Origin of the sequence: Variovorax robiniae, assembly GCF_037889955.1 — a bacterium.
In the GTDB taxonomy this organism is placed as follows: Bacteria; Pseudomonadota; Gammaproteobacteria; order Burkholderiales; family Burkholderiaceae_C; genus Variovorax; species Variovorax robiniae.
Genome location: NZ_JBBKZS010000001.1, coordinates 400,799 through 856,826 on the forward strand (window position 1 = coordinate 400,799; position 456,028 = coordinate 856,826).

Below are 456,028 nucleotides of genomic sequence, written 5' to 3' on the forward strand. Positions count from 1 at the left end.
GCCTTGCCGTGCCAAAGCACTGTCTGCGGCGCTCCGCCTTGTTCTGCCATTGAATGCAAAGCCGTATGACCTCCTCAACGGCACCCCTAGGGAAAGCACCTACGGTTTTGGATTCTTTGTCATATTGACGCTTTCGTCAAAACGAATAAAGTTCGTTCTAGACAAACCGTCCAAATCAAACCACCGAAGGCAAACCCATGAAGCTGCTACGTCACGGCCCCGCAGGGGCAGAAAAGCCCGGCGCACTCGACACCAACGGCCAGATCCGCGACCTGTCCGTGCTGATCCCCGACTTCACCCCCGAGTGGATGTCGCCGGCCAAGCTGCAGGCGCTCACCGCCATCGACCTGTCGAAGCTGCCACTGGTGCCCGAAGGCACGCGACTCGGCACCCCCGTCACCGGCGTGCGCCAGTTCGTCGCCATCGGCCTCAACTATCGCAAGCACGCGGAAGAGTCGGGCCTGGAGATCCCGAAGGAGCCGGTCGTCTTCACCAAGGCGCTCACCTCGCTCGCCGGCCCGAATGACGACGTCGAACTGCCCGAAGGCTCGGTCGCCGGTGACTGGGAGATCGAACTGGGCTTCGTCATCGGCACGCAGTGCAAGAAGGTGTCGGTGGCCGATGCGCTGAAGCACGTGGCCGGCTACTGCCTGGCCAACGACGTGTCGGAGCGCGACTGGCAGATCAAGCGCAACGGCCAGTGGGGCAAGGGCAAGAGCTTCGACGGCTTCGGCCCGATCGGCCCCTGGCTCGTGACCAGCGATGAACTGCCCGACCCGCAGAGCATCCCGCTCGAACTGGCCGTCAATGGCGAGGTCAAGCAGCAGAGCAACACCGCCGACATGATCTTTCCGGTGGCCGAGGTGGTGTCGTACCTGAGCCAGTTCATGACCCTGCTGCCCGGCGACGTGGTCATCACCGGCACGCCGCAGGGCGTGGGCCTGGGCATGAAGCCCAACCCGCAGTTCCTCAAGCGCGGCGACGTCATGACGCTGAGCGCCGGCGTGCTGGGTACGCAGCGTCAACGGGTCATCTGACCCACTCCAACCTCACCGCCCTCACTAGCGAACAAGCCGCAAGACGCGGCGCGGGCGGAGCTTTGCCCGAACCAAGGAGACAAACGATGACTGCAACGACAAGCACTCACGACAACGGCATCCTGGCGGTGCACTCGGTGGACGAATTCGTCTTCAGCGTGCCCGACCTGGGGAAGGCCCGCCACTTCTACACGGCCTTCGGCCTGGATGTTCGCGATGAAGGCGGGGCGCTCGCGCTCTACACCTTCGGTCACCCGCATCGGTGGGCCCGCGTGCTCCCCGGCGGCGATACCAAGCGCCTCGAATGGATCAGCCTGGGCATCCATGCGTCGGACGAAACGCGCTTCAGGCAGGGCCTGGCGACCAAGGGCATCGCCACCATCGCTCCACCGGCCCATGCGGAGCCCACCGGCATCTGGATCGAAGGCCCCGACGCGATGGCGATGCAACTGCGCGTCGCCGACAAGTCCTCGCCCTCGCAACCCGCACCACGCGAGTTCCCGCCCGCCAGCGCCAATGCGGGTCGCTCGCCGAGCCGCAGCAAGGCGCAGCCGACGCGGCCACTCTACCTCTCGCACATCCTGCTGTTCAGCGTCGACGTCGATGCGGCCCGCGCCTTCTACGAAGACGTGCTGGGCCTGCGCCTCTCCGACAAATCCGGCTCGGTGATCGCCTTCCTGCACACGCCGCACGGCAGCGACCACCACCTCATTGCGCTGGCCAAGTCCAACGGCGGCGGCTTGCACCACAGCAGCTGGTGCGTGCCCTCCTTCGACGCGGTCGGCCAGGGCACGCAGCAGATGGCCGAAGCCGGCTACGAAAAGGGCTGGGGCGTGGGCCGCCATGTGCTCGGCTCCAACTACTTCCGCTATGTGCGCGACCCGTGGGGCAGCTATGCGGAGTACTCCTTCGACATCGACTACGTCGAGGCCGGCAACACCTGGCCCGCGGCCGACCACCCCGGCGAGGACTCGCTCTACGTCTGGGGCCCTTCGCTTCCCGAGGATTTCATCGTCAACCACGAAACGGCAGTCCGCTGATCAGCGGCACAAGGAGACTCACCATGACCACCAGCGCAATTCCCTTCTACGACGTCGTGCAGATCGGCTATGGCCCGGTCAGCGAGATCATGGCCCTGTCGCTCGCACGGCAAGGCCACAAGGTCGCCATCTTCGAACGCTGGCGCGAGCGCTATGCGCTGCCGCGCGCCGTGTGCATCGACCATGAGCTCTACCGCGTGCTGTCCGCCCTGGGCATGAGCCAACAGTTGCCTGCCGTGAGCCATGCCGGCCCGCACTACAAGTGGTTCAACGCCGAGTGGAAGGAACTGCTCTCGATCGACTGGGAATCCGAATCGATCTCCGGCGGCCCCGAGGTCAACTTCGTGCACCAGCCGACGCTGGAGAAGATGTTCGAGGAGGTGGTGCAGGCCCGGCCCGAGGTCACGCTGAACCTCGGCTGGGAGGCCGTCGAAGCCACGCAGACCGCCGACTACGCACAGCTCGTGGTGCGCGACACCGAGTCCGGCGAAACGCGCACCGTGCGCTGCAAGTACCTGATCGGCGCCGACGGCGCCAACAGCCTGGTGCGCCAGGCCATCGGCTCGACGCAGGAAGACCGCGGCTTCGAAGCCGACTGGCTGGTGATCGACGTGCTGCCCAACGAAGGCGTGACGCTCGACATCCCGCCCGCCGCCCAGTACTGCAACCCGATCCGCCCGACCACCATCGTGCCGGCCGGCATCAAGGACGGCCGCTACTTCCGCCGCTGGGAGTTCATGCGCCTGCCGCACGAGACCGCCGCGGAACTGGAGCACGAGCATGTCGCGTGGGACCTGCTGGAGCCTTGGGTGAAGCGCGACCAGGCCACCATCGTGCGCCACAAGGTCTACACCTTCCGCTCGCTGCTGGCCAACACCTGGCGCAAGGGGCGCATGCTCATCGCCGGCGATGCCGCGCACGTCATGCCGCCCTTCATGGGCCAGGGCATGTGCGCCGGCCTGCGCGACGACTGGAACCTCGCATGGAAGCTCGACCTGATCCTGAAGGGCCACGCCGACGACACGCTGCTCGACACGTACCAGCCCGAGCGCCGGCCGCATGTCAGCGATGTGATCGACCTGTCGATGTTCCTCGGCAAGATCATCTGCATCCCCGATGCCGACAAGGCCGCGGAGCGCGACGAGGCCTTCTTCAGCGGCAAGGTGCCGCCGCCGCCCGCCTTCCCTTCGCTGACCGACGGCATCCTGCGCCGCGATGCGGACGGCGCGGTGCAAGCGCCTGCTGGCCTGCTGAGCCCGCACGGCACGGTGCGCTCGGGTGAACGCCAGGGTCGCTTCGATGAAGTCGTCGGCCTGGGCTTCGTGCTCGTCTCGCGTGGCAGCGCACCGTCGCTCGGTTCATCGCAGCGCGCGTTCCTCGATGCCATCGGCGCGAAGCGCGTGGTCGTCGGCAACATCGCCGCGCGAGGCACCCTGATCGATGTCGATCACAAGTACCTGCCGTACATGGAACAGCACGGCATCCAGACCATGCTGGTGCGGCCCGACTTCTATCTCTATGGCGCGGTCGCCAATGCCCGCGACGTCAACGGTCTCGTCGACGACCTCGCGGCCGACCTGAAGCGCCACGGCGTGCATGTGCAGGCCGAGCAAAGCGAGCAAGCACCGCAGGCGCTCGCCGCCTGAACGACGCACACAAGGAGACAAACACCATGAACACCTACGTCGCAAGCCATCCCGTCACCGCGCCGGCGAAATCCCGCTGGGACGTCAGCTACGAATGGAAGGCGGTCGCCCTGCTCTGCCTCGGCTTCGGCCTGGTCGGCATCGACCGCTTCATGATCCTGCCGCTGTTCCCGGTCATCGCGAAAGACCTGAACCTGAACTACCAGCAGCTCGGCCAGGTGACCGGCGTGCTCGCGATCGCCTGGGGCGTGGCCGCACTGTTCATGGGCAACCTGTCCGACCGCTTCGGCCATCGCAAGGTCATCATCCCCGCGATCATCGTGTTCTCGCTGCTTGCAGGATTCAGCGGCCTGGCCACCGGCGTGATGAGCCTGATGTTCATCCGCGCGCTGATCGGCTTCGCGGAAGGTGCCTACACGCCGTCGAGCATCGTCGCGACGCTGGACGCATCGAAGCCATCGCGCCAGGGCATGAACATCGGCATCCAGCAGGCCGCCCTGCCCCTATTCGGCTTGGGCATCGCGCCGATCCTCGTGACGCAGTTGCTCAAGGTGGTCGAGTGGCACTGGATCTTCGCGATGGTGTCGATCCCCGGCCTGCTGATCGCATACCTGCTGTACCGCATGCTGCGCGACACGCCGGCCACTGTCGCTGCCGCGCACACGACCACGCACGATGCCTCGCCGCACAAGTGGTCCGATGTGTTCCAGTACCGCAACATCCCGCTCAACATGATCGGCATGCTGTGCTGGCTGACCAACCTCGTGGTGCTGAGCGCGCTGCTGCCGAGCTACCTGATCGACTACCTGCACCTGTCGCTGGAGCAGATGGGGCTGGTGCTCTCGGCGATCGGCTTCGGCGGGACGATGGGCACGCTGCTGATGCCGGCGCTGTCGGACCGCATCGGGCGCAAGCCGGTGATGATCCTGTCGGTGACCGGCGCGGCCGTTGGCCTCTACTTCCTCATGCACACCGGTGCGGAGCCGTGGCGCCTGTTCACTTGGCTGTTCGTCACGCTGTTCTTCATCTTCAGCATGATCTGCCTGACCGTCGGCCCGCTGAGCGCGGAGTCGGTGCCGGCCAAGCTGATGTCGACGGCCTCGGGCATCGTGGTGGGCACGGGCGAGATCTTTGGCGGCGGCATCGCGCCGGTGATTGCGGGCTATGTGGCGCAGCACTTCGGCATTCAATACATCATGCACCTCGCGGCTGTGGCGCTGGTGATCGGGCTGCTGGTGGCGCTCTCGCTCAAAGAGACGGCGCCGGGCAAGCAACGCTGATTCAGGGAGATTCCAAATGATCCAGTTCCAATCCTTCATCCGCCGCATCGCAGGCGCAGCCGCCATCGCATGTGCCGCCGTCGCCGCCCATGCCGCGCCGCTCAACGTCACGCTGCTCGGCACCGGCAGCCCCGTCCCCAGCAACGTGCGCTTCAGCCAGTCGATCCTCGTGGAGGCTGGCAAGGACAAGCTCCTGTTCGACCTGGGCCGCGGCGTGACCATCCGCCTGGCCCAGTTGAACATCCCGTTCAGGGACGTCACGGCCAGCTTCCTCACGCACTTCCATTCGGACCACCTCGTCGGCCTGCCGGACCTGTGGCTCACCGGCTGGCTGCCGACGCCCTTCGCCTCGCGCACCACGCCGATGAAGATCTACGGCCCCAAGGGCACGGTCGCGATGACAAGGAACCTCACGGCCGCCTTTGCCGAGGACATCCGCACGCGCATCGACGACGAGAAGCTGCCGCCCGCCGGCATCGCCTTCGACGCACACGACATCGACGCCGGCGTGGTCTACGAAAACGCGGGCGTCAAGGTTAGCGCCTTCGCCACGCACCATGGCGACCTCATCGAATACAACTTCGGCTACGTGATCGAGTACGACGGCAAGAAGGTCGTGATCTCCAGCGACACCACCTACGACGAACGTATCGCCGCCATGGCCAAGGGCGCGGACCTGCTGATCCACGAGGTCGCGGACATCGATCCCGGCTTGCTCAAGGCCTATCCGCGCTTCAAGGAGATCGCCGCGCACCACACCACGCCCGAGGAAGCCGGCAAGATCTTCTCGAAGGCCCGGCCCAAGGTGGCGGCCTACACGCACATCATCACGCTCAAGGCCAACGCGCCGCTGGACGTGCCACCCACGGAGATCGTCGCGCGCACGCGCAAGACCTATGACGGCCCGCTGGCCGTCGGCGAGGACCTCATGCGCTTCGAGATCGACGGCGGCAAGGTCGAGGTGCTCGATGCGCGCAAGGAGAAGGTGAAGCTCGATGCGGGAGTCGATCGGGCGGGGTCCATCGGCGAATGAGCGAAGGCGCGCGGTGGGTCTCGCGCGCATGTCACCCGATCGAAGGTGGCGGCCCTACCCCATTCGGCCGGCGGCACAATGGGTGCCGCAGCCCCCGGCAACCGATCGGTGATTTGAACAAGGACCCCAGCCCATGGAATCCGTCAGCGCCGCCGCCTTCGACGCCTCCTACTACCAGCGCTACTACTTCGACAAGAAGACCAAGGTGGCGGACCCGCAGCACGTCGAGCGCCTGGGCGCCTTCGTCTGCGCCTACCTCAAGTACCTGCGCGTGCCGGTGCGCCGGGTGCTGGACGTGGGTTGCGGTGTCGGCCTGTGGCGTGACATCGTGGCGCGTCATTTCCCGCAGGCCTCCTTCCACGGCGTCGAGTTCAGCGAATACCTGTGCGGGCGCTTCGGCTGGGAACGCGGCTCGGTGGTCGACTACCAGGCGAAGAAGCCCTTCGACTTCGTCATCTGCCAGGGCGTGCTGGCCTACCTGAACCCGACCGACCTGAAACGCGCCATGCGCAACCTCGGCACCCTGAGCAAGGGCGCCCTCTACGTGGAAGTCGTGGCCCGCGAGGACTACGAGCGCGACATCGTGGACGAGGACCTGACCGATCCGCACCTGTTCCGCCACCGCGCCGAGGTCTATCGCGGCGGCCTGTCCCGGCAGTTCAAGGAGCTGGGCGGTGGCCTGTGGCTCAGCCGACGCTGTGACGTGCCGACGTTCGCCTTGGAGTGCGCGGCCGACTGAAGAAGGTGCGAATCTTTCTACTGCGGCCACCGATCTCGGGCCTGCGGTGCTCACCGCACGAGAGTGCGGTTCCGCGCCGCAGACCCGACCTCGGCGCCCTCGCTACGAAATCTTCACACCTTCTGACTTGTCAAAATGTCAGCCGCTCAACGCCGCCCCGGCGACAACCACTCCAAGACACCCCCATGCAGACCGATGAAAAACCCGTCCTGAAATACCCCTTCAAGGCAGCCCCCGAACGCGGCACCATGCTCGAAGTGGCGCCGGGCGTGCACTGGATTCGCATGCCGCTGCCCTTCAAGCTCGACCACATCAACCTCTGGGCGCTGGACGACGGCGACGCCTGGTCCCTGGTCGACACCGGCATCCGCGACGAAGAGACCGCCGCCGTCTGGCGCGAGCTGTTCGCCGCCTACCCGAAGCGCCGCGGCCTCGACAGGATCTTCGTCACGCACCTGCATCCGGACCATGTGGGCATGGCCGGCTGGCTGACGCGCAAGCTCGGCGCCCGCCTGTGGATGTCGCGCCTCGAATACCTCACCTGCCGCGTCATGTCCTCCGACAGCGGACGCGAGGCGCCGCCCGAGGCGCTGGCCTTCTACAAGGAAGCCGGCTGGAGCAGCAATGCCGTCGAGTCCTATCGCGCCAGGTTCGGGCGATTCGGCCACCAGATCCACACCCTGCCCGATTCGTTCCAGCGCCTGAGCGACGGCATGGAACTCCAGATCAACGGCAACACCTGGCGCGTCGTCACCGGCAACGGCCATTCACCGGAGCATGCCTGCCTCTACTGCCCCGCGCTCAAGGTCTTCATCTCGGGTGACCAGGTGCTCCCGCGCATCTCGTCCAACGTGTCCGTCATCCCGACCGAACCCGATGCCAACCCGATGGCCGACTGGTTTGCCTCGCTGGCCAAGCTGCGCCGGGAGGTGCCCGACGACGTGCTGGTGCTGCCGGCGCACAACGAATGCTTCCACGGCCTGCACGCCCGTCTGGACTACCTGGATTCCTCGCAGCACCGCGCGCTCGACCGGCTGGAAGCCTCGCTCGAGACGCCCCAGCGCGTGGTGGACACCTTCACCGCCCTGTTCGGAAGGCCGATCACCGAATCGCAGATGGCCGTGTTCGGCATGGCCACTGGCGAAGGCATTGCCTGCCTCAACTACCTGGTGCACGCGGGGCGGGCCATCAAGACCATCGACGACGACGGTTGCGCCTGGTATCGCAAAAAATAAGCCCACCCCCGAATGCGCCTACGGCGCTCCCCCTCGAGGGGGCGCACCCAGTGGCCCGGCAAAGCCGGTTCCACGGGTGCCCACGAACAGGCATTTCCTCGCATACGGACAGATGTGTCCGCAGATTCGCTATGAATCGGACATAAACGTTATATTTCGTCAACGCCACCGCACCGCCCCCTGCCTGCATGGACAACGACGAGGTCAACCAACTGCTCGTTCGCATTGGCCGCGAAGACCAGGCAGCGTTTCGCCAGTTGTACAAGGCGTTCAGTCGCAAGGTCTACGCGTATGTGCTCAACATGCTCAACGACCACGCCCGGGCCGAGGAAGTGCTGGCGGATGCCTTCTACGAGGTCTGGCGCTTTCCGCAGCGCTTCCGGGGCGATTCGCAGTTTTCCACCTGGGTCATCGGCATCGCGCGCCGCAAGGCGCTGATGGTCTACCGCGCCCGTCGGCCCGACGAGGTGCATGGCGACCTCGACGACATCGCCGAGACCGAAGCCTCCGACACGCCGGACGGTTACGCGGAACTGGCGGAAAAGCAACGGCGCGAGGGCGTGCAGCACTGCATGGGCAAGCTGTCGGACGAGCACCGGGAATGCCTGCACCTGGTGTTCTACGAGGGCATGAGCCTGGCCGACGTCGCGGAGGTGCAGAACTGCCCGGAAGGCACCGTCAAGACCCGGCTTTTCCACGCCCGCCAGAAGATCAAGAACTGTCTGCAGGCGCTCCTGCGCAGCGAAGGTGGTAGTCCGGACGCCAGAGGCGCGCTGGCAGGCTGACCTTCTGGCCGAGTTGACAGGCGTTCGGGATAAATAATTTGAACCATCCGCCGACCCCCCGCAACACAGAGGCGACACGGGCATGCCCCGTGCAGGTTGATCGGGGTCTCATGGACAACGATTGGGTCAATTTTGGAGGCTCGCAGAGCCAAGGAAATCCGGTGGTTACCATGGTCCAGAACATTTCATCGTCGACACACCGCGCGTGCGCGACCTTTGGCTTGGGAGCGCACACATCATGAACGAACGTTTTGAAGAGTTGCTCCCCTGGTACGCGAACGGCACGATCGGCGCCGAAGACCGCGCCTGGGTCGATGCCTACCTCCAGCAACATCCCGAGGCCCGCAGCGAACTGGAGTGGTACCACTCGCTGCAGGCCAAGGTGCAGGAAAACGTGCCGGCGGTGCCGGCCACCATCGGCCTGGCGCGCACCATGCGCCTGATCCAGGGCGACCGGCCGACCATTGCCGAGCGCATCGGCGCCTTCTTCGGCAACTTCGGCATGCGCCCGAGCTATGCGATGGCGGCGCTGGCGGTGGTCGCGGTCCAGGGCGGCGTGATCGTGAGCCTGTTGGGCGAGGCACGCGACAGCGCCGACGAAATCCGCGCGCTGCATTCGATCCGCGTCGAGGAAGGCCCGATGCTGAAGATCAGCTTCGCACCCGACGCCAAGGAAGCCGACATCCGGATGCTGCTGGTGCAGGTGGGAGGCGAACTGGCCGGCGGCCCCGGCCAGCTCGGCGACTACTACCTGCGGGTGCCGGCCGGCAGCGAAGCCGCGGCGCTCGCCAAGGCGAAGGCCACCTCCATCGTGCAGGCGGCTGCGCTGGCCCCGGGCGTGCCGCCCAAGGAGTAAGCGCCATGGCCCCGTTGCCGACCCGCCGTCTGCTGCTGCGTGGCGCCGTGGGCGCCGCAGCCCTGCCCTTCCTCGGCCGCGCCCTTGCGGCCCCGCCTGTTGCCGGCGACGCCGGTTCACGTATCGCACTGGTCATCGGCAACGGCGCCTATCGCTCCGCACCGCTCAAGAATCCGCCCGGCGACGCCAGCGCGGTCGCGGGTGCGCTGCGCGGCCTGGGCTATGACGTGACATTGCGCCAGAACACCCGGCTGACGGAACTGATCGAATCGCTGCGCGAGTTCTCGATCCGCGCGCCAAAGGCTGCTGTCCGCATGCTGTTCTACGCCGGCCACGGGGTGCAGGTGAAGGGCCGCAATTACCTGGTGCCGGTCGATGCCGATCCGAAGACAGAAGACGAGATCCAGCGCCAAAGTGCCGATGTCGGTGAATTCGTCGATCGGCTCAGCGCGATCCGCACCGGCGCCAACATCGTGGTGCTCGACGCCTGCCGGGTGAATCCCTTTGCCGGCGGCGTCATCGTGGGCCCGGACGGTCGCCGCCTGAAATTCCGCGGCGCGACGCCGGGCGGCCTTGCCACGCTCGATGCGCCCGTGGGCACCCTGGTCGCCTTCTCGACCGCGCCCAACGGCGTCGCGCTCGACGGCGCCAACAGCGAGCACAGCGTCTACGCGCGCCACCTGCTGGCCAACATGTCGACGCCGGGGCTCCAGATCGAGCAGTTGTTCAAGCGGGTGCGGATTGCCGTGGCCGAGGACACCGGGCGTGTGCAGGTGCCGTGGGAGTCGTCGAGCCTGACGGCGGACTTTTGCTTCAAGTCGGATGACAAGGGTCGCTGCGGAACTTGAGTTTGGCGATGCCTGTTCCGAGTACGGAACACTTCAGTGCTCGCGCGGACGGATCCGATCGACCGCCTCGGCGACTATGGAGTTGAGGTCGGCTTCATTCACGCTGGCGTTTACCGCCTTGGCTTGCCGGGCCAACAGGTCGAGGATGTGCGCCCGCACGGCCTCCTCGATGAAGCGGGAGAAGTCGCCCTTGCCGCCGCCTTGGCTGGCGGGGAACATGCGCACGACCTGATCTGTGTCTGATGAGATGGAAATATTCCAGCGGACAGTATTCATGGCGGAATCGGAGTTTTAAGGCTTTCTAGAGCAATTGGACCATTGGAATTTAAGCGCAATGCAACCTATGACCGTCAATACCTTGCCGCTAGTGCCAAGAACAGCGCAGAAGCGACAGGTCGGTGGGATGGTTTCCTCCGCGAAGCATTTCCAGTCAGGGTGTGCGCGCATTCACGTCTTGTGATTCTGCTCGCGTCCCCGGTTGCACGAACTTCAAGCTTTGGGGCTTGTGTTTTCCACGCGTTTCGTGCTCCTTTTTTGGACTTCATGCAATTTCTGCAAACCGTGTGCGCTGCATTCCCTGTACCGTTTGCCGTATTGGCCTCTGGCCCGGCCGTCTACGGTGTCGCCTCACTCGTCCGCTAGGTAATTTCATTTCGAGCAGTAAGCATGCGAATTTTTATCTCTGCACTAATCCCGCTAGCACTTGGTGGGTGTGCAACAAATTCAGGCATCGTGGATCTCGGTGGAGATAGCTACGTCTATGCAAAAGAGGATGCGTGGGCTTACAACGGAAACGCAACGAAAGTAGAGATACTGAAAGAGGCCGCCGCATTCTGCGCAAAGCAAGGAAAGAGAATGTCGGTGCAAAGCTCAGACGCAAAGCCTTATATGCCTTATTCCTCGTATGCTGGCGCTGAAGTTCAATTCAGTTGCAAGTGACCAACTTCCCAAAATTTGGTCGACCCGCGTGCCTAGGGCGCGTTCACCTCGTCCGTTAGTTCCGAGGAAGTAAGATGGCAAATCCTTTTGAGGACCTCATGAACGACACGGTATTCCTCGAGTCGCGTGATGGTTCAAGGGCTGGACCATTTAAGACCGCTATTGGATCAAAAAACGGTCTCTCGGCGTCCATATTTCAACCCACATTGGATGTTGAAGAGGGTTGCAAGCTCATACGGCCCCTGCCAAGTGGCAAGGAAGAGTTCTTTACAGTCTTAGAGGCAAACTACAGTCCCGGACTGCATACCATTCCAGCGCATTGGACCCTCAAGCTCAAAAAGGACGGTTCAATGGTCGACTCAAATAAATCTTCGCTCCAGAACACGACGATTAACATCACTAACTCTCAAGGCATACAAATCGGTGATCACAACCTCCAACACATCGCCAGCAGTCTTATTGGTCTCGTGGAGGAGATTGAGTCATGCAACGCTACCCCGCCCGAGAAAGCTACTGCCAAGGGCCTGCTCCGCGACTTCATGGGCAATCCAGTTGTTGCAGCAGTGTTGGGTAGTGCTACGTCTGGTGTTCTCGCTCTGCTGGGCTGAGGCAAGCGCCATCCAGTGCTTCAAAACTGGCGGGCCCGAAAATCCGGGACCGCGGTTCAAGCTGGCGTTGGCCACCAACTTTCAATAGCTATGCAAATCCCCCATCTATCTCAACTTCACGTCAATATGATCGCCCAGAGGTTAACGAAGACCAAGTTTGCCTTCCGATTTCGAACGCTGGTGTTTTCGGTCATCTACATCGCAGACCAGTTTCCACACGAATTGCTCTTTGGTTGTCGCGCGAATAACTTGTTCTTTGTGGTGAAGGTGCGTCGAGACTACAGCGTCTCCACCTACCTCGGTGAAGCGTATGGAGCCCTCGTCCGAGCGCTTGAACTTCATCCCAACCGTGCCAATCCATTTAGTCCGGCAGTGTTTTTCAATGAATTTGCAGAAGTCGTTCCAGTTGCAACGAACGCAGGCAGAACGCCATCGATCACAGAGATCGCGATACACAGTCGAGACGTCGAAGATGCAGACAAGATTTATTTTTTCGGATGGCTTACACATGACGGGAAGACCTCTAGCTCGTCCAAAAAGAACCTGGCAAAGACCCTCAGACTTTGCGGTTACGCGACTTATCAATTTTGCAGCAGGCACAACATTAGTAGTCGGTGGACAGATGACGCTACGAAAGAAGTGCAATACTGTGAACCAAGAGGCGCCTAACCTCTCTCGAGAGGACTCCCCCCGGCAAGCCGAGCGACGTGGGTCAATTAGTGTGGAACATCGCAGCGATGGCATGCGCAGCGTCGCATTTGAAACGTGCAGCCCATGCTTCGGAAAGTCCATTGTTCGTACTGCAGATATCTGAGCCTTGGGCCTAACTGAGCGGTCGAGCCGACGGCCTACTGCGTCGCCGTCGCGGCAAAACCCGGCAGCGCGCGCAGGGCAGGGTGCGTTTTCAATGTTGGACTTGCTTCAAGCGTGGTCGCCGATAAAGCGCTCCAACTCCCGCGCAAATCGCTGTGGCTCGCTCACATGCGGCGAATGCCCGGCCCGCGTGTAAACCGAAACCTCCGCGTGCTTCACCGTGTCCCGGTACCAGACATCCAGCGGCACGCCCGCATAGTGCGGGCTGCGCGCCCCCAGCACCACCAGCAGCGGCGCATCGAGCCGCGACAGGGAGTCCCGGAAATCCGCTTGCGCCATCGATTCGGCGAGGTCCAGCAAGGGCCTGACATCGATGCGTCCCAGGCGCCGCCGCAGCAGGCGCCCAAGTGACGTTTCAATACCGAGCTGCCGCCGCACCCAGGCGCCACCGATCGCGCCGATCTCGTTCAACAGCGTCTCGGCCAAGTCTCGGCGCGCACCGGCGATCAGCCCGGACAGCATCGCCGCACTGCACCCGCCAAACAGCCCAAGCCGCCATTCGTCGTCCGTTACGATGCGCGGCGACTGGTCCACCAGCGCCACAGCCGAGACCCGCAGCGTGCCGTGCCGCTGCAAGTACTGCATCACCGTCAGCGCACCCATGGAATGCCCCACCAGCACGGAACGCTGCAGCCCGAAGTGATCGAGCATCTCGGCAAGGTCATTGGCCAGGCGAGCCAGCGTGATGCTGCCATGCACCGGCCGGCAGCCGCCATGGCCGCGCGCGTCCCAGGCCAGCACGCAATGGCGCCGCGCCATTTGCCGGGCCACCGGCATCCAGTCTCGATGCGAGCAACCGACGCCATGAACCAGCACGAGGGGTGGCCCCTTGCCCAGTACGCACACGGGAATGACCTGGCCGTCGCTGGCGGTGAAGCTCTCGTCCTCCTCGGCGCCGGACGTACCGAAGCCCATCAGCCCGAAGTTGCCCAGCGCGCGCAGGGTGCCACGCAGGCCCGTCAGGCGTGGTGCGCGCGGAGGCGGCGGTTCGGTCGGAGCGCTGTCGGGCATCGCCGGGGGATCGTACGCCGCGATCACATTTGATTGAAATTTGTTTGAACCGATCCCGAACGAGCCGCAACCCATGAGCGGGAAGGCAAGCAATTCCGCAAGCCGAACCGCAAATCCTGTCACTCATCAACCTCTGGAGTTCATCATGCAAATCGTTCGTAAAGCTTCCATCCTCGTGGCCCTCGGTTTCGCCTTCAGTGGCGCGATGGCAGGCGAAATCTCTGGCTCGACCGTGCTGTCGACCGGTTCTTCCAATGCCGCTTCGGGCTTCCTGTCCTCGGCCAAGCAGAACGTCGGCGTCGCCGAGCAAAACGGCAAGATCACCAACAGCACGGTGATTTCCACCAACGCCAACAACAGCGCCTCCGGCTTCCTGTCGTCGGCCAACCAGAACGTCGGCCGCGCCACGCAAAACGGCCAGATCAAGAACAGCACGGTCATCGGCACCAACCTGAACAACTCGGCCTCGGGCTTCCTCAGCTCGGCCACGCAGGAAGTGGGCTTCGCCAAGAACAACGGCAAGGTGGAAAACTCGACGGTGATCGCCAACGGCGCCAACAACCGCGCTTCCGGCTTCCTGTCCTCGGCGACCCAGCAAATCGGCGGCGCGCAAGGCAACGGCAAGCTGACGAACTCGACGGTCATCGCCACGACGTCGAACAACTCGGCCAGCGGCTTCCTGTCCAGCGCGGACCAGGCCGTGGGCGTTGCCAAGTAAGCACGCGCCGGTTGCGCCGGCTTCAACCACCAACCTGCCCGCCCGCGCACCCGCGCTGGCGGGTTTTTTCATGGGAGTGGAGGTGGCTTTGGCGCACGAAGCTTCGGATCCGCGGCGCCGGGGCGCGGCCGCCCTCCTCTCCATTGAGGATCCAGTCGAAAAGAACGCGGCGCAGCTGGCGATTTCCTTTGAACCGTTTCCCCACCAGGCGCAACCCATGACCGGGAAGGCAAGCAGTTCCGCAAGCCCCACCGTAATTCCTGTCACTCATCAACCTCTGGAGATCCTCATGCAAATCCTTCGCAAAGCTTCCATCCTCGTGGCCCTCGGTTTCGCCTTCAGTGGCGCGATGGCCGGTGAAATCGCTGGTTCCACGGTGATTTCCAATGGCGCCAGCAACACCTCGTCGGGCTTCCTGTCGACCGCGCGCCAGAACATCGGCGTGGCCGAACAGAACGGCAAGATCACCAACAGCACGGTGATCGCCACCAACGCCACCAACAGCGCCTCCGGCTTCCTGTCGACGGCCAACCAAAGCATCGGCCGCGCCACGCAAAACGGCAAGATCACCAACAGCACGGTCATCGGCACGAACCTGAACAACCAGGCCTCGGGCTTCCTCAGCACGGCCACCCAGGAAGTGGGCTTCGCCAAGAACAACGGCGAGGTCACGAACTCGACGGTGATCGCCAACGGCGCCACCAACCGCGCTTCCGGCTTCCTGTCCACGGCCACCCAGCAGATCGGCGGCGCACAAGGCAACGGCAAGCTGACCAACTCGACCGTCATCGCGACCAACTCGACCAACACCGCTTCCGGCTTCCTGTCGACCGCGGAACAAAGCATCGGCGTCGCCAAGTAAACCGGCTTCGTCATCGTCCCTTCCCCGCCGGCGCCCTCCGTGCCGGCGGCCTTTCCCCCCAGGAGATCCAACATGAGCGCCACCTTCACCCGCACCGCCCGCATCGTCCTCATTGCCGCCACGCTGGGCGTTGGCGCCAATGCCTTCGCAGGGCAGGAACTGATCGGTGTCGACTCGAACTTCCGCGCCAAGATCGCGAAGGAAAAGATCCGCGCCGCCGCGCAGGAGCGCCGGCAGGACGAACAGCAGAAGAAGCTCGGCATCAACACCAACGACAACCAGGGCTTCGGCAACCAGAACCAGACCAGCACCTGCGGCAGCCAGAACATCGGAAACGTTGACACCGGCGGGCGCATCGGCGCACAACCGCGCGAGGTGTTCGTGTTCGCGCCCAACGCGATCAACATCGTTGGCCGCGGCGGCTGCAACTGATCCCCAACCCTTCTGAACAACGGAGATGTCATGAACCCGCCCCTTTTCGTGCGCGTCCTCGCCCTTGCCGCTGTCGCGACACTCGCAGGCTGCCAGACGTTCGAGGTCAAGAAGCCCACGGTCGAACAGACCGCCGAGGTTCGGAAGGGCCCCGAGGATCGGCCCCAGCGCTCGATCACGGGCTTCTCCTACTCGCTGCGTTGCATGGACACGCTGCTGCTCGACTACGGCGTTCGTGACGTCACCATGCTGACCGAGGAAATCACCGACGAAACCAAGAAGCTGAACGCCGGCACGCGTGACATGCTGATCTCGTCGGTGTCGGACATGTCGCGCCGCAGCCGTGCGGTGCGCCTGGTCGCCTTCGGCAAGGACACGCTGAACGTGGTCAGCTTCCTCGCCACGGCGCAGAGCCAGGGGGCGTACCAGGCCATTCCGCTGTACGACATCAAGGGTTCCGTCTCGCAGTTCGACGAGAACCTGATCAAGAACCAGAAGGACGGCGGCCTCGGCATCTTTCCGTACCTCAACCTGGGCGTTGCGAAGGACGCGGCCTCCAGCATGCTGGCGCTGGACCTGAGCGTGCTGACGACCAGCGACATGGGCGTGCTGCCCGGTGTCACCTCGCGCAATTCGGTGGTGATCCTGAAGCAAGGCAGCGGTTTCGACGGCGATGCCGCGTATCGCAAGTTCGGCATCAACTACAGCATGAACCTGGCCCGCTCCGAAGGCCAGACGCAGGCCCTGCGCGGGCTGGTCGAACTGGCTGCCGTCGAGCTCATCGGCAAGCTGACCAAGACGCCCTACTGGACCTGCCTGGGCGTGTCCGACCCCAAGGCGAACGAAGAGACCAAGCTCGAGATGTTCGACTGGTACCACTCGATGGCGGCGACCCGCGTCGAGTTGATCGCCTACTTCCAGAACCAGCTGCGCCGCCGCGGCTTCTATGACGGCCCGATCGACGGTGAGTTCAACCCGGCCGTCGACGAGGCGATCTCGAACTATCGCGAGGCGCTCGGGCTCAGCCGCAAGGCGCTGCTCGACGAGGAATTCTTCTACGCCTTCCTCGCCGCGGACCACACGAAGATCCCGCGCCCGGCGCAACCGGCCCGCTACGTACCGCCCACCGCGGTGGCCGGCGCACCGGCATCGCCCTCGGCCCCCGCGCCTGCACCCCAAGCAGCGCCGCTGAAGCTGTCCGTGTCGGCGCCGAAGCAGCAGACCCGCTTTGCCCGCGGCGAGAGCATCAACCTCGCACTGCAACCGTCGCAGGACGCCCACGTCTACTGCTACCTGCAGGATGAGGATTCCAAGGTCATCCGCTTCTTCCCGAACCGCTTTGCCCGTGACTCCCGCATCGCCGCGGCCCAGCCGCTGAACCTGCCCGGCGCGATGCGCTTCCAGCTGTCGATGAACACGAAGGGCGTGCCCGAGACCATCTCCTGCTTCGCCACGCAACAGGACGTGATGGCCTCGCTGCCCCAGCAGATGGTCGGCACCGACTTCGAACCCTTGCCCGGCGCGTCGCTGCAAATGATCCGCGCCGCCTTCGAGAAAGCCAGCGGCGGCAAAGTCGCCCAGGAGAACTTCCATGTACAAGCCAAGTGATTTCATCAACGGTCGCAAGCAGCATCGCGGTCTCGTGGCTGCACTGGCCGGAGTTGCAGTGGTGATCGGGTCGGGCGTGGCGCTTCAATGGCACCCCTGGGCGACGGCGGGTGTCACGCCCACCACCCGCGGCGATGACCTTGTCGTGACCCAGGTTCCTGCCGCCGCCGCCCCGCTGCCGCCGGTGCCGGCCCCCCAGCCACCGGTACGCAAGGCGGCAGGCACCTACCAGCTGCGCTGCTGGCAGTACGGGCGGCTGCTGTTCGACGAAGGGCCGGTCACGCTGGGCGCCGAGGCAAAGCAAGGCGCGAAGATGGTGGCCACGGATCGCAACGGTGGCGCCTTGTTCGTGACGGCGGATCTCGGCGGCACCACCTGCCTGGCACGTCCCTCCCCGCCGGCCCCGAACCTTGCGATGCCACGTTGAATCCAATCGCCCGATTCTTGCCAGGAGCCGCACCATGAACCATCCCTCCCATGTGTTTCAGGTGCGGCGCTTGTCGCGTGGAGCGACCCTGGCTGCCGGTTGCATCGCGATCCTTGCCGCGACCTTCTGCGGGACAGCGCGGGCGGAAACCGAAAGCCGCAACGTCGCTGACTTCGATGAAGTGGTTTTCTCGGTCGCCGGCGAAGTCAGCATCGAACAGGGCACGCGCGAATCGCTGTCCATCGAGGCCGAACCCAAGGTGCTGCGCAAGATCACGACCGAGGTGCGCGACCGGCGCCTGGTCATCGGGCTTTCGCAAGGCAAGGTCGAGACGAACCAACCGATCCGGATGAAGCTGGCTGTGCGCAACCTGCGCGCCTTCGATTCGCGCACCACGGGCGAGATCAGCATCGGCCCGCTGCGGACCGAAACGCTCGTGCTGACCTTGGCCGGCGGCGGTTCGATCCGCCTCGACCGCCTGGAGAACGCGCGCACCCTCGATGTGCGCATCGCCGGCTCCGGCGAAGTCACGGTGGGCGGCGGCAAAGTGACGGCGCAGAAACTTTCCATCACCGGCAATGGCACCTATGCCGCGCCCCGGCTCGCCAGCGAAAACGCCGACGTCACCATCAGCGGCAACGGCGAAGTGCGGCTCGCCGCCAGCGCGAAGCTGGACGTGCGCATCAGCGGCATTGGCAACGTGCGCTACAGCGGCAACCCGGCCATCACACGTTCGATCCAGGGCATCGGTTCGATCGAAAAAGATTGAACCGGCCAGGCGGCAGGTGCAACCCATGGGTGTTGACGAATCCACCCCCTCAAGGAGCACTTCGATGTACCGCTACCTCAGCACCCTCGCCCTCGCACTCGCTGCCGCCGGTGTCCTGGTCGCCCTCCCGGTCAAGGCCGAGAAGGTGGTCGTGTACCGCGAAGGCCAGATCGTGAATCCGCAGGATGTTGCGGACGTGCTGGGCAAGAACCGCTCGATCCGCTTGCTCGACGATGCACCCGCGGCCTCGGAGCCCGCTGCAGCCCAGGCTTCGGCCCCCAGGAAATCCACGGTGGTCGCTGCGGCCCCCAGGCCGAAGACCTCGGCGCGTCCCGCGGCCACAGCGCGCCCCGGACCCGCTGTGTCCGAAATGACCACTGCGCCAACGCTGACCGCCGCAGCCGCCGCTCGCCCCGCCGCCGCTACGCATGACGACCCCGGTTCCGAAGCCCCGGCGGCGCTGTCCCTGCCGGTGCAGTTCGGCTTCGGCTCGGCCGAGATCCTGCCGATCGCCCGCACCCAGCTCGACGCACTTGCCGAAGGCATCAAGCTGCTGGCCCCGGGAAGCATCGTGACGATCGAGGGCCACACCGACGCCGCTGGCAGCGCGGCCTACAACATGCAACTGTCGCGTGTCCGTGCCAACGCCGTCCGCGACTACCTGGTCAACCACCACAACATCGACGCTGCACGCCTGAAGACGGTCGGCTATGGCAAGGAACGCCCGATCGAAGGCACCGACCCGCTTGCCGCCGTGAACCGGCGCGTGCAATTCCGCGGGGCTTGAGCAAGCCAGGCGCCGGCCCTCGGAGCGTCCCAAGGAAGGGGTAGCGGCCTCCCCCGCTCCCCTTGTGCCTCCGCAGTGCACAGCCGAGAATGGAACGCGATTCGCCAGGGAGTCCAGCCGGTCCGCAGTACACAGTCCTCTCACCGCATCATGAGTCGCCGTCGCCTGCTCGCCTGCCTTGGCCTCGGCCTCCTGCCAACGTGGTGGAGCACGGCCAGCCTGGCCCAATCCAAGCCCAAGGTCGACGCCCCCGGACAACGCCGCGTGGCCCTCGTCATCGGCAACGGGCGCTATCCGGAGATGCCGCTCAACAACCCCGAGCATGACGCCCGCCTGGTCGCGCAGACCTTGCGCAGCCTCAACTTCGAGGTGGACGAGCAGCTCAATCTCAATGCCCGCGACTTCAAGCGGGTGCTGCGGGAATTCGCGCGGCGCATGGACGACGACCAGGTCGCGTCGGTCTTCTATTACGCGGGCCACGGCGTTCAGATCGGCGGGCGCAACTACCTCCTGCCGGTCGACATCGCGCTGCGCGACGAGGCCGAAGTGCGCGACGAGGCCATCGACATGCAGGAAGCGCTGCTCTCGCATGTGGAGCGGGTGCGGCCGCGCGCCCGCATCTTCATCATCGACGCGTGCCGCAACGACCCCTTCGCGACGCGCGGGCGCGGCTCGCGCAATGCCAGCGGCCTGGCCGAGATGGCCGCGCCGGGCGCGCTCATCGCTTTCTCCGCCGCGCCGGGCCGCGTCGCCGAGGATGGCCCGATCGGCGGCAACAGCGTCTATACGAAACACCTCGCCACCGAGCTGAAAACGCCCGGCGTGGATGTCGAGGAAATGATGAAGGCGGTGCGCATCAAGGTGCTGCGCGACACCGCCGAGCGCCAGATCCCCTGGGTCAACACCTCGATGGTCGTGAACTTCATGTTCAACCCCGGTCCGGCGCTGTCCGTGGCGGGACCGAAGCGCAACCTCCAGTTGCTGGTGCAGGCACAGCGCAATCTCAACACCGATGCGCGCAATGCCTCCGCCTCTCTGGCACTGCGGGTCTATGTGCTTCGCGACGCGAGCGGCTTCGAGAAGGCCAGCTTTGACAGCCTCTACGACGACGACGAGGCCGCGCTCGGTTCCAGCGTGCTGGTGCGCGAGAAGCTCTACCTGCGCCCCGGCGAGGCGCGGGAACTGGCGCTGGAGATCGGCGGCGACGCGCGCGCCGTCGCCGTGTTCGGTGCGTTCCGGGAGATCGAGCAATCGCAATGGCGGGCGGTCCTGGCCCTGCCTGCAGGCCCGCTGGCGCCGCGCGCGCGCATCGATGCGCAGGCGCGCCAGCTGCAACTGGGGTGGGTACGGTGAATCGACCCGGCGCCGCGCCCGCGTCGCCGGCCGCCGGCGCGATGGACGGGGTCGATGCGGTCGATGAGCCGCCGACAGTGCGTGCGCTGCGCAAGGAGGCCCTGCCGCTGGTCGCATTGATCGCGCGCCTGCGCGATTCGACGCCCGCCGATGTCGCCGAGTTGCGCCGCACGCTGTCCGCAACGGTGGCCGGTTTCGAAGCCGACGCGCGCGTCGCGGGCGTCGACGAACCCAGCGTCGCGGCCGCAAGCTATGTGCTCTGCGCTTGGGGCGACGAGCAGTTCGCCGCGGCCCCCTGGGGCACGGGGGGCGCCGGGTTGCTGCAGCGTTTTCATGGCGATGCCAGCGGAGGCGACAAGTTGCTGCGCCTGCTGTCGCGCCTCGCCGAGAAGCCGCGCGAGAACCGTGCGCTGCTCGAGTTGTTCCACACCTGCCTGAGCCTGGGGCTGCGCGCACGCATCGGCCCCGACAACCGCGATCACGAAACCCTGCGCGCCCGCGTGCAACTGGCCCTGCAGCAGGTGGCGCCGTCGCCGGCGCTGGTGCCCGCATGGCACTGCGCCGCGGCCGCCGCCAGTCCGCCGCGCGCGCCACGCATCGCGCTGCCGATGGTCCTGCTGCTGGGCGTGCTGGCCCTGGGCGTCTACAGCGCGAGCCAGCTTCAATTGGCGGCGCGCGTCGATGGCGTGCTGGCGTCGATGCAGGGACTGTTGCCGGCGCGCACTGAACCCGCGCCGCCTGTCGCTGCCCCCGCGGCCGTGCCGCCGCGACTGGCCTCGCAACTGCGCGAGGACATCGATGCGGGCCGCCTGGCCGTGCGCGACGAGGCATTGCGCAGCGTGGTCATGATCCGTGCCGAGGCGCTGCCCAATACCTCCGACGCCCTGAAGCGCGTGGGCGCGGCGCTGAAGAAGGTGCCGGGCAAGGTGCTGGTCGTCGGCTACACCGATGGCAACGATCCCCCGACCGCGCGCACGCCCTCGGCCTGGCACCAGGCGATGGAATGGGCCCGTGGCGCGGCCGACGCGCTGCGCCTCGCCATCGGTGACGAGCGCATTGCGGTCGAGGCCCGCGTCGACGCTGCGGCCAGCGGACCGCTGCGGCGCGTCGAGATCGTGTTGTTCCCGGAATGAGCCTGGAATGAAGGCGCCGCCCCGCATCGTGCAAATCGCCGTGAACCTCGGCGCGGCCGGGATGCTGCTGTGGTTCGCCGCGCCGCTGCTCGTCTTCGGCAAGTGGCATCCCTTCGACGGCGTGCGCGCCCGGCTCGGCTTGCTGGTGCTGGTTGCGCTGCTGCTGGTCGGGCTGTATGCGCTGTCGCTGTGGCTGGCCCGGCGGCGCAACGAGCGGCTGCTGAAAGGGCTCGAACAGGGCGACGTCGGCCTGGAACTGAGTCAGCGTTTTCGCGACGCACTCGCCATGCTGCGCAACGGCGTCGAGGCCAAGGGCGCGCGTCGTTGGTGGCAGCGCCGGCGGCAGGTGCAGCAACTGCCCTGGTACCTGATCATCGGCGCGCCCGGCGGCGGCAAGACCACTGCGATATTGCATTCGGGCCTGCGCTTTCCGCTGGCCGAGAAGCTGGGGCGCGACCCGCTCGCCGGCATCGGCGGCACACGCCAGTGCGACTGGTGGTTCAGCCAGGAGGCCGTGTTCATCGACACGGCAGGCCGCTACCTCACGCAGGACAGCGATGCCGCGGCCGATGCCCGCGAATGGCAACAGTTTCTCGCCTTGCTGCGTCGGCACCGGCCGGTGCAGCCGATCAACGGCGTGATCGTCACCGTCAGCGTGCCGGACCTGCTGCAGGGCGGCGCGGAAATGGCGCGGCAATCGGCGGCGGTCGCGGCGCGGCTGGACGAATTGCGGCGCGAACTCGACCTCGCCTTCCCGGTCTACCTGCTGGTCACCAAGGCCGACCTGCTCTCCGGGTTCATCGAGACCTTCGGCGACCTCGACGCGGCGCAGCGCGAGCAGTTCTGGGGGCTGGTGTTCGATGCCGATGTCGTTGGCGTCCCGGTCAATCTCGACATGCGCCTGAACGAACTCGCGCAGCGCCTGGCGCAGCGCACGCCGGAGAGGCTCCAGCAGGAACGCATGGCGCATCGCCGCTTGCCGATCTACGCCTTCGCGGCGCAGTTCAAGGCCCTGCTCGGCCCGCTGGAACGCTTCGTGCGCGAGGCCTTTGCCGGCATTGCCGTCGAGCCCGCGCAGCGCCTGCGCTCCATCGCGTTGACCAGCGGCACGCAGGAGGGCAACCCGATCGACCGCGTGATCAGCGAACTCGCGCGCAGTCATGGCCTGGCGCTGAAGCCGCTGGCCCGGCCTGACGCCGGCGGCAAGTCGTACTTCCTGAGCGCCTTGCTCAAGCGACTGGTCATTGCGGAGGCGCCACTGGCGGGCCAGCGCTTGCGGCGGCTGCGCTGGCGGCGGCGCGCCGTCATGGTCGGTGCGGGCATGGCCGGTATCGTGCTGCTGGCCGCCTCCGCGCTGTGGTGGCAGAGCTACCAGCGCAACCTCGCCTATGTGGACACGGTGCGCACGCGCGTCGAGCAACTGACGCAACGCATCGGGCCGCTGGAATCGGCCAGCCTGGAACAGGTGCTGCCGTTGTATGCGCTGCTGGAGCGCCTGGCCTCCAACGACGGCATCGACCCGGATGAACCGCCGGCCGGCTTCGGCTTCGGCCTGTTCCAGGGGCCGCGGTTGGCGCGCTCGGCGGAGCAGGCCTACCGCGAGATGCTCGATCGCAGCCTGGCGCCGCTGCTGGTCGATCGCCTGCGGCGCGACCTGCGCGAAGCCCCCGACAGCGCGACGCGCTACGAGGCGCTGCGCGCGGCGTTGATGCTTTCCGAGCCGGCGCGCCTGGTCCGTCCGGAGTTGAGAGCCTGGGTCGGGCAGGCCCTGGTGCAGGCCAGCGGCGCCGGTGAGCGCGCCGAATGGTCGCGTCATGTCGACACCCTCATCGAGCGCAGCGGCCTTCCCGAGGCCATGCGCCCCGACGAGGCCGGCGTGCGCGCGGCACGCGGCGCCCTCGCGGCGCTGTCACCCGCCCAACGCGTGCACGACCTGCTGCTGCAACGCGTGCCTGATACCGACCCGCCGCAAGACCTGCCGACGCAACTGGGCGCAGGCGGCGCCCTCGTCTTCACCGCGTCGAGCGCGGGCCCGATGCCGGTGCATTCGAGCGCGGGCGATTGGCGTCGCAGGCTCCTGCCGGCGCTCGATCCGCTGCTCGACACGCTTGCGAACGAGGCCGACTGGGTGCTCGGCGACACCGCCGGCGACATGCGGCGGCTACAGAAGGACCGCGGCTGGCGCGACGACATCGCCATGCAGGTCGGCAAGCGGCAGGCGCAGCGGGTGATCGCGGCCTGGTCCGCCCAGCTCGATGCGCTCGCACTGGCGCCCGTCGCCGATGCGGAGGCCGCCTCGCGCAGGGCCGCCGAACTCACGGCGCCCGATTCCCCGCTGCGCCGCCTCTTCACGCGCCTGGCCGACGAACTCAGCGCACCACCCCAGGGCGGCAGCGCAGCCGAGAACGGCTTCAACGGCGCCTTGCGGGCGCGCTTCGGCGCGCTCGGCGACTATGCCGCCGGAGCCGGGCCGCAAGCACTCGACCGCCTGCAGGCGCTGACCACCGGCAAGCGCGACGAGAGCGCCGCCGCCCAGCTGGATGCGACCCTGCGCGCCGAGGCCGCCCGCGCGCCGCCCGAGCTGCGCAAGCTCTACGTGGACCTCGCCAACCTCATTCGCGCGCGCGGTGGCGCCAAGCTGAACTTCGATGCCGCGCTGGCCGAACTCGCAGAGGCCTGCGCAACGTTGACGCGCGATCGCTTCCCGTTCGGCGGCGGCGCGTCGCGTGACATGGCGCCGGGCGATTTCGCGCGCCTGTTCGGCCCGGGCGGGCTGTTCGACGAGTTCCGGCGCCACCAGTTGGAGGAGCGCGTCGACATGGCGAGCCGGCCATGGAAGGCGCGCGGCGCGGGCGTCGCGGCGGGCGTGCCGGCGGCCTTCGAGCAGGCGGCGGCCATCGGTACCCTCTTCTTCCCGCAAGGCGCGCCGCTGCCCGAACTCCGGTTGCGCCTCACGCCGCAACGCATGGATGCGGAATTGCTGCAATTCAGCGTCGATGTGGATGGCCAGTTGCTGCGCTTCGAGAACGGCCCGCCGCGCGGCAAGGACCTGGTCTGGCCCGGGCCGGCCTCCACGCAGAAGGTGCTGCTGCGCATCCTGCCGCCCGGCCCCTCTGGCGTCGGCGCCGAAGTGCATGAAGGTCCGTTCGCCTGGCTCCGGGTGCTGTTGCGCAACGACTGGCAGGGAGCGCGCGGCGCACCCGCCCGACTGTCCCTGATCGTCGATACGCGCAAGCTCGATGTCGAGGCAAGCGCTGCAGCCGGCTCGGCCGACGCCGACATCTGGACACTCCGGGAACTGGCGCGTTTTCGCTGCCCATCCGCATCATGGTGAAGTCGTCGTCAGCGCAGTCGCGCCGCGTGGGCTGGTATGGAAAGTTGCCGGCGCGCGGGGATTTCGTCGGCCGAGGCCTGCCGCCACGTTGGCGCAGCGATTGGGATGGCTGGCTGCAACGCGGCCTGGCCCTCGCCGCCACGACGCTGGACGGCGCCACGCTGCGCGAACGCCTGGGCGGCTTCGCGCCGTGGCGCTACATGGCGTTGCCGGCCGCTGGCGAGATCTGGTGCGGCATCGTCATGGCGTCGCATGATCGTGTCGGGCGCGCCTTTCCGCTCACCTTGGCGGAACGCCTCGATGTGCCGGCCTCCCCGGATGAGAGCTGGGTGAGGCTGGCCGCGCTGCTCGACGCTGTCGCACAGGGGCCGGACGTGCTCGAAGCCGTGATCGCCTCGTTGCCCCCGCGCGCGGGGTTGGCTGTGGAGCCCCTGCACGACTTGCCACCGGCGCCGGCCAGCCTGTGGTGGCCGCTTGCCGCGGCGCGCGATGCCGCTGCGCGGCCTGCGGCGTGGCCGCCGGAACCGGCGCTGCTGGTCCACCTGCTTGAGCCGATCGAGAAAACGTAGTTGGACGAAGCGCTTAGGCCACCTCGGATGCTGTGAGAGCCAGGCACCGCAAAGTCATTGACACGTGCCACGCCGCGGCCAGGGTACGACGTTGCTGAAACTGGAGACGAGCACGCACCTAGTATCCGGTCCCTCCCCGCCGCCACTCATCCAGGCGACGATAGACACCCGGAAAATTGTCGCGCAATCGTCCATGAGCATGTTCGACAAGGAGGTTCTGGTCGGTGATGACGTCCGGCCGCTCGCTCATGGCGAGGTAACGTTGATCAGGCGCAACGAAAGGCTCGTGGAGCATCTCATGGGCAAGTCCCCCCGCCTGAAACGCCGCATCGTCGAATACCGGCGCATCGTCCAGCCGCAGGTCCCTGAGTGCCGCGTCGGCCGAGGCAATCGGCCGGGAGAAATCGTTATGACTCCCATAGACGAAGCTCCTTCGTCGCTCGACATGGGCGAACACCTGCTCGGCCGTTCGCAAGACATCGCTCGAGCCCGTGCTGTTGAGCGCGACGATGCCGCCCGGCCTCAGGTGAGACGAGATCTGCGCCATGTAATCGCGCGACAGCAGGTTGGTCGAGTAGGCGCGCCAGTAGTAGGTGGTGTTCTGCACGATCAGGTCGAACTGCTCGGTGGGGTGGCGGCGCAGCCATCTCCTGCCGTCGTCGATTTCGATGTGGATGCGCGGATCCGACAGCACGCCAGCCACTTGCGGGTACTGACGGATGATCTCGAGGTAGCCCGGGTTGATCTCCACCACTGTCATCGCCTTGACGCGCGGTGATGAACTCAGGATGCGCGCCCATGCCCCCGTGCTCAGTCCGATCACCAGCACCCGCTCCGGGTTTGGATGCGTGGCGATGAGCACCAGCGCACGGTCGAGCCAGTTGGAGTTCTGTGCCATGTCCACGGCAATGCGGCCATCGTAGATGTTGCCCCCAAGCGTCGCATCGGGCATGCCGTCGGTGGTCGCCTCGGTGTGCACGATGCCCTGACGGTTCTGCACGATGTGGTTGATCTTGAGACCGGGCGCCATGTTGAGGTCGATCGCGCGTTCCGTCGCCAGTGCGATTGCCCGGACCATGCCTGATGATTCGTACCATGCCAGCCCTGCGGCCATCGTGACGACCACCAGCGACGCCAGCGCCACCGGAAAGGCACGTCCGCGCAGGGCGCAGGCCAGCGAGAGCGCGCCAGTTGCCAAGCCGACCAGAAGGAGGCAGGCGTCGACGGTCAGATTGTCGAGAAGTACATAGCCCATCACGATCGGCCCCAGCGTCGATCCGACGATGTTGCCGAAATAGACTTTCGAAACCGAACGTCCGATGCGCGAGCCGGATTGCTGGGAGCCCAGGTGATGCGCGATGGGAAACATCACGCTCTTGATGCCGGCCGTCAGCACGACGAGCGCCAGCACGCCCGCAAGCCCGATCTTCCAGTGCACCAGGGCGGGCACCAGGAGAATCAACGAGATATCGACCGCCGCCGCCGCGGCCAGCACGATCGCCGAAATGCGCAGCAGGTCGCCGCTGCGCTCGCAGAAACGCTTGCCCACGGCCGATCCGACGGCAATGCCGATCAGGAAACAGAACAGCACCACGGCGAACGACTGGCTCAGGCCTTTGAGCGTGAACGACACCAACCGCACCCACAAGATTTCCTGGCTGAGGCTCAAGAACCCCACGCCCATTGACAACAGCCACGCAAACCTAACCATGCCGCTTCACCCAGACCGCGGTGAGCGACGCTACGACGATGTTCAGCACGGCCGCCATTCGGATGGCCGTGTCGAGCTCGAAGAGCAGGAACCATCCAAAGCCGACGATCGCCACGCCCACTGCAGCACCGAAGGTGTTGACCTGGTAGAGCATGCCGATCGATCTGCCGACGTTGCCCCACAGCCGCGTGACGTGGGCCACGAGCACCGGCAAGGTCGCGCCCATCAGGCAAGTGGGGATCAGCAAGAGCAGGAAGTTCGCGATGACGACCTGCCACTGCGGCGCGCCGACGAACATGTCGCCAGTGGCCCTGATGAGGTTCGGGCTGAACAGGCCGAACACTCCAATCAGCAACTCGGAGCCCGCGAAGAAGCGAAGCGCCAGCGTTGGCAGGCGATCGGCCAAGTCGCCACCAATCAGCGCGCCGAGACCGAGACCGAGCATGAATACCGACACGATGATCGTGACCGAGTCGATGTCGACACCGAAGGCGGAAAACAACAGGCGCTGCCAACAGACCTGGTAGATCAACGCGGCGGCGCCGGAGACAAAGAACATGGGGGCAAGCCGTGTGCTCACCAGTCGCGAATCGCGGGCCATCGAGACCGCTGCGTCGGGTAACGTCCTCATGAGTGCGAATTCGTAGAGGGGTAGAACGCCAAGCCTTAAATGCCGAAGTAGTTCTTTATTATTACAACAGTACGAGGGCATGGTGGCAAGCCAAGGCGCAATGCTCATACCGCGCTCGTCCTCGCAGCCTGACGGGCGCCCGAGAAGATGAACTCGGTTTCATTCCGGGGGCGCGCGGCATTCAGGGACGTCGGTCCACACAGTCACGCCGCCACGCACCAAATCGCCAACGCCGAATAGTTGTCCTGGTCGCTGCGCCCGGCTTGCTGCACCCCCGCTTCCAGCCGATCCAGCCACGCCTCGACGCCATCGCAGCCGACCACGCTGCCCGCCATCTCCCCTTCGTCGAAGGCCGACCAGAGTCCATCGCTGCACAGCAGCAGCGCATCGCCATTCGCAAGCACCTGCGGCGCCAGCAGGCATTCGAGATCGAAGCCGTCCGGCGAGCCCAGTGCCGAAGTCAGTTGTCCGGCCTCGGCGGTACTGACGCTCAACCCGGCGTCGCGCAGGTTCTGTTCGAGGCTCTGGTCGCGCGTGCGGCCGAGCAGTTGGGCGCCTTGCCAGCGGTACAGGCGCGAGTCGCCGGCATGGGCCCAGAGCGCCTCGCCGCTGTGCAGGTCGAGCAGCAGGACGACGATGGTGGTCCGCATGTCGGAGGTCGGGGTGCCGGCCACCTGCTGCGCGACGACGGCGTTGTTGGCGCCCTCCACCAGCGACTGCAGGGTTTCCACGCTCACCTCGGGTTGCTGCGCAAAGGCTTCCAGCACGTGCGTCACGGCGGCGCGCGACGCGACCTGTCCGCCGCCATGGCCGCCGGCCCCGTCGCACAGGGCGGCCACCAAGGAGCCGGGGCCCAGCCAGTAGCCGAAGGCATCCTCGTTGCATTCGCGACGGCCCACCTGCGACAGCGCACCCAGCGAGACGCTCAGCGCGCCGGCGGCCATGGAGGTTCCAGCGGCGAGGGGTTGGTGTCGTCGTCGTCGCGCGACTGGGCCTCGTAGGCGCGCACGAACTCGCGCCCGAAGATGGTCTCGAAGTCGTCGTCCAGGTGCTCCAGCAATTGCGCATGCTGCTGGCAATGGCGCTGCCAGAGGGCTGCCGCGCGCAAGGACGGCAGGCGCCGCGTCATGCCGTGCGCCGGCCCTTCCATGGTCTCGGCGGCCTCGGGACTCATCCGGGAGAAAAGCTCGAACACCGCGGCGCGCATGCCGGCCACCATCGCCACCTGGTGCACCAGCAGGTCGTGATGCGCATCGTGCAGCGCAGCCACCGGGTCGAGAAAGCCGGGGCTCGGCTCGCGTTGCAGCATGCGCGTCAAGGCTTCGGTCGCGTTGGGCGAGAACTTCAGCGGGTTGTTCTGGCGTGGCGCGATCACCGTGCCCTCGGCCCGCATCTGGCGCTTGGCGACCGAGCGGCTTTTCAGCAATGCGAGCGTGCCCTCGGCGGTCTCGCGCAGCAGAGCGCCCAGGTGCTCCATCCACTCCGGCGTCATGGGCGCCACGTCGGCGTCGAGGCCGGCGCCGCGCCGGAAGGCCTCCGCCAGTTCATGCAGTTCCGGTGAACGGGGCGCACTCGGCGGTGCCGGCCGCGCGGCGGCCACGGGCGCGGCCGCCCGCGGTGGCGGCGGCGGTGGCGGTGGCGCCGGTGGCGTGGCCGCAGCGCGCAGGTTGGCCGGTGAGACGGTCCGCACGAAAAGCCGGCTCGTCTGCCACGACACCACCGCGTTGTCCGAGGGCGCATCGACGGGCGTCGCCAGCGGTGGCGGCATGGCGGGCGTAGGTGCGGATGCGCGCGGCGGTGCCACGGGAGACGATCCCTCGGGCGTCGACGGCGCAACCGGCAGCGGCGACGCAGAAGCGAGCGGATCGTTCACGCTCTCCAGGTCGAACCAGCGGTCCAGCCGCGCACGCGGTGCAGCCGGCGTGGCGACCGTCTCGACGGCGAGTTCGAACGCTCCCACGCGCATGCGGTCGCCGATGGCCAGCGGCAGTTCCCCGCCCGGCGCGACCTGCGTACCGTTCACCCACAAGGGCGAATGCCCGCTGACGCAGCGCACGCGCGCGCCCTCCCCGACCGCGACCACCATCGCATGCTGGCGCGAAACCATCCGCAGCGGGTCGGCGAGCACCAGCCCGCATTCGACCGAGCGGCCGATCACCAGCCCCTTGGCCGGCAGCGCGAGCGCCGTCTCGTCGGGGACGGTGGCGCCGGGGCGGCGGGTGACGCGCAGTGCAATCACGGCAGGCCCGCTTTCATCCGAGGGCACGCCACAGGTCAGCCTGCACACGGCGGGCATCGACACTGGGCGTGAGTTGCGCCAGCACCTGGGCGACGAATTGTTCGCGCGTCGTCGAGCTCGCGGCGCAGCGCTTGGCGACGATGCGTGCGATCGGCCCCATCGAGGAGACGAGCGCGGCCGCCGCCTTGTCCACGTCGCCTTGGCGCATCGGCGCGCCGGCCGGCGTGTCTTCGATGGTTCGGGTGGAGGCCTGGAAGTTGGTGGCGGCCACCGTGGACGTGGGATGGGTCCTGGGCCCGCCGGCGCGGGCCAGGAAGCGCTCACGCGCCTCGAAATCGACGATCGCCCCGGCCACGGCGTGCCGCACTTCCGCCTGCGAACTCAAGCCCCGCGCGGCGCGGCGCACCAGCACGCGCGCCACCGCGCCGACATGCTGGGCCAGTTCGTGTTCGATTTCCGCCAGCGCGGCGGTGTCCCATCCCGTGGGCGCCGGCACCGAGGGCGGGCTGGTGCCGGGCTGCGACATGGCCGGCGTATGCAGCGGCGCAATCGGGCTTGTCGCCGGCTGCAAGGGTGGCGAGGGCATGGACGCCGAAGACGGCGGTGGCGTGTAGGGCGCGACGGTGGCGGGTGTCGAGGGAGCCGCGGGCACGTCCCGCGCCTTCTTCGGGGCGGCTCGCGTGGCATCGGGATCTTCGAGCAGCGGCGGCAGCAGCAGGTGCGCCGGCAGCACCTCGGGCAAGGGCTCCGTCGCCAGCGCTTGCAGCGCCGTGCGCATCGCCAGGGCGCTTGGATAGCGCTCCGCCGGATTCTTCGCGAGCGCCCGGTCGATCACCGCGTCGAAGGGCGCGAGCGCGGGCTCCTTGGCCTGTTCGCTCAGCGGCTTGTGCGCCTCGTAGACGATCTTGTACATGATCGCGTCGTCCGTGCCGACGAAGGGCGTGGTGCCGCTCAGCATGCGGTACAGCAGCACGCCCGCGGAGAAGACGTCGACGCGGCGATCGATCTCGCGGTCGGTGTACTGCTCGGGCGCGATGTAGCCGGGCGAGCCGATGATCGAGGTGGCGCGGGTGAGGTTCGAGGATTCGGTGCGGGCGATGCCGAAGTCGGTGATCTTCAGGCGCCCGTCGTCGGAAATCAGCAGGTTCGCGGGCTTGATGTCGCGATGCACGATGCCGCGCTCATGCGCATAGTGCAGGCCGTCGAGCAGTTGCAGCATCACGCACAACACCTGCGGCACGTCCAGCTTGCGCGGCGGCTGCACGTACTCGCGCAGGTTGCGACCGGCCACGTACTCCATGACGATGTAGGCGCACTCGTCGTCCTCGCCGAACTGGTAGACCGGGACGATGTTGCGATGCGTCAGCCGCCCCGCCGCCTTCGCTTCCACCCGGAAGCGCGCCGCGATGCTGGTCTCGTCGTTCGACTCGAGCAGGCGGCGATGAATGGTCTTGATCGCCACCGGGCGGTCGATCACCGGATCGTGCGCCAGGTACACCATGCCCATTGCGCCCTGTCCAATCACACCGCGGATCGGGTACGGACCGACATTGGAGGGCACGGACATGGGGCTGGGCTACCTCAGGTGTCGATCATCTTGATCGCCTGGTCGAGGCTGTTGCGCATGCGCGCAAACGACTTCGCCAGCGTCCCGATCTCGTCGCTGCCCTTCGTGTTGAATTCCGGCACGTCGGGCTCGCCCAGGCTGACGCGGTTGGCCACCTTGGACAGCGTAGTCACCGGCCGGATCACGAGCAGGTAGAGCATCACGTTCAACACGATGCCGATGGCCACGAAGATGCCGATCAGCGATCCCATGAAGACCTTGAAGGTCTGCTCGGCCCGCGCCAGCGGCAGCGCCATGGGCACCGACACGACCTGCGCGCCGATCACCTCGTTCAACTGCCAGCCGAAGCCGTTGGCCGGGCCGTACTTGTCGATCAGCGTGCGCGGCGCCGCCTCCACCGTGCTGTGGCAGCTGAGGCAGGCGGCGTTGGTGATGCGCAGCGGACGCGCGATGTACAGCGCCCGCCCGGTGCCCGACTCGCGTTCGCCGACGAACTCCTTCTGGTCGGCCTGGGTGCGGAAGCGGTTCACGATGTCCGCTTCCCAGTCGACCGCCCGGTCGCGCGGGTTGGTCGGGTTCAGCGTGGCTTCCTTGTAGGTGTAGTCGGGGAAGGTCTTGGACAGCGTGGCCAGCACCTCGGTGGCGGAATAGGCGGGGACCGTCTGCGGCAGGAAGGTGTACTTCATCTGCGTTTCCAGCAGCGGGCGGATCTGGTCGTTGGTGTAGGCGCGGATCGCCACCGCCTTTTCCATCGTCAGGCGCGCGTGGTTCAGCACTTCCTGTTTCGCGTTGCTCTGCAGCAGGTCGTAGGAAATCTTGCCCGCGCCGAGCACACCGGCGACGAAGACAACCAGGAAGATCAGGTTGAACTTGAACAGAAGGCGCATGGAATTCTCCGGTCAGTGGTCCGCTGAGTTGCGGCTCGACGGGCGATGGTTCACTGGGTTTTGTCCCGGGCGGCGGCTTCCCTGGCCTCCTTGGCGGCTGCCGCGGCGGCAGCGGCCTTGGCCCGTGCCGCTGCGATCGCCGCCTCCCGCTGACGGCGACGCTCGGCTTCTTCGGCCATGCGGCGCGCATAGCCTTCGGGATCGGCGAATTGCTCCCATTCGGGGTGCTGCGCCAGGTCGGCCTTGGCGCCGGCCCGGAAGGCCGGATCGGCGGCAGCGCGCGCCTTCCACAGCGGCAGCAGCGGAAGCCGCAGTCCCGGCTCGGTGCGCAGCCACGGGGCCACGTCGGCATAGGCGATCTCGCCGAGTGCCTTGGGTGGCACGTTGCGCTTGGCGAACTGCTCGCCGCGCGAGGGCAGCTTGTCGCGGAACTGGCGCGGCACCTTGCTCAGGAAGTCGGGCGAGGCGCGCGAGGCGACCGTCGGCGCCGCGCCTTCACGCCGTTGCGCGAAGTCGCCGCTGGCCAGTTGCGCGCTCGTCTGCGGTGGGTCGCGCAGCGTCAGCTTGGCCGCGCCGCCTTCCAGGAACACCTCGTATTGCGTGCCCTTCGTGTAGACCACGGTGGTGGCGGCCTGCGCAGCCAGTTCGAAGGCGGGACTGGTGTAGCTGAAGGGCGCAGGGGCCGTGGTCTTGAGCCAGCCCTCCAGCAGGTACAGCGGCGGCGCCGTCAGGTTGCCCTTGCCCACCTTGGGCCGCAGCATCAGCCGCGTCGACTCGCCGATGCCGACGAGGACGCCCCCCGGGAGCTCGATCTGGGCAAATCCGCCGGGCGCCGTCTCGATGACGTCCTGCTCATTGAGTTGCACGCCCTCGGCCAGCGTGTAGCGCGTGGTCTGGCGGATCAGCGTCGCGCCGCCCTCGACGATGCCGACGAACGAGATGCCTTGCGCCCACGGCAACGTGGCGCCACTGGATTGCGCAAGCGCCGACGACGACGCGAACAGGTTCGCGACGCACAGCAGCAGGAACGCCAACAAGTTCTTCGTGGGCCGCAATACGGGACTCCGCTGGCATCAACAATCGATTGAATCTGGGTGTAAGCCAAATTGACTAAAGTGAATATTAGCGAACTCCCCTGCCCCGCGTTCTGCTCTTACGGCCGGGTTCGGGTCGCCTGGAAGGCATATTCCTCGCCGAAAAGGCCGCAAGACGACTGGTCGAGCGATGTCTCCGGCAAGGCCGGCAGCGGCCAAATGTGCGATGGCGTAACTCTTAGCTCCGGTATCGTTCGCCTCATTTGACGCTCGCCCAGACCCGACGCATCCCCGCGATGGCCTTGCCTCGCAGCCTGGTGCGGGTCGAGCGCCTTCCTCCGTTTCCCATCCTTCCAACCATTCACAGAGAAAGTCGTCTCACCATGTTCCGTACCCTGCTGAAGTCGAAGATCCATCGTGTTGCCGTGACCGATTGCGAACTCCACTACGAAGGCTCCTGCGCCATCGATGAAGACCTGCTCGATGCAGCCGGCATGGTCGAGAACGAACAGGTGCACATCTGGAACATCAACAACGGCGAGCGCTTCGTGACCTATGCGATCCGGGGCGAGCGTGGCACCGGCATCATCTCGGTGAACGGCTCCGCCGCCCGCAAGGCCTCGGTCGGCGACCTGATCATCATCGCCGCCTTCGGCCTGGTACCGGAAGACAAGGTGGCCGCGCACAAGCCCAGGCTGGTGTTTGTCGACGCCGCCAATCGCATCAAGGAAGAACGCGCCCATGTCCCGGTGCAGGCCGCATCGGGCGAGCCCGTGGCCGCCTGAGCCTTGCCTGAGTCCCGCATGACCGGCACTACTACGAATGAACCGGCGAGCCCCTACGGCACGCTGCCGCCCGCCTCGCCACCTGCGCAGCGCAAGCCCTTGAGCCTGCCGCGGCTGGCGGACATGCATGCGCGCGACGAGAAGATCACCATGCTCACCGCCTACGACGCGACCTTCGCCGCCATGGCCGACGCGGCCGGCGTCGAGTGCCTGCTGGTGGGCGATTCGCTCGGCATGGTGTGCCAGGGCTTGCACAGCACCGTTGGCGTTTCGCTCGACACCATGCGCTACCACACCGAGAGCGTGTTCCGCGGGCTCCATCGCGTGCAAGGTACGGCCTGGCTGATTGCCGACCTGCCCTTCGGCAGCTACCACGAGTCGCGCGAGCAAGCGCTGCGCAGCGCCACGGTGCTGATGCAGGCGGGCGCCCACATGGTCAAGCTCGAAGGCGGCGGCTGGACGGCAGAGACCGTGCGCTTCCTGGTGGAGCGCGGCATTCCGGTGTGTGCGCACCTGGGCCTGACGCCGCAGACGGTGCATGCACTGGGCGGCTACCGCGTGCAAGGCCGGGGCGACGAAGCGGCTGCCGTGCTGCGCCAGCATGCACTGGAACTGCAGGACGCCGGCGCGGCCATGATGGTGCTGGAGATGGTGCCCGCCGCACTCGCCGACACGCTGACGCAAGAGCTCACCCGCTGCGCCACCATCGGCATCGGCGCGGGCCGCTCGACGGCCGGACAGGTGCTGGTGCTGCACGACATGCTGGGCATCAACCTCGGCAAGATGCCGAAGTTCGTTCGCAACTTCATGGCCGAGGGCGGCGGCATCCTGCAGGCCTTGCAAGCCTATGTGCGCGCCGTCAAGGACGGCAGCTTTCCCGACGACCGGCTTCACGCATGGTGAGCCACCCCACGTTCAACTCTCGCGAGACCATCCCATGCACATCGCCCGCACCATCGAAGACCTGCGCGAGCATCTCGCCGCGTATCGCCGACCCGCTTTCGTCCCGACCATGGGCAACCTGCACGACGGGCACCTGGACCTGGTGAGCAAGGCCAAGCCTCTCGGCGACGTGACGGTCGCCAGCATCTTCGTCAACCGCCTGCAGTTCCTGCCGCACGAGGACTTCGACACCTATCCGCGTACCTGGGACAGCGACTGCGAAAAGCTGCGCGCGGCCGGCTGCGACGTGCTGTTCGCGCCCGACGAAAAAGTGCTCTACCCCGAGCCGCAGACCTTCAAGGTGCATCCCGACCCGGCCCTGGGCGACATCCTCGAAGGCCATTTCCGCCCTGGCTTCTTCACCGGCGTGTGCACCGTGGTCATGAAGCTCTTCTGCTGCGTGCAGCCGCGCGTCGCCATGTTCGGCAAGAAGGACTACCAGCAACTCATGGTGATCCGGCAGATGGTGCGTCAGTTCGCGCTGCCGATCGAGATCGTCGGTGTGAAGACGACGCGTGCCGACGACGGCCTGGCCCTGTCCTCGCGCAATGGCTATCTCAGCGAAGCCGAGCGTGCCGAGGCGGTGCAGCTCTCGCAGGCGCTGCGGGCGATGGCCGAGGCGGTGCGATCGGGTGAGCGTGATTTCGCGGCCATCGAGGCACGCGGCATGGCGGCGTTGCGCGAGCGCGGCTGGCAGCCGGACTACCTGGTGCTGCGGCGCCGTTCAGACCTGCAGGCGCCTGCGGCGGGCGAGGCGCTGGTGGCGTTGGCGGCGGCGCGATTGGGTGGCACGCGGCTGATCGACAACCTGGAAATCGACGGGTGAATCGTCAAGCCAGCGGCGGCGGACGGCTCCCGCGCTTTTCGCACGCAGCCTCGGCAGCCTGCAACACCGGCACCACCGTCAGCAACCGGCGCGTGAGCCAATAGAGGCGCGACGCATCGACGGGATTCGGCAGCCGCAAGACCTCGATCAGGCGTTGCGGCAGCGGCCCCAGCTCCAGGGCGACCAGGGGCTCCAGCACCGACACCAACTCCGCGCGCACATGCTCGTCCACGAGATCATGCGCATCGGTGCAGCGCCAGATGGTCTTGATGGCGTGTTCGCACAACTCGGCATCCGAGGGTGGCGCCATCGGGCCAGGTTGGCCAAAGGCGCCCGGCGGCATCGGTGAAAGGCCGCGTGCGCTCGTGGGGTTGGGGCTTCCAGGTGAAGGCATGGTTGTCTCCTTCCTTCCTGGCGGCCACGATACGCCGCTCAGCTTCGCGCGGCAATCATTTGAACTGGTCGGCCGTGACGCCCAGCTTGCGCAGTTTGTCGAACAGCGTCTGGCGCGGCACCGACAACGCGGACGCGGTGGCCGACTGGTCGCCATGGTGCTTGCGCAGCGCTTCCACGATGACGGCCCGCTCGAAGGACTCGACCTGCTGCGGCAATCCCTGCGGCAAGTCGGCCTCCGTGCCGTGCAGTTGCGTCAGGCGTCCTTCCCCCAGCAGGCCGAGCACGAAGCGGTCCGCCACGTTGCGCAATTCGCGCACGTTGCCGGGCCAGGCATAGGCCATCAGGTCAGCCAACTGGGCGCTGCTCAACACGGGTGCGATGCGTTCGAAGCGGCTGGCCGCCAGCAGCGTGAAGTGCTCGAACAGCAGCGGGATGTCCTCCCGGCGCTCGCGCAACGGCGGCAGTTCGATGAAGGCCACGCCGATGCGGTAGTACAGGTCGGCCCTGAACTTCTGCCTGTCGCTGAGTTCCTTGAGGTCGTCCTTGCTGGCTGCCACCACGCGGCAGTCGAAGGGAATGCTCTTGTTGGAGCCGATGCGCTCGACCGTGCGCTCCTGCAACGCCCGCAGCAGCTTGATCTGCACCGCCATCGGCATGCTCTCGATCTCGTCGAGGAACAGCGTACCGCCATTGGCATATTCGAACTTGCCGACCCGCACCTTGCTGGCACTGGTGAAGGCACCCGGCTCGTGGCCGAAGAGTTCGCTTTCCGCCAGCGCCTCCGGCAGGCCGCCGCAGTTGAGCGGCACGAAGTGCTGGCGCCGCCGCTTGCTGTAGTCGTGCAGGCAGCGCGCGACCAGTTCCTTGCCGGTGCCGGTCTCGCCGTAGATCAGCACGTCGGCCGAGGTCTCGGCCAGTGTCATGACCGTGCGGCGCACCTGCTGCATCTGCGCGGAACGGCCGATCAGCACGGACTGGATGCCGTTCCAGTTGTCCAGCGCCTCGCGCAGCGCACGCACCTGCAGCGTCAGTTGCCGCCGCTCGATGGCATGGCGCACGATCGCGACCAGGCGCTCGGAGCTGAAGGGCTTCTCGATGAAGTCATAGGCGCCGTCGCGCATGGCTTCCACCGCCATCGCGATGTGGCCATGGCCGGTCATGAGGATGACGGGCAACTCGGGGTCGGCCTGGTGCAGTTCGTGCAGCCATTCGGTGCCGGTCATGCCGGGCAGGCGCACGTCGCAGACCACGATGGCCGGCACGCCGGGGCCGACATGCGGGCGCGCACGCTCGACACTGGCAAAGGCCTCGACTTCCAGGTCGGCCAGGGTCAGGACCTGGGTCGTGCTGATGCGCACGTCCTCGTCGTCCTCGACCAGCAGCACACGGATCGCTGGGGCATCGCTCACTGTGGAATCACTCCTTTGCTTGGTTGCTCGCGGGCAAGTCGATGCTGAAGCATGCACCACCCGCCTCCAGGTTGCTGGCGCGCAACGTGCCGCCCATCGCCCGCACCAATTGTGCGGAGATCACCAGCCCCAGGCCCAGCCCCGCGCCGGCCGGTTTGCTGGTGACGAAGGGCTCGAACAGGTGCGCCAGGATGTCCGGCCTGATGCCGGGGCCGGTGTCGCTCACCTCCAGCAGCACACGATCGCCCTGCGCCCTGCCCTGAAGGCGCAACGTGCGATGCGGCGCCTTGTGCATCGCGTCGATGGCATTGCGCATCAGGTTGACGAGCACGCTGCCGAGCGCCGCCTCGTCCGCCATCACGGCCAATGTGGCAGGCTGCAGGTCGACCTCGACGGCAATGCCCTGGTCCATGAGCGCGTCGGCCACCATGCCCTGCACCTCGTCGATGCAATGCGCAAGCACGACCGGCACGACCGGCAGTTCGCTCTTGTGCGCGAAGGTCTTGAGTTGCGAGGTCAGGCGCGCGAGCCGGTCGACCATGCCGCGGATGCGCCGCAGGTTGCCGCGCACGTCGTCGAGGCTGTTCTTGTCGAGCAGGATGGCGGCGCTCTCCGACAAGGCGCGCATGGCCGTGAGCGGCTGGTTCAGCTCGTGCGCCAGGCCGGCCGACATCTGGCCGAGGGCGGCCATCTTGCCGGTGTGCACCAGTTCGTCCTGCGCGGCACGCAACTGGGCGGTGCGCGCGACCACGGTGGATTCGAGGCTGTCGTGTGCCGCCTGCAGCGCCGCCTGGTTGGCCAGCTTGTTCCGCACCGCCCGGCGCCGCTGCCACAGCGCGACGCCGACGAGCAGCAGCACCGCCATCGCCAGGCTTGCGGTGATCGCCGCATTGCGGGCCGCCACGCGCAACGGCGCCATGTCGTCGAACACCATGAGTCGCCACGGTGCGCCGCTCAGTGCACGCTCCGACACGAGCTGGTCCCGCCCTCCGAGCGTCACCAACTGCACGCCCGGCGCGAGGACTTCCTTCAGCTTCCATCGCAGGGGCTCCAGGGTTGCCTCGCCATACGGCCGCGAGCGAAGCACATCGGCGCGCTGATACTCGTCCAACGGGCGCAGCGGCCTGAATTTCAGGTCGTCGCGCGTGGAGAGGATGATTACCCCGCGCTGGTCGATCACCGCCGCGTCGCCAGGCAGCTTGCGCCATGCGCGCTCGGCGTCCTCGAGGTTGATCTTGACGGCCACCACGCCAATGGAACTCGGGTTGCGCCGCAGCGCGTAGGAGAGGTAGTAGCCCGGCCGCTTGCTGGTGACGCCCACGCCGTAGAAGCGCCCCCTGCCCTGGCCCAGCGCGTCGATGACGTAGGGCCGGAAGGAGAAGTCCTGGCCAAGGGTGGTGCCCGGCTTGTCCCAGTCCGACGCGGCCAGCGAGATGCCGCTGCTGTCCAGCACGTAGAGCATCTCGGCGCCGGCGGTGGCATTGACGCCGGCAAGGTAGTGATTGGCCGAGTCGCGCAGGCCGGCGTCCGATGGCGTGCCGAGCAGCGCCGGCACGACGGGCGTCATCTCCAGCAGCGCGGGCAGGTAGTCGAAGCGGGCCAGTTCGGCATCCAGCCCGGTCGCCAGCATTTCGAGCCGATGCGCTGCCGCATCGCGCACGCGGGAAACGCCGGCCTGCAGCGCAAGCTGGTGCCCCGCGAAGGCGGCCAGGGCGACCAGCGCCAGCGCGCTGCCCCAGCGCCCGACGACGAGCCAGGGTCTGCGTCTGCTGGGGAGTGGGTCGACGCGTGGCGACGGCTCGCTGGGATTCATCCGAGCGTTATTGCACAAGCCCAAGCCGTGCGCATCGGTGACCGCCCGGTTTCAGCGTGCTGCGCCTGCAACAGGCATGTGCGCCTCTGAAGCGTCCAGCACCATCTCCGGCTCATCCGCTTCGGCCGAAGTCTCCCCATTGAGTTGCTGCGTCATGCGCTGCGTGTCCAGGTCGCCGGTCCACTTGGCGACGACCAGCGTGGCGACGCCGTTGCCGATCAGGTTGGTCAGCGCGCGTGCTTCCGACATGAAGCGGTCGATGCCCAGGATCAGCGCGAGACCAGCGACCGGCACATGGCCCACGGCCGACAGCGTCGCGGCCAGCACGATGAAGCCGCTGCCGGTCACGCCGGCGGCACCCTTGGAGGTCAACAGCAGCACGGCCAGCAGCGTCAGTTGCTGGGTCCAGGTCATGTCGGTGTTGGTGGCTTGCGCGATGAACACCGCCGCCATCGTCAGGTAGATCGAAGTGCCATCGAGGTTGAACGAATAGCCCGTGGGAACCACCAGACCAACGACCGACTTGCGTGCGCCGAGGTTCTCCAGCTTGGCCATCATGCGCGGCAGCACCGATTCGCTCGACGAGGTGCCCAGCACGATCAGCAGTTCTTCCTTGATGTAGCGGATGAACTTCCAGATCGAGAAGCCATGGGCCCGCGCGATGCCGCCCAGCACCACGAAGATGAACAGGAGGCAAGTCGCATAGAAGGTCGCCATCAATTGGCCGAGTTGAAGCAGCGAGCCCACGCCGTACTTGCCGATGGTGAAGGCCATTGCGCCGAAGGCACCGATGGGCGCCACCTTCATGATGTAGCCGACGATGCTGAAAAGCACGTGCGAGCCCTTCTCGATCACGTCGAAGATCAGCGTGCCGCGGCCGCCGAACTTGTGCAGCGCGAAGCCGAACATCACCGCGATCAGCAGCACCTGCAGGATCTCGCCCTTGGCGAAGGCATCGACCACCGTGTTGGGGATCACGTTGAGCAGAAAGTCCGTGGTGCTCTGCATCTTGCCCGGGCCGGTGTAGGCCGCGATACCCTTGGTGTCGAGCTGGCTCACGTCGACGTTCATGCCGGCACCGGGTCGCACGATGTTGATGATGATGAGGCCCACGACCAGCGCGACGGAACTCACGATCTCGAAGTACAGCAGCGCGAGGCCGCCGGTCTTGCCGACCTTCTTCATGTCTTCCATGCCGGCGATGCCGACCACCACCGTGCAGAAGATGATCGGCGCAATGATCATCTTGATGAGCTTGATGAAGCCGTCGCCGAGCGGCTTCATGGCCGCGCCGGTCTCGGGCCAGAAATGCCCGAGCAGCACGCCGATGACGATCGCCGTGATGACCTGGAAGTACAGGGATTTGTAGAGGGGTTGCTTGGACTGCGGATTGGGAATCACGAAGGTCTCCTTGGAATGGTTTGTGGCGTCGGCGGCTCATTGACGACTGCCGGTTGCTCAGCAATGGACATGCCACCGAAAAACGGGGCAGCCAAGCGCGCCAAGTGATTGATTCGATTGGGTTTTTTTCGCAAGCCCAGGGAGACGGCTGCCGAGCTTCCGACAGGAGCGCCGCCGGCCCGTCCGAATTGCCGGCACGATGACTTGGGGCAAACCCTGAGCGTCACAATGCGCCCCGTGGAACTCAACCAACTGCGCTCATTCCTTTCCGTCGCCCGCACCGGTCAACTGGTCCGGGCTTCCGAACAACTTCACCTGACTCAATCGGCCCTGTCGAAGCAGATCAAGGGCCTGGAGGACGAACTGGGCGTGCTGCTGTTTTCAAGAACGCCCGCCGGCATGGTCCTGAGCAGCGCGGGCCGGCGACTGCTTCCTCTTGCGGCGAAGACGGTCGAGGCTGCGCAGGAGATGAGCGCACTGGCCAAATCGATGCGGGGCACGGTGTCGGGCGCATTGAAGCTGGGCACGATCATCGATCCCGAGTCGATCCGGCTTGGGCCCCTGCTCTCGACCTTGCTGGAGCTCTATCCGCACGTCGACGTGTCGCTGCTGCATGGCATCTCCGGCGGCGTGGTCCAGATGCTGCGGGAGAAACAGGTGGATGTGTGCTTCTACCTCGGCACGCTGAAGGACCCGGAGATCGCCGTTCGCCAACTGGCGCTTGAGCACTATGTCGTCGTCGGGCCCGCGGCCTGGGAGGCGCAGTTGCGTGGCGCCGACTGGCCGGCCCTCGCGGCCATGCCATGGCTGGCCACGCCGGCGGGGAGCTCACAGCACGGGCTGGTCGACCAGTTGTTCGCGGAACGCGGGCTGGCCTGCCATACCGTCGTCGAGGCGGACCAGGAGGCTTCGATGATCGAGCTGGTCCAGACCGGCGTAGCGCTGGGGCTCATGCGTGAGCGCATTGCCGCGCCGGCGCTGCGCAATGGGCAGGCGGTGGTCTGGCCGGGGGTTCGGCTGCCCTGTCCCTTGTCGTTGCTCTACCTGCGTTCGAATGAGGACTCGATGACCTTGCAGGCCTTGCTGGCGGCGGCGCAGGTGGTTTGGCCGGCCGAGGGCGACTTGGCCGCCTGAACGGCCGGGCCCGGAACCGCCGGCGCGTTCTACGTCACCACGTTTCGTATGAAGCGCGCGGCCTCGCCATCCATCGCCAGGTAGGCATAGGGCTGCGCGCTGCTGTAGATGGCGAAGTCGCCCGCGCCGATCGTCTTCGTGCCCTCCTCCAGCGTGATCTGCAGCCGCCCTTCGATCACGTAGACCATTTCCTGCCAGCCTTCCGGATCGGGCTCCGCGTCATAGCGCTCGCCGGCCGCCAGCGACCAGAGCCACAACTGCACATCGTGCCGGGCCGACGCGCTGCCGAGCAGCGTGGCATGGCTGTCTGCATGGTTGCCGCGCCAGGCCACCGCTTCGATTCGCTGGGGCTCGCTCAAGGGGTCGCTGACGACCTCGACGAAGGTGACGTCAAGCGCCATCGCCAGGCGATCCAGGCTCGACAGGCTGATGTTGGTGTCGCCGCCTTCCAGGTTGACCAGCATGCGGCGGCTCAGTCCGGCCGCGTCCGCCAGCGCCGCCTGGCTCAGGCCGGCCGCGAGCCGAAGCCGGCGGACATTGGACGCGACGTGGGCCAGGACGTCGTCGCGCTCGGGGTTGCGCACTATATTGCTCATTGGTATGATGTGCAGTTTACTGCGCACAGCATAACGTCAGGGAGTCTCCCATGAACAACATCTCGGCCGTCGCGACCAGGCCGACCTCGGTCTTTTCACTGTCTCGCCAGGAACTGGCGCTCATTGCGGTCACCTTCGTTTGGGGCGGGACCTTCCTGACGGTCCATACCGCCATGGCTTACGCGGGCCCGCTTTTCTTCGTCGGCTTGCGCTTCGTCATCGCCGGACTGTTCGCCTTGCTGCTGTGCGGACGCCGCATGGCCGGTCTCACGCGGCTCGAACTGGGCGCGGGTGCGGCCATCGGCGTGAGCATCGTCGTGGGCTACGCCCTGCAGAGCTACGGCATGCAGACCATCTCCAGCAGCAAGTCCGCCTTCATCACCGCGATGTACGTGCCAATGGTGCCGCTGGTCCTGTGGCTGGTGCTGCGCCGTCCACCGCATTTCATGGCATGGATCGGCGTGGCCTGTGCATTCATCGGCCTGGTGCTGCTGGCCGGCCCGGAGTCCGGCAAGCTTTCGCTGCACGGCGGCGAGATGGCGACGCTGGCCGGCACGATCGCGATTGCCGCCGAGATCATCCTGATCGGCCACTTCGCCTCGCGAGTCGACAGCCAGCGCGTGACCGTGGTGCAACTGCTGGTGGCGGGTGGGGTGTCGCTGCTGATGATGCCGGTCGCGGGCGAGCCGCTGCCCGCGTTCAACTGGATCTGGGTCGCGTGCGGCGTCGGGCTGGGGCTGGCGAGCGCGCTGATCCAGTTGACGATGAACTGGGCGCAGAAGTCGGTGTCCCCGACCCGCGCGACCGTCATCTATGCGGGCGAACCGGTCTGGGCTGGCCTGGTGGGCCGCCTGGCCGGGGACCGACTGCCGGCGCTGGCGCTGCTGGGCGGTGCGTTCATCGTGATCGGAGTGATCGTGAGTGAATTGCGGCCCGCGAGACCAAGCCGCGCGGTAAAGACCTGAGCGGGCTTGTTCCTTCACATTGGACGCCAGTCGGGCGCCAATGCGCGCAAGGCCGCGAGCCGCTTGCGCGTCCCGGGGTGCGTCGCAGTGTCGCCGCGCCAGCCGAGGTCCATGAAGGCCGCGATCACATGCTGGTCCGCCAGGCCCAGGGCGCGCAGGGTGCTCAGCGCGAAGGCGTCGGCTTCGAATTCCTGCCGGTAGGCCAGCGCCGATGCGTCCCGGCCCAGGCGATCCGCGACGGCATCGGTCTCCTGCTGCACGACGGCGCCCGGCACCCACTTCGCATAGAGACGGCCGACCTGTGCCCAGTGGTCGAGCATCACATGGCCCAGTTCGTGCGCGAGGATGAAGATGCGCTCGCCCTCTGGCAGGTCCGCCAGGCCAACATTGGCCACCACGATGCGGCCTTGCAGCGTCTCGCCCACCGTCTCGCCGCGCACGACGCGCAGTTCGACCTTCGAGAGTGCGGGATGGCCGAGCGCGCGCAACAGCTTGTCGAAGGACGCACGCACGGTCTGGACGCGCGAACTCGCCGGATCGGCCGGCGTCATCGCATCGAGTTGGGTTTGTTGCGAACGATGCAGCACACCCACGATGTCCGGCGGTGCGACGTGCATGTCCTCGCTGCGGGCCGTGCCGCAGGCCAGGACCATCCACATCATCAGCAACCAACGCATCGGCACCACTCCATTCTCCGCAGCGCTCCGGTCGCGGAGCGCTTTCCTGCTGCATCGCAACAACCATGCCAGTGACCGTTTTCTTTTAGGCCACCGTGGACCCGATCGCAAGAGGACGCAGCCGTTGACTTGACGGAAAAAACGGAGGGTCGTGCAGTCGTCACGCCTCGCGGGCGCGAGCTTGCAAGGCCAGGACGTCGCCCGAGACGATCGCATCGAGGTTGCGCGTGACCTTTTCGATGGGCCAGTCCCACCAGGCGATGGATTGCAGCACCGCGACGACCTCGGGCGAAAAACGCGCCTTGATCGCCTGGGCAGGATTGCCACCCACCACCGTGTACGCCGGCACGTCATGGACCACCACCGAGCGCGACGAGACGATGGCGCCGTTCCCGATGTGGACACCCGGCATGACCAGTACGTCATAGCCGATCCAGACATCGTTGCCAAAGACGGTATCGCCCTTGTACGGCAGATCGCCGGGCGCCGGCATCACCTTCTCCCAGCCGTTGCCGAAGATCTGGAAGGGATAGGTGGAGATGCCCGACAGCTTGTGATTGGCGCCGTTCATGATGAACTTCGCCCCGCGGGCCAGTGCGCAGAACTTGCCGATGATGAGCTTGTCGCCGATGAACGGGAAATGGTAGAGGACGTTGCGCTCGAAGTTTTCGGGGTCCTCGGGGTCGTCGTAGTAGCTGTAGTCGCCGACGATGATGTTCGGATTGCGCACGGTGTTCCTGATGAAGCACATCTGCGGGAATCCAGCCATGGGATGCGGATTCGAGGGGTCTGGTCCGTTCATGGTCGCTCCTGATTGAGCGGCGCATTGTGCGCTTCGCCCCATGGGTCAGTTCGAGCTCGAAGCAACCAAGACGCGCCTTGTCCAGCCCGCCTAGACTCGAATGCAGGCCCACGCGATGCGGCCTGTTCCTGTACGCGAAGGAGATCCGGATGGCGACTTTCGTAGTGGTTCATGGCGCCTGGTCAGCAGGCTGGGCGTGGAAGAAGATGCGGCCCCGGATGCGCGAGCGCGGGCATGAGCTGTTCACGCCGACGCATACCGGTCTTGGCGAGCGGAGCCACCTGGCGCGGCCGGACATCGACCTCGATGCGCACATCGAAGACATCCTCAGCGTGCTGCAGTTCGAGGACTTGCGCGACGTCTTCCTGGTCGGTCACAGCTATGGCGGCATGGTGGCCACGGGCGTCGCGGATCGCGCTCCGGAAAGAATTGCGCATCTCGTCTACCTCGATGCCTTCGTGCCGAAAGACGGCCAGTCGCTGGCAGACCTGGTGGGAGAAGCAGCGCACGCCCGCGTGCTGGCCGCCGCGCGTGAACGTGGCGAGGGCTGGCGCATCCCGCCCAATCCGATGCCGCCCGATACCAGCGCCGACGATGCGGCCTGGGCGAATCCGCGGCGGATGATGCAGCCGTTGAAGACCTTCGAGCAGAAGCTACGCCTGACCGGTGCGCTCGAGAACCTTCCGCGGAGCTACATCTACTGCACCAGGCCGGGCCCGGGCGACGTGTTCAGGCAGTTCACGGCACGAGCGCAGTCCGAGGCAGGCTGGCGCTGCTTCGAACTGGATGCCAGCCACAACCCGCACATCACCATGCCCGACACGTTGGCGGCCTTGCTGGGCAAGATCGCTGGCGATCCGCGTCCTTAGTTCCGGACGCCCGCGCAAAGCGTCGTCGGCTTGTTGCACGCAGCCGACCGCCACGACCTTGCTGCCGATCCATGGTGCCTGCCATCGCTGTTGGCCAGCGCGCAAAATTTGCGCCCATAGATCAATAGATTACCTTCAAAAGACCGCGCAAGACGTTGTCCTGAAAAGATATTCCGGCCAGGAATGCAACGCTTGCCGCAATGTCACTCGCCTTTCGCGGCATGCATTTCTAGACTTGCCCGCAAGCCGGTCCACGGCCCTCACCGCAAGCGATTCCTCTGCCCCGTGGACCGATACAACCCTGGAGACAACCCCTTGACCACCTCGACCCAGGCCGATCGGCGACCCCTGATGCGCAGCATGTTCGACGCTGCCGTCGCCGCGGCGCAGCCCGCGCTCTGCCTTCCACCGCATCTGCCACCGCGCCCCAAGGGCCGCACCATCGTGATCGGCGCGGGCAAGGCCTCGGCAGCCATGGCGCGCGCGCTGGAAGACCATTGGGACGGTCCGCTCGAAGGCCTGGTCGTCACGCGCTACGGCTATGCCGTGCCTTGCGAGCGCATCGAGATCGTCGAGGCTGCGCACCCCGTCCCGGACCAGGCCGGCCTGCAGGCCACCGAGCGCATCCGTCAACTGGTGAGCGGCCTCAGCGCCGACGACCTCGTCATCGCGCTCATCTCCGGCGGTGGCTCCTCGCTGCTGGTGGCGCCGGGCCCAGGCCTCACGCTGGCCGACAAGCAGGCCGTCAACAGCGCCCTCCTCGAATGCGGCGCCAGCATCTCCGAGATGAACTGCGTGCGCCGCCACCTGTCCTCGGTCAAGGGCGGCCGACTGGCGGCGGCCTGCCATCCGGCCCGCGTCTGGACGCTGCTGATCTCCGACGTGCCCGGCGACTCGCCGATGGACATCGCTTCCGGCCCGACCGTCCCAGACACCACCACCAGCGCCGACGCGCTGGCCATCATCGAGCGCTACCGCATCGAGGTGCCGCCCGCCGTGCTTGCCCTGCTCCAGCGCTCCGAAGCGGAAAGCATCAAGCCAGGCGACCCACGGCTCGCCGGCAGCACGACACGCATCATCACCGCGCCGCAGATCGCGCTCGAAGCTGCCGCAGAAGTGGCCCGCGCCGCCGGCTACGCCACCTACATCCTCGGCGACAGCCTCGAAGGCGAGGCCCGCGACCTGGGCAAGGCCTTCGCCGGCATCGCCCGCCAGGTCGCGACGCGCGGCCAGCCCTTCCAGACGCCCTGCGTGCTGCTCTCCGGCGGCGAGACGACCGTGACGATCAAGGGCAAGGGGCGCGGCGGCCGCAACGTCGAGTTTCTGCTGGCACTCGGCGTGGCCCTCGACGGCCTGCCCAACGTGCATGCCATCGCCGGCGATACCGACGGCGTCGACGGCATCGAGGAGATTGCCGGCGCCTGCCTCACCCCCGACACCCTGGCCCGCGCCTGGGCCCTGGACATCCATCCCCGCAAGAGCCTGGACAACAACGACGGCCACGGCTTCTTCCAGGCGCTTGGCGATTCCGTCGTCACCGGCCCCACCCTCACCAACGTCAACGACTTCCGCGCCATCGTCATCGACAGCGCATCCACCACTGGAAAACCATGACCACGCAACGCCAACGCCCCTGCAACGCCAAGATCGTCGCCACCCTCGGCCCGGCCAGCGCCGACCGCTCCACCATCGAGGCGCTGGTGCGCGCCGGTGCCGACGTGTTCCGGCTCAACTTCAGCCACGGCACGCATGCCGACCACAAGCAGCGGCTGGACCTGATCCGCTCGATCGAGGCCGACCTCGGTACGCCCATCGGCGTGCTGCTGGACCTGCAAGGCCCGAAGCTGCGGGTCGGCACCTTCGCCGGTGGCCCGGTGAAGCTGGTCGAAGGCGCGGCCTTCCGCCTCGATCTCGACACAGAGAAACAGGGCGATGCCACCCGTGCCCCGATGCCGCATCCCGAGATCTTCGCGGCACTCAAACCCGGCGCGGAACTGCTGCTCGACGACGGCCGGCTTCGGCTCAAGGTCGAGAAGTCGGGCAAGGACTTTGCCGAGACCACGGTGGTCAACGGGGGCATGCTGTCGGATCGAAAGGGCGTCAACGTGCCGGGCGTGGTGCTGCCGCTGTCGGCGCTCACGAAGAAGGACCTCGCGGATCTGGAGTTCGGGCTGACGCTGGGCATCGACTGGATCGCCCTCTCCTTCGTGCAGCGTCCGGAGGACATCACCGAGGTCAAGGCCATCGTGCAGGGCCGCGCCGGCATCGTCGCCAAGCTGGAGAAGCCCGCCGCCATCGAGGCGCTCGACGCCATCCTGGCCGAGACCGATGCGGTGATGGTCGCGCGCGGCGACCTCGGCGTGGAAATGCCTGCCGAGCAGGTGCCCGCGATCCAGAAGCGCATCGTGCGCGAGTGCCGTCGCCTGGGCAAGCCGGTGATCGTCGCCACGCAGATGCTGGAGTCGATGGTGAGTGCGCCGGTGCCGACCCGCGCCGAGGCCTCGGACGTGGCGACCGCGATCTATGACGGCGCGGACGCGGTGATGCTCTCGGCCGAATCGGCCTCGGGCAAGTTCCCGATCGAGGCGGTCGCCATGATGAACCGCATCATCGAGCGGACCGAGGCGGACCCGCAGTACCGCGACGCCATCGATGCGTCGCACACGCGGCCCTCGGCCAACACTGCGGATGCGGTCAGCTGGGCGGCGCGTTCCGTGGCGGGGCTGCTCGATGTAGCGGCGATGGTCGCCTATACGAGTTCTGGCTCGTCGGCGCTGCGAATGTCACGTGAACGACCGCGCGCACCGATCATCGGCATGACGCCGCGCCGGGCCACGGCCCGCCGGCTCGCGCTGGCCTGGGGTGTGAATCCGGTGCTGTGCCACGACGTGATGAACGTCACCGAGATGACCGAGGTGGCCGTCGCCACCGCCGCGAAGCAGGGCTTTGCGCAGAAGGGCCAGACCATCGTGATCGCGGCCGGCATGCCCTTCGGCGCGCCGGGCACGACCAACCTGCTGCGGATCGCGCAGGTCGAGTGACTCAGTAACCGTAGTCGTCGTAGCGCCGGCTGCCGCGCAGCGCCGTCATGGCGAGCGCGGTCAGCAGCGAACTCGCGATGGCGGTGATCCATAGCGCCTTCACCGGCTCCTCGGCCACGAAGCGCGCGCAGGATTCGTTGGCATCGGCCATGCGCTCCTTCCAGTGGCCCATCCGCCGGCCGGTCGAATTGACCGCGGCCTTTGCATAGACGCGACCGGTCCGTGCCGCGTCGCTGGCCACTTGCCTGGCCTCGTCCGCGACCTCCGCGGCATCGTCAAGGGCCTTGGCGCCCGTGGCCTTCGCATCCTGCACGACCGAGCGAATCGAATGGGCGGCATGGCTGGCCACGGTGGCGGTATTGCTCGCGAAAGCCTGTGCCGCATCTGCCGCGTCCTGGCCCGTCTGGCGTGCATCGTCGGCCAGTTGGCTCGGGGTCTTGATGTCGGTCTTGGTGTCGTCGTATTCCATGTCGATGTCCCTTTGTCATTGGAGATTGCCAAGGCACGATTTCGCGTCCCCTGAGCGTCCGCGGTTGTGGGGCGGCGTCAGCGACAAGCGTAGGCGGATACCGGCTTGAGGGCAAACACCCGTCCCGACGGCCTTGCGGATGGCGCGGGCACCTGTGCAGCGCGCCGTCGCGTTGGTTCAATCTGCAGCAGTTGCTCCGCATCGGCACAGCGAGTCGTGTGTCGCTGTCACAGCGACTGCGCTTCCCGAAAAGCACAAATCCATTGCCTGACAAGCACTTGTGCGCGCTGGCACGCGGTGGCCGCGTGCTGGCCCGCCCATTGCGAAGTCTCCATGCGTTCCTTCCTCAACTTCAACGGAGATGAATTCATGGACATGGCTGAAATGCGCAACCTGGGCATTGCGAACCCTTTCAAGAAGCAGTACGGCAACTACATCGGGGGCCAATGGGTCGCGCCGATCGACGGACAGTATTTCGACAACCTGACGCCGGTGACCGGCCAGCCTTTCACGAGCATCCCGCGTTCCAACGCGAAGGACATCGAGGCCGCGCTCGATGCCGCGCACAAGGCCAAGGCCGCCTGGGGCCGCACCTCGCCCACCGAGCGCGCCAACATCCTGCTGAAGATCGCCGACCGCATGGAGCAGAACCTGCAGACGCTGGCCGTGGCCGAGACGCTTGACAACGGCAAGCCGCTGCGCGAAACCATGGCCGCCGACATGCCGCTGGCCATCGACCACTTCCGCTACTTCGCCTCCTGCGTGCGTGCCCAGGAGGGCGGCATCAGCGAAATCGACCACGAGACCTATGCGTACCACTTCCATGAGCCGCTGGGCGTCGTGGGCCAGATCATTCCGTGGAACTTCCCGATCCTCATGGCCGTGTGGAAACTGGCACCTGCACTGGCCGCCGGCAATTGCATCGTGCTGAAGCCTGCCGAGCAGACGCCCGCCTCGATCCTGGTGCTGATGGAGATCATCGGCGACCTGCTGCCCGCGGGCGTGCTGAACGTGGTCAACGGCTTCGGCCTGGAATGCGGCAAGCCCCTGGCCTCGAGCCCGCGCATTGCCAAGATCGCCTTCACCGGCGAGACCACCACGGGCCGCCTGATCTCGCAGTACGCGAGCCAGAACCTGATCCCGGTCACGCTGGAACTCGGCGGCAAGTCGCCCAACATCTTCTTCGAGGACGTGCTTTCGGCCGACGACGCCTTCTTCGACAAGGCGCTGGAAGGCTTCACGATGTTCGCGCTGAACCAGGGCGAGGTCTGCACCTGTCCGAGCCGCGCGCTGATCCAGGAATCGATCTACGACCGCTTCATGGAGCGCGCCATCAAGCGTGTCGAGGCGATCACGCAAGGCCACCCGCTCGACACCGGCACCATGCTCGGCGCGCAGGCCTCGCAGGAGCAGATGGAGAAGATCCTGTCGTACATCGACCTGGGCAAGCAGGAAGGCGCGCAGTGCCTGACCGGCGGCGAGCGCAACGTGAAGCCGGGCGAACTGGCCAGCGGCTACTACGTCAAGCCGACCGTGTTCAAGGGCCACAACAAGATGCGGATCTTCCAGGAAGAGATCTTCGGGCCGGTGCTGTCTGTCACCACCTTCAAGACCGAAGAGGAAGCGCTGGAGATCGCCAACGACACGCTCTACGGCCTGGGCGCCGGCGTGTGGAGCCGTGACGGCGCACGTGCCTTCCGCATGGGCCGCGGCATCCAGGCCGGCCGCGTGTGGACCAACTGCTACCACCAGTACCCGGCGCATGCGGCCTTCGGTGGCTACAAGCAGTCGGGCATCGGCCGCGAGAACCACAAGATGATGCTCGACCACTACCAGCAGACCAAGAACCTGCTGGTGAGCTACAGCCCGAACAAGCTGGGCTTCTTCTGAACGAGGCACGCATGTCGTCCGATGCGCACCTGACCGAAGCGGCTGCGGCCACGGTCAGCCGCGTTTCCGTGACGCCGGCCGCGCAGGCGCTCATCGAGCGTCTGCGCGCGGAGCATGGCCCGCTGATGTTCCACCAGTCCGGTGGCTGCTGCGACGGCAGCGCGCCGATGTGCTTCGCGCTGGGCGAGTTCATCACGGGCGATGCCGACATCTGCCTCGGCGAGATCGCCGGCACGCCCTTCTACATGAGCCGGTCCCAGTTCGAGTACTGGGAGCACACGCACCTCATCATCGACGCGGTGCCGGGCAATGGCGGGATGTTCTCGCTGGAGCGGCCGACGGGGCTGCGCTTTCTCACGCGGTCGCGGTTGTATGAGGATGCGGAGTGGCAGGCGCTGGAAGCGCAGGGGCGGCAGTAGCGTGACTTCAGCCAGTCAATGACGCGAGGAATTTCTCGATCGCCGGATTGACCACACCGGGATGCGTCAGGTTGGCCGCATGCCCCGCACCCGGCACGGTGACGACCTGGGCATTCGGCAGCGCATGGGCCATGGCCATGGCGCGTGGCAATTCGATCGCCTCATCGGATTCGCCATGAACGACCAGCGTGGGCACCTTGATGTCCGGCATGCGATCGCTGATGTCGTCGCGCGACGCCAGGGTCGTGAAGCATTGCAGCAGGTTGACGGGCAGGTACGTCTTCCACTTGGCACGCCATGCCGCCCCACCCGGCCAACCATCCCCGAGGATGATGTGCTCGACCACGCCCGCGTTGGCATCGCTCAGGCCGTTGCTGAGCCAGTCTTCCAGCAGCGCCTGGTGGTGCGGCATCTTGGCCGGGTCTTCGAGCATGGCCTGCGTGTCGATCAGCACCAGGGCGCGTACCAGTTCCGGATGGGTCAGCGCACAACGCAGCGACAAGTAGCCGCCCTGCGACATGCCCGCGAGCACGGCGCGCTGGATGCCCAGGTGCGCGAGCAGTGCGGCGAGGTCGTTGGCGGAGTCGTAGTAGGTAAAGGGTGCGCAGGTGTCGGTGGCCGTCTGGCCGTGGCCGCGCTCGTCCCACGTGATGCAGCGGTAGCGCGACTTCAACGCAGCCACCTGCGGTTCGAACATGCTGCCGTCCATCAGCAAGCCGTGGGAGAAGACGACGGCGGGTCCGTCACCGCCACTGTCTTCGAAGTAAAGCTTCTGTCCGTTCACCTGTGCGAAAGGCATGTGTTCTCCTGGATTGAAGTTCCACATTGGGCACAGTTGGCAGCGTGCTGTCCATCGGGAGTCACGCCCGTTGCGCGACTCCGATGGCCCACGATACACAGTGCCGCGATGCTGGACTTCAAGCCGCCTGCCAGGCCACGTTCGCCCCTTCGAACATCTTGCGCAACTGCCCGCTCGTACCCAGCTCGTTCATCGCCGCCTGCAAGGCCTGCGCGAGATCGGTCGCATCCTTCTTGACCGCGAGCCCCACCGCCCAACCGTCGCGCGGCGCACGCGGAACGGGAATGGGCGCGATGGCAAAGCGCGCATCGCCACGCAACACCGACTCCATCTCCGACGCCATGCCCGCCGCCGCCGCGAAGTCGCCGCGCTGCAGGGCCTGCGCGGCCTCGGCGCCGTCCTTCCATTGCGTGTCGAGCTGGTTGCGATAGGCACCGTTGTCGGCGCCGATCATCAGCCAGCCGGCGAGCGACTGCCCCGGGACCGCGACCCTGGCGTCGCCCAGTGCGGACAGGGTATCGAGCTTGGGCAAGCGATCGAGGCGGCGTGCCACGACGATGCGCTCGCGGTAGTACGGCGCGAGGATGCGGACCTGCGGGGTCGCCTCGATGAGCGGGCGGTCGACCGGCACATGCAGCAGCACGTCTGCCGGGCCGTAGCCGAGGTAATGTCCCTTCCACACCATGTTGCGCAGGTCGTCGTTCATGTTCTCGTCGGCATTGAAGGGCAGCAGCGAAGCCCTCACGCCCAGCGATTGCGCCAGCGCCCGCGCGATCTGCACATCGATGCCCTGCCCTGCCACATGGAACGGCGGCATGTCCTTGTAGATTCCCACGCTGAGCGTGCCGCGCTCGCGGATGCGCTCCAGCGAAGCGGCGCGCGATGTGAGCGCCGTCCCCGCCAGGCTCGCCGCGCCGAGCCAGCGCAGGCAGTCGCGGCGCGACGGTCCTTCGTTTCGATTCATGTCTTGTCTCCTTCTGAAAATCCCGGGGCGCGCAACGGCTCTACATCGGCTTGTCGCGCCGCGTCTCCAGATACGCCTTGATCGACCAGATCGCCTCCTGGCTCATCATTCCCTCGAATGGCGGCATGTAGACCGCGCCGTTGCGCGTGCGGCCGTGGCGCACGGTGGTCAGGAAGTAGTCATCCATCTCCTTGATGCAGGCGGCCTTCTTCGCGGCATCTTTCAGCGCGGCGCAGTCGTTGTCGATCTTGCGCAGGTCTGGCGCAATACCACCCGAGATCGCCTCGATGCCGTGGCAGCGCGCGCAGTTCTGGTTGTAGGCGGAGGTGCCGATCTTGATGGCCGGCGCGTTGCCGCGGTACGGGTTTTCCGGCTTCCAGTCCTTGCCCAGGGGTGCCAGCCCGGTCGTGTCCACCGCTTGCGGCGTCACGTCGCCATGCGACCAGGCCAGGGGGGCCCCGGCCATGCAGCCCGCCACCGCCAGCAGCACGCCCGCCTTGCGCAGCGCCCTGCGCCACCCGCCATTCGCACGCTGGAGGGGATCCAGGTGCCGCCCTGCTTTCGAATCGAATCTCGCCATCTCGGTCTCCATTCATGGGGAAGTGAACAACGCCGATGAATGCGCAAACGCCATGCCACGCCGAGGGTGTTGCAGGCGGGAACACAAATTGCGTGATTTGCCCCGCGTGTGGCATCCTTTGTGGCGGCCAGCCGGCAAGTGACAGGGCTGGGCGGCGCTCCGTGTACCAGAACGGAGCAACGGGGCCGGCCACACGATGAAACGCGAACCAGACCACCTGCTCATACGAGAAGCAGAGGAGACAAATGATGGTTGAAAACCGCCGGGCCCTGGCTTCGGCCCCCAAGACCTGGTCGACGCCGGCCGTGTTGCCCATTCCCCAGCAACCCGAGCGCACGGAACTCATCGAGCAGTGGCATCAGCGCTGCTCCGCGCTCGGCCTCACGCGCATCGAACGGCCGGATTTCGAACCGCTGATGCGCAGCGACCTCGCGCTGGCGCGCGAACGCAACCAGCGCCTGTTCACACATGCCGCGCCGGTGATGGAAATGCTGTTCGAGCAGATCGTCGACACCGAAAGCATGATCGTGCTGGCCGACGTGAGTGGCACCATCCTCCACTCGGTCGGCGACGACAAGTTCCTGCAACGCGCCGACAAGGTCGCGCTGACGCCCGGCGTGAATTGGGCCGAGCATTCCAAGGGCACCAACGCCATCGGCACCACGCTGTTCGAGGAGGCGCCCACCGTGGTCCACGGCGGCGAGCATTTCATCCACGCCAACAACTTCCTGACCTGCTCGGCCGCACCCATCTTCGACCCGCGCGGCAACATGCTCGGCGTGCTCGACGTCACCGGCGACCAGCGCTCCTACCACCAGCACACGATGGGACTGGTGCGCATGTCGGCCCGCATGATCGAGAACCAGTGGCTGTCGGACGACTACGGCAACCGGCTGCGGCTGCACTTCCACAGCCGCGTGGAGTTCATCGGCACGCTGCTCGAAGGGATCATCGTGGTCGGCGGGGACGGCAAGATCCTCGGCGCCAACCGCAGCGCGCTGGACCAGCTCGACATGAGCAGTGCGGCGCTGCGCATGCACAGCCTCACCAGCCTGTTCGGCACGACCGCGCCGGCCGTGTTCGATCACTTCCGCTCGCCCCTGCCGACGCCGATGACGCTGTGCCTGTCCAGCGGGCGGCCGTTCCATGTCAATGCGCGCTTCAACGGGCCGCAGCGGTCCATGGTCATGGAGCCGCAGATCACCAGTCCGGTCATCGACACGGCGGCCCCGCGCCGGGATGCCGACGGCGGCGGCAAGCGCTACGGCACGCTCGCCGGGGACACGGCCCAGTCCGCCGACGGCACGCTGTTCTCCGGCCTGCACTACCTAAACACCGGTGACCCGCAGATCGCGACGCTGGTGCAGAAGGTGCAACGCGTGATCAACCGGGACATTCCGCTCCTGATCCTCGGGGAGACCGGCACGGGCAAGGAATTGCTGGCCCGCGCCGTGCACCAGGATTCGAACCGGGCCAAGCAGCCCTTCGTGGCGGTCAACTGCGCGTCCATCCCGGAGTCGCTGATCGAGGCCGAATTGTTCGGTTACGAGGACGGCGCGTTTACGGGGGCGCGCCGCAAGGGTGCGGTCGGGCGTATCGTGCAGGCCAACGGCGGCACGCTGTTCCTCGACGAGATCGGCGACATGCCGCTGCCGTTGCAAGCCCGCCTGCTGCGCGTGCTGCAGGAGCGCAACGTGACGCCGCTGGGCAGCCTCAAGGCCATTCCGGTGGACATCGCGGTGATCGGCGCGACGCACCGCAAGCTGCGCGACATGATCGACGCCGGCACCTTCCGCGAAGACCTGTACTACAGGCTCAATGGCCTGGTGGTGCGGCTGCCGGCGCTGCGCGACCGCTGCGACCTCGACGTGGTGGCACGGCGCATCCTGCAGGCCGAATGCCCGCATGCCACGCCGGGCATCAGCCCGCAGGTGATGGCGCTGTTCAAGGCCTATGCCTGGCCGGGCAATGTGCGGCAGTTGGCCAATGTGCTGCGCACGGCCTCGGTCATGGCCGCGGGCGAAGGGCAGATCTCGGAGCACCATCTTTCCGATGATTTCCTGGAGGACGTGCAGAGTGCGCGGCATTCGCGGCCGGCCGTGGCTTCGTTGAGCATGTCCGTGGGGCAGACAGGCGCTGATGTCCTGCAAGCGCCGGTACAACACTTGCCTCATGTGCCGCAGAGCGCGGCGTCGCCGGACATATATGCGGTGCCACCTGGTTCCGTGACGGAGCCCCGGCAAGCCGCAATGGAGGCTGCCGCCCCGCGCACGCTGGGCGAGGCAGAAGTCGACCTGATCCGCAAGACCCTCGCAGATGCCAACGGCAATATCTCGGTCGCGTCGAAGCGCCTCGGCATCAGCCGCAACACCATCTACAGGAAGTTGCGCTGGGGCCAGAAGGAGTGAATCTTTCTACTGCGGACGCCGATCTCGGGCCTGCGCTCCTCGCCGTACGGTAGTACGGCTGCGGTGCGCGAACCGGCCTCCCGGCTGGCACCCTCGCTACGAAATCTTCACCCCTTCTGCGCAGCGCGACCAGGAAGGATGCTGTTCCGTCGCTGAACAGCGTGTACCAGCCTGGAGCACTGTCCCCCGCGGTCTGCCGCCGTGGGCGTGCCGGCATCAGGGCAATCACTGATCTTTCCGCAGCGCGGCGCCTGCCGCCACGGGCATGCGATTTGCGCAACGGGAGAGGCCACCGGCAATTCCGCCACGGCCGACCACTTGCCGCCCAGACGCTGCAGCCCAAACCATGATCACGCCCGACGCGCGCCCGTGCATGTCGCCCCGCTTCCACATGCAGTTCGAGCCCACGCAGGACCGGTGGGTGCTGCTCTTTGCCGAAGGCCTGGTGCACCTGAACGCCCCCGCTGCCGAAATCCTGCAGCGCTGCGACGGCAGGCGGACGGTGGACGAGATCGTTGCCGAACTGGAGATCGTCTTCTCGCAGACGCCCTTGCATGACGACGTGGTCGTCTTCCTGAGCCAGGCGTTGCAACGCGGCTGGCTGCAGTAGCCATGGCCACCTCGCGCTGGCCATGGATGGCGTGGCTGCTCGCATGGCTGCTGCTGGGTGTGGCGGGTCATGCGCAGGCCGGGATGATGACGCGCGAGGCACTGCAGAAGGCCTTTCCGCCGCCGCTGTCGGTTGGCGAGAAAGACGCGCAACTGCCCGTGTGGCCCATCTTCAAGCAGGACGTGACCACGCCGATCCTGGCCGGCTACGTCTTCGAATCCATCGACTTCGCGCCGATCCCCGGCTTCTCCGGCACGCCGCTCAACCTGCTCGTGGCACTTGATCCCAAGGGCACCTTCCTCGACGTGCGCGTGCTCTCGCACCATGAGCCGGTCTTCCTCGAAGGCTTGGGCGAAGCGCCGCTGTTCCGCTTCGCCGACCAGTACAAGGGCCTCTCGCTGCAACAGAACATCAAGATCGGCTCCAACGCCAACCGTGGGGAGGAGCGCGGCAGCGCCAATGTCTACATCGACGGCGTGGCGAAGGCGACCGCCTCGGTGCGCATCCTGAACCAGAGTCTGTTGTCGTCGGCCTTGCGGGTGGCACGCGCCAGGCTCGGCTTCGCGGGCGGCCAGGACCCGGACCAGGTCGCGCGGGTGCGGCGCGACACCTTTGCGCCAATGGATTGGGACGCACTGAGCAAGGCCGGGCTGGTCCAGCATCGGAGGATCACGCAAGGCATGGTCGAGAAGTCCTTCGAGGACAGCGGCGTGGAACTGCCGGTGGCGAGCCATGCCGATGACGTGTTCTCGGACCTCTACGTTGCGTACCTCAACGCGCCGTCGGTGGGTCGCAACCTGCTCTCGGAAAGTGGCTGGCAACATTTGCTCGGTCGCATCGACGAGGGCGACCATGCCTTGCTCGTGATCGCTTCCGGCCCGTACTCCTTCGTCGGCGACAAGTTCGTGCGCGGCGCGGTGCCCGACCGGCTCACGCTCAAGCAGGGAGACCTGCCCCTGGAACTGCGCGACCTCGACCTGGACGATCCGCTCAAGCTGCCGGCCAGCCTGCGCGGCGCGGATGCCAAGGTGTTTCGCGTGATCGGCCCTGCCGGCCTCGACCCGGCGCACACCCTGAACTTCGCCCTGCGCGTGACCCGCGACAAAGGCATGGTCTATCCCGAGCGCATCAGCCGCAGCTTTGCCGTGCCCTACACGCTGCCCGCCGATCAGGTGTCTCTGCCGGAATCGGACAACAAGGGCTGGCAAGGCATCTGGCGCTCGCGGGCTTGGGAACTGGCCGTGCTCGCCGCTGCGCTGGCCTTGCTGTCCGTGGTGCTGGCCCGGCCGAAGTGGATCGTCGCGACACCCGCGCGGCTTGCGCGCTTTCGCACCGGCTACCTGGTGTTCACGCTCGTCTTCATCGGCTGCTTCGCGCAAGGGCAGCTGTCGATCGTCAACATCACGGCGCTGGTCCAGGCGCTCGTGGCGCGGCGCGACCTGGCCTTCTTCCTCTACGACCCGATGACGGTGGCGCTGTGGGCCTTCGTCGCAGTGACGCTCGTGGTGTGGGGGCGCGGCACCTTCTGCGGTTGGCTCTGCCCCTTCGGCGCGATGCAGGAACTGGTGGCGCTGGTGGCGCGCTACGCGGGCATTCGCCGGATCAAGCTGCATCGGGACGTGGATGCCAGGTTGAAATGGGCCAAGTACGCGGTGCTGGCGGTGATCGTCGGGCTGGCGGTGGTGTCGCCGGCATGGACCGACAGCGCGGTCGAAATCGAGCCCTTCAAGACCGCGATCACCTTGGGCTTCGTGCGCTCCTGGCCCTTCGTGGCATGGGCCGTCGCCCTGCTCCTGCTCAACGTCTTCCTCTACAAGGGCTTCTGCCGCTACCTGTGCCCGCTTGGCGCAGGGCTCGGTCTGCTCGGCCGCGTGCGGCTGCTGAGATGGATACCACGTCGCCAGGAATGCGGCACGCCCTGCCAGACCTGCCGGCATCGCTGCGAATACCAGGCCATCCAGCCCGGCGGCGCCATCGTCTACGAGGAATGCTTCCAGTGCCTCGACTGCGTGGCCATCCACGACAGCCCGCAGCGCTGCGCGCCCTTGATCGCCGGGGCACGCCATCGCACGATCGCGATCCGACCGCTGCCTGCGCTGGCCGGGAGCGGTGCATGAAGCGGCGGCAATGGCTTCGCGCAACGCTGGGGCTGGGCGCACTCGCCGGCCTCTCCGGGCTGTCGCCGGCCGTGAAGTCTCTGCAATGGGAGCGGCGCTCGATGCTCGGCTTCGGGACCACGCTGTCGCTGCATGCCGCGCATGAGGATGCCGGGGTGCTGGACCGTGCGCTCGATGCCGGCGTGCAGGCGCTGCGCCGCATCGAAAGCCAGATGAGCCTGTTCCAGCCCGACAGCGCCCTGTGCCGGCTGAACCGCGACGGCGTGCTGGAATCGCCGCCCGATGAACTGGTCGACATCCTCGACATCGCGCATGCCGTCTCGCGCGACAGCGACGGCGCCTTCGACGTCACGGTGCAGCCGCTGTGGCTCGCCTTCGAGCAGGCGCGAAAAGCGGGACGGCTGCCGACCACGCGCGAGGTGAATGCGGCCCGCGCCAAGGTCGACTGGCGCGGGCTCGATGCGACGCCCCGACGTATCCGCTTCGATACACCGGGCATGGCCGCCACGCTCAACGGCATCGCACAGGGCTATGCGGCCGACCATGTGCGCGCAGTGCTCGCGTCGCGCGGCATCCGTCATGCGCTGGTCGACGCGGGTGAATTCGCGCCGCTGGGGCGCAACAGCGATGCATTGCCATGGACGCTCGGCATCGCGGACCCACGCGAAGAATCCGCGCTGCTCACGCGGCTCCATGCCGACGGCCGTTGCGTCGCAACCTCCGCGGACAACCTCACCAGCTTCAGCGACGACCATCGCCACCACCACATCTTCGACCCGCACACCGGCTATTCGCCACCAACGCTGTCGTCGGTAACCGTCGTGGCCGAGTCCGGCGCGATCGCCGACGCGCTGACCAAGGTGTTCTTCGTGGCCGGGCCGTCGCAGGCGCGGGTGCTGGCGCATCGGTGGAAGGTCGATGCGTTGTGGGTCGACAAGGCCGGTCGATGGGAGGCGACTGCGGGATTCGGACTGGCCCAGGAACGCGGCCAAGGAGGCTCTGATCAAGTTCGCCGCGAGGGCGCGCGCCTCGGCTTGGGATGGGATGCAAGGCGCAAACCGCAGCCATAGCCGAAGCTATGGCGAGGATTTGCAACGCCGCAGACCGCCCAAGCAGAGGATGCGCGAACCGCGGAGGACTTGATCAGAGTCTCCCTAATGCGTCCCGTGAACGTGTCGATGCGTCGCACCCCTCGCAGGCAACCTCGGCGAGTCGCTCGACAGTTCCTTCAGGATGCCACAGCTCGACGTCGCATCAGCCTCGCAGCATCTCTGGCGCAGCGCCTTCAGTTGGCTCTCCAGCGCACGCAGTTCCCGAATCCGCTCGGCCACATGGCCGATGTGCTGGTCGAGCAGGTCGTTGACTCCCGCACAGTTGTCGTCCGGCGCGTCCTTGAATCGCAGCAGCGAGCGGATCTCGTCGAGGGCCATGTCCAGCGAGCGGCAATGGCGAATGAAGGTCAGCCGCTCCACGTGCTCCGGGCCATAGGTGCGGTAGTTGCTCGACGTGCGCGCGGGCTCGGGCAGGAGCTTTTCGCGCTCGTAGAAGCGAATCGTCTCCACGGCCGTGTCGGCGGCCTGCGCCAGTTCACCGATCTTCATGTGCGAAATCTTTCAGTTGGAGGCTTGACTCTAAACCCACTACAGGGTTTCCAATAGGCGGCATGACAAAGACCCCACCGCTCGCAGCCGAGCCGGGAACCGACAGCGCCTGTGCCGTCGCGGACTGTTGCGCCGCCCCCGCCGTCGTGATCCCGATGGCACCGAATGCTTGCGCCGAAGATGCCTGTTGCGTTCATTCGCACGCGCCCACGGCAACGCACGCTGCGGTCGCGACGCCTGGCGCCACCGTGTTCCGCATACCCGCGATGGATTGCGCCGTCGAGGAAAGCGACATCCGTCGCGCGCTCGACAAGGTCACCGGCATCAAGAGCCTCAACTTCCAGCTGGGCGCTCGAACGATCGCCATCGGCGCGCCGCCGGAGGTGATTCCGCTCGCCGTCAAGGCCATCCAGAACGCCGGGTATGAGCCGACGCTGGTGCCGGTCGAGGCATCGACGGCGGCGCTTGCAAGCGCTCAGGCGGATGCGCACGATCACGACCGCCACGACCACGGCACGGGCGTGAAGCGCCTTGCAGCAGCGCTGGTCTTCGCGCTGGTCGCCGAAGGCGTCCACTACATCGCCAGCGACATGCCGGCGATGAATTACCTGGGGCTCGCCGTCGCGGCCCTGGCCATCTGGCTCTCCGGCATGGAGACCTATGCCAAGGGCATCCGGGCGCTGGTCCGGGGCCGGCTCAACATCAACGCGCTGATGAGCGTGGCCGTCACCGGCGCCTTCGTCATCGGCCAGTGGCCCGAGGCGGCCATGGTCATGGCGCTCTACGCGATCGCGGAACTGATCGAGGCCCGCGCGGCGGACCGGGCGCGCAATGCCATCCAGGGCCTCATCGCGCTGGCGCCGGAAGAAGCCGAGGTGCTGCAGGCGGACAGGAGCTGGAAGACCACGCCATCGAAGGGCGTCGCGCTCGATGCCATCGTCCGCATCCGGCCCGGGGAGCGCGTGCCGCTCGATGGCGTCATCACCGAAGGCCGCAGCGCCATCAACCAGGCGCCCGTCACCGGAGAAAGCCTGCCGGTCGAGCGCAGCATTGGTGATCCGGTCTATGCGGGCACCATCAACGAGACAGGCGAACTCCAGTTTCGCGTGACGGCGGCGGCATCGAACACCACGCTCGCGCGCATCATCCACGCGGTCGAGGAAGCACAGGGCACGCGCGCGCCGACGCAACGCTTCGTCGATCGCTTCGCCGCCATCTACACGCCCGCCGTCTTCGTGCTCGCGCTGCTGGTGGCCTTGCTGAGTCCGTGGCTCGCCGGCCTGGACTGGCTCGACGCGATCTACAAGGCGCTGGTGCTGCTGGTGGTGGCCTGCCCGTGCGCACTGGTGATCTCGACGCCGGTGACGGTCGTGAGCGCCCTCGCCTCTGCCGCACGGCGCGGCATTCTCATCAAGGGCGGCACCTGGCTGGAGGAGGCGCGCAACCTGAAGGCGATTGCCCTCGACAAGACCGGCACCCTCACCGAGGGCAAGCCCAGGCTCGTCGAATGGAAGTCGCTGCGCGACGGCGACGACGCGGGCCCGATCGCGCGCATCGCCATGAGCCTGGCGAACCGGTCGGACCATCCCGTGTCGAAGGCGATTGCCCAGGGGCTTTCGCTTCCGGTGAGCAGCGTGTCCTCCTTCACCGCCCTCGCCGGTCGTGGCACGCAGGGCGATATCGGCGGCCGCACCTACGTGCTCGGCAACCATCGGCTGATCGAGGAGCGCGGTCAGTGCTCGGCGGACATCGAGGCCGCGCTCAAGACACACGAGGAACAGGGCCGCACGGTGACCCTGCTCGCCGACGAGGACAGCGTTTTGGCGATCTTCGCGGTGGCCGACACCCTCAAGGACTCGTCGCGCACGGCCATTGCCGAACTGAAGGCGCTGGGCGTGACGCCGGTGATGCTGACCGGCGACAACATCGCCACCGCCCGGACCATCGCTTCGCAGGCGGGCATCGACGAAGTGCGGGGCAACCTGCTGCCGGAAGACAAGCTGCGCGAGATCAATGCCCTCCAGGATCGCCACGGCATGACCGGCATGACCGGCGACGGCATCAACGACGCTCCCGCGCTGGCCCGCTCGGACATCGGCTTTGCGATGGGCGGCATGGGCACCGACATCGCCATGGAGGCGGCGGACATCGTGGTGATGAACGACGACCTGCGCCGCATCCCCGAGACGATTCGCCTGTCCCGCAGGACGCACGGCGTGCTGATGCAGAACATCGCCCTGGCTCTGGGCATCAAGGCCGTGTTCATGGTGCTGGCGATCTTCGGCACGGCCACCATGTGGATGGCCGTGTTCGCCGACATGGGCGCGACCTTGCTGGTGGTGGCGAACGGGTTGAGGCTGATGAAGACGAAGGACTCGACTTGAGGCATCACCTTGTGCATCGTGGGCTTTCTCGCGGCCGTGACTTTGGCCGATAGCTAGACTCGCCGCCCATGCGCCGCCTGCTGCTCGTCTTCCTGATGCTGCTGATGCCGCTCCAGACCGTCTGGAGCGCGGCGGCGTCCGTCTGCATGCACGAGGAGACCACGACGCGCCACTTCGGCCATCACGATCCTCACCATGATGAAGCCATCACGCACGAGTCCGCGCCGGACGCAACGGGCGGTGAACCAGGCGGTGAACCGGGCATCGCTAAGGCGATGGATACGGACCACCATCACGTACTGGGCGTGAACCCGGTGCCGCACATCCTGGCACTTCCGACGCCCCTCGCCGGCGCCCGGCGCGACCCACCGGACCCGGCCGATTCGTTTCACAGCGCCCTGATCGCCTCGCTCGAACGTCCGCCTCAAGCCTCTGCCGATTCCCGTCGGCAGGGCTTCTGAGGCTGCACGCGTTCCCACCCACCCTTCACGGAGCCGCGCACACCCGCCTCGCCTTGCCGAATTCCCTCGTCCAGTGACTCACGGAGAATTCGATGCGCAGGTTTGTGTTGCCGTTTGCGGCGGCGTTTTTCATGGTGCCCGGGGCATTCGCCCAAGGGGCGCCCTCCCCCTCCCCATTGCCACCGTCCGAGGCGGCCAGCACACCCACGCGCGCGCCGCTGACGCTCGCTGCGGCGGTCGAGTTGGCCATGGCGCTCAACCCGGAACTGTCGGCCGCCAGGCTGGAAGTCGACGCGACCGCCGGTGCGCGCCTGCAAGCCGAGGCGCGGCCCAACCCGGAACTGGCCTTCTTGCTGGAAGACACACGGCAGGCCACCCGCACCACCACCTTGCAGGTCAACCAGCCGATCGAGTTGGGCGGCAAGCGCGACGCCCGCATGGCAGCGGCCGAGCGCGGCAGCGACGTGGCGCGCCTCGAGTTGCAGGCGCGCCGGCAGGCGGTGCGTGCAGCCGTGACCACGGCGTATTTCGACCTGCTCGCTGTGCAAGAGCGGGTTCGCGTGGCGGAAGCGGGCCTTGCAGTCGTGCAACGCTCGTCCCGCGCCGCCACGCAACGGGTTGCGGCCGGCAAGGTATCGCCGGTGGAGGAAACGAAGGCCCGCGTGGCCGAGGCCGGCGTGCGCATCGAACTCGTGCAGGTGCGCGGCGAGGAAACCGGCGCGCGTGCGCGGCTGGCCCATGCCATCGGGCAGCCCATGGATGGCTACGTGCTCGACGGTTCGCTCGATGCGTTGCCGCAGGCGCCGGCCGATGAGGCCTTCCGCAGCAGCCTGGAAAGCGCGCCCGCGGTGCGTCGTGCAGACCTGGAGGTCGAGCGTCGCGCGGCACTCACCGCCGTTGAAAACACACGCAAGGTCTCGGACATCACCGTCAGTCTCGGCGGCAAACGCAACAACGAACTGGGCTTGAACCAGGCCGTGATCGGGGTGACGGTTCCGCTGCCGCTCTTCGACCGCAACCAGGGCAACGTGCTCGAGGCGCTGCGCCGCGAAGACAAGGCCCGCGAAGAAGCCAACGTGGCCCGCGCAAGCGTGCGCAGCGATGCGATCCAGGCGCGCGAAAGGCTGCTCGCGGCCCGCACGGAAGCGCTCTCGCTGGGCGCCGACGTCCTGCCCGGAGCACAGAGCGCATTCGATGCGAGCACGCGCGGCTTCGAACTGGGCAAGTTCAACTTCCTCGAAGTGCTCGATGCCCAGCGCACGCTGCTGCAAGCCCGCACGCAATACCTCCGTTCGCTTGCCGAGGCACACCGCGCAGCGGCCGACCTGAACCGAATCCTGGGCGTCGAGACGATGCCCGGCACCCCATGAATCGCGGAGCAGTTTCCATGAACAACACCCCGCCCAAGAAGCAATGGATCGCGATCCTCGCGGTGCTCGCGATGACCGTCGTGCTCGGCGCGCTGATCCTTCGCGACAAGAAGCCGGCAGCCGCGGGCGACGAACACGGTCATGCCGAGTCAAGCCATGGCGACGCGCACAAGGACGAACACGCAGAGAAAGGCGAGCACGCTGCTTCAACGCCACCCGCCAAGGGGCCGCACGGCGGCAAGCTGCTGAAGGACGGCAACTATGCCGTCGAGGTGACGATCTTCGAGACCGGCACGGCGCCCCAGTTCAGGCTCTACACCTATGTCGACGGCAAGCCCGTCGATCCTGCGCAAAGCGAGGTGCAGCTCAGCATTGAAAGACTCGGCCAGGCGCCGCAGGACTTTGTGCTGCGCAAGGAGGCGGACTATCTGGCCGGCGTCGGCGTGGTCGAAGAGCCGCACTCGTTCAAGGTCAACGTCAGCGCGACACACGCAGGCAAGACCCACCGCATGGGCTACGAGCAGATCGAGGGCCGCCTGACCATGACCGACGCACAACTGAAGGCGGCAGGCGTCGAACTGGGCACCGCGGGTCCGGCGGTGATCGGCAGCACGCTGCGCCTGCTGGGCGAGGTCAAGTACAACAGCGACCGCACGGTGCAGGTCGTTCCGCGCCTGGCGGGGCTGGTCGAGCAAGTCCATGTCAGCGCAGGGGATGCCGTGCGCAAGGGCCAAGTGCTGGCCGTGCTCCACAGCCAGGGCCTTTCCGACCAACGTGCCGAATTGCTCGCTGCGCAACGCCGCCTCTCGCTCGCCCGCACGACCTACGAGCGCGAACGCAAGCTGTGGCAAGAGAAGATCTCCGCCGAGCAGGACATGCTGCAAGCCCGCTCCGCGATGGAAGAGGCCTCCATTGCCGTCCAGAGCGCACAGAACAAGCTGGCCTCGCTGGGCAGCGCTGCTGCGGGCGGAAGCCTCACGCGCTACGAACTGCGCTCGCCCATCGACGGCATCGTCACCGAGAAGCGCCTGTCGCTCGGCGAAGCCGTGAAGGAAGACAGCGCCGTCTTCACCGTCTCGGACCTGTCAACCGTGTGGGTCGAGGCGGCCGTGGCGGTGCAGGACCTGGGCAACGTCGTCGCCGGCCTGCCGGTCGTGGTCAAGGCCAACGCCTTCGATGCGCAGGCGAACGCGAAGATCCACTACATCAGCGCGCTCGTCGGCGAACAGACGCGCAACGCCACGGCGCGCATCGTGCTGGCCAATCCCAAGGGCATCTGGCGGCCTGGCCTGCCGGTGTCCGTCGATGTGCTGATTGCGGAAAAGCAGGTGGCGGTCGCGGTGGCAGCGGAGGCGGTGCAGGACCTCGGCGATCGCAAGGTCGTGTTCGGACGCCATGGCAATGCCCTGGAGGCACGGCCGCTGGAACTCGGGGCCAGCGATGGCCAGCATGTCGAAGTGCGCTCGGGGCTCAAGGCCGGCGAGCGCTACGCGGAAACCAACAGCTTCGTCGTCAAGGCCGAGTTGGGCAAGGCCGGCGCGGGCCACAGCCACTGAGCGGGAGTCAGCATGAAGATCATCCGTTTTGCCATCGACCATCGATGGCTGGTCATGCTGGCCGTGCTCGGCATGGCCGTCCTGGGCCTCTACAACTACCAGAAGCTGCCGATCGATGCCGTGCCCGACATCACCAACGTGCAGGTGCAGGTCAACACCGAGGCGCCGGGCTATTCGCCGCTCGAGGCGGAGCAGCGTGTCACCTTCCCGATCGAGACCGCGATGGCCGGGCTGCCCCGGCTGGAGCAGACGCGCTCGATCTCGCGCTACGGCCTCTCGCAAGTCACCGTGGTCTTCAAGGAAGGCACGGACATCCATTTCGCACGGCAACTCGTCGGCGAGCGCATGCAGGAGGCGCGCGGCAAGTTGCCTGCCGGCTTGTCGCCCAGCATGGGCCCGATCGCCACGGGGCTCGGCGAGATCTACATGTGGACCGTGGAGGCCGAGCCCAGCGCGCGCAAGCCCGATGGCAGCGCCTGGACGCCCATGGACCTGCGCGAGATCCAGGACTGGGTGGTCAAGCCGCAATTGCGCACCGTGCCCGGCGTGACCGAGATCAACACCATCGGTGGCCATGCGAAGGAGTTCCATGTGGCGCCGCTGCCGGACCGGCTCGTGGCCCATGGCCTCTCGATACCCGACATCGTCAACGCGCTCGAACGCAACAACACCAACGTGGGCGCAGGCTACATCGAGCGGCGCGGCGAGCAGTACCTGATCCGAGCGCCCGGGCAACTGGGCGGCATCGACGACATTGCCAACGTCGTGGTCGCGACGGCCAAGGGCGTGCCGGTGCGCATCCGCGACGTGGCCGAGGTCGGACTCGGCAAGGAACTGCGCACCGGCGCGGCGACCGAGAACGGCAAGGAAGTGGTGCTGGGGACGGTGTTCATGCTGCTGGGCGAGAACAGCCGCGACGTGGCCTCCGCGGTGGACCAGCGCCTGAAGCAGATCAACAAGACCTTGCCGAAGGGCGTGATCGCCAAGACCGTCTACGACCGCACGGTGCTCGTGGACAAGGCCATCAAGACAGTGCAGAAGAACCTGGTGGAAGGCGCCTTGCTGGTCATTGCGATCCTGTTCTTCTTCCTCGGCAACATCCGGGCGGCCATCATCACGGCGACGGTGATTCCGCTGGCAATGCTGTTCACCTTCACCGGCATGGTGAGCAACAAGGTCAGCGCCAACCTCATGAGCCTGGGCGCGCTGGACTTCGGCATCATCATCGACGGTGCGGTGGTCATCGTCGAGAACTGCATCCGGCGGCTCTCGCACGCACAGGCCACGCTCGGCCGAAACCTGACGCGCGACGAGCGCTTCCACGAAGTCTTCACCGCATCGAAGGAATCGCGGCGCGCGTTGCTGTTCGGCCAGCTCATCATCATGGTCGTGTACCTGCCGATCTTCGCGCTCACAGGCGTCGAAGGAAAGATGTTCCATCCGATGGCCTTCACCGTGGTGACCGCACTGGTCGGCGCGATGATCTTGTCGGTGACCTTCGTGCCCGCCGCGGTGGCCTTGTTCGTCACCGGCAAGGTCAGCGAGAAGGAAGGCTGGTTGATGGCTTGGGCGAAGCGCGGCTATGCGCCGGCCTTCGACTGGGTGATGGCGCGCAAGCCGCTGGTGCTGACGGCGGCGGCCTCTTGCGTGTTGCTGTCGGGCCTGCTGGCCACGCGGATGGGGAGCGAGTTCATCCCCAGCCTCGACGAAGGCGACATCGCGCTTCATGCATTGCGCATCCCCGGCACGAGCCTGACGCAGGCCATCGGCATGCAGACGCAGCTCGAGGAGGTGATCAAGGGATTCCCGGAGGTCGACATCACCTTCGCCAAGCTCGGCACTGCCGAGATCGCGACCGACCCGATGCCGCCGAACGTGGCCGACAACTTCGTGATGCTCAAGCCACGCGATCAATGGCCGGACCCCGGCCGCGGCAAGGAGGACCTGGTCGCGGCCATGCAGGAAGCGGTGGGCAAGGTGCCGGGCAACAACTACGAGTTCACGCAGCCGATCCAGATGCGCTTCAACGAGCTGATCTCCGGCGTGCGCAGCGATGTGGCGGTGAAGGTCTTCGGCGATGGCATGGACGCGATGAACGACAGCGCCGAGCGCATCGCCAAGGTGCTCGAAGGCATTCCCGGCGCGGCGGACGTGAAAGTTGAGCAGACCACCGGCCTGCCGATGCTGACCTTGCGCATCGATCGCGAAAAGGTCGCGCGGCTCGGGCTCAACGTGGCGGACATCCAGGAGAGCGTGTCTGCTGCGCTCGGCGGCAAGGATGCCGGTGCGGTGTTCGAGGGCGACCGGCGCTTCGACATCCTGGTTCGCCTTCCCGAAGCAATCCGCAGCGACATCGAGGCCATCCAACGCCTGCCTGTGCGCCTGCCGGCAACGGACAACGGCGGCGCGCGCAGCTTTGTGCGCCTGGGCGATGTGGCGACGATCGATTCGGCGCCGGGACCGAACCAGATCAGCCGCGAGGATGGCAAGCGGCGCGTCGTGGTCACGGCCAACGTGCGCGGGCGCGACATCGGCAGCTTCGTGAACGAGGCCCGGCAAAGGATCGGCGAACAGGTGCAGGTGCCCAGCGGCTACTGGACGCAGTGGGGTGGCACCTTCGAGCAGTTGCAGTCGGCAGGCAAACGCTTGCAGGTGGTCGTGCCGGTCGCCCTGCTGCTGGTCTTCACGCTGCTGTTCGTGATGTTCGGCAATGCGAAGGATGGCTTGCTCGTGTTCACCGGGGTGCCGTTCGCATTGACGGGTGGCGTGGTGGCCTTGTGGCTGCGCGACATTCCGCTGTCCATCTCGGCGGGCGTGGGATTTATCGCGCTGTCAGGTGTCGCTGTGCTCAATGGGCTGGTCATGATCTCGTGCATTCGCGGCCTGCGCGAGGACGGTAGGCCGCTCGATGAAGCGATCCGCGAAGGGGCATTGACCCGGCTGCGGCCTGTGCTCATGACGGCGTTGGTCGCGTCGCTCGGCTTCGTGCCGATGGCGATCGCTGTAGGTACGGGCGCCGAAGTGCAGCGACCGCTTGCAACCGTGGTCATCGGGGGCATCCTGTCGTCGACCGCGTTGACCTTGCTGGTCCTGCCCATGCTCTATCGGCTTGCATATGCCACGAGAGATGCGCTCGCAACGCGCGCAAACATGCAGCCTGCCGCCCCCTGAAAAGGGGCGCGAGGATACGCCTTGTCGCTGGCCGATTGCAGTGACAAAGCGCACATCCATTCATTGCAATTGCACACTGCACTTTGGAAACAATTGCTTATAGATTCACCACATTGGGAACACGAACCTGACGCCACACGGAGCACCGTCATGACATCCACTTCGCGCCTTGTCCTGGATTGCCAGCACGCCGCCATGACGGATGCCATCTTGCCGCGACCCGAGTCCCGCGGTCGCAAACGATCCCGCCTCTCCGAGCCAGCCTGAGACCAAGCCAGCCTGAATGGGCATCTCCATCGAGATGCCCCGGGATTCGTTCGTCCAGCGTTTCGATTCGAAAGGAGCAGCGTGCCATGAACACCAACGGCTGGGACACCATCTCGGTGCTCAACATCGAGCAGGTCAATGCCCAGCTCGGCAACCGCCTGGATGCGCTGGTCATGAGCTTTTCGACTTCGTGGGTCGACGGCTTCTCGGGCTCCTACACCGCGAGCGGCAGCTTCGGCCCGTGGTCCATCACGGGTGGCTCCGGCGCCGACATTTATCTGACGCTGCCGATCACATCCGGCAAGCTGCAAGCGCAGGGTTCGAGCGCCAGCCCGACCGACATCAGCGGCATGTCCGTCACCGTGATCGTCAACCTCGAATGGGTGCCCGCCACAGTCACGCCGCAGGGCAAGAGCCTGCAGTTCGCGCTGTCCTCCGTGACCGCGCCCAACACCACGAGGCAGCCGGGCGGCATCTACGTCCAGTCCGTCAGCGACCCGCACAACACCGGCTTCGGCGGCGAGGTCGGCAACGGCATCGCCCATGCCTTGCTCGACGACAAGGACAAGATCAGCTTCATCTTCGCGCAGACCGGTGTCGTCGATTTGTCGACCGCGACCTGGCTCGCGCCGAAGCAATCGACCTACAGCTTCCACCAGCCCGCCGGCGGCACCGACCAGTACCTGGCCATCCTCAGCGTCATCGACGACCGCGACATCTCCGGGCTGAGCTCCAACATCGATGCCGGCATCGCCTCCACCCAGTACCCGCTCTCCTTCGTCATTTCCGGCGACCTGTTCCTGCAGTACGTCATCCTGCCCTCGCTGCCCAAGGCCTTCCCAGGCGCCAACGCCGGCACCTTCGCCTATGCCAACGACCAGATCACCGCGGTCCATCCGTTCAACCTCCACGGCGTCAAGTCCGGGGCGATCACCTACATCCCGAAGGTCGGCTCGATGGTCCTGAAGGTCGATGCCAATGCGCTGAAGAACATGACCATGGGGAGCGTCTACCTCGACCTGCCCAAGGCGGACCTGGACTTCGCCGCCACGACGAAGAACGTGCTGAGCTACGACCCGGCGCATGCGGCCTTCACCTTCCAGAAGGACCCTCACCCGGTCACGAGCACCAAGGACCACGTGCCCTGGTACGACTACTTGCTCACCCTGGGCGCCCTCGGCGCCGCGATCACCGCGATCGTGGCGAGCGCAGTGGAGTCCGGCGTGTCGGGCAGCCTGTCCGGTTCCGCGCTGGCCGGCAGCCTGTCCAAGGCGCCCGCCACGTCGGTGACCTGGCAGGGACTCAACCAAGTCACGGTCGCTGCCGGATCGCTCAACGACTGCTTCCTGCTGCAGGCGAACGTCGCCTGAACCACACCGCCAGCGCGTTCGCCTGGCGCCATCGAACCGGTTGAATCCGGCACCTTTCCTCAACGTCCACATCGAGAGGTACAGATGACCACCACCACCGCCCCCACGCCCGCTCCCGCCGCCGCCCCCGCCATACCCGTCCTCTGCCGCGACAACCCCACACCGCCCGCGGCGGGACGCGCATCGACCAACAACTGGGACACCGCCTTCGCGCTGAATTTCGCCAATGCCAACCTGGCCATCAAGGCGCAGAAGAGTTCGCCGCCCTCCTTCTCCGGCACCAAGCCCGGTGGCGGCTTCAGCGGGCCGGCCATCGAAGTCGCCGGCACCTTCGGCGACTGGCAACTGAGCGGCGGCAGCGGCTCGCTTGCCGAGTTGACCTTGCCCATCTCCGGCAACGCCACGGCACAAGCAACGCCGCCCATCTCGTTGCCCTTCAAGGGCTCCGCTGTCATCCAGATCTCGTTGCAGTACCTGCCCCAGCCCGGTGCCAGCGTGCCGACCAGCAACGCCACCGGCGGCACCACCGACGCGCTCAAGCCGAAGCTCACGACCACCGACCCGGCGACGCAGCCGATCGTCTCGATCATCACCCTCACCCTCAACCCCGAGGCGGCAGACGCCAAGGATGCCGTCTCGGACGTGCTGGAGACCTGGCTGCTGGCCAACCTCGAGAGCTTCAACCACACCTTCGCCGCCATCGACCTCGGCGCCGTCGCCGACAAGGGCCAGTTCCAGTGGCTCGTTCCGACGATGGTCGGCTACGGCATCAACAACCCGGTGGGCACCAAGCCGGACGACTACGTCTTCGGCGTGATGGCCATGACAGAAGGCCGCACCGCCGCCAACCTCGGGCATGACGTCTCGCCCAACATCATCCCGTCGGGCTGCAATGCCGGCTTCCTCATCTCGCAGGAACGCTTCCTCGAGAAGATCATGAAGCCGGGCATCTCGAAGCTGTTCCTCAAGGCGAGCACCTCCGACTTCCAGGTCTCCGACGATGGCTCGACGATCACCAACCTCAACAGGGTCTACTTCCACGACTTCACCACCGCGAGCAAGTCCGGGGACACGACGGTGGACATCACAGGCGCCTACATCGACATCGGCAAGTTCACGCTGATCGCCAACACCACCACCCTCTCGATCAACTTCATCGACCTCAAATTCCCGTGGAGCGGTGGCGACTACACAGTGCACCTGGACTACACCGGGGAGTCCGAGCTCTACATGGACTCCGGCAAGCGCTTCCAGGCGTGCACGGTGACCAAGCCGGTCCTGACCACTTCGGTCACCCAGAGCTCGGCATCCAAGTGGACCAACCTCGTCGTGGGCCTGGTCGAAGGCGTTGCCTTCGCAGTGGCCGGCGCGGCCATCGGCGGCGCACTCGGCCCGGTGGCCGAAGGCGCGGGCGAGGCCATCGAGGAAGGCGGAAGTGCCGCGGCCGATGCGGTCGAGGACACCGGCGACGCCCTGAGCTTCAGCGCCGACCTGCCGGTCGATGACGACATCCCCAACCTCGAGGAGGAAAACTCGGAAGCCGACGCCGATGCCGCCGAGGAGATGGAGAACTCCGACAACGAGTCCTACAAGTCCAAGTTCAAGGGCTTCTTCCGGCGCAACTGGCGAAAGATGCTCGGCATGGCCATCGGCGGCGCGACGGCCGCCGTGGTCGCCAAGCTGCCCGACATCATGGAGGCGTACTCCGAGAAGGACCTCGACAACATGCCGACGCTCTTCGAGTTCGTCGACAACACCGTCTCCCCGGTCGCCTGGCCCGGCCAGACCGGCTACACGCTGGAAAACCTCGCGCTCAACGAGTCGCTGCAAATCGGTCTCAACGTCCAGATCGCATCATCCTGAGGAGCCCATCATGACCAGCATCAGCACCAACAACTGGGACACCGCCTTCGGCATCAAGTTCAGGGACGCCAATGCGACCATCGTGGCCCAGAAAAGCTCGCCGGCCTCCTTCAACGGCAGCCATGCCGTGATCGGCGGGGCGATCGACGTGACCGGCACTTTCGGCGACTGGCGGATGAGCGGAGGGTCCGGCTCCCTGCTGCACATGACGGTGCCCATCACCGCAGGGACGGTATCCGGCGCGGGCCTCCCTCAGGCGTCCTATGCCGGAAGCGCCATCATCCAGATCAGCCTGGGCTTCATCCCGCAAGCGGGCCAGACCACGGTGAACAAGCTCAAGGTCGACACCGCCGCGCCCGCCTCCGTGCTCGGCCTCACGCTCTCCTCCGGCCCCGCCGACGCATCGGACGCCATCCAGGGCGCGCTGGGCGACTGGCTCAATGCCAACCTCCGCCAGTTCAACCACGTCTTCGCCGCCGTCGACATCAACACCGCGGTCGACACCGGCGACTTCGCCTGGCTGCAGCCGACGTACCTCGGCTATGCGATCTGGACCGAGAACATCGCGAGTGTGGACGACTACCTCTTCGGCGTCCTCGCCATGACGGAAGGCAGGAGCGGCTCGCGACTGTCCCCCGAACTCGACCCGGCCATCATCCCCGCCGGCTGCGATGCCGGGTTCCTCATCGCCCCCACCTGCGTCATGCGGCAGTTGTTCGAGCCCCATGTCGAGATCCTGTTCAAGGACGACACGCCGGCCAGCTTCGACTACATGGACGACGGCATGACGCTCTACAACACCACGCCGCTGGGCCTGCCCGACTTCACCCTGTCCAACGGCGAGAAGGTCACCGATGCAACGATCAACGCCGACGGCTTCAACCTCGCGATCGGCACGGGCTCGGTCATCATCTCCTTCACCGGCATGAGCTTCACCTACAAGACGGGCTACACCGTCACGGTCGACTACCGTTCGGTGAACGCGATGGGGACCGACAGCGACGGCCACTTGCAGCTCACGCAGACCGGCGTGCCGACCGTGTCGATGAACATCTCGGAGAGCTCCGGGGAGAAGTGGAAGGACATCCTGGTGTCCGTCGGCATCAGCCTCGGCGCGGCCATTGTCGGCGCGGTGTGCGGCGGACTCCTCGAGGCCGGACTGGCGGCGCGGGCCGCGGCGACCGCGGTCAGCGCCGGCGTGGACGCCAGCATCGACGGCGTCGTGGGCATCGAGCTCGACGCCGTCGTCGACGCGATGACGCCCGAGGAACAGATGGAATCGGACATCGCCGCCCTGAAGCAGGCCGTGACGGAACTGGAGAACCCTGACGCCGTGACGAGCTTCAAGGGCTTCTTCAAGACCAACGGCGCCAAGCTGCTTGGCGCCGTGGTCGGCGCGGCCGCCGGTGGCGGCTTGAGCAGCATCCCCATCATCCTCGACGGCTATGCCGAAGACGACAAGGACAACATGCCAACCCTCGACGCCTTCGCGGCCAATGCGATCGGCAGCACGCAATGGGCCCAGGGGACGAGCTACAAGCTCACATCCGCAGCGCTGAACAGTTCGTTGCAGCTCGGCCTGGTCGCGGTCAAGACCTGAGCATGGCCGCGCCTGCCCCCACCCCGGCGCCCGACCCCAGCCTGACGGCCGACACCTACGGCTGGGACACCGTCTTCGCCCTCCGCGCCGACGACGTCAACGCCGCCATCAAGTCGCTCGCAAGTTCCCCGAAGACCTTCAGCGCCTCGACGATCGACCCGCACACCAAGGCCGGCGTGCAGGTCAGCGGCGCGTTCTCGGATTGGGCCATCACGCTGGGCGGGAGCGGCAAGTTGTTGCACATGAGCACGCCGGTCACCTCGCTCGTCGCCGCTGGAACGGTGAACGGCCAGCCGGTGAGCTTCACCTACGGCGCGGGCAGCTTCGAGATCCAGGTGGAGCTCGCGTACGTGCCGCACACGGACCCGCCCGCCGGCGCGACGGGTACCTTCCACAAGCTCGTCGTCAGGGGCACACCGCAGACACCGCAGGAGCAAGTCGTGACCGTGCTCGGCGGCTACGGGTTCGGCAACAGCACCGATGCGCAACACCTGCCCTTCGCCTCGGTGTCCGACGATGTCATCGCGGCAATGCAGGCGTGGTTCAACGCCCACCTCGGGGACTTCGAGCACGTCTTCGCCACCGTCAACCTCGGCCGCACGGCCGACCAGGGCCAGTTCGCCTGGCTGCTGCCGACGTATTCGAGCTATGCGTACATCGACGGCGCGACGCTCGACACCAGCATCCTCGGCATCCTCTGCATGACCGGCGGCCGGGACGGCAGCGGCCTGGACCAGGAGGTCTCGCCCAACGCCATCCCGGCCGGTTCTCGCGCCGGCTTCCTGATCGCGCCGGAGCGCTTCGTCAACGAGATGCTGTTGCCATCGATGCCGCTCGTCTACTCCGGTGCGTCGACCGCGGACTTCGCGCCGCGCAGCGATGGCACCGGCCTGACCCTGGCCAATGGTCCGGCAAGCATCAAGGACATGGTCGATGCCGACGGCACGCCGCACAAGACCGTGCTGAAGAACTTCGAGCTGTCGACGGCCGACGCGACCCTGACCATCGACGCCACGACGCAGACCGAGGTCTCGCCCGGCATCCATGCCTTCACCCACAACGTCACGTCGTACACGCTGGCGCTGCACCAGGCGAGCCCGACGGTGCAGACGATCAACTACGCGCAGTCCGGCAACCCGACGGTCGAGCACTGGACCGAGGAGAGCGAGGGCGTCAAGCTCAGCAAGATCTTCGAGGGCATCGCGGCAGCGGTCATCACCATCGCCGTCGGCGTGCTCACCGACGGGGCCGGCTTCGCCATCGCCGCCGTCGTGCTGGGCGTGCTCGCGGGCGTGGCCGCCGAGGTGCCGGCCATGATCGCCGACGCCAACACCGACGCCTCGCCCTCGGTGAGCCTGCTGACCTTCAATGCGGTGGACCCGCTGCAGTGGAGCGACCAGAAGGACTTCACGCTGGACCAGGTGGCGTTGAACTACTCGCTGCAGATGGGCGGGACGCCGCACTTCGGGGGTGGGTCCTGAGTCATGCGCCGGGCCAGTGGCCGTACAGTTGAAGGATGCCAAGCCACCCGCGCCCGACCACCATCGCCGAATACATCGAGGCCGCCCCGCCCGAGGCCCGGGCGCACCTGAAGCGCCTGCATACGATCCTCAAGGAAGTCGCGCCGGACGCGACCGAGGCGATCAAGTGGGGCACGCCCTTCTTCGTCGAGCCGCGCTTCCTGTTCGCCTTCTCCGCGCACAAGGCGCACCTGGACTTCACGCCGACCGAGAAAGGCCTCTTGCCGTTCCGCGAGGAACTGGCGCAGTACAAGACCACGAAGAACATGCTGCAGTGCCCGTACAAGCAGCCCTTGCCGGAGGACCTGATCCGCAGGATTGCCGAGCACCAGGTTCGCGTCGTGCGTGAGCGCGAAGACGACGGCTTCTGGTAGCGCTCGTTGTGGTCGGTGTCATTGCCACGACTCCAGTTCCAGCGTGCGCGTGCCGCCGGTGAGATAGGCCAGCCGCTCGGCCGGCTCGTCGCGCTGCACCCGCACGAGGCCGACGCCACGGCAGTACCACTCGGTGCTGGTGAGCGGCATGTCGCGCCAGCCGCGCACCGGGTCGGCATAGAGGCGCAGCATCGCGGTGCCTTTCACGCGCAGGCAATGGTCGTAGTGGCCGGCCGGCACGTCGACGGATTCGTCTTCCGCCTCGATCTGGTAGCTCATCGGGATGCTGGGATGCTCGTGGCGGATCTCGCGCGGGAAGTCGTTGCGCCGCATCAGCAGGTAGGCCGTCGTGCTGGCCTGCCATTGCGTCCCCGTGGTGAAGGGCGCGCGCAGCACAAAGCGCTGGGGCTTGTCGGGCCGGGGTGCGTCGTCGAGGTCGCTCTTGGTGGCCACTCGGTAGATGCCGGTGTCGTCGGCGCGCAGCCAGTAGTCGACGCCGCTGTCGCTGCGTCGGCGCCAGGCCGGGCCGCCTTCGAGTCCTTCGTCGGATGATGAACCGAGCGTGCGCAGGACGAGGGTCTCGCGCTCGGTGATGCCATCATCGCCTTGCGTGGTGACGCGGTAGGTCCAGCGGTGGCCGGCCTCCAGCGGGAAGTACGGGCTGGATGGTCCACCGGAATGGCAACCTGCGAGCAGGACGAGGCACATGGCGATGCAAGTGCGCAGTCCTCGCCTTGGCAACCGTGATGTCACTGAGCTCAAGGCGCCTTCCATCTCACTTCTCCGGCAACTGCGGCACCGGCATGTCGCGCAGTTTGATGGCAGTCTCGTCATTGCCGGGCCGCAACCAGGCGAGCCCTTCCTTGCGAGCCTTGGGCTCGACGGTGCCAAGCTGCGTCACACCTTCGCGAACCTTCTTCATGCCGTCGTTGAGCAGCGAATGCAGGTCCTTGCTGTAAGGCAATCGATAGGCGCGCGGCTGCGCGGCGGGCTTGCCATCCTCGATCGCATTGACCCACACATACAACCCGCCCGCACGCTTGCTCGTCGGCTCGTCAATCACCGCGGCGAGCAGCACGAAGCGCTCCGGCATCGCGTCGGGGCTGGGCCAGCCCCACATGCGATGCACGACGTCATCCGCATAGAAGTAGAAGCAGGTCACGCTCACCAGCAGCAGGCCCTTGAGCCACGCGGGCCAGCGCGACCACAGCAGCGACATGGCCACAAGCAAGACCAGCGCCGTGAAGCTGAGGACCAGGCTCAGGGTCATAGTCGCTGCACCAGCTTCTTCGGCAAGGTGTTGATGTGGGTCACGCTGCCGTCGGCCAGGATGGTGAAGCGCGCGGCCGTCGCTTCGTCGCCGGGGCGCGCGAGCGTGACCTTGCCATTGAAGACGATCTCGGCGCGCGGGTTGACCTTGGTGACGGCCACCGTCACCTCCACCGGCCGCCCGTCGCGCGACTGGTAGTACTGGACGTTGACGGTGAACTCGCCCGGCACGATGCCGCGGATGGTCACCACCTCTTCGCGGAACGGGCTCGCGATGCGATGGCCGTCGACGAGCGTCGAGGCATTGGCATCGCCGCGGTCGTCGCGGTCGAGGTACATGAGGCCCGCCTCGCGCTGGCGGAACCAGACGAGGTTGCCGGCCGGGTCCTGCACCCAGGTGTCGATGTCGTTGGGGTTGCGGTCGGGCCAGTCGACGGTGATGAGGTATTCCGCCTTCGAGCGCACGTCGCCAGCCTTGAGCGCCTTCGGATTCATCGCCAGCAGCGCGACGATGAAGCAGAAGACGAAGGCGATGAGCATGTTGAACAACATGTCGTAGAAAGGGTCGACTTCAGGCTCGCGGCGGACGCGGCGGCGGCGCATGTCAGGCCTTCGCGCCGTTGCGCGACAGGCCGATGCGCTGGATGTCCGCCACGAGCTGGTCGGCATAGCGATCCAGCCGGGTCAATTGCAGCCCCAGCAGGATGTTGCCCACCAGCCCCACCATCGTCGTCAACAGCGCCACGCCCAGCCCGGTCGTGAGGCTGCGCAGCAAGTCCTGCGACTGGCTCGCGTCGAAGCTCTGCATGTGGCCGATGTCGAGCGCGAGGATCGAGAAGCCGATCACCTTGCCGAGCAAGCCGAGCTTGAGTTGCACGCCGTTGACCCACCAGGCCGTGCCGTGCGGGCCGTGCGTTTGCTCCATCAACAGGTCGAGCGCGGTGTCGGCGTTGGCCTTGTCCTGCGACAACGCAGCCCAGTAGTCGGCCGCCCATCCCGGTGCAGCGCGCCCGGCGCAGAGTGCATCATGCTGCGACTGCAGCACCCGCGCCCTCGCCCCGCACCACAGCGTCGCCGCCACGAACACGATCACGATGACCAGCGTGATGCCGGTCGGATCGGAATTCAGCAGCAGCGCCCAGACGCCGCGCGCACCCAGCAGCCAGGTCGCGAAGCCGAACACGCCGGCCAGCGCCAGCCACTCGAGCCACAAGGGCTCGGGTGCTGCGCTGTACCGGCGCTTCAGCGTCAGGCCGAGCCTGGCTTGGGTGCCCATGCCATGCACCAGCCTTCGGCCGCGATGTGCTTGCGGCCGAACATGGCGCAGCCCGCCCATGCATCGGTGGCCGATCCCTGCCACATCGCGCAGTTCACGCAGCGCTGCGTCGCGGCGTGCTTGGGGTACTTCTTCTGGTCGACGTTCTTCGTGTCGTGCTTGTAGCCGAGCGCGATCGAGGTCTCGTCGCCCTCCTCCGCGTGCGGTGCAGCCCAAGCGGTCACGGGCACCAACACCGCGATGCAGCTACCCGCCACCATGCGACCGGCGAACACCCTCCGCGTGACCCCGGCGGCCACGCCTTCGTGAATCTGCTTCATGACGCCGGCCTCAGTTGAATGCGACCTTGGTCGCGCCGCCGGTTTGCGCCGTGCGCGCCGTTCCGCCACCCGCACCGGGGATCTTGAACACCCACACCATGCCGCCCTGCTCCAGAAGATTGACCTTCTTGGCCACCTCGCCGCCCCACAGCGGCACGGCGCCGCCCCAGCCCGATACCACGCCCACGTACTGCTCGCCGCCCTGCATCCAGGTCACGGGCGGCGCGACCACGCCGGAGCCGGTCTGGAACTCCCAGACCACCTTGCCGGTCTTCGCGTCCGCGGCCTTCAGGTAGCCCTCGGGCGTGCCCCAGAACACCAGGTTGCCGCCGGTGGTCAGCACACCGCCCCAGAGCGGCGCGCTGTTCTTCACTTCCCAGGCCATCTTGCCGGTCTTCGGGTCGATGGCGCGCAGCGAGCCGATGTAGTCCTCGTTGAGCGGCTTGATCGTGAAGCCCGCTCCGAGGTAGGCCGCGCCCTTCTTGTAGGCCACGGGTTCGTTCCAGATGTCCATGCCCCACTCGTTCGACGGCACGTAGAACATCTTCGTGTCCGGGCTGTAGGCCATCGGCATCTGGTTCTTGCCGCCGAGGAAGCCCGGCGCGGCGAACACTGAACTGCCCTTCTTGCCATCGGCACCCGCCGTGGGATCGCCGGGGCGGTTCTCGGGAATGAAGTTGGGCCGGCCCGTCTTCAGGTCGATGCCGCTGGCCCAGGTGATCTTCTTGACGAAGGGAAAGGCATTGATGAGCTGGCCGGTGCTCGCGTCATTGACGTAGAAGAAGCCATTGCGATCCGCCTTGCCGCCGACGCGCTTGCCATCCATGTCGAAGGTGACGAACTCGTTGACGCCGTCGAAGTCCCAGCTGTCGTTGGGCGTACCCTGGTAGCTCCACTTGATCTGGCCGGTCTTCACGTCGATGGCCACGGTCGAGCAAGAATAGAGGTTGTCCCCCTGCCGCAGGTGGGCGTTCCAAGGGGCCGGGTTGCCGGTGCCGAAATAGGCCAGGCCGGTCTTGGCATCGTAGGTGCCGCCGAGCCAGGTGGCGGCGCCGCCGGTCTTCCACAAGTCGCCGGGCCAGCTCTTGTTGGTGGTGCCGGAGATGCCGTTCTCCTTCTTGTTCCCGTCCTTGTCGAAGGTGTAGCCCATGTGGCCTTCGACGGTGGGCCGCGTCCACAGCATCTTGCCGGTCTTGGGGTCGCGCGCCTCGACGCGCCCGACCACGCCGAACTCGCCGCCCGACACGCCCGTCAGCATCACGCCATTGGCAATGATCGGCGCCGCCGTGGCCGAATAGCCTGCCGCATAGTCATCGATCTTCTCCTTCCAGACGACGTCGCCCGTGTTCTGGTCGAGCGCCACGAGTTGCGCATCCAGCGTCGCGAAGATCACCAGGTTGTCGTAGAGCGCGGCGCCGCGGTTGACCACGTCGCAGCAGGGCATGATGCCTTCGGGCAGGCGGTGCTCGTATTTCCACAGCTTCTTGCCGGTGGTGGCGTCGAGCGCAAAGATGCGCGAGTACGACGCGGTGACGAACATCTTGCCGTTCATGATCACCGGCTGCGCCTCCTGGCCGCGCTGCTTCTCGCCGCCGAAGGAGAAGGCCCATACCGGCAGCAGCTTGCCCGCGTTGGACGAATTGACCTGCTTCAGCGGCGAATAGCGCTGGCCCTGGGTGTTGATGCCCCAGGTCAGGACGTTGCCGGTGGCGGTGGCCTCGGACTGGATCATCTTGTCGGTGACCTGCGCCTGGGCGCCGGCAGCCGCCAGGCCAATGGATATGAGCGCGGTCAAGAGCTTCAATTGCATGGTGTCTCCTCGGAGGTGGAACGTGGGGCTCGGACACGCTCGAAGAAGCGCGCCCTCCGCGTTCCAGGGGGCAAGTGCCATGCCATGCTCTTGAGGCCTTGATTGCGTCCTGGCGGGTCAGTTTGCCGGGGTAGGCGCACGGGTTTTCCCGTTGCGTTGCTACAAGGTTGAACAACCCGCGCGGGCGGGCGTGGCATCGCGTCACAGTGCGTTGACGCCTCGTCGCTCATTGCATTGCGCAGATCCCTGCGCCAATTTTTCGAGGTCCGCACGCCGGGCCGCCGGTAGCCGACCTGCCGTAGGGCCATGCGGGTCGGCCTCCGCGTCGATTCAGGGTTTTCCCCAGAATGACCTCATCTCCCCACCTGAAGCCCTCTCATGCTGATCCTCTTCGCAGTCCTCGGGGCCGCCGTCGCCCTCGTTGTCCATGGCGTGAAGACGTCGAAGGTCGTCGACGAGTAATCCCACTCGACTCAGCTGATCAGCTTCAACCCCGGCGGCAGCGCTTCACCGTACACGCCGCGCTCGCCGGCTTCATCCAGCGCCACGACCTCGCGCACGCGGTCGATCCAGGCCTGCGGCGCGCGATGGGTCTTCAGCCGCGCCATGACCTTCTCGCGCAATTCAAGCGGCAGGTCGCGCGCCCGGTCGCCACTCAGGCGGGACATGTTCGCTGCAGCCGCCGCCGCACCATCCACACGTTTCCAATCCAGCGCCAGCAGCGCTTCCAGCCAGGCCTCGGCCGTGGCAACCGGCACCACGCCGTGCGCGCTGCCATGGAGCGGCGCCCGCGCCCCGATGCGGCCGATGGCCCACAGCGTCCAGCTGTCGCGCTCTCCAGATCCTTTCGCGACCGAGCGCTGCAGTTGCTCCACCAGCCAGTCGCCGATCTCCACCTTGTGCTCCACCGGGATGTTCTCCAGCGACGCCCCCATGCGCACCATGTCGTCCCAGCCACCCTGCACCAGTTGCGGCGGCCGTTCCTCGATGCCTGCTTCCGCACCCCGCAGGTTGATCGCGAAGTCCTGAAGCAGCCGCTGCTGCGCCGATTCGTCCAGGCCACCGGCCACGCGCCGCCACAGGGTCCACCACTCCGTGTTGACCTGCCGATCGCGCCCGTGCTGCACCCCGAGTTCGAAGAGCGGCCACAACTGCCCGATCCGCCAGTCGTCCAGCGGCGCGCCGAAACCCGGCCGCAGGCACCAGCCCGCCAGGCTCAGCCACAGGCGCTCGTGATCGGCCGTGCGATGGCGGCCCCGCGCGCGCTGCATCAGCGCGTCGAAGAGCGGGCGCAGCAGACTCGTCGGCCAGCGCTCGCGACTGCCCAGCAGGCCTTCAAGCTGCGTGCGCAATTGCTTGACGGCCTTGGGCCCCACCGCGCGATCGCGTGCGCCGAACACGCGCTCGATGCATTCCACGGCTTCGTCGAAGCGCGGCGGCAGTCCACCCGCCGTGCTCTCTGCCTGCGCGGGCTCCTCGTCACGCAAGCGAAATTCCAGCTTCCATCGTTGCGCCGGATCGTCCGCGGCGATGCAGTGCATCTGCAGCGTGCCGACCTCCGTCAAGGTCGCGGCCAACTGCACCGGGATGCCGCGTCGCGCGCCGGCATCGCCAACGCGCACGATGGTTGCGACCGGCGGCAGCGACTGCACCTCCAGTCCTTCAAGATCGACCAGTTCTCCCGCCAGCGCCGCGGGCCGGCCGCCTGAAGCGCCGGTCGTCGACACCAGGCGGAACTGCACCGGTTCCCCGACGCGCAACTCGAAGCTCCGGCCCTCCAGCCGAATCTCGCGGCCTTCCTCGCTGCCCTGCGGCAACACGCAGACCGAGCGGCCCTGGCCATCATCGAGCGGCAGGAAATAGCTACGCGCCGAACCGCCGCCGATCTTCGGCGCGAGGCCCCGCCGCGCCAGTGCGAAGGCCACAGCGCCCCGCGCGACCGCTACATCGGGATCGGCGTTGTGCAGGCTGCGCAATGCCGCGCCGCGCCACGCGCCGAGCGTGGCCTGCAGGCGCACGGCGATGGCATTGGCGCGAAACACCCCGCCATTGAGCAGCAGCGCATCGGGCCAGCCTGCCGCCGCATGCTGCTGCAGGAAGCCGGCAATGTGACGCGTCACGGCCGGATCGCTGGCATACGGCAGGCCGAACGCGACCAGCCCGCTCGCACGATCGCGCCGAGGCAGCTCGCCGGCCGGCACCTGCGGAAAGAAGCCATCGAGCACCATCCGCTCGACCTCGTCGCGGCCCAGCGTCACCGATCGCGCGCCGCCAATCAGCCGCGCACCCGAACCCAGCAGCGTGACCTGCGCGCTGTCCGGCGCGTCCACCGCCAGCAGCCGTTCCTTGGCGGCGCGGCAGCGTTCGACCAATTGCGCGAACTGCCCGGCCGGCAACCGCGCGGCGCGCTCGCCCGCCGCCGCGTGCAGCCGGGATTCGGCCAGATGCGCCAGCGCCAGGTCCATGTTGTCACCACCGAGCATCAGGTGCTGCCCGACGGCGATGCGTTCGAAGCGCGGCTCGCCCTGCTCGTCCCGTTCGACGCGCACCAGGCTCAGGTCGGTGGTGCCGCCGCCGACGTCGCACACCAGTACCAGCCGCGCATCCGCCAGTTCATCGGCAAGCGAACGCCGATGGCGGAAAAGCCAGTCGTACAGCGCGGCCTGCGGTTCCTCCAGCAGGCGCAGTTTCGGCAGGCCGGCATCGGTCGCCGCGGCCAACGTGAAGGCACGCGCCGCGTCGTCGAAGGAGGCCGGGACGGTCAGCACAAGCTCCTGGTGTTCCAGCAGGGCTTGCGGAAAGCGGTGGTTCCAGGCCGAGCGGATGTGCGCAAGGTAGCTCGCGCTGGCCTCCACCGGCGAGACCTTGGGCACCTCGGCCGCCGCGCCCCAGGGCAGGATCGGCGCCATCCGGTCGACCGCCGCATGCGACAGCCAGCTCTTGGCACTGGTCACGATCCGCCCCGGCACCTGCGAGCCGAGCCGGCGTGCCAAGGCGCCGATCACCGCGCCCGCCTCCGTGCGGGCCGGTGGCCAAGGCAGCGTCAACGCGTCCGGCGCCAGCTCCCCCGGTGCCGGGTGGTAGCGCATCGAGGGCAGCAGGGGCCGCGCCGCGACCTCGCCCGGCGCGACCAGTTGCTCGATTTCAAGCAGGCGGATGGCGTCGTCCGCCACGCGGCCACGCATCGGCGCATAGGCAACCACCGAATGCGTGGTGCCGAGATCGATGCCGACCGTCCAGGCGGCTTTCATGCGACTGCCAGGGGACGATGACCGAAAACGGCAGGCCCGTCCAAAACTGCCACGCGGCAAACGGGTACCGTGCCCCCCGGGCCGTGCCGCAACCGGCCCGTCGCCGGCGGAGGCTCAAGCCTCCTGCCGCTCGCCACGCACATCGAATTCGATCTTCCAGCGTTCGTCGCCGCTGCGCGGCACCGCATCGAGCTCCAGCGTCCCGGCTTCTGTCACGCGGGCCTGCAGTCGCACCGGCACCACCTCGCCGGACTGCCTGCCCTCGGGCGGCAGCGTGGCGGAGAGTTGGTCGAGTTCCTGCAGTTCCTCGGTGGCCCAGGTGTCGAGCAGGGTGCCGACCGCATCCTGCCGCCGCACCGAAGATGCGAAGAAGCGGAAATGCACCGGCTCGCCGACCACCAGGCCGAGTTCCAGCGCCGGCAGCTCGGCTTCGGTGCCCTCCTCCATGCCGAAGGGTGCCACGCACAGCGCTTCCACCGGCGGCACCATCCCCGGCACGGCCGGCATCGAGGATTCGACGCCGAGGTAGTACGCAAAGGCGGTGCCGCCGCGGATGCGCACGCCGCGCCCGTGCCGCACATAGCCGTAGTACGCGGCGCCCCGCGCCACCGCCAGGTCCAGGTCGGCGCCATCCAGCAGCCGCGCTGGCGGCGCGCCTTCGGCCGCGAGCCAGCCGTTGACCGTGGCCAGCGTGCGATCCGCCAGCAGCGGCGACTTGAATACGCCACCGTTGAACAAGACGGCCGTCGGATGCAGGAAGCTCGCGCCCTCCGCACCCTGCTGGTCGCCGAAGCCTTCCAGCTCCGCCAGCGCGCCCAACTGGCGCCCCAGGAATGCCGCCAGGTGTCGCGTGACTGCGGCATCCTGGGCATAGGGCAAGCCGAGTTGCGCCAGGCCGGCGCGCACGCGGCTCACCGGCCGCGCCGCGGCTTCCACCTGCGGGAAGAAGCCCTCGACGATCGTCGCCGCCACCTCCTCCGCCGTCAGCTCGGTGCGGATCGAGCCGCCGATCAGCTTGCTGCCGCGGCTGGGGACGACGATCGGTTGCGCGGCGCCATCGCCCGGCGTGCCGGCAGCGCCGAGCAGCTTCTCCTTGGCGCCGCGGCAGGCGTAGGTCAACGCGCGCATCTGCCAGGCATCCAGCGTGGTGCCGGCCGCGACCAGCTTGCGGGCGACCACGTGCGCCAGCGTCAAGTCCATGTTGTCGCCGCCCAGCAGGATGTGCTCGCCGACCGCGACGCGCCGCAGTTCGAGGTTGCCTTCGCGCTCGAGCACGGCGATCAGCGAGAAGTCGCTGGTGCCACCGCCCACGTCGATCACCAGGATGACATCGCCCGGCCGCACCTGCTTGCGCCAGTGGCCGCCGCTGGCCTCGATCCAGCTGTACAGCGCGGACTGCGGCTCCTCCAGCAAGGTGAGCGAAGCGCAGCCGGCCGTCTTCGCGGCTTCCACCGTCAGCTCGCGCGCGGCAGGGTCGAAGGAGGCCGGGATGGTCACCGTCACGTCCTGCTCGTCGAAGGGTGCCTCGGGGTGCGCATGGTTCCAGGCGTTGCGGACGTGTTCCAGGTAGTGCGTCGAGGCGTCCAGCGGCGACACCCGCGCCACCTCGGCCGGCGCATCGTGCGGCAGGATGGCGGCACGGCGGTCGACGCCAGGGTGACACAGCCAACTCTTGGCGCTGGAGACCAGCCGGATCGGCGTGGTCGCACCACGGCTGCGGGCCAGCTCGCCGACCGCTTGCTGGCCTTCCGCCGACCACGGCAGCGCCAGCGCGCCGGCCGGCATTTCGTCGGCATGCGGCAAGTAGAGGAAGGACGGCAGCAAGTCCATTGACTCGACCGCGCCCGGCGCGGTGAGTTGCGGAATTGGCAGGGTTCCGTGCACGGTGGCCTCGCCGTCGCTGGCGGCAATGTCGACCCAGGCCAGCGCGCTGTGAGTGGTGCCGAGGTCGATGCCGATGGCGAAACGCGGCTCGCTCACAGCTCGACCTCCGCCGGCGCCACCACGCGTGCATCGTGCTGCTCCGCCGTCCGGGGCAGGCGCACGTCGGTGACGCGCCAGCCGCGGTGTGTCAGGCTGCCGGTGAAGGGCGGCTGGCCGACCACGTTGCCGGTCAGGCGGACCGCCGCGGCGTCGAAGCCCGCCGGCAAGGTGACGCGGGCGCCTTCCGCCTCGTCGCGCACCGGAGCGATGGTGAAGTGCTCGCGCAGCACCTTGGCGCAGCCTTCGTGCACCACGCGCGCCGCAGCGCCAACGTCCGCGTCGCCATAGGCGCCGATGTCCTCGCCAACGAAGTCGATCAACCGGGCTTCACGCTGCAGCAGCGCGAGCAGTTGCAGGGCGGCTTCGGGGCCGGCTTCCTTCAATACCGGCGGCGGTGGTGGTGGTGGCACTACGGCAGGGGCCGCCGCAGGCTGGGCGGGTGCGGGCGCCGGCGCGGCGACATCGCGCACGGCGACATATCGCACCGCCAGGTCGGCGTCGCCCAGCAGGCTGAAAAAGGCGCCGAAGGCGAGAGGAATGCGGCGCAGCAGCGAAGGCTTGACGCCGTCGGAATTTGGGGCTTGCGGATTGTTCATTGAATGTTCCAAGTCGGCCATTCGGGCGGCCGAATCCGTGATTGCGGGTGGGCAAATCCGGGCCAGGGGTCACAACAAGGGCCGGAAAAAGCAATGATGCCATGTACGCATGGTGCAGTGCAGCATCCAGGCAACGCTTGGAACATGGCAACGCTCGTCTGCACGGAAATGGGCGTATTCCTCTAAAACGCGGACCCGCCTCGAAATGAATGCTGCAGCGCAACAAACATAGGACTACCATGGACGCATGGCCCTCTCACTGTATGCAGCGCAGGCACTCGTCGGAAGCTACCTGAATGGGCGTCAGTTGCCTGACGCGCTCCTCGGCTCCATCGTGGATTCGGTGGAAGCCCGGCTGAAAAGCGGCAAGCTCCCGGTGCTCGATGAAGCCCTCAGGGACTTGATCGACCAGGAAGCCATCGCGCCGGAACGACCTGCGGTCGCCCCGTCAACGCGAAGCCATTGAACGGGCGATCAAGCCAGGCGCCAAGTCCGGCTTGAAGCCCGCCGTCAGGGGTCCAGGCTCTTCAAGTGACCCCGCAGGGCCAGCGCCGCCTGCTGCAGCAACTCGAATTCTTCGTCCGGCAGCGGGTGGCCGACCATGTCGAAGTGGCTCATGGTGCCCCACAAGGCCCCCTCCCCGGTGGTCAGCGGCACGCTGTGGTACGAGACCACCACGCCCTGGTAGGGATGCCCGTCAAGTCGCTTGTCGAGACGCGAATCCTCGGTGCGGAAAGCCTGGTCTCGCAGGACGAACTGGCAGAAGCTGTGCCTGAAGGGAACGACCAGCAGGAACTCGGGGCGCACCTGGTCGAGCTTGTCGTACAGGGCGACGTTGCGAAGCAGTTCGCCCTCGAAGCGATAGATGGCCGTGTAGCGATGGGCAACGCCTTCGTTCAGCCAGGCGAGCGCGGATTGCAGGCCGCCCTCCTGCGAGAGCAGTCCGGAAAAGGTTGCGGCATCGCGTAGAGATTCCATTGATTCGTGTCCACCTTGTGTTCGGCCGGTGTGGCGCTCAGGGATGCAATTGTGCTTGAACGTGAATCAGAGCCTTCAGCGCAGGAACACGCTGTTCATGAGGCGCTCGATCGGGTATTGCAAGGCGCCCCGATACGAGCACGAACGGCCGCAACGCCCAGGGGCGCATCAACTTCTAGAGCACGCTGGTGGCGTCGAGGTTCCCCGGGGGTCCGCACGGGTTGGGCCGAGGGAGGAATCCGGCTAAGGTTGCCGACACCGTCAGCCTCGTCCACCTGCCCCATGAAGCAGTTCCATCGCCCTCTCCTGCTGTGCGCCCTGCTCCTCGCGGCCGGCTGCGCCAATCGTCCTGCAGTGGTGCCGCCTTCCACGCCGCCCCCCTATGCCACGCTGTCGCCGGAACAGGCGGAGGACATCGCGATCCATGCACTCGGCCTCGTGGGCGTGCCGTATCGCTATGGCGGCAACACGCCGGAAGGCGGCTTCGACTGCAGCGGGCTCATCGGTTATGTGTACCGGGCGCGGATGGGCGCCGCGCCGCCGCGCACCGTGGCGCAACTGGCGGGCTTCGGGCAGCCGACGACGATCGGCGAGCTGCGCGCGGGCGACCTGGTGCTGTTCGGCGGCGGCAGGCCGACGCATGCGGGCATCTACGTGGGCGGTGGGCGCTTCGTGCATGCACCGTCGACCGGCGGCGACGTGCGCATGGATCGGCTGGACGGGCCTTATTGGTCGCGGCAGCGGGTGGAAGTGCGCAGGCTTTAGTCCATGCCTGCATACGAGACGCGAAGCTGCCGCGGACTCGGGTTAAATTTGCGAAAGCGGATCAGCCGCTCGACAAATCAAAAAGGGAGTACAGATGACAACCAGTTCCATATCGGTGGGCCGTGCTCAGCATTCCGCCCCAGACTTCATGCTCTACGGGCGCATCACTGCGGGCTTTGTCGGTCGCGTGAGTTGGCCCGACCCACCGGATCTTCATTCTCGCTGGTCATCTCGGACGCGTACTCCGGCATCACCCTGATCGACGGCCAACCCACAATGCCCGGTCTTGGCTACGAGAACTTCAAGCGGATCACAACCAACTTTCAACACACCATTCCAGAAAACGCCAAATTGCGCATACCGCTGCGCCCTCCGGCTGGAATGAGCAGACAAGACTTCGCGCGCAAGTTGATGGAAAAGGCGCAGAACTTCACGAGCTACGTCTCGCCCTATTCGGCTCCGAAGCACGTCCACGGGTCGCGAATGAGGCCTGGTGAGTACAACAGCAGTTCCTATATTGCAGGGCTGCTGTAAAGTGTCATGGGATACGTGCCGCACATTTCGACTCCCGGTTATCAGTCGCCGGGTTGGGAGTCGCCCATGCCGCTGCACTTCTACAAGGGTGAGGCCATCCGATGAAGCTCGGTTGGAAGCTGTCGGCGAACCTGCTTGCCTGGATCGCCGCGTTTCCACTGATCAATGCAGCTGCGAGGATGCTGGAGCGTCGCTGGGAATGGGCTGGATCCAGCGCAGCGGCCGGGACCGTAGCGGTCGTTCTGCTTCTGTGGGCCGGCTTGATTTACTGGTTGCTGGTGCCGCGCGGCACGACTGCAGCAAAGCGCGCCGGCTATCTTGCCGCCTTTGCATTGTTGATGCTGGCGTCAGGGCTGCTTTCCATGTGGCTTGGCTTCTGGCTAAGCGTCGGGCTCTATGGCCTGTGATCGTCAGTCGCACAGAGTCCGACAGGCACCATGAGCAGGCCTTGTTCGCCAAGACCAGATCAGTCGCCCTACCGGGACTCCCGCAACCGCTGCAACACCCCCGCCGTCGGATAACCGTCCGCCGGCAAGCCGACGCTGCGCTGGTAGTCGCGCAGCCCCGCGCGGGTGGCCGGTCCCATCACGCCGTCGGGCGTGCCGCTGGCAAAGCCGCGCTGGTTGAGCAGCGTCTGCAGTTCGGTCAATTCGCTGCGCGTGAGGGCCGCCAGGTCACGTGGCCAGGACGCCTGCACACCGGAGCCGCCCGCCAGGCGCTGGGACAGCAGGCCGACCGCAAGTGCATAACTGGTCGAGTTGTTGTAGCGCAGGATGGCGCGGAAGTTCGCGCCGACCAGGAAGGCGGGCCCGCGCGCCCCGGCCGGCAGCAGGATCGAGCCATCGGCAAGGTCGGGCAGCGGCTGCCCGTCCATGGTTCGCACGCCTTCGGCGGCCCATTGCGCAGCGGACTGCCGCACCGTCGGATCTGCACGCGCGTAGTCGAAGCCCGTGGGCACCTGCACCTCGGTGCCCCACGGCTTGCCTGCCTGCCAGCCCGCGCGTGCCAGGAAATTGGCGGTCGAGGCCGTGACATCGGCCATGCTGCCCCAGATGTCGCGCCGGCCGTCGCCATCCGCATCCACTGCATAGGCCAGGAAGTTCGACGGCATGAACTGGGTCTGGCCCATCGCACCGGCCCAGGAACCGATCATGTGGGCGCCGTCGATGTCGCCCTTGTCGATGATCTTCAGCGCGGCAAGCAGTTCACCACGGGCCCATTCCTCGCGGCGGCCGTCGAAGGCCAGCGTGGCCAGTGCGTCGACGGTCGGGGTGTTTCCATAGTTGCTGCCGTAGTTGCTCTCCATGCCCCAGATCGCAACGATGACAGGGGCCGGGACCCCGTAGCGCACGGCCGCGGCATCGGCCTCGCGGCGGATGTCCCGGAGCTTCTCCTGGCCGGTTGCAATGCGTTGTGGTGACACCGTGTTGTCGAGGTAGGCCCAGGGCGTGCGCGTGAATTCGGGTTGCGCCCGGTCGAGCGGGATGATGTCGGGCAGGTATTGGGCCTTGTCCAGCGCGCTGCGCAAGGTGGCCTCGCTGATGCCGCTTGCGCGGGCCGTGGCCCGGAACTCCGAGAGCCAGCGGGCGAAGGCCTGCCGCCGCGTGGCTTCATCCGCGCCGGCAAGTGCGGGGGATTGGAGCGTGGGTGCCGCCCGCGTGCCCGCTGCCGCAGGCGATGAGGACGGTGCCGAGGCGCAACTCGACAAGGCTGCGGCCACGAGCGCGGTCACCAGGAGCCGGGTGATGCGCGGCGACGTGAAGCTGGCTGGGTGCATGGGTTCATTCTTACATCCGGGACCATGTCGTCCGGAGAACTCGGACACGCCCGGATTCGTCTTCGTTTAACGAAGCGCGTTCGCCATTGATGTGCAGTTCGCAGCAGTTCAGGCGGCACGATCGTTTGTTCTTTCACCTTGCCAGCAACGCCGGCCCGACCGGCGCCAAAGGAGAGAAAAATGCTTCAACTAGGCGGCTTGTTCCTCGGCAGCCTGATTGCCTTGTCCGGCTCGGCTTTCGCCGCCCAACCACAGGTGACCGACACGACACGTGGCGACCGCATGCAGGCGGCGCAGATGGATTTCGAGTCCGGCAAACCTGCGATGACTTCGCCTGCCCCCAAGGCGAAGCCCATGCACAGCAGCTCGAAGCATCACCACACGACAAAGAAATAGGCTTCGGCTGCGGGCTGCAGCAAGGCGCTCAAGCCTCGAAGTCCGAATTGCGGACACGGATCGGTTCACGCCCCGTCTCCTCGAAGATCTTCCAGGCCACGACGTTGATTGCGACGTAGTTCTCCTCGTAGGCCTTGACAGCCCGCTCCGGTCCGTCGGGGCCGTAGACGAGCACGTCGAAGTGCGCGAGCAGTGCGTCAGCCGAAATGTATGCCTGGATATCACGCCCCCGCGCCGCGATGGTGAAGGCGACCGCATCGCCCACCCATGACGGACCTTCCGGGCCGCCAATGCGCTGCTGCGCGCGCCCGAGCGTCTGCAGGTCGCCCGGCACGGTGGCTGCGCTGAATTCCGAAGCCTCGGCGCGTGGCGGTTCGGGCAGAGTCTCCGCATCGGGCAGGACCTTGGGCACGTACTCCATCTCGACGTCGGCGATCTTGATGATGTCCCCGCTCGTGAGGGGCGTCACCGAGATGGCCTGCCCGTTCACCCGCGTGCCGTTGCGGCTTTCGAGGTCGCGAAGGACCGCGGCACCGTCGCCGCGGCAGACGAAGACGGCGTGATGCTTGCTCACGGCCGGACGGTCCAGGATGAGGTTGCATTCCTCGTCGCGGCCCACCAGAGTCTCGCCGTCGAGCAGACGCACAATTCGAAAGGGTTGACCTTCGATGGTCAGGATCAAGCTGGCCATGTATCTCCTGGTAAGAATGGTCAGTACACCCCCTGTGTGCAAGCTTTGTACCACTCATGAGGCAGTTGCGCCGGTCAAGCCCGACTGGACCTGTGCGGTGATTTTTCACGAGCTTCCGAGGCGCATCGTGTCTCGGCGGCTTTGGACATGGCGCTCCAGGTGTCGCAAGGATGTGTCAGCGGAGCAAGCGGGGCAGCGCTTGACCGGCCCCGCCCGGCACCGCGACACCCTGCGGAAACAGCATGCGCGAGAGCCGTGACGGTTCGATGGCGAAGCACTCGCCGCATGCCTGGGCGATCAGCGCATCGAGGGCGGTGGTCGGCCGGAGGTCGCGGTTCTCAAGCAGGTTGCCATTGCCGAGGCCCGGCCAGTCGGCCAGCACCCGGCCGCCTTGCACGGCGCCGCCCAGCAGCATGGCCATGGCGCCGGTGCCGTGATCGGTGCCGTTGGTCCCATTGGCCGCCGCGGTGCGGCCGAACTCGGTGGCGACCAGCACGACGGTCTCGGACCATGCGCTGCCCATGCCGTCGCGCAAAGCGGCAACCATGGCGTCCAGGTTGCGCAACTGGGCCGCCAGGCGGGCGTTCTGCGCACTGTGGGTGTCCCAGCCGCCGGTCTCGATCATGGCGATGCGCGGGCCGTCGGCGCGGGCCAGGAAGCTGGCCGCGAGCTTGCCGGTGCTGGCACCGTCCTGGCGCGGTCGCGCGCCGCCCTGCCCGCCCATCGCGATGTCGCGCGTGTCCATGGCCGAGGACCAGAGGGCATGCAACTGCGCATCGTCCTGGTAGAGCTGGGTCACGCGCAGCATCAAGTCGTCGGTGGCCTGCGGCAAGGCGGAGGGAGCGTACGAGGCCACCTCCACGGGGCCGCGCAGGGCCACCGGCACCGTGGCCGAGAAGGCGATGGCCTCCTTGTCAGCATGCGGCAGTTGGCTGACCAGGCGATTGAGCCAGCCGTCCTTGAGCTGGTAGGGCGACGTGCCGCCGGTTTCCAGCACGTTCTGGCCGTCGAAATGCGAACGGTCCCGGTACGGCGAGGCCACGGCGTGTACGAACAGGGCTTCCCTCGCGGCATGCAGCCTGGCGGTTTCGACCATCGCGGGGTGGAGCGCGAAGCTGCCGTCCAGGTGGGTGGCGGTGGCGGGGTCCAGCGCCATGGCGCCGCGCAGGCGTGCGTAGCCGGGGTCGGCATAGGGGATCAAGGTTTCCAGCCCATCGGCGGCGCCGCGCTGGATGACGAAGACGAAGCGTCTCTCCGTGGCGGCCTTGGCGAGTGCGAGGCGGGGCGCGACCAGGGTCAGCGCGGCACCGCTGGCGGCCATGCGCAGGAAATCGCGGCGGGGGTATTGCCGATCGGTCATGCCACTCATCTCCGCAGGAACTCCGGGGTCACCAGCAGCAGCGCGAGGCCGGTGCTGGCGCTTTCTGCCCGGGCAATGGCGGCGGCGCTGGCCGCGCCCAGCGCATCGCCCGGCAGCAGGCGCGGAGCCAGCGCGCGCGGGTCGACGCTGTTGCCCGCCAGCAAGGCGAGGCGCTGCGCGAGTTCGACACGGCGCACCAGCGCATCCGGCGCGGCCCAGCTTGCCGCGATGTCGTCATAGCCCGCGGGCGAGCCGGGGCGCCACACCGGCTGGCCCAACTGGTTGAGCAATTGCGCACCTTGCGCCGCCTTGAGCTCGTGGCGGCCCAGCCCGCGCAATGACGACACGGTCCAGTCCCAAGGGGTCTTGAACTTGGCCGGTCCGGCGTTCCAGCTTTCCGGTGATTCGACCAGCACGCGATAGACGGTGGGCAGGTCACCACTGCTGCGCAGGAAGGCCGCGGCGAGCCGGTCGACCAGCGCAGGCGGCGGGGCGTCGGCGACGAAGTGGCGCGCCAGCTTGGTGGCGACGTGGCGTGCGGTCGCGGGAGAGGCGGCGAGGTCGCGCAGGATCGCCAGGCCTTGGGCCTCGCCGCCCTCGGGGTAGCGACGGCCGAGCAAGGTGCGCGGGCCAGGTTCATGCAAGGCGGGGCGGAACTGGAAGCCGCCGGCTGGCGCATCGGCGGGAGTGCCCATGGGCAGGGGAGCGCCCTGCCCGCCTTGTCCCGTGGCCAGCGGCCCCGCCAGGCTCCAACCCGTGAGCGCCCGCGCAAACTCGGTGACCTCGGCCTGCGTGTAGCCGCTGCGCACACCCAGGGTGTGCAGTTCCAGGATTTCGCGCGCCAGGTTCTCGTTCAGGCCGCGCTGGCGTTCCGGGCTGCGTTCCGCGATGCGACGCGCAGCCACGCTGTTCGGCCCGACCGATTGCGCCTGGTCGAGGTAGACCAGCATGGCCGGATGACGCACCGCCGCCAGCAGCAGGTCATCGAAGCGGCCCAGCACATGCGGGCGGATGGCATCCGCCTCGTACGCGCCGGCCAGGTTGAGCACCAGGGGCTTCTCGACCGAGATGGCGAAATGATTGGCCCAGAAGTGCACCAGGCGCTCGACGAAGGGCGCGGGCGTGTCGAGCGCGCTCGCCAGGCGAGCATTGACGGCGCCGAAATAGTCCTCGCGCGCATCGCGGCGCAGCATCTGGCGCGCGGCCTGCCTGTCGGCGTCGGAGGCGTCGCGCAGCTTGCGCTGCTCGGCCTGGTAGTCGGCCAGCAGGAGGTCGGTGGGACGCCGGCCCTGCCAGGCCGGCGACTGGGCCTGGTAGCGCCCGAATTGGTCGAGCAGCCAGCGGCGCGGCTCGGCCGGCAACGGCTCGTCGGGGCGGGCGCCGAGTCCGAATCGGTTGAGGGCGATGGCGCTGGGGGTCATTGGCGCGGCTTTGCGCTCGAAGCGTGGCGGGTGTTGTTCAGCTGCGCCACGAAGCCTTGTTCAAACGCCGGCCCTGGATGCCCCGGCGCTCAGCCGAGAGCGTCGTTGACCTGTTCGTGAAACTCGGTCTGGCTCAGCGCCGTACCAAGCTCCCTCGGCAGCGCATCGCGCACCGAGAACACGCCCAGGATCTTCTTCCCCGCGACGAGCGGCAGGTGCCGGAAGCCGCGCTCCAGCATCAGCACCACGGCATCGGACACCAGCGTCTCCGGCGGCACGCAGAGCGGATTGGGGGTCATGACATCGCGCGCGGCGGTGCGTTCGGGGTCGAGTCCCTTGGCCAGCACGCGCGTCATCAGGTCGCGTTCGGTGAGGATGCCCAGCAGCAGGTCGGGTGGCTCCATGATGAGCACGCTGCCGCAGTTGGCGCGCGTCATCATGCATGCGGCATCGCGCACGGTGGCCTGCGGACCGATACAGACGACGTGCTTGCGAGGGATGGACTGGAAAACGGTACGTTCTGCCATGGGACGCCTCCTCGAATCAGTTTGATGTTGCGGCCGGCTTCCTGTCAACGCAAGGAGGCGTTGAGCCGCTCCAGCGCGGTGGCGCCCGGACACAACTCCGCCGGGCCCAGCGTGTTGAGCGGCCGGTCGCTGGTGTTGAGCGCGGTGTGCAGGTCGGTGGCGAGCGGGTCGACGTAGAGCAGGCCGGTCACCACCTCGCCCATCTGCTGGTGCTCCTGCATGTAGGCCATGGCGGCGTAGCGGTCGCCGGGGTTGTAGCCGGGGTGCAGGCTGCGCAGGCGCAGCAAGGTGCCGTCGTGCTGGCGCACGTCCATCACTTCACCCGGCGCCATGCTCACGCTGATCTCGTCGCGGCTGCTGATGAAGTCGATGCGGCTGACCGCCTCGTTGTGCTCGCGCACGTAGTCGTAGCTCTTGGTGCTGCCGGGGTGGTTGTTGAAGGCGACACAGGGGCTGATGACGTCGATGAAGGCGGCGCCACCGTGGCTGATGGCGCCCTTGATCAGTGGCACAAGTTGCGCCTTGTTTCCCGAAAAGCCGCGTCCCACATAGGTGGCACCCAGCTGCAGCGCCATCGCGACCAGGTCCACCGGGCTGTCGGAGTTGATGACGCCCTTCTTGCTTTTCGAACCCTGGTCCGCGGTGGCGGAGAACTGGCCCTTGGTAAGGCCATAGACGCCGTTGTTCTCGACGATGTAGGCCATGTTCACGCCGCGCCGCATCGCATGGGCGAACTGGCCCAGCCCGATGGAGGCGGAGTCGCCATCGCCGGAGACGCCGAGGTACAGCAGGTCGCGGTTGGCCAGGTTGGCGCCGGTGAGCACGCTGGGCATGCGGCCGTGCACCGTGTTGAAGCCGTGCGAAGCGCCGAGGAAGTAGTCCGGCGTCTTGCTGCTGCAGCCGATGCCGCTGAGCTTGGCGACGCGATGCGGCTCGATGTCCAGTTCCCAGCAGGCCTCGATGATCGCGGCCGAGATCGAGTCGTGGCCGCAGCCGGCGCACAGCGTGGAGATCTTGCCTTCGTAGTCGCGCCGCGTGTAGCCGACCTTGTTGGTGGCCAGCGTGGGATGGCGCAGGCGGGGCTTGGCGATGTAGGTCATGCATTCCCCTTCGGATCGGTGGCCTGCGCGCGGACATGCGAGCTGATGGATTGGACGATGAAGCGTGCCGTGATGGGCGTGCCGTCGAAATGCAGCACCTTGATGAGCTTGGCCGGGTCGATCTCGAGTTCGTTGACGAGCAGGCTGCGCATCTGCGCATCGCGGTTCTGTTCGACCACGTAGACGCGCCTGTGCCGTGCGACGAATTCCGGCACGCTGTCGGGGAACGGGAAGGCGCGCAGGCGCATCGCGTCGAGGTGGATGCCGTCTTCCTCCAATTCCGCCAGCGCCTCGTCCATCGACGGGCTGGTGGAGCCGAAATAGATGACGCCGATGTCGGTCGGCTGTGGGGCCGGGCGGAGCACGGGCTGCGGCACCATCGCGGCAGCGGTCGCGAACTTCTTCAGCAGCCGCTCCACGTTGTAGATGTAGTCCGGGCCGCGCTCCGAATAGCGGGCATACGGGTCGCGCGTGGTGCCGCGGGTGAAGTAGCTGCCCTTGGTCGGATGCGTGCCCGGCAGCGTGCGCCAGGGTATGCCGTCGCCATCGACGTCCTTGTAGCGGCCGAAATCCTTGCCCGCCTCCAATTCCTCGGCGGTCATGACCTTTCCGCGGTCGTAGGCCCTGGTTTCGTCCCATTCGAAGGGCTTGCAGAGGCGCTGGTTCATGCCGATGTCAAGATCGGTCATCAGGAACACCGGCGTCTGCAGGCGATCCGCCAGGTCCAGCGCCGCCGCCGCATGCTCGAAGCATTCGTGCGGGTCTTCCGGGAACAGCAGCACGTGCTTGGTGTCGCCGTGCGAGGCATAGGCGCAGCAGAGGATGTCAGCCTGTTGCGTACGTGTCGGCATGCCGGTGGAGGGGCCGCCACGTTGCACGTTGATGAGCGTGACCGGGATCTCCGCGAAATAGGCGAGCCCGATGAATTCGGTCATCAGCGAGACGCCCGGGCCCGAAGTGGCGGTGAAGGCACGCGCCCCGTTCCACCCTGCCCCGACCACCATGCCGATGGACGCAATCTCGTCCTCCGCCTGCACGATCGCGAACTTGTGCTGGCCGGTGTTGGCATCGACACGGAACTTCGCGCAGTACTTCTGGAAGGCCTCGGCCACCGAGGACGACGGCGTGATCGGGTACCAGGCGGCCACTGTGGCACCGCCGTATACGCAGCCCAGCGCGGCGGCGCTGTTGCCGTCCACGAAGATCTGGTTGCCGACCCGGTCGGCGCGGCGCACCTTGAGGCCCACGGGCTTGTCGCTCAGGTTTTCCCTGGCGAAGTCGCAGCCCAGGTTCAGGGCCTGGACGTTGGAAGCGAGCAGCCGTTCCTTACCCTTGTACTGCTCACTGAACAGCTTCTCCACCACAGCCGGATCGATGCCCAGCAGGATGGCCAGCGCACCGACATAGACGATGTTCTTGAACAACTGGCGCTGGCGCGGATCGTTGTAGACCGCGTTGCAGATCTCGGTCAGCGGCATGCCGATGACATGGATGTCGTCGCGGAACTTCGACGGCGGCAGCGGGCGCGTGCTGTCGTAGAACAGGTAGCCGCCGGGCGCCAGTTCGGCCACGTCGGCATCCCAGGTCTGCGGGTTCATCGCGACCATCATGTCGGTGCCGCCGCGCCGGCCCAGGTGGCCCTTTTCGGTCACGCGCACCTCGTACCAGGTCGGCAGGCCCTGGATGTTGCTGGGGAAGATGTTGCGCGGGCTCACCGGTACGCCCATGCGCAGGATGGCCTTGGCGAAGAGTTCGTTGGCCGAGGCGGAGCCGGAGCCGTTGACGTTGGCGAACTTGATGACGAAGTCGTTGACGGCTTCGATGCGGGTCATCGGCGGCCGTGCGCGCTCCATCGGTTCGGGCGCGCCCTTGGGTGGCAAGGTGGCACTCATGCAGGAACTCCTTGCGGCACTGGCTTGGCATCGCGGCATGCCGGGCCGGCCGGCGTCATCTTCAACAGGAACTTCTGCATGTCCCACGCGCCGGTCGGGCAGCGTTCGGCGCAGAGGCCGCAGTGCAGGCAGACGTCCTCGTCCTTGACCATCACCCTGCCCGTCTTGAGCCCGCCGGAGACGTAGAGGTCTTGCGCCAGGTTCAGGGCCGGCGCCTTCAGCCGGGGCCGCACCTCCGCTTCATCGCCGTTGGTGGTGAAGGTGATGCAGTCCATCGGGCAGATGTCCACGCAGGCGTCGCATTCGATGCAGGCGGTTTCGGCGAAGACGGTCTGCACGTCGCAGTTGAGGCAGCGCTCTGCTTCCTTGAAGGCGGTGGCGGCGTCGAATCCAAGTTCCACCTCGACGCGGATGCTGGCCAGTGCCTTCTCGGCCTTGGCCCAGGGCACCTTGTAGCGCAGGTCGTTGGAAGTGTCGTTGTCGTAGCTCCACTCGTGGATGCCCATCTTCTGCGAGACCAGGTTGGTCATCGGCGCAGGGCGCACGTAGATCGCTTCCGAATGCAGCAGCTTGTCGATGGACACCGCCGCCTCATGGCCGTGGGCCACCGCGGTGATGATGTTCTTGGGACCGAAGGCCGCATCGCCGCCGAAGAACACGTTGGGCACGGTGGACTGGAAGGTGTCCTTGTCCAGCTTTGGCAGGCCCCACTTGTCGAAGTCGATGCCGCAGTCGCGCTCGATCCATGGGAAGGAATTCTCCTGGCCCACGGCGACCAGCACGTCGTCGCATTCGAAGAAGGCGTCCGGCGCGCCAGTCGGCACCAGCTTGCGATTGCCCTTGTCGTCGTACTGCGCCTCGACGATCTCGAATTTCATGCCGACCAGCTTGCCACCCTCGTGCACGAAGGCCTTGGGCACATGGAAGTTGATGATCGGGATGCCTTCGTGCTGCGCGTCTTCCTTTTCCCAGGGCGAGGCCTTCATCTCCTCGAAGCCGCTGCGCACGATGACCTTCACGTCAGTGCCGCCGAGGCGTCGGGCCGAGCGGCAGCAGTCCATGGCGGTGTTGCCACCGCCCAGCACGATCACGCGCTGGCCGATCTTCGTGATGTGCCCGAAGGAGACGGAACTGAGCCAGTCGATGCCGATGTGGATGCTTGCCGCGGCCTCCTGCCGGCCGGGCAGATCGAGGTCGCGCCCGCGCGGCGCGCCGCAACCGACGAAGATCGCGTCCCAGTCCTGCGCCATCAGCGCCTTCATCGACTCGATGCGCTCACCGCTGCGGAAGTTCACCCCCAGGTCGAGGATGTAGCCGGTCTCTTCATCGATGACCGATTCGGGCAGCCGGAAGCGCGGGATTTGCGTGCGGATGAAGCCGCCGGCCTTGGCATCGCCTTCGAACACGGTGACGTCGTAGCCCAGCGGCGCCAGGTCGCGCGCCACGGTGAGCGAGGACGGCCCGGCGCCGATGCAGGCCACGCGCTTGCCGTTCTTGGGCGCCACCTGGGGCATCCGGGATCGGACGTCCTCCTTCATGTCGGCGGCCACGCGCTTGAGCCGGCAGATGGCCACCGGCTCCGGGTCCTGCGCATTGCTTTGCTCGACACGCCCGCGCCGGCAGGCCGGCTCGCAGGGCCGGTCGCAGGTGCGCCCGAGGATGCCTGGAAAGACGTTGGAAGCCCAGTTGATCATGTACGCATCGCCGTAACGGCGCTGCGCGATCAGGCGGATGTATTCCGGGACGGGCGTGTGGGCCGGACACGCGTACTGGCAATCGACCACCTTGTGAAAGTAGGTCGGATCTGCAATGTTTGTTCGCTGCAAGAAGATTCTCCTGTCTCCCGACCGCGTCCTGTACGTGGGGTTGGCGCAGTTCGTCCGCCAGTATGCGCCGTGACGGAGGGCGTGAATCGTTGGTGGATTCCCGCAGCGAATCAGTTCCCTGTCAGGCGCAGGCGTCGAGGATGAACTGCGGAACGGGGATGGCCTTCAGTCGGCCGCTCTCCTGCTTGACGCAGAGCGCACGGGTCTCGCGTCCCTCGCAGATCAGGGTGTCGCCACGCATCACGCGATGGCGCTGGATGAAGACCTTGCCGCGCCATTCCTCGACCTGGGTCTCGATGTCGAGGTGTTCACCATAAGTGGCCGAGGTCACGAAGCGGGTGTGGATCTCCAGCAACGGACAGCCGATGCAACCGGGCAATTCGGGCATCGAATGCCAGGGCGGCAGGCCGCATTGCATGAAGTAGTTGTGCGAGGCCGCATCCATCCAGCGCGAGAAGTTGGGGAAGAAGACGATGCCTGCGGGATCACAGTCGCCGAAGGTCACGGCGACGCGATGGATGATGGTTTTGCTCATGTGCGCTGATGCTCCTGTCGAAGCAGCGGATTCTGCCGCGCAATGCACCAGTCAATGGCTCGGCAAGCTCTGGTCCACCACCGTTCTGAGTTCCGCCATCAACGCGCGCGCACCCGGCGATGCAAGCGCACCACCGCGCTGCGTGATGCCGATCTTTCGGTCCGCTCGCTTGAGCGGATGGTTCAACACGGCCAGCGTGCCGGCCTCGATCTCGTAGTGCAGCTGGTGCGCCGAAATCGCGGTCACCATGTCGCTCTGCAACAGCAGGCCGCGCAGGATGGCCAGGTCACCGGTCTCCACCGTGGGCACGGGCGCAGGCTGCGCCGATTCGCGGAACGACTGCTCCAGCAGCTCGCGTGTCGGCGAACCCGGCCTCGAAAGAACCCACTGCGCCTGCCGCAAATCGTCGAAGCCGATGGAAGCCCGCTGCGCGAGCGGATGGCCCATCCGCGCGATCAGTGAAATGCGATCGTCGAACAGGGCTTCCTGCGTCAGGTCCGTTTCGCTGCCGGACGGCCGCAATGCGCCGAGGATGAAGTCGACATCGCCGCTGCGTAGCTGGGCCGCGAGCGCCTCGTAAGGGCTCTCGACCGTGCTCACATGCAGGCGCGGATGCTGCCTCACCAGCGCCGCGATGGCCGAGGGCAGGATCAAGGTCCGGCCCAGCGGCAAGGCGCCCACCACCACCCTGCCCTGCACCACGCCGCCGATCGCAGCGATGTCGGAATCGATGCTGCGCAGTTCCGCCAGGGCGCGCTTGAATCGGAACGCCAGTGCAAGCCCGGCGCGGGTCGGGGTCACGCCGCGCGCGGAACGCACGAACAGTTCACGGCCGCAACGGGCCTCCAGTTCACCGACCAGCGTGCTGACTGCCGGTTGCGTGATGCCGAAGGCTCGTGCCGCGGCCGGCATGTTCTGCATCTCCGACAGGCCGGCGAATACGGCCAGTCGACGCCCGCTGAACATGGCAGCCATCAGCGTCCTGGCATCGAGCCGCGACACATTGGCACCGCGCTGCAGTGGCTCCACAGGTGCGAGTTCCAGGCATGCCGCGGCGAATTCGTCCTCGACACGCCGCGCCCTCGCTTGCACGGCCTCGCCGAACGCATTGAGCAACATGCCGCGTGCCTTGCGCTCGAACAGCGGCGTGCCGAGGCTGTCCTCCAGTTCGGCCACGGCCCGAGTGATGGCGGACGCCACGCGGAACAGGCTTTCGGCCGCGCGCGTCACGCTCCCATGCACGGCCACGGCGGAGAACGCCTGCAGATGGCGCAGGTTGATGCGGACTGCGGTGGTATCCACCGCCGGCGCTGTTTCGATAAGTTTCCTTGGCGGCATTGGAAGGCGTTTTTACGCCATTGCCTCAGAGAAGCGTGCCGCCTTCGACAAAGGGTAAACCCTGGTCAATCAATGAATCAGAACGCAGAATAAGCAGAACTGACGCCGTTCCCTCGCCGGGTTGCGCACACTTGCGCCATGACTGGAGACACGCAAATGATCATCGACTGCCACGGCCACTACACCACCGCCCCCAAGGCACTGGAAGACTGGCGCAACCGCCAGATCAAGGGCATCGCCGATCCGGCGCTGATGCCCAAGGCGAGCGAACTGCGCATCAGCGACGACGAGCTTCGCGAATCGATCGAAGGCAACCAACTGCGGCTCATGAAGGAGCGCGGCCTCGACCTCACGCTGTTCTCGCCGCGCGCCAGTTTCATGGCGCACCACATCGGCGACTTCAACGTGTCCGCGACCTGGGCAGCGATCTGCAACGAGCTGTGCTATCGGGTGTCGCAACTCTTTCCCGACCACTTCGTGCCGGTTGCGATGCTGCCGCAGTCGCCCGGCGCGGACCCCGCCACCAGCATCCCCGAGTTGGAGAAGTGCGTGCGCGAGTACGGCAACGTCGGCATCAACCTGAACCCCGATCCCTCGGGCGGGCACTGGACCTCGCCGCCGCTGTCGGACCGGCACTGGTACTCGATCTACGAGAAGATGGTCGAGCACGACATTCCCGCGATGATCCATGTGTCGACGAGCTGCAACGCCTGCTTCCACACCACCGGCGCGCACTACCTGAACGCGGACACCACGGCCTTCATGCAGTGCCTGACCTCGGACCTGTTCAAGGACTTCCCGACGCTGCGCTTCCTCATTCCCCACGGCGGCGGCGCAGTGCCCTACCACTGGGGCCGCTTCCGCGGGCTGGCACAGGAGATGAAGAAGCCGCCGCTGCAGGAGCACCTGCTGAAGAACATCTTCTTCGACACCTGCGTCTACCACCAACCAGGCATCGACTTGCTGACCAAGGTGATCCCGGTCGACAACATCCTCTTCGCAAGCGAGATGATCGGCGCGGTGCGCGGCATCGACCCCGAGACCGGCCATTACTTCGACGACACCAAGCGCTACATCGCGGCGTCCTCGCTGGATGCGGCCTCGCGCCAGAAGATCTACGAAGGCAATGCACGCCGCGTGTTTCCCCGCCTGGACGCGGCCCTCAAGGCGCGTGCCGCCGAGACAGCCACGGAGCAAGCATGAGCATGAACAACCTGGGCATCGTCAAGCGCAACATCGTGCGCGCCGATGCGGACGCCGTCGAACACCTGTCGCGCTTCGGCTCGGCCACCGTGCATGAAGCCATGGGCCGCGTCGGCCTCATGAAGCCGTACATGCGCCCGATCTTCGTCGGCGCGCACGCTTGCGGAACGGCCGTCACCGTGCTGCTGCAGCCCGGCGACAACTGGATGATGCACGTGGCCGCCGAGCAGCTGAAGCCCGGCGACATCGTCATCGCCGCATGCACCAGCGAGAGCACCGACGGCTTCTTTGGCGACCTGCTCGCGACCTCATTCATGGCACGCGGTGCGCGCGGCCTGGTCATCGACGGCGGCGTGCGTGACGTGAAGGAGCTGACGGCCATGCCCTTTCCCGCGTGGAGCCGCGCGATCAGCGCCAAGGGCACGATCAAGGCAACGCTGGGTTCGGTCAACATTCCAGTGGTCTGTGCCGGAGCCGTGGTGAATCCGGGCGACGTGGTGCTGGCCGACGACGACGGCGTGGTCGTGGTACCGGCGGCGCTTGCCAGGCAGGTCGCCGATGCCGCACAGGCTCGCGAAGACAACGAGGCCGCCAAGCGCGCCAAGCTCGCTGCCGGCGTGCTGGGGCTGGACATGTACAACATGCGCGGCCCGCTGGAGCAGGCCGGCCTGCGCTACATCGACTGAAGGAGACATCCCCATGGCAAAGATCATCGGCTGCATCGGCACCTCGCATGTGCCCACCATCGGCGTGGCCTACGACAAGGGCAAGCAGCAGGACCCGGCCTGGAAGCCGCTCTTCGACGGCTACCTGCCGGTCGCGAAGTGGCTGGAGGAGCAGAAGGCCGACGTGCTGGTCATGTTCTACAACGACCACTGCACCAGCCTCTTCTTCGACCTCTACCCGACCTTCGCGATCGGCGTGGGCAAGGAGTTCCAGGTCGCCGACGAAGGCGCGGGCCTGCGCGACCTGCCCACCATCAAGGGCAACGTGGACTTGCAGGCGCACATCGCCGAGTCCCTGGTCAACGACGAGTTCGACATGACCATCTTCCAGGACAAGCCGATCGACCACGGCTGCGCCTCCCCCTTGCCCCTGCTGTGGCCGCACAAGCCGGACTGGCCCGGCACGGTGGTGCCGATCGCCATCAACGTGCTGCAGTTTCCGCTGCCGACGCCGCGGCGTTGCTGGCGCTTGGGCCAAGCCCTGCGCCGCGCGATCGAGTCGTACCCGCAGGACCTGCGCGTCGTCGTCGTCGGCACCGGCGGCCTGTCGCACCAGGTGCATGGCGAGCGCACCGGCTTCAACAACGAGGAATGGGACATGAAGTTCCTCGACCTGCTGGAGCATGACCCGGAGCAACTCACGCGGATGAAACATGCCGACTTCGTGCGCCTGGGCGGCGCGGAAAGCGTCGAGCAGATCATGTGGCTGGCGATGCGCGGCGCGATGAGTCCGACGGTGCGCAAGCTGCACCAGAACTACTACCTGGCGACCACCACCGCGATGACGGTCGTGCTGTTCGAGGACGGTGCGACTGCCACGACGAGCAGCCAGAAGACCGACGAGGTGGCTGCATGAACCCGCAACTCGCCGGCGTCGAGGACATCCCCGGCACCTACATCTTCGACATCCGCACCAGCAATCGCACGTTGAAGCTCAACCGCTTCTTCTGGCAGATGATCGGCAAGCCCTGGCGCGACCGCTTCGAGGCCGACCCCGAGCAACTGATGACCGAGGCCGGACTCAACGAGCGCGAGAAGGAACTCGTGCGCAAGCGCGACTGGCTGGGCCTGATCCAGTACGGTGCCAACTTCTTCGTGCTCGAGAAATTCGCGCGCGTGTCGAAGACCACCAACCTCGAGGTCTACGCCATCTTCCGTGGAGAGAGCTTCGAGGACTTCATGAAGACGCGGCGCGTGCCTGACGCGCGCTGAGGCTCGTCAGCGGCCACATCACGAAGTCAACAAGCTGGGGAAGTGATTGCGCCGGCCCGGCGCATGACCCGCGCCAGCGTGGCTTTCGGGCTCTCGCCGAACGAGGACTTGTAGAGCGCGCTGAACCGGCCCAGATGGAAGAAGCCGTTCTGCAGCGCAACGTCCGTGATCGTGGTGGCCTGCGTGGCCTGCAGCAGCGCCTGCCGCGCGCGTTCCAGGCGCACCTTGCGAAGGCAACTCATCGGCGTGCTGTTGCGCGCAGCCTGGAAGGCGAACTGCAGCGCCCGCACGCTCACGCCGAGTTCGCGCGCCACCTCGGCAATGGTCAAGGGCCGCGCCGCATGTTCCTGCATGTAGGCCTCGGCCCGGCGCACCAGCCGCGACGGCATCGGGCCAGGCTGTGAAGGGCGCGCGAGTTCCTCGCTGAAATTGTGGGGATGGCATTGCAGCAGCAGCGTCAGCAGGAACTCCTGCAGCGACGCCTCCGCCACCGGCGGCAAGGACACGCTGCCGGTCGTCTCCAGCAGGGCCAGCGTCGAGCCCCAGATGCGCTCCAGCCCTTCCGAGAACGGCCGCAGTTCGAAGCGCAGCGATTCATCGAGCGGACGCCCCAGCCAACCGCTGCACAGCGCCTCCAGCTTCTGCGCATCAGGCTTGATGGTCGCCTGCGAAAAGGTCGCGCCAAAATCGAAATCGGTGCCGACGTTGGCCGACACCGGCACCGTCTGCCCGGGCTGCCAGACCGCGCGCCGCCCACCCTGGCGAACACTGCCCGCGCCATCCAGGCAGCGCATCACAAGAAACAGATCGGGGAAGTTGCCGGCATCGACGTGCACCGGCGCGCCGTAGCGCAGGCGCACGATCGGCGCGCTCACGTCGAGCGTGGTGTCGATGGCGCGCGCCTTCCGGTCGAGCGCCAGTTCGTGCTCGCAGTACACCTCCCCGACGGCCTGAATGGCTTCGTCGAGATCGCGGGTGTGGACATGCGCGAGGGCCATGCGTGGGCAGCTCTTTCCTGGCAATCCGGGACTGGCGGCGCACGCATTCTTCATGCCGCTGCCGGTGCGCCATCGACAGCCGGGTCATCCTGTGCCGACACGTCCAGCGCAACGATCCGGGCTAACCCTTAATTCGTCGCTTTCGCAATTCGGACAGCGCGGCGCTTCGTGGATAGCGAGGCCACGGGCACGCCCCGAACAATGGCACACCACTGATGAGGAGCCACGCCATGACAAGTGACACGCCCGCCGGCCGCGCCCAAGCCATCGGCCGGCAACTGGACCACATCGAGGCCCGTCTCATGGCCGGCCACCTCGATCGACGCGGCTTCATCCGCATGGCGACGATGCTCGGCGTCGGCACGCTGGCCGCCACGACGATGGCCGACAAGGCCCTGGCGATCGGCGCGAACCAGGCCGAGTTGAAGCGCGAACTGCAGCCGCGCTACGACTACATCGTCTGCGGCAGCGGCTCTTCCGGCTCGGTGGTGGCGCGCCGACTCGCGGAAGACACCGGCGTGCAGGTGCTGCTGCTCGAAGCCGGCGGTGCGGCCGATGCGCCGAGCATCCTCAACCCGGCCGTCTGGTACACCAATATCGGCGGCCCCTTCGACTGGGGCTACAAGACCATGCCCCGCCCCGGTCTCAACAACCGCTCCATCGCGATGCCGATGGGCAAGGCCATCGGAGGCGGCAGCAGCATCAACGCCACGGTGTGGGCGCGCGGCCACAAGAACGACTATGACCGTTGGGCGCGCGAGACCGGCGACCCGGCCTGGGGCTACCAGCACGTCCTGGAGATCTTCAAGCGCATCGAGGACCGGCAGGGCGAGCCCGACCCGGCACGGCGCGGCAAGGGCGGCCTGGTCTTCATGCAGCCGGCGCCGGACGCGAGCCCCCTCGCCCCGGCCATGGTGCAGGGCTGCGCAGCCATCGGCATTCCCGCCTTTGCCGACCACAACGGCGCGATGATGGAAGGCGCGGGCGGCGCCGCCATCGCCAACCTGTGCATCGGCAAGGACGGCCGTCGCCGCAACGTGCCCTCCCACTACCTCTACCCGATCATGGACCAGCCGAATCTGACGATCCTCACGCAGGCGCTGGTCCACAAGGTCACGCTGCAGGGCAAGAAGGCGGTCGGCGTGGAGTTCGAATGGGACGGGCGGGTGCGCAAGATCGGCGTGGCGCGCGAGGTGGTGTTGTCCACCGGCGCCATCAACACGCCGCGCATCCTGATGGCTTCCGGCATCGGCGACGCGAAGGAACTCGTGCGCCTCGGCACGCCCGTGGTCGCCAACCTGCCCGGCGTGGGCCAGAACTTCCAGGACCATACCATGGTCGCGGCCTGTATGTGGGAGCCGCCGGAACAGGCGCCGGCGCGCAACAACTCGGCGGAGGCCACCTTCTTCTGGAAGAGCGACCCGAAGCTGCCGACGCCCGACCTGCAACCCTTCCAGATCGAGATCCCCTTCTCCTCCGAGATCACCTCGAAGCAGGCCGTGCCGACGGCCTGGACCATCGGCCCCGGCATCGTGCAACCGAAGACGCGCGGCTTCCTGCGCTTCACTTCCACCGACCCCAAGGCCGGCGTCGAGATCCACGCCAAGGTGCTGGAGCACCCGGACGACATGGCCGCCATGCGCAAGGCCATCGAGTTGTGCCGCGAGATCGGCAACTCGGCGCCGATGAAGCCCTTCGTCAAGCGCGAGGTCATGCCCGGCCCGATCAAGGGCGCGGAACTCGACGACTTTATCCGCAACGCGGCCGTGTCGTACTTCCACGCGACCTGCACCGCGAAGATGGGCAAGGACAAGATGTCGGTGGTCGACGCCAAGCTGCGCGTCCATGGTGTCCAGGACCTGCGCATCGCGGACGGCTCGGTCATGCCGCACATCACCACGGGGAACACGATGGCGCCCTGCGTGATCATCGGAGAGCGGCTGGCGGAGATCGTGAAGGCGGGGTGATGCGTTTGGGGGCATGCGCATCGCGCCCCGCAACCCAGCGCATCCGCGGCCGGCCGTGAAGGTCATGGCAGGCGCCACGTCATACGCGTCGCCCTGCAAGGCGCGCAGTGAGTGGCTGGCCATGCGTCACAAGACGACGCGCCTCCGGCGGCCCGTTCCAAGCATCCCCCATGCCGGCGATGCCTTGGCGCGCCGAGCGCGCAGTCACTGAAATTGCGCCGCCTGCGCCGAGCAGTCGCAGGCCGCCGGGTCCCGAACCGCCCCCGGCACAACGCCGCGACACCCGGCCATTGCAATTCTTGAATTCAATGCGCGCCTACACGGGTCACGAGATTTTTTCAATTCTCCAGAAGTTCTTTTCAAGGCTTGCCTATGCGGATCGCCACGTCAATCGGAAGAAATTCCGCCAGCCTCAACAAAAAATTGCCCGCAACCTTGCAACAGCCTTACAGGTGCGGTAAATTCTGTAACAAGGGGAGACGCAAAATTAGAATGAAAATGTCAAGATATTTAACTCGTGTTTTTACAATTGTTGCAATATTGTTGGCAGGTGGTTGCGGCGGCGCCGACAACAACGGCTCCGCATCCATGCCGGCAACAACAAGTTCAAGCCACACGGCCCCACCCGTCGTTGCGGAAGGCGTGGCCGGAAATTCAACAATAAGCCGCGACGCCCGGCTGGAAGGCTATGCCAAGGCGAGCTCCGTTTGGCCGAGCACGACGATCAAGGTTTGCTGGGTCATGGAGCCCGCGGAATTTGCAAGCTCCGAGGAACAGAGACTTGTGGTTCAGCGAGCGGTCGCCGAAACATGGTCGAGCGTCTCGCAGGTTCGCTTCACCAGCTGGGGGCGGTGCACGGGCTATTACGCGGACGGCGACATCAAGATTGCTGTCGAGGATAGCTATTTCCAAGGGCCTCGCGCATACATTGGAACGCAAGGCTATCCTGGCTCTCCCACGATGTGGCTCAATTTCAAATTCGAGAGCTGGCCGTGCTATCGCGGCATCAACGAGTGCACGCGAATCGTTGCAATACACGAATTCGGACATGCCCTGGGATTTGTCCATGAGCAACTCCGCCCTGACACGCCGAGTTCACCACCGCCGGACTCCACCATCTCGCAGGTCGTCTGGGACGATTGCAGGGCACCGAGAAACGACCCGACGGGGGACACGATGATCGGCGCCTGGGATTTGTATTCCGTGATGAATTATTGCAATCCGAAATGGATGGGCGAAGGCAAGCTCAGTGCAACGGATATTGCAATGGCCCAGAAGTTCTACGGCGTGCCCGTCAACATTGTGCCGGTCATCGCCATGCTGCTGTATGAATAAGTCGATCGAGCCCGATCAAGCCAACCCTTCCAATTCAAACCAAGAAAAGTGATTGCCATGAACTTCCCTGAATCCACCCTGGGCACGCCTCGCAGCCGTGCCACGAGCCTCCGCCGTCGCCTGGCCCTGGGCGCGGCCGCCGCCGCATGCCTGTGCACTGCCAATATCAGCATGGCGCAGACAACCTATTTCACCGAAGGCACCAAGACCATCGCCAAATTGGGCGTCCAGGGCACCCAGGCCTATCTCAGTTTTGTGGAGCCGCTGACCGCGAATTGCAGATGGGGCTATCTCTACATCGCTCCCGACCGCAAGGTCATGTACTCTCAATTCCTGGCGGCAAAGATTTCCAACAAGCGTGTCAGCCGGGTTGACTACAGCCAGCCCGGCGGTACCGGAACGCAATGCTTTGCGGATATCGTGGAACTGAGCGAATAATTCAGTTCCACATGGGATTCGTCGCAAACCACTTTGCTCGAATCCTTGCAGCACCGAATGATCGACAAGAGCATTCAATTCCAATTGGGGTATCCGAACGCTTCTTGCCGATCTGCGAGGGTCGTGCCTTGTTGCCCTCGCGAGAATTTCTTCGGTGAAACAGCAATAATTCGATACGACTCCAAGTCGCCTGGGTGGCGTCTTCTCCTCCCCCGGACCCCACCCAAGTGCATGGACCAATGCTTGAAACAATTGCCGTTCGGGAATTCTTGTCGACGTGATTGAATGATTTGCTTCGGACAATCATCGCCTGATCTGCCGATGCGGATTGTGCAGCCATCCACACCGATATCGGGTCGCAGGTCGTCCCATGAAGCTGGCAATCGATCGGCGCAGACGGGGTGCGAATTATTTTCCGCCCGAACAACAGATGGCATCTCGCTGAGTCGCCGTACCGCCGCGCCCCGGGAAGCATCACGCATTCCCATCAAGCTCTGAATGCGACCCAAACGGGCCACGCAGGGGGAGCGTACAGCCAACTCTGAAACGAGAAAGCCTTGACGCATGCTTGCCTCTTCAATTCACAATCATGTCGTCGCGGCATGCTGCGGAGTGACAGGATTCTTCGGGTTTGGGTCCGGATTCGCGTATTCAGGGTGCCACTTAGACGCTTGAATTAGACCCTTGGTACTTGACATCGCGTGAGCACCCGCGCCAAGGATTCAATTGCCTGCTTCGTCCCGGATCAAAGCCCCAATTGGCGCGCAGCCAAGTCCTTCATCACCTCCTCCGACCCACCGCCGATCATCATCACTTTGACCTCGCGGTAGATGCGTTCGCTCCGTGTGCCGCGCATGAAGCCCATGCCACCCAGCAATTGCACGGCCTGGTCGGCGCAGAACTGCATGGCCTGCGTCGCCAACACCTTGGCCATGCAGACGCGGGCGACCAATTGCGCAGGATCGGCGAGCTTGTGCTCGATCCGGTAGGACAGGTCGTAGACCAACGCGCGGGCGGCGTCGATGCGCAAGGTCATGTCCATCAGCTTGTGGCGCACCACCTGCCGCTCCGACAGGGGGCTGCCGGCGATCGTGCGCTGGCGGGCCCAGTCGACCGCTTCCTCCAGGCAGACCTCGGCATAGCCATAGGCCAGCGCCGACATCATCAGCCGCTCGTTGTTGAAGTTCTGCATGAAAGTCTTGAAGCCCTTGTTCTCTTCGCCGACCAGGTTGGCGACGGGCACGCGGCAGTTGTCGAAGCGCAGGTGCGCGGTGTCGGAACTCCACCAGCCCATCTTCTTGAGGGCGGTGCGCGTGAGGCCGGGCGTGTCGCCCTCGACCAGCAGCGCGGAGATGCCGCTGGCGCCTTTCACGGCGGGGTTGGTGCGCACGGCGACCGTCAGGTAGTCGGCACGCATGCCCGAGGTGATGAAGGTCTTCTCGCCGTTCAGCACATAGTGGTCGCCATCTCGCACGGCGGTGGTCCGCAGGTTGGCGACGTCCGACCCGCCCGAGGGCTCGGTCACGGCCAGCGCCGCGATCTTCTCGCCGCGCAGCACGGGCGGGATGACGCGCTGCTTGATCGCCTCGCTGCCGGCCTTCAGGATCGGCGGCAGCCCGATGCTGTGCGACAGCAGCGAGGCCTGCATGCCGCCGCAAGCGGCGCGTGCGAATTCCTCGGCAAGGATCAGGCCGTAGAAGGTGTCGGCCGGTGTCCCACCGTATTCCTCCGGATAACCCAGGCCCAGCACGCCGACCTCGGCGGCGCGGGTGTACAGCGAGCGCGGGAAGGTCTCGGCCTCGTCCCATTCGTTGACGAAGGGCCGGATCTCGCGCGAGACGAAATCGCGCAGGCTGGAACGGAACTGCTCGTGCTCCGGGGTGAAATAGAACGGCAACGGCGGCGCGTCGAGGAATTCCATGCATGTCTCCTTGGTTCGCGGCGAGGCTAGTGCCGCGGGCCGGGGCCGTCTTGTGCCCACTGGCTACTGCCAGCGAGTTGGCACAAGCCGAGCGACCTGACGCTGGCTAAGCTGCGTCCAGCAACATCACTCGACGAGACAAGCAAATGCCCTCCCCCTCCAGCAATCCAGACCCGTCCACATCCAAGGTCGTGCGCATCGGCGGCGCCTCCGGTTTCTGGGGCGACAGCATGGTGGCCGCGCCGCAGCTGGTGAAGCTGGGCCGGCTCGACTACCTGGTGTTCGACTACCTGGCCGAAACCACCATGGCCATCCTCGCCGCCGCACGCGCCAAGAAACCGGAGATGGGCTACGCCACCGATTTCGTCGACATCGCGATGAAGTCCGTGCTGGCCGAGGTCAAGCGCCAGGGCATCAAGGTCATCAGCAATGCCGGCGGCATCAATCCGCAGGGTTGCGCGGACGCACTGCGGGCGCTCGCCGAGGCGGAAGGCATTTCACTGAAGATCGCGGTCATCGAGGGCGACGACGTGTCCGCCCGCATGCCCGAATTGCGGGCCAATGGTGCCAAGGACATGTTCACCGGCGAGTCGCTGCCAGAGAAGGTGTTGAGCGCCAATGCCTACCTCGGCGCCACGCCGATCGCGGCGGCGCTGGCGGCCGGCGCGGAGGTCGTCATCACCGGCCGCTGCGTCGACAGCGCCGTCACGCTCGGCGCCTTGATGCACGAGTTCGGCTGGGACGCGGACCAATACGACCTGCTCGCCTCCGGCAGCCTGGCCGGCCACATCATCGAATGCGGCTGCCAGGCCACCGGCGGCCTGCACACCGACTGGGAGGACATCCCCGACTGGGCCAACATGGGCTATCCGGTCATCGAATGCCATGCCGACGGCAGCTTCATCGTGACCAAGCCGGAGCCCACCGGCGGCAAGGTGATCCGCGCCAACGTCGTCGAGCAGATGCTCTACGAGATCGGCGACCCCGGCGCCTACCTGCTGCCCGACGTGAGCTGCGACTTCCGCGACGTGCTGATCGAGCAGCAGGGTGACAACCGCGTGCGCGTGGGCCCGGCCAAGGGCCGCGCACCCACGCCCTCCTACAAGGTCTCGGCCACGCAGCTCGACGGCTTCCGCTGCGCCGCCAGCATGGTCATCGTCGGCATCGATGCCGAAAAGAAGGCGCGCCGCACGGCGGAGGCGATCGTCGAGCGCACCGGCAACATCCTGCGCCAGCTCGGCATGCCGCCGTTCACGTCCACCTACATCGAAGTCCTCGGCGCGGAGTCGCTCTACGGTCCGCATTCGCGCGCGCACCAGGCACGCGAGGTGATGATGCGCGTCGTCGCGAACCATCCCCAGAAGGCCGCGCTGACGATGTTCGCGCGCGAGATCTCGCCGGCCGGCACCTCCTGGTCGCCGGGCACCACCGGCCCCGGCGGCGGCCGCGCCGGCGTATCGCCGCTGATCAAGCCCTTCTCGTTCACGCTCGACAAGCAGACGGTGCCCGTGTCCTTCGTGATGGACGGAGAGCGCCATCCGGTGACGATGGCCAGCGGCACGGGCGATGGCGCCACGCACGGCGTCACGACGCCCGCCGAGTGGAAAGACCCCGCCGGCGAGCAGATGCGCGAAGTGCGCCTCATCGACCTGGCCTGGGCGCGCAGCGGGGACAAGGGCAACCTCTCCAACATCGGCATCGTCGCGCGCAAACCCGAGTGGCTGCCCCTGCTGTGGGATCGCGTGAGCGAGTCGGCCGTTGGCGACTACTTCGCCCACCTGGCGCACGGCAAGGTCGAGCGCTTCCACCTGCCCGGCACGGCATCGATGAACCTGCTGCTGCATGACGCGCTCGACGGCGGCGGTCCCTCTTCGATGCGCCTCGATCCGCTGGGCAAGGGCATGGCGCAGATGCTGCTCGACATGACGATCCAGGTGCCGGATTCGGTCGCCGCGCAACTGCGATAGCGCCACATGACGCGGCGCGCGCCGCATGCTCCGACCGGGTCGAGAAGCGATGCCGAAGCTCGGTATATGCTCGCTTTCCCTCGGACGAAGAACTGGCGCAGCGCACTCATGCAAAAGCACTACCTCACTCCATTGTTCGCCCCCGAAACGGTCGTGGTGTTCGCCGGGGCGATCCGCCAGGCGGATGATGATCACTCGCAATCGACGGCGATTCGCCATGCGCTGGAGGCCGGTGGCTTCGAGGGGAAGCTGGAGTTCCTGGACGTCCACACCAGCGGCACGTTGGGGGATCTGGTGCAGGCGCGTGCGGACCTGGCGATCATCGCCTTGCCGAGCCGGGACATCCCCGCGGCGCTCGGCATCGCCGGCCGCCTGAGTTGCCGGTCCGCGCTGGTCGTCTCTTCCGGCATCGGCCCCGATGAGGCCGCGGAACTGCGCAGGGTCGCAACCCGCGAAGGCATCCACCTGCTGGGGCCGAACTCGCTGGGCCACCAGCGGCCCTCGCTGAAACTCAACGCCAGCACGGTCGGCCCGCTCGCGTCCGCCGGCCCGCTGGCGCTGGTCTCACAATCCGGTGCCTTGACTGCGGCCATGCTCGACTGGGCGCGCCAGAACGCGGTTGGCTTTTCCAGCGTGGTGTCGCTCGGCCCGCATACCGCGCTCGACATCTCTGACGTGCTGGACTTCCTGGCCGACGACAGCGCGACACACAGCATCGTCGTCTACCTCGAAGGGATCGTCGAGGCCCGGCCCTTCATCAGCGCGCTGCGCTCCGCCTCGCATGCCAAGCCGGTCGTGGTGCTCAAGGCGGGCCGCAAGCCGGCCGGCAACGAGGCCGCGCACACGCACAGCGCCGCGACCGTGGGCAGCGACGATGTGTTCGACGCGGCCTTGCGCCGCGCCGGCGCGGTGCGCGTGCGTTCCTTCGTCGAACTTTTCTCGGCGGCCAAGTGCCTGGCCTCGCGCTATCGGCCGGTCGGGCAGCGCCTGGCCATCGTCACCAACGGCGGCGGCCCCGGCGTGCTCGCCGCGGATTGGGTCAACGAGATCGGCCTGGAACTGGGCAAGCTCTCGTCCGAATCGATCGGCAAGCTCAAGCCCCAGCTTCCCCCCAATGCGGGACTGACGGACCTGATCGACCTGTCGGAGGAAGCCAGCCCGGAGCACTACCGCGCCGCCATCGACACCGCCGCGGCCGACAAGCAGGTCGATGGCGTGCTGGCCATCTACTCCCCCAAGAACGGCGCGGACGCGGTCGCCGTCGCACAGACGCTGGCCGGCTTCCCGCGGCCGATGCGCAAACCCCTGCTGGCCTGCTGGATGGGCGACGCCAGCGTGGGCGCGGCACGCAAGGTGCTCAACGAATCCCTGATTCCCACCTTCCGCACGCCGGAAGCGGCGGTCGGCGCCTTCGGCAACATCGCGTCCTTCTATCAGAACCAGATGCTGCTGCAGCAGACGCCGCCGCCGCTGTCCCCGCTGGCCAAGCCGGACATCGAAGGCGCGCGACTGCTGATCGACAGCGTGCTGTCGGAACGCCGCACCGTGCTGACCGAGATGGAATCCAAGACGCTGCTCTCGTCCTTCCATATCCCGATCACCCGCACCGTGCTCGCACGCACCGCCAACGAGGCCATGATGATGGCCACCCAGATCGGTTTTCCGGTGGCGATGAAGATCGACTCGCCCGACATCAGCCACAAGACCGATGTCGACGGCGTCGCCCTGAACATCATGAACGGCGCCGGCGCACGCGACATGTTCAACGAGATGATGGAGCGCGTGAAGCGCCTGGCGCCGAAGGCGCACATCCATGGCGTGACCGTGCAGAAGATGGCCTCCGCCCGGCGCGGGCGGGAGATCTACGTGGGGCTGGTCACCGACGACCCCTTCGGCCCGGTGATCGTGTTCGGCGCGGGTGGGACCATGATCGAGTTGCTGAACGACCGTGCCATGGAGCTGCCGCCGCTCAACCAGTTCCTCGCGCGCCGCCTGATCGAGCGCTCCCGCGTGGCGGAAACCCTGCGCGAATGGCGCGGTGCCAGCCCGGTCGACATGGAGGCGCTGGAGCATGTGCTGCTGCGCGTCTCTGAAATGGTCTGCGAGCTGCCCGAGCTGCGCGAGATGGACATCAACCCCATCATCGTGGACGAGAACGGCGCGGTGGCGGTCGATGCCCGCATCGTCGTCGGCAACACGCCGCAGGCGGTCAGCGGCTACGCACGCGGCTACCAGCACTTGGCGATCCTGCCCTACCCCGCGCGCTACCAGCGCGAGTTCGTCATGCGCGGTGGCGGCAGTTGCACGATCCGCCCGGTGCATCCGGACGATGCCAACATGCTCCAGAACTTCGTGCGGGAGCTTTCGCCGGAAAGCCGCTGGTTCCGCTTCGTCTCGCAATTCCACGAACTGCCGCCGACGATGCTGTCGCGCTTCACGCTGATCGACTACGACCGGGACATGGCGCTGGTGGCGGTCGCCCAGGACCGGGTTCTGTCCGACGACGGCACCGTCAAGGACATGGAATACATCGTCGGCGTGTCGCGCTACGCCACCAATCCGGACAAGATCAGCTGCGAGTTCTCGCTGGTGGTCGCCGATACGTACAAGCGCAAGGGCCTGGGCTCGCGGCTCATGGAGGGCATCATGGACGTGGCCCGGGACAAGGGCCTGTCCGAGATGGACGGGCTGGTGCTGACCACCAACCACGACATGCTCAAGCTCATGCGGCACATCGGCTTCACCGTGAAGATGTTCGCCGAGGACCCGGAGTTCAGGCTGGTGACGTACAGCCTGTAGTGGCGCCTCCGGCGCCGAAGCGAACGGGCGATCCGGTCCAGGTGTCCGCGCCCCTTACTCCGCCTTCACCCCCGCCGTGCGGATCACCCCGCCCCACTTGCGTGTTTCGGCCGCGATGAAGGCGTCGAACTCCTCCGGCGTACTGCCCGCGGGGATGGTTCCCATCGCGTCGAGCCTGGCCTTGGTGTCTTCGGACTTGATGATGCGCGCCACGGCGTCCGACATGCGCTTGACGATGTCGCGTGGCGTGCCGGCCGGCGCCAGCATGCCGGCCCAGGTGCTGCCGGTGAAGCCCGCAAAGCCCTGTTCGATGAAAGTCGGGACATCCGGCACGGCCGGCAGGCGCCGCTCGCTCGCCACGCCGATCAAGCGCACCTTGCCCGCCTTGCCCTGGGCGATGAGCCCTGTAGGCGCGTCGAAGAACAACTGGATCTGCCCGCCCATCAAGTCCGTCAACGCGGGCACCGCGCCGCGATACGGTATGTGGATCATGTAGGTGTGCGTCAGCGACTTCCACAACTCGGTCGTGAGGTGCGCCGCCGACCCGTTGCCTGACGAGCCGAAGCTCACCTTGCCAGGGTTCGCGCGGGCATAGTCGATGAGTTCCCGCGCCGTCTTGAAGGGGGCGTCGTTGTTGACGGCGGCCAGCAGCGGCGACACCCCCATCAGCGACACGCCCACCAGGTCCTTGCCCGGGTCATAGGGCAGCTTGGGATAGAGCGTGGTGTTGGCAGCATAGGCTGCGATGACGACGCCGAAGGTGCTGCCATCGGGTGCCGCCTTGGCCACCGCATCCACGCCGATGAGGCTGTTGGCGCCCGGCTTGTTGTCGATGATGACGCTCTGCCCCAGTTGCGCCTGCAGGCCCGGTTGGACCAGGCGCGCCATCTGGTCCGTGAAGCCACCCGGCGTGTACGGCACGACGATGCGGATCGGCTTGCTCGGCCAGGCCGATTGTGCAAAGGATGGCGCTGCGACGGCGGCGGCCGCAGCGGCAGCGGACAGATGAAAAGCGCGTCGCGTCAGACGGGTGGCTGGCATGAAAGTTCCGGTTGTGGGCCTTGCATTCTCAAAGGCGGATCACCCCCGGCTCGTCGGGGTTTGCCCGTCGCCAGGCCGGCCCGGCCATCGCGTTGCGAAGCCGGTCGCGGGCGATGGCGATTGGCAACGCTCAAGAACCGCTCTCGCCCATTTTGGTGATACCAAGTTAGTGACGTAGTAATACTTTGCGCGTATGCTTGACGACGATCCTGCTTGTTGATCGCAAGACGCACAAATCCCGGTTTTTATTCTGTACAAGAAGACCGACGGATCAGGCGATTCTTGTGTCGGAGGCTCCTGCTGGTTCAACGTTCGACATCGACATCCACTGCGGAGATCGTATGGACCTGAGACGGGAACAACTGGCTGATGGCATCGAAAAGATCAGCCTGGTTGGGCGCATGGACAGCATTGGCGGGCACGACATCGACAATCGCTTCAAGGCGATGGTCGCTTCCCGCAAACTTCTCGCCGTGGTCGACATGTCGGAGGTGTCGTTCCTGGCATCCATCGGGATCCGCACGCTGGTCATCAATGCACGGGCCCAGTCGTCGCGCGGCGGCGGCATGGTGCTGGCAAGCCCGCAACCCCTCGTGGCGGAGGTCCTCAAGATGGCCGGCATCGACACGATCATCCCGGTCTACCCCGACGTCGACTCCGCCTTCAGCGCGCTGATGGCCTCCTCCGAAAGCCGTTGATGTCCGCCAACGGCGGGGAGCCGGAGGCTTCCCTGATCGTCGACAGCGAAATGCGCGAACTCCCGCGGGTGAACGCCTGGGTGCACGACTGGACCGAGCATCAGCATCTGCCGGAAAAGGTCGCGCACTGCATCGACCTCTGCTCCACCGAGGTCGTCACCAACATCGTGACCCATGCCAACGGCGACGGCGCGCAGCGCATCCACCTGCACCTGGGCTGGCAGGGCGACGATGTCGCGCTGGAAGTGGAAGACGAAGGCCACAAGTTCGATCCGCGCCAGGTCGCGGCACCCGCACAAGCCACCAGCCTGCAGGACGCCCGCATCGGCGGCTGGGGCATCCCGATCGTGCGCCGCTTCTCGGACGGCGTGCAGTACCGCTACGAAGACGGCCGCAACCGCCTGACGCTCCTGTTCCGGCCGACGGCGCCGCCCTGACCAAGTCAACCCCCTTCACATCGCGGCGCCGGCGCATCTGGCGCAACCAGTCAACCAACCGAGGAGCGCTTTCAAATGGCACAAGCAGGCAAGACAATACCCACGATCGACGTGCAAGCCGCCATGGCGGCTCAGGCCGCCATGGGCGGCCAATCCAACGGCAGCGGTGGCGAAACCTCCGGTGTCGACAAGATGCGCGAGTTGCTGTTCGGCAACCAGATGCAGGACTATGACAAGCGCTTCTCGATCATGGAAGAGCGCTTCCAGCTCCGCCTGCGCGACATGGAAGCGGAGTCGTCACGCAGCCTGAGCAACCTGGAATCGACGATCAAGAAGCAGCTTGAATCGGTCGCCGGCCAGTTCCGCGAGGAAAAGGATTTGCGCGCCGATGCCGACAAGGAACTGGAGCGGAACCTGCGGGACCACACCCAGGCGCTGGAAAAGCGTCTGGCCCAGCTGTCCGACCAGCTCGCGCGCCACGAGCGCGACTTCACGGACCGCCTGAGCCATGAGGTGCAGGGCCTGCGCGACGAGATGCGCAAGCGCCAGGACGACTCCCGCTCGACCATGGAGCGCATGTTTGCCGAACTCAGCAACGTCAAGACCGATCGCAACCTGCTCGCCGGGCTGTTCGTCGAGATTGCCAAGTGCCTGAACCAGGACGTGTCGCCGAAGGGCGCCAACGGCGGCGGTTGATCCGCACCGCGCGCATGCCCGGCCACCGCATACGCGCAGGGGCGGCTGCGCCGTGAACGCGCGCCTGTCGCTTGCCGCGACGAGCGCACACCGCAGCGCGGCGGAACAGGAGCAAAGCCGGCGACTCGCCGGCCTGTTATTGGAGTTGGCGCGCTGCGTCAACCCCGACATCGCGATCGAGCTTCCTCCAGCACGGCTGGAGGACGACCCGCGCATGGATGCGCTGCGCGACGTGCTCATGGAGCGCGAGAAGGCGGCGCTGGCGCGGCTGCAGCAGAAGTTCGACGATCCGCGCGAGTTCGCCGATGCGGTGGGGTCCGTCCTGCCGGCCGCCTTCACCCTCGCCGCGTCGCGCAGCGACCATCTCGGCCAGGTGATCGCCCCGACGGTCGAGCGGGCCACGCAGGCGTCGATCCGCAAGAACCCGCGGACGATGGTCGACATCCTGTACCCGGTGATGGGGCCGGCCATCCGCAAGGCCATTGCCGAGACCCTTGACGGCTCGCTGCAATCGCTGAACCAGGCGCTCAAGTACAGCCTGTCCTGGCGCGGGCTCAAGTGGCGCATCGAGGCCTGGCGCAGTGGCACGACCTTCGGCGACGTGGTGCTCAAGCACACGGCCGTGTACCGGGTCGACCACATCTTCATGATCCATCGCAAGACGGGCCTGCTGGTCTCGCATGTGTCGCGTGACGACGCGTCGACGCAAGACCCGCAACTGGTGTCGGCGATGCTGTCCGCCATCCAGGATTTCGTGCGCGATTCCTTTGACGAATCGGCCAGCGGCGGCACCAACAGTGGCGGCATCGACACCCTGCGCCTGGGCGACATGCTGCTGTGGATCGAGGAAGGCCCGTCCGCCTTCCTGGCCGCTGTCGTGCATGGCAACCCGCCGCCGGCGCTGCGGGTTCGGCTACGCGAGTCACTGGCCGCGGTGCACGCCGAATGGGCCGCGCCGCTCGAAGAATTCGAAGGCGACACCTCGGCTCTTGAACAAGCGGGTGATCGGCTGCGCCCCTGCCTGATCTCGCAAGACGCCGAGCATCACCGGAAGTTCTCGCCGCTGCTGTGGATCATCCCGTTGGCGCTGCTGATCGCGCTGGGCTACTGGCTCACGCTGCGCGTCATCGAGGGCCGGCGCGTGGACGCCTACGTGGAATCGCTTCAAGCGCAACCCGGCATCGTCGTGACCAATGCCGACCGCCGCGGCGGCAAGTGGCTGGTGTCCGGACTGCGCGACCCGCTCGCAGCCCAGCCGGAAGACCTGCTCGCCAAGACCAAGTTGGAACCGGACCGCGTGAGCGGCCGCTGGGAGCCCTACCAGGCACTGCATCCGGCCATCATCCTCAAGCGCATGCAGGCAACCCTGAACCCGCCGCCGACCGTCACCCTGACGCAGGACGCCAGCGGGGTTCGCGCCAGCGGCACGGCACCCCAATACTGGATGGACAAGGCGCGCGCCTTCCTGCTGACCCTGCCTGCTGGCGCACCGAAGGTCGACCTGAGCGCGCTGCAGGACGTGCAGGACCCGGACTATTTGCGCCTGCATGACGCCATCGAGGCGCGGCTCATTCACTTCGAGAACAACGTGGCGCGGCCGTCGGCCAGCCAGGAAGGCATGCTCGATGGCGCCGCGGAAGAAATGCGCGAGCTGATCCAGGTGTCGCGCACGCACGGTTTCCCCGTGAAGGTGACCATCGTCGGCCATGCCGATGCCACCGGCAAGGAGAACTCCAACCTCGCACTCAGCCTGGGCCGCGCCGAAGTCGTGCGCTCCATGCTGCGGGCGCGCGGCGTCGATCCGCTCCTGCTCGCGGTGCGCGGCGCCGGTCCGCTGGAGCCATTGAAGCCGGGTGCCAGCGTGGATGAGTTGTCGATGAACCGGCGCGTGTCTTTTGTCGTCAGCACGGGCGAATAGAACCTTTGAAACGGCAGTCCATCGGAACCCCATGCTCCAGAAAAAAATCTGCCTCCTCGGCGCTTTCGGCGTCGGCAAGACCAGCCTCGTGCGACGCTACGTCGACACCATCTTCTCGGACACCTACCTCACCACCGTCGGCGTGAAGATCGACAAGAAGGTGATGACGGTGGGCGCTGAGGAAATGGCCCTGATCCTCTGGGACATCGCCGGCGAGGACGCGGTCGCGGCCGTGCGGGTGAGCTACCTGCGCGGCGCCGCCGGCTACCTGCTGGTGATCGACGGCACGCGGCCCGAGACGCTGGACACTGCCGCATCGATCCAGTCCCGCATCACCGCCGAGATCGGTGCCGTGCCCTTCCTCGCCCTGCTCAACAAGGCCGACCTGGTGGAAGACTGGGCGATCGCGCCAGAGCGCGTCGAGCAACTGGAGGCGGCCGGCTGGACCTTCCGAAAGACCAGCGCCAAGACCGGCGACAGCGTCGAGGGCGCCTTCGAGGAACTGGCCGCACGCCTGGCGAAGTAGCAGCAAACATGCTCGACCTGCCCGCGCGGATCTCCGACTCGCTGCTGCTGCTGATCGACGCGCAGCGCATGCTCGCGCACCTGGTCGTCGATGACACGCAGACCTTGGTGCAGGCCGGCGGCCACCTGGCGCACTACGGACTCGACGGCCTCGAATTCGGCGTGCCCGCGGGCGAGCAGATTCCCTTGCTGGAAGGCATGCTGCCACTGGTCGAGACGCCCTTCCTGATCCGTTCCATGGCGATGCCCAGCGGGCGTATCGCGGACATCCACTTCTTCGCGGACGACGGCGACGGCACCGTGTGGGTGCTGCTGCTCGACGTGACCGCCGAATGGGAGGAAACCCGGCTGGTGCAGCAGAAGGCCTACGACATGACCTTGCTGAGCCAGCGCGAAGCCCGGCTCATCGCGCAGCTCGAAGCGGCCAACCAGGAACTGACCCGCGCCCACAGCGACCTCGCCGCGTCGCGCGAGGCCTTGCAACTCACGCACGACCGGCTGCAACTGGAGCTGCGCGATGCCGAACGCTACGTGCGCGCCGTGCTGCCGGATCCGCTCGCGGAACCGTTCACGGTCGACTGGCGCTTCGTGCCCTCGACGGAACTGGGCGGCGACTCCTTCGGCTACCACTGGATCGACCCGGAGCACCTGGCGATCTACCTGATCGACGTCTGCGGCCACGGCGTCGGCTCCGCGTTGCTGTCCGTGGCGGTCGCCGACACGCTGCGCTCCGAGGCGCTGCAGAAGACCGACTTCCGCAGCCCCGCGGCCGTGCTGACGGCGCTCAACCAGGCCTACCAGATGGAGCGGCACGGCGAGCTGTTCAGCACGGTCTGGTACGGCGTGTACCAACGCGGGACGGGCGAACTGCGCTATGCCTCCGCAGGTCACCCGCCGGCCATCGCGGTGAGCGGGCATGGCGACGCGCTGGGAGAAGCCCGGCCCTTGCCGGCCTCGGGCGCCTGCATCGGCATCTCACCGGCCGCGCGTTTCACGGAACAACAGTGCGTGCTGCAGTCCCCTGCCCGCCTGTTCGTCTTCAGCGACGGCGCCTACGAGATCACGCGGCCGGACGGGACAATGCTGCCCTACTCCGAGTTCACCGAAATGCTTGCGCGACCCGTGCCCAACGGAAAGTCCGAGCTGGACAGCCTGCTGGACTTTGCGCGAGAGGCGCATGGACCGGGGGCGCTGGAGGATGACTTCACGGTCATCAAGGTCGCGTTGTGACTTGCCCGTGGGGCGGCCCGCAGACGCCGAACATGCCGGAACAGGTCGGCGGGCGCAGACTGACGTACGTTCACAGACGCCAAAACAAGGCGCATTGCCCGCGCAATCTGCTCCCCATATGATCGTCCTCAATGAGCAATTCCACTGAAGGGTGACGCATGGGCATGCCGTTGCAGAGAAAGACCCTGGCCGAGTACCTGGCCTGGGAAGCGGAACAAGTGACTCGCAACGAGTTCCATCGCGGCGAGACGTTCATGATGGTGGGCGGCACTCGCGCCCACGGTCGAATCGTCGCCAACATGGGCCGGCGCATCGGCAATCATCTCGATGGGTCGGACTGTCAGGTTTTTCAAGACGGCACAAAGGTGCAGATCGCAAACGACACCGTGCTCTATCCGGACGTGTTTGTCACTTGCGGCAAGACGTTCAACGACGACGATCAGGTCATCACGGATCCGCTGCTCGTCATCGAGGTGTTGTCCCCGAGCACGCAAGGCTATGACCGCAGCGCCAAGTTTGCGTTCTACCGTCGACTGTCGTCCTTGCGCGAATACGTCCTGATCGACCCCGACACGCGCCGCATCGAGGTCTTCCGTCCGGATCCGGACGGCCACTGGAAGCTATTCGACATGACCGACGCCAACGCGCTAACCCTCGCGAGCATCGCGATGGATTGCCCCATGAGCTGGGTCTTTGAGGGCATGGCCGATGGCGGCGCAGCGAAGCCATGACCACCTGGCAGCAAACCCGATCGGAATAGCTGCCGGCGGCTGACGCACTGCCCAGCGACCCCGATCGGCCTTGCTTTGCGTTACGCCGCCACCGCCTTCAACGCCGCATTGAACGTCCCGCTCGGCCGCATCACCGCCGCCAGCTTCTCCGTGTCCGGCTTGAAGTAACCGCCGATATCCGCAGGCTTGCCCTGCACGACCTTGAGTTCCTCGACGATCTTCTGCTCTTCCGCGGTGAGTGCTTTCGCCAGCGGTGCAAAGTGCGCCGCCAGTTCCTTGTCCTCGGTCTGCGCGGCCAGGGCCTGGGCCCAGTACATCGCCAGGTAGAAATGGCTGCCGCGGTTGTCGAGTTCGCCGGCGCGGGTCGACGGGCCCTTGCCGTTGTCGAGCAGCATGCCGGTGGCGGCGTCCAGCGTCTTGGCCAGCACCAAGGCCTTGGCATTGCCGGTCTTCTGGCCCAGGTCTTCCAGCGACACGGCCAGCGCCAGGAACTCGCCCAGCGAATCCCAGCGCAGGTGGTTCTCCTCGACCAGTTGCTGCACGTGCTTCGGCGCCGAGCCGCCCGCGCCGGTCTCGAACATCGCGCCGCCGGCCATCAGCGGCACGATCGACAGCATCTTGGCGCTGGTGCCCAGTTCCATGATCGGGAACAGGTCGGTCAGGTAGTCGCGCAGGATGTTGCCGGTCACCGAGATGGTGTCCTTGCCGCGGATCACGCGCTCCAGCGTGTAGCGCATGGCGCGCACCTGCGACATGATCTGGATGTCCAGGCCCTTGGTGTCGTGGTCCTTCAGGTACGTGCGGACCTTCTTGATCAGTTCGGCCTCGTGCGGACGGTATTCGTCGAGCCAGAACACGGCGGGCATGCCCGACAGGCGGGAGCGGTTCACGGCCAGCTTGACCCAGTCGCGGATCGGCGCGTCCTTGGTCTGGCACATGCGCCAGATGTCGCCCTCTTCCACGTTCTGCTCCAGCAGCACCTCGCCCGTGGCGATGTCGACGATGCGGGCCACGCCGGCTTCGGGGATCTCGAAGGTCTTGTCGTGCGAGCCGTATTCCTCGGCCTTCTGCGCCATCAGGCCGACGTTGGGCACGGTGCCCATGGTGACCGGGTTGAAGGCGCCGTTGGTCTTGCAGAAGTTGATCATCTCCTGGTAGATGCGAGCGAAGGTGCTCTCGGGCATCACGGCCTTGGTGTCCTTGGGACGGCCGTCCGGGCCCCACATCTTGCCGCCCTGGCGGATCATGGCCGGCATGGACGCGTCGACGATCACGTCGTTGGGCGCATGCAGGTTGGTGATGCCCTTGGCCGAGTCGACCATCGCGAGTTCGGGACGGTGCTCGTGGCAGGCGTGCATGTCCTTGATGATCTGCTCGCGCTGCGAAGTCGGCAGCTTCTCGATCTTCTCGTAGATGCTGCTCACGCCGTTGTTGACGTTGACGCCCAGTTCCTCGAACAGCTTGCCGTGCTTGGCAAACGCGTCCTTGTAGAAGACCTTGACCGCATGGCCGAAGACGATCGGGTGCGAGACCTTCATCATCGTCGCCTTGACGTGCAAGGAGAACATGACGCCGGTTTCGCGCGCGTCCTCCATCTCGTCCTCGTAGAACTTCACGAGCGCCTTCTTGCTCATGAACATGCTGTCGATGACTTCGCCGTCCAGCAGCGCGACCTTTTTCTTCAGCAGGATGGTCTGGCCGCTCTTGGTGACCAGGTCCATCTTGACGTCGCGCGCCTTGTCCAGCGTCATCGACTTCTCGCCGTGGTAGAAGTCGCCGTCGTGCATGTGCGAGACGTGCGTGCGCGAAGCCGGGCTCCACTTGCTCATCGCGTGCGGCTTCTTGCGCACGTTGTTCTTCACGGCAGCGGGCGCGCGACGGTCGGAGTTCCCTTCGCGCAGGACCGGGTTCACGGCGCTGCCGAGCGCCTTGGAATACTTCGACAGGATGGCGCGCTCTTCATCGGTCTTCGGGTCTTCCGGAAAGTCCGGCAGGTCGTAGCCCTTGGCCTGGAGTTCGCGGATGGTGGCCACGAGTTGCGGCACCGACGCGCTGATGTTGGGCAGCTTGATGATGTTGGTGTCGGGGAACTGGGTCAGGCGGCCGAGTTCACCGAGGTTGTCGGGCACGCGCTGGGCTTCGGTCAGGCGTTCCGGGAATTCGGCCAGCACGCGGGCGGCGACCGAGACGTCGCTGGTGACGACCTCGATGCCGGCAGGCGCCGCGAAGGTCTGGATCACGGGAAGAAGGGATGCGGTCGCCAGCAGGGGCGCCTCGTCGGTGAGCGTGTAGATGATGCGGGATTTTCCGGCGGTCATTGTTGGCCTCAGGGGTACGTTGGACAGGCGTGAATCGGTAATTCGACGGGGGCTATTGTCCACGGGCTTTGCCGGGGCTGTTCACACTTCGGTACATGCCCCTTGGCGCCTTTGGCAAGTCCTGTCAAAACGGAAAAAAGAGGCGCAAAGTTCGCATCCCAAAAACCAACAGGAGACAAAGCATGAGCGAGTTTGATCGCGTCCTCCGTGATGCCGTGTCACGCCAGGACGTGCCCTTCGTGGTCGCGATGTTGGGCAATCGCGAAGGTGTTCTGTGGAGCGGCGCCGCTGGCGAGTCCAGCGCGGGCCATGCGGCCACCGTCGACACGGTGTTCCGGATCTTCTCGATGACCAAGGCCGTGGGCAGCACCGCCGCCATGATCCTGATGGACCGCGGCAAGCTCAGCCCGGATGCCACGGTCGAGAGCATCCTGCCGGAGTTCGCCGAGATGAAGGTGCTGGAATCGGTCGGTGCGGACGGCCCGGTGTTCCGCGCGCCGCGGACCAAGGCCACGGTGCGCCACCTGGCCACGCACACCTCGGGGCTGGCCTACGAGTTCTGGAATGCCAATGTCGCCAAGTACATGGAGGTGACGCAGTTCCCGGGGATCCTGTCCGGCCTGCGGCTGTCGCTCAAATATCCGCTGCAGTTCGACCCCGGCACGCAGTGGGACTACGGCATCGGCATCGACTGGCTGGGCCAGGTGATCGAGAAGGTGGACGGCAGGACGATCGACAAGTTCGTCCGCGAGGAAATCCTGGAACCGCTGGGCATGCGGGATACGGCCTTCGAGCCCGACCCGGCCTGGGGCAGCCGGCTCGCGGGGGTGAAGATCCGTGGCGCCGACGGCCAGTTTGCCGACTTCGACATCGCGCCGCCGCCCAGGCCCGAGTTCTACGGCATGGGCCACTCGCTGTATTCGACGGCGCCGGACTACCTGCGCTTCCTGCGCATGTACCTCAATGGCGGACAACTGGATGGAAACCGCATCCTGCGCAAGGAAACCATGGACGCACTGCTGCAGAACCAGATCGGCTCGGTGCAGATTCCGATCCTGAAGTCGGCCAACCCCGCGGTCACGGCCGACGTGGAGTTGTTCCCCGGCCTCAAGAAGTCGCACAGCATGGCCTTCATGCGTGTCGACGAGGATGTGCCGGGTGCGCGCTCCGCCGGCTCGCAGACCTGGGCCGGCGTGCTGAACACGCACTACTGGTTCGATCCGGCCGCCAACCTGGCGGGGCTGATCATGACGCAGGTCCTGCCCTTCGCGGACCCACGTTTCATGCAGACCTACGCGGCCTTCGAGCAGGCCGCCTATGCAAAGGACAAGGAACTCAGCCGATCAGCTTCTTGATCTCGGCCATGTGCTCGTTGGCCCGCTCGGTGATGTGGGCCATCGCGGTCGCCTGGGAGTCGCGCGCCATCTCGGCGAGTTCCTTCATGTCGGCCAAAGTCTTCTCGAAGGCCTGGCGAACCAGTTCGCCCTGCTTCGCCGGGTCGAGGCCGGCGGCGACAGCGCTCTTGGCATGCTCCTGCACGCCTTGCAGCGCTTGCTGAAGCATCTCGGTCTGCTTCTGAACGATCGCCTGGCCGGATTCGAAGGCCGACTTGTTGGCCGCGACCAGGGCCTCGAGATCCTTGCGCCGCCCTTCGACAAGCTTGGACACGTCCACGCCCGGCAGCTTGAACTGCTCGAACATCTTGGTCAAATCACCGAACGGGTTCACGGGGTCTGCCATGCTGTCTCTCCTGTGTGGATGGTGCGGCGCGGAAATCGCGGCGGCGGCGGGGATCATTGCACATTGCGTGCCGTTGCGGCCATGGCCGCGCATAATCGCGCCCCCACACGAGACGAACGGGTGTTGCCATGGAACAGCTCGATCAGGCGAAGGTTGTCGCGGTGCTCAACCGCATCCTGGAGGACGAACTGGCGGGGGTGGTGCGCTACACGCACTATTCCTTCCTGGTGTTCGGCTTCGGCCGCATACCCATCGTCTCGTGGTTGCGAAGCCAGGCCGACGAGTCGCTGATCCATGCCCAGCAAGTGGGCGAATGGATTACCACGCTGGGTGCCTACCCGTCGCTGGCGATCGGCTCGCTGCTCGACTCCCACCAGACCGACATCGGCGCGATGCTGCGCGAATCGCTGGCCGCCGAAAGCCGCACCTTGCAGCTCTACCGCGACCTGCTGGAGGTCGTGGAAGGCCGCTCCGTGGCGCTGGAGGAGTTTGCGCGGCAGATGGTGCAGGTGGAGGAACTGCATGCGGCGGACGTGGACAAGATGCTGCGCAAGCCGGGTGAGCTGGCCAGCTTTTCGTCGGCCCCGCGCTAATGCCAAGGCCCCCAGGACCGGGCTACGCCCGGCCCGCCCCCCGAGGGGGATCAAGTCGAGATGGCGAAGCCACATCGACTTGAGCTGCCCGCCTGCGGGGCGCATCACCCCGCTTGTTTCCGTTACAGGAAAGTGGTGTACTTCCGTGCTACTCGGGTGGTGCAAGCGCGCCAAATGCGCGAATCTGCACAGCGCCCGGGACTCGCTTTCCAGCCAATCAGAAGGAACCCGGCAATGTCATTGCGCATCAACGATACCGCTCCCGACTTCACCGCCAACACCACCCAAGGGCAGATCAAGTTCCATGACTGGATCGGCGACAAGTGGGCCGTCCTCTTCTCGCATCCCAAGGACTTCACGCCCGTCTGCACCACCGAGCTGGGCTACATGGCCGGGATCGAGCCCGAGTTCACCCAGCGCAACGCCAAGCTCATCGGCCTGAGCGTCGACCCGGTGGACGCCCATGACCGCTGGGCCAACGACATCGAGGAAACCCAGGGCCACCGCCCCAAGTACCCGATGATCGGCGACACCGACCTGGCCGTGGCCAAGCTCTACAACATGCTGCCGGCCGAGGAGCCGGGCACATCCGAAGGCCGCACCGCCGCCACCAACGCCACCGTACGCTCGGTCTTCGTCATCGGCCCCGACAAGAAGATCAAGCTGATGCTCACCTACCCGATGACCACCGGCCGCAACTTCGACGAGATCCTGCGCGTGCTCGACTCGATGCAGCTCACCGCCGCGCACAAGGTCGCGACGCCCGCCAACTGGAAGAAGGGCGAGGACGTGATCATCGCGGGCTCGGTGTCCGACGACGACGCGAAGAAGCTGTTCCCCGACGGCTGGAAGGCGCCCAAGCCCTACCTGCGCGTGGTGAAACAGCCGGGCTGAGCCGGCGTGGTCTTCGAGCAGATCGCGACCGGCGGCTGCCAGTCGTACCTCATCGGCTGCGACGACACCTGCGCCGCCGCGCTGATCGACCCTGAGCTGAGCCAGATCGACCACTACATCGCCCTCGCCTCGCGCGACGGCGTGCGCATCCGCTACCTGATCGACACGCACACGCATGCCGACCACTTCTCCGCGACCAAGGAGCTGGCGCGGCAATTGAACGTGCCGGTCATCATGCACCGCAGGAGCCCGGCGCCCTTTGTCGACATGCGCCTGGCCGACGGCGAGATGGTGGTGCTGGGCAAGCTGCGGCTGCGGGCGCTGCACACGCCTGGCCACACGGCCGATTCGATGTGCCTGCAGGTGAACGACCGGGTCTTCACCGGCGACACGCTGCTGATCGGCGGCACCGGTCGCACCGACCTGCCGAGCGGCGACCCGGAGCAATTGCACGACAGCCTGTTCAACAAGCTGCTGAAGCTCGACGCGGCGCTCAAGGTCTATCCCGCGCACGACTACAAGGGCCGCAGCCACTCCACCATCGCGGAAGAGATCGCGAACAACCCGCGCCTGCAAAAACGCGAGCGCAGCGAGTTCGTCGAGATGATGAACACGCTCAACCTCACGATGCCCACGCACATCACCGAGGCGCTGCGCACCAACATGAGCGGCGGCAAGACCGTGGCGCACCTGCTGGCCGCGGCCACTGCGACCGTGCCATTCATGTCGCTCGGCGAACTCAAGGCGCGGGTGGAGGCGAAGGAAGACGACCTGATCGTGCTCGACGTGCGCGAGCGCGATGCCTACGAAGGCGGACACGTGCCGGGCGCCCGCCTGCTGCCGCGCGGCCAGCTGGAGCTGCGCGTCAACACCGAGCTGCCGGACCCGACGCGGCGCATCCTGGCCTGCTGCGAGCTGGGCTACATCTCCACGCTGGCCGCGGCCACACTTCGGGAAATGGGCTTCGCGCATGCGGTCGCGCTGGACGGCGGCATGAAAGCCTGGCGCGAAAGCGGCTATCCCCTCACTACGGGACGCGACCCCTGAACATGCCCAAGACCCGGTCGGGGCCACCCTCGATGGATGCGCGTCTGGTCGAGAGCGGCCTGCGCCTGTCCGCATCCGGCAGCGAAGGCGAATGGCGCGAGGCGCTGCTCGACGAGGCCGTTACGCTCATCGGCGCCCAGCGCGTATTGCTGGTGCTCGAATGCAAGGACAGCCTGCACATCGCCGGCTCGAAGCTGCCCGACGGTGAAGAAGCCGCCACCCTGCTGGCCGCCATCGAGCCTTGGCTGACAACGACACGTCGCACGCGCAAGCCGAGCCTGCGCCATGGCCCCGAGGGCGCCGCTCCCATCGACCAACGCTCGTGCCTGATCGCGCCGCTCGCGGTGAAGGGCGATCTTCAGGGCCACCTCTACGCCGACATCGAAGGCCCTTTGGGCCGCTTCGACAACACGCATCGCGATGCCCTCGTCCTGCTCGCCCGCCAGGCGTCCACGGCGCTCGCCAACATCCGCCAAAAGGAAACCCAGGAACACAAGCTCGCCAAGGGCGCCGATCGACTCGCGCAACATGCCGGGGAACTCGCGCTCATCCACTCCATCCAGCAGGGCGTGGCGGCCCGCATGCCCTTCCAGGACATCATCAACCTGACCGGCGACAAGCTGCGCGAGGTGCTTCACACCGGCGACATCTCCATCATCTGGCGCCACGAGAAGACCGGCCTGGTCCAGGGGCTCTATCGCTACGAGCACAACCAGCCGTTGCCCTTGCTGCCGCCGCGCGAACTGAAGCCGGGCGATCCGGTCGAGCGCATCTTCCTCGCGGGCGAGGTCGGCGTGGCGAACACGCGCGAGGAACAGGCGCACATCGGCATGAGGCCCTCGCCCGGCACCGACTGGGCGCATTCCGTCGTCGGCGTTCCGATCATCGGCACCGAGCGCGTGATCGGCGCCATCGGCCTGCAGAACCACGAGCGTGAGTACGCCTTCGGCCCCAACGAGATCCGGCTGCTGCAGACCGTGGCGGCCAGCATGAGCGGCGCGCTGGAGAACGCGCGCCTGTTCGACGAGACCCAGCGCCTGCTGAAGGAGACCGAGGCGCGCAATGCGGAGCTGGCCATCATCTCGGCCGTGCAGGACACGCTGGCCGGCGAATTGAACCTGCAGGGCGTGTATGACGCCGTCGGCGACAAGCTGAGCCAGGTGTTCCCGAATGCCGACGTGGGCATTCGCATCTACGACGCGACCAGCAACCTCATCCACTACCCCTTCATCGGGCGCCGTGGCGAGCGCTTTCGCATGGAGTCGCTGCCACCCGCCGGCTTTGGCGCGCAGGTGCTGCGCACGAAGCGCACGCTGCTGGTCGACGAGAACCTGGAGGCGGAAGCCCTGAAGGTCGGCTCCTTCCGCCTGTCCTACCACCCCGCCTATCCCAAGTCGCAGGTGCTGGTGCCGCTGATCGTGGCCGACAAGGCGGTCGGCATGATCTCGCTGGCCGACCTGCACCACGAGCACGCCTTCAGCGCCTCCGACATCCGGCTGCTGGAGACGCTGGCCGGCAGCATGAGCGCGGCGCTGGACAACGCCCGGCTGTTCGCCGAGACGCAGCGCGCACTGGCGCACCAGACCGCCGCCTCCGAGGTGCTGCAGGTCATCGGCCAGTCGGTGGCCGACACCGGGCCGGTGTTCGACAAGATCCTCGAATGCTGCGACCGCCTGTTCGACGCCTCCTCCTTCGGCCTGTACATGGTCGATGCGCAGGGCATGCTCGGCCTCGCGCAGTGGCGCATGTCGGCCAAGGGCCGCGCCTTCATCGGCGAAGAACGTGCGGAACGGCTCGGCGCGCAATTGCGAGCGATCTACCCGCGCCCGCTCGCCGAGACCGCCGCCGAACTCGCTTTCCGGCGGCGCGACCTGGTCGAAATCGCCGATGTGCTGCACGACCCGGACGTGCCGCCCTCCTTGCGCCGCAACGCGGAGGTCGCGGGCGTCAACTACGCCAACCTGGCCGCCCCCCTGATGTGGGAAGGCCGCGGCCTCGGCATGCTCAGCATGCAGCGCACCGCGGTCGGCCCGTTCCAGCCGAGCGACCGCGCGCTGCTCAAGACCTTTGCCGACCAGGCCGTGATCGCGATCCACAACGCGCGCCTGTTCGACGAGACGCAGGAGTCGCTGGCCCACCAGACCGCCGCCGCCGAAGTGCTGCAGGTGATCGGCAAGTCGGTGGCCGACACCGGCCCGGTGTTCGACAAGATCCTGGAGCGCTGCGAGCGCCTGTTCGACGCCAGCGGCTTCGGCCTGATGATGCTCGACGCCAATGGCCAACTCGAACTGACGCGCTGGGTCGTCACGGCTGCCGGCCATGCCGACTTCACCCAGGACCGCATCGATGCGATCGGGCCGATGATGAAGGCCAGCTACCCGATGTCGCTGGCCGGCACCGCCGCCGAGGCCTCCTTCCGCACCGGCGAACTGGTCGAGTACGCCGACGTGCTGGCCGACCCGAACGCCCCGTCGGCCCTGCGCCGCTACGCCGAGTTCATCGGCAAGAGCTTCGCCAACCTGGCCGCGCCGCTCATGTGGGAGGGCAAGGGTGTCGGCCTGCTCAGCATGCAGCGCGGCGAGGTCGGGCCGTTCAAGCCCAGCGAGCGGGCGCTGCTCAAGACCTTTGCCGACCAGGCCGTCATCGCTATCCAGAACGCGCGCCTCTTCCATGAGACACAGGTGGCCTTGACCCACCAGACCGCCGCGGCCGAGGTGCTGCAGGTGATCGGCAAGTCCGTGCATGACACCGGGCCGGTGTTCGACAAGATCATGGAGTGCAGCGACCGCCTGTTCGACGTCAGCTCCTTCGCCCTGACGATGGTCGACACCCAGGGCCAGATCGAACTCGCGCGCTGGCGCATGACCGCTGCGGGCCGCGCGGTGATCGGCGAGGAACGCGCCGCGCAGCTCGGCCTGGCCATGCAGGCCAGCTATCCGATGCCGATCGCAGGCACCTCCGCCGAACTCGCGTTCCGCACCGGTGACCTGGTGGAGTTCCCCGACGTGCTGGCCGACCCGGCTGCGCCGCCGATGCTGCACCTCAATGCGCAACGGATCGGCCAGAGCTTCGCCAACCTCGCCGCTCCGATGATGTGGGAGGGCCGCGGCATCGGCGTCCTGAGCATGCAGCGCAGCGAGGTCGGGCCGTTCACGCCCGGTGAGCGCGCATTGCTCAAGACCTTCGCCGACCAGGCGGTGATCGCGATCCAGAACGCGCGGCTGTTCAACGAGACCCAGGAAGCCCTGCAGCGCCAGACCGGCACGGCGGAGATCCTGCGCGTCATCGCGAGTTCGCCGACCGACGTGCAACCGGTGTTCGACGTGATCGTGGAGCGCGCGGTGCAGTTGTGCAATGCGCGCATGGGCCGCGTCTACCGCTACGACGGCACCACCATCCACATGGTGGCCGTCGGGGGCGTGAGCCCGGTCAAGCTGCGCAAGCTCAACCGCATCTTCCCGCGGGACGCCGCGGACGACACCATTGCCGGCGTCGTCATCCGCTCCCGCAAGCCCTACTTCGTCAAGGACATCCAGCAACCGAACGACGTGCCCACGCTGTCGCTGCAGATGATCGCCGCGCTGGGCACGCGCAGCCAGGTCACGGTGCCCATGCTGCGCGGCGACGAGCCGATCGGCGCCATCACCGTCGGCTGGGCCGAGCCCGACGCGTGGAACGAGCAGCAGGTGACCTTGCTGCAGACCTTCGCCGACCAGGCCGTCATCGCGATCGAGAACGTGCGCCTGTTCAACGAGACCACGCAGGCCCTGCACAAGGTGGAGGAACGCACCGCCGAGCTGACCGAGTCGCTCGAATCGCAGACCGCCGTGAGCGACGTGCTGCGCGTCATCAGCGAATCGCGCACCGACGTGAAGCCGGTGTTCGAGGCCATCCTCGACTGCACCATGTGGCTGTTCGACGGCCCCTCCTCCTCGATCTTCACCTACGACGGCCGCATGGTCCGGCTGGCCGCCACGCGCAACTGGACGCCGGAGGCGCTGGAAGCGGCGCGCACGATGTGGCCCGCGCCGCCGGACCCGCACCAGATGAACGGCCGGGTCATTCTCGAGCGCCGGGCACTGAGCAACGACGACGCCCTGGCCGACCCGGACTACGACCGCTCGCTCGCCAGCACCGGCCATCGGCGCCGCATGATCGCCGCGCCGATGCTCAAGGACGGCGAGCCGGTCGGCGTGATCGTCACCGCCTGGCCGGAGCCCGGCCAGACACCGCAGCGGCAGATCGACCTGCTTCAGTTGTTCGCCGACCAGGCCGTGATCGCCATCGAGAACGTGCGGCTCATCAACGAGACCCGCGAGGCTCTGGACCGCCAGACCGCGACGGCGGAAGTGCTCAAGGTCATCAGCGGCTCGCCGACCGACGTGCAGCCGGTGCTCGACTCGGTGGCCGAGCGCGCCGGCCTGCTTTGCCATGCCGAGGGCAGCCGTGTCTGGCTGGTGGTCGATGGGAAGTTGCGCGCCATGACCAGCTACGGGCCGGTCTATGCCGACGGCGCGGGCATGGAGCTGCCCATCCGTGGCAGCTCGATCGCCGGTCGCGCGTTCCTGCAGCGCCAGACCGTGCATGTCGAGGACGTCCTGCCCGTCATGGACAGCGAATACCCCGACGTGCGCGAACTGCAGGCACGCAACGGCTTTCGCACCGTGCTGGCCGTGCCGATGCTGCGCGATGGCCATGCCGTCGGCGTGATCTCCCTGCTGCGCAACCAGGTGCATCCCTTCTCGCCGGCCGAGATCGGCCTGGTGCAGACCTTCGCCGACCAGTCGGTGATCGCGATCGAGAACGTGCGGCTGGTCAACGAGACGCGCGAATCGCTGGAGCGGCAGACCGCCACCGCGGAGATCCTCAAGGTCATCGCCAGTTCGCCGGCCGATGTGCAGCCCGTGTTCGACGCCATCGTGCACAGCGCGCGGCAACTGGTCGGCGGCTTGTCGGCGACGCTGCTGCGGCGCATCGGCGATTCGATCCATCTCTCCGCCTTCACCGCCACCACCGAGGAAGGCGACCAGGCGCTGAAGAAGTACTTCCCGGTGCCCGTGGACTCGGACTACATCTACAAGCCGCTGCTCAGCGGCCAGCCGTTGCTGATGCCGGACATCGAGTCGAACACGGAAGTCTCCGACGAGTTGCGCGAACTGGCAAAGCGCCGGGGCTGGCGCGGCCAGGCCAACGTGCCGCTGGTCCACGAAGGCGTGCCCATCGGCATGATCAGCGTGGTCCGCGTTGCGCCAGGCCCGTTCACCAACCACCAGGTCGAGCTGCTCAAGACCTTCGCCGACCAGGCCGTCATCGCGATCCAGAACGTGCAGATGTTCAACGAGACGCAGGAGGCGCTGGAGCGGCAGACCGCCACCGCGCGCGTGCTGCGCGTGCTGGGCGGCTCGATGACCGACACGCAGCCGGTGTTCGACGCCATCGTCAGCAACTGCGGCAAGCTGCTGCACGACAGCCGCGTAGTGCTGTGGCTGGTGGAGGCGGACGGGCTGCATGCGCGGGCCAGCAATGGTGGCCTGCCCTCCACGGTGCTGCCCATCGACGACGGCAGTCCGATCGGTGCCTGCGTCATCGGCAAGCGCGTGCTGCACCTGCCCGACCTGGTGGCCGCGATGGACCGGCACCCGATGCTGCAGCAGCTCGGCGTGGGCAGCGGCTTCCGCTCCGGCCTCTATGCGCCGTTGCTGCACGAAGGCCGTGCCATCGGCGGCCTGGCCGTGCTGCAGAAGGAGCCGGATGGCTTCGACGACAAGGACATCAGCCTGCTCGAATCCTTCGTCGGCCCGGCCGTGATCGCCATCGAGAACGTGCGGCTGTTCCGCGAGACGCAGGAGGCGCTGGAGCAGCAGACGGCCACCTCGCAGGTGTTGGAAGTCATCAGCAGCTCGGTGGCCGACACCGCACCCGTGTTCGACAAGATCCTTGAAAGCTGCGGGCGCCTGTTCAGCAGCACCGAGCAGGGCATCCTGCTGCTGGGCGCGGACGGCTTCGTCGACCTGGCCGCTCACCATGGCTCGGCCCTGCCGACATTGCAGAAGTTCTTCGTCGACCAAAGGATTCCGTCGCACCTGATCGAGCCGGCCGTGCGGGCCGGCAAGCCGATCCATTACCCCGACGTGCTCGATCCGTCGGCCAACCCGCTGGTGCGCAAGATCGCCGAGTCCATGAACATCGGCCCGTACTCGCAGTTGATGGCGCCGATGGTCTGGAAGGACCAGCCCATCGGCCTGCTGAACGTGATCCGCCAGCCCGCGACCGGCTTCAACGAAAAGGAAATGAAGCTGCTGGAAACCTTCGCCGACCAGGCCGTCATCGCGATCCAGAACGCGCGCCTGTTCCGCGAGACGCACGAGGCGCTCGAGCAGCAGACCGCCATCGCCGACATCCTGCGTGTCATCAGCAGTTCGCCGACGCGCACGCAGCCGGTCTTCGATGCCATCGTGAAGGCCTGTCAGCGGCTGTTCGAGGGGCGCGGGGTGGCTTTCGCGGTGCCGCGCGACGACATGATCGAGGTGGTCGCCTTCGCCGACGACGGCACGCGCGGCGACCGCGAAGGCGGCTTCCTCCAGCCCTGGCCGCTGGACCGCCAGAGCGCGGCGGGCGCATGCATCCTCGATGCGCGCCTCATCAACGTCGCGGACACGAAGGAAGGCGTGAAGGAGTTCTCGCGCATGAAGGACCTGGCGCTCGCGCTGGGCTACCAGTCGGGCCTGTTCGTGCCGCTGATGAAGGGGGGCCATGCGATCGGCAGCATCGGCATCCTGCGCGCGACCACCGGCAAGTTCAGCGAGCAGGAAACCAAGCTCGCCAGCACCTTCGCCGACCAGGCGGTGATCGCCATCGAGAACACGCGACTGTTCAACGAGACGCGCGAGGCACTGGAACGCCAGACCGCGACCTCCGAGGTGTTGCAGGTCATCAGCCGCTCGGTGAACGACACCATGCCGGTGTTCGAGCGCATCCTGGAGAGCTGTGCCCGGCTGTTGTCGATCGAGGACGCCGCCATCTACCTGGTGAGCGACGACGACATGCTGCATCCCGGCGCGCGCATGGGTGCGCTCTATGCACGCGCATTCAAGTACTTGCCGCAGCCGCTGTCCAACACGCTCACCGGCCGGTCCATCGCGCAGCGGCAGATCCTTCACTACCCTGACCTGCTTGCGTCGGAGGAAGTGCCCGAACCCGTGAAGGCCGCGACCCGCTCGGTCGGCAACGGCTCGATCGCCTTCGCGCCGATGATCTGGAACGACCGCGGCATCGGATCAATCTCCGTGGTGCGCACGCCGCCCCGCCCTTTCACCGACAAGGAACTGGGCCTGCTGCGCTCTTTCGCCGACCAGGCGGTCATCGCGATCCAGAACGTTCGGCTGTTCACCGAGACGCAGGAGGCACTGGAGCGCCAGACCGCCACCTCGGAAGTGCTGCAAGTCATCAGCGGCTCCATGGCCGATGCCAAGCCGGTGTTCCGCAAGATCCTGGAAAGCTGCCAGGGCCTGCTGGCCAGCGACGAGTTGGCGACCATGCTGATCGGCGACGACGGGCAGCTTCACCTGGCCTGCGCCATCGGCCCCTATGGCGAGAGCCGCGACCCCGAGGAGACGCGCGCCTTCGACGGCAGCGCCACGCAACTGGCCATCGCCGACCGGTGCGTGCTGCACTACCCGGAAGTCCAGACCGACCCGGGCGTGCCCGAGCCCCTGCGCGCGATGACCGTCCAGGCCGGCATCCGCTCGCTGCTGCTGGCGCCGATGCTGTGGGAAGACCATGGCCTCGGCTCGATCCTGGTCTGCCGCACCTCTCCCAAGCCGTACACGGCGGTCGAGATGTCGCTGCTGCGGACCTTCGCCGACCAGTCGGTGATCGCCATCCAGAACGCGCGCCTCTTCAACGAGACCACCGAGGCGCTGGAACAGCAGACCGCCACCGCCGACGTGCTGCAGGTCATCAGCGGCTCGATGGAGAACGCGCAGCCGGTGTTCGACAAGATCCTGGAAAGCTGCCAGCGCCTGTTCTCCGGATCGCAACTGGGCATCTCGCTCAACGGCGCCGATGGCCTGGTGCACCTGGGCGCGCACCGCGGCGCCGCGCGCGAGGTGCTGGAGAAGTTCTACCCGCGCCCGATCGACCGCTCGCCCATCGGCCTCATCATGGGCGGCACCGAGGTGCTGCACATCCCGAATGCCTTGGCCGAGCCCGACCTGCCCTGGTTCATGCGCGAGGTGGCCGAGCAGGTCGGCAACTACGCGATCATGGTCGCGCCGCTGATCTGGGAGGGCCGCAACATCGGCTCGATCCATGTCACGCGAGACCCGTCGGAGCCCTTCGCCGACAAGGAAATCAAGCTGCTGAGGACCTTCGCCGACCAGGCCGTGATCGCGATCCAGAACGCGCGCCTGTTCAACGAGACGAAGGAAGCGCTGGCGCAGCAGACCGCCACGTCGGACGTGCTGCAGGTCATCAGCGGCTCCATGGCCGACGCCCGACCGGTGTTCCGCACGATCCTGGAGCGATGCCAGCGCCTCTTCGACAGCGACGAACTCGCGGCCATCCTGGTCGGCGACGACGGCCAGATGCACTTGGCCGCCTCGCTCGGCAAGGACAGCGAGAAGCGCGCCGCCAGCTACGCGCGGCCCTTCAACGGCAGCGCGACGCAGTACGTCATCGAGGGCCGGCGCGTGCTGCATTTCCCCGACGTGCAGAACGAACCCGAGGTGCCCGACAGCCTGCGCGAGATGTCGGTGCGCGCCGGCATTCGCTCGATGATGATGGCGCCGATGCTGTGGGAGAACGGCGGCCTCGGCTCCATGCTGATCGGGCGCACCTGGCTCAAGGCCTACACAGCCTCCGAGATCGCGCTGCTGAAGACCTTTGCGGAGCAGGCGGTGGTCGCGATCCAGAACGCCCGCCTCTTCAACGAGACGCAGGAGGCGCTGGAGCAGCAGACCGCCACGGCCGACGTGCTGCGCGTCATCAGCGGCTCGATGGCCGACCCGCGGCCCGTCTTCGACAAGATCCTGGAAAGCTGCCAGCATCTTTTCTCCGGCTCGCAGATGGGCATCACGCTGGCCGGCGACGACGGGATGATGCACCTGGGTGCGCACCTCGGCTCGGCGCGCGAGATGCTCGAGAAGTTTTATCCGCGGCCAATGCACAACACGGTCTTCGCCGGCTCCGATGTGATCCACATCCCCGACGTGCTCGCGCACAAGGAACTGCCCCCCTTCATGGCCGAGATGGCCGGGCAGATGGGCAACTACGCGATCGTCGTCGCACCGCTGATGTGGGAGGGCCGCGACATCGGCTCGATCTACGTCATCCGCGAACCGGTCGAGCCCTTCGCCGACAAGGAAATCAAGCTGCTGAAGACCTTTGCGGACCAGGCCGTCATCGCGATCCAGAACGCGCGGCTGTTCAACGAGACCAAGGAAGCCCGTGCTGCCGCCGAGGCCGCGAACGAAGCCAAGAGCGCCTTCCTCGCCACCATGAGCCATGAAATCCGCACGCCGATGAACGCGGTCATCGGCATGAGCGGGCTGCTGCTGGATACGCCGCTCAACGTCGAGCAAGCGGACTATGCGTCGACCATTCGAGACTCCGGCGATGCCCTGCTGACCATCATCAACGACATCCTCGACTACTCGAAGATCGAGGCCGGCCGCATGGACATCGAGGCCCATCCCTTCGACCTGCGCGACTGCGTGGAGTCGGCGCTGGACCTGGTCAGCACGCGCGCGACCGAGAAGCACCTGGACCTGGCCTATGTCTTCGAAGGCGACGTGCCGGTGGGCGTGAACGGCGACCTCACGCGGCTGCGCCAGGTCCTGCTGAACCTGCTGAGCAACGCGGTGAAGTTCACCGAGACCGGCGAGGTGGTGCTGACCGTCACGTCCAAGCCCCTGCCCGCTGGCCGCGCCGGCATCACCTTTGCCGTGCGCGACACCGGCATCGGCCTGTCGCCACAGGGCATGAGCCGGCTGTTCCAGTCCTTCTCGCAGGCCGATTCGAGCACCACGCGCAAGTACGGCGGCACCGGCCTGGGCCTGGCCATCAGCAAGCGGCTGGCGGAGTTGATGAACGGCACCATGTGGGTCGAGAGCGACGGCCCCGGCACCGGGTCGACCTTCTACGTCACCATCGAGGCGCCGGTGGCGGAGATGCCTCCGAGCAAGCGGCGCATCTTCACCGGCGTGCAGGCCGAGTTGCAGGGCAAGCGCGTGCTCGTCGTCGACGACAACGCGACCAATCGCCGCGTGCTCTCGCTGCAGTCCGCCAAGTGGGGCATGGACGCCCGCGACACGGCGTCGCCCCTGGAGGCGTTGCGCCTGCTGGAACAGGGCGAGCACTTCGACCTGGCCATCCTCGACATGCACATGCCCGAGATGGACGGCACCGACCTCGCCCGCCGCATCCGTCCGCAGCAGCCCAAGCTGCCGCTGGTGCTGTTCAGCTCGCTGGGCCGGCGCGAGGCCGGCGCCGATGTGGATGGCCTGTTCAACGCCTTCCTGGGGAAGCCGATCCACCAGTCGCAACTCTTCGACACGCTGGTCGGCCTGCTCGCGCACCATGACGCACCCGCACCCAAGGCCGCGCCTGCGGTCTCCGGCAAGCCGCAGATCGACCCGACCATGGGCACGCGTCATCCGCTGCGCATCCTGCTGGCCGAAGACAACGTCGTGAACCAGAAGCTGGCCATGCGCCTGCTGCAGCAAATGGGCTACCGCGCCGACCTGGCTTCCAACGGCCTCGAGGCGGTGGAATCGGTGCAGCGGCAGGACTACGACGTGGTGCTGATGGACGTGCAGATGCCCGAACTCGACGGCCTAGACGCCACCCGCCAGATCTGCGCGCTGATGCAGCCCGGCCAACGCCCGCGCATCGTCGCCATGACCGCCAACGCCATGCAGGGCGACCAGGAGATGTGCCTGGCCGCCGGCATGGACGACTACCTGACCAAGCCGATTCGCGTCGACAGGCTGGTGGAGGCGCTGAACAATGTCCCGAGACGATGACCCGCATGGAACCCCGAAATGAGTGACCCCACCATAGACCCCGCCACCTTCGCCGAATTGCAGGAAGCCGCGGGCGCCGAGTTCGTCACGGAGCTGGTCCAGACCTTCCTGCAGGAAGCGCCGGGGATGCTGAAGGAACTGCGCGAATCGCAGGCCGCGGGCGATGCCGACACCTTCCGCCGTGCCGCGCATTCGCTCAAGTCGAACAGCCTCACCTTCGGCGCGCTCGCGCTGGGCGCGATGGCACGCGACCTGGAGCTCGGTGGCCTGCCGCAGCAGCCGGACGCGCTCGATACGCTGACGCAGGAATACCTGCGCGTCGACGCCTCGCTGAAGGCGCTGTGCCATGTCTGAACCCAGCCCCACGGCAGCCCGCCTGCTGGTGACGGACGACAACAAGGTCAACCGCCTGCTGCTCACCCGCAGCCTCGAACTGCAGGGCCACAGCGTGAAGACCGCCGAGAACGGCCGCATCGCCCTGGAGATGCTGCAAAGCGGCACCTTCGACCTGATGCTGCTCGACATCGAGATGCCCGAGATGACCGGCTTCGAGGTGCTGGAACACCTGAGCGCGGACACCCGGCTGCGCGACCTGCCGGTGATCGTCACCTCGTCGCTCGAAGGCGTGGCCGACATCGTGCGCTGCATCGAACTGGGCGCCGAGGACTACCTGCACAAGCCGGTGAACGCGGTGCTGCTGAAGGCGCGCATCGGCGCCAGCCTGGAGAAGAAGCGGCTGCGCGACCAGTTGAAGGAAATGGTGCGCCGCTTCGCCACCTCCGAGGTCGCGCAAGACCTGCAGCAATCCGGTTTCGCGCTCGGCGGCCGGCGCGTGCAGGGCACCGTCATGTTCTCCGACATCCGCGGCTTCACCGCCATCGTCGAATCGCAGTCGCCCGAGGAAACGATCGAGCTGCTCAACACCTACTACACGCTGATGTTCGAGGCCATCACCAGCCACGGCGGCGTGGTCAACCAGATGATCGGCGACGGCCTCATGGCCATCTTCGGCGCCCCCCTGCCGCTGGAAGACCACGGCGGCTGCGCGGTGCGCGCGGCGATGGACATGGTCGAGATGGTCGGGCTGCTGAACCAGGAACGCACCGCGACCCATAAATCCGAGATCCGCATCGGCGTGGGCGTCGCCACCGGGGAGATGGTGGCCGGCTACACCGGCACGCAGGAGCGTGCGACGTACACGTGCATCGGGGACACGGTGAACCTGGCAGCGCGGCTGGAGGCGCACACCAAGCTGGCGCAGCGTGCGATCCTGATCGACCCGGCGACCTGCCATGCGATCGACGGGCGCATTGCGGTGGAGGCGCTGGGGCCGGCGCTGTTCCATGGGAAGTCGGCGCCGGTGGATGTCTATGCGGTGAAGGACGGGAACACGTTGACGGGGTGATGCTGCCTCGCACGCGGCGGCGAGTCGGCCTGCGCCGCCCTGTGCCGCGCAGGCCGTGAACAGGTGCACGAAAGCCGAAGCCCTGTCCCCCCGGCGATGTATGCCGCATGGCCTGGCATGCCAATCCATGAGAACGCGATCCGTGTTTGCTGCAACTCAGTGGCAGACAAGGAGAACGACATGGCTCACAACTTCCGCCCCTTCAACGTCATTCATGCGGAGCTGGTCCGCACCATGGATCTGCTCGCTGCCGTCGGCTTCGACACCGAAGGCGAGGTCTATCAGTCCACCCTCCAGCGCGTCATGCGCCTGGTCATGGAGTTCCGCATCGCGGAGGACGCCGCCATGCGTGAGGCGGAGTTGGTCGCATCGGAACTGTTCTATCGCTACACCGGCGGCAGGCTGCTGGAGATCGACGAAGGCGAGTGATCCCGCTGAGCGCGGCGGACCCGCAAGCCGCCGTCGCCTGTGGGACTGTCCGCGTGCCTTCCCGGGCAGACCGTTCCCAATCGCTCTGCTATCGTCCCCGAGGCCTCGCGAGCGCAGGCTCCCATGTTCCCTCCAGGAGTAGCTGAATGTCCCTGTTTTCATTGACGGGCAAGGTGGCGATCGTCACCGGCTCATCCCGCGGCATTGGCCGTGCCATTGCCGAGCGGCTGGCCGAGCACGACGCCAAGGTCGTGATCTCCTCGCGCAAGCCCGGGCCTTGCGAGGAAGTGCGCGATGCCATCAACCGCCAACATGGCGAAGGCTCGGCGATCTCGGTGCCGGCCAACATCTCGTCCAAGCAGGATCTGAAGAATCTCGTCGACGAAACGAACCGCCAGTTCGGCAAGGTCGACATCCTCGTCTGCAACGCGGCATCGAACCCCTACTACGGCCCGCAAGCCGGCATCGAGGACGACCAGTTCCGCAAGATCCTCGAGAACAACGTGATCGCCAACCACTGGCTCATCAGCTTCGCGGCGCCGCAGATGATCGAGCGCAAGGACGGCGCGATCATCATCGTGTCCTCCATCGGCGGCCTGCGCGGCTCGCCGATCATCGGCGCGTACTGCGTGTCGAAAGCGGCGGACATGCAGCTCGCGCGCAACCTCGCGGTGGAATACGGGCCGCACAACGTGCGCGTCAACTGCATCGCGCCCGGCCTCATCAAGACCGACTTTGCACGCGCCCTGTGGGAAGACCCGGAAGGCCTGAAGCACCGCACCGCCACCACGCCGCTGCGCCGCATCGGCGAGCCCGACGAGATCGCCGGCGCGGCCGTGTTCCTGGCATCGAAGGCTGGCTCCTTCATGACCGGGCAAAGCCTCGTCATCGACGGCGGCGTGACCTGCTGACGGAGCATCCGACATGAACATCCAGGGCAAGGTCGTCGTCGTCACCGGCGGCGCGTCGGGCATCGGCAAGGCCATGTGCGAACGCTTCGCGCAGGAGGGCGCGCGCGGCGTGGTCGTGGCGGACCTCGATGCGGCCGGCGCGCAGCGCGTGGCCGAAGCCATCGGCGGCATGGGCGTCGGCATCAACGTCGCAGTGGAGGTGGAGTTACAGGCGCTGGTGCAGGCCGCGACCGAGCGCTTCGGCCAGGTCGATGTGTTCTGCTCCAACGCCGGCATCATCGTGCGCGGCGACGAAGACACGCCCAATGTCGACTGGCAACGCCACTGGGACGTGAACGTGATGGCGCACGTCTACGCGGCACGCGCCGTGCTGCCGCAGATGCTCGCCCGCGGCGAAGGCTACCTGGTGCAGACAGCCTCGGCCGCCGGCCTGCTGAGCCAGGTGAATGCCGCGCCCTACTCCGTCACCAAGCATGCGGCGGTCGGCTTTGCCGAATGGCTGTCGATCGCCCACGGCGACCGCGGCATCCGCGTGAGCTGCCTGTGCCCGCAAGGCGTGCTGACGCCGATGCTGATGGGCGCGGACGGATCGCAGCGCAGCCAGAGCTTCCTCGGCGAGGGCGCGGTGTCGCCGGAGGCCGTGGCCGGCGCGGTGATCGATGCGATGCGGGAGGAACGCTTCCTGGTGCTGCCGCATGCGGAAGTGCTGACCTTCCTGCAACGCAAGACCGCCGACTACGACCGCTGGATTCGCGGAATGCGGCGCTTGCGGGAGAAGGTGGTGGGGATGGTGAGGCGCTGAAGACGGGCTGTCGCACTTTTGCGACGGGATTCGGAGCGCTCAGGTGCGCTGCTGGCCAAGTGATTTGGAATGGAAACGCACGCCGGGCAGCCCTTCGAAGTGCGCGTCGCAGGTCAGCAGATCAGCCCCCTTTTGTCGTGCAGTTGCATAGACGATCGCATCGGCAGTCGCCAACTTGTGTTCTCGATGCGCATCCGCAGCGAGCAACGCGACGGCCGTATCCAGCGGCACGACGATGCACTTCTGTGTGTACGCAATCACGCGATCGGCCTCCGCTTCGCCTACCTCTCGAACCAGCCACTTCGACAACTCGAGTTGCACGATGGTTGGCACGACGCAATATGCCTTTTCAGGAAACTGTTTGGCCAGCTTCATGCCGAGCGCGTCGCCTGTCAGCCATTCGATCCACGCAGACGTATCGACGACACACAGGGCGGCGACCATCAGTAGCGATCCTTTCTGTCGCGAAAGTTGGCTTTGCTCGCCCCTTTCGCGATGCCGGCCAGTTCCTCGAGTTCCGGCACCGGCATGACCAGTACGCCTGCGCCCTTCGGAATGAACACGAATTCCTGGCCTGCTTCCCAGTGTTGTTCGTCCCGGATGACCTTGGGGATGGAGATCTGGAACTTGCTTGAAAGCGTCGCTGTGGCTGCCATATTCGTACCTCTGGTGTATCGATGACGATACAGTAAGAATACACCAGTTCGCCGGGTCATGTCTTCTCTGGTCTCTGATCGGGCGCGATCAGGCATACACACGCCGATGAGCTCGAAGGACCCTGTCTCAACTCGGCGCCACCAGTGACGCACCGCATACCTTGACCAGGAATTCTGCAAGGAATAACATTGTAGCAACAGGAGGTTCCATGCAAGTCACCATCAGGCCATTCGGAAACAGCAAGGGCGTCGTCCTTCCAAAGCCACTCTTGGCTCAAGCGGGCCTCGGTGGCGAGGAGGCAGCGGAGATGACAGTGGAGGACGGCGCCATTGTCTTGAGAAAAGCGCCTCGGCCCGCGCGCTCCGGATGGGCGGAGGCCGCTAAAGCACTGGCGGCGAAGGGCGACGACGCATTGGTCATGGGCGAGTTCGGCAATGCCGATGATGCGGAGTTGACCTGGTGAAGCGCGGGGAAATCTGGCTTGTGAATCTCGATCCCACGGTCGGCAGCGAGATCAAGAAATCGCGACCCTGCGTCGTGGTTTCGCCGTCGGAATTGAACGATCACCTGCGTACGGTGATCGTGGCGCCGATGACCTCCAAGGGCTTCAGTGCCCCTTTCCGGATTGCGCTGACGCACGGGGGGACCAAGGGCCTGATCTTGCTAGATCAGATTCGAACCGTTGACAAAGCGCGCCTGGCCAAACGGTTGGGCTCCGTATCGGCGAAAACCTTGGCCGCCACCTTGACCACCCTTCAAGAAGTTTTCGCAGCGTAGGGCCGATTCGACTTGGTACCCCGTTTCATCAATACGAGCACGTGTGAACGCGTCCCTTTCGCGCGATGGCGGCTTTGCAAATCCTCGTCGTCCGGGCGATCAAGGACGAAGCCGAGGCAGTCTCATTTGGACTTGCTGCGGCCAGCCTTCCTGGGCCCTTCACCACGCGGGCTCTCCGCAGCCGCAGCCGACGCACTGCCCGCATCCGCCTGCTCAAGCCAGAGCAAGGTGTCCACATACGCCATGAACCGGTTGAGGTACTCCGGCGACAGGTCGCGCATCAAAGTCAGCGCCTGATGCACGAGATGCTGCGAGTTGAGGGGACCCGCGTTCCCCGGCACCTTGGCCAGTGACTGCGTCAGCCGCCGGTCCGCACTGAGCTTCGACCAGGTGCTTCTGAAGTAGCTCAGCGACTTCAGCTCATCCGTGCCCGTCGGCATCGGCGCTACGCCGGTAACGGCCGCAGGCCCACGCGCCGGGGACGGCGCAAGTCGTCCGAGTTGCTCGACAAGTTCGGCAAGAGGCCCCCGAGGCGGCTCGTTCGACTGGCTTGAATTCGAAGACTTGGGACGCGGCGTCGGCGGCCCGGCTTTCGCAAGGTCTTCGCCATAGGCCCGCAGCAGCGCCGCGAGCTTGTCGTCCAACAGCCGACGCACCTCGCCGCTGTGCGCCGCCGTTCGCTTCGCCATCGCCTCGATGAACCGGAAGCGCACCGGGTCCAACCGATGGGCGCCCTGCTTGCGCCATACATCGAGGGTCGCGCCGGCGTCCAGATCCGCTGCAACCGCAACTCCCGCAGCCGACACCTCGCTACCCACGGGGCTTGTCGACAACGATCGCATTCGAAGGCCTTGGCGTCGGCGCCATCTCCACGCGCCGGTTCTTCGAGCGACCCTCGGCATCCGAATTCGATGCCACCGCCTGCTCCGACCCGAAGGCCGCGGCAAACACCGACCCCGACGGCAACCCGTCCTCGATCAGCGAGCGCGTCACCGTCAGGGCCCGTTGCGCCGACAGTTCCCAGTTGTCCGCGAACTGGCGGTTACCGCCGCGCACCTGCCGATCGTCGGTGAAGCCGCTCACCATGAGGATCTCGTCGCGCGACTTCAGGTATGCGGCCAGCGGCCCGGCCAGGCTCTTGAGCAGTTGCCGGCCCTCGGGCTGCAGTTCGGCCGAGTTGAAGGCGAAGAGCACGCTGCCGCTGATGCCGATGCGGCCGTTGTTGAGCGTCACGCGGCCGGCCGCGAGCGGGCCTTCCAGCGCCTTCTCCAATTCCTCGCGGCGCTGCGCTTCCGCCTGCCGCTGCTTGACCTCGGCTTCCAGCTTGGTCGCGAGGTCCAGTTGCATGCCGAGCACGCACACCAGGATCAGCACGAAGGCACCCAACAGGCCCGACATGAGATCGCCGAAGACCGCCCAGACCGGCACCGTCGGCTCGATGCCGCCGTCGATCGCATCCTCGTTCATCACGCTTCGCTGCCCGCGAGGGTCCGCTGGCTGGCGATCTGCTGCAGGTCTTCGACGATCTGCTTCTGCGACATGATGCTCAGGTCGATGACCTCGCGCGCCTGCGCCACGTAGTAGTCCAGTTGCTCGTCGCTGCGCGCGAGGGACTTGCCGAGCGCGCCTTCGATGCGTTGCAAATGCGTCACGAGCTTGTCGTTCGACTGGCTGAACAGCTGCACCGCCAGGCCAAAGGCTTCGCCCAGGCTCGCCACCTCGATGGCGCTGCCGGTGACCTGCGCGGAGACTTCGGCCAATCGAGCAGTTTCCGCCTCGACCTTGTCCGTGAAGCGCGTGCCGACGCGCTCCATCACGTCCGCCGACGCCGCCACCAGCGCATCGATGGCCGCGCGCTGTTCGGTCGACGCATGGTTGACTGCGCCGAGCAGCGTCTCCAGCGTCTCGAGGATGCGGCTGCGCTCCTCCAGCATCGCGTTGTCACGCACCATGCTGTCGGACAGCTTCTGGCGCAGTTCGCCGATCACCTCGGCCGCTGCGCGGGGTGCTTCAGAGGCGGCCTGCATGAGCTGTGCGATCTCCGTGATCGTGCGGCTGGCGTGGGCTTCCGAATGGGCGGCAATGTCGCGGCCGGTATGGGCCAGCGTCTCGCAGATCTCGCGCTGCTGGTCCTCGGCGCGCACGCCGGCTTGCTGCCACTCCTGGCGCAACGACGCGGCCATCGCTTCCAGCGCCTGCGTCCAGGCGGCCAACCTCTGTTCGTCGCGTGCGGCGATCTGCGCTTGCAGGCTGGCCCACGCGGCCAGCCGCTCCTCGTCGCGCGACGCAATCTCCGCTTCCAGGCTGGCATGCGCCTCATCCACTGTGCGCTGCAAGGTGGCCGCATGCTGCTCGAAGCCTGTCGCAGCCGACGCCAGCGCCTGCTGCGCCTCACCCGACAACTTCTCGCTGACCTGCTGATGCTGCGCGAGCGCTTGGCCCCAGGTGTCCGACACGCTGCGCGCGGTAGCTTCCAGCCTTGCCGAGACGCCATCCACCAGCGATGCAACATGCTGCTCGAAGCCTGCCGTGGCCGACGCCAGCGCCTGATGAGTCTCGCCCGACAGCTTCTCGCTGACACGCTGGTGCTGCGCAAGCGCCTGGCCCCAGGTGTCGGACACGCGGCTCGCGGTGCCTTCCAAGCTCGCCGCAACGCCTTCGACCAGCGAGGCCGAGCGCTGCTCGAAGGTCTGCGCAAAGTGGTCGAGCGAGCTGCGCAGGTCGCCCGACTGCGCTGCGATGGCACCCTGGTGCTCCGCGAGTGCGGTCTTCCAGATGTCCGCCACGGCGCCCGTGGTGGCCTCCAGCCGCGTCGACAGTCCATCCAGTTGTTGTTGCACGCTGTGCTCCACGGTGCCGTGCAAGGCGGTCACTTCGCGCGCAATCCCTGCCATCGCCGCTTCGACGACCGGCTGGATCGTCGCGCCGGCCACGCGCGCGCTTTCGGTCAGGCTTTCCTTCAGCGACTGGCCGACGGAGGTGGCGAGGCCCGTGTAGACAGCCTCCGCCTTCGCATGGAAGCTATCCTGGCTGGTGACGATGCGCTCGTTCAAGGCCAGGCTCTGGCGCTCCATCGCCTCCAGCATGGCGTGCAGTCGATCGACCAGTTCAGGCATCGCCTGCCCTTGTCGTTGCAGCAGCTTGAAGGATTCCTCGCGCTGATGCGCGGACGAGAAGACGCGCAAGCTGGTCGCGATGCGCGTATCGAGCGCTTGCGCCGCCCGAAGCCGATCACGCCGGCACAACGCAGAGACCAGCCCCAGCATTGCCGAGGCAGCCACGCCCGCGACCGAGGTGCCGAAGGCCAGCCCCAGACCACGCACCGGCGCCGCCAGCGAGGAGCGGATCGCATTCACGTCCGATGCACTTTCCAGTGCGATGCCGGTGCCGTTCAGCGTGACCACCATGCCGAGGAAGGTGCCCAGCATGCCTAGCAGCACCAGCAACCCCGCCAGGTACGGCGTCATTGCCGGTCCAGGCAAGCCAACGCGCACGCCCTCTACGCGCAGGCGAACCGGGTTCTGCAGCGACGGATGGAGTTGCTCCAGCCATGAGCCGAGGCTCGCCGGCGGATCGCCCTTGTCAGCGACCGCGCGCGCGAGCGTGTCCGTGGCCTGGTGGAAGTGCAGCAGTTCCAGCGCGCCCATCAGGTAGAACGCGCCGACCAGCAGCGTGATCACCAGCGCCAGCGGGTTGGTGCCGATGTAGCCGGCGCCGACCCAGCACACGGCGGCCAGGCCTACGAAGAAGGCGGCGTAATGGAGAGATCTGTTCATGTCGGGAGGGTCACTTCGTCATGTGCGAAGGGCTTCGAGCAGCCCTTCGACCGGTTGAAATCGGATATCCAGTTCGGCCAGCAGCACGCCTTGCATGTCCCTGCCGAACGCGTCGAGCCACGCAGCGGGCTCGGCTTGATTGGGCGAACCCGGTGCCTTGCCCGGCGCGTCAGGCGCCTGCGTATCGCCAGGCACCGCCAGCGCGGCCTCATCTGTCTCCTGGACCGGCGCGGCCAGATGGGCCTGCCGCAGGCGCTTGAAATACTTCTCCAGCAGCGACGGCACCGTCGCCAGCAAGCGCTGCTCCTGCGGGTCCAGCGCCTGCTCCATCACCGCATCCACCGAGGCCAGCCGGGCCATGGCCGGCGACCTGGCCGCGAGCACCGCCCGCAGCCGACCACGCAAGGGCCCGATGCCTGCTTCCATCGCCTGCTGCCGCGCGATGTAGCGCTGGCGGTACGGCGCGAAATCGTCGACCGAGAAGGCGGTGCCTTCCGTGATGGCCTTCGTCAGCGCGGTTCGCACGCGCGCGCACTCCCGCTCCTCCGCGCTGGCGGAGGCCACGCGTGCGCCGGTGGGCGCGGTCGCCGGGGGGCTGTTCAACGCGGAGGACAACGAGATGGCGTCGGTCCATCGGAGCCATTGGCTCAATCGCTCCGCGAAGGCTTGCTTCGATTCGGGGACGCCGTGCTCGGTCAGTCGAGTCAGCAAGCGAATGAGCGCCGATCCGGTGACACCTGGGCGCCGTGACACTTGCACCATATCGCCAGAGGAGAAAACCGGGCAGTTTACCCGGTCGCCCCCGCCCAACTATTGCGCCACCCCGGTCCCGCCCGCGTACATCAGCCGCAACTCGCGCTTGAGCAGCTTGCCGGTCGGGTTCTTGGGCAGCGCATCGGTGAAGATCACGCGCTTGGGCAGCTTGAACCCGCCCAAGCGGCCGGCGCAGGCTGCGAGCAACTGCGCCTCGGTCATGTCCACGCCCCGCTTGAGCACCACGACCGCCGTCACGGCCTCGATCCACTTGGGGTCGGGCACGCCGATCACCGCGACCTCGGAGACACCTTCCACGCCGTAGATCGCCTCCTCCACCTCGCGGCTGGAGACGTTCTCGCCGCCGGTCTTGATCATGTCTTTCTTGCGGTCGACCACTGTGATGTAGCCCTCGTCGTCCATCGTGCCGAGGTCGCCGCTGTGGAACCAGCCGCCGTGGAAGGCGGCGGCGGTGCGCTCCGCGTCGTTGGGTAGCCGGCCAGCAACTGCGGCGAGCGGTGCACGATCTCGCCGACCTCGCCCACATTCACGTCCTGCATGTCGTCGTCGACCAGGCGCGTCTCGACGTTGAGCGCAGCCTTGCCGGCCGAGCCCGCCTTGCGCAACTGGTCCTCGGGCTTCAGCACGGTGGCCACCGGGGCGATCTCGGTCTGGCCGTAGAGGTTCCACAGCCGCAGGTGCGGCATGCGCTGCTGCATTTCCTTGAGCACCTCGACCGGCATGATCGACGCGCCGTAGTAGCCCTTCTTCAGCAGCGAGAGGTCGGTCTGCGCGAACTCCGGCGCACGCAGCAGCGCGATCCAGACCGTGGGCGGGGCAAAGAAGGAATTGATGCCGTTCGCGACCATCATGGCGAGCAGGTTGGGCGCCGTCGGCTTGCTCGTGATGATGTTGGTCGCGCCCACGTACACCGAGGGGCCCAGGAACACGTCGAGTTGCGCGCAGTGGTAGAGCGGCAGCGCGTGCAGCAGGCGGTCGGATTCGGTGAGTTCGATGTCGACCAGGCAGGTCACGTATTCGGAGATGACCGCATCGTGCGTGAGCATGGCGCCCTTGGGCCGGGACTCGGTGCCGCTGGTGTACACGATCTGGGCGAGCATCGCGCCGTTCAGGGCGCGCTCCGGCGCAGGGCCGTCGAGCAGCAGGTCATCGAAGGCGAGCATGTCGGGCTCCGGCGGCGAGGCCTGCTCGCCGGGCAGCCACACCAGCTTCTGCACCTGGGTGTCGGTGATCGCGGCCCTTGCAAGCGTCGCGCCTTCCGAATCCACGCAGAGCATACGCGCGCCGGCGTGCTGGAGGATGTAGCGCGACTCGTCGGCATGGAGCATGAAGTTGACCGGCACCAGCACCGCGCCGATGCGCGCCACCGCAAAGCGCAGCGCCGCGAAGGCATGGGAGTTGCGCGAGAGCACCGCCACGCGGTCCCCCACCTCCACGCCCTGGGCCGCCAGGCCGTTGGCCAGTCGGGTGCACACCGCGTCGAACTCGCGGTATGTCCAGGCCGTCGATCCGCACTGGATCGCGAGCTTGTCGGGAAAGCGGCGGCTCGTGCGGCGCAGCAGGTCGCCGAGGGTCTGGCGGGTCATGTCTCCGGTCATTTTTTTCCTTTGTCTCGAATGAATTCGAAGTATCGCGGCGACGCCCGGCGCAAGGCATGTGAACTTTCGAATTCGTTCTTTGCAACACCGACGCCGGGATTCGTCGCGAATGCCACGCGAAGCGCTTCAAGCAGCCTCGCGAAGGTGACGAATTTACATTTCGTTGCTATTGTCAAAGGCTTCGTTGAACCCTGAATCGCCGGATTGGATTGCCAGCATGAACAGTTTCGAGGCCGCCACTTTTCCCCTGTCCTCCCAACCTAACCGGCGCCAGGCCATCAGCCGCGTGGCAGGCGGATTGCTGGCCGCAACCGGGCTGGCAGCGCCCGCCTTCGCCCAGGCCAGGGTGGTGCGGATCGGCACGACCTTCGACAACAGCAGCGTCGAGAAGGGCAACGGCACGGGCATGTTCCTCGGCTCGTCGGCGTACTTCAATGCGGTGAACAAGGCCGGCGGCATCAACGGCGCGCGCATCGAGTTGGTCGCCGCCGACGACCAGTTCAAGCCCGAGAAGGCCAAGGCCAACGCTCTCGCCTTCGCCGCCGACAGCGCCGTGGTCGCGATGCTGCATCCGCTGGGCACGCGCCAGGCGGCGGAAGTGATCGATGCGGTGCCCGGCATGGCCGTGGTCGGCCCCAACACCGGCACGGTGTCACTGCGCAAGAAGAACGCGCCCAACGCCTTCTGGGTGCGCGCCAACTACGACCAGGAGATCGACAAGCTCGTAGCCACCGCCGTGACGGCCGGGCAGACGCGCATCGGCATCGTGTATTCGAATGATCCGCTGGGCCAATCCCTGCTGGCGGGCTTCAAGGCGGCGTTGGCGAAGGCCAAGCTGGAACCGGCGGTCGTTGCGAGCACGCCGGGCACGACCAGCATGGAAGTCGGCCCGGCCGCCGTACAGGTCGCCGCGGCCGCACCGCAAGTGATCATCATCGGGCTGGCCGGCACCGCACCGGCTTTCGTGAAGGCCCTGCGCGAGGCGGGCGGCAAGAGCAACGGCTATGGCATTTCGATCACCGCTGGCTCGCTGAGCGCCATGGGCGAACTGTCGCACGGGCTCGGCTTCTCGATGGTGATGCCCTCCCCCTTCGCGACCAAGTACGAGATCGTGCGGCGCTACCAGGCCGATATGCTGGCCAGCGGCAACAAGGACTTCTCGCTGCCGAGCCTGGAGGGCTATGTGGACGCCTGCGTGCTCGGCGAAGGCCTGCGCCGCGCCGGTCCCTCGCCGACGCGCGCGACCCTGCTGGCGGCGATGGAACGCATCGAGGCCTTCGACTTCGGCGGCGTGAAGATCAACTTCAGCCGCGGCAACCGCGAAGGCAATCAGTTCGTGGATGTGGCGGTGATCAGCGCCAGCGGGCGATTGCTGAGCTGAGGGCGATTGAAGGCTGCAGCCATCAAGGCCGCGAGCCCAGGCCGCTTCAGCGCGCGGCCTTCTTCCGTTCGATGTTCGGCAGCAGCACCGCCACGATGCCCAGCAGCGGCAGGTACGCAATCACCTGGTACACGTAGTCGATGCTCGTGTGGTCCGCCAGCAAACCGAGCATCGCGGCACCAAGGCCGCCCATGCCGAAGGCGAAGCCGAAGAACAAGCCCGACACCATCCCCACCTTGCCCGGAATCAGTTCCTGCGCATAGACCAGGATTGCGGAGAAAGCCGACGACAGGATCAGCCCGATCAGGATCGTCAGCGTCGTGGTCCAGAACAGGTCCGCATGCGGGAGCAGCAGCGCGAATGGCGCCACGCCGAGGATCGAGGCCCAGATCACCGGCTTGCGCCCGATGCGGTCACCCACGGGCCCGCCGATCAGCGTGCCCAGCGCCGAGGCGAACAGGAAGATGAACAGGTGGAACTGCGAGCTCTGCACCGAAAGCCCGAACTTCTCGATCGTGTAGAAGGTGTAGAAGCTGCTGATGCCGGCGATGTAGAAGTACTTGGAAAAGATCAGCAGCAACAGCACGCCGATCGCGCCGATGACCTTGCCGCGCGGCAGCGGCGACACCGCGGGACGCAGCGCCGCACGCGCCTTGGCCGCAGCATGGTGCAAGGCATACCAGCGGCTCACCTGGATCAGCAGCGCAATGCCCAGCAACGCCGCCAGGCAGAACCAGGCCACGCTCGTCTGCCCGTAAGGCACGATGACCACGGCCGCGACCAGCGGCCCGAGCGCGCTGCCCGTGTTGCCGCCCACCTGGAAAAGCGACTGCGCCATGCCATGCCGACCGCCCGAGGCCATGCGCGCCACGCGCGAGGACTCCGGATGGAAGATCGACGAACCCGTGCCGACCAGCGCTGCCGCCACCAGCACCACCCAGAAACTCGGCGCAAAGGCCAGTAGCAGCAGGCCCGTCAGCGTGAAGCTCATGCCGATGGGCAGTGAATACGGCGTCGGCTTGCGGTCGGTGTAGAGACCCACGAGCGGCTGGAACAGCGAGGCCGTCAACTGGTAGGTCAGCGTGATCAGGCCGATCTGCCCGAAGCTCAGGCTGAACTCGCCCTTGAGCACCGGATAGATCGCCAGGATCAGCGACTGCATCATGTCGTTGATGAGATGCGACGCGCTGATGGCGCCGAGCACGCGGAAGGCGGTGCGTTGCGCGGCGGGCGCGTTGGCCGGTGCCGCTGGGATCGTGCCGCTGGGAGGAAGGACGCTGGACATGAAGAGCCTGGATCGCGCGCACGGACGCGCGCGAGGGAAAGTTGGATCAGGCACGCATCCTAGGGTTACGATCCGTGCCTGTCTCTCGCCAATCGGGCTCCGCTCTTCGCAAAAAGGACATGGCAAGCTCCCGCAAATTCCAGCCCTCGATGCCGGACCCGGATTTCCTCGCGGACGTCGACCGCAGCGAGGCGCTGGTCACATGCCACCCCAACGACTATCCGCCCGGCCATGTCATCGGCTGGCATGCCCATGCCAAGGAACAACTCGTCTACGCGGCGCATGGCGTGATCATGGTGAGCGCGCAAGGCGGCCAGTGGATCGTGCCCTCGACCCGCGCCATCTGGATGCCGGCCGGCGTGCGCCACAGCATCCGCTGCATCGGCGGAGTCCACATGCGCAGCGTCTACGTGCGGCCCGGCGCCACGCCCCACCTGCCGCGCGAATGCGCCGTGGTGGGCATCTCACCGCTGCTGCGCGAGCTGATCCTGGCTGCGATCGCCATCACGCCCGGCTACACGGCCCAATCCCGCGACGGCCGCGTGATGCGGCTGCTGCTGGATGAGCTGCACGCCCTCCCCGTGCTGCCGCTGCACCTCCCCCAACCGGAGGAGCCCCGCCTGCAACGCATCTGCACGCGCCTGCTCGAAGCGCCCGATGACCCGACCACGCTCGACGATTGGGGCCAACGCCTTGGCGTCGATGCCAAGACCATCCAGCGCCTGTTCGCGCGCGAGACCGGCATGACCTTCGGCCAGTGGCGCCAGCAGGCGCGGCTACTGCATGGACTGGAGAGACTGGCGAGCGGCGAGAAGGTGGTCGACGTGGCGCTGGCGGCCGGCTACGACAGCCCGAGCGCCTTTGCCACGATGTTCAAGCGGCAGTTCGGGCAGACGCCGAGCGAGTTCTTTCGTTAGCGACTTCGTTCAAGCCTTGCGACGCTTGTTCACCGCCGCGGCCAGTTCATGCAGCACCGGCACCGTCTGCATGAAGCTGATGCAGGCATCGGTGATGGAGACGCCGTGCTTCAGCGGCGTGCCAGCGACCAGATCCTGCCGGCCTTCTTCCAGGTGGCTTTCGATCATCACGCCCGTGATGCGTTTGTCGCCTGAAGCGATCTGTCCGGCAACATCGCTCGCCACGACGATCTGCCGCTGATGCTGCTTGCTGCTGTTGCCATGCGACAGGTCGACCATCACCTGCTCGCGCAGCCCGTTGGCGCGCAGTGCCTCGCAGCTGGCCGCCACGTCCGCCGCCGAATAGTTGGGCGTCTTGCCACCGCGCAGGATCACATGGCAATCGTCGTTGCCGCGCGTCTCGAAGATCGCGGCCATGCCCATCTTGGTCATGCCCATGAAGGCATGCGGCGCACGGGCTGCGAGGATGGCATCGGCCGCCACCTTGATGCTGCCGTCGGTGCCGTTCTTGAAACCGATCGGGCAGCTCAGGCCGGAGGCGAGCTGGCGGTGGCTCTGGCTCTCCGTGGTGCGCGCGCCGATGGCGCCCCAGGCAATGAGGTCGGCCACGTACTGCGGGCTCAGCAGGTCGAGGAATTCAGTGCCGGTGGGCAGGCCCAGCGTGGTCAGTTCCAGCAGCAGGCGGCGCGCGCGCTCCAGGCCTTCGTTGATGGCGAAGCTGCCGTCGAGGTGCGGGTCGTTGATGTAGCCCTTCCAGCCGACTGTCGTGCGCGGCTTTTCGAAGTAGGCGCGCATGACGATGAACAGGTCGTCTTGCAGTTCATCCGCGACGGCCTTGAGGCGATGCGCGTATTCGAGGGCCTGGTCATGGTCGTGGATGGAGCACGGGCCGACCACGACGACGAGTCGGTCGTCGCGCCCATGCAGCACGTCGGCGATCTTCGCGCGGCTGCTTTCCACAAGGGCCAGCGTGTTGTCGCGCACGGGCACGCGTTCCTGGAGCAGGGCCGGCGTGATCAGCGGGCGAACCGCGCCGATTCGGACGTCGTCGATGCGGGTGGTGTCGATGGTGCTGTCGCGGGAGCCGACTTCGGCGTCGTGGAGGGGGTCGTCTAGTTTGGACATGGGGAAATCTCGGGTGCGTGGGACTGTGCGGGCGCAATTGTCCACTCAGCCGGCGGAGGCCCCTGTTCGGCATCGGAGGCTGCCTTGTCCGGAGCGACTTCGTCCGACATACAGCACGTTGCAGCCCTATAGTCTCGAAGCATTCATTTTGCCGAGGCCCTGCACCGTGACCATCGTCTGTGATGCCTGCAAAACGAGCAATCGGGACACCGCCATGTTCTGCATTGGCTGTGCGCGCCGGTTGCCTGGCTTCATGGCGACCGGGCCTTCGATGCTGGAAACCACGCGTCGCCAGACGTCGACCCAGCAGCCCGTCGGGACGCTGGACTCAAGGCATGCGACGGGCAGTTGGAGCGAAAACGACCCGCGCAAGCTTTGGCTCTGGCTGGGCGCAGGCGCCTTGCTGCTGATCGCTGCCTTCATGGCGTGGTTCTTCCTGTTTGCGCGGCCCGGGAGCGACAGTTCCGAGCGCCGGCAGCCGTCTGCCAGTGTCGCAACGGCCGTTCCAGGATCCTCGCCTCCGCAGGCCACTTCGAAGGACACCCCGCAAATCGACGATCGCCCCGCAGCCACGCCGACAGCACCACCTGTGACATCGACACCGGCGCCGACTCCGGCCGATCTCTCGGCGCCACCGCTCCAACGCGCTGCACCTTCTGCCTTGCCCGCATCGGTCCCCACCATCGACGCATCCACACGCACGGTCGAGAAGTTCTACATCGCCTTGTCCATCGGCGACGGATCGGCCGCAGCCGCGCTCGTCACCCCGGCCAAGCGCGGCATCGGCCCCTTCAGCGAGGCCGGCATGTCGAAGTTCTATCGCTCGTTGCGCGATCCGCTTGCGCTGCGCTCGGTGCGCGCGTTGGGCAACGGGAAGGTGGAAGCCCGCTACCGTTATCGGGCAAGGACGGGCACCTGCGAAGGCACGGCCATCGTCCAGACCGAGGCGATTGGCGACAAGACACTGATCCGCAGCATCCGCGCCAATTGCTGATCACACCATCTCAGCTTCCGACCACTGTCCCGCTGACTTCTCCCAACCCGATCCGCGCCGCGCCATTGCGCTCGCAGTAGCCGCGTAACGTCAGCGTGTCGCCATCCTCGAGGAAGGCACGCACTTCGCCATTGGGTAGCGAAATCGGCTGCTTGCCACCCACGGTCAGTTCGAGCAGCGACCCGGCCTGGTCCGGCGCCGGGCCGGACAAGGTGCCCGAACCGAGCAAGTCGCCCGGCTGCAGGTTGCAACCATTGACCGTGTGATGCGCGATCAGTTGCGCCGGCGTCCAGTAGGCCGCGTCGCGCATGTCGGTCTGCGACAGCCGCACCGACGCTGCGCCCGCGTCGCGCATCTTCTTCGTCTGCAGCCAGGCTTCCAGCGTGATGTGAAAGCTGCCGCGCTCGCGGTTGGCCGGCGCATCGAGGTAAGGCAGAGGCTGCGGATCACCATCGGGCCGTTCGAAGGACCCGCGGAACGGTGCCAGTGCCTCCAGCGTCACCATCCACGGCGACACCGTGCTCGCGAAGTTCTTCGACAGGAAGGGCCCGAGCGGCTGGTATTCCCAGCCTTGCAGGTCGCGCGCGGACCAGTCGTTGAACAGCGTCACGCCGAACAGGTGCGACTCCGCTTCTGCGATCTGCACAGGCTCGCCCAGCGCATTGGCCCGGCCCACGAACCAGCCCAGTTCCAGTTCGTAGTCCAGGCGCAGGCTCGGCCCGAACACGGGTGCTGCCGCCGGGTCGGATCCGGCCGGCTTCGTCTGCCCCTTGGGTCGCTTGAACTGCTGCCCGCTCACGCCGATCGACGACGCACGCCCGTGGTAGCCGATGGGCACCCACTTGTAGTTGGGCAGCAGCGGGTTGTCCGGGCGGAACTGCTTGCCCACCGTCGTCGCGTGATGGACGCTGGTGTAGAAGTCGGTGTAGTCGCCGATGCGGCAAGGCACGGTCATCTCGACGTCGGCCTGCGCGTAAAGCGCGAGTTGCCATTCCTTCTCCTTCGGGCTGCCTTCGCGCAGGCTTTCCGACAGGCTCTTGCGCAAGGCGGCGCGCTCCTCGGCCGTGGCCGCCATGAGCAGGTTCATGTCGGCATGGTCGATCAGGTGCGCGGCCTCCAGGTCGAGCACGCGGTCGCCGATGGCCACGCCGATGCGGAACGCTTCCTTGCTGCCCTTCGGCCGGAAGCGCCCGAAGGGCAGGTTCTGGATCGGGAAGTCGCAGCCAGGCAGGTTGGCGGTCTGGACCCAGCTTCGCAGTTTCGGGTCGTGGGTTTCGTTGATGGCGTTCATGACTTGAATTGATCCTTGAGGCCGGCCCAGCAGTCGGCGTAGTCCTGGTCGAGTGAATTGCTTGACAGCGCCCATTGCGTGGGCAGGAAGCGGTAGCGGCTTTCGAACATGAAGGCCAGCGTGTTGTCGAGCTTCTGCGGCTTGAGGTCCGCGTTGCTGGCCTTGGTGAAGGCTTCCTCGTCCGGGCCGTGGGGCACCATGCAGTTGTGCAGGCTCGCGCCGCCGGGCTTGAAGCCGCCGGGCTTGGCGTCGTACTCGCCGTACACCAGCCCCATGAACTCGCTCATGAGGTTGCGGTGGTACCAAGGCGGACGGAAGGTGTCTTCCATCACCAGCCAGCGCGGCGGGAAGATGACGAAGTCGCAGTTGGCCGTGCCGGGCGTGTCGCTCGGCGAGGTGAGCACGGTGAAGATCGACGGGTCCGGATGGTCGAAGCTGATCGAGCCGATGGTCATGAAGTGCGCCGTGTCGTATTTCACCGGCGACAGGTTGCCGTGCCATGCGACCACATTGAAGGGCGAATGGCTGGTCGGTGCGCGCCAGAAGCGGCCGCCGGCCTTCTTGACGAGTTCATAGGCGCCCTCCTCCGTTTCGTAGGCAGCCACGGGCGCCTGGAAGTCGCGCGCATTGGCCAGGCCGTTGGAGCCGATCGGGCCCAGCTCCGGCAGTCGGAACTGCGCGCCGTAGTTCTCGCAGACATAGCCGCGCGAGACGCCCTCCGGCAGGCCGACCTTGAACACCACGCCGCGCGGCACCAGCGCAATCTCGCCGGGCTTCACTTCGAGCACGCCCATCTCGGTGGTGAGCACGATACGGCCTTGTTGCGGCACCAACAGCATCTCGCCATCGGCATTGACGAAGGCACGGCGCTCCATCGAGCGGCCCGCGATGTAGACGAGCGCGCCGATGCCGGTCTGCGCCTCGGCATCGCCATTCGCAGCCAGCGTCTGCATGCCGTCGATGAAGTCGACCTGCTCCGCACCATCCATCGGCATCGGGTGCCAGCGCATCGGTTCGGGCGGCAGTGGCACGCTGCGGTCGCCGCCGGTCTGCCAGCTCGACTGGGCATAGGGCGTGTAGCGACCGGCCACCACGGACGGCTGACGACGGTACATCCAGGTGCGCCGGTTCTCATGGCGCGGTGCGGTGAAGGCCGTGCCGGAGATCAGCTCCGGATAAAGGTCGAGGGGCGCGCGCTGCGGGCTGTTGCGGCCCTGCGGCAATGCGCCGGGCACGGCTTCGGTGGCGTATTCATTGCCGAAGCCGGTCTGGTAGGCGAGCGTTGTGGTCATTGGCTTTCTCTGAAGACGGAAAGTGGTTCACGCGCGCCGGGCCGCGGCGAACGCTTCGCGCAGCACCGGCATCGAGCCGATGTGGTTGGCCAGCAGCAGCACGAGGCGCGCGTTGAAGGCATGGCTCTCTTCGGCAGAGAGCCCTTGATGCGACTCGATCAGCGCCTCGTAGAAATCGTCGGGCACGTCGAGGTTGGACGCGGTGATGAGATGGGGTTGGGTGACTTGCAGCATGGTGATTCCTTCAGGCCCAGGCGAGCGCACGGTCCAGTGCGGCGCGGATGCCGGCGACGTCGGGCTCGCGCCAGCGCGCGCAGACGTGCTGGTCGGGTCGCAGCAGGTAGACGGTGCCGACTTCCGCGTCATAGCGTTGCGCGGCCAAGGCGTGCGCATCGTCGAGCGGCACCACCACGGTCGTCACCGGCACATGCGAAGCTGCCGATGCCTCGGCCACGGCGCGAGCGGCGCGGTCCGACTTCACGTCGATGCCGAACACCAGCGCCGTGAAAGCCTCGCCGCTGGAACGCTCCAGCAACCAGCCCGGGCTGCCGTCCTTGCGGACCAGCGGCGCGTCGGCAGCCACGGCGCCCGGCACCATGCGGCCGTTGAAGGCTTGCGCATCGGGCGTGTTCAACGCCGACGTATGAAGCGTCGCGGGCACCGAGAGACGGCCACTGTTGACCAGCCGCCGCGCGAAGGCATGTGACTTGGACAGCTCCAGCACCGCATCGCGAAACAGCTTGCTGACCTCGCTCTTGGGCGTGATGAAGTCGGTGGCGCGCGTCGAATTCAGGATGTTCTCGTCGGCGGCGTATTCGCGCTCCTGGCCGTAGCTGTCGAGCAGCGCGTCCGATGCCTGGCGTTGCAGCACGGCCGCCAGCTTCCAGGCCAGGTTCTCCGCATCCTGCACACCCGAGTTGGCGCCCCGCGCACCGAAGGGCGACACGCCATGCGCCGAGTCACCGGCGAACAGCACGCGGCCATGGCGGAACTTCTCCATGCGCAGGCAGGAGAAGGTGTAGACGCTGGCCCATTCGAGTTCGAACTGCGCGTCCTCGCCGAGCAGCGCCTTCACGCGCGGGATGATCTTCTCGGGCTTCTTCTCTTCTTCCGGGTCGGCGTCCCAGCCGATCTGGAAGTCGATGCGCCAGACGTTGTCGGGCTGCATGTGCAGCAGCACGCTCTGGTTGGGGTGGAACTCCGGGTCGAACCAGAACCAGCGCTCGGCGGGCCGGTCCATCTTCATCTTGACGTCGGCGATGAGGAAGCGGTCCTTGAACTGGCGGCCCTTGCTTTCCAGGCCCAGCAGTTGGCGCACGCTGGAACGGCCACCGTCGCAGGCGGCAACGTAGTCGGCCTCCAGCAGGTAGGGACCGTCGGGCGTCTCGACCGTCAGCGTCACATGGTCAGCGTGCTGCACCACGCCGGCCACCTTGTTCTTCCAGCGCAGGTCGATCAGCGGCAACTCGGCCGCGCGCTCGGCCAAGAAGCCCTCGACGTAGTACTGCTGCAGGTTGATGAAGGCCGGCCGCGAATGGCCTGCCTCTGGCAGCAGGTCGAAGCTGTAGACCTGCTCCTGCTTGAAGAAGACCTTGCCGACATTCCACGACACGCCCTTGGCGACCATGCGATCGCCGCAACCGAGTCGGTCGAAGATTTCCAGCGTGCGCTTGGCGAAGCAGATGGCGCGCGAGCCGGTGGAGAGCGTGTTGTCGTTGTCGAGCAAGACGACCGGCACGCTGCGCTGCGCCAGGTCGATGGCCAGCGCGAGGCCCACCGGGCCGGCACCGACCACGACCACGGGCCGACGCACAGGCTTGGCGGCATCCTGGTCCGCATGGCGCACGTAGTCGAACGCCAGCTTCTGGTAGTCGACGGCTTCCCCCTTGCGGGACGCAAGTTCGTTCAACTGCATGGTGCTTTTCTCCGATGGTGTGACGGCGGCGGCTCAGCCTTCGAGCGTCTTCCACATCTCGATGTCGCGCTCGGCCGTCCAAATGCGCGGGTTCGCGTACTGCGTGGCCTCGTCGTAGCAGCGCGTCACGTCGAAGGGCATGCAGTGGTCGAAGATGACCCAGTGGCCGTACTTGGGCTTGAGGGCGGCGAAGGTGTCCTTGTAGACCGCGTTCAGGTCCTTGCCGGCGGCGACGCCCTTCTGCACGTTCGAATACACATCGGCGATGAAGTCACGCGTTTCGCTCAGGCCCTTCGCCACTTCATCGGGCGTGGTCAATGCGGCGCCGCGGCCCGGCACCACGGCCTTGGGCTTGAGCGCGGCGATGTTGTCGAGCGTCTTCGGCCAGTCCTTGAAATAGGCGTCGCCGGCATACGGCGTGGCGCCGAACTCGACCAGGTCGCCCGACAGCAGCGCGCCCTCGCCCGGCAGCCACACGACCGTGTCGCCCTTGGTGTGGCCACGGCCGAGTTGCAGCAACTGCACTTCCAGTTTGCCCAGCCACAGCGTCATCTTGCCGGTGAAGGTCATGGTCGGCCAGGTCATGCCGGCCGGCACCGTCTCGACGTTCTGGAACAGGCGCGGAAAGCGGCCGATCTCGCTGGCCTTGTCCTGTTCGCCGCGCTCGACGATCAGGTCATAGGTGTCCTGGCTGGCGATGATCTGCTGCGGCTTGTAGGCGCTTGCGCCCAGCACGCGCACCGCGTGGTAGTGCGTGAGCACGACGTACTTGATCGGCTTGTCGGTCACCTCGCGAATGCGGCGGATCACGTCGGCGGCCATGGCCGGCGTGGCCTGGGTGTCGGCCACAAGCACCGCGTCGTCGCCAATGATGATGCCGGTGTTGGGATCGCCTTCGGCCGTGTAGGCCCAGGCGTGCTCGGAGATCTGGCTGAAGGTGACCTTCTTCTCTTCGAGGTCGGCTTGGGAGGCAAATTTCTTCGTGGCGGTCATCGGGGTGGGCTCCTGTTTGGTGTTTGTCTAAACCTAACTTATTTGCAATTATCCAATCAATGATTCGCACAGGACGAATCAATTTGTGAATGACGAATAGGTGATTACCCTTGGTTAGCGATGGTTCAACGTGTTTGTCGTTGTCTAATCCGAGCGATTGATGAGGGGTACGGACATGAGCGAAGAAGTCGAAACGCGCCAGCAACGCGGCATCCAGAGCGTCGAGGTGGGCGGCCAGTTGCTGCGCGCCCTGGTGCACCACGGCCGGCCGATGGCCCTGAGCGATCTCGCCCGCGAGGCGGACATGGCGCCGGCCAAGGCGCACCCCTACATGGTGAGCTTCGGCCGGCTGGGCTTGATCGAGCAGGATCCCGTCAGCGGCCAATATCTGCTCGGTCCGCTGGCATTGCAATTGGGGTTGATCGGGCTTCAGCAGAACAACCCGGTGCAGATCGCCTCGCCGCTGATCGACGCGCTGGCGGCGAGCATCGGCCAGACCGTGGCCATCGCGGTGTGGGGCGACCGAGGCGCGACCATCGTGCGGCTTGCGGAGTCGCCCGCCGCCGTGCATGTGGTGATGCGGCACGGCACCGTGTTCTCGCTGACTGATACCGCATCGGGCCGCCTTTTCGGCGCCTACATGGAGCCGGCGGTGGTGAAGCGCTTCCTGGAGGAGGAACGGGCGCGCCGCAAGCAGCGCGAGCGCGTTGGCACGGCACCGCAGCCCGGCATGCCGACCGCCGCACCGGTACCGACGTGGCGCGAATTCGAAGCGCATCTCGACGAGGTCAAGTGCCACGGCCTCAGCCGCTCGACCGGCGAGATCGTGCCCGGCGTCAATGCAATGGCGGCGCCGGTGTTCGACCACAAGGGCGCGATCGTGCTGGCGGTCACGGCGATCGGCGCGGCGGGCGTGTTCGACAGCGATTGGGATGGCGAGGTGGCGCGCGCACTCAAGGGCTGCGCACGCCAAGTCTCGCAGCGACTCGGCGCACCGGCGCCCTGAACTTCAAGCATGGCGCGGCGGCCAGCGAAACACGGCGTTGGCGGGAGGGGATCGTGAGGCGCATCGCGTTTGGTCAGGCAGTGGTCAGGTTCACAAGCAATCCGTCTTCTGCAAGACACTTTTATGCGCAAATGTTTGCGTGTACTCCGCTTTCCGCTGTCCACGCACAAGGGGTTCAGCACGTTGGGAATGGGAAAATCGGGAGATCGGCAGCCGGCCGTTTTTCCCGCCGCGCCCGCCCCCTGGACCCCCGATGTACCGCACCGATTCGACCCCGCCCGAACCCTCCCTTCCCTCCAGCGCCGACTCCCCCCACATCGTCCGCGGCCCGCAACGGCCAGAGTTCATCCGGACGGAAATCCTCGCGGACCTGTTCGAAGCCACCGCCGCAAGAATCCCCGGCCAGACGGCCTTGATCTTCGGCGAGCAGTCGCTGAGCTACGGAGAACTGGACCGGATGGCCGACCGGGCCGCGTCCCGGCTGATCGAAGGCGGCGTGCGCCCCGGCCGTATCGTGGGCCTGTGGCTGCCGCGCGGACTGGACCTGCTGGTGATGCAGCTGGCGATTGCCAAGACCGGTGCCGCCTGGTTGCCGCTGGATGCCGACACCCCCGTCGACCGCGTCGGCGTCTGCCTGGATGACGCCGATGCGGTGGGCATCGTGAGCTGCGATGAATTCGCGCCGAGGCTGGGCGCCGGTGGACGCCCGCTGTGGACCGCGCAGGCGCTGCTGGCCCTGCCCTTCGATACGGGCGCCGCACTGCGCCGCGAAGGCGCGCTGCCATCGCATCCGGCCTACGTGATCTACACCTCCGGCTCCACCGGCAAGCCCAAGGGCATCGCGATCACGCAGGGCAGCATCTGCCACTTCCTGCGCAGCGAGAACGCGCTGCTGGGCGTGCGGCAGGACGACAAGGTGTACCAAGGCTTCTCGGTTGCCTTCGACATGTCCTTCGAGGAGATCTGGATCAGCTACCTGGTTGGCGCCACGCTGTGGATCGCACCGAAGCTCATCGCGTCCGACCCCGAGGCCCTGCCCCGCGCGCTGATCGAGCACCAGGTCAGCGTGCTGCATGCCGTGCCGACCTTGCTGGCCCTGTTCGATCGCGACGTGCCCGGGCTGCGCATCATCAACCTCGGCGGCGAGATGTGTCCGGCATCGCTGGTCGAGCGCTGGGCCGTGGCCGGCCGGCAGGTGTTCAACAGCTACGGCCCGACCGAGGCGACCGTGTCGGCGAGCATGGCGGAACTGTCCGCCGGCGAACCCGTGACCATCGGCCAGCCGCTGCCCAACTACGCGATGCTGGTGATTGCGCCTGAGATGGCGCCCACCGGTCCGGTGTTGCTGCCACGCGGCGAAGTCGGCGAGTTGTGCATCACCGGCCCCGGCGTAGCCGCGGGCTACCTTGGCCGACCTGAACTGACGGCCGAGAAGTTCCTGCCCAACCCCTGGGCCGGCGACGCCAGCGAGGCGCGCCTCTACCGCACCGGCGACCTCGCGCGCATCGACGAGGAAGGCAATGTGCAGTGCCTGGGCCGCACCGACGACCAAGTCAAGATCCGCGGCTTCCGCGTGGAGCTCGGCGAGATCGAGGCCGTGCTGGCGCAGCAGCCGGGCGTCGGCACCGTGGCCGTGGTGCTGCGCGCCGTGGACGGCGTCGACCAGTTGATCGCGTTCCTGGTGGCCGAGAGCGGCGTTACGGTATCGGCCGCCGCACTGCGCACAGCGCTGGCCGAGCGCCTGCCGCCCTACATGGTGCCGGGCCGCTTCGAGGTGCTGCCGCAGATGCCGCGCCTGCCCTCCGGCAAGATCGACCGCAAGGTGCTCAAGGCGCAGCCACTGGCGGAAGCCGCGGCGTCCACGGAGGGCTCGGACACGCCGGAGTCGCCCACCGAGGCAGCCGTGTTCGCGGCCGTGTCCACCCTGTTCCCGGGTTTCGCGATCCGGCGCACCTCGGACTTCTTCGACGAACTCGGCGGCCACTCCCTGATGGCGGCGCGGCTCGCGACCACCTTGCGCGCCGATCCGCGCTTCACCAGCATCACGGTGCGCGACATCTACACCCACCGCACGGTCGGCGCCATCGCCGCCGCGCTGGAGGCCAGCAGCGTGCAGCCTGCCGAGCAGGTGCCCGACTGGACGCCGCCTTCCGCATGGCGCCGCTGGCGTTGCGGCCTGGCGCAAGCTGCCGCCATTCCGGGCCTGGTCGCGCTGCGCATGATGCAGTGGCTCGCACCCTTCTTCACCTACCACTTCTACACCGGCGGCCCGGACGATTCGATTCCGTTCGCGGTCACGATGTCCATCGTCGCCTTCCTCGCCACCACGATCCTGGAGTTCGCCATTGCGATCGGAGGCAAGTGGCTGATCGCCGGTCGGTTGAAGCCGGGCCGCTATCCGCTCTGGGGCCTCACCTACTTCCGCTGGTGGCTGGCCGACCGGCTGTGCGATGCGGCGCCGACCTATTTCATCAGCGGGTCGTCGCTGCATTCCTGGTGGCTGCGTGCCTTGGGTGCGCGCATCGGGAGGGACGTGATGATCGGCTCGGTCAAGGTGCGCGCGCCGGACCTGCTCTCGGTGGGCGATGGCGCCAGCATCGGCAACGCGGTCAACCTGGAGAACGCGCGGGTGTTCTGCGGCGAGTTGCTGATCGGCCCGATCGCGATCGGCGCCGAGGCGCACATCGGCTCCTATGCCGTGCTGGAAGGCAACACCTCCGTCGGCGACTGGGGCCATCTCGATGGCCAGTCCGCACTCGCCGACGGCCAGGCCATGCCGGCCCGGCGCGTCTGGAGCGGGGCCCCGGCACGCGACATGGGGGCCTTCGATCCGGCGACGCTGCGGGCACGCCTGCCCGTCACATCGCGCCGCCTGCTCGGCGAGGGCGTGTTCTTCGTCCTGGGCGCCATGCTGGTGGCCGCGCTGTTCTTCCTGCCAGTGTTCCCGACCTTCATGCTGATCGACTGGCTGGACCCCAGCGAAGGCGCGACCTGGGAAGCCTCCAACTCGGCCTTGCTGATCTTCAAGTACTTCGGCCTGGCGCTGCTGGCCAGCCCGGTGATGATCGTGCTGACGGCGCTGGTCTCGGCCGGCATCCGCTGGAGCGTGCTGCCGCGGCTGAAGAGCGGCAGCTGGCCGGTGCACAGCAACGTCTACTGCGGCAAGTGGCTGGTCAACCAGATCCAGGAATCGAGCCTGCAAGTGCTGCATGGTGTGTATGCCACGCTGTTCGCACCCATGTGGTACCGCCTGCTGGGCGCCAAGGTGGGTCGCAATGCCGAAATCTCCACGGCACTCGGCGTGGTGCCGGACATGCTCACGCTGGGCGACGGCACTTTCATAGCGGACGCAGTGCTGCTGGGCGACGAGGAGATCGACGGCGGCTGGCTGACGATGCAGCCGACCACCGTCGGCCGCCGCAGCTTCATCGGCAACGGCGCCTACATCCCGGACGGCACCACGGTGCCGGAGAACGTGCTGATCGGCGTGCTGGGCCGCGCGCCCGATGCGGCGGTCATGCAAAGCGGCGAGACCTGGCTCGGCTCGCCCGCGCTGCGCCTGCCGGCGCGCGAAGTGGTCACGGGGCATCCGGAATCGGTCACCTTCAATCCCTCGCCGTTGCGGCGGCTCGGGCGCGGGCTGGTCGAGGCCTTCCGCATCGTCGTTCCGCACGCCATCGTGATCGCCACGGGCTACAGCATCGTGCAGGCGGTCATGCCCGCGGCTGCGCGGGACGACTGGGGCGCGGTGATCGGTTACCTGACGCTCGACGGGCTGATCTTCGGCCTGTCGACCTTCGTGTTCGTGGCCTTGTTCAAGTGGCTGTTCCTGCGCCGCTACAAGCCGCTTGCCAAGCCGATGTGGACGCCCTTCGTCTGGCTGTCCGAGGCGGCGACGAACATCTACGAGGGCATCGCGGTGCCCAACTTCATGAACTACCTGCGCGGCACGCCATGGCTGCCGATTGCCTTCAACCTGCTGGGCGCGCGCATCGGCCGCGGGGTGTACCTGGACACCACCGACCTGACCGAGTTCGACTGCGTGCGCATCGGCGCCTACAGCGAGCTGAACGCGCAGTGCTGCCCGCAGACCCACCTGTTCGAGGATCGGGTGATGAAGGTGCATCACGTGAACATCGGCTCGCGCGTGAACATCGGGCCGCGCAGCATCGTGCTGTACGGCGCGGTGGTGCACGACGGCGCGCAACTGGGGCCGCTGACGCTGGTGATGAAGGGCGAGAGCATTCCGCCGGCATCGCGGTGGAGTGGGAATCCGGCGATGCCCGTGCGCGCAGCCTGACTCTCTCTTACCCCCTCACCCCTTGGGAGAGGGTCGGGGTGAGGGCACTGGGCCGTTGAACTGGGCGAGGCGGTGGACAGGCCCATGCCCCTCACCCCAGTCCTCTCCCCAGCGGGGAGAGCGAGCCAAACCCCGGCGCGGAGTATGGCAAGCTCCATCGGCCAACAACAAGTGCGCACCATGCAGCCAGACAAGCCCCACGTCAGACGCGCCTCACACGGCCCGGTCAGCATCGTCACGCTCGACCGCCCGGAGCGTCTCAATGCCATCGGTGCACGGCTGTTGCAGGACTTCCATGAAGCCTTGCTCGCCGCCCATGCCGACCCGCAGACGCGCGTGATCGTCCTGACCGGCGCGGGGCGCGCCTTCTGCGCCGGAGACGACCTCAAGGAATTCAGCGAGCAGTCCGCGAGCAACGAGTCCGTCGCCGAGATGGGTCGGCGCGTGCAGCAGATCACGCGCGACATCATGTTCGGCCCCAAGCTCGTGATCGGCGCTGTGCACGGCTATGCGGTAGGGGCGGGCTTCGAATGGGTGTTCAACTGCGACATGGTGGTGGCCGCCGACGACCTGGTCGCGTTCTTTCCGGAGATGGCGCTGGGCCAGTTCGTGACGGGTGGCGTGACACACTTGCTGCCACGGCTTGTCGGGCAGCAGCGCGCGGTGGAACTGATCGTGCTGGGCGAACGGTTGGGAGCAAACACCTTGCAGCAGCTGGGGCTTGTCAATCGCGTGGTGCCGCGCGATGCCGTGTTGTCGACTGCACTGGAACTGGCCGGGCACGTCGCGGAACGCTCCCGGACGGCGACCTTGCAACTCAAGAAGGTCATGACGTCGCAATTGCGGACGCAACTGGAAAGCGCGCTCGACCTGGAGGAGCAGGCGGCGATGGCCTGCTTCTCGAACCCCGACACCGCGGCGCGGGTCGAGGCGTTCGTTCAGCGAGGCAAAGCTTCGTAGAGCTCCGGGCTCCCTTGCTACGATGAGGCGCAAAAGGAGCACACCATGCGCACAGGCCTCTTCCTTCTTGCTGGCTTCCTGCTGCTCGCGGCGACCGTCATCGTCGCCAAGCTGTTTTCCGAGAACTTCCAGAATGCGGCATCCGTGGCGATCACGACATTCGTCGCGCTCTGGCTTGCGCTGACCTCGTTCAACATGTGGGTCGGAGTCAGCAAAGCGGGCTACGGCGTCGCGGAGGAACTGCCTGTGTGGCTCGTTTTGTTTGGTGTGCCGGCGGTGGTTGCGATCGTGTTGAAGTGGAAGGCCTTGTAGCGGGGACGATTGCAGGGGCTGGGCGTGCTTGAAGGCTGATGCCCCTGCCCTCTCCCGGAGGGAAAGGGAGTGAAGTCAAGCGCTAACTCGGCAGCTTGAACAGGCTGGTCGCTTCGAGGTCCAGCACCATCAGGCCGTGCTGGTTGAACAGCATCCAGCGCCAATCCAGGATGCCCAGCGCCTTGCCGCTGCGCGAGGCGCGCACGGCGAGCACTTCCGCCTCCAGACGCAAGACATCGCCGGGTCGCACCGGCTTGGGCCACTTCACGTACTTGAGCCCCGGCGACGCAAAGGACTCCGAGCCTGCGAGCACGTTGTCGGCGATCAGGCGCATGGCAATCGCACAGGTATGCCAGCCGCTCGCGATCAGTCCCTGGAACGGCCCTTCTTCGGCGGCGGCCGGATCGGTGTGGAACCACTGCGGATCCCAGGCGCGTGCGAAGGACAGGACCTCTTCTTCCGTGACCTGGACAGGCCCTGCCTCGAGCACCTGGCCGACGTGGAATTCAGCGAACTTCATGCCCTCGCATCGTAGGGCCTGGCTCAATAGGTCTCGAGGTGCAGCCGCCCTTCCGACTTCAGGCTGCCGCCGATGGCATCCCAATCCAGGCCGGCTTCCGTGGCCACGTCGCGCAATGCCAGCACCACGCCCTCTTCCATGCTCTTGAGGCCGCACACGTAGAAGTGCGACTGGCCATCCTTCAGCAACTCGACCAGGTCGGCCGCGCGCGCGCGCATCATGTCCTGCACATAGCGCTTGGGCTGGCCCGGCGTGCGAGAGAACGCGAAGTTGATGTCGATGAAGTCCTTGGGCAGCGTCTGCAGGGGGCCGAAGTACGGCAGTTCCTGCTGCGTGCGTGCGCCGAAGAACAGCAGCAACTTGCCGCCCTCGAACTTGCCGCTCTTGCGCAGGCGCCGTCGCCATTCAGTCATGGCGCGCATCGGTGCGCTGCCGGTGCCGGTGCAGATCATGACGATGTGCGACCTGGGATGGTTCGGCATCAGGAAGGACGCGCCGAAGGGGCCGACCACCTGGACCTTGTCACCCACTTTCAGATCGCAGACATAGTTGCTCGCGACACCGCGCACGGGCTTGCCCTGATGGTCTTCCGTGACGCGCTTGACCGTGAGGGAGACGTTGTTGTAGCCGGGCCGCTCGCCGTTGCGCGGGCTGGCGACGGAGTACTGGCGCGCGAAATGCGGTTTGCCATTGGCATCGGTTCCGGGCGGGATGATGCCGAGCGACTGGCCTTCGAGCACCGGGAAAGGCATCGCGCCGAAGTCGAGCACGATGTGGTGGGTCTGGTTCTCGAAGCCGGCTTCGGTGCAGTTGAAGTTGCCGACCACGGTGGCGGTGGTGGGCTTCTTCGGCGGGTGCAGGTTGGTGTAGGCGTGTGCGGCGGACCAGGGAGGAACGGTGGCGCCGTATTGGGCTGAATTGAAGACGGACTCGCCGGGTTCGGAGGGCGGCTGCGGTGCTGCAGCCGTCGCGGGTTGCACGGGCTCGTCGACGCTCGACACACCTTCGGCTTCGAGTTGTTCGGGAGTCAGCTCTGCGGGCAGTTCGTCCCAGGTGAGTTGCTCTTCGATGGAATAGGCGCGAACCAGGGGCATGGTGCGCCAGTTGTCGATCGAGCCCGTGGGGCACGGTGAGATGCAGGCCATGCAACTGTTGCAAACGTCGGCGCGCACGACGTAGTTGCGGTCGTCGTGCGTGATGGCGCCGACCGGGCAGGTGGCCTCGCAGGTGTTGCAGCGGATGCAGATCTCGGGGTCGATCAAGTGCTGCTTGATGACGTTGACTTCGCTCATGTTCATCGTGTGTCTCCTTGAGTCCTTCTTCGAGCCCTCCCCTCCCGGGGGAGGGTTGGGAGGGGGCAAGCGGCGGTTGTCTTGGGTGCGCCGTGTGCCCCCATCCCTGCCTTCCCCCAAAGGGGGAAGGAGTCAATACCACTTAGCCGAAGCGGACGTATTCGAAGTCGACGGGCTGGCGGTTGATGCCCATCACCGGCGGTGCGATCCAGCCTGCGAACTTGCCGGGTTCGATGACGCGGCCCATCAGCGATGCGACGAAGGCGAAGTCGTCCGAAGTCGGCAGCCATTCGCTCTTCTTCGCAGCCCATTCCTGCTCGTTGACGACGCGGCCTTCCGGCGACATCTTGATGCCGGCGAGCGCGCCGATCTGTCGATTGAAGGCCTTGTGCGGCACCGTGAGTCGGGTCGGGATGCCAGCCTTTTCCAGCACCTTGTTCCAGCGGCCGACACCGGCCACCGAGTCCTTGATGAAGTCGTCGCGCAGCACTTCGTTCAGTGCGTTGAGCATCGGCACTTCCTTCTCCAAGAGCTGGCCGTCCTTGACCTCCAGCACCTTGTAGGTCTGGCCCTTGAGGATGTGGTCGTCGGTGCGCTTGCCTTCCTCGTAGCGGCCCTTGAGGCCGGAGCTGTAGAAGGTGGCGGCGTTGCTCGACTGGTCGGCGCCGAACAGGTCGATGGTCACGCTGTAGTGGAAGTTCAGGTAGCGCTGGATCGTGCCGAGGTCGATGGCGCCTGCAGCACGCACCTTCTGCGGATCGTCGGTCTTCAGCTCGTTCATCACGGCCGCGGTGCGCGACAGCACGCGCGAGACGCCGCTCTCGCCGACGAACATGTGGTGCGCTTCTTCCGTCAGCATGAACTTCGTGGTGCGGGCCAGCGGATCGAACGCACTCTCCGCCAATGCGGACAGCTGGAACTTGCCATCGCGGTCCGTGAAGTAGGTGAACATGAAGAAGGCCAGCCAGTCGGGCGTCTTCTCGTTGAAGGCGCCGAGGATGCGCGGGTTGTCCACGTCGCCGGACTGGCGGTGCAGCAGCGCTTCCGCCTCTTCGCGACCATCGCGGCCGAAGTGCTTGTGCAGCAGGTAGACCATCGCCCACAGGTGGCGGCCTTCTTCCACGTTGATCTGGAACAGGTTGCGCATGTCGTACATCGACGGCGCGGTGAGGCCAAGGTGGCGTTGTTGCTCGACCGAGGCCGGCTCGGTGTCGCCCTGCGTCACGATGATGCGGCGCAGGTTGGCGCGGTGCTCGCCGGGCACGTCCTGCCAGGCCTTCTCGCCCTTGTGGTCGCCGAAGTGGATCTCGCGGTTGGCATCGCCCGGGTTCAGGAAGATGCCCCAGCGGTAGTCGCGCATCTTCACGTGGCCGAACTGCGCCCAGCCTTGCGGGTCGACGCTCACGGCCGTGCGCAGGTAGACGTCGTAGTTGGTCGAGCCGTCCGGGCCCACGTCGTCCCACCAGTTGATGAAGTTCGGCTGCCAGCCTTCCAGCGCGCGCTGCAGCGTGCGGTCCTCGCCGAGGTTGACGTTGTTGGGGATCTTCTCGCTGTAGTTGATCGTGCTCATCGTGCTTCCTTGGGTTTGTTCTTTAGACGCGATTCAGGTCGAAGCCGGCCTTCTGGCCGGTGCCGTAGACCTTGAGCGCACCCTTCTCGCCGACGGCGTTCGGGCGGTTGAAGATCCAGTTCTGCCAGGCAGTGAGGCGACCGAAGATGCGTGTGTTCATGTTCTCGCGCTGTGCGAATCGCAAGTTGGCTTCCAGGCCCGTCAGCGAGTCGGGCGACATGGCGGCGCGCTCTTCCATCGCGATGCGGATCTCGTCGGCCCAGTCGATATCGTCAGGGGCCATGGTGACGAGGCCCAGCTTCAATGCCTCATCGGCGTCCAGTTCCTGGCCGATGCTGGCGCGGGCTGCGGCCAGCGGCGCTTCTTCCTCGTAGAAGCGGCGCTGCAGCCGGCTCTGGTCATTGACCATCGGCAGCTTGCCGAAGTTGAGTTCGTTGAGCGAGAGCTTGGGCGCATGCTCCGGATCGTCCGGCAGCGCGAGCATGTAGGCGCGGTCGGCGGCGAAGGCCAGTTCGGCCAGGGTGCCGGCGAAGCAGGAGTCGGAGTCGATCAGCGTGAACAGGCTGCGCGAGGACACGTCCAGGCGGGCCAGCGTGCGGCGCAGCAGGCCGATCGTCTCGCGCACGAACCAGTGGCCTTTGTTGGCCAGCATGGTGGCGTCGCTGGCCAGCACGGCCGCCGGGTCGCCCTTGGTCTTGAGCACCCAGGTGCCGATGTTCAGCTCATTGGTGCGCATGCAGAGGATGGCGTCGTCCAGTTCGCGCGCCATCGCGAAGGGCCACCACGAGGCGCCCGCGGACTCGATGCCGGCGATGTCGGTGGGCTGCGCGCCCACGGGCGCGTGCACCGTGAAAGTGGCGGAGCGCCCTGCCCGGTCGATCTCGACCTGCACATGCTTGTAGCGCAGGCTGTTCTCTCCGTCCTCGCGCTCGATGCGGGTCAATTCGACGCCCTGGGCATCGGCCGGGCGATCGCTCTTTTCGCCGAGTTCGACCGCGCGTTGCTGCACGGTGGCCGCGAACTGCGCGGGCTTCACCACCTTGTCGACCAGGCGCCAGTCGACCGCGCGCTGGCCGCGCACACCTTCGACACTGGTGCAGAAGATGTCGGCCAGGTCGTGGCGCACATGCCGCTTGTCGGTGACCCGCGTGAGGCCGCCGGTGCCGGGCAGCACGCCGAGCAGCGGGACTTCGGGCAGCGACACGGAAGAAGACCGGTCGTCCACCAGGTAGATCTCGTCGCAGGCCAGGGCCAACTCGTAGCCGCCGCCGGCGCAGGCACCATTCACCGCGGCCAGGAACTTGATGCCGGAGTGCTTCGACGTGTCCTCGATGCCGTTGCGCGTCTCGTTGGTGAACTTGCAGAAATTGACCTTCCAGCTGTGGCTGGACACGCCCAGCATGAAGATGTTGGCGCCGGAACAGAAGATGCGGTCCTTGTCGCTGGTCACGATGACCGAGCGCACTTGCGGATGCTCGAAGCGCACGCGGTTGAGCGCGTCGTTCAACTCGATGTCGACGCCCAAGTCGTAGCTGTTGAGCTTGAGCTTGTAGCCGGGGCGGATGCCGCCGTCTTCGGCGATGTCGAGCGACAGTCGGGCCACCGCGCCATCGACGCTGAGCTTCCAGTGGCGGTATTGGGTCGGGTCGGTGCGGTAGTCCACGGATGCCGGCACGGTGGCGGTTTCAGTCATGTCGAGGTCTCCTGGTGCGGTGGGTTTGAGAATAATAATGCATGTGACGGATTTTATTTTCCGCCATGACATGCATCATTATGCATGTTTGTAGCGGCGTCAAGCGATGCATCGCCCCTTTACAAGTTGTGACGTCCAACGTCTTTCAGGCGGCTTCCGCGAGGCTTTCCCGAACCGCCGCGCGCAAGGCCTGGAAGCTCTGCGCCAGGTCGCGCCCCGAGGTGTCGACCACCATGTCGGCCTTGGAATAGAAGGCGGCGCGACCGGCCAGGATGCGACGCAGGTCGTCCATCGCCTCCTTGCTGGCGGCCATCGGACGGGTGTCGCCTTGCGCGGCGACGCGGCCCATGTGCTCCTCGGGCGCGGCCTGCAACCAGACGGTGGCACAGTGGGCCAGCAACTGGTTGAAGGTCGCCGGGTCGGAGACGATGCCGCCCGGCGTGGCGATCACCACTTCGCTGTAGATCTGCACCGTTTCCTCCAGCGCCCGGCGCTCGTATCGGCGGTAGGCGTTGGTGCCGTAGAGATCGTGGATCTCGCGCACGCTGCAGCCGGCGACCTTCTCGATCTCGCGGCTCAGCTCGATGAAGGGCACTTCCAGGTCGTCGGCGAGCATCTGCCCCAGTGTGGACTTGCCGGCGCCACGCAGGCCGATCAACGCGATGCGCCGATTGCGCGACGCGTCGACAGACGACGAATCCAGCAATTCGCCGAGAGCGATGCGCGCCCGGCGCAAGTCGGCCTCGCCGCGCCGCTCCAGCAACTCGCGGATCAAGAGCCACTCCGGTGAACTGGTCGTCACGTCGCCGACCAGTTCGGCCAGCGAGCATTGCAGCGCGCCGGCGACCTGCTGCAGCACCAGGATCGAGGCATTGCCGGTGCCGTATTCCAGATTGGCCAGGTGCCGCTCGGACACGTCGGCGGCCACCGCGACGGCCTTGCGTGTCAGGCCGCGGCGTGCACGCAGGTTGCGCACGCGTTCGCCGAGCGCCACCAGCAGCGGATTCTTCGACGCCTCGTCCACCACGCTCACGGTTTCGTGGGCTCGCTCATTCATGTCCGGTCCTTCGGCCTTGCGGGAAATCTTGGGGTTAACACCATTCATGCACTATATTGCTTGACAGCGTTTCGATGCGTGCGTATTGTTCCTCACAGGCAAGATACTGCACATGGCGAGTTGCCGCAAGGCGCCAGGCGACGAAGTTGCAACACCACCCACGAGACCCACGATGTCCAAGGAATCCTTTCACCAGCTTGTCGCGGGCCTGACGACGGAGATCGCGGGCCGTCCGCTAGATACCGAGCTCGACACCTGGCTCAACGCCCACCACGGCGCCGGCACCGCCAGCTTCGATTCGCTGAAGCAAGCCTGCATCGAAGGCGTGGCGGAAGGCTGGCTGTGCGAGCGCGAAGGCGGTGGCATCCGCTACGGGCGCGTGTTCAAGGCAGAGGATGCGCTGCATCGCTTCTCGGTCGACGTGGTCGACATGCGCGACATCGCCGGGCCGCACCACAGCCATCCCAATGGAGAGATCGACCTGATCATGCCGCTGGAGGGCGACGCAACCTTCGATGGGCGGCCGGCCGGCTGGTGCGTCTATCCGCCCGGCAGCGCGCACTTCCCGACGGTGGGCGCGGGCCGCGCGCTGGTGCTCTACCTTCTGCCCGAGGGCCAGATCCAGTTCACCCGCTGAAGCACAACGGACCGAGGAGACAAGAACAATGAGCCTGCCCCCGAACTTCAATTTCGCCGAGCACCTGTTCGCGCTGAACCGAGGCCGCGCGCAGAAGGTCGCCTATGTCGACGACCACGGCACGATGACCTATGGCGAGCTCGAAGCGCGCGCCCGGCAACTCGCATCGGCGTTGCTGGCCGCGGGCATCCAGCGCGAAGACCGCGTACTGCTGCTGCAACTCGACAGCAACGATTGGCCGGTCAGCTTCCTCGGCAGCCTGTACGCGGGCATCGTGCCGGTCGCGGTGAACACGCTGCTGACGGCGGACGACTACGCCTACATGCTCGACCACTGCAGCGCGAAGGCCGCGCTGGTGTCGGGCGCGTTGCTGGGGGTGCTGCAGCAGGCGATGGCGAAGGGGCCGCACCAGGTGCGGCAGTTGTTCGTGTCGCATCCCGTGGGCGACCTGCCGGCCGGCGCTGCGCGTATCGACGAAGTGATCGCCACGGCCGAGCCGCTTTCGGCGCCCGCCGCCACCGCGCCGCAGGACCACGCGTTCTGGCTCTACTCCTCCGGATCGACCGGCCGCCCCAAGGGCACGGTGCATACCCATGCCAACCCGTGGTGGACGGCGGAGCTGTTCGGCAAGCCGGTGCTCGGGCTGACGGAGGACGACGTCTGCTTCTCCGCGGCAAAGCTGTACTTTGCCTATGGCCTGGGCAACGCCCTCACCTTCCCGCTCTCGGTCGGCGCGACCGTGGTGCTCATGGCCGAGCGGCCCACGCCCGATGCCACCTTCAAGCGCTGGACCGCCGACGGCATCCGCCCGACGGTTTTCTTCGGTGCGCCGACCGGCTTCGCGGGCATGCTCGCCTCGCCCGGGCTGCCGGCGCGCGACAAGGTGGCGTTGCGCATGTGCTCATCGGCCGGCGAGGCGCTGCCCGGCGAGATCGCACAACGATTCAAGGCGCACTATGGCTGCGAGATCATCGATGGCATCGGTTCGACCGAGATGCTGCATGTCTTCATCTCGAACCGGCCCGGCGACATCCGCTACGGCACCACCGGCAAGCCGGTCGAGGGCTACGAGATCGAACTGCGCGGGGAGGATGGCAAGCCGGTGGCCGTCGGCGAAGTCGGCGACCTCTACATCAAGGGGCCGAGCGCGGCGCTGATGTACTGGGGCAATCCCGAGAAAACGCGCGACACCTTCCATGAAGGCTGGACCAAGAGCGGCGACAAGTACTCGCGCGACGCCGATGGCTACTACACCTACGCGGGGCGCAGCGACGACATGTTGAAGGTCAGCGGCATCTATGTGTCGCCCTTCGAGGTCGAGTCGACACTGATGCTGCATCCGGCTGTGCTCGAGGCCGCGGTGATCGGCAAGGAAGACGCGGATGGGTTGACCAAGACCAAGGCGTATGTGGTGCTGAAGGCGGGGCAGTCGGTGAGCGATGACGAGCTCAAGACCTTTGTGAAGGAACGGCTGGCGCCGTACAAGTACCCGCGGTTCATCGAGTTCATCGAGGAGTTGCCGAAGACGGCGACGGGGAAGATTCAGCGATTCCGGCTGCGCGAGAAGGAACGCGCATGAGCCTCGAGTTCTCTTCACTCTCCCTGCGGGAGAGGGCCCCGTCTTGTTCCCTCTCCCTCCGGGAGAGGGTCAGGGTGAGGGCTCCGGGCCTTTGCAATCGCACCACCTCATCCACCGCCCAGTGCCCTCACCCCAGCCCTCTTCCAAAGGGAGAGGGAGTGAAGAGGGGGACGTCGAAGTGAAGACCGAGTTCGCATCCATCCGCTGGCGCGAGCGCGACGTGAGCATTGAATACATTCGCATCGCCCCGGAACGCACCCACGCCCCCCACATCGTCTTCCTCCACGAAGGCCTCGGCTCCGTCGCCATGTGGAAGGACTTCCCGCAACAGTTCTGCGATGCCGGCGGTTACCGGGGACTGGTGTTCTCCCGCCCCGCCTACGGCCAATCGACGCCGCGCGACGAAGACGAACGCTGGGACGTCGACTTCATGCACCGCCAGGCACACGAAGTGCTACCGGCTTTCTTTCATGCGATCGACCTCCACGAAAAGCCCTGGCTATTCGGCCACAGCGACGGCGGCTCCATCGCCCTCCTCTACGCCGCGAGATTCCCCCACGCCGTGGCGGGCATCGTCGTCCTCGCGCCACACCTCTTCGTGGAAGACGTGACGGTCGCGAACATCGAGGAAGCGCGCAAGGCCTACGAGACCACCGACCTGCCCCAGCGCCTCGGCAAGTACCACGACAGTGCCGATTCCGCCTTCTGGGGCTGGAACCGCATCTGGCTGCACCCGCCCTTTCGCCAATGGAACATCGAGGCTGAACTCGATGCCATCCAGTGCCCCGTGCTCGCGATGCAGGGCATCGACGACGAGTACGGCACGCTGGAGCAGATCCGCGGCATCGCGCGCCGCGTGCCGCAAACGCAACTGGTGGAAATACGGGACTGCGGACATTCCCCACATCGGGATCAACCAGAAAACGTCATAGTCGCGGCACTCAATTTCATAGAACAGAACCGGAGCCTCCAACCATGAGTCAACGCATCGCACGCACCACATTGACCGCCCTCGCCCTGGCTTGCATCGCCACCCTGGGGCATGCCCAGCAAGGCAAGCTGAAGGTCGGCCTCATGCTGCCCTACAGCGGCACCTACACCGCGCTCGGCGTGGCCATCGAGAACGGCTTCAAGCTGCGCGTGGACGAACTCGGCGGCAAGATCGGCGGGCGCGAGATCGAATACATCAAGGTCGACGACGAATCCGACCCGGCCAAGGCCACCGACAACGTCAACAAGCTCATCAAGCGCGACAACGTCGACGTGATCATCGGCACCGTGCACTCGGGCGTGGTCATGGCCATGGCCAAGGCCGCGAAGGAAAGCGGCACCGTGCTGATCGTGCCCAACGGCGGCGCCGACGCGGTGACCGGCCCGATGTGCGCGCCCAACATCTTCCGCAGCTCCTTCTCCAACTGGCAGCCGGCTTATGCGATGGGGGAAGTCGCGGCCAAGCAGGGCAAGAAGACCGCGATGACCATCACCTGGAAGTACGCGGCCGGCGACGAGTCGGTGGCCGGCTTCAAGGAAGGCTTCGAGAAGGGCGGCGGCAAGGTGACGAAGGAACTCACGGTGCCCTTCCCCAACGTCGAGTTCCAGGCGCTGCTGACCGAGATCGCGGCGGCCAAACCCGATGCGGTGTATGCCTTCTACGCGGGCGGCGGCGCGGTGAAGTTCGTCAAGGACTACGCGGCGGCCGGGCTCAACAAGAACATCCCGCTGTACGGCCCCGGCTTCCTCACCGATGGCACGCTGGAAGCACAAGGCGACGCCGCCCAGGGCATGCTGACCACGCTGCACTATGCGGACGGCCTGAACACGGCGCGCGACAACGCGTTCCGCACGGCCTATGCCACCAAGTTCAAGCTGCAACCCGACGTGTATGCGGTCCAGGGCTATGACGCGGCGCAGATGCTCGCGATCGGCATGAACGCGGTGAAGGGCGACCTCACGAAGAAGGCGGAATTCGCCGGCGCCATCGAGAAGGCCAAGATCGACAGCCCGCGCGGCACCTTCTCGATCAGCAAGTCGCACAACCCGGTGCAGGACTTCTACCTGCGCAAGGTCGAGGGCAAGGAGAACAAGCTGGTGAATGTGGCGGTGAAGGGCCTGGCCGATCCGGCGCGCGGCTGCAAGATGTAGCACCGAGGCGGAGCACGCAGCGTGGTCTCCGCCACCTCCTTCCAAGGGGCAAGGCCCGCGGTCCGAAAGGATCGCCGCCCGCCCCCATCCTCTGCGCATTTCGTGTCGCAAACCCCTGACAGGGACAACGCCTGCGGGCCGGCCAAGCCGGCTCTGCTGCGTTTCAAGAACAGACCAACCGAGGAACCTTGAGAGTGGATATCGGAACCTTCCTCGTTCAATGCCTGAACGCCGTCCAGTACGGCTTGCTGCTGTTCCTGGTCGCCTCCGGGCTGACGCTGATCTTCGGGATCATGGGCGTCATCAACCTGGCGCACGGCAGCTTCTACATGATCGGCGCCTACATGGCGTTCGCGCTGGCGCCGCTGTTCGGTGACCAGTTCATCCTGATGCTGCTGGCCGGCGTGGTGCTGGCCGCGGTGTTCGGCTACCTGCTCGAATGGGCCTTCTTCAGTTTTCTCTACCAGCGCGAGCATCTTCAGCAGGTGCTGATGACCTACGGGCTCATCCTGGTGTTCGAGGAACTGCGCTCGATCCTCGTCGGCAATGACGTGCATGGCGTGAAAGTGCCGCCGTGGCTGGATGGCAGCTTCGCGCTGGGCAGTCTCATGACCTACCCGTGGTACCGGCTCTTCGCATCGGCCGCCTGCATCGTGCTGGCCATCGGGCTCTACTGGGTGGTGAACCGCACGCGGCTCGGCATGATGGTGCGGGCCGGCGCCAGCAACCGCGACATGGTGCGCGGCCTGGGCATCGACATCCGCAGGCTGTATCGCATCGTGTTCGCGGCCGGCGTGGCACTCGCGGCGCTGGCCGGCATGATCGCGGCGCCGATGTCCTCGGTGTATCCGGGCATGGGCGCGAGCGTGCTGATCATCTGCTTCGTGGTGGTGGTGATCGGCGGCATCGGGTCGATCACGGGGGCACTGGTCGCGTCGTTGCTCGTCGGTTTCGTCGACACGTTCGGCAAGGTGTTCTTCGCGGAACTGAGTGGCATGGGGGTCTATGTGCTGATGGCGATCGTGCTGATCTGGCGGCCCGAGGGCTTGATGGGGCGCAAGACGTGAAGCACCTCAATCACTTCCTGCCGCTGGTTTGTGCGCTGCTGCTTGCAGTGCTGGGGCCGATGCTGAGCCCGTACGTTTCGGACTTCATCGTCAAGGTGATGATCCTCTCGATCTTCGCGCTGAGCCTGGAACTGCTGGTCGGCATGACCGGCCTGGTGAGCCTGGGCCATGCGGCCTTCTACGGCATCGGCGCCTATGCCACGGTGCTCGGCTCGGGCAAGGAAGGCGGATCTATCGCGACCTTGCTACCGCTTGCCATGGGCTGCGCGGCGGCCTATGCGCTGATCGTGGGAGCGCTGAGCCTGCGCACGCGCGGCGTGTACTTCATCATGGTGACGCTGGCCTTCGCGCAGATGGCCTTCTTCGTGTTCCACGACACCAAGGTCGGTGGTGGCAGCGACGGCATCTACATGTACATCCGGCCGGTGTTGGGTTCGATCGACATGGACAACCGGCATGTGCAGTTCTATGCGGTGCTGATCGCGCTGGTGTTCACCTATGGCCTGCTCGCGCTGATCCGCCGGTCGCGCTTCGGCGCCGCGCTGGCCGGCATCCGCGTCAACGAGCAGCGCATGCGGGCTGCAGGCTTCCCGGTGTATGGCTACAAGCTGGCGGCCTTCGTGCTGGCCGGTGCGCTGGCGGGGCTGGCGGGCTTCCTCGTGGCCTCGCGCGACGGCGTGGTCAATCCTGAACTGCTGGCCTGGCACAACTCGGGCGAGGTGCTGTTGATGATCATCCTGGGTGGGCTCGGGCACCTGCGCGGCGCGGTGATCGGCGCCATCGCGTTCACGCTGTTGAAGGAACTGCTGTCGACGCAAGCCTTCGTCGGACCCTTGGCCAATCATTGGCAATTGACGCTGGGCCTCGCGATCATCGCGTTCGTGGCGCTGCTGCCGAAGGGCATCATCGGCATCGCCTCTAGGCTGTCTCCAAAGGCAAACACATGAGCGCATTGCTGGCTGTAGAAAAACTCACGCGCCGCTTCGGCGGGCTCATCGCCGTGAACACGGTGAACATCGACCTGCACCGCGGTGAAGTGCATGCGGTCATCGGCACCAACGGCGCGGGCAAGTCCACGCTGATCAACATGCTCTCGGGCGAGATCGCCGCGTCCGAAGGCCGCATCACGCTCGAAGGCGAGGACATCACGACGCGCGCCCAGTCGCGCCGCGCCCGCGACGGCGTGGGCCGCAGCTACCAGCGCACGACGATCTTCCCGGAGTTCTCGGTGCATGAAAACTGCCGCCTGTCCGCGCAGGCAGCGGCGCCGCGTCCCTGGGCTATCTGGGAGGCCTCCGCGCGTTGCAGTGCAAGCAATGCCGCGGCTGACGAAGCCCTGGCCGCGGCCGGCCTCGCAGCCGATGCACAACGCATCGCCGGCACGCTGAGCCATGGCGCCAAGCGGCAGCTCGAAGTCGCGATGTGCCTGGCCACGCGGCCGCGCGTGCTGCTGCTGGACGAACCGCTCGCCGGCATGGGCGCCGAGGAAACCGAACGCATGCTCGCGCTGCTGACGCAGCTCAAGACCTCGCATGCGATCCTGCTGGTGGAGCACGACATGGACGCGGTGTTCCGCATTGCCGACCGCATCACGGTGATGGTGAATGGCGCCGTCATTGCGACAGGCGATCCGGATGCGATCCGCAACAACGCCGAAGTCCGCACCGCGTACCTGGGCGAGGACCATTGACATGCTGACCGTCACAGGCATCAACACCTACTATGGCGACAGCCACATCCTGCGCGGCGTGGATGTCGAGTTGCCGGCGTCCACATCCGTCGGCCTGCTCGGCCGCAACGGCATGGGCAAGACCACGCTGATCCGCACGCTGATGGGCTACGTGCGCCCTGCCTCGGGCCAGGTGAAGCTGGACGGGCAGGACGTGACCGGCTGGGTGCCGGAAAGGATGGCGCGCCGCGGCATCGGCTATGTGCCGGAAGGCCGCGGCATCTTCCCGAACCTCTCCGTCAAGGAGAACCTATTGATGAGCGCCCGCGCCGGCATCGACGGCCAGCGCGCCTGGACCTTCGACCGCGTGATGGCGACCTTCCCGCGCCTCACAGAACGGCTCTCGCACGGCGGCCAGCAGTTGTCCGGTGGCGAGCAGCAGATGCTGTCGATCGGCCGCGCGCTGATGACCAACCCGCGCCTGCTGATCCTCGACGAAGCCACCGAAGGCCTGGCGCCGTTGATCGTCGCCGAGATCTGGCGCGTGATCGCCGACATACGCAGCACCGGCATCGCCACGCTGATCGTCGACCGCGACTGGCGCAAGGTGCTGGGACACACCGACCGGGCGGTGGTCATGGAGAAGGGGCGGATCGTGCTGGCCTCGGAATCGGCGGCGCTTGTGGCGGCTCCCGAGGCGTTGTCTGCGTTGCTGGGCGTCTGATCACTCGCGATCCACGGGGCCCGCGCCCGTTCCTCAAGAATTGCCCATGCAACCGAATCCATACAGCCCGCCGCAAAGCCCGTTGCACCACGACGGCCCGCCATCGCCTGCTCGCCGACCTGTTTCCATCTGGCTTCTTCTGTTCCTCCTCTTGGCGACGACGATCATTTTCTTCGCCGGGTCCGCGAAGTTCATCTGGTTCATTGCATCTCGCTGGGCAGACCTCCGGGATTTCCAGGCGCTGGCGGTCGGCGTCGCCTTGCGCATTTCCGTCGCCGCCGCATTGCTCGCAACGATGCTCGGCATATTTCGTCGGAGGCAGTGGGGACGGTGGCTCGGCCTGCTGGCCATCGCGAGCCTTGCCGCCTTTTTCATGTTGCGCCCGGACACCACCACCTATGCCAACGACGCCGAAAGCGCCGGCGGCTACCTCGGACGTCTCGTTTTCATGCCGCTGTTGTTCGCCTGGTGGGGCTATGCGGTCACCTTTTCGGGCAAGGCAAAGCGATATTTCTCTGCCGCAGATGCGCCGGGCTGAACGTTCGCCCGACGTGACAGGAAACGCGTGGACTACCGCATGGCCCAGCGCCTGATCAAGCAGTGGCAAACGCCTCGCTGATCTCCCGCGTGACCTGCAGGAAGCGGTCGATATCGGCCGCCGAATTGCAATGCAGCGGCGACACGCGAATCGCCCCCTCTAGCCCGAAAGACTGCAGCATCCGCTTCGAATACAGGCTCGTCGCCACCCGCTCGTAGACGATCACGCCGCGCTTCTCGTACTCGCGCACCGCCTGCGCATGCTCCAGGTTGTCGATACCGATGGCGAGGATCAGGTCGCGCTTGCTGAGGTCTTCGTAGTCGAGGAAGACGCGCACGTTGTCCATCCGGCGCAGGCCGGTGGTGTTGTCGTCGCCGTCCAGCAGGCGGGCAAGCAGTGCGCGCTCATGCAACTCGATGCGGTGGATGCCGCTCGCGAACAGTTCGCGCCGGTCTTCGCTCTGGCTGGACTGCCCGCCGAGCCAGCAGACGTAGTTGACGATCTCGGTGATGACCGCGAATTGCCAGGGCGCAGCGCTGCCCAGGTCCCAGAAGTCCTTCTTCTTGCCGGCCAGCTTGTGGTGCGGCAACACCGACGCGCGATCCGACACCCACGACATGCCCGAGCCCCTGCAGCCGAAGAATTTGTAGGGCGCGATGTTGATGCCGTCCACCGGTGTCTTCTGCAGGTCGATCAAGCCATGCGGCGCGTGCTGCACCGCGTCCACGATGATGTAGAGGTCCGGCTTGATGGCGCGTGCGCGCTTGACGATCTGCTCGATGTCCAGCTTGGCGCCCGAGATGTTGGATGCGTAGATCACGCTCAGCAGCGCCGTGTCCTGGTCGACCAGGCCCACGATCTCCTCGACATCGACGCCGCCCGTCACCGGGTTGGACTGCGCGACCCGCAGCGTCTTGCCAAGGCGTTCGGCATAGAGCGACATCGCGTCGAAGGACGAAGGATGTTCCAGCACGGTCGTCACCATGTTCGTGCCAGGCACGTTCTCGGCCACCGCGCGCACCATGTCGAACATGCCGCCGGACGCGGTGAGCGAGGCGTAGACGCTGCCGCCTTTCGCGTTCAGGATCGTGCGAAGTTCGTCCGTTCCCTGGGCCTGCACGCGCTGCAGGAAGATCGCCAGCTCATGGATGCGCTCGGGGCAGTCGGGCAAGGCATCGATGCGGCCCATCTGCTCGACCGCGGCCTTGAGCCGAAACGAGCCGCCGGCGTTGTCGAAGAAGAGTCGTTGCCGTCCGTTCATGTCGTGGTCGACATAGTGGAAGCGGCTCTTGATTTCTTGCATCAGCGCATCGGGGAAGAGCGCGCCCTGGTCGGTGTTCATGTTGGACTTCCAATGTTTGTGAATAGGATTCGGTGAAGAAACAAGGGCCGCGGCCATGATGACTTTCAAGCAACTCGAAGCGCTCTACTGGATCGGCCAGCTTGGCAGCTTCGCCCTCGCGGCCAACAAGCTGCACACCTCGCAATCGGCCGTGTCCAAGCGCGTGCATGAACTGGAGATGGTGTTCGACACCGAACTGTTCGACCGCACGCAGCGCGCCGCCCGGCTCACCGACAAGGGCGAGGAGATGTTCATGTTGGCCAAGAGCCTGCTCGCGCAGCGCGACGCGGCCGTCGACCAGTTCAGCCGCGTCGATGTGATCGAGCGCCGTGTCCGCATCGGCGTGACCGAGCTCACCGCCATGACCTGGTTCCCGCGCTGGGTCGAACGGATCCAGTCGCAGTACCCGAAGGTCACACTGGAACCGGACGTCGACAGCAGCGTCAACCTGCGCGAGAAGGTGCTCGCCGATGAACTCGACCTGATCGTCGTCCCCGACGCATTCGCCGACACGCGTATCCCCAGCAAGGCCGTGGGTGCCGTCGAAAGCGCGTGGATGTGCAAGCCTGGCCTCATGCCGAACGACGAGCCGGTGCGCCTCGAAGAACTGGCACGCCAGCGCATGTTGCTCCAGGGCTCGAAGTCGGGCACCGGCCTGCTCTACGACAGCTGGATGAAGAACCTCGGCATCCAGCCCGTCAATGCGATCGTCATCCACAACCTGGTCGCGCTGATAGGGCTGACCGTCTCCGGCCTGGGCGTGAGCTACCTGCCCCGCCGCACCTTGCAACAGATGCTCGACCAGGGCTTGCTCGCACTCATCGACGTCACGCCCGCGCTGCCGCCCGTGACCTACGTGGCGATGTACAAGGGCGAGCATCGGAGTTCCCTGGTGGCGTCGATCGTCACGCTGGCGCAGGAATGCTGCGACTTCACGCAGATGTTCCAGGCGGCGCGATGAGCGCACTCAGACGCCTTTGTTGTTGGGGTTCCTGTAAATCTCCTTGACGGCATCCGTCATCGGGAAATTGAGGTTCGCGTTGCTCGGCGGAATCGGCCTGGTGAACCACTTGGCATAGAGCTGTTCGATCGCGCCGCTCTTCATCAGGTCCAGCACCGTCTTGTCGACCAATTCCTTGAAGGCAGGATCGTCCTTGCGGTACATGATGCCGTAGGGTTCCTGCCGCAGCGATTCACCGGTCAGGATCTTGAAGTCACCCGGCCTGGTCGAGGTCGCGATGAGGCCGGCGAGTTGCACGTCGTCGAGGATGTAGGCCGAAGTGCGATCCGACGCCAGCAGCAGGAAGCCGTCCGCCGTGTCCTTGGCTGCGAGTTCCTGCACCTCCACGTTGCCGGCCTTGCGGTACTGGCGCAACAGCTGGATGCCCGTGCTGCCGGACACGGTCGACACGGTCTTGCCGTTCAACTCCGCCAGGGTATTGATGCCGGAACTCTTCTTGACGGCGGCTGTGATGTTGGTGACGAAGTGACTCGGCGCGAAGTCGACCTGCTGCTGGCGCTGCACGGTGTTGGTGGTGGTGGCGCAGTCGAGGTCGACGGTGCCATTGGTCAGCAGCGGGATGCGGTTGGTCGAGGTCAGGATCGTATAGCGCACTTCCAGGTTGGGCATGCCCAGCTTGGCCTTGACTGCCTCGACGACCTTCAGGCAGATGTCGTTGGTGAAGCCGACCGGGTCACCGCCGCCCGCGGGCTTGTACGAGAAAGGAACCTGGCTGTCGCGCCCGCCGATCTGGATGCTGCCAGCCGCCTTGATCTTGGCGAGCGTGTCGGTTTGCGCGAGGGCGCTGGAGCACAAAAGGGCTGCGGCGAAGCCGATCGCCAGCGAGAGTCGAGATTGCATTTCTGGAAGCCTCCGAGTAGTGATGCGCAGCGATTCTGCGAGCCTCGAAGAACTTCCAAAAGCGATTAATTTTCAGCCGATCTCATTCCCAAAAGAGGTTGATCGGTCGCCTACGAAGGCGCCTGACGATCGCCTATGCAGTAACGTGCGACCGGAACCGCAGTCGAAAGCCCAGAGTCACCCTGCTCGGCTTCCGCGGCGGCACCATCGGGTGTGTGGTGATCGGCTTCGTGGAGGCAGGCTGCGCCATCGGCGCATTTGCCAGCGCTTCGAGCTGCATGCTCCCTGCGACGGTCAGGCGCATCAGCGAACGCGGGCTGTTCTCGTCGATGGGCGTTCCGAATTCATGGTCGACCCACTCGGCCCAGCCTTCCTTGATCAGCATCTGGCAGGTGGCCGGCGCGATCCCGTTGCACTGTTGGGCATCGAGCAAGGCGCTTTTGAGCAGGGAGGGCGACAGGTTCATTGGGTAGCTGTTGAAACAGGCCATGTGAGTGGATCGATGTAAGAAATTGTATGTAACCCCCTCGTGGGGACAATACAACTTCGGTGGTAACTGGTTACACACCGTATCCCGTCCACTTGGCCTGTTCTTGTCAGCCAAACACCACCCGGAATGTCGGCACAGGGCGCTGGAAGCCCTTCAGCATCAACTCCCCCGCCGGCTCCGCGTTGAGCCGTCCGTCGAGCGCGCCGACCACGCGGCGCGACATCAGGATCTCGCCACCCGCCGCCTCGCCGCAGAGGCGCGCCGCCAGGTTGGTCACGGTGCCGATGGCGCCATAGTCGATGCGGCCCGGAAAGCCGATGCCGCCGATGGTCGCGAAGCCTTGCGCGACGCCAATGCCCATCGTCAGGTCGTAGCCGCGCTTCTTCCAGGCGGCGCTGAGGACGGCAACTTCCTGCTGCATGGCCTGCGCCATTTCCACGGCGCGCAATCCGGGGTCGGCGATGGGCACCGGGTCGTTGAAGAAGACCATCATCCCGTCGCCCGAGAAACGCTCCAGCGTGCCCTCGTATTGCAGGATCAGCCGGCCCATCGCGGCGTGGTATTCGGCCAGCACGCCCATCACCTCCTCGGGCTCGGCGGTCTCGGTGAAGGCGGTAAAGCCTCGCAGGTCGAGGAAGACGACGGTGATCTCACGGCGATGGCTCTTCAGCGGATCGTCGGCGCCGCCGGCCACGATCAGCTCGGCCAATTGCGGGGAGAAGAATCGCTTCAGCCGCCCCAGGCTTTCCAGTTCGCGGACGCCCTTGGCGACGCGTTCCTCCAGTTGCCTGTTCCATTCGGCCAGCTCCGCGCTCTGATGCTGCACCTGGTCGTACAAGTGCTTGATGCGCAGCAGGGAGCGCACGCGGGCCAGCAGTTCGGCCTGGCTCACCGGCTTGGTCAGGAAGTCGTCGGCGCCGGCTTCGAGGCCCTTGATGCGCTCCTTGCCGGGGTCCAGCGCGGTCACCAGCACCACCGGCAGCATGGCGTGCGCCGGGTCGGCACGGATCGCGGCACAAACCTCGTAGCCGCTCATGCCGGGCATCATCACGTCGAGCAGCACGAGATCGGGCTTCTCGGTGGGCAGCAGCGCCAGCGCCTGCGGGCCTGATGAAGCGGTGACCACTTCGTAGCCCTTCATCGCCAGGATGTCGGCGAGCAGCTTGACGTTGACCGGGACGTCGTCGACGACAAGGACCTTGGACGCAGTCTTGGCGTCTCCAACGCTTGGCATGACGGCGCTCATTCCCCTCGCCTCCCCTGCGCCAGAAAGCGTTTCACGGTCGCGCGGAACAGCTTCAGGTCGATCGGCTTGGTGATGAAGGCATCGAAGCCCGAGTTGATGACCTTCTGCTGCTCATCGGGCATGACGGAGGCCGACACGGCCAGGATCGGGACGGCGTCCAGCGCGGGGTCGGTGCGGATGCGCCGCAGCGCCTCGGCGCCGTCGAAGTCGGGCAGCTGGATATCCATGAGGATCAGGTCCGGCCGCTGGCTGGTCGCCAATGCCACGCCCTCGGCGCCGGTGACCGCCTCCAGCGTGGCATGGCCTTCGAACTGGAGGATGTCGCGCACCAGCTTCATGTTCTTGTCGTTGTCTTCGACGATCAATATGGTGCTCATGATTCAAGGTCCGTCATCACGCAGCCTCCAGTTCGCGTTCGGGCAGGATGAACGCAAAGGTCGATCCCAGGCCTGGTGCGCTTTCCAGGCGCATCGTGCCCCCATGCAATTCGACAAATCGCTTGGCCAGCGCCAGGCCCAGGCCGGTGCCTTCGGCCTTGCGCAGGTATTCGCCGGTGGCCTGGCGGAACTCCTCGAACACCAGCGCCTGCTGGTCGAGCGCGATGCCGACGCCGGTGTCGACCACGGCAATCTCCACCGCATGGTCCAGCGCCCGCGCGCGCAGCGTCACGCTGCCGCCGGCGGGCGTGAACTTGACCGCGTTCGACAGCAGGTTGACCAGCACCTGCTTGAGCTTGCGCTGGTCGGCCACCCATTCGCCGAGGCCTTCGTCGATGTCGAGCGTCAAGGTCAGGCCCTGCCGCAACGCGCGCTCGCGGACCAGCGTCGTGCTGTTGTCCAGCAGCGAGCCCAAGTCGAACGCGGACAGGTCCAGCTCCATGCGCCCGGCCTCGATCTTCGACAAATCGAGGATGTCGTTGATGAGGGACAGCAGGTGGTGGCCCGAGGTGTTGATGTCATTGAGGTACTCCAGCTGCTTGTCGTTGACCTCGCCGAACATCTTTTCCGACAGCACCTCGGAGAAGCCGATGATCGCGTTGAGCGGCGTGCGCAACTCGTGCGACATGTTGGCCAGGAACTCCGACTTGTGCTGGTTGGCCTGCGCCAGTTCGCGGCTGGTGCTGCGGATCTCCTGGATCAGGCGCGCATTGCGGATGGCGATCACGGCCTGGTCGGCAAAGGTGAGCAGCATCGCGGTTTCCTTGGCCGTGAAGGGCTCGCGCGTGTGGCGGCCGACCAGGATGGTGCCCAGGCGCCCTTCCTCGGAGAGCATCGGCACGATCGCGAGCGACTGGCAGCCGACCAGTTCGCAGCCGCGCCGCAGCGAGTCGGACATGTTGGTCGCATTGGCAATGTCCGGGTAGTGCGTGACCTTGCGCGCCGTCAGTTCGGACTGCCGCTGCACCGACACGTCGGCCGGCGCCGGGTACATGGCCGCCAGTTCCTCGCGATGCGGGCCGGCATAGGCGGCCAGGTGCCATTGGTTGTCGCTGCCAAGCTGGTCGATCACCACGTGCGAGTTGTCGAACAGGCGCTCGCAGCTCAGCAGGATGCTGTCGAACACGGGCTGCGCATCGGCCACCGAGCGGCCGATGACGCTGAGCACCTCGGCCGACGCGCGTTGCTGCTCCAGCGCCTCGCGCGTGTCGTTGAACAGGCGCGCGTTCTGGATCGCGATGACGGACTGGTCGGCGAAGGTCTTCAGCAACGCCACGTCCTTCTCCGAGAACGGCCCCGGTTCCGGCCGCCCGATGAAGATCACGCCGATGGCGCGCCCCTCCCACAGCAGGGGCGCAAGCACGACCGAACGCGTGCCGACCGCCTCGCTGCTGCGCTGCACGAAGAGCGGCACGTCCGGCGCGTCGATATCCGGGTATTGCACGACGCGGCGTTGCAGGATCGCCTGGCCGGAGCCCGATTCGGGCGTCAGCGGCACCGGGAAGGTGCTGGCGAAGGCATCGCGATTGGCCGAGCCGTGCTGTGCCGCGAGGTGCACCTGCCCGTCTTCGCCAGCCATCGAGATGCCCATGTGCACCGCGCCGAACAGTCGCTCGCAACTGCGCAGCACGGCATCGAAGACGGGTTGCGCATCGGTCGGCGATTCGCTGATCACGCGCAGGATCTCGCTGGTCGCGGTCTGGTAGGCCAGCGAGACCGTGAGCTCGCTGGTGCGCTCGTCGACCTTGCGCTCCAGGCCGGCGTAGGACGCGCGCAGGTCGGCGCCCATCTGGTTGAACTGCGCGGCCAGCGCTTCGAGTTCGTCGCCGGTGTGGACGTCGATGCGGTGCTCCAGCTCGCCGGCGCCAAGTCGTTCGGCGCCTTCCTGCAATGCCTGGATCGGGCGCACCAGCGCGCGGGCGAGGAAGAAGCTCAAGGCGGTGGCGACCAGCAAGCCGGCCAGCAGCAGCAGGCCGGTGCGCAGGATGGTCGCGTAGAGCGGCGCATAGGCCTCGGCGCGCGGCGACTCGACGAACACCGTCCAGCCCAGGGCGGGAATGCGCGCATGCGCCGCGAACACTTCGGCGCCCGACAGGTCGCGCGCCACGGGCTGCGCCTCTGTCTCCGGTGCATCGCGCGCGGCCACCTGCGGCAAGGCGCTGAGGTCACTCTTCTTGAGCACCAGGCTGATGTCCGGGTGCGCGATCAGGATGCCGCCCGAATCGACCACATAGGCCAGCCCGGCGCGACCGATCTTGATGCGCGAGACCACGTCCCAGACGAACTTGAGGTTTACCTCCGCAGCGGTCACGCCGCCGCCGCTGCCGGCGGCGCGCGCGATCGTCATGTAGGGCTCGGTGCCCTTGAGGAAGTAGACCGGGCCGTAGTAGGTCTTGCCGGCCACGGCCTCGGTGAAGCGCGGGTCGCGCGACATGTCGGCACCGGTCGCGATCGAGTCCATGCCCAGGCGCGAGACGCGCAATTGCTCCAGGCCGGCGGGGTCCATCCAGACCACTTCGGTGATGGCCGGCGTCTGGCGCAGCAGCTTGAGGTATTCGATGCGGCGCTGCTCGAGCGGGTCACCGCCGGTGTCGACGCGCGGCAGTGCGGTCCAGCTCAGCTGGTGCTCGATGTCCAGCATGTACTGCTCGATGCGGGTGGCCGCGCCTTGCGCTTTCTCGAATTGCAGCGCGACCAGTTGCGTGCGCGTTTCCCGGTACGAGAAATAGATGCTGATGGCACCGCTCACGGCCAGCACACCGGCCACCACGGCGATGATCAGGGTCGCATACTTGGGGAACAGGCGCCAGTGCGGGGCGATCATCTGCGATGCTCCCGTGCCACGCATTCCGTGACCGTGCGGCTCATTCAATCACCCTGTCCGCGCGCACCAGCACCGACTGCGGAATCTGGATGCCCAGCAGCCGCGCACTCTTCTGGTTGACCACCAGCTCCAGCACGCTGGCCGCTTCCACGGGGATGTCGCCGGGGCGCGTGCCGCGCAGGATCTTGTCGGCCAGGTGCGCCGCGCGGTGGAGCTGATCCGTCATCGACGGGCCGAAGGACAGCAGCGCGCCGGCCGCGGCCATCGGCAAGTTGAATCCGAACACGGGAATGCGCGCGCGGTTCGTCTGCGCGATCATTTCCGCGCGCCGCGTGACGGCGATGCCGTTGGCCACGACGATCGCCTGCACATGCTGGTCGACCAGGCTCGCCACCGAGGCATCGAACTCCTGTGGATTGGTGCCATTGGCCACGACCATGCGCAAGCCAAGATTCGCCAGCAGCGGCGCCAGCGCGGCCTGGTCCGCGATGGAACCCGGGTCCAGCGGATTGCCGAGCAGTCCGATCTGCTTCACGCCCGGCACGACTTCCCGCACCAGCTCGATGCGCTTGGGCATCAGGGACTCGGCAATGCTTTGCGTGACACCCGTGACGTTGCCGCCCGGGTGCGCAAGGTTGCCGACCAGCCCCGCGGCCAAGGGGTCGACAACGACGGCAAAGACCGTGGGAATGGTCGACGTCGCACGCTTCACCGCGCTGGATCCCGGCGGCGAGATGGCCACGATCAGGTCGGGCTTGCGGCTTACCAGTTCCGCGGCCAGGCCCGGTGCCAGCTCCATGTGGTCGTTGGCGAACACACGGTCGTAGACGACGTTGCGCCCGTCCAGCCAGCCGAGCCGCCGCATCTCGTCGAAATAGGGTTGCAGGATCGCGTCATCCGCTCCGGGCCCGCCCGGCGAGAACACGCCAACGCGCCTGGGTGCGCCGCCACCCGGCTGGGCCGACACCACGCGCGCAGCGGCCATCAGGCCACCACACGTGGTGATCAGGAGGAACCGGCGCTTGTTCACTGGCGGGCATGCTACGCCGGTGGCGGCTTTTCGCAAGCTACGCGCCGTTGTGGTGCAAACGAGCCGTCCGATCACCGCGCAACGGCCTACACCGTTCGAACAGCCCAAGTAACTGTGCATCCCACGTAACGGGGGCTTGACCCGCAACCCCGAGCACTCGAAGAATGTGATCGTGCGTCGGTTTGTCCAGTTGTTCGTCTACCCTGCAAGGAGAGATCGCATGTTCAACCTGTTTTCCGGGCCCAAGCAGCACATACGACGTGCCGTCGTGCTGCTGGAGGAAGCACATATGGCGCGCCTGGAACACCAGGCGGCGGCGGAGCATCACAGTGCCCTGGCCAAGATGTATGCCGAACGGGCGAAGCGCCTCGAACGCGAGATCCAGCAAACCCAGATGGTCGCCGCCCCGCCGGGTTCGATCAGCGATGTGGTCATCGAGCAGCCGGCGCTCTATGCGCTGAACGGCAAGCGGACGAAGAACACGGCACTGCCCAATTGATGTGAATTGAATTCCGGCCTCGCGCGGGCGAGGCCTGACGACGTGGGGCGAGAGCATCTCGCCCTGCCCCTCTCTCCAATGCAAACGGTGCGGGAAAGCCCGAAGACTCGCCCGCACCGTCAAGTGCAATCCAACGGCTGCCTCGAAAGGCAGCCGTTTTGCTTTAGAGGCCCAGGGCCATCGAGGTAGTTCCAGTATTGACCAGCGTCGACACCGAAGTCAGCGCGCCGTTTGCACCGATCGCGTAAGTCGTGACGCCGCTTGCCGTGGCGGCGAACAGGAACTTGCCCGACGGATCGATGGTTGCACGCAGCACCGGGCTGCTCAGCGCGGTCGTGTCGCCCAAGGCGGTCAATGCGCCGCTGCTGGTGTCGATCGAGTAGCGACGCAGCGCGCCGTTGCTCAGCGCAATGTAGGCGAGGCGGCCTGCCGGATGCACGACGATCGAGGTTGCCATCTGGCCTTCTATTGCGAGCGTGGCCACAGACTGCAGCGAGCCAATCGTCGAGCCAGTCGTCCGGATCTTGAAGACTTGGATCGAGTTGGACAGGAGGCTGGACAGATCGCTCACATCGCGGATCGAGCTGTAGTTGATGCTGCCCGTGAGCGCGAACACAAAGGTTCCCGACGGATCGGCAGCAAGCGCCGTCACGAAATCACCAGCAGTCGTTGAAGCGATCGGGGCCAAGGTGTCGGCCTTGTACGCCGTGATGCGCGAGCCGAAGGTCGTGATGTTCTGCGTCAGCGTGCCGAAGTTGCCCACGTACACGAAACGACCCGAAGGCTCAGCCGCCAATGCAAGAGGCACCAGACCGGTCGACACATCCACAGCCGTACCGAGCGCGCCGGTGGTGCTGCTGATCGGGAACACGCTCAGCGTACCGTTCGGGAAGCCTTCAAAGGTATTCAACGCATAGGCATAGCGGCTCTTGGAATCGAGCGCGAGAACGGTCGCCACATTGCCAGAGTTCACCTTGGTCGTCGGCATCGCCGAGACTGCGCCGGTGCCAGCGACGTTGTACTGGTCGATGCCGCTGAGCGTTGAGACATAGCCGTGCGTGCCGGTCGCGTCCATCGAGATCGACATCGGGCCTGCGTCGGTGTTGGCCGAGCCGTTGGCGACGAGCGTGAGCTGGCCCGTGGCGCCAATCGTGTAGGGCATCACCTTGCTCGCGCCGGTCGTGAGGTAGGCATAGCGTGCGGTCTGGCTCGTGCAAGCCACGCTGACATCGGTCACGTCGGCGCCGCCGATGTTTGCCGCGCCATTGGTGACGACGCAGTTCTGAGTGACCAGCGTCGGGTTGGTCTTGACCGTCACCGCATAGCCGGTGCCGCTGGCGACCGAGGCGGGGAAGCTGAACGTGCCGTTGCCGGTGATCGTCAGTTCGTCAGCGCCGTTGTTCAGCAGCTTGAGGCCCACGCCGTCCAGGCCGGACACCGTGCCCTTGACCAGGAAGCTGTTGACCGCGCAGCTCACGGTGACGTTGCTGACCGCGCTGTCGACGACGTTGCCGGAGGCGTTGTTGACCGTGCAGGTCTGGCTCGGGCTGGTAGGCTGCGTCAGTACCGACACAGCGTAGGCGCCCTTGCTGGCAACCTTCTGCGAGAAGCTGAAGTTGCCGTTGCCGTCGACCGTGAAGTCGTCGCCCGCATTGTTCTGAAGCACCAAGCCGCTGCCAGCAAGGCCGGCCACGGTGCCGCCGACGGTGTAGCTGTTGGTCGAGCAGACCACGGAGACATCGCTGATGGCCACGTCATTGACCGTGCCGGTGCCCTTGCCGACCGTGCAGGTCTGGACGGGGTTGGTCGGCTGCGTCTTCACGGTGACGGCGTAGTTCGCGCCGCTGGCGATGTCGCCGAAGTCGACCTGGCCGCTAGCGGAGACGGGGATGTCGTCGCCCGCGTTGTTCTGGAGCACCAGGCCACCGCCGGCGAGGCCTTCCACCGAACCGCTCACATTGAAGCTGGTGGTGGAGCAGATGACGGCGACGTTGACGATGTCGTCCTTGCCCACGGTGCCGCTGCCGCCGTTCACGGTGCAGAGCTGCGTCGGGTTGGTCGGCTGCGACTTGACGGTCACGTTGTAGCTGAGGCCCTCGGGCAGGGCGAGCGCGACGGTGATGCTGCCGTTTTCAGAGACGGCGAGCTCGTCGGAGCCGTTCTGGAGCACCAGGCCCGTGCCAGCCAGGCCGGTGACCGAGCCGGTGACCTTGTGGGTGGGGGTGGGAGGGGTGGTCGTGTCGGTCGGCTTGGTGGTCGTCGTGTTCGACGTGCCGAGGGTGAACGGCAGGCCGCCGCCCCCTCCGCCACCGCCGCCGCAGGCGGCGAGCGACAGGACCAGCGCGCTGGCGGCCATCGGCGCAATCGCACGACGGGCGCGGGTCAGGCGCGATGGGGAGTTGGATGGACGTCCAGCGTCGGCGGTGCCGGCTGGGGCGGATGCACGGAGGAATGATAAAGTAAGCATGGATGACAATCGTAACAAATAAGTAACATTGTTGTTTCTTGGAGATACACTTTCGTTGTAGGAGAGATACAACAAAAGTCACACTCGGCGGGTGCCTACAGCGCGAAACGGGCTTCACCGTAGAAGCCTCGAAGCCTCGGCGTACAGACCGGCGCCTTCAAAAACCGGAAGCTGCTTTCATGGGGCACGGCGTGGCCCCGTCGAAAGGCCCGAAATGAACCCGCTCCTGAAACTCCAGCTCGATGTCGCCTTCGCGGAACGCGCGGCGCGGTATGTCACCTATGCCTATGCGCAGGAGCGGCTGGCACGCGCCTTTGCCGCGGAACTGAGCGGTTATGGGGACGGACCGTCGGACGGCGAGTTCGAGCAACTCGCTGCGGCACTCACCTATTCGCACAATGCCGACGTCGCCTACCTGGCACTGCTCGGACAGGCGACACGGGAATTGATCGAGCATGTGAAGTCACCCCCGGCGCAGCGGACGACCAATCGCCGCGGGTGGTTCCTGAATCCACAGCGCTGACATCTGCGTGCGCTGGATGCGGCGCACGCGCCGGCGAATCAGGCGGGCGCTCGCTCCAGTACGTTCATCCCTGCGGACGCCTCTTCAAGTTCTCGATCAAGGGCGCCACGATGTCCATCGGCAGCGGAAACACGATGGTCGAGTTCTTGTCGGCGGCGATCACCGTCAGGGTCTCGAGGTAGCGAAGCTGGATCGCCTGCGGCTGCTGCGCCAGGATCTCCGCAGCCTGCGCCAGCTTCTCGGCGGCCTGCAACTCGCCTTCCGCATGGATCACCTTGGCGCGCCGTTCACGTTCGGCCTCGGCCTGCCGGGCGATGGCGCGGATCATCGTGTCGTTGAGGTCGACATGCTTGATCTCGACGTTCGTCACCTTGATGCCCCAGGCATCGGTCTGGCTGTCCAGGATCTTCTGCAGGTCGAGGTTCAGGCGCTCGCGCTCCGACAGCATCTCGTCGAGCGTGTGCTTGCCGAGCACGGCGCGCAAGGTGGTCTGCGCCAGTTGGCTGGTCGCGGCGAGGAAGTTCTCCACCTGGATCACCGCCTTCTCCGGGTCGACCACGCGGAAGTACAGCACCGCGTTGACCTTGAGCGTGACGTTGTCGCGCGAGATCACATCCTGCGAGGGCACGTCGAGCACGACGATGCGCAGGTCGATGCGGACCATCTGCTGCACGCCGGGAATGAGGATCACCAGCCCCGGCCCCTTGACGCGCCAGAAGCGCCCGAGCTGGAACACCACGCCGCGCTGGTACTCGCGCAGGATGCGCAGCGAACTCGCCGCCACGAAGGCCAGCAGCACCAGCAGCGCCGGCAATATGAAGAGGGAAATCATGCCGCGCTTGCTCCTGTGGATGAACCGCCGGCGGTGGCGGCCAGCGGCCCCACCTGCAAGGTGAGACCTTCGGCGCGGGCCACACGCACCTGCTGGCCCGGCCGCAAGGCCTGGGTCGCGCTGATGCGCCAGCGTTCGCCGTCGACCAGGGCCCAGCCTTCGCCGCCACCGAATTCGAGCACCTCGGCCGTGGCGCCGACCAGGCGTTGCAGGCCGCCACGCACCGGCCGCGCCCGCGCCTTGACGGCCATGCGCGCCACGCCGATCACGAACGCGGCCGAGACCAAGGTCAACCCGGCGATCACCGGCAGCGGAATGCCGAAGCCGGGCACGTCGCTGTCGATCAGCAACAGCGCGCCGAAGGCGAACGCCGCCACGCCGCCGAGCCCGAGCGCGCCATAGCTCGGAATGAAGGCCTCGGCCGCGAAGAAGGCCAGGCCCAGCAGGATCAGGCCGACGCCGGCGTAGTTGATGGGCAGCATCTGCAGTGCCCACAAGGCCAGCAGCAAGGCCACGCCGCCGATCACGCCGGGCGCGATGAAGCCCGGGTTCATGAACTCGAACAGCAGCCCGTAGATCCCGATCATCATCAGGATCAGCGCCAGGCTCGGATCGCTGATGACCGCCAGCAGCCGTGCGCGCCAGTCCGCTTCCAGCGCGACGACCGTCGCGCCCGCCGTGGCCAGCTTCACCGGTGCGGCGCCGGGGCTGCCGGGCGTCAACTCGCGGCCGTCCAGTTGGCGCAGCAGGTCGGGCACATCCGCGGCGACGAGGTCGATGACCTTCCGCGCCAGGGCATCGTTGGCCGCCAGGCTCACCGATTCGCGCACCGCCTGCTCGGCCCAGGCGACATCGCGGCCGCGCAGTTGGGCCAGGCTGCGCAAATAGGCGCTCGCGTCGTTGATGCGCTTCGCGGCCATCGTGTCGTCATGATTGGGCGGCGCGGGGGCCGCGCCCGCCGGAGGGGTTGCTGGCGCCCTGCCCCCACCCGTGCCGGGCATGCCGATTTCCACCGGCGTGGCCGCGCCCAGGTTGGTGGCGGGCGCCATGGCCGCCACATGGCATGCGTAAAGAAGGTAGGTGCCGGCGCTGGCCGCTCGCGCGCCCGAGGGCGCGACGAAGCCGGCGACCGGCACCGGAGAAGCCAGGATGTCCTGCACCATGGCGCGCATCGCGGTGTCGAGGCCGCCTGGCGTGTCCATCTCCAGCACGACCAGTTGCGCACGCTCGCGCGCAGCGCGCTGCAGCGAACGGTTGACTTCAGCCGCCGTCGCCGGACCGATGCCGCCCTGGATGCGGACGAGGAACACGGGCGGCAGGTCGGCGGGCGCGGCGTCGCCTGGAATCTGTTGGAAGGCCGCGGCCAGGAGAAGCATCAGCATGCCCAGCCAGCGGCGGCGGCTGGTCATGGCGGGCTCCGGGTCGGGCTTGCCCCGAGGTCGGCGAACAGGCAGAAATGGTCAGGCATTTCTTGCTCCACGTGAGGTACTTGCCCTCCCCCGGACAGCGTACACCTGCGCGCCGCAGCCTGCATGGGTCGGGCCTCCGGCGCGGCGCACTGCCGAAACGCATCGCAGGGTATACCCGCAACCCACACCAATCACGATTTGTATGATGATCCTGCAACTTTGTTCTTACTGACTGTCGGGGCCCTAGAGAGGGGCAGAGTCCGGACAGCGTGGTCAGGCCCCTCGGCGAGTGCGCATGACGCATCGCCGCCACCCACAGAGGAGACAAGGAAATGAGCCATCGCGTTCGTGTTGCCGCTGCCGTCGCAGCGCTCGTGGCGTCCGCCGCAGTGAATGCCGCCGGGCCGGCCGTGGTCAGCGGGCCGGGCGAGAACCCCGGCTGCTTCAAGCCCTGGGATGCAAGCACCAAGTACTTCCAGTGGCCGGCCAAGAAGGGGCCGTACCGCATCGCGCTGGCCAATGGTTTCGTGGGCAACACCTGGCGCATCCAGATGATCAAGATGGCCAAGGCCTATGCGGCTACACCCGACATGAAGGACAACCTGAAGGAGTTCAAGATCGTCTCGACCGGGACCGACGTGGCGGCGCAGATCGCGGCCATCGACAACTTCATCAACTCGGGCTACGACGCGATCGTCACCATCGCGGTGAATCCGACGGCCTTCGCGCCGGTGATCAAGCGCGCCAACGCGGCGGGCGTGGTGGTCGTCCCCTTCGACAACGTGCTCGACAGCACCGAGGTGATGATGGTCAACGAGGACCAGACCGCCATGGGCACGCAGTCCGGCGAATGGCTGGTGAAGAACATCCCGAGCAAGAGCGGCAAGCTGCTGGAAGTGCGCGGCGTGCCGGGCAACTCGGTGGACCGCGACCGGCACCTGGGCTTCCGCAAGGTCGTCGAGGCACCGGGCAACAAGTTCGAGGTGGTCGAGGTGGTGGGCAACTGGGACGATGGCACGGCGCAGAAGGCCGTGGCCGATGCGGTGGCGGTGCACAAGAACTTCGACGGCATGTTCACGCAGGGCGGCTCGACCGGTTCGGTGCGCGCGTTGATCGATGCGAAGCACAAGATGATCCCCGTGGCGGGCGAGGCGGAGAACGGCTTCCGCAAGCTGTGCGCGGAACGGGCCAAGGATGGGCTGCTGTGCACCTCGCTCGGGCAATCGCCGGGGCTGGTGGCGATCTCCATGAAGGCCGCTGTCGCGGCGTTGCAGGGCAAGGTGATGCCGCAATTGATCTCGGTGCCGATCCCGACGGCGACGCATCCGAACTTCAAGCCGGGTGAAAACTACTTCCCGGACCTGACGGACAACTTCTTCACCACGAACGACTTCCCGCCGTGCGGTGTGAACCTGAAGGCAACGGACATCATGTCGAAGGACGAGAAGAACAACTGAAGCGGTCCGGCACTTGGATCCGATCCTCCAACTGATCGACGTCTCGAAGCGCTATGGCGGCGTGCGCGCACTGGAGCGCGCAAAGTTCGCCTGCGCGCCGGGACGCATCCACGCCTTGCTCGGCGAGAACGGCGCGGGGAAGTCGACGCTCATCAAGATGATGGCCGGCGTGGTGCAACCCGACGAGGGACGCATCGTGCTCGGGGGGACGGAGCGGCGCTTCGCGCATCCGCAGGAGGCCGTGTCGGCCGGCATCGCGTGCATCTTCCAGGAGCTGTCGCTGATGCCGGACCTGAGCGTGGCGGACAACATCTGCATCACCAATCCGCCACGCAAGTTCGGACTCATCGATCGCAAGGCGCAGCGGCGCATTGCGGAGGCGGCGCTGGCGCGCGCGGGGGCGGAAGGCATTCATCCGCTGGCCCCGGTGGGGAGCCTGTCGCTGTCGCGGCGGCAGATGGTGGAGATTGCAAAGGCACTGGCGCGCGAGCCCCGGATACTGATCCTGGACGAGGCGACTTCGGCCTTGACGGCGGCCGACGTGGAGCGCGTCTACACGCTGCTCAAGCGGCTGCGCAACGAGGGTCTGGCGATCGTCTACATCTCGCATCGCATGAAGGAGATCGCGGACCTCGCGGACGACTGCTCGGTGTTCCGCAACGGGCAGCATGTGGCGACTTTCGAAGCCGGCACGAAGACGGATGCGCAGACGGTCGAGATGATGATCGGCCGCGACATCGCGCATGCCTTTCCGCCCAAGCCGCCGCCGCGGCCTCCGCTGGAGAAGGCCGCGCCTTCGCTCGACGTGCGCGGCCTGTCGTGGAACGGGCGACTGCATGACATCGCGCTGTCCGCACGGCCCGGGGAGATCGTCGGCCTCGGCGGGCTCGATGGGCAAGGCCAGCGCGAGTTCTTCCTCGCGCTGTTCGGCGTGCTGCGCGGCGTGGAGGGCGAGGTGCGGCTCGATGGCGAGCTGGTCGACGTGAAGAGCCCGCGCATGGCCAAGCGCAAGGATGTCGGCATCGCGCTGGTGCCGGAGGACCGCAAGACCGACGGGCTGATGCTGCCCATGTCGGTGCGCGACAACCTGAGCTTCGCGGCGCTGGAGCGCCTGAGCCGCGCGGGTGTCGTCATCGCCTCCGAAGAGGACAAGGCGACCGGCGACATGGTGCGCAAGCTCTCGATCAAGGCGCCGGAACTGGGCGACCCGGTCGGCACATTGTCGGGCGGCAACCAGCAGAAAGTGGTGATCGCGAAGTGGCTGATGAACGAGCCGCGCATCATCCTGCTGAGCGATCCGACGCGCGGCATCGACGTGGGCACCAAGCAGGAGATGTACGTGCTGCTGCGCCGCCTCGCGGACGATGGTGCGGCGGTGCTGCTGTACTCCACTGACTATGCGGAACTGATCGGCTGTTGTGATCGCGTGGCGGTGTTCTTCGATGGCCGCATCGTGCGCTGGCTGGCCGGCGCGGAACTGACCGAGCATGCGCTGGTGTCCAGCGCGCTCAACCTCACGACGGAGGCCTTGCACTGATGGCGGAACCGACGCGGCAATCTGACTGGCGCTTCCACTTTCGCGAGCACTTTGGCGCCTATGCCGCGCTGGCGATGTTCGTCGTGATCTTCGCGCTCTACATCACCAAGCACCAGACCGGCTGGACCGTGCCGGTGCTGACCACCGCGGCCAACAAGGGCGTGCTGCTGGCCATCGTTGCGATGGCGCAGACGCTGCCGGTGCTGACTTCCGGCATCGACCTGTCGGTGGGCATGGTGTTCGTGCTGGCGAATTGTCTGGCCTCGCACCTGGTGGTCGGCACGCCGCTGCAGGCTGCGATGGGCGTGGTGGCCGTGCTCGGCGTTGGTGCGCTGTGCGGCTGGATCAACGGCGCGATCATCGTGTACGGCCGGTTGCAACCGATCATCACGACGCTGGCGACTGGCACCATCTATTTCGGCATCGCGCTGGGGCTGCGGCCGGTGCCGGGCGGCGACGTGCATGCGGGACTGGCGGATGCGTTGACGGGCGCCCTCCCTGGCGGCGTGCCGGCGATGCTGGTAGTGCTGCTGGCCGTGGTGCTGCTGGTCTGGGTGCCGTACCGGCGCTCGGCCGTCGGGCGCGCTGCGCTGGCCATCGGCTCGGCGGAAGGCGCGGCCTACATGTCGGGCGTGAACATCGGGCGCACCAAGCTCGTGACGTACACGCTGGCCGGGTTGCTCGCGGCCATCGGGGGGCTGCTGCTGACCTGCGTGACCTATTCGGGCGAAGCTTCGTCCGCCATCGGCGGTGTCTACACGCTGAACTCGATCGCGGCGGTGGTGATCGGGGGCACCTCGCTGGCGGGCGGCGCGGGATCGGCGATCGGGTCGATCTTCGGTGCGCTGGTATTGCGCACGATCGGCGACCTGCTCTTCGTGTTCGACCTGGAGCCCCTGTGGCAGCCGCTGTTCCAGGGCGTGATCCTGCTCACGGCGGTGAGCCTGGGCGCGCTGCAACTGCTCAAGGTGAGCAACCGACTGGACCTGTTCAAGTGAGCGAGCTTGCGATCCGCCTCAAGCGATCCGGCCAGTTGCCGGTGGTGGCGGCGGCGGCCTGCACGGTGGCGCTGCTGCTGATCGGCAGCCTCTATTCGAAGAACTTTCTCTCCGCCGAATACCTGTTGCTGCAACTGCAGATCGCATCGTTCCTCGGCATCGTCGCGACCGGCGCAATGGTGGTGATCCTGCTCGGCGGCATCGATCTTTCGGTGCCGTGGATCGTGACGGTAGGCGGCGTGATGTCGGCGGCTGCGGCGGGCTGGTGGGGGCAGACGGGCGAACTCATCGCCATCCCCTTCGGCATTGCCTGTGGCTGTCTGCTGGGGGCCATCAACGGCATCGGCGTGGCCTACCTTCGCGTGCCGTCGATGATCTTCACGCTGGGCATCAATGCGGTGGCGCAGGGGCTGATCGTGGTGCAGACCGGCGGCTTCGCGCCGCAGGACCGGTCCACGCCGGCGATGCACCTGATCGCCACCGGGCGCTCGCTGCTGGGCATTCCGAATGCGCTGCTGGTGTGGCTGGTGGTGGGGGCGGCGACGATGTTCATGCTCCACCGCACCACGCTGGGCCGCGCGATCTATGCGGTGGGCAACCGGGAGCGGGCGGCGTATCTCTCCGGCGTGAACACGCGGTTGGTGACGTTGCTGTGCTTCACGATTGCCGGCGCATGCTCGGCGGCGGCGGGCGTGCTTCTCACGGGCTATTCGACCAAGGCCTACCAGGCGATGGGCGATGCCTACCTGCTGCCGGCCATCGCGGCCGTGGTGCTGGGTGGCACCAACATCCTGGGCGGGCGCGGCTCCTACCTGGGCACTGTCGTCGGGGTCATGCTGATCACGCTGCTGCAATCGATCCTGTCGGTGATGCAGATTCCGGAGATGGGGCGGCAGGTGACCTATGGGGTGGTGATCATCGCGATGCTGCTGGTGTATGGGCGGGGGCAACGGATGTCGCAGTAGCGGCGCGGGCGCCACATTTTTCGCACTTCCCTCTGCAAAACTCAACGCCGTAGTCAATTTTGGGGTGGACATTCCGGTGCGGAAGTCGTAAGACCAACGACGCTTGTTGGTGAGTGACACATGGCTAACACTGGTCGCCAAGGTAGCCACAGTGACACAAACCATCAGCCCCCTCAAGATCGTCCGCAATGCGCTGGAGGATTCGATCTTCCGCCCATCGGCCATGCGTCAAAGCCGTGACCACTTCCTCTCGCCGGAAGGCATGGGCAGTCATTTCGGCGTGTTCGAATCCTTCGCCGAGGCCCGCGAGTGGCTGCCGCCGAGCCGCGAGTTCGACCTCGATGTGCTCGCCGTCGAGTACATGCGGGTCCGCACGAAAAAGGTCTATGCCTACGACTACCCGGTGATGTGGTGGCTCGATCGCGCGATGCGCAACGGGGCGACGCGCGTGCTCGACATCGGCGGCTCGGTGGGGGTGCACTACTACGCCTATCGCCGCCATATCGAGATGCCCGCCGACCTGGCATGGTGCGTGGTGGAGGTGCCGGCCATCGCCGCCATCGGCGAGAACATGGCAACCCAGCAGGGCATGGCGCAGCTCAGCTTCACGACACAACTTCATGGCGCGCTCGCGGCCAGTGCGCACGACGTGTGGCTTTCCGCTGGCGCGATCCAGTACGTCGAGGACGGGCGCCCCGATCGGTTGCTGAAGTCGAGCAGCGCGCGGCCGACACACCTGCTGCTGAACAAGGTGCCGCTGTACGGCGGCGAGGACTTCGTCACGACGCAGAACATCGGCGGTGGCGCCTTCGCCCCGGTCCACATCTACAACCGCGATGGTTTCATCCACGACATCGAGTCGCAGGGCTACACGCTCATGGACGAGTGGACCGTGGCCGATCGATCGATGAGCCTGCCTGGCCATGTGGATCGCTCGATCCCGAACTTCACGGGGCTGTACTTCGTCGCGCTTGCCGGGGCGGAGAGGTTCGAGCCCGCGGCTGCACGGATGCAATGAAGGCCCGAAGGCGTTGACGCTCAGCGCAGCAAGGTCACGACGAGGCCCAGCGCAGCGCAAGCTCCGAGCAGCGGTATCACGCCAATCCTGTAGCGAAACAACGCGACAACCGCCGCGCCGGCAATCACCGCGGACAACACATCGAAGCGCCCGTTGAAGCCTTGCGGCCAGAGCACGTGCCAGCCGAAGAACAGCGCCAGGTTCAGGATCACGCCGACCACCGCCGCGGTCACGGCCGACAGCGGCGCGGTGAAGCCCAGCCGGCCATGCGTTGCCTCGACCAGCGGACCACCCGCGAGGATGAAGACGAAGGACGGCAGGAAGGTGAAGAAGGTCACGATCGTGGCGGCGAGCACGCCGCCGAGGAACGGCGCCTGCGGTCCCAGCACCTCCGCGCCCCATCCGCCGACGAAGCCGACGAAGGCCACGACCATGATCAAGGGCCCGGGCGTGGTTTCGCCGAGCGCCAGGCCATCGATCATCTGCGGTGCGGTGAGCCACTGGTGCTGTTCGACTGCGCCCTGGTAGACGTAGGGCAGCACCGCGTAGGCGCCACCGAAAGTCAGCAGCGCGGCCTTGCTGAAGAACCAGGCCATGCGCGTCAGCGCACCGTCCAGGCCGAAGGCAACGACCAGCACACCCATCGCGGCCAGCCAGATGCCAAGGCCGGTGACCAGCAGCCTGGCCAGATGCCCGCGCGAGAAGCGCGCATGGGCCGGCGTGGGCGTGTCGTCGTCAATGAGCGCCGGGCCAAGACGCGCCTGGGTGGCCTCGTGACCGCCACCGGGGGAGAACACAGTGGGCGCCAGGTGCGAGCCGAGGTAGCCGATGAGCGCGGCCGCGCCGATGATGACCGGGAACGGCACATCGAACGCGAAGATGGCCACGAAGGCCGCCGCCGCGATGCTCCACATCCAGCCGTTCTTCAGCGCACGCCCGCCAATGCGGTGCGCCGCATGCAACACCAGCGCCGTCACCGCCGGCTTGATGCCGTGGAAGATGCCCGCCACCACCGGCACGTCGCCGAAGCGCACGTAGATCCACGACAGGGCAATCAGGATGAACAGCGACGGCAGCACGAACAGGGCACCGGCCACGATGCCGCCCCAGGTGCGATGCATGAGCCACCCGATGTAGGTGGCCAGTTGCTGGGCTTCGGGACCCGGCAGCAGCATGCAGTAGTTCAGCGCATGCAGGAAGCGCTTCTCGCTGATCCATCGGCGCCGCTCGACCAGTTCGGTGTGCATGATCGCGATCTGACCGGCCGGCCCGCCGAAGCTGATGAAACCGAGCCGCAGCCAGAAGCGGAATGCCTCGCCGAAGCTGACTGCCGCCGGTGCGGCGAGTGGAGCGTTGTCGGGATGCCCGGAGGCGGGTTTTGCTGCGTTCAAGGCGGCGTTTCATGCGAGCGGTCACGCACGATACAGGCCGCCCTGCCCCGCCGCAATCGGTTGCGATGAACGCTTCAGGACTTCGCAGCGACCATCGTCCAGAACATCGCGACCACCGCCAGCGCCATCGCCCCCGTCGCGATCCAGCCCGTGGCCTTGAGTCGCAGCGGCGGCGTCAGCCGGCCCATGACATCGCGACGCGAGGCCAGCCACATCATCACGACCATGATCGGCACCGAGATCACGCCGTTGATCACCGCGCTCCAGAACAGCGCCTTGATCGGGTCGATCGGCATGAAGTTGATGGCGACGCCGGCCAGCGTCGCGATCGCGATGATGGCGTAGAAGCGCTGCGCGGCCATCGGTCGGTGGGCCAGGCTGTTCTTCCAGCGAAAGGTGCCGGCCATCGCGTAGGCGGCCGAGCCCGCGAGCACCGGCACCGCCAGCAGCCCGGTGCCGATGATGCCCAGGCTGAACAGCAGGAAGGCGAACTCCCCCGCCACCGGCCGCAATGCCTCGGCCGCCTGCGCCGAAGTCTCGATGTGCGTGACGCCATGCGCGTTGAGCGTGATGGCGGTGGTCAGGATGATGAAGAACGCGACGAGGTTGGAGAAGCCCATGCCGATGAAGGTGTCGGACTTGATGCGGTCGAGCACCTTGCGCGCATAGGGAATGGGCGCGCCCTTGAGCGCGACGGCGCTGGCGTCGGCCCGCTGGTCCTCCACCTCCTGCGAGGCCTGCCAGAAGAACAGGTAGGGGCTGATCGTGGTGCCGAAGATGGCGACGATCATGGTGATGGCGTCGGCGTCGAGCTTGAGGCTCGGGACGAAGGCGTGGACCAGCACCTGGCCCCAGGGAATCCTGATGACGAAGACGGTGCCGACATAAGCCAGCAAGGCCAGCGTGAGCCACTTCAGGATCTTGACGTAGCGCGAATACGGGATGAAGACCTGCAGCACGATCGACAGCAACCCGAAGAAGACCACGTACGCATGCCGCATGCCACCAACCAGCAGGTGCGCCGCATCGGCCATCGCGGCGATGTCGGCGGCGATGTTGATCGCGTTGGCGATGACCAGCAGCAGCACCAGGCTGTAGAGCAGCCAGGCGGGGCAGTGGCGGCGGATGTTGGTGGCCAGGCCGTGGCCGGTGACCTGCCCGATGCGTGCTGCGATGAGCTGGATCGCGACCATCAACGGGTAGGTGAAGACGATGGTCCACAGAAGCCCCATGCCGAACTTCGCGCCCGCCTGCGAATAGGTGGCGATGCCGCTGGGGTCGTCGTCCGCGGCGCCGGTGACGAGGCCCGGGCCGAGCTTCTTCAGCCAGGAGTCGTCGTCCGCCTGTGCGACGTCTGCCGGTGGGTCCGATGCTGCGATTGCAGTTTGCCGGTCTGCTGCCACGGGTTGCCTCTTTGGTTCGACGCAAGCAAGCATGCAGGCGCAGGAGGCTGCGAAACGTAGGCCATCGGGCCAGGAGGTTGCGCGGGAACAGCGCTCGACTTGTGTGCGTCAACCCTGGCGAGCGGCAGGCTCGAGCACGAAGTCGAAGCGCAAGGTATGGAATGGGCCGGCCTGCGTCGAGCCATCCGGCGCCACGCCGGCCGGGTGCGACTGGAAGTCCCCGATCAACGAACTGCGCACGCCGAACACCGCATCGCTGTCGAGGTACGCGTCACCGTCCTTGAAGACGTGCGTGATCAGCGTCTCGTAGCCCGGCGCCTGGACGATGAAGTGGACGTGCGCGGGTCGCCACGGATGGCGTCGGGTGGCTTCGAGCATCGTGCCGACCGGGCCATCGGTGGGGATCGGATAGGCCACGGGCGTGACGGCCTTGAAGTGCAGCCGCCCTTCCCCGTCGGCGTGGAAGACGGCGCGCCCCTCGGGGTGGTCGAGGTCGGTGCGCTGCAGGTCGTAGAGGCCTTCGGCATCGGCCTCCCAGACATCGACGACCGCGCCGGCGACGGGCTTGCCATCCGTGCCGCGCACGGTCGCATCGACGAACAACGGCTCACCCTTGGCGCCGTTGGCGATGTCGCTGCCCAGGGGCAGCACCGGCGCGCCGGGCACATGGAAGGGGCCGAAGACCGTGGCCTCCGTCGCCTGCGCGCTCTTCGAATGGTTCAGCGCAACGGTGAGCATCGACAGGCCCAGCGTGTCCGACAGCAGGATGAACTCCTGCCGCTTGTCGGTGCACTTCTGCCCTGTCGCGGTGAGGAACTCGATGCCCTGCATCCACTCCTGCTCGGTCAGCTTCACCTCGCGCGCAAGGTCATGCAGGTGCCGCACCAGCGCCGACATGACTTCCTTCAGGCGCGGGCTGGGCGTGTCCGCGAGGCTTTCGAGCACGGCGGCGGTGATGGTGTCTTCGTTGATGTTGCGCATGGGCGGGAGTCTCCAGGTGGGCCGCCGAGGATACGGTGGCCGGGCATTTCCTGCTGGCGCCCTTCCAACGACGCCCGTTCAACCCTCGACCGGTGGCACGCCTCCCCACGCGCGTTGCAGCAGGTCGCGAATCAGGCCGCGCTCGGCCGGTCCGATGGGGCGCGGATTCCAGTAGGGGTTGCTCACCGCGAGGTCCGCCGCGCGGTCGAGGTCCTGCTCGCGCATGCCGATGTCCCGCAGCGCGACGGCCGCACCGTTGTCTTTCGCGAGCGCATAGAGGCCAAGCGCCGCGGAAGGTGTTCCGAGCGCACGCGCGATCACCTCCATCGCCTGGGGCGCCACGCCGGCATTGAAGGCGATGGCATGCGGCAACACCACCGTGTGCACTTCGGAATGCGGCAGGTTGAAGCTGCCGCCGAGGGTGTGGCAGAGCTTGTGATGCAAGGCGATGCCGACGCAGCCCAGCACGGTGCCGCAGAGCCAGGTGCCGTAGAGCGCATCGGTGCGCGCCTGCATGTCGCCCGAATCGCGGCGGATCGCCGGGATCGCGCGGGCCATCGCCGCGATGCCCTGCTCCGCCATCAGGTCCATCACCGGGTTGGCGTCTTGCGCATAGAGGCCTTCCGCGGCATGGGCGATGGCGTTGATGCCGCTGGTCACGCTGAGCGCGACGGGAAGACCACGCGACAGTTCGGGGTCGTAGATCACGGTGCGCGGCAGCACGCGCGCATCCTTGCCGGTGGTCTTCAGGCCGGCCTCGGTCAGGCCGTAGAAGGGCGTCATCTCGCTGCCTGCGTAGGTCGTGGGGATGGCCAGGATCGGCAAGCCGGAGTCCAGCGCGATCGCCTTGCCAAGCCCGACGGTCGAACCTCCGCCGATGGCGATCGCGCAATCGGCACCCAGGTTGTGGGCCGCCTGGCGCGCGTCACGCGCCGTCTCGATGGGCACGTGCATCACGGCGCCGTCGAAGATGCCGGCCGCTTGTGCGCCCAGCATCGCAGCCACGCGCTCGGCCTTGTCGCGCTGGCCCGGCGTGCACAACACCAGGGCGCGCCTGGCACGCAGCGCGTCGATCTCGCGACCGAGGTGCTGCAGCGACCCGGCGCCGAAGACGACGCGTTGCGGCAGGCTGGTGTAGGAGAAGTCGCGGATCATGGGGCTGCCTCTTGAAGTGCTGTGGATTCTGCGCAGGCTTGCGGCTCGCGGCATGGGGCCGCAGAAAAAAATCAGTTGGCCTAATATCTGCGCATGCACGAACTACTGCAACGCACCGCGGGCCTGCCAGAGATCACGCTGACGGCGGGTGACACCCTGGTGCGCGAAGGCGAATCGGGCGACGGGCTCTGGATCCTCGTCTCCGGGCGGCTGCAAATCAGCAAGGCGGGGACGGCGATCAGCTCGGTCAGCCATCCGGGCGCAGCGATCGGCGAGATCTCCCTGCTGCTGAACTCCCCATTCAGCGCCACGGTCGTGGCCAGCGAGCCGAGCGTGCTGCGCTACGCCGCCGATGGCCGCGCCCTGCTGGCAAGCAACCCCGCGATCACGCACTTGATTGCCGTGGGGCTGGCGGAACGACTGGCTTTCGTCACGACCTACCTCGCCGACCTGAAGAACCAGTACGGCGATTCGCCGGGGCTGGCGATGGTGTCCGAGGTACTGAACCATCTGGCGCATCGCCAGGGTCCGGCGGCGCGTGCGGGGTCGGCACGAGAGCCGAACCCCGATTACTGACTCAGAACACCGTGCGCGCCGGCGCCTTGTCCGCGCACAGCGCCAGCGACTCCTCCCCCATCATCGATCGCCACGACGCGGTGCCCTCGGCCAGGTCGATCACGATGTGCGCGGGCACCGGCCCGATCTGCCGGCCGGCGTTGAACACCCAGGTGTTTCCCATGCGGTCCGCCCAGGCGCCCGCGGGCTTGAAGGGCGGCTCATGCACATGGCCGGTCAGCACGAGGTCAGGCCGGAAGCGCTCGATCCAGACGGCTAGGTCCGCGTCGCCGTACTCGCGCTTGCCGGTCCAGCAGGTGGGCGAGCCGAGCGGCGGCCAGTGATAGACCCAGACCCATCGCGCAGGGCGTCGCTGCGCATCCGCGGCCAGGCGCAGTTCGAGAGCAGCCCGACCCTCCGGGCCGTCCCACCAGGGGCAGATCGTGATCAGGGTGTCGTCAATCAACACTGAATCGCCGTCCGCATGGACGCCACTGCGTCGGCTGTCGGGCAACCACAGCGCCGCCTTTTCTCCATGCCGGTCCGGCCCGGTCAGGTCATGGTTGCCCGACGCGAGCACCAGGGAGGTGCCGGGCTTCATCAGCGAAAAGTAGCGCAGCAACACGATCGACTGCGCGTCCAGCGGCACCGGCGAACTCACGTCCAGATGGTCGCCCGCGAGCACCACCAGGTCATAGGACGGCGCCGAGCGGACCACCCAATCGAGCTGCGGCAATGTGTAGTGGAGGTCGGAAGCGAGGAGGATGCGCACTGGATCGGGTGACAGCAAGGTTCGCACCAGCACGGGGGGCCGTGCGAGAGACGGTGCTGCACCAAGTCGGCGCTCTTGCTCCCTCTTCCTCTGGGAGAGGGACCAAGACGCAGGGGATAGCCTCATTGCCAGAGATCCAGACGGACGCCAGACTGAAAGTCCTCACGCAGCACTCCACAACAACAATGACCTCCATCGCAACGGCAGCCGCCACCCCCACCGCCCCCTCGCAGATCGACACCCTTTCGCTCGAAGGCCTCAACCCCGCCGACCCGCAATGGTTCGTCGACGACACCATCGGAAACTTGCTCCGGCGCCTTCGCCTGGAAGACCCCGTCCACCGCTCGCACAGTCCGGTCCCCGGCATCGGCGACTACTGGTCCGTCACGCGCTACCGGGACATCATGCAGGTCGAGATGCACCCTGCGATCTACTCTTCCGACTGGAGCGTAGGCGGCATTTCGCTGATGGACTTCCCGCCGGGCGAACAGCAGCTGCAGATGTTCATCGCCATGGACCCGCCCAGGCACGACGAGCAGCGCAAGGCGGTCAGCCCGATCGCGGCGCAAGGCAATCTCGACGGATGGGAAGGCCTCATCCGCGAACGCACCTGCAAGGTGCTCGACAGCCTGCCGCGCGGCGAGACCTTCGACTGGGTCGACCGGGTGTCGATCGAGCTGACCTCGATGATGCTGGCGACCCTGTTCGACTTTCCGCAGGAGGAGCGCCGCCGCCTCACCCACTGGTCGGACCTCGCCACGTCCAACAAGCTCACCAACCCGGACGCGCCGGAGCCCGAGGTCCGCATGGCCGGACTGCGCGAGATGCTGGGCTGCTTCATGAAGCTGTGGAACGAGCGCGTCAACGCGCCGCCGCGCGCCGACCTGGTCTCGATGCTGGCGCACAGCCCGGCCACCCGGAACATGACGCCGCTGGAATTCATGGGCAACCTGGTGCTGCTCATCGTCGGCGGCAACGACACCACGCGCAACACGATGACGGGCGGCCTGCTGGCACTGCTGCAGCACCCCGGGCAGATGAAGAAGCTGCGCGCCGATCCGTCGCTGATCGGCAGCATGGTCACCGAGGTCATCCGCTGGCAAACGCCGCTGGCCTACATGCGCCGCACCGCAACGCAAGACACGGAGCTGGGCGGCAAGCAGATCCGCAAGGGCGACAAGCTGGCGCTGTGGTACCTCTCGGCCAATCGCGACGAGGCGATGATCCCGCAGCCCGACGAATTCATCATCGACCGGCCGATGCCGCGCCTGCATCTGTCCTTCGGCTTCGGCATCCATCGCTGCGTTGGGAATCGGATCGCCGACCTGCAACTGCGCATCCTGTGGGAGGAACTGTTGCGGCGCGGGACCGAGATCGAATTGATGGGCGAGCCGAAGCGGGTGCGCTCGTCCTTCGTGCACGGGTTTTCGCAGATGCCGGTGCGGATCGTGAGTTAGGGCCGCCGCCCCAACAGTTCCATGACTTCCTCGTCGGTGGTCTGCGAGAAGTCGACATACCACGCGCCGACCGCACGGAAGTGCGCCGGCGTGCCAAGGCAGACGACCTCGTCCGCCTCCTCGCGCAACAGCGCCGCAGCCTGGACCGAGGCGACCGGGCTACACACGACGATGCGTGCCGGATCCAGCAAGCGCAGCGCCCGGACTGCGGCGCGCATCGTCGCGCCGGTCGCCAGGCCATCATCGACCAGCAGCACCCGGCAGCCGCGCACCTCGGGCGCGGGCCGGGCGCAGCGATAGCGCTGCTCGCGACGTTCCAGTTCAGCGCGCTCCGCATTCACCACGCGATCGATCGCGGCCTCGCTGATTCCCAGCCGGCGCACCACCTCCTCATCGAGGACCTGCACCTCGCCCGAAGCGATCGCGCCCATCGCGTACTCCTCATGTCCCGGCACGCCGAGCTTGCGCACGACGAACACGTCGAGCGGCGCATGCAGCGCCCTGGCCACCTCGAAGGCCACCGGCACGCCGCCGCGCGGCAGCGCCAGCACGCGCACGTCCGCCTGGCCGCCGTAGGCAGTCAGGGCCAGCGCAAGCGCACGGCCGGCGGCACGCCTGTCGCGGAACTCATGGAATGCCGTGGCCATGGCCCAGGCCCAGCAGGGCCAGCGCGCGCCGGTGCGTAGCAGACTGCGGGTTCGCCAACTCGTTGAGCACGTTCATGTGATTGCGGCCGGCTTCGACTTCCGCGGCGGTGACGACGCCCGGCCCCCAGGCTTGCGAGATCAATGCGGCCTGCCGGTGGAACTCCTCGCTCTCCTCGCCGCCCACCACCGTCACCAGCGATCCCCGCGCCGGTGCGGGCATCGCGGCGGGGCTCAGGCGCAGGGCCGACGCCTCCGTCAAGCCGAGATCCGGCGCGAGAAAGGGCGCGTGCCGAAGCGGCTCCAGTTCGTAAAGACCCGAGATCGACAGCGCCGACTTCACGAGGTCGGCCGGCAGGTCCGGCGCCACAGCCGGCCAGTCGCAAGCCAGCAGCATCGTCGCCAGGTGTCCACCCGCGGAATGGCCGCCCACGACGATGCGATCGCGGTCACAGCAGAGATCTCTGGCATTGCGCCAGACCCATTCCAGCGCGCGGACGAGCTGCAGCACGATGTGCTCGATGCTCACGGCCGGACACAGTGCGTAGTTGAGAAGCACGACCTCGGCGCCTGCATCGGACAGCGGCGGCGCGATGAAGGCATGGTCGCGCTTGTCCAGCGCACGCCAGTAGCCGCCGTGGATGTAGACGAACAAGGGCGAGTTCGGACGCGGCGCGGGCAAGATGTCGAGTTGCTCGCCGGGCCCTTCGCCATAGGACAGATCGAACAGCCATTCGGGCCGCTCCAACGCCCGCGCCGACGCATCGGCCCAGTGCTGCAGGATGGCGGGATGCTCCGGGATGCGGGCGCGGTTGTTGTATTGGGCGTCGTACCAGGCGGGAGATTCAAGGGGCATGGTCAGGTGCTTTTCGTCTTGACGGGCTTGACATCGGATTCGCGCAGCGCGGCGTCGATCAGCGCATCGGCCATCCACAGCGCGGTCTTCTCGACCTCGCGGTCGCGCAGGCCCCAGATGTCCTTGAGGATCACATAGGGCTCGATGCCGTAGACGACCGACAGCGCATGGTGCAGGCGGTCGCGCACGGCCGGCCGCATCAGCGGCGCCAGCGGTTCGATCGCATGCTCCAGGATCCGCACGCGATGGCCGCGCCGGTACGGCTCTTCTTCCAGCAACCCGGCGCGCTCCAGGCCCCATTGCTCCAACGAGAGCTGTGCGGCGGCCCGCAACTGCGCCTCGAATTCCTTGAAGCGCGGAAAGGTCTGGAGGAACAGTTCATGCACCCGCTCGCGGCCGTTCGGGTTGTCTGAGGCGAGCTTGCGCACCGGGCCAAGCGAGCTGTCGATCACCGCGGTGACCAGCGCGCTTCGGCTTGGGAAGTAGCGGTACGCGGTGGCGCGCGACACCTTCGAGCGCGCCGCGCATTCGGCGACCGACGGAATGTGGCCGCTCTCCTTGATGATGGTCATTGCCGTGTCGAGCAGCAGCTTGAAGGTGGCCGCGCGCACGCCGCGGTCGGGCGGTACGGGCGGCTCGCTCAGCTTGTGTTTCAGTCTCGCCATCGGGTTTGTCCGGAGCGCTGGAAGCCCCTGCGTGTCTTGTGATTTCTGGAAGTCGAACCGTATGATGCAGCCATCCCAGTTTGAGACGCAAGTCTCAAACGAGACTTCCGAATGACTTCCGAGACTTCGAGGCGGCTGATTCAATGCAGCAAGACCACGGGGCGCCATGGAGACAAAGTCAATGCGTTTGGCCAGTTGGAATTGGGGTGGTCGCGACTGCGTGGGCACGATCTCGCCGGACGGGCGGGAAGCCACGCCGCTGGGCGTGCGCGACGCGTCGCGCGGGGTGCTCCCGCTGATCCAGGCGCTGGCCGAAGGCGGGTCGCTGCCGCAGCCTTCGGGCACGCGGATTCCCACTGAACTGGTCACGCTGCGCTCGCCGCTGCCGCGCCCCTTGCGCAGCCTGTTCTGCGTCGGCCGCAACTACCACGCGCATGCGGCTGAACTGGCCGGCACGGTATTCCGCACGGCGATGCCTGAGAGCGATCCGTGGCCCATCGTCTTCGGCAAGCTCGGCGAATGCGTGATCGGGCCGCGCGATGCGGTGCAGCTGCCCTCGCCTTCCATCTCGGCACAGATCGACTACGAATCGGAGCTGGCGGTGGTCATCGGCCGCGGCGGGCGCGACATCCCGGCTTCGCGGGCAATGGACCACATCTTCGGCTATACGGTGGTCAACGACGTGACCGCCCGCGACGTGCAGATGCGCCACCAGCAATGGGACCTGGGCAAGAGCTTCGACACCTTCTGCCCGATGGGCCCGTGGATCGTGACCGCCGACGAAATGGATGGCCGCAAGACGCGCGTGCGCGGATGGGTCAACGGCGCGCTGCGACAGGACGGGCAGACGCGCGACATGATCTTCGACATCCCCACGCTCATCGAGACCTGCTCGCGCGGCATCACGCTACACCCTGGCGACGTGATCGCGACGGGCACTCCCTCGGGCGTCGGCATGGGGCAGAACCCGCCGCAGTGGCTCAAGCCCGGTGACGTGGTGCGCATCGAGATCGATGGCGTCGGTGTCATCGAGAACCGGTTCGAGTAGGCCATGCGCTTCCAAATCATCGACCGCATTGCGGTGGAAGAGGACGGCGAAGGCCCGGCCATCGTCTGCGTGCACGGGCTGGGCGGCAGTTCCAACACCTTCACGCCGCTGATGCCGGCGATGGCACGGCATCGCGTGATCCGCCTGGACCTGCCGGGCAGCGGGCGATCGCAGCGGGCTGAAGGCGGCTTGACGATCGAGCGCTACGTGGCCACGACGCTGGATATCTGCGACCGGCTGAACGTGCTGCGAGCGCATTGGGTCGGGCATTCGATGGGCAACATCGTGCTGCAGCACATCGCGGCGGCGCACCCCAAGCGGGTCGCGAGCCTCGCGATGTTCGGGCCACTGATCACGCCGCCCGATGCGGCGCGCACGGCCATCCAGGCGCGTGCGGCCAAGGCGCGCGAAGGGGCGAGCGGCATGCAGGAGATTGCGCAGGCGCTGCTGCAAGCCTCCATCTCCGCCGACACGCGCGCGCGCCTGCCGATCGCCGTGGCCTATGTGCGCGAGAGCCTCATGCGGCAGGAGGGCGAGAACTACGCGCGCAGTTGCGAGGCGCTGGCGGCGGCACAGCCCGCGGCCGTAGAGAACATCGAGGCGCCGGTGCTGCTCGTGACCGGCGACGAGGACGGAGTGGCGCCGCCCCAGGCCGTGCGCGCCATGGCCGACAGGCTGCACCGCGCGGCCAGCAAGCGCGTGGTGGTGCTGCCGCGCTGCGGGCACTGGACGCCCATCGAACGGCCGGAGGAATGCGCTCGCGAGCTGCGCGACTTCCTGGCATCGAACGCAAGGAGCTGAACATGGCCGATGTGATGTTCACCAACGTGAAGATCTTCGATGGCGGCGGCGAGGCGCCATTCATGGGCGACGTGCTGGTGCAGGGCAACCGCATCTCGCGTGTCGTGAAGCAGGGCTACGGCGGCAGGTCCGCGCCCGTCAGCGGCGCACAGGTCATCGACGGCGCGGGCGCCTTCCTGATGCCCGGCATGGTCGAGGCGCACACGCATTTCTCCTGGAACGACCAGCCGAGCCTGGACGCGATCCAGCGCATGCCGCCGGAGGAGCACATCCTCTGGTGCGCCGAGGTGGCCAAGCGTTATCTGGACATGGGGTGGACCAGCTGCGTGGGCGCGGCGACGGCCAAGCCGCGGCTCGACGTGGTGATCCGCAATGCGATCAACGACGGGACCATCATCGGGCCGCGCTACCTCGCGGCCAGCCAGGAGATCACGGTGCCGGGCGGCCTCGGCGATACGACACAACCGCATCTGCCGCAGCCGGAATTCGCTTTCGGCGCGATCGTGAGCGGTGCGGAGGAAATGCGCCGCTGCGTGCGCATGTTCTGCAAGTACGGTGTGGATTCGCTGAAGATCAATCTCTCGGGCGAGTCGATCACCGGCATGCCGAGCGAGGCCAGCCAGTTCACCGAGGAGGAAGTGCGCGTCTGCGTCGAGGAAGCGAAGAACTGGGGCAAGCGCGTCGCGGCGCATGCGCGCTCGACCTGGTCGATCAAGCAATGCGTGAAGCAAGGCATCGAGGTGATCTACCACGCGAGCTTCACCGACACCGAGGCGCTGGACATGCTGGAGGCGCACAAGACCGAGCACTTCATCGCGCCGGGGCTGGCCTGGCTCATCAACACCTCCTATCACGCGAGCCAATGGGGACTGACGCCCGAGGTCACGCGCAAGATGGGCTATCACCGCGAGCTGGAGGCCGCCGTCGAGAGCATGCGCGCGATGCGCAAGCGCGGGATCCGCATCCTGCCCGGTGGCGACTACGGCTTCGCCTGGACGCCGCACGGCACGAATGCGAAGGACCTGGAGTACTTCGTGAAGTACGTGGGGATGAGCAACATGGAGGCGCTGCTGTCGGCCACCGCATGGGGCGGGCCGATGATGCGGATGGGGAAGGTGCTGGGCTACATCCGCGAGGGGTACCTGGCGGACATCCTGCTGGTGGACGGAGATCCGCTGATGGACATCACCGTGTTGCAGGACAAGGCGCGGATCCTGGCGGTGATGAAGGATGGCGAGTTTCATCGGGCGCCGCCTGTGCGGCGGGCGCACCAGATGGCGCAGTGGGCGGCTTGATACCGCAAGGAGAAGCACATGGCTGATGTCGTCTTCACCAACGTCCGCATCCTCGACGGCACGGGGCAGAACCCCTACTCCGGCAGCGTGCTCGTGCGCGGCAACCGCATCCGCCAGGTCGGCCGCAGCACCGCGCCGATCTCGCCCGGCGGCGCGCAGATCATCGATGGCGCTGGCGCCACGCTGATGCCCGGCATGTGCGAGGCCCACACGCATTTTTCCTGGAACGACGCGGCCTCGCTGGCCGCCATCCAGACCATGCCGCTGGAGGAGCATGTGCTGTGGTGCGCCAAGGTCGCCAAGCGCTACCTGCAGGCCGGGTTCACCTCGTGCGTGGGCGCGGCCTGCGCCAAGCCGCGGCTCGACGTGGTGATTCGCAACGCGATCAACGCCGGCCAGATCCCCGGCCCGCGCTACCTCGCGGCCAGCCAGGAGATTACTGTGCTAGGCGCCCTCGGCGACGAGACGCTGCCCCACCTGCCCTTCCCCGAATTCAGCTTCGGCGTCAACGTCAGCGGCCCGGACGAGATGCGCAAGGCGGTGCGCATGTTCCTCAAGTACGGCGTCGACTCGATCAAGCTCAACCTCTCGGGCGACAACTTCACGCCGCAGTCGCCTTCGGAGACCGCGTGGATGCTCGACGAGGAAGTCGCCGCCGCGATGCGCGAGGTCAAGATCCGCGGCAAGCGTGGCGTGGCGCATGCGCGCTCCTCGGAAAGCGTGAAGCAGGCGCTGCGCCACGGCATCGACCTGATCTACCACGCGAGCTTTGTCGACGAGGAAGCGCTCGACATGCTCGAAGCCGCCAAGGACCATGTCTTTGTCGCGCCCGGCATCGCGATCCTCTACGCGATGCTGTACGAGGCGGAGCCGTGGGGCATCACGCACGCGATGGCCGTGGACATGGGCTACCAGATCGAATGGGAAGCCGCCTGCGTCTCACTCTCGAAGATGCACAAGCGCGGCATTCGCGTCCTGCCGGGCGGCGACTACGGCTTTGCCTTCACGCCGCACTGCCAGAACGCGCGCGACCTGGAGTTCTTCGTCAAGTACCTCGGCTTCACGCCGATGGAGGCGATCCGCTGCACCACGCTCTACGGCGGCCAGATCATGATGAAGCCGGACGAACTCGGCGTCATCAAGGACGGCTACCTGGCCGACCTGCTGCTGGTCGATGGCGACCCGCTCGCCAACCTGTCGATCCTGCGCGACCCGAAGCGGATCCTGGCGGTGATGAAGGACGGCGAGTTCGCGAAGGCGCCGGAGATTGCGTCCCAGCGGCAGTGGGAGCGGGCTGCGTGAGCAAGAAGAGCTGGTTCTTGTGGCTGCTCTTCGGCGTGCCCATCGCCGTGTTCGTCGTCTGGGCGCTGTGGGACAACTACACGCTGTTCTTCAAGACCTTTCTCAACGGCCTGACGCTGGCCTCGCTGTACTTCCTTGTGGCGAGCGGCTTCACGCTCGTGTTCGGCCTGATGCGCAACGTCAACCTGGCGCATGGCTCGCTCTACCTGGTCGGCGCGTACATCGGCTGGTATGTCGGCGAGCACACGGGCTCGTGGGTGCTGGCGGTCATTGCGGGCTTTCTTTCGGCGGCGGTGCTGGGCCTGCTGATGCAGGTGCTGATCTTCCGGCACATGCAGGGGCAGGACCTGCGGCAGACGCTGGTGACGATTGGTCTCTCCATCGTGATGGCCGACATCGCGCTGTGGATCTGGGGCGCCGAGATCTACACCTTCGACCCGCCCTCGTGGATCTACGGCTCGACCACGCTGCCGCTGGTCAACAAGTTCCCGACCTACCGCATCTTCGTGTTCGTGGCCTCGGTGGTGATCGGCGTCGGGCTGTGGCTGATGCTCACGCGCACCCGCATCGGCATGATGATCCGCGCCGGGGTGGATGACCGGGGGATGCTGGCGGCATCGGGCGTGAACGTGCAGCGCGTGTTCGCATTGACTTTTGCGATCGGCGCGGGGATGGCCGGGCTGGCAGGTGTGGTGGGTGGCACGGCGCTGTCGATCTCGCCGGGTGAGGACACGCGCTACCTGCTGGCCTCATTGGTGGTGGTGATCGTCGGTGGCATGGGCAGCGTGGTGGGCGCGGCCATCGGGGCGCTGCTGATCGGCCTGGCGGAACAGTTCGGGCTGGCCTATGCGCCGACCTACAGCGTGGTCTTCACCTTCGTGATCATGGTGGTGGCGCTGGCGTTCAAGCCGCGTGGGCTGATGGGGAAGAACACATGAGTGCCGCCAAATGGCGACGCGCGATGAACTCGTCGGCCACGGCTGCCGATCTGTCGCGGGCGGCGCGAGGCACAGCGATCGTGCATCCCATCGGCACGCAGCCCACAGCCTCATCCGCGCACGCACCAACCGAATCCTGGTCCCGCTGGCGCGCCTCGATCCGCGCCATCAAGTGGCGGCACGCCATCGTCCTGGCCTTCGTGCTCGCCTACCCCTTCTTCGCATCGCCCTTCTTCACCTTCCAGATCGGCGCGCAATCGCTCGCACTGGGATTGATTGCGCTCTCCCTCACCTTTCTCGGTGGCTACGGCGGCATGGTGTCGCTGGCGCAGATGACGGTCGCGGGCTTCGCGGCCTACATGCTCGCCATCTTCGGCACCAGCAGCAATGTGGCCATCAGCCTCGGATGGCCGTGGTGGCTCGCGCTCATCGTCGCGATCTCGCTGGCCACGTTGGTTGCCGCAGGCATCGGCTGGCTCTCGGTGCGCACCGAGGGCATCTACACCATCATGATCACGCTGGCCGTGGGCGTCGCCTTCTTCTACCTGGCCCAGCAGAACTACACCGTCTTCAACGGCTTCCAGGGCTTCAGCAAGATCGCGCCGCCGGTGCTGTTCGGGATCGACTTCCGCGACCCGATGCCCTTCTACTTCGTGGTGCTGGCCTGCTCGCTCGCCGGCTACTTCTTCGTCAAGCACCTGATCCGCGCACCGTTCGGCATTGCGCTGCAAGGCATCCGCGACAACCCGCGCCGCATGCTGGCGCTGGGCTACAACGTGACGGCGCATCGTGTGGCTGCCTACGCGGTCGCAGGCTTCCTCGCGGCCATCGGCGGCATCCTCATGGTCTGGTACAACAACCGCATCTCGCCCGGCACCGTGGGCACCGGCGCGATGATCAACATCCTCATCATCGCCGTGCTCGGCGGCATGAAGCACCCGATCGGCGCCTTCATCGGCGCGATCGTGTTCGTGCTCCTGCAGAACTTCGCCATCGACCTGGTCGACCGCGAACGCTTCAACCTCGTGATCGGCGGCGTGTTCCTCGCCATCGTCCTCTTCTCCCCCGACGGATTGCTGGGCCTGTGGCAACACCTGCGCAACCGCGTCGACATGCTTTCCCCCAACCGCGGCAGTGGCCGCATTCATCGATGACAAGAAGGAGCGAGACATGAGCAGAGGCAATCGTTTGTTCGCGCGCAGCATCGTGGCTGCCGCGGCGTTGATCAGCATGGGCGGGCTGGCCCAGGCGCAGGAGGTCCTGAAGATCGGTCTGCTGGCATCGCTGGAAGGCCCGTTCGCGGCGCCCGGCCAGGACGGCATGCGCGGCGCCGACCTCGCGCTGAAGGAAAAGAACGGCATGGCCGGCGGGAAGAAGATCGAGTTCATCAAGGTCTCCTCCGACGCCACGCCGGACAAGGCCGTCAACTCCACGCGCAAGGCCGTCGAGCAGGACAAGGTGCCGATCATGATCGGCCCGCTGTCGGGTGACGAAGGCATCGCGGTGAAGAACTATGCGAAGACGCAGCCGAACGTGACCTTCATCAACGGCTCATCGGGCGCGCAGGCCGCGACCTGGGGCGACCCGGCGCCCAACTTCTACCGGTTCAACACCGAGGGCGCGCAGTGGATGGTGGGCCTTGGCGAGCATGTGCTGGCCAAGGGCTACAAGAAGACCTACCTGATCGCCGAAGACTACGGCTTCCCGTATTCGCAGGTGCAGGGCTTCATGGCCAGCTACTGCGCCAAGGGCGGCAAGGTGGTGGACAAGGCGTGGGTGCCACTGGGCACCAAGGACTATGCCTCGGTGATCGCGAAGATTCCCAAGGACGTCGACGCGCTGGTCGTGGTGCTGGGCGGCTCGGATGCGGTGAACTTCCTTACGCAGTACGAGCAGGCCGGTGGCGACAAGCCGATGGTCGGCGGCTCCATCACGGTGGACCAGACGGTGCTCAACTTCAAGGGCAAGCGCCGCGAGTCGCTGCTGGGCACGGCGTCGGCCGGGCCGATGGCCGATTCGATCGACACGCCGGAGTGGAAGAAGTTCGTGGCCGACTACAAGGCCAACTTCAAGGACGGTTTCCCGAGCCCGTCGCTGTTCGCCTACCTCTACTACATCAACACCAAGGCGACGCTGGACGCGCTCGATGCGGTGAAGGGTGATTTGTCGAACGGCCAGAAGGCGTACCGCGAGGCCTTGCAGAAGACCAACTTCAAGGGCCCGGCCGGCGACGTGAAGATCGACGGCAACCGCAACGGCGTCGGCACCACCTACATCACCGAAGTGACGAAGGCACCCGATGGTTCCTTCTACAACAAGGTCGTGAAGTCGGTGCCCAACATCACGCAGACGCTGGGACTGCCGGAAGCGGACTTCAAGAAGATGGGCCTGGGCACGCGCGACGTGCCGGATTGCCGGACCTGATGGCCTCGATCACCCCGCTCAGGCCCCGCGCGACGCACCGCGCTGTAGCCGGCCCGCACACCGTTGCGGGCGGCAGCGGCGCACAGCTGCTCTCGGGCGACGCGCTGCGGCTGGACGGGGTGACACGCGCCTTCGGTGCGCTGAAGGCGGTCGACAACATCTCGCTCACTGTCACGGCGGGCCAGAAGTACGCGATCCTCGGCTCCAACGGCGCGGGCAAGACCACGCTGTTCAATGCGATCACCGGCGACTTTCCGCCGACGGCCGGTCGCATCCATTTCTTCGGCGAAGACATCACGGACCTGCCGCCGCATGACCGCATTCGCAAGGGCATGCGGCGCACGTACCAGTCTTCGCTCTTGTTCCGCGACCTCACGGTGCGGGACAACCTTTTCCTGGCGGTGCGCGGCGTGGCCAGCGGCCGCTTCAGCTTCCTGCGGGCGCGGGCCAACAATGCCTCGACGCGGGCCACGAATGACCTGCTGGAGCGCGCCCGCCTCACCCACATCGCCGACGAGCGGGTCGCCAACCTGGCGCACGGTCAGCAGCGGCAACTGGAGATCGGCATGGCGCTGGCCGGTGCACCGCGGCTCATCCTGTTCGACGAGCCGGCTGCCGGACTGTCGCCGCACGAGCGGCGTGAACTGGTCGCGCTGCTTGGCTCGCTGCCGGCGCACATGAGCTTCGTGCTGATCGAGCATGACCTCGACATCGCGCTGCGCGTCGTGGACCGCGTCACGGTGATGCACAACGGGCGCGAACTGCGCACCGGCACGCCCGATGAGATCGAGAACGACGCGCAGGTGCAGGCGATCTACATGGGGAGCAAGCACTGATGGCCTGGTTTGGCGGCAGCGATCGGGACAAGGGCGATGCCATCGCCGGCAATGGCCCGGTGCTGGTCGTCGATGGGCTCGACGTGTACTATGGCCGCGCCCACGCGCTGCAAGGCGTGAGCCTGACGCTGGAGCGGGGCGTGCTGGGCATCGTCGGGCGCAACGGCATGGGCAAGACCACGCTGTGCAACGCGATCACCGGGCTGGTGCCGGCGCGTGGCAGCGTGCGGCTGGCGGGTGAGGAGATCCTGGGCATGGCGCCCAACGAGATCACGAAGCGCGGCATTGCCTATGTGCCGCAGGGCCGGCGCGTGTGGCCCTCGCTCTCGGTCGACGAAACGCTGCGACTGGTGGCCAGCAAGCGGCGCGATGTGGACCGCGTGTACTCGATGTTCCCGCGCCTGGCGGAGCGGCGCAGCAATGGTGGAGCGCAACTGTCGGGCGGCGAGCAACAGATGCTCGCCATCGGCCGCGCGTTGCTGCTCAACCCCAAGCTGCTCGTGATGGACGAGCCCACCGAAGGCCTGGCGCCGGTCATCGTCGAGCAGGTGGCGCAAGCGTTGCGCGACCTGGCCGCCGAAGGCAGGATCGCCGTGCTGCTGATCGAGCAGAACCTGGGCGTTGCGATCTCGGTGGCCGACCGCATCGGGTTGATGGTGAATGGTCGGATCGCGCAGGTGATGCCGACCTCGCAACTGGCCGCCGATCGAGAGTTGCAGGAGCGCTTGCTCGGCGTTCGTTCAGGCGGGACGGACGAAGAGGACGATCCACAGGCCGAGCCTCGTGACATCGCCGCCGCGGCGACGACGCAGGTCTTCACGGTCCGCCGTGCGCATGGCGACGGCGCGCCCTCGCTCGACGACGTGGCGCCCGGTACCGTGCGTGGCTTCACGCGCTGGAACGCGGGTGGCACGGCCGCGCCCGTTGCCGACATTCCACGGCAAGCCTCGATGGCACCGGCACCTGCGTTGACGCCCGCCGCATCAACGTCCACCGCAACCCCGGCCGCCAGCGCATCGCCCCGCGTCTTCGAATTCCCCGTCGCCGCCAGCAGCGCCCGCTCCGCCTACGTCGCCGGCACCTTCGACACCAAGGGCCGCGAACTCGCCTTCCTGCGCCAGTGCCTGGAAAAGCTCGGCATGCGCGTCGTCACCGTCGACCTCTCGACATCAGGAAAGCCCTCCCCTGCCAGCGTCCATCCCCGCGAGGTGGCGCGCCACCACCCGCAAGGCGAATCCGCCGTCTTCGGCACCGACCGTGGCATGGCCATGACCGCGATGGCCACCGCCTTCGAGCACTACCTGCTCACGCGCCGCGACATGGGCGGCATCATCTCCGCGGGCGGCTCCGGCGGCACTTCGATGGCCACGCAAGGCATGCGCGCCTTGCCCATCGGCGTGCCCAAGATGATGGTCTCGACCATGGCCAGCGGCGACACGCGCCCCTACGTCGGCCCGAGCGACATCTGCATGATGTATTCGGTGACCGACGTGCAGGGCATCCATCGCATCAGCGAACTGGTGCTGGCGAATGCAGCCAACGCGCTGGCCGGCATGATCGCGCACCCGCCCGTGACCTCCACCGTCGCCAAGTCGGCCATCGGCCTGACCATGTTCGGCGTGACCACGCCCTGCGTGCAGGCCGTGACGAAGAAGCTCGAGGACACGTACGACTGCCTCGTCTTCCACGCCACCGGCGTCGGCGGCCAGTCGATGGAGAAGCTGGCCGATTCGGAACTCATCGTCGGCGCCATCGACGTCTCCACCACCGAGATCGCGGACGAGATCGTCGGCGGCACGCTCTCGGCCGGGCCGACCCGGCTCGACGTGTTCGCGCGGCACGCCCTGCCCTACGTCGGCTCCTGCGGCGCGCTCGACATGGTCAACTTCGGCGCGTGGGACACGGTGCCGGAACGCTTCAAGGGCCGCAGGCTCTACCGCCACAACCCGAACGTCACGCTGATGCGCACGACGCCCGACGAGTGCCGCCTCATCGGCGAGTTCATCGCCACCAAGCTCAACGCGATGCGCGGCCCGGTGCGCTTCCTCATCCCCGAAGGGGGCGTCTCGGCCATCGACAAGCCCGGCCAGCCTTTCCACGACCCCGAAGCGGACCGCGCCCTGTTCACTGCCATCGAGACCGGCTTCCGCACCGGCCCGGATCGCAAGCTCCAACGCCTGCCGCTGCACATCAACGACGAGGCCTTTGCAGATGCCCTGGTCGCCGCCTGGAACGATGTGTCGTCGCGATCGGCCACCGGCATGCGCCGCGCCTGAACAACAAGACCACAACAGCGAGGAGAACCCAGCACCATGCCCCGCATCGCACGCACCACCTTGCTGGAACGCTTCCGGGCCAAGATCGCGGCCGGCCAACCGCTCATCGGCGGCGGCGCCGGCACCGGGCTGTCGGCCAAGTGCGAGGAAGCGGGCGGCATCGACCTGATCGTCATCTACAACTCGGGCCGCTACCGCATGGCGGGGCGCGGTTCGCTCGCGGGGCTGATGGCCTACGGCAATGCCAACGAGATCGTCTGCGAGATGGCGCACGAGGTGCTGCCTGTCGTCAAGCACACGCCGGTGCTGGCCGGCGTGAACGGCACGGACCCGTTCATGATCCCGGAGGAATTCCTCCAGCGGATCATCTCGCTCGGCTTCTCGGGCATCCAGAACTTCCCGACCGTCGGGCTCATCGACGGCACCTTCCGCGCCAACCTGGAAGAGACCGGCATGGGCTACGGGCTGGAGGTGGAGCTGATCGCTAAAGCCCGCGCGCTCGACCTCTTGACCACGCCCTACGTCTTCAGCGAAGCCGAAGCCCGCACCATGGCCGGCGTGGGGGCCGACATCATCGTTTGCCACATGGGCTTGACCACGGGCGGCGTGATCGGCGCCGACACCGCGCTCAAGCTGCCCGACTGCGTGCCATTGGTCAACGCCTGGGCCGCTGCTGCGCACGAGGTGAACCCGCAGGTCATCGTGCTGTGCCACGGCGGCCCCATCGCCACGCCCGATGACGCGGCCTACATCCTCGCCAACTGCCCGAGCTGCGCCGGCTTCTACGGCGCGAGTTCGATGGAGCGCCTGCCCACCGAGGTGGCGCTGACCGAGACCACGCGACGCTTCGTCGAGATCGCGCGATAGACGACACACCACTGGATCAATGGAGACGACACCCATGTCAGGCGCTCAATTCGGAAGTTTCATCCTCGGGCTGATCGTGGTCGCGATCGTCGTCGCGATCGCGGTCTGGCTCCTGCACTGGCTCTACCTGCGCAGCTCGAAGGAACGCGCCTTCGTGCGCACCGGCCTCGGCGGGCAGAAGGTGGTGCTCGGCGGCGGCGCCTTCGTGCTGCCCATCGTGCACGACGTGATCCCGGTCAACATGAACACGCTGCGCCTCGAAGTGAGCCGTGGCCGCGACAAGGCGCTCATCACGCGCGACCGCATGCGCGTGGACGTGATCGCCGAGTTCTATGTGCGCGTCGCGACCAGCGAGGAAGCCGTCGCCGCTGCAGCGCAGACCCTGGGCCTGCGCACCATGGAGCCCGAACAGTTAAAGGAACTGGTCGAAGGCAAGTTCGTCGATGCCCTGCGCACCGCCGCCGCCGAGATGACGATGGAAGAACTGCACGAGAAGCGCGGCGCGTACGTCAAGCGCGTGCGCGATGCCGTGGCCGAAGACCTCACCAAGAACGGCCTGGAACTCGAAGCCGCCTCGCTCACGCAACTCGACCAGACCGGCATGGAGTTCTTCAACCCCAGCAACGCCTTCGACGCCGAGGGCCTGACCCGCCTCACCGAACAGATCGAACATCGCAAGAAGCAGCGCAACGACGTCGAGCAGGACACGCTCATCGCCATCCGCAACAAGAACCTGGAAGCAGAGAAGCTCTCTCTCGACATCGACCGCGAGAGCGAACACGCGCGCCTGGCGCAGCAGCGCGAGCTGGAGATGGCCCGTGCGCGCCAACGCGCCGAAGTGTCGACCGAGCGTGCCCAGCGCGAGCAGGAGGCGGAGAACGCGCAGATCGTTGCCAAGCAGAGCATCGACACGGCGCGCATCCGCTCGGAGCAGACGATCGAGGAAGGCCGCATCGGCAAGGAGCGCGCGATCCAGAGCGCAGAGATCGAGCGCCGCACCTCGCTTGAACTGGCCGAGCAGCAGCGCGCGATCTCGGTGGCGCGCGAGAGCAAGGCGCAAAGCGAGGCGGTGGCAGAGGCCGAGGCGGCGCGTGCACTCGCGGTGTCGGCGGAGGAAAAGGTCTTCACCGCCCGCGAAGTCGAGATGGCCGAGCGCAAGAAGGCCATCGACTTGATCGCCGCCGCGCAGATCGCCGAACGCGACGCGCTGCGACTCACCTCCTCCGCGCAAGCCGAAAGCGACGCGAGCACCGCCCGCGGCGCCGCGGTACGCGCCCAGGCCGAAGCCGATGCGGACGCCGAGAAGATCCGCTCGATGGCCATGCGCGTGCGCGCCGAGATCGAGGCCGACGCCGCCCGCATGATGAACGAGGCCCACAACATGCTCACGCCTGAGGCGCGCATGTCCGCCCTTCGCATGAAGCTGGTCGAGAAGGCCGAGGCCATCATCCGCGAATCGGTGCGGCCGATGGAGCGCATCGAGAGCATCAAGATCATGCACGTCGACGGCCTTGGTGGCTCGCAGGGCGGCGGCTCCGTCAATGGCGAGGGCGGAGGATTCGCCGATGGCATGGTCAATTCGGCCTTGCGCTTCCGCGCACAAGCGCCGCTGGTCGACCAGTTGCTGCGCGAGATCGGTATCGAGGGCGGCGACATCCAGCGCCTGGTCGGCGACGCCAGCGGCTCGCAGGCCGCACTGCCCGCTGCCGTCAAGAAGGAATAGCGCGTGGTCAATGTCTACACGTCAAGCGTCATCGATGCCAGCGCCGACAACGTCTGGTCGCGCATCCGCGACTTCAACGGCCTGCCGAAGTGGCATCCGCTCATCGCCGACAGCCGCATCGAAAACGGCCAGCCGGCCGACCGCATCGGTTGCATCCGCCACTTTCACCTGAAGGACGGTGGCATGATCCGCGAGCGGCTGCTGGCCCTGTCGGACTATGACTACAGCTGCACCTACGAGATCCTCGAAAGCCCGATGGGCGTCACCGGATACGTCGCCACGCTCAAGCTGACGCCCGTGACCGATGGCGCTCGCTGCTTCGCCGAATGGAGCGCCGAGTTCGAATGCGATGCCGGCCGCGAGCGCGAGCTGACCGAGTCGATCGGCAACGGCGTCTTCCAAGCAGGCTTCGACGCGTTGAAGCGGTCCGCGCGCTGAAGCCTCCCATCCGAGACCGCGCCTGGAAGGTCATCCCCCATGAAGCGACTCAAGGAATTGGCAGTGGTCTGCGCGCTTGGCCTCTGCGCCGCCAGCGCGTGGTCCGAACCCATGAAGCTGCCGCCGTTGAAGAAGCAACGCACCGTGGAGAAAGTGATCGCCGAGCACCTCGATGCGCTCAACCACTCCGACTGGAATCGCCTGATGGCGCAGTACCCGGCCGATGCGCAGATCCACCTGCCCAACGGGCAGGTCGTCAAGGGTCGCGCTGCTGTCGGCGAGTTGTTCGCGGGCTTCGTCAAGGCGCCGCCGGACGGCTTGAAGGGCATCCGCTTCAGCAAGGTCAGCGGCATCCAGGTGGGCGACACGATCGCCATGAACTGGAAGGCAGAAGCCGACTTCCTCGAGGAGCCCTACACCGGCTCCGATGCGTACATCACGCACAACGGCCTGATGGCCGCGATGGTCAGCACCTTCGACGGCAGCAAGCTCAAGTTCAAGAAAAAATAGACCCGCCGCATGCTGCAGAAAGTCGTCCGCTCCACGGTCATCGACGCACCGATCGAACGCGTCTGGGCCGTGCTGCGCGACTTCAACAGCCACGACCAGTGGCACAGCGCCATCGCGGAGAGCCGCATCGAGGGCAACGAGCGCAGCGACCAGGTCGGCTGCGTGCGCAGCTTCACGCTGAAGGACGGCAACCGCATCCGCGAGCAACTGTTGACACTGGACGACACGCAGCACAAGAGCACCTATTGCATCGTCGAGGCCACGCTGCCGCTGCAGCGCTATGTGGCCACGGTGACGCTAAAGCCGGTGACCGATGGCAACCGCACCTTCTGGCACTGGGAGTCGACCTTTGCGACGCCGCCGGGCATGGAGCACGAATTGCGCGAGACCGTGGCCCAGGGCGTGTACGAGACCGGGTTCGACAACCTGCGACAGCATCTGCTGCGGGGCAGCGACATGCAAGCGGGCCGCGGCGGCGCGATGCCGACCGCCCTGCCCGCGCCGACGCGACGCGTGGTGCTGACACTCTACGGTGGCCCGGAGGAACTGCGCGCGGAGAACGCAGAGGCCGCGCCACCGCGCGCCGGTGAAGTCCGCATCCAGCAGCGCGCCATCGGCATCAACTACCTCGACGTGTACCTGCGCCGCGGCTGGGTACCGCAGATGCTGCCCGTATCGGCCAGCTCGCCAGGCGTGCTGGGCATGGAAGCAGCGGGCGGCGTGATCGATGTCGGCCCCAATGTCTCGGGCTTCCTCGCCGGCGACCGCGTGGCCTACCTCGGCCCGATGCCGGGCGCCTATTGCGGCGTGCGCAGCGTGCCGGCCGAATGGGTGGTGAGCCTGCCTGCCGCCGTGGACGACGAGATGGCCGCCGCGCTGCTGCTCAAGGGCATCACGGCCGACTACCTGCTGCACGACCTGGGCCGCGTACAGCGTGGCACGCGCCTGCTGGTCCATGCGGCTGCGGGTGGCGTCGGACTGCTGGTGTGCCATTGGGCGCGCAGGCTGGGCGCCACGGTGATCGGCACGGTGTCCAGCGATGCCAAGGCCCGCATCGCCCGCGACCACGGCTGCGAGCATGTGATCGTCACCCGGGACTACCGCTTTGCCGACGCGGTGCAGCATCTCTGCGGCGGTGCCGACGTGGTCATCGACGGACTGGGCGACGCGGCCCACGACGAGAACCTCGCCGCCCTCGCCCGCCGCGGTCACTGGATCAGCCTGGGCCAAGCCAGCGGCCCCTTGACGCCGCTGCCACCCGATGCACTGGTGGCCAAGTCGCTGAGCTTCTCGCGGCCCGTGGTGTTCGACTATGTGTCGACGCAGGCACAGTTGGCCGAGCGTGCCCGGCGCGTGTGGAAAGCGCTGGCGGATGGCGACATCCTTCCGCCCCCCATCGAACGCTTCTCGCTCGACGCCGCCGCGCAGGCGCACACCCGGCTCGAATCGCGCGCCACCACCGGAGCGCTCATACTCGTCCCATGAATTCGCCCACCGGAGACTCGCCCATGATCGTCGGCATGAACCACTTCACCATCACCGCGGAAGACGAGCAGAAGACGCTGGATTTCTACACCGGCCTGCTCGGCCTCAAGATCGGCCATCGCCCGGACCTCGGCTTCCCGGGCGCCTGGCTCTACGGCACCGGCCCGCAGGCGGTGCTGCACATGTACTTCGGCCGCCCCGTGCCGGCGCAGCGCACCGGCGTGATCGACCACATGGCCTTCACCGCCCAGGGCCTGCGTGAAGTCAAGGCGCGGTTCGACGCGAGCGGCGTCAAGTACGACCTGCGGCAGCAGGCTGGCGCGGGAACGTGGCAACTGTTCTGCCATGACCCGAACGGGGCCAAGGTGGAGCTGGATTTCGATCCGTCGGAGCAGCCATGAGTTCATGCTGAGCAGGCACGTCGGACAATCCGCCGCGCCTCTGCGTCCACGCCACAGGGCCATGACAATCCTGCATGGCTCCCCTTTCCCCGCCCGCCTCGTCTCCGCCGGCTGAGTTCTCGCTGCGCAAGATCGCCATCCCGGCCTTCGGCCCCTCCCTGCTCTTCGGCATCGGCGAAGGCGCCATCCTTCCCATCGTTCCGCTGACGGCGCGCGATCTCGGCGCCTCGGTATCCATGGCCGCGCCGATGGTCGCGCTGATCAGCATCGGTTCGCTGCTCAACAACATTCCGGCCTCGCTCATCACCATGCGCTGGGGCGAGCGCTGGGCGATCGTCGTAGCGGGCCTCTGGAGCGGCCTCGGCATGGCCCTGTGCGTCTTCACCTCGCACCTGGGCCTGTTCGCGACGGGCTGCCTCATGGTGGGCATGTCGCAGGCCGTCTACAACCTGGCGCGGCAGAGCTACATGACAGAGGCGGTGCCGGTCATGTACCGTGCGCGGGCGCTGTCGACGCTGGGCGGCGTGATGCGCATCGGCATGTTCATCGGGCCCTTCCTCGCGGCCGCTGCGGTGCATGCCTATGGCCTCGAGGCGGCCTATGCGATCGGGATCGCCGGGGTGCTGGGCGCGGCGGCCATCGGGGCGCGCATTCCGGACCTGGAAGCACCCCCGCCCCCGCCCGGTCAGGTCGCGGCGCCCACGCTCGTCTCGACGCTGCGGGACCATCGACGCGTGTTCCTCACCATCGGCATCGGCGTGGTGCTGGTGAGTGCGGTGCGAGCTTCGCGGCAGGCCGTCATTCCGTTGTGGGCCGAGCATCTGGACCTGGCACCCGCAGTGGCGTCGCTGATCTACGGCCTGGCCGGTGGCATCGACATGCTGGTGTTCTACCCCGCAGGCAAAGTGATGGACCACAAGGGCCGGCGCTGGGTCGCGGTGCCGTCGATGGTGATCATGGGCGTGGCCATGCTGCTGATGCCGCTGACCCATGGCTTCGTTACCTTGCTGATCGCCGCATTGGCGATCGGCTTCGGCAACGGCATCGGCTCGGGAATGATCATGACGCTCGGCGCGGACCATTCGCCACGGCATGGTCGGGCCCACTTCCTGGGCGTGTGGCGCCTGATGTCGGACATCGGGTCATCGTCCGGCCCTGCCCTGCTGTCCTTGCTGGCAGCCAGCCTGTCGCTGGCCTTGGGCATTGCCGCCACCGGGCTGATTGCGCTGGTGGCGGCGGGGGTGCTGGCCTACTGGATTCCGCCGGCCCACCGCTGATGCCTGCGCCGGGGGCCAACGGGATGGACGAACAGATGTGAGAGCAAGGCGTCCAACTCCGCATCGGGATGGCCCTCGCCGTTGCCGGCGAAGTCCCAGTTCCAGATCGCTTCCACATCCGGCACCAGCATGTTGTCGAACACCTCGGTGGCGACCCAGGCCAGGTCGATCTTCTGCAGTTTGAAGCGCTCTGAAAGACGCCGCAGGCCGACGGACGGTGGATGGCTGTCAAGCTCCATCCGGGCGACTGCGCGCACTTCGTCCGTCACCTCGAACATCCGCAATCAGCCGGCGGGCTGCTCGATCGGATCGATGGGCGCAACATCCCCCGCCATCTTCTTCTTGCGCACCTGCAGCACGAACGCGACCAATTGCCAGACCACGAAGACCGCAATCAAAGCCATCAAGGTGCCGGAGATCGGACGCTGGACGAAGGTCGCGAAGCTGCCGCGGCTCAGGAGCATCGCGCGGCGGAAGTTCTCTTCCAGCATCGGCCCGAGGATGAAGCCCAGCATCAGCGGCGAGGGGTCCAGTTCCAGCCGCATGAACATGTAGCCCATGAGACCGAAGGCGGCCGTGATGTAGAGGTCTTCCATGCTGTTGTTGACGCTGTAGGTGCCGATGCAGCAGAAGAACAGGATGCACGGGAACAGCACCGCGTACGGGATCTTGAACACCGACAGCCAGTAGCGCACCAGCGGTACGTTCAGCACCAGCAGGAACACGTTGCCCATCCACATGCTGGCGACCAGGCCCCAGAACAGCTCCGGGTGGGCGGCGATCATGTTCGGACCGGGCTGGATGCCCTTGATGATGAAGGCGGCCAGCATCAGTGCCATCACCGCGTTCTCCGGAATGCCGATGCTCATCAGCGGGATGAAGCTGGTACGTGCGGCGGCTTCGTCGGCTGCGGCCTGGCCGGCCACGCCTTCGATGCAGCCGGTGCCGATCTCGTCACGGTACTTGCTGACCTTCTTGTCGATGGCATAGGCCGCGAACTGGGCGATGGTCGGGCCGCCGCCGGGGAGGATGCCCAGGAAGGACCCGATCGCGCTGCCGCGCAATGCGCTCGGAATGATCCGCTTGAACTCGGCCCACGTCGGCATCAGGTTGATCTTGCCGTTGAAAGGCGAGCGCTCCTCGCGCGAGTCCAGGTTCTTGGTCACCTCGGCAATACCGAAGCAGCCCAGCGCAATGCTCACCACGCCCACGCCGTCGAAGAGGAAGGGCAGGTCCATCGTGAAGCGGGCGGTGCCGCTGTTCACGTCGGTGCCGATCTGGCCGAGGAGCACGCCGACCATCGCCATCGCCAGCCCGTTGAGCAGGCTGCCGGTGGTCACGAAGCTCACGCAGACGAAGCCCACGAGCATCATCGCGCAGTAGTCGGCCGGGCCGAACAGGAAGGCGACTTCACCCAGCGTCGGCGCCAGGAAGGTCAGCACGATGATCGCGACGGTGCCGCCGATGAAACTGGACACGCCGGCAGTGAACAGCGCGAGGCCGGTCTTGCCCTTGAGCGTCATCTGGTAGCCGTCGATGCAGGCCACGATGCTGCTCGCATGCGGGATCTTCATCGTGATGGCGCTCACGCTGTCGCCGTATTGCGCACCGTAGTAGATGCCGGCCAGCATGATGAGCGCGCCGGTGGTGGGGATGGAGTACGTCAGCGGCAGCAGCAGGCTGATCGTGGCCAGCGGGCCGAGGCCCGGCAGCAGGCCGACGAGCGTGCCGACGACGCAGCCGATGGCGCAGTAGAGAAGGTTCGAATACGTCAGCGCGTGCTCGAAGCCGAAGGCGAGGTTGTGAAGGGCTTCCATGTCAGTACAGCGGCAGGTTGAGGCCGAGACCCTTCTGGAGCACCAGGGCCATCACGACCAGGCCGGCGGCGATCTTGACGTTGCGCACCCACGAGTAGGTGGTGCCGGCCAGTGTGGAGCAGAACACCAGGAAGATGATCCCGGCAATCATGTTCACGAAGGTCGAAATCACCGCGAGGCCGCAGAGGCTCGCCATGATGATCGCGATGTTCTTGAAGTTGAGATTCATCTTCACCGGGTCGACGAAGAAGGCCCGGATCAGCGAGATGGCGCCGATGACGAACAGCATCGAACTGACCATGGCAGGGAACAACCCCGGCCCCGCCCGGCTGAAGTCGCCGATGGAATATTTCAGCGACGTCAGGCCAAAGGCCAGCGCAATCGCCATGAGGAAAATTCCTCTGAGTATGTTTCTGTTCAGCATAGGCACACCAAGTTTGTCTCCGGTAGTGGGAACCCCATGGCGGTCAAGCCAGGCTGAGCCGGCACTGACCAAAGGGGGACAACTCGATGTTCCTGCGCGGAGCCTGACCGAACTCTGACGGGAACCTGAGGGGAATTACGTACCGTACGGATCTCGCGCCGCGTCAGTGCCGTGCGCGGAATTCGATGGGGCTCAGGCGTCGCCGCTCGCCTTGTCGATCAGCCGGTCCGCATAGTCCTGCCACGGACTCTTGCCATCCAGCCCCTCGAACACGCCGGCCCTTGCCCGCTGCGCGACCCAGTCCTGCTTGCTCGCGGTCGCCGCGGCCATGAAGGGCTCGAAGCCGGCCTCGCGCACCGTCTGCGCCGCCTCGCGCATTTCCTCGGCGCGACGCTTGCCATGCTGCACCACGCGGCTGAAGAAGTAGGCGCCCTGCTTCTCCCAGTCGATCTGCGGAAAGGTCTCCTTCAGCGTCGGCAGCACGTGGTCTTCGACACCGTAGCGGCGCGCGGTGGTGTAGCTCTCGATGACCAGCGCCTCCAGTCCCTTGATCATGATGCTGCGGCTCATCTTGATGGCCGAGGCCACGCCGAGCTTCTCGCTGACCACGCGCGCGTCCATGCCCCAGGTGGCGAGCGTGCCAGCGAGTGCCTCGGCCTGCGGACCGCCGAGCAGCATCGGTACGCGGATCCCATAAGGCGGCACGGAGGTCATCACACCGGCCTCCACGTAGCCGACGCCCTTGGCTTCGAGCACGGCCGCGGCACGCTGCTTGGTGCCGGGCGATGCGGAGTTAAGGTCGAGGAAGCGCATGCCCGCGCGACCGTGCAGCGCTGCTTCTTCAGCCACCGTGAAGGTGTTGGATGCGGTGACGGCCGAGATCAGGAGATCCGCCTCCGCGCACAACTGTTGCATGCTGCCGGCCACGTGCATGCCGTCGGCTTGCGCCGCTTCGCGCGCCGCCGTGCCCGTCGCAGGATCCGCGAACTTGATGTCCCAGGCCCAAACCGAATCGATGTCGTCCTGCTTCGACAGGCCGCGGCCAAAGATGCCACCCACTTCGCCGTAGCCGATGATGCCGAGTGTCAGTGCCATGTCGTGCGTCTCCGTTGGTTCAGGCCGGCTGCATGCCGTGTCGCCGCTTGGCTTCGGCGCTTTCGTCCGAGGTCATGAAGTCGAGCCACGCACGCACCGCCTCGGACTGCGTGCCACCGATGCCGGGCGCCGCGGAGAAGATCGTCGTGATCTGGCTCTCCGCTGGCAAGGGCCCAAGCAGGTCGATGCCCTCGATGCCGATGAGTTCGCTCATCTGCTGGAAGCCCAATGCTGCATCGCCCCGCGCGACCAGCGCACCGACCGGCACGCCGGGGGGCGCCTGCACCAACCGGTCTTGCAACTCGGCCTCGATGCCCCAGCGCTTGAACAAGGCAAGCAGCGCGACGCCGCTGGGGCCCGTCGAGTAGGCCACGCTCGAAGCTTCGCGCACCGCCGTTCGCAAGGAATCGTCGGTGGAAATGTCGAGTCGAGCAGCGTTGCTGCGCACCGCGACGCCCACGTTGGAGCGCACCAGGTCCACCTTGCCGCTTCCATCGAGCTTCCCTGTCGCGACCAGCTTGTCGATGGCGTCCGACGCCAGCGCCACCACGTCGAAAGTCTCACCCGCCGACACCCGCCGCGCGGCCTCGACACCACCGACCGCTTCGACGGACACAGCCACGCCGGTGCGCTGCGCATGCGTCGCCGCGAGTTCTTCCAGCAAGCCCTTCGTGGCCATCGAGCAGATGCACCTGATTGCAGCTTGTGTTGGATTGAATTCCGCAACTGGCCTGGTCAAATGATTCATGACATCCACCGCCCGAAAAGGTGTGAAGATTTCGTAGCGAGGGCGCCGAGGTCGGGCCGAGGAGCGGAACCGTACTCACGTACGGTGAGCACCGCAGGCCCGAGATCGGTGGCCGCAGTAGAAAGATTCATACCTTTTCAATCCGGCTTGATGTTGGCTTCGCGTATCAGCTTGCCATAGCGCGCCGCATCGCTCTTGATCAGCTTGTCGAACTGCGCCGTCGGCCCGGGCAGCGGCACGCCACCGGCCGCCGCCAACTGCTCCTTCACCTCGGGCGATTGGATCGCCTTCTGGACCGCATCGTGCAGCGTGGCCAGGATCGGCGCAGGCAAGCCGGCCGGTGCGACGAAGCCATACCAGACGCTGGCTTCGAAGCCTGGGTAGCCAGACTCCGCCACGGTCGGAACGCCTGGCAAGACGGCGGCCCGATCGGGGCTCATCAAGGCCAGCACACGCAGCTTGCCGGACTTGGCCAGCGGCAACACCTCCAGCGCATTGACCGCCACCACATCGACGTGACCACCGAGCACATCGGTGATCGCCTGCGCGCCACCCTTGTATGGGACGTGGGTCATCTGGAGGCCGGCCGTGTGCTGGAACAGTTCCATCGCGAGGTGCGGCGTGGAGCCGTTGCCCGGCGTGGCGACGCGAACGCCGCCCGGCTTGGCCTTGGCTGCCGCGACCAGTTGCGCCACCGTCTTGATCGACGAACCCTCTGCCACCGCGAACACCACCGGCACCCGGCCGACCAGCGCGATCGGCGTGAACTCACGGTCCAGGTCATACGGCGCCGGCTGGAACAGCGACGGATTCACCGCCAGCGCGTTTGCCGCGAGCAGCAGCGTGTAGCCATCCGGCGCGCTGGTGGTCAGGGCCTTCACCGCGATGTTGGTGCCGGCGCCCGGCTTGTTCTCCACGACCACCGGCTGGCCGAGGGTCGCGGCCATGCGCTGCCCGACCGTGCGCGCGATGGCATCGACCGCGCCTCCCGCGCTGTAGCCGACGAGGATCTTGATGGGTCGGCTGGGGTAGGCGTCGGCCGCGCTTGCAACCGTGCAGAAAGGCAGCAAGGCGGCGAGCGCCAGCGCGCAGCGGGCGAGGAATGAGTGCATGGCAATGTCCCGGATCGAGTTGTGGGGTGACGCGACAGGCATGGCGCCAATCGATGTGCCCAGTGTCGATTCCGTTGAAGCCGAGTGGAGTGAATTCGGCTTGTCCTGCCCTCACACTTTTTTATCGCAGCGGCATGACTCGGAAGCGCCGCCCGCTGAAAAACGGCGCATGAATGCGGCTCATGAATGCCCGGCGTAGGACTGCTCGCGATTCGCGTCCATGTACATCTCGGACACGATGAGCCAGCGGCCGTCCGCGTGCCGCTGCAGCACGCGGATCGAATGGTTGTCGCGCTCCTCGATCACGCCGCCAGTCAGCAGGCGCTGGCCTCGGATGCGCAGATGGCCCGATACGGTCACCGTCTCGGCGTTCAACACCCGCAAGGTGATCTCGGGATCGGCGACGAGCGTGCCTGCGTTGAAGTTGGCATCAGCGAAGAGGCCGCGGAGGTACGCGACGATCTCGGGACCACCGCGCTTGCGACTGCCGAACGCATTCACCCAGTCCGCATCGTCGCTGTAGACGCCGGTGAGGCGTTGCGCGTCTCGCGCGGTGAAGCCTTGCTGGAGCGATCCCAGCGTGCGGGCGATGGCTTGCTGGTCTTGCGCGGACAGGTGCACACGCGATGCGGGGTCGAGGTGGAGATTCATGGAAGCACCTTGGAGTGGAAGATGCCTGCACTGTAGGCAGCCGGCTGCGCAGCGAGTTGTCCCTTCGTCCCAGTTCTTGCCTGGCAGGCCACGCCCGTCAACTTTCAGGACGCCGAGGGACGCAGTTCCACCGAAATGCCGTACAGCGCCAACATGCCCAGCACATGGCCGATCGCGACGCCCGGCTCGCCCGATTCGATACGCGCGATGGTCTGCACGTGCACGCCCAGTCGCGCGCCCGCTGCGGCCTGGCCCTCGCCGGCGGCGAGGCGGCCCTGCTTCGCGGCCGCGCCCATGTCCTTGATTGCGCGCAGCGCGTCTTCGTGGATGTCCACGGAAATTCGTTTGCCTTGAGCCATCAGTGCATTGTCCTCGCACGCTACTCGTACCGCTTCCCCAACGCCATCAGCGCCGGCGTCTCGATCACCTCGTTGAGTCCGTCGAAGTCCAGCATCCGGTCGCGCCAAGGCTGTGTGGTGCGGTGCTGCTTCAGGCTCGCGTAGTAGCCCTGCAGCGTGTGGGCCACGGCACGCGCGGTGCCGCCCGGAAAGATCGCGATGCGAAAGCCGTGGGCCTGCAGCGCATCGGCATCCTGGATGGGCGTCTTGCCGCCTTCGACCATGTTGGCCAGCATCGGGATGCGAAGGGCGAAGCGTCGGCAGGCGGTATCCATCTGCTCGGGCGAACGCAGCGCCTCGATGAAAAGTGCGTCGACGCCCGTTTCGAGGTAGGCCTCGGCGCGGTCGAGCGCCGCGTCGAGCCCTTCGACGGCAACCGAGTCCGTGCGCGCGAGGATCAGCGTGTCCGCAGAGGTACGCGCATCGAGGGCGGCCTTGAGCTTGCCGATCATCTCCTGCGTGCCCACCACGGTCTTGCCATCCAGGTGCCCGCAGCGCTTCGGAAAGGTCTGGTCCTCCAGCTGGATCATCGCCGCGCCCGCGCGCTCGAAGCCGCGCACCGTGCGCTGCGTGTTCAGCGCGTTGCCGAAGCCCGTATCGGCATCGACGATCACCGGCAGGCTCACGCGCTCGGTGATGCGGGCCAGCGTGTCCGCCACCTCGGTGAAGGTGGTGAGGCCGACGTCGGATCGGCCGAGTTGCGTGTAGGCGATCGATGCGCCGGAGAGGTACAGCGCCTCGAAGCCGGCCTGCTGCGCCACCAGCGCGCTCAGGGCGTCGTACACGCCGGGTGCCAGCACGATTTCGCTCGACGCGAGCCGCGTCTTCAAGTTGATGTTGTTCGCCATGGCATTCATTTCCTCGTGTGGATGAGCGCAGCCGCCGACCGCGCCGCGATGTAGCCGCCGGCCACGGCGCTGAGCAGGCCGTTGCCCGAGAGATAGCCCCAGACCGCATTGCCTGACACGCCGCCCGCCGCGCCGCCGGCCGCGAACAGGTTGGGCAGGGGCGAGCCGTCCTCGCGGCGCACGCGGGTCTCGCTGTCGATGTCGAGCCCACCCTGCGTGTGGAACAGCGCGCCCGTGACCTTGACCGCGTAGTACGGCGCTTCGAGGCTGCGCTTGAATACGCGTCCGTCAGGCTTTTCCGAGATCCCGCGCTTGGCATCCAGCGTGTCTTGCAACACCGATACATCGCAGCCAAGACATGCGGCCAGCTCAGGCACGGAGCCGCAGCAACGCAACGCACCCGCCGCCTCCGCATCGCAGAAGTCCGGGAAGCCCCGTGCCAACGCCAGCAAGGGCGCATCGAACACATTCCACGCGATGCCTCCGGGCTGCGCCAGCACCTGCACCGCCGCTTCCGAGTAGCCCTGCGTCTCGTCATGAAAGCGCCGGCCTTCGCAATTGACCTGGATACCGCCTTCCATCATCACGGCCCAGGTCATCAACGCGCCCTGCGGCGTGACCCACGAGCCGTGCCCCTGGTAGCCGCCGAGGTCGCGCGTCCGCGCGCCCAGCGCCTGGCCCCAGAGGATCGCGCTGCCGTCGTTGCCCACATGGCCGCCGAAGGTCGCATCGGCCATCTCGGGCAGCAGGCTGCGTACCATCTCCGCATTGCCGCCGAATCCGTTGCAGGCCAGCACCAGCGCATCGCAGCCCAGCAACTCTTCTCGCGCATCCGGCCGCCGATAGCCGACGCCGATGGCGCAGTCGTTCGCATCGAACCAGAGCGTCTCGACCACCGCCTGCGACAACACCGGAATCCCCACCGCGGCCACCGCCGAATGCAGGGCCGCCACCAATGCAGCGCCGGTCTTCCGCGGCAGCGAATGCATGCGATGCACGCTGTGGCCGGGATACAGGAAGCCGTCGAGCAGGATCCACTGGAGCCCGTGGCGCTCTTGCAAGGCATCGAGCGCGGGACCGATGGAACGCGCGTAGGCATCGACCAAAGCCGGCGCGGCGCGGCCATGCGCCTTGGCCTGGATGTCCCGCGCAAACAACTCAGGACTGTCCCCCGTCACGCCATGCGCGCGCTGCACGCGCGTACCGGGCGCGGGGATGAAGCCGGACGACAGCGCGGTCGACCCGCCCAGCACGGCGTCGCGCTCCAGCACGACGCAATCCACGCCCGCGTCATGCAGCATCAGCGCGGTCACCAGTCCACAGGCGCCACCACCCACGATGGCAACGCTCGCATGCGCATCGGCCTCAATGGCCGGCGCCCGCCGGATGCTGCGCCGTGGCGTCATGGAAGCCGCTGGATGAAGCCCGCGCAATCGACGACTTCGGCCACGTTGCGCATGTCCGCTAGCGAGACCTGGTGGCGCTCCTCGCCGAAGGCCGCGCAGCCATCGGCCAGCACGAAGGTGCGGTAGTCGCGCATGTGGGCGTCGCGCACGGTGCTGGCCACGCCGCCGTTGGTGACGATGCCGCAGACGGCCACCGTCTCGATGCCGGCACGCCGCAGCACCCAGTCGAGCTGTGTGTTGAAGAAAGCCGAATAGGCGACCTTGCTGACCGCGGTGTCGACCAGCCCCGCCAGCGCATCGACGTTCTGCTGGCCCCAGCTTCCGGGCGCGAAGTCGCCCTTGCGCAGGTACGGGCGCAGGGCCTTCAGGTGCGGCGACACCATCGGCTCGCCCGATGCGTCAGGCCACAGCGTGAACTGGCTGGCGACGACCATGCCGCCCGCCGCCTTGAGCGCACGCGCCACCTCGGTCACACGCGCGGGCAGTAGGAGGGCCGGCGGGTTGGTGTCGCCACCACGCGCATAGGCGCCCCTCGGGTCGAGGAAATCGTTCTGCAGGTCGATGACGAGCAGCGCTGTCTTTTGTGCGACCAACACGGTCATGCCTGCCTCACCAGCAGGTTGCCGAAGGTGTCGACTTCGGCGTTGAAGCCCGGTTCGAGCCAAACCGTCGTATCGGCTTGCTCCAGGATCGCCGGGCCATCGACATGCGCACCGACTGGCAGGTCGAGCCGTGCAAAGCGCTGCGCCTCGTGCCACGCACCCTGATGGAAAACGCGTTGCGTCCCCAATGGTGCGACGCCGCCTGCCCCTTGTGGCGCCAGCACGGCCAGGTCGAACTTGGGCCGCACGCCGATGCGCGCATAGCGCAGGTTCATCACGCGGATAGCAATGCCGTCGAGCACCCGTCCAAAAGCCGCTGCATAGGCCTGCTCAAACGCACAGCGGATCGCCTCGCGCGTCAGCGTCATCGCGTTGCCCTCGGCCATCAGCACCGGCAGCGTGTGCGTCTGCCCCGCATACAGCATGTCAAAGGCGATCACCTCGCGCACCTCCTCGAAGCGTACGCCCGACGAATCCAGCCGCTGCTGGCACGCAGTCGCCAGCTCCGCGATCCGCCGCCCGACTTCATCCACATCGAGCTCAACCAGCGGCTTGTTCAGCGTCTGCACTGCGTCATGCCGCATGTCGGCGATCACGCAGCCCAGCGCCGAGGTCACGCCCGGATAGCGCGGCACGATGCCGGTGGTCACGCCAACCTCGCGCATCATCGCGCACACATGCAGCGCACCACCACCGCCAAAGGGCATGTAGGCGAAGCGGCGCGGATCGTGCCCCTTCTCGATCGACACCAGCCGGATCGCACCGGCCATGCGTGCATTGGCCACGGTGAGGATCGCCTCGGCGGCAGCGTGCACATCGAGTCCCAGCGGTTGCGCCACATGCTCCTCGATGGCCTGCCGCGACTTCTGCGCATCCAGCGCCGCGAGCAGGCCGCCACCCAGCGGGCGATCGGCTGCGATGCGGCCCAGCAGCACGTTGGCATCCGTCACGGTCGGCCGCATGTTGCCGCGGCCATAGCAGGCCGGCCCCGGCACGCTGCCGGCCGACTCGGGTCCGACCTGCAGCATGCCGCTCGCATCGACCGAGGCGATCGAGCCGCCGCCCGCGCCGATGGTCTCGATCTGGATCATCGGCGAGCGGATCACCATGCCGAACTCGATGGCCGTTTGCGCCGCCAGCGCGGTCTCGCCATTCGCGACCAGCGACACGTCAAAGGAGGTCCCGCCCATGTCGCCGGTGATCACATTGGAGAAGCCGGCGGCGCGTGCGATCGCAGCGCAGGCGATCACGCCCGCGGCCGGACCGGAGAGCGCGGTGCGCACCGGCAGGTCGCTCGCGGTCTGGCGAGACATCACGCCGCCGTTGCTCTGCACCACCAGCAGTTCACCCGCGAAGCCATGCGTGCGCAGATCGGCTTCGAGGCGCTCCAGGTACTTGCCGACCACCGGCTGCAAGGCGGCATTGAGTGTGGCCGTCGAGCAGCGCTCGAACTCGCGGATCTCGGGCAGCACTTCGCAGGCCGATGTCACATGCGGGTTGGGCCAGATCTCGCGCACCGCGGCGACGGCCAGCCGTTCGTTGTCCGGGTTCGCATAGGTGTTGATGAAGAACACGCAGACCGCCTCGCAGCCCGCGTCAAGCAAGGCACGGGCCTCGGCACGCACCTGGTCCAGGTCGACCGGCGTGTGCAGCGTGCCATCGGCCAACACGCGTTCGTCCACTTCTCGGCGCAGGTCGCGCGGCACCACGGGCACGAAGCTGCCGCGCAGGCCCCAGGTCTGCGGCCGATCGCGCCGGCGCATCTCCAGCACGTCCCGAAAGCCGCGCGTCGTGATGATGCCGGTGCGTGCCACCTTGCGTTCCAGCAAGGCGTTGGTGCCGACCGTGGTGCCATGCACGATGGTCGCGATGGCCGAGGCCGAATCGGCCACGCGCGCCACGCCGTTCATGAAGCCGCGCGCTTCCTCGCCGCGTGTCGATGGCACCTTGACGATGCGCGCCGTGCCCTTCGCTTCGTCGAGCACGAACAGGTCGGTGAAGGTACCGCCGACGTCGACGCCGACGATCAGGGGGCTCGATTCCACAGGAACAGTCATTCGGGCGCTTTCGTCGTCTCGTCATTGGCCGCGTAGCCCATCGCGCGGTCCTTCTGCCGCTGCGCTTCACCGCGCATCGCCGCGGGGCCGTAACCACCGCCACCCGGTGTTTCGAGCCGCACGCGCTCGCCGCGCGCCAGGCGGATGCCGCGCATCTTCGAGAGCATCGGCGGCACGTTCCATGCGCCGTCGTTCTCGTAGCTGAAGACATTTACCGCGCCCGGCCCGCCACCGGCGATGCCCTTCGGTGGCGAACTGCCGCGCTCGCCGAAGACGAAGACCTCGGCGTCCTTCTCCAGCAACTCGATTTCATAGACGGCGCCAAGGCCGCCACGGTACTGGCCGTCACCCCCAGAGCCCTCACGCAGCGACCATTCGGTGAAGCGCACCGGATACGCGGCCTCCAGGATCTCCAGCGGCGGGATCGTCGCCGTCGAGATTGGCGCATTGCCATGCGACAAGCCATCGCCGCCCGAATGCGCGCCATGCCCGCCGCCGAAGAAGCTGAACATCACCCACTGCTGCCCTTCCCGCCCTTTGTCGCTCCGATGCCCCGCGATCGACAGTGCATTGATGGTGCCGTAAGCCTGCGCCACGGCACGCGTCGGGTCGGCCTGCGCGGCGGCGCTGAAGATCACGTCGATCATGCGAAGGATGGTCTCCGTGTAGCCGCCCACCGGGCGCGGGCGCTCGGCGCTGATGACGAGCCGGTCGGGCAGCACGAAGTCCACCGCATCCAGCACACCGGCATTGGCAGGCACGTCCGGGAACAGGTGCTTCAACGCGACATAGCAGGCCGCGATGGCCGTGGCGCGCGAGATGTTGACCGGCCCGGCGCACTGCGGTGAGGTACGCGAGAAGTCGAGCAGCAGGCGGTCGCCGGCCACCGTCATGTCGAGCGCGATGGTCAGCGGCACGTTGGTGATGCCGTCGTTGTCGAGCACGTCCTCGAAGCTGTAGCGCCCATCGGGCAGCGAGGCGATGTGCGAGCGCATCAGCTTCAATGCGCGGCTGCGCAACTCGGTCATCGCCTGCAGCACCAGGTCGTCGCCGTATTCGTCGAGCAGGCCGTTCAGGCGCCGCGCGCCGAGTTCCAGCGCGGCCAGCTGGCCATTGAGGTCGCCCCAGAGGCTGGCCGGCAATCGCGTGTTGGCGCGCAGGATGGCCAGCACGTCCTCGTCGATCGCGCCGTCCCGCACGATGCGCACCGGCGGGATCTGCACCGCCTCCTGCCAGCATTCGGTGGCCGCCGGGTTGTAGTTCCCCGGCACGGCGCCGCCCACGTCATGCCAGTGCGCGGCCGAGGCCATGTAGCACCAGAGCTTGCCGCCTCGGTAGAAGGGCCGCACCAGCTTGAAGTCGTTGGCATGCGTGCCGCCGTCGTAGGCGTCGTTGGTGATCCAGGTCTCGCCTTCCTTCATGCCGCCGCGCGGCGCCGCAGCCGCCACGGTCGCGCGCACCGCGAAGGCCATCGCGCCGACGAACACCGGCAGGCCGGACTTGCCCTGGATCAGCGTGTCGCCGGTGACCGCGTCATAGAGGCCGTGGCAGGCGTCGTGGGCTTCGGCAATGATGGGATTGAAGGCGCTGCGGTAAAGCGTCGCGTCCATCTCGTCGGCCACCTGTTCGAGGCGGCCGCGCAGGACGGCGAGCGTGACCGGGTCCATGGCGGGGAATGGGTCAGACATCGAGCGGTTCCTTGCCGGCGCGCTGGCGCAATTGGTTCATGAGGCCGCCTGCACGGACCATGTCCATGAGAAAGGCGGGCACTGGCTCGCAGGCCAGGCGCGTGCCATCGGGTGCGATCACCGCGGGTCCTTGAGTCGATGTGGCTTCGCCATCTCGACTCGATCCCCCGAGGGGGGCGGGTCGGGCGCAGCCCGGCCCTGGGGGCCCAGGAATATCGATGCGGATGCGGTCGCCCTCTTTCAATGCATCCACCCCCGCGCAGGTCAGGAGCAACAAGCCGAGGTTGATCGCATTGCGAAAGTACAGCCCGCTGTACGACGGCGCAATGACCGCGGAAACACCCAGCTTCACCAGCACCGCCGCCGCCTGCTCGCGCGACGAGCCGATGCCGAAGTTGGGCCCCGCCACGATCACGTCGCCACCGCGCACGGCACTCGCGAACTCGGGCCGCACGGATTCAAGGCAGTAGGCCGCGATCCTGTCGATGCCGAATTTCATTGCGTGCCCGGGTGCGAGCACGTCGGTGTCGATGTCCGCGCCCAGGCGCCAGACGCGATGGGTGGAGCCGGGTCCGACGCGCTTGCTCATTTCAGAATCTCCCTTGGATCGCTCACGCGCCCTCTCAATGCGGAAGCCGCCACCGTGTAGGGCGACCCCAGATAAACTTGCGCAGTCGGCGAGCCCATGCGGCCCTTGAAGTTGCGCGCCGTGCTGGAGATCACCGTGATGTCGTCGCCCATCGCATCGCCATAGCCGGCGCAGGCACCGCAGGTGGTCGGGAAGAGTTCGGCGCCGGCGTCGAGCAGGATTTGCAACACGCCCTCTTGCTGCGCCTGCTGCTGGTCTTGCAGGCTGGCGGGCGCAACGATGAAGCGCACGCCCTTTGCCACCTTGTGGCCGCGCAACACCGACGCTGCGGCTCGCAGGTCTTCCAGCTTGGCGCCGGTGCAGGCGCCAATGTAGGCCACGTCGATGGCCGTGCCCGCGTACTGGCTCACGCCGCGCGCGTTGGCCGGGCTGTGCGGCGCGGCGACATGAGGCTCCAGCGTCGATGCATCGAAGCGGTGCTCGGTGAACGTGGCGTCGTCGTCGGTGAACCATCCCGCGGTGTCCACGTGTGGCACCCCTGCTTGCGCCAGGAACGCAACCGTCGTCGCATCCGGCGCAATCAGCCCCACCTGCGAGCCCAGCTCCGCGCTCATGTTGGACAAGGTCATGCGTTCCTGCATCGACAGCGCCATCACCGCGGGCCCGCAGAACTCGATCGCCTGGTAGCGCCCGCCGTTCATGCCGAAGCGCCCGATCATGTGCAGCATCATGTCCTTCGCCGTCACGCCCGCGGGCAGCGCGCCGTCCCACCACATGCGGATCGTCTCTGGCACGCGCAGCCAGATCTCGCCGGTGACCATCACGCCCAGCATCTCGGTGCTGCCGACGCCGAACATGTAGGCGCCGAAGGCCCCGCCCGTCGGCGAATGCGAGTCGCCGCCGACGCAGAACATGCCGGGCCGGATGTGGCCGTGCTGCGGCACCACGACATGGCAGATGCCCTGGCTGTCGTAGACATGCGGCAGGTCCTGCTCGCGCGCCCATTCGCGCGCGATGCGCACGATGCGGCGCGAATCGTCGTCGTGCTCGGGCACGTAGTGGTCCATCACGAGCACCACGCGGGAACGGTCCCAGATCTGCGCACCGAGGTCTTCCAGCATGGGCTTCAGGCGGCGCGGTCCCGACGAATCGTGGAACATCGCCAGGTCGACCTTGCAGGTGACGATCTCGCCGACGCGCACGGACTCGCGCCCACAGGCCTTGGCGACGAGCTTCTGTGCGAGTGTTTGGGGCAATCCAGCGCTCATTCCGGCTTCGCCCCCGAGAACTTGACCACCTTCGCCCAGCGCTTGATCTCGCCCTGCACGAAGGCCGAGAACTCGTCCGGCGAATTCCCGACGGGAATCGCACCCTCGTTGTCGAGGCGCTTGCGCATCTCCGGATCCTTGATGGCTTGCCGCGCCGCGTCGCTGAGGCGCTTCGTCACCTCGGGCGGCATGTGCGCCGGCCCGAACAGGCCGAACCAGGCGCTGGACTCGTAGCCCGGCAACACCTCGGCGATCGCGGGCACGTCCGGGAAGGCCGGCAGCCGCTTGGCCGAGGTCACGCCCAGCGCCTTGAGCTTGCCGGCCTTGATGTGCTGCTGCACATTGCCGACCGCCGCGAACATCAGTTGAACCTGCCCGCCGAGCACGTCCTGCACGGCCGGTGCGGTGCCGCGATAGGGGATGTTCACGATGTACACCCCCGCCTGCATCTTGAAGGCCTCGCCGGCCATGTGCAGCGACGAGCCGATGCCACCGATCGCGAAGTTCAACTGGCCTGGCTTCGACTTGGCCAACGCGATCAACTCGCGCACGTCCTTCACCGGCACCGACGGATTCGCGACCAGGACCGACGGCGAGGTCGCCACGCAGGTCAACGCCGTGAAGTCCTTGACCGGATCGAAGGGCAGCGTCGGATACAGCGTCGCGTTGATCGCATGGCTGGTGAAGCTCATCAGCAAGGTGTTGCCATCGGGCGGCGCCTTGGCCACCGCATCAGCCGCGATATTGCCGCCGGCGCCGGGCTTGTTCTCGACGATCACGGTGCGTCCGCCCAGCGCCGGCCCCATGCTGGCCGCGAGGGTGCGCGCAAGCGTGTCGGTCGAGCCGCCGGCCGGCGCGCCGACGAGGATGCGCACCGGCACACCGCCGACCTGCGCGAAAGCGCCGTGCATCAATGCTGCGGCACCGGACGAAATGAGGATGTCTCGACGATTCATTTCTCTCTCACAGTCCGAGGTACGCCCGGCGCAGTTCGTCGCTGCCGAGCAGTTCTTGCGGCAAGCCGGAGAAGCGCACACCGCCGTTCTCCAGCACGTAGGCGCGATCCGCGATCTCCAGCGACTGGCCGACGTTCTGCTCCACCAGCAACACGGCCAGGCCCTCGTCGCGCAGTTGACGGATCAGCGTGAACATCTCCTCGACCAGCAACGGCGACAGGCCCAGCGAGGGCTCGTCGAGGATCAGCAGCACCGGCTCAGCCATGAGCCCGCGGCCGATCGCGAGCATCTGCTGCTCGCCGCCGCTCATGGTGCCCGCGTTCTGCCGCATGCGCTCCTTCAGGCGCGGGAAGATGCCGAACACCTTCTCGAGATTGGCGGCGCGCCGCTCGCGTGCGCGGGTGAAGGAGCCGAGCTCCAGGTTCTCCAGCACGTTGAGGTTCGGAAACACCTTGCGCCCCTCGGGTACCTGGATCAGCCCGGCCTTCACCACGTCGCGATAGTGCGCACCACTCAGGTCGTTGCCATTGAACCGCACGGTGCCAGACCAGGCCGAGCACAGCCCGCACACGGTCTTGTTCAGCGTCGACTTGCCCGCGCCGTTGCTGCCCAGCAGCGCGACCATCTCGCCCGCGTTCACCTGAAGGTCGACGCCGCGCAGCACCTCGACGCGGCCATAGCCGCCGCGCAGGTCGCGGATGTCGAGCAGCGCAGTCATGGCGTCACGCCCGCGATGCGGGATTGCACGACGCGTTTCAGCGTGGCGGTCATGCGTTTGCTCCCGCCGCCTTGCGCAATCGCGCCGCCGTGCCGTGCCCGAGATAGGCCTCGACCACCTTGTCATTCGACGTGACCTCGGCCGGGCTGCCTTCGGCAATCAGCCGCCCCTGCGCCAGCACCCACACATGCTCCGCCAGGTTCATGACCGCCTGCATCACATGCTCGATCATCAGCACCGTCACGCCGCTGCCCGCAATGCCGCGCACCACCGGCATCATCTCCGCGATCTCCTGCGGATTGAGTCCAGCCAGCACCTCGTCCAGCAGCAGCAACCGTGGCCGCGTCGCCAGCGCTCGCGCGAGTTCCAGCCGCTTGCGCCCGGCCACAGTCAGGTCCGATGCGGCCTTGTCCAGTTGCGCACCCAGCCCAACCTGCGTCGCCACTTCCTCGGCCCGTTGCAAGGCAGCCGCACGGCCGCGCACATGCAGGTGCACCCCCACCGCGATGTTCTCGCGCACCGTCTGCGCGGCGAAGGGCTTCACGATCTGGAAGGTGCGCGTCATGCCCATCGCGGCATTGCGATGCGGCTCGCGCCCCGTGATGTCCTCACCTGCAAAGCGCACCGTCCCCGCATCCGGCTTGAGGAAGCCCGACATCAGCGCGAACAGCGTCGTCTTGCCCGCGCCATTCGGCCCGATGAGCGCCGAGAGGCTGCCCTCGCGCACAGACAGGCTCACATCCTGCACCGCCTTCAGCCCGCCGAAGGAACGCGACAGCCCGGCAATGGCCAGCAGCGGCTCACCCATGCGACCTCCCTCTGCCCGCCCACAACTGCCGCGCCGACAAGCCGATGCCCGCGATGCCGCGTGGCAAGAACATCACGATCAGCACCAGCACCGTGCCGTAGATCACCATGTTGATGCCCGGCAGTTCGCCGAACAAATTGCGCGTGAATTCGGCCAGCACATGCAGCACCACCGCGCCCAGCACCGGCCCCCACAGGGTGCCCATGCCGCCGACGATGGCGCCGACCAGGGCCTCCACCGACGTCGCCGGCCCGAACGCGATGCCCGGGTCCACATACTGGAACACCTGCACGTAGAACGCTCCCGCCGCGCCCATGAACGCCCCGGAGATTCCGATGGCCGCGACCTTGATGCGGAACGGGTTCACGCCCACCGCACGCGCCGCGTCTTCGTTGTCGCGAACCGCCTGAAGGTACGCACCGAAGCGCCCGTTGCGCAGCCAGCACGTCACCAGCAAGGCCGCCGTGACGAAGGCCAGCACCACCCACAGGTAGCCGCTGCGCGAAGCGAACTGGAAGTTGGCGGCCGACTCGCGCAACGGCACCATCAGCCCCACGCCACCGCCGGTGAACGACACCGAGGTCGCCAGGATGCGGAACACCTCCGCGAACGCGAGCGTCACCAGCGCGAAGTACGAGCCCTTGAGCCCATAGCGAAAGGTCAGCGCCCCGATGCACAGCCCCAGCACCCCGGCGCCCGCCACGGCCAGCGCCAGCGCAACCCACGCATTGAGGCCGCCCTGCATCTGCGCCATCGCCTGGATGTAGGCCCCGGTCCCGAAGAACAGCGCATGCCCGAAGGAGAACTGCCCGCCGAAGCCGCCCAGGATGTTCCAGGCCTGCGCGATCAGGGTCGCATACAGCGCCATCATCACGAAATTGAGCACCACGCCAGACGTGGACACCAGTGGCACGCACGCCACCAACACCGCGAACACCACAATCCCCGCGAGTTGACCTCGTGCGTTCATGCGCGCGCCCCGAACATGCCCTCAGGCCGGAACAGCACCACCCCGATGAAGATCGCAAAGATCCCGATCTGCCCCAGCGACTCCCCCAGGTACAGCCCGCCCAGCGACTCCACGATCCCCACGAGAAACCCGCCGACCAGCGCCCCCACGAAGCTCCCCATTCCGCCCAGCACCACGATGGTGAAAGCCACCAGCACGAACCCACTGCCCACCTGCGGATTCACGTAGTACGCCGGCAGCAGGAAACAAGCGGCAGCCCCCAGGCAGGCCAGCCCGATGCCGAAGCTCATCGCATAGACATGGTCCACGTCGATGCCCATCAGCTTCGCGCCCTCCTTCTCCTTGGCCACCGCACGGATCGCCCGCCCCAGGTCGGTCCTACCCATGATCCAGAACAACACACCCGACACCACCAACGCCCCCGCGAAGGCCACCAGCTTGGGCACCGCAATCATGGCCGGCCCGATGGCGACCGTGCTGAGCGAATAGGCCGTGTCGATATTCCGCGTGTCCGACTTGAAGAACAGCAGCGCCAGGTTCTCCATCACGATCGAGATGCCGAGCGTCGCCAGCAGGATGTTCTCGTCCTTGCCATGCCCCGCCCGGTTGATCACGCCGCGTTGCAACGCATAGCCCAGCGCGAACATGCCCGGCACCACCAGCGGCAGTGCCAGGTACGGATCGATGCCCAGCTTGTCCTTGAGGAAGTACACGGCGTACAGCGCCAGCATCAGGCTGGCCCCGTGCGCGAAGTTGATGATGTGCAGCACGCCGTAGATCAGCGTGAGCCCCAGCGCGATCAGCGCATACACCGCGCCGGTCGTGATGCCATTCAGCACCGATGGAAAAAGAATGCTGAAGTCGAACATCAGGCCAGCGCTTCACAGGTCACGCGCGCAGCGGGAAAAGAGGCTCCACTTCGCGATAGTCGCGCGGAATGATCACCTTGATGTCGTTCTTCACCACCTGCGTCATCAACGGCTGTGCGCCTTCGTTCTGCCCATTGACGAACCTCGTCGGCCCATACGGCATGACGTTGTTCGTCCAGGTGCTCGACGCCAGCGCATCGATGATGGCCGCGCGGTCGGTGGACTTGGCCCGTTCGATCGCATCGGCCAGCAGGCCCATCGCCGTATAGGTCATGAAGACCTCGTAGCTGAAGAACTGCCCCTTCGCCTCCACGCGCTTGCGCAGTTCCGCAGAGCGCTTGTCCTTCGGGTTGAACCAGTGATTGCAGTCGATGATGCCGTTGGCCGCGTCCGGAAACTCCTTCACGAACTTGTAGCTCGACGCCGCCCCGCCCAGCACCGAGAAGATCGCCTTGGGCGTGACCTTCTGCTGCTGCATCGTGCGCACCAGCAGCGCGTATTCGTTGTAGTAGTTGGCGGGGATGACGATGTCCGGGTTGATCGCCTTCATGCGCAGCACGATGTTGTTGAAGTCGCGCGTCGGGTTGGCGTGCTTCACCACCTCCTTCACCTCGAAGCCGTAGCCCGGCAGCTCGGCCGCGAGCAGGTTGGCCGTGCCGGTGCCGAACAATGACTCCTCGTGGATGATCATCACCGTCTTCGCCGGACTGCCGGCCGCCTTGTTCAGCACCAGCAGATTGGCCATCGCGATCTGCGCGCACTTCTTGTAGCCGGGGCCGAAGCGGAAGGTGTTCTTCAGCCCGCGCTCGACGATCTGGTCGGCCACACCCACGTCCACCACATGCGGCAGGTTGTACTTGGCCGCCGCCTGCGTCGTCGCCAGGCAGATCGCCGACGCGAAGGCGCCGACGATCGCGCTCACGCCCGCTTCGTTCATCTTCTCCACCTCGGCCGTGCCGGCCTGCGGCGTCGATTGCGCATCGCCCAGCAGCGCCTCGATCTGCGCCCCGCCCAGCGACTTGATGCCGCCCGCCTTGTTGATGTCCTCGATGGCCATCTGCGCGCCCAGCCGGCATTGCTGGCCCGAATAGGCCAGCGCCCCTGTCACCGGATGCAGCACCCCGACCTTGACAGTCTTCGGCTGCGCGCCGGCCACCAGGGGAAACGCAACGGCGCCCGCCAGTGCGGCGGACTGCGATACGAAGCGACGACGGTTCTGCATGACTTGCCTTCTCTTTCCTTCAGTTGAACTGGGCTGACACATCCTGGCTGACCCACACCTTGGCATCGACGTCGCCGACGCGGGACAGTTGCATCTCGTAGGTGTAGCGGTCGGGCCGGTAGAAGCCGTGCAACCACTGCACCGGCCGCTCGGCGTCGTCATAGACGAGGCGCCGCACGGCGAGCAGTGCGGAGCCGACAGAGACTTCAAGATGTTCTGCAAGCACGTTGTCCGCCAGCCGAGCCGAGATCGTCTGGTGCGCGCGACCGACCTTGACGCCGGACTCCTCCAGCAGCATGAGGATCGGCTTCTTCGCCAGCTCGCGGCGGCCGAAGCGCCGCGCGATGTCACCAGGCACGTAGGTCGTGATGTGCGACAGCGGCCCCTCTCGCGTGGAGCGAACGCGCACGGCCTTCTGCACCGGATCGCCCGGCGCCAGCTTCAAGGCCTCGGCCACCTGGCTCGACGCGGTGATGGTCGCCACGTCGATCACCTTGACCGAAGTGCGCAATCCCATCGTCACCAGGTTCTCCAGCAGGCCGCGCAGGTTGGCCCGGCCCGTGCTTTCACTGCCGGCGCTCGCCTGGGCAACCGGAGGCAAAGCCCGCGTGCGCCGCCCCGGATTCCGCGCGATCAGCCCTTCATCCGCCAGCTGCTCCAGCGCCCGCCGCACCGTGACCCGCGCCACGCCGAACTGCGCCACCAGCGCCAGTTCGCCCGGCAGCCCATCCGCAAAGCGCCCTTCATCCAGTTGCTCGCGCAGCACCAGGTAGATCTGGTGGTACTTGGGCAGCGGCATGCGGGGCATGTGCGCATGTTTCGTTGCTTCGATTGTTCTGTCAATAGGACATTTAAGGAGTTCATCCGGGATTCAGCTGGCTGGTGGAACCTTCGATCCCGTGTAATCTCTCAGGTCGATGTGGCGTTGCCATCTCGGCTTGACCGATACACAAGACTGCTCGTGGCCACAGGGAGAGATGCGGCGCAAGGTGCGGAGCACCTGCGCTTCCAACCTGTCCCAGATGACGATCAATCCCTCGATGGCGGCCCACCTCGTCAACGTCCGCGACACGCAGCTCCAGGCCGGCGACACGCGCGAGCTGTACCGGCAGAAAATCGCCCGCATCACGCTGGACTCCATGGTCCAGTTCGTCGGCCTGCTGGATGCGCAGGGCACGGTGCTGGAGATCAACCAGGTCGCGCTGGACGGCGTCGGCATCAAGCTGTCCGATGTCGAGGGCAAGCCCTTCTGGACCACCTTCTGGTGGCAGGTCCGCGACGAAGGCGCCACCTTGCGCGCCTCCATCGAACGCGCCGCCCAGGGCGAGTTCGTGCGCTGGGACGCCGAGATCTACGGCCGCGCCAGCGGCACCGAGACGATCATCATCGACGCCTCGCTCTCCCCCGTCACCGACGACACCGGCAAGGTCGTCTTCATCACGGCCGAAGGCCGCGACATCACCGAGAAGAAGGCGCAGGAGCGCGAGATCGCCCGCCAGCGCGAGGAACTGGCCAGGCTCGACGAAGTGAAGACCCGTTTCTTCGCCAACATCAGCCACGAGTTCCGCACGCCGCTGACTCTGATGCTCGGCCCGCTCGAAGATGCCCTCCTCGACGGCGACGAGCCCTTGAGCGCCCGCCAGCGCGAGCGCGTCGAGATCGCCGCGCGCAACGGTCTGCGCCTGCAAAAGCTCGTCAACACGCTGCTGGACTTCTCGCGCGTGGAGGCGGGTCGCATCCAGGCGGCCTACCAGCCGGTCGATCTCCCCGCCTTGACGCGCGACCTGGCCAGCAGCTTCCGCTCCGCCTGCGAGAAGGCCGGCCTCGCCCTGGCGATCCACGCCCCGCCGTTGTCGCAGCTGGTCCACGTCGACCGCGAGATGTGGGAGAAGATCGTCCTCAACCTCTTGTCCAACGCCTTCAAGTTCACGCTCGAAGGCGGCATCACGGTCGACATGCGCGAGGCCGAGGGGCAGGCCGTCCTGCGTGTCAGCGACACCGGCATCGGCATCTCCGCGGACGAACTGCCTCGCATCTTCGACCGCTTCCATCGCGTCGAAGGCGCGCAGGGCCGCACGCACGAGGGCACCGGCATCGGCCTGGCGCTGGTCAAGGAACTGGTCGAACTGCACAAGGGCACGGTGTCGGTCGAGAGCGAGCCCGGCCGCGGCACCCGCTTCGTCGTCCGCGTTCCCTTCGGCTCGGCACATCTTCCACAGGACCGTCTCGACGCCCCGCGCACCCAGGCCTCGACAGCCACGCGCGCCGAGGCCTTCGTCAGCGAGGCGCTGCGCTGGCTGCCTGAAGACATCGACGCGACAAGCGGCCGGGAAGCGCCACCCCCGGTGCCAGACGAAGCCGCGGCCACCCACCCCCACATCCTGCTCGCCGACGACAACGCCGACATGCGCGACTACCTGCGTCGCCTGCTCTCGCCCCACTACGAACTCACCTGCACCGCCAACGGCGAGGATGCCTACCAGGCGGCCCGCCGCCAGCGCCCCGACCTGGTCCTCACCGACGTCATGATGCCGCGCGCCGACGGCTTCGAGCTGTTGCGCATGCTGCGCGGCGACCCGGAGCTTCGCACCGTGCCGGTCGTCGTCCTCTCGGCCCGCGCCGGGGAGGAAGCCAAGGTCGAAGGCCTGCGCCGCGGCGCCGACGACTACCTCGTCAAGCCTTTCAGCGCGCGTGAACTGCTGGCCCGCGTCGCGGCCAACATCGAGCTGTCGGTGACGCGCTTGCAAGGCTCGCGCCTGATGGAAGAGGAAGCCCGCAGCCTGGAGCTGCTCAACCAGGTCGGCACGGCCGTGGCCGCGGAACTGAACCTGGAGCGCGCGGTGCAGGTCGTCACCGATGCGGCCACCGCGCTGACCGGCGCGGCCTTCGGCGCATTCTTCTACAACCTGCTGGACGAGGACGGCGGGAGCTACACACTCTATGCACTCTCCGGCGCACCACGCGAGGCCTTCTCCAGGTTCCCGATGCCGCGCAACACGGCGGTCTTTGCCCCGACCTTCAACGGCGAAGGCATCGTGCGCTCCGACGACATCCTGCTCGATACGCGCTACGGCAAGAACCATCCGCACTTCGGCATGCCCAAGGGCCACCTGCCGGTGCGCAGCTACCTGGCCGCGCCGGTGGTCTCGCGCTCCGGCGAGGTGCTGGGAGGCCTTTTCTTCGGCCATCCGGAGCCCGGCATCTTCACCGCCCGCTCCGAACGCCTGCTCGTCGGCATCGCCGCACAGGCCGCCATCGCCATCGACAACGCGCGCCTGTTCCAGGCCGCCGAGCGCGAAGTCGCGGAACGCCGCCGTGCCGAAGCCGCGCTGCAATCGCTCAACGCCACGCTGGAGCAACGCGTGCTCGACGAGGTCGACGAGCGCACGCGGGCCGAGGAGCAGTTGCGCCAGGTCCAGAAGATGGAAGCCGTCGGCCAGCTCACCGGCGGCATCGCGCACGACTTCAACAACATGCTCGCCGTCATCATGGGCAGCCTGAACCTGCTGCAGCGCAAGCTGGCCAAGGAAGAGACCGATGTCGACCGCTTCGTCGACGCAGCCATCGACGGCACGCGCCGCGCCGCCGCCCTCACCAACCGGCTGCTCGCGTTCTCGCGGCAGCAGTCGCTGGCACCCGAGCCGGTCGATACCAACGCCCTGGTCACCGGCATGAGCGACATGCTCACGCGCACGCTCGGCGAGCAGGTCAGCGTCGAAACCGTGCTCGGCGCGGACGTGGGCACGGTGATGGCCGACCGGGCGCAACTGGAGAACGCGCTGCTCAACCTGTGCGTGAACGCCCGCGACGCCATGCCCGACGGCGGCACGCTCTCCATCGAGACATCGCGCGCCGTCATCGACGAAGCCGATGCGAAGGAGTACGCCATCCCCGCGGGTGAATACGTGCTCATCGCCGCGACCGACACCGGCATCGGCATGACGCCCGAGGTCATGGCCCGCGCCTTCGATCCGTTCTTCACGACCAAGGGCGTGGGCAAGGGCACCGGCCTCGGCCTCAGCCAGGTCTATGGCTTCGTGCGGCAATCGGGCGGCCATGTGAAGGTGTACTCCGAGCCGCGCATGGGCACGGTCGTGAGGATCTACCTGCCCCGCCACCTCGGCGATGCCGTGCCGGCGGTGGCGCCCGTCGCCCAGCGCGCGCAGGCGCATCGCGGCACGCCCGGCGAAGTCGTGATGGTGGTGGAGGACGAGCAGCGGCTGCGCAACGTGTCGGTGGAAGCGCTCGGGGAACTCGGCTACACGGTCATCGAGGCGGCCAGCCCGCACGATGCCTTGCGCATGATGGACGAAGGGCGCGCCATTTCGCTGCTGTTCACCGACATGGTCATGCCCGAGATGTCGGGCCGCGAACTGGCCGAACGCGCCCGCGAACGTGCGCCCGGCCTGAAGGTGCTGTTCACCACCGGCTACACGCGCAACACGACCCTGCGCAACGGCGGGCTGGGGGCGGACACGCGCCTTCTGTCCAAACCCTTCAGCGTGGATGAACTGGCTTTGAAGGTGCGACAAGCGCTTGACTCCTGATACGGCTTCGCGCGACGGGCTCCCGGCCTACAGCCGGGTCGGCATCGGCGCACAGGCGAGCGCCGCGGCCGGCCCGATCATCCGCAGTTGCCCGCAGCCACAGGATGAGCCCACCATGACCACGCAAGACCAGTTGACCGAGGCCTACGACGCGTGGAAGCGCGCCACCGACCAACACCAGGACATGATGGCCTCCGTCATGAACGGCGGCCTGCTCGATGTCCGGGCGATGAAACAGAAGACAGAGCAGATCGACGCACTGCACGCCATGTGGATGCGCCTCGCCCAGGAACTCGTCTGCACGCGAACGGAAGTGCGCGCCTGAGCGTGCGCGGGCTTCCGCGAGGGATGCCGCGCAGGGAAGAGTTCGGGAATGGCCGGCGGCAGTTGTAGAGTCATGTGCCCCAACCAGCAGGCCACGGCACCGCCATGACATCGACCCCCACTGCACAACCGGTCACCATCCCGCTCGACGACGGGTCCACCGTCTCCGGCCTCGTGCTGGCGCCGCCGGACCCGGTGGCCTGCTACGTCCTCGCCCACGGCGCCGGCGCGGGCATGGCGCACAGCTTCATGGAAGCCGCGGCCCAGGGCCTTGCGCAGCGCGGCATCGCGACCCTGCGCTATCAATTCCCGTACATGGAGGCTGGCGGCAAGCGGCCGGACGCGCCGGCCAAGGCGCATGCCACGGTGCGCGCGGCCGTGGCGGAAGCGTCAAGGCGCTTCGGCGCGCTGCCCTTGGTGGCAGGCGGCAAGTCCTTCGGTGGCCGCATGACTTCGCAGGCCCAGGCGCTAGGCCTGTTGCCCGAAGTGGCAGGGCTGGTGTTCCTGGGATTCCCGCTGCATCCCGCAGGGGAACCGTCCATCACCCGCGCGAAGCACCTGTCCGATGTGCGGGTGCCGATGCTGTTCATCCAGGGCACGATCGACAAGCTGGCCGACCTGGAAAAGATCCGCTCGGTCGTTGGCGACCTGGGAGAACGGGCGACGATCGTGGAGATCGAGCACGCGGATCATTCCTTCCACGTCCTCAAGCGCACCGGTCGCAATGACGCCGAGGTGCTGGTGCAGGTGCTCGACAGCGTCGCTGCATGGGTCCGGCGCATGGCCGCGACCTGAATTCAAACGGAGCATTCGCAGGTTGTGCCTGCCGGCGCTCCGCTGCCGAAATGATCTTGCGGAGGCTTAGATCGAGTGACGCAGGTGGAAAGGCTCTTGCGTGTCGCGCTGGTCGAGGGCACGCATGCGGCGCTCCAGGTCATAGATGTCGACGGAGCCGGCCAGGAAGGCGTCTTCGATTTCCTGTTGGGTCTGGAAGCTGCGTTGCAGGGCGGCGATGGCACGATGGAGGAGCGACACGGTGTAGTCCTTTGGAGTTACTGGGTTGATCTGTGGTATGGGCTGAATTTTATAGGGTTTACCCTAGCGTCTGTTTTCAGGCGTGTATACAACCAACTAACTCGAAGGGGCTTGTGGAGATACTTCACGGTTCGGCGAAACCTTGCCGCCCCACTCGCCTGCCCTGATTCGTCCGTCCGATGTCATCCGAAGCCACCGTCACCGCCACCGCCCTGACGCAGCCGCCGCCGGCCGCGTGCCCCGCGGTCTCTGTCAAGGCCTTGTGCGCCTTCGGCGCCAAGGAGGGCGACCTGGACTTCCGCTTCGTGCCGGTGCCCAGTGCACAGGAAGGCATGGCCGGCCACAGCCTGGTGCAATCGCGCCGCGGCGCGGGCTACGAACGCGAGGTGTCGCTTTCCGCCACCAGTTCGGGACTGCTGGTGCGCGGGCGCGCCGACGGCTACGACGCCGGGCACCGGCGCGTCGAGGAGATCAAGACCTTTCGCGGCCGCTTCGACGCGATCCGTGCGAACCACCGCGCACTGCACTGGGCGCAGGCCAAGTGCTACGGCTGGATGCTGTGCGAGCGCGAGTCACTGGACGAGATCTCCGTGGCGCTGGTCTACCTCGACCTGGCCAGCGGCGAGGAAACCGTGCTGGAGGAGCGTTGGCCTCGCGATGCCCTGCGCGCCCATTTCGAGCAACTCTGCGCGAGCTTCATGGCCTGGGCTGAACGGCAAGGCGACCGGCATCGTGCGCTCCAGGCCGAACTCGAAGCACTGTCCTTTCCGCACACGGCCTTCAGGCCCGGCCAGCGCGAACTGGCCCAGGGCGTCTACCGCGCCGCGGGCGCAGCGCGCTGCCTCATCGCGCAGGCGCCCACCGGCATCGGCAAGACGGTCGCTACCACCTGGCCCTTGCTCCGCGGCTGGGGCGCCCACAAGACCCAGAAGGTCTTCTTCCTCACCGCCAAGACCCCGGGGCGCGCGGTCGCGCTCGAGGCGCTGGGCCTCGCGGGCCGCGACGCCGAATCGCTGCGCGTGCTGGAACTCACGGCACGCGAGAAGGCTTGCGAGCATCCCGGCAAGTCCTGCGACGGCGAGGCTTGCCCGCTGGCGCGCGGCTTCTACGACCGCCTGCCCGATGCCCGCCGCGAAGCCATCGCCACGCGCGAACTCAGCCGCCCGACCTTGCGAAACATCGCCCAGGCCCATGCCGTCTGCCCCTACTTCCTCGCGCAGGAAATGGCGCGCTGGAGCGATGTCATCGTCGCGGACTACAACTACTACTTCGACAGCAGCGCCTTCCTCTACGCGCTGACGAAGGAGGAGGAGTGGCGCGTCACCGTGCTGGTCGACGAGGCCCACAACCTGCTGGAGCGTGCCCGTGGCATGTACACGGCGCCGCTGACCGCGCAACCTTTCGACGATGCGCTGCGCGTCGCACCCACCGGCATCAAGCCAAGGCTGGCCGTGCTGCGCCGGGAATGGCGCGCGCTGCAGGCGCAACAAGCCTCCAGCTACGCGGCGCTCGAAGACATTCCGGACTCGTTGCTGCAACCCCTGCAGGAGGCCGTGTCGGCCATCGCCGAGCACTTCGCCGCCGTACCCAAGGACGCGCACGGTCCACTGCAGCGCTTCTTCTTCGACATGGTGTACTTCCTGCGCCTGGCGGATGCCTTCGGCACGCATTCGGTGTTCGAGGTCACGTCGGGCGACGATGGCGACGAGGATGCGCTCACCATCCGCAACCTCGTGCCTGCGCCCTTCCTCAAGCCGCGCTTCGCGGCATCGATGTCCACCGTCTGCTTTTCCGGTACGCTCGCGCCCTTCCCCTTCTACCGCGACGTGCTGGGCCTGCCTGACGACACGCTGGAGCTGGACGTAGCCTCGCCCTTCCAGGCCCATCAATTGAGCGTGCAGGTGACGCCGCACATCTCGACGCGCTTCCAGCACCGCGCCGGTTCGCTCGACGCATTGACCGACCTGATCGGCGCCCAGTTCATGCGACGGCCGGGCAACTATCTCGCTTTCTTCAGCAGCTTCGACTACCTCGACGCAGCGCATGCCAGCTTTGCGCAGCGCTGGCCCGGCATCCCCACCTGGTCGCAATCGCGGCGCATGGCGGAGGCCGATCGCGAAGCCTTTGTCGCGCGCTTCCAGGCGGGTGGTCAAGGCGTCGGCTTCGCGGTGCTGGGGGGCGCTTTCGGCGAAGGCGTGGACCTGCCGGGCGACCGGCTGATCGGCGCCTTCATCGCCAGCCTCGGCCTGCCGAACCACAACGCCATGAACGAGGTCATGCGCGAGCGCATGGAGACGCTCTTCCCCGGCGAGGGCTACAACTACACCTACCTCTATCCCGGCCTGCGCAAGGTGGTGCAGGCGGCCGGCCGTGTGATCCGCACCGAAAACGATACCGGCGTCGTCTACCTGCTGGACGATCGGTTCGACCGGCCCGAGGTGCGCGGGCTGCTGCCGGCGTGGTGGCAGGTGGAGCGCGCAGGCCGATGAACAAGGGATTCCGGATCGGGTTGCGACAGAGCGCCTGCTACATCCTCACTGCATAGACTACAGCCGCTCCCGCCGCCAGCGCCAGCGGCAAGAGCCAGCGCAACCTGGACGGCGACCTGCGCTTCCTGCCAAGCTGTTCGAGCCGCATCGGCAGCGACTGGACCGCCTCGATGCTGGCGTAGGGCTCGAAGCGCTCGTCCTGTTCGATGGCCTCGATCAAGCCAGCCAGCACGGCAGGGCTCTGGTCGTCGTGCTCATAGGCAGATGGTGTACGGCCCTGCGCCTGCTGCACGTGGGCCAGGTACATCCGCCCCTTCGACGAGAAGCCGATGAACTCCCCATTCATCGCCAGGATGCCGTGGTCCAGCAAGGCATCGAGACCGCGTCGGACGGCAGGCCGCTCGCTCACCGGTACGCTGGCCTGCAGGCCGGTGCGCAGCGTCCTGCTGTCACGGGCGGCGATCAGCCGCGCGCGGACCATCATCACCAGCATGGCGGCGACTGCCTCCCGGTCGGAAAGGTGTTGCGGCATGGCCTTGGCGCGCGGCCCCTCGCGTCAATGCGGCCGCGCCGGATCCGGGTACACCCAGGCGCCAAGGCGCGAGCGATCGAAGGGCCGCCACTGATCCGGCCGCTGCGCCAGCCGATCGGCCAGCGCATAGAGCACGGCCGGATGCGCGCCCAACCCGAGGTGACTCGCCAGCACCTCGATGTTCTCGGCCGCTACGCCCGGCTGCTCCACGCTGCAGCGCCACGACACCACGCCGTCCGTGCGGCTGAAGATGGAGGTGGTCGGCACCGGCGGCGTCGGCGTCACGAGCTGGCGGCGCGCCGCGTCGTCGGAGGGCTGGCCGCTGACCTTTTCGTAGATGTGCCATGCCCGGGTGGCGCGCGGGCTGCCGGTAAAGGGCGTGCCCAGCGTGACGACGCTGCGCACCATGTCGGGCTGGAGCGAAGCCATCATGCGGGCGAACACGCCGCCCAGGCTCCAACCGACCAGGCTCACCTTGCCGCTGGACTGGTGCAGCGACTTGAGCTTGCGCAGCATGCGGGCCTCCACGCCGGCGCGAGGCCCGAGGTTCTGTCCCTGGCCCCAGCCATGCGCGTCATAACCACGGCTGCGCAGGAAGCGCCGCATCAGTTCCGTGGATCGATCGCCGGCGCCCAGCCCGGGCAGCACCAGCACCGCATGGCCGTCACCGCGCGGCGTCAATTGCAACAGGGGCCACAGCGCGAGTGCGGCGCCGGCCTCATAGACGGCGCGGGCCTCGGCCAGCATGAGCCAGCGCGAGGGCGGCTCGAAGCCTTGCGACTCGAAGCGCGTGGACGCGGGGGTGAACTGAAGAACGCTTTCCATTGCGATGCCCTGATGTCGAAGTGAGGCAAAGACTGCGCCCGCCGCGCCGGGCCGGAAGTCAGACGCAGGCGGCAGTGCGCGCCGGATTTCGAGCAAGCGAGGGGTGGGTCCGCGCAACGGCCCCGCAGGGAACGGGCCAGTGACTTTCAGGTTTCAGGGCTTCGACGACAGCCGCCGATAGGCGCTGAAATGCCGGATCGCCAGTTGATGCCGGCCCTCGCGCGCATACAGCAGGGCCGCATTCTGGTGCGCATCGGCGATGTCCGGCTGCAAGCGCAGGCACTGCTCATAACTTTCCAGCGCCTCCTGCACACGGTCCAGGCCTTCGAGGGCCACGGCGCGGTTGTAGTGCACCAGCGGGTCGTCGGGGCAATGCAGGATCGCCTCGTCCAGCAGCCGGACGGCATCTTCGCAGCGCCCGCCTTCGCACATCATGAAGCCAAGGTTGAGGTACGCATGCGCATGCGACGGCTGCAGCGCCAGCACACGCCGGTAGGCCGCCTCGGCCGCGGCGACATCGGTCTCCTCGAGGTCTTCCGCCTGCGCAAAGATCGCGTCGACATCGACCGGCGGCGCAGCGCCTGGCTTGTTCGGCGCCGGCTTCGACAGCTGGCTGACGGAACCGGAAGCGCCAGTGCCCGGCGCCACGCTGAAGTCCATCACCAACTGGCCCGTGTCCGGCTCCCACTGCGAGCCGCCCGCCCGCACGGCGATGCGGTCGCCCACCGCCGTGATGCGCAAGCCGCTGACCGGCGCCTCCGCAGGCAGCGAACCCTTGAGGCGCCGCAGCGAGCGCAGGATCTGCCGCGTCGGAATCCCCGCCGCGCGCAGGTCATGGGCCGAGCGCAGCAGCACCAGGTCCTGGAAGGTGAAGCGCCAGCCGCCGCCCGGCTCGCGCGCGGGGTCCACGAAGCCGAGTTCGATCAGCTTGGAGACCGCGTGCCGGCTCAGGCCGGACGCCTGGCGAATGCCGCGCAGCGAATCGGCCGTGGATGCGGGCGGCGCGGCGGCTCCCACTTACTTTCGGGCGCGTGCGCGCACCGGCGCCGCGGCTTCATCCGTCGCCTTGGCCGCCTTGGGTGCGCGCTTGGCGCCCTTGGGCGACGCGATCGGCGTGACAACTTCCGCTTCGTCCGCAGCCGCGGGCCGGGCCGGGCGCTTGGCGGGCTGCTTGGCGCCGCCGGCGCCGCGCGAGAGGCTGGCGCGCAGCATCTCGGTGAGGTCGATCACCTCGGCGCCGCCGTGCGCCTCGTCCGGATGCTCGACCGCCACCACCTGCTTGCCTTCGATCTTGGCGTCGATCGCGGCCAGGATGCGCTTCTTCTCCTCGTCCTCGAACATGGTCGGCTCGTAGGTGTCGGCGGAGATCTGGTCGATCAACTGGAGCGCGAGCTTGAGCTCGGGCGCCGAGGGCGTCATCTGCTCGATGTCCAGGTCCTTCAGCGAACGCACCTCGTCCGCATACAGCAGTTGCTGCAGCACCAGGCCCTCGCCCTGCGCGCGCACCTGCACCACGTATTGCTTCGACTTCCATACCCATCGCGCCAGCGCACAGCGGCCGCTTTCGAGCATCGCCGCCTTCAACAGGTTGTAGGGCTTTCCGCCGCGCTTGTCGGGAGCGAGGAAGTAGGCCTTGTCGTAGTAGATCGGGTCGACCGCCTTCTCGGGAATGAAGGAGACGATGTCGATCAGGTGGCTCCCGCCCTCCTCCAGCGACTTCAGTTCGGCGGGCTCGAACAGCACGTATCGGTCCTTCTCGAACTCGTAGCCCTTCACCATGTCCGAGCGCGGCACGACGATAGACGGATCCTTCTCCGACACGTACTGCTGCTTCACCCGGGCGCCGTCCTTGGTCAGCAGGTTGAAGCGCACCGTGCCGGCGCTCTCCGTCGCCGAGTACAGGCGCACCGGAATCGACACCAGGCCAAAGCCGAGCGACAGGGATGCAAGGGAGCGAGCAGCCATCGACTTCTCCATGAGCGAAGCAACGGCTTGCAGCTTGCCACTTTCTGGCGATTTGACAAGCCGGATGCTGCCGCGCCGCAACAAGCCTGCAATTGCAGGCCGAATTAGCGATGCAAAGCTACCGGCAGGATTCCAATCGCCAAGCCCTTCCGCGGGAGCAGCCGAGCCACGCCGGCGGCAATTGCAGACACAACCCGCAATTCGCCAACGGAATTCTTCCAATTCGACTGCAGTTACGCATTGGAACATCGAAATAAAGCCATCATGGCGCGAAGTACCCGCAACACATCTCAATATTGAGCGGCTTATTGAAGCAACTGATAGAAAACGAGAGGACGCGAGTTTTCAGGCCAATTGGAATGTGCAGCGCAACCTTCGAAAGCCTTGGAAGCTGCCCCACACCCGCCCTCATGCGATGACCGGACGATGCGTACCCTCCCTCTGTAGCGCCGCCTGCGACCGGTTCATCAGGCCCGATTACTTTTTTGAAGTTTGCGAAGCCAGAAAAAGCAAGTAGGACATCAACACAATTGCATGTAGGATGCATCCTACAAAGATTTCTCTGACGCCTGGCTGAGATGAGCGCGAATTGTGTAGGCACTCTCCTACAAGATCAATCCTGCCAAATACCCCCAAATGGGTGATATTTTTTTAACGGTCAAATTAATACCAAACACATCCAAAACGTAGTGCCTTCGTACAACACCCGCCAATTACACACGTAAATAATGTGAATAATCTCTATTGGGCGACTGGTAAATCCATCCCAAAGAAGGCACCATTGGCGGCATGAAGAATCCGCTTTTCCTCCTTTTCAGCCTGCTCCTCACCGGCGCAGTGGTGTTGTTCATTGGCTGGCAGGCGCTGTTCGGAATCACGCTCCTGTCCTTCTGCACCTTGCTTTTCTCCCGCGAGGGACCGCCACTGACGCAGACCTCTACCGAAAGCGTGGACGCCACAGCAGCGCCCGCCGTCAAGTCTGAAGTCTCGGCCGACGGGGCAGGCATCGAGGAGGACATCGAGGACGCGATCGACGGCGCCGGCTGGTACTACCCGTTGGCCGACAAGGTGCTCGCGCTGTCGGCCGCCAACGAAACAAGCTTTGGTGATATCGAGCCCACCTCGGCGCAAGTGCCGTTCAACGCGGTGGCAGCCTGGTGATTTCGAATCAGGGCGTGAAGTCCAGCAGCTTCATCGCCTTCGCCAAGCCCTGCGGCGCGTAGCCATCCCACGGATCGTTACCCTGGTCGAGCCGTTCGTGAATATTGGCAATGGTCCACTGCGCGCCTCCGCGAATCTCCTCGACTTCATCCCACGCCAGCGGAATCGACACGCCCAGCCCCGGCCTCGCCCGCGCCGACCATGCCGACGCCGTGGTGGCGCCGAAGCCGTTGCGCAGGTAGTCCGGAAAGATCTTCCCGACCCGGTTCTTCGGCCCGCTCTTCGCGACGAACAACTGGGGAATGGTCCGCGCAAGGTGTTGCACGACGGCCTGCGAGAACGACTTCACCGTTTCCCAGTCGTGCTGCTTCTTCAGCGGTACCACCACATGCAGCCCCTTGCCACCGCTGGTCTTGACGAATGAGGTCAGGCCCAGCTCGTTCAACAGCACGCGAACCAGGTGCGCCGCCTTCTGCATCGACTTCCATGCGACGCCCTCGCCGGGGTCGAGGTCGAAGGTCATGCGATCGGGCTTGCCGATGGAAGTCTTGACGGCGTTCCAGGTGTGGAACTCCACCACGTTCATCTGCGCCGCCGACAGCACCGCTTGCACGCTCGGCACTTCCAGGTAGGCGGGATGGTCCGGATCCAGCGCCGTGTCCAGCGTCTTCACGCCCGGCATGCGGCCTTCGAGGTGCTTCTGGAAGAACAACTCGCCCTGCACACCCGACGGAGCGCGCACCAGCGACACCGGGCGGGCCTTCAGATGCACCAGCAGCAGCGGCGCCACCAACCCGTAGAAGCGCACCAGGTCCAGTTTCGTCAAGCCGGTCGATGGATCGATGACGCGCTCCGGATGGGTGACCTTGGGCATCGTTGCAGTGGACGGTCGTGCAGCCATGGATGGCACCTCCTGGGGCCGTTCGCGAGTGATCGCCTTTGCCGGCTTGTCGGCGCGCAGCCCGTGGAACACCGCATGCCGGATGCTCCCGGTGCGGGTCCAGTCGCCAAAGCTCACCTCCGCCAGCAGTTGGGGCTCCACCCAGTGCGCCGTGCGGTCCAGTTCGGTCGGCCCGCTGAGCGGCGACTTGCGCGTGGCCAGGGCATCGAGGCGCTTCTTCAGGTCGACCAGCGTCTTCTCGTCGAATCCCGTGCCGACGTTGCCGGCGTAGTTCAGCCTGCCTTCGTCGTCGTGCACCGCCAGCAGCAGCGAGCCGAAACCGTTGCGCGCGCCTCGGGGATCGGTATAGCCGGCGATGACGAATTCCTGCCGCTGCACGCACTTGAGCTTGATCCAGGTGTCCGCGCGGCGCATGACGTAGGGCGCGTCGCGTCGCTTGCCGATCAGGCCTTCGAGGCCCATGCGGCATGCGGAAGCCAGCAGGTCTTGTGGCCGCGCATCGAAGCTCTCGCTGAAGCGCAGTGCCGCGGGCGGACGGGCCAGCAACTTGTGCAGGATCGCGCGACGGACCTCCAGCGCCTCCTTGCGCAAGTCGCGGCCATTGAGAAAGGGCGCGTCGAACAGGTAGTAGACGATGCCCGCGGTGCGGCTGTTGTCGAAGGCATTCTGCAGTGCCTGGAAGTCGGGCAAGCCCTTGTCGTCGAGCACGACGATCTCGCCGTCGAGCCAGCCTGAGTCGAGCTTCAACGACTGGATCGCGGTGACCAGTTGCGCGAGCTTGTGCGTCCAGTCATGGCCGTTGCGGGTGAACAGTTGCACCGCCTTGCCATCGACACGTGCCAGCAGGCGGTACCCGTCGAGCTTCAGTTCATACGACCACTCCGCCACGCTGGCCGGAATGCTGTCGACCAGCGCGGCCAACTGCGGCTGCAACTTGGGAGGCAGAGCCGCCGCCTCGCCGGGCATGTCGACCGATGATTTCCCGCGCGACTTGCGCGCAGGCGCCTTGGGTGTCGATGCGGCGCGGGCTCGCAGCGGCACCACGCTGTCGGGCATTTCGTCGACCACGCTGAATTCCGCCGCCGGTCTGACGAAGGCATCCTTTTCCTTGATGAGCAACCACGGGACCTGCTTGCCGCCGTCACGCCCCTTGATGCGGATCAAGGCCCAGCGCCCGTGCATCTTGTGCCCGTCCAGTTCGAACTTGAGCATGCCCTCGCGGTAGCCCTTGCGGGCATCCTCCAGTGGCGTCCAGGTGCCCTCGTCCCAGATCACCACCTTGCCCGCGCCGTACTGGCCCTTGGGGATCACGCCTTCGAACTGGTTGTAGGCGATCGGATGGTCTTCCACCTGCATCGCCATGCGCTTGTCGTGCGTGTCGTAGCTGGGGCCCTTGGGCACCGCCCAGCTTTTCATCACACCGTCGAGTTCGAGCCGAAAGTCGTAGTGCAAACGGCTGGCCCAATGCTTCTGGATGACGAACGCAAGTGAACCGGAACGCGCTGTTCCACCTTCGGCAGGCTCGGGCGTGATGGCGAAATTGCGTTTCGCGCGGTAGCGCTTCAGTAGATCGTCGGACATGCTGCCTTCGGATTCGAATGGTCCCTAATTGATTGCAATTTCCAACTGTTTACTTTTCCATTCATTGCATGACGTGTCAGTCGATGCATCGATTTGACGCAGGACATCAACGCAAACCCTATCTGTCTCTCATGCGACACCTGCCAAAAATATCGCACCTTTAGCATCGCCGCACAAAAAATACGCGCATTGACGCGTGGGAGGCAAATCGATGAGTTCAAACGCAAGTGCCGTTCCAGGCACTCCGGCCGCGCACGCCGCCGACAAAGGCCGGGTTGAAGCGCTCTACAGGAAGATAGGTTGGCGGCTCCTGCCCATCCTCCTGCTTTCCTACATGATCGCGTTCCTTGACCGGGTCAACGTCGGCTATGCGCAACTGGGCATGAAGAAGACGCTGCCCTGGGACAACGAGGTCTACGCGCTGGGCGCGGGCATGTTCTTCGTCGGCTACCTGTTGTTCGAGGTACCGAGCAACCTCCTGCTGGCAAAGATCGGCGCGCGCAAGACGATGCTCCGCATCATGCTCCTGTGGGGAGCCTGTGCCGCGGGGATGATGTACGTCACGACACCCACCGAGTTCTACATTGTTCGCTTCATCCTCGGCGCGTGCGAGGCGGGCTTCTTCCCGGGCGTCATCCTCTACTTCACCTACTGGTATCCGTCGGTGCGGCGCGGGCAGGTGATCGCGATCTTCATGTCGGCGACGGCCATCATCAGCGTGCTGGCTGGCCCCATCTCCGGTGCGACGCTCAAGTACATGGACGGCCTGAACGGCTGGCATGGCTGGCAGTGGCTGTTCCTGACCCAGGGCGTTCCGGCCGTCATCCTGGGCGCCCTGGTGTTCCTGTGCCTGGATGACAAGCCGGACCAGGCCAAGTGGCTTTCCGATGCCGAGAAGAACCTGGTGCGCTACAACCTCGAGACGGACCCCGGCAACAACGACGCCCACGGCGGCCACTCCTTCGGACAAGTGCTGCGCGACCCGAAGGTCTACGTATTCGCAGCGTCGTACTTCATCCTGCTGGGCTGTGCCTACACCATCATCTTCTACACCCCCACCCTGATCCAGAGTTGGGGTGTCAAGGACGTGCTGCATGTCGGCCTGCTCGCCGCGATTCCGAACGTGTTCGGCGTGATCGGCATGATCCTGGTGGGCCGCAATTCGGACAGGACGGGCGAGCGGCGCTTCCACTATTTCATTTCCGTCGCGCTGGCCGCCATCGGCATGGGCATCACGACCCTCACCATCGGCAATCTCACCGGCTCCCTGCTGGCACTGTGCATCGCAACGATCGGCATGACCAGCGCCACGCCGCTCTTCTGGACCGCCGCCACCGAGTACCTGCCGAAGGCATCGGCTGCAGGTGGCATCGCCTTCGTGAGCAGCCTGGGCGCCATCGGCCCGTCGGTGTTTCCTTCGATCAACGCGGCGATCACCAAGGCCACGGGCAGCCCCACCGCCGGCATCTACGCGGTGATGGTGGCCTATTTCATCTGCGGCTCGCTTCTGGTGGCCGTGGTTGGCAAGCGCAAGGCCGGCTACGTGCCGGGACCGAAGGTCGCCGTGCACTGAACGCACGCATCTGCCCACTGAAGTCCCGCGCCGGGTTCCGCCCGCCGCGGGACTTTTTCTTGGCGCTGCGCTTGCGCCTACACCAAGGAATACACCTAGCGCCATCGCGTTGACCGTCTTTTTGTGTATCGATACAGTAAATCGTTCCACCAATCGCGATGGAGCCGTTTCACCCAAGACAGGAGACACAAGATGACCATGATTTCCAGGCGCAGGTTCGTCCAGGCTTCCTCGGCTGTCTCCCTCGCGGCGGCAACTCTTGGCGTGTCGAGGACGGCCGGCGCGCAGGCCCCGATCGCGCTGCGGCTTTCCTCGTCGCTGGCGGCCGACCAGAACTCGGCCCACTTCGTGTGGACCCAGCTGATGCAGACGAACCTGAAGGCCGCCGTCGGCGACCAGATCCGCATCGACTACTTCCCCAACAACCAGCTCGGCAAGGAAGCCGACGTGGTGCAGCAGGTCAAAGTGGGCTCGATCGACATGATGACCACCGGCTCGTCGATCTGGGCCACGGTCACGCCGCAGTTCGGCATGCTCGACCTGGGCTACCTGTTCGACAGCTACGAGCATGTGGCCAAGTCGCTCGACGGCGGCGTGGGCGCCAAGCTGAATGACATGCTGCAGAAGGGCACGGGCTGCCAGGTCATCACCTGGGCCCAGCACTTCGGCGCGCGCAGTGTGTACACCAAGCAGCCGGTCAAGTCGCTGGCCGACATCAAGAACGTCAAGCTGCGCGTGCTGCCCACGCCGGCCTTCATCGAGACCTTCAAGATCATGGGCGCGATCCCGACGCCGATCTCCTTTGGTGAGCTCTACATGGCGGCGCAGACCGGCGTGGTCGATGGCTTCGAGCATGACGCGGCCACCGTGGTCGCCAACAAGCTCAACGAGGTGGTCAAGCATTGCTGGACCACCGAGCACCTGTTCAGCCCGATGGTGTGCGTGGCCGGCAAGCGCGCGATGGACAGGATTCCGGCCGACCTGCGTCCCGCCTTCCTGAAAGCCGCCGCCGACGCCACAACGCAGCAACGCACGATCGGCGCGACCAAAGGCACGCAGGCCATCGAGGAACTGAAGAAGCTGGGCATCACCTTCGCGCCCATGGCGAAGAACGAGCGCGACCAGGTCCGCAAGGAAATGGACGAGAGGCTCTGGACCGGCTTCGCGAAGCAGTACCCCGACACCGCGCCCCTGTTCGCCTCCATCTCCGCCGCGCGCGGCTGACATGTCCACCGTCCTGCCCGCCCTCCCCGATTCGCCTGCCGCCCCGGCCTTGGGATTCGACGTCAGCCATGCCTCGGGCCGCTGGCTGGCCAGGCTGATGCACTTCACCGAATACGTCGCCGGTGCGGTGCTGGCCGTCGACGTGATGGTGGTGTTCGTCTCGGTCGTGTTCCGCTACTTCCTGCATTCACCCTTCGACTGGGCCGAGGAAGTGGCGCGCGCGCTGATGATCATCCAGGTGTTCTTCGGCGCGGCGACGGTGCTGGCGCGCAGCCGGCACGTGGGCATCGACCTGTTCCGCGGGATGCTGCCGGAAAGCTGGCAACCGGCGCTGGTGCAGTTCAGCGGCTGGATCATCGTCGGCGTGTCGGCGAGCCTGTTCGCGTCGTCGTGCGAACTGCTGGTCGATTCCTACAGCATGACCACGCCGATCGGCTTTCCGCAATGGATGTACGTCTACCCGGTGGCGATCGGCAGCCTGTTCATGACGCTGTTCGGCCTGGCGAACGCGGTGAACGGGCCGCCGCGCGTGGTGTGGGGCACGCTCGGGGTCGGCCTCGCCATGGTGGCCTTCGTCTGCGCATGGAATACGTGGATGCCAACGCATGCGATCGCGCCCTGGATGCTGCTCACCACGGCCTTCCTCGGCGGCCTGCTGCTGGGCCTGCCGATTGCCTTCGTGCTGGCCTTGTCGTCGCTGGTCTATTTCATGGCCGACCCATCGCTCCCGATGCTGGTGTATTCGCAGCAGGTGATGGCGGGCACCGACCACTACGTGCTGCTGGCGATTCCCTTCTTCGTGCTGGCCGGCCTGCTGATGGAAGCCAACGGCATGTCCTCGCGGCTGATCGAGCTGCTGCTGCGCATGTTCGGCCGGCTGCGTGGCGGACTGGGGCTGATCACGATCACGGCAACGGCCTTCTTCTCCGGCGTGTCGGGCTCCAAGCTGGCCGACATCGCCGCGGTGGGCGGGATCATCATGCCGGCGGTGCGCAAGACGAAGCAGGACCCGAACGAAACCGCCGGCCTGCTCGCCTGCACCGCCGTCATGGCCGAGACGATCCCGCCCTGCATCAACATGATCATCATGGGCTTCGTCGCCAACATCTCGATTGCCGGGCTGTTCATGGCGGGCCTGGTGCCGGCGGCCGTGCTGGCCTTGTCGCTGGCAGCCGTGACGATCTACGTCGGCCACAAGATCAATCCGGACGAAGCCTTCGACGTGCGCACGCCGATGCTGCGCCTGCTCGGCGGCGCGCTGGTCGCGCTCATCATGGTGGCGATGATCGGCAAGGGCGTCACCTCCGGCGTCGCGACGTCGACCGAGGTGTCGGCCTTCGCGGTGATGTATGCGCTGGTGATCGGCTGGCTGGCGTTTCGCGAGCTCACGGTCCGGTCGGTGGTGCAGTTGTTCGTGCGCTCGGCCTCGATGGCGGGCGGCATCCTGTTCATCGTCGCGGCGGCGTCGAGCCTGTCTTTCGCGCTGACGATCCAGCAGATCCCGCAGTACCTCTCCTCCTTCATGATCGGCTTCGCGCATTCGTACGGCAGCACCATGTTCGTGCTGCTGTCGATGCTCATCATGATCCTGTTCGGCGCGGTGCTGGAAGGTGCGCCGGCGTTGATCATCTTCGGCCCTCTGCTGACGCCCATTGCCGCGCAGCTGGGCGTGAACCCGCTGCACTTCGGCACGGTGATGGTGATCGCGATGGGACTGGGCCTGTTCGCGCCGCCTGTGGGACTGGGGCTGTTCGCGACCTGCGCGATCACCGGCACGCAGGTGAAGGATGTGGCCCGTCCGATGATGAAATACCTGGTCGTGCTGTTCGTGACGCTGGTGCTGCTGGCGCTGGTGCCGGCCTTCTCGCTCTGGCTGCCGACGCGCATGGGGCTGTAGAGTGCAACCGATGACCTGGAGAGATTGATTGAGCAGCATCCACGATGTGGCCAACCGTGCCGGCGTGTCGACCAGCACGGTGTCGAACGTATTGAACGGCCGCAACGACCGCATGAAGTCCGAGACGCTTGCGCGCGTCGAGGCGGCCATCCGCGAGCTGAAATACCGGCCCAACACCTCGGCGCGCCAGCTGAAGACCGGCCACACGCCGCTGCTCGGCGTGCTGGTGCCGTCGATGGCCAACCCGATGTACGGCTTCATCGCGCGCGAGATCGAGACGCTGGCGCAGGAGCGCCACGGCTTCCGCATCATGATCGGCAACACCTACCGCGACCGGGACAAGGAGGCGCGCTTCTTCGACGACCTCATGGCGCATGGCGTGCGCGGCGTGATCATCATCTCGTCGCTGATCGACGAGCAGCACTTCGAGCGCGCCGGCGAGCGCGGGCTGGTGATGGTGAGCTATGACCGCCGTGCCACGCCCGGCGTGGCGTCGGTGATCGATCACGTGTCGGTCGACAGCTTCGAGTCGGCGCGGCTCGCGACGGAGCACCTGATTGCGCAAGGGCACAAGCACATCGCCTATGTCACGCCATCGGGCCGCACGATGAGCCGCAACGAGAAGATCAACGGCTTCCTGCATGCGGCCAGGGTGGGTGGTGTCGAGGCGACCGCGCAGGTCGTCGAGGGCCTGCCGGTCGACGAATACGGCGACTCGATGATGAGCGAGCTCGGCCGCATGCAGGCCGGGCTGCTCGCGAAGGCGAAGCAGCGCCCGACCGGCGTGGTCGGCGTCAACGACATCCTCGCGTTCGGGTTGATGGCGGGTTTCAGGGACGCGGGGCTGTCGGTGCCGCGCGACGTGTCGGTGGTCGGCATCGACAACGTCTTCCTGTCGGGCCTGATGAACCCTGCCATGACCAGCGTGCGCGTGCCCGTCCCGGAGATGGCGCAGGTGATGGTCGAGCGGGTGATGAGCCGCCTGGTCGATGCCGACATTCCCACCGGCGAGTTCATGTTCCAGCCCACCTTGGTCATGCGCGACTCGGTGGCGCCGCCGCCGCGCCCATCGCGCAGAGGCAGCCGATGACGACTGTCTTCGTGAGCCACTCCCCCGGCCAATTGGCGCAGTACTACGGTGCCAAGGCCACGGCCGCGCTGCAGGCAATTGCGCAGGTGCGCTTCAACCCCGGCGACGCTCCGCTCTCGCCCGCCGCCCTGGCCGCGCTGGCGCAGGACTGCGACGTGATCGTCTCGTACCGGCAGACCGCGGGCGACGAGGCGCTGTTCGCCGCCCTGCCCCGGCTCAAGGCCTTCGTGCGCTGCGCCATCGACATTCGCAACATCGACATCGAGGCCGCGAACCGGCACGGCGTGCTCGTGACGCAGGCCAGTGCGGGCTTCATTCCCTCGGTGACGGAATGGATCGTCGGCGTGATGATCGACCTGAGCCGCGGCATCAGCGCGTCCGCGGCGCTGTTCCACGCAGGCCGGCCGGCGCCGCCGGTGATGGGGCGTGAACTGCGCGGCTCGACGCTGGGTGTCATCGGCTACGGCCAGATCAGCCGGCACCTGTGCGACGTGGCACTCGCGCTCGGCATGCGCGTCGTCGTGCACGACCCCTTTGCGGAGACAGGTCGCGCGGAACTGCCGCAGGTCGGCTTCGACGAGTTGCTGCGCATGTCTGACCACGTCGTATGCCTGGCCGCGGCCACCAAAGCCACCGAGAACATGATGAACGCGCGTGCCTTCTCGCTGATGCAGCCGCACGCGTACTTCATCAACGCATCGCGCGGCGAACTGCTCGACGAGGCCGCGCTGCTCGCGGCCCTGGACGCCGGAACCATCGCGGGTTGTGCGATGGACGTGGGCCGGGCGCCCGACCAGATGCCGACGCCTTCGATCGCAGCGCATCCGCGCGTCATCGCCACGCCGCACATCGGCGGCCTGACGCCGCCGGCCATCGAGCACCAGGCGATGGAAACTGTCTCGCAGGTCGCCGCACTGATGCAAGGCCAGGTGCCGCAAGGCGCCGTCAACGCGCAGCAAGCCTTCCGCTGGCGCCAGGGTTGCGCCGCCACCGCGCAGCCCTGACGGGCCGCTGAAACGGGTCTGTCGTCCGCGACCCGCTACAGCGCAGCGGGATCGCGGCGCATCGCCACGGCTAGCCGCGCACCCACTTCGGCGTTGTGCTTCACCAGCGCGATGTTGGTCGACAGGCTGCGCCCGCCCGTCAGTGCCTTGATACGGGCCAGCAGGAACGGCGTGACGGCCTTGCCGGTGATGCCTTGCGTTGCGCATTCGGCGAGGGCCTGCGCGGTGATGGCATCGATCTCCTCGCGCGGCATGGCCGCCGCCTCCGGCACCGGCGTGCTCAACACCACGCCACCGGCCAGGCCCAGGTCCCACTTGGTGCGGATGAAGCGCGCCTGCGCCGCTGCATCGTCCAGTCGGTAGTCCGCGCGAAAGCCGCTGTCGCGCGTGTAGAAAGCGGCGAAGTTGTCCTGCTCGCAACTCAGCACCGGCACGCCGTACGTCTCCAGGTATTCCAGCGTGAGCCCGATGTCGAGGATGGACTTGGCGCCTGCACACACCACGGCCACGGACGTCCGCGCCAATTCCTGCAAGTCGGCCGAGATGTCGAAAGTCTCCGGCGCACCGCGATGCACGCCACCCAGGCCGCCCGTGACGAAGACCTCGATGCCGGCCAGCGCCGCGCAGATCATCGTGCCGGCCACGGTGGTGGCGCCCAGGCTGCCGCTGGCGAGCACCGCGGGAAGATCGCGTCGACTGACCTTGGCGGCCTGGCCAGAGCGGCCGAGCAACTCCAGTTCATCGTCCGCAAGGCCGATGCGGATCCTGCCGCCGATCAGCGCGATGGTGGCCGGCTCTGCGCCGAGGTCGCGGATGAGCGCCTCGACTTCGCGCGCTGTCCGGACGTTCTCCGGATACGGCATGCCGTGCGCGATGATGGTGGACTCCAGCGCCACGATCGGGCGGCCCGCCGCCTGGGCGGCAGCCACCGGGGCACTGAAGACGAGCCACGAGGCGGCAAGGTTGGCGGGCATGTCGGGGCTGTGCTTTCGTTGGTGGAAGGGACGGCCTTACTGTAGCCTCGGCCCCATTGCCTTCTTCCCGAGGATGGAGCGGACATGGCTGACAAGATCCTGGTGTTCTACGGCTCGTACCGGTCCGACCGGATGGGTGTGCGCCTCGCGGACTACATCGTCGCGAAACTGCGGGCGCGCGGCGCCGACGCGGAACTGATGGACGCCAAGGCCATCGACCTGCCCATGCTCGACCGCATGTACAAGGAATATCCCAAGGGCAGCGCGCCACCCCGGATGGAAGCGCTGGCCGAGAGCATCCGCGGCGCCGATGCCTTCGTCTTCGTGACCGGCGAATACAACTGGGGCCCGCAACCCGGCCTGAAGAACCTGACGGATCACTTCCTCGAGGAATGGTTCTGGCGGCCGGCCGCCATCGCGAGCTATTCCGCCGGACGCTTCTCCGGCGTCCGCTCCGGCACGGTCTGGCATTCGATCCTGTCCGAGATGGGGATGGTGGTCATCTCGAGCACGCTCGCGGTCGGGCCGATCTCGCAGACACTGGACGCGGAAGGCAAGCCCATCGGGAGTGGCGGCCAGTCGCTGGACCGGTCCTTCGGGCGCTTCGCGGATGACCTGGCCTGGTGGACCGAGGCGGCGCGGGCGCAGCGCGAGCGGAAGGCGCCGCCCTACTGAAGCCAGCCCCATCGATCTACTTGATGCTCACGACCTCCGCCTGGGCCCGCGCGTCAGGCGACGAGGCGTTGACACGCATGAGCTTCTCGCCCTCGCGGAAAAACAGCCAGCAGCCGTCCTCCGCCTTGGTTGCATCGGTCGGTGAACCCGTCAAGGTCGGGTTGAACTTCGCGCAGAAGCTGCCGTCGGCCTTCAAATCCCAGCGGCCCACGACGCTGATGCTGGTTTGGTTCGTCCCCACGCTGTAGAAGTAGACGCGGCCACCGTTTCGCAGGTCCAGGTTGTAGAAAGTCTTGGCTCCGATCTCCCGCAGCGTGAGCTTCTTGTCGGCCAGCAACTTCTGGAGCTCATCCTGGGAAAGGAAAGCGCGTGCCTGCCCGAGCAGTGGCGCATTCGCCGGGGCGGCTTGCGCACTTGGCCTGGCGGCCGCCACGGTGGTGGATGGCGGAGACGGACGCGCGGTTTCGGGCACGGCCGTGGGGGGAGGCACCGCGGCAGCCAACGGCTGGGGCGCGAGCGGCGCCAAAGGCGCTGGCGCGGGCGCGCGTGCCGGCGGTGGCGCAATCGCCACGGCGGCGGGTGCCGGCGTCGATAACTGCGGTACTGCGGGCTGTGGTGGCGCCGAGGCCGCCTCGCGCTGCGTGCGCGCCAGGAAGCTCTCGATGTCCTTGTCTTTCGCGGCCTGCTCCTGCGCCGGGGCGGCAGGCAACGCAGCAGGCGCAGGCGTCGCCGCTTCCGGACGAGGCGCCGCAGCAGGCCGCACGCTCGCCTGCGCAGCGGCAGGCGGCCGGCCCGCTGAAGGGTTGAAGCTGAAATCCGATGTCAGCGAGGTATTGACCCAAGGCAACTGCCTTCCGGCCGTATCGCGCAACACCTTGACCCGCACGTTCTTGAACATCTGCTCGACCTCGATGCCCGGCACCATGATCTCCTGGGCGAGGCTGCGGGTGTAGATGCTGTTGCTGCCGTCCGGGCCGTCTTCCGCCGGCGCGCCGGGCGCGGATGCAAAGGCGATCAAGGTGCCGCGCGCGCCCATCTCAGCCAGGCCGCCGGCCGAATTGATGTTGCGCGTCTTCTTCGTGAACGGGTTGTCCCGGCAAGCGTCCAGGATCACGATGCGCGGGTGCGAGCCCACCTTGTCGATGCGGCTGAGGAACAGCTCGTCGATGTCGACCGACTCGTCCTTCACCTCCTCCTGGTCGCGCAGGTTGATGTCCACCGGCAACAGGTAGTTGCGCCCGTCGATCTGCATGCCGTGGCCGGCGTAGTACAGCACCGCTGTGGCATCGTCCTTCTGCACCTGGCGCGCGAACTCGCGCAGCACCCGCCTGAACTGCAGCACGCCGATGTTGAGTTGCTCGTTGACCTCGAAGCCCAGCTTGCGCAGGTTGCCGGCGATCAGCCTGGCGTCGTTCTCGGGGTTGCCGAGCCGCGCCCGCGAGTACTCGGAATTGCCGATCACCAAGGCGATGCGCCGGTCGGCCGGCCGGTCCTGCGCCAGCGCGGGAGCGATCTGCAACGCGAGCATGAGCCAGCAGGCGACCAGGCGGAGGATGGACATGCGGTCGAATATCCACCCGCATCGCGGCGATTGCAACCGTCCCGTATTTTTGAACGCCTTCAAGCCGGCCGAAGCCTCTCGATCACCGCCGACAACCGCGCCATGGTCGCGTCGTCCCCCGCGTTCGCGAGGCTGAGCTCCAACTGCCCAATGATGCTCTTGAGTTGCCAGTCGGCCGCATCGCCACTCTCGACTTCATCGGCCAGCGCCTCGGCCTTGTCGGCATCACCCGAGTCGAAGGCCGCGACCAGCAAGGTGGCGCGCAGCCACGGGTCCGTCGAGCCGCGCTGCCGGGCCCGCTCGCACGCCGCGATCACCAACTGCAGGACCGACAGCGCCAGCTTCTCATCGCCCGCACGCTTGCGGATGCGGTACAGGCTCGGCAGGTTGCTGGAGCAGTAGTACTCGTTCAGGTCCAGCTGCATGCCCTTCTCGTAGTTGTCGATGGAGCGGGCCAGGAATTTCCTCGCATCCTCCGGCGTCGTCGCGTCCTTGTACAAGCGCTTGTAGCGCCCGCCCAGGAGCCCCATCAATTCGGGCGTCGGCTTGGACGTGGCGACCATGGCCTCCACCGCCGCGATCGCATCGACATGCTGGCCCGCGTAAGACAGCGCCAGCGCGCGCTGCTCGATGAGTTCGGGGATCGCCCGCAGTTCGGCGTTCAGGCCATCGATGAACTTGACCACCAGGTTCCAGTCGTCCGTCGTGTCGGCACAGTCGCGCAGCATCAGCATCAGCGCGATGGCCACGGCGCCGATCATCGGCCCTTTCACATAGCTGTCCGCCAACGTTTGTGCGCGCGCCATCCGCTCCGTCTTCGGGAATGCGCGGACCGTTCGCAATTCGGCCTGGAAAGCCGCGAGCATCGCCATCTGGTCCTTCATGCCTGCGGCGGTGCTCTCGTCGACCTCGGTCGGATAACCCGGAATCGCGCCGTGCATGGGAGACGTGCCAGCAGCGAGCCCGACGATTGCATCCTTGATCGCGGCCTGGATCGCGGCGGCCGTGTCCGGAAGGATCGCCCCTTCCGGCAACGGATAGCGCACCGTGCGCATCTGGGCCAGGTCGAACAACTGGCGCGACCAGTCCGCGGCCAGCAGCACGCAGCCCTTGCGGCGCGCGGCATGGCGAATGCCGATCTCGTAGTAGACGTTTCCATTGGCGATCGTCATGTCCGCCAGCACCAGGTCCGCGAAGAAAAGGCGCTCCAGCATCTGCGTGATGATCATCGCGCCCGTGTCCTGGTCGGCCCGGACCGGCTGATAGCCCAAGGCCTCGATCACCGGCACATAGGCGTTGTCCCACAGCGCATTGAAGTCGATCTCCGCCGGCCCCTTGCCCGGTTCCGCCAGCGTGGCCTTCTTGCCATAGGGCATCACCATGAAGCACAGGGGCTTGAAGATCACGCTGCTCATGTATCAACTCCACAATCGCGTGGTGTCGAGCCAGTGCGCGTGACCATCCCGGCTGCGGACCTCCTCCATGAGGTGCTGCGTCCCACCGGGGCCATCGCCGCCCTTGCCGTTCCACAGACAGATGAACTGGACCTTCTCCGGGCCGAAGCGACTGGCGGCTTCGAGCATCCAGAGGTTGTTCATCTCGTACGGGTCCTCGCCCTCCTTCAACGCACCGCGCTCGGCCGGCAGGATGTGAAGCTCGCAGGCCGACTTCGCCGCTTCGAAGCGTGAAAGCCAATCGCCGCCTGCGAATGTGACCGACTTGGGGAGGAAGGTCGATACCTCGAACGGCAGGTACATCGCCAATGCGACGCCGCGTGCGAGTGCGGCCTCGGCGAACAGCAAGTCGCCACCACAGGCGCCGCCGCAGATGGCCAGGTCTTGTGCGCCCGCGGCCAGGCGGTCCAGCACGGCCTCGATGGCTTCGCGTGCGATGGGCTCCTTGTCTGCGGGAAAGCGCGGCGACTTGCGATCGGGCGCGTCGATCATGTGGCCGCTGAAGAGAAAGACTTGCGTGGGTGTGGCGGAAAGGCTCATGGCATCGGTTCCTGGTCGGTGGCAGCTGCGTCAGACCAGGCCATTGTGCGCATCATTCGCGGGACAGCCCACGTCCGCGCGCCGAGGGCCCCTCAGCCTTTTGCGGCGGGCGCCAGCGCCGGTGTCTGCGCAGGTGACGGTGTCGGCGCGAGCGTCAGCGTCGGTCCGATCGTCGGCGCGGATGCGGCCACCAGCGCAGTCACGGGCGCAGCCACCGGTGCCGGCGCAGCGGCCTGCTTCAACGTCCCCACCCAGGCGTCATGTTCGGTCGACATCAACGCTTCGATGCGCGCCGCGAGCAAGGTCAGCGTGGCGCTGGTCGGCCCGCCGGTATAGGGCTCTGCGCCCGCAAGCATCAGCCACTTCTCCCGCTTGAGTTGTTCAGAAGTGTCGCGGTACTGAAGCCACAACGCATGCCACTGGAACAACTGGATCAATCCCTCCAGCGCCGCGATAGACGCGCCGAACAGCGCGCTCAAGCGCTTGAAGTCCGGATCCGGCAAACCGGAGACGGCGAGCACCGGGATGGCAGCGCCGAGCAGGATCTGCAGGACTTTCGCGAACTGGTAGCGCCTGCGGTAGTTGCCGCAGGTTCGGCTGTAGTAGCGAAGTTGGTCTTCCAGCCGCAGCCATGTCGGATGGCGTGCAACCTCGGGCGGCACCTGGAAAGCGCCGGCGCTGTCAGTTTGAGAGGCCATGGCAACTCCAATCTCGAGCGCGCGACTGCGCCGCGCTGGCGCGCGAGCATAGCCACTTGCGCCCCACCCGGCCATAGGCAAGACGCAAGCAATAGTTGCTCGTTCTCAGCCGAGCCCGCTGGATCCCTGAATGGGAACGGTGGCGTCCACCCGATGCGGGCGTCCCTCACCCCGCCTGTCCTGCGATTCAGTGGACGAGCGGCAGGTACCGCGCCGACAGCACACCCTCGATCGCCGCGATGTCCGCCAGCACCGCGTCACTCACCGCGCTGTCGACGTCGACCAGCGTGTAGGCCATGTCGCCGCGCGACTTGTTGACCATGTTGTGGATGTTCAGCCCGGCACGCGCCATCGCGGTGGAGATCTGGCCAAGCATGTTGGGCACGTTGGCATTCGCAATCGCCACGCGGAATGCCGACTCGCGCGCCATGCTCACGCTCGGAAAGTTCACCGCGTTGGCGATGTTGCCGTTCTCCAGGTAGTCGCGCATCTGGTCCGCCACCATCACGGCGCAGTTCTCTTCCGCCTCGCGCGTGCTGGCGCCCAGGTGCGGGAGGCACACGATGCGATCGTTGCGCAGCAGCGCGGCGCTGGGAAAGTCGCACACGTAGCGCCCCAGGTGACCCGACGCCAGCGACGCGAGCACGGCCTCGTCGCTGACCACGCCCTCGCGCGAGAAGTTCAGCAACACCGCGCCGGGCCGCATCAGGCGGATGTTGTCCGCATTCACCATATGGCGCGTGGCATCGACCAACGGCACATGCAAGGTCACGAACTGCGCCATGCGCAGGACCTCGTTCACGCTGCCGGCCTTCCTCACTTGCGAGGGCAGGCTCCACGCCGCGTCGACCGTGATCTCGGGGTCGTAGCCAAGGACGTTCATGCCCAGCTTGATGGCCGCATCCGCCACCAGGCAACCAATCTTGCCCAGGCCCACGATGCCCAGCGTGCGGCCCGCCAGTTCGTAGCCGGCATAGGTGCTCTTGCCGCCCTCGACCGTCTTCTCCAGGTCCGGCCCCTCGGGCGCGAGACCGCCGACGAAGTGCAAGGCGCCAGAGAGATTGCGCGCCGCCAGCAGCATGCCGGCCAGCACCAGTTCCTTCACCGCATTGGCATTGGCGCCCGGCGCGTTGAACACCGGCACGCCGCGGGCGCTCATCGTCTTCACGGGGATGTTGTTGGTCCCGGCACCCGCACGCCCGATGGCGCGCACGCTGGCCGGAATCTCCATCTTGTGCATGTCGGCCGAACGCACCAGCACCGCATCCGGAGCAGCGATGTTCTTGCCGGTGGCATAGCGATCAAGGGGCAGGCGCTGAAGTCCGTTCTCCGAGATCTCGTTCAGCACCAGGACCTGGAGGCGCTCAGCCATGGCTGGCCTCGAACTCCTTCATGTAGTCGACCAGCGCGACGACGCCTTCAATGGGCATCGCGTTGTAGATCGACGCGCGCATGCCGCCGACAGATCGGTGCCCCTTGAGCTGCACCATGCCGCGCGCCTGCGCACCTTTGAGGAAGGCGTCGTCGAGCGACTCGTCACGCAGCTTGAAGGGCACGTTCATCAACGAGCGGTCCTCGCGCGCCACCGGGTTGTAGAAGAAGGACGTGGTCTCCAGGTGGTCGTACAGGACGGCCGCCTTCTTGCGGTTGTTCGCTTCAATCGCGTTCAGCCCGCCCTGCGCCTTGATCCAGTTGAACACCAGGCCAGCCATGTAGATCGTGTACGTCGGCGGCGTGTTGAACATCGAATCGTTGTCGGCCTGGATCTTGTAGTCGAAGGCCGAGGGCGTGATCGGCAGTGCCTGGCCGATCAGGTCGTCGCGCACGATCACGATGGTCACGCCGGCCGGGCCTACGTTCTTCTGCGTGCCCGCATAGATGAGGCCGTAGCGGCTCACGTCGATCGGCCGCGAGATGAAGTTGCTCGACATGTCGGCCACCAGCGGCACCTCGCCGGTGTCGGGTGTCCAGTGGTATTCGACGCCGCCGATCGTTTCGTTGGAGCAGATGTGAACGTAGGCCGCGTCCTTGTCGAGCTTCCAGGTGTCCTGCTTCGGCACGCGCACATAGCCGCCCTCTTCCGAGCTGGCGGCCACGTTGACCTTGCAGTACTTCTTGGCTTCCTTGATCGACTTCTTCGACCACTCGCCGGTGTCGATGTAGTCGGCGCTGCTGCGACCGCGCAGCATGTTCATCGGCACGATGGCGTTCTCGCCGATGGCGCCGCCCTGCAGGAACAGCACCTTGTAGTTGGCCGGCACGCCCATCAGCTCGCGCAACAGTTGCTCGGCCTCGGCATGGATCGCGATGAACTCCTTGCCGCGATGACTCATCTCCATCACCGACATGCCGCTGCCGCGCCAATCGAGCATCTCGTCGGCGGCCTGGCGCAGCACGGGTTCGGGCAGCGTCGCGGGGCCGGCGCTGAAGTTGAAGACACGGGTCATCGATGGATCTCCAGGAAATGGCGAGGAAAAGGGCTCGCCATTCGACCGGAGGTCCGGGCAAATTGCAACAGAGGCGGTGGGCAGGGATTACCCCGCCGCGCACTGAAATTCCAATGCGGGCCGGGTGCTTCCCGGCCCTCGGGGGATCAGCCCCGCCCGCCCAGCGCAAACACCGAATTCACGGGCATGGGCCGGTCCGGTTGAGGTCGGCCAGGCCGTCTCGCCAACCTCGAACGCGATGCCGCCTGCGCCTGCACTTCCGCGTCCCATGCCGCGCGCGCGGAGTCGCTCACGATCGACTGCAGCGAGACGTTCTCCAGGAACTCCAGCATGCACTTGTTCAGCGAGGCCCATAGCTCGGGCGTGGTGCAACGCTGCTCGTTCCGCGCCGCCATGCTGCCCGATGGCGCATCGCTGTCCATGGACTCGACCGCGCGAACGATGTCGGCCACGCTGATGGCCGCCGCATCGCGGCCCAGCCTGTAGCCGCCGCCTGGCCCGCGCGTCGCCGAGACAAGCCCGTGGCGCCGCAGGTTGCCGAACAGGTGCTCCAGGTAGGACACCGACACCTGCTGGCGCTCGCTCATCGTGGCCAGGGAGACCGGGCTGCGGTTGCGGCGCGCCGCCAGGTCACCCATCGCGCTGACGGCCACGCGGCCCTTGGTGGTCAAACGCATTGCCGTCTCCTTTATTCGTCGCGGGCGCCGCCCAGGCCCAGCAGGGCCAGCAACGACTGGAACACGTTGTAGATGCTCAGGTAGACGCCAAGCGTGGCCGAGATGTAGTTGGTCTCGTGGCCGTCCTGCACGCGCTTCAGGTCGTACAGGATGAAGGCCGAGAAGATGCCGATGGCCAGCACCGCCAGCGTGATCATCAGCGCGCTCGACTGGATGAAGAAGTTGGCAATGCCCGCGACCAGCAACATGATCGCGCCGATGAACAGCCACTTGCCCATCGACGTCAGGTCACGCTTGATCACCGACGACAGCGTGGCCATGCCCAGGAAGATCGCGCCGGTGCCGGCGAAGGCCATCATCACCAGGCTCGCGCCGTTGGCCATGCCCAGCACGTTGCCGACCAGGCGCGACAGCATCAGGCCCATGAAGAAGGTGAAGGCCAGCAGGACCGGGACGCCTGCCGCCGACTCCTTGGTCTTCTCGATGGCGAACATGAAGCCGAAGGCACCACCCAGGAACACGATCAGGCTGATGCCCGGAGACATCATGTTCGCAACGCCCGTGGCGACGCCAATCCAGGCGCCGAGCACGGTGGGCACCATCGAGAGCGCCAACAGCCAGTAGGTGTTGCGAAGTACCGCATTGCGTTGACCTGCCTCGGCGACCGATGCTGCGGGCGCATGGCCGAAGGTCTGGAGGTTGTGGTTCATGACTTTCCTTTTCAGTTCGACAACCGCAGGAATGCGAAGTGTCGTCAGGCCAATGTAGGGCTGCCGAGCATTCTGGAAAAGTCGCATTTTCGACATCGATCATTCTGTTTAAACTGAGCGATCCCCGGGTAAACCCAATGAACTTCAAGCACCTCTACTACTTCTGGGCCGCCGCCAAGGCAGGCGGCATCGCGCGGGCCGGCGAGCAGTTGCACATCACGCCGCAAACCCTCTCCACGCAGATCAAGCTGCTGGAGGATCGCCTGGGCTGCCACCTGTTCCAGAAGCACGGCCGTGGCCTCGAACTGACGCCCGACGGGCGCACCGCCTTGAGCTATGCCGACCAGATCTTCGCGCTCGGCGACGAACTCGAGATGGCGCTCGGCCAGCGCAGCGAGGGCAAGCGCACGCTGATCTTTCGCGTCGGCATTGCCGATGCGGTGCCCAAGGCCATCGCCTATCGACTGCTGGAGCCGGCGCTGGCGATCCCCGAGACGGTGCGGCTGATCTGCCACGAAGGCAACTTCCGGGACCTGCTGGCGCAACTGTCGGTGCAGCGGCTCGACCTGGTGATCGCCGACGAGCCCATGGGCAAGCAGACCAGCGTCAAGGCCTTCAACCACACGCTGGGCAGCACGGCCATGAGCTTCTTCGCCGCGCCGGCCTTGAAGCACTCCCTCGCCAGCGACTTCCCGGGCTGCCTCGATGGCGCGCCCATGCTGATCCAGGGCGCCTCGTCGGCGGTGCGGCAGCGCCTCGACCTGTGGCTGGCCGAGCACAGCCTGCGGCCACGGCTCATTGGCGAATTCGATGACGCCGCCTTGCTCAAGGCCTTCGGCGGCGAGGGCCGCGGCGTGTTCATGTCGCCCACCGTGCTGGAGGACGAGACCTGCGCCCAGTATGGCGTCGAGGTGCTGGGGCGGGCGCAGGGGTTGCTGGAGGAGTTCTTCGCGATCTCTGTGGAGCGGCGCATCACGCACCCGTGCGTGGTGGCGATCACCCAGGCCGCGCGTCTGCAGTTCCTGAAAAGCTAACGTGCGTCCTTGCGCGACAGGAGTACGTTGCCGCCCGTGGTGTTGAACGCAATCGTCGGCGCGCTGAAGTCGCTCAGCGGCGCACCGAGGCCGATCTCGCCGCTGCCATGCAGCACGCACTCATCACGACGCAGGGCGATCTCGCCACTGGCGCCGGAGCGACCATGGAAACGCACCCAAGTGCCGTACGTGCTGACGTCGACCAGCACGCAACTCCCCTGCCGCGCCTCGATGCGGGCATGCAGGCGCGACACGCGCGGGTCGTTGACCACGAACTCGGCCTCGTCGACGCGGCCCAGGTGGATCGGCAGGTCGGACGCGCGGAACATCGAGCGCACGTCGAGCCAGGAGAGTTCGATCTGCCCGAATGAAGAATCGGGCACGCGGGCCTGGTGCACGAGCGCGGCCGGCACCGTCATGAATTCGGTGATTTCTTCCTGCCAGTCAATGCGATGCACGATCGGCATTTCCGTCTTGCCGCGGATATTGATCGGGCCCAGGTTGCGATGCCGCAGGCCCGGATCGGTGATTTGGTCGATGACCGATGCGGTGGCCCAAATCTGGCCGGGGCCTGCCAAATCGCTGAGCCGCGACGCCAGATTGACTGCATCGCCATAGGAATCCCCGTCGACCTCCACCACCTCGCCGCTGGCCACGCCGATCTGCAAATCCATGCGCAGCGGCGCCGGCCAGGCCATCAGGCGCTTCTGGTGATTTCGCTGGAGTTCAAGCACCGCGTCGACGGCGCCAGCGGCGTTCGGGAAAATCGCGAAGATGCCATCGCCCAGCGTCTTCACGACACGGCCATGGTGGGATTCGCACACGCCGCCGATCCACTGCACCAGGCGCGTGACCGTGTCCGTCGCCCGCGCATTGCCCATGGCCTCGAACACGCGCGTGCTGCCAGTCAGGTCCGCGAAAACGACAGTGGGAGGTGCAGCCATTGGATTGAGTTCTGGGGCGCGATTGCCGTCGATTATGGCAAAACCGGGCCTTTGCCATTGGATTGCAGTCTTGCATGGATCATTGGGCAAACCAACGCCAATTGCATGCAATTTGGAACTCTCCGAAAAGGATTGATCCTGCGTTGCCGCGATTGGTTACCAAATGTAGAACTTAGGTATTGCTTGCTCAAGCAGCGCCTTAACTTTTTTGTGAACTATGTTGTTTTTAAACATTAATTAATGTTTCCCCATCTTGTACGCCAGCTTGACGAATCGTAAGGTACCGCTATCAACGGCTTCAGCTCATTTGCCTTCCGTCATGGTGTTACCAAGCAGTTTCCTCCGGCTTTTTTCGCTTCCAGGGTTCCGCCTGCGCGATTCGGAGCAACGCCATACGAGTCGGGTGCGCCATGCGATGTTGTCATTGCTGCAAGTGCATGGCGGCCATGGCGTCCAGCGCGTGGCCCAACGCGTGCGCTTCGCGGGTGATCTGGAAGCGCTCTGGTATCTGCGCCAGGACATGATGTGCGCCATCAGCGAACTCGACGGCGAGGCCGCGGCCCGCCGCCAGTTGCGCCCCATCAACAGCATGTTCAAGGGCCGGCTGCCCGAGACGATGGGTCCGCGCCGGCATCACCGCTTCAACATGTGAAGCCACGGGCGCCCCCGCGCCCGCACTCCCCGCTCAATGATGGTGATGATGAGCGTGGCGGTGCCCCCAGACCATGAAGACATCGCGCCCGTCGGCCGCCAGCTCGACCCTGGCGCCCACCGGCAACAACACCTTGGTCTGCACATGGCCGAACGGAAGGCCCGTGAGCACCGGCGCCTTGATCTGCGTACGCAAACGCTCCACCACCGTCTGCATGCCGAAGCCCCGGTCGTAGCCGGGCACCTTGCGATGGCCGGTGAACTGCCCCATCAGGATCGCCTTCTGGCGCGCCAGCACGCCCGCATGGCGCAGTTGCTCCAGCATGCGCTCGATGCGGTATGGATGCTCGCTCACGTCTTCCAGGAACAGCACGCCCTTGTCGATGGCCGGGAAGTACGGCGTGCCGAGCAGACTGGTGAGCACGCTGAGGTTGCCGCCCCACAACTGCGCGTCGTGGATGTTGCGCATGCCGCTCGCCGCATCGGCGTCGCGCAACGGCAGCCGCCAGCCGGTGCCTTCGCCCTGTCCTGACAGAAGGTCGTCGAAGCAGGCTTCCATGATGTCGTCGGCGCCGCCTTCCGCGCCGAAGTCTTCGCCCACCGCCGGGCCTTGCCAGGTCACCGCGCCGGTCTTGGCCAGCAGTGCGTGCTGGAAGGCAGTGAAGTCGCTGACCCCGACGAACTCGGTGCCGTGATCAATGGCCTTGGCAATGGCCTTGTAGGGCAAGGCATCGAGGATGCGCGTGAGGCCGTATCCGCCGCGCGAGATCAGGGCCACGTCGGCGCCGCTGGCTGCCGCACGGGCGATGGCCGCCAGGCGAGTCGCGTCGTCGCCGGCAAAGCGCTGATAAACGGAGAGTGCAGCCTCGTCGATCTCGACCTCGTGGCCCAGGGCCTTGAGGCGTGCGACGCCGCGCTTGAATGCCGCCTTGTCGCGCACCGCGCTCGCAGGCGAATAGATGTAGATGTGTTTTGTCACGGCGCGAAGTATCCCATTGCGGCCTGTGCGGCCCGTGCCGCCTCGGCTGGCGAGAGGTCGCGCAGCGCGCCGCGCTTGACCGGCCATGCGCGCAAGCCTGCCTGGTAGCCCGCGTCCACGTAGGGCGCGCTCCATGCCTGCGCGCTCGCAGCATCAGGTTGCGTTTGCACCGGCAGGCAAGCTGCCAGCCGCGCCGCCGGCAGCGACGACGCGACGAGCGCGGCGAGGGTCGCGTCGTCGGCTGCATGGACCAGCAGCACGCGCGGCAACTCCAGCCGCTCGATCCATTCGCGGATCACCGTCGCATGCCATTCGAGCGAATGCACCGACGCGCGCTTGGGCTTGTCGCTGCGGCCGAATCCGATCAGGTCCGGCACGAGTACGCGCGGACCGTCGAACGCCGCCAGCCGCGCGACCAGGTGGCGATAGAGGTAGCCCCACTGCCCCGCGTCATGCAGCGCGACCACGGCGAGCGGCGCATCGCGCGGCCCTTCATCGACGAAATGCAGGCGCCAGCCGGCCAGGCTGGGCAAGTCACTGAAGTAGCGCGCAGTCCAGGGCCAGTCCGGCAGGTCGGTAAACCGTGCATCTGGCGTTCTCAAGGCATCGTCGCGCAGGGGTTGCGCCTGCTCGCGCGCCTCGACGCGGCGGGCGCGAAAGAACTCCTGCAACGTCGTCGCGCAGGCCGCCGCGCACACACCGCCCTGCACTTTCGTCTGATGGTTCAGCCTGGGTTGCGCAAAGAGGTCGACCACAGAGCCTGCGGCGCCCGTCTTCGGGTCCGCAGCGCCAAACACGACGCGCGCCAGGCGCGCGTGCAACATCGCGCCCGCGCACATCGCGCAAGGCTCCAGCGTCACGTAGAGGGTGCAGTCTTCGAGCCGATAGTTGCCCAGCGCCCGGGCCGCGGCGCGCAGGGCGTTGATCTCGGCATGGCCGCTGGGGTCGTGCTGCGCGATGGGGGTGTTGCGTCCGCTGGCGAGCAGCGCGCCGTCCTTCACAACTACCGCGCCCACCGGTACCTCTCCGGCCGCGGCGGCAGCACGCGCCTCCTCCAGCGCGCGCTGCATCCAGTCGTCGTCCGTCATTGGGCTGCTTCTGAATTCCGAATCTACTTTGCGTCGTCGGGCAAGGGACGCGGCTGCTGCATCGCGGCCTCGACCTGCTGGCGCACCTGCTGCTGGATCTGCTGGCTCTGCTCGCGCACATTGGGTGCCGGAGCGCCGGCAACCGGCGGCACGGCCGCCGGCATCAAGGTGTTCATCTGCTTCTTCACCAGCAGGCCGACGATCACCAGCGCCAGTACGAGTCCCACCAGGCCCAGGCTACGCATGCTGGACTCCTTCGGTCATGCCCAGGCGCTGCATCCACGCGGCCAAGGCTTGCTCGTCCGGCGTGCCCTGGCTGTAGGCGGCGTACATCGCGGCATGGGCCTCCTTGCGATGCTGGTTGAGCTTGAGCTTGCATTGCCACGCGACCACCTTCAATTCGAAGCCGACGATGCCGGCCAGCATCTTCAGCTGGAATTCCTCGCCAAGGCCTTTCCATTGCTCGGCATAGGGAGGCTCGTGCTCGCCGATCAGGCGCTTGAGCAAGGCATCCTTCTCCTGTGGCGATTCAATGAGCGTGGCTTCGACAGTGCAATGCACGGCCAGGTAGTTCCAGGTCGGCACTCGGGCCAGGTCGGGATACACGCTGGGCGACATGTAGGCGTGTGGCCCCTGGAAGGTGACGACGGCGCGCGGGCGCGCCCGCAGGTAGCGCCAAAGGGGATTGGGCTTGGCGCAGTGGCCGAGCAGGGAGAACTGCGTCTCGTCGCGCACATCCACCACCAGCGGCAGGTGCGTCACTTCAGGCAGACCTTCGTCGTCGGTGGCGATGAGGCTGGCGAAGGAATGCGCGCGCATCAACTCGATGGCAACGTCGCGATTCTTCTCGTTGAATTGCGGAGGCAGGTACATGTTTTTTCGTGGGAGATGCGGCGAGCCCTAGTGTGCCAGCGGCACCGTCGCCTGCAACAGCGCCGTGAGCGCGTCGTTGAATTCCGCCAGGCTGTGTTGCAGGGCCGCGAAGTGCTCGCGTGCCGTGGCCGTATCGCCCTCCTTGGCGGCGGCTTCCAGCGCTTCGCAATCGCGCATCACGGACTCGGCCTTGACCAGGCGCGCAGCACCCTTGATCTTGTGGGCCCCAGAGGCTGCCTTGCCCATGTCGCCGGACTGCACGTGCTCGGCGAGTTCCTCTGCGTCCGACAGGTTCGAGCGCAACAGCGCCTCCATAAAGCTGGCCTCGATCGCAGGGTCACCGCCGGAAAAGGCCTTCAGGGTCGACAGATCAAAGGGCAAGTCGGTCGCCGATTCCGACGCGGGCTGTTCCGAAGCAGGCACCTCTGCGGCGCCGCCATGCAGATGGCGACGCAACGCATCGCGCAAGGTATCGACGCTGAGCGGTTTCATCAGGCATTCGTCCATGCCGACGTCGAGCGCGTGCTGGCGTTCCTTTTCCTGCACGTGCGCCGTGCAGCCCAGCACCGGCCTTCGCGGAAGGCCTTTCTCCTGCTCGATGGCGCGAATGGCCTCGGTCAGTTCATAGCCGTCCATTTCCGGCATCGAACAGTCGGTGATGACCACGTCGAAGTCGTCGTGGCGCCACACGTCCAATGCGATTTCGCCGTCCTCCGCGGTCTCGCATTGCATGCCGAGGAATTCCAGTTGCCGCTTCAGCAGCATCCGGTTGGCCGGATGGTCGTCGACCACGAGCACCCTGCCCCCGCGGAGGCTCGAAGCCGGCGCCTCCGGCGCGCCCTCGGCCTCGACCGCATCCTGCCAGCCCGCCGGCGCGGCAACGACCGGCAGCCTCAGTTCCACCAGCACCTGGGTTCCCTTGCCGCGCTGGCTTTGCACGGATATCTCGGCGCCCATCTTCGTGCACAGGCGCTGCACGATGGGCAGGCCCAGGCCGGTGCCGCCGATGGCGCGCGGCCCCGCGGCCTCGGCCTGGAAGAAGGGCTTGAAGAGGTTGGCGAGATCGGTGGCCCCGATGCCGATGCCGGTGTCTTTCACTTCCAGTTCGATGTACTCCGTGTCCTCGGCCCGGGCCACATGGCGCAGGCGGACCGTGACGCCGCCCTCGTCGGTGTACTTGATCGCGTTGCTGACCAGGTTGTTGACGATCTGGCGAAAGCGCACCCCGTCCACTGCGTGCCACTGCGCCACCCGTTCGTCGATCTCCACGGCAATGCCGAGACCACGCTGGCGCGCCATGCTGGCGAACACGTTTGCCACCTCGCGAATCAGCGGTCGCAGTTGCGCCGGACGCGGAATCACCTCCAGGCCGCCCGCCTCGATCTTGGAGATGTCGAGGATGTCGTCGATCAAGCCCAGCAGGCCTTGCGCCGACTTGCGCGCCAGGTCCGCAGAAGCCAGGTCCTCCCGTGAGAGCCTGCCCTCGCGCACCATCAGTTCGAGCATGCCCAGGACGGCGTTCATCGGGGTGCGGATCTCATGGCTCATGGTGGCCAGGAAGTTCGACTTGGCACGGTTCGCCGCCTCGGCCTTTTCGCGTGCCGTCTCGATCTGCGCCACCATCTGCTGGCGCTCCGTCATGTCGATGGCGCCGCTCACGAAGGCCACGCGCGCCCCGCCCTCCACCAGCGAGATGGGCGCGGCCCAGTGGTTGATGTGCTTGACCTCGCCGCCCAGCATGACGTCCAGGTCCTCGTTGATGCTGCCGCCCTCTGCCACCAGCCGCATGTACTGCGCATGCACCGACCTCACCTGCTTGGGGGTGGCTTCCGTCACGTTGGATTCGGTCAGCGTCTTGCCGAGGACATCCTGCCGATCGACATGAAAGAAGTTCTCGAACGCGGCGTTGCAGAAGATCAAGCGGGCGTGCATGTCGCGCACGCAGATGGCGTGGGGTATGCCCTCCAGCATGGCGCGCTGGAAGATGAGTTGGTCGCGCAGTTCCGCCTCGGCCTCGAGCCGCCGGGTCACCTGCTTCTTCAGTGCGCGGTTCCAGAACGCGACCAGCACCAGGCACAGCAGCAAGGCCGCGCCGATCGGGTAGATCCAGTGCGCATAGTGGCTCCAGCCGGTGGAAGGATGGTCGGAGAAGGTCCAGTTGGTGCGCAAGCGCCGCATCTCTTCCGGGGTGATGCTCAGCAGGGTCTTGTTGATGATGGACAGCAGCAGCGGGTTGTCCCCCCGCACGCCGAAGGCGACGTCGACCGGCGCATCACCGATGGCGCCGGCGACCTTGAGCTGGTTGGCATAGCTTTGCCGGATCAGGTAGGTCGCGGTGTTCACGTTGCCCACCGTGACGTCCGCCTTGCCGCTGGCCACGTCCTCGTAGCTTTGGGCAATGGAGGCGACTGGCACCAGTTCGATGCCCGGCACGCGTTCCTTGAGTCCCTCTGCGACGCCGTTGGGCGGCAGGTACGCGATGCGCTTGCCGGCCAGCTTGTCCGTGCGAAGAATGTCAGGGTCGCCGACCCGCGAGACCAGCACCCAGTAACCCCGGTAATACGGCGCCGACGCCACCACGTCGCCCTCCGGTTGCTGGCCGCTGAGCAGCACCGGCAGCAGGTCTGCGTCACCCATCCTGCCCGCGCGCGACGCCGTCGGCTCGAACTTCAGGCCGGTTTCGCTGGTGATCTTGTTCATCATCTGCACGGTCAGGCCGGCATAGCGATCCGATGGGTCGACGAACATGAAGGGCATGCGATCGGGCACCGCCGCATAGCGCACCACCGGATGCGCGGCAATCCATTTCCGCTCCTCGTCCGACAGGTTGACGCGCTCGGCCGGCTCGGTCGGCTCGTAGGTGGGCGACCATCGCGCCTTGATGTCCTGGCGCACCCGCAGCGGCAGCGAGGTCAGCACCTCGTCGATCAGTTCATGCAGCACCTTGTCGCCGGGACGAACGGCGAAGTGGACCGAATAGATCGGCTGCTCCCCGAAGTTGGCCAGCCGCAGCTTGCTCAGCTGGTACTGGTCGATGAGATAGCTGGCCGAGGCGCCGTTCTCCACGAACAAGGCGATCTTCTCGTCGGCTGCCGCGGTCAGCCCAAGGAACACGCCCGCGAAAGGAACGAGTTTCGCGGCAGGGTACGCCGCTTGCAGCCCCTCCAACGGAACGTGGCCCGGTACGTAGCCCACGCTGATCGGACCGTTGCGATCGATCGGCCCGTTCAGCGCGGTGACTTCCACATGGCGGCTGAGGAAATACGCCGCGGTGAGCGCCAAGGGACCGCTGGCCCGCATGCGCGGGACCGTCGGAAGGATGTCGATATCGCCCTTTGCCAATGCCGCGGTGACCTCCTCGATCGAAGCGAATGTCTTGACCTGGATGTCGACGTCCAGTGCGGTGGCAATCGCATCCAGGTAGTCGGCGGAGATGCCCTTGTATTCGTTGTCGAGCCCGATCAGGTCGAAGGGCACAAGGTCGTTCGGCAGGACGCCGACGACCAGCGTCCGGTGCGCCGCGAGCCATTGCCGATCGTTGGCACTCAATGCCAGCGGCAGCTTTGGCAAGTGGGTGTAGCCCACCAATTGCGGCGGTGGGGCGGGCGGTGTGGGCTGGGCCCACGCACTTGCCATGCCCACCATGAAGAGCACCAGCAGGCCCAGCGCCTTCCAGATTTGCCACCGCCGAACCAGACCGAGCGTGGCCACCGTTGCACCTTATCAGGTGATCAGGCCGTTTGCGCGCGCGAAGTCCACCAGTTCGACCAGCGTCGAGATGTTCAGCTTCTCGAACAGGCGCGTCTTGTAGCTGCTCACCGTCTTGTTGCTGATGAGCAGCATGTCGCCGATCTCCTTGTTGCTCAGGCCGCGCGCCAGGTGCTGCAGGACGCTGAGCTCGCGGTCCGACAGGCTCTTGACCAGGTCGGCCGGCGAGGCGCCCACAGGCCCGGTCAGCGACGTCAACGCACCGCTCGGAAAGACGCTGTAGCCCGACAGCACCGACTGCGCCGCCTGCACGATCGAGGCCATGTCCTCCGACTTGCTGAGGAAGCCATTGGCCCCCGCGTGCAGGGCGCGGGTGGCAAAGATCGATTCCTGCTGGCCCGACAGCACCAGCAGCTTCAGCATGGGGTTCGATGCCTTGAGCCGCTCGATCAGTTCCAGCCCGTTCATGCGGGGCAGGTCGAGGTCCAGGATGGCCAGGGAGGGTTGGAGGTCCCGGATGACCGTCAGCGCGGCCGGCCCGGAATCGGCATCGCCGACAACCTTGAAGAGCCCGCTGCCTTCCAGGACGGAACGAACAGCGACGCGGATGGCGGGATGATCGTCGACGATGACTACAGAGTGCATGGCGGCTCGATCCTCTCGGAACAGGCGTGACCCCCCAGCGGCAAATTCTAGGGGGGTTCGCAGCCTCGAAGCGAATCGTAAGAAGGTGTGAAGATTTCGTAGCGAGGGCGCCGAGGTCCGGTTAAGCACCGCAGCCGTACTTCGGTACGGCGAGGAGCGCAGGCCCGAGATCGGTGGCCGCAGTAGAAAGATTCACACCTTCTTCAACGCGCTCCGGCCGTCTTCAGCATGGCCACCATGGCCCCGTAGTCGCGCCTCGTCGCCAGTTGCAGCGGCGTGTTGCCTTCCCGATCGGTCAACTGCAGGTTGGCGCCGGCATTGACCAGCAGTGCCAGCGTGCGCTGGTGCCGCGCACCGCCATCGCCCAGCACGATCGATTCGATCACTGCCGTCCAGTGCAGGTTGTTGACATGGTCCAGTGGCGCGCCCGCCGTGATGAGTTGGCGAACGACTTCGTCATGTCCCAGATGCGCCGCCGCGATCAACGCCGTGCCGTCGTAGCGGCTGGTGACCTGGCTTGCACTCGCGCCGAGCCACAGCAAGGTCGCGAGCGTGGCCGGATCGTTGGCCACCGACGCGATGGTGACCGCGTCGTAGCGGTCGTTCTCCATCGCGTTGAGGTCCGCGCCGGCCTTCGCGAGGGCCCGGATCACGTCGCTGTGGCGCGCATAGGTCGCGACATGCAACGGCGTACGCCCCTGCGCGTCGCGCGCCTTGATGTCCGCGCCCGCCTTCAGCAGGCTGTTCAACGAGGCGATGTCGCCCCGCCAGGCGGCCTTGTGAAGGCCTTCGTAGGCTTGCACCTCGGTGGACGATGGCGCCACCTGCGCCGCTGCGGGACCGGCGCACAGGAAGAGCACGCCCAGCAGCGCGAACAGGCGGCGAAGCATGCGCATCAGCCCAGCAGGCCCTTGACCTTGTCGAGCGCTGCGTTGGCGCATTGCTCGTCGAGGTGGCCGCCCGGCGCGCCACCCACGCCCACGGCGCCGATGACGTCGTTGCCCGCCTTCACCGGCACGCCGCCGCCCAGCAGCAGCATGCCCGGCAGGTAGACCAGGTTGGCGCCGCCCGGGTTCTTCTGCGAGCCTTCCATCATGGCTTGCGTCGGTGCCTTGGCCGATGCCGATGTCCAGGCCTTGCGTTCGCTTGAAGCCAGCGTGTGCGGGCCGGCGTTGTCGGCACGTTGCACGGCACGCACGGTGCCGGCGCGGTCGACCACCGTGGCGGCCACGTTGTAGCCGTTGGCCGCGCAGGCTGCGACGGCGGCGGAGGCGATCTGGGTTGCCAGTTCGAGCGACATGTTCTTCTCGGTGCGGACCAGGGGTTGGGCGGCGGGCTGTGCCGCTTGTTGCGCTTGTGCGCCAACGGCTGCGAAAGCCAGCGCGACGGCGCCGAGACGAAGGATGGAATGCATGGGAAATCTCCAGTGTGAGGTGACCGTGCTGGCAGGAGCGCCAACCGCTTCGGCACTGTAGAAAATGCCCTGCCGCGCCGCCATTCGTAGGGCTACGCGCGACGCTCCGTAGTTCTACGGAGCGGCCCGTTCCGCCAGCGCGGCATAGCGGCGGATCAGTTGCGCCAGCGAGTCGCAGTCGAGCTTGGCAAAGAGGTTGGCCCGATGCGTCTCGACCGTGCGCGGCGACAGCGCCAGCGCCCGTGCGATCTCCTTGTTGGTCAGCCCGGCGACGATCATGCCGAGCACCTCGCGCTCCCGCTCGGAGAGCTGTGCGAAGCGCTCGCGTGCGAACTGGTCCACCTGCGCCCGCTCGCGCGAGTTGACGTGCTGGCGCACCGCATGCTGCAGCGCCTCGAGCAATTGCTCGTCGTCGACCGGCTTCTCCAGGAACTCCGCCGCGCCCGACTTGAAGGCGCGCCGGCACATCTCCACCGTGCCATGGCCGGTCAGCATGATGATCGGCTGGTCCACCTGCTGGGCCACCAGCCGGTCCAGCACGGTAAGCCCGCTGATGCCCGGCATGCGCACGTCGAGCACGATCGCGCCGATGCCGCCACGGTCGAACTGGTCGATGAAGGCTTGCGGATCGGACCAAGTCTGCACGCGCAGGCCCACCGTGCCGATCAGCAGCGCCAGGCTGTCACGCACGGCCTGGTCGTCGTCGATGAGGTGGATGAGGGGCGACAACGGCGGGTTCATGTTGGTGAGAGCGGCAGGCTCAGGACAAAGCGCGCACCGCTGGTTGCCGATGCGTCGGCGGCGAGCGAGCCGCCCATGTCGCTGGCCAGCGATTCACTCAGGCTCAGGCCGAGGCCCAGGCCGCCTTCGCGGGTGCTGTAGAAGGGTTCGAACAGGCGCGGCAGCGCTTCCTCGGCAATGCCGGGGCCGCTGTCGCTCACCACCAGTTGGCCCATCGCGCCTTGTACGAGCACATTGATCGTGATGCGACGCTTGCCGGGCGGCATGGTGTCCAGCGCCTGCAAGGCATTGATGAGGAGGTTGTGCACGATCTGCTCCAGCGCCACCGGGTCGGCCAGCACGCGCACGGCCGCGCCCGGATCGAAGCTCACAGCCACGCCGCGCCGTGTGCATTCCGGCTCCAGCAGGTACAGCGCACTGCGCGCCGCGTCCTGGAGCGCCACCGGCTCGCGCCGGCCGTGGCCATCCGGCCGCTCGATCGCGCGCCGCAGCCGCGCCACCACCTCGGCGGCGCGGCGGGCCTGCTCGGCCGCCTTGCCCATCGCGTCGCGGGCCGTCTCCAGTTCCGGAGGCTCTTCGGCCAACAGGCGTCGAGCGGCCTGCGTGTTCGCCAGCAGCGCCGTCAGGGGCTGGTTGAGTTCATGCGCCATGCCGGCCGCGAGTTCGCCCAGCGCGTTCAACCGGGCCACCTGGCCAAGCCGCAACAACTCCTCGGCACGGCGCCGCGCCTCGCGCTGGCGCAACAGCATGCGCGTCCCCCCCAGCACCACGCCCACGGCCAGGGCCCAGGCCGCCATCAGGATCCAGGGCAGTTCGCGCCAGGCCACATTGCGCTGCGCCACCACGTCGAAAGCCTGGCTGCCCGAGGCCAGCACCTTGCGGAAATCGAAGCGCCAGCCGTCGGTGCCGATGCGCCCCGGTTGCACGATGAACTGCTGCGCCCCTTGCTCGATGGTCACGCGGCTCGGACTGGTCTTGGGGTCCATCGGCCAGTCACCCCAGGGCACGGTCGCGCCCAAATCGATGTCGAGCGCATAGCTCACTGGCTCCGCGCCGATGACGAGCCGATAGCGGCCCCGCGTGAAGTCGACCTGTGCCAGCGCGGGTCGGTGCTGGCTGCGCGATTGCGCCTCGGCCTCGGCCAGTGCGGCATCGGGCCACGAGCCGCCGCGCTCATGGCGTTCGACGGAGAGGATCGAGGGATAGACCGAGGTCAGCCGCTGCTCGGGCGAATCGGCCGCACCCGCCCTGCCGAGCAACGCCAGCGTGGCCAGCACCGCGTCGTACTGCACCACCTGCTGGCTCATCAGGCGATGCGCGATGCGCGCATCGGTCTCGAAGGCTTCGTGCAATTGCTGCAATTCGCTGCGCGCCAGCCATGCCGCACCCGCCGCGCTGACCACAAGCCACGCGAGCCACCAGCCAGCGAGCGCGCGCAACCGTTGATTCATGGCGCGGATTGTGCCCGCGCATTGGCAGCTGGTCCCCGGGTCATGGATAACCAGAATCGCGCCGGCAGGCAAGCACGCTAGTCTTTGCAGGCCGGCTTTTCCCGGCGCCGATCCCACCAACATTGAGCGCGCCGCGCAGCGCATGGGAGCTTTCACCGATGGACGTTCAACGTCATCTCGACGAACTGGACACGCAGGGTTTCACCGTCATTCCGGATTTCCTGAAGGCCGACGACATCGCGCGCGTGCGCGCCGGCCTCGCCCCCTTTCTCAGCACCCATGCAGGGCGCAACAACTTCGAGGGTTTCAAGACCGAACGCGTCTACACGCTCGCCGGCCGGGGCCGCTGCTTCGAGGACATCGCCGAAGACCCGCGCGTGCTGGCGCTGCTCGACAAGCTGCTGGCGCCCGGCTACCTGCTCACCGCCAGCCAGGCCATCTGCATCCATCCCGGCGAGACGCCGCAGCCGATCCATTTCGACGATTCCTTCTATCCGATCCCGCGGCCAAGGCCCTCCATCAGCATCAGCACCATCGTCGCGGTCGACGCCTTCACCGCGGAGAACGGCGGCACCGAGGTGATTCCCGGCAGCCACCGCTGGAGCGACGCGCAGATCGCCGGCGCCTACGACGGGTATGACGCCGATGCCGACATGCCACCGGACCTCGAAAGCCAACTGGTGCCCATGGAAATGCCGGCGGGCGCCTGCGTCGTCTTCCTCGGCACCCTGCTCCACCGCGGCGGCGCCAATCGCAGCAATGCCGAACGCCTGGCCTTCTCCAATCAATATTGCGAACCCTGGGCGCGCACGCAGGAGAACTTCTTCCTCGGCATTCCGCCCGCGCTGGTGCGCCAGATGTCGCCGCGCCTGCAGACGCTGCTCGGCTACGAAATCATGGCGCCGTTCATGGGGCACGTGACCGCCTCGCATCCGACAAAGGTCCTGCGTCCGGGCTACATCAACGTCGTCGAGGCGGCAAGGGCATGACAGGCAACCGGTTCAACAACGCGCAATCCACCCACTGAGAAAGGGAGACATCCCATGGCGCACATTCATCCGCTGGACAAATTCATTGGCGACACTTGGCCGACCCTCGCGAACGACGCGGAGATCCGCGAGTTCGAGACCGTGCCCTACGAAGAACGCATCGCCGCCGCAAGCACCTACGAGGCCTTGCAACTGGGCGCGGCCTGCAACCCCGATGCGCCGGCGCTGCTGTTCCTGCCCAACGCCGACCCTGATGAAACGCCGGTGCGCGTGACCCACCGCGAGTTCCTTGGCCGCGTCACGCAGGCCGCCAATCTCTTCACCGAATCGGGGGTCGGCCCCGGCGACGTGGTGAGCTTCCTGCTGCCGCTGGTGCCGCAGGCCTTCTTCACGCTGTTCGGCGCGGAGGCCGCGGGCATCGCGAATCCGGTGAACCCGCTGCTGGAGGCTGGCCAGCTTGCGGAGATCCTTCGTGCGGCCAATACCAAGGTGCTGGTCGCGTTGGGGCCGGTCCCCGGCACCGACATCTGGGCCAAGGTCGAGCGCATCCGCGAATTGATGCCGGAGCTCAAGACGGTGTTCGTGGTGGGCGGCGCCGACGATGCCGCGCGAGGGGTCCACAACTTCGACACCGCAGTCGCGCGCCAGCCTGCTGACAGGCTGATCAGCAAGCGCCAGATCGCCTCCAGCGACATCGCCGCCTACTTCCACACCGGGGGCACCACCGGCCTGCCCAAGCTCGTGCGCCACACCCATGCCAACCAGGTTTCCCAGGCCTGGGCCATGGGACTGATCCTCAGGCTCAAGCCGGGCTGCACCTTCCTGTTTGGTCTGCCGCTGTTCCATGTGGGCGGCGCGCTGACGCAGGGCTTGGCGACGCTGGCGGCGGGTGGCGCGCTGGTCGTGCTGTCGCCGGCGGGCTGGCGCAATCCGGCATCCATACGCAATGTGTGGCGCCTGATCGAACGCTACAAGCCCGAGGTCTTCGGAGGCGTGCCCACCGTCATGGCGGCCGCGCTCAACGTGCCGGTGGATGGCGCGGACGTGTCCAGCATGAAGCGCGTGGCGGGCGGCGGCTCGGCCATCCCGGTGCCGGTCGGCAAGGCCTACGCGGAGCGCTTCAACGTTCCGGTGATGGAGGTCTACGGCATGACCGAGACCTCCAGCGTGCACCTCATCTCGCACGAGACGCGGCCGATCCGCATCGGTGCCGTCGGGCACCCAGTCCCGTATGCCCGCGTGCGCGTCGTGAAGCTCGATGACCAGGACCGCTATGTGCGCGACTGCGAGGTCAACGAGATCGGCGTGATCACGATGGCCGGGCCGGGCGTGTTCTCTGGCTACCTGAACGACAAGCACAACAAGGGCGCGTTCGTGGAGCCGGGCTGGGTCAACTCCGGCGACCTGGGCCGGCTCGACGAGGACGGCTACCTGTGGGTCACCGGGCGCGCTAAGGACCTGATCATCCGCGGCGGCCACAACATCGACCCGATGGCGCTGGAGGAAGTGTTCTTCCGGCATCCCGCCATCGCGCTGGCGGCGGTGGTCGGGCAGCCGGACGTGTATGCCGGCGAGCTTCCGGTCGCCTACGTGCAGCTCAAGGCGGGCGTGACGGCCGATGCGGCCGAACTGCGTGCCTTCGTCGCCGAGCGCACGCCCGAGCGCGCCGCAGTGCCGGTGAACCTGTACTTCGTCGACAGCATTCCGTTGACGGCCGTGGGCAAGGTGTTCAAGCCCGCACTGCGCTGGGATGCGGCAGGCCGCACGGTCACGAAGATGCTGGAGGACGTCGTGCCTGCGGGCAAGCAGATGTCGGTGTCGGCCGGCCCCTGCCCGGTGAACGGCAACCTGATCACGGTCAAGTTCGAAGGCGTCGATGCCAGCGAGCGGGACCCGCTGGCGCAGGCCGTCGGCGCGCGCATCGGGCCGCTGGTCTGGAAGCATCAGGTGGTCTGGAGCTGATACAGCCTGCGGGCCGCAATGCGCGGCTCGCGGGCCGCTTCATTCAGCCGCCGGCACAGTCGCCCCCGGCGCATGTACCGGCAAGCCGTGCGGCGCCAGCCCCGTAGCGACCGGCGCTTCCTCCGGTATGCGGCACATTCCCCAACGCACCAACCAGCGGCCGACCGCATGGTGCGCGCTCCAGCAGGCAAACGGAATCGATCCGATCAGGCCCGCCAGAACCGGCGACCAGAGCCAGATCGCGCCCGGCGTCCGCCACCACACCAGGCCGGCCAGCACCAGGCCCAGCGCCGTCTGTGGCCAAAGCCCGCGCAGCGCAACCCGCCAGTCGATGCGTTGCACGTCGCGCTGCTGTGCGGCCCAGCCGACGCGGCGCCCGAAGGGCAGCCCGAGCAGGAACAGGGTCACGGCCACGGCCACCACCGGGCCCGTCAGCACCCAGAAGCCGAACTCCAGCAATGCGCCGCAAACGATGCGCGGCGCCCCGCCATAAGCCCGGCGTAGCGGAGCGCGCAGCAGCACGTCGACGATCGTCGCGAGCTTGGGCGCCAGGTTCATGCCCATCACCGCGATGAACAACACCAGTCCGAAGTCGGCCCTGAAGGGCTGCTCGCGCCACATTCCGAGCATCATGAAGGCAAGCCAGGCAGGCGCCCCCAGGTACATCGCGATCGCCAACAGCAACTGGCAGCGGCTGACCGGCCGCAGCCCAGGCAAGCCGAGCAATTGCAGGTACTGCATGTTGCCCTGGCACCAGCGCAGGTCGCGCCGGATGAACTCGAGGATGTTCGGCGGGTTCTCCTCCCAGCTGCCCTGCTCGTCCGGCAGTACGCGGACTTCGTAGCCGGCGCGCCGCATCAGCACGGCCTCGAGTTGGTCGTGGCTCAACACCGGGCCACCGAGCGGCGGCGGGCCGGGCAGCTCCGGCAGCTTGCAGTGTTCGATGAAGGGTGGCAGGCGCAGGATGGCGTTGTGGCCCCAATAAGGTCCGCAGTCGCCCTGCCAACTCGCGGCACCCAAGGTGTACGAGCGCATGCCCAGTCGCATCCCGAACTGGAACATGCGCGTGAAGGCACTGGCGCTGGGCAGGCCGGTCACCAGCGTCTGCAGGATGCCGATCCCCGGTCGCGCCTGCATGATGCGCACCAGCCGAAGCATCGCCTGTGGCGTCATCAGGCTGTCGGCGTCGAGCACGATGGCGTAGTCGTGCAGCGAGCCCCAGCGCTCGCAGAAGCCGCGGATGTTGCCGGCCTTGAAGCCGTGGTGCTGCTCGCGGCGCCGGTAGTGCAGCGCGACGGCCGAGCCGAAGCGTGCCTCCAGTTGGGCGACCATGCCGGCCTCGGCTGCCACGATCCCGGGATCGTCGCTGTCGCTGAGAACGTAGAGCTGAAAGGCCGCGGCCTGACCACTGTTGACCAGCCCGTCGAGCATCCAGGCCAGGTTGCGCGAGAGCCGGCCCGTGTCCTCGTTGCGAATGCAGGCGAGCAGCGCCGTGGACGCCTCGATGCGCTGCCGCGGGTCGGCGGCGTGGAGGTGCGGCGCTACCAGTCCGGCGGGATCGCGGCTGGCGCTCATCAACGCGAGGCCGATGGCCGCATTCCAGAAGCCGACCACGGTCCAGGGCAGCGTGACCGCGAAGGCCAGCAGCATCCCGAGGCCGATCGCATCGACCCTTTCGACGAACAGCGTCGCGGCCATCAGCCAGACGAGGGCTACCACGGTGGCCGCCACGGCAAGCGCAAAGCCGGCACGCCGCCAGCGCAGGCCGGCGTTCACTGCTTCGGCTGCCTTCACAGCATGCGGCGCAACAGCCCGTCGCGTCGGATGAAGGTGTGATGCACGACGCCCGCCAGGTGCCCCAGGATCATCAGCCCGATCGCGATCGCGCCGCACAGGTGCAGGAAGGACAGCACCTTGGCCAGCGCCTCGTCCTTGCCCACCGGCGACGGGATCGGCAGCACGTTGAAGACCGACAGCGGAAAGCCCCAGGCATTGGTGGCCAGGAAGCCGATCACCGGCATCAGCACCAGCAGCACATAAAGGCCGATATGGTTCGCATGCGCGACGAAGCGCATCCAGGGCGGCATGTCGAGCGGCAGCGGCGGCGGCGGATTCAGGCGGCGATTGACGATGCGTATCAGCACCAGCACGAACACCAGCACGCCGCAGCTCTCATGGACGTTGTAAAGCCGCATCTTGAAGGCCTCGTCGGCCGGCTCGAAGAAGGCGATCCAGATACCGGCTGGAATGACGACGAGAAGCACCAGCGCGCTCATCAGCCAGTGCAACCAACGGGACGAAGCAGCGTAGCGCGACACAGGTGTCATACAAGCCTCCAGATTCGTCGGGCGGCGATCAGCGAGCCTGAGCGGTCGCAGCCGGAGCATGTCCTCGGCTGCGGCCTTGGCGCCGCCGGTGGATGGTAAGGGAGATTGGGCGCGCGGACATCCCCGGCCAGGGCAATTGATGCCCAGCGGTGCGGTCAGATTGGCTGGGCCAGAGTGATACTGACACCGAAGTCCCCTGCGCCCTCACTGCCTGACTGGAGTCAAACCCATGGTCCCACCCCGCAAGACGCCAAAGCCCAAGGCGGCCGCAAAAAAATCTACGGCCCGATTGGCGGCGGTCAAGCGGACGGCGGCACCGACCGAGGCCGCGCCCGATGAAGGCGCCGTGACGCTCGAACAGGCCAAGGCCATCGTCGCGGCACGCGCACGTGCGCGCACGCCGGCACCAGCGGGTGTGTCGGCCAGTGCCCTGCCGCCGCCCACCGCGACATCGCTGCGCGACGTCGCCCGCGAACGCAAGCAACTGGCCCAGGCGCAGCGGCGCGAGCAGAAGCAACGCATCCAGGACTACAAGGCCGTGATGCAGGTGATGAAGCAACGCGGCGTAGAGGGCATGGCGCCGGCGGAGCAGGCAGCGGCCGCTGCGGCAGGTCCCGGCGCCAGGGGGCCACTGGCAGCGTCCGCTCCGGGTGGCCCGCTGCGCGTGTTCGCCGAAGGCGATTCCTGGTTCGACTACCCCTATCCGCTGTTCGGCGGCAGCATCATTCCTCGCCTGGAAAAGCGCATGGGCATCCCCATCCTGAACCTGGCCAAGGCCGGCGACGAAGTGCGTTTCATGATGGGCGTGGACGAACGCAAGCTGATGGCCGAGCAACTCAGCGCCGGGTGCCCCACGGGCGGCGAGTGGGAGGTGCTGCTGTTTTCCGGCGGCGGCAACGATATCGTGGCCAACCCGATGGCCCTCTGGGTGCGGGACTTCGTCGCGGGGCAGCCACCGGAGCAACTGATCCATCGGCCCCGCTTCGACGCGGCCCTGGCCATCGTGCGTGCCGGCTACGAAGACCTGATCGCATTGCGCGATGCGCTGAGCCCGCGCACACACCTCGTCTTCCATGCGTACGACTTCGCCCTGCCCGACGGCCGTGGCGTGTGCCACCTCGGCCCCTGGCTCAAGCCGACCTTCGACCTGCGCGGCTTCACGTCGCAACAGGCTGGCGCCAAAGTGGTGAGGCTGATGCTGTCCGACCTGGCCTCGATGCTGCAGGCGCTGGCCACCGCGCACCAGGGCGTGACCTTCATCAATGGGCAGGGAACGCTGGCAGCGAAGCCAGAGAGCTGGCACAACGAACTGCATCCGTCCCGGCAGGGATTCGACAAGTTCGCCGACCTGTTTCACGCGCGGCTCAAGGCGCTCTTTCCGAGCCGCATGCCGGCGTGAGGCGCGTCGCTGCCAACACAATCAAGACCAAGGCCGACCGCTCGAGAACGCCGGCCTGGTGCTACGACGCGATCACTCCCACTCGATCGTCGCCGGCGGCTTCGAACTCACGTCATAGGTCACGCGGTTGATCCCGCGCACCTCGTTGATGATCCGCCCCGACACCTTCTTGAGCAGCGCATAGGGCAGCTCGGCCCAGTCGGCCGTCATGAAGTCGCTGGTCTGCACAGCACGCAGCGCCACCACATAGTCGTAGGTGCGCCCATCCCCCATCACACCCACGCTCTTCACCGGCAGGAACACGGTGAAGGCCTGGCTCGTCAGGTCGTACCAGGTCTTGCCCGACGCGTCCTTGAAGTTGCGAAGCTCCTCGATGAAGATCGCATCAGCGCGGCGCAGCAGGTCGGCGTATTCCTTCTTCACTTCACCCAGGATTCGCACTCCCAGGCCCGGGCCGGGGAAGGGATGGCGATAGACCATCTCGGGCGGCAGCCCCAGCGCCACGCCCAGTTCGCGCACCTCGTCCTTGAACAGGTCGCGCAGCGGCTCCAGCAGCTTGAGGCCCAGCTGTTCCGGCAGGCCGCCCACGTTGTGATGGCTCTTGATCGTCACGGCCTTCTTGCTCTTCGCGCCGCCCGACTCGATCACGTCCGGGTAAATCGTGCCCTGTGCCAGCCACTTCGCGCCCTTCGCGCCCGCGCTCGTGAGCTTGGCCGCCTCCTGCTTGAACACCGTCACGAACTCGCCGCCGATGATCTTGCGCTTGGCCTCCGGATCGCTCACGCCCGCGAGCTTGCCCAGGAACAAATCGCTCGCATCGACGCGGATCACCTTCGCATGCAGCTTGCCGACGAACATGTCCATCACCATGTCGCCTTCGTTGAGCCGCAGCAGGCCATGGTCGACGAACACGCAGGTCAACTGGTCGCCGATCGCGCGATGGATCAGCGCCGCCGCCACCGACGAATCGACGCCGCCCGACAAGCCCAGGATCACTTCCTCGTCGCCCACCTGCGCACGGATCTGCTCGACTGCTTCCGCGATATGGTCGCGCATGACCCAGTCCGGCTTCGCGCCGCAGATGCCGAGCACGAAGCGATCCAGGATCGCCTGCCCCTGCACCGTGTGCGTGACCTCAGGATGGAACTGCAACGCATAGAAGTGCCGCGTCTCGTCGGCCATGCCGGCGATCGGGCAGCTGTCGTTCGACGCCATCAGCTTGAAGCCCGGCGGCATCTCGGTGACCTTGTCGCCGTGGCTCATCCAGACATTGAGCATGCCGTGGCCTTCCGGCGTGGTGAAGTCGGCGATGTCCTTCAGCAACTCGGTGTGGCCATGCGCGCGCACCGCCGCCGAGCCGAACTCGCGCTTGTGCCCGCCCTCGACCTTGCCGCCCAATTGGTGCGCCATGGTCTGCATGCCGTAGCAGATGCCCAGCACCGGCACGCCCAGATCGAACACCGCCTGCGGCGCCTTGTCGGTCGTGTCTTCATACACGCTGGCATGGCTGCCCGAGAGGATGACGCCCTTGAGCGTGCCGTCCTTCGCGTATTCGCGCACCCATTCGTCGGTGACGTCGCAGGGATGGACTTCGCTGAACACATGCGCCTCGCGCACGCGCCGGGCGATCAGTTGGGTGACTTGCGAGCCGAAGTCGAGGATGAGGATTTTCTGGTGTTGCATGTTGTCTTCAGTCCAGTGCAATGCGCTCGATGCCGCAGGCTTGAGCGGCGCGCAGGAGTGCCTTGTCGGTGGATGCGATCTGGCTGTTGAGCCTCACGCACAGTTCCAGGTACGCAGCGTCGTAAAAAGTCAGTTGATGGGCGCCGGCCATGCGCATGATCGCGCTGCGGCGACGCGTATCGGGCGGCGGGTCGAATTCGATCTGGCATGCATCGATCAGCTTCTGTCCCTGCTCGACTTGCTCGGGGTCGAGCCGGCCCCGGCGCAAGGACATCAGCAACAGGTTGCCCGTTTCCCAATGCCACAACGATGGCGCATGGAAGCGCCCCGGCTGCACACGAACTTGCTTGTAGAGCTGGTCCGCCGCATCGGTCCGCTCATCAGGAATGAGCCATGCCGCCGCGGCGGAGGCGTCGATGATGACGGGTTTCAAAAGCGGCGCCCCGCGTCGCGCAACTTCTTCCAGTCGCCGGGCTGGTAGTCCGGGTCGGGCTTGACCTTCGCGCGAAAGGCGTTCAGTTCGTCCAGCGCTTGCTGGCCAAGCGCCTCCATCGCATCGGGCGACTGCTCTGCGCCAGGTTCCCGGATGATGCGCGCGATGGGCCGCCCATGGCGCGTGAGCACCACCTCTTCGCCCTGCTCCACTGCGTGGATCAGCGCGGAGAGCTGGTTCTTCGCCTGGTGAATGGCGATCGACTGCATGATCTGGCCTTATTTCAAAATCAGGCCAGATTATCGCCTATTCCGCCCGGTAGTTCGGCGCTTCCTTCGTGATCTGCACGTCATGAACGTGGCTCTCGCGAATGCCCGCCGAGGTGATCTCGACGAACTCTGCCTTGTTCTGCATGTCCGCGATCGTCGCGCAGCCGCAGTAGCCCATGCTGGCCCGAACGCCACCGGCCATCTGGTAGACGATCGACACGATCGAGCCCTTGTACGGCACGCGGCCCTCGATGCCTTCCGGCACCAGCTTGTCCGTGTTCGGATTGCCGGTGGTCGATTCCTGGAAGTAGCGGTCGGCGCTGCCCTGCTGCATCGCGCCGATCGAGCCCATGCCGCGGTAGCTCTTGTAGCTGCGACCCTGGTACAGCACGATCTCGCCCGGCGCCTCTTCGGTGCCGGCGAACATGCTGCCCATCATCACCGTGCTCGCGCCGGCCGCGATGGCCTTGGCGATGTCGCCCGAATAGCGCACGCCACCGTCGGAGATCAGCGGAATGCCGGTGCCTTGCAGCGCCGTCGCCACGCTGTCCACCGCCATGATCTGCGGCACGCCCACGCCCGCCACGATGCGCGTCGTGCAGATCGAGCCCGGCCCGATGCCGACCTTGACCGCGTCCGCACCCGCATCTGCCAGCGCCCGCGCCGCGTCGCCGGTGGCAATGTTGCCGCCGATCACGTCGACTTGCGGATAGTTCTTCTTGACCCAGCGCACCCGCTCGATCACGCCGGCGCTGTGGCCATGCGCCGTGTCGACCACGATCACGTCCACGCCGGCCTTCACCAGCGCCTCGACACGCTCCTCGGTGCCCTCGCCCACGCCCACCGCCGCGCCCACGCGCAGGCGACCCGAGCCGTCGCGCGCCGCGTTCGGAAAGCTGGTCTGCTTGGTGATGTCCTTGACGGTGATCAGGCCCTTGAGCACCCATTCGCCGTTGATGACCAGCAGCCGCTCCAGCTTGTGCTTGTTGAGCAGCGCCTTGGCCTCGGCCAGCGTGGTGCCGTCCGGGACGGTGATGAGCTTTTCGCGCGGCGTCATGATTTCGGTCACCGGCGCGTCATAGCGGCTTTCGAAACGCAGGTCGCGCCCGGTCACGATGCCGACCACCTTGCCCGCATCCACCACCGGGAAGCCCGAAATGCCGAGCTGGTCCGACAGCGCCATCACCTGGCGCACCGTGTGCGTCGGCGTGATCACCACCGGATCGCGCAGCACGCCGGATTCGTAACGCTTCACCCGCGCGACCTCGGCGGCCTGCTGCTGGGCCGTGAGATTCTTGTGGACGATGCCGATGCCGCCCTCCTGCGCAATCGCGATCGCGAGGCGCGCCTCGGTCACGGTGTCCATCGCCGCGGAAACCAGCGGCAGGTTCAGCGTGATGTTGCGGGAGAGTCGGGTGGCGAGGGAGGTGTCCTTGGGCAGGACCTGGGAGAACGCTGGCACCAACAACACATCGTCGAAGGTCAGCGCTTTGCCGAGAAGGCGCATGGGTGAGGCTCCAAAAGACGGATTGTAACGATGGGTGCGTAGTTACCCGGACGCGGACACCGTTGTCCCTGCGTTGCTTACCTACAATGTTCAAAAGCGGTCGTCATTCGTTAATTTCCGACAACACTTCCGTAACACTCATTCACACAAGCCCTAAACTGGTAACGATGAAACTCGCGCACGCCCTGGTTCTTGGTTTCGCCTGTGTGCTGCCGTTGGCAGCGAGCGCGCAGTGGCAATGGGTCGACAGCGCAGGCAAGACGGTTTTCAGCGATCAGCCGCCGTCGCTCGACGTGCCAGAGAAGAACATCCTGCGACGCCCCGCGGGCCGCGGTGTAGCGCCTCGCGTGAACGCCGACGCAGTGCCGCCCGGCGCGGACGCCGTTGCTGCCGCCCCGCAACCCGCCGCTGCCAGTGCGCCGAAACCCACCGGCGTCGACAAGGACCTCGAGGAAAAGGCACGCAAGGCCGCGGAGGCCGAGAAGGCCAAGAAAGCCGCCGAGGAAGCCAAGATCGCCAAGGCCAAGGCCGACAACTGCGCGCAAGCCCGCCAGAGCAAGGCCACTTTCGACAGCGGCATCCGTGTCGCACGCGTCAACGCCAGCGGCGAACGCGAGTTCCTGGACGACGCCCAGCGCGCCGCCGAAGTCAAACGCGCCCAAACGGCCATCGACCGCGACTGCAAGTAGCGCTTCCCAGGCCGACTCGGCCTGACTGCGCTCAGTACCCCGCCTTCCCGCCCTCGCGCCGCTTGGCGAACAGTCCCGTCGCGCGCGCACCCTGCCGACGAAAACGTTCCCGGCGCGCCACCTTCGGGTCCACCGTGAGCGGACGGCACAACTCGACGCGGTCGCCTTCGTACAGGGCTTGCTCCCATTCGACAGCCCGTCCCCAGACCCCGACCGCCAGCGCGGCCCAATCGAGTAGCGGAAAGCGCGTCGGCAGCGCGCTGGCCAGCACCGCATCGCGAGCCGTTGCATGCGCGGGCAGCGTCAACGCCTGCTCAAAGACCTCTCGCGGCGCGGGCGAGTAGACCAACGTGACCTGCATCAGGACGGCTTGTCGTAGACCTGCTCGGCCCGCTTGACAAAGGCCTCGACCAGGCTGGACGCGATCTTGTCGAACACCGGCCCGACCAGCTTCTCCAGCGCGAAATTGCTGAAGCTGTAGCTCAGGTTCAGGTCCACCCGGCAGGCCCGTTCGCCCTCCCCGCCCACGGGCTGGAACTTCCACACGCCATCGAGGTTGGAGAACGGCCCGCTGATCAGCTTGAGCTGCACTTCGCGCCCCGGCACCTGCGTGTTGCGGGTGGTGAAGCTCTGGTGGATGCCACCGAAGGCGAGGCCGACTTCCGCGGTCATGCCGTGCTCGTCCTGGTCGATCACCTTCGAGCGGTCGCACCACGGCAGGAACTCCGGATACCGGGCCACATCCGTCACCAATGCGTACATCTCCTCGGCGCTGTACCAGATCAGGACGGACTTGTGGACTGTTTTCATAGAATGGGCACGAGCGTGCGCGACGGATTGTATTGAAGCCATGCGGACCCCAAATCAAGCACCATGGCCACCAAGAAAAAAGCAGACCCCTCCTCCCGCATCGCCGACAACAAGAAGGCGGCGTACAACTATTTCTTCGAGGAGCGCTTCGAGGCCGGCATGGTGCTGGAAGGCTGGGAAGTGAAGTCGCTGCGCGAAGGCAAGGTGCAACTCACCGATGGCTACGTGATGATCCGCGACGGCGAGATGTTCATCGTCGGCTGCCAGATCAACCCGCTGCGCAGCGCCTCCACCCACACCACCCCCGACTCCATCCGCACCAAGAAACTGTTGCTCCACAAGGAACAGATCCGCCGCCTCACCGGCAAGGTCGAGCAGAAAGGCTACACGCTGGTGCCGCTCAACCTGCACTGGAAGGCCGGCAAGGTGAAGTGCGAGATCGCGCTGGCCAAGGGCAAGGCCGAGCACGACAAGCGCGACACCATCAAGGACCGCGAAGGCAAGCGCGAGGTGGAGCGCGCAATGAAGAGCCGCAACAGGTAACTCGCGCGCAGGTCGCAAGGAGCCTTGCATTCCGCTTTTCCGTCGCCGTCGACCGCCAGCGTCTATTCGATCTCCCGCGGCTTCGGTGACGCGCTTGTCGCGCGCAACCTTGCTGAATCTTGCGACCCGCGGCCATCGCCAGTTGGCTCCGGCATAAACTGCCGTGTCGCAATGAGTACCTTCGTTGCGTCGATTTTTCTTAACCGAAGGGGAAACTTCATCATGATCACCAAACTGTTCAGCGCTTCCGTCGTCGCGGTCGCCGTGCTTTCCGGCTGCGGCAGCATGTCCAAGGCACCCGATGCGCCGACCCGCACCTCCGATGGCGTGCTGATCGGCCCGAACGGCATGACGCTCTACACCTTCAAGCAGGATGCGGCCAACAGCGGCAAGTCGAGTTGCAACGGCCAGTGCGCAACCAATTGGCCACCGCTGATGGCACCCGACTCGCCCAAGCAGCCCATGGGCCCCTACACCGTCGTCATGCGCGACGACGGCAAGAAGCAATGGGCCTACAAAGGCGCCCCGCTGTACTACTGGGCCAAGGACGCCAAGCCGGGCGACAAGACCGGTGATGGCTTGATGAACGGCAATTGGGCGGTGGCAAAACCCTGAAATAGGCCCACCCCCGCAGCGCCTGCGGCGCACCCCCTCAAGGGGGCGCACCCAGCGGCCCGGCAGAGCCGGTTCCGCGGGTGCCCACGAACAGGCATTGCCGCCCCAGCTTTCACGCGTCGCAATGGCACGCGGCAGCGCTACCTCACCTGCGCTGCCGCCACCCGAGCCACTCGTTGACCACCAACGCGCCCATCACGAGCGCACCTCCGGTCAACACGCTGGGCGCAGGCGTCTCACCGGCGCCGACCCAGGCCAGCGCAATCCCGAACAACACTTCCAGCAGCGACAGCAAGGCCACCTCCGGCGCCTTCAGCACCTTGGCGCACAGCACCGAGAGCACGCAGGGAATCGCCAACTGGAACAAGCCCAGGAAGGCCAGCAGGCCCAGGTCATGCGCATTGGCCTGGAACGGCCAGGCCAGCGGCAGGGCCACCAGGGCCGACAGCGCCGCACCGATCAGCACCGCCGGAACCAGGTCGACGTCGTGACCGGTTGCGTGGGCATGCTGCACCACAGTCCAGTTGCAGGCGAGCGCCAGCGGCACGCACAACGCCACGAGAGTCCCCGTCAGGGGCCCTTGCCCGAACTGCTGTCCGTACATCCACGCAATGCCGATGCCCGCCACCGCAATGGCGCCCCAGGTGCGCGCCGGCAGCTTGTGGCCGATGAAGATGCGCGCCGCCAAGGCGGTGAACAAGGGGCCGACCGACATCGTGACCAGCACGTTGGCGGTCGAGGTGATCGTCAGTGCCACCATGAAGGCGGTGAACATCACGCACCAGCAGACGCCTGACACCCAGAGATCCACCCCGCCGCGCCGGATCTTGGCAAAAACCGCCCGCCCCTGCCAGAGCGGCAGGATCACCAGCAGCGCCAGCACCGTGAACAGGCTGCGCCAGAAGGTCACTTCGAAGCTGCGCGCCGCTTCCAGATGGCGCGTCACCACGCCGGCCGTGGACCACATCAGGGTCACGATCACCATCAGCCAGACCGCGCGCGCGTGCGGCAGCTTCAAGACTTGCCCCCACCCGGGGGCTGGCCATCGTTCGATCCGAGCAGGCACAGGCCGGTGCACCGGATATCACCCAGCGCATCGACGATGCGCTGCAGCGCTTCGCGCCTCGGGCCTTCGGGAACCTGCGCCGGCTGCGGCAACAGGCGCAAGCCAAAGGCACGCGATACCAGCGGCAGCCCTCGCGCATGAACGCGCGCGAGTTCCGACATCGTGTCGAGCAGCGCGCAATAGGAAGCACCAAATCGGGAATCGGCAAAGCAGGAGGCCACGCCAGCATAAAGCTGCAGCAGCGAGTTCTGGGCGCGCTTCAAGCCGCCGAGCCGCAATTGCGAAGCCTGCGCCGCACCGAGCTTCTGCAACATGGCCTCGGCCAGCAGCACCTGGCGGGCGATGCAGCGCGCCACGAAGGGCTGCAGCACCGCGAGTTCGTCCTGGTAGTCGACCACGTTCTGCACCACGACCTTGGCGTCGGGGACGCCCTGCTGCACGGCGTTGAAGCTGGTGTAGGCCGTGATCGCGGCCCGGGTGCGGTCGCACACCTGCGACAGGGCCGCAAGATCCTCGGGCGTGTAGCGCACATCATCGACAAAGCGCTTCGAATCGCCGAGCAGGCGCAGGACGACCCCGCCCTGCGCATCGTCCAGACGCGGCATCTGATCGGGATGCAGCGAGCGCAACCCGTCGAAGGCTTGGCCAGCCTGGGCATGCGCGGTGAGCGGCAGGTCGGACCCAGCGCGGGCGACCGGCGCCAGTGCAATCAGCGCCAACAGCACCCAGGCAAGCGCGATCCGTTGCCACCCGCGGAAGGTGGCAACCGAGGCATCCCCTCCCGGGAAGCTCGACTCAGGCAGCCGTTTCGCGGGAAGCGCGCTTGCGTTCATGTTCCTTCAGGAAGCGCTTGCGCAGGCGAACGCTCTTGGGGGTGATTTCGACGAGTTCGTCGTCCTCGATGAATTCCACGCCGTACTCGAGCGTGAGTTCGATCGGGGGCGTGATCTTGATCGCGTCTTCCTTGCCCGAGACACGGAAGTTGGTCAGCTGCTTGGTGCGCGTGGCGTTCACGACCAGGTCGTTGTCGCGGCTGTGGATGCCGACGATCATGCCTTCGTACACCGGATCGTTGGCGCGCACGAACATGCGGCCGCGGTCGTCCAGCTTGCCCAAGGCGTAAGTGAAGATTTCACCGTCGTCCATCGAGATCAGCACGCCGTTCTTGCGGCTGCCGATCTCGCCCTTGTGCGGCTCGTAGCTGTCGAAGATGTTGCTGATGAGGCCCGAGCCGCGCGTCAGGTTCAGGAATTCGTTGGTGAAGCCGATCAGGCCACGCGCCGGAATGCGGTATTCGAGGCGCACACGGCCGCGGCCGTCCGGTTCCATGTTGACCAGTTCGCCCTTGCGCTCGCCGAGCGCCTGCATGACGCCGCCCTGGTGCTGGTCCTCGATGTCGGCCGTTACCAATTCGATCGGCTCGTGCTTCTCGCCGTCGATGGTGCGGAACACCACGCGCGGCTTCGACACGGCCATTTCGTAGCCTTCGCGGCGCATGTTTTCCAAAAGGATGGTCAGGTGCAGTTCACCGCGGCCCATCACTTCGAAGATGCCTTCTTCGTCGGTCTCGTTCACGCGCAGCGCGACGTTGTGCTGCAGCTCCTTCTGCAGGCGGTCCCAGATCTGGCGGCTGGTGACGAATTTGCCTTCGCGGCCAGCCAGCGGGCTGGTGTTGACGCAGAAGTTCATGGTCAGCGTGGGCTCGTCGACTTTGAGCATCGGCAGCGGCGCCGGGTTGGCCGGGTCGGTCACAGTCACGCCGATGCCGATGTCGGTGATGCCGTTAATCAGCACGATCTCGCCGGGGCCGGCTTCGGTGGCCTGCACGCGGTCCAGGCCCTGGAACGTCAGCACCTGGTTGACGCGGCCCTTGACCTGCTTGCCGTCCGGACCTTCCATCACGACCACGTCCATCATGGGCTTGAGAGTGCCCTGGCTGATGCGGCCCACGCCGATGCGGCCGACGAAGGTGGAGAAGTCGAGTGCGGAGATCTGCAGTTGCAGCGGCGCGTTCGGGTCGCCCTTTTGCGACGGCACGTGCTTCAGGATGGTGTCGAACAGGGCCGACATGTCGGGGCCCCACTGTTCGCCCTGCGGGCCTTCTTCCAGCGAGGACCAGCCGTTGATGCCCGAGGCGTAGACCACCGGGAAGTCGAGCTGTTCGTCGGTCGCGCCCAGCTTGTCGAACAGGTCGAAGGCGGCGTTCACGACCTTGTCGGGGTTCGCACCCGGCTTGTCGACCTTGTTCACGACCAGGATGGGCTTGAGGCCGAGGGCCAGCGCCTTCTTGGTCACGAAGCGCGTCTGCGGCATCGGGCCTTCCTGCGCGTCGATGAGCAGCACCACGCCGTCGACCATCGACAGCGCGCGTTCCACTTCACCGCCGAAGTCCGCGTGGCCCGGGGTGTCGACGATGTTGATGTGCGTCCCTTGCCAGGTCACGGCGCAGTTCTTGGCCAGGATGGTGATGCCGCGTTCCTTTTCGATCGCGTTGTTGTCCATCACGGTGTCGACCACCTTCTCGTGTTCGGCGAAGGTGCCCGACTGGCGCAGCAGCTGGTCGACCATCGTGGTCTTGCCATGGTCCACGTGGGCAATGATGGCGATGTTGCGAATTTGATGGGTACTCATGGTGTCGTCTCGCAAGAAGTTGCGTTCAAAAGGATTTGCTGGATTTCGATGGGGTTCAGCAAGCGCCCCGGGATCAGTTCGTTGGCGGTGATGTGGGCGGTGCCGAGGAAGGCTCGGGGTTCGCAGCCGAACACGGCGACTTCACTCGCATCAGCCCACTGCCCGCGCCGACGCAGGCCGGACAGAAAACGAGCCGCATCTTCCGTGCCCAACGTGACACGGCTGTGGCCCGCCACCAGCGCTTCGGCTGGCAACAGTTGCGCGAGGCGTTCTTCTTCGCTCATGGCTTCGAGCGCTTCGAGCGTGATGCATTGTGATTCGTAGAAGTCGCCCGTCGCGGTGCGGCGCAGCGAGGTGAGATGCGCGCCGCAACCGAGCGCTTCGCCGATGTCTTCGCCGAGCGTGCGGATGTAGGTGCCCTTGCTCACGCGGGCGGTGAGGCGGATGTCCGAAGGCGTGTCCATCAGAGACACCTTCAGCGAATGGATCACGACGTCGCGCGCCGCGCGCGCGACCTCGATGCCTTCACGGGCATATTCGTAGAGCGCCTTGCCGTCCTTCTTGAGCGCGCTGTGCATCGGGGGCGTCTGGCGAATCGGGCCGGTGAATTGCGCCTGGACGCGCGCCAGATCCTCAGGCGTGACATTGACCGGCCGCTCGGCAATCACATCGCCTTCCGCATCGCCGGTCGCGGTCTTCACACCCAGCCGCGCCGTCGCCACATAGGTCTTGTCCGCATCCAGATGAAGTTGGCTGAACTTGGTCGCCGCGCCAAAGCACAGCGGCAGCACCCCGGTCGCGAGCGGATCGAGCGTGCCCGTGTGCCCGGCCTTCTCGGCGCGCAACAACCACTTGGCCTTCTGCAAGGCCTGGTTACTGGAGAACCCCAGCGGTTTGTCGAGCAGCAACACCCCATGCACAGGGCGCCGCTGCACCCTTGTGCGTGGCGCGTGCATGGCTATTCCTCTTTCGAGCGCGAGGCGACAGCTTGCGCGATGAGCTTGTTCATGTCGGCGGCACGCTCGGTGGTGCGGTCGAACAGGAAGTGCAGCGTCGGCACAGTGTGGATGTGCAGGCGCTTGAACAGGCCGGCGCGCAGGAAGCCCGCCGCCTGGTTCAATGCCTCGGTGGTCTCGACCGGATCACCCGTCAGCACGCTGAAGAAGACCTTCGCGTGCGCATAGTCCGGCGTGACCTCGACGCCTTGCAAGGTGACCATGCCAACCCGCGGATCCTTCAATTCGCGCCCGATCAACTCCGTCAGATCCCGCTGGATCTGGTCGGCGATCTTGAACGATCGATTGGGGGCGGCTGCTTTGCGTTTTGGCATGTCGAATGCGGGATCGAAATGGGGTGCCGGACTCTTCGAATCCGGCGGCCCGATTTACAGGGTACGCGCAATCTCCTTGACTTCGAAGAATTCGAGCTGATCGCCCTCTTTGATGTCGTTGTAGTTCTTGAGCTTGATACCGCACTCGAAGCCTTCGCGGACTTCGCGGACGTCGTCCTTCATGCGCTTGAGCGAGTCGATTTCGCCGGTGTAGACCACCACGTTGTCGCGCAGCAGGCGGAAATGCGAGCTGCGGGTGACGTGGCCGGACGTGATGTACGAGCCTGCCACCGTGCCGATCTTCGACGCGACGAACACCGTGCGGATCTCGGCCGAGCCGATGACCTCTTCGCGGCGCTCGGGCGCCAGCATGCCGGACATCGCCACCTTCACCTCATCCACGGCGTCGTAGATGATGCTGTAGTAGTTCAGCTGCACGCCATTGCCTTCGGCCAGCTTGCGCGCACCGGCATCGGCCCGCACGTTGAAGCCGATGACGACAGCCTTCGACGCGATCGCGAGGTTGATGTCGCTTTCGCTGATGCCGCCGACGCCTGCGTAGACGATCTGCACCTTGACTTCTTCGGTCGCCAGCTTGAGCAGCGACTGGGCCAATGCTTCCTGCGAGCCCTGCACGTCGGCCTTGATGATGATGCGCAGCGTCTGCACTTCGCCCGCCGACAGATCCGTGAACATGTTCGACAGGTTCGCGGCTTGCTGCTTGGCCAGCTTGGTGTTGCGGAACTTGCCGGCACGGTAGGTCGCGATTTCGCGCGCACGGCGCTCGTCGGCCATCACCATGAACTCGTCGCCCGCTTGCGGCACTTCGGTCAGGCCCTGGATTTCCACCGGGATCGACGGACCCGCCGACTTGATGGTCTTGCCGTCTTCGTCGAGCATGGCGCGCACGCGGCCATAGGTCGAGCCGGCCAGCACCACGTCGCCGGTCTTGAGCGTGCCAGACTGCACCAGCACCGTCGCGACCGGGCCGCGGCCCTTGTCGAGTTGCGCTTCGATGACCAGGCCCTTGGCAGCGGCATCGACCGGCGCCTTGAGTTCCAGCACTTCGGCTTGCAGCAGCACTTGTTCCAGCAGGTCGTCGATGCCCTGGCCCGTCTTGGCGGACACCGGCACGAAGGGCACGTCGCCGCCGTATTCTTCAGGCACGACCTCTTCGGCCACCAGTTCCTGCTTGACGCGGTCCAGGTTGGCATCGGGCTTGTCGACCTTGTTGATCGCGACCACGATCGGCACACCCGCCGCCTTCGCGTGCTTGATGGCTTCCTTGGTCTGCGGCATGACGCCGTCGTCGGCCGCCACCACCAGGATGACGATGTCGGTCGCTTGCGCGCCACGGGCACGCATGGCGGTGAACGCCTCGTGACCCGGGGTGTCCAGGAAGGACACCATGCCGCGTTCGGTCTCGACGTGGTACGCACCGATGTGCTGCGTGATGCCGCCGGCTTCGCCCGCAGCGACCTTGGCGCGGCGGATGTAGTCCAGCAGCGAGGTCTTGCCGTGGTCGACGTGACCCATGACGGTGACGACCGGGGCGCGCGGCAGCAGTTCTGCCTGTTGCGCCGAAACGTCCTCGTCAGTGAAGGCTTCCGGATCGTCCAGCGCGGCAACAACCGCGTTGTGGCCCAGTTCTTCCACCACGATCATGGCGGTGTCCTGGTCCAGCGACTGGTTGATGGTCGCCATCATGCCGAGCTTCATCAACTGCTTGATGACCTCTTGCGCCTTGACGGCCATCTTGTGCGCCAGCTCGGCCACGGTGATGGTCTCGGGCACGTGCACTTCGAGCACGCGTGCCTCGACCGGTGCGGCCTGTTGATGCTCTTCCGGGCCTCCGCGGTCATTGCCGCGACGGCCACGCGGGCCACCGCGCCAGTTGCCACGTCCAACGCCACCACTGGCGTCGCCACGGGTCTTGATTTCCTTCTTCTTGGCCGGATCGCCTGCCCAGCTCGACGAGAGCTTGGCGGACTTGACGTCCTTGCTGCCAGGGGCTGCGGTAGCAGCGGCGCCGGGAGCCGCGGCGGGCGCGCCTGGACGAGCCGCCGGCGTGGCGGGCTTGTGCAGCGTGCCTTTGACTGCTGGCTTCGGTTGTTCCTTCTCGGGCGCCTTGTGCGGCACCAGCACGCGGGCCGGTGCGTTCATCATGGCGCGGATGGCTTCGGCCTCTGCGAGGGCCTTGCGGCGGCGCTCGTTCAGGTCGGCCGCGCGGGCGGCTTCCTCGTCGGCACGTGCCTTCGAATCGGCGGCGGCCTTGGCCTTGGCGTCTTCCTTGACTTGCGCGGCGGCTGCGTCGGCCACCACCTTGTCGGCAGCGGCCTTCGCGGCGACAGCCTTCGCGGCCTCTTCGGCGGCGACGGCCTTGGCCGTGGGCTTCACAGGCGCGACAGGGGGCGCGGCTTCCTTCTGCTTGGCGGCAGCGGCGGCTGCAGCCGCGGCGGCTTCGGCCTTGGCGGCTTGCTCGGCCTTTTCAGCCTTCTCGGCGCGCTCGGCCTGCTCGCGTTCGCGGGCCTCGGCCTCCTCGCGGACACGGCGCTTCTCGGCGAGTTCTTCCTCCTGGCGGCGGATCAACTCGGCCTGGCGGCGTGCCTCTTCCTCGCGGCGGGCCAGTTCAGCGCCGTCGATCTGGGGTGCGGCAGGGGCTTGCGCGACCGGTGCGGCCGGTTGCGGCGCCTCGGGCGCGGGGGCATGGGCCTCGTCGCGCTGGATGAAGGTGCGCTTCTTGCGCACTTCCACCTGGATCGTGCGCGCGCGGCCGGTGGCGTCGGCCTGCTTGATCTCGCTGGTCGACTTCTTCGTCAGCGTGATCTTCTTGCGCTCGGGCTCGACCGTGCCATGGCTGGCCTTGAGGTGGCCGAGCAGGCGCTGCTTGTCCTGCTCGGTGAGCGCGTCGGACGCGGCCGCCTTGGGCACGCCTGCGCTCTTGAGCTGGTCAAGAAGGATTTCGGGGGTCTTTTTGAGTTCGTTCGCGAACTCGGCGACTGTGGTGCTGGACATATGTGCTTTGAGCCTCCATGACCATCAAGCCTGGCCGGCGAACCAATGTTCGCGGGCTTTCAGGATGAGGGCTTTGGCGTCATCGGCGCTCTGGCCGGTGATCTCGGTGAGTTCGTCGACCGCGAGGTCGGCCAGGTCGTCACGGGTGTGGACACCCGCCTCGGCCAACTTGGGAATGAGTTCAGGATCGAGGCCATCGAGGTCGCGCAGGTTCTGCGAGACGGTCTCGACGTTTTCTTCCTTGGCGATCTCCATCGTCAACAGCGCATCCTTGGCGCGCGAACGCAGCTCGTTGATGGTGTCTTCGTCGAAGCTCTCGATCTCGAGCAGCTCGGAGATCGGCACATAGGCCACTTCCTCGAGGCTGGTGAAGCCTTCGGAGATCAGGATGTCGGCGATCTCCTCGTCCACATCGAGCTTTTCCATGAACAGCTTGCGGCTGGCGTCGGTTTCGACGGCCTGCTTCTGGGCCGATTCGTTGGCGTCCATGATGTTGATCTTCCAACCCGTCAGGTCGGAAGCCAGGCGCACGTTCTGGCCGCCGCGGCCGATGGCGATGGCGAGGTTTTCCTCGTCGACCACCACGTCCATGGCGTGCTTCTCTTCGTCGACCACGATCGAGGTCACGTTGGCCGGGGCCAGCGCGCCGATCACGAATTGCGCCGGGTCTTCGCTCCACAGCACGATGTCGACGCGTTCGCCGGCCAGTTCATTGGTAACGGCGTTGACACGCGTACCGCGCACGCCGACGCAGGTGCCGATCGGGTCGACACGCTTGTCGTGCGAGAGCACGGCGATCTTGGCGCGCGAACCGGGGTCGCGGGCGCAGCTCTTGATTTCCAGCAGGCCTTGCTCGATCTCGGGCACTTCCTGGCGGAACAGCTCGATCATGAATTCCGGCGCCGAGCGCGACAGGATGATCGGCGCGCCACGCAGCGTGAGGTCGACCTCCATGATCATGGCCCGCACGCGGTCGCCATTGCGCAGGTTTTCCTTGGCGATCATCTCGCTGCGGCGCAGACGCCCTTCGACGCGACCGGCTTCCACGATGATGTCGCCCTTGTCCAGGCGCTTGACGGTGCCCACGAAGATCTTGTCGCCGCGCGACATGAAGTCGTTGAGCAGCATCTCGCGCTCCGCGTCGCGGATCTTCTGCAGGATGACTTGCTTGGCGGCCATGGCGCCAATGCGGCCGATCGGCACCGATTCCACCGATTCCTCGATGTACTCGTCCACCTCGATGTCGGGCATTTCTTCCTTGGCTTCGAACAGGAGGATTTCCTGGTCGGGCAGCTGCAGGCCGGCCTCGTCGGGAACGACGTGCCAGCGGCGGAAAGTTTCGTAGACGCCGCTGTCGCGGTCGATGGCCACACGGATGTCCACATCACCCTGGTGAAGTTTCTTGGTGGCTTGCGCCAAGGCGGATTCCACCGCGCCGAACACCACGTCACGTTCGACGTTCTTCTCGCGCGAGATCGCATCCACCAACATCAACATTTCGCGATTCATGCCACTACGCTCCTCGATCAGTCCGGCGACCCGCCGGTTTTGGCCTTGCGGCCCTTGAAATCCACGATTGGCGCGAGCCGCGCGTCGCGCAGCTCGTCCAATGCAAAGCCGAGCGCCTGCAACGGTGCGGGCGCGCGCTTCTTGCTCACTTTTTGTCCTGGCTTGGGTGCGGGTTCGTCGCTCCAGACGATCTGCCAGCCACCCGCCTCGGCACGCTCCAGCGTGCCCCTGAATTTCTTGCGACTGGCCGACACCTGGCCACCCGCCGCCGCGCCCATGGGCGCCTTGAGCGTCAGGTCGATCACCTCGCCGACGAAACGCTCGAAATCCTTCTCGTGCCGCAGCGGCCTGTCGATACCGGGCGAGGACACCTCGAGCCGCTTGTATTCGACCTGGTCGACTTCCAGCGCAAACTGCAACTGCCGCGTGACCTTCTCGCAATCCTCGACCGTCACGAACGGTTCGGGCGCGCCGGCCACACCTTCCGAATTGGGGCCAGTCCAGGGCAAATCAATCGTGACGCGCAGCAATCCCCCGGCGGATCTTTCGATCTCGACCAGGTCGTAGCCGAGTCCGGCAACGGTTTGTTCCACTGTCTGCTGCAATGCCACGTGTTCGAATTCGCCTTGAGTTGTGTGTCTGTGCCTGACACTGCCCCGGGCGCCGCCCTGTCCGTGCAGCAGTGTCGAAATCGATCGACCAAAAAAAACGGGCGGTTGGTACCCGCCCGTTTGGTCGTGAGCCTCGAATTATATGCCAGTTATGTTTCAGATGCGACGAAATAGCTCAGGAAAGGCGCTGGTCAGGCGACGATTTGGGCGGACTGCAAGCGTGGAAGCCAGCATTGAAACAATGTGTTTCCATTAATTCATCTGCGGAAGGTTGCGCCGACAGTCCTGCTGCCGGCCTATCGCTTCCTCCACCACACCAGCACGAACAACACGCTCCCGACCATGAGCGCCGCCGCCGCGGCCAGCAGCGGCACCGCGAAGCTGCCGGTGGCATGGGCAAGCGGCGCGGCGAACAGCGGGCCGACGATCTGGCCCACACCGTAGGAGGCTGTGGCGTACCCGATCAGGCCGGCCGCCGCGTTCCCGCGCAGGCGGCGCGCCTCGCGCACGGCGAACAGTGTGATCGCGGTGAAGGGCAGACCCAACAACACGCTGCCCAACAGGAAGCCCGGAACCGTCGGCCAGACCACGGACAGCAGGACGCCGAGGGCCTGCAACGCGCATCCGGCGGCCAGCAGCAGGCGGTTGTCCCAATGCGACGGCACGCGCGCGCCGATGATCGCGCCGGGCACGATGGCCAGGCCGAACAGGGGCCAGAACAGGTCGGGCCAGGGCGAGCCCGGCAGCGCCTGCCGGGCGATCACCGGCAGGAAGGTCGCGGTGATGATGTAGCCGAAGCCGGCGATGCCGTAGAGCCCGACCAGCCAGCGCGCATCGCTGCGAGCGGCGGCGAGTGCGTCCCCGGCCGGCGGTGCTGCGGGCGGCGCCGCAGCCTGGGCGGCGACAGCGCCATCGTCGAAGATCCGCCAGATCATCGCGACCAGCACCAGCGCGGCCAGGCCAAAGCCGATCCAGGCCGCGGTGGAGCCCCAGCGGCCCACCACGCCGCCCAGCAGGCCGGTCACGGCGATGCCGATGCCGGGCCCCGTATAGATCACGCCGCCCAGCGCCGGCGCGCCGGTCTCCGCGAGGCGGCGCAGTCCCCAGCCCGAGGCGAACACGAAGACCCAGGCACTGACGATGCCAGCGGCGCCTCGCAGCACGCCCCAGGCGGCGAAATCGTTCAGCAGGCCCATGCCGAGCAGCAGGACCGCCGTCGCGATCAATCCGCCGCGCACCATGGCCACCGGCGGCACGCGGATCGCCGCGCAAGACAGCGCGCCCACGAAATACCCGAGGTAGTTCAAGGACGCCAGCAACCCACCGCCCTGGAGGTCGAGCTTTCCCTCCGCGAGCATCACCGGCAGCATCGGCGTGAAGGCAAAGCGCCCGATGCCCAGCGCCACCGCCAGCGTGACCATGCAGGCCAATGCGGCGCGCCAGGCACCGCGCCGGTTGGCGGCTTCGTCCGTCATCGGGTGTTCACGAGGCAAGTTGCTCCGCACGCGGCGTTGCGGGCGGCATGCATCGGTCGGGTACGGTTCATGGATCGATCAGCGCCGCCGCAACCAACTGCCGCGTGTAGGGATGTCGCGGTGCGTCGAGCACCTGGTCAACCGGGCCGGCTTCGAGGATCGCGCCATCCTTCATCACGATCACCTGATGAGCCATCGCGCGGATCACCTCGACGTCGTGCGTGATCAGCAGAAAGCTCAGGCCACGCTCGCGCTGCAGGCGCTGGAGCAGGCCGAGAACCTGCTTCTGGATGGTCACGTCGAGCGCGCTGGTCGGCTCGTCGAGCACCAGCAATTGCGGATTCACGATCAGCGCCCGTGCAATGGCGATGCGCTGGCGCTGGCCGCCGGAGAACTCGTGCGGATAGCGGTCGAGCAAGGCCGGGAACTGCGCTTCGGTCAGGCCCACGTCGTGCAAGGCGGCCAGGCTGCGCACGCGGCGTGCGGCGGTGTCCAGGGCGGGTTCGTGCACCTTGAGGCCCTCGCCGACGATCTGCTCGACGGTCATGCGGGGCGAGAGGGAGGAGAACGGATCCTGGAACACGACCTGCATGACGCGTCGCAAGGGGCGGTCTGCGGCGCCACTGCCGGTCCACGCCTTGCCCGCAATGTTCAGTTCGCCCTCGTGGCGCAGGAGGCCCAGCGCGGCGAGTGCCAGCGTCGACTTGCCGGAACCCGATTCACCGACCACGCCCAGCGTCTGCCCCGGCGCAATCGCAAGGTCCGCGCCCTGGACCGCGACGAACGCGCCCTTGCTGAACCAGCCGCGCACGCCGGGCACGGGCACCGGGTACGTCACACGCAGCCCCCTGGCCTGCAATACCGCCTCGCCACCCTGCCCTTGTGTCGGCACCACGTCGCGCTCGGGGCGGCTGTCGATGAGCTTGCGGGTGTAGGGGTGCTGCGGCGCGTCGAAGACCTTCCGCACCGGCCCGTGCTCGACGATGTGGCCGTTCTCCATCACCGCCACGCGGTCGGCAAAGTGGCGCACCAGGTTCAGGTCGTGCGTGATGAGCAGCACCGCCATGCCGTGCTTCGCTTGCAAATCGGCCAGCAGCGCCAGGATTTGCGCCCGCACCGTCACGTCGAGGGCCGTGGTCGGCTCGTCGGCCAGCAGCAGGCGCGGCTTGCAGGCCAGCGCCATCGCAATCATGGCGCGCTGTCTTTGTCCACCGGAGAGTTGGTGCGGAAAGGACAGCGCGCGCCGCTCGGGCTCAGGAATGCCCGTTTCCGCGAGCAGCTTCACCGCCGCAGCGTGCGCGTCGCGCTTCGACAACCCCTCGTGCAGTTCGAGCACTTCCGAGATCTGGTCGCCGACGGGATACAGCGCATTGAGCGCCGTCATCGGCTCCTGGAAGATCATCGCGATCTCCTTGCCGCGGATGCCGCGCAGCTTCTGCTCCGGCAGGGACAACAGGTCGCGTGGCTCGCCGCCTTCACCGTGAAAGCTGGCGACACCGCTGAGCGCCGCGTTCTGCACGAGCCGCAGCAGAGACAGCGCCGTTACCGTCTTGCCCGACCCCGACTCGCCCACCAGCGCCAGCTTTTCCCCTGCTGCCACCTGGAAGTCGATGCCATGCACCACCTCCTTGCCACCAAAGTCCACGCGCAAGTTCCGGACGTCGAGCAAGGGGGTCATCATTTGTCAGCCTTCCGAGGGTCGAGCGCATCCCGCAACGCGTCGCCCATGAAGGTCAGCAGCATCAGCGTCACGACCAGCACGCCGAAGGTCGACAGCGAGATCCACCAGGCGTCGATGTTGGCCTTGCCCTGGCTCAGCAGTTCGCCGAGCGAGGGCGTGCCCGGCGGGACGCCGAGGCCGAGGAAGTCGAGCGAGGTCAGCGCCAGGATGGCGGCGCTCATGCGGAAAGGCAGGAAGGTCACGACCGGCACCATGCTGTTGGGCAGGATGTGGCGCCACATGATCTGCAGGTTGCCGACGCCGAGCGCGCGGGCGGCGCGAACATAGTCCATCTGCCGGTTGCGCAGGAATTCGGCGCGCACGTAGTCCGACAGGCCCATCCAGCCGAACAGGCTCAGCAGCACCAGCAACAGCGCGACGCTGGGCGCGAAGATGGCGCTGAAGATGATGAGCAGGTAAAGCTCCGGCATCGAGCCCCAGATCTCGATGAAGCGCTGGAAGGCCAGGTCGGTCTTGCCGCCGAAGAAGCCCTGGATCGCGCCGGTGATGACGCCCAGCACCACGCCGATGACAGTCAGCGCCAGGCCGAACAGGACGCTGACGCGAAAGCCGTAGATCAGTTGCGCCAGCAGGTCGCGGCCGCGGTCGTCGCTGCCCAGCAGGTTCGCGCGCGATGGCGGCGCCGGATTGGGCGATTTGGCGTAGTAGTTGAGGGTCTTTGGCCCGTAGCTGTTGGGCGCGTAGATGGCCCAGTTGTCGCCCTGCGTGATGCGCTTGCGCACAAAGGGATCGAGGTAATCCGCAGGCGTATCGAAGTCGCCGCCGAAGGTCTTCTCGGGATAGTCGCGCACCACCGGGAAGTAGGTCTTGCCTTCGTAGCGCACGATCAGGGGCTTGTCGGTGGAAAGCACCTCGGCAAACAGGCTCAGCACCACCAGCACGGTGAACAGAACCAGGCTCCAGAAGCCGAGCCGGTTGCGCTTGAAGCGCAGCCAGGCGCGCCTGCCCGGGCTCAAGGAAACGGTCACGGGGCTAGTCAAACTTCACCCTCGGATCAACCCAGACATAGCAAAGGTCTGAAATGAGCTTGGTCACGAGACCGATCAGCGTGAAGAGATACAACGTGCCCATCACGACCGGATAGTCGCGCCGGATCACGCTCTCATAGCTCAGCAGGCCCAGCCCATCGAGCGAGAACAGTGTTTCGATCAGCAGCGAGCCGGTGAAGAACGCGCCGATGAACGCCGCCGGAAAACCGGTGACGATCGGGATCAGCGCATTGCGGAACACGTGCTTCCACAGCACCTGCCGCTCGCCCAGCCCCTTGGCCCGCGCGGTCAGGACGTACTGCTTGCGAATCTCCTCGAGGAAGGAATTCTTGGTCAGCATCGCCGTGATCGCGAAGCTGCCCAGCACCATCGCCGTCACCGGCAGCGCGATGTGCCAGAGGTAGTCGACGATCCGTGCGCCCCAGCTGAGGCTGTCCCAGTTCGGCGAAGTGAGCCCGCGCAACGGGAACCACTGCAACTGCCCGCCGAACACCACCAGCAGCGCCACGCCCAGCACGAAGCCCGGGATCGCGTAGCCCACCAGCACGATGAGCGTGGTCCAGAAGTCGAAGCGCGAACCGGCGCGCACGGCCTTGGCCACGCCCAAAGGCACCGCGATGAGATAGCTGATGAAGAAGGTCCACAAACCCAGGCTGATCGACACCGGCAGCTTCTCGCGGATGAGTTGGCCCACCGCCTTGTGCTGGAAGAAGCTGGTGCCCAGGTCGAAGCGCGCGAACTGGCCGATCATCTGCCAGAAGCGCTCGGGCGCGGGCTTGTCGAAGCCGTAGAGCGCCTTGATCTCGGCGATCTGCTTGGGGTCGAGCGCGCGGGTCTGGGGTCCGCCGGCGATGCGGCTTTCCTTGTCGGTGAGCTGCGACATCAGTTGCTCCGCCGGTCCGCCCGGCACGAACTGCACGACCACGAAGTTCAAGAGCAGCACGCCCAGCAAGGTGGGAATGATCAGCAGCAGGCGACGGAGGATGTAGGCGGCCATGCGTCAGTTGGGTGCTGCCCACCACATGGTGAGCAACCAGGAGCCGGCCAGCATACGTTGCGGCAGGGCTTGCTCAGGCCGGCGCAGGTGGCCCTTGTGGGCGATGAAGTATTGCTTGCCGTAGTACATCGGGATCACGTAGTGCTGATGCAGGACGTAGCGGTCCAGCAGTTGGGTGGCCGTCGCGAGCGACTTGCGGTCGGGTGCGTTGACGATCAGCTCGATGATTTCGTCGATGACCGGGTCGCTGATGCCGCTGAGGTTCTGGCTGCCCTTCTCCGCGGCCGAGGCCGAACCCAGGTCGTCGTAGAGCTCGTTGCCGGGACTCGACGAGCCGCCGAGGATGTTGATGGCCAGGTCGAAGTCGAAGTCGTCCTGCTTCTTCTTGATGAGCGTGGCGTCGCGCAAGCGGACTTGCAGCGTGATGCCCAGCTTGGCCAGGTTGCGCGACCAGGCCGACAGCACCGGCTCGGAGGCGCGGTCGGCGATGTCGATGTCCATCACGAAGGCCTGGCCGTCCTTGTCGCGCAGGGCGCCGTCGCGATAGGTCCAGCCGGATTCGCGCAGCAGCGCCTGTGCCTGCACGAGGTTCTTGCGCAGGCCCTCCGCGGTGTCGCCGGTGGCGGCCGGTCGTGGCAACGGCCCCTTCACCTGCGCCAGATAGCGCTCCTTGTTCTTGAGCCGATCGATCAGCGCCTGTTCGTCCGCGCTCACCTGCGGCTGCGCCATCAGGTCGTCGTTGTTCTGGAAGTAGCTCTGCGTGCGCGCGCGCCGGCCGTAGAAGATGTGCTGGTTGAGCCAGTCGAAGTCGAAGGACAGCGCCAGCGCCTCGCGCACCCGCACATCCTGGAAGCGGGCCTGGCGCAAGTTCAACACAATGCCCTGCATGCCGGTGGCGCGGCGATGCGAGATCTCGTCCTTGATGATTTCCCCCGAGTCGAAACGCTTGCCCCTGTAGCGGCGCACCCAGGCGCTGATCGAGCCTTCTTCCAGCGCGTCGAGAGCGCCGGTCTTGAGCGACTCTTCCTCGCCGAGCCGGTCCTTGAAGTAGGTGTAGCTCACCTCGCCGAAGTTGAACATGCCCTTGCGCTCCGGCAAGTCCACGGCCCAGTAATCGGGCCGGCGCTTGTAGCTGATGGACTTGCCGAAGTCGACCTTGTCGATCACGTAGGGGCCGCTGGCGATGGGCGGCTCGCTGACCACCTCGTCGAAGGGCTTGCCCTTGCCCCAGTTGGGCGAGATCACCGGCAACTGGCCGATGATCATGTGCAGTTCCGAGTTCTTGCGCTTGAAGTCGAAGCGGATCACGCGTTCGCCGACGACGACCGCCTCCTTGATGTCGGCCCAGTAGGAGCGGAAGGTGGGGCTGGCCCGCTTGCTCATGAGCGTGTCGAAGGAGTACTTCACGTCCTTGGCCAGCACCGGCGTGCCATCGGAAAAGCGCGCCTTGGGGTTGAGGCGGAAGGTCACGCTGAGCCGGTCGGGTGCGAGTTCGGCATCCTCGGCCAGGAGGCCGTAGTTGGAGAAAGGCTCGTCCTCGCTGTGCGTCATCAGCGAATCGAACAGCAGGCTGTACTCGGCGAACACGAAGCCGTTGGCGCTGTAGCCCATGCCCGCCGGCGGCCGGCCCTTGAGGATGAAGGGATTGAGCTTGTCGAAGCTGCCGCTGGCCGACAGCGTGAGGGAGCCGCCCTTGGGCGCGTCGGGGTTGACGTAGTCCCAGTGCTTGAAGTCCGGGCCGTACTTGGGTTCGTAGCCCATGCCCATGCCGTGCACGGCCCAAGCCGGCCCGCCGAAGCAGGCCGCGCAGAGCATCACCATCGAAAGCAGCCAACCTCGCATGCGAGAATTCTGCCCAAGATTTGAATGAGGCAACAACCATGGGCTTTCTCGCTGGCAAAAAACTTCTGATCACGGGTGTTCTGAGCAATCGCTCCATCGCCTACGGCATTGCCCGGGCATGCCACGCGCAGGGCGCGGAACTGGCCTTCAGCTATGTGGGCGAGCGCTTCAAGGACCGCATCACCGAATTCGCGGCCGACTTCGACTCCAAGCTGATCTTCGACTGCGACGTGGGCGACGATGCGCAGATCGAAAAGCTGTTCACCGACCTGTCCCAGACCTGGCCCAAGTTCGACGGCTTCGTGCACAGCATCGGCTTCGCGCCGCGCGAGGCCATCGCCGGCGACTTCCTCGAAGGCCTGTCCCGCGAGGGCTTCAAGATCGCGCACGACATCAGTGCGTACAGCTTCCCGGCGATGGCCAAGGCGGCCCTGCCCTACCTCAACGACAAGTCGGCCCTGCTGACGCTGACCTACCTCGGCGCGCTGCGCGCCCTGCCCAACTACAACACCATGGGCCTGGCCAAGGCCTCGCTGGAAGCCTCGGTGCGCTACCTCGCCGATTCGCTCGGCCCCAAGGGCATGCGCGTCAACGGCATCAGTGCCGGCCCGATCAAGACCCTGGCGGCCAGCGGCATCAAGGACTTCGGCAAGATGCTCTCGGGCGTGGCCAAGGCCTCGCCGATCCGCCGCAACGTGACCATCGACGAGGTCGGCAACGTGGCCGCCTTCCTGCTGAGCGACCTGGCCAGCGGCGTGAGCGCCGAGATCACCTATGTCGACGGTGGCTTCAGCCAGGTCGTGGGCGGCCTGTCGGAGCCTGCCGCCTGAAGCTTTCGGGGTTTTTCACAAGTGCCGCACCGCCCCGGCAAGAGGGCGCAAGCGGCCTGCGTATCCAAGGGGAAGTATGTTGTTGAATCGGCGAAATTTTGTCGCCTTGGGCGCGCTGGCATTGGGGCTTCGCGCGCCAACGTTTGCAGCGCCGCGGCCCGTGATGCTGGCCGAGGTCTATCGGCACGGCATGTCGCTCGATGGCTATTGGGTCAGCGAGAAGTTCGACGGCGTGCGCGGCTATTGGGACGGCAAGCAGTTCTGGACCCGCAACGGCGAACCGATCGTGGCGCCGGCCTGGTTCACCGCAACGATGCCGAGCACGCCGATGGACGGCGAGCTCTGGGCCGGCCATGGCAAGTTCAACCTGGCCGTCTCCACGGTGCGCAGCCAGACGCCCAATGACGCGGCTTGGCGCGAGATGCGCTTCATGGTGTTCGACCTGCCGATGCAGCCGGGGGATTTCAATGCCCGTCTCGTCGCCTTGCGCAGGTTGCTGCCGGTCACGACGGCGCCGTGGGTGGTGCCGGTGGCCCAGCAACGTGCGACGACGGAGGCCGAGTTGCAGGCCTTGCTCGAGAAGACCCTCAAGCTCGGCGGCGAAGGCCTGATGCTGCACAAGGGCACGTCCCTCTATCGCGGTGAACGCACCAGCGACCTCCTGAAGTTCAAGCCCTTCGACGACGCGGATGCGCGCGTGGTCGGCGTCGTGCCTGGCAAGGGCAAGCACGCGGGCCGGCTCGGCGCCCTGCTGGTGGAGACGCCCGAGGGGCAGCGCTTCAAGCTGGGCGGTGGCTTCACCGATGCCGAGCGCGAAGCCCCCCCGCCGATCGGTGCCTGGGTCACCTACCGCTACAACGGCACCAACCCCAGCGGCCTGCCCCGCTTCGCGCGCTTCATGCGCGTGCGGGGCGACGCGCCGACTTGAGCCTCAGGGCTTCGCGCCCTGCTTCAGCTTCAATTCGATCTCGTCGAGCACCGGCAGCAGGTCGGCCACGGAATCGATCACGTAGTGCGCTCCCGCTGCCTTGAGCCTGGCCGTGGCGCCCTGGCGCAGCGTGTCTTGCTGTGCCGCATCGAGCGCCTGCCATTCCGCCAGCGACAGCCCCATCTCGTTGCCGCTGACCGACAGGCCCACGGCCCAGGTGCCGGCGTTCACGCCTTCCTCGATGCCGTAGCCGGTGTCGTCGACCTTGACCACGCTGGCCGGCGGCCACACGCCGATGTCGGCGAAGGTGCGGTACATGCCCAGCGGCGAAGGGCGGCCTGCAGCCAGGTCGCCGGCGCAGACGAGGTTGTCCGGGACGTAGCCGCCGGCCGCCGCGATGGGTGTGACACCGGCCATGATTTCGCGGTTGTAGCCAGTGGTCGAGCCGACCTTCAGGCCGCGAGCGCGGATCGCGTTGACCGTCTCGACCGCACCGGGAATGAAGTCCGCGTATTCGACGGCGGCCACGGCGCTCATCGGCGTGAAGACTTCGTAGAGATGGTCGACGTCGGCATCGGTGAAGGCCTTGCCGTGCACCCCCTGCCATTGCGCGGCGATGCGCGGCAAGGTGCCAAGCGCCTTGATGTGGTCCCACTTGGCCATGCCCATCGGGCCACGTGCCTCGGCAATGGTGAGGTCGATGTCGAACTTCTCGAACAGGCGCACGAACGCGCCCATGGGCGCGCAGGAGCCGAAGTCGATGATGGTGCCGGCCCAGTCGAAGACGACGGCGTTAAGGGCGGTGGGATGTTGCATGTCTCTTGGCTTTCTCGGGGAAGGAAGGATTACCAGCCCGCGAACACGTCTTCGGCAATGCCGAAGGCCGTGCTCGCGCCGGTGCCACTCGTGACGAGCACCATGCGGGTGGCTTCGTCGGGTTTGTCGATGAGGCAGTCGGTAGTGGCCGACGAAGGGTAGGTGCCGACCCAGCGTTCGGTCACCTTGGCCTGCTTCAGGCGCAGCGCCATGTGCAGGTGGTCGAGGATGAGCTCGTCGACGCGCTGGTCGGCGAAAGGCTCCGGTGCGGCGCTGTAATGGTGCGAGTCGCCGACGACCAGCGAGCCATCCGCGCTTTGCACGACGATCAGGTGGATGCCGTTGTCCAGCGATTCGCCCTCCTCGCGGCGGATCTGTTCGAGCAGCGGCGCGGCGGACGGCAGCTTGCTGTAGCCGTGATAGCGCACCAGGCTCAGGTCGCTCATCACGGAGCCGGGCAGCTTGAAGCCGGGCTCCGGCTGCACGCGCAGCATGTGCAGCTGGCACAAGCGCAGGTTGTGGGGCAAGAGGCGCTCGGCGAACAGGCCGTTGAGATCGGTGTTGGTGCAGACGGCGACGCGCGTGCCGTGGAGCACGCCGCGCGACGTGCGAACGCGCGGCGTCGCGACTTCCAGCACAGCCTCGCTGAAGCGGAAGACCACGCCATAGGTCTCCGCCAGCCAGCGTGCGAGCAACCCGATAGCGGTGCGCGATTCGACGCGCATCTCGTACGGGCTGTAGAGAACGGCCTGTGCGCCATCCAGCTTCAACGCCGGCGCGCGGCGTGCGGCCTCGTCCACGTCGAGCAGTTCGCAACCCACGCCCATCTCGGTGGTCATGAAGTCCTCCAGCACCTTGAGCGCCTGTGGCCGGAAGGCGCTGAGGTACAGCCCGCGATGCAGGGTGGCGATGCCAGCCAGCGGCGCGACCTCGCCCCAGACGGCACGCGCACGCCGCGCCCGGCGCCAGGTGTCGCCAGCGCCCTGCCCTGTCACGGTGATGAAACCGAAGTTGCGGATGGATGCGCCCACGCAGGCCGCGTCGCGCTCGACCACGCAAACGCGCAGGCCGCGCTTCGCAGCCGTGTAGGCATGCGCCAGGCCGACGATGCCGGCGCCGACCACGATGAGGTCGAATGAATCGTTGGATGCCATGGGTTCAGGAATTCGTCATCGGGCGGGGGCGCGCCAGGCCTGCGTGCGGCGGTCGATCCATTTGCCGAGCAGCATGTAGAGCAACGTGACCACCGCAGAGGTCGCGGCAATCAGCACAGCCATGGCCGCCGCGGGCCCGGTGTCGCCGGCCTCGTCGAGGTTCAGGATCGCGACGGAGGCCAGCTTGGTGTCCGGCGAGTAGAGGAACACGACCGCCGAGATCGTCGTCATCGCGTTGATGAAGAAATAGCGCGACACATCGATCAGCGTCGGCAGGCAGATCGGCAGGGTCACGCGCCAGAAGGTCTTGTAGAACGGCACCTTAAGCGAAGCCGACACTGCCTCGAACTCCGCATCGATGGCCTTGAGCGCCGTCACCACGGTCAGGTGCCCGGTGGTGTAGAAGTGGACGATCGTGCACAACACCATCAGCGGCATCGTGTGGTACAGGAAGTTCAGCGGGTTGACCGGCGCGTTGAAGAAGAAGATGTAGCCCAGGCCCAGCACCAGCCCTGGCACGGCCATCGGCAGCATCCCCATGAGGCGGATGATCGGCCGCACCCAGTCCAGGCCGCGCGTCTTCTCCAGCAGGTAGGCACCGGCGAACACCACCGCGGTACCGATCACGGCCGTGCAAGCGGACAGCTCGAGGCTGTTGAGCATCGCGTCGCCCAACTCCGCGTCGACCAGCCCGGAGATGTAGTGAACGAAGCTGGGCTTGAGGTTGTAAGGCCACAGGGTCGCGAAGGAGGCGAACACGGCCATGAAGAACATCGCCAGCATCAGCCCGACGATCAGTACGCAATAGATGCTCATCGCCGCATCGAAGCCCGGCGAGCGCCGGGGCACCAGCGGCACGGCCCGCGCGGTCAACATCGCGGTCTGCTTGCGCTGCACCAGGTAGTCGATGCCGAAGGTCAACGCCGCCGGCGTCAAGAGCAGCAGAGCCACCACCGCGCCACGCTGGAAGTCCTGCTGGCCGATCACCAGCTTGAACACATCGGTCGCCAGCACGTTGAAGTTGCCGCCGACCACCTTGGGAATGCCGAAGTCGGTGATGACCAGCGTGAAGCACACCAGCGCCGCAGAGATCAACCCGTACTTGGCGCCCGGCAGCGTGATGGTGAAGAACTTGCGCAGCGTGCTGGTGCCCAGCGCGTTGGCCGCCTCGTACAGCCGCGCATCGGCCAGCGACAGGGCCGTCACCAGGATCATCAACACATGCGGAAAGGTCGCGAAGCATTCGGCCAGCACGATGCCCGACGCACCATAGATGCCCTTGAAGCCGAGCATCAACCACAGCTCCTTCGCGATGCCCTGGTTGCCAAACCAGTAGATCAGCGAGATGGCCGACAGCAACGACGGCGCCAGCAGCGGCAGCAGCGTGATCGCACGGAACAACGGCTTGGCCGGCATGCAGCTTCGTGTGAGCGCATAGGCGAAGGCGAAGGCCAGCGGCACGACGATGAGCGTCACCAGCACCGACACCTGCACGCTGTGCCACAGGCTCTGCAGCAGCGCGGGCGACGCGAGGTACGCGGCAAAGGCGTCGAGGCCCGTTCCGCCCTCGGGTGCATCGAGCACCTTCCCCAGGATCAGCAGCAGCGGCGCGACCAGCCCGATGCACAACAGGGCGACCGTGCCCAGCAGTGCGACATTGGCCAGCCTGTCCGGCCAGTTCACCAACTGCTTCGGCGGCGCAGCCTTCCAGACGGCAGCGACCATGCTCAACGCCCCACAGGCACGGGGAACACGCGCAGCCGGTCGGCGCGCAGCGCGAAGTTCAGTTGCGCCCCCTCGCGCACGCCGAATTCGTCCATCTGGTTCAACGAGAACTGCAGTTGCAACGGCTGCCCCGGAATGGCATCGACCGCCACTTCCGCCAGGCAGTTGCCACCCAGGAACTCCACATGCCGCACCGTGCCGACGCAGCGCATCGGATCATCGTCGCGCACGCCGTCGATCACGCGGTCTTCCGGTCGCAGGTAGAGCGCGACCTCGCGCCCCGGCCTGAAGTCGGCGCCGTTGGCGGGCTGGCATTGCACCCGCATCTCGCCGCAGCGGAACCAGCGATCGCCCTCCGCCACCGCCTCGAGCCGGTTCACCTTGCCCACGAAGTCAGCGACGAAGGGCGAGGCCGGCTCGCGGTAGACCTCCATCGGCGTGCCGACCTGCTCGATCACACCCTGGTTCATCACCACGATGCGGTCGGCCACCGACAACGCCTCTTCCTGGTCGTGCGTGACCATGACGGTCGTCACGCCGAGCTTGCGCTGCAATTCGCGGATCTCGTTCCGCAAGTGCACCCGCACGATCGCGTCCAGCGCCGACAACGGTTCATCGAGCAGCAGCAACCCCGGCGAAGTCGCCAGCGCCCGCGCCAGCGCGATGCGTTGCTGTTGCCCGCCCGACATCTGCGCCGGGTACTTGCCGCCGCTGCCCGGGAGGCCGACAAGCTGCAGCAACTCCTCCACGCGCGGCGCGATCAGCGAGCGCTTCTGCTTGCGGTTGACCAGCCCATAGGCCACGTTCTGCGCCACCGTGAGGTTGGGGAACAGCGCGTAGGACTGGAACATGATCCCGTAATCGCGCCCGGCCGGCGGGAGCACCGAGATGTCGCGGCCGGCCTGCCGGATGCGGCCCGCCGACTGCATCTCCAGGCCCGCGATGATCCGCAGCAGCGTCGTCTTGCCGCAGCCCGAGGGGCCGAGGAAGCAGACGAACTCGCCGCGCCGGATCGACAGGTGGACGTCGTCCAGCGCCACGAAGGCGCCGAAGCTTTTCTTGATGCCCCGGAGTTCGAGGTAGTTGTCGTCGTCAATCACGCTGCGGGCAATCTCACTTCTTCGGCTCGCTCTTGGCGTCGTAACGCTTCGTCCATTCGGCCAGCGTGCGGTCCCGGCCGGCGGCGGCCTGGTCGAAGTTGAGCTTGATCAGGCGCGCCTCGTAGTCGTCCGGAATGTTCGGCAGCTTGGGCGCCACGCCCGGCTGCGCCGTGATCGCGAAGTTCTTGCCGTAGAGGAGCATGGCGTCCTTCGACGAAGCCCAGTCGGCCAGCTTCTTCGCGGCTTCCAGCTTCTTCGTGCCCTTGTAGATCGCATAGCCCTCCAGGTCCCAGCCCAGGCCTTCCTTGGGGAACACCAACTCGATCGGCGCACCCTTGGCCTTGTTGGTGTAGCCGCGGTATTCGAAGGAAATGCCCGCGACGTATTCGCCGGCCGCCGCCATGTTGCAGGGCTTGGAGCCCGAGTGCGTGTACTGGCCGATGTTCTCGTGCAGCGCGTCCATGTACTTCCAGCCGCCGCCCTTGCCGTTGTCGTCGCCCCACATCTGGAGCCACGCCACCACGTCGAAATAGCCAGTCCCGGACGAGGCCGGGTTGGGCATCACGACCTGGCCCTTGAACTCGGGCTTGGTCAGGTCCTTCCACGTCGTCGGGATCGGGATGTTCTTCTTCTTGGCCTCGACGGTGTTGACGCACACCACGGCGCCGAACACGTCCATGCCCCACCAGGCCGGCGGCGATTTCTTGTCACGGTACTGCGGCATGATCGCGTCGAGGTTCAGAGGTGCATAGGGCTCCAGCATGCCGTTGCGCTCGAACAGTGCCAGGCTCGATGCCGCCACGCCCCAGATCACGTCGGCTTGCGGATTGGCCTTCTCGGCCAGCAGCTTGGCCGTGATCACGCCGGTCGAGTCGCGCACCCACTTGATGTCGATGTCCGGGTTGACCTTGTTGAAGGCTTCCTGGTAGGCCTTCAGCTGGTCGGTCTCCAGCGCGGTGTAGACCACGAGCTGGGTCTTCTGCGCCCAGGCACCCGCCACACACGCCAGGCCGATCACGCCGGCCACCATCGATCTTGCGAATTTCATCTGCCCACTCCTGGTTCGAAAAAAAAGCAACTGTGCCGGCGCGAAAAGACACGCTCGTGACACATACGCCTAGCAAAATCGGGGCCTGCCGCAAGATATTGTCTATTGTTGTTTGTAGATCGTAGACAATCTGCGATGGGCAACCTACGATCCATCATGGTCAAGAAGATCTCCAGCAACCCAGCCATCGCACAGCTTCAGTGCACCTCGCTCGCCACCTTGGTGCAAGCGGAAATCGAACGCATGATCCTGGACGGCGACCTGCCCTCCGGCGCGAAGCTCACCGAATCCACGCTGGCCGAGCAGATCGGCGTCTCGCGCGGACCGGTGCGCGAGGCCTTCCGCATGCTGGAGGAAGCGGGCCTGGTCACCACCATCAAGAACCGCGGCGTGTTCGTGCGCGACGTGCCGATCGAGGAGGCGCTGGAGATCTTCGAAGTGCGGGCGGTGATGGACCTCTACGTCGGCCGCAAGCTGGCGCAGGGCCTGGCGACCACCCAGGTGAAGGAACTGCGCCAGTTGGCCGACGCGATGGACCAGGCCGTGAAAGCGGACAACGCCCACGACTTCCACCACTACAACCTCAAGTTCCACGACCGCCTGCTGGAGCTAGCCGGCAATGCCAAGCTCACCGCGACCTACCGCAAGCTGGTCAACGAACTTTCCCTGTTCCGGCGCCAGAACCTCACCAGCGAATCGATGGCGGTCTATGCGCGCGAGCATCGGCAGATCGTCAAGGCCATCGCCGGCGGCGACCCTGAGGCAGCGGGCCAGGCGATGTACCAGCACGTGATGAACAGCCGCGAACGCACCCAGCGCAACTACGCGCAGAAGAAGGCGGCGGAGGCCAAGGCGCATCTCTCGGGGTCCGCCGCGGCCCTGGAGGCCTGAGCATGGCGTTGTCGTTGGCAGACATCGAAGCCTTGTTCGCCCGCTGCGGCGCGGCGCAGTACAGCGGGGAACCGGTGACGCAACTCGAGCACGCATTGCAGACCGCCTGGCTCGCCGAGCAGGCCGGCGCCGACGATGAACTCGTGACGGCCGCCCTCCTGCACGACCTCGGCCACCTGCTCAACGACCAGGGTGAATCGCCGACGCTGCGCGGCATCGACGACTTGCACCAGTACTTCGCCCTGCCGTTCCTGCGCGGCGTGTTCGGCGCGCGCGTGCTGGGCGCCATCCAGTGGCATGTCGATGCCAAGCGCTACCTCTGCGCGACGCGACCCGACTACTGGCAGGCACTGTCCGCCGATTCGAAACGCAGTCTTGAACTGCAGGGCGGCATCTTCAGCGTCGAACGGGCGCACGAGTTCATCGCCCGCGAACATGCGGCCGATGCCGTGCAGGTGCGCCTGTGGGACGACCTGGCCAAGTCGCCCGATCTCCAGACCCCGCCGCTCGCGCACTACCTGGCACGCGCAAGAAGCTGCATGCTGGCCGCCGCGTGACGCTGACCGGACCGATCGTCCTGGCCGTGCTCTTCGGCGCGCTGCTGCATGCCGCCTGGAATGCCTTCATCAAGGCCGGCCGCGACAAGGCACTGGACACCGCGCTGGTCCACAGCCTCGGCATCTTCGTCGCGATTCCGCTGCTGATGCACACCGGCCTGCCGGAGCGCGCCGCATGGCCCTACATGGCCGCCTCGCTCGCAATTCACCTCGGCTACTACATCGCGCTGGCGGGCGCCTACAAGCATGGCGACCTGGGCCTGACCTATCCGCTGATGCGCGGCTGCGCGCCGCTGCTGGTGGCGCTCGGCAGCCTGGCCTTCATCGGGGAGCGCATCTCGACGACCGCATGGATCGGCGTGGGCGTGCTGAGCGTCGGCGTGTTCACACTGGGGCTGTCGCGATCGACGCCGGCGCCCGATGGCATATCGCATCGCGGCAAGGCGATCGGCTTCGCGCTGGCCAATGCCGCAATCATCGCCGTCTACACCGTGGTCGACGGCATCGGCGTGCGCGTCTCGGGCAATGCGGTGGCCTATGTCGCGGGCCTGTTCGTCTTCGACGGCATTCCCTACATGCTGCTGGTGCTCTGGCGCCGCCCGGGCCAACGCGTTGCGGCGCTGAACTACATGAAGGGCCGTTGGCCGATTGCCTTTGTCGGCACGGCGGCCTCGCTCGGCAGCTATGGCGTAGCCCTGTGGGCGATGACCCGCGCGCCGGTGGCGGTCGTCGCCGCGCTTCGCGAGACCTCGGTGCTGTTCGCCGCACTGATCGGCACTTTTTTCCTGCGCGAGACCTTCGGCTGGCAGCGCGCCATCGGGACCGTGGTCATTGCCGCCGGGGTGATGGCCTTGCGCCTCGGTTAGGGCCGCGCCCTGTCAGGCGGCCTGCCCGGCGGCAATAGGCCTGCCTGACATCGCGCCTTGTCGCGTGCGCTATTCGTGCCGCATCAATGCAACCGGAATCGTCAATTTCCGCCTCGCGCATGAGTACTTTCTCATGATGGACAGGAACTCCCGGTTTCAACTGTCACCGTGCCGCCCGACCTGATACCGAGCAGGAACTCTTTCGTTCGACGGGGTCGGTCATCCATGTGCGCTGCGGATGTACAAGTTCGCCCTCGAATCAGAAACGCGGGGGATTGAGATGATGAATCGTCAGTCAGCCGTTCTTCTTGCGCTGGTCGGCACCGGCATCGGCCATGTCGGCTCCGCCCAGGCCCAGGGCACTGGCTTGTTCACGGTCCAGCCGGCACAGCGAGACGCCCGCAGCAACGATCCGGTCGCGCGCCTGCCCACCACGCGCAGCTTCGCGGTGATCAATCCCAATCCGGCGATCGTGTCGGACGCCTCGCAGTCCATTGCCATCGACCTGCCCTCGGGGGCGGGGCGCATTGCGCTGAAGGAAGGATTCGAAACGCTGCGGGATGGAACGCAGGTCTGGCGCGGCAACTTTTCTCCGAGGCGAACGCGTTCGTCTTCGGAAGCGCCGACGGATGATGCCAACGCCGTCACCATCGTGCGCAATGGCAACAACATCGCGGGCTCGGTGCGCTACAACGGGCAGCTGTTCAGCATCATGCCGCTGGCTGGCGGTGGGCATGCCCTCGTCGAGGTCGACCTCGAGAAGTTCCCCACCGACAACAACGACGCCGTGCCCTCGCCGCCTGAAACGGTCGCTGCGGCGGGCGCAGCCGCAGGTCCGCCGTGCGCACCGGCATGGAGCGCCGGGCAGGTCTATGACGTCGCCGGCAAGCGCGCCAGCCTGAACGGGCAGAACTACGAGAACAAGTGGTGGACGCAGGGGGACGACCCGTCACAGAGCGGGCAGTGGGGGGTGTGGAGTGCGGTCGGGGCGTGCGGAGCAGGGGCACCTGCTCCTGCACCTGCTCCTGCACCTGCTCCTTCGCCAGCGCCCGCTCCGGCGCCTGCACCCGTTCCACCTCCACCTCCACCTCCACCTCCACCTCCACCTCCACCTCCACCTCCACCTCCACCTCCACCTCCACCGCCCGCGCCAGCGCCATCACCTGCGCCCGCACCGGCCCCCTCGTCGTCATCGTGCGGCCCCGGCTGGTCGTCAGGCTCGGTCTATGCCACAGCGGGCACGCGCGTCAGCTGGAAAGGCAAGAACTATGAGAACAAGTGGTGGACTCAGGGCGATGACCCGACCGCGTCCGGCGCATATGGCGTCTGGCAGCTGTTGGGCGACTGCGGCGCAGCGCCTGCGCCCGCCCCGGCGCCAGTCCCTCCTCCGCCCCCACCACCACCACCGCCACCGCCACCACCGGCGCCAGCTCCCGCACCCGCTCCTTCCGTGGACGACACCACGACCCTGCGCGTCCTGATCGTCGCCACCAAGGACGCCATGCAGAAATACGTCTCCGACCTCCAGGCCCAGGCCCAGCTGGCCGTTGCACTGGCGAACCAGAGCTTCGTGAATAGCAAGGTCAAGATCAAGTTGGAACTGGCCGGCACCTGGGTGGATCCCGACTATGTCGAGGACAAGGACTACAGCACCATGCTCCACAACCTTCGCTACAAGGACGACGGAAAGCTCAAGGGGGTCGATGCGCAGAAGGCCGCAACCAAGGCCAACATCGTGCAGATGTGGGCCACCAACAACTCGTATTGCGGCCTGGCGTACACCGGGGTCGCCTCCAGCGCCGGGGCCTACAGCGTGGTCTGGGGAGCGTGCCTCACGAACGGCACCACGACGACCCACGAGATGGGCCACAACCTCGGCGCGAACCATGACACCGCAACGCCCAAGGAAGGCAGCTACGCCTATGGCTACAACCAGGGCACATGGAGCACCATCGAGGCCGGCACCCCCGCGAAGCGTGTGAACTACTGGTCAAACCCCGACATCTATTACGACGGCGTCCCCATGGGAACGCCGACCCGGAACAACGCGCGCGTGCTGAACGAAAGCCGGTTCAAGCTGCTGAAATGACGCCGACCCTCATCGGCGCCAGGGGCTTCAGTCGGCCCGCACGCAGTCCGCGTAGTACCGCTTCCTGCCGGTCTCGTCGACCTTGGCCACGAGCCCGTGGATGTCGGTCTCGAAGCCCGGGCATTCGGTGTTGAACTCGCGTGCGAACTTGAGGTAGTCCACGATCTTCTTGTTGAACACCTCGCCCGGGATCAGGAGCGGAATGCCCGGCGGGTACGGCGTGATCAGGCTGGTCGTGATGCGGCCTTCGAGCTGGTCGATCTCCACGCGCTCTGTCTTGCGGTGTGCGATGTGGGCATAGGCGTCGCTCGGCTTCATCGCGGGCGTGAGGTCGCTCAGGTACATCTCCGTCGTGAGCCGTGCCACGTCATAGCGTGCATAGAGCTTGTGGATGTGGTTGCACAGGTCGCGCAGGCCCAGGCGCTCGTAGCCGGGATGCTGCTGGCAGAACTCCGGCAGGATGCGCCACATCGGCTGGTTGCGGGCGTAGTCGTCCTTGAACTGCTGCAAGGCCGTAAGCAAGGTGTTCCAGCGGCCCTTGGTGATGCCGATGGTGAACATGATGAAGAAGCTGTAGAGGCCGGTCTTCTCCACTATCACGCCGTGCTCCGCGAGGAACTTGGTCACCACGCTGGCCGGGATGCCGGTCTCGGCGAACTTGCCCTGCAAGTCCAGGCCCGGCGTGACGATGGTCGACTTGATCGGGTCGAGCATGTTGAAGCCGTCCGCCAGCTTGCCGAAGCCGTGCCAGTTGCGGGCCGAGCTCTTGGTCTTCTTGTCGCTGCTGCCCTCGCCCTTCATGACCCAGTCCTCGGCACGGCCGATGCCTTCCTCGACCAGCTTCTCCGGGCCCCAGACCTTGAACCACCATTCGTCCTTGCCGAATTCGTCCTCGACCTTGCGCATGGCGCGGCGGAAGTCCAGCGCCTCGAGGATGGACTCCTCCACCAGCGCGGTGCCGCCGGGCGGCTCCATCATGGCGGCGGCCACGTCGCAGCTCGCGATGATGGCGTACTGCGGGCTGGTCGACGAGTGCATCAGGTAGGCCTCGTTGAACAGGTCGCGGTCCAGCGCGCGGTTCTGCGAGTCCTGCACCAGCACGTGGCTGGCCTGGCTGATGCCGGCCAGCAGCTTGTGAGTCGATTGCGTCGCGAACACCAGCGACTCCTTCGGCCGCACGCGGCGCTTGCCCATCGCGTGGTAGGCGCCGTAGAACGGATGGAAGGCCGCATGCGGCAGCCAGGCCTCATCGAAGTGCAGCGTGTCGACGTAGCCGTCGAGCATGCCCTTGATGGTCTCGGTGTTGTAGATCACGCCGTCGTAGGTCGACTGCGTGAGCGTCATCACGCGTGGCTTGACCTTGTCGGCATCGACACCGGCCAATAGCGGGTTGGCCTTGATCTTGGCCTTGATGGCGCTGGGCTCGAACTCGCTCTTGGGGATCGGGCCGATGATGCCGAAGTGGTTGCGCGTGGGCTTCATGAAGACTGGAATGGCGCCCGTCATGATGATCGCGTGCAGGATCGACTTGTGGCAGTTGCGGTCCACCACCACCACGTCGTCCGGCGCGACCGTGTGATGCCACACCATCTTGTTGCTGGTGCTGGTGCCGTTGGTGACGAAGAAGCAGTGGTCGGCATTGAAGATGCGCGCCGCATTGCGCTCGCTCGCGGCCACCGGGCCGGTGTGGTCGAGCAGCTGGCCGAGTTCTTCCACGGCATTGCAGACGTCGGCGCGCAGCATGTTCTCGCCGAAGAACTGGTGGAACATCTGGCCGACCGGGCTCTTCAGGAAGGCCACGCCGCCGGAGTGGCCGGGGCAGTGCCAGGAATAGGAGCCGTCTTCCGCGTAGTCGATCAGGGCCTTGAAGAACGGCGGCTGCACGCCCTCCAGGTAGCTCTTGGCCTCGCGGATGATGTGGCGCGCCACGAACTCCGGCGTGTCCTCGAACATGTGGATGAAGCCGTGCAGTTCGCGCAGGATGTCGTTGGGCAGGTGGCGCGAGGTGCGCGTCTCGCCGTAGATGTAGATCGGCACCTCGGCGTTCTTGCGGCGCACCTGGTCGATGAAGCTGCGCAGGTTGAGCACGGCGGGGTCGAGGTCCGGGCCGGGCGTGAACTCCTCGTCGTCGATCGACAGGATGAAGGCGCTGGCACGGCTCTGCTGCTGGGCGAACTGGCTCAGGTCGCCGTAGCTGGTGACGCCGAGGACTTCAAATCCTTCGCTCTCTATGGCTTGTGCGAGCGCGCGGATGCCAAGGCCCGAGGTGTTCTCGGCGCGGAAGTCCTCGTCGATGATGACGATGGGAAAACGGAATTTCATGGGCGTGCCCGGATGGGGAAAAGAGGCGCGAAGTGTAAGGAATTCCAATGTCCACCATCTGACCGTATGTCCGAAAATGCAGCCGGATTCATGTACAGGAGCAATTTCATGGAGCTTTCCACCGTCTGGTGGTTGATCGCGGGGGCTGCCATCGTGCTGGAACTGATGTCCGGCACGGTGTACCTGTTGCTGCTGGGCGTAGGCTTTGCGGCGGCCGCCATTTCGGCGCATCTGGGCGCGGGTCTGACGACGCAACTGGTCGTGGCGGCCGTAATTGGCGTCGGCGCGGTGCTGGCCTGGTACGTCATCCGCAAGCGCCGGCCGCCCGAGCTGCCGGCGCAAGCCAATGCCGACGTCAACCTCGACGTGGGCGGCAGCGTCCAGGTCGACGCCTGGAACAGCGACGGCACCGCCAGCGTGCGCTATCGCGGCGCCCAATGGACGGCGATGCATCGCCCCGGCGTCACGCCGACCACCGGGATGCACCGCGTCTCGGAAGTGATCGGCAGCCGCCTCGTCGTCGACAAGATCTGAAAACGCAGCAAAAGGAACCGCACCATGGAAGTCGCAGCCGTCATCCTCGTCATCGCCATCATCTTCATCAGCCAGTCCGTGAAGTTCGTGCCCCAGCAGAACGCCTGGGTGCGCGAGCGGCTCGGCAAGTACAACGGCACGATGACGCCGGGGCCCAACTTCCTGATCCCCTTCATCGACAAGGTGGCCTACAAGCACAGCCTGAAGGAAATCCCGCTCGACGTGCCCAGCCAGATCTGCATCACGCGCGACAACACGCAGCTGCAGGTGGACGGCATCCTCTACTTCCAGGTGACCGACCCGATGCGCGCGAGCTACGGCTCATCGAACTACATCGTGGCCGTGACGCAACTGGCCCAGACCTCACTGCGCAGCGTGATCGGCAAGCTGGAACTGGACAAGACCTTCGAGGAGCGCGACATCATCAATGCGCAGGTGGTGGCCGCGATCGACGAGGCGGCGCTGAACTGGGGCGTGAAGGTGCTGCGCTACGAGATCAAGGACCTGACGCCGCCCAAGGAGATCCTGCAGGCCATGCAGCGCCAGATCACAGCCGAGCGGGAGAAGCGCGCGCTGATCGCCGCCTCCGAGGGCCGACGCCAGGAGCAGATCAACATCGCCACCGGCGAGCGCGAGGCCTTCATCGCCCGCTCGGAGGGCGAGAAGCAGGCGCAGATCAATAACGCCCAGGGCGAGGCCGCCGCCATCACCGCGGTGGCCGAGGCGACCGCGGGCGCCATCTCGCGCGTGGCCGCCGCCATCCGCGAGCCTGGCGGCGAGCAGGCGGTACAGCTCAAGGTGGCCGAGCGTGCGGTGGACGCCTACGGCAAGGTCGCGGCCGATTCGAAGACCACGCTGATCGTGCCGAGCAACATGACCGAGACCGCCGCTTTGATCGCATCGGCGATGCGAATGGTTCAGGCCGGAAAAACGACCCCAACTGCGGGTTAGAATCGTGGGCTTCGGAGCGGTGGATGAGTGGTTTAAGTCGCACGCCTGGAAAGCGTGTGAGGGTTAATAGCCCTCCGCGGGTTCGAATCCCGCCTGCTCCGCCAAAATGAATGAAGCCCTTGCATTGCTGCAAGGGCTTTTTTCTTTCTCGGGCGCCGATGCCGGCGCGCGACAACCCGGGGGCGGTCTACGACGTGTTCACAGTGAGGAATGGCGAGCAGATCTTCCTGGCGGCGGTCAGCGATGCGCAATGGTTGCTGTTCTGCGATGGCCCGAAGGCAGGCGAGACCGTCAAGACCACGCTGTTCCCGATCACCCTGGAGGGCCATCGATTGGGCGTACGGTTGAGCCCGCCGAAGCTCGGCGAACACAGCACGGAACTGCTGCGCGGCATGGGCTGCACGGATGCCGAGATCGCGGACATGCGGGTGCGCGGCATCGTGTCCTGAACCGCGTCGCACGACAAAAGAAGCGATGGAGACAACAGACATGACAAGCAGCACGAATCCCTTCTCCCGCCGCGCAATGCTCGCTGCGTCGGCAGCCCTCGCCCTCGCACCATGGTCTGCAGCCGTGCGCGCGCAGTCGGGCGTGATCCGCTTCATCCTGCCGAACGCGCCAGGGTCCGGCGTCGACACGATCGCCCGTGCCGCCCAACCTGCCCTCAGCAAGGCCTTCAACGCATCCGTGGTCATCGACAACCAGCCCGGCGCGGGCGGTGTCGTCGGCTTGCAGCAACTCGCGCGCGCAGCGCCCGACGGCAACACCCTGGCGATCGTGTCGAACAACGTCGTGATCTTCCCGAGCGTGATCAAGTCGCTGTCCTTCAACATGCCGGGCGACTTCACGCCGATCGCATTGATCGGCGCCACGCCCATGGTGCTGGTCGTGAATCCGAAGACGGTGCCTGCCACCAACAGCAAGGAGTTCATCGCGCTGCTCAAGAGCAAGCCCGACACCTTCAACTTCGCCTCGGGTGGCACCGGCACCATCCTGCACCTGGCCACGCAACTGTTTCTCGAGGAAGCGGGCGTCACGGCCAAGCACATCCCCTACAAGGGCGTGGGCCCGATGGTGGCCGGCCTCGTCGGCGGGCAGGTCGACTTCGGCACGGCCGCACTGCCGAGCGTGCAGTCGCACATCAAGGCCGGCTCGCTGCGCGCGATCGGCATGCTGACGGCGCAGCGCACACCGGCCGCGCCGGAGATCCCGACCTTCGCCGAACAGGGACTGCCCAAGTTCGTCGTCGACGCATGGTTCGCGGCAATCGGGCCGAAAGGGCTGCCGCCGGCCCTCGTCGGCAAGGCGCATGACGCGATCGTCGCCGCGTTCGCGGATCCGGGCGTCAAGCAAGCCATGGCCACCCAGGGCAACACCATCGACATCAGCACGCCCGAGCAGGCCCAAGCCGCGTTCAGGAACGAGATGGCGAAATACGCGGCGCTGGTCAAGAAGGCGGGGATCGAGCCGGAATGAGTGCCGCGGCGGTTCACCGTGTGGCACGATTGCCGCATGCTCGAGCCCTCACGCCGCATACCGTATCGGAGCTGGCCCGGCGCACTCGCAGTGCTGACCGCGATCGCGGGCTACGTCGGTGGCCTGACGTTCTGGGACCGCCACGAGCCCGGCAGCCGGCCACTGCCAGCAGGCCAGACCGTGAGTGTGGGCCCCGTCCGGTTCCCGGTCGCCAATGGCTGGCACATGGACGTGTCGCGCTCAAGAGCCGGCCAGTCGCTGATGCTCTTCAAAGGCGGCCACAAGTTCCTGGTGACCGCAGCCGCGTGGAACGGTGGCGCCGCCGGGCCGCTCGTGCGGCAGCGGCGCCTGATGGAGCGTGGCCAGGGTCTGCGCGTCGATGGCGAGGTGTCGAATTTCATCAATGACTGGGGCTTGCAGGGGCAGACCTTCGCCTACTACGGCCCGAAGCTCGCCGGTCGATTCTGGCAAGTGGTCGACCTGCCGCGCCGATCGGTCGTGCAGATCGATTTCTACGGCGCCAACGACGGATTGAGCGAGGCGCTCGGCGAAGCGCGCGAGATGCTGGACGCCATGGACCTGGAGGCGCCCGCGTGAGCGCGGTCGCGAACGAGCCGCCGGACGCCCTGTGGCCCGTGGGCACGGACGGTTTTTTCCAACCCCGGCGCGCGGCCTTCTGGGTGCTGTCGATCCTGATCCTCAACGGCCTCTTCTACGCGGCCCGCATCCTCGTCCTGGGCTTCCAGGTGGTCCCGGTCACCGCGCTGCTGGGACTGCTGGTGTGGGCGGGCTATGCCGCCGTGTTCCTGCTCGCCTTCCGGACACTGGACTTGCTGGAACAACATCCGCCGGAGGCCTTCCAGCTTGCGTTCGCCTGGGGCGGCGGTGGCGCACTCTACTTCTGCGCGCCCGCGAACAATGCCATCCAGAGCCTGTGCGCCAAGTTGGTCTCCCCGGAATTCGCATCGGTCTGGGGGCCGGCGCTCGCAGGCCCGATGACTGAGGAACTGCTGAAGCTCGCGGGCGTGATCCTGCTGATCCTGGTCGCGCGGACCCAGTTCCAGACCTACCTTTCCGTGCTGATCGTCGGGGCGATGACCGGCCTTGGGTTCCAGGTGATCGAGAACCTCACGTACACGATCAACGCCTCCCTGCACTTTCCACTCGAGAACGAAGTGACCCCGGTGCTGCTCAACCTGTACACGCGCGGTGTCCTGAGCGGTCTGTGGAGCCATGCGGCCTATACGACCATCGCCTCCTTCGGTGTGGCGTGGTTCCTGCTGCATCCGGAGCGTCCGACAGTCGTGCGTATCGCGTTCGCACTGTGGTGCTTCACGATCGCATGGGGCCTGCATTTTCTGTGGAACTCCCCCCTCCTGGACGACATCTTCGACGACGGGATGGGCGGCCTCGCGCTGTTCATCCTGGTCAAGGGCATCCCCGCGCTCGTGGCGGCCGGTTTGTTCTGGCGCGTCGCTGCACGCGAGAACGGCGCCTACCTGCACGCGCTGGCGGCGTACTTCGTGCCGGAACGGGATCTGATTCGCGACGACGAGTGGGCTCGCCTGGGCAGGCCGTTGCAGCGCTACCAGGTCCGGCGGGCCATGGGCTACGCTTTCGGGCTGCGCGCGCGACGCCTGAAGACGCGCCTGCAACGGGAACAGTTGCGGCTGATCCGCAAGGCCGCGACTTACGGCCGTGGCGCCCAGACGCTGCGCCACGAGGTGACGGTACGACGCCTGCGCGACAAGCTGGAGCGGCTCATGCAGTCGGCACGATGAAAGCGTGCGATGAGGCCTTCCCTACTCCGGCAACGCATTCAGCACGTAGACGGCCTCGACGAGTGCCGATGGCGCGGTGCCATCCGGAAAGCTCTGGCGGAACACCTTGGCGATCTCGCCACTGCGGTAGGTCTCGGCCAGGGCACGGTTGACCGCCAGGCGCATGTCCGGATCGCGTCGCATCATCAGCGAATAGCTTTCCATCGACAGATAGTCCTCGCTGAGGCGCAGGGTCGCACCCGCCGGGCCGCCGGTGACTTCACCCACGAGGATTAGGCTGTCGGTGGCGAAGGCATCGGCCCTTCCGTCACGTACCGCGGCAATGCCTTCGGAACTGGTCCGCACCGCCACGAAGACCGGCACGACGCCACGCGAAGACAGCCCCTTGAGCACCTGCTCCGTGGTGGTGCCGGGAATGACAGCCACCCGCTTGCCGTTCAGGTTCACAGCCCGGCTGATCGACGAGGATGCCAGCGACACGAAGGAGCTTCCTTCGACCCAGATGGGATTGCTGAAGTCGACGACCTTCTCACGACCCAGCGTGCGCGACGTGCTGCCGCATTCCAGGTCGATGCTGCCATCGGTGACGGCCTGCATCCGCGTTGTTGCGGTGACGGGGATCCACTGCACGTCGAGCTTGGCCAGCTTGAGCTGGGATTGCAGGGAACTGGCGACGCGCTTGCACAGTTCCACCGAATAGCCTGCCGGCGCACCGTCGGCGCCCTTGTACGAGAACGGCCTGGCATCCTCCCGATAGCCCAGCTTGAGGATCTGGGATTGGCTGATGCGGGCAAGCGAGTCTCGTGGGACAGCGCCCGGCCCACTGGCGCAGGCCGCCAGCAAGGTGGACGCCAGGAGCGGCGCCACCAGCGCCAGAAGTCGTGAATGCATGCGTGATCCTTCGTAGGCGATCAACAGTTGCGTGCCGGCAAGCCCAGGCCGACCCATTCGCCGGACTCGACAACCCGCGTTGCGGAGCCGGCGGATTGTGGGGCCCGCTACCCCCGTTGGCAACCAGACCTGCCTGGGCACATCCATGGTCAAGGCACTGCGGGCCTCGGTGACGGAGGAATCATCGTCGTCAAGCGGTAGGTCGAAAGGTCGTGTGCAGAGAGCCAGGTCACACGATCGGATGGCGTTTGCATCATTCGGTCGTGCAGGGACGTTGGCAAGCCCATCTCTTCGAGGTACTGCCTTGCCTGGGCATTGACACCCGCGTACTGTGCCTTCGTTGCCCGCGCGGAGGTCACCCCGTCGTTCTGGAGGTGGGGGCGATGAACGCCGACGCGACCGCCAACGTAGCGACCCTGCCCCGCCGCCAGCAGATACACACAGGCGCTGACACATCTCGCACCGAGCTCAACGCGCGTCGCGAAAGCGTATGTCCGGATGATCCTGCCCATGGACATTGCGACAAAGACGTTGCCGCCGAGACTGTCAAGGGTCACATTGACGGATCCCATGCCGGGTGACGTTGTACCTTTGCCCCGACCCGCGATGAAGGTCGCGGCATCCGTGCGCGCAGTCCCGGCAATGGCGGTGAATGCGTCGAGATCCGCCTGAACGATTTCGCCTTTGATCGAGATTTGCGGAGGCCGATTGCCAGCGGCGGGCCGGTACAGCACGCGCGACGAGGCAGGAAGCACCTGGGCGCAAACGCTCAAGAAGCAGATGGCGGCGCGCCAGGCCCTGAGTCCGTGCATGGCTGTGAGATCCTCGAATCGTGACGCACGGAATTGGGCATCACAATCCCGACGCGAGTCAATTTCACGCGCCCGTCATTTCCATTGGCGACGATCGCCACCCATGCAAATGAACATGACGCCGGCCTGAGATGCCGGCCGGCTTCTACCTGCTGATCGCGGGTCAGGCTTTCTCTTCGCTGGCGGACAACGCGCTGCTGATCGTCGCCATCGCCTTGCTGCAGGAGCGCAGCCTGCCCGGCTGGTGGGCGCCGCTGCTCAAGTTCTTCTTCACGCTGTCCTATGTCGTGCTGGCGCCGGTGATCGGGCCGCTCGCCGATGCCATGCCCAAGGCGCGGCTCATGACGCTGATGAACGTCGTCAAGTTCATTGGCGTCGCCATGCTGATCGCGGGGCTGCATCCCCTGCTCGCCTTCGCGGTGATCGGCTTCGGCGCTGCTGCCTACGCGCCCGCCAAGTACGGGCTCGTCACGGAGATGGTCGCGCCTCGGCAACTGGTGACGGCCAATGGCTGGCTCGAGGTCTCGGTGGTGTGCGCCGCGCTCCTGGGCACCGTGCTCGGCGGCCTGCTGGTCGCCGACTTCGTTCGCGCGTCGATGGCGAGCCGAGGTCTGGGCGAATGGCTGGCGTCGATGGCGGAATGCGCTGGCAGCACGCTGGCCCTGTCGATGCTGACGCTGCTCATGGTCTATGTGCTGGCCGCATGGCTCAACGCCCGCGTGCCCGACAGCGGCGTGCGCTATGCGCGAACCCGCATTCATGCCGGCGAATTGATGCGCGACTTTCGCGCTGCGGGACGCACCTTGTGGCGCGATCGCGACGGCGGCCTGTCGCTGGCGGTGACGACGATCTTCTGGGGCGTCGGCGCCACGCTGCAGTTCGCGGTGCTGAAGTGGGCTGCCGACGTGCTGCTGTTGCCTCTCGACCAGGCCGCCTATCTGCAGGCCGCAGTGGCTGTGGGCGTGATCGTGGGCGCTGCCGTTGCCGGGCGCCATGTCAGCCTGGCGCAGGCCAAGCGTGTATTGCCAGCCGGCGTGGCATTGGGGCTGCTGATGCCGGTCGTGTCGTCCTGCAACTCGCTGATGCTGGCCGTGCCCCTGCTGGCGCTGGTCGGCCTGGTCGGCGGCGTGCTGGTGGTGCCGCTGAATGCGCTGCTTCAGCACCGTGGCTACACGCTGCTGAGCGCGGGTCGGTCGATCGCGGTGCAGGGCTTCAACGAAAACCTCAGCGTGATGATGATGCTCGCGGGCTACGCGGCGCTGGTGGCGTTCGATGTGCCGATCGTTCCGTTGATGTGGGGCTTCGGCTTGACCGTCGCGGGCGCGATCGCGCTGCTCATGGGGCGCGAACGCGCGCGTCGGCACACCGCCACGGCAGTGGAAGGCTGAAGCGCCCTTCTCAAGCCACGCCAGCGACGGGCTGTGTGACTGCGTCTGCTTGCCGTTCCTCTGCGCCGCTCGCGAGCGTGGCGAGCATCACCTCTTCCACCTGCTTCACGATGCGAGGCCAGCCCAGCCCGGTGGCGGTCTGGCGAGCGTGCCAACCCATCTCGCGGGCCTGCGCACTGTCACTCGCGAGTCGCACGGCCTGGTCGATGAAATGCGCCTCGTCCCCGAGCCGCGCAAGCAACCCGTTCTCGCCACTGCGGATCAGTTGGCCGGCACTGGCATGGTCATACGCAAGCACCGGCAAGCCGCTCGCCATCGCTTCGAGCGTCACGTTGCCGAAAGTCTCGGTCATGCTGGGGAATACGAACATGTCGGCCGAGGCATAGAAGGCGGCCAGCTCTTCGTCGCGGCGGGTGCCGGCAAAGAACGCATCGGGCACGGCCGCGCGCAATTGCTCGTGCCAGGGGCCCACGCCGACCACGACGAGCCGCATGCGGGGTTGCACGCGGCGCATCGCCAGGAATGCGGCCACCAAGGCTCCAAGGTTCTTTTCCGCGGCCAGGCGGCCGACGAACAGCACCACCGGCGTCCCGGGCGGCGCGCCCCACAACTGCCGCACGGCATCGCTGCGCCGCGCGGGGTCGAACAGCGCGGTGTCGACCCCGCGCGTCACCAGCACCAGCCGTTCGAAGCCATTGGCGCGCAGGTCCTGCCGCAGTTGCTCGCTCGGCACCATCGTGAAGGCGGTGCGGTTATGGAACTTGCGCAGGTAGTCCATGATGGGTCGGTACAGCCAGCCGATGCCGTAGTGCCGGCTGTAGGCATGGAAGTTGGTGCGGAAGTCCGAGCACACCGGCAGCTTGAGCTTGCGGGCGATCTTCAGGGCCGACCAGCCGAGCGGACCTTCCGTTGCGATGTAGACCAGGTCGGGCCGGTGCCGGCTCCACAGCGCGACCAATGCCTTGTTGGCCGGCATGCCCATCTTCATCTCCGGGTAGCGCGGGATCGGCACGCCGCGCATCAGCACTTCCTCGAAGCTGCCGTTGCGTTGTTGCGCGAGGTCGTCGACCGCCTGTCGCGGGCGGATGAGTTGCACGTCGTGCCGCAGCGCGCACAAGCCCTCGACGACATGCTGCAACGCCAGCGCCACGCCGTTGACTTCAGGCGCATAGGTTTCGCTGACGACCGCAATGCGCAGCGAGCGATGCACCGCCGGCAGATGGTCGACCACGATCGGAGGAAGCATTTCAGCCATGGCGCGGATGCTGCGGGCCGATTGCAACAGGACGATGACGACGCGAAAGAAAAGCAAAGTGAACACGTCACCAAATATTCACGCATGCGCGTCACGATCCCGTCACGCCGCGTTGGCGCCATCCAAGGAGAACCCGTGAAAGACTTCTTCCGCACGCTTGCCATCCAGCGCTGGGACGATCACCGCTACTACCACCACAGCCGCATCAACCAGTCGCTGCACCTGCTCAGCGCGGTGAGCTTCGTCGTCGCCTATGCCCTGCTCTTCGTCGACCCGGTGGCCGCCGCGCTGCTGGCATGGGGGGTGTCGATGACGAGCCGGCAGGCCGGCCATTTCTTCTTCGAGCCGAACGGCTACGACCACGTCAACCACGCGACCCACGAGCACAAGGAAGAGATCAAGGTCGGCTACAACCTGCGCCGCAAGGTGGTGCTGATGGCGCTCTGGGCGGCCGCCCCGCTGGTGCTGTGGTTCGACCGCTCGCTGTTCGGATGGATGACACCGACCGTGGGCTTCGAAGGCTTCATGCGCCAGGTCGGCATGCTGTGGCTGGTGCTGGGCGCGGGCGGACTGTTGTTCCGCACCTTGCACCTGTTCTTCATCGCCGACGTGCGCACCGGGTTGGTGTGGATGACCAAGATCCTTACCGACCCCTTCCACGACATCATGCTCTACTGGCGTGCGCCGCTGCACCTGCTGCGCGGTGAACTGATCGACCCGATGCACCACGCCGCCCCCACGCTTGATACGACCTCGCCATCAAGCGCATGACTGCGGTGCATCGCCTTGCCGTGCTACAGCACTGTCTGCGGCGCTCCGCCTTGTCCTGCGCTTGATGGCAAGGTCGTACGCGGGGTGGGTGTCAGGCACGCCAGCGCTGCGCGATCATCTCGCGCAGGATGCCGCGCCGTATCGCCTTGTTGGTCAACGCCGCATCGTGCCACCACCAGCCGTCGGCCTGCATCGCGCGGGCGGCGCTGACGAAGCGCTGCGCCACCGCCTCGAAGTCGTCATCGGTGTAGTTGAGACTGAAGATGAGTCGCCCGGTGCCGACCCAGCTCAGGGCCAGTCCGTGCGCGCGCAGGTAGTACTGCAGCATCCAGTTGTAGCGCGACGGCTGCGTGTAGAGCACCGTCCAGATCGACGACAGGTTGGCCACCTGCACCAGCACGCCGGCCTCGCGCAGGCGCAGGTTCAGCAGGTCTGCGCGATGGTTCCAGCGCTCGTCGAGGCCGTCGTAAAGCGCCTGCACCTCGGGTTGTGCGATGCGATCGAGGAAGGCGCCCATCGCGCCCATCACGTACGGGTGCGAGTTGAAGGTGCCGCGCGCGAAGCAGATGTCGGCCGGGCGCTCCTCGCGATAGCGCTTCATCAGGTCTGCACGACCGCAGACCGCACCGATGGGCAGGCCGCCGCCCAGCGTCTTGCCATAGGTGACCATGTCGGCCCCCACGCCGAAGTATTCCTGCGCACCACCCGGTGCCAACCGGAAGCCGACGAAGACCTCGTCGAAGATCAGCACGATGCCGCGCTCGGTGCAGACCGCGCGCAGCTCGCGCAGCCAGGCCGTGTAAGCCTCGCGATCGAAACGTGCGCTGCGGCTACTGTCGACCAGCGACGAGTCGCCCGGCGCGCCCGCGTTGGGGTGCAGCGCCTGCAGCGGGTTCACCAGCACGCAGGCGATGTCGCGGCGCTTGCGCAGCACCTGCAGCGTGCGCGCGTCCATCTCGCGCAGCGTGTAGGTTTCGCGCGGTGGCAGCGGATTGCCGAGGCCCGGCTGCACGTCCTCCCACCAGCCGTGGTATGCCCCGCAGAAGCGGACGAGGTGCGAGCGCCGCGTGTGATAGCGCGCGAGCCGCACCGCCTGCATCACGGCCTCGGTGCCCGACATGTGGAAGGACACCTCGTCGAGCCCCGCAATGGCGCAAATGCGTTTGGCGTTCGAGGCCACCACCGGGTGATAGGCGCCCAGCACCGGACCCAGCGACTCGGCACGCGCGGCCCCCTGTGCGATGCAGGACTTGTAGAAGTCATAGCCGAACACGTTGACCCCGTAAGAGCCCGTGAGGTCGTGGAACACGTTGCCATCCAGGTCCTCGACCGTGACGCCGCTCGACGCGCGCACGAAGGCGCCCACCGGCAGTTGCGAGCGCAGGTAGGGGCTGTACTGGAAGGGCACGCGGTAGCTGCTGGTGAACTGCAGGTCCGACAGGTGCGGCCTGGCCTGCGCCGTGGCGGCCAGCGATTGCGCAAAGCGCGTGCGGAACAGTGTCGACAGCCGCTCCAGCCCCTCGCGCCGTTGCGCGGCCACGTCGGCCGGCGCACCGTCGGAGTCGAAGAAGTCATCGGCGTCGTAGGCATAGCCCGGAAGCTGCGCGGCCACACGCTTGGCCATGCGCGAATGACCGCCCAGCGAGGGATGCTTGGCACGAGAGAGTTCGAGCCGGCGCCGAGCCATCGGCAGCGTCGCGAGCAGGGAAGCAAGGGCAATGGAAGACAGGAGAAGTGTGGGCTGCATGTCGATTACTTGAGAACGATCCCTACTGTCTATCCCACCTTGTTGACAAGCTCATGAAAAGACGTCGATGGCGCGATGCCCTGCTGCAGCAGGAAGACCTCAATTTCCTCCTGACCAACCGCGTGCCGCGCATCGCGCTGACGCGCTTCATGGGCTGGTTCAGCAAGCTGCGCAATCCCTTGGTGCGAGAGGCGTCGATCGCGGTCTGGCGGCTGTTCACCGAGCTCGACCTGAGCGATGCGAAGAAGGCGCGCTTCGACAGCCTGCACGACTGCTTCACGCGGGAACTCCTGCCCGGTGCGCGCGAAGTCGATGCGGACCCCGGCGTGCTGGCCAGCCCCTGCGATGCGATCGTCGGCGCCTGCGGCGCAGTCGAAGGCACGCGCGTATTCCAGGCCAAGGGCTTTCCGTACGAGGCGGCCGAGCTGTTCGGCGATGCCGGCGCCATGGAACCGTACCGCGACGGTTGCTACGTCACCCTGCGCCTGACATCGAGCATGTACCACCGCTTCCACGCGCCGCACGACAGCCAGGTCGAACGCGTGACCTACATCTCAGGCGACACCTGGAACGTGAACCCGATCGCGCTCAAGCGTGTCGAGCGGCTGTTCTGCCGCAACGAGCGCGCACTGGTGGAGACACGCCTTCAGGGCAGCGGCCACCGCATCGCGCTGGTGCCCGTGGCCGCCATCCTCGTGGCCAGCCTGCGCCTGCATTGCCTGGACCTGCTGCTGCACCTGGGCTACCGCGGCCCGAAGCGCATCGATTGCGACACGCCCTATCGCAAGGGCGAGGAGATGGGCTGGTTCGAACACGGCTCGACCATCATCGTCTTCGCACCGGCCGGGTTCACGCTGGCCGAAGGCATCGTGACCGGCCAGCCGATCCGCATGGGCCAAGCGCTGATGCGCTTGCCCTGATGCTCAGCTCGCGTCTTTCCTCGGACGGCCGGTCTTCAGGGGCGTCAGCGCCTCCAGCGCGGCACGCAGTGCGGGCGCCGCCAGGCCTTGCAATACATGCAAGCCAGCGCGGAGCAATTCGCTCTTCTTGGCGGGGCGCTTAAACCCCAGCGCGCGGTCCTTGAGCATGGCAATCAGCGAATAGTCTTCCTTCGGCATCGTGAAGCTGTCGCGCACTAGCTTGGCCTTCGGGGCCTGCACCTTCTTGCCGCCGACCGATGCCTTTTGCGCGGACTTCCGCGACGACTTCTTCTCCGCGACCGCCGGCTTGGCTGCGGCTTCCTGTTTGGCGACCGCTGGCTTGGCTGCGATCTTCTTCTTGTCGGCCACGGGCTTCGGCGACTTCTTCACCGTTGCCGCGGGCTTGCTCGCGGCCTTCTTCGGCGCTACCACTTCGGCCGCAGCCTTCGCGCCAGTCGTCGCCGGCCGGGACTTCTTGCCCGGGGGTGTCCTTTCCGCCTTGGCCTTCACGGCGGGCTTGGCCGGCACGGCGGGCTTGGCGCGGGTTCGCGGCTTCGCCGTCTTGCCCTCAGCGGCCTGGGGCGGAACCGGTCGCTCTGACGGTTCAACCGCTTGAGGCGCGGCGGCTGCCGCTTCGACATCGACGAGGATCGGATCGTTGGTGGGAGCGCTGGATGCCATGGGCTTTCTTGTGAAGGACGGAAAACGGTTTATACCGTTTCCTCGTCACTTCAGCAACAATTTGAAATAATTATTTCGACGACGGCCGAGCTGACCGCCAGCACGCATGGAGACTGGATCAGCGTCCCTTGCCCAACGAAGACCGCCCCATCCCGCTTCATGCTGACCACCTGGAAGTCGAGTTGGACAGCGTGGTCAGCTCCGGTTCACGACGTCCGGCGCCCCCGCACCAGATCCGCACCCTTCTCGCCGATCATGATCGAGGGTGCATTGGTATTGCAAGACGGCATGGTCGGCATGATCGACGAGTCGATCACGCGCAGACGCTGCACGCCGCGCACGCGCAATTGCGTGTCGACCACCGAGCCTTCATCGCTGCCCATGCGGCAGGTGCCGATCGGGTGCCACGAGGTCTGGCCGCATTCCTTGATGTATTGCAGCAGGCCGGCGTCGTCCTGGATGTCGATGCCGGGACGCGTCTCGCGCTTGGTCAAGGCCTGCAATGCGGGTTGCGAGACGATCTTTCGCGCCAGTCGCAGCGTTTCCAGCATGGACGTGATGTCCGTCTCGTGCGTCATGTAGTTCGGCTCGATGATGGGGTCGACCATCGCATCCGTGCCCGCCGTGTGCAGCCAGCCCTTCGACTGCGGCCGCAGCGGGAAGAAGCCGACGGAGAAGCCTGAGAACGGATCGAGCCCCATGCCCTTCGCATTGGCATAGCGATCGCCCGCGCTGAGGTAGTGCATCTGGATCTTGCATTCCGGCCGGGTCTGCTCCGGCCGCGTGCGCGCCTGCGCATGCGAGGAAGTGGATGGCGTGGACATGAAGCCCTTGCGCGTCAGCAGGTAGTTCGCGCCCATCATCAGCGTCTTGACCTTGCTGTTGAGCACGTCGTTGAGCGTGATCGGCTGCGTGCATTCGAAGGTGATGCGCGCCTGCAGGTGATCGCGCAGGTTCTCGCCCACCTCGGGCGCATCGTGGACCACCTGGATGCCCAGCGCACTGAGACGATCGGCCTGCCCGACACCCGACAGTTCCAGCAGTTGCGGCGACTTGATCGGGCCGGCCGACAGGATGACCTCGCGGCGCGCGCGTGCCACCTTCAGCTGGCCACCCTGGCGGTATTCGACGCCCACGGCCGTCGTGCCGTCGAAGATCACGCGCGTGGCATGCGCCTCGGTCTGCAGGTCCAGGTTCTTGCGCCCTTCCGCCGACGCCAGGTGCCCGTGCGCCGTGCCGCAGCGCTGGCCCTTGCGGGTGGACAGGTCGAGGTAGTTGACGCCTTCGAACTGCGCGCCGTTGTAGTCCCGGGTGCGCGGAATGCCCGCCTGCTGGCAAGCCTCGATGAAGGCGTCGGACAGCGGATCGGGCTGGTCGACCAGCGAGGTGACGGTGATCGGCCCGGACCGGCCGCGGTACTTGTCCTCCCCCGCGGTGGTGGACTCGAAGCGCTTGAAGTACGGCAGGCAGTCCGCATAGGACCAGCCGTCGCAGCCGTGCTCGCTGTCCCAGTTGTCGTACTCCTGCGGATCGCCGCGCACGAAGATCATGCCGTTGACCGAGCTGGACCCTCCGGGCATCTTGCCGTGCGGCCAGTAGATTTCCTGGCCCACGAGGCCCTTCTGCGGCACGGTCTTCGACTGCCACACATAGCGCGGGTCCTGAAGAATCTTGGCCACGCCCACCGGCGTGGTTACCCAGAAGTCCTTGTGGTTGGGCGCACCGGCTTCCAGCAGCAGCACGGAGCTGTTTTCATCCTCGCTCAGGCGGGTCGCCAGCGAGGCGCCGGCGGAACCCGCGCCGACGATCACGTAGTCGTATTCAACGTTGCTCATGGCGGTCACGCGAGGAAAGCTTGCAGTGCACGGGCTTCCTTGCCCATGCGCTCGAACTGGAGGTCCGGCATCTCGGCCTGCTCGAAGCCAGGACCGGTCTGCATCGGCATCGGCTCGACCATCAGGTCGACGAAGGACGGTCCGTCCTGCGCCAGCAAGGCGCCGAAGCGCGCGGGCCATGCGGCCGGATCGTCCACCGTCTCGGCGTGCCGGTAGCCCGCATTGCGCGCGGCCGCAGCAAAGCTGAATTCAGGCACCGGCGACTGGATGTTCGACAGCCCGGTGAACTGCGTACCGTTGTGGATCACGATGTGCAGGAAGTTCGAAGGCGCCTGCTTGGCGACGACGTTGAGGATGCCCAGTTCCATGAGCAGGCTGGCATCGCCGTCCACCACGATCACGCGGCGCTGCGGTTGCGCCAGCGCCAGGCCCAGGCCGATGCCGGCAGCGCCGCCCATCAAGGGCACCGCGTTGATGCGGTTGGCCGGCTTTGCGAGGCCCTGGCTGGCCTCGATGCGGTCGAACACGAACATGGCGCCCATGGTCGAGACCAGAAGCGAATCGGCGGGACGCAGCTGCGCGATGGCGCCGCAGGCTTGAATCATGTTGAGCATGGCTTATCTCCAGGCAAGCGGTGCGGACACCAGGACGACGACTGCGCCACCGGTCTCGGTGGCCTGCGCATAGGCCTTTTCCAGGCAAGGCAGGTCGGCTTCCGAATCGAGGCGGTGGAAGGGGATGCCCAGCGTGTCGAGCAGCGGCTCGATGAGGCGGACCATGTTGCGGCGCGAGCCCGTGGCGGGCTGCCCGAAGTTGTCGAACTCGCGGCCGAACTGGCCGACCATCAGCACCAGCGGAATGCGCGAATCGAGGCAGATCGCGCGCAGCGTGTTGACGCAGTTGTAGAGGCCCTGGTTCTGCATCACGAGCACCGGGCGCTTGCCGCCGAGCGTGAGCCCGGCCGCGACGGTCACTGCCTGGTTCTCGTTGCAGGTGTTGAGGAGCTCGAAGCCCTCCTCCCCGGCTTCCAGCCTGGCATGCAACGCGAGTTGCACCCAGTCGGGTACGGTCACGACATGCCCGACGCCGCATTGCCGCAGCGCGGCAACGCAGGCCGACGCGGGGACGGATGGGCTGCTGGATGGATCTGTCATGGTGTGGCGTCCTTTGAGTGCTTCGGTCAAGGGATGTGTCTCCTGGAACTGATGTGTAGGTTCTGGCCCGCCTCGGGGTCCGCGGGCTGCGGCGCAAGTGTCGAGTCGCACCCGCTAGCGTGCACATCCGGGCGCTGCAATACTGTCCAGATGAAGACAGATTTCGAATCTCGCGGCGCCTATCGCGTGCTGGCACGCCGACTCCTCGAGCGCGCCGAGGGTTTTGACCAATGCACTGCGCCGACCATCGATGCCTTGCTCGAAGACGCCGGGATCGCACGCCTCAAGAAGAATGAAGTCCTGATGCGTCGCGGCGAGCCGTGCGATTGCCTGGTGATGCTGGTTGAAGGCGCGCTTGAATCCAGCATCGCCTCGGGCAAGGGCCGCCGCCACCTGCTGACCTTCATCCTGCCGGGCATGCTGGTGGGCATCATCCCCTGCGTCGATGGTGGCGGCGTGGTGCACGACACCGTCGCCCACATCCCGTCCGTGGTGCTGAAGATTCCGGCCGAGGTGGTGCGTCGGCAGCGCGCGATCGATCCGATGCTGCATATCGCCTTCGAGGTTCAACTGGCGTCACGCTCGCGCCGGCTGTACGACAAGGTCGCGGACGGCATGCTCCATTCGCTTCGCGAACGCCTGGCACAGCAACTCGTGGAGTTCGTCGAGTCCTTCGGCCTGCAACGCGGCAAGGAGTGGACGATTGCGCTGCGATTGCCGCAGTCCGACCTGGCCGACCTGCTGGGCGCGGCACGGCAGAGCGTCAACAACGAGTTGCGCGGACTGGAGGATGGCGGGTTGATCCGCATCGAGCATTCGCACATCGACGTGCTCGACCTGGGCCAGCTGCGGGCCGAGTGCAGTTCGATGACTTGCGGCCCATGACGCCTGGCAACAAGACAGGCAAAAAAGAGGCCCGCATCCAGAGCGGGCCTAAGGATCTGTGGTTAGGAGACCCATGGAGAAACCACTAGCCGGTCCAACAATGAGCCCAAATATGTGAATTTGCAAGTTCCAAATGTAAAAAAAGGGGACCAGATGGCCCCCTTTTTCACATTTTGACGATTGCTCGACTCAGCGCACCACGGCGATCTGCGTGCGCGCACCGCCCTTGTAGGTGTAAAGCGTCAAGGCGCCGTTCTTGATGTCGCCCTTTTCGTCGAACTTGATCGGGCCGGTCAGGCCTTCATATTCGATCTTGCCGACTTCAGGCAGGTAGACGGCCGGGTCCGAGGACTTGGCCTTTTCCATGGCGGCAGCCAGCACTTGCACGGCGTCATAGACGTACGGTGCGTAGATCTGCACTTCGACGCCGTTCTTTTCCTTGAACTTCGTCTTCCAGGCGTCCAGCTTGGTCTTGAAGTCGCCGTCCACACCGCCGGCTTCGGCGCAGTAGACCACTTCTTCGCCGATGGCATCGCCAGCCAGCTTGGCCAGTTCGCCGGTGCACAGGCCGTCGCCGCCCATGAACTTGACGGGCATGCCCAGTTGCTTGATCTGCTTGAGCATCGGGCCGCCCACGGCGTCCATGCCGCCAAAGAACAGGATGTCGGGCTTGGCGCCCTTCAGCTTGGTCAGGATGGCGTTGAAGTCGGTCGACTTGTCGGTGGTGAACTCGTGGCCGACGATGGTCGCGCCAGCGGCCTTGGCCGACTTCTCGAACTCTTCGGCAACGCCTTGGCCGTAGGCCGTGCGGTCGTCGATCACGGCGATGTTCTTGCCCTTGAGCGTTTCGACAGCGTACTTGCCGAGCGTGCCGCCCAGTTGCGTGTCGTCAGCCACCACGCGGAACGTGGTCTTGAAGCCTTGACGCGTGTACTTGGGGTTGGTCGCCGACGGCGAGATCTGGGGGATGCCAGCGTCGCTGTACAGCTTGGAGGCGGGGATGGTGGTGCCCGAGTTCAAGTGACCGACGATGCCGTTGACCTTGCTGTCGACCAGCTTTTGTGCAACAGCGGTGCCTTGCTTCGGATCGCCTGCGTCGTCTTCGGCGAGCAGTTCGAACTTGGCGGTCTTGTCGCCGATCTTCACGCCCTTGGCGTTCAGGTCTTCGATGGCCATCTTGGCGCCGAGTTCGTTGTCCTTGCCCAGGTGGGCGATGGCGCCGCTGGTGGGGCCAACGTGGCCGATCTTGACGACGATCGATTCACCGGCGGGAGGAGGTGCGGCGGGCGCAGGTGCAGAGGCGGTCGGCGCCGGAGTCGCTGCGGGAGCGGCAGCTTCTTCCTTCTTGCCGCAAGCCACTAGCGTCAGAGCAGCCAGGGCGACCGCAGTCCATTTCAATTGCATGGGAACCTCCAGAACATGGATGAGAGAGAACAAGTAAAAACCGGTCGATTGAACCGGGCCTGACACAGAGCAAATTCCGCGCCTTGCCCGCTTCGCAGCGCCCTCGCGCCACGACCCGGCGCGGAGTGTATCTGAATGGTTAAGTGCTCTGACCTGTAGTAGACCCGGGGTTTTCCGCAAGTTCCCGAGCGAGCGCATCGACCACCAACTCGCGCAGGACGCCTTCGATTTCCGCGCGCAAACGGGGCAGCATCGCGTCCAGTTGTTGCTGCACCGCGGCCGACACGGTATCGGTCAGGCGCGCCTCCAGGGAGAGGTCGATGCGCTGCAGGACGCGGTGCAGCAAACCCTCCTCGAAGCGGAAGGTGGCCTCGTCGTCCACGACCACCGAAGTGGGCCTCAGCGCGGCCTGCTCTTCCGCCGCACTGTGGAACGCCATCGCAGACTCGGCAGCCGGGGCTGGCGGCGATTCGGCAGTCGAGGCCGGCGGCATCGCTGGCACGGCCAAGACGGCCTCCGCCGGCACCGATTCCAGGAGCGACGACGGTTCCACGACGGTCGTCAGCGTCGGAACGAAGCGCGGTGGCGTTCGCGTCGGCCCGGCCATCAGGCAGCGCCTCCGGCCAGGTCGTGGCGCTTGAGAACATAGCCCCGGTCCGCGTAGTGGCGCCAGCGGGCCCGGCTCGCGATGCGATCGGCCTCGTCGCCCGTCACCACCTCGATCAGGCGCTCGAAGCGCTCGAAACCGGGCGGCACCTCGTCGCCGAGGTTCACAATCACCTGCTGGTGTGGCAGGCCGCTCGCACCCGCGGGGGCCAGCACGACGGCCGAATGCGCAAGCAAATGGGCTTCGCTGTCGCTGCGGCAATGGCCGATGAAGTCCACCGCCGAGAACTGCCACAGCGCCGCATCGACCGCATCGAGCATGCCGGCGTCGGCAATCAGCACCACCTTGGCGCCGCCCGCAATCACCGCCTTGCGCAGCAGCCGGCACGCATGGCTGACCTTGTCGACGGCATTGAAGTGGAAGTCGATCTCGGTCACGCGCGAGGCCTCCTCACCGGGGCTTGCGCTTGCGCGGCGCGGTCGTAGCCGCCGGCGCCTCGATGGCCGGTGCGGCACGGTTCATGAGGTAGGCCATCAGCAAACCGACCGGACGGCCCGTGGAACCCTTGGCCGCCCCGCTCTTCCACGCGGTGCCGGCGATGTCCAGGTGGGCCCAGGGGTAATCGTCGGCGAAGCGCTGCAGGAACTTGGCCGCGGTGATCGCCCCGCCGGCCCGCCCGGCGATATTGGCCACGTCGGCGAAGTTGCTTTTGAGGCCTTCCGCATAGTCGTCGTCGAGCGGCAGGCGCCAGCAGCGGTCCAGCGATTGCTCGCCCGCCGCTTCGAGCGCCGCGGCCAGTTCGTCGTCGGTGGAGAACATGCCGCTGCGCACGCCGCCGAGCGCGACCACGCAGGCGCCGGTCAACGTGGCGATGTCGATCACCGCGGCGGGTTCGAAGCGCTTGGCATAGCTCAGCGCGTCGCACAGGATGAGCCGGCCTTCGGCGTCGGTGTTGAGCACCTCGATGGTCTGGCCGCTCATGCTGGTCACGACGTCGCCGGGCTTGAGGGCCGCGCCATCGTTCATGTTCTCGCACGACGGGATCAGGCCGACCACGTTGAGGGCCGGCTTGCATTCGGCGAGCGCGCGGAACACGCCCAGCACGCTGGCCGCGCCGCACATGTCGAACTTCATCTCGTCCATCTCGGCTGCGGGCTTCAGGGAGACACCGCCAGTATCGAAAGTGATGCCCTTGCCGACCAGCACCACCGGCGCATCGGCCTTGCCCGCGCCGTGGTAGTGCAGCACGATGAAGCGAAGCGGCTCCTCCGAGCCTTGCGCCACCGCGGCAAAGGAGCCCATGCCGAGCTTGGCGACTTCCTTGGGGCCGAGCACCTCGCACTTGATGCGTGGGAACTCCGCAAGCGCCTTGGCGGCTTCGCCCAGCAAGGTCGGCGTGCAATGGTTGGCCGGACGGTTGCCCCACTCCTTGGCGAACTCGATGCCCGCCACGGTGGCGGAAGACTCGCGGAAGGCGGCTTCCAGTGCGGGCGCATCGGGCACGCCCAGCACCACCTGGCGCACCGTGCGCGCCTCGGCCTTGGGCTTGGTCGTCGTGAAGACATAGGTGGCATCGGCGGCGGCCTGCATCGCCTGCCGCAGACCGGACGCATCGACCGGTTGCGCGAACACCATCACCACGCGCTTGGGGTTGGCGGCCTTGACCGCCTGGATGCCGGCGCTGACCGCGCTTCGCATTGATGCCGGCGCGCCGTCGCCGATCGACACCAGCACCACGCGCGGCGCCGCGACGCCCTCGGGCCGGTAGAGTTGCAGCAGCTTGCCAGCCTTGGCAGGCAGGTCTTCCGCTTCGCGCGCCTGCGCAAGGAGGCTTGCCAGGGGGCCCTTGGCATCGCTGCCAGGCGATGCAGCAAGCACGATCAGCGCATCGGCCTTTTCAGTGGCGGCCTGGGCAATGGAGAGTGTCTTGAGTTGAAAGTCCATAATCCTTCTTTTCCTGAACGATGTTATTCCATTCCTCCCTACGCAAGGAGCTGTCGCGCAGCTTCGGGGCCACCCTGGTGGTCCTGGTCACCATCGTGATGACGATGATGCTGATCCGCACCCTGGGCCTGGCGGCCAAGGGGAGCGTCGACCCCGCGGAAGTCTTCCTGGTCATGACCTACACGGTGCTCGGCTACCTGCCGACCATCCTGAGCCTGAGCCTGTTCATCTCCATCGTCGGCACGCTGTCGCGCATGTATGGCGACAGCGAAATGATCATCTGGTTCTCCAGCGGCCGGGGCCTGGCCAATTTCGCCTGGCCGATCCTGCGCTTCGCCTGGCCGATCCTGGTGCTGATCGCGATGCTGGCCTTCGTCGCCTGGCCGTGGGCCAACTCCCAGACCCAGGGCATGCGCGACCAGTACGAGCGCCGCAGCGACATCGACCGCATCGCGCCCGGCGAGTTCCAGGAATCGTCTGGCCGCAACCGGGTGTTCTTCATCGACAAGGACACCGCCGACGGCACCACGGCATCCAATGTGTTCATCTCGTCGATCGAGCGCAATCGCCAGCTGATCACCTCCGCGCGCAGCGGCAGGATCGAGACGATCGACAACACGCGCTACCTCATGCTGAGCAACGGGCAACGCCTGGAGCGGCCCTTCGACAAGTCGGGCCTGAAGATCAGCGAATTCAAGACATATGGCGCCAAGGTCGGCTCGAACGTCGCGACCTCGCCCGATGCCATGCCGCCACGCGCCCAGACCACGGGGGCGCTGCTGGCCAGCCCGGCGCTGCCCAGCCGCGCTGAGTTGTCATGGCGCCTGGGCATGTTGCTGGCCGCCTGCAACTTCGTCTTGCTGGCGCTGGCGCTGGCGAGCGTGAATCCGCGCGTGGGGCGCAGCGGCAACCTGCTGTTCGCGCTGTTTGCCTTCGTCATCTACTACAACATGCTGAACCTGGGCCAGGGCTGGGTGGGCACCGGTCGCTTCGGCGCCGGGCCTTTCCTGCTCACTTTGCATGGCGGCGTCTTCGTGATCGCCGTCCTGTGGCTGGCCAAGCGCCACAACAACTGGAGCTTCAGCCTGCGCCGCCGCTCCGCCAAGGCTTCGTCCACCGCGTGAAAACCATCCGCCGACTCATCTATGGCGAAGTGCTGAAGTCCGTCGCCTTCGTTGCACTGGGCTTTCTCTGCCTGTTCTTCTTCTTCGATTTCATCGACGAGTTGCAGGGCGTCACCAAGTCGAAGAACGTGCTCGGCTATGGATTGCCCCAGGCCATCCTCTACGTCTCGCTGCTGGTGCCGAGCCATCTGTACGAACTGCTGCCGATCGCCGTGCTCATCGGGACCATCTTCGTGATGGCGCGCCTGGCGCAAAGCTCCGAATACACCATCCTGCGCACCAGCGGGCTCGGGCCATGGCGGGCGCTTCGCACGCTGCTGGTTCTGGGCCTCGGCTTTGTGGTGCTGACCTTTGCGGTGGGCGACTATGTGGCCCCCTTCAGCGACCGCACCGCCACGCTGGTCAAGGCGCGCTACCAGGGGCTCTACACCACCAGCGGCCTGACGGGCGCCTGGCTGCGCGAGAAGGAGGGCGACAAATCCTATGCGGTCAACGTCCTGTCCATCGGCCGGGACGGTTCGCTGACGAGCCCGCGGATCTTCGAGTTCGACGCCAAGGGATTCCTGAGTTCCCAGACTTCGGCCGAGTCGGCCCGCATCGAACCCGATGGAACCTGGCTGCTCAGCCAGGTGGAGCGCCAGTCCTACGATGCCAACGGCAACGATGCGAAGGCGCAGGTCCGCACCACCGCCGAGCCGATCGCGCGCTGGCCCAGCACCATCACCCAGGAGATGGTTTCCGTGGCCTTGCTCAAGCCCGATCGCATGGCAACCATCGACCTGTTCTCCTACATCCGGCACTTGAATGCCAACGGCCAGAAGACGCAACGCTACGAAATCGACTTCTGGCGCAAGGTGTTCTATCCGCTGTCCTGCCTGGTGATGGTGGTGCTGGCCCTGCCCTTCGCCTACCTGCACTTTCGCCAGTCGGGCATCACCACCTATGTCTTTGGCGGCGTGCTGATCGGCATCAGCTTCTTCCTGCTCAACAACGTGTTCGGCTACATCGGGAACCTGAGGACCTGGTCGCCGTGGTTCACCGCCGCCGCGCCGGGCATGATCTATTCGGTGATGTCGCTGGGCGCCTTCGGCTGGCTGGTGATCCGGCGCTGAGTGATGCAGGGCCGGCGCGGCATCGTGTTGTTCGCGCATGGGTCGCGCGATGCGCGCTGGCGCGAGCCGATCGAGGCCGTGGCCCGCCGCGTGTCGGAACGCAATCCGGATACCCTCGTGCGTTGCGCCTACCTCGAACTCGTCGCGCCCGATTTACCGGCCGCCGTGGCCGAGCTCGTGGGCCTGGGGGCGGCCAGCGTGCGCGTGGTGCCCTTGTTCCTCGGCATGGGAAAGCACCTGCGCGAAGACCTGCCCCAGTTGATGGCGCAGTGCGCCACCACCCACCAGGGTATCGCGATCACCCTGCAGAAGGCCATTGGCGAGGAGTCGGAGGTGATTGACCTCCTGGCCAGAATTGCGTGTCCGGATGGCTAAAGCGCAACACATTGCATAGACGCAGAAGGCATAATGAATTTCGCATAAGGACGCCATTCGTTATGAACCTGCACCAATTCAAGTTTGTCCAGGAGGCGGTGCGCCGCAATCTCAACCTGACCGAGGCGGCCAAGGCGCTGCACACCTCGCAGCCGGGCGTCTCCAAGGCCATCATCGAACTCGAGGAAGAACTCGGCGTCGAGATCTTCGCGCGGCACGGCAAGCGCCTGAAGCGCGTGACCGAGCCCGGCCAGCACGTCATCGCCAGCATCGAGCTCATCATGCGCGAGGTGGGCAATCTCAAGCGTATCGGCGAGCAGTTCAGCGCGCAGGACAGCGGCACGCTGTCGATCGCCACCACCCACACGCAGGCGCGCTACGTATTGCCGGTCCCGGTGGCGCGGCTGCGCGAGGCCTATCCCAAGGTCAACGTCAGCCTGCACCAGGGCTCGCCCGATCAGGTGGCGCGCATGGTGATCGACGAGGTGGCCGAGATCGGCATCGCGACCGAATCGCTGGATGCGTATGTGGAACTGGTGACCCTGCCTTGCTATGAGTGGCAGCATGTGCTGGTGCTGCCGAAGGACCATCCGCTGGCCGGCAAGGAGCGCGTGTCGCTCGAGGACCTGGCGCAGGAACCGATCATCACCTACCACCCGTCCTTCACCGGGCGCACGCGGATCGACCATGCGTTTGCCCAGAAGAAGCTGTCACCCCGCATTGCGCTGGAAGCCATCGACTCCGACGTGATCAAGACCTATGTGCGGCTGGGGCTGGGCGTGGGTATCGTGGCGGAGATGGCGGTGCGCGACGACTCCAATGCCGACCTGGTGGTGCGGCCGATGGGCCACATCTTCGGCCAGAACATCGCACGCGTGGCCTTCAAGCGCAGCGCGTACCTGCGCAACTTCGTCTTCAAGTTCGCGGAGTTGCTGAGCGACCGGCTCGATCGCAACCTGATCGCGAAAGCCCTGAGCGGACACAACGAGGACTTCGGGCTGTAACCTGAACAACGACAGACATCACGAACACCATGAGCACCGTCATCGCCGCCCCCCGCACGCCCCAGATCACCACCAAGCTGCCGGCTGTCGGCACGACCATCTTCACCGTGATGTCGGCACTGGCCGCCGAGAAGAATGCGGTGAACCTGGGCCAGGGCTTCCCGGATTTCGGCTGCGACCCGAAGTTGTTGCAGGCCGTGACCGATGCGATGGCCGCGGGGCACAACCAGTACCCGCCGATGCCTGGCGTGCTGCCGTTGCGCAATGCCATCGCCAGCAAGGTCGAGGCGCTCTACGGCCACCGCTACAGCGCGGCGGATGAGATCACGATCACCGCCGGCGCGACGCAGGCCATCATCACCGCTATCCTCGCGGTGGTGCGGCCGGGCGACGAAGTGATCGTGCTGGAGCCCTGCTACGACAGCTACGTTCCCAACATCGAACTGGCCGGTGGCACGGTCGTGCGCGTGCCGCTGACGCCGGGTACCTTCCGGCCGGACTTCGACAAGATCGCTGACGCCCTCACGCCCCGCACGCGCGCGATCATCATCAACACGCCGCACAACCCGAGCGCGACCGTGTGGACCGATGCCGAGATGCGCCGCCTGGAAGACCTGCTTGCCCCCACCGAGGTGCTGGTGATTGCCGACGAGGTCTACGAGCACATGGTCTATGCCCCGCTGCGGCATGAGAGCGTGGCGCGCTACCCGGACCTCGCGGCACGCAGCTTCATCGTGAGCAGCTTCGGCAAAACCTATCACGTGACGGGCTGGAAGGTCGGCTACGTGGCCGCGCCGGCGCCGCTCACGGCCGAGTTCCGCAAGGTGCACCAGTTCAACGTCTTCACGGTCAACACGCCGATGCAGCATGCGCTGGCGCAGTTCATGACCGACCCGGCGCCCTACCTGGAGTTGCCGGCCTTCTACCAGCGCAAGCGCGACCTGTTCGCCGCCGGTCTCGCGAAGACTCGGCTGCGGCTGCTGCCGAGCCAGGGCACCTACTTCCAGTGCGTCGACATCTCCGGGGTGAGCGACCTGTCCGAATCGGAGTTCTGCCTCTGGCTCACCGGCGAGATCGGCGTCGCGGCGATACCGCTGTCGGCTTTCTATGGCGACGGCTTCGACCAGCGCGTAGTGCGCTTCTGCTTCGCCAAGAAGGACGAGACGCTGCTGTCCGCCCTGGAGCGCCTCGCCCGGCTCTGACAGGCACCCGCGACTTCGCCTGACCTCAGAAGGGGCGTCTGTCTCCGGCGCAGATCGACAACGCGCACCGACCATGAACTCCTTCGCAAAGCTCTTAGGAGAAGGTCATGTCGCTCTCGTTGATCCTGTTGATCGTGGTGGTCCTGTTGCTGGTGGGCGCCCTGCCAAGCTGGGGCTACAGCCGCAATTGGGGCTACGGCCCGAGTGGCGGGCTGGGACTGGTGCTGGTGGTCGTGGTCATTCTTGCGGTGCTCGGCCACATATAGCGATTCGCGAGCGGGTCGATCCGAGGGTCGGCCCTTTCCTTGATCGGAGCGCCGCCCGGGAGGCCCGGGGCGGGCATCCGTCAGGTATTGAGTTGCGCCCAGGCCTTGTCCAGCCGCTTCACGCTCACCGGCTGCGGCGTGCGCAATTCCTGCGCGAAGAAGCTCACGCGCAATTCCTCCAGCAGCCAGCGGAATTCCAGCATGCGGTCGTCCACCGCGCCCTTGCGCTCGGCGACGAGGCGCCAGTACCGTTGTTCCTGCGGGCGCAGTTCGGCGAGCCTCGATGCGTCGCGCGCAGGATCAGCGCGCAGCTTGTCCAGCCGGGCCGTGATCGCCTTCAGGTAGCGCGCAAAGTGCTGCAGCTGCGGCCACGGCGTATCGACGACGAAGCGCTTGCCGACGAGACGTTGCAGTTGCTGCGCGGCATCCTGCACTGAATCAGGTTGCACCTTGGTGTCCTTGATCTTGCGCGCCGCGGTGGCGTGTTCGGCGAGGATCACGCCTGCCAGGCGCGCGACCTCGTTCGCGATCAAAGTGAGGCGGCCGCGGCCTTCCTCGATGCGACGCTTGAAGGCGAATTCATCGGTGGGCAACGGCTCCTGCAGGAAGGCGCGGTCGAGCGCGACGTCGATGATCTGCGCGCGCAGTTCCTCGACCGTACCCAAGGGCATGAACTGCACGGCCATCTTCTGCAGGTCGGGGATGTTCTTCTCGAGGTACTTGAGCGCGTCCTTGAGTTGCAGGGCAACGAGGCGGCGCAGGCCCACGCGATGCTTGGCGGCTGCGACGGCGGGTTCGTCGAACACCTCGATCGTGACACCATCGGCATGGCCGTCATTGACCAGGGCCGGGAAGCCGACCAGCGACTGGGCACCGCGTCGCACTTCCATCAGTTCGGGCAGTTCCCCGAACGTCCAGGCCGTGTAGCGCTGGCCGGCGGGCAGCGAGGGCTCCGGCGCCTTCGCCCCGGCCGACGGCTGCGGCTTTCCGGCCACGGCCGGCGACGGCTTCGCATCCGGGGCCTTCTTGACGTTGAGCCCCGCCAGCGCCTGGAACGCACCGCGCGCCTGCGCACCCAGTTCCGCCTTGAGCGCACCGAGGTTGCGCCCCATGCCCAATTGACGGCCATGCTCGTCGACCACGCGCAGGTTCATGAACAGGTGCGGCGGCAGCATGTCGAGCTTGAAGTCGGCGCGCTTCACGTCGAGGCTGGTGATGTCGCGCACCTTCTTCAGCAGCGCATCCGTCAGCGAGCCCGAGCCGAAAGCCTCCGGTACCGCCATTTCCTCGGCCAGCCGGGTCGCCGATTCAGGCAGCGGCACCAAGCGCGAGCGCGGGCGCTGCGGCAGGCTCTTGAGCAGCGCCTGGATCTTGTCCTTGAGCATGCCGGTGACCAGCCATTCGCTGCGTTCCTCGCTGACTTGGTTGAGGACGAACAGCGGCACCGTCACGGTCAGGCCGTCGCGCGCATCGCCAGGTTCGTGCAGGTAGGTGGCGGCGCAATCGACGCCGCCGAGCCGGATCGTGGGCGGGAAGGATTGCGTCGTGATGCCGGCGGCCTGGTGCCGCATGAGTTCGTCGCGCGTGAGGAACAGCAGGCGCGGCTGCGTCGCCGACTCGTGGCGGTACCAGTTCTCGAAGGCGATGCCGCTGGCCACGTCAGGCGGCAGCTGGGCGTCATAGAAGGCGAAGATGAGTTCGTCATCGACCAGGACATCCTGCCGGCGTGCCTTGTGTTCCAGGCCTTCGACCTCGCGCACCAGCTTGCGATTGGCGGCAAGGAAGGGAAACTTGCTGTCCCACTGGCCGCCGACCAGCGCTTCACGGATGAAGATCTCGCGTGCCGCCACCGGGTCGACGCGGGTGAAGTCGACGCGGCGGCCGCTGTAGATGACGAGGCCGTACAGGGTGGCTCGCTCGAAGGCGGTGACCTGCGCGCCCTTCTTCTCCCAATGAGGGTCGAGCAGTTGCTTCTTCAGCAGATGACCGGCGACCTGCTCCAGCCATTGCGGTTCGATGTTGGCGATACCGCGGCCGAACAGTCGCGTGGTCTCGACCAGTTCCGCGACCACGATCCAGCGGCCCGGCTTCTTCTTCAGGTGGGCGCCGGGGTGGCGATAGAACTTGATGCCGCGCGCGCCCAGGTAGGCCTCGTCGTCCTCGACCTTCCAGCCGACGTTGCCGAGCAAGCCGGCGAGCATCGACAGGTGCAGGTGCTCGTAGCTGGCGGGTTGCGTGTTGATCTTCCACTTGTGCTCGGTGACGACGGTGAGCAACTGGGAATGGGTGTCGCGCCACTCGCGCACGCGGCGGATGTTGATGAAGTTCTGGCGGAGCAGTTGTTCGTATTGGCGGTTGGTGAGTTTGTGAGTGGGGAGACCCTCGCCCACTCCCGCGTGCGGAACTGGGTGCCGTTCACTCCCTCTCCCGCCTGCGGGAGAGGGTCGGGGTGAGGGCTGCCCTCCACGCGCCGCATGAATCCACTTCCACAACTGCAGATACCCGCTGAACTCGCTCTTCTCATCATCGAACTTCGCATGCGCCTGGTCCGCCTGCTGCTGCGCCTCCATCGGCCGGTCCCGCACGTCCTGCACACTCAGCGCCGATGCGATCACCAGCACCTCTTCCAGCGCGCCGCGCGAGCGCGCCTCCAGAATCATCCGACCCACGCGCGGATCCAGGGGCAGCCGCGCCAGCTCGCCGCCAATTGCCGTCAACTCATTCGCATCGTCGACCGCGCCCAATTCGTTGAGCAACTGGTAGCCGTCCGCGATCGCACGCGGCGACGGCGCCTCGAGGAACGGAAAGCGCGACACATCCCCCAACCGCAGCGACTTCATCCGCAGGATCACACCCGCCAGCGAGGAACGCAGGATTTCCGGGTCGGTGAAGCGCGGCCGGCCCGCGAAGTCCTTTTCGTCATAAAGCCGGATACAGATGCCGTTCGCGACGCGCCCGCAGCGACCCGCGCGCTGGTTGGCCGCGGCCTGGCTGATCGGCTCGACCAACAGTTGCTCGACCTTGCTGCGGAAGCTGTAGCGCTTGACCCGAGCCGTCCCTGTATCGATGACGTAGCGGATGCCCGGCACGGTCAACGAGGTCTCGGCCACGTTGGTGGCAAGCACCACGCGGCGGCCGGTGTGGCCTTCGAAGATGCGGTCCTGCTCGGCCTGCGACAGGCGTGCGAACAAGGGCAGCACCTCGGCGCCACGATACAGCGGCTGGTGCGCCAGGTGCTTGCGCAGGTGGTCGGCCGCCTCGCGGATCTCGCGCTCGCCGGGAAGGAAGATCAGGATGTCCCCGGCGTTGTGCGGGTCGCGCCAGAGTTCGTCCACGCCATCGGCAATCGCGTTGTTCAAGTCGTATTCGCGCGATTCCTCGAAGGGCCTCCAGCGTTGCTCGACCGGGAAGGTGCGGCCGGAGACATAGATGATCGGCGCGGGGCCGTTCCTCGACGCGAAGTGCGTGGCAAACCGATCCGCATCGATGGTCGCCGAGGTCACGATGACTTTCAGGTCCGGCCGGCGCGGCAGGATCTCGCGCAGGTAGCCCAGCAGGAAGTCGATGTTCAGCGAACGCTCGTGGGCCTCGTCGATGATCAGCGTGTCGTAGGCCTTGAGCAGCGGATCGGACTGGGTCTCCGCCAGCAAAATGCCGTCCGTCATCAGCTTGACCGAGGCGTCGCGGCTCAGCCGGTCCTGGAAACGCACCTTGAAGCCGACCACCTCACCCACTGGCGTCTTCAGTTCCTCGGCGATGCGCTTGGCCACCGAACTCGCGGCGATGCGTCGCGGTTGCGTGTGGCCGATGAGCCTGCCCTGCCCCGGCGCCGCGTTCAGCTTGCCCCGGCCGAGTTGCAGCGCAATCTTGGGCAACTGCGTGGTCTTGCCCGAACCGGTCTCGCCGCAGACGATGACCACCTGGTTGGCTTCGATGGCCGCGGCAATTTCATCGCGCCGCGCGGAGACGGGCAGCGATTCGGGAAACTCGATGCGGAGAGGGGAAGAAGTCGTCGTCAAGGGCCACGGGCCGCATTCGGCCAAACATTGAATTATCGGCGGGCGGGAAAAGAGTCGCGCACCTACAACCTTCCGACCGCGAAGGCAACGCCAAGAATGCACAATCGCCCCCCATGTCGACCGTCTTCAATTTCACCTTCGTCCCCTGGTTTCGCTCGGTGGCGCCCTACATCCACACGCACCGTGGCAAGACTTTCGTGGTCGCCATGGCAGGCGAGGCCATCGCGGCCGGCAAGCTGCCCAGCATCGCACAGGACTTGGCACTGATCCAGTCCATGGGTGTGAAGGTGGTGCTGGTGCACGGCTTTCGCCCTCAAGTCAACGAGCAGTTGCGCGCCAAGGGCCACGAGGCCCGCTATTCCCACGGCATGCGCATCACCGACGAAGTGGCGCTGGACTCGGCCCAGGAAGCGGCCGGCCAGTTGCGCTACGAGATCGAGGCTGCGTTCAGCCAGGGCCTGCCCAACACGCCGATGGCCGGCGCCACGGTGCGCGTGATCTCGGGCAACTTCATCACGGCGCGCCCGGTGGGCGTGGTGGACGGCGTGGACTTCAAGCACTCCGGCCTGGTGCGCAAGGTCGACGCCTCGGGCATTCGCCGGACCCTGGACTTCGGCGCCATGGTGCTGATCTCGCCCTTCGGCTTCTCGCCCACCGGCGAAGCCTTCAACCTCACGATGGAAGAGGTCGCGACCAGCGTCGCCATCTCGATCCAGGCCGACAAGCTGATCTTCCTGACCGAGGTGCCCGGCATCGCGCTCGATCCCGACCTCCCGGTGAGCGAGGACAACCCGATCGACACCGAACTGCCCCTGGACGCTGCCGAAAAGCTGCTGGCCAACATGGCGCCGGCGCAGCGCCCGACCGACGCGGCCTTCTACCTGCAGCACTGCGTGAAGGCCTGCAAGGCCGGCGTGGAGCGCAACCACATCCTGCCCTTTGCGGTGGATGGCTCGCTGCTGCTGGAGGTGTATGTGCACGATGGCATCGGCACCATGGTCATCGACGAGAAGCTCGAATCGCTGCGCGAGGCCACGGCCGACGACATCGGCGGCATCCTGCAACTGATCGAGCCTTTCGAACGCGACGGCACGCTGGTCAAGCGCGACCGCACCGAAATCGAGCGCGACATCGGCCACTACACGGTGATCGAGCATGACGGCGTGATCTTCGGCTGCGCCGCGCTGTACCCCTACCCCGAGGCCCGCACCGCCGAGATGGCCGCGCTGACCGTGTCGCCCAACGTGCAGGCGCAAGGCGATGGCGAGAAGATCCTCAAGCGCGTGGAGCAGCGTGCCAAGGCGGCCGGCCTCGAAAGCATCTTCGTGCTGACTACGCGCACCATGCACTGGTTCATGAAGCGCGGTTTCGTGCAGGTCGACCCCGACTGGCTGCCCGAGGCCCGCAAGCGCAAATACAACTGGGACCGCAAGAGCCAGGTGCTGGTCAAGAAGCTCTGACCCCGACGACATGAATCCGTTACTGAACAAACTCCAACCGTATCCCTTCGAACGTCTGCGCCAGTTGTTTGCCAACGTGACGCCGAACCCGGCGTTGCCACCGATCAGCCTGGGCATCGGCGAACCGAAGCATCCGACGCCGGACTTCATCAAGCATGCGCTGACCGCGGGCCTCGGCGCGCTGGCCGCCTATCCGGCCACCGCCGGCGAACAGAAGCTGCGCCAGTCCTTTACCGACTGGCTCCAGACGCGCTACGCCCTTGCGCTCGACCCGGCCACACAAGTGCTGCCGGTGAACGGCTCGCGCGAGGCGCTGTTCGCACTGGCGCAGACGGTCGTCGATGCGAGCGCCACGCCCGCACCCATCGTCGTCTCGCCCAATCCCTTCTATCAAATCTACGAAGGCGCGGCCCTGCTCGCCGGCGCCGAGACGTATTACGTCCCAAGCCGCGCCGACCGCAATTTCGCCGTGGACTGGGACAGCGTGCCCGACGAGGTCTGGGCCCGCGCACAACTGGTGTTCGTCTGCTCGCCGGGCAATCCAACCGGCGCCGTGATGCCGCTGGACGAATGGAAAAAGCTGTTCGCGCTCTCCGACCGCCACGGCTTCGTCATCGCCTCCGACGAGTGCTATAGCGAGATCTATTTCCGCGACGAGCCTCCGCTCGGTGGACTTGAAGCGGCGGCCAAGCTGGGCCGCGAGGACTTCAAGAACCTGATCGCCCTGACCTCCCTCTCCAAGCGCAGCAACGTGCCGGGCCTGCGCAGCGGCTTCGTGGCCGGCGACGCGGCCATCATCAAGAAATTCCTGCTCTATCGCACTTACCACGGCAGCGCCATGAGCGGCGCCGTGGCGGCCGCCAGCATCGCGGCCTGGGGCGATGAGCAGCACGTGGTCGAGAACCGCGCCCAGTACCGCGCCAAGTTCGCCGCGGTCACGCCGCTGCTCGAACCCGTGCTCGACGTGAAGCTGCCCGACGCCAGCTTCTACCTCTGGGCCGGCGTGCCCGCGAAGTGGAACGGCGACGACGCCGCCTTCGCCCGCGACCTGTACGCTCAATACAATGTGACGGTGTTGCCCGGCAGCTATCTGGCGCGCGACTCCGGCGGTGTCAATCCAGGCCGGGGGCGCATCCGCATGGCGCTCGTGGCCGGGACCGACGAATGCGTCGCCGCCGCCAACCGCATCGTCCAGTTCATCCAGTCGGGCCAATGACACGGCCCTTTTCTTGCATCCCCTCCGAGACTTCCTCCATGACCCAGCAACTCCAGCAGACCATCGACGCCGCGTGGGAAGACCGCGCCAACCTCTCCGCCGCCTCCGCGCCCGCCGAGATCCGCAAGGCGGTCGACCATGTGATCGCCGAGCTCAACAACGGCCACCTGCGCGTGGCCACGCGCGAAGGCGTCGGCCAGTGGACCGTGCACCAATGGATCAAGAAGGCCGTGCTGCTGTCCTTCCGCCTGAAGGACAACGAACAGATGCAGGCCGGCTCGCTCGGCTTCTACGACAAGGTGCCGACCAAGTTCTCGCACCTGTCGGCCGGTGAATTGAAGGAAGCCGGCGTGCGCATCGTGCCGCCGGCCGTGGCCCGCCGCGGCAGCTTCATCGCCAAGGGCGCGGTGCTGATGCCGTCGTACGTGAACATCGGCGCCTACGTCGGGGAAAACACCATGGTCGACACCTGGGCCACCGTGGGTTCTTGTGCACAGATCGGCGCCAACGTGCACCTGTCTGGCGGCGTGGGCATCGGCGGCGTTCTGGAACCGCTGCAGGCCGGCCCCACGATCATCGAAGACAACTGTTTCATCGGCGCCCGTTCGGAAGTGGTCGAAGGCGTGGTCATCGAGGAGAACTCGGTGCTGTCGATGGGCGTCTACATCGGCCAAAGCACGCCTATCTACGATCGCGCAACGGGTGAAATCACCTACGGTCGCGTGCCGGCGGGCTCTGTTGTCATCAGCGGGTCTCTCCCGAAGGACAACGGCCGCTACAGCCTCTATGCTGCAATCATTGTTAAACGCGTGGACGCACAAACCCGTGCCAAGACCTCGCTGAACGACTTGCTGCGCGACTGATTTCCCTACTCCCGTTCTTCAGGAAAGAGTGCCGATGAATACGATGGAACGCATCCTGCGATTGATGGCCGAACGAAAGGCCTCCGACATCTACCTGTCGGCGAATTCGCCGGCGCTGATTCGGATCAACGGGAATTGCGTACCCATCAACGGCCAGGTGCTGCCCCCAGCGGCGCCGCTTTCCTTGCTCGCCGAGGTGGTCCATGAAAGCCGCATCGCCGAGCTGGAGCGCACCGGCGAACTCAACATGGCCATCGCGATGGACGGCCTGGGCAACTTCCGCATCAGCGCCATGCGCCAGCGCGGCAGCTATGCGGTGGTGGTGCGGCACATCGCCTCGACCATCCCGACCTTCGCCGACCTGAACCTGCCCGACATCCTCAAGACGCTGATCATGGAAAAGCGCGGGCTGATCCTCATGGTCGGCGCCACAGGCGCGGGCAAGTCGACCACGCTGGCCTCGATGCTGGACTATCGCAACGAGCACGCGAGCGGCCACATCCTCACGGTGGAAGAGCCGATCGAATTCACCTTCACCAACAAGAAATCGATGGTGAACCAGCGCGACGTGGGCAGCGACACGCAGTCGCTGCAGATCGCATTGAAGAACGCGCTGCGCCAGGCACCGGACGTGATCCAGATCGGCGAGATCCGTGACCGCGAGACCATGACGGCCGCCATCGCCTACGCGCAGTCGGGCCACCTGTGCGTGGCCACGCTGCATGCCAACAACAGCTACCGCGCGCTGAACCGCATCCTGAGCTTCTACCCGGTGGAGGTCCGCAGCACGCTGCTGTCCGACCTGGGCTCGGCCCTGCGCGCCATCGTGGCGCAGCGCTTGCTGCGCACGCCGGTCGGCGCACGCGTGCCGGCCGTGGAGGTGATGCTGAACTCGGCCCTGGTGGCCGAGCTTATCGAGAAGGGCGACTTCTCCAGCGTCAAGGAAGCAATGGAGCAGTCGATGGCCGAAGGCTCGCAGACCTTCGAGGAAGACATCGCCCGCCTCATCCTGGACGAACGCGTGACGCGCGAGGAAGGCATGCTGCAGGCCGACTCGCCGACCAACCTCATGTGGCGCCTGCAGAACCGCAACAACCCCGCCACGAAGATCGACGACCGGGCGCTGCTGGACCAGATCGACGAACCCACCTTCACCGACATCACGCTCGACGTGAAATTCTGATTCGCAGGCGATTCGGAGAGGCACGTCGGGCAAAATCCGGGACCTCCCCGAAGTACCGCCCCACCGATGTCCCGCACGCTGCACCTTGCCGAACAACTGATCTCGCGCCCCTCTGTCACCCCGGACGACGGAGGATGCCAGCAGATCCTCGGTGAGCGGCTGGCGAAGCTGGGCTTCACGCTGGAGACCATCGAAAGCGGTCCTGCGGACTTCCGCGTGACCAACCTCTGGGCCCGGCGCACCGCGTCCACGCCCGGCGCAAAGACCATCGCCTTCGCCGGCCACACCGACGTGGTGCCCACCGGCCCGCTGGAGCAGTGGACCAGCCACCCCTTCACCCCCACGCACCGCGACGGCCTGCTCTACGGCCGCGGCGCCTGCGACATGAAGACCTCGCTGGCGGCCTTTGTCGTCGCGATCGAGGAGTTCCTGGTCGCCACGCCCGATCCGCATCTTTCGCTCGCGCTGCTGCTGACCAGCGACGAGGAAGGGCCAGGCGTCGACGGCACCGTCATCGTCTGCAACACGCTGGCGGCGCGCGGCGAAGTCGTCGACTACTGCATCGTCGGCGAGCCGACATCGGTGGAGCGTTGCGGCGACATGATCAAGAACGGGCGCCGCGGCACCATGAGCGGCAAGCTCACTGTCCACGGCGTGCAGGGCCACATCGCCTACCCGCACCTGGCGAAGAACCCGGTGCATGCCTTCGCGCCGGCGCTGGCGGAACTGGTCGCCATCAACACCAGCGGCGGCTGGGACGCCGGCAATGCGCACTTCCAGCCGACCAGTTGGCAGATCAGCAACTTCCATTCGGGCACCGGCGCGAGCAACGTCATTCCGGGTTCGGCCGTGATCGACTTCAACTTCCGCTTCTCGACCGAATCGACGCCGGAATCGCTGCAGCAAAAGGTGCATGCGGTGCTCGATGCCCACGGCCTGGACTACAAGCTGGCCTGGACGGTCGGTGGCCTGCCCTTCCTCACGCAGCCGGCGGAACTTGTGCGGGCGGTGCAGGACGCCATCCGCGACGAGACCGGCATCGCCACCGAACTGTCGACCAGCGGCGGCACCAGCGATGCGCGCTTCATCGCGAAGATCTGCAAGCAGGTGATCGAGCTGGGGCCGGTGAATGCCAACATCCACAAGATCGACGAGCACATCGCGGTGGACGCGATCGAGCCGTTGAAGAACATCTATCGGCGTACGTTGGAGAAGCTGGAAATGGCGGCGCGGTCATGAGCGCCGTGCAGTGTCGCCCCAAGCAAGCTCGCGTCCCCCTGGGGGGCAGCGAGGACACGAAGCGCCAAGCGAGGGAGCTCCAATGACCACAGTCATCGAACTGATCGAGGCCGGCGCGCAGCAACTCACCGACGCCGGTGTTGCCTTCGGCCACGGCACCACCAACGCATTCGACGAAGCCGCCTGGCTGGTGCTGTGGCAACTTCGCCTGCCGATCGACGACATCGACTCGGTGGCTGACAAGCCAGTGGCGCCAGCCGACGCCGAACGAGTCGCCGCTCTGTTGGAAACCCGCATCGAAACGCGCAAACCCGCTGCCTATCTCACCAAGGAAGCCTGGCTGCAAGGCGTGTCCTTCTACGTCGACGAACGGGCCATCGTGCCGCGCAGCTTCATCGCTGAACTCGTGGCCGACGGCACCATTGACTACTGGCTCAGTGAGCAGACACTGCAAGTGCTCGACCTGTGCACCGGCAACGGCAGTCTGGCCGTGCTGGCGGCCATGACCTACCCGGAAGTGCACGTGACCGGCGCGGACATCTCCACGGAGGCGCTCGAGGTTGCGGCCATCAACGTGACCCGGCACCAACTCGACCAGCGCATCACGCTCGTCAAGTCCGACGGCCTCGCCACCCTGCCCGGCCCTTACGACCTGATCCTCTGCAACCCGCCCTACGTCAACGCCTCCAGCATGGCCGCACTTCCCGCCGAATACCAGGCGGAGCCGCAACTGGCGCTGGCCGGCGGCGCGGACGGCATGGACTTCATCCGCACCCTGCTCGCCGCCGCGCCGGCAGTGATGAGCGAACAGGCCGTGCTGGTGCTGGAGATCGGCAACGAGCGCGAGAACTTCGAGGCGGCCTTTCCCACGCTGGAAACGATCTGGCTGGAATGTTCGGCCGGTGACGACCAAGTCCTGCTGCTGACCCGCGACGCGTTGCTGGCTTCGTGACCATCACGGCCGGAGGCGCCTCAATCCCGGCGCCGCCACACGGCAGTCACGCTTTGGGGATTTCGCTCCCAGCATCCGCTATCCGCAGGCTAGGCTGTAGCCAACATGACCGTTCTGCTCGACATCGCGCTTCCGCGCACCCTGGACCAGTGGAAGAAGCAGTTGCCTGCCACGGCGCGTCCAAGCGTGACGGTCGAGGGGTGGTTGTTCGAGGGCCCACCAACTCGCCGCGCCGCGGAGCGACAACTTCGCCTCGCCGGCGTCGAGGCCCGCCTGTACAGCGCCTACAAACCGCTGGTACACCACTTCCTTGAGACGGTGGCCCGCGAAAGACTGGCCCGGACCACTGTGCACTACCCGGTGCATCCGAACGCACCGCCACGCCGGTTCGCACTCGAAGCGTATCCGCTGGTCGAGATGCTCGGCGACGCACAACTGCGGCTCGTGCCCAAGCGCGAGTCCGACCAGGTACCTGTCTACGAAGTCGAACTCGAATGGCGCGACGGCCGCCGCCGCACCGATACCGTGTTCGCGCCCAACCGCGTGCACGTCGACCATGTCGGCGAAACCTTGTTGTCGCCCACCGCGTGGCTGAGGCAACAGCGTGGAGAGAAGATCATCGCGGACGGCCCGCAAGAGTCCGAGCATGAAGCCGTCTTCCGACACGCGATGGATTGCATCCGGCATCACGGCTGGCCCGCAGAGGAACCGTACTTCGAACGTCTGGACATTCGCGTCGACCTCCCAGGCATCGCGTCGGCACCTGCCCGGGAAACCGGTTGGATCAACACCCACGAGGCACTGCACGAAGACCTGTACTTCTCGCTGCTCGAAGTGTTCCAGCAGCGCAGCGGACGGCCGGCCGGTGACCGTCGGCTGCAGCCTGGCCAGATCGTGCCGGACATCCGGCCCGGCAAGAAGGGGGCTGTGCGGCTGCGCATCAGCGTCGGCCCGTGGACACCCTCGGGCAAAGCGTCGGAGTTGCCGGACGATGCGCCGCTGGCCCGTGCAGTCGCGCCGCTCGCGCCCGTCCGCGTCGCACAAGAACTCGACCGCATCCCAGGACAGCGCTTCGAAGCCACCAGCTTGCAGGGTCGCGCGGTGACGGGTGTCTATCGCCAAGGCGCCGGCGCGGCCTTGATCATCAGCGGTGCCCAACACGCCAATGAAACTTCCGGCGTGGTCGGCGCCCTCCGAGCCGCACAAGAACTGGCCCGCCGCCCCGACGCGCACTTCGCCCTGATCCCGCTGGAGAACCCCGACGGCTACGCGCTGCACCGCGAACTGTGCGCCAACGCGCCGCGACACATGCACCACGCCGCCCGCTACACCGCGTTGGGCGACGACCTCGAATACCGCGAAGCGCCGCCCTACTTCGAGCGCGAGGCCCGCCACCAGGCCTTCGCGCTTTCGGGCGCCCCGCTGCACATCAACCTCCACGGCTACCCCGCCCACGAATGGACACGCCCTTTCACCGGCTACATCCCGCGCGGCTTCGAGCTCTGGACCGTACCCAAGGGCTTCTTCCTCATCGTGCGCCACCACACCGGCTGGGCCGCGCAGGCCCGCGCGCTAACCGAGCATGTCTGCCGCGAGCTGGCCCGCCGCGAAGACCTCATGGCCTTCAACGCGAAACAGCGTGCCAGCTACAATGCCCACGCCGGCGAGCTCCCCTTCGAAGTCATCCACGGCACGGCCTGCATGATCAGCGAGGTCAATCGTCCGGGCCCCGCCCTGACCTTGATCACCGAGTTTCCAGACGAAACGATCTACGGCGAACCCTTCATCCTTGCCCATGACACCCAGACCGCGACCGTGCTCGCAGCGGTCGATGCCCTGGGCACCCTGACACTGCCATGATCACCCTCAAGAACGTCGTCCTGCGTCGCAGCGCCAAGGTGCTGCTGGACGGCGCGACCGTCACCCTCAACCCCGCCGAGAAGGTGGGCCTGGTCGGCCGCAACGGCGCCGGCAAGTCCACGCTCTTCGCGCTGCTCAACGGCACGCTGCACGAGGACGGCGGCGACTTCTCGATCCCCAAGCAATGGCGCATGGCGCAGGTCGCGCAGAACATGCCCGAGACCAGCGAGCCCGCCACCGATTTCGTGGTCTGCGGCGACACGCGCCTGGTCGAGTTGCGCGAGGCCTTGGCCGCCGCCGAGCGCGCCCATGAAGCCGACCCGGACGACCACGATGCCGGCATGGCCCTGGCCCATGCCTACACCGACCTGGCCGATGCCGGCGAGCATGACGCGGTGCCGCGCGCACAGGCGCTGATTCTCGGCCTTGGCTTCAAGAGCCATGAACTCGACCATCCGGTCGACAGCTTCTCCGGCGGCTGGCGCATGCGCCTGCAACTGGCCCGCGCGCTGATGTGCCCGAGCGACCTGCTGCTGCTCGACGAACCGACGAACCACCTGGACCTGGACGCCCTGGTCTGGCTCGAGTCGTGGCTGCAGAAGTACGAGGGCACGATGATCGTCATCAGCCATGACCGCGAGTTCCTCGACGCGGTCACCGACGTCACCCTGCACATCGAGCATGCCAAGCTGACCCGCTACGGCGGCAACTACAGCAAGTTCGAGGAAATGCGCGCGCTGCAGATGGAGCAGCAGCAACAGGCCTTCGCCAAGCAGCAGGACAAGATCGCCCACCTGCAGAAGTTCATCGACCGCTTCAAGGCCAAGGCCAGCAAGGCCAAGCAGGCGCAGAGCCGCGTCAAGGCGCTGGACCGCATGGTCAAGGTCGCGCCGCTGCTGGCCGAGGCCGACTTCACCTTCGAGTTCAAGGAGCCGGGCAACATCCCGAACCCGATGCTGTCGATCACGCAGGCGAGCTTCGGCTACGAAATGGAAGACGCGCCGCCCAAGACCATCCTGACCGGCGTGAGCCGCTCGGTGCAGGCCGGCCAGCGCATCGGCATCCTGGGCGCCAACGGGCAGGGCAAGTCGACGCTGGTGAAGACCATCGCCCGCGAGATGGGCGCCCTGGCCGGCACCCTCACCGAGGGCAAGGGCCTGAACATCGGCTACTTCGCGCAGCAGGAACTCGACGTGCTGCGCCCGCAGGACACGCCGCTGGAGCACATGGTCCGCATGGCCCGCGAGCTCGGCGCCAATGCGAAGGAAGCCACCGGTGAACAGGCCCTGCGCGGCTTCCTCGGCAGCTTCAATTTCAGCGGCGACATGGTCAAGCAACCGGTCGGTACGATGAGCGGCGGCGAGAAGGCGCGCCTGGTGCTGGCCATGATGGTCTGGCAGCGCCCCAACCTGCTGCTGCTCGACGAGCCAACCAACCACCTGGACCTGGCCACGCGCGAGGCCCTGGCCGTGGCGCTGAACGAATTCGAAGGCACGCTGATGCTGGTGAGCCACGACCGGGCGCTGCTGCGCTCGGTGTGCGACGAGTTCTGGCTAGTCGGCCGTGGCGGCGTGACCGATTTCGACGGCGACCTGGACGACTACCAGCGCTACCTGCTCGACGAGGCCAAGCGCCTGCGCGAAGAGGCCAAGGAGGCCGTGCGTTCCGCGGCCGCCGCACCACCGGCCCCGGCGCCCGTTGCGGCCCCGGCACCTTCCCCGGCACCCGCCGCCGGCAAGGAAGCGCGCAAGCAAGATGCCCAATCGCGCCAGCAACTCAGCGAGCAGCAGAAGCCGCTCAAGCGCGAGATCGCGCAGATCGACGCCCGCCTCGCCACCGCCAGCGCCGACAAGGCCACGCTCGAGGCGCGACTGGCCGAGCCCCTGCCGCCCGCGGAAATCGCCGAGGCTGGCAAGCGCCTGAAGGCGCTCAACGACGAAATCGCGGGTCTGGAAGAGCGCTGGCTGACGCTGTCGGATCAACTGGAGTCACTGGCGGCCTGAGCCTGCTACCCTGCGGGGCATGCCCTCCGCCATCGAACTCGCCCAGGGCGATCCGAAGCTGATCGCCGCCATCCGCCGCAGCCGCAGCCTGCTGCGGCGCAAGGCCTTGCTCGGCGCCGCTGCCAGCGCCATCCCGCTTCCGGGCCTGGATTGGGCGACCGATGCGGCGCTGCTGTCCCGCGTAGTGCCCCAGATCAGTGCCGAATTCGGCCTCTCGCTGACGCAGCTCGAGAAACTTGGCCCGCAGCGCCGCGAAGGCGTGCAGAAAGCAGCCGCCGCGGTCGGCGCGCTGCTGGTCGGCAAGTTGATCACCCGTGAATTGTTACTGGCGCTGGCCAGGCGGGTCGGCGTGCGCATGACCGCCAAACAGGCCACGAAGTACGTGCCGATGGCCGGCCAGGCCGTTTCGGCCCTGCTGGGCTACGCCGCACTGAGCACCCTGGGCGAACAGCACATCAAGGACTGTGTCCGGGTCGCCATCGCGGCTCGGCATTTGCTCCCCCCGCCCTCGGATGCCTGAAACATCGTTGACAAATCACCACAACTAAATATGAACGTTACCGGAGCGCCGCCAATTTCGCCCGAAGGCTCGGTATAGTCCTCGACAGAAGGTGCATTGGACACTCGAAAAAAGCGGGTGTGTACTTTTTTCTTAAATAGGGATGGCGAATTAGAGATACGTAGTTGAACGTGCGGATGAGACACAAGGACTAGGGATGAGCGAGACGGACATTTCAGCCGCAATTGAACGTGTGATGGGACGCGTGGACTACTATCTTCATTGCGAACTCGATGAAGAGTACGAGCACGATCGCCCTGACGCTGCACGCCGACAACTCGAAGCCGCATTGCGCGCGGAATTGCTGCGCGCGAGCGCCGTGGGCCTGGTTACCACGATGACGCAGGCGCCGACGACGCCCATCATGAGCCGGATCTTCAGCGCCAACGGATTCGCGGCCTGAGATTTTTCAGTCGGGTGACGCCGCATCAATTGGCGCGCGTCGGCTCTGTTCTGCACTTCTGAATTTCCTGTCCTCCGAATTGAGCAAGGGTTTACGCCAACCCCGGCCAATGGAGGCGGATTCGGCGCGCCTGTCAATTTGCGATGCAGTTGGCTGCGGAATCCCGATGTGAAATGCCGGGTCACCATTGGCCGGTCAAAAAACTCTGAGGCCGGGCTGGCCAGCCTTGGCCCCTTTGCAATACTCCCGGGAATTCTTGCGCATGTTTTGCAAACGATGGCACGGGATGTCAATGACATTCAATGCCGTCGGGTCGGCACAATGTAGGCCCACTGCCCGGGCCAAGCCACATTGATCTTGTCCTTCATGGCCGCCACGATGACTCGCCGGCCATGTCCATTGGGGACGCGGGCCGCAGGTATTCGCCCGATGACTTCGTCTCCGGCCGGGTCCGTAGAGCGGGGCGTACATCCCGCTCGCCTGGCGCGCTGGCGAGCGCAGCACCGTGCTGGTGATGTGACGCAGGAATTCAGGCCCGCATCGGCCAGTACATCGCGCAGCACGGCCTCGACCTGAAAACTTGAGGGCATCCCGCGTCCTATTGCCCCGTACGCCGTCGATTTTTCCGCGAGGAATTGAAGAGCAGGAACAGGGCCACCTGCGTCGTGCGCAACTCGATATGGCGTGTCGAGCCCGAAGAGAAGCGACCGCATTTGGACGCTGAGCTTCACGCGTATTGGTTTTGCAAAAATAGCGACCCGTTTGTGAATGGCAAGGCGTTTCCGGCACGCGCCGGATGCCACGTCCCCTGACCGGAGGATGGATGGGCTTCCACCCGCCTTGGGTGGTGCCGCAATGGCGGCCGGACCGAATCATGTGCGCTCACGCAAGAAAAGGATTTCATGATTCCGGACCACCCTGCCCTGCACGATGCGCGGCCGTTCAGATTGCTATCGAACGGCCGATTGCTCGATGCGCCCACTACATTCCCGGTCATCGACCCCGCCACGGAAGCCGTGCTCGCGCACGCGCCCGACTGCACGGCCGCGATGCTCGACGCCACGGTGGAGGCCGCGCAGGCCGCATTCCCGGGCTGGCGCGACAAGAGCATTGACGAGCGCCGGCAACGGCTCCAGTCGCTGGCGCAATGCCTGCAGGACAACGCCGAGTCACTCGCGCTGCTGCTGACAGCCGAGCAGGGCCGCCCGCTGGCACTGGCACGCAATGAAGTGCTGGGCTCGCGCCCTGGAATTTTCCGCTGACTCTCGCGGTGTGGAAGCTGGCGCCGGCCCTGCTCTGCGGCAACACGGTCATCGTCAAGCCCTCGCCTTTCACGCCGCTCACGGCCCTGCGCCTCGGCGATTTGATGGCCGACCTGTTCCCTGCGGGCGTGGTCAACGTCCTCTCAGGCGGGGATCAACTGGGGCCGCTGCTCACGGCGCACGCCGGCATCGCCAAGGTGGCCTTTACCGGTTCGACCGCGACCGGCCGGCGCGTGATGGCGGCGGCGGCATCGACGCTCAAGCACCTGACGCTGGAACTCGGCGGCAACGACGCGGCCATCGTGATGCCCGACGTCGATGTGAAGAAGGTCGCGCGGCGCCTGTTCATAGGCGCCTTCCTCAACTCGGACCAGGTCTGCATCGCGGCCAAGCGCATCTATGTGCATGAGGCGATCTACGACGAATTCGCGAAGGCCTTCGTGGCGGCGGCGGAGGCGGCGCGCGTGGGCAATGGGCTGGACGAGACCGTGGTGCTGGGGCCTGTGCAGAACAAGTTGCAGTACGAGCGCGTGCGGGAACTCATCGGGGCCACGCGCGATGCGGGCCATCGATTCCTCACGGGCGGTTCGGCCAGCGAAGGTCCTGGTTACTTCATTGCGCCAACTGTTGTCGACAACCCGCCAGACGACGCGCGGGTGGTGGTCGAAGAACCCTTCGGCCCCATCGTTCCGCTGCTGCGCTTCTCCGAGGTCGACGAAGTCGTGCGCCGCGCCAATGCGACGGAGTTCGGCCTCGGCGCGTCGGTGTGGTCCGCCGATATCGCGGCGGCCCAAGCCATCGGCGAACGGCTGGACGTCGGCACGGTGTGGATCAACAGCGTGCACCTGCTGGATCCGCAAGCGCCCTTTGCTGGCCGCAAGCAGTCGGGCCTGGGCATCGAGAACGGCCCTGAAGGGCTGCTCGAGTTCACGGCCATCCAGACGATGGTCACCCCTAGCTAATCGAATCGAAAAATGCAAATGAAATCCAAGGCCGTGGTGTTCCGCGGCGACGGCCAGGCCGTGGGCGTTGAAGACATCCTGGTCGACCCGCCGGGCCCCGGCGAAGTGATGATCAAGCTGGCCGCCTGCGGCGTGTGCCACAGCGATCTTTCCGTGACCAATGGCACCCTCCCCTGCCCACGCCGGTGGTGTTGGGCCATGAAGGCGCCGGCGTCGTCACGCAGGTCGGCGCGGGCGTGACGGACCTGAAGGTGGGCGACCCGGTCATCAGCAGCTTCGTTCACACCTGCGGCAAGTGCCGCTATTGCGTGACGGGCCGGGCCAACCTCTGCGAGGGTGGGCGGTCGGCACCGGGCACGCTGTTCGGCGGGCACCGTCGTACGTCGGACAGCAAGGGCGAGCCGCTCAACGTGATGGGCGGCTGCGGCGTGATGGCCGAGTACGCGACGCTGCATGAGAACAGCGTCGTGAAAATCGCGCCCGGCGTGCCGCTGGACCGCTGCGCCCTCATCGGCTGCGGCGTGATGACCGGCTGGGGCGCGGCCTGCAACACGGCCAAGGTGGAGCCGGGCTCGATCTGCGTGGTGTTCGGCGCTGGCGGCGTCGGGCTCAGCACCATCCAGGGCTGCCAGAACGCGGGCGCCACGATGATCGTGGCCGTGGACATGCTGGCACACAAGCTGGAGATGGCCCGGACCTTCGGCGCGACGCATGTCATCGACGCATCGAAGTCGGAGAACCTGCTGAAGGAACTGCGCAAGCTCACCGGTGGTGGCGCCGACTATGCCTTCGAATGCGTGGGGCATGGGGCGATCGTGGCGCAGGCCTATGCCTGTCTTCGCAATGGCGGCACAGCGGTGGTGGTGGGGCTTTCGTCGCCGGACAACACCACTACGCTGCGCACGGCGAGCTTCGCCTTCGAGGAGAAGACGCTGAAGGGCAGCTTCTATGGATCGACCCGGCCGCGGCATGACTTCCCGAGGCTGGTCGGCCTCTACCAGGCGGGCAAGCTCAAGCTCGATGAGTTGATCACGAAGCGCTATCGCATCGAGGAGGCGCCGCAGGCCTTCGAGGACCTGGCGGCCGGACGCAATGACGCGGCGTGATCGTGTTCGATTGACCTACTCGCTGTCCCCCTCACGCTCCGCCTGATCGAAGCGCAGGCCGCTCGAACCTTCGCCGCGCCCAACCTGCCTTCGGAACGAGGTCCAGACCCAAGTGCTCCCATCGGTCCACCGCGCCATGCGACGGGCGCGCGTCACATGCGCGCCTTCGCGAGGCACTTCCTCGTCGAAGAGCAGCAGCGAGGCGCCAGCGTTGAGTACCGTGCCCTGTGCGGGGTGCTTCTTGTTGCTGCCGTCGGGTTGCAATACGGCGCCGCGCCGCAGGCGCTGGACGATCTTGCCGCCTTCCGACATTTGCACGGGCAGCAGCGGGATCCAGTTGGCGGGCACGGTGGATGAGAGGACGTAGCGTGCGGTCGCGTCCACCGGCGCTGGAGGCTCCGGCGCGGCGTCAGCCTGGCCTTCGATGCGTTGCACGGGCTGTTCCACGGGGCTCTCGATGCTGCGCTCGATGGCCCATGCGAGGTTGGCCATCTCGTCGCGCATCAGCAGCACGTCTTCCAGCGTCGAGCCTTCGACCACGCGGCCGAGTGACGATGGCAGGAAGAACAGGTTGGTTTGCGGCGAGTTGATCGGTTCCTGGCCCGCGCGGCGCAGGCAGCCAAGTTGCCACATCGACCAGTACGGTCGCGGCAAGGCCGGATCGCCCATCGGCCGCAGCAGGCTGCGCACGCCGAAGGTGTCGGTGACCACCAGCGAATCGACGCGCGTCAACGAGCCGACCGGCAAGGTCAGCGGGACGACGAACCAGTCGTTGCCGTAGCTGCCCGCGTACTCGATCACCATCAGTTGCGCGAGGTCGGTCGGGCCGACCGGCAGCAAGCCGTAGGCGATGCGCGCGTCTTCCATCTCCCAGAAGCGCGCGGCCGGTGCGCCGCGGAAGCTGATCGGTGCGGGCACTGTCGTCTCGACGAGGCTGCTCAGCTTGCGGTCGCCGTCGGTGCCCATGCGCACTTCGAGGTTGCGGTCGAAGCTGCTCCAGTCGAGGCGGCCGTCGTCGAACTCGGCGGCGGTCAACGCGAATTCATCCTCGGGGCGATCCGAGAGTCGGCCGGCCACGGAGAGGGCGTATTCGATGCGCGTGGGTTGCCAGGCATCGTCAGTGGCGCCCGCGGGCTCGCTCACGAGGCCGTCGTACCACGCGAGCCATTCCTGTGCTGTCTGCTGCACTTCGGCGCGGTCGCCGACGGCGATCTTCAGCACCGGATCGAGCGGGACCTGTGCTGCGCCGCCGTTGCGGAAAGCATCGGCCAGTCGGCGTGCATCGGGCGCGCGGCCGATCATGGTCTGGATGAAGCGCGCTGTGGCTTCGTCCGGTGGGTCCGCGTCGGGCGGCGGAGGTGGCGGCGCTTGCAGGGCGAAGCGCGTGATGAAGACCGCGCGGTAGTTCTTCGACATGGCCTGCGCTTCCAGCATGCGCAGGAACTGCAGGCCGGCCTCGACCGCGAGCGTGAGCATGCGTGGGTCGCTGGCATTGGCGGCTTTCATGCGGCGGCGTTCAAACTGCACTTCCAACGGCATGCCGAGCGGGTCATAGGCCGCTGCCTGCACCTGCGTGTCGTGCTTCAGCGGGCCCATGTAGCAGCGCGACAGCATGGCGCTGGTCGCGCGCACGCGTGCCTGCGTCGGCGAGCCTGCGTCCTCGGCCTGGAACTCGCCGACCTGCCATTGGCGCGTGAGGAACCAGAGCGGGTCGAACACCCGCGCTGCCGTGCCGGTCGACATGGCGTCGTCCCGGCAATGCGTCTCCAGGCGCGTCCAGCTTGTGATGGAGGCGGTGCTTGGGCCCGGCGGGGGCGGCGGCGGGGGGGGTGGCTGCGGCGGCGGAGGTGGTGGACGCGGTGGCGGCGGCGGACGCGGCGGTGGCGGCTCCGGAGGTTCGGGCGGCTCGATCGGAACCCTGGGCAGGCGCGGTGCCGGCGCCTTGGGCAACGCGGCTTTCCTGGCAGCCTTCTTCACGGCCTTCTTCGCTGCAGCGGCTGGCGGCTTGGGCTTCATGGCCATGGCTTGTCCTGCACCGTATGGCGGGTCATCGGACGAAGGCCATGGCGTCGGTGGACACCACGTCGTCCTTCGCATTGAAGGCGAGGTAGAGCGCGGGCAGGTACTGCGCAGTCCCGGCCAGCGACTCGGGGTCGACGGCGCGCAGCTTGGCCAGGTCCAGCGTTTCCAGCAGCACGCGATGCAGGGTCTCGACGGTCCAGGCCTGGTCGGGTACGGGCGGCACGGCGAGCAGCACGGCCTGCGGTGCGCAGGCGTCGGGCGGGTTGTACTGGAAGGTGATCGCGGTGGTCTCGCGACGGCTGGGTACGACCTCGATCCATTCGTCGACGGCCAGGCCGCACATCGGCACCGTCGTGTCGAGCGTGGTCGGCGCCTGCAACACGAGCGAGAGCTTGCCCGATGGCGGCTCGGTGTTCGGTGCGCAAGGCAGGCCGACCCAGCGCTCGCCGTTGATGAAGGGCAGTTGCGCGATGCGCAGGTTCAGGCGCTCTCCGGTGTTGAGCACCTCCGCGCCGCGCAGGCAGGCGGACAGGCGCGCCACCGGGTCGCGCACGCGGGCGCTGCGGGTGAACCACGTGTGCGCGGCCAATGCATCGCCGCCCTGCGTGGGGGTGGACGCGGCCAGGGCTGTCTTCAACTCGGTGGCGCCGGTGGTGTCGCAAGTGAAGCGCGGCAGCACGACGAAGGCCGCGCCGAACACGGTGCGCATGCGCTCGTTCAACTGGTCGCGCCGCGCGCGTGGGTCGGTCGATACGGTGGCGGCGCGCAAGCTCGTGCCTTGGTCGAGCCGCGGCTTGCCCTGCTTGAGCAACGCGGTCGCTTGCTGCAACAACGCGCTGCGCGTCGCCGTATCGTCACCCGACGCGATCGCGGGCACAGCGGGAGAAAGGCCGAAGCTGCCGAGCTTGAGCATCGCGGTGCGCAGCGCATCGGCGGTGCTGGCGGTGCCTTTCTTCACCAAGGTGTCGAGGGCCTTGTGGGCAGCAGTCAGTGCGTTCTCGGCCTTGACGACGCGGGCTTCCATCTCGGCCAGGTCCAGGACGCCGCCGCTTGCGCGCTCGGGCAGGTTCAGGTCTTCCGCATCGGCGCCGCGCGCATTCGTCAGCAGGCGCTGCGCGGCGCGGGCCTGCTCCAGCACGTCCAGCAAAGTCAGTTCCGCCGCGGCGAGATTGGCGGGGCGCGCATGCTGGATGCGCAGCGTCGCCTGCTCCGCGAAGCCGCCGGCCTGGTGGCGCGCGACGTAGAGCAAGCGCTGCTCGATGTCGTCGGGGGCCTTGTCCGGGCGACGCGGGCCGGCGAGGTTCTCCACTCCGTACACCACGTCGAGCGGTGCCAGCGCCAGGTCGCTCAGGCGCAGCACGCGTGTCTCCACCACCAGGCCACTGATGTCTTCCAGGCGCTCGATGGTGCAGCGCACCTTGCGTGGGTCGCCGAAGAGCTTGGCGGCCCAGGCATTGAGCATGGGCTCGGCCGTGGCACGCGCCGAAGTGGACACGGCGGCCCAGCCGGTCGTCGCCGTGGCCGCGCCGCTCCACAGCATCAGCACCCGGTGCGTGAGTGCGACGCCGCTGCGGGGCATGCGTGCGACCTCCAGTTCCGGCGCCGGCGCATCGCCATGCGCGAGCGCAGCCAGGGTGCTGGCGATGCGCGAGGTGTTGCCGCGCGCCATCTGGTAGGCGGTCTCGGCGGTCAGGGCATCGCCCACGCCGTCGATGGCATCGCCCAATGCATTGAGCTCCTGCCGCATCTTCTTGAGCTCATCCTCGCTCGCGCCCTTCTGCACCAATAGCGCGTTGATCGGCCGACCGTCGGCGCGCCAGCGGCTGTGCAGCACCAGGCCGTCGACGACGTTGTTGGCGGCGATGGCTTCCAGCGGTTTCGTCTTCGCTTCCAGCTTGCCGGCGACCAATGGCGCGAGATCGCGCAACGGTGCGATGAAGCGGTCGAGCAAGAGCTCGTGAAGGCCGCGCTCGAAGCGATAGCCGAGCAGCGCGCCCAGCGGCTGGCCCTGGCGCACGCCTTCCAGCAACTGGTTGGCCTCGCGCACGCGGCGCGACGTGAGGTCGATGGCGAAGGGACCGTTCTCCTGCGGCACGCCGGTCGCGCCCAGGTGCGCATTGCGCAGCAGTGCGGCGGCGGTGGCATGCGTCATCGAGGGCGCGTGGATGAAGCCGCTGTCGTTGGGCGTGGCGAACAAGGCCCCGGCCTCGCCCGCGGGCGGCGTGACGGGTGCGGCGGCCCCGGCCGGCAGTGGGCGCAGATTCTCGACCCAGCCGTAGGCGCCCGCGTAGATGCCTTGCGGTGCGGCGGCGCGCATCGACGTGAGGCGCTTGGTCGCGAAGGAGGTGATCCAGGCATCGAGGCGGTGAGACGAGAGGTCCAATGTGCCCTGCATCAGCAGTTGCAGCGCTTCGCTGTCGAGCGTGCGCAACCAGGACAGGCTGTTGCGGAAGGCGCCCAGGGATGCGAGCGGGGCGGCATCGAAGGTGGTGGTGCTTTCGAGGAACTGGCGGATGGTCTTGTCGCCCGTCACGGCCGGCACCTTGAGGGCGAGTTGTCGCTTCCAGGTGAGCGACGGCGCGGCGCCCGTCACGAGGTCGATGAGTTCGGCGTCGCGCAGCAAGGTGGCCAGGTCGTTGCCGGGCAGGCCGGCCGCGATCATGGCCGTGGCCTGCGCCAGTTCGCGCAGCAGCGCGTGGCGCAGCAGGATCTGCAGCAGGCTCGACTTGGCGTCGACGTTGTTCGGATCGGGCCGCATCGCGATCAGTGCGTCGATGGCGGGCTCGGTCAGCAGCGCGGTGATGAAGTCGGGCTCCAGCTTGCGCCACGGCGACACCTCGCCGGCCTGCACCGGCTGTGAGCCGACGGGGTAGTCCATGTCCGCATAGGCCGCCCGCGAAATGCGCGGGCGCCATGGCAAGTTGAGCCGCGTCAGCAGCCCGGTGGCGATCGCGTCCTGCTGCGCGAGGAAGCCACTGCCCAGCAGGTCTTCGCCGAGGAAGGCGCGCAGGTGCTGCAGATAGTGGCGGCCCATCACGGCGCGCGTGCTGTAGCTACTGGACACGGCATCGGTGCGCATCACGTCGGCCAGGTCGCCATCGGGGTCGGCGGGGTTGCGGCGGCCCACGCGCGCGGCGTTCACCAGTTGCGGACGCCAGGCGAAGTCGCGCAACTGGCGCAGCAGGCCCTGCAGCATCGTGTCGCGCGCGAAGGCGGCCTCCTCCCCGGCGCGCGGCTTCCAGTAGTCGATCGAGGTCACGGGCAGGATGCCGTAGGGCTGGCGGCCGCAGCGCAGGCTGGCGAGGGGTCCGGCGCTGCGCACGTGGTCGAGGAAATGCGCGCGCGCCCAGGTGATGTGCTCGGGCGTCATGCCGCTGCCCTCGGGGCCTGCGAGATTGCTGAGGAAGTAGCCCCAGCCCATTGGCCACAGCGCGGTGTTCATGGCGCGCATGTCGGCTTCCTGCGTGCCGGCGGCCAGGGGCAGGCGGCCGAGCACGGGAGCGATCTGCGCGTCGAGAAGTCCGAGCGCGAGGCCGAGGCGCTTTGCATTCGACGTTGCGGCCAAGGTCGAAGGATCGAATGCAACTTCCGTCGCAAAGCTCTGCGCCCTGCCCGCGTCCGAAGGGTCGTAGCCCGCGCGGCGGTCGGCCGTGTTGTTGGTGGGCGTTCCGGTGCGCAGGAATTCGGCGCCGTCGGTGTAGTGATGAGCGTCGAGCAAGGCGGCCAGTTGGGCGGCGGTGTCTGTGGGGCTTGCCGAAGTCGTACCGAACACGAAGAGGCTTTCGATGCCCCCGCCCGCCAGCGTCGGCGGCGGTATGGCGATACGCAGGCCCATGCCGGCCTTCTCGGCCTCGTCGAAGTCGACCATCCAGCGCATGCCCTCGTCGACGGCGAGCTGGTCGGCGGGGACCGTGGAGACGGGCACCTGGGGGTCGGGGCCTGTTGCGAGCGGCTTGCGGACCGGGCCGCCCGCGACCGCGATCACGACGCGGCCGCCGGCCTGGATCACGGCGATCCAACGGTCGGGCATGAGGCGCGCGACGGGGGCGTGGCGCCACGCGGCCTCCTTGCCGTCGCTGACCACGGTGACGGCGGGCCACTGCGGCGCAGTCGGCAAGGGATCCTTGGCGGCAACGGCGAGCGTGGGCCGCTGCAAGGGATTGGTCGGTGCGAGCGCGCGCGCGATCCACGCCGCACGCTGTGCACCGAAGCGATCGGCCAGTTGACGCCATGCATCGGCACGCGCGCCGGCGTTGGGGCCGGCGCGCCAGTCCTGTTCCCAGTAGTGCCGGCCCCAGTCGCGCTCGCCGGGCAACAGGTCGCGCTCGTGCGAGTCGAGGTGGATCTTGTCGGGGTAGATGCGTACGCGCAGCTGGACAGTGCTGTCGGGCAGCGTGAAGAAGCGCGTCTCCAGCCGCACCGGCAGCAACGCGAGCGGGCGGTCGCTGGGGCACAGCGTTTCGAGCATCACCGGCAGCGGCGGCGCAACGATCGACGAGAGCTTGAGGTTGCTCGCGAAGAAGTTGGCGGCGGAGAACTTGGGGGTGGTGGCCATGGTGGCGCTTCTCTGCTTCAGTGCTTGACGAGTTGCGAGGCATGGATCGAGATGCGCACGGGCAACTGCCGCACGATGCCGGCCATGTGCGCGCTGTTGCGGCCCCATTGCAGGCCACCGAGCGGTACGCCCGCGGGCGGTCCGCCGGCCACGGCCAAGTGGCTGGCACCGCCGGTCGGTGTGTCTTCATCGAGGCCGAAGCGCGGCTCGGTCGGATGCTCCTGGATCACGATGTAGTAGCCGGCATGGCCATCCGCGCCGGTGGCCTGTTCGGTCGTGATGTCGAAGCCGAAGAAGGACACGTCCGGCTGCATCGTGCCGCTGAAGGATGGCATCACGATGGCCAGCGGATCGTCGGCCGGCGCGCGCCCGCCGCCGGGGGTGAAGTAGCCCGACACCGCGAAGACGATGGCATTGGGATAGCGCTTGAGCAAGGTGCTGCGCATCAGCATCACGAACTGTTCGCGCACCGGCGCGGTGGCCGGGTCGGCCAGCGGGCGATCGCCCCAGAGGTGCAGCGGGCCGATGTCCTCGCGCGGCTCGGGTGCGGCGCGCGTGTCCCAGAACTGCTTGAAGCAAGTGCCTTGCTGGTCGGTCGGGAAGCCGCGCCACAGCAGTTCGCGCGCCATTTCGACATTGAGGCCGACCATGTAGGCCTCGACGAAGCGGCGGTTGGTCTTGAGGCCGATCACGCTGTCGGGCAGCACGTCTTCCAGGCCGGGCAGGAGCATCTCCTGCGACAGGTCGCGCAGCGGCTCGTACATCGGCTGCGGGAAGGTGGGCGCGGCCATGATGGTGTCGATGCCGACCGCGGCGCTGGCAGGCGTGTCGACCGGCGCGACCGCGTCTGCGCCGACCGAGACCAGCGAGCGGGCGAGCGCCACCATGGTCTGGCGCGGCTCGGTCTGCGCGAGCAGGGTCGCCTTGAATTCCCCCATCTCCATCGGGGGCGGCGGCGCCTGCAGGAACTTGAAGCGACCGGGATTGACGCGGCCCAGGTGCTCGCTCGCGGCCAGCCGGAACTCGCGCGCCGCTGCGCTGTCCGGGAGCGCCATCATGATCTCCACCTGCGGCACGTTGATCGCGGCGCCCTCGGTCATGACCTGGAAGTTGGGCCGCCCGGCCCGGGCATCGACCAGTGCCTTGTTGACTTCGCGGTACGGCTTGATCGTGACGATGTTCACCCGCGCGCGCACCGCGTCGATGGTGGCCATGTCGACCATGGGGGGCGTGGAGAAGGTCAGGCCGGTGTTGAGCTTCATCACCCAGGTCTGCGTGGTCGAGCGCGTGAGGCCTTGCGCGGCGATGCGGCGCGTGAAGGGACCGCGCTCGCGTCCGATGCGGCGCATGGCCGGGCTGGTGGCTGCGAGCGGCAAGGCCTTGCCGGCCATCTGCGCGACCAGCGTGTGCGATACGGCGTCACCGGAAGCGAAGCTGCGCAGTCGCGCGAAGGCCGGCGCGCCGATGCGCAGCAGCGTTTCCGGGCCGAGGTTCGCAAAGTGCCGCGTGTGCAGGCTGGTGCCGACGACCAGGCTCAGTTGCAATTGGCGCATGCGCTGGTTGGCGCGCTGAAGCTCGGCGGCCTGGTCCCAGGCCGCCGCCATCAGCGCTTCCTGGTGCGCCTGGACCACGCTCGTGCCGAAGGCGGCCACGGTGCGTGAACGCGGGTCGAGGTTGAGCTGGTCCAGCCACTTGGCGACGCCGCGCGCCACGATGGAGCGCGCGGCATGCCAGCGACCGTAGACCGGTGGACCGAGCAGCGGATCGGCATTCGGATCGGCCACTTCGTTGAGGCCCGGCGCGTTGATGATGCGCGCGAGTTCGGTCTGGAAGGGCTTGGCTGTTGCGTCGGCCCAGGGCGCCGGTGTCTCGGGCGTGTCGGTGGGTTGCAGTGCGCCCTCCAGGCCCAGCGTGACGTGGGGCGGGAAGTCCGCCGGCAGGCGGAAGCCGGGCGTGCTGATGTCGATGGGCCTGCGCCCCAGGTTGTCCGGGGGCGGCCGGGCCTTGAGCGCACGCACCAGCGATTCGAAGTCCCCGCCCTCCCCGGTGCGGAATTCCCAGTGGTGGTAGACGGGAAGTTGCAAGGGCAGCTTGGTCGTTGCGACCCATGCGGGCGCGAGGGCGTTGGTTGCGATGAGTTCGGCGTCCGTGACGGCCAAGCCCAGTCCGGCCTTGCGCCCCAGCTCGAATGTCGGCACCACGCACGCGATGTATTCGGTGTTGGCCTTGAGGATGCGCGGGCACAGCAAGCGAGAGAGGGACAGGGCCGGCGAGCCCGCGAGCGCATTGCCGACCTGCGAACTGTCGATGGCCGCGACCTGCGAGTGCGCCCAGGCCCAGCTGTCGACGAGGTTGGGCAATTCGGCTGCGATGCTGGCGGGTGCGGCGATCTGCAGCATGGTGCATGGCGCATCGACCGTCGGGCCGAGCGAAACCCCGTCCTGCTTGCGCACCACCGCCAGGCAGAGCCAGGGACGCAGCTTGCCTGTTGCGTCGGCTTTCGCGGGGGTGAAGAGCCAGGGGAAATCGGGTCGGTCGAATTCGATGCCGGCGAAGTAGTTGGGCTCGAAGTCGATGCTGCCGGGATGTGGGTCGCGGCGCACGATCTGGTTGGCGTCGATGCCCACCACGTCGGCCGGGCCACGCAGGCGCACCGTGACGGGGGGCGCGGCGCTGCCGTTGACGGAGACCACGGCGGACAACTCGGCCACTGCGCGCTGGCCCGCGCCGAGCGTGTCGGCCGTGGTGATGGCCGCTGCCGCGCCCTGACGCACCCAGGGTACGAGGCTCAGGTTGGCCTGGGGGCTGGTCGAGGTCGCCATGTGCTCACCCGCGCAACGCGACAGCGTCTTGCAATTCGTGCTGCGGCACCACCTGCCACTTCGCGCCGCCACGGTTCATCGTGGCCAGCGTGGCGCGGTACTCGCTCCAGGTCTGTACCCTGGCATCGACCGCCGCGGGCGTGCCATCGGCCAGCGGCACGATGGCGAATTGGGGCGGCGCGAGTTGCACCGCCTGATCCGCCGCCTCCTCTTCGCCACGACGGAAGCGCGCCAGGCCCACCGCCCGCACCGGCGCACGCGCCGCGGCACCGGTACGACTGTGGAAGTTCAGTTCCGCGAAGGTCATGAAGATCGGAGGCAACGGCGGCTTGGGCGGCGCGGCCATGTCGTCGATGACGATGGGCTCGTACTTCAGCGGCGCGGGCACGACCTGCGATGCGTCGAATGTCACGGCCTCGCTACCGAACACGAAGCCCGCATCCATCTCCTCGAAGGACGGCCCGGCCAGCTTCTCGTCATCGCTCATGTTGAAGAACTGCGAGGGGGCGAACTGGTCTTGCACCGTGTTGTTCGCATTCTGCGGCTGCGAGTTCAACGCCGCGCTGAGGGCAAAGCGCTTGTCCCCCGCCACCGGCGCGCCGCCAAAGGTGTCGATGTCGCGCGAGGTGTTCAGCGGCACCACCTGTTGCTTGACCACGAGACGCCCCGTTGGATCGAGCACGATCGCGCTGCCTGCGGCCGGCGGCGCAAGCTTGCGCAGCGCCACGCCATGGCTCGCACGCGCCGGCGGCAGCGTGGTCCAGCTCTGCGGCGTGACCAGCGCCTTCTTCAACTCCTCCAGTACGTTGACAGCCGGCGGCAGCGGCGGCATCTCGCCATCGATCAGCGTCTTGTCGAAGCGCACCGAGAAGTCGCACCAGAAGATCTCGAAGCTCGCCTTGCCGCTCACGCGCAAGGGCCGCGGCCCTTCCAGCTCGCCTTGCAGCGACACCTTGAACAGATTGCTGGAGCCTCGCTTCAGTTGCACCGAGGCATGGAACTCCGCGAGGAAATGCAGCGGCACGAACTGGATCAGCACGTCATAGCCGACGTCGCCATCCACACTGAAGCCATACGCCGCCGCATGCAGTTGCGCCCGCGCGCCCCATTGCAAGGTGTTGGAAGTGATCGCGTAGTAGGCCTCGCAGGTGATGCGCGGGTTGTCGCCCGAACACAGCGCGATGGCGATGCGGTCGAGCTTGGGCACATTGGCCGGCGGCGCGAAGCGCGGGTTGAAGCCGCCGACCGCCAGCACGAAGCCCGCGCCCGGCCCCTTCTTCCAGCGCGCGCGCAACGCCATCGCGCCGGTCAGCGCGAACTTGTGCACCAGCCGTGAATCGACCAGCACCGCATCGATGGACGCGGTGCCTTCGTCGAAGTCGAGCACGCCCATCGCATCGAGGTTGATCCGTATCAGGTCGTTCTCGCGCGAGGGCAGCATCGAGCTGATGCGGCCCAGCACCAGCAGTCGCTTGCGCGCGCCGAATTGCAGGATCAGCGCGAGGTCCAGCAGCACCAGCGTGGGCGTGGCCCAGCCGATGCGCGCGAGGATACCGAGCAGGTAGCTGCCGCGCAGCGCCGGGAAGGCCGTGGCCAGCGAGCGGATGATGGCCGGCGCGTTGGCGACCGGGTCGCGCGGGAACAGCAGCGTGCCGAGCGTGTCGTTCTTCAGGCCCGCACGCAACACGTCCTGGTCGAAGGTGCGATTCACCGCGACCATGCCGCCGATGCCCTGCAGCGTGAAGCCCATGCCCAGCGGTATCGGCCGGAAGTCCTCGGCCGTGATGAAGATGATCATCGAGAAGCCCGGCCGGCCGTCGGGCATCTGCGTGGCGATCAGCCCGAAGGCCTTCAGGGCGATGGTCTCGTGCAGCGACAGTTGCAGCACGCCCGCGTAGACCTTCTGCACGTCGTCATGGAACAGGAAGCCGCCGCCCGTGAGCACGCCGCTCGCCTCGACGGTGAGGCCGATGCCGCTCGGCGGCTTGAAGCCGAGATCGAGATTCGCCACGCCGAGGTTGCCGCCGTTGGACGGGAAGCTCAGCAGGCCTGCGATGCCGATGCGGTCGAGCACCGCGGTCATCGGGCCGATCGATGCCTTGACGCTGGCCGAGACCTCGGTGGCGATGCTTGCGTCCTGTGGCCTGACGGCGAGCGTGATGGCGGACAGCGTGACACCACCAAAGGACAACCCGACCGGGATCGACGCCTCCAGCGACGCGCTGCCGCGCAGCGTGAGGCCCTTGTCACTGGACCATGCAATGCCCAGGTCACCCTTCGCCTGCATGCCGCCTGCGGGCAGGATCGAGCTCAGGAAGCCATCGCCATTGCCGGCCGCGATCACGATCATGGCCTTGCTCACATCGGCCGACACAGCCAGCGATGCGCGTGCGTCCGACAGCGCGACTTCGAGCGCCAGCTTCGCACCGCCGACCTCGACGCGCGCGCCATCGGGCTGGCCGATGACATAGGCCGGCACGTCCTCGATGGTCGGGAGCGTGGCCGATGCGCTGGCCTTGGCGTCGAGCGTGCCGGGGCTGGCGAGCAGCGTCACGCCGTGGCGGCCCCAGGCGACGGCATTGATGCCGGCCGTGAGCGCCGCCTCGATCTTCCATGGGCCGGCGCTCCCCTGCACGGCGATGCTGCCGAAGGGGCTGATGACCAGGCCGAGATCGCCCTGGGCGGCGGCCGACAGCGACAGCACCAACCCGGATTCGGCCGCGAAGCCGTAGAGAGGCTCCTCGATGTAGACGATCGTCGCGTGCGACATCAACGGGCCGGCATCGCCCATCGAAACGGCATCGTCGGGACCGAAGCCATAGCGGCAGGTGAGACCGAGCGAACGCAGCAGCCGCACCAGCCGCGGGAACAGCTTGTCGGCCATGGCATGCGCATCGGCCACGGTCTGCATCGCGTTGCCGTACTCGGTACGCAACACGGCGAGCGGGTCCTTCAGCAGCGCGGGCAGGCGGCCCAGATGCCAGTCGTCGAGGCGATAGGTGTCACGCACCAGCCGACCGCCCTGCACCACCGGCGCATTGCCGGTGCGCTCCTCGGCGGGATCGAGCAAGGTCAGCAAGGCCGCTGCATGGCGCACGGCCGGCATGCGGCTCTGGAGGAAGGCCATGATCAGCAGGTCGACCAGCTCGCGGCCCAGGCCCTCGAGCGCGGCCAAGGGGCCTTGCTGTTCGAGCTTGCGCAGTGCTTCGAAAGCATCGGCGGCGGCATCGAGCACGGCAGCGATGCTTTCGAAGGACGGCGTCTGCTGTGCGCTCAGGGTCTCGATGCGCTCCTTGAGTACGGCAACGGCGGAGAGCGCCTGGATCAGCGCGTTATTGCTCCGGTCCGGTGGCACGCCGAGTTCGGCCAGCAGGCGCGGCAGCCAGGCCGGTTCCTTGACGACCTCAACGATGGGGTCGAGCAGCCGGCCCAGCCCATCGGCCAAGGAGACGAACAACGAACTCATTGGTGCCCCCACGCTCGGCACTTCGTGTCCGCGTTGCCCCCCGAGGGGGTGCGAGCTTGCTTGGGGCGGCCCGGCGCGGCGCTCATTGCACCTTCCTCGGCACGAACTCCGGAAACTGCGCGTCGTCCGGATCGAGGCTCACGACAAAGTCACTCTCCTGCACCACGTTGATGTCCTGTCCCTTGCGCCACCGCGCGATGTGATGCAGGCGGCGCGCGGCGACGTTGGTCGGGTGCCAGTCGAAGGTGATCTCGCAGAAGTTGTTGGTGCCGACGACCTTCGTCATCGTGCCGCCCGCGTTGTGCATTCGGTACTTGGTGGCCGCGGCGCGGATCGCCTCGGCGGCCATCTTGCGGTCGGTGGGCGTGCTGCCCGCGGGCAGCGGCGGCAGCGGCGTGGTGTCGACGGCCGCATCTGCGCCCGGCGGTTCCAGGTAGTCGAGCCGGTAGATGTAGTCGGGCGTCAACTGCGGATCGACCGCGGTGCCGAGGAAGAAGCCGTCGGGAACGGTGGGCAGCGTCGGCTGGTCGAGCTTGAGGGTGAAGAGCGGCACGAACACGCCGGCCGGATGCAGGCCGCGCTGCCCCACCACCATCTCCGAACCCTTCGCGACGTTCCAGCCCCAGTAGCCCTGCGGCTCGGTCTCGGGGATCATGAGGCTCTCGATGAAGCCCGGCGTGTAGGCATAGCCTTCGCGATGGAAGCCGAGCGTGTTGTCGGTCTCCTTGCGGAACGAGCTGGCGACGAGTTGCGCGATGACCGCCTTCACCGGTTGCGGCTGCACATCCCCGAGGCGTGTCGTGGCCTTGTAGAGCATGCGCGTCGCGAAGCTGAAATGCACGTCGCCGGAGATCATCGCCAGCGCCCCGGTGCGCGTGCCGTTGACCAGCGGCAGCTTCTCGACCAGGCGCGCCATCAGCTTGTCGAAAGCGACCGAGGGCAGCTCCCATGCCTCGTAGACATCGGGGAAGTGTGCGAACAGGTTGGCGACCACGTCGTGCCGCGCGGCCGAGCGGATCGGCTCCACGGCGGGCGCGTTGGTGGTCATCACCACGATCACGATGCGATTGCCGGCCGCTGGCGTGTTGACGATCTGCTGCACCAGCTGGTCCTCGGGCATCAGCACGGCGCCGCCGACGCGTCCCGTCGGGAAGGAGCGCCACGAGCGGGAGTCGGTGAAGATGATCTGGTGGCCCGGCCCTTCGACGGTGTAGTTGTAGATCAGCTCGCCGGTGTCGTGGAACGCGGCATGGTCCGGCCGTGCCGCCATTTCGGAGTCTTCGTGCACCGCGACCAGCTTGCGCAGCGCTGGTGATCTGGTGTCATAGACGCCCGCATCCGTGATGCCGTTCAGCAGGTCGAGCAGCGCCTTGCCCGGCGGCTTGGTGCCGCCTGCCGGCGGGTCTTCGAACTGCTCCGGCACGTTGCCCCAGTGCTGGCACAGGGTGTAGGCCACCAGTGAGTTCTGCATCACGCGCAGGCCCAGCGGGTTGCCGTAGAGCGCCTTGCAGATGTCCTGCGTCATGTTCCAGTCGTCGGTGGTCTCGTGGTCATCGAAGATCATGTAGCTGGGGATGTTGGCCAGCAGGCGGCGCACGTTCTTCAGTTCCTCGCGGAACAGCACCAGGCCCTTCGCGTGGCGGTCCATGGCGAAGTGGTCGCCCTTCTTCGCGCGCTTGCCGAACCACTCGCTGAATTCCTTCTGGCCACCGCCGAGCACCACGCGCGTGGCATTGGCGACGTCGCTGAAGATCGGCATGTCGACCGGCCACAGCACGTCCGACCAGACCATGATGTACATGCACAGGTACTCGCCGAGTGACAACAGTTGCCCGTCGAGGTCTTCCGAGGTGAAGCCGGCCTTTTCCAGCGGATCGCGGCGCAGGAAGGGCAGCAACTTGTCCACGTCGGCCTTGCTGCCCGCCTTGTCGTAGGGGATCAGTTCCTTCCAGCCGAGCAGCACATGCGCGGCATCGGAGAGCACCATCAACTGGGAGGCCGACACGTCGTCCGCGTAGATCTGGTCGCCCGTCAGCAGCATCTGGTGCGGACGGCCGACGGCGTTGGTGGCGGCTTGCGCGATCAGCTTGTCGCCAATCGCGAAGGCGTCCCTTCCATTGCCGTGCGGGATGCGGCAGGAGCCGCACAACAGGCGCAGGTCGTCGAGGTTGGCCGGAGGCAGGCAGAAGCTCGGCAGGCCCAGGGTGTCGTACGCGAAGGATCTGATATCGCCCGTGCCCGTGGCGGTGGCGAAGTCCATGGCCACACCGTCATCGAAGCTGAAGGCGAGCTTGTAGCGGTAGACGATGCCTTCCACCAGGTCGGCCTGGGTCGTGCCGGGTCGCGCCGTGACGCAGACGATGTGCAGTTGCGTGCCGACGGCGATCGTATGACGTTGGCCCGTGGCCAGCGTGGCGCTGGCCGCGTCGAGCACCGTCAGCGTGACATTGCCGCCCGTTCGCATCGCCAGCCAGACGCTGACGCTGCGCTTGTCGACCTTGCGCAGCACAGGGCCCGCCAGCACGCGCGGCAGCGTGGAGATCCTGTTGGCGAGCGACTGCCATGCCATGGGGTGCCTCCTGTCGGGGCCGCCATCCTGAGCCAACAGCCGCCGAGACTCAAGTCGGTCGACGGCCTATACGCCGAATGAAGTAAGCCCTCTTCCTCCTCCCTGTGTGGACATTGGCCGGCGCTGGACCGGGCTTACGCGCTCGGCCATGATCCGCGGACCATGGCCTCGTCCACGCTTCGTGCGGTTGCCGCGGCACTCGTCCTGGCCGCGTCGGCCACGCTCGGCGCGGCGGAGCGGGACTACGCATCCGAGCGCCAGCGGATGGCCGAGCAGATCGCGGTGCACGTTCGCGAGAACCGCAACGAGACCGGCAAGGGCACCCTCGACGAGCGCGTGATGGACGTCATGCGCACAGTGCCGCGGCACGAGTTCGTGCCTGCCGAGCAGTTGCCCTTCGCCTACCAGAACCGCCCGCTCCCCATCGGCCACGGGCAAACCATCTCGCAGCCCTACATCGTCGCGTTGATGACCGACCTGGCCAGGCCGGAGCCAGGCCACAAGGTGCTGGAGGTGGGAACAGGATCGGGCTACCAGGCCGCGGTGCTGTCGCCCTTGGTCGGCGCGATCTACACCATCGAGATCGTCGAGCCGCTGGGGGTGCAAGCCACGCGGCGCCTGGAGAAGCTGGGCTATACCAACGTCCAGGTGCGGCTCGGCGACGGCTACAACGGCTGGGAGGAGCATGCGCCCTTCGACGCCATCCTCGTCACCGCGGCGGCCAGCCACATCCCGCCGCCTCTCGTGCGCCAACTCAAGCCCGGCGGCAGGATGGTGATTCCGGTGGGGCCTGCCTTCATGGTGCAGCAACTGATGCTGGTCCAGAAGAACAGCGACGGCACCGTCTCGACGCGGCAGATCCTGCCGGTGGCGTTCGTTCCGCTGACGGGCAAGCGCTGAGCGCGCGGATGGGCAGAGCGCCGCTGATCGCCGTGACCCTGGTCTCGGGCGCCGCGCTGGCCTACGAGATCCTGTTGATGCGTCTGTTCTCGATCAACCTGTGGCACCACTTCGCCTACATGATCATCAGCCTCGCGCTGCTTGGCTGGGGCGCCAGTGGCGCATTGCTGACGCTGGCACAAGGCGCGCTCCAGAAACGATTCGCGCCGTTGTTCTGTTTGGCGGCTGCGACTTTCGGGCTCAGTGCCGTCGCCTGCTATGCATTGGCACAGCGCGTGCCCTTCAACCCGCTGGAAATCCTCTGGGATCCGTGGCAGCCGGCGTACCTGCTCGCCATCTACCTGCTGCTGTTGCTGCCATTCCTATGCGCCGGCGCCTGCGTGTGCCTTGCGCTGTCCTGCTTCCGCGGGCAGGTGGCGCGCATCTACAGCTTCGACATATTGGGCGCGGGCGCGGGAAGCCTGGGCATCGTGGCGTTGCTGTTCGTGCTGTCGCCGGCCGACGCGCTGAAGGTGGTCGGGGCGCTGGGATGTGTCGCGGCAGCACTCGGTTGGCTGGAATGCGGCGGCCCGCGGCGCTGGCCGGCAGGCCTGCTGACGGCGCTGTGCTGCGTTCCCTGGTTGCTGCCCCCGGGCTGGACGGAGCCCGTCATGTCACCGTACAAGGAGTTGTCGCAGACCCTTCGCATCCCCGATGCGCACGTGGTGGCGCAGCGATCGAGCCCGCTGGGCCTGGTCAGCGTGGTCGAGACCCCGCGCATTCCGCTGCGACATGCGCCGGGCTTGAGCCTCAACGCAAGCACGGAGCCGCCGCCCCAGTGGGGCGTCTTCAGCGACGGTGAAGGACTCAACGCACTGACCCGCTTCGACGGGCGCCGCGAGAGTCTCGCCCACCTGGACCAGATCAGCTCGGCACTGCCCTATCACCTGCTGCGTCGCCCTCACGTGCTGGTGCTCGGCGCCGGTGCGGGCGCCGACGTGCTGCAGGCGCACTATCACGATGCGAGCCGCATCGACGCGGTGGAGCTGAACCCGCAGGTCGTCGAACTGGTGCAGCGCGATTTCGCAACCGCTGCCGGCGGCGTCTACGGTCCGATCGCGCAGGTGCATGTGGCCGAGGGGCGCGGCTTCGTCGCGGCCAGCCAGTCGCGCTACGACCTCATCCAGGTGGCGCTGCTCGATTCCTTCAGCGCATCGTCCGCCGGGCTGTACGCGCTCGCCGAGAACTACCTGTACACGGTGGAAGCGCTGCAGGACGACCTCCGCCACCTGCAGCCCGGCGGCCTGCTGGCGATCACGCGCTGGGTCACGCTGCCGCCACGCGATGCGCTCAAGCTATTTGCCGCGGCCGTGACTGCGCTGGAACGCTCGGGCGTCGCCGACCCCGGATCGCGGCTGGCCATGGTGCGAAGCTGGAAGACCGTCACGCTGCTGGTCAGGAATGGTGACTTCCGCAGCGAGGACATCGCCGCCATCAAGGCCTTCTGCGCGGCCCGCTCGTTCGACCTGGCCTACTACCCCGGCATGCGCGGGGACGAAGCGAATCGCTTCAACGTCGTCGAAGGCCCGGACCTTTTCGACGGCGCCACCGCGCTGCTGGGCCCGGGCCGGGGCGAATTCATGCAGCGCTACAAGTTCCACATCGAACCGGCCACCGACGACAAGCCTCACTTCTTCCACTTCTTCAAGTGGCGTTCCCTGCCCGAGTTGTTGTCGGCGAAGGGCCGGGGCGGACTGCCGCTGCTGGAGTGGGGCTACCCGGTGCTCGTGGCGACCCTGGCCCAGGCAACTGTTGCAAGCCTGCTGTTGATCGGCCTGCCGCTGGCATGGATGGCGCGGGGCGGCGGCAAGGCGCGGGCACCAGGCGTGTCGCGTGGCCGCGTGCTGGTCTACTTCCTGGCGATCGGATTCGGCTTCATGTTCATCGAGATCGCCTTCATCCAGAAGTTCGTGCTGTTCCTGAGCCATCCCCTGTACGCGGTCGCGGTGGTGCTCTTCAGCTTCCTGCTGTTCGCCGGCATGGGCAGTCGCGTCTCAGGTCGTTTTCGGGCGCTGCCGACCGGCTCGGTCGCGGGCGCCATCGCGGTATCGGCAGCGCTCTGCCTGCCATTGCTGGATTGGCTGTTCCAGCATGCAATGGGACTGCCGGACATCGCGCGCATCGGCGTGTCGGTCGCGCTCATCGCGCCGCTGGCCTTCTTCATGGGCATGCCCTTTCCGTTGGGCCTGGCCCGGGTGGAGGCCGCGGATGCGCGGCTCATCCCCTGGGCCTGGGGCATCAACGGCTGCGCATCCGTCACGGCGGCCGTGCTGGCCACGCTGCTGGCCATCCATGTGGGCTTCACCGCCGTGGTGATGGCCGGGCTGGCACTGTATGCCGTGGCCGCCGCGGCCCAGCTCGCTCAGGTTCCAAAGGTGTAGCGCAACCCGATCCAGGCCGCGCGCGGCGCCCCCGGCGACATCAGGCTGCCCTGGCTCACCGGGAAGTCGCCGTTGGCGTTCTGCGGCAAGCCGCGTGCGATGTAGGTGCCCGCGCTGGTGAACCCGTTCGCCCCGAGTTGCCCACCCGTCGTGTACTTCTTGTCGAACAGGTTCGTCACCAGCACGAAGATCTTGATCCCCGGCCGCGGCTTGTAGTCGACGCCGAGGTTGAACACCGCGTAGCCCGAGCTTTTCCCCGGCCCGGTGTAGTAGACGCCGTCCGGCGTGTGCAGGCCGTTCTCGTTGCCGCGCAGGTTGGCGCCGCTGGAGGCGACCATGTCCATGCCGATGCGCCATTGCGCGGTCGGTTCGTAGTCGGCATACAGCTTGAGCACCTGGCGCGGCAGCATCGGGATGCGGTCGCCGGGACGGATATTGATCGTGCCCTCGGTGCCGGGGAAGCCGGCCAGCGCCTGGTCATTGGTGCTGTTGCCGGTGCCGCCAACGATCTCGTTGCTGCGATAGGTGGCGTCGAGCAGCATGAAGTTGCCGCCCAGCGTGAGGCCGTTCATGGCCTTGGCGCTCAGGCCCATCTCGATGCCCTGCCGGCGCGTCTTGCCGAAGTTCTTGAAGTAGCCGAAGCCGGCCGAATCGTCGGAGACGAACAGCAGGTCATCCTTGTTGTCCGAGCGGAACACGCCGAAGTTCCAAGCCACCTTCTGCGACACGAGGCCGCGCAGGCCCGCCTCGAAGGTCGTGGTCACCACCTGCTTGAGCGGCGGGTCACCGGCGAAGGAGTTGGGCAGCTTGCAGGGGCTGGCCGGGTCGGCGCAACCGAGTTCGATGGCGGTCGGGGCGCGGCTGCCCTGGTTGACGCCGGCATAGAAGGTGACTGATTCGCTCGGCGCGAAGGTCAGCCCGATTGCCGGGTTGAAGCGACTGAAGGTGTGGTTGCCGTCCAGCGAGCCGGGGCCGCCGCCGGGGTTGATTTCGTCGCGGTTGTCGACCTTGGTGTAGTTGTAGCGCCCGGAGAGCGTGAGGTGCGTCTTGGGATTGAACTCGATGGTGTCCGTGACGTAGACGCTGCTGGTGCTGGAGCGGCTGTTCAAGGCAACGCGCGCATCGAAGGCGTCTTCGGAATCCTGCGTGCCGTCGGCGAAGGCGCCGGGACCCCAGATCGGCGTGATGCTGCGGTTGGGGTTGATGAAACCGAACTGCGTGCTCTGTCCGAACTTGACGCGACTCGCATCGTAGGCCGCCCCGACGACGAACTGGTGGCCGATGTCGCCGGTCTTCGCATCGGCCGAGAGCTGCCCCGCGATCCCGTAGTTCTTCTGCTTCGTCTCCGTGCGATTGATGAGGCCAGTGCACTTCTCGTTCGGCTCGGAATTCAGCAGGCCGTTGGCGATGCAGCGCCAGAACGGGAATGGCGTGTTGCGGGCGTTGGCGCCACTGGTCGGGTAGCCGGTGAAGCCGGCTTCGGCCAGCGCCTCGCGCTCTTCCGCGTTCGGCTGGTAGACCGATTGATCGAAGGCCTCGTCGTTGGCATCGCCGTTGTAGGTCTTCGTCTTGATGTCCCGGTAGTAGACGTTACCCGACGCGGTCCAGGTGTTGTTGATGGCCTGCGTCATCGCGAGGTTGAGGGAGCCCGCCCTGTTCTTCGTCTGGTCGGGAATGGTGCGCACGCTGGCCCAGTCGCGATTCAGCGCGCCCAGTTCCTGCACGCCGTTGCCGGTGAGGTCGTTGTCGGCCAGGCCGAGGGACAGGGAGATGCTGCCGTCGCGCGTCTTGCGGCCGACCTTGGCGAAGAGCTGGCTCACGTCGGAAGGCGACTCGACGCGCCAGCCCTTCTCATGGAAGCGGTTGCCGGTGACGAACCAGTTCCAGCCGCTTTCCGCGTTGCTGCCGCCGGTCTCGAACTCGGCCGCGATGCGGCCCCAGGAGCCGCCCATCACCTGTATCGAGGTGCCGGGGTTGTTGATGCCGTCCTTGGTCTGGATGGCCAGTGCACCGCCCAGCGTGTTGAGGCCGAACAGCGGATTGCTGCCGGGCATCAAGGTGATGGTCGAGATGGCCGAGCGCGGGATCAGGTCCCAACTGACGACATCGCCGAAGGGCTGGTTCAGGCGCACGCCGTCCATGTAGACGGACAGGCCCTGCGGCGTGCCGAGCAACGGCGACGCGGTGAAGCCGCGGTAGTTGATGTCGGGCTGGAAGGGGTTGCCCTGGGTCTCGTTGACGGTCACGCCGCCGATGGAGCGCTGGAGGTAGTTCGACAGGTCCGGGGCATGGATGCGTTCCATGTCGGCGCCGGTGCCCGTCTGCACGTTGGACGGCACCTGGTCGCGCGGCACGTCGAGGCCGGGCAGCGGTGTCGGGGAGACCACGGTGACGGTGGGCAGCGTGGGCGGCGCGGTACTCGCGCTCTGCGCAAGCGCATTCATCGACTGGCACGCCAGCAGGCTGGCTGCGGCGAGCGGCGCCATGGCAAAGACTGGGAATCGGGCGCGGCGATGCTTCATCGGTGGTGTCTCCTCGGGCATGTTGGAATCGGACGCATACGCGCCCATCGCCCAACTTATGCGCAGCGCTGTCAAAGCGACAGGGAAAACTTCCCGACGTGTTGAATTGCGGCCTGGCCACCACATTCGCACGATCTCGATCGTTGTCCTCGCGTTGCATTCGAGCGAAGTCCGCGGGACACTGGCGCCCCGCCCCGGGCCCGCCGGCAATCCTGCCGCTCCAACGCTGAGGATCGAACCCATGTTCACCCGTCTCAAGGCGCTGTTCGACTACTTCAATGGGGCGGTGCCCTTCCGGCTCGGACCTGCGCTGATCGCCACGGCCGTCCTGTTCATCCTGCTGTTGATCCCCACGCCCGAAGGCCTCACGCCCAAGGCATGGGGCCTGGTCGCGATCTTCCTGACGACCATCGTCGCGATCATCCTCAAGGTCATGCCGATCGGCGTCATGGCCATGATGGCGATCGTGATCGTGTCGCTCTCGCAGGTGACGGCGGACTCGTCGAAAGAGGCAATCGGCGACGCGCTGAGCAGTTTCGCCAATCCGCTGATCTGGCTGATCGTGGTGGCGATCCTCATCTCGCGCGGCCTGAAGAAGACGGGCCTGGGCAGCCGCATCGGCCTGCTGTTCGTCGAGTTGCTGGGCAAGCGCACCATCGGCATCGGCTACGGGCTGGCGGTGTGCGAACTGGTGCTGGCGCCCTTCACGCCGAGCAACACCGCGCGCGGTGGCGGCATCGTGCATCCGATCATGAAGTCGATCGCCAATGCCTTCGACTCCGACCCGGCCAAGGGCACCGAGGGCAAGGTCGGCACCTACCTGGCGCTGGTCAACTACCACTCCAATCCACTGACCTCCGCGATGTTCGTCACGGCCACCGCGCCCAACCCGCTGGTGCTCGACTACATCGCCAAGGCCAGCAACGGAAGCCTGCAGTTGACCTGGACGACGTGGGCGCTGTGCATGCTGTTGCCGGGCCTGGTCTGCCTGCTGGTGATGCCGCTGGTCATCTACATGCTGTCGCCGCCGGAATTGAAGGTCACGCCCAATGCGGTCGAATACGCAAAGACCGAGCTCGCCCGCATGGGGCCGCTGTCACCGAAGGAAGGGGTGATGCTCGGCACCTTCGCCCTGCTGCTGCTGCTCTGGGCCAATGTGCCGGCGATGATCTTCGGGCCGGCCTTCACGCTGGACCCGACCGTGGTCGCGTTCCTGGGCCTGTTCGTGCTCATCATCACGGGCACCATCGACTGGGATGACGTGCTGTCGGAGAAGAGCGCCTGGGACACGCTGGTGTGGTTCGGCGCGCTGGTGATGATGGCCGAGCAGCTCAACAAGCTGGGCGTCATCAAGTGGTTCGCCGATGACATGAAGGACGCCATCGTCGCCAGCGGCATGGGATGGGGCGCCATCGCCACGGTACTGGTGCTGGCCTTCGTGTTCTCGCACTACCTGTTCGCCAGCACCACGGCGCACATCAGCGCGATGATGCTGGCGTTCCTGGCGGTCGGTGCACAACTGATTCCTGCCGGGTACCTGGCGCCCTTCATGCTGATGATGGCCGCCGGCTCGGCGATCATGATGACGCTGACGCACTATGCGACCGGCACCTCGCCGATCGTGTTCGGCAGTGGCTACGTCACGCTGGGCAACTGGTGGCGCGTGGGCTTCGTGATGTGCGTGGTGGAGTTGCTGATCTTCGCGGTGCTGGGCGGGATCTGGTGGAAGGTGCTGGGGTATTGGTGAGGCAGATCCGTCGAGACGCGGCATGTGCTGACGCATTCGGCACCGCCGGTCGCACCGCTTTGCAAGACGGGCATCCTGTCCATGCGAATGGCCAACATGATCTGTTCATGAACGCACCGGCTTTGCCCGCGCAACAACGATTTTTTCGCGTGCCGCCGCGCCAGGAGTGCATTGCCAACAAGAATGAGAATGACTTGGTAATTCCCACGATTCGCGTGACCTGAAATATCTTCTCGCCAGGCCCTGCAAACACTCCTCTCGAGTCTTTTCATTGCGCTTGGCCGGGTCTAAGATCATTCGATGCGCTCCCCCATGTTGACGTGCTCGGGCATCGGCCGATACGCCGTCGTTGTCACGATGCTGCTCGTATTCGTGGTCGGCCACGTGTTCGCGAGCGCCAACCTTCCAGCCGTCTTCGGCATTCAGTCCGAGGCGCAGCACGCACTGCTTCATTGGCAAGGAACGCCTCACCATCATCACGACGATGGGTCCATCGGAAGCGATCATTCGATGGAGTCCAGCCAACACATCAGCCTGGATGGTTGTCAGACCGCCATCGCGCTCCAGTGCGGCATGGCGGTCGACTTCGGCCCACCCCCTGCCGCGGGTCCTGCGAGCCACGACGAGCGTGCACGGCCGTGGCCCTATCTTGACGCGCCGATGCGTCCGCCATCCGTCTCCGCCTGAAGATCGCTGTCCCCTGACGAGCGCAGCGCGACGCGGGTCCACCTCGCATTGCTGGCAGCGCCTCAGGGCCTCGTCCCCTTCCACGGCAAGCCATCGATAGCGCGTTGCAGGCGCACGGCGCATGCCGTCGATTCATCCCTTCATTGCAATGGCGCGATCTCGTTACATCGGGATTGGGACCGTTGATGGACCGGAGCATTGAAATGAATTCCAGGAACGATGACCTGTGTTCAAAAGATCAGGTGGAGCAGTCACCATGACCGTCGGGATGCTTGTCGGCAGTTTCTTCCTCTACGCCGAACACCGGGCCGATCTGTTCGAGGTACTCCCCCTCTTGCTCCTCGCGGCGTGTCCACTGATACACGAGGTCATGAACCGCGGGCATCGCCGTGCCCATTTCAACCAGGCTCGGTATCCATCGGAAGACGATCTGTGAACGTAGCCACTCGAGCACCTGGGGTGCAGGAGGCCGGTCCTAGTTCGTGTTCCCGAACATCGCAGCCATGTGCGCCTCCGCCCGCTCCAGCATGAAGTAGCGAAAGGCCTCGGCCGCCGGCGACAGCATCTTGGCGGCCGCATTCACGAGATGCCAGCGCCGCATCAGCGGAAGGCCCTCGACGGTCGGCGCCGCAATCAACCCGTTGCGCCATTCCAGCCCGATGGTGTGTTGCGACACCAGGCTCACGCCGAGCCCCGCCATCACCACCTGCTTGATGGCCTCGTCGCTCGGCAATTCCATGATGAACATCGGTTGCAGCCGATGCGCCGCGAGGAATTCCTCCAGTGCCGCGCGCGTGCCTGAACCCTGCTCCCGCACGATGAAGCCTTCGCGCACCAACGCGGCGGCCGGAATGGCCTCGGCCCTGGCGAACGGATGGTTCGGCGCGGTCACCAGCACATGCGGATGCATCGCGAAGGCCTCGGCCCGATTTGGCCACTCGCGTGGCGCACGCCCCATCACCGACAGGTCGACCTCGTTGGCCTCCATCAGCGCGGACAACTGCTCGCGATTGCCCAGGCGCAGCCGCACGTCGACAGACGGATGCTCCGCATGGAACTGCGCGAGCAACTGCGGCAGGAAGTACTTGGCTGAACTCACCATGCCGATGGTCAGCTTGCCCGACTGGACGCCCTTGAAGCGCGCCATCGCATCCTCGGCCTCCTTGAAGGTGGCCAGCAGCCGACGCGCGTAGACCACGAAGTATTCGCCCGTGGTCGACAGCGTGAGGCGACGCCCGGTGCGGTCGAACAGTGGCATGCCGACCTGCGATTCCACCTCCTTGATCTGCATCGACACGGCGGGCGGCGTGAGGTGCAGCGCTTCCGCCGCGCGCTGCACGCTGCCTTGTTTGGCGACCTCCACGAAGACGCGCAGTTGGCGGAAGGTGATGTGCATGGTTCAGCAAAACCTTAACAAACCATAAACGAATCGTGAATTTACCTTAGCAAGCCCGGTTCATAAAGTGGCCTTTCCCATCCACTTTCCCCGGCTTGGAGGCTCCCTTGAACAAACCGTACGAAGAAGGCCTGATCACCGACGCAACCGTGGTCACCAACGAGAAGAAGCGCTACAGCGCCGGTGTCCTGAAGTACCGCCAGATGGGCTACTGGGACCCGCACTATGAGCCGAAGGACACGGACGTGCTCTGCCTGTTCCGCATCACACCGCAGGAGGGTGTCGACCCCGTGGAAGCCGCCGCGGCCGTGGCCGGCGAATCCAGCACCGCCACCTGGACCGTGGTCTGGACCGACCGCCTCACCGCCTGCGACAGCTACCGTGCCAAGGCCTACCAGGTCGACCCGGTGCCGGGCATCCCGGGCCAGTACTTCGCCTGGGTGGCCTACGACATCATCCTGTTCGAGGAAGGCTCCATCGCCAACATGACGGCCAGCCTGATCGGCAACGTGTTCTCCTTCAAGCCGCTCAAGGCGGCGCGGCTGGAAGACATCCGAATTCCGGTGGCCTACGTGAAGACCTTCAAGGGACCGCCGACCGGGCTTATCGTGGAGCGCGAGCGGCTCGACAAGTTCGGCCGCCCGCTGCTCGGCGCGACCACCAAGCCCAAGCTGGGCCTGTCCGGCCGCAACTACGGCCGCGTGGTGTACGAAGGACTCAAGGGCGGTCTCGACTTCATGAAGGACGACGAGAACATCAACTCGCAACCCTTCATGCACTGGCGCGACCGCTACCTCTACGTGATGGACGCGGTGAACAAGGCCAGCGCCGCCACCGGCGAGGTCAAGGGCAGCTACCTGAACGTGACCGCGGCCACCATGGAAGACATGTACGAGCGCGCCGAGTTCGCCAAGGAACTGGGCTCGGTCATCGTGATGATCGACCTGGTGATTGGCTGGTCGGCCATCCAGAGCATGTGCAACTGGGCACGCCGCAACGACATGATCCTGCACCTGCACCGCGCCGGCCACGGCACCTACACGCGGCAGAAGAACCATGGCGTGAGCTTCCGCGTCATCGCCAAGTGGCTGCGATGTGCAGGCGTGGACCACATGCATACCGGCACGGCGGTCGGCAAGCTGGAAGGCGACCCGATGACGGTGCAGGGCTACTACAACGTCTGCCGCGACAGCTTCACGAAGAAGGACCTGCCGCGCGGCCTGTTCTACGACCAGGACTGGGCCGACCTCAAGAAGGTGATGCCCGTGGCCTCCGGTGGCATCCATGCGGGCCAGATGCACCAGTTGATCGACCTGTTCGGCGACGACGTGGTGCTGCAATTCGGCGGCGGCACCATCGGCCACCCGGGTGGCATCCAGGCCGGTGCGGTGGCCAATCGCGTGGCGCTCGAATGCATGGTCAAGGCGCGCAACGAAGGCCGCGACATCCGAAACGAAGGGCCAGAGATCCTGCAGGCCGCCGCGCGCTTCTGCACGCCGCTGAAGCAGGCGCTCGACACCTGGGGAGAGATCTCCTTCAACTACACGCCCACCGACACCAGCGATTTCGCCACCACGCCAACGGCCGCCTGAAGGAGACCCGCACCATGATGACCAACCCCACCGGCCGCATCACGCAAGGCCAGTTCAGCTTCCTGCCCGACCTCACCGATGCAGAAATCACCGCACAGATCCAGTACGGCCTCGACCGGGGCTATGCCTGGAGCGTCGAGTACACCGACGACCCGCACCCTCGCAACACCTACTGGGAGATGCACGGCGCGCCGATGTTCGACCTGCACGACGCGGCCGGCGTGATGATGGAATTGACGGCCTGCCGCAAGGCCTTCCCGAACCACTACATCCGGATGATGGCCTTCGACTCGACGCGCAACATCGAGACCATCACGATGAGCTTCATCGTGAACCGGCCCGCGGACGAACCCGGTTTCGGCCTGGTGCGGCAGGAGTCCAACGGGCGGACGATGCGCTACACGGTGCACAGCTACGCCACCGACAAGCCCGAGTCGAAGCGCTACGGCGCCTGAACGGTTTGCTCGCCGGAGATGCCGCAATGACCGCACCGCTGTATGCCATACCGGGCACGCAGGCAGCAGCAGCCGCCGCCGAGGCGCAGGAGGCCGCTGCGCCTGCGGCGCCGCCGCGCTCGGTCGCCGACGTGCTGGCGCAGAGCCAGGTCGAATCGGTGATGGACGAGCTGGACCGCGACCTCATCGGCCTGGTGCCAGTCAAGTCCCGCATCCGCGACATCGCCGCGCTGCTGGTCATCGACAAGCTGCGCGCGCAGCACGGCCTGGCCGCGCAGGCGCCCTCGCTGCACATGTGTTTCACCGGCAACCCCGGCACCGGCAAGACCACGGTGGCGCTGCGCATGGCGAAGATCCTTCACAGCCTGGGCTACGTGCGCAAGGGCCATGTGGTCAGCGTGACGCGCGACGACCTGGTCGGCCAGTACATCGGCCACACCGCGCCCAAAACCAAGGAAGTTCTGAAGAAGGCCATGGGCGGCGTGCTGTTCATCGACGAGGCCTACTACCTCTACCGCCCCGACAACGAGCGCGACTACGGGCAGGAAGCCATCGAGATCCTGCTGCAGGTGATGGAGAACCAGCGCGACGACCTGGTGGTGATCCTCGCGGGCTACAAGGAACGCATGAACACCTTCTTCCAGTCCAACCCAGGCATGAGTTCGCGCATCGCGCATCACCTGGACTTTCCGGACTACGACGGTGCGGAACTGCTGCAGATTGCCGACCTGCAACTGGCCTCCGCGCACTACCGCTTCGGCATCGGTGCACGCGACGCCTTCGATGCCTACCTGCATCGGCGCATCGCGCAGCCGCACTTCGCCAACGCACGCAGCGTGCGCAATGCACTGGACCGCGCACGCCTGCGCCAGGCCAGCCGCCTGTATGCCGACCGCGACAGCCCGCTCACCGCGGAGGCGCTCAGCACCATCGATGCCAGCGACATCCTGGCCAGCCGCGTGTTCACGGAAATTGAAGGAAGCACCCCATGACCTCCCCTCGCCTGCGCGCGCTGATCTTCGACGTCGACGGCACCCTGGCCGACACCGAGCAGGCCCACCGCGCCGCGTTCAACGAAGCCTTTGCCGAGGCCGGGCTCGACTGGCACTGGGACGAGCCGCTCTACATGCGGCTGCTCGAAGTCTCCGGCGGCAAGGAGCGCATCACCCACTACTGGCGAGAGGTGCGCGGCGACATCAAGGCCATCGATGCCGGCGCGCTGGCCGACACCGTGCAGCGCATCCATGACCACAAGACGGCCGCCTACGAGCGCCGCGTGCACGAAGGCTCTGTGCAACTGCGCCCCGGCGTGCTCAAGCTGATCGAGTCGGCGCACCGCGACGGCCTGCGCCTGGCCATCGCGACCACCACCTCGCCGGTCAACATCGCCACGCTACTGCGCGCCGCGATGGGCCCGGCATGGTCCACGTACTTCGACGTGATCGAGGATGCGACGACCGCGCCGCACAAGAAACCGCATCCGCAGGTCTACGTGCAGACCTTGCAACGCCTGCAACTGCCACCCGCCGAATGCCTGGCCTTCGAGGACTCGGCCAACGGTCTCAAGGCGGCGCGTGCAGCACGGCTGCTGACGCTGGTGACCCCGAACCCCTTCACCGCCCACCACGACTTCAGCGGCGCGCTGCGCATCCTGCCCAGCCTTCAAGGCACGATCGTCGCGGACCTGCGGCACTGGCACGCAGCGGCCCACGCACAAGAACAACATTGAAAGCCCCACCATGCCCCTCTCCCAACGCGCCACGCTCACGCGCTACCTCATCGAGCAACGCCGCCGTTTCCCGGACGCCAGCGGCGACTTCAATGCGCTGATCCTCGATGTCGCATTGGCCTGCAAGGCCATCGCGCGCGCGGTCGCCTTCGGAGAACTGGGCTACGCGACGAGCCAGCTCAGCGGTGAACTCGAAACGCGCAAGCCGCTGGACGTCATCAGCAAGCAGGTCTTCACGCACATGAACGACTGGGGCGGTCACTGCGCCGGCATGGCCTCGCAAGAGTCCAGCGAGCCGCACCAGATTCCGCCGCAGCACCCGCGCGGCCGCTATTTGCTGGCGTTCGATTCGCTCGACGGTGGCTCCAGCAACATCGAGGTGAACCTGTCGGTGGGCAGCGTCTTCAGCGTGCTGCGCGCGCCGCCGGACGTGATCGAGAGCGGGCGCGACGTGACGGAAGCGGACTTCCTGCAACCGGGCGCGGCCCAGGTCGCGGCAGGCTACGCCTTGTACGGGCCGACCACGATGCTGGTGCTGTCGGTTGGCAATGGCGTGGCGGGCTTCACCCTCGACCCCAACCTCGGCGAATTCATGCTGACCCATCCCGACATCCAGGTGCCGCCGGAGACGGAAGAGTTCGCAATCAACGCCTCCAACAGCCGCTTCTGGGAAGCACCGGTCAAGCGCTACGTCGACGAATGCCAGGCCGGCAAGACCGGTGCGCGGGGCAAGGACTTCACGATGCGCTGGATCGCCTCGATGGTCGCCGAGGCGCATCGAATCCTCATGCGTGGCGGCGTCTTCCTGTACCCGCGCGACACGCGCGACACGGCAAAAGTCGGCCCGCTGCGCCTGCTGCATGAAGCCAACCCGATCGGCTTCATCATGGAGCAAGCGGGAGGACGCGCGAGCACCGGGCGCCAGCCCTTGCTCGGCGTGGTGCCGACATCGATGCACCAGCGCATTGGCCTGGTGTTCGGATCGCGCTGCGAGGTCGAGCGCATCGAGCGCTATCACCGCGAACCGGCCGGAGCGGAACTGGAAAGCCCCCTCTTCGGCAAGCGCAGCCTGTTCAGGGCCTGACCTCAAGGAAGCCATGTCCGAACGCCACCCCATCATCGCCATCACCGGCTCTTCCGGCGCCGGCACCACCTCCGTCACGCGGACCTTCCAGCACGTCTTCCGGCGCGAGAACGTGAATGCGGCCATCATCGAGGGCGACAGCTTCCACCGCTACGACCGCAAGGAGATGAAGCTGCGTCAGGCCGAGGCCGAGCGCGCCGGCAACATGAACTTCAGCCACTTCGGCGCGGAGAACAACCTCTTCCCCGAACTGGAGGCGCTGTTCAGTGACTACGGGGCCACCGGCGTCGGCCGCCACCGCAAGTATCTGCACGATGCCGACGAAGCCGCGCCCTACGACCAGGAACCCGGCACCTTCACGGCCTGGGAAGACCTGCCCGAGGGCACCGACCTGCTGTTTTACGAAGGGCTGCATGGCGCCGTGGTCACGCCCGAGGTCAACGTCGCGCGGCACCCGGACCTGCTGATCGGCGTGGTGCCGGTCATCAACCTCGAATGGATCCAGAAGCTGTTCCGCGACAAGACCCAGCGCGGCTACAGCACCGAGGCCGTGACCGACACCATCCTGCGGCGCATGCCCGACTACCTGCACTACATCTGCCCGCAGTTCAACCACACGCATGTGAACTTCCAGCGCGTGCCGATCGTGGACACCTCCAACCCTTTCACCACCCGCACCATCCCGACGGCCGATGAAAGCATGGTGGTGATCCGCTTCGCCCAGCCCAAGGGCATCGACTTCCAGTACCTGCTGAACATGATTCACGGCTCCTGGATGTCTCGCGCCAACACCATCGTCATTCCCGGCGGCAAGATGGAGCTGGCGATGCAGTTGATCTTCACGCCCTTCATCTGGCGGATGATGGAACGGCGCCAGCGCGCCCTGAGTGCCATCTGATGCGGGGCGAGCCCATGGACTTTCCCTACGACCTGGTGATGTTCGACCTGGACGGCACGCTGGTCGAGACCGCGCCGGAAATTTGCGACGCGGTAAATGACACCTTGCGGGATCTCGGACTGCCCGCCGTCGATCAGACGCAAGCGGAGCGCTGGATCGGCCACGGCACGCACGAGTTGCTGATCGAGGCGCTCGCCTTTGCCACCGGGGCGGATGCGAAAGCGGTGCGGGCGAGCGAGAGCCTGTCCTCCACGGTAGGCAGCTTCGACAAGCACTACCAGCGGCGATGCGGCACGCGCAGCCGTCTCTATCCCGGTGTGCGCGAAGCCTTGGCCTTCCTGCGCACCAATGGCGTGAAACTGGCCGTCATCACCAACAAGGAAGGCCGCTACACGGACACCGTGCTGGCTGTACACAAGCTGCGCGACAGCTTCGACCGTGTGATCAGCGGCGACAGCCTGCCCACCAAGAAGCCCAATCCGGCCTGCGTGCACGCATGCCTGCACGAGTTCGGCGTGCCGCCGTCACGCGCCCTCTTCGTCGGCGATTCATCGATCGATGCCGCCACCGCACGCAATGCCGGCGTCGAGGTGTGGTTGCTGCCGCACGGCTACAACATGGGCGCGCCGATCGAGCAGTGCCGGCCGGATCGCGTCATCGCGGATTTCCCGGCACTGATCACCAAGTCTTGACCGCAAGGATTGCGACGCGGGGGGCGTGACGCTACGCGCGACGCACCGCGTCGCCCTCCCCCGGATGCCGGCTCATCCAGTCCGCCATCCAGCGCTCCGCCCGCTCCGTGGCGCGGCGATAGGCCTCCGCCTTGTCGCGCCCCATGTGGGTGATGGCCATCCGGCATTTCAGGACGCCGTCGCACTTCAATTCCAGCGTGCCGCCATATTGCCCATCCCCGGTCGCTTCGAGTTCGATCGAACAGCGCCAGTTGTCGGGCAGCCTCGGCCCGCGCTCATCGCCTGCCGGATCGCCGCTCATGCCGCCCGTCATTCGAACACCACCTCCGTCGCGATCAACACACCGTTGACCACCTCGGCGCCGCGGACGTTGACTTTCACGCCGTTGCCGAGATTGGCCGCCGTGCCGTTGCTAAACATCACGCGCGGCCCGCTGGCGTCGACGGGCTGCCCACGCACGCGGAAGTCGGCCGCCGAGCGGAAGGCCCCCACGGTCCCGATGAGGTTGAAGGAGGACGGTCCGCCGGTTCCCGGCACATGGCGGATCTTCAGCTTGCTGACCCGCAACACGCCGTTCGACACGACGCCGCCGACTTCCACTCGCACGCCATTGCCGATGCCGCTGGCCGGTCCGCCGGTGATCTGCGCCGCGGACGCATCGATGGGGATGCCAAGCAGCTTGAAAGTCCCGAGCCCCGCGTAGCCCGTGACGATGCCGGCCACCTGTGCTGTCGTGCCGTCGGCCATCGGCACCGGGTACCACCGTTGCACCACGGTGGCGGCCACGCCCGCCGGGCCGACGCTGCCGGCTCGCACCCGGACCAGCACGCCATTGGCCAGCGGCTGGCTGTCCGGGCCGCCGGTCAGGCTTGCAGCGCTGTAGTCGACGCGCAGGCCGCCCAGCATGAAGCTGCGTGACACAAGGTCGAGGCCTTGTACCGTACCCGTGAGGATCAGCGTGGACGCGTCCCGCTGTTCCACACGCGTGGCCCGCAGCACGCCGGGCGCTCCGGGCAATCCCCAGACCTGCACGGTGCGACCCAGTGCCAGGGCTGCCAGGCCGCTCGAGTCGGCCCAGACCGTGGCGTCGTCCGTGGTCACCGTGGTGCCCAGCACCACGAAGCTGCCTTGCTTCTGGTCGATCGATGCCAGCGGTCCGCGCAGGTCCGCAGCGGATTCGACGCGGCGTGCGATCCCGCTCGTGAAGTCCGCATTGACCGGGCCGGTGACCTTCGCGGTCATGCCGAGTTGCAGGCCTGCGGGTGCGTCCTCGATGCTGCCGACCGTGGAATCGGTCGCGTAGCGCAAGCCATTCACGATGATGCTGCCGGCGCCATCGACGGCACCCACACCCGTCGCGTCCGCCGTGCTCACGCCCGTGCCGCCGGAGCCGACACCCGAGCCATCGTCGCCGCTTGTTGCGCTGGCCGTCGTCGTGCCTTCGCTGTTCGATGCAATGCCGCCAAGGCCGCCGCCACCTTGGGCGCCGTTACCCGCGGGCGCGCCGGAAGAGGACGCATCGGCTGTCGAGGCCGGGCTACCGGCAGTCGCCGTGGACCCCGCAGCCGACGGGGTGCCGGCGTTGCCCGCAAGGATGACCGGGCCACCACCGCCACCGCCCCCTCCACCGCAGGAGAGCAGCAAGGCGAACCATACCGACAGAAGGCCATGGCGGAGCAGGGAATTCATGAGGCGTTTCGTCCTGGCGGGTTGGAGGATGCGACGGCAAGGGGCGCCGCAGCGCCTCCGGCCGCAGCATCCTCGTAGTAGGTGTAGATACCGATCCGGATACGGCCCGGAGCCTTTCCGTCGACCGATTCGACAGCTTCCCTCATCTCCTGTGTCAGTGCATTGTGCAGGCCATCCCAACGCTCGCGCGCCATCTGGTGGATGCGCTCGCAATCGGCTAGCGACAGTCCGGCGGCGAACACCGATCGTTCCAGCAAGGGAGGCGCCGCGCCGGTCGTGTTCGACACGCTCGCCAGCAGGTGATCGCGCGCGTTGTCGCCGAGAAATGCCAGCATGCCGCGCAGGTCGCCCGCGGGCACGAAGCCGGCCGCCGCGAGTTCGGCATGGCCGCCGCGCACGCTGGCCATTTTCAGGCGCACCAGCTCATCGAGGATCGCGCGGTGATGAAGGTTGCCTCGGCTTGCGCGCCGCGCCAGCACCTCGAAGGATGGCTGGCCCTCCTGGTCGGCGATCGGGAGCGACCGGTGCCGGGGATCCTCGGCCACCATTTGCAGCCACAAGGTCAGGGTCTTGGCCTCGGCGGAAGTCTCGGTCTGCGGCAGGCTGTCGCCCGCGCGCACCTTGCTGGTCACGATCTTGCGGTTCAACCCGGTCGTCACCGACAACTGGCTGATGTTCGGCTCGGGGCCCTGCGCCAGCCAGGCGCGGCGCGCCTCGTCCACGAGGATGTCGCGCAGCAGTTCGTCCAGATGCGCATGCTTGATGCCGAAGGCCAGTGCCAGCCTCACCAGCGGACGAAGCACGCGGTCGCACGCGCCCAGCACCCAGGCCACCTGCCCTTCCCTGCTCCGGACGAGCTTGTCGCGAAGGGATCGCTGTGGCCCTCGACCGCGTTGTGCGCCTTTGGATCCCACCGTGCGAGTGACCATTTGCCGCTTACGGTTGGTTACCACGGGACAACGAGAACCGCCGCTGTCTGACAAGAAACATGCAGCCACTATAAGACAAAGAGGTATCAAATGTGAATTTTTCACATCTTCTACCCGGAACGATGTCATGACCTCTTCATCCCCGCGACATGTGGACGGCACCAGCCGCCAGGCAGAGTGGTCCCCTCTCGACGCACAGCGCTCCACGGGCGCGATACGCACAAGAGAAGTCGAGATGCGCGAGTCATTGGCTGCCGCGGCGCGCGAGCGGGCGGAGTTGCAGTCACGCATCGTCCGCGCATTCCGCGACCATCTGGACGGCGATGGGCCGGGCCCTTCGGAACAGGACCTCATGCTGTTCGCGCAGACCGCGGTCAAGGAGTGGCGGCTTGCCAGCCGGTTTGCCGCGACACGGCCACCGCTGGTTGCGCGCCGACGCTGAAGCGTGCCCTTTGCCGACAACGCCACTGCAAGCCCAAGGAGAGACTCGATGAGCCCGATACCAGAATCCCTTGACCCAGGCGAAACGATGGCCCCTGTCGCGTTCGGAAACTTGCTGGACCTTGCGCGACTGCGGCTTGGCGGTGCTTCGGCCGAAACCTGCGATGCCTGCAACACCATCAATCCCGTGCATGCCCTGTCCTGCAAGTGTTGCGCCCACAAATTGCCGGCGTTCCACGCAAGGATGCGCCGGGGCATCGGCGGCGGCATGATGAACGCCATGCTGATGTGCAGGAAGGCCCTTGCCGAGGCAGAGCGAGCATGGACTGCGACGAATGCGGTGCTGTCGCTCATGGGCCGGTCGCCGTGGGTCGCGCCGCGGGCGCGCCCCGGATTCGCGCGCGGCATGGCCGCCACAGGCCCAAGGAAATGACCAAGTACTGCGACGGCTGCCATACGCCCAACAGGGACAGGGCGCGGTACTGCCGTGGATGCGCAGGCAAGTTCTCGGGCTTTCGATTCGCCGCGAATGCCTTTGTTTCTACCGAGCCGGAAGCAGAGTTCTCGGTGACCTTGCCCAAGGCCCCCAAGCCACCTCCGATACCAAAGCTTCCCAGGAGGCCCGAACGGCATGAAGCGAGTGCATGGGATCCGGCCTCGATCGTCACGCAAGCCGTGGCGAGGGTGGCTCCCGTGCCGCGCGTGGCGCCGACGACGCAGGCACCCTTGTCAGCGGCAACGCGCCCTGCATGGCGGCCAAAGTCTGTTCGCCGGGACGTCCTCGCAGGCGTGCTGGCGCTCTCGGTACTCGCGATAGCCGCTGCCCTGGTCGCAAGTCATTGGCAAGGCACTGACGACCCGGCCCCGGCCCAGCAAGCCTCCGCATCGCCGCCCTTGCAGGCCGCGCCGCCGGTCGAAGCGCCCGCGCCGGTCGTGCCGCCGCAGCGAATGACGGAAGCCGCACCGCCAACCGCACCGCCGGCCACGCCGGAGGCCGACACGGCAGACCGAGGCGCGGTCATCGTGCTGCCGCAGGCACTCGAAGCAGCGCCGGTCGCGCCCGGCGGGGGCGGCGAATCGGCCCAGGACGTTGTTGCCGCGCCCGCAAGAGACACGCACGCGCCTGCGCCCTCCCGCACTGCGGGAACCGCCCGACCTCGAGCCGGGCGCGCTGTCGCCAGTACCGCGACGCCGACACTGACACCGACGCCGGACTTTCGACGCCAGGCGCTACCCGCAACGATCGAGGTGGCTTCCCCTCGCCCCGCTGGATTCAGGCGCCCGGACACGGCATACACCCCGGCCGGCAGTCCGCAACAAGCGCCGCTGCGTGCACCGGCGCAATCCCTGCGCCCCGCGCCGACGGCGGCGGCGAACTTCAATCCGTGCAATCGCCAGAACCCGTTCGGTGATGCGGTCTGTGCGAACTCGCCCGTTGCCACAGGCCAGGTAGCGGCATCACCGATGGCCGCGGCGAGCACAGGTGGTCCGGCTGGGCGCAATTCGAAGGCCTCGACAGGCGTCGCGGCCTTCAGTCCAGCCGGACTGTATGGAGGTGATGGCGCCGGCTCGGTCGCCGGCACTGGCCCCGGTCCGGCCGCGGGAGCCGCTGGCGCGGCTGGTGCCGGCGGTGTCGCGTCGGCTTCGGCTGGCGGAGGCCCGGGTACTGGGGGCGGCAGTGCTGGTGCTGGTGCTGGTGCTGGTGCTGGTGCTGGTGCTGGTGCTGGTGCTGGTGCTGGTGCTGGTGCTGGTCCTGGTCCTGGTGCCGGCGCAGGTGGCGGTGCCGGCGCAGGTGGCGGTGCTGGCGCAGGTGGCGGTGCCGGCGCAGGTGGCGGTGCTGGCGCAGGTGGCGGTGCCGGCGCAGGTGGCGGTGCCGGCGCAGGTGGCGGTGCCGGCGCAGGTGGCGGTGCCGGCGCAGGTGGCGGTGCCGGCGCAGGTGGCGGTGCCGGCGCTGGTGGCGGTGCCGGCGCAGGTGGCGGTGCCGGCGCAGGTGGTGGTGCCGGCGCAGGTGGCGGTGCCGGCGCAGGTGGCGGTGCCGGCGGCGGATCTGGTGGCGGTGGTGGTCCTGGCGGTGGCGGTGGCGCTGGCGCCGGCGGTGGCGCTGGTGGTGGCCCGGGTGGCGGTGGCGGCGGCCCCGGGGGCGGGGGCCCCGGCGGCGGCGGTGGTCCCGGCGGTGGAGGGGGCTCCGGCGGCGGCGGTGGCGGTGGGCCCGGCGGTGGGGGTGGTCCAGGCGGCGGGGGTGGCCCCGGCGGTGGCGGCCCCGGCGGTGGCGGCCCAGGCGGCGGCGGCGGCGGCGGCGGCGGCGGCGGCGGTGGCGGTGGCGGCGGTGGCGGCGGTGGCGGCGGCGGTGGCGGTGGTCGCTGAAAGCGCGTGATCCGCCCCGCATATCGGTACGCGCCTTCCCCGGAGGCTCCACCCTCGAGTCACTCCCGGACGCAATTCAACAAACAAAGGAGACATGGGAATGGCACAGCAGGCCACGAGTTCCGGTCCGCAGCGCATCGACCTCGAGGATCCCTCGGAAGTTGCGCTGTGGAGTGAGCAATACGGATGTACCGAGGCGCAACTGCGCGAAGCAGTCGAAGCGGCCGGGCCGCTGGCACAGGAGGTTCGCGAGTACATCGCGAAGCAAGCCAAGGATGCAATCAAGCGCGCGTCGTAGCGACCGCGATCCGGGCCCGCGCGCCGTGCGTGCTGCGCGACAAGCCGCTCACGGATTGCGCGCGGCCTTCAGTTCATCCGCTCAACTGCCGCAATCCACTTGCCGAAGGCATCCATCTGCCCGGCGACGACCCTGCGCGTCGGGTCGTCCGTGCAGAGTCCTGTGGCATCGAACTTGGCAGCCGCATCGCCGATGAACACCTCGGGCTTCACCAGCGTCATCGCGTTGACGAACAGCAGCACCTTGCGCAGGTCGTACTGCACCCTGGCGCCGCCACGCGGCCCCGGCGTCACGCTGAGGATGGCCACGGGCTTCTGCGAGAAGGGCTGGTCTTCGCCCCGGCTGATCCAGTCGATGGCGTTCTTCAGCATTCCGGGAATCGAGTAGTTGTATTCGGGCGTCGCGATGACGACGCCATCGGCGCGGCGGATGCGCTCCCGCAGCGCAACCACCGCGGCCGGCATGCCTTGTGCGGCCAGGTCGTCGGCGTTGAAAGGGGGCACGTCACGCCACTCGATGATCTCCATGTGCATGCCGGTCGGCAATGACGTTGCGGCCAGCTTCAAGGCCATGCGATTGAGAGACGCGGCACGCAAGCTGCCACAGAGGCCGACGATGTCCAATGAGGTCATGAGCTCCGTTCGTGATCGCACAGGGGAACCGCATCATGCAGCAGCTGCGCGGTCAGCGCGCCACGCAACGAGTTGGTGACGACGATGGCCTCGGCCCGTTGCAGGTCCACCGAAGTCAGGCTGCGCTCCGTCGCGCGATACATGTCATCTTCAAGCAGGCAGGCGCGCATCACGCCCGGCAACGCGCCGTCGCTGACGGGCGGCGTGTACCACCGTCCGTCGAGTTGGAGGAACACCGAGGTGCGACCGCCTTCGACCAGGCGGCCATCCGCGGTAAAAAACAGGCTGTCGAAAGCACCCACACGCTCGGCCGCGCGCACGCCTTCGTCGTATACACCACGCACCGTGGTCTTGTGGGCGGCCAGCGGATTGAAGTCGGGCAGGCGCTCGTCGGCCACCCGCAGCGTGACGAACCCGTCCGCGAGCGCGGCCAGCGGTGCGTGTTGCAGTTGCAGCCGGCCGTCGTGGCGCAGTGCCAAGCGCACGCGCCAGCGCGCACCGGCGGCCAGCGCGAGCAGGCGTTCCGGGAGCGCGGCGAGCGCCTCCGCTCGGTCGAAGCGAAAGCCCAGCACGCGGGCGCTGTTCTGCAATCGCGTCAAGTGGCGATCGAGGTTGCGAATGACCGGCCGCGCACCCTCCTCCACGGCCTCCGCCAGCATCGTCTCGAACAGTTCGAAGCCCGGGTCCAGGCCGGTGAGGAAGCGCGCCTTCAGATGGCATTCCTCGAATTCATCCTCGGCCCGGCTGTCCGCCACGATGCCGGCGCCGATGCCCAGGCGCGCCCGTCGCAGGCCCCGCGATTCACGCCCCAGCGTGAGCGTCCGGATCGCCACCGACAGGCAGAAATCGCCGACCTGCGCATCGCCCTGCGGCGCATCCATCCAGCCGATGGCGCCGCAATAGAGGCCCCGTGGTGTCGTCTCCAGCCCCGCGATCAACTGCATGGTGTGGTGCTTGGGGGCGCCGGTGATCGAGCCGCAGGGGAAGGCGGCGCGCAGCACGTCCGGGAACCCGATCTCCGGCTTGAGACGGGCCTGTACCGTGGAGGTCATCTGGAACAGCGTGCTGTGGTCCTCGATCGCGAACAGGTCCTTCACCTCCACGCTGCCGATGCGCGAGATGCGCCCCAGGTCGTTGCGCAGCAGGTCCACGATCATCACGTTCTCGGCCCGGTTCTTGACGTCGTTGGCCAGGTGGCGCGCGGTCTCGCTGTCGCCTTCGGGGCCTTGCGCGCGGGAGATGCGCGAGGCCGTGCCTTTCATGGGCCGGGCCGTGAGCACGCCACCGTCGTGACGCAGGAAGAGTTCCGGAGAACACGACAGCACATGCGTGACCGCATCGCGTGGATCACCAGGACTGGACGCGTCGGGCAACGCAATCAACGCGCCATACGGAACCGCCTGGCGATGGCGCAGTTGCCGGTACAACGACACCGGCGATCCGTAGGCCTCGCCGTGCAGACGGAAGGTGTAGTTGACCTGGTAGGTCTCACCCGCCGCGATGGCTTCCTGGATGCGCCCGATGGCTTGGATGAACTCTGGTCGTTCGACGCTGGGCGACAGGTTCATCACCCCCGCCGTTGACACCCCCTGTTCGACGCCCTGGAGCCAATCGCCCGCCTCGTCGGCGGAGAGCCGCGAAAGCTCGCGAAACATCAGCACGCGCAACGCGGAGGCATCGCCATCGCCGAGCCGCTCATGACCCGCCCGCAGCAGCTTCGCACCCCACTCGTAGTCCGCCAGCAGCACCGCATGCAGGCCGCTTCGAAGGTCCGCGTCCACACGACTCCACATCGCATCGAGCGTCGCAGGGTCGGTGCAGCGATGCTCGCGCACGAAGCCCTGGTAAAGCCGGCTCGTCGGATGTTCGCGCGTGGCGGCGCGGTCGTCGAGCAGCGCGAAGCAGGGACTTGCGGAACGGGACTCAAACGGCACGCCAAGCCTCCGTTTGCATCGAATACGCCAGCCGGTGGATGAGTTGCCAGGTGGCCTTGGTATGGTCGGTGGCCCCGCGGGTGATTTGCACTGTCATCGTCGCTATTTTGCGGCGATCAGTTCACCCTTGCCGTCGGCCGACAGGTCCCCGAGGTGCCGCTCGATGCGCCTGGAAGCCAAGGCCGCGAACGGCCCGCCGTGCCGCGCCAGATCGCGCGCGAGCAGTTGCCAGATCACATCCGCCGACGCAACGGCGGGCACGAAGGTCGAGGCCGGCTCGAAGCGCCCGCTTGCCGACGCCAGCACCACGCTGCCGCGCCGCATCCCGTAGCCGACATGCTGGCCGACGCCACCGCCGACAGCGATCGTCCCGGCCACCATGCGCGAGGCGAGAAAGTCACCGGCATGGCCATGCACGATCGCGCTGCCGCGACGCATTCGGTCGCCGAAGCGCGCGCCTGCGTTGCCCATGACGACGAAGGTGCCGCCGCGCATGCCGTCGATGCTGCCGGGGAGCGTGCTGGCGGCGAAGTCATCCACATCACCGTGCACGAGGAGCTTGCCGCCGGCCATCTCGCAGGCTGCCTGCAGGCCGGCGCTTCCATTGACGTGCAGTTCGCCAGCACTCATGCAGCCACCCGCATGGTGGCCGACGCTGCCTTCCACGCGCACGATGCCACCCGCCATCCTCCAGCCAACGCGGTCGAAGCGCGACAAGTCCCCCTCCAGGACCAGCGTGTCGTCATCGGCTGTCTCAACCTTGAAGAACTCGGCCAGCGCCACGAATGCACTGCCATGGCCGACACGCGTCTGCTCGACCTGCGCCACCGACAGACCCGCCAGCGCCACTGGCGCCACGCCGCGCAGGTCGACCCGTAGCGCGGGCTGGGACTTGAGGGTGAGTCGCCAGCCGCTCATGCCGACGCCCCACCATTCAGCAACTTGTGCAAGTGGAAGTGGAACGCCCCCAGCTTGCCGCCATAGTTGCCCGCCGAAATGCGCAGCAACCCCTTGGCCGCGCCGAGCGCAATGCCGGCCTCCATGCCCACGCGCATGGCCGCGCCGACATCCGCTTCGGTCAGCCCATCGATCACGATCTCCATCACGCAGCGCGTCTGCGGCGTCAACTCGCTGCCTGCCACCAAGCCAAGGAGGCTCGGACAGAACGCATCGTTGGTCGACGCACTCAGCGCCGCGTACTTGCTGCCCACCTTCGAACCCGAGCGCACCACGCCGCCGGGGAAGGGCATGATCACATTGGGCAAGGTCTTCATCGCCGCCACCGCGGCCTCCGCGACGGCCAGTGCGCTATCGGTGTCGGTGCACAACAGCAGCAGGTTGCCGCCGCCCACACCCTTGGCCACGGCCGTGGTCTCCTGCGCCACGAACTCGCCATCCATCACCGGCACGCGCCAGTAGCGGACGCCGTCGATCACCTTGGATATCTGCCAGCCGTCGCCGAAGAAGCGCAGGTTCTTGCCCAGCGCAATCGCCTCGCCCTCGGCAATGCCGGCGTAGACCGCCGTCGTCGGGCAGGTCAGCACGCATTGGCCGACGCGGCGCTCGACCTGCTTGGCCAGTTCCTTGCCGGACATTGCGAACAGCAGCACGCTGAGGCCTGGCCGTCCGTCGGGTGTCTCGCCAGGATCGAGTTCGCGCTCGATGCCCGCCTCGCAGCCGCAGCCGATGACCGAGGTGGCCAGGCCGGTCGCCGATGCGGCCGCGTGGCGCGCCCAGGTGAGGTTGTGCGCGGTGATGAGGATGCGCGTGGCCTTCATGGGGAAGGCCTCGGCGAAGGTGTCGTCGATCTGCACGCCGTTGCGCATGAAGACCTCGCTCACGATGTCCCCTTGAAGCACGCCGCAGGCAACAAGCGCCCGCCATTGCAGCAACTGCACAACTCGTCGCGGCTCATCGCGATGCGCTCGAAGTTCACCGATCCATGGGCCGCGAGGTGCTTGCGCAAGGTCTTCTCGATCCCGCGGTCGTATTCCGGCTCGACGAAGTGCGTACCGCCGACGGGCACTGCCGTGATCCTGCCGCCGCGCGCCACCATCACGCCATCCTTGAAGACGTACGCCGGCGTTGCGAACATTGCCTCGCGATCAGCCTGCTCGCGGTACACGGCGATGTCCGCCGCTGCGCCCGCGCGCAGGTGCCCGCGATCGACCAGGCCCAGCAGACGCGCAGGGGCGGCGCGCGTCATGATCGCAATCTCGTCCAGGCTCAGTTCGCGCGTGATCGATTTCAATGCGCAGTTGGCCGCCACCTCCGGATGCAGCTTCGCCAGTTGCTCTTCCCGAAAACTCCGGTCCATCAACAGCCGGATGAGATGCGGATAGCTGGTGAAAGGCCCGCCATTCGGATGGTCGGTGGTCAGCACCACACGCCACGGGTCGTTGACCAGCAGGAAGATCTCCAGGCCGATGACCCACTGCAACGCATTCACATAGCTCTGCTCGCGGTACTTGAACGGCACCACGCCACAACCGGCCTCGCATTCGATGTCGCCGCCGGCCCACTTGCGCGGGTTGGCGAAGCCGGACTGCGCATGCTGTCGCATCGTGTCAGCCGAGGTCGTCACGGTCTGGCCGAACATGATCTGGCCGACGTCGATGCTGACGTTCGGATTGGCATTGACGGCCTCGGCCAGTTGCAGCGCCGCCGACGAGAACTTCTTCGGCCCGTCCGCGCCGTAGGCGTGGAACTGCACATGCGTCAGGTGCGCGGGCAGGCCTTCGAGTGCGCGGATGGTCTCCAGCGTCGATTCGATGTTGCCGGCCACGCCCAGGTTGCTGCCGTGGATGTGCAAGGGATGCGGCACGCCGAGTTCGCGCAGCGCCCGCGTCAGCGTCTGCACCACCTGGCGCGGCGTCACCTGCCAGTGGACGTGCGCCTCGTCGACATCGAGCTTGCGCTGGTTGAACTTGAAGGCCGAGATGCCGGCCGGGTTCACCACCTTCACGCCCATCGCCCTGGTCGCATGGATCGTCCAGGCCATGTAGTCGCGGATGGTCTCGAAGTTGCGGCCACCCTCCCCGCCCTCGGCCAGCAGTTGGAGGAACAGTTCGTCATTGCCGAGCATCACGTAGGCGCCGTGGTCGAGGATCGGCGTGTCGCCCATCTCCATGTGCGCCTGGCGTGCGTTGCTCGCGATCATCGCGGGCTCGAAGGCCGCCGTGTAGCCCATCTCCACATAGCGATAGCCCGTGGCCAGCGTGCCGGGCGTGCAGCCGCCGCAGGAGGCCAGTTCCAGCGCGTTGGCCGGCAACCCGAACGGATCGCCATTGGCGCGCTGAAGCTCCGGCATCAACAGGCGCGCCAGGTTGGTCTTGCCGCCGCCGATGTGGGTGTGCATGTCGATGCCGCCGGCCATGACGATGCAGCCGCTCGCATCGATGTCGTTGTCGACCGGGTCGCGCGGATCGAGCGTCGTGATGCGGCCGTCCTGCACGCAGAGGTCGCGCACGGTTTCATCCGGCTGCGTCGGGTCGATGACGCGGGCGCCGCGCAGGCGCAGGCTGCTCATGGGGTGCTCCCTGCTCGCCGTGCCTGCACTGCATGCGTCAGGTCCGCGAGCACCTGGGCCAGCATGGGTAGCGTGTCCTCATAGAGCGCGCTCAATGGCAGCACCGCGCCGCCATCGGTGCGAAACAGGTGGCCGGTCGATCCGATCCCCGGCGTCGACACCGGAATGAAAACACCGCCAGCGCGTGCCGCCGAAGGCGCCAGGTCAGGATGCCCCATCACGACCAGCGGCAGCGTGATCGGTGGCAGTGCGCATTCGGCATCGAAGCTGGACACCCACAGCAGGCTGTCCACCGCGCGCTCGTCCAACAGGCGTCGCGTGTCGAAGCAATGGGGCTCGTGCTCCAGGCCGGCCGGCCCGGCACGCGAGCGCAGCGGCAGGCCCGACAGCCAGGTGAACACCTCGTTGACCGTCCGCGCGCCATTGCCGCCGCCGATCCACATCGCGGCGGCCCGCGTGCTGCCATTGAGCTTGCTGACGATGCGCCCGACCGCCTCCATGATCAATTCGCCTTGCGCCGGCAGTCGATCGACCTGGCCGACGATCACTGCGTAGCGGGCTGCAAGCAGACGCCCGGCCAGCGCGTCAAGTGCGGGCGGCACGTCACGCGCCAGTCGGCCTGCAACACGCGCCGCCAGTAGGCCCACTGTCGAGAACAAGTCCCCTTGCAGCAGCACCGATTCGGTCGTGACGCCGGGTCGCCGGCCGAGCGCGGCCAGCACTTCGACTTCATCGGCCAGACCGCCCAGCAGCACCACATGCCGCCGCGGCACCACGGCCCCCCCGACGCCACAGCGGTCGAAGAACCCGGCCGCATCGCCATCCGGCAGGCCGCCCACGCAGACGATCAGATCGGCGCGGTTGCGCACCTCGGCCAGCGTGGTCGTGAAGCCGCCGCGATCCTGCAGCGCCCGCATGCCTCGCATCAGCGCCTCGCCGTGGGCCGCATCGCAGATCGCGCCGGTCGCGCAGGCCAGCCTGTACAAGGCACGCGCCCCCGCCACGTCGGTGCCCAGCCCGCCGAACAGCGGCTGTCCGCTGCCCGCCAGGATGCGGGCCGCCGCGGCGACGGCATCGGCCAGGTCGCAGACCTTGCCACCGACCTGCGGCCTTGCAGTCGATGGGCTCGCGGAGAACCGGGCGAGCCCGGCGCGCGCACTGGGGCAGTCGCCCTCGACCAGTTCAAGCGCCGCCCCAACCCGCACACCGAGGTTGTCGCAGAGCCACACGCAATGGGGACAGGTCCATCGCGTCGGCTCCCCTTGGGTGGCGGAGACGGCTTCGTTCATTTGCTTCAGGGCAGCAAGCGACGTGCCACGGCCGGGCCGTCCGCCGCGGCGCAAGTCAGCGCGCGCACCCTTCAGAAGCGAGACACTGTGTCGCGCTCATGTTGCAGTTCTAGCGGCTCGCGTGTCACTGGCGCACGAGGCCCGGCACCGATTGCGCTGGCACGAATCGTGATGCAGCAGGTCCATGTGGCGAAGCCCCTTTCGGTTCCATCAGCGACGCACGCGCGGCAGTCCCCCGTCGTGCAGGGCACTGGCCACCAGCCAGGCCCCGGCGCCGGCGTCGCGCGCTTGCGCCAGGTCGCTTTCGTTGCGGATGCCGCCCGCGCCGACGATGAAGGTCAATGGCGACTTTTGTCGTACACCGGCCAGCGTCTGCAGGTCCGGGCCGGTGCCCGCGCCGACGCGCTCCAGCGTCATCACGATCACGCGCCGCGGCCACAGTTCGAGCGCATCCCAGCAACCCGCTGCATCCATGCGCTGGCCGTCGCGCCGGTCCAGCGAGAGCACACCCTCTTCGCCCGATCGCGCACCGCCAAAGCACTGCGCAAGCGCCTCGCGAGACGCCAGGGATTCGCTGCCGAACACCGGGACCACGCGACTTGCCGCGCTGCCGAGTTCCAGGCGCAGCGCATCGGCCGCCTGCGCGCTCGAAAACCCCGCGTCCAGCCACAGTTCCAGCGAGGGCAAGGCTTGCAACAAGGTGCGCAGCACCGCCACCTGGGCCGGCCGACCCAGCAAGGCGTCGAGGTCGGCCACGTACAACTGTTGCGTCGCGCAGTGCTCGCAGAGGATGCGTGCCACGGTGACCGGGTCGCTGCTGCCGCACAGCGGCGACACGATGGGTCTATAGGCCTGGCGGTCACCGCGTACGGCGCGCACCACCTGGCCCTGCATGAGGTCGATGACGGGAATGAGGTTCATGTCGATGAGACGAACGGATGGAGGAACACCAGGGTCATGAAGCGAATCTTCGTCTACGAACACCTGAGCGCCGGTGGGGAGATGGCGGGCGAGTCCTCGGCGGATGGAGGCATTGAAGCCGACGCGCTCCTGGCCATGGGCCAGCAGATGCGCGATGCCATCGTGCTCGACCTGCTGGGGCTCAAAAATTATGACGTGACGGTGGCCACATGCAAGCGCGCATCGCAGGTGCCGCGGCCGGCGCACGCGGTTGTCGCGCGGGAGGGCGAGTCGGCTTTCGAGTTCGTCGCGCGCCAGAGCCAGGCGCATGACATGGCCTGGGTGGTCGCGCCGGAGACCGATGGCTTGCTGTCGCGCTTCGGCCAGTGCGTGGCGCGCGACCGCTGGCTGGGTTGCGATGGCCCCTCGATCGCGCTCACGACCAGCAAGCGCCGGACGCTGTCGCGTTTGGCCTTGGCCGGCATCGCCACCCCGCGGGACTTCGAAGGTGCGACCGAAACCTGCTGCTGGGTGGCCAAGCCCGACGACGGCGCCGGCGCCACGGCGACGCGGCTGCATCGCACGCTCGCGTCGGCGGTCATCGCGTCGCGGTGCGCACCCGCGAATGCCGCCTGGGAGGTCGAGCCCTGGGTCGAAGGCACGGCGCTGAGCCTGTCGATGCTTTGCAGCCAGGCGGACGCCGAGTTGCTGAGCGTCAACCGCCAGCAGGTGGCCATCGACGCGCACGGTGTCGTGTCCTTCCATGGCGTCGAGGTCAACGTCATGGCTCGTGCGGATCCCCGCTTTGCCACGATGGGCGCGCTGGCCGAGCGCATCGGCCGCGCCATTCCGGGCCTGCGCGGCTTCGTCGGCGTCGACGTCGTGTGGCATGCGCAGCGCGGTCCGGTAGTGATCGAGATCAACCCGCGCGTGACCTGCGCCTATGCGGGCTTGTCGGCCGCGCTTGGCCGCAACCTGGCGCGCGAGGTGATCGCCGCGCACGGGCCTGCCGATGCGTGTGCCGAGGCCCCGAGGGTGGCGCATGCCTGAGCGCACCGTCATTGGCTGGGACATCGGCGGCGCCCACGTCAAGGCCTGCATGCTGCAGGGCGGCGAAGTGCGCGACGTGGCGCAGTGGCCCTGCCCGCTGTGGCTGGGCATGGACCGGCTCGATGCCGTCCTGGACGCCGCGCGCCAACGTTGGAACGGGATGCCGGCGGCGCGGCATGCGGTCACGATGACCGGCGAGATGGTCGACCTGTTCGCGAACCGCGAAGACGGCGTGTGCAGGATCGCGGGCGAGTTGGCGCGGTCGCTCGAAGCGCCTGCCGCGTCAGCGCACGCGGCCGGTTCGCTTCACTTCTTTGCCGGCGACGCCGGATGGGGCCGTATCGCCGAAGTGCCTGCCCTCTGGGACGCGATCGCCTCGGCCAACTGGCTCGCCACCGCGCGCCATGCCGCGCTGCGCTTCGACACCGGCCTGCTGGTGGACATCGGCAGCACGACCACCGACCTGATCGCCTTCCGCCACGGTCGCGTGCTCGCGCCGGACCGCACCGACGCCCAGCGCTTGGCCAGCGGCGAACTGGTCTACCACGGTGTCGTTCGCACGCCGCTGTGCGCGCTAGCCCACCGCATCGACTGGCGCGGCACGCCATACAACGTGATGAACGAATTCTTCGCGACCTCCGCCGACGTCTATCGCCTGACCGGCGAACTCGACCCCGCGCACGACCAGCATCCCAGCGCCGACAACGCGCCCAAGGACCTGGACGCGACGCGGCAGCGCCTGGCACGCATGATCGGCCTCGACCGGCGCGACGCAACGGACAGCGAATGGCTGGCCTTTGCGTACCGGTGGCGCGCCAAGCAGGTGACGCTGCTGGCCGACGAGATGCGCCGCGTGATCGTGTCGCATGGACTGGACGAAGACGCGGTGATCGTCAGCGCCGGCTGCGGCGCCTTCCTCGTCGGCGACGTGCTTGCGCAGTCCATGGCCGATGTGCCACGACCGAGGCCAGCCTACCGCCAACTCGCCTATGGCCGCGACGTCGCCCGCATCGGAGCGCACGCCAACGCGGACCGCCGCGCAATGCAGGACTGGGCCCAGGTCTGCGCGCCCAGCGTGGCCGTGGCGGCGCTCTTCGACATGGACCCCTGAGCATGTGGATCGTCAAGCTCGGCGGCAGCCTCAACACCAACCCCCTGCTCCCCGCATGGCTCAGCCTGCTGGCCGATTGCGGCGGGGGGCGCGTCATCGTGGTCTGCGGCGGCGGCGCCTTCGGCGATGCGGTCCGGCAAGCCCAATCGCACTGGCGCTTCAACGACCTCAACGCGCACAACATGGCCATCCTTGCGATGGCCCAGACCGCCTACCTGATGCACGGCCTCAACCCCGCGCTGCAACTGGTGCGAACCAAGACCGACATCCGCCGCGTGCTGCACAAGGGCCAGACCGCGCTGTGGCTGCCCTTCGAACTGCAACGCGAACGCGGCACCGCGCAGACCAACTGGGACGTCACGTCCGACAGCATCGCGCTGGAACTCGCGCAACGGCTGAATGCGGAGCGGCTGGTGGTGGTGAAGTCCTGCGAGATCGACCCGCGGCTAAGCCTGGCGCAACTGACGGAGGCGGGGATCGTGGATCGGAGTTTTGGCGGGTTGTCGGAGGGAGCGGCGTTTCCGATCGATGTCGTCCGGCATGACGAGCTGGAGCGGATCCGGGGGCTGCTGTTGGGGGGTGTGCGGTTTGTGGAGAACTGACAGGGCTTCAGGTCCATCACCACCAACTGCCATCAGCCACAACATTGTCAGGAGGGCACACCGAAAAGCGCGCGGATCTGATTCCTGACGCTGGAAGGCGTCCGCTCGATGGAGGTGTCAGGCGTCATTCGGACAAGCGACCTTGACGGACTTGAAGCTCATGTTCATTCGAGGGTGGAAGTAGGTCATCGACGTGGCCGTGACCTCCCGCAGCAGGTACACGTCGGTGAATTGGGGATCGCGTGCGGCTAATTGAAACCTGATGGCGCCTTCGGGTCGGCACGTCCTGAGCTTTTCATTGCCGAAGAATCTTCTCCATGGTCTTGCCCTTGGCAAGTTCATCAACAAGCTTGTCCAACTGGCGAATTTTCTGCATCAGCGGGTCTTGGACCTCCTCCACGCGAACACCGCAGACCACTCCCTTGATGAGGCTGCTGTTCGGATGCATCGCTGGCGCCTCCAGGAAGAAGGCCTTGAAGTCGACCTTCCGCTGGAGTTGACGCAGAAGAGCGGCCGGGTCGTAGCCTGTGAGCCAGCAAATGAGGCGGTCAACCTCGTCCTGTGTGCGCCCCTTGCGCTTGGCTTTTTCTACGTACATTGGATAAACCGCTGCGAAGGGGGTCGCGTAGATTCGATGTTCAGGCACCTGCGTGTCTCCCGTTTACATGCTGGGGCGGGTGGTTGGTAGGCCTCGCACATGAGGGGTTCATTCTTCACGCGCCTTCCGTCTGTCGGGATGCAACAACTTCTCCTTGGCCAACCTGCGCATGAGCGGCGCGTCGTAGAGCGTGATGCAGACGGCCACGAAGCCTAAGGCAATGACCTGGCCAACCGAGCCTGGCCGCAGGAGCAGCAGAGCGACCATTGCCAGCCATATGGCAACAACGAGCGCAGACCGGACTGCCATGGCTCTGCGTTGCGCGGCTGTCACAACGGCCGGCGGCGGCGTTTCAGTGTCTGCCATCGATGCTCAATCGACGAGTTGAGTCGACGATGCAGGCGGTCGGCTCGACCGCTGAGTTGGGCTCAAGTCAGTTGGCTTCTTGCAGCACCGCATGTGAACCCTCCATTCCAGAAATCTGGCGCAGCGCTAATACAAAACGATCGATGTCTGAGGCGACTGCTGACACCAAGACGACGGCTGATTCTGCTGCGTCGGTTGGAGATTCGGGCACGACTCGCAGCTCAACTCTGACGACTGCATGGCCCGCACCGTCCGTGCATTGAAATTGGAACGACGCAGTTCCGTAGCCTGGGAGATTGCCTTGTCCGAGCGTGAAATGACGCCGGTCACTCGAGCTCGATGGAAATCCCTCAATCCTTCGCGCAAGTTCTTCCACTTCTTGAAACCCTGCATACAGCCTTACCCGACCGGAGAAGCATGCGCTGGAAGCCTCTATTGAGATTTCTTGCAGGTCCGGGTCCAGCCACACTACCGCGAGAACAAGCTTTGAAGGTCGATTAGTCACGGCTTAACGGACGAGGTGAGACGACGCCGTAGGCGGTCGGCTCGACCGCTGAGTTAGGCCCAAGGCCGATGAGCCACACGGTACTCGCGTTGCGGCGGGCGCAATGTTTTGAGAGCTCGCTGACCGCAAAGAGGGACGCGAACCGCGCAGCACCACACGAGCGCCAAACCGCGGAGCGCGCGCGACCTGCGCACGGTGAACGAGTGAGGCAGAACGACGGGGCTTGAATGCGGACATGGCTTGGCCGGAAATGCTTAACGGACAAGGTGAGACGACGCCGTAGGCGGTCGGCTCGACCGCTGAGTTAGGCCCCTGCTCTTGATAAGGACAGATTTATCCGGCTGCATACATCGTGTTCTCCGGGAGTTCGCCCTTGGCCCAATGACTTGCAATTTTTTGAGCGGCACGAGTGGCGATTCGTCTCTGACTATCGCCGGGCATCGGCTCAATAAGCTTGAGCGTTCCGTCAGACTTGCGAATTTCCACCAGGCCAAACACCGAACCTATCGGCTCATTTCGCTTCTCGTCGAGGATGCGCCACCTGGTTGTAGTAAACCTATACACGCATAACGCTAGGTCTTCCTTCTCTTTGTGGATGCTGATGCACATCCAGTCCAAGAATTCCTCATATGTGGATTCGTCGGCTTGTGTCATTTGGCTTAACTAGAAATAGATCGCAAGCATCCTACCCAGCCATGCCGCCCATTCCAAGCGTGCTGCCCCCGCATGGCGCAAATTCCCCACGCGGGCAGCCACGCTTCAAGTTTCGGAAGCCGTTTAGGCAAACCTAAAAATTCACGGATGCGGCCTTCCCTCCCTGCGCCACACCTCACTCATGCAAGAGAGCCGGCACCGAATGCCCGCGCATCAACATGCCAAGATCGCGCAATCGCTGCGGGTCCAGTGCGGTGCTCCGATCCCCCACGCAGACGGCTGTCCTGAAGCCGGCGAAATCGGGGTCGAGTGCGTGCAGCAGTGGCGCGTGCACGGCGCGGAGCGCGCCCGCCAGGCCCGCCATCGATCCAGCGCCGTGCACTGTATCGACGAATGCGCCAAGCACCTCCATCGACACCGCATCGAACAGACTGCCAGCGCGCTTGTCGAAGGTATCGACCATCGCGCCGGGGAAGCGCAGCGTACAGGCATACGCCACATGCGCCATGTCCAGCCCTTGATCTGCAATGAACACCGGCACGATGGGCCAGCCGCTCGCCGCCAGCGCATCCAGCACACGAGGCGCCTGCGGATCGCGCTCGATGCCGACCTTCACATAGTCGACACCGCAGGCACCCACCGCATCGACGCAATCCGCGATGCGTCGCGTCTCATGCATCGGCACATCCCCGATCGTCGCGCTTACGGCCAGGCCGCTGCGATGCCGGCGCAACGCGGCGACGATCTCGCGAATGGTCGCCACCGGCAAGCCGCCCAACGCGCCCGCCCCCGGCTCCTTCAGGTCGATGAAGTCGGCGCCGCCATCCGCGGCCAGCAAGGCTTCCTCGACGCTTCGAACGCTGACGAGCAGTTTCATGACGATCCTCTTGTGGTCTCGGCGGAGGAGGCTGCGGCCTTCTCGCGGTGCCGCCGCACCGCATCGACCAACCAGCCCCAGGCCTCGTGCTCGCCCGGGCCGGCGGTCTTGTCGATGGCGATCTGCAAGTAGGCCATCTCGCTGTCGATCTTCTGCGCGGGCAGCATGTGCAGCCGGCTCACCAGCACCGCGCCTTCGAGCACGGCAGCCTGTGCCCGATTGAAGCCGGTGAAGCTGGCATGCACCACCTCGTGGACGCGCGCCATGTTCAGCACTGGGCGTTGTGCATCGTCAGACATGTCGCTCAGGTTCAGTTCCACATGACTCAGGGCGCATTCCAGCCGCACACCGGCAATCCGCTCTACCGGCTGAGTCGGCCAATCCCGGCGGCCGGTCACGCAGCCCGCGAAGACGCGCGTGTCCGTCACGATGTTGAGCACCGCGCAGCGCGTCGCGATGATGTTGTCGAAGGTGGTCGAAGGACGAAACGGCATCAGCACAACCTGCTCGCCGCGGTAGCGCACGCCCATCGGCGCGACATGCTTGCGGCCATCGGGCGCGAGCGTCGTCACCACGGTTTCGAAGATCACGTCGTTCATTTCAAGTACCCATCCGGCTCATCGGAAGTCTCGACGCGCTCCGTTGCGTTCTTCGGGTTCATCGGCTCCTCGGTCGTCTTGCGTCGCGCCATCGTCGTCCCCGGCGCGCACCACGTGTCCGTGCTGTCATCGACACGCTCGACAGCACAACCCCAGTCCAGCGGCTGGTCCTGCACATAGCGTTTGCCCAGCTTGTGGGCGATCTCCGCATGCGCCAGTTCCACGCCCATGTAGAAGGCATGGGCCGCATCGTCTTCCAGCCCGAGTTGCGGCCACAGCTCGAAGGCGCCCTGCCCCGTGCGGAGGCCGTCGCGGTTGTAGACGTGCAGGCCTTTCGCGGACACCTGCACGCGGAAGTTCGGGTCGCGCACCTGCGCGGCGGTCGCGTCGATCTCTTCCGGCGTATCGAGGAAGGGGCGCTTCGCATGCACGGTCATCAGCGCATCGCTCATGCCCTTGGGCAGCGTCTGGTGGCGACGCGCGGCATGCATGATGCGCCGGGCCCAGTCTGCCTCCTTCACGGCGCGGCGTGCATGGTTGCTGACTTGCGTGGTGAGCACGGCTGCCACATCGAGTTCGGCGCAGATGCCGAACAGCAAGGCGTTGATGCCGCTGGTGTCGGCCTCGGTCAGCTCGGTCAGGTTGCCCACGCCCATCATGATCGGCGCCTCGGGGAAACGTTCGCGCAGGCGGTGGTAGCGCACCAGAGACGTCGCGAAGCCGAAGGGAATCGGTTCCAGGATTGGGTCGGCCAGGAACTCCCGGCCCTGGCGCTGCATGTGTTCGATGGCTTCATGCAAGGAGGCTTCATCGGCGGGCACGCGCGGGATCAGGATTGGCGTGGACGCCACTTCGTCCGCGACCCACAGCGTGTCCAAGTTCAAGCTCAGCAGATAGTCAGCGCCGGCGCGTCCGCCACGCAGCAGTTCATCGGCATCGACCGAATCGACGCTCACCTGGAAGCCTTCCGCCTTCAACGCCTGGATGCTTTCTTCGAGGTGAGCGAATTCCGTTTCCGGCAGGCAGCCGAGGTCGATGACATCCGCACCATCGGCCCGCAGGCGCGCCGCACGCGCCAGGATGCCGGACACGTCCAGCCGAGGTGCATCGACGATCTCGGCAAAGATCGCGACCTCATATTCATCCAGCGTGATCGGGCTGGCGGCGCGGTTGAAGAACTGCGGCAGGTCTTTCAACTCCTCCGGCCCGCGCTGCACCGGAATGCCGAAATGCTGCGACAACCCCTCCATGTCGCCGCGACAACGCCCGGGCACCACGATGCGATCGATGCCAGCCATCGGCAGCGCCACCCTGCGGCGAATCATGTCGGCGGTCATGAGGCCTGCCACCTGCAATCCAAGATCGCGCGCCTCCCAGGTGAAGGGCGCAGGCGCGATCTGCGCGAGCACCCGTTCCAGGCTCGGCCGCGCAAGATGCCCGGTCAGGAAGAGGATGTGTTCCATGCGAGCGCGAGTTCGTTGAGGCGGGCGTCGAGGGCGGCCTCCAGTTCGGCGGGCGAGGCGACGACCTGGCAGAAGTCGATCTGGCGCAGCCGTTCGACGTTGTCCAGCTCGATGCGGCGCGGTCGCAGCGTGACCCATTTGTGCGGCGACTTCGTCACCACCACCGGTTCGGTGTCGCAGGCGAAGACGATGCCCGGGATGCCCAGCTTGCCGGCCTGCGCGAACATGTTGCTCGGCAGCGTGTCGCTGATGCCGAAGGCGCACTTTGCGACCGTGTTGCTGGTGGCGGGGGCGACGACGACCGTGTGATAGACGTCGTCGTAGAGCATCCCGACCGGTACGCCGCTCGCGGTCTTGTCGCGGAAGACGCGGAAACGCGGCTTCAGGTCGTCGACGTGGAGCTTGTAAATTTCGAGGACTTCCTCCCCGGCAGCGGAGAGGAACAGGTCGACGTTGGGCAGGCGCGCGGCCAGTGCCATCGACTCGTCGAGGAAATGCCCGGAGCCGGTGATGCACCAGGCGAAACGGGAGCGCGGCTTCGAATGCTCAGACAGCGACACGTCGCCGGACGCATGCCCGGCGACGTCGCTGATCTCTGTGGCTTCGCGGTGGTTGCTCTGGATGGGAGACCTCGGTGATGAATGGCGCCGAAGTCCCGGGCCGGAGCGAAACGTGACGGATCAGTTCGCCGCGAAAGGATGGCTCACGGTGCCCTTCTTGGCAACCACTTCCGCTGCGGTCGGCGAGCCGGCGACGGCGCGCTTGATCGATTCCTTGGTGGCTTCGTAGTTGAACTGCTGGATCTTCTTGTCGTCGTCGGCCTGCCAGTGGATGAACACGCCGACGCAGACGAACAGGTTGTCGGCCTCGTCCGCCGGGATGGTGCCGTCCTCGACGCAGTCAGCCACCGCCATGGCCACCGCGCGCTGCGCCGGGCCGAACATCTGCACGGCCTGCTTGGCACCCTTGATCGTGACCTTGTTGAACATCACGGTGGCAGGCTTGGCCAGCAGGTTGGGCGCGACCACGGCCAGCAGCGTGGTGAAGCCGTCCTTCTGGTTGGTCAGCGCGTTTGCGAACGCGGATTCGGCGGGGCTGCCGCGCGGTCCGATGATCAGGTCGATGTGGGCCACTTCATTGCCCTCGCCGACGAGCGATTCACCCACCAACATGCGATCGATTTTTGCCATGGCTGTTTGTCTCCAGGATGCGTTTTGGCCACAAGTACACCGGCCCCTTTGGCCCGTGCGAGTCATCGGATATCACGTTCCGTGCCACCCGAGGCCGACAAGCAGCAGCGCGGCCACCGTGAGGTCTGCCGTGGTGCCGGGGTTGATGCGACTGGCCTTGAGCGCATCGTCCCAGGCGGCGAATTCGGGATCGGCATCGAGTCCGCCGGAGCCGCCCGCGCGTGCCTGCCAGCCCTGCGCCGCAGCCATGACACTGTGTGCCACGGCCTCGCCATGAATCCGAACAATGTGTGAATCCGCCACAGTGCCCAGCAGCGCCAGGTAAAGACGCTGTACCGCCGCCGTCGTCGGCGCATCCGTCGCCCCGCCCTGCGGCGCCGGCAGCAGCGTGAACCCGGCGCCAAGCGAAGCCGTCGCCAGCCCGAACAAAGTGCCATAGCCGTCCCGGTACAGGCGAGCGATGCTGTCCCTGTCGGCCGCCAGCGCCATGGCCTCGCGCAGGCCGATGCTCGGCGGCTGCCGCACATCTTCCTCCGGCGCCGAACCGAGGCCGCCCGGATGGGCACGCGCGATGGCGCGATAGGCCGCCTCCGAATCCGACAGGTCCAGCGTCGCCAACACCCCCTCGATGGCCGCCAACAAGCCGACATCGGAGCCGACCGCCCCAGGCTGGCTTTCGACCGCACGCGCAACCGGCGCGCACAGCAGCAGGATGCCCAGGTTGGTGTTGCAACCCGCCGCCGCCCAACTGGCTTCGACCGCGCCTTCGATGCGCTCGCCCACGCTGGCCCCGATCGCGAACAACGGCTCGCAGGCAGCACGCGCGCTGGCGATGAAAAGCTCCGCCGTCATGCCATGACCCGGCGACGCCCGGCTCACGTTGCCCGGCTTGCGCACAGCCACGTCGAGTTCGCAAGCCCTCAGGAAGCAGGCCTTGGCCCGCTGCATCGCCATCTGCTGCGCGTCCGTTCCATTCATGCGCGGCGCGACACCTTCGACCGCCCGCTGCCATCGGACAGCGCGAGCCTGCGCCCCAGCAGGTCATCGACCAGCGCCGCAGCGATATTGAAGCGGGTCACGCGCTGCACCCCCTGCCACGCGGCAGCACCATTGACCTCGATCACCTGGATACCGTCCCTCGACCGCGCCCCCGGCCGCGCAGGAGGCGACGGCATCAGGTCGACCCCGGCGTAGTCCATGCCCAGCGCCTGCGCTGCGCCTTCGGCCAACTGCGCGAGTTCGGTGGTCAACTCCGCCGGCTCGCAGCGGGCCCCTTGCGCGACGTTGTGGATCCAGTGCGCGCTGACCCGCCGCATGGCGGTGACGGCGCGCCCGCCGATCACCAGCACCCGCCAGTCGAAGCCGGGTGTCGCCGCCGCCGGCAGGAAGTGCTGCAGATAGGCCAACCCGCCATAGGCCTTGTCGATATCAGGCAGTGCGTGATGAACCCCGTCCACCTCTCCCACCAGCCGCAGCCCCTTGCCTTGCGAGCCGAACAAGGGCTTCAGCACCAACGCATGCCCGGCCGCGCCTTCGCGGATCGCGATGCGCTGCGCCTGTGCCAGCGACTCCGTGGCCCAGGTGGGGGGAGTGGGAATGCGCGCGGCATGCAGCAGCAGGCTGGTCATCGACTTGTCGACGCTGCGTTCGATCGCCCGCGCGTCGTTGTAGACCGGCACGCCAAGTTCACGCAACGCATGCAGCACGCCGAGCCGCTTCGTCACCTGCTCGAAGCTACCCCCCGCGATGCCGCGCACCAGCACCGCATCCGGCAGCTCTCGCCCGAAACCCGGGATGACCAGGCCATGCCATGCGGCCGTGGTATCGATCCTGCAATCCGCCAGGTCGATGCAGCGCCCGATGCAGCCTCGCACCCTCAGCGCCGCCTGCAATTGGCGCGTGTGCCAGCCGATCTCGTCCGTCATGATGGCGACGGTGAGCCCCATCACGCCTCCTTGCGCCACAGATCGAGCAACAGTTGCATGTCCAGCCCGCCGGCATGCCAGGTGTTGCCGCTGTCCAGGTTGCTGACCCAGACCTCGGCCGGTGCGAACAAGGCGCCGTCGATCTTGTAGAAGTCGTAGTCGGCCGCCTTGAAGATGTCGGCGAAGGAGCGGCCGTGGTCGGCGGAGTTGCGCGAGGGCAATCGCTGCGCCAGCGAACGCGCCGCCTCGTCGTCGCCGCGCACCGTGAGATGCACTCGCCCGCCGTACAGGATCGCGTCGTTGGTCCGTCCCATGGCTTCCACGCCGTCGGGGCTGGGCGCGGGCAATGGCGCGGCGCCGGAGCCGCCGACGATGTCGCCCGCCGGAAAGCACAGCTGATGCGCCTTGTGCAGGGCCGTCTCCAGCACGCGCGACACCACCTGCGTGGTGCCGGCCAGGCTGGTCGTGGGCGTGAGGATCAGCGTCAACGCGTCCGCCTCCAGGCCGCAATCGCGCAGCAGCTTGTCGATGATCACCTGGGGCGGCGCACGGTCCACTTCCATCACGAGCACGCCGGTGTCCGCGCTGTCCCGGTAGCCGATCTCGTCGAACAGCGTCTCCTTGCCGGCCAGCGCCCGCGCCGGCCCGGAGCCCAGTGCGAAGAACTTCTTGCCGCCGGTCTCCTCCTTGCTGGCCGCGAGGCTCCAGCCCGCGTACTGGCTGCCCATGCAAGCCAGCACCGGCTGCGCGCTGCGCACCTCGATCCAGGTGGGCCAGCCCTCCAACCCACCCGTCGACAGATGCGCCTGGCCAAGGCCACCCATGCAGATCTCCCCGATCAGCAGGCCCGCCGCGACACTGCCGCGCACCGCGATGCCCGCATCGACGATGCAGACACCAGAAGGCTCGCGACGCACCTGCACGTCGAGAAGATCCGCCTGCGCGCGCAGCCGCTCCACCAGCGGCCGGGCCAGCGCATTGACGCTGGGCTTCGACGCCTGCAGCGGCGGCATGTCAGTCATTCAGAAGTCTCCACGGAGAGATGCACGGCCTCGCGGCGGCGCCGCAGCATCGCGCACACCTCCTCCGCATTGGAACCGCTGGCGCTGACGCTGCACAGCGGCTCGCCGGCCTCGAACTGCGTCGGCGCGTTCGGCAGGTCATGGCAGTCGGGATGCGAGGCCAGGCGCTGTGCCGCCGCCTCGTCCAGCGAGAGCGCACGCCTGGCGTAGACGATCTCGGTGCCCTGCACGGGAATGTTCCCGGTGCGCAAGGGCCACTGCGGCAGTTCGCCGTACAGGCATGCGCGGACATGCGCCGACACCATGCCGGGGGTCGCCGACAGGCGGCGTACGCGGCGATAGAGGCCCATGCTCAACGAGGGTCGCGCATTGATTTCCAGCACGTTGAAGACATCCCCATCGCGCATGAAGTCCAGGCTGCCCAGGCCGCGCAACGAAAAGGCCTTGGCCAGGGCGCGCGCGGCACGCGTGATCCTGGAGGCCAGATCGGCCGGCAGCGACACCGGCCCCACCGCGCCGCAGAACACGAAGGGCCGGCCCGCCATCGGCCGCACGATCATGTGATTGAAGCCCAGCACTTCGGCGTCGCTGCCGTTCGCGATGAAAGTCGCCGACATCGGGCCGCCCGGAACCTCGCGCTGGAAATAGTGATGCGCGGTCAGGCCCTCGCCACCCATGGCTGCGGCCCGCTGGATGTGCCAGCCGCCACTGCCTTGCGCGTCCTTGACCAGCCAGCCTTCAGCATCCTCCGGCGCGTCCATTCGAATCGCGGGATGGGCGATGCCCTGTTCATCCAGGCATCCAAAGAAGTAGCGCGGGTCCCGCACGCGGCGCATGGCGTCGGCCTGCGTGCCGATCAGCGGCAACAGTGCCGCACCCTGCTCGAGCAGGTCAGGCCGCCCCTCGAAGCCGGGCCCCGCGATCCAGCCTGTCACGCGGCCCTGCCTTGTCAGAGCCTCCAGCGCCGACAACAGCAAGGCGCCATCGATGCGCAGCGTCGACGGCTCGCCGATGCGGATCCACTCCTCGCTGCTGCGCCGGGTGTCGGCATCGCCGAACAGGTCAAGCGCCACCACGCTGATGTCGTCGTCGCGCGCCGATTCGGCCAGCATGCGCGCGGAGATGGCGGCCAGGGCCAGCGCAGTCATTGCGACGTCCGCCTCATGCCGCCTTTTCGGCGATGAAGGCCCGCGCCGTCGCGAAGGCCTCAGCGAAGCTCAGCACCACGGGCGATTCGGCATCGTGCATCTGCACCAGCATCCGCTGCTGCGTCTGGTACTTGACATTGCCGATGGCCAGCGCGCCAATGCCCACCGCCCCACCTGCCAGAGCCTTGCCGTTGTCCATCGCGTCGACGCCGGCAATGCCCTGCGGCGGCACCGCGTTCACGTCGGCCGCGACCTTGAGTTGCTTCGCGGCAGACAGCGTATCGGCCGACACAACCTGCACGCCGGCCGCCGCGCAGGCCAGCAGCACATCGGCCTGCCCGATCGCTTCACGCATGGCCGTGCCGTCGGTGCCGGACAGGCCCTCCAATTCGACACCGAACCGTTCGCCCGTCTTGCGCGCCGCCTCCTGCGCCGCGCTGACGCTGCTGCGGCTTGAAAGCGAGACCTGCGCCCCGGCTTGCGCCGCGATCACCCCAGCGATGCGCCCCACCGGCCCGGTCCCGCCAAAAATCACGACACGCTGCCCTTTCAATTCCGCCTTGTGATGCGTGCGCAGCGCGGCCTCCACGCAGGCCACCATCGCCGCCGCCGTCGTGTACGCGCCGCTCGGATCCGCCATCAGCGACACCTGGAAGGGCTTGAACATCGAGGCCTTGGCCCGCTTCAACAGATCGGCCGCTTCGAGCGCATCCCGCCCGCCGATGAAGATGCCCGTGCGCAGGAGGCCCTTGGGGCTGCGGGAGAAGATCGTGTCCTGCGTCAGGCTCGCGACGCTGTCGGCATCGCAATCGGTGTACGGCACGATGACCTGGTAGCCGGCGTCGGCGGCCATGTTGATGTCGAACGGGCTCATGCGGCGGCCCGGCGTGAACATGTGGAGGATGTAGGGACGTTCCATTTGAAAGAGCTCCGGACGGCGATGTTCAGCGCGCGGACCCGCCGGGCCGACGGTCCACCAGCGTGGCACCGGTATTGCGGCCCGACACGATGCGCAGCGTCAGCGACGGCCCGACGACCCCGGCCACATGCAGCGCGGCCGCCAGAGCCTCCGCACGCGCCAGCGACGGCAGGATGGCGAACCCGGTCGGCCCCCATGAACTCTGGCCCAGCGCGGCGAGCGGTTCATGCAAGCCGATCCAGTCCATCACCCGACCCACCGCCGCACTGGTAAAGGCATGCCCGCCCTGCCCCGGCGCGAAATGCGCGCCCAGCAGTCGCTGGATGTGCGTGACGCCGGCCGCGAAGGGCGCGAACTCCGCGCTGGCCGCGCCCGGCAGCACGCGCATCAGCGCCTGGTGGCAGATGTCGGCCGCCTGCGCCTGCGGCATGGGCGGCAGGGTGCGGATGGCCTGCCGCTCTGCCGCGCCGGACAGGCCCTGCTGCGCTCCGTCCAGTACGACCAGCACCCGCCACTCCGCAGGCAAGGCGATGCGCGACAGCACCAGCGGCGGTTCGCCATGGGCACCCGGCCCGCCGTCGACGATCAAGCCGCCCAGGTCGAAGCCAGCGACGCCAATGCCCGAGCGCTGACCGCGGCCCAGCCATTGCGCCAGCCTTGCCGTCGACACATCCAGCCCATGCCAGTGCGCGAAGGCCCGCGCAATGGCCAGCGCGAGTTGCGTGCCGGAGCCGAAACCCGCATGCGCCGGCAGCACCTTGTTCAGTCGCAAATGCAGCGGCTCGTGGCGGCCACTGTGACGTTGCAGCAGCAGCAGGTCGGCTTCCGCGCGTTCGATATCGGCCTGCGCCTCCGGCCCGTTGGCGCTCACCTGCGTGGCGGACGATTCGCCCAGTTCGACCTCGGTCTCGAAGCCGTTGATCACCAGCCCCAGGCTGCCGAAGCGCCGGCCCAGCGAGCCGGATGGATCGAGAAAGCCCAGGTGCAATCGCCCCGGGGCGTGCACCGTGACCGTGGCCGAATCGTCGGCGAGCATGGCTTCCTCGGCATTGGATGGAGACATCTGCATCCGCCCTGCAAAGCAAGGTCTGTTCCGCCGCCAAACCTACCGGCGCCCGGGCCGTTCGGCCTCGCCCGGTCCGGACGTGTATCGAGGCGGGGACACACTGTCACGCGGTGCGCCCGCACCCGCCTGCGCATGGCGCCAGTCTCCGTGGCGCTCACGGCACCGTCCGACGAGCGCACGCGCAACTCGGCCGACACCCCCACCCGCCACTCGCCCCTACGCTGGCCGCATCCATAACAAGGCATAGGTGATCAATGAAAGCAGTCATGGCAGCAGTGATGGCAACCTTGATGCCCCTCGGCGCATTGGCCGCCACCGGCAAGCCAACGGAAGCGGCCATCGCAAGCGCCTTCGGCAAGGCCGACACCGACCACGACGGCAAGTTGAGCTGGCCCGAGGCCCGGACGTTCGGCATGACCAGGGCGGCCTTCGACCAGTCGAACCAGGACAACAACACCACCCTCGACACGAAGGAGTTCCTGGCGGCCATCACCTACCAGTTCGACCGGGCCAACCCGGACAAGCATGGGACCCTCGATCGCAGGGCGGCGGCCAAGGCCGGCGTCAAGAGCAGCAAGTTCTTCGACGCAGCCGACCCTGGCAAGGACGGGAAGCTGGACCTCGCGGGTTACCTGCAGGCCTTCACGATGAGCGCCAGGTAGCCGGCACCGCTTCACGGGCAAGCCCTTATCGCGCAAGCCCTTCGGATCGGGAGAATCCGGAATCGTCCAGCAACCCCGGAGCCCGAGAACATGTACCCAGGCAAGTACGCGCAGCAGCACGCCGACCGTCCCGCTTTCATCATGGCCACGAGCGGCGAGTCGCTGACCTATGCGCAACTGGAGGCGCGCAGCAACCGCCTCGCCCACCTGCTGCGCGCGCAGGGCCTGAAGCGGCTCGACCACTTCGCGGTGTTCATGGAGAACAACCGCTACTTCATCGAATGCTGCGTGGCGGGCGAACGCACGGGGCTCTACTACACCTGCATCAATGCCTACCTGACCGCACAGGAGATGGCATACATCGTCAACAACAGCGAGTCGCAGGTGCTCATCACCTCGGCCGAGAAGCTGCCCGTGGCGCGCCAGGCGCTGGCCGAATGCCCGAAGGTCAAGCTATGCCTGGTGGCCGGCGGCGGCGCCAGCCTCGCGGGCCAGACCGTCGGCTCGGCACGGCTCATCGACTTCGACGAGGCTGTGGCCGGCCTGCCCGAAACGCCCGTCGCGGACGAATGGCTGGGCCACTCGATGCTGTACTCGTCCGGCACGACCGGCCGCCCCAAGGGCGTGCTGCGACCGCTGCCGGAAGAACCGCCCAGCCATCAAATTCCCTTGATGACCTTCCTGACCGGCCTCTGGAAATGCGAGGAAGGGATGATCTACCTCTCGCCCGCGCCGCTGTACCACTCCGCGCCGCTGGCCAACGTGTCGCAGACCATCCGGCATGGCGGCACGGCAATCATCATGGAGCACTTCGACCCGCAGCAGTACCTGGCGCTGATCCCGAAGTACAAGGTCACCCACACCCAGCTCGTGCCGACGATGTTCTCGCGCCTGCTCAAGCTGCCGCCCGAAGAACGGGCCAAGGCCGACATGTCGACCGTGAAGATCGTCGTCCATGCCGCGGCGCCCTGCCCGGCCCAGGTGAAGGAGGACATGATTGCCTGGTGGGGGCCGATCATCCACGAGTACTACGGCGCCACCGAAGGCCTGGGCTTCACCGCCTGCGACACGCCCCAGTGGCAGGCGCACCGCGGCACCGTGGGCAAGGTGCTGCTCGGCGACATCCACATCTTCGACGACCAGATGCAGCCGGTGCCCAAGGGCCAGCCCGGCGAGATCTGGTTCAAGACCGCCACGCCCTTCGTCTACTTCAACGACCCGGAACGCACCGCGCTCACGCGCTCGCCCGACGGCACGATGAGCACCGTCGGCGACATGGGCTATGTGGACGACGACGGCTACCTCTACCTCACCGACCGCTCGACCTTCATGATCATCTCGGGCGGGGTCAACATCTATCCGCAGGAATGCGAGAACCTGCTCATCACGCATCCCAAGGTGGCTGACGCGGCGGTGTTCGGCGTGCCGAACGCGGAGATGGGCGAGGAGGTCAAGGCCGTGGTGCAGCCCGTGCCGGGCGTGGCGCACACGCCGGAACTGGCGGCCGAACTGATCGCCTTCTGCGAATCGAACCTGGCGCACATGAAGTGCCCGAAGTCGGTGGACTTCACCTTCGAATTGCCGCGCCTGCCCACGGGCAAGCTGTACAAGCGCAAGCTGCGGGATGCGTTCTGGGAAGGCCACGCGACCCGCGTCGTCTGAAGTCTTCCCACCTCCGGGCACGCGGTCATTCGCCCACGCAGTGGCGAAAGCGTGCATCGGTTGCATGATGTGTCCTACGTCTAGATCGGCGCCGGCTTCGTAGATTGCGCTTGGCGAGGCATGGGGCCCGCCGCCGAACTGGACCCATCAGGGGAGGACTTTCATGAAGCAGCATTTCTTTGCGGTGGCCATCGTCTCGACGCTTTTCGCGCTGACTGGCGTGCAGGCGATGACGCAAGGCGAGTACACCGTCGCCAAGGCAAGGATCGGCTCCGACTACCGTCTGGCGCAGAGCCGTTGCGACACTTTGAAGGACAACGCCCGGGACGTCTGCTTGACGGAGGCCAAGGGCGCCGCGGACGTGGCCATGGCGGAACTCGAACAGCACTACAAGCCAAGCCCGGCCAATGCACGCAAGGTAGCCGCGGTCAAGGCCGCGGCCGCTTTCGAAGTCACGCGGGAAGCATGCGACACGCTGGCCGGCGAGGCGCACCAGGCGTGCGTCCATCAGGCCGAAGACAACCACGCCAAGGCCAAGGCGGACGTGGACGTGAGTGGGTGAAATGGAACTGCCACGCGCGGCAAGGCGAAGTCCACGCAAAAGCAGTGGCCGAAATGCCTGTTCGTGGGCACCCGCGGAACCGGCTTTGCCGGGCCGCTGGGTGCGCCCCCTGGAGGGGGAGGCGCCGTAGGCGCTTCGGGGGTGGGCTTTCCTTTCAGGCCTCGTCGCGCGCCCGTGCGGCGTTGCGCAGATCGCGGATCTGGTCATGGTTGCGTTGCGCGCCATCCGCCTGGCGCTGCACGACGGCGCGCACATCCGCGGGCAGTGCCTGCTTCAGCGCCTTGCGATAGCGGGCCACGGCGGTGTCTTCGCCGCGTTCGCACGACTCCAGCAGCGACAGTTCGCTGTTCGCGCCCAGCGATCCCTTCAAGTGCACCCAGCCGCGATGCATGGCACCGGCCGCCGTGCCGCCCTCGGCCGGCTTGCCGCCATAGGCTGCGATGAGTTGCAGCAATTCGGCTTCCGCCTGGCGGCAGCTTTCGGCGCGGCTCACGAAGAGCTGCTTCGTGGCCGGGCTCTTCACCTCCTCGGCGCAGGCCAGGAATCCGTAGCCACCATCGCGGGTGTTTTCAAGCAGGTCGTTGAGCACGTCCACCACGTCATCGTTGGACAGGGGCTCGTCGTAGGCTGGCCCATCGGCGGTGGTCAAGTCGTTGTTGAAGTAAGTCTGGTCGGCGCGCTCCCACGCGGCACGCGTGGCCGGACGCGCACGATCCCAGTCGAGCTGCGAGGCACCGCGATCGGTTTCCCAGCGGGTGGCCAACTCCGGCTCGACAGTGTCGAAGTCCCTGCCGAAGGTGCCGCGACCGGTGTAGCCCAACTCGTAGGCGGGGCCGTAATCCTCGTAGCCGAGGCCGGATTGGTAGTACGGCTGCCTGTTGTAGTTTTCGCGCCAGTAGGCCTCCTCCACGGTCGGGTTGATGCGCTCGCCGACGGCCTTGCCGCCCAAGCCGCCCACCACTGCGCCCGCTACCAGGCCCACGGCCGCACCGACGGGTCCGGCCATCGCGCCGGCTGCGGCCCCTGCCAATGCACCGCCTGTCGCGCCGACGCCGGTGCCGACGGGATGCGCTCCGGGAGCGCCCGTGATCGGGTCGCGGTTTTCATCACGGATTTCGGGAATGTCTCGATCCTTGGCTGCCATGTTGGCTCCTTCATTGGTTGGTTGAAAAGCGCCGCCTCGAAAGGCTGTGCGTCAGGACCCACGATGAACACACGCATTGCCGCGCTTCGTCAGCGACGGGGGCCGTCGCTTGTAGGGAATCCGGAAGGGGCGCGAAACGCTGTGTCTTTTGACATGCGGCCCAGCTAAGCAGAGGCGGCCGAACTTCCCGACAATGCCGCACCATGCAAACGCTCTCCCTGCGCCAGTTCGCCCTCCTCGTTCCTCTCACGCTGGCCTGGGGCCTCAACTGGCCGGTGATGAAGCTGGGCGTGGCGGACTATCCGCCGCTGGCCTTTCGTGCGCTTTCGCTCTGGCTCGGCCTGCCCGTGCTCGGACTGGCGCTGGTCGCGATGAAGACGCCGTTCAAGGTGCCGCGCAAGCAGTGGCCCGAACTGCTGTGGCTGGCCGCGACCAACATGTTCGTCTGGCACGCCTGCATCATCCTGGCGGTGAAGGCGCTGTCCAGCGGACGCGCGGCGATCCTGGGCTACACCATGCCGGTGTTCTCGGCCGTGATCGGCGCGGTGCTGTTCTCGGCGGTGCTGACACGCCGAGGTTGGGTCGGCGTGGGCGCCTGCGCGCTGGGCGTGGCGCTGCTGCTGTGGCATGAGTTCACGCACCTGGCCGGCCGCCCCGGCTATGTCGCGCTGGCGCTGATCGCAGCGGCCACCTGGGCGCTGGGGACGCAACTGTTGCGACACACGCGCATCCCCTTGCCCACGCTGACGCTGTCGTTCTGGATGACGGCGCTCACCGCCGTCGTGATGACGGTGCTGACCCTGTTGTTCGAACGCTCGCAATGGCGCCCGCCGGGCAACGCCGCCTGGGCGGCGATCGCCTACAACGCCGTGCTGATCTTCGGCTTTGCGCATGCCGCCTGGTTCTACCTGGCGCGCGGACTGCCGCCCGTGGCGTCCACGCTGAGCGTGATGCTGATCCCCGTCCTGGGCGTGTTCAGCGGTGCGCTGTGGCTGGGCGAAACCGTGTATTGGCAGGACTGGACCGCCGTTGCACTGATGATGGTGGCGATTGCGTCGGTGCTGTGGCCTGTGCGGGCCAGCGCTCCGCAGGCGGCTTCGGCGCCCGTGCGTCCCTGAGCCCCTCGGTGCATCGGTAGCCTTTTGACCCATGGGCGTCCTCGACAAGCTCAGAGCCTGGGCCAAGCGGATCAGGCGCGACAGCGTGACACTGTGGTTCGCCGGCAAGCATCCGCGGACGCCCTGGTACGCGAAGGCCCTGGGCCTGTTCGTGGTGGCCTATGCGCTGAGCCCGATCGATCTCATTCCGGATTTCGTTCCGGTGCTGGGTTACCTAGATGACGTGTTGATGCTGCC

Annotated in this window: 402 protein-coding genes, 1 tRNA gene and 6 pseudogenes (1 of these 409 only partly in view); 204 read left to right on the forward strand and 205 right to left on the reverse strand. The window is 66.6% G+C overall.

Annotated elements, in window-relative coordinates:
- Positions 1 to 197: 197 nt before the first annotated feature.
- The 10 genes from WKW79_RS01685 to WKW79_RS01730 all read left to right on the forward strand — a co-directional run bounded on the left by WKW79_RS01685 (position 198) and on the right by WKW79_RS01730 (position 10,499).
- Complete coding sequence (locus WKW79_RS01685) at positions 198 to 1,037, forward strand: fumarylacetoacetate hydrolase family protein (RefSeq protein WP_340333358.1); 840 nt, start codon at positions 198 to 200, stop codon at positions 1,035 to 1,037.
- An 86-nt stretch (positions 1,038 to 1,123) separates the two neighbouring features.
- On the forward strand, positions 1,124 to 2,077 hold the full coding sequence (locus WKW79_RS01690) for a VOC family protein (RefSeq protein WP_340333359.1): 954 nt from the start codon (positions 1,124 to 1,126) through the stop codon (positions 2,075 to 2,077).
- A 23-nt stretch (positions 2,078 to 2,100) separates the two neighbouring features.
- On the forward strand, positions 2,101 to 3,723 hold the full coding sequence (gene mhpA, locus WKW79_RS01695) for a bifunctional 3-(3-hydroxy-phenyl)propionate/3-hydroxycinnamic acid hydroxylase MhpA (protein WP_340333360.1): 1,623 nt from the start codon (positions 2,101 to 2,103) through the stop codon (positions 3,721 to 3,723).
- 26 nt (positions 3,724 to 3,749) lie between these two features.
- Complete coding sequence (locus WKW79_RS01700; RefSeq protein ID WP_340333361.1) at positions 3,750 to 5,003, forward strand: MFS transporter; 1,254 nt, start codon at positions 3,750 to 3,752, stop codon at positions 5,001 to 5,003.
- Positions 5,004 to 5,019: 16 nt separating this feature from the next.
- Positions 5,020 to 6,036 (forward strand): MBL fold metallo-hydrolase, encoded by a 1,017-nt coding sequence (locus WKW79_RS01705; protein WP_340333362.1) that lies wholly within the window; start codon positions 5,020 to 5,022, stop codon positions 6,034 to 6,036.
- 133 nt (positions 6,037 to 6,169) lie between these two features.
- Complete coding sequence (locus tag WKW79_RS01710; RefSeq protein ID WP_340333363.1) at positions 6,170 to 6,775, forward strand: class I SAM-dependent methyltransferase; 606 nt, start codon at positions 6,170 to 6,172, stop codon at positions 6,773 to 6,775.
- 185 nt (positions 6,776 to 6,960) lie between these two features.
- On the forward strand, positions 6,961 to 8,010 hold the full coding sequence (locus WKW79_RS01715; protein WP_340333364.1) for an MBL fold metallo-hydrolase: 1,050 nt from the start codon (positions 6,961 to 6,963) through the stop codon (positions 8,008 to 8,010).
- Between the two features lie 188 nt (positions 8,011 to 8,198).
- On the forward strand, positions 8,199 to 8,795 hold the full coding sequence (locus WKW79_RS01720; protein ID WP_340333365.1) for an RNA polymerase sigma factor: 597 nt from the start codon (positions 8,199 to 8,201) through the stop codon (positions 8,793 to 8,795).
- A 238-nt stretch (positions 8,796 to 9,033) separates the two neighbouring features.
- The gene (locus WKW79_RS01725; protein ID WP_340333366.1) at positions 9,034 to 9,651 is read left to right on the forward strand and encodes an anti-sigma factor; all 618 of its coding nucleotides are present in this window, start codon (positions 9,034 to 9,036) and stop codon (positions 9,649 to 9,651) included.
- A 5-nt stretch (positions 9,652 to 9,656) separates the two neighbouring features.
- Positions 9,657 to 10,499, forward strand: a complete 843-nt coding sequence (locus WKW79_RS01730; RefSeq protein WP_340333367.1) for a caspase family protein — start codon at positions 9,657 to 9,659, stop codon at positions 10,497 to 10,499.
- A 33-nt stretch (positions 10,500 to 10,532) separates the two neighbouring features.
- Here the strand turns inward: WKW79_RS01730 and WKW79_RS01735 are convergent, their stop codons facing one another.
- Positions 10,533 to 10,775, reverse strand: coding sequence for a ribbon-helix-helix domain-containing protein (locus WKW79_RS01735; RefSeq protein ID WP_340333368.1), 243 nt, complete (start codon positions 10,773 to 10,775; stop codon positions 10,533 to 10,535).
- A gap of 390 nt (positions 10,776 to 11,165) precedes the next feature.
- Here WKW79_RS01735 and WKW79_RS01740 point away from each other — a divergent pair, with 390 nt between their 5' ends.
- The 3 genes from WKW79_RS01740 (at position 11,166) to WKW79_RS37010 (ending at position 12,715) form a co-directional block, all read left to right on the forward strand.
- Positions 11,166 to 11,438, forward strand: coding sequence for a hypothetical protein (locus WKW79_RS01740; protein ID WP_340333369.1), 273 nt, complete (start codon positions 11,166 to 11,168; stop codon positions 11,436 to 11,438).
- A gap of 98 nt (positions 11,439 to 11,536) precedes the next feature.
- Complete coding sequence (locus WKW79_RS01745; protein WP_340333370.1) at positions 11,537 to 12,046, forward strand: RIP homotypic interaction motif-containing protein; 510 nt, start codon at positions 11,537 to 11,539, stop codon at positions 12,044 to 12,046.
- Between the two features lie 90 nt (positions 12,047 to 12,136).
- On the forward strand, positions 12,137 to 12,715 hold the full coding sequence (locus WKW79_RS37010) for a DUF6037 family protein (RefSeq protein WP_422823783.1): 579 nt from the start codon (positions 12,137 to 12,139) through the stop codon (positions 12,713 to 12,715).
- Between the two features lie 252 nt (positions 12,716 to 12,967).
- Here the strand turns inward: WKW79_RS37010 and WKW79_RS01750 are convergent, their stop codons facing one another.
- Positions 12,968 to 14,053 (reverse strand): alpha/beta fold hydrolase, encoded by a 1,086-nt coding sequence (locus tag WKW79_RS01750; RefSeq protein WP_340333371.1) that lies wholly within the window; start codon positions 14,051 to 14,053, stop codon positions 12,968 to 12,970.
- 22 nt (positions 14,054 to 14,075) lie between these two features.
- Here WKW79_RS01750 and WKW79_RS01755 point away from each other — a divergent pair, with 22 nt between their 5' ends.
- The 11 genes from WKW79_RS01755 (at position 14,076) to tagF (ending at position 25,922) form a co-directional block, all read left to right on the forward strand.
- Complete coding sequence (locus WKW79_RS01755) at positions 14,076 to 14,648, forward strand: hypothetical protein (protein ID WP_340333372.1); 573 nt, start codon at positions 14,076 to 14,078, stop codon at positions 14,646 to 14,648.
- Between the two features lie 289 nt (positions 14,649 to 14,937).
- The gene (locus WKW79_RS01760; RefSeq protein ID WP_340333373.1) at positions 14,938 to 15,510 is read left to right on the forward strand and encodes a hypothetical protein; all 573 of its coding nucleotides are present in this window, start codon (positions 14,938 to 14,940) and stop codon (positions 15,508 to 15,510) included.
- 72 nt (positions 15,511 to 15,582) lie between these two features.
- Positions 15,583 to 15,942, forward strand: coding sequence for a hypothetical protein (locus WKW79_RS01765; protein WP_340333374.1), 360 nt, complete (start codon positions 15,583 to 15,585; stop codon positions 15,940 to 15,942).
- 30 nt (positions 15,943 to 15,972) lie between these two features.
- The gene (locus WKW79_RS01770) at positions 15,973 to 17,550 is read left to right on the forward strand and encodes a DUF4384 domain-containing protein (protein WP_340333375.1); all 1,578 of its coding nucleotides are present in this window, start codon (positions 15,973 to 15,975) and stop codon (positions 17,548 to 17,550) included.
- Positions 17,534 to 17,977: a hypothetical protein gene (locus WKW79_RS01775; RefSeq protein ID WP_340333376.1), complete on the forward strand. Its 444-nt coding sequence runs from the start codon at positions 17,534 to 17,536 to the stop codon at positions 17,975 to 17,977. Before WKW79_RS01770 ends, WKW79_RS01775 begins: the two co-directional genes overlap by 17 nt.
- A gap of 34 nt (positions 17,978 to 18,011) precedes the next feature.
- Positions 18,012 to 18,746 (forward strand): head GIN domain-containing protein, encoded by a 735-nt coding sequence (locus WKW79_RS01780; RefSeq protein ID WP_340333377.1) that lies wholly within the window; start codon positions 18,012 to 18,014, stop codon positions 18,744 to 18,746.
- A gap of 64 nt (positions 18,747 to 18,810) precedes the next feature.
- Positions 18,811 to 19,533 carry an OmpA family protein gene (locus WKW79_RS01785; protein WP_340333378.1) on the forward strand — a complete coding sequence of 241 codons (723 nt, stop codon included), beginning with the start codon at positions 18,811 to 18,813 and terminating at the stop codon, positions 19,531 to 19,533.
- A 150-nt stretch (positions 19,534 to 19,683) separates the two neighbouring features.
- On the forward strand, positions 19,684 to 20,886 hold the full coding sequence (gene tssJ / locus WKW79_RS01790) for a type VI secretion system lipoprotein TssJ (protein WP_340333379.1): 1,203 nt from the start codon (positions 19,684 to 19,686) through the stop codon (positions 20,884 to 20,886).
- Positions 20,883 to 22,019 carry a DotU/TssL family secretion system protein gene (locus WKW79_RS01795; protein ID WP_340333380.1) on the forward strand — a complete coding sequence of 379 codons (1,137 nt, stop codon included), beginning with the start codon at positions 20,883 to 20,885 and terminating at the stop codon, positions 22,017 to 22,019. Before tssJ ends, WKW79_RS01795 begins: the two co-directional genes overlap by 4 nt.
- A gap of 7 nt (positions 22,020 to 22,026) precedes the next feature.
- Entirely contained in the window at positions 22,027 to 25,353 is a 3,327-nt protein-coding gene (gene tssM, locus WKW79_RS01800; RefSeq protein WP_340333381.1) for a type VI secretion system membrane subunit TssM, read from the forward strand.
- Positions 25,347 to 25,922, forward strand: a complete 576-nt coding sequence (gene tagF, locus WKW79_RS01805; protein WP_340333382.1) for a type VI secretion system-associated protein TagF — start codon at positions 25,347 to 25,349, stop codon at positions 25,920 to 25,922. The genes tssM and tagF overlap by 7 nt, the downstream gene beginning before the upstream one ends.
- Before the next feature lie 118 nt (positions 25,923 to 26,040).
- Here the strand turns inward: tagF and WKW79_RS01810 are convergent, their stop codons facing one another.
- From WKW79_RS01810 to WKW79_RS01840, 7 genes are all read right to left on the reverse strand, one after another.
- Positions 26,041 to 27,591 carry a spermine/spermidine synthase domain-containing protein gene (locus WKW79_RS01810; protein WP_340333383.1) on the reverse strand — a complete coding sequence of 517 codons (1,551 nt, stop codon included), beginning with the start codon at positions 27,589 to 27,591 and terminating at the stop codon, positions 26,041 to 26,043.
- Positions 27,592 to 27,625: 34 nt separating this feature from the next.
- Entirely contained in the window at positions 27,626 to 28,264 is a 639-nt protein-coding gene (locus WKW79_RS01815; protein WP_340333384.1) for a fused MFS/spermidine synthase, read from the reverse strand.
- A gap of 203 nt (positions 28,265 to 28,467) precedes the next feature.
- Positions 28,468 to 29,208 (reverse strand): PP2C family protein-serine/threonine phosphatase, encoded by a 741-nt coding sequence (locus WKW79_RS01820; protein ID WP_340333385.1) that lies wholly within the window; start codon positions 29,206 to 29,208, stop codon positions 28,468 to 28,470.
- A complete protein-coding gene (gene tagH, locus WKW79_RS01825) occupies positions 29,190 to 30,503 on the reverse strand; it encodes a type VI secretion system-associated FHA domain protein TagH (RefSeq protein WP_340333386.1) in 1,314 nt (437 codons plus the stop codon). The genes WKW79_RS01820 and tagH overlap by 19 nt, the downstream gene beginning before the upstream one ends.
- Before the next feature lie 13 nt (positions 30,504 to 30,516).
- The gene (locus WKW79_RS01830; RefSeq protein WP_340333387.1) at positions 30,517 to 32,070 is read right to left on the reverse strand and encodes a serine/threonine-protein kinase; all 1,554 of its coding nucleotides are present in this window, start codon (positions 32,068 to 32,070) and stop codon (positions 30,517 to 30,519) included.
- A 14-nt stretch (positions 32,071 to 32,084) separates the two neighbouring features.
- Positions 32,085 to 32,957: a c-type heme family protein gene (locus tag WKW79_RS01835; RefSeq protein ID WP_340333388.1), complete on the reverse strand. Its 873-nt coding sequence runs from the start codon at positions 32,955 to 32,957 to the stop codon at positions 32,085 to 32,087.
- Positions 32,958 to 33,007: 50 nt separating this feature from the next.
- Positions 33,008 to 33,991, reverse strand: a complete 984-nt coding sequence (locus tag WKW79_RS01840; RefSeq protein ID WP_340333389.1) for a FecR family protein — start codon at positions 33,989 to 33,991, stop codon at positions 33,008 to 33,010.
- Between the two features lie 383 nt (positions 33,992 to 34,374).
- On the opposite strand from WKW79_RS01840, the gene panD reads away from it, so the two are divergent.
- From panD to panC, 3 genes are read left to right on the forward strand one after another with little or no spacing between them, the layout of a single operon-like run.
- Complete coding sequence (gene panD / locus WKW79_RS01845; protein WP_340333390.1) at positions 34,375 to 34,776, forward strand: aspartate 1-decarboxylase; 402 nt, start codon at positions 34,375 to 34,377, stop codon at positions 34,774 to 34,776.
- Between the two features lie 18 nt (positions 34,777 to 34,794).
- Positions 34,795 to 35,679, forward strand: coding sequence for a 3-methyl-2-oxobutanoate hydroxymethyltransferase (gene panB / locus WKW79_RS01850; RefSeq protein ID WP_340333391.1), 885 nt, complete (start codon positions 34,795 to 34,797; stop codon positions 35,677 to 35,679).
- 34 nt (positions 35,680 to 35,713) lie between these two features.
- Positions 35,714 to 36,544 carry a pantoate--beta-alanine ligase gene (gene panC / locus WKW79_RS01855; RefSeq protein WP_340333392.1) on the forward strand — a complete coding sequence of 277 codons (831 nt, stop codon included), beginning with the start codon at positions 35,714 to 35,716 and terminating at the stop codon, positions 36,542 to 36,544.
- 4 nt (positions 36,545 to 36,548) lie between these two features.
- Here panC and WKW79_RS01860 read toward each other — a convergent pair whose 3' ends face one another.
- From WKW79_RS01860 to WKW79_RS01875, 4 genes are read right to left on the reverse strand one after another with little or no spacing between them, the layout of a single operon-like run.
- A complete protein-coding gene (locus WKW79_RS01860) occupies positions 36,549 to 36,938 on the reverse strand; it encodes a hypothetical protein (RefSeq protein ID WP_340333393.1) in 390 nt (129 codons plus the stop codon).
- Positions 36,939 to 36,993: 55 nt separating this feature from the next.
- Positions 36,994 to 38,349 (reverse strand): sigma-54-dependent transcriptional regulator, encoded by a 1,356-nt coding sequence (locus tag WKW79_RS01865; RefSeq protein WP_340333394.1) that lies wholly within the window; start codon positions 38,347 to 38,349, stop codon positions 36,994 to 36,996.
- Between the two features lie 7 nt (positions 38,350 to 38,356).
- The gene (locus tag WKW79_RS01870) at positions 38,357 to 40,162 is read right to left on the reverse strand and encodes a sensor histidine kinase (RefSeq protein ID WP_340333395.1); all 1,806 of its coding nucleotides are present in this window, start codon (positions 40,160 to 40,162) and stop codon (positions 38,357 to 38,359) included.
- A 51-nt stretch (positions 40,163 to 40,213) separates the two neighbouring features.
- Positions 40,214 to 41,560, reverse strand: coding sequence for a dicarboxylate/amino acid:cation symporter (locus WKW79_RS01875; RefSeq protein ID WP_340333833.1), 1,347 nt, complete (start codon positions 41,558 to 41,560; stop codon positions 40,214 to 40,216).
- A gap of 240 nt (positions 41,561 to 41,800) precedes the next feature.
- On the opposite strand from WKW79_RS01875, the gene WKW79_RS01880 reads away from it, so the two are divergent.
- Positions 41,801 to 42,697 (forward strand): LysR family transcriptional regulator, encoded by an 897-nt coding sequence (locus WKW79_RS01880; RefSeq protein ID WP_340333396.1) that lies wholly within the window; start codon positions 41,801 to 41,803, stop codon positions 42,695 to 42,697.
- Between the two features lie 29 nt (positions 42,698 to 42,726).
- Here the strand turns inward: WKW79_RS01880 and WKW79_RS01885 are convergent, their stop codons facing one another.
- On the reverse strand, positions 42,727 to 43,293 hold the full coding sequence (locus WKW79_RS01885) for a helix-turn-helix domain-containing protein (protein ID WP_340333397.1): 567 nt from the start codon (positions 43,291 to 43,293) through the stop codon (positions 42,727 to 42,729).
- Positions 43,294 to 43,343: 50 nt separating this feature from the next.
- Between WKW79_RS01885 and WKW79_RS01890 the strand changes: the two genes are divergently transcribed.
- Positions 43,344 to 44,258 (forward strand): DMT family transporter, encoded by a 915-nt coding sequence (locus WKW79_RS01890; RefSeq protein ID WP_340333398.1) that lies wholly within the window; start codon positions 43,344 to 43,346, stop codon positions 44,256 to 44,258.
- 14 nt (positions 44,259 to 44,272) lie between these two features.
- Here the strand turns inward: WKW79_RS01890 and WKW79_RS01895 are convergent, their stop codons facing one another.
- A complete protein-coding gene (locus WKW79_RS01895) occupies positions 44,273 to 44,935 on the reverse strand; it encodes a M48 family metalloprotease (RefSeq protein ID WP_340333399.1) in 663 nt (220 codons plus the stop codon).
- A gap of 160 nt (positions 44,936 to 45,095) precedes the next feature.
- Entirely contained in the window at positions 45,096 to 45,737 is a 642-nt protein-coding gene (locus WKW79_RS01900; protein ID WP_340333400.1) for a Vat family streptogramin A O-acetyltransferase, read from the reverse strand.
- Between the two features lie 149 nt (positions 45,738 to 45,886).
- On the opposite strand from WKW79_RS01900, the gene WKW79_RS01905 reads away from it, so the two are divergent.
- The 3 genes from WKW79_RS01905 (at position 45,887) to pyk (ending at position 49,647) form a co-directional block, all read left to right on the forward strand.
- Positions 45,887 to 46,606: an alpha/beta hydrolase gene (locus WKW79_RS01905; RefSeq protein WP_340333401.1), complete on the forward strand. Its 720-nt coding sequence runs from the start codon at positions 45,887 to 45,889 to the stop codon at positions 46,604 to 46,606.
- Between the two features lie 351 nt (positions 46,607 to 46,957).
- Positions 46,958 to 48,220, forward strand: a complete 1,263-nt coding sequence (locus tag WKW79_RS01910; RefSeq protein WP_340333834.1) for a glycerate kinase type-2 family protein — start codon at positions 46,958 to 46,960, stop codon at positions 48,218 to 48,220.
- Positions 48,217 to 49,647, forward strand: coding sequence for a pyruvate kinase (gene pyk / locus WKW79_RS01915; protein WP_340333402.1), 1,431 nt, complete (start codon positions 48,217 to 48,219; stop codon positions 49,645 to 49,647). The genes WKW79_RS01910 and pyk overlap by 4 nt, the downstream gene beginning before the upstream one ends.
- Position 49,648: 1 nt before the next feature.
- Here the strand turns inward: pyk and WKW79_RS01920 are convergent, their stop codons facing one another.
- A complete protein-coding gene (locus tag WKW79_RS01920; RefSeq protein WP_340333403.1) occupies positions 49,649 to 50,116 on the reverse strand; it encodes a hypothetical protein in 468 nt (155 codons plus the stop codon).
- A 369-nt stretch (positions 50,117 to 50,485) separates the two neighbouring features.
- Between WKW79_RS01920 and adh the strand changes: the two genes are divergently transcribed.
- Positions 50,486 to 52,006: an aldehyde dehydrogenase gene (gene adh / locus WKW79_RS01925; RefSeq protein ID WP_340333835.1), complete on the forward strand. Its 1,521-nt coding sequence runs from the start codon at positions 50,486 to 50,488 to the stop codon at positions 52,004 to 52,006.
- An 11-nt stretch (positions 52,007 to 52,017) separates the two neighbouring features.
- On the forward strand, positions 52,018 to 52,425 hold the full coding sequence (locus WKW79_RS01930) for a DUF779 domain-containing protein (RefSeq protein ID WP_340333404.1): 408 nt from the start codon (positions 52,018 to 52,020) through the stop codon (positions 52,423 to 52,425).
- A 7-nt stretch (positions 52,426 to 52,432) separates the two neighbouring features.
- Here WKW79_RS01930 and WKW79_RS01935 read toward each other — a convergent pair whose 3' ends face one another.
- The 3 genes from WKW79_RS01935 to pedF all read right to left on the reverse strand — a co-directional run bounded on the left by WKW79_RS01935 (position 52,433) and on the right by pedF (position 54,654).
- The gene (locus tag WKW79_RS01935; RefSeq protein WP_340333405.1) at positions 52,433 to 53,224 is read right to left on the reverse strand and encodes an alpha/beta fold hydrolase; all 792 of its coding nucleotides are present in this window, start codon (positions 53,222 to 53,224) and stop codon (positions 52,433 to 52,435) included.
- Between the two features lie 118 nt (positions 53,225 to 53,342).
- Positions 53,343 to 54,188, reverse strand: coding sequence for a substrate-binding periplasmic protein (locus tag WKW79_RS01940; protein WP_340333406.1), 846 nt, complete (start codon positions 54,186 to 54,188; stop codon positions 53,343 to 53,345).
- A 40-nt stretch (positions 54,189 to 54,228) separates the two neighbouring features.
- The gene (pedF, locus tag WKW79_RS01945; RefSeq protein WP_340333836.1) at positions 54,229 to 54,654 is read right to left on the reverse strand and encodes a cytochrome c-550 PedF; all 426 of its coding nucleotides are present in this window, start codon (positions 54,652 to 54,654) and stop codon (positions 54,229 to 54,231) included.
- Between the two features lie 362 nt (positions 54,655 to 55,016).
- On the opposite strand from pedF, the gene WKW79_RS01950 reads away from it, so the two are divergent.
- The 4 genes from WKW79_RS01950 (at position 55,017) to WKW79_RS01965 (ending at position 60,973) form a co-directional block, all read left to right on the forward strand.
- Positions 55,017 to 57,176, forward strand: coding sequence for a sigma-54-dependent Fis family transcriptional regulator (locus tag WKW79_RS01950; protein ID WP_422823805.1), 2,160 nt, complete (start codon positions 55,017 to 55,019; stop codon positions 57,174 to 57,176).
- A 346-nt stretch (positions 57,177 to 57,522) separates the two neighbouring features.
- Positions 57,523 to 57,786 carry a pyrroloquinoline quinone biosynthesis peptide chaperone PqqD gene (pqqD, locus tag WKW79_RS01955; protein WP_340333408.1) on the forward strand — a complete coding sequence of 88 codons (264 nt, stop codon included), beginning with the start codon at positions 57,523 to 57,525 and terminating at the stop codon, positions 57,784 to 57,786.
- Positions 57,787 to 57,788: 2 nt separating this feature from the next.
- On the forward strand, positions 57,789 to 59,903 hold the full coding sequence (locus WKW79_RS01960) for a 4Fe-4S binding protein (protein ID WP_340333409.1): 2,115 nt from the start codon (positions 57,789 to 57,791) through the stop codon (positions 59,901 to 59,903).
- A complete protein-coding gene (locus tag WKW79_RS01965) occupies positions 59,900 to 60,973 on the forward strand; it encodes an FAD:protein FMN transferase (protein ID WP_340333410.1) in 1,074 nt (357 codons plus the stop codon). Before WKW79_RS01960 ends, WKW79_RS01965 begins: the two co-directional genes overlap by 4 nt.
- Positions 60,974 to 61,057: 84 nt before the next feature.
- Here WKW79_RS01965 and cadR read toward each other — a convergent pair whose 3' ends face one another.
- The gene (gene cadR / locus WKW79_RS01970) at positions 61,058 to 61,504 is read right to left on the reverse strand and encodes a Cd(II)/Pb(II)-responsive transcriptional regulator (RefSeq protein WP_340333411.1); all 447 of its coding nucleotides are present in this window, start codon (positions 61,502 to 61,504) and stop codon (positions 61,058 to 61,060) included.
- Positions 61,505 to 61,659: 155 nt separating this feature from the next.
- On the opposite strand from cadR, the gene WKW79_RS01975 reads away from it, so the two are divergent.
- The 10 genes from WKW79_RS01975 (at position 61,660) to WKW79_RS02020 (ending at position 77,440) form a co-directional block, all read left to right on the forward strand.
- On the forward strand, positions 61,660 to 63,888 hold the full coding sequence (locus WKW79_RS01975) for a heavy metal translocating P-type ATPase (protein ID WP_422823806.1): 2,229 nt from the start codon (positions 61,660 to 61,662) through the stop codon (positions 63,886 to 63,888).
- Positions 63,889 to 63,956: 68 nt separating this feature from the next.
- Positions 63,957 to 64,349, forward strand: coding sequence for a hypothetical protein (locus tag WKW79_RS01980; RefSeq protein WP_340333413.1), 393 nt, complete (start codon positions 63,957 to 63,959; stop codon positions 64,347 to 64,349).
- Between the two features lie 92 nt (positions 64,350 to 64,441).
- Positions 64,442 to 65,719 carry a TolC family protein gene (locus WKW79_RS01985; RefSeq protein ID WP_340333414.1) on the forward strand — a complete coding sequence of 426 codons (1,278 nt, stop codon included), beginning with the start codon at positions 64,442 to 64,444 and terminating at the stop codon, positions 65,717 to 65,719.
- A 17-nt stretch (positions 65,720 to 65,736) separates the two neighbouring features.
- Positions 65,737 to 67,275 (forward strand): efflux RND transporter periplasmic adaptor subunit, encoded by a 1,539-nt coding sequence (locus tag WKW79_RS01990; protein WP_340333415.1) that lies wholly within the window; start codon positions 65,737 to 65,739, stop codon positions 67,273 to 67,275.
- 12 nt (positions 67,276 to 67,287) lie between these two features.
- Positions 67,288 to 70,446 (forward strand): efflux RND transporter permease subunit, encoded by a 3,159-nt coding sequence (locus WKW79_RS01995; protein ID WP_340333416.1) that lies wholly within the window; start codon positions 67,288 to 67,290, stop codon positions 70,444 to 70,446.
- 353 nt (positions 70,447 to 70,799) lie between these two features.
- On the forward strand, positions 70,800 to 72,083 hold the full coding sequence (locus tag WKW79_RS02000) for a TULIP family P47-like protein (protein WP_340333417.1): 1,284 nt from the start codon (positions 70,800 to 70,802) through the stop codon (positions 72,081 to 72,083).
- 84 nt (positions 72,084 to 72,167) lie between these two features.
- Entirely contained in the window at positions 72,168 to 73,946 is a 1,779-nt protein-coding gene (locus tag WKW79_RS02005; protein WP_340333418.1) for a TULIP family P47-like protein, read from the forward strand.
- A 10-nt stretch (positions 73,947 to 73,956) separates the two neighbouring features.
- Entirely contained in the window at positions 73,957 to 75,546 is a 1,590-nt protein-coding gene (locus tag WKW79_RS02010; RefSeq protein WP_340333419.1) for a TULIP family P47-like protein, read from the forward strand.
- 2 nt (positions 75,547 to 75,548) lie between these two features.
- On the forward strand, positions 75,549 to 77,027 hold the full coding sequence (locus tag WKW79_RS02015; protein WP_340333420.1) for a TULIP family P47-like protein: 1,479 nt from the start codon (positions 75,549 to 75,551) through the stop codon (positions 77,025 to 77,027).
- Between the two features lie 35 nt (positions 77,028 to 77,062).
- On the forward strand, positions 77,063 to 77,440 hold the full coding sequence (locus WKW79_RS02020; protein WP_340333421.1) for an iron chaperone: 378 nt from the start codon (positions 77,063 to 77,065) through the stop codon (positions 77,438 to 77,440).
- Positions 77,441 to 77,458: 18 nt separating this feature from the next.
- Here WKW79_RS02020 and WKW79_RS02025 read toward each other — a convergent pair whose 3' ends face one another.
- The 9 genes from WKW79_RS02025 to WKW79_RS02065 all read right to left on the reverse strand — a co-directional run bounded on the left by WKW79_RS02025 (position 77,459) and on the right by WKW79_RS02065 (position 87,945).
- A complete protein-coding gene (locus WKW79_RS02025; RefSeq protein ID WP_340333422.1) occupies positions 77,459 to 78,148 on the reverse strand; it encodes a hypothetical protein in 690 nt (229 codons plus the stop codon).
- A gap of 67 nt (positions 78,149 to 78,215) precedes the next feature.
- Positions 78,216 to 78,710, reverse strand: coding sequence for a hypothetical protein (locus WKW79_RS02030; RefSeq protein ID WP_340333423.1), 495 nt, complete (start codon positions 78,708 to 78,710; stop codon positions 78,216 to 78,218).
- A complete protein-coding gene (locus tag WKW79_RS02035) occupies positions 78,707 to 79,312 on the reverse strand; it encodes a hypothetical protein (RefSeq protein WP_340333424.1) in 606 nt (201 codons plus the stop codon). The genes WKW79_RS02030 and WKW79_RS02035 overlap by 4 nt, the downstream gene beginning before the upstream one ends.
- A 1-nt stretch (position 79,313) precedes the next feature.
- Positions 79,314 to 79,985 carry a MotA/TolQ/ExbB proton channel family protein gene (locus WKW79_RS02040; RefSeq protein WP_340333425.1) on the reverse strand — a complete coding sequence of 224 codons (672 nt, stop codon included), beginning with the start codon at positions 79,983 to 79,985 and terminating at the stop codon, positions 79,314 to 79,316.
- Positions 79,958 to 80,305, reverse strand: a complete 348-nt coding sequence (locus WKW79_RS02045) for a high-potential iron-sulfur protein (protein WP_340333426.1) — start codon at positions 80,303 to 80,305, stop codon at positions 79,958 to 79,960. The genes WKW79_RS02040 and WKW79_RS02045 overlap by 28 nt, the downstream gene beginning before the upstream one ends.
- 10 nt (positions 80,306 to 80,315) lie before the next feature.
- A complete protein-coding gene (locus WKW79_RS02050) occupies positions 80,316 to 82,115 on the reverse strand; it encodes a PQQ-dependent methanol/ethanol family dehydrogenase (protein WP_340333427.1) in 1,800 nt (599 codons plus the stop codon).
- A gap of 473 nt (positions 82,116 to 82,588) precedes the next feature.
- Positions 82,589 to 85,366 (reverse strand): Hsp70 family protein, encoded by a 2,778-nt coding sequence (locus tag WKW79_RS02055; RefSeq protein WP_340333428.1) that lies wholly within the window; start codon positions 85,364 to 85,366, stop codon positions 82,589 to 82,591.
- 114 nt (positions 85,367 to 85,480) lie between these two features.
- Positions 85,481 to 87,346: an Hsp70 family protein gene (locus tag WKW79_RS02060; protein ID WP_340333429.1), complete on the reverse strand. Its 1,866-nt coding sequence runs from the start codon at positions 87,344 to 87,346 to the stop codon at positions 85,481 to 85,483.
- On the reverse strand, positions 87,343 to 87,945 hold the full coding sequence (locus tag WKW79_RS02065) for a DUF2760 domain-containing protein (protein ID WP_340333430.1): 603 nt from the start codon (positions 87,943 to 87,945) through the stop codon (positions 87,343 to 87,345). Before WKW79_RS02065 ends, WKW79_RS02060 begins: the two co-directional genes overlap by 4 nt.
- Positions 87,946 to 88,192: 247 nt before the next feature.
- Here WKW79_RS02065 and WKW79_RS02070 point away from each other — a divergent pair, with 247 nt between their 5' ends.
- Entirely contained in the window at positions 88,193 to 88,411 is a 219-nt protein-coding gene (locus tag WKW79_RS02070; protein ID WP_340333431.1) for a hypothetical protein, read from the forward strand.
- A 44-nt stretch (positions 88,412 to 88,455) separates the two neighbouring features.
- On the opposite strand, the gene WKW79_RS02075 is transcribed toward WKW79_RS02070, so the two are convergent.
- The gene (locus WKW79_RS02075; protein ID WP_340333432.1) at positions 88,456 to 88,923 is read right to left on the reverse strand and encodes a GAF domain-containing protein; all 468 of its coding nucleotides are present in this window, start codon (positions 88,921 to 88,923) and stop codon (positions 88,456 to 88,458) included.
- Positions 88,924 to 89,205: 282 nt separating this feature from the next.
- Here WKW79_RS02075 and WKW79_RS02080 point away from each other — a divergent pair, with 282 nt between their 5' ends.
- The 3 genes from WKW79_RS02080 to WKW79_RS02090 all read left to right on the forward strand — a co-directional run bounded on the left by WKW79_RS02080 (position 89,206) and on the right by WKW79_RS02090 (position 90,629).
- Complete coding sequence (locus WKW79_RS02080) at positions 89,206 to 89,688, forward strand: C40 family peptidase (protein WP_340333433.1); 483 nt, start codon at positions 89,206 to 89,208, stop codon at positions 89,686 to 89,688.
- Positions 89,689 to 89,880: 192 nt separating this feature from the next.
- On the forward strand, positions 89,881 to 90,222 hold the full coding sequence (locus WKW79_RS02085) for a hypothetical protein (RefSeq protein WP_340333434.1): 342 nt from the start codon (positions 89,881 to 89,883) through the stop codon (positions 90,220 to 90,222).
- 101 nt (positions 90,223 to 90,323) lie between these two features.
- The gene (locus WKW79_RS02090; protein ID WP_340333435.1) at positions 90,324 to 90,629 is read left to right on the forward strand and encodes a hypothetical protein; all 306 of its coding nucleotides are present in this window, start codon (positions 90,324 to 90,326) and stop codon (positions 90,627 to 90,629) included.
- Between the two features lie 68 nt (positions 90,630 to 90,697).
- Here the strand turns inward: WKW79_RS02090 and WKW79_RS02095 are convergent, their stop codons facing one another.
- Positions 90,698 to 91,999, reverse strand: coding sequence for a lytic murein transglycosylase (locus WKW79_RS02095; protein WP_340333436.1), 1,302 nt, complete (start codon positions 91,997 to 91,999; stop codon positions 90,698 to 90,700).
- A gap of 180 nt (positions 92,000 to 92,179) precedes the next feature.
- Between WKW79_RS02095 and WKW79_RS02100 the strand changes: the two genes are divergently transcribed.
- Entirely contained in the window at positions 92,180 to 92,395 is a 216-nt protein-coding gene (locus WKW79_RS02100) for a hypothetical protein (RefSeq protein WP_340333437.1), read from the forward strand.
- A 28-nt stretch (positions 92,396 to 92,423) separates the two neighbouring features.
- Here WKW79_RS02100 and WKW79_RS02105 read toward each other — a convergent pair whose 3' ends face one another.
- The 9 genes from WKW79_RS02105 to WKW79_RS02145 form a co-directional block, all read right to left on the reverse strand.
- A complete protein-coding gene (locus WKW79_RS02105) occupies positions 92,424 to 93,086 on the reverse strand; it encodes an FHA domain-containing protein (RefSeq protein ID WP_340333438.1) in 663 nt (220 codons plus the stop codon).
- 175 nt (positions 93,087 to 93,261) lie between these two features.
- Positions 93,262 to 94,446 (reverse strand): DUF1501 domain-containing protein, encoded by a 1,185-nt coding sequence (locus WKW79_RS02110; protein ID WP_340333439.1) that lies wholly within the window; start codon positions 94,444 to 94,446, stop codon positions 93,262 to 93,264.
- A 5-nt stretch (positions 94,447 to 94,451) separates the two neighbouring features.
- Complete coding sequence (locus WKW79_RS02115; RefSeq protein WP_340333440.1) at positions 94,452 to 95,867, reverse strand: DUF1800 domain-containing protein; 1,416 nt, start codon at positions 95,865 to 95,867, stop codon at positions 94,452 to 94,454.
- Positions 95,868 to 95,956: 89 nt separating this feature from the next.
- Positions 95,957 to 96,394 (reverse strand): CBS domain-containing protein, encoded by a 438-nt coding sequence (locus WKW79_RS02120; RefSeq protein ID WP_340333441.1) that lies wholly within the window; start codon positions 96,392 to 96,394, stop codon positions 95,957 to 95,959.
- A 44-nt stretch (positions 96,395 to 96,438) separates the two neighbouring features.
- Positions 96,439 to 97,494, reverse strand: coding sequence for a 2-oxoacid:ferredoxin oxidoreductase subunit beta (locus WKW79_RS02125; protein ID WP_340333442.1), 1,056 nt, complete (start codon positions 97,492 to 97,494; stop codon positions 96,439 to 96,441).
- Positions 97,491 to 99,326, reverse strand: a complete 1,836-nt coding sequence (locus WKW79_RS02130) for a 2-oxoacid:acceptor oxidoreductase subunit alpha (protein WP_340333837.1) — start codon at positions 99,324 to 99,326, stop codon at positions 97,491 to 97,493. The genes WKW79_RS02125 and WKW79_RS02130 overlap by 4 nt, the downstream gene beginning before the upstream one ends.
- Positions 99,327 to 99,382: 56 nt before the next feature.
- Positions 99,383 to 101,212, reverse strand: a complete 1,830-nt coding sequence (locus WKW79_RS02135) for an FAD-dependent oxidoreductase (protein ID WP_340333443.1) — start codon at positions 101,210 to 101,212, stop codon at positions 99,383 to 99,385.
- A gap of 121 nt (positions 101,213 to 101,333) precedes the next feature.
- Complete coding sequence (locus tag WKW79_RS02140) at positions 101,334 to 101,747, reverse strand: acyl-CoA thioesterase (RefSeq protein ID WP_340333444.1); 414 nt, start codon at positions 101,745 to 101,747, stop codon at positions 101,334 to 101,336.
- A gap of 51 nt (positions 101,748 to 101,798) precedes the next feature.
- Positions 101,799 to 103,049, reverse strand: coding sequence for a LysR family transcriptional regulator (locus WKW79_RS02145; protein ID WP_340333445.1), 1,251 nt, complete (start codon positions 103,047 to 103,049; stop codon positions 101,799 to 101,801).
- A 192-nt stretch (positions 103,050 to 103,241) separates the two neighbouring features.
- Here WKW79_RS02145 and WKW79_RS02150 point away from each other — a divergent pair, with 192 nt between their 5' ends.
- The 4 genes from WKW79_RS02150 to WKW79_RS02165 are packed head-to-tail and all read left to right on the forward strand — an operon-like array spanning position 103,242 to position 106,225.
- The gene (locus WKW79_RS02150; protein ID WP_340333446.1) at positions 103,242 to 104,288 is read left to right on the forward strand and encodes an amidohydrolase family protein; all 1,047 of its coding nucleotides are present in this window, start codon (positions 103,242 to 103,244) and stop codon (positions 104,286 to 104,288) included.
- A gap of 2 nt (positions 104,289 to 104,290) precedes the next feature.
- A complete protein-coding gene (ligK, locus tag WKW79_RS02155) occupies positions 104,291 to 104,974 on the forward strand; it encodes a 4-carboxy-4-hydroxy-2-oxoadipate aldolase/oxaloacetate decarboxylase (RefSeq protein WP_340333838.1) in 684 nt (227 codons plus the stop codon).
- Between the two features lie 13 nt (positions 104,975 to 104,987).
- Positions 104,988 to 105,869, forward strand: coding sequence for a gallate dioxygenase (locus tag WKW79_RS02160; protein ID WP_340333447.1), 882 nt, complete (start codon positions 104,988 to 104,990; stop codon positions 105,867 to 105,869).
- Positions 105,866 to 106,225 carry a protocatechuate 3,4-dioxygenase gene (locus WKW79_RS02165; protein ID WP_340333448.1) on the forward strand — a complete coding sequence of 120 codons (360 nt, stop codon included), beginning with the start codon at positions 105,866 to 105,868 and terminating at the stop codon, positions 106,223 to 106,225. Before WKW79_RS02160 ends, WKW79_RS02165 begins: the two co-directional genes overlap by 4 nt.
- A gap of 26 nt (positions 106,226 to 106,251) precedes the next feature.
- Here WKW79_RS02165 and WKW79_RS02170 read toward each other — a convergent pair whose 3' ends face one another.
- Positions 106,252 to 107,223: an AraC family transcriptional regulator gene (locus WKW79_RS02170; protein ID WP_340333449.1), complete on the reverse strand. Its 972-nt coding sequence runs from the start codon at positions 107,221 to 107,223 to the stop codon at positions 106,252 to 106,254.
- A 230-nt stretch (positions 107,224 to 107,453) separates the two neighbouring features.
- On the opposite strand from WKW79_RS02170, the gene WKW79_RS02175 reads away from it, so the two are divergent.
- The 4 genes from WKW79_RS02175 to WKW79_RS02190 all read left to right on the forward strand — a co-directional run bounded on the left by WKW79_RS02175 (position 107,454) and on the right by WKW79_RS02190 (position 110,963).
- Positions 107,454 to 109,190, forward strand: a complete 1,737-nt coding sequence (locus WKW79_RS02175) for a GMC family oxidoreductase (protein ID WP_340333450.1) — start codon at positions 107,454 to 107,456, stop codon at positions 109,188 to 109,190.
- 170 nt (positions 109,191 to 109,360) lie between these two features.
- Positions 109,361 to 109,651, forward strand: coding sequence for a hypothetical protein (locus WKW79_RS02180; RefSeq protein ID WP_340333451.1), 291 nt, complete (start codon positions 109,361 to 109,363; stop codon positions 109,649 to 109,651).
- 31 nt (positions 109,652 to 109,682) lie between these two features.
- On the forward strand, positions 109,683 to 110,525 hold the full coding sequence (locus WKW79_RS02185; protein WP_340333452.1) for a matrixin family metalloprotease: 843 nt from the start codon (positions 109,683 to 109,685) through the stop codon (positions 110,523 to 110,525).
- A gap of 57 nt (positions 110,526 to 110,582) precedes the next feature.
- The gene (locus WKW79_RS02190) at positions 110,583 to 110,963 is read left to right on the forward strand and encodes a hypothetical protein (protein WP_340333453.1); all 381 of its coding nucleotides are present in this window, start codon (positions 110,583 to 110,585) and stop codon (positions 110,961 to 110,963) included.
- A 745-nt stretch (positions 110,964 to 111,708) separates the two neighbouring features.
- Here the strand turns inward: WKW79_RS02190 and WKW79_RS02195 are convergent.
- The gene (locus WKW79_RS02195; RefSeq protein ID WP_340333454.1) at positions 111,709 to 112,884 is read right to left on the reverse strand and encodes an acyl-CoA dehydrogenase family protein; all 1,176 of its coding nucleotides are present in this window, start codon (positions 112,882 to 112,884) and stop codon (positions 111,709 to 111,711) included.
- A 146-nt stretch (positions 112,885 to 113,030) separates the two neighbouring features.
- On the opposite strand from WKW79_RS02195, the gene WKW79_RS02200 reads away from it, so the two are divergent.
- Together WKW79_RS02200 and WKW79_RS02205 are read left to right on the forward strand one after the other, a co-directional pair.
- Positions 113,031 to 114,851 carry an acyclic terpene utilization AtuA family protein gene (locus WKW79_RS02200; protein ID WP_340333455.1) on the forward strand — a complete coding sequence of 607 codons (1,821 nt, stop codon included), beginning with the start codon at positions 113,031 to 113,033 and terminating at the stop codon, positions 114,849 to 114,851.
- 108 nt (positions 114,852 to 114,959) lie between these two features.
- A complete protein-coding gene (locus WKW79_RS02205) occupies positions 114,960 to 117,650 on the forward strand; it encodes a bifunctional acetate--CoA ligase family protein/GNAT family N-acetyltransferase (protein ID WP_340333456.1) in 2,691 nt (896 codons plus the stop codon).
- Between the two features lie 54 nt (positions 117,651 to 117,704).
- Here WKW79_RS02205 and WKW79_RS02210 read toward each other — a convergent pair whose 3' ends face one another.
- Entirely contained in the window at positions 117,705 to 118,691 is a 987-nt protein-coding gene (locus WKW79_RS02210; protein WP_340333457.1) for a tripartite tricarboxylate transporter substrate binding protein, read from the reverse strand.
- Between the two features lie 197 nt (positions 118,692 to 118,888).
- Here WKW79_RS02210 and WKW79_RS02215 point away from each other — a divergent pair, with 197 nt between their 5' ends.
- The 7 genes from WKW79_RS02215 to WKW79_RS02245 all read left to right on the forward strand — a co-directional run bounded on the left by WKW79_RS02215 (position 118,889) and on the right by WKW79_RS02245 (position 124,926).
- Positions 118,889 to 119,389 (forward strand): STAS domain-containing protein, encoded by a 501-nt coding sequence (locus WKW79_RS02215; protein WP_340333458.1) that lies wholly within the window; start codon positions 118,889 to 118,891, stop codon positions 119,387 to 119,389.
- On the forward strand, positions 119,389 to 119,826 hold the full coding sequence (locus tag WKW79_RS02220) for an ATP-binding protein (RefSeq protein WP_340333459.1): 438 nt from the start codon (positions 119,389 to 119,391) through the stop codon (positions 119,824 to 119,826). The genes WKW79_RS02215 and WKW79_RS02220 overlap by 1 nt, the downstream gene beginning before the upstream one ends.
- Positions 119,827 to 119,901: 75 nt before the next feature.
- Positions 119,902 to 120,522, forward strand: coding sequence for a hypothetical protein (locus WKW79_RS02225; RefSeq protein ID WP_340333460.1), 621 nt, complete (start codon positions 119,902 to 119,904; stop codon positions 120,520 to 120,522).
- A 52-nt stretch (positions 120,523 to 120,574) separates the two neighbouring features.
- Positions 120,575 to 122,440, forward strand: a complete 1,866-nt coding sequence (locus tag WKW79_RS02230; RefSeq protein WP_340333461.1) for an OmpA family protein — start codon at positions 120,575 to 120,577, stop codon at positions 122,438 to 122,440.
- 31 nt (positions 122,441 to 122,471) lie between these two features.
- On the forward strand, positions 122,472 to 122,966 hold the full coding sequence (locus WKW79_RS02235) for a Rab family GTPase (RefSeq protein WP_340333462.1): 495 nt from the start codon (positions 122,472 to 122,474) through the stop codon (positions 122,964 to 122,966).
- Between the two features lie 8 nt (positions 122,967 to 122,974).
- Positions 122,975 to 124,195 (forward strand): PP2C family protein-serine/threonine phosphatase, encoded by a 1,221-nt coding sequence (locus WKW79_RS02240; RefSeq protein WP_340333463.1) that lies wholly within the window; start codon positions 122,975 to 122,977, stop codon positions 124,193 to 124,195.
- A gap of 158 nt (positions 124,196 to 124,353) precedes the next feature.
- Positions 124,354 to 124,926 carry a Uma2 family endonuclease gene (locus WKW79_RS02245; protein ID WP_340333464.1) on the forward strand — a complete coding sequence of 191 codons (573 nt, stop codon included), beginning with the start codon at positions 124,354 to 124,356 and terminating at the stop codon, positions 124,924 to 124,926.
- Between the two features lie 80 nt (positions 124,927 to 125,006).
- Here WKW79_RS02245 and WKW79_RS02250 read toward each other — a convergent pair whose 3' ends face one another.
- Positions 125,007 to 127,244, reverse strand: a complete 2,238-nt coding sequence (locus WKW79_RS02250; RefSeq protein ID WP_340333465.1) for an NADP-dependent isocitrate dehydrogenase — start codon at positions 127,242 to 127,244, stop codon at positions 125,007 to 125,009.
- A gap of 182 nt (positions 127,245 to 127,426) precedes the next feature.
- On the opposite strand from WKW79_RS02250, the gene WKW79_RS02255 reads away from it, so the two are divergent.
- Entirely contained in the window at positions 127,427 to 128,599 is a 1,173-nt protein-coding gene (locus tag WKW79_RS02255; protein WP_340333466.1) for a serine hydrolase domain-containing protein, read from the forward strand.
- On the opposite strand, the gene WKW79_RS02260 is transcribed toward WKW79_RS02255, so the two are convergent.
- Positions 128,580 to 128,984: a phasin family protein gene (locus WKW79_RS02260; RefSeq protein ID WP_340333467.1), complete on the reverse strand. Its 405-nt coding sequence runs from the start codon at positions 128,982 to 128,984 to the stop codon at positions 128,580 to 128,582. The two genes, WKW79_RS02255 and WKW79_RS02260, sit on opposite strands and share 20 nt — an antisense overlap.
- A 128-nt stretch (positions 128,985 to 129,112) precedes the next feature.
- On the opposite strand from WKW79_RS02260, the gene WKW79_RS02265 reads away from it, so the two are divergent.
- The 9 genes from WKW79_RS02265 to WKW79_RS02305 all read left to right on the forward strand — a co-directional run bounded on the left by WKW79_RS02265 (position 129,113) and on the right by WKW79_RS02305 (position 146,089).
- Positions 129,113 to 129,577, forward strand: a complete 465-nt coding sequence (locus WKW79_RS02265) for a ferritin-like domain-containing protein (RefSeq protein WP_340333468.1) — start codon at positions 129,113 to 129,115, stop codon at positions 129,575 to 129,577.
- Between the two features lie 234 nt (positions 129,578 to 129,811).
- Positions 129,812 to 130,471: a peroxiredoxin gene (locus WKW79_RS02270; protein WP_340333469.1), complete on the forward strand. Its 660-nt coding sequence runs from the start codon at positions 129,812 to 129,814 to the stop codon at positions 130,469 to 130,471.
- Positions 130,472 to 130,477: 6 nt separating this feature from the next.
- The gene (locus WKW79_RS02275) at positions 130,478 to 131,518 is read left to right on the forward strand and encodes an MBL fold metallo-hydrolase (RefSeq protein WP_340333470.1); all 1,041 of its coding nucleotides are present in this window, start codon (positions 130,478 to 130,480) and stop codon (positions 131,516 to 131,518) included.
- A gap of 2 nt (positions 131,519 to 131,520) precedes the next feature.
- The gene (locus WKW79_RS02280) at positions 131,521 to 142,542 is read left to right on the forward strand and encodes a GAF domain-containing protein (protein ID WP_340333471.1); all 11,022 of its coding nucleotides are present in this window, start codon (positions 131,521 to 131,523) and stop codon (positions 142,540 to 142,542) included.
- A gap of 18 nt (positions 142,543 to 142,560) precedes the next feature.
- A complete protein-coding gene (locus tag WKW79_RS02285) occupies positions 142,561 to 142,896 on the forward strand; it encodes an Hpt domain-containing protein (protein WP_340333472.1) in 336 nt (111 codons plus the stop codon).
- Positions 142,889 to 143,947, forward strand: a complete 1,059-nt coding sequence (locus tag WKW79_RS02290; RefSeq protein ID WP_340333473.1) for an adenylate/guanylate cyclase domain-containing protein — start codon at positions 142,889 to 142,891, stop codon at positions 143,945 to 143,947. Before WKW79_RS02285 ends, WKW79_RS02290 begins: the two co-directional genes overlap by 8 nt.
- Positions 143,948 to 144,127: 180 nt before the next feature.
- The gene (locus WKW79_RS02295; RefSeq protein WP_340333474.1) at positions 144,128 to 144,376 is read left to right on the forward strand and encodes a hypothetical protein; all 249 of its coding nucleotides are present in this window, start codon (positions 144,128 to 144,130) and stop codon (positions 144,374 to 144,376) included.
- A 146-nt stretch (positions 144,377 to 144,522) separates the two neighbouring features.
- On the forward strand, positions 144,523 to 145,287 hold the full coding sequence (locus WKW79_RS02300; protein WP_340333475.1) for an SDR family NAD(P)-dependent oxidoreductase: 765 nt from the start codon (positions 144,523 to 144,525) through the stop codon (positions 145,285 to 145,287).
- 13 nt (positions 145,288 to 145,300) lie between these two features.
- Positions 145,301 to 146,089: an SDR family oxidoreductase gene (locus WKW79_RS02305; RefSeq protein WP_340333476.1), complete on the forward strand. Its 789-nt coding sequence runs from the start codon at positions 145,301 to 145,303 to the stop codon at positions 146,087 to 146,089.
- Between the two features lie 39 nt (positions 146,090 to 146,128).
- On the opposite strand, the gene WKW79_RS02310 is transcribed toward WKW79_RS02305, so the two are convergent.
- Entirely contained in the window at positions 146,129 to 146,533 is a 405-nt protein-coding gene (locus tag WKW79_RS02310; RefSeq protein ID WP_340333477.1) for a type II toxin-antitoxin system VapC family toxin, read from the reverse strand.
- Positions 146,533 to 146,745 carry an AbrB/MazE/SpoVT family DNA-binding domain-containing protein gene (locus WKW79_RS02315; RefSeq protein ID WP_340333478.1) on the reverse strand — a complete coding sequence of 71 codons (213 nt, stop codon included), beginning with the start codon at positions 146,743 to 146,745 and terminating at the stop codon, positions 146,533 to 146,535. Before WKW79_RS02315 ends, WKW79_RS02310 begins: the two co-directional genes overlap by 1 nt.
- A gap of 209 nt (positions 146,746 to 146,954) precedes the next feature.
- Between WKW79_RS02315 and WKW79_RS02320 the strand changes: the two genes are divergently transcribed.
- Positions 146,955 to 147,209 (forward strand): AbrB/MazE/SpoVT family DNA-binding domain-containing protein, encoded by a 255-nt coding sequence (locus WKW79_RS02320; RefSeq protein ID WP_340333479.1) that lies wholly within the window; start codon positions 146,955 to 146,957, stop codon positions 147,207 to 147,209.
- Positions 147,203 to 147,523: a type II toxin-antitoxin system PemK/MazF family toxin gene (locus tag WKW79_RS02325; protein ID WP_340333839.1), complete on the forward strand. Its 321-nt coding sequence runs from the start codon at positions 147,203 to 147,205 to the stop codon at positions 147,521 to 147,523. Before WKW79_RS02320 ends, WKW79_RS02325 begins: the two co-directional genes overlap by 7 nt.
- Before the next feature lie 122 nt (positions 147,524 to 147,645).
- Here the strand turns inward: WKW79_RS02325 and WKW79_RS02330 are convergent, their stop codons facing one another.
- The 5 genes and pseudogenes from WKW79_RS02330 to WKW79_RS02350 form a co-directional block, all read right to left on the reverse strand.
- The gene (locus WKW79_RS02330; protein ID WP_340333480.1) at positions 147,646 to 148,341 is read right to left on the reverse strand and encodes a DUF2894 domain-containing protein; all 696 of its coding nucleotides are present in this window, start codon (positions 148,339 to 148,341) and stop codon (positions 147,646 to 147,648) included.
- Positions 148,334 to 148,990 (reverse strand): OmpA family protein, encoded by a 657-nt coding sequence (locus tag WKW79_RS02335; RefSeq protein WP_340333481.1) that lies wholly within the window; start codon positions 148,988 to 148,990, stop codon positions 148,334 to 148,336. The genes WKW79_RS02330 and WKW79_RS02335 overlap by 8 nt, the downstream gene beginning before the upstream one ends.
- Positions 148,990 to 151,299, reverse strand: a complete 2,310-nt coding sequence (locus WKW79_RS02340; RefSeq protein ID WP_340333482.1) for a DUF802 domain-containing protein — start codon at positions 151,297 to 151,299, stop codon at positions 148,990 to 148,992. The genes WKW79_RS02335 and WKW79_RS02340 overlap by 1 nt, the downstream gene beginning before the upstream one ends.
- Before the next feature lie 18 nt (positions 151,300 to 151,317).
- A complete protein-coding gene (locus WKW79_RS02345; RefSeq protein ID WP_340333840.1) occupies positions 151,318 to 152,061 on the reverse strand; it encodes a DUF3348 domain-containing protein in 744 nt (247 codons plus the stop codon).
- 48 nt (positions 152,062 to 152,109) lie between these two features.
- Positions 152,110 to 153,671 (reverse strand): annotated as a pseudogene (locus tag WKW79_RS02350) (acyl-CoA synthetase).
- 217 nt (positions 153,672 to 153,888) lie between these two features.
- Between WKW79_RS02350 and WKW79_RS02355 the strand changes: the two are divergent.
- Positions 153,889 to 155,052, forward strand: a complete 1,164-nt coding sequence (locus WKW79_RS02355) for an ABC transporter substrate-binding protein (protein ID WP_340333483.1) — start codon at positions 153,889 to 153,891, stop codon at positions 155,050 to 155,052.
- Positions 155,053 to 155,098: 46 nt separating this feature from the next.
- On the opposite strand, the gene WKW79_RS02360 is transcribed toward WKW79_RS02355, so the two are convergent.
- The gene (locus WKW79_RS02360; RefSeq protein WP_340333484.1) at positions 155,099 to 156,337 is read right to left on the reverse strand and encodes an MFS transporter; all 1,239 of its coding nucleotides are present in this window, start codon (positions 156,335 to 156,337) and stop codon (positions 155,099 to 155,101) included.
- A 119-nt stretch (positions 156,338 to 156,456) separates the two neighbouring features.
- On the opposite strand from WKW79_RS02360, the gene WKW79_RS02365 reads away from it, so the two are divergent.
- Positions 156,457 to 157,254 (forward strand): AraC family transcriptional regulator, encoded by a 798-nt coding sequence (locus WKW79_RS02365; RefSeq protein ID WP_340333485.1) that lies wholly within the window; start codon positions 156,457 to 156,459, stop codon positions 157,252 to 157,254.
- A 9-nt stretch (positions 157,255 to 157,263) separates the two neighbouring features.
- Here WKW79_RS02365 and WKW79_RS02370 read toward each other — a convergent pair whose 3' ends face one another.
- Positions 157,264 to 158,379 carry a 3-deoxy-7-phosphoheptulonate synthase gene (locus WKW79_RS02370; RefSeq protein WP_340333486.1) on the reverse strand — a complete coding sequence of 372 codons (1,116 nt, stop codon included), beginning with the start codon at positions 158,377 to 158,379 and terminating at the stop codon, positions 157,264 to 157,266.
- Positions 158,380 to 158,505: 126 nt separating this feature from the next.
- The gene (locus WKW79_RS02375; RefSeq protein ID WP_340333487.1) at positions 158,506 to 158,802 is read right to left on the reverse strand and encodes a hypothetical protein; all 297 of its coding nucleotides are present in this window, start codon (positions 158,800 to 158,802) and stop codon (positions 158,506 to 158,508) included.
- Positions 158,803 to 159,040: 238 nt separating this feature from the next.
- On the opposite strand from WKW79_RS02375, the gene WKW79_RS02380 reads away from it, so the two are divergent.
- Positions 159,041 to 159,373 carry a hypothetical protein gene (locus WKW79_RS02380; RefSeq protein ID WP_340333488.1) on the forward strand — a complete coding sequence of 111 codons (333 nt, stop codon included), beginning with the start codon at positions 159,041 to 159,043 and terminating at the stop codon, positions 159,371 to 159,373.
- A gap of 10 nt (positions 159,374 to 159,383) precedes the next feature.
- Here WKW79_RS02380 and fahA read toward each other — a convergent pair whose 3' ends face one another.
- The 5 genes from fahA to WKW79_RS02405 are packed head-to-tail and all read right to left on the reverse strand — an operon-like array spanning position 159,384 to position 164,864.
- Positions 159,384 to 160,664 carry a fumarylacetoacetase gene (gene fahA / locus WKW79_RS02385; protein ID WP_340333489.1) on the reverse strand — a complete coding sequence of 427 codons (1,281 nt, stop codon included), beginning with the start codon at positions 160,662 to 160,664 and terminating at the stop codon, positions 159,384 to 159,386.
- Complete coding sequence (gene hmgA, locus WKW79_RS02390) at positions 160,661 to 161,956, reverse strand: homogentisate 1,2-dioxygenase (RefSeq protein WP_340333490.1); 1,296 nt, start codon at positions 161,954 to 161,956, stop codon at positions 160,661 to 160,663. The genes fahA and hmgA overlap by 4 nt, the downstream gene beginning before the upstream one ends.
- 27 nt (positions 161,957 to 161,983) lie before the next feature.
- Positions 161,984 to 162,190 carry a DUF2783 domain-containing protein gene (locus WKW79_RS02395; RefSeq protein ID WP_340333491.1) on the reverse strand — a complete coding sequence of 69 codons (207 nt, stop codon included), beginning with the start codon at positions 162,188 to 162,190 and terminating at the stop codon, positions 161,984 to 161,986.
- 10 nt (positions 162,191 to 162,200) lie between these two features.
- Positions 162,201 to 163,871 carry an FAD-dependent oxidoreductase gene (locus tag WKW79_RS02400; protein ID WP_340333492.1) on the reverse strand — a complete coding sequence of 557 codons (1,671 nt, stop codon included), beginning with the start codon at positions 163,869 to 163,871 and terminating at the stop codon, positions 162,201 to 162,203.
- 33 nt (positions 163,872 to 163,904) lie between these two features.
- Positions 163,905 to 164,864 carry an MBL fold metallo-hydrolase gene (locus WKW79_RS02405; protein ID WP_340333493.1) on the reverse strand — a complete coding sequence of 320 codons (960 nt, stop codon included), beginning with the start codon at positions 164,862 to 164,864 and terminating at the stop codon, positions 163,905 to 163,907.
- A gap of 175 nt (positions 164,865 to 165,039) precedes the next feature.
- Between WKW79_RS02405 and WKW79_RS02410 the strand changes: the two genes are divergently transcribed.
- The 4 genes from WKW79_RS02410 (at position 165,040) to WKW79_RS02425 (ending at position 171,442) form a co-directional block, all read left to right on the forward strand.
- Positions 165,040 to 165,870, forward strand: coding sequence for an IclR family transcriptional regulator (locus WKW79_RS02410; RefSeq protein ID WP_340333494.1), 831 nt, complete (start codon positions 165,040 to 165,042; stop codon positions 165,868 to 165,870).
- A gap of 253 nt (positions 165,871 to 166,123) precedes the next feature.
- On the forward strand, positions 166,124 to 170,170 hold the full coding sequence (locus WKW79_RS02415; RefSeq protein WP_340333495.1) for a Pls/PosA family non-ribosomal peptide synthetase: 4,047 nt from the start codon (positions 166,124 to 166,126) through the stop codon (positions 170,168 to 170,170).
- Between the two features lie 180 nt (positions 170,171 to 170,350).
- The gene (locus WKW79_RS02420; protein ID WP_340333496.1) at positions 170,351 to 171,130 is read left to right on the forward strand and encodes an enoyl-CoA hydratase/isomerase family protein; all 780 of its coding nucleotides are present in this window, start codon (positions 170,351 to 170,353) and stop codon (positions 171,128 to 171,130) included.
- Between the two features lie 45 nt (positions 171,131 to 171,175).
- Positions 171,176 to 171,442: a hypothetical protein gene (locus WKW79_RS02425; RefSeq protein WP_340333497.1), complete on the forward strand. Its 267-nt coding sequence runs from the start codon at positions 171,176 to 171,178 to the stop codon at positions 171,440 to 171,442.
- Between the two features lie 82 nt (positions 171,443 to 171,524).
- Here the strand turns inward: WKW79_RS02425 and WKW79_RS02430 are convergent, their stop codons facing one another.
- The 5 genes from WKW79_RS02430 to WKW79_RS02450 form a co-directional block, all read right to left on the reverse strand.
- Entirely contained in the window at positions 171,525 to 171,962 is a 438-nt protein-coding gene (locus WKW79_RS02430; RefSeq protein WP_340333498.1) for a MaoC family dehydratase, read from the reverse strand.
- 23 nt (positions 171,963 to 171,985) lie between these two features.
- Positions 171,986 to 173,260 carry a benzoyl-CoA 2,3-epoxidase subunit BoxA gene (boxA, locus tag WKW79_RS02435; RefSeq protein ID WP_340333499.1) on the reverse strand — a complete coding sequence of 425 codons (1,275 nt, stop codon included), beginning with the start codon at positions 173,258 to 173,260 and terminating at the stop codon, positions 171,986 to 171,988.
- A gap of 136 nt (positions 173,261 to 173,396) precedes the next feature.
- Positions 173,397 to 174,824, reverse strand: a complete 1,428-nt coding sequence (gene boxB, locus WKW79_RS02440; protein ID WP_340333500.1) for a benzoyl-CoA 2,3-epoxidase subunit BoxB — start codon at positions 174,822 to 174,824, stop codon at positions 173,397 to 173,399.
- A gap of 22 nt (positions 174,825 to 174,846) precedes the next feature.
- Positions 174,847 to 176,517, reverse strand: coding sequence for a 2,3-epoxybenzoyl-CoA dihydrolase (boxC, locus tag WKW79_RS02445; protein WP_340333501.1), 1,671 nt, complete (start codon positions 176,515 to 176,517; stop codon positions 174,847 to 174,849).
- 145 nt (positions 176,518 to 176,662) lie between these two features.
- Positions 176,663 to 177,574 (reverse strand): helix-turn-helix transcriptional regulator, encoded by a 912-nt coding sequence (locus WKW79_RS02450; RefSeq protein WP_340333502.1) that lies wholly within the window; start codon positions 177,572 to 177,574, stop codon positions 176,663 to 176,665.
- Between the two features lie 172 nt (positions 177,575 to 177,746).
- Between WKW79_RS02450 and WKW79_RS02455 the strand changes: the two genes are divergently transcribed.
- The 9 genes from WKW79_RS02455 to WKW79_RS02495 all read left to right on the forward strand — a co-directional run bounded on the left by WKW79_RS02455 (position 177,747) and on the right by WKW79_RS02495 (position 185,930).
- Complete coding sequence (locus WKW79_RS02455) at positions 177,747 to 178,211, forward strand: 4-hydroxylaminobenzoate lyase (RefSeq protein WP_340333503.1); 465 nt, start codon at positions 177,747 to 177,749, stop codon at positions 178,209 to 178,211.
- Between the two features lie 28 nt (positions 178,212 to 178,239).
- Positions 178,240 to 179,790 carry a benzoate-CoA ligase family protein gene (locus WKW79_RS02460; RefSeq protein ID WP_340333504.1) on the forward strand — a complete coding sequence of 517 codons (1,551 nt, stop codon included), beginning with the start codon at positions 178,240 to 178,242 and terminating at the stop codon, positions 179,788 to 179,790.
- A 178-nt stretch (positions 179,791 to 179,968) separates the two neighbouring features.
- Positions 179,969 to 180,769 carry an alpha/beta fold hydrolase gene (locus WKW79_RS02465; protein WP_340333841.1) on the forward strand — a complete coding sequence of 267 codons (801 nt, stop codon included), beginning with the start codon at positions 179,969 to 179,971 and terminating at the stop codon, positions 180,767 to 180,769.
- Positions 180,766 to 181,932, forward strand: a complete 1,167-nt coding sequence (locus tag WKW79_RS02470) for an ABC transporter substrate-binding protein (protein ID WP_340333505.1) — start codon at positions 180,766 to 180,768, stop codon at positions 181,930 to 181,932. Before WKW79_RS02465 ends, WKW79_RS02470 begins: the two co-directional genes overlap by 4 nt.
- A 194-nt stretch (positions 181,933 to 182,126) precedes the next feature.
- Positions 182,127 to 182,999 carry a branched-chain amino acid ABC transporter permease gene (locus WKW79_RS02475; RefSeq protein WP_340333506.1) on the forward strand — a complete coding sequence of 291 codons (873 nt, stop codon included), beginning with the start codon at positions 182,127 to 182,129 and terminating at the stop codon, positions 182,997 to 182,999.
- Positions 182,996 to 183,946, forward strand: a complete 951-nt coding sequence (locus WKW79_RS02480; RefSeq protein ID WP_340333507.1) for a branched-chain amino acid ABC transporter permease — start codon at positions 182,996 to 182,998, stop codon at positions 183,944 to 183,946. The genes WKW79_RS02475 and WKW79_RS02480 overlap by 4 nt, the downstream gene beginning before the upstream one ends.
- Positions 183,943 to 184,689, forward strand: coding sequence for an ABC transporter ATP-binding protein (locus tag WKW79_RS02485; protein WP_340333508.1), 747 nt, complete (start codon positions 183,943 to 183,945; stop codon positions 184,687 to 184,689). Before WKW79_RS02480 ends, WKW79_RS02485 begins: the two co-directional genes overlap by 4 nt.
- A 1-nt stretch (position 184,690) precedes the next feature.
- Positions 184,691 to 185,392 (forward strand): ABC transporter ATP-binding protein, encoded by a 702-nt coding sequence (locus WKW79_RS02490; protein WP_340333509.1) that lies wholly within the window; start codon positions 184,691 to 184,693, stop codon positions 185,390 to 185,392.
- Between the two features lie 46 nt (positions 185,393 to 185,438).
- Complete coding sequence (locus WKW79_RS02495; RefSeq protein WP_340333510.1) at positions 185,439 to 185,930, forward strand: hypothetical protein; 492 nt, start codon at positions 185,439 to 185,441, stop codon at positions 185,928 to 185,930.
- A gap of 55 nt (positions 185,931 to 185,985) precedes the next feature.
- Here the strand turns inward: WKW79_RS02495 and WKW79_RS02500 are convergent, their stop codons facing one another.
- Positions 185,986 to 187,272 carry an aminotransferase class V-fold PLP-dependent enzyme gene (locus WKW79_RS02500; RefSeq protein WP_340333511.1) on the reverse strand — a complete coding sequence of 429 codons (1,287 nt, stop codon included), beginning with the start codon at positions 187,270 to 187,272 and terminating at the stop codon, positions 185,986 to 185,988.
- Between the two features lie 58 nt (positions 187,273 to 187,330).
- Here WKW79_RS02500 and WKW79_RS02505 point away from each other — a divergent pair, with 58 nt between their 5' ends.
- Positions 187,331 to 188,233 (forward strand): LysR family transcriptional regulator, encoded by a 903-nt coding sequence (locus tag WKW79_RS02505; RefSeq protein ID WP_340333842.1) that lies wholly within the window; start codon positions 187,331 to 187,333, stop codon positions 188,231 to 188,233.
- A 6-nt stretch (positions 188,234 to 188,239) separates the two neighbouring features.
- Here the strand turns inward: WKW79_RS02505 and WKW79_RS02510 are convergent, their stop codons facing one another.
- From WKW79_RS02510 to WKW79_RS02535, 6 genes are all read right to left on the reverse strand, one after another.
- Positions 188,240 to 189,133, reverse strand: a complete 894-nt coding sequence (locus tag WKW79_RS02510) for an amino acid ABC transporter substrate-binding protein (protein ID WP_340333512.1) — start codon at positions 189,131 to 189,133, stop codon at positions 188,240 to 188,242.
- A 133-nt stretch (positions 189,134 to 189,266) separates the two neighbouring features.
- Positions 189,267 to 189,623: a hypothetical protein gene (locus tag WKW79_RS02515; RefSeq protein WP_340333513.1), complete on the reverse strand. Its 357-nt coding sequence runs from the start codon at positions 189,621 to 189,623 to the stop codon at positions 189,267 to 189,269.
- Positions 189,624 to 189,729: 106 nt separating this feature from the next.
- Positions 189,730 to 190,857: a response regulator gene (locus WKW79_RS02520; protein WP_340333514.1), complete on the reverse strand. Its 1,128-nt coding sequence runs from the start codon at positions 190,855 to 190,857 to the stop codon at positions 189,730 to 189,732.
- Positions 190,858 to 190,865: 8 nt separating this feature from the next.
- Positions 190,866 to 191,246 (reverse strand): response regulator, encoded by a 381-nt coding sequence (locus WKW79_RS02525; RefSeq protein ID WP_340333515.1) that lies wholly within the window; start codon positions 191,244 to 191,246, stop codon positions 190,866 to 190,868.
- Between the two features lie 16 nt (positions 191,247 to 191,262).
- Positions 191,263 to 194,130 (reverse strand): ATP-binding protein, encoded by a 2,868-nt coding sequence (locus WKW79_RS02530; RefSeq protein WP_340333516.1) that lies wholly within the window; start codon positions 194,128 to 194,130, stop codon positions 191,263 to 191,265.
- 40 nt (positions 194,131 to 194,170) lie between these two features.
- A complete protein-coding gene (locus tag WKW79_RS02535) occupies positions 194,171 to 195,160 on the reverse strand; it encodes an ABC transporter substrate-binding protein (protein WP_340333517.1) in 990 nt (329 codons plus the stop codon).
- A 220-nt stretch (positions 195,161 to 195,380) separates the two neighbouring features.
- Between WKW79_RS02535 and WKW79_RS02540 the strand changes: the two genes are divergently transcribed.
- Complete coding sequence (locus tag WKW79_RS02540; RefSeq protein WP_340333518.1) at positions 195,381 to 195,659, forward strand: hypothetical protein; 279 nt, start codon at positions 195,381 to 195,383, stop codon at positions 195,657 to 195,659.
- A gap of 163 nt (positions 195,660 to 195,822) precedes the next feature.
- Here WKW79_RS02540 and WKW79_RS02545 read toward each other — a convergent pair whose 3' ends face one another.
- Entirely contained in the window at positions 195,823 to 198,015 is a 2,193-nt protein-coding gene (locus WKW79_RS02545) for a beta-propeller fold lactonase family protein (protein WP_340333519.1), read from the reverse strand.
- Positions 198,016 to 198,340: 325 nt separating this feature from the next.
- On the opposite strand from WKW79_RS02545, the gene WKW79_RS02550 reads away from it, so the two are divergent.
- Positions 198,341 to 198,649 (forward strand): hypothetical protein, encoded by a 309-nt coding sequence (locus tag WKW79_RS02550; protein WP_340333520.1) that lies wholly within the window; start codon positions 198,341 to 198,343, stop codon positions 198,647 to 198,649.
- Positions 198,650 to 198,713: 64 nt separating this feature from the next.
- On the opposite strand, the gene WKW79_RS02555 is transcribed toward WKW79_RS02550, so the two are convergent.
- Entirely contained in the window at positions 198,714 to 199,481 is a 768-nt protein-coding gene (locus WKW79_RS02555) for a slipin family protein (RefSeq protein WP_340333521.1), read from the reverse strand.
- The gene (locus WKW79_RS02560) at positions 199,478 to 200,890 is read right to left on the reverse strand and encodes an NfeD family protein (protein WP_340333522.1); all 1,413 of its coding nucleotides are present in this window, start codon (positions 200,888 to 200,890) and stop codon (positions 199,478 to 199,480) included. The genes WKW79_RS02555 and WKW79_RS02560 overlap by 4 nt, the downstream gene beginning before the upstream one ends.
- Positions 200,891 to 201,222: 332 nt before the next feature.
- On the opposite strand from WKW79_RS02560, the gene WKW79_RS02565 reads away from it, so the two are divergent.
- From WKW79_RS02565 to WKW79_RS02585, 5 genes are all read left to right on the forward strand, one after another.
- On the forward strand, positions 201,223 to 202,347 hold the full coding sequence (locus WKW79_RS02565; protein WP_340333523.1) for a sugar ABC transporter substrate-binding protein: 1,125 nt from the start codon (positions 201,223 to 201,225) through the stop codon (positions 202,345 to 202,347).
- Positions 202,348 to 202,360: 13 nt separating this feature from the next.
- Positions 202,361 to 203,884 carry a sugar ABC transporter ATP-binding protein gene (locus WKW79_RS02570; RefSeq protein WP_340333524.1) on the forward strand — a complete coding sequence of 508 codons (1,524 nt, stop codon included), beginning with the start codon at positions 202,361 to 202,363 and terminating at the stop codon, positions 203,882 to 203,884.
- Positions 203,884 to 204,882, forward strand: a complete 999-nt coding sequence (locus WKW79_RS02575) for an ABC transporter permease (RefSeq protein ID WP_340333525.1) — start codon at positions 203,884 to 203,886, stop codon at positions 204,880 to 204,882. Before WKW79_RS02570 ends, WKW79_RS02575 begins: the two co-directional genes overlap by 1 nt.
- Positions 204,879 to 205,847, forward strand: coding sequence for an ABC transporter permease (locus tag WKW79_RS02580; protein WP_340333526.1), 969 nt, complete (start codon positions 204,879 to 204,881; stop codon positions 205,845 to 205,847). The genes WKW79_RS02575 and WKW79_RS02580 overlap by 4 nt, the downstream gene beginning before the upstream one ends.
- 151 nt (positions 205,848 to 205,998) lie before the next feature.
- Positions 205,999 to 206,865, forward strand: a complete 867-nt coding sequence (locus WKW79_RS02585; RefSeq protein WP_340333527.1) for a methyltransferase, TIGR04325 family — start codon at positions 205,999 to 206,001, stop codon at positions 206,863 to 206,865.
- 20 nt (positions 206,866 to 206,885) lie between these two features.
- Here WKW79_RS02585 and chrA read toward each other — a convergent pair whose 3' ends face one another.
- The 4 genes from chrA to WKW79_RS02605 all read right to left on the reverse strand — a co-directional run bounded on the left by chrA (position 206,886) and on the right by WKW79_RS02605 (position 211,795).
- Positions 206,886 to 208,256: a chromate efflux transporter gene (gene chrA / locus WKW79_RS02590; RefSeq protein WP_340333528.1), complete on the reverse strand. Its 1,371-nt coding sequence runs from the start codon at positions 208,254 to 208,256 to the stop codon at positions 206,886 to 206,888.
- Positions 208,257 to 208,330: 74 nt separating this feature from the next.
- A complete protein-coding gene (locus WKW79_RS02595; RefSeq protein ID WP_422823786.1) occupies positions 208,331 to 209,659 on the reverse strand; it encodes an NRAMP family divalent metal transporter in 1,329 nt (442 codons plus the stop codon).
- A gap of 108 nt (positions 209,660 to 209,767) precedes the next feature.
- Positions 209,768 to 210,640 carry an intradiol ring-cleavage dioxygenase gene (locus tag WKW79_RS02600; RefSeq protein ID WP_340333529.1) on the reverse strand — a complete coding sequence of 291 codons (873 nt, stop codon included), beginning with the start codon at positions 210,638 to 210,640 and terminating at the stop codon, positions 209,768 to 209,770.
- 78 nt (positions 210,641 to 210,718) lie between these two features.
- A complete protein-coding gene (locus WKW79_RS02605) occupies positions 210,719 to 211,795 on the reverse strand; it encodes a maleylacetate reductase (protein ID WP_340333530.1) in 1,077 nt (358 codons plus the stop codon).
- Positions 211,796 to 211,888: 93 nt separating this feature from the next.
- Between WKW79_RS02605 and WKW79_RS02610 the strand changes: the two genes are divergently transcribed.
- Positions 211,889 to 212,371, forward strand: a complete 483-nt coding sequence (locus WKW79_RS02610) for a cyclic nucleotide-binding domain-containing protein (protein ID WP_340333531.1) — start codon at positions 211,889 to 211,891, stop codon at positions 212,369 to 212,371.
- A gap of 1 nt (position 212,372) precedes the next feature.
- Here WKW79_RS02610 and WKW79_RS02615 read toward each other — a convergent pair whose 3' ends face one another.
- A complete protein-coding gene (locus tag WKW79_RS02615; RefSeq protein ID WP_340333532.1) occupies positions 212,373 to 213,155 on the reverse strand; it encodes a metallophosphoesterase family protein in 783 nt (260 codons plus the stop codon).
- A 152-nt stretch (positions 213,156 to 213,307) separates the two neighbouring features.
- On the opposite strand from WKW79_RS02615, the gene WKW79_RS02620 reads away from it, so the two are divergent.
- Complete coding sequence (locus WKW79_RS02620; RefSeq protein WP_340333533.1) at positions 213,308 to 214,579, forward strand: cytochrome P450; 1,272 nt, start codon at positions 213,308 to 213,310, stop codon at positions 214,577 to 214,579.
- Here WKW79_RS02620 and WKW79_RS02625 read toward each other — a convergent pair.
- From WKW79_RS02625 to WKW79_RS02635, 3 genes are read right to left on the reverse strand one after another with little or no spacing between them, the layout of a single operon-like run.
- Entirely contained in the window at positions 214,576 to 215,226 is a 651-nt protein-coding gene (locus tag WKW79_RS02625; protein WP_340333534.1) for a phosphoribosyltransferase, read from the reverse strand. The two genes, WKW79_RS02620 and WKW79_RS02625, sit on opposite strands and share 4 nt — an antisense overlap.
- The gene (locus tag WKW79_RS02630; RefSeq protein WP_340333535.1) at positions 215,207 to 216,079 is read right to left on the reverse strand and encodes an alpha/beta hydrolase; all 873 of its coding nucleotides are present in this window, start codon (positions 216,077 to 216,079) and stop codon (positions 215,207 to 215,209) included. The genes WKW79_RS02625 and WKW79_RS02630 overlap by 20 nt, the downstream gene beginning before the upstream one ends.
- Positions 216,080 to 216,081: 2 nt before the next feature.
- The gene (locus WKW79_RS02635; RefSeq protein WP_340333536.1) at positions 216,082 to 216,744 is read right to left on the reverse strand and encodes a TetR/AcrR family transcriptional regulator; all 663 of its coding nucleotides are present in this window, start codon (positions 216,742 to 216,744) and stop codon (positions 216,082 to 216,084) included.
- A 181-nt stretch (positions 216,745 to 216,925) separates the two neighbouring features.
- Between WKW79_RS02635 and WKW79_RS02640 the strand changes: the two genes are divergently transcribed.
- The 17 genes and pseudogenes from WKW79_RS02640 to WKW79_RS02720 all read left to right on the forward strand — a co-directional run bounded on the left by WKW79_RS02640 (position 216,926) and on the right by WKW79_RS02720 (position 234,365).
- The gene (locus tag WKW79_RS02640; RefSeq protein WP_340333537.1) at positions 216,926 to 217,792 is read left to right on the forward strand and encodes a fumarylacetoacetate hydrolase family protein; all 867 of its coding nucleotides are present in this window, start codon (positions 216,926 to 216,928) and stop codon (positions 217,790 to 217,792) included.
- A 3-nt stretch (positions 217,793 to 217,795) separates the two neighbouring features.
- The gene (locus WKW79_RS02645; RefSeq protein ID WP_340333538.1) at positions 217,796 to 218,593 is read left to right on the forward strand and encodes an alpha/beta fold hydrolase; all 798 of its coding nucleotides are present in this window, start codon (positions 217,796 to 217,798) and stop codon (positions 218,591 to 218,593) included.
- Positions 218,594 to 218,595: 2 nt separating this feature from the next.
- Positions 218,596 to 219,888 (forward strand): metal-dependent hydrolase family protein, encoded by a 1,293-nt coding sequence (locus WKW79_RS02650; protein ID WP_340333539.1) that lies wholly within the window; start codon positions 218,596 to 218,598, stop codon positions 219,886 to 219,888.
- Positions 219,889 to 219,906: 18 nt separating this feature from the next.
- The gene (locus WKW79_RS02655) at positions 219,907 to 221,190 is read left to right on the forward strand and encodes a metal-dependent hydrolase family protein (protein WP_340333540.1); all 1,284 of its coding nucleotides are present in this window, start codon (positions 219,907 to 219,909) and stop codon (positions 221,188 to 221,190) included.
- The gene (locus tag WKW79_RS02660) at positions 221,187 to 222,128 is read left to right on the forward strand and encodes a branched-chain amino acid ABC transporter permease (RefSeq protein ID WP_340333541.1); all 942 of its coding nucleotides are present in this window, start codon (positions 221,187 to 221,189) and stop codon (positions 222,126 to 222,128) included. The genes WKW79_RS02655 and WKW79_RS02660 overlap by 4 nt, the downstream gene beginning before the upstream one ends.
- Positions 222,125 to 223,282 carry a branched-chain amino acid ABC transporter permease gene (locus tag WKW79_RS02665; RefSeq protein ID WP_340333542.1) on the forward strand — a complete coding sequence of 386 codons (1,158 nt, stop codon included), beginning with the start codon at positions 222,125 to 222,127 and terminating at the stop codon, positions 223,280 to 223,282. Before WKW79_RS02660 ends, WKW79_RS02665 begins: the two co-directional genes overlap by 4 nt.
- A gap of 16 nt (positions 223,283 to 223,298) precedes the next feature.
- Positions 223,299 to 224,552, forward strand: a complete 1,254-nt coding sequence (locus WKW79_RS02670; RefSeq protein ID WP_340333543.1) for an ABC transporter substrate-binding protein — start codon at positions 223,299 to 223,301, stop codon at positions 224,550 to 224,552.
- A complete protein-coding gene (locus tag WKW79_RS02675; RefSeq protein WP_340333544.1) occupies positions 224,552 to 225,388 on the forward strand; it encodes an ABC transporter ATP-binding protein in 837 nt (278 codons plus the stop codon). The genes WKW79_RS02670 and WKW79_RS02675 overlap by 1 nt, the downstream gene beginning before the upstream one ends.
- Positions 225,388 to 225,894: pseudogene (locus WKW79_RS02680) on the forward strand (ABC transporter ATP-binding protein); the annotation flags it as partial. The gene WKW79_RS02675 and the pseudogene WKW79_RS02680, both read left to right, overlap by 1 nt.
- A gap of 561 nt (positions 225,895 to 226,455) precedes the next feature.
- Positions 226,456 to 227,664: pseudogene (locus WKW79_RS02685) on the forward strand (Tm-1-like ATP-binding domain-containing protein); the annotation flags it as partial.
- A gap of 36 nt (positions 227,665 to 227,700) precedes the next feature.
- Positions 227,701 to 228,531, forward strand: a complete 831-nt coding sequence (locus WKW79_RS02690) for a phosphoenolpyruvate hydrolase family protein (protein ID WP_340333545.1) — start codon at positions 227,701 to 227,703, stop codon at positions 228,529 to 228,531.
- Positions 228,532 to 228,565: 34 nt separating this feature from the next.
- A complete protein-coding gene (locus tag WKW79_RS02695; protein WP_340333546.1) occupies positions 228,566 to 230,254 on the forward strand; it encodes a flotillin family protein in 1,689 nt (562 codons plus the stop codon).
- A gap of 3 nt (positions 230,255 to 230,257) precedes the next feature.
- Positions 230,258 to 230,692, forward strand: coding sequence for an SRPBCC family protein (locus WKW79_RS02700; RefSeq protein WP_340333547.1), 435 nt, complete (start codon positions 230,258 to 230,260; stop codon positions 230,690 to 230,692).
- Between the two features lie 39 nt (positions 230,693 to 230,731).
- Positions 230,732 to 231,202: a nuclear transport factor 2 family protein gene (locus WKW79_RS02705; RefSeq protein ID WP_340333548.1), complete on the forward strand. Its 471-nt coding sequence runs from the start codon at positions 230,732 to 230,734 to the stop codon at positions 231,200 to 231,202.
- A gap of 9 nt (positions 231,203 to 231,211) precedes the next feature.
- Positions 231,212 to 232,687 (forward strand): SRPBCC family protein, encoded by a 1,476-nt coding sequence (locus WKW79_RS02710; RefSeq protein WP_340333549.1) that lies wholly within the window; start codon positions 231,212 to 231,214, stop codon positions 232,685 to 232,687.
- Between the two features lie 23 nt (positions 232,688 to 232,710).
- A complete protein-coding gene (locus tag WKW79_RS02715; protein ID WP_340333550.1) occupies positions 232,711 to 233,088 on the forward strand; it encodes a VOC family protein in 378 nt (125 codons plus the stop codon).
- A gap of 74 nt (positions 233,089 to 233,162) precedes the next feature.
- The gene (locus tag WKW79_RS02720; RefSeq protein WP_340333551.1) at positions 233,163 to 234,365 is read left to right on the forward strand and encodes an MFS transporter; all 1,203 of its coding nucleotides are present in this window, start codon (positions 233,163 to 233,165) and stop codon (positions 234,363 to 234,365) included.
- Here WKW79_RS02720 and WKW79_RS02725 read toward each other — a convergent pair.
- From WKW79_RS02725 to WKW79_RS02830, 22 genes are all read right to left on the reverse strand, one after another.
- Positions 234,338 to 234,643 (reverse strand): hypothetical protein, encoded by a 306-nt coding sequence (locus WKW79_RS02725; RefSeq protein ID WP_340333552.1) that lies wholly within the window; start codon positions 234,641 to 234,643, stop codon positions 234,338 to 234,340. The two genes, WKW79_RS02720 and WKW79_RS02725, sit on opposite strands and share 28 nt — an antisense overlap.
- Before the next feature lie 6 nt (positions 234,644 to 234,649).
- A complete protein-coding gene (locus WKW79_RS02730; protein WP_340333553.1) occupies positions 234,650 to 236,182 on the reverse strand; it encodes a tripartite tricarboxylate transporter permease in 1,533 nt (510 codons plus the stop codon).
- Position 236,183: 1 nt separating this feature from the next.
- Complete coding sequence (locus WKW79_RS02735; RefSeq protein WP_340333554.1) at positions 236,184 to 236,570, reverse strand: tripartite tricarboxylate transporter TctB family protein; 387 nt, start codon at positions 236,568 to 236,570, stop codon at positions 236,184 to 236,186.
- A gap of 228 nt (positions 236,571 to 236,798) precedes the next feature.
- Entirely contained in the window at positions 236,799 to 237,701 is a 903-nt protein-coding gene (locus WKW79_RS02740) for a DUF1932 domain-containing protein (RefSeq protein WP_340333555.1), read from the reverse strand.
- Positions 237,702 to 237,720: 19 nt separating this feature from the next.
- Positions 237,721 to 238,380 carry a substrate-binding domain-containing protein gene (locus WKW79_RS02745; RefSeq protein WP_422823788.1) on the reverse strand — a complete coding sequence of 220 codons (660 nt, stop codon included), beginning with the start codon at positions 238,378 to 238,380 and terminating at the stop codon, positions 237,721 to 237,723.
- A gap of 206 nt (positions 238,381 to 238,586) precedes the next feature.
- Positions 238,587 to 239,561 (reverse strand): Bug family tripartite tricarboxylate transporter substrate binding protein, encoded by a 975-nt coding sequence (locus WKW79_RS02750; RefSeq protein ID WP_340333557.1) that lies wholly within the window; start codon positions 239,559 to 239,561, stop codon positions 238,587 to 238,589.
- 180 nt (positions 239,562 to 239,741) lie between these two features.
- On the reverse strand, positions 239,742 to 240,212 hold the full coding sequence (locus WKW79_RS02755) for a YybH family protein (RefSeq protein WP_340333558.1): 471 nt from the start codon (positions 240,210 to 240,212) through the stop codon (positions 239,742 to 239,744).
- Between the two features lie 104 nt (positions 240,213 to 240,316).
- Positions 240,317 to 240,547, reverse strand: coding sequence for a helix-turn-helix domain-containing protein (locus WKW79_RS02760; protein WP_340333559.1), 231 nt, complete (start codon positions 240,545 to 240,547; stop codon positions 240,317 to 240,319).
- A 44-nt stretch (positions 240,548 to 240,591) separates the two neighbouring features.
- Positions 240,592 to 241,458 (reverse strand): isocitrate lyase/PEP mutase family protein, encoded by an 867-nt coding sequence (locus WKW79_RS02765; RefSeq protein WP_340333560.1) that lies wholly within the window; start codon positions 241,456 to 241,458, stop codon positions 240,592 to 240,594.
- Between the two features lie 5 nt (positions 241,459 to 241,463).
- Positions 241,464 to 242,864: an FAD-dependent oxidoreductase gene (locus tag WKW79_RS02770; RefSeq protein WP_340333561.1), complete on the reverse strand. Its 1,401-nt coding sequence runs from the start codon at positions 242,862 to 242,864 to the stop codon at positions 241,464 to 241,466.
- Complete coding sequence (locus WKW79_RS02775; protein WP_340333562.1) at positions 242,861 to 243,466, reverse strand: cysteine hydrolase family protein; 606 nt, start codon at positions 243,464 to 243,466, stop codon at positions 242,861 to 242,863. Before WKW79_RS02775 ends, WKW79_RS02770 begins: the two co-directional genes overlap by 4 nt.
- On the reverse strand, positions 243,463 to 245,523 hold the full coding sequence (locus tag WKW79_RS02780) for a hydantoinase/oxoprolinase family protein (protein WP_340333563.1): 2,061 nt from the start codon (positions 245,521 to 245,523) through the stop codon (positions 243,463 to 243,465). Before WKW79_RS02780 ends, WKW79_RS02775 begins: the two co-directional genes overlap by 4 nt.
- On the reverse strand, positions 245,520 to 247,211 hold the full coding sequence (locus tag WKW79_RS02785) for a hydantoinase B/oxoprolinase family protein (protein WP_340333564.1): 1,692 nt from the start codon (positions 247,209 to 247,211) through the stop codon (positions 245,520 to 245,522). The genes WKW79_RS02780 and WKW79_RS02785 overlap by 4 nt, the downstream gene beginning before the upstream one ends.
- Positions 247,204 to 247,800 (reverse strand): LeuD/DmdB family oxidoreductase small subunit, encoded by a 597-nt coding sequence (locus tag WKW79_RS02790; protein WP_340333565.1) that lies wholly within the window; start codon positions 247,798 to 247,800, stop codon positions 247,204 to 247,206. Before WKW79_RS02790 ends, WKW79_RS02785 begins: the two co-directional genes overlap by 8 nt.
- On the reverse strand, positions 247,797 to 249,056 hold the full coding sequence (locus WKW79_RS02795; protein ID WP_422823789.1) for a 3-isopropylmalate dehydratase large subunit: 1,260 nt from the start codon (positions 249,054 to 249,056) through the stop codon (positions 247,797 to 247,799). The genes WKW79_RS02790 and WKW79_RS02795 overlap by 4 nt, the downstream gene beginning before the upstream one ends.
- An 8-nt stretch (positions 249,057 to 249,064) precedes the next feature.
- Entirely contained in the window at positions 249,065 to 250,024 is a 960-nt protein-coding gene (locus WKW79_RS02800) for a tripartite tricarboxylate transporter substrate binding protein (RefSeq protein WP_340333567.1), read from the reverse strand.
- A 7-nt stretch (positions 250,025 to 250,031) separates the two neighbouring features.
- Positions 250,032 to 250,742: an ABC transporter ATP-binding protein gene (locus WKW79_RS02805; protein ID WP_340333568.1), complete on the reverse strand. Its 711-nt coding sequence runs from the start codon at positions 250,740 to 250,742 to the stop codon at positions 250,032 to 250,034.
- 49 nt (positions 250,743 to 250,791) lie between these two features.
- Positions 250,792 to 251,550 (reverse strand): ABC transporter ATP-binding protein, encoded by a 759-nt coding sequence (locus tag WKW79_RS02810; protein ID WP_340333569.1) that lies wholly within the window; start codon positions 251,548 to 251,550, stop codon positions 250,792 to 250,794.
- Positions 251,543 to 252,520 carry a branched-chain amino acid ABC transporter permease gene (locus WKW79_RS02815; RefSeq protein WP_340333570.1) on the reverse strand — a complete coding sequence of 326 codons (978 nt, stop codon included), beginning with the start codon at positions 252,518 to 252,520 and terminating at the stop codon, positions 251,543 to 251,545. Before WKW79_RS02815 ends, WKW79_RS02810 begins: the two co-directional genes overlap by 8 nt.
- Positions 252,517 to 253,389, reverse strand: a complete 873-nt coding sequence (locus WKW79_RS02820) for a branched-chain amino acid ABC transporter permease (RefSeq protein WP_340333571.1) — start codon at positions 253,387 to 253,389, stop codon at positions 252,517 to 252,519. The genes WKW79_RS02815 and WKW79_RS02820 overlap by 4 nt, the downstream gene beginning before the upstream one ends.
- Before the next feature lie 19 nt (positions 253,390 to 253,408).
- Entirely contained in the window at positions 253,409 to 254,611 is a 1,203-nt protein-coding gene (locus WKW79_RS02825) for an ABC transporter substrate-binding protein (RefSeq protein WP_340333572.1), read from the reverse strand.
- Between the two features lie 19 nt (positions 254,612 to 254,630).
- Positions 254,631 to 255,410 carry a GntR family transcriptional regulator gene (locus WKW79_RS02830; protein WP_340333844.1) on the reverse strand — a complete coding sequence of 260 codons (780 nt, stop codon included), beginning with the start codon at positions 255,408 to 255,410 and terminating at the stop codon, positions 254,631 to 254,633.
- Between the two features lie 223 nt (positions 255,411 to 255,633).
- Between WKW79_RS02830 and WKW79_RS02835 the strand changes: the two genes are divergently transcribed.
- From WKW79_RS02835 to WKW79_RS02845, 3 genes are all read left to right on the forward strand, one after another.
- Complete coding sequence (locus WKW79_RS02835) at positions 255,634 to 259,158, forward strand: ATP-binding protein (protein ID WP_340333573.1); 3,525 nt, start codon at positions 255,634 to 255,636, stop codon at positions 259,156 to 259,158.
- A 115-nt stretch (positions 259,159 to 259,273) separates the two neighbouring features.
- Positions 259,274 to 259,483 (forward strand): hypothetical protein, encoded by a 210-nt coding sequence (locus WKW79_RS02840; protein ID WP_340333574.1) that lies wholly within the window; start codon positions 259,274 to 259,276, stop codon positions 259,481 to 259,483.
- A 104-nt stretch (positions 259,484 to 259,587) separates the two neighbouring features.
- Positions 259,588 to 260,277, forward strand: a complete 690-nt coding sequence (locus WKW79_RS02845; RefSeq protein WP_340333575.1) for an alpha/beta hydrolase family protein — start codon at positions 259,588 to 259,590, stop codon at positions 260,275 to 260,277.
- 66 nt (positions 260,278 to 260,343) lie between these two features.
- Here the strand turns inward: WKW79_RS02845 and WKW79_RS02850 are convergent, their stop codons facing one another.
- On the reverse strand, positions 260,344 to 260,517 hold the full coding sequence (locus WKW79_RS02850) for a DUF3563 family protein (RefSeq protein ID WP_340333576.1): 174 nt from the start codon (positions 260,515 to 260,517) through the stop codon (positions 260,344 to 260,346).
- Positions 260,518 to 260,696: 179 nt separating this feature from the next.
- Here WKW79_RS02850 and WKW79_RS02855 point away from each other — a divergent pair, with 179 nt between their 5' ends.
- Entirely contained in the window at positions 260,697 to 263,006 is a 2,310-nt protein-coding gene (locus WKW79_RS02855; RefSeq protein WP_340333577.1) for a helicase C-terminal domain-containing protein, read from the forward strand.
- Between the two features lie 37 nt (positions 263,007 to 263,043).
- Here the strand turns inward: WKW79_RS02855 and WKW79_RS02860 are convergent, their stop codons facing one another.
- From WKW79_RS02860 to ku, 4 genes are all read right to left on the reverse strand, one after another.
- The gene (locus WKW79_RS02860) at positions 263,044 to 263,538 is read right to left on the reverse strand and encodes a hypothetical protein (RefSeq protein WP_340333578.1); all 495 of its coding nucleotides are present in this window, start codon (positions 263,536 to 263,538) and stop codon (positions 263,044 to 263,046) included.
- A gap of 24 nt (positions 263,539 to 263,562) precedes the next feature.
- A complete protein-coding gene (locus WKW79_RS02865) occupies positions 263,563 to 264,363 on the reverse strand; it encodes an esterase/lipase family protein (RefSeq protein WP_340333579.1) in 801 nt (266 codons plus the stop codon).
- A gap of 153 nt (positions 264,364 to 264,516) precedes the next feature.
- Entirely contained in the window at positions 264,517 to 265,380 is an 864-nt protein-coding gene (locus WKW79_RS02870) for a tetratricopeptide repeat protein (protein ID WP_340333580.1), read from the reverse strand.
- A complete protein-coding gene (gene ku / locus WKW79_RS02875; RefSeq protein ID WP_340333581.1) occupies positions 265,381 to 266,328 on the reverse strand; it encodes a non-homologous end joining protein Ku in 948 nt (315 codons plus the stop codon).
- Positions 266,329 to 266,338: 10 nt separating this feature from the next.
- On the opposite strand from ku, the gene WKW79_RS02880 reads away from it, so the two are divergent.
- Both WKW79_RS02880 and WKW79_RS02885 read left to right on the forward strand, forming a co-directional pair.
- A complete protein-coding gene (locus WKW79_RS02880) occupies positions 266,339 to 266,845 on the forward strand; it encodes a hypothetical protein (protein WP_340333582.1) in 507 nt (168 codons plus the stop codon).
- A 272-nt stretch (positions 266,846 to 267,117) separates the two neighbouring features.
- On the forward strand, positions 267,118 to 267,489 hold the full coding sequence (locus WKW79_RS02885; RefSeq protein WP_340333583.1) for a hypothetical protein: 372 nt from the start codon (positions 267,118 to 267,120) through the stop codon (positions 267,487 to 267,489).
- 7 nt (positions 267,490 to 267,496) lie between these two features.
- Here the strand turns inward: WKW79_RS02885 and ligD are convergent, their stop codons facing one another.
- A complete protein-coding gene (ligD, locus tag WKW79_RS02890) occupies positions 267,497 to 269,971 on the reverse strand; it encodes a DNA ligase D (protein ID WP_340333584.1) in 2,475 nt (824 codons plus the stop codon).
- 211 nt (positions 269,972 to 270,182) lie between these two features.
- Between ligD and WKW79_RS02895 the strand changes: the two genes are divergently transcribed.
- From WKW79_RS02895 to WKW79_RS02915, 5 genes are all read left to right on the forward strand, one after another.
- Positions 270,183 to 271,544, forward strand: a complete 1,362-nt coding sequence (locus WKW79_RS02895; RefSeq protein ID WP_340333585.1) for an MFS transporter — start codon at positions 270,183 to 270,185, stop codon at positions 271,542 to 271,544.
- Between the two features lie 192 nt (positions 271,545 to 271,736).
- Positions 271,737 to 272,768, forward strand: coding sequence for a TRAP transporter substrate-binding protein (locus WKW79_RS02900; protein WP_340333586.1), 1,032 nt, complete (start codon positions 271,737 to 271,739; stop codon positions 272,766 to 272,768).
- Position 272,769: 1 nt separating this feature from the next.
- Complete coding sequence (locus WKW79_RS02905; RefSeq protein WP_422823791.1) at positions 272,770 to 274,665, forward strand: TRAP transporter large permease; 1,896 nt, start codon at positions 272,770 to 272,772, stop codon at positions 274,663 to 274,665.
- Positions 274,666 to 274,693: 28 nt separating this feature from the next.
- Positions 274,694 to 275,755, forward strand: a complete 1,062-nt coding sequence (locus WKW79_RS02910) for a LacI family DNA-binding transcriptional regulator (protein ID WP_340333587.1) — start codon at positions 274,694 to 274,696, stop codon at positions 275,753 to 275,755.
- On the forward strand, positions 275,752 to 276,759 hold the full coding sequence (locus WKW79_RS02915; protein WP_340333588.1) for an NAD(P)-dependent oxidoreductase: 1,008 nt from the start codon (positions 275,752 to 275,754) through the stop codon (positions 276,757 to 276,759). Before WKW79_RS02910 ends, WKW79_RS02915 begins: the two co-directional genes overlap by 4 nt.
- A 35-nt stretch (positions 276,760 to 276,794) precedes the next feature.
- Here the strand turns inward: WKW79_RS02915 and WKW79_RS02920 are convergent, their stop codons facing one another.
- Positions 276,795 to 277,733: a pseudouridine-5'-phosphate glycosidase gene (locus WKW79_RS02920; RefSeq protein WP_340333589.1), complete on the reverse strand. Its 939-nt coding sequence runs from the start codon at positions 277,731 to 277,733 to the stop codon at positions 276,795 to 276,797.
- An 84-nt stretch (positions 277,734 to 277,817) separates the two neighbouring features.
- Here WKW79_RS02920 and WKW79_RS02925 point away from each other — a divergent pair, with 84 nt between their 5' ends.
- Entirely contained in the window at positions 277,818 to 278,408 is a 591-nt protein-coding gene (locus tag WKW79_RS02925; protein WP_340333590.1) for an NADPH-dependent FMN reductase, read from the forward strand.
- Positions 278,409 to 278,424: 16 nt separating this feature from the next.
- Here the strand turns inward: WKW79_RS02925 and WKW79_RS02930 are convergent, their stop codons facing one another.
- The 8 genes from WKW79_RS02930 to WKW79_RS02965 form a co-directional block, all read right to left on the reverse strand.
- Entirely contained in the window at positions 278,425 to 279,969 is a 1,545-nt protein-coding gene (locus tag WKW79_RS02930; protein ID WP_340333591.1) for a caspase family protein, read from the reverse strand.
- A 59-nt stretch (positions 279,970 to 280,028) separates the two neighbouring features.
- Positions 280,029 to 281,384: a TRAFs-binding domain-containing protein gene (locus tag WKW79_RS02935; RefSeq protein ID WP_340333592.1), complete on the reverse strand. Its 1,356-nt coding sequence runs from the start codon at positions 281,382 to 281,384 to the stop codon at positions 280,029 to 280,031.
- Between the two features lie 3 nt (positions 281,385 to 281,387).
- Positions 281,388 to 281,963 (reverse strand): hypothetical protein, encoded by a 576-nt coding sequence (locus WKW79_RS02940; RefSeq protein WP_340333593.1) that lies wholly within the window; start codon positions 281,961 to 281,963, stop codon positions 281,388 to 281,390.
- A gap of 92 nt (positions 281,964 to 282,055) precedes the next feature.
- On the reverse strand, positions 282,056 to 282,661 hold the full coding sequence (locus WKW79_RS02945; RefSeq protein WP_340333594.1) for a DUF4231 domain-containing protein: 606 nt from the start codon (positions 282,659 to 282,661) through the stop codon (positions 282,056 to 282,058).
- A gap of 187 nt (positions 282,662 to 282,848) precedes the next feature.
- The gene (locus WKW79_RS02950; RefSeq protein WP_340333595.1) at positions 282,849 to 284,033 is read right to left on the reverse strand and encodes a phosphoglycerate dehydrogenase; all 1,185 of its coding nucleotides are present in this window, start codon (positions 284,031 to 284,033) and stop codon (positions 282,849 to 282,851) included.
- On the reverse strand, positions 284,026 to 285,108 hold the full coding sequence (gene serC / locus WKW79_RS02955) for a 3-phosphoserine/phosphohydroxythreonine transaminase (RefSeq protein ID WP_340333596.1): 1,083 nt from the start codon (positions 285,106 to 285,108) through the stop codon (positions 284,026 to 284,028). Before serC ends, WKW79_RS02950 begins: the two co-directional genes overlap by 8 nt.
- Before the next feature lie 146 nt (positions 285,109 to 285,254).
- Positions 285,255 to 285,785 carry an Rrf2 family transcriptional regulator gene (locus WKW79_RS02960; RefSeq protein WP_340333597.1) on the reverse strand — a complete coding sequence of 177 codons (531 nt, stop codon included), beginning with the start codon at positions 285,783 to 285,785 and terminating at the stop codon, positions 285,255 to 285,257.
- Positions 285,786 to 285,796: 11 nt separating this feature from the next.
- Positions 285,797 to 286,495 carry a Bax inhibitor-1 family protein gene (locus WKW79_RS02965; protein ID WP_340333598.1) on the reverse strand — a complete coding sequence of 233 codons (699 nt, stop codon included), beginning with the start codon at positions 286,493 to 286,495 and terminating at the stop codon, positions 285,797 to 285,799.
- 137 nt (positions 286,496 to 286,632) lie between these two features.
- Between WKW79_RS02965 and nhaR the strand changes: the two genes are divergently transcribed.
- Entirely contained in the window at positions 286,633 to 287,529 is an 897-nt protein-coding gene (nhaR, locus tag WKW79_RS02970) for a transcriptional activator NhaR (protein ID WP_340333599.1), read from the forward strand.
- On the opposite strand, the gene WKW79_RS02975 is transcribed toward nhaR, so the two are convergent.
- On the reverse strand, positions 287,526 to 288,473 hold the full coding sequence (locus WKW79_RS02975; protein WP_340333600.1) for an adenylate/guanylate cyclase domain-containing protein: 948 nt from the start codon (positions 288,471 to 288,473) through the stop codon (positions 287,526 to 287,528). The two genes, nhaR and WKW79_RS02975, sit on opposite strands and share 4 nt — an antisense overlap.
- A 415-nt stretch (positions 288,474 to 288,888) precedes the next feature.
- Between WKW79_RS02975 and WKW79_RS02980 the strand changes: the two genes are divergently transcribed.
- Entirely contained in the window at positions 288,889 to 289,125 is a 237-nt protein-coding gene (locus WKW79_RS02980; RefSeq protein ID WP_340333601.1) for a hypothetical protein, read from the forward strand.
- Between the two features lie 33 nt (positions 289,126 to 289,158).
- Here WKW79_RS02980 and WKW79_RS02985 read toward each other — a convergent pair whose 3' ends face one another.
- The 10 genes from WKW79_RS02985 to WKW79_RS03030 all read right to left on the reverse strand — a co-directional run bounded on the left by WKW79_RS02985 (position 289,159) and on the right by WKW79_RS03030 (position 300,023).
- A complete protein-coding gene (locus WKW79_RS02985; RefSeq protein ID WP_340333602.1) occupies positions 289,159 to 290,103 on the reverse strand; it encodes an LD-carboxypeptidase in 945 nt (314 codons plus the stop codon).
- Positions 290,100 to 291,191, reverse strand: a complete 1,092-nt coding sequence (tadA, locus tag WKW79_RS02990; protein WP_340333603.1) for a tRNA adenosine(34) deaminase TadA — start codon at positions 291,189 to 291,191, stop codon at positions 290,100 to 290,102. The genes WKW79_RS02985 and tadA overlap by 4 nt, the downstream gene beginning before the upstream one ends.
- A gap of 23 nt (positions 291,192 to 291,214) precedes the next feature.
- Positions 291,215 to 291,436, reverse strand: a complete 222-nt coding sequence (locus WKW79_RS02995) for a hypothetical protein (protein ID WP_340333604.1) — start codon at positions 291,434 to 291,436, stop codon at positions 291,215 to 291,217.
- Entirely contained in the window at positions 291,429 to 292,064 is a 636-nt protein-coding gene (locus WKW79_RS03000) for an FMN-binding negative transcriptional regulator (RefSeq protein ID WP_340333605.1), read from the reverse strand. The genes WKW79_RS02995 and WKW79_RS03000 overlap by 8 nt, the downstream gene beginning before the upstream one ends.
- Positions 292,065 to 292,091: 27 nt before the next feature.
- Positions 292,092 to 295,775, reverse strand: a complete 3,684-nt coding sequence (locus WKW79_RS03005; protein ID WP_340333606.1) for a response regulator — start codon at positions 295,773 to 295,775, stop codon at positions 292,092 to 292,094.
- Positions 295,776 to 295,787: 12 nt separating this feature from the next.
- The gene (locus WKW79_RS03010) at positions 295,788 to 296,417 is read right to left on the reverse strand and encodes a response regulator (RefSeq protein ID WP_340333607.1); all 630 of its coding nucleotides are present in this window, start codon (positions 296,415 to 296,417) and stop codon (positions 295,788 to 295,790) included.
- Between the two features lie 203 nt (positions 296,418 to 296,620).
- A complete protein-coding gene (locus tag WKW79_RS03015) occupies positions 296,621 to 297,307 on the reverse strand; it encodes an ankyrin repeat domain-containing protein (protein ID WP_340333846.1) in 687 nt (228 codons plus the stop codon).
- Positions 297,308 to 297,312: 5 nt separating this feature from the next.
- Positions 297,313 to 297,831, reverse strand: a complete 519-nt coding sequence (locus WKW79_RS03020) for a GlcG/HbpS family heme-binding protein (RefSeq protein ID WP_340333608.1) — start codon at positions 297,829 to 297,831, stop codon at positions 297,313 to 297,315.
- 114 nt (positions 297,832 to 297,945) lie between these two features.
- Entirely contained in the window at positions 297,946 to 298,572 is a 627-nt protein-coding gene (locus tag WKW79_RS03025; RefSeq protein ID WP_340333609.1) for a response regulator transcription factor, read from the reverse strand.
- Entirely contained in the window at positions 298,569 to 300,023 is a 1,455-nt protein-coding gene (locus WKW79_RS03030; RefSeq protein ID WP_340333610.1) for a sensor histidine kinase, read from the reverse strand. The genes WKW79_RS03025 and WKW79_RS03030 overlap by 4 nt, the downstream gene beginning before the upstream one ends.
- A 158-nt stretch (positions 300,024 to 300,181) precedes the next feature.
- On the opposite strand from WKW79_RS03030, the gene WKW79_RS03035 reads away from it, so the two are divergent.
- A complete protein-coding gene (locus WKW79_RS03035; protein WP_340333611.1) occupies positions 300,182 to 301,012 on the forward strand; it encodes a phytanoyl-CoA dioxygenase family protein in 831 nt (276 codons plus the stop codon).
- 54 nt (positions 301,013 to 301,066) lie between these two features.
- Positions 301,067 to 302,974 (forward strand): acyl-CoA synthetase, encoded by a 1,908-nt coding sequence (locus tag WKW79_RS03040; protein WP_340333612.1) that lies wholly within the window; start codon positions 301,067 to 301,069, stop codon positions 302,972 to 302,974.
- Between the two features lie 39 nt (positions 302,975 to 303,013).
- On the opposite strand, the gene mdoH is transcribed toward WKW79_RS03040, so the two are convergent.
- Both mdoH and WKW79_RS03050 read right to left on the reverse strand, forming a co-directional pair.
- Positions 303,014 to 304,867 (reverse strand): glucans biosynthesis glucosyltransferase MdoH, encoded by a 1,854-nt coding sequence (gene mdoH / locus WKW79_RS03045; RefSeq protein WP_340333613.1) that lies wholly within the window; start codon positions 304,865 to 304,867, stop codon positions 303,014 to 303,016.
- Positions 304,765 to 305,301: a cytochrome b gene (locus tag WKW79_RS03050; protein WP_340333614.1), complete on the reverse strand. Its 537-nt coding sequence runs from the start codon at positions 305,299 to 305,301 to the stop codon at positions 304,765 to 304,767. The genes mdoH and WKW79_RS03050 overlap by 103 nt, the downstream gene beginning before the upstream one ends.
- Positions 305,302 to 305,530: 229 nt before the next feature.
- On the opposite strand from WKW79_RS03050, the gene WKW79_RS03055 reads away from it, so the two are divergent.
- Positions 305,531 to 306,700, forward strand: coding sequence for a hypothetical protein (locus tag WKW79_RS03055; RefSeq protein ID WP_340333615.1), 1,170 nt, complete (start codon positions 305,531 to 305,533; stop codon positions 306,698 to 306,700).
- A gap of 72 nt (positions 306,701 to 306,772) precedes the next feature.
- Here WKW79_RS03055 and guaA read toward each other — a convergent pair whose 3' ends face one another.
- From guaA to guaB, 4 genes are read right to left on the reverse strand one after another with little or no spacing between them, the layout of a single operon-like run.
- The gene (guaA, locus tag WKW79_RS03060; RefSeq protein WP_340333616.1) at positions 306,773 to 308,383 is read right to left on the reverse strand and encodes a glutamine-hydrolyzing GMP synthase; all 1,611 of its coding nucleotides are present in this window, start codon (positions 308,381 to 308,383) and stop codon (positions 306,773 to 306,775) included.
- 7 nt (positions 308,384 to 308,390) lie between these two features.
- Positions 308,391 to 308,816, reverse strand: a complete 426-nt coding sequence (locus tag WKW79_RS03065; protein ID WP_340333617.1) for a type II toxin-antitoxin system VapC family toxin — start codon at positions 308,814 to 308,816, stop codon at positions 308,391 to 308,393.
- The gene (locus WKW79_RS03070) at positions 308,813 to 309,085 is read right to left on the reverse strand and encodes a type II toxin-antitoxin system Phd/YefM family antitoxin (RefSeq protein ID WP_340333618.1); all 273 of its coding nucleotides are present in this window, start codon (positions 309,083 to 309,085) and stop codon (positions 308,813 to 308,815) included. The genes WKW79_RS03065 and WKW79_RS03070 overlap by 4 nt, the downstream gene beginning before the upstream one ends.
- Positions 309,086 to 309,122: 37 nt before the next feature.
- On the reverse strand, positions 309,123 to 310,592 hold the full coding sequence (guaB, locus tag WKW79_RS03075) for an IMP dehydrogenase (RefSeq protein ID WP_340333619.1): 1,470 nt from the start codon (positions 310,590 to 310,592) through the stop codon (positions 309,123 to 309,125).
- Between the two features lie 167 nt (positions 310,593 to 310,759).
- Here guaB and WKW79_RS03080 point away from each other — a divergent pair, with 167 nt between their 5' ends.
- Positions 310,760 to 311,281 carry a DUF4124 domain-containing protein gene (locus tag WKW79_RS03080; protein ID WP_340333847.1) on the forward strand — a complete coding sequence of 174 codons (522 nt, stop codon included), beginning with the start codon at positions 310,760 to 310,762 and terminating at the stop codon, positions 311,279 to 311,281.
- A gap of 31 nt (positions 311,282 to 311,312) precedes the next feature.
- Here WKW79_RS03080 and WKW79_RS03085 read toward each other — a convergent pair whose 3' ends face one another.
- Together WKW79_RS03085 and WKW79_RS03090 are read right to left on the reverse strand one after the other, a co-directional pair.
- Positions 311,313 to 311,642, reverse strand: coding sequence for an RnfH family protein (locus WKW79_RS03085; RefSeq protein ID WP_340333620.1), 330 nt, complete (start codon positions 311,640 to 311,642; stop codon positions 311,313 to 311,315).
- Complete coding sequence (locus tag WKW79_RS03090; RefSeq protein ID WP_340333621.1) at positions 311,642 to 312,091, reverse strand: type II toxin-antitoxin system RatA family toxin; 450 nt, start codon at positions 312,089 to 312,091, stop codon at positions 311,642 to 311,644. The genes WKW79_RS03085 and WKW79_RS03090 overlap by 1 nt, the downstream gene beginning before the upstream one ends.
- A gap of 63 nt (positions 312,092 to 312,154) precedes the next feature.
- Here WKW79_RS03090 and smpB point away from each other — a divergent pair, with 63 nt between their 5' ends.
- Positions 312,155 to 312,634 (forward strand): SsrA-binding protein SmpB, encoded by a 480-nt coding sequence (gene smpB, locus WKW79_RS03095; protein ID WP_213954899.1) that lies wholly within the window; start codon positions 312,155 to 312,157, stop codon positions 312,632 to 312,634.
- Positions 312,635 to 312,856: 222 nt separating this feature from the next.
- Positions 312,857 to 313,249: a COG4315 family predicted lipoprotein gene (locus WKW79_RS03100; RefSeq protein WP_340333622.1), complete on the forward strand. Its 393-nt coding sequence runs from the start codon at positions 312,857 to 312,859 to the stop codon at positions 313,247 to 313,249.
- A gap of 145 nt (positions 313,250 to 313,394) precedes the next feature.
- Here the strand turns inward: WKW79_RS03100 and WKW79_RS03105 are convergent, their stop codons facing one another.
- The 13 genes from WKW79_RS03105 to WKW79_RS03165 all read right to left on the reverse strand — a co-directional run bounded on the left by WKW79_RS03105 (position 313,395) and on the right by WKW79_RS03165 (position 330,455).
- Positions 313,395 to 314,234: a DMT family transporter gene (locus WKW79_RS03105; RefSeq protein ID WP_422823807.1), complete on the reverse strand. Its 840-nt coding sequence runs from the start codon at positions 314,232 to 314,234 to the stop codon at positions 313,395 to 313,397.
- A gap of 29 nt (positions 314,235 to 314,263) precedes the next feature.
- Positions 314,264 to 315,148 (reverse strand): hypothetical protein, encoded by an 885-nt coding sequence (locus tag WKW79_RS03110; RefSeq protein WP_340333624.1) that lies wholly within the window; start codon positions 315,146 to 315,148, stop codon positions 314,264 to 314,266.
- Positions 315,111 to 316,946, reverse strand: a complete 1,836-nt coding sequence (typA, locus tag WKW79_RS03115; RefSeq protein WP_340333625.1) for a translational GTPase TypA — start codon at positions 316,944 to 316,946, stop codon at positions 315,111 to 315,113. Before typA ends, WKW79_RS03110 begins: the two co-directional genes overlap by 38 nt.
- Positions 316,943 to 317,902 (reverse strand): tRNA pseudouridine(55) synthase TruB, encoded by a 960-nt coding sequence (truB, locus tag WKW79_RS03120; protein WP_340333626.1) that lies wholly within the window; start codon positions 317,900 to 317,902, stop codon positions 316,943 to 316,945. Before truB ends, typA begins: the two co-directional genes overlap by 4 nt.
- A 2-nt stretch (positions 317,903 to 317,904) precedes the next feature.
- Complete coding sequence (rbfA, locus tag WKW79_RS03125; protein ID WP_340333627.1) at positions 317,905 to 318,276, reverse strand: 30S ribosome-binding factor RbfA; 372 nt, start codon at positions 318,274 to 318,276, stop codon at positions 317,905 to 317,907.
- A 54-nt stretch (positions 318,277 to 318,330) separates the two neighbouring features.
- On the reverse strand, positions 318,331 to 321,291 hold the full coding sequence (gene infB / locus WKW79_RS03130; RefSeq protein WP_340333628.1) for a translation initiation factor IF-2: 2,961 nt from the start codon (positions 321,289 to 321,291) through the stop codon (positions 318,331 to 318,333).
- 24 nt (positions 321,292 to 321,315) lie between these two features.
- Positions 321,316 to 322,800, reverse strand: coding sequence for a transcription termination factor NusA (nusA, locus tag WKW79_RS03135; protein WP_340333629.1), 1,485 nt, complete (start codon positions 322,798 to 322,800; stop codon positions 321,316 to 321,318).
- 17 nt (positions 322,801 to 322,817) lie between these two features.
- Positions 322,818 to 323,411 (reverse strand): ribosome maturation factor RimP, encoded by a 594-nt coding sequence (rimP, locus tag WKW79_RS03140; protein WP_340333630.1) that lies wholly within the window; start codon positions 323,409 to 323,411, stop codon positions 322,818 to 322,820.
- Positions 323,412 to 323,707: 296 nt separating this feature from the next.
- The gene (locus tag WKW79_RS03145; protein ID WP_340333631.1) at positions 323,708 to 324,886 is read right to left on the reverse strand and encodes a YbfB/YjiJ family MFS transporter; all 1,179 of its coding nucleotides are present in this window, start codon (positions 324,884 to 324,886) and stop codon (positions 323,708 to 323,710) included.
- 67 nt (positions 324,887 to 324,953) lie between these two features.
- Positions 324,954 to 326,567 (reverse strand): ABC transporter ATP-binding protein, encoded by a 1,614-nt coding sequence (locus WKW79_RS03150; protein WP_340333632.1) that lies wholly within the window; start codon positions 326,565 to 326,567, stop codon positions 324,954 to 324,956.
- On the reverse strand, positions 326,564 to 327,595 hold the full coding sequence (locus WKW79_RS03155) for an ABC transporter permease (RefSeq protein WP_340333633.1): 1,032 nt from the start codon (positions 327,593 to 327,595) through the stop codon (positions 326,564 to 326,566). Before WKW79_RS03155 ends, WKW79_RS03150 begins: the two co-directional genes overlap by 4 nt.
- A gap of 4 nt (positions 327,596 to 327,599) precedes the next feature.
- Positions 327,600 to 328,613, reverse strand: coding sequence for a microcin C ABC transporter permease YejB (locus tag WKW79_RS03160; protein ID WP_340333634.1), 1,014 nt, complete (start codon positions 328,611 to 328,613; stop codon positions 327,600 to 327,602).
- Between the two features lie 3 nt (positions 328,614 to 328,616).
- A complete protein-coding gene (locus WKW79_RS03165) occupies positions 328,617 to 330,455 on the reverse strand; it encodes an extracellular solute-binding protein (protein WP_340333635.1) in 1,839 nt (612 codons plus the stop codon).
- A gap of 38 nt (positions 330,456 to 330,493) precedes the next feature.
- On the opposite strand from WKW79_RS03165, the gene fabI reads away from it, so the two are divergent.
- On the forward strand, positions 330,494 to 331,285 hold the full coding sequence (fabI, locus tag WKW79_RS03170) for an enoyl-ACP reductase FabI (RefSeq protein WP_340333636.1): 792 nt from the start codon (positions 330,494 to 330,496) through the stop codon (positions 331,283 to 331,285).
- A gap of 79 nt (positions 331,286 to 331,364) precedes the next feature.
- Complete coding sequence (locus tag WKW79_RS03175) at positions 331,365 to 332,213, forward strand: DNA ligase (RefSeq protein ID WP_340333637.1); 849 nt, start codon at positions 331,365 to 331,367, stop codon at positions 332,211 to 332,213.
- A gap of 3 nt (positions 332,214 to 332,216) precedes the next feature.
- Here the strand turns inward: WKW79_RS03175 and phnX are convergent, their stop codons facing one another.
- From phnX to WKW79_RS03200, 5 genes are read right to left on the reverse strand one after another with little or no spacing between them, the layout of a single operon-like run.
- The gene (gene phnX / locus WKW79_RS03180) at positions 332,217 to 333,029 is read right to left on the reverse strand and encodes a phosphonoacetaldehyde hydrolase (RefSeq protein WP_340333638.1); all 813 of its coding nucleotides are present in this window, start codon (positions 333,027 to 333,029) and stop codon (positions 332,217 to 332,219) included.
- A 29-nt stretch (positions 333,030 to 333,058) separates the two neighbouring features.
- On the reverse strand, positions 333,059 to 334,183 hold the full coding sequence (locus tag WKW79_RS03185) for a TIGR03364 family FAD-dependent oxidoreductase (RefSeq protein WP_340333639.1): 1,125 nt from the start codon (positions 334,181 to 334,183) through the stop codon (positions 333,059 to 333,061).
- A 15-nt stretch (positions 334,184 to 334,198) separates the two neighbouring features.
- The gene (locus WKW79_RS03190) at positions 334,199 to 335,908 is read right to left on the reverse strand and encodes a putative 2-aminoethylphosphonate ABC transporter permease subunit (RefSeq protein WP_340333640.1); all 1,710 of its coding nucleotides are present in this window, start codon (positions 335,906 to 335,908) and stop codon (positions 334,199 to 334,201) included.
- A gap of 2 nt (positions 335,909 to 335,910) precedes the next feature.
- On the reverse strand, positions 335,911 to 337,005 hold the full coding sequence (locus WKW79_RS03195; protein WP_340333848.1) for a putative 2-aminoethylphosphonate ABC transporter ATP-binding protein: 1,095 nt from the start codon (positions 337,003 to 337,005) through the stop codon (positions 335,911 to 335,913).
- Positions 337,006 to 337,021: 16 nt separating this feature from the next.
- Positions 337,022 to 338,056, reverse strand: a complete 1,035-nt coding sequence (locus WKW79_RS03200) for a putative 2-aminoethylphosphonate ABC transporter substrate-binding protein (RefSeq protein WP_340333641.1) — start codon at positions 338,054 to 338,056, stop codon at positions 337,022 to 337,024.
- A 156-nt stretch (positions 338,057 to 338,212) separates the two neighbouring features.
- Between WKW79_RS03200 and WKW79_RS03205 the strand changes: the two genes are divergently transcribed.
- From WKW79_RS03205 to WKW79_RS03220, 4 genes are all read left to right on the forward strand, one after another.
- Complete coding sequence (locus WKW79_RS03205; protein ID WP_340333642.1) at positions 338,213 to 338,947, forward strand: phosphonate utilization associated transcriptional regulator; 735 nt, start codon at positions 338,213 to 338,215, stop codon at positions 338,945 to 338,947.
- Positions 338,948 to 338,949: 2 nt separating this feature from the next.
- Complete coding sequence (locus tag WKW79_RS03210) at positions 338,950 to 339,504, forward strand: phosphonate degradation HD-domain oxygenase (RefSeq protein WP_340333643.1); 555 nt, start codon at positions 338,950 to 338,952, stop codon at positions 339,502 to 339,504.
- Positions 339,501 to 340,370, forward strand: coding sequence for an EamA family transporter (locus WKW79_RS03215; RefSeq protein WP_340333644.1), 870 nt, complete (start codon positions 339,501 to 339,503; stop codon positions 340,368 to 340,370). The genes WKW79_RS03210 and WKW79_RS03215 overlap by 4 nt, the downstream gene beginning before the upstream one ends.
- 283 nt (positions 340,371 to 340,653) lie before the next feature.
- A complete protein-coding gene (locus WKW79_RS03220) occupies positions 340,654 to 342,459 on the forward strand; it encodes a M12 family metallo-peptidase (RefSeq protein ID WP_340333645.1) in 1,806 nt (601 codons plus the stop codon).
- A gap of 27 nt (positions 342,460 to 342,486) precedes the next feature.
- Here the strand turns inward: WKW79_RS03220 and WKW79_RS03225 are convergent, their stop codons facing one another.
- A complete protein-coding gene (locus WKW79_RS03225; protein WP_340333646.1) occupies positions 342,487 to 344,781 on the reverse strand; it encodes an Orn/Lys/Arg family decarboxylase in 2,295 nt (764 codons plus the stop codon).
- Positions 344,782 to 344,889: 108 nt separating this feature from the next.
- Between WKW79_RS03225 and WKW79_RS03230 the strand changes: the two genes are divergently transcribed.
- The 7 genes and pseudogenes from WKW79_RS03230 to WKW79_RS03260 all read left to right on the forward strand — a co-directional run bounded on the left by WKW79_RS03230 (position 344,890) and on the right by WKW79_RS03260 (position 349,523).
- A complete protein-coding gene (locus WKW79_RS03230) occupies positions 344,890 to 345,315 on the forward strand; it encodes an NfeD family protein (protein WP_340333647.1) in 426 nt (141 codons plus the stop codon).
- A gap of 24 nt (positions 345,316 to 345,339) precedes the next feature.
- Positions 345,340 to 346,266, forward strand: a complete 927-nt coding sequence (locus tag WKW79_RS03235) for an SPFH domain-containing protein (RefSeq protein ID WP_340333648.1) — start codon at positions 345,340 to 345,342, stop codon at positions 346,264 to 346,266.
- 13 nt (positions 346,267 to 346,279) lie between these two features.
- Positions 346,280 to 346,370 (forward strand) — tRNA-Ser (locus WKW79_RS03240).
- A gap of 48 nt (positions 346,371 to 346,418) precedes the next feature.
- Positions 346,419 to 346,715 (forward strand): annotated as a pseudogene (locus WKW79_RS03245) (hypothetical protein); the annotation flags it as partial.
- Between the two features lie 40 nt (positions 346,716 to 346,755).
- Positions 346,756 to 347,742, forward strand: coding sequence for a Bug family tripartite tricarboxylate transporter substrate binding protein (locus WKW79_RS03250; RefSeq protein WP_340333649.1), 987 nt, complete (start codon positions 346,756 to 346,758; stop codon positions 347,740 to 347,742).
- Between the two features lie 36 nt (positions 347,743 to 347,778).
- Entirely contained in the window at positions 347,779 to 348,339 is a 561-nt protein-coding gene (locus WKW79_RS03255) for a hypothetical protein (protein WP_340333650.1), read from the forward strand.
- Positions 348,336 to 349,523 carry a PrsW family intramembrane metalloprotease gene (locus WKW79_RS03260; RefSeq protein ID WP_340333651.1) on the forward strand — a complete coding sequence of 396 codons (1,188 nt, stop codon included), beginning with the start codon at positions 348,336 to 348,338 and terminating at the stop codon, positions 349,521 to 349,523. The genes WKW79_RS03255 and WKW79_RS03260 overlap by 4 nt, the downstream gene beginning before the upstream one ends.
- Before the next feature lie 21 nt (positions 349,524 to 349,544).
- Here the strand turns inward: WKW79_RS03260 and WKW79_RS03265 are convergent, their stop codons facing one another.
- Together WKW79_RS03265 and WKW79_RS03270 are read right to left on the reverse strand one after the other, a co-directional pair.
- Positions 349,545 to 350,414: an amino acid ABC transporter substrate-binding protein gene (locus WKW79_RS03265; RefSeq protein WP_340333652.1), complete on the reverse strand. Its 870-nt coding sequence runs from the start codon at positions 350,412 to 350,414 to the stop codon at positions 349,545 to 349,547.
- A 149-nt stretch (positions 350,415 to 350,563) separates the two neighbouring features.
- Positions 350,564 to 351,226, reverse strand: coding sequence for a COG3904 family protein (locus WKW79_RS03270; protein ID WP_340333653.1), 663 nt, complete (start codon positions 351,224 to 351,226; stop codon positions 350,564 to 350,566).
- A 131-nt stretch (positions 351,227 to 351,357) separates the two neighbouring features.
- On the opposite strand from WKW79_RS03270, the gene lplT reads away from it, so the two are divergent.
- Positions 351,358 to 352,614: a lysophospholipid transporter LplT gene (gene lplT, locus WKW79_RS03275; RefSeq protein ID WP_340333654.1), complete on the forward strand. Its 1,257-nt coding sequence runs from the start codon at positions 351,358 to 351,360 to the stop codon at positions 352,612 to 352,614.
- A gap of 10 nt (positions 352,615 to 352,624) precedes the next feature.
- On the opposite strand, the gene WKW79_RS03280 is transcribed toward lplT, so the two are convergent.
- Entirely contained in the window at positions 352,625 to 353,935 is a 1,311-nt protein-coding gene (locus WKW79_RS03280; RefSeq protein WP_340333655.1) for a glycosyltransferase family 4 protein, read from the reverse strand.
- 69 nt (positions 353,936 to 354,004) lie between these two features.
- Here WKW79_RS03280 and WKW79_RS03285 point away from each other — a divergent pair, with 69 nt between their 5' ends.
- The gene (locus WKW79_RS03285) at positions 354,005 to 354,640 is read left to right on the forward strand and encodes a hypothetical protein (RefSeq protein ID WP_340333656.1); all 636 of its coding nucleotides are present in this window, start codon (positions 354,005 to 354,007) and stop codon (positions 354,638 to 354,640) included.
- A 91-nt stretch (positions 354,641 to 354,731) separates the two neighbouring features.
- Here the strand turns inward: WKW79_RS03285 and WKW79_RS03290 are convergent, their stop codons facing one another.
- Positions 354,732 to 356,387, reverse strand: a complete 1,656-nt coding sequence (locus WKW79_RS03290; protein ID WP_340333657.1) for an aminotransferase class III-fold pyridoxal phosphate-dependent enzyme — start codon at positions 356,385 to 356,387, stop codon at positions 354,732 to 354,734.
- 53 nt (positions 356,388 to 356,440) lie between these two features.
- Between WKW79_RS03290 and asd the strand changes: the two genes are divergently transcribed.
- Positions 356,441 to 357,307, forward strand: a complete 867-nt coding sequence (asd, locus tag WKW79_RS03295; RefSeq protein ID WP_340333658.1) for an archaetidylserine decarboxylase — start codon at positions 356,441 to 356,443, stop codon at positions 357,305 to 357,307.
- Between the two features lie 3 nt (positions 357,308 to 357,310).
- On the opposite strand, the gene WKW79_RS03300 is transcribed toward asd, so the two are convergent.
- From WKW79_RS03300 to WKW79_RS03315, 4 genes are all read right to left on the reverse strand, one after another.
- On the reverse strand, positions 357,311 to 357,988 hold the full coding sequence (locus WKW79_RS03300) for a hypothetical protein (RefSeq protein WP_340333659.1): 678 nt from the start codon (positions 357,986 to 357,988) through the stop codon (positions 357,311 to 357,313).
- A gap of 206 nt (positions 357,989 to 358,194) precedes the next feature.
- Positions 358,195 to 359,823 carry a GMC family oxidoreductase gene (locus WKW79_RS03305; RefSeq protein WP_340333660.1) on the reverse strand — a complete coding sequence of 543 codons (1,629 nt, stop codon included), beginning with the start codon at positions 359,821 to 359,823 and terminating at the stop codon, positions 358,195 to 358,197.
- A 5-nt stretch (positions 359,824 to 359,828) separates the two neighbouring features.
- Positions 359,829 to 360,437, reverse strand: a complete 609-nt coding sequence (locus tag WKW79_RS03310; protein ID WP_340333661.1) for a thiamine pyrophosphate-dependent enzyme — start codon at positions 360,435 to 360,437, stop codon at positions 359,829 to 359,831.
- A gap of 3 nt (positions 360,438 to 360,440) precedes the next feature.
- Positions 360,441 to 360,977, reverse strand: coding sequence for a thiamine pyrophosphate-binding protein (locus WKW79_RS03315; protein WP_340333662.1), 537 nt, complete (start codon positions 360,975 to 360,977; stop codon positions 360,441 to 360,443).
- Between the two features lie 150 nt (positions 360,978 to 361,127).
- Here WKW79_RS03315 and WKW79_RS03320 point away from each other — a divergent pair, with 150 nt between their 5' ends.
- Complete coding sequence (locus tag WKW79_RS03320) at positions 361,128 to 361,862, forward strand: Crp/Fnr family transcriptional regulator (RefSeq protein WP_340333663.1); 735 nt, start codon at positions 361,128 to 361,130, stop codon at positions 361,860 to 361,862.
- 189 nt (positions 361,863 to 362,051) lie between these two features.
- Here the strand turns inward: WKW79_RS03320 and WKW79_RS03325 are convergent, their stop codons facing one another.
- From WKW79_RS03325 to WKW79_RS03340, 4 genes are all read right to left on the reverse strand, one after another.
- Complete coding sequence (locus WKW79_RS03325) at positions 362,052 to 363,266, reverse strand: branched-chain amino acid ABC transporter substrate-binding protein (protein WP_340333664.1); 1,215 nt, start codon at positions 363,264 to 363,266, stop codon at positions 362,052 to 362,054.
- A 139-nt stretch (positions 363,267 to 363,405) separates the two neighbouring features.
- Entirely contained in the window at positions 363,406 to 363,873 is a 468-nt protein-coding gene (locus tag WKW79_RS03330) for a hypothetical protein (protein ID WP_340333665.1), read from the reverse strand.
- Positions 363,873 to 364,310 (reverse strand): DNA polymerase III subunit chi, encoded by a 438-nt coding sequence (locus WKW79_RS03335; protein ID WP_340333666.1) that lies wholly within the window; start codon positions 364,308 to 364,310, stop codon positions 363,873 to 363,875. The genes WKW79_RS03330 and WKW79_RS03335 overlap by 1 nt, the downstream gene beginning before the upstream one ends.
- 13 nt (positions 364,311 to 364,323) lie before the next feature.
- Entirely contained in the window at positions 364,324 to 365,817 is a 1,494-nt protein-coding gene (locus WKW79_RS03340) for a leucyl aminopeptidase (protein WP_340333667.1), read from the reverse strand.
- Positions 365,818 to 365,837: 20 nt separating this feature from the next.
- Here WKW79_RS03340 and lptF point away from each other — a divergent pair, with 20 nt between their 5' ends.
- From lptF to WKW79_RS03370, 6 genes are all read left to right on the forward strand, one after another.
- The gene (gene lptF / locus WKW79_RS03345; protein WP_340333668.1) at positions 365,838 to 366,941 is read left to right on the forward strand and encodes an LPS export ABC transporter permease LptF; all 1,104 of its coding nucleotides are present in this window, start codon (positions 365,838 to 365,840) and stop codon (positions 366,939 to 366,941) included.
- The gene (gene lptG, locus WKW79_RS03350; RefSeq protein ID WP_340333669.1) at positions 366,938 to 368,053 is read left to right on the forward strand and encodes an LPS export ABC transporter permease LptG; all 1,116 of its coding nucleotides are present in this window, start codon (positions 366,938 to 366,940) and stop codon (positions 368,051 to 368,053) included. The genes lptF and lptG overlap by 4 nt, the downstream gene beginning before the upstream one ends.
- Positions 368,054 to 368,056: 3 nt before the next feature.
- Complete coding sequence (locus WKW79_RS03355) at positions 368,057 to 368,428, forward strand: sirohydrochlorin chelatase (protein ID WP_340333670.1); 372 nt, start codon at positions 368,057 to 368,059, stop codon at positions 368,426 to 368,428.
- Between the two features lie 62 nt (positions 368,429 to 368,490).
- The gene (locus tag WKW79_RS03360) at positions 368,491 to 369,432 is read left to right on the forward strand and encodes a CysB family HTH-type transcriptional regulator (RefSeq protein WP_340333671.1); all 942 of its coding nucleotides are present in this window, start codon (positions 368,491 to 368,493) and stop codon (positions 369,430 to 369,432) included.
- A 29-nt stretch (positions 369,433 to 369,461) separates the two neighbouring features.
- Positions 369,462 to 370,634: a pyridoxal phosphate-dependent aminotransferase gene (locus WKW79_RS03365; RefSeq protein ID WP_340333672.1), complete on the forward strand. Its 1,173-nt coding sequence runs from the start codon at positions 369,462 to 369,464 to the stop codon at positions 370,632 to 370,634.
- Between the two features lie 107 nt (positions 370,635 to 370,741).
- Positions 370,742 to 370,900 (forward strand): DUF3309 family protein, encoded by a 159-nt coding sequence (locus tag WKW79_RS03370; RefSeq protein WP_213954851.1) that lies wholly within the window; start codon positions 370,742 to 370,744, stop codon positions 370,898 to 370,900.
- Positions 370,901 to 370,980: 80 nt separating this feature from the next.
- On the opposite strand, the gene hrpA is transcribed toward WKW79_RS03370, so the two are convergent.
- A complete protein-coding gene (hrpA, locus tag WKW79_RS03375; RefSeq protein ID WP_340333673.1) occupies positions 370,981 to 374,919 on the reverse strand; it encodes an ATP-dependent RNA helicase HrpA in 3,939 nt (1,312 codons plus the stop codon).
- 113 nt (positions 374,920 to 375,032) lie between these two features.
- On the opposite strand from hrpA, the gene argA reads away from it, so the two are divergent.
- The 13 genes and pseudogenes from argA (at position 375,033) to WKW79_RS37020 (ending at position 389,987) form a co-directional block, all read left to right on the forward strand.
- The gene (gene argA, locus WKW79_RS03380; protein WP_340333674.1) at positions 375,033 to 376,379 is read left to right on the forward strand and encodes an amino-acid N-acetyltransferase; all 1,347 of its coding nucleotides are present in this window, start codon (positions 375,033 to 375,035) and stop codon (positions 376,377 to 376,379) included.
- A gap of 10 nt (positions 376,380 to 376,389) precedes the next feature.
- The gene (gene dapC / locus WKW79_RS03385; protein WP_340333675.1) at positions 376,390 to 377,595 is read left to right on the forward strand and encodes a succinyldiaminopimelate transaminase; all 1,206 of its coding nucleotides are present in this window, start codon (positions 376,390 to 376,392) and stop codon (positions 377,593 to 377,595) included.
- Between the two features lie 38 nt (positions 377,596 to 377,633).
- On the forward strand, positions 377,634 to 378,458 hold the full coding sequence (gene dapD / locus WKW79_RS03390; protein WP_340333676.1) for a 2,3,4,5-tetrahydropyridine-2,6-dicarboxylate N-succinyltransferase: 825 nt from the start codon (positions 377,634 to 377,636) through the stop codon (positions 378,456 to 378,458).
- Positions 378,459 to 378,492: 34 nt separating this feature from the next.
- A complete protein-coding gene (locus WKW79_RS03395) occupies positions 378,493 to 379,641 on the forward strand; it encodes a PilT/PilU family type 4a pilus ATPase (RefSeq protein WP_340333677.1) in 1,149 nt (382 codons plus the stop codon).
- 66 nt (positions 379,642 to 379,707) lie between these two features.
- Complete coding sequence (gene dapE / locus WKW79_RS03400) at positions 379,708 to 380,880, forward strand: succinyl-diaminopimelate desuccinylase (protein WP_340333678.1); 1,173 nt, start codon at positions 379,708 to 379,710, stop codon at positions 380,878 to 380,880.
- Positions 380,881 to 380,962: 82 nt separating this feature from the next.
- Positions 380,963 to 381,832 carry a 50S ribosomal protein L3 N(5)-glutamine methyltransferase gene (gene prmB / locus WKW79_RS03405; protein ID WP_340333679.1) on the forward strand — a complete coding sequence of 290 codons (870 nt, stop codon included), beginning with the start codon at positions 380,963 to 380,965 and terminating at the stop codon, positions 381,830 to 381,832.
- A 105-nt stretch (positions 381,833 to 381,937) separates the two neighbouring features.
- A complete protein-coding gene (locus WKW79_RS03410) occupies positions 381,938 to 383,692 on the forward strand; it encodes a peptidase M14 (protein ID WP_340333680.1) in 1,755 nt (584 codons plus the stop codon).
- Positions 383,689 to 385,695, forward strand: a complete 2,007-nt coding sequence (locus tag WKW79_RS03415) for an ABC-F family ATP-binding cassette domain-containing protein (RefSeq protein WP_340333681.1) — start codon at positions 383,689 to 383,691, stop codon at positions 385,693 to 385,695. Before WKW79_RS03410 ends, WKW79_RS03415 begins: the two co-directional genes overlap by 4 nt.
- A 19-nt stretch (positions 385,696 to 385,714) precedes the next feature.
- Positions 385,715 to 386,215, forward strand: coding sequence for a hypothetical protein (locus tag WKW79_RS03420; RefSeq protein ID WP_340333682.1), 501 nt, complete (start codon positions 385,715 to 385,717; stop codon positions 386,213 to 386,215).
- 196 nt (positions 386,216 to 386,411) lie between these two features.
- Positions 386,412 to 386,657 (forward strand): hypothetical protein, encoded by a 246-nt coding sequence (locus WKW79_RS03425; RefSeq protein ID WP_340333683.1) that lies wholly within the window; start codon positions 386,412 to 386,414, stop codon positions 386,655 to 386,657.
- Between the two features lie 902 nt (positions 386,658 to 387,559).
- Positions 387,560 to 388,881 (forward strand): annotated as a pseudogene (locus tag WKW79_RS03430) (aldehyde dehydrogenase family protein).
- A gap of 108 nt (positions 388,882 to 388,989) precedes the next feature.
- Positions 388,990 to 389,297 (forward strand): annotated as a pseudogene (locus tag WKW79_RS37015) (alcohol dehydrogenase catalytic domain-containing protein); the annotation flags it as partial.
- Between the two features lie 108 nt (positions 389,298 to 389,405).
- On the forward strand, positions 389,406 to 389,987 hold the full coding sequence (locus tag WKW79_RS37020) for a zinc-binding dehydrogenase (protein WP_422823808.1): 582 nt from the start codon (positions 389,406 to 389,408) through the stop codon (positions 389,985 to 389,987).
- 15 nt (positions 389,988 to 390,002) lie between these two features.
- Here the strand turns inward: WKW79_RS37020 and WKW79_RS03445 are convergent, their stop codons facing one another.
- The 5 genes from WKW79_RS03445 to WKW79_RS03465 all read right to left on the reverse strand — a co-directional run bounded on the left by WKW79_RS03445 (position 390,003) and on the right by WKW79_RS03465 (position 405,421).
- Positions 390,003 to 392,009, reverse strand: a complete 2,007-nt coding sequence (locus WKW79_RS03445) for a hypothetical protein (protein ID WP_340333686.1) — start codon at positions 392,007 to 392,009, stop codon at positions 390,003 to 390,005.
- Between the two features lie 25 nt (positions 392,010 to 392,034).
- Complete coding sequence (locus WKW79_RS03450) at positions 392,035 to 396,564, reverse strand: hypothetical protein (protein ID WP_340333687.1); 4,530 nt, start codon at positions 396,562 to 396,564, stop codon at positions 392,035 to 392,037.
- 17 nt (positions 396,565 to 396,581) lie between these two features.
- A complete protein-coding gene (locus WKW79_RS03455) occupies positions 396,582 to 399,386 on the reverse strand; it encodes a hypothetical protein (protein ID WP_340333688.1) in 2,805 nt (934 codons plus the stop codon).
- A 4-nt stretch (positions 399,387 to 399,390) separates the two neighbouring features.
- Positions 399,391 to 402,852: a DUF6603 domain-containing protein gene (locus WKW79_RS03460; RefSeq protein WP_340333689.1), complete on the reverse strand. Its 3,462-nt coding sequence runs from the start codon at positions 402,850 to 402,852 to the stop codon at positions 399,391 to 399,393.
- 82 nt (positions 402,853 to 402,934) lie between these two features.
- Positions 402,935 to 405,421: a hypothetical protein gene (locus WKW79_RS03465; RefSeq protein WP_340333690.1), complete on the reverse strand. Its 2,487-nt coding sequence runs from the start codon at positions 405,419 to 405,421 to the stop codon at positions 402,935 to 402,937.
- Between the two features lie 162 nt (positions 405,422 to 405,583).
- Here WKW79_RS03465 and WKW79_RS03470 point away from each other — a divergent pair, with 162 nt between their 5' ends.
- A complete protein-coding gene (locus WKW79_RS03470) occupies positions 405,584 to 406,321 on the forward strand; it encodes a protein-L-isoaspartate(D-aspartate) O-methyltransferase (RefSeq protein ID WP_340333691.1) in 738 nt (245 codons plus the stop codon).
- Positions 406,322 to 406,329: 8 nt separating this feature from the next.
- Complete coding sequence (locus tag WKW79_RS03475) at positions 406,330 to 408,741, forward strand: spermine/spermidine synthase domain-containing protein (protein WP_340333692.1); 2,412 nt, start codon at positions 406,330 to 406,332, stop codon at positions 408,739 to 408,741.
- On the opposite strand, the gene WKW79_RS03480 is transcribed toward WKW79_RS03475, so the two are convergent.
- Positions 408,723 to 411,263, reverse strand: a complete 2,541-nt coding sequence (locus tag WKW79_RS03480; protein ID WP_340333693.1) for a TonB-dependent receptor — start codon at positions 411,261 to 411,263, stop codon at positions 408,723 to 408,725. The genes WKW79_RS03475 and WKW79_RS03480 overlap by 19 nt on opposite strands.
- Before the next feature lie 241 nt (positions 411,264 to 411,504).
- Here WKW79_RS03480 and WKW79_RS03485 point away from each other — a divergent pair, with 241 nt between their 5' ends.
- Positions 411,505 to 413,010 carry a DASS family sodium-coupled anion symporter gene (locus WKW79_RS03485; protein WP_340333694.1) on the forward strand — a complete coding sequence of 502 codons (1,506 nt, stop codon included), beginning with the start codon at positions 411,505 to 411,507 and terminating at the stop codon, positions 413,008 to 413,010.
- 105 nt (positions 413,011 to 413,115) lie between these two features.
- Here WKW79_RS03485 and WKW79_RS03490 read toward each other — a convergent pair whose 3' ends face one another.
- Positions 413,116 to 413,517 carry a hypothetical protein gene (locus tag WKW79_RS03490; RefSeq protein ID WP_340333695.1) on the reverse strand — a complete coding sequence of 134 codons (402 nt, stop codon included), beginning with the start codon at positions 413,515 to 413,517 and terminating at the stop codon, positions 413,116 to 413,118.
- Positions 413,518 to 413,965: 448 nt separating this feature from the next.
- Here WKW79_RS03490 and WKW79_RS03495 point away from each other — a divergent pair, with 448 nt between their 5' ends.
- The gene (locus tag WKW79_RS03495; protein WP_340333849.1) at positions 413,966 to 414,133 is read left to right on the forward strand and encodes a DUF2933 domain-containing protein; all 168 of its coding nucleotides are present in this window, start codon (positions 413,966 to 413,968) and stop codon (positions 414,131 to 414,133) included.
- 39 nt (positions 414,134 to 414,172) lie between these two features.
- On the opposite strand, the gene WKW79_RS03500 is transcribed toward WKW79_RS03495, so the two are convergent.
- The gene (locus WKW79_RS03500) at positions 414,173 to 415,093 is read right to left on the reverse strand and encodes a LysR substrate-binding domain-containing protein (protein ID WP_340333696.1); all 921 of its coding nucleotides are present in this window, start codon (positions 415,091 to 415,093) and stop codon (positions 414,173 to 414,175) included.
- A 107-nt stretch (positions 415,094 to 415,200) separates the two neighbouring features.
- On the opposite strand from WKW79_RS03500, the gene WKW79_RS03505 reads away from it, so the two are divergent.
- Genes WKW79_RS03505 through WKW79_RS03535 form a run of 7 tightly spaced genes read left to right on the forward strand, consistent with a single transcriptional unit; the run spans position 415,201 to position 421,543 of the window.
- Positions 415,201 to 416,685 (forward strand): ribulose-bisphosphate carboxylase large subunit, encoded by a 1,485-nt coding sequence (locus tag WKW79_RS03505; RefSeq protein WP_340333697.1) that lies wholly within the window; start codon positions 415,201 to 415,203, stop codon positions 416,683 to 416,685.
- A gap of 14 nt (positions 416,686 to 416,699) precedes the next feature.
- Positions 416,700 to 417,140, forward strand: coding sequence for a ribulose bisphosphate carboxylase small subunit (locus WKW79_RS03510; protein WP_340333698.1), 441 nt, complete (start codon positions 416,700 to 416,702; stop codon positions 417,138 to 417,140).
- 26 nt (positions 417,141 to 417,166) lie between these two features.
- Positions 417,167 to 418,132: a CbbX protein gene (cbbX, locus tag WKW79_RS03515; protein WP_340333699.1), complete on the forward strand. Its 966-nt coding sequence runs from the start codon at positions 417,167 to 417,169 to the stop codon at positions 418,130 to 418,132.
- Complete coding sequence (locus WKW79_RS03520; RefSeq protein WP_340333700.1) at positions 418,129 to 418,869, forward strand: HAD-IA family hydrolase; 741 nt, start codon at positions 418,129 to 418,131, stop codon at positions 418,867 to 418,869. Before cbbX ends, WKW79_RS03520 begins: the two co-directional genes overlap by 4 nt.
- 10 nt (positions 418,870 to 418,879) lie before the next feature.
- A complete protein-coding gene (locus WKW79_RS03525; protein ID WP_340333701.1) occupies positions 418,880 to 419,953 on the forward strand; it encodes a class 1 fructose-bisphosphatase in 1,074 nt (357 codons plus the stop codon).
- 13 nt (positions 419,954 to 419,966) lie between these two features.
- Positions 419,967 to 420,851, forward strand: a complete 885-nt coding sequence (locus WKW79_RS03530) for a phosphoribulokinase (protein WP_340333702.1) — start codon at positions 419,967 to 419,969, stop codon at positions 420,849 to 420,851.
- Between the two features lie 14 nt (positions 420,852 to 420,865).
- Positions 420,866 to 421,543: an HAD-IA family hydrolase gene (locus WKW79_RS03535; RefSeq protein ID WP_340333703.1), complete on the forward strand. Its 678-nt coding sequence runs from the start codon at positions 420,866 to 420,868 to the stop codon at positions 421,541 to 421,543.
- A 31-nt stretch (positions 421,544 to 421,574) separates the two neighbouring features.
- On the opposite strand, the gene WKW79_RS03540 is transcribed toward WKW79_RS03535, so the two are convergent.
- The 3 genes from WKW79_RS03540 to WKW79_RS03550 are packed head-to-tail and all read right to left on the reverse strand — an operon-like array spanning position 421,575 to position 424,215.
- Positions 421,575 to 421,856 carry a hypothetical protein gene (locus tag WKW79_RS03540; protein ID WP_340333704.1) on the reverse strand — a complete coding sequence of 94 codons (282 nt, stop codon included), beginning with the start codon at positions 421,854 to 421,856 and terminating at the stop codon, positions 421,575 to 421,577.
- The gene (locus WKW79_RS03545; protein ID WP_340333705.1) at positions 421,853 to 423,232 is read right to left on the reverse strand and encodes a DUF5666 domain-containing protein; all 1,380 of its coding nucleotides are present in this window, start codon (positions 423,230 to 423,232) and stop codon (positions 421,853 to 421,855) included. The genes WKW79_RS03540 and WKW79_RS03545 overlap by 4 nt, the downstream gene beginning before the upstream one ends.
- On the reverse strand, positions 423,229 to 424,215 hold the full coding sequence (locus WKW79_RS03550; protein ID WP_340333706.1) for a DUF6502 family protein: 987 nt from the start codon (positions 424,213 to 424,215) through the stop codon (positions 423,229 to 423,231). The genes WKW79_RS03545 and WKW79_RS03550 overlap by 4 nt, the downstream gene beginning before the upstream one ends.
- Positions 424,216 to 424,288: 73 nt before the next feature.
- Between WKW79_RS03550 and WKW79_RS03555 the strand changes: the two genes are divergently transcribed.
- From WKW79_RS03555 to WKW79_RS03570, 4 genes are all read left to right on the forward strand, one after another.
- Complete coding sequence (locus WKW79_RS03555) at positions 424,289 to 424,603, forward strand: hypothetical protein (RefSeq protein ID WP_340333707.1); 315 nt, start codon at positions 424,289 to 424,291, stop codon at positions 424,601 to 424,603.
- 3 nt (positions 424,604 to 424,606) lie between these two features.
- Positions 424,607 to 425,035, forward strand: coding sequence for a hypothetical protein (locus WKW79_RS03560; RefSeq protein WP_340333708.1), 429 nt, complete (start codon positions 424,607 to 424,609; stop codon positions 425,033 to 425,035).
- A 1,197-nt stretch (positions 425,036 to 426,232) separates the two neighbouring features.
- Positions 426,233 to 426,976: a hypothetical protein gene (locus tag WKW79_RS03565; protein ID WP_340333709.1), complete on the forward strand. Its 744-nt coding sequence runs from the start codon at positions 426,233 to 426,235 to the stop codon at positions 426,974 to 426,976.
- A gap of 90 nt (positions 426,977 to 427,066) precedes the next feature.
- Entirely contained in the window at positions 427,067 to 427,264 is a 198-nt protein-coding gene (locus tag WKW79_RS03570; RefSeq protein WP_340333710.1) for a DUF3606 domain-containing protein, read from the forward strand.
- Positions 427,265 to 427,332: 68 nt separating this feature from the next.
- Here WKW79_RS03570 and WKW79_RS03575 read toward each other — a convergent pair whose 3' ends face one another.
- The 7 genes from WKW79_RS03575 to WKW79_RS03605 form a co-directional block, all read right to left on the reverse strand.
- Positions 427,333 to 427,896 (reverse strand): NADPH-dependent FMN reductase, encoded by a 564-nt coding sequence (locus WKW79_RS03575; protein ID WP_340333711.1) that lies wholly within the window; start codon positions 427,894 to 427,896, stop codon positions 427,333 to 427,335.
- Entirely contained in the window at positions 427,893 to 429,830 is a 1,938-nt protein-coding gene (locus WKW79_RS03580; RefSeq protein WP_340333712.1) for a chorismate-binding protein, read from the reverse strand. The genes WKW79_RS03575 and WKW79_RS03580 overlap by 4 nt, the downstream gene beginning before the upstream one ends.
- A 102-nt stretch (positions 429,831 to 429,932) precedes the next feature.
- Positions 429,933 to 430,748, reverse strand: a complete 816-nt coding sequence (locus WKW79_RS03585) for a formylmethanofuran dehydrogenase subunit C (RefSeq protein ID WP_340333713.1) — start codon at positions 430,746 to 430,748, stop codon at positions 429,933 to 429,935.
- Complete coding sequence (fhcD, locus tag WKW79_RS03590) at positions 430,745 to 431,656, reverse strand: formylmethanofuran--tetrahydromethanopterin N-formyltransferase (protein ID WP_340333850.1); 912 nt, start codon at positions 431,654 to 431,656, stop codon at positions 430,745 to 430,747. The genes WKW79_RS03585 and fhcD overlap by 4 nt, the downstream gene beginning before the upstream one ends.
- An 11-nt stretch (positions 431,657 to 431,667) precedes the next feature.
- Entirely contained in the window at positions 431,668 to 433,359 is a 1,692-nt protein-coding gene (locus tag WKW79_RS03595; protein WP_340333714.1) for a formylmethanofuran dehydrogenase subunit A, read from the reverse strand.
- Complete coding sequence (locus WKW79_RS03600) at positions 433,356 to 434,648, reverse strand: molybdopterin-binding domain-containing protein (protein ID WP_340333715.1); 1,293 nt, start codon at positions 434,646 to 434,648, stop codon at positions 433,356 to 433,358. Before WKW79_RS03600 ends, WKW79_RS03595 begins: the two co-directional genes overlap by 4 nt.
- A 210-nt stretch (positions 434,649 to 434,858) precedes the next feature.
- Positions 434,859 to 435,569, reverse strand: a complete 711-nt coding sequence (locus tag WKW79_RS03605; RefSeq protein ID WP_340333716.1) for a HisA/HisF-related TIM barrel protein — start codon at positions 435,567 to 435,569, stop codon at positions 434,859 to 434,861.
- A 36-nt stretch (positions 435,570 to 435,605) separates the two neighbouring features.
- Here WKW79_RS03605 and WKW79_RS03610 point away from each other — a divergent pair, with 36 nt between their 5' ends.
- The 3 genes from WKW79_RS03610 to WKW79_RS03620 are packed head-to-tail and all read left to right on the forward strand — an operon-like array spanning position 435,606 to position 438,311.
- Positions 435,606 to 436,598 carry an ATP-grasp domain-containing protein gene (locus tag WKW79_RS03610; protein ID WP_340333717.1) on the forward strand — a complete coding sequence of 331 codons (993 nt, stop codon included), beginning with the start codon at positions 435,606 to 435,608 and terminating at the stop codon, positions 436,596 to 436,598.
- Complete coding sequence (locus WKW79_RS03615) at positions 436,591 to 437,709, forward strand: hydantoinase/oxoprolinase family protein (protein WP_340333718.1); 1,119 nt, start codon at positions 436,591 to 436,593, stop codon at positions 437,707 to 437,709. Before WKW79_RS03610 ends, WKW79_RS03615 begins: the two co-directional genes overlap by 8 nt.
- 2 nt (positions 437,710 to 437,711) lie before the next feature.
- Positions 437,712 to 438,311, forward strand: coding sequence for an amino acid kinase family protein (locus tag WKW79_RS03620; protein WP_340333719.1), 600 nt, complete (start codon positions 437,712 to 437,714; stop codon positions 438,309 to 438,311).
- A 295-nt stretch (positions 438,312 to 438,606) separates the two neighbouring features.
- Here the strand turns inward: WKW79_RS03620 and WKW79_RS03625 are convergent, their stop codons facing one another.
- From WKW79_RS03625 to WKW79_RS03690, 14 genes are all read right to left on the reverse strand, one after another.
- Positions 438,607 to 438,957 (reverse strand): DUF2200 domain-containing protein, encoded by a 351-nt coding sequence (locus WKW79_RS03625; RefSeq protein ID WP_340333720.1) that lies wholly within the window; start codon positions 438,955 to 438,957, stop codon positions 438,607 to 438,609.
- A gap of 60 nt (positions 438,958 to 439,017) precedes the next feature.
- Positions 439,018 to 439,275, reverse strand: coding sequence for a hypothetical protein (locus WKW79_RS03630; RefSeq protein WP_340333721.1), 258 nt, complete (start codon positions 439,273 to 439,275; stop codon positions 439,018 to 439,020).
- A gap of 838 nt (positions 439,276 to 440,113) precedes the next feature.
- On the reverse strand, positions 440,114 to 440,434 hold the full coding sequence (locus WKW79_RS03635) for a hypothetical protein (protein ID WP_340333722.1): 321 nt from the start codon (positions 440,432 to 440,434) through the stop codon (positions 440,114 to 440,116).
- Positions 440,435 to 440,609: 175 nt separating this feature from the next.
- Positions 440,610 to 441,311, reverse strand: coding sequence for a (5-formylfuran-3-yl)methyl phosphate synthase (locus WKW79_RS03640; RefSeq protein WP_340333723.1), 702 nt, complete (start codon positions 441,309 to 441,311; stop codon positions 440,610 to 440,612).
- A complete protein-coding gene (locus WKW79_RS03645; RefSeq protein WP_340333724.1) occupies positions 441,308 to 441,910 on the reverse strand; it encodes a DUF447 domain-containing protein in 603 nt (200 codons plus the stop codon). Before WKW79_RS03645 ends, WKW79_RS03640 begins: the two co-directional genes overlap by 4 nt.
- On the reverse strand, positions 441,907 to 443,373 hold the full coding sequence (locus tag WKW79_RS03650) for a DUF6513 domain-containing protein (protein ID WP_340333725.1): 1,467 nt from the start codon (positions 443,371 to 443,373) through the stop codon (positions 441,907 to 441,909). Before WKW79_RS03650 ends, WKW79_RS03645 begins: the two co-directional genes overlap by 4 nt.
- Positions 443,352 to 443,933, reverse strand: coding sequence for a flavoprotein (locus WKW79_RS03655; protein WP_340333726.1), 582 nt, complete (start codon positions 443,931 to 443,933; stop codon positions 443,352 to 443,354). The genes WKW79_RS03650 and WKW79_RS03655 overlap by 22 nt, the downstream gene beginning before the upstream one ends.
- Before the next feature lie 120 nt (positions 443,934 to 444,053).
- A complete protein-coding gene (fae, locus tag WKW79_RS03660; protein WP_340333727.1) occupies positions 444,054 to 444,563 on the reverse strand; it encodes a formaldehyde-activating enzyme in 510 nt (169 codons plus the stop codon).
- Between the two features lie 72 nt (positions 444,564 to 444,635).
- On the reverse strand, positions 444,636 to 445,541 hold the full coding sequence (locus WKW79_RS03665; protein ID WP_340333728.1) for a triphosphoribosyl-dephospho-CoA synthase: 906 nt from the start codon (positions 445,539 to 445,541) through the stop codon (positions 444,636 to 444,638).
- Positions 445,538 to 446,509: an ATP-grasp domain-containing protein gene (locus WKW79_RS03670; RefSeq protein WP_340333729.1), complete on the reverse strand. Its 972-nt coding sequence runs from the start codon at positions 446,507 to 446,509 to the stop codon at positions 445,538 to 445,540. Before WKW79_RS03670 ends, WKW79_RS03665 begins: the two co-directional genes overlap by 4 nt.
- Entirely contained in the window at positions 446,509 to 447,510 is a 1,002-nt protein-coding gene (gene mch / locus WKW79_RS03675; RefSeq protein WP_340333730.1) for a methenyltetrahydromethanopterin cyclohydrolase, read from the reverse strand. Before mch ends, WKW79_RS03670 begins: the two co-directional genes overlap by 1 nt.
- Entirely contained in the window at positions 447,507 to 448,658 is a 1,152-nt protein-coding gene (locus WKW79_RS03680; protein ID WP_340333731.1) for an ATP-grasp domain-containing protein, read from the reverse strand. The genes mch and WKW79_RS03680 overlap by 4 nt, the downstream gene beginning before the upstream one ends.
- Positions 448,659 to 448,671: 13 nt before the next feature.
- Positions 448,672 to 449,577: an NAD(P)-dependent methylenetetrahydromethanopterin dehydrogenase gene (locus WKW79_RS03685; protein ID WP_340333732.1), complete on the reverse strand. Its 906-nt coding sequence runs from the start codon at positions 449,575 to 449,577 to the stop codon at positions 448,672 to 448,674.
- A 25-nt stretch (positions 449,578 to 449,602) separates the two neighbouring features.
- A complete protein-coding gene (locus WKW79_RS03690) occupies positions 449,603 to 450,640 on the reverse strand; it encodes a beta-ribofuranosylaminobenzene 5'-phosphate synthase family protein (RefSeq protein WP_340333733.1) in 1,038 nt (345 codons plus the stop codon).
- A gap of 269 nt (positions 450,641 to 450,909) precedes the next feature.
- Between WKW79_RS03690 and WKW79_RS03695 the strand changes: the two genes are divergently transcribed.
- From WKW79_RS03695 to WKW79_RS03705, 3 genes are all read left to right on the forward strand, one after another.
- Positions 450,910 to 451,305 carry an EF-hand domain-containing protein gene (locus WKW79_RS03695; protein ID WP_340333734.1) on the forward strand — a complete coding sequence of 132 codons (396 nt, stop codon included), beginning with the start codon at positions 450,910 to 450,912 and terminating at the stop codon, positions 451,303 to 451,305.
- A 90-nt stretch (positions 451,306 to 451,395) separates the two neighbouring features.
- Positions 451,396 to 452,967, forward strand: coding sequence for an AMP-binding protein (locus tag WKW79_RS03700; RefSeq protein ID WP_340333735.1), 1,572 nt, complete (start codon positions 451,396 to 451,398; stop codon positions 452,965 to 452,967).
- 163 nt (positions 452,968 to 453,130) lie between these two features.
- Complete coding sequence (locus WKW79_RS03705; RefSeq protein WP_340333736.1) at positions 453,131 to 453,529, forward strand: hypothetical protein; 399 nt, start codon at positions 453,131 to 453,133, stop codon at positions 453,527 to 453,529.
- 154 nt (positions 453,530 to 453,683) lie between these two features.
- Here WKW79_RS03705 and WKW79_RS03710 read toward each other — a convergent pair whose 3' ends face one another.
- Entirely contained in the window at positions 453,684 to 454,673 is a 990-nt protein-coding gene (locus WKW79_RS03710; protein ID WP_340333737.1) for a ferritin-like domain-containing protein, read from the reverse strand.
- Between the two features lie 203 nt (positions 454,674 to 454,876).
- On the opposite strand from WKW79_RS03710, the gene WKW79_RS03715 reads away from it, so the two are divergent.
- Both WKW79_RS03715 and WKW79_RS03720 read left to right on the forward strand, forming a co-directional pair.
- Positions 454,877 to 455,791 (forward strand): DMT family transporter, encoded by a 915-nt coding sequence (locus tag WKW79_RS03715; protein WP_340333738.1) that lies wholly within the window; start codon positions 454,877 to 454,879, stop codon positions 455,789 to 455,791.
- Between the two features lie 31 nt (positions 455,792 to 455,822).
- On the forward strand, positions 455,823 to 456,028 hold the 5' portion of the coding sequence (locus WKW79_RS03720; RefSeq protein ID WP_340333739.1) for a YkvA family protein. Its footprint extends 187 nt past the window's final position; 206 of the gene's 393 nt are visible here — the first part of the coding sequence; its start codon is at positions 455,823 to 455,825; its stop codon lies beyond the right edge, outside the window.

Excerpts from the sequence above, each read along its gene's own strand:
- WKW79_RS01685 (WP_340333358.1), top strand. The coding sequence starts at position 198 with ATGAAGCTGCTACGTCACGGCCCCGCAGGGGCAGAAAAGCCCGGCGCA.
- WKW79_RS01690 (WP_340333359.1), top strand. The coding sequence starts at position 1,124 with ATGACTGCAACGACAAGCACTCACGACAACGGCATCCTGGCGGTGCAC.
- mhpA (WP_340333360.1), top strand. The coding sequence starts at position 2,101 with ATGACCACCAGCGCAATTCCCTTCTACGACGTCGTGCAGATCGGCTAT.
- WKW79_RS01700 (WP_340333361.1), top strand. The coding sequence starts at position 3,750 with ATGAACACCTACGTCGCAAGCCATCCCGTCACCGCGCCGGCGAAATCC.
- WKW79_RS01705 (WP_340333362.1), top strand. The coding sequence starts at position 5,020 with ATGATCCAGTTCCAATCCTTCATCCGCCGCATCGCAGGCGCAGCCGCC.
- WKW79_RS01710 (WP_340333363.1), top strand. The coding sequence starts at position 6,170 with ATGGAATCCGTCAGCGCCGCCGCCTTCGACGCCTCCTACTACCAGCGC.
- WKW79_RS01715 (WP_340333364.1), top strand. The coding sequence starts at position 6,961 with ATGCAGACCGATGAAAAACCCGTCCTGAAATACCCCTTCAAGGCAGCC.
- WKW79_RS01720 (WP_340333365.1), top strand. The coding sequence starts at position 8,199 with ATGGACAACGACGAGGTCAACCAACTGCTCGTTCGCATTGGCCGCGAA.
- WKW79_RS01725 (WP_340333366.1), top strand. The coding sequence starts at position 9,034 with ATGAACGAACGTTTTGAAGAGTTGCTCCCCTGGTACGCGAACGGCACG.
- WKW79_RS01730 (WP_340333367.1), top strand. The coding sequence starts at position 9,657 with ATGGCCCCGTTGCCGACCCGCCGTCTGCTGCTGCGTGGCGCCGTGGGC.
- WKW79_RS01735 (WP_340333368.1), bottom strand. The coding sequence starts at position 10,775 with ATGAATACTGTCCGCTGGAATATTTCCATCTCATCAGACACAGATCAG.
- WKW79_RS01740 (WP_340333369.1), top strand. The coding sequence starts at position 11,166 with ATGCGAATTTTTATCTCTGCACTAATCCCGCTAGCACTTGGTGGGTGT.
- WKW79_RS01745 (WP_340333370.1), top strand. The coding sequence starts at position 11,537 with ATGAACGACACGGTATTCCTCGAGTCGCGTGATGGTTCAAGGGCTGGA.
- WKW79_RS37010 (WP_422823783.1), top strand. The coding sequence starts at position 12,137 with ATGCAAATCCCCCATCTATCTCAACTTCACGTCAATATGATCGCCCAG.
- WKW79_RS01755 (WP_340333372.1), top strand. The coding sequence starts at position 14,076 with ATGCAAATCGTTCGTAAAGCTTCCATCCTCGTGGCCCTCGGTTTCGCC.
- WKW79_RS01760 (WP_340333373.1), top strand. The coding sequence starts at position 14,938 with ATGCAAATCCTTCGCAAAGCTTCCATCCTCGTGGCCCTCGGTTTCGCC.
- WKW79_RS01765 (WP_340333374.1), top strand. The coding sequence starts at position 15,583 with ATGAGCGCCACCTTCACCCGCACCGCCCGCATCGTCCTCATTGCCGCC.
- WKW79_RS01770 (WP_340333375.1), top strand. The coding sequence starts at position 15,973 with ATGAACCCGCCCCTTTTCGTGCGCGTCCTCGCCCTTGCCGCTGTCGCG.
- WKW79_RS01775 (WP_340333376.1), top strand. The coding sequence starts at position 17,534 with ATGTACAAGCCAAGTGATTTCATCAACGGTCGCAAGCAGCATCGCGGT.
- WKW79_RS01780 (WP_340333377.1), top strand. The coding sequence starts at position 18,012 with ATGAACCATCCCTCCCATGTGTTTCAGGTGCGGCGCTTGTCGCGTGGA.
- WKW79_RS01785 (WP_340333378.1), top strand. The coding sequence starts at position 18,811 with ATGTACCGCTACCTCAGCACCCTCGCCCTCGCACTCGCTGCCGCCGGT.
- tssJ (WP_340333379.1), top strand. The coding sequence starts at position 19,684 with ATGAGTCGCCGTCGCCTGCTCGCCTGCCTTGGCCTCGGCCTCCTGCCA.
- tssM (WP_340333381.1), top strand. The coding sequence starts at position 22,027 with ATGAAGGCGCCGCCCCGCATCGTGCAAATCGCCGTGAACCTCGGCGCG.
- tagF (WP_340333382.1), top strand. The coding sequence starts at position 25,347 with ATGGTGAAGTCGTCGTCAGCGCAGTCGCGCCGCGTGGGCTGGTATGGA.
- WKW79_RS01815 (WP_340333384.1), bottom strand. The coding sequence starts at position 28,264 with ATGAGGACGTTACCCGACGCAGCGGTCTCGATGGCCCGCGATTCGCGA.
- WKW79_RS01820 (WP_340333385.1), bottom strand. The coding sequence starts at position 29,208 with ATGGCCGCCGGCGCGCTGAGCGTCTCGCTGGGTGCGCTGTCGCAGGTG.
- WKW79_RS01830 (WP_340333387.1), bottom strand. The coding sequence starts at position 32,070 with ATGTCCGTGCCCTCCAATGTCGGTCCGTACCCGATCCGCGGTGTGATT.
- WKW79_RS01835 (WP_340333388.1), bottom strand. The coding sequence starts at position 32,957 with ATGCGCCTTCTGTTCAAGTTCAACCTGATCTTCCTGGTTGTCTTCGTC.
- panD (WP_340333390.1), top strand. The coding sequence starts at position 34,375 with ATGTTCCGTACCCTGCTGAAGTCGAAGATCCATCGTGTTGCCGTGACC.
- panB (WP_340333391.1), top strand. The coding sequence starts at position 34,795 with ATGACCGGCACTACTACGAATGAACCGGCGAGCCCCTACGGCACGCTG.
- panC (WP_340333392.1), top strand. The coding sequence starts at position 35,714 with ATGCACATCGCCCGCACCATCGAAGACCTGCGCGAGCATCTCGCCGCG.
- WKW79_RS01860 (WP_340333393.1), bottom strand. The coding sequence starts at position 36,938 with ATGCCTTCACCTGGAAGCCCCAACCCCACGAGCGCACGCGGCCTTTCA.
- WKW79_RS01870 (WP_340333395.1), bottom strand. The coding sequence starts at position 40,162 with ATGAATCCCAGCGAGCCGTCGCCACGCGTCGACCCACTCCCCAGCAGA.
- WKW79_RS01885 (WP_340333397.1), bottom strand. The coding sequence starts at position 43,293 with ATGAGCAATATAGTGCGCAACCCCGAGCGCGACGACGTCCTGGCCCAC.
- WKW79_RS01890 (WP_340333398.1), top strand. The coding sequence starts at position 43,344 with ATGAACAACATCTCGGCCGTCGCGACCAGGCCGACCTCGGTCTTTTCA.
- WKW79_RS01895 (WP_340333399.1), bottom strand. The coding sequence starts at position 44,935 with ATGCGTTGGTTGCTGATGATGTGGATGGTCCTGGCCTGCGGCACGGCC.
- WKW79_RS01900 (WP_340333400.1), bottom strand. The coding sequence starts at position 45,737 with ATGAACGGACCAGACCCCTCGAATCCGCATCCCATGGCTGGATTCCCG.
- WKW79_RS01905 (WP_340333401.1), top strand. The coding sequence starts at position 45,887 with ATGGCGACTTTCGTAGTGGTTCATGGCGCCTGGTCAGCAGGCTGGGCG.
- WKW79_RS01910 (WP_340333834.1), top strand. The coding sequence starts at position 46,958 with ATGCGCAGCATGTTCGACGCTGCCGTCGCCGCGGCGCAGCCCGCGCTC.
- pyk (WP_340333402.1), top strand. The coding sequence starts at position 48,217 with ATGACCACGCAACGCCAACGCCCCTGCAACGCCAAGATCGTCGCCACC.
- WKW79_RS01920 (WP_340333403.1), bottom strand. The coding sequence starts at position 50,116 with ATGGAATACGACGACACCAAGACCGACATCAAGACCCCGAGCCAACTG.
- adh (WP_340333835.1), top strand. The coding sequence starts at position 50,486 with ATGGACATGGCTGAAATGCGCAACCTGGGCATTGCGAACCCTTTCAAG.
- WKW79_RS01930 (WP_340333404.1), top strand. The coding sequence starts at position 52,018 with ATGTCGTCCGATGCGCACCTGACCGAAGCGGCTGCGGCCACGGTCAGC.
- WKW79_RS01935 (WP_340333405.1), bottom strand. The coding sequence starts at position 53,224 with ATGCCTTTCGCACAGGTGAACGGACAGAAGCTTTACTTCGAAGACAGT.
- WKW79_RS01940 (WP_340333406.1), bottom strand. The coding sequence starts at position 54,188 with ATGAATCGAAACGAAGGACCGTCGCGCCGCGACTGCCTGCGCTGGCTC.
- pedF (WP_340333836.1), bottom strand. The coding sequence starts at position 54,654 with ATGGCCGGGGCCCCCCTGGCCTGGTCGCATGGCGACGTGACGCCGCAA.
- WKW79_RS01950 (WP_422823805.1), top strand. The coding sequence starts at position 55,017 with ATGGTTGAAAACCGCCGGGCCCTGGCTTCGGCCCCCAAGACCTGGTCG.
- pqqD (WP_340333408.1), top strand. The coding sequence starts at position 57,523 with ATGATCACGCCCGACGCGCGCCCGTGCATGTCGCCCCGCTTCCACATG.
- WKW79_RS01960 (WP_340333409.1), top strand. The coding sequence starts at position 57,789 with ATGGCCACCTCGCGCTGGCCATGGATGGCGTGGCTGCTCGCATGGCTG.
- WKW79_RS01965 (WP_340333410.1), top strand. The coding sequence starts at position 59,900 with ATGAAGCGGCGGCAATGGCTTCGCGCAACGCTGGGGCTGGGCGCACTC.
- cadR (WP_340333411.1), bottom strand. The coding sequence starts at position 61,504 with ATGAAGATCGGTGAACTGGCGCAGGCCGCCGACACGGCCGTGGAGACG.
- WKW79_RS01975 (WP_422823806.1), top strand. The coding sequence starts at position 61,660 with ATGGCACCGAATGCTTGCGCCGAAGATGCCTGTTGCGTTCATTCGCAC.
- WKW79_RS01980 (WP_340333413.1), top strand. The coding sequence starts at position 63,957 with ATGCGCCGCCTGCTGCTCGTCTTCCTGATGCTGCTGATGCCGCTCCAG.
- WKW79_RS01985 (WP_340333414.1), top strand. The coding sequence starts at position 64,442 with ATGCGCAGGTTTGTGTTGCCGTTTGCGGCGGCGTTTTTCATGGTGCCC.
- WKW79_RS01990 (WP_340333415.1), top strand. The coding sequence starts at position 65,737 with ATGAACAACACCCCGCCCAAGAAGCAATGGATCGCGATCCTCGCGGTG.
- WKW79_RS01995 (WP_340333416.1), top strand. The coding sequence starts at position 67,288 with ATGAAGATCATCCGTTTTGCCATCGACCATCGATGGCTGGTCATGCTG.
- WKW79_RS02000 (WP_340333417.1), top strand. The coding sequence starts at position 70,800 with ATGAACACCAACGGCTGGGACACCATCTCGGTGCTCAACATCGAGCAG.
- WKW79_RS02005 (WP_340333418.1), top strand. The coding sequence starts at position 72,168 with ATGACCACCACCACCGCCCCCACGCCCGCTCCCGCCGCCGCCCCCGCC.
- WKW79_RS02010 (WP_340333419.1), top strand. The coding sequence starts at position 73,957 with ATGACCAGCATCAGCACCAACAACTGGGACACCGCCTTCGGCATCAAG.
- WKW79_RS02015 (WP_340333420.1), top strand. The coding sequence starts at position 75,549 with ATGGCCGCGCCTGCCCCCACCCCGGCGCCCGACCCCAGCCTGACGGCC.
- WKW79_RS02020 (WP_340333421.1), top strand. The coding sequence starts at position 77,063 with ATGCCAAGCCACCCGCGCCCGACCACCATCGCCGAATACATCGAGGCC.
- WKW79_RS02025 (WP_340333422.1), bottom strand. The coding sequence starts at position 78,148 with ATGTGCCTCGTCCTGCTCGCAGGTTGCCATTCCGGTGGACCATCCAGC.
- WKW79_RS02030 (WP_340333423.1), bottom strand. The coding sequence starts at position 78,710 with ATGACCCTGAGCCTGGTCCTCAGCTTCACGGCGCTGGTCTTGCTTGTG.
- WKW79_RS02035 (WP_340333424.1), bottom strand. The coding sequence starts at position 79,312 with ATGCGCCGCCGCCGCGTCCGCCGCGAGCCTGAAGTCGACCCTTTCTAC.
- WKW79_RS02040 (WP_340333425.1), bottom strand. The coding sequence starts at position 79,985 with ATGGGCACCCAAGCCAGGCTCGGCCTGACGCTGAAGCGCCGGTACAGC.
- WKW79_RS02045 (WP_340333426.1), bottom strand. The coding sequence starts at position 80,305 with ATGAAGCAGATTCACGAAGGCGTGGCCGCCGGGGTCACGCGGAGGGTG.
- WKW79_RS02050 (WP_340333427.1), bottom strand. The coding sequence starts at position 82,115 with ATGCAATTGAAGCTCTTGACCGCGCTCATATCCATTGGCCTGGCGGCT.
- WKW79_RS02055 (WP_340333428.1), bottom strand. The coding sequence starts at position 85,366 with ATGAAAGCCGCCTGGACGGTCGGCATCGATCTCGGCACCACGCATTCG.
- WKW79_RS02065 (WP_340333430.1), bottom strand. The coding sequence starts at position 87,945 with ATGAACAATCCGCAAGCCCCAAATTCCGACGGCGTCAAGCCTTCGCTG.
- WKW79_RS02070 (WP_340333431.1), top strand. The coding sequence starts at position 88,193 with ATGGCCCTCTCACTGTATGCAGCGCAGGCACTCGTCGGAAGCTACCTG.
- WKW79_RS02075 (WP_340333432.1), bottom strand. The coding sequence starts at position 88,923 with ATGGAATCTCTACGCGATGCCGCAACCTTTTCCGGACTGCTCTCGCAG.
- WKW79_RS02080 (WP_340333433.1), top strand. The coding sequence starts at position 89,206 with ATGAAGCAGTTCCATCGCCCTCTCCTGCTGTGCGCCCTGCTCCTCGCG.
- WKW79_RS02090 (WP_340333435.1), top strand. The coding sequence starts at position 90,324 with ATGAAGCTCGGTTGGAAGCTGTCGGCGAACCTGCTTGCCTGGATCGCC.
- WKW79_RS02095 (WP_340333436.1), bottom strand. The coding sequence starts at position 91,999 with ATGCACCCAGCCAGCTTCACGTCGCCGCGCATCACCCGGCTCCTGGTG.
- WKW79_RS02100 (WP_340333437.1), top strand. The coding sequence starts at position 92,180 with ATGCTTCAACTAGGCGGCTTGTTCCTCGGCAGCCTGATTGCCTTGTCC.
- WKW79_RS02105 (WP_340333438.1), bottom strand. The coding sequence starts at position 93,086 with ATGGCCAGCTTGATCCTGACCATCGAAGGTCAACCCTTTCGAATTGTG.
- WKW79_RS02110 (WP_340333439.1), bottom strand. The coding sequence starts at position 94,446 with ATGACCGATCGGCAATACCCCCGCCGCGATTTCCTGCGCATGGCCGCC.
- WKW79_RS02115 (WP_340333440.1), bottom strand. The coding sequence starts at position 95,867 with ATGACCCCCAGCGCCATCGCCCTCAACCGATTCGGACTCGGCGCCCGC.
- WKW79_RS02120 (WP_340333441.1), bottom strand. The coding sequence starts at position 96,394 with ATGGCAGAACGTACCGTTTTCCAGTCCATCCCTCGCAAGCACGTCGTC.
- WKW79_RS02125 (WP_340333442.1), bottom strand. The coding sequence starts at position 97,494 with ATGACCTACATCGCCAAGCCCCGCCTGCGCCATCCCACGCTGGCCACC.
- WKW79_RS02130 (WP_340333837.1), bottom strand. The coding sequence starts at position 99,326 with ATGACCCGCATCGAAGCCGTCAACGACTTCGTCATCAAGTTCGCCAAC.
- WKW79_RS02140 (WP_340333444.1), bottom strand. The coding sequence starts at position 101,747 with ATGAGCAAAACCATCATCCATCGCGTCGCCGTGACCTTCGGCGACTGT.
- WKW79_RS02150 (WP_340333446.1), top strand. The coding sequence starts at position 103,242 with ATGATCATCGACTGCCACGGCCACTACACCACCGCCCCCAAGGCACTG.
- ligK (WP_340333838.1), top strand. The coding sequence starts at position 104,291 with ATGAACAACCTGGGCATCGTCAAGCGCAACATCGTGCGCGCCGATGCG.
- WKW79_RS02160 (WP_340333447.1), top strand. The coding sequence starts at position 104,988 with ATGGCAAAGATCATCGGCTGCATCGGCACCTCGCATGTGCCCACCATC.
- WKW79_RS02165 (WP_340333448.1), top strand. The coding sequence starts at position 105,866 with ATGAACCCGCAACTCGCCGGCGTCGAGGACATCCCCGGCACCTACATC.
- WKW79_RS02170 (WP_340333449.1), bottom strand. The coding sequence starts at position 107,223 with ATGGCCCTCGCGCATGTCCACACCCGCGATCTCGACGAAGCCATTCAG.
- WKW79_RS02175 (WP_340333450.1), top strand. The coding sequence starts at position 107,454 with ATGACAAGTGACACGCCCGCCGGCCGCGCCCAAGCCATCGGCCGGCAA.
- WKW79_RS02180 (WP_340333451.1), top strand. The coding sequence starts at position 109,361 with ATGCCGGCGATGCCTTGGCGCGCCGAGCGCGCAGTCACTGAAATTGCG.
- WKW79_RS02185 (WP_340333452.1), top strand. The coding sequence starts at position 109,683 with ATGAAAATGTCAAGATATTTAACTCGTGTTTTTACAATTGTTGCAATA.
- WKW79_RS02190 (WP_340333453.1), top strand. The coding sequence starts at position 110,583 with ATGAACTTCCCTGAATCCACCCTGGGCACGCCTCGCAGCCGTGCCACG.
- WKW79_RS02195 (WP_340333454.1), bottom strand. The coding sequence starts at position 112,884 with ATGGAATTCCTCGACGCGCCGCCGTTGCCGTTCTATTTCACCCCGGAG.
- WKW79_RS02200 (WP_340333455.1), top strand. The coding sequence starts at position 113,031 with ATGCCCTCCCCCTCCAGCAATCCAGACCCGTCCACATCCAAGGTCGTG.
- WKW79_RS02205 (WP_340333456.1), top strand. The coding sequence starts at position 114,960 with ATGCAAAAGCACTACCTCACTCCATTGTTCGCCCCCGAAACGGTCGTG.
- WKW79_RS02210 (WP_340333457.1), bottom strand. The coding sequence starts at position 118,691 with ATGCCAGCCACCCGTCTGACGCGACGCGCTTTTCATCTGTCCGCTGCC.
- WKW79_RS02220 (WP_340333459.1), top strand. The coding sequence starts at position 119,389 with ATGTCCGCCAACGGCGGGGAGCCGGAGGCTTCCCTGATCGTCGACAGC.
- WKW79_RS02225 (WP_340333460.1), top strand. The coding sequence starts at position 119,902 with ATGGCACAAGCAGGCAAGACAATACCCACGATCGACGTGCAAGCCGCC.
- WKW79_RS02235 (WP_340333462.1), top strand. The coding sequence starts at position 122,472 with ATGCTCCAGAAAAAAATCTGCCTCCTCGGCGCTTTCGGCGTCGGCAAG.
- WKW79_RS02240 (WP_340333463.1), top strand. The coding sequence starts at position 122,975 with ATGCTCGACCTGCCCGCGCGGATCTCCGACTCGCTGCTGCTGCTGATC.
- WKW79_RS02245 (WP_340333464.1), top strand. The coding sequence starts at position 124,354 with ATGGGCATGCCGTTGCAGAGAAAGACCCTGGCCGAGTACCTGGCCTGG.
- WKW79_RS02250 (WP_340333465.1), bottom strand. The coding sequence starts at position 127,244 with ATGACCGCCGGAAAATCCCGCATCATCTACACGCTCACCGACGAGGCG.
- WKW79_RS02255 (WP_340333466.1), top strand. The coding sequence starts at position 127,427 with ATGAGCGAGTTTGATCGCGTCCTCCGTGATGCCGTGTCACGCCAGGAC.
- WKW79_RS02260 (WP_340333467.1), bottom strand. The coding sequence starts at position 128,984 with ATGGCAGACCCCGTGAACCCGTTCGGTGATTTGACCAAGATGTTCGAG.
- WKW79_RS02265 (WP_340333468.1), top strand. The coding sequence starts at position 129,113 with ATGGAACAGCTCGATCAGGCGAAGGTTGTCGCGGTGCTCAACCGCATC.
- WKW79_RS02270 (WP_340333469.1), top strand. The coding sequence starts at position 129,812 with ATGTCATTGCGCATCAACGATACCGCTCCCGACTTCACCGCCAACACC.
- WKW79_RS02280 (WP_340333471.1), top strand. The coding sequence starts at position 131,521 with ATGCCCAAGACCCGGTCGGGGCCACCCTCGATGGATGCGCGTCTGGTC.
- WKW79_RS02285 (WP_340333472.1), top strand. The coding sequence starts at position 142,561 with ATGAGTGACCCCACCATAGACCCCGCCACCTTCGCCGAATTGCAGGAA.
- WKW79_RS02290 (WP_340333473.1), top strand. The coding sequence starts at position 142,889 with ATGTCTGAACCCAGCCCCACGGCAGCCCGCCTGCTGGTGACGGACGAC.
- WKW79_RS02295 (WP_340333474.1), top strand. The coding sequence starts at position 144,128 with ATGGCTCACAACTTCCGCCCCTTCAACGTCATTCATGCGGAGCTGGTC.
- WKW79_RS02300 (WP_340333475.1), top strand. The coding sequence starts at position 144,523 with ATGTCCCTGTTTTCATTGACGGGCAAGGTGGCGATCGTCACCGGCTCA.
- WKW79_RS02305 (WP_340333476.1), top strand. The coding sequence starts at position 145,301 with ATGAACATCCAGGGCAAGGTCGTCGTCGTCACCGGCGGCGCGTCGGGC.
- WKW79_RS02310 (WP_340333477.1), bottom strand. The coding sequence starts at position 146,533 with ATGGTCGCCGCCCTGTGTGTCGTCGATACGTCTGCGTGGATCGAATGG.
- WKW79_RS02315 (WP_340333478.1), bottom strand. The coding sequence starts at position 146,745 with ATGGCAGCCACAGCGACGCTTTCAAGCAAGTTCCAGATCTCCATCCCC.
- WKW79_RS02320 (WP_340333479.1), top strand. The coding sequence starts at position 146,955 with ATGCAAGTCACCATCAGGCCATTCGGAAACAGCAAGGGCGTCGTCCTT.
- WKW79_RS02335 (WP_340333481.1), bottom strand. The coding sequence starts at position 148,990 with ATGAACGAGGATGCGATCGACGGCGGCATCGAGCCGACGGTGCCGGTC.
- WKW79_RS02340 (WP_340333482.1), bottom strand. The coding sequence starts at position 151,299 with ATGAACAGATCTCTCCATTACGCCGCCTTCTTCGTAGGCCTGGCCGCC.
- WKW79_RS02345 (WP_340333840.1), bottom strand. The coding sequence starts at position 152,061 with ATGGTGCAAGTGTCACGGCGCCCAGGTGTCACCGGATCGGCGCTCATT.
- WKW79_RS02355 (WP_340333483.1), top strand. The coding sequence starts at position 153,889 with ATGAACAGTTTCGAGGCCGCCACTTTTCCCCTGTCCTCCCAACCTAAC.
- WKW79_RS02360 (WP_340333484.1), bottom strand. The coding sequence starts at position 156,337 with ATGTCCAGCGTCCTTCCTCCCAGCGGCACGATCCCAGCGGCACCGGCC.
- WKW79_RS02365 (WP_340333485.1), top strand. The coding sequence starts at position 156,457 with ATGGCAAGCTCCCGCAAATTCCAGCCCTCGATGCCGGACCCGGATTTC.
- WKW79_RS02370 (WP_340333486.1), bottom strand. The coding sequence starts at position 158,379 with ATGTCCAAACTAGACGACCCCCTCCACGACGCCGAAGTCGGCTCCCGC.
- WKW79_RS02375 (WP_340333487.1), bottom strand. The coding sequence starts at position 158,802 with ATGAAGGCAGCGATCAGCAGCAAGGCGCCTGCGCCCAGCCAGAGCCAA.
- fahA (WP_340333489.1), bottom strand. The coding sequence starts at position 160,664 with ATGAACGCCATCAACGAAACCCACGACCCGAAACTGCGAAGCTGGGTC.
- hmgA (WP_340333490.1), bottom strand. The coding sequence starts at position 161,956 with ATGACCACAACGCTCGCCTACCAGACCGGCTTCGGCAATGAATACGCC.
- WKW79_RS02395 (WP_340333491.1), bottom strand. The coding sequence starts at position 162,190 with ATGCTGCAAGTCACCCAACCCCATCTCATCACCGCGTCCAACCTCGAC.
- WKW79_RS02400 (WP_340333492.1), bottom strand. The coding sequence starts at position 163,871 with ATGCAGTTGAACGAACTTGCGTCCCGCAAGGGGGAAGCCGTCGACTAC.
- WKW79_RS02405 (WP_340333493.1), bottom strand. The coding sequence starts at position 164,864 with ATGACCGCCACGAAGAAATTTGCCTCCCAAGCCGACCTCGAAGAGAAG.
- WKW79_RS02410 (WP_340333494.1), top strand. The coding sequence starts at position 165,040 with ATGAGCGAAGAAGTCGAAACGCGCCAGCAACGCGGCATCCAGAGCGTC.
- WKW79_RS02415 (WP_340333495.1), top strand. The coding sequence starts at position 166,124 with ATGTACCGCACCGATTCGACCCCGCCCGAACCCTCCCTTCCCTCCAGC.
- WKW79_RS02420 (WP_340333496.1), top strand. The coding sequence starts at position 170,351 with ATGCAGCCAGACAAGCCCCACGTCAGACGCGCCTCACACGGCCCGGTC.
- WKW79_RS02425 (WP_340333497.1), top strand. The coding sequence starts at position 171,176 with ATGCGCACAGGCCTCTTCCTTCTTGCTGGCTTCCTGCTGCTCGCGGCG.
- WKW79_RS02430 (WP_340333498.1), bottom strand. The coding sequence starts at position 171,962 with ATGAAGTTCGCTGAATTCCACGTCGGCCAGGTGCTCGAGGCAGGGCCT.
- boxA (WP_340333499.1), bottom strand. The coding sequence starts at position 173,260 with ATGAACATGAGCGAAGTCAACGTCATCAAGCAGCACTTGATCGACCCC.
- boxB (WP_340333500.1), bottom strand. The coding sequence starts at position 174,824 with ATGAGCACGATCAACTACAGCGAGAAGATCCCCAACAACGTCAACCTC.
- boxC (WP_340333501.1), bottom strand. The coding sequence starts at position 176,517 with ATGACTGAAACCGCCACCGTGCCGGCATCCGTGGACTACCGCACCGAC.
- WKW79_RS02450 (WP_340333502.1), bottom strand. The coding sequence starts at position 177,574 with ATGAATGAGCGAGCCCACGAAACCGTGAGCGTGGTGGACGAGGCGTCG.
- WKW79_RS02455 (WP_340333503.1), top strand. The coding sequence starts at position 177,747 with ATGTCCAAGGAATCCTTTCACCAGCTTGTCGCGGGCCTGACGACGGAG.
- WKW79_RS02460 (WP_340333504.1), top strand. The coding sequence starts at position 178,240 with ATGAGCCTGCCCCCGAACTTCAATTTCGCCGAGCACCTGTTCGCGCTG.
- WKW79_RS02470 (WP_340333505.1), top strand. The coding sequence starts at position 180,766 with ATGAGTCAACGCATCGCACGCACCACATTGACCGCCCTCGCCCTGGCT.
- WKW79_RS02485 (WP_340333508.1), top strand. The coding sequence starts at position 183,943 with ATGAGCGCATTGCTGGCTGTAGAAAAACTCACGCGCCGCTTCGGCGGG.
- WKW79_RS02490 (WP_340333509.1), top strand. The coding sequence starts at position 184,691 with ATGCTGACCGTCACAGGCATCAACACCTACTATGGCGACAGCCACATC.
- WKW79_RS02495 (WP_340333510.1), top strand. The coding sequence starts at position 185,439 with ATGCAACCGAATCCATACAGCCCGCCGCAAAGCCCGTTGCACCACGAC.
- WKW79_RS02500 (WP_340333511.1), bottom strand. The coding sequence starts at position 187,272 with ATGAACACCGACCAGGGCGCGCTCTTCCCCGATGCGCTGATGCAAGAA.
- WKW79_RS02505 (WP_340333842.1), top strand. The coding sequence starts at position 187,331 with ATGACTTTCAAGCAACTCGAAGCGCTCTACTGGATCGGCCAGCTTGGC.
- WKW79_RS02510 (WP_340333512.1), bottom strand. The coding sequence starts at position 189,133 with ATGCAATCTCGACTCTCGCTGGCGATCGGCTTCGCCGCAGCCCTTTTG.
- WKW79_RS02515 (WP_340333513.1), bottom strand. The coding sequence starts at position 189,623 with ATGGCCTGTTTCAACAGCTACCCAATGAACCTGTCGCCCTCCCTGCTC.
- WKW79_RS02520 (WP_340333514.1), bottom strand. The coding sequence starts at position 190,857 with ATGCCAAGCGTTGGAGACGCCAAGACTGCGTCCAAGGTCCTTGTCGTC.
- WKW79_RS02525 (WP_340333515.1), bottom strand. The coding sequence starts at position 191,246 with ATGAGCACCATATTGATCGTCGAAGACAACGACAAGAACATGAAGCTG.
- WKW79_RS02530 (WP_340333516.1), bottom strand. The coding sequence starts at position 194,130 with ATGATCGCCCCGCACTGGCGCCTGTTCCCCAAGTATGCGACCCTGATC.
- WKW79_RS02540 (WP_340333518.1), top strand. The coding sequence starts at position 195,381 with ATGTTCAACCTGTTTTCCGGGCCCAAGCAGCACATACGACGTGCCGTC.
- WKW79_RS02545 (WP_340333519.1), bottom strand. The coding sequence starts at position 198,015 with ATGGCCGCCAGCGCGCTGGTCCTGTCGCTCGCCGCCTGCGGCGGCGGT.
- WKW79_RS02550 (WP_340333520.1), top strand. The coding sequence starts at position 198,341 with ATGAACCCGCTCCTGAAACTCCAGCTCGATGTCGCCTTCGCGGAACGC.
- WKW79_RS02555 (WP_340333521.1), bottom strand. The coding sequence starts at position 199,481 with ATGATTTCCCTCTTCATATTGCCGGCGCTGCTGGTGCTGCTGGCCTTC.
- WKW79_RS02560 (WP_340333522.1), bottom strand. The coding sequence starts at position 200,890 with ATGACCAGCCGCCGCCGCTGGCTGGGCATGCTGATGCTTCTCCTGGCC.
- WKW79_RS02565 (WP_340333523.1), top strand. The coding sequence starts at position 201,223 with ATGAGCCATCGCGTTCGTGTTGCCGCTGCCGTCGCAGCGCTCGTGGCG.
- WKW79_RS02575 (WP_340333525.1), top strand. The coding sequence starts at position 203,884 with ATGGCGGAACCGACGCGGCAATCTGACTGGCGCTTCCACTTTCGCGAG.
- WKW79_RS02600 (WP_340333529.1), bottom strand. The coding sequence starts at position 210,640 with ATGCGCAACATCAACGAAGACACCATCACCGCCGCCGTGCTCGAAAGC.
- WKW79_RS02605 (WP_340333530.1), bottom strand. The coding sequence starts at position 211,795 with ATGATCCGCGACTTCTCCTACACCAGCCTGCCGCAACGCGTCGTCTTC.
- WKW79_RS02610 (WP_340333531.1), top strand. The coding sequence starts at position 211,889 with ATGCACGAACTACTGCAACGCACCGCGGGCCTGCCAGAGATCACGCTG.
- WKW79_RS02620 (WP_340333533.1), top strand. The coding sequence starts at position 213,308 with ATGACCTCCATCGCAACGGCAGCCGCCACCCCCACCGCCCCCTCGCAG.
- WKW79_RS02625 (WP_340333534.1), bottom strand. The coding sequence starts at position 215,226 with ATGGCCACGGCATTCCATGAGTTCCGCGACAGGCGTGCCGCCGGCCGT.
- WKW79_RS02630 (WP_340333535.1), bottom strand. The coding sequence starts at position 216,079 with ATGCCCCTTGAATCTCCCGCCTGGTACGACGCCCAATACAACAACCGC.
- WKW79_RS02635 (WP_340333536.1), bottom strand. The coding sequence starts at position 216,744 with ATGGCGAGACTGAAACACAAGCTGAGCGAGCCGCCCGTACCGCCCGAC.
- WKW79_RS02640 (WP_340333537.1), top strand. The coding sequence starts at position 216,926 with ATGCGTTTGGCCAGTTGGAATTGGGGTGGTCGCGACTGCGTGGGCACG.
- WKW79_RS02645 (WP_340333538.1), top strand. The coding sequence starts at position 217,796 with ATGCGCTTCCAAATCATCGACCGCATTGCGGTGGAAGAGGACGGCGAA.
- WKW79_RS02650 (WP_340333539.1), top strand. The coding sequence starts at position 218,596 with ATGGCCGATGTGATGTTCACCAACGTGAAGATCTTCGATGGCGGCGGC.
- WKW79_RS02655 (WP_340333540.1), top strand. The coding sequence starts at position 219,907 with ATGGCTGATGTCGTCTTCACCAACGTCCGCATCCTCGACGGCACGGGG.
- WKW79_RS02665 (WP_340333542.1), top strand. The coding sequence starts at position 222,125 with ATGAGTGCCGCCAAATGGCGACGCGCGATGAACTCGTCGGCCACGGCT.
- WKW79_RS02670 (WP_340333543.1), top strand. The coding sequence starts at position 223,299 with ATGAGCAGAGGCAATCGTTTGTTCGCGCGCAGCATCGTGGCTGCCGCG.
- WKW79_RS02675 (WP_340333544.1), top strand. The coding sequence starts at position 224,552 with ATGGCCTCGATCACCCCGCTCAGGCCCCGCGCGACGCACCGCGCTGTA.
- WKW79_RS02690 (WP_340333545.1), top strand. The coding sequence starts at position 227,701 with ATGCCCCGCATCGCACGCACCACCTTGCTGGAACGCTTCCGGGCCAAG.
- WKW79_RS02695 (WP_340333546.1), top strand. The coding sequence starts at position 228,566 with ATGTCAGGCGCTCAATTCGGAAGTTTCATCCTCGGGCTGATCGTGGTC.
- WKW79_RS02705 (WP_340333548.1), top strand. The coding sequence starts at position 230,732 with ATGAAGCGACTCAAGGAATTGGCAGTGGTCTGCGCGCTTGGCCTCTGC.
- WKW79_RS02710 (WP_340333549.1), top strand. The coding sequence starts at position 231,212 with ATGCTGCAGAAAGTCGTCCGCTCCACGGTCATCGACGCACCGATCGAA.
- WKW79_RS02715 (WP_340333550.1), top strand. The coding sequence starts at position 232,711 with ATGATCGTCGGCATGAACCACTTCACCATCACCGCGGAAGACGAGCAG.
- WKW79_RS02720 (WP_340333551.1), top strand. The coding sequence starts at position 233,163 with ATGGCTCCCCTTTCCCCGCCCGCCTCGTCTCCGCCGGCTGAGTTCTCG.
- WKW79_RS02725 (WP_340333552.1), bottom strand. The coding sequence starts at position 234,643 with ATGTTCGAGGTGACGGACGAAGTGCGCGCAGTCGCCCGGATGGAGCTT.
- WKW79_RS02730 (WP_340333553.1), bottom strand. The coding sequence starts at position 236,182 with ATGGAAGCCCTTCACAACCTCGCCTTCGGCTTCGAGCACGCGCTGACG.
- WKW79_RS02735 (WP_340333554.1), bottom strand. The coding sequence starts at position 236,570 with ATGGCGATTGCGCTGGCCTTTGGCCTGACGTCGCTGAAATATTCCATC.
- WKW79_RS02740 (WP_340333555.1), bottom strand. The coding sequence starts at position 237,701 with ATGGCACTGACACTCGGCATCATCGGCTACGGCGAAGTGGGTGGCATC.
- WKW79_RS02745 (WP_422823788.1), bottom strand. The coding sequence starts at position 238,380 with ATGGCCACGAAGGGCTTGCTGGAAGAACTCGCGGCGACGCATGCGCAG.
- WKW79_RS02750 (WP_340333557.1), bottom strand. The coding sequence starts at position 239,561 with ATGCACTCATTCCTCGCCCGCTGCGCGCTGGCGCTCGCCGCCTTGCTG.
- WKW79_RS02755 (WP_340333558.1), bottom strand. The coding sequence starts at position 240,212 with ATGAATCTCCACCTCGACCCCGCATCGCGTGTGCACCTGTCCGCGCAA.
- WKW79_RS02765 (WP_340333560.1), bottom strand. The coding sequence starts at position 241,458 with ATGGCGAACAACATCAACTTGAAGACGCGGCTCGCGTCGAGCGAAATC.
- WKW79_RS02770 (WP_340333561.1), bottom strand. The coding sequence starts at position 242,864 with ATGACGCCACGGCGCAGCATCCGGCGGGCGCCGGCCATTGAGGCCGAT.
- WKW79_RS02775 (WP_340333562.1), bottom strand. The coding sequence starts at position 243,466 with ATGACCGTGTTGGTCGCACAAAAGACAGCGCTGCTCGTCATCGACCTG.
- WKW79_RS02780 (WP_340333563.1), bottom strand. The coding sequence starts at position 245,523 with ATGACTGTTCCTGTGGAATCGAGCCCCCTGATCGTCGGCGTCGACGTC.
- WKW79_RS02785 (WP_340333564.1), bottom strand. The coding sequence starts at position 247,211 with ATGTCTGACCCATTCCCCGCCATGGACCCGGTCACGCTCGCCGTCCTG.
- WKW79_RS02790 (WP_340333565.1), bottom strand. The coding sequence starts at position 247,800 with ATGAGCAAGCGCGTCGGACCCGGCTCCACCCATCGCGTCTGGCGCCTG.
- WKW79_RS02800 (WP_340333567.1), bottom strand. The coding sequence starts at position 250,024 with ATGAATCGTCGAGACATCCTCATTTCGTCCGGTGCCGCAGCATTGATG.
- WKW79_RS02805 (WP_340333568.1), bottom strand. The coding sequence starts at position 250,742 with ATGACTGCGCTGCTCGACATCCGCGACCTGCGCGGCGGCTATGGCCGC.
- WKW79_RS02810 (WP_340333569.1), bottom strand. The coding sequence starts at position 251,550 with ATGGGTGAGCCGCTGCTGGCCATTGCCGGGCTGTCGCGTTCCTTCGGC.
- WKW79_RS02815 (WP_340333570.1), bottom strand. The coding sequence starts at position 252,520 with ATGAACGCACGAGGTCAACTCGCGGGGATTGTGGTGTTCGCGGTGTTG.
- WKW79_RS02820 (WP_340333571.1), bottom strand. The coding sequence starts at position 253,389 with ATGTTCGACTTCAGCATTCTTTTTCCATCGGTGCTGAATGGCATCACG.
- WKW79_RS02825 (WP_340333572.1), bottom strand. The coding sequence starts at position 254,611 with ATGCAGAACCGTCGTCGCTTCGTATCGCAGTCCGCCGCACTGGCGGGC.
- WKW79_RS02830 (WP_340333844.1), bottom strand. The coding sequence starts at position 255,410 with ATGCCGCTGCCCAAGTACCACCAGATCTACCTGGTGCTGCGCGAGCAA.
- WKW79_RS02835 (WP_340333573.1), top strand. The coding sequence starts at position 255,634 with ATGACGATCAATCCCTCGATGGCGGCCCACCTCGTCAACGTCCGCGAC.
- WKW79_RS02840 (WP_340333574.1), top strand. The coding sequence starts at position 259,274 with ATGACCACGCAAGACCAGTTGACCGAGGCCTACGACGCGTGGAAGCGC.
- WKW79_RS02845 (WP_340333575.1), top strand. The coding sequence starts at position 259,588 with ATGACATCGACCCCCACTGCACAACCGGTCACCATCCCGCTCGACGAC.
- WKW79_RS02855 (WP_340333577.1), top strand. The coding sequence starts at position 260,697 with ATGTCATCCGAAGCCACCGTCACCGCCACCGCCCTGACGCAGCCGCCG.
- WKW79_RS02860 (WP_340333578.1), bottom strand. The coding sequence starts at position 263,538 with ATGCCGCAACACCTTTCCGACCGGGAGGCAGTCGCCGCCATGCTGGTG.
- WKW79_RS02865 (WP_340333579.1), bottom strand. The coding sequence starts at position 264,363 with ATGGAAAGCGTTCTTCAGTTCACCCCCGCGTCCACGCGCTTCGAGTCG.
- ku (WP_340333581.1), bottom strand. The coding sequence starts at position 266,328 with ATGGCTGCTCGCTCCCTTGCATCCCTGTCGCTCGGCTTTGGCCTGGTG.
- WKW79_RS02880 (WP_340333582.1), top strand. The coding sequence starts at position 266,339 with ATGAGCGAAGCAACGGCTTGCAGCTTGCCACTTTCTGGCGATTTGACA.
- WKW79_RS02885 (WP_340333583.1), top strand. The coding sequence starts at position 267,118 with ATGAAGAATCCGCTTTTCCTCCTTTTCAGCCTGCTCCTCACCGGCGCA.
- ligD (WP_340333584.1), bottom strand. The coding sequence starts at position 269,971 with ATGTCCGACGATCTACTGAAGCGCTACCGCGCGAAACGCAATTTCGCC.
- WKW79_RS02895 (WP_340333585.1), top strand. The coding sequence starts at position 270,183 with ATGAGTTCAAACGCAAGTGCCGTTCCAGGCACTCCGGCCGCGCACGCC.
- WKW79_RS02900 (WP_340333586.1), top strand. The coding sequence starts at position 271,737 with ATGACCATGATTTCCAGGCGCAGGTTCGTCCAGGCTTCCTCGGCTGTC.
- WKW79_RS02905 (WP_422823791.1), top strand. The coding sequence starts at position 272,770 with ATGTCCACCGTCCTGCCCGCCCTCCCCGATTCGCCTGCCGCCCCGGCC.
- WKW79_RS02915 (WP_340333588.1), top strand. The coding sequence starts at position 275,752 with ATGACGACTGTCTTCGTGAGCCACTCCCCCGGCCAATTGGCGCAGTAC.
- WKW79_RS02920 (WP_340333589.1), bottom strand. The coding sequence starts at position 277,733 with ATGCCCGCCAACCTTGCCGCCTCGTGGCTCGTCTTCAGTGCCCCGGTG.
- WKW79_RS02925 (WP_340333590.1), top strand. The coding sequence starts at position 277,818 with ATGGCTGACAAGATCCTGGTGTTCTACGGCTCGTACCGGTCCGACCGG.
- WKW79_RS02930 (WP_340333591.1), bottom strand. The coding sequence starts at position 279,969 with ATGTCCATCCTCCGCCTGGTCGCCTGCTGGCTCATGCTCGCGTTGCAG.
- WKW79_RS02935 (WP_340333592.1), bottom strand. The coding sequence starts at position 281,384 with ATGAGCAGCGTGATCTTCAAGCCCCTGTGCTTCATGGTGATGCCCTAT.
- WKW79_RS02940 (WP_340333593.1), bottom strand. The coding sequence starts at position 281,963 with ATGAGCCTTTCCGCCACACCCACGCAAGTCTTTCTCTTCAGCGGCCAC.
- WKW79_RS02945 (WP_340333594.1), bottom strand. The coding sequence starts at position 282,661 with ATGGCCTCTCAAACTGACAGCGCCGGCGCTTTCCAGGTGCCGCCCGAG.
- WKW79_RS02950 (WP_340333595.1), bottom strand. The coding sequence starts at position 284,033 with ATGGCTGAGCGCCTCCAGGTCCTGGTGCTGAACGAGATCTCGGAGAAC.
- serC (WP_340333596.1), bottom strand. The coding sequence starts at position 285,108 with ATGACCCGTGTCTTCAACTTCAGCGCCGGCCCCGCGACGCTGCCCGAA.
- WKW79_RS02960 (WP_340333597.1), bottom strand. The coding sequence starts at position 285,785 with ATGCGTTTGACCACCAAGGGCCGCGTGGCCGTCAGCGCGATGGGTGAC.
- WKW79_RS02965 (WP_340333598.1), bottom strand. The coding sequence starts at position 286,495 with ATGAACCACAACCTCCAGACCTTCGGCCATGCGCCCGCAGCATCGGTC.
- nhaR (WP_340333599.1), top strand. The coding sequence starts at position 286,633 with ATGAACTTCAAGCACCTCTACTACTTCTGGGCCGCCGCCAAGGCAGGC.
- WKW79_RS02975 (WP_340333600.1), bottom strand. The coding sequence starts at position 288,473 with ATGGCTGCACCTCCCACTGTCGTTTTCGCGGACCTGACTGGCAGCACG.
- WKW79_RS02980 (WP_340333601.1), top strand. The coding sequence starts at position 288,889 with ATGTTGTCATTGCTGCAAGTGCATGGCGGCCATGGCGTCCAGCGCGTG.
- tadA (WP_340333603.1), bottom strand. The coding sequence starts at position 291,191 with ATGACGGACGACGACTGGATGCAGCGCGCGCTGGAGGAGGCGCGTGCT.
- WKW79_RS02995 (WP_340333604.1), bottom strand. The coding sequence starts at position 291,436 with ATGCGTAGCCTGGGCCTGGTGGGACTCGTACTGGCGCTGGTGATCGTC.
- WKW79_RS03000 (WP_340333605.1), bottom strand. The coding sequence starts at position 292,064 with ATGTACCTGCCTCCGCAATTCAACGAGAAGAATCGCGACGTTGCCATC.
- WKW79_RS03010 (WP_340333607.1), bottom strand. The coding sequence starts at position 296,417 with ATGCACTCTGTAGTCATCGTCGACGATCATCCCGCCATCCGCGTCGCT.
- WKW79_RS03015 (WP_340333846.1), bottom strand. The coding sequence starts at position 297,307 with ATGCTTCGCCGCCTGTTCGCGCTGCTGGGCGTGCTCTTCCTGTGCGCC.
- WKW79_RS03020 (WP_340333608.1), bottom strand. The coding sequence starts at position 297,831 with ATGCATTCCATCCTTCGTCTCGGCGCCGTCGCGCTGGCTTTCGCAGCC.
- WKW79_RS03025 (WP_340333609.1), bottom strand. The coding sequence starts at position 298,572 with ATGAACCCGCCGTTGTCGCCCCTCATCCACCTCATCGACGACGACCAG.
- WKW79_RS03030 (WP_340333610.1), bottom strand. The coding sequence starts at position 300,023 with ATGAATCAACGGTTGCGCGCGCTCGCTGGCTGGTGGCTCGCGTGGCTT.
- WKW79_RS03035 (WP_340333611.1), top strand. The coding sequence starts at position 300,182 with ATGGACGTTCAACGTCATCTCGACGAACTGGACACGCAGGGTTTCACC.
- WKW79_RS03040 (WP_340333612.1), top strand. The coding sequence starts at position 301,067 with ATGGCGCACATTCATCCGCTGGACAAATTCATTGGCGACACTTGGCCG.
- WKW79_RS03050 (WP_340333614.1), bottom strand. The coding sequence starts at position 305,301 with ATGACACCTGTGTCGCGCTACGCTGCTTCGTCCCGTTGGTTGCACTGG.
- WKW79_RS03055 (WP_340333615.1), top strand. The coding sequence starts at position 305,531 with ATGGTCCCACCCCGCAAGACGCCAAAGCCCAAGGCGGCCGCAAAAAAA.
- guaA (WP_340333616.1), bottom strand. The coding sequence starts at position 308,383 with ATGCAACACCAGAAAATCCTCATCCTCGACTTCGGCTCGCAAGTCACC.
- WKW79_RS03070 (WP_340333618.1), bottom strand. The coding sequence starts at position 309,085 with ATGCAGTCGATCGCCATTCACCAGGCGAAGAACCAGCTCTCCGCGCTG.
- guaB (WP_340333619.1), bottom strand. The coding sequence starts at position 310,592 with ATGCGCCTTCTCGGCAAAGCGCTGACCTTCGACGATGTGTTGTTGGTG.
- WKW79_RS03080 (WP_340333847.1), top strand. The coding sequence starts at position 310,760 with ATGAAACTCGCGCACGCCCTGGTTCTTGGTTTCGCCTGTGTGCTGCCG.
- WKW79_RS03085 (WP_340333620.1), bottom strand. The coding sequence starts at position 311,642 with ATGCAGGTCACGTTGGTCTACTCGCCCGCGCCGCGAGAGGTCTTTGAG.
- WKW79_RS03090 (WP_340333621.1), bottom strand. The coding sequence starts at position 312,091 with ATGAAAACAGTCCACAAGTCCGTCCTGATCTGGTACAGCGCCGAGGAG.
- smpB (WP_213954899.1), top strand. The coding sequence starts at position 312,155 with ATGGCCACCAAGAAAAAAGCAGACCCCTCCTCCCGCATCGCCGACAAC.
- WKW79_RS03100 (WP_340333622.1), top strand. The coding sequence starts at position 312,857 with ATGATCACCAAACTGTTCAGCGCTTCCGTCGTCGCGGTCGCCGTGCTT.
- WKW79_RS03105 (WP_422823807.1), bottom strand. The coding sequence starts at position 314,234 with ATGGTGATCGTGACCCTGATGTGGTCCACGGCCGGCGTGGTGACGCGC.
- WKW79_RS03110 (WP_340333624.1), bottom strand. The coding sequence starts at position 315,148 with ATGAACGCAAGCGCGCTTCCCGCGAAACGGCTGCCTGAGTCGAGCTTC.
- typA (WP_340333625.1), bottom strand. The coding sequence starts at position 316,946 with ATGAGTACCCATCAAATTCGCAACATCGCCATCATTGCCCACGTGGAC.
- truB (WP_340333626.1), bottom strand. The coding sequence starts at position 317,902 with ATGCACGCGCCACGCACAAGGGTGCAGCGGCGCCCTGTGCATGGGGTG.
- rbfA (WP_340333627.1), bottom strand. The coding sequence starts at position 318,276 with ATGCCAAAACGCAAAGCAGCCGCCCCCAATCGATCGTTCAAGATCGCC.
- infB (WP_340333628.1), bottom strand. The coding sequence starts at position 321,291 with ATGTCCAGCACCACAGTCGCCGAGTTCGCGAACGAACTCAAAAAGACC.
- nusA (WP_340333629.1), bottom strand. The coding sequence starts at position 322,800 with ATGAATCGCGAAATGTTGATGTTGGTGGATGCGATCTCGCGCGAGAAG.
- WKW79_RS03145 (WP_340333631.1), bottom strand. The coding sequence starts at position 324,886 with ATGACGGACGAAGCCGCCAACCGGCGCGGTGCCTGGCGCGCCGCATTG.
- WKW79_RS03150 (WP_340333632.1), bottom strand. The coding sequence starts at position 326,567 with ATGATGACCCCCTTGCTCGACGTCCGGAACTTGCGCGTGGACTTTGGT.
- WKW79_RS03160 (WP_340333634.1), bottom strand. The coding sequence starts at position 328,613 with ATGGCCGCCTACATCCTCCGTCGCCTGCTGCTGATCATTCCCACCTTG.
- WKW79_RS03165 (WP_340333635.1), bottom strand. The coding sequence starts at position 330,455 with ATGCGAGGTTGGCTGCTTTCGATGGTGATGCTCTGCGCGGCCTGCTTC.
- fabI (WP_340333636.1), top strand. The coding sequence starts at position 330,494 with ATGGGCTTTCTCGCTGGCAAAAAACTTCTGATCACGGGTGTTCTGAGC.
- phnX (WP_340333638.1), bottom strand. The coding sequence starts at position 333,029 with ATGCAACATCCCACCGCCCTTAACGCCGTCGTCTTCGACTGGGCCGGC.
- WKW79_RS03185 (WP_340333639.1), bottom strand. The coding sequence starts at position 334,183 with ATGGCATCCAACGATTCATTCGACCTCATCGTGGTCGGCGCCGGCATC.
- WKW79_RS03190 (WP_340333640.1), bottom strand. The coding sequence starts at position 335,908 with ATGGTCGCTGCCGTCTGGAAGGCTGCGCCGCCGAAGCAGTTGGTGAAC.
- WKW79_RS03200 (WP_340333641.1), bottom strand. The coding sequence starts at position 338,056 with ATGAAATTCGCAAGATCGATGGTGGCCGGCGTGATCGGCCTGGCGTGT.
- WKW79_RS03205 (WP_340333642.1), top strand. The coding sequence starts at position 338,213 with ATGGTCAAGAAGATCTCCAGCAACCCAGCCATCGCACAGCTTCAGTGC.
- WKW79_RS03210 (WP_340333643.1), top strand. The coding sequence starts at position 338,950 with ATGGCGTTGTCGTTGGCAGACATCGAAGCCTTGTTCGCCCGCTGCGGC.
- WKW79_RS03220 (WP_340333645.1), top strand. The coding sequence starts at position 340,654 with ATGAATCGTCAGTCAGCCGTTCTTCTTGCGCTGGTCGGCACCGGCATC.
- WKW79_RS03225 (WP_340333646.1), bottom strand. The coding sequence starts at position 344,781 with ATGAAATTCCGTTTTCCCATCGTCATCATCGACGAGGACTTCCGCGCC.
- WKW79_RS03230 (WP_340333647.1), top strand. The coding sequence starts at position 344,890 with ATGGAGCTTTCCACCGTCTGGTGGTTGATCGCGGGGGCTGCCATCGTG.
- WKW79_RS03235 (WP_340333648.1), top strand. The coding sequence starts at position 345,340 with ATGGAAGTCGCAGCCGTCATCCTCGTCATCGCCATCATCTTCATCAGC.
- WKW79_RS03250 (WP_340333649.1), top strand. The coding sequence starts at position 346,756 with ATGACAAGCAGCACGAATCCCTTCTCCCGCCGCGCAATGCTCGCTGCG.
- WKW79_RS03255 (WP_340333650.1), top strand. The coding sequence starts at position 347,779 with ATGCTCGAGCCCTCACGCCGCATACCGTATCGGAGCTGGCCCGGCGCA.
- WKW79_RS03265 (WP_340333652.1), bottom strand. The coding sequence starts at position 350,414 with ATGCATTCACGACTTCTGGCGCTGGTGGCGCCGCTCCTGGCGTCCACC.
- WKW79_RS03270 (WP_340333653.1), bottom strand. The coding sequence starts at position 351,226 with ATGCACGGACTCAGGGCCTGGCGCGCCGCCATCTGCTTCTTGAGCGTT.
- lplT (WP_340333654.1), top strand. The coding sequence starts at position 351,358 with ATGCCGGCCGGCTTCTACCTGCTGATCGCGGGTCAGGCTTTCTCTTCG.
- WKW79_RS03290 (WP_340333657.1), bottom strand. The coding sequence starts at position 356,387 with ATGCAGCCCACACTTCTCCTGTCTTCCATTGCCCTTGCTTCCCTGCTC.
- asd (WP_340333658.1), top strand. The coding sequence starts at position 356,441 with ATGAAAAGACGTCGATGGCGCGATGCCCTGCTGCAGCAGGAAGACCTC.
- WKW79_RS03300 (WP_340333659.1), bottom strand. The coding sequence starts at position 357,988 with ATGGCATCCAGCGCTCCCACCAACGATCCGATCCTCGTCGATGTCGAA.
- WKW79_RS03305 (WP_340333660.1), bottom strand. The coding sequence starts at position 359,823 with ATGAGCAACGTTGAATACGACTACGTGATCGTCGGCGCGGGTTCCGCC.
- WKW79_RS03310 (WP_340333661.1), bottom strand. The coding sequence starts at position 360,437 with ATGCTCAACATGATTCAAGCCTGCGGCGCCATCGCGCAGCTGCGTCCC.
- WKW79_RS03315 (WP_340333662.1), bottom strand. The coding sequence starts at position 360,977 with ATGACAGATCCATCCAGCAGCCCATCCGTCCCCGCGTCGGCCTGCGTT.
- WKW79_RS03320 (WP_340333663.1), top strand. The coding sequence starts at position 361,128 with ATGAAGACAGATTTCGAATCTCGCGGCGCCTATCGCGTGCTGGCACGC.
- WKW79_RS03325 (WP_340333664.1), bottom strand. The coding sequence starts at position 363,266 with ATGCAATTGAAATGGACTGCGGTCGCCCTGGCTGCTCTGACGCTAGTG.
- WKW79_RS03330 (WP_340333665.1), bottom strand. The coding sequence starts at position 363,873 with ATGGCCGGGCCGACGCGAACGCCACCGCGCTTCGTTCCGACGCTGACG.
- WKW79_RS03340 (WP_340333667.1), bottom strand. The coding sequence starts at position 365,817 with ATGGACTTTCAACTCAAGACACTCTCCATTGCCCAGGCCGCCACTGAA.
- lptF (WP_340333668.1), top strand. The coding sequence starts at position 365,838 with ATGTTATTCCATTCCTCCCTACGCAAGGAGCTGTCGCGCAGCTTCGGG.
- WKW79_RS03355 (WP_340333670.1), top strand. The coding sequence starts at position 368,057 with ATGCAGGGCCGGCGCGGCATCGTGTTGTTCGCGCATGGGTCGCGCGAT.
- WKW79_RS03360 (WP_340333671.1), top strand. The coding sequence starts at position 368,491 with ATGAACCTGCACCAATTCAAGTTTGTCCAGGAGGCGGTGCGCCGCAAT.
- WKW79_RS03365 (WP_340333672.1), top strand. The coding sequence starts at position 369,462 with ATGAGCACCGTCATCGCCGCCCCCCGCACGCCCCAGATCACCACCAAG.
- WKW79_RS03370 (WP_213954851.1), top strand. The coding sequence starts at position 370,742 with ATGTCGCTCTCGTTGATCCTGTTGATCGTGGTGGTCCTGTTGCTGGTG.
- argA (WP_340333674.1), top strand. The coding sequence starts at position 375,033 with ATGTCGACCGTCTTCAATTTCACCTTCGTCCCCTGGTTTCGCTCGGTG.
- dapC (WP_340333675.1), top strand. The coding sequence starts at position 376,390 with ATGAATCCGTTACTGAACAAACTCCAACCGTATCCCTTCGAACGTCTG.
- dapD (WP_340333676.1), top strand. The coding sequence starts at position 377,634 with ATGACCCAGCAACTCCAGCAGACCATCGACGCCGCGTGGGAAGACCGC.
- WKW79_RS03395 (WP_340333677.1), top strand. The coding sequence starts at position 378,493 with ATGAATACGATGGAACGCATCCTGCGATTGATGGCCGAACGAAAGGCC.
- dapE (WP_340333678.1), top strand. The coding sequence starts at position 379,708 with ATGTCCCGCACGCTGCACCTTGCCGAACAACTGATCTCGCGCCCCTCT.
- prmB (WP_340333679.1), top strand. The coding sequence starts at position 380,963 with ATGACCACAGTCATCGAACTGATCGAGGCCGGCGCGCAGCAACTCACC.
- WKW79_RS03410 (WP_340333680.1), top strand. The coding sequence starts at position 381,938 with ATGACCGTTCTGCTCGACATCGCGCTTCCGCGCACCCTGGACCAGTGG.
- WKW79_RS03415 (WP_340333681.1), top strand. The coding sequence starts at position 383,689 with ATGATCACCCTCAAGAACGTCGTCCTGCGTCGCAGCGCCAAGGTGCTG.
- WKW79_RS03420 (WP_340333682.1), top strand. The coding sequence starts at position 385,715 with ATGCCCTCCGCCATCGAACTCGCCCAGGGCGATCCGAAGCTGATCGCC.
- WKW79_RS03425 (WP_340333683.1), top strand. The coding sequence starts at position 386,412 with ATGAGCGAGACGGACATTTCAGCCGCAATTGAACGTGTGATGGGACGC.
- WKW79_RS37020 (WP_422823808.1), top strand. The coding sequence starts at position 389,406 with ATGACCGGCTGGGGCGCGGCCTGCAACACGGCCAAGGTGGAGCCGGGC.
- WKW79_RS03445 (WP_340333686.1), bottom strand. The coding sequence starts at position 392,009 with ATGGCCATGAAGCCCAAGCCGCCAGCCGCTGCAGCGAAGAAGGCCGTG.
- WKW79_RS03450 (WP_340333687.1), bottom strand. The coding sequence starts at position 396,564 with ATGGCCACCACCCCCAAGTTCTCCGCCGCCAACTTCTTCGCGAGCAAC.
- WKW79_RS03455 (WP_340333688.1), bottom strand. The coding sequence starts at position 399,386 with ATGGCGACCTCGACCAGCCCCCAGGCCAACCTGAGCCTCGTACCCTGG.
- WKW79_RS03460 (WP_340333689.1), bottom strand. The coding sequence starts at position 402,852 with ATGAGTTCGTTGTTCGTCTCCTTGGCCGATGGGCTGGGCCGGCTGCTC.
- WKW79_RS03465 (WP_340333690.1), bottom strand. The coding sequence starts at position 405,421 with ATGGCATGGCAGTCGCTCGCCAACAGGATCTCCACGCTGCCGCGCGTG.
- WKW79_RS03470 (WP_340333691.1), top strand. The coding sequence starts at position 405,584 with ATGGCCTCGTCCACGCTTCGTGCGGTTGCCGCGGCACTCGTCCTGGCC.
- WKW79_RS03475 (WP_340333692.1), top strand. The coding sequence starts at position 406,330 with ATGGGCAGAGCGCCGCTGATCGCCGTGACCCTGGTCTCGGGCGCCGCG.
- WKW79_RS03480 (WP_340333693.1), bottom strand. The coding sequence starts at position 411,263 with ATGAAGCATCGCCGCGCCCGATTCCCAGTCTTTGCCATGGCGCCGCTC.
- WKW79_RS03485 (WP_340333694.1), top strand. The coding sequence starts at position 411,505 with ATGTTCACCCGTCTCAAGGCGCTGTTCGACTACTTCAATGGGGCGGTG.
- WKW79_RS03490 (WP_340333695.1), bottom strand. The coding sequence starts at position 413,517 with ATGATCGCTTCCGATGGACCCATCGTCGTGATGATGGTGAGGCGTTCC.
- WKW79_RS03495 (WP_340333849.1), top strand. The coding sequence starts at position 413,966 with ATGCTTGTCGGCAGTTTCTTCCTCTACGCCGAACACCGGGCCGATCTG.
- WKW79_RS03500 (WP_340333696.1), bottom strand. The coding sequence starts at position 415,093 with ATGCACATCACCTTCCGCCAACTGCGCGTCTTCGTGGAGGTCGCCAAA.
- WKW79_RS03510 (WP_340333698.1), top strand. The coding sequence starts at position 416,700 with ATGATGACCAACCCCACCGGCCGCATCACGCAAGGCCAGTTCAGCTTC.
- cbbX (WP_340333699.1), top strand. The coding sequence starts at position 417,167 with ATGACCGCACCGCTGTATGCCATACCGGGCACGCAGGCAGCAGCAGCC.
- WKW79_RS03520 (WP_340333700.1), top strand. The coding sequence starts at position 418,129 with ATGACCTCCCCTCGCCTGCGCGCGCTGATCTTCGACGTCGACGGCACC.
- WKW79_RS03525 (WP_340333701.1), top strand. The coding sequence starts at position 418,880 with ATGCCCCTCTCCCAACGCGCCACGCTCACGCGCTACCTCATCGAGCAA.
- WKW79_RS03530 (WP_340333702.1), top strand. The coding sequence starts at position 419,967 with ATGTCCGAACGCCACCCCATCATCGCCATCACCGGCTCTTCCGGCGCC.
- WKW79_RS03535 (WP_340333703.1), top strand. The coding sequence starts at position 420,866 with ATGGACTTTCCCTACGACCTGGTGATGTTCGACCTGGACGGCACGCTG.
- WKW79_RS03540 (WP_340333704.1), bottom strand. The coding sequence starts at position 421,856 with ATGACGGGCGGCATGAGCGGCGATCCGGCAGGCGATGAGCGCGGGCCG.
- WKW79_RS03545 (WP_340333705.1), bottom strand. The coding sequence starts at position 423,232 with ATGAATTCCCTGCTCCGCCATGGCCTTCTGTCGGTATGGTTCGCCTTG.
- WKW79_RS03555 (WP_340333707.1), top strand. The coding sequence starts at position 424,289 with ATGACCTCTTCATCCCCGCGACATGTGGACGGCACCAGCCGCCAGGCA.
- WKW79_RS03570 (WP_340333710.1), top strand. The coding sequence starts at position 427,067 with ATGGCACAGCAGGCCACGAGTTCCGGTCCGCAGCGCATCGACCTCGAG.
- WKW79_RS03575 (WP_340333711.1), bottom strand. The coding sequence starts at position 427,896 with ATGACCTCATTGGACATCGTCGGCCTCTGTGGCAGCTTGCGTGCCGCG.
- WKW79_RS03585 (WP_340333713.1), bottom strand. The coding sequence starts at position 430,748 with ATGAGCGGCTGGCGACTCACCCTCAAGTCCCAGCCCGCGCTACGGGTC.
- fhcD (WP_340333850.1), bottom strand. The coding sequence starts at position 431,656 with ATGCGCAACGGCGTGCAGATCGACGACACCTTCGCCGAGGCCTTCCCC.
- WKW79_RS03595 (WP_340333714.1), bottom strand. The coding sequence starts at position 433,359 with ATGAGCAGCCTGCGCCTGCGCGGCGCCCGCGTCATCGACCCGACGCAG.
- WKW79_RS03600 (WP_340333715.1), bottom strand. The coding sequence starts at position 434,648 with ATGAACGAAGCCGTCTCCGCCACCCAAGGGGAGCCGACGCGATGGACC.
- WKW79_RS03605 (WP_340333716.1), bottom strand. The coding sequence starts at position 435,569 with ATGAACCTCATTCCCGTCATCGACCTCATGCAGGGCCAGGTGGTGCGC.
- WKW79_RS03610 (WP_340333717.1), top strand. The coding sequence starts at position 435,606 with ATGAAGCGAATCTTCGTCTACGAACACCTGAGCGCCGGTGGGGAGATG.
- WKW79_RS03615 (WP_340333718.1), top strand. The coding sequence starts at position 436,591 with ATGCCTGAGCGCACCGTCATTGGCTGGGACATCGGCGGCGCCCACGTC.
- WKW79_RS03620 (WP_340333719.1), top strand. The coding sequence starts at position 437,712 with ATGTGGATCGTCAAGCTCGGCGGCAGCCTCAACACCAACCCCCTGCTC.
- WKW79_RS03630 (WP_340333721.1), bottom strand. The coding sequence starts at position 439,275 with ATGGCAGACACTGAAACGCCGCCGCCGGCCGTTGTGACAGCCGCGCAA.
- WKW79_RS03635 (WP_340333722.1), bottom strand. The coding sequence starts at position 440,434 with ATGACACAAGCCGACGAATCCACATATGAGGAATTCTTGGACTGGATG.
- WKW79_RS03640 (WP_340333723.1), bottom strand. The coding sequence starts at position 441,311 with ATGAAACTGCTCGTCAGCGTTCGAAGCGTCGAGGAAGCCTTGCTGGCC.
- WKW79_RS03645 (WP_340333724.1), bottom strand. The coding sequence starts at position 441,910 with ATGAACGACGTGATCTTCGAAACCGTGGTGACGACGCTCGCGCCCGAT.
- WKW79_RS03650 (WP_340333725.1), bottom strand. The coding sequence starts at position 443,373 with ATGGAACACATCCTCTTCCTGACCGGGCATCTTGCGCGGCCGAGCCTG.
- fae (WP_340333727.1), bottom strand. The coding sequence starts at position 444,563 with ATGGCAAAAATCGATCGCATGTTGGTGGGTGAATCGCTCGTCGGCGAG.
- WKW79_RS03665 (WP_340333728.1), bottom strand. The coding sequence starts at position 445,541 with ATGAATGGAACGGACGCGCAGCAGATGGCGATGCAGCGGGCCAAGGCC.
- WKW79_RS03670 (WP_340333729.1), bottom strand. The coding sequence starts at position 446,509 with ATGGGGCTCACCGTCGCCATCATGACGGACGAGATCGGCTGGCACACG.
- mch (WP_340333730.1), bottom strand. The coding sequence starts at position 447,510 with ATGACTGACATGCCGCCGCTGCAGGCGTCGAAGCCCAGCGTCAATGCG.
- WKW79_RS03680 (WP_340333731.1), bottom strand. The coding sequence starts at position 448,658 with ATGACTGCGCTGGCCCTGGCCGCCATCTCCGCGCGCATGCTGGCCGAA.
- WKW79_RS03685 (WP_340333732.1), bottom strand. The coding sequence starts at position 449,577 with ATGGAACGTCCCTACATCCTCCACATGTTCACGCCGGGCCGCCGCATG.
- WKW79_RS03690 (WP_340333733.1), bottom strand. The coding sequence starts at position 450,640 with ATGTCTCCATCCAATGCCGAGGAAGCCATGCTCGCCGACGATTCGGCC.
- WKW79_RS03695 (WP_340333734.1), top strand. The coding sequence starts at position 450,910 with ATGGCAGCAGTGATGGCAACCTTGATGCCCCTCGGCGCATTGGCCGCC.
- WKW79_RS03700 (WP_340333735.1), top strand. The coding sequence starts at position 451,396 with ATGTACCCAGGCAAGTACGCGCAGCAGCACGCCGACCGTCCCGCTTTC.
- WKW79_RS03705 (WP_340333736.1), top strand. The coding sequence starts at position 453,131 with ATGAAGCAGCATTTCTTTGCGGTGGCCATCGTCTCGACGCTTTTCGCG.
- WKW79_RS03710 (WP_340333737.1), bottom strand. The coding sequence starts at position 454,673 with ATGGCAGCCAAGGATCGAGACATTCCCGAAATCCGTGATGAAAACCGC.
- WKW79_RS03715 (WP_340333738.1), top strand. The coding sequence starts at position 454,877 with ATGCAAACGCTCTCCCTGCGCCAGTTCGCCCTCCTCGTTCCTCTCACG.